Source organism: Nannocystis sp. RBIL2, assembly GCF_026626745.1.
In the GTDB taxonomy this organism is placed as follows: Bacteria; Myxococcota_A; Polyangia; order Nannocystales; family Nannocystaceae; genus Nannocystis.
The window spans coordinates 2,362,548-2,823,920 of the sequence record NZ_JAPNJW010000002.1; the positions used below are offsets into that span (position 1 = coordinate 2,362,548).

Annotated in this window: 375 protein-coding genes, 1 tRNA gene and 1 pseudogene (2 of these 377 running past the window's edge); 180 read left to right on the forward strand and 197 right to left on the reverse strand. The window is 71.8% G+C overall.

Annotation, left to right across the window (positions count from 1 at the left end):
• Together OV090_RS34485 and OV090_RS34490 are read right to left on the reverse strand one after the other, a co-directional pair.
• Positions 1–129, reverse strand: the 5' portion of a protein-coding gene (locus OV090_RS34485) for an HTTM domain-containing protein (protein WP_267708942.1). 720 nt of this gene lie to the left of the window's left edge; only the first 129 of its 849 coding nucleotides appear in the window; the start codon lies at positions 127–129; the stop codon falls past the left edge of the window.
• Entirely contained in the window at positions 116–577 is a 462-nt protein-coding gene (locus tag OV090_RS34490; RefSeq protein WP_267708943.1) for a hypothetical protein, read from the reverse strand. Before OV090_RS34490 ends, OV090_RS34485 begins: the two co-directional genes overlap by 14 nt.
• Before the next feature lie 101 nt (positions 578–678).
• Here OV090_RS34490 and OV090_RS34495 point away from each other — a divergent pair, with 101 nt between their 5' ends.
• Positions 679–1,488 carry a hypothetical protein gene (locus tag OV090_RS34495; RefSeq protein ID WP_267708944.1) on the forward strand — a complete coding sequence of 270 codons (810 nt, stop codon included), beginning with the start codon at positions 679–681 and terminating at the stop codon, positions 1,486–1,488.
• A gap of 83 nt (positions 1,489–1,571) precedes the next feature.
• A complete protein-coding gene (locus OV090_RS34500; RefSeq protein ID WP_267708945.1) occupies positions 1,572–2,405 on the forward strand; it encodes a hypothetical protein in 834 nt (277 codons plus the stop codon).
• Positions 2,406–2,442: 37 nt separating this feature from the next.
• Here OV090_RS34500 and OV090_RS34505 read toward each other — a convergent pair whose 3' ends face one another.
• The gene (locus OV090_RS34505) at positions 2,443–2,937 is read right to left on the reverse strand and encodes a hypothetical protein (RefSeq protein ID WP_267708946.1); all 495 of its coding nucleotides are present in this window, start codon (positions 2,935–2,937) and stop codon (positions 2,443–2,445) included.
• An 11-nt stretch (positions 2,938–2,948) separates the two neighbouring features.
• A complete protein-coding gene (locus tag OV090_RS34510; RefSeq protein ID WP_267708947.1) occupies positions 2,949–4,163 on the reverse strand; it encodes a zinc-dependent alcohol dehydrogenase in 1,215 nt (404 codons plus the stop codon).
• A 180-nt stretch (positions 4,164–4,343) separates the two neighbouring features.
• Between OV090_RS34510 and OV090_RS34515 the strand changes: the two genes are divergently transcribed.
• Together OV090_RS34515 and OV090_RS34520 are read left to right on the forward strand one after the other, a co-directional pair.
• The gene (locus OV090_RS34515; protein WP_267708948.1) at positions 4,344–5,387 is read left to right on the forward strand and encodes a glycosyltransferase family 4 protein; all 1,044 of its coding nucleotides are present in this window, start codon (positions 4,344–4,346) and stop codon (positions 5,385–5,387) included.
• 3 nt (positions 5,388–5,390) lie between these two features.
• Positions 5,391–7,562: a glycogen debranching N-terminal domain-containing protein gene (locus OV090_RS34520; protein WP_267708949.1), complete on the forward strand. Its 2,172-nt coding sequence runs from the start codon at positions 5,391–5,393 to the stop codon at positions 7,560–7,562.
• An 87-nt stretch (positions 7,563–7,649) separates the two neighbouring features.
• Here the strand turns inward: OV090_RS34520 and OV090_RS34525 are convergent, their stop codons facing one another.
• The 3 genes from OV090_RS34525 to OV090_RS34535 form a co-directional block, all read right to left on the reverse strand.
• Entirely contained in the window at positions 7,650–8,084 is a 435-nt protein-coding gene (locus OV090_RS34525) for an OsmC family peroxiredoxin (protein ID WP_267708950.1), read from the reverse strand.
• Positions 8,085–8,489: 405 nt separating this feature from the next.
• Positions 8,490–9,071 carry a DUF6624 domain-containing protein gene (locus OV090_RS34530; RefSeq protein ID WP_267708951.1) on the reverse strand — a complete coding sequence of 194 codons (582 nt, stop codon included), beginning with the start codon at positions 9,069–9,071 and terminating at the stop codon, positions 8,490–8,492.
• A gap of 189 nt (positions 9,072–9,260) precedes the next feature.
• Positions 9,261–10,481, reverse strand: a complete 1,221-nt coding sequence (locus OV090_RS34535; protein WP_267708952.1) for a hypothetical protein — start codon at positions 10,479–10,481, stop codon at positions 9,261–9,263.
• Positions 10,482–10,808: 327 nt separating this feature from the next.
• Between OV090_RS34535 and OV090_RS34540 the strand changes: the two genes are divergently transcribed.
• Positions 10,809–12,032 carry an MFS transporter gene (locus OV090_RS34540; protein ID WP_267708953.1) on the forward strand — a complete coding sequence of 408 codons (1,224 nt, stop codon included), beginning with the start codon at positions 10,809–10,811 and terminating at the stop codon, positions 12,030–12,032.
• Between the two features lie 309 nt (positions 12,033–12,341).
• Here OV090_RS34540 and OV090_RS34545 read toward each other — a convergent pair whose 3' ends face one another.
• On the reverse strand, positions 12,342–13,403 hold the full coding sequence (locus tag OV090_RS34545) for an STAS domain-containing protein (protein WP_267708954.1): 1,062 nt from the start codon (positions 13,401–13,403) through the stop codon (positions 12,342–12,344).
• A gap of 337 nt (positions 13,404–13,740) precedes the next feature.
• On the opposite strand from OV090_RS34545, the gene OV090_RS34550 reads away from it, so the two are divergent.
• Entirely contained in the window at positions 13,741–14,751 is a 1,011-nt protein-coding gene (locus OV090_RS34550) for a hypothetical protein (RefSeq protein WP_267708955.1), read from the forward strand.
• Between the two features lie 82 nt (positions 14,752–14,833).
• On the opposite strand, the gene OV090_RS34555 is transcribed toward OV090_RS34550, so the two are convergent.
• Positions 14,834–15,334 carry an HIT family protein gene (locus tag OV090_RS34555; protein WP_267708956.1) on the reverse strand — a complete coding sequence of 167 codons (501 nt, stop codon included), beginning with the start codon at positions 15,332–15,334 and terminating at the stop codon, positions 14,834–14,836.
• Positions 15,335–15,469: 135 nt separating this feature from the next.
• On the opposite strand from OV090_RS34555, the gene OV090_RS34560 reads away from it, so the two are divergent.
• Together OV090_RS34560 and OV090_RS34565 are read left to right on the forward strand one after the other, a co-directional pair.
• On the forward strand, positions 15,470–17,581 hold the full coding sequence (locus OV090_RS34560) for an SUMF1/EgtB/PvdO family nonheme iron enzyme (RefSeq protein ID WP_267708957.1): 2,112 nt from the start codon (positions 15,470–15,472) through the stop codon (positions 17,579–17,581).
• A 73-nt stretch (positions 17,582–17,654) separates the two neighbouring features.
• Positions 17,655–18,695: a GAF domain-containing protein gene (locus OV090_RS34565; RefSeq protein WP_267708958.1), complete on the forward strand. Its 1,041-nt coding sequence runs from the start codon at positions 17,655–17,657 to the stop codon at positions 18,693–18,695.
• A gap of 41 nt (positions 18,696–18,736) precedes the next feature.
• On the opposite strand, the gene OV090_RS34570 is transcribed toward OV090_RS34565, so the two are convergent.
• A complete protein-coding gene (locus tag OV090_RS34570) occupies positions 18,737–19,240 on the reverse strand; it encodes a hypothetical protein (RefSeq protein ID WP_267708959.1) in 504 nt (167 codons plus the stop codon).
• A gap of 217 nt (positions 19,241–19,457) precedes the next feature.
• Here OV090_RS34570 and OV090_RS34575 point away from each other — a divergent pair, with 217 nt between their 5' ends.
• Together OV090_RS34575 and OV090_RS34580 are read left to right on the forward strand one after the other, a co-directional pair.
• Positions 19,458–19,805 carry a hypothetical protein gene (locus tag OV090_RS34575; RefSeq protein WP_267708960.1) on the forward strand — a complete coding sequence of 116 codons (348 nt, stop codon included), beginning with the start codon at positions 19,458–19,460 and terminating at the stop codon, positions 19,803–19,805.
• Between the two features lie 175 nt (positions 19,806–19,980).
• Entirely contained in the window at positions 19,981–20,967 is a 987-nt protein-coding gene (locus tag OV090_RS34580; RefSeq protein ID WP_267708961.1) for a hypothetical protein, read from the forward strand.
• A gap of 18 nt (positions 20,968–20,985) precedes the next feature.
• Here the strand turns inward: OV090_RS34580 and OV090_RS34585 are convergent, their stop codons facing one another.
• The gene (locus OV090_RS34585; RefSeq protein WP_267708962.1) at positions 20,986–22,911 is read right to left on the reverse strand and encodes a hypothetical protein; all 1,926 of its coding nucleotides are present in this window, start codon (positions 22,909–22,911) and stop codon (positions 20,986–20,988) included.
• 91 nt (positions 22,912–23,002) lie between these two features.
• Positions 23,003–23,881 carry a hypothetical protein gene (locus OV090_RS34590; RefSeq protein WP_267708963.1) on the reverse strand — a complete coding sequence of 293 codons (879 nt, stop codon included), beginning with the start codon at positions 23,879–23,881 and terminating at the stop codon, positions 23,003–23,005.
• Between the two features lie 457 nt (positions 23,882–24,338).
• Here OV090_RS34590 and OV090_RS34595 point away from each other — a divergent pair, with 457 nt between their 5' ends.
• A complete protein-coding gene (locus OV090_RS34595) occupies positions 24,339–26,150 on the forward strand; it encodes a tryptophan 7-halogenase (protein WP_267708964.1) in 1,812 nt (603 codons plus the stop codon).
• A gap of 217 nt (positions 26,151–26,367) precedes the next feature.
• Here OV090_RS34595 and OV090_RS34600 read toward each other — a convergent pair whose 3' ends face one another.
• Positions 26,368–26,736, reverse strand: a complete 369-nt coding sequence (locus tag OV090_RS34600; protein ID WP_267708965.1) for a VOC family protein — start codon at positions 26,734–26,736, stop codon at positions 26,368–26,370.
• A 443-nt stretch (positions 26,737–27,179) separates the two neighbouring features.
• On the opposite strand from OV090_RS34600, the gene OV090_RS34605 reads away from it, so the two are divergent.
• Entirely contained in the window at positions 27,180–30,224 is a 3,045-nt protein-coding gene (locus OV090_RS34605) for a serine/threonine-protein kinase (RefSeq protein WP_267708966.1), read from the forward strand.
• A gap of 75 nt (positions 30,225–30,299) precedes the next feature.
• On the opposite strand, the gene OV090_RS34610 is transcribed toward OV090_RS34605, so the two are convergent.
• From OV090_RS34610 to OV090_RS34620, 3 genes are all read right to left on the reverse strand, one after another.
• The gene (locus tag OV090_RS34610) at positions 30,300–31,160 is read right to left on the reverse strand and encodes a sigma-70 family RNA polymerase sigma factor (RefSeq protein WP_267708967.1); all 861 of its coding nucleotides are present in this window, start codon (positions 31,158–31,160) and stop codon (positions 30,300–30,302) included.
• 118 nt (positions 31,161–31,278) lie between these two features.
• Positions 31,279–32,367, reverse strand: a complete 1,089-nt coding sequence (locus tag OV090_RS34615; RefSeq protein WP_267708968.1) for a calcium-binding EGF-like domain-containing protein — start codon at positions 32,365–32,367, stop codon at positions 31,279–31,281.
• A 201-nt stretch (positions 32,368–32,568) separates the two neighbouring features.
• On the reverse strand, positions 32,569–33,159 hold the full coding sequence (locus OV090_RS34620; protein WP_267708969.1) for a hypothetical protein: 591 nt from the start codon (positions 33,157–33,159) through the stop codon (positions 32,569–32,571).
• A gap of 114 nt (positions 33,160–33,273) precedes the next feature.
• Here OV090_RS34620 and OV090_RS34625 point away from each other — a divergent pair, with 114 nt between their 5' ends.
• Both OV090_RS34625 and OV090_RS34630 read left to right on the forward strand, forming a co-directional pair.
• Positions 33,274–33,777, forward strand: a complete 504-nt coding sequence (locus OV090_RS34625) for a DUF1566 domain-containing protein (RefSeq protein WP_267708970.1) — start codon at positions 33,274–33,276, stop codon at positions 33,775–33,777.
• 74 nt (positions 33,778–33,851) lie between these two features.
• Positions 33,852–34,358, forward strand: coding sequence for a hypothetical protein (locus OV090_RS34630; protein WP_267708971.1), 507 nt, complete (start codon positions 33,852–33,854; stop codon positions 34,356–34,358).
• A gap of 100 nt (positions 34,359–34,458) precedes the next feature.
• On the opposite strand, the gene OV090_RS34635 is transcribed toward OV090_RS34630, so the two are convergent.
• Entirely contained in the window at positions 34,459–35,076 is a 618-nt protein-coding gene (locus OV090_RS34635; protein ID WP_267708972.1) for a gamma carbonic anhydrase family protein, read from the reverse strand.
• 70 nt (positions 35,077–35,146) lie between these two features.
• Between OV090_RS34635 and OV090_RS34640 the strand changes: the two genes are divergently transcribed.
• The 6 genes from OV090_RS34640 to OV090_RS34665 all read left to right on the forward strand — a co-directional run bounded on the left by OV090_RS34640 (position 35,147) and on the right by OV090_RS34665 (position 43,483).
• Positions 35,147–36,331: a hypothetical protein gene (locus tag OV090_RS34640; protein ID WP_267708973.1), complete on the forward strand. Its 1,185-nt coding sequence runs from the start codon at positions 35,147–35,149 to the stop codon at positions 36,329–36,331.
• A 139-nt stretch (positions 36,332–36,470) separates the two neighbouring features.
• Positions 36,471–38,876 carry an AAA family ATPase gene (locus tag OV090_RS34645; RefSeq protein WP_267708974.1) on the forward strand — a complete coding sequence of 802 codons (2,406 nt, stop codon included), beginning with the start codon at positions 36,471–36,473 and terminating at the stop codon, positions 38,874–38,876.
• Between the two features lie 582 nt (positions 38,877–39,458).
• Complete coding sequence (locus OV090_RS34650; protein ID WP_267708975.1) at positions 39,459–40,460, forward strand: DUF2169 domain-containing protein; 1,002 nt, start codon at positions 39,459–39,461, stop codon at positions 40,458–40,460.
• Between the two features lie 85 nt (positions 40,461–40,545).
• Positions 40,546–41,589 (forward strand): hypothetical protein, encoded by a 1,044-nt coding sequence (locus tag OV090_RS34655; protein WP_267708976.1) that lies wholly within the window; start codon positions 40,546–40,548, stop codon positions 41,587–41,589.
• A 20-nt stretch (positions 41,590–41,609) separates the two neighbouring features.
• Positions 41,610–42,773 carry a DUF4150 domain-containing protein gene (locus OV090_RS34660; RefSeq protein WP_267708977.1) on the forward strand — a complete coding sequence of 388 codons (1,164 nt, stop codon included), beginning with the start codon at positions 41,610–41,612 and terminating at the stop codon, positions 42,771–42,773.
• Positions 42,774–42,793: 20 nt separating this feature from the next.
• On the forward strand, positions 42,794–43,483 hold the full coding sequence (locus tag OV090_RS34665; RefSeq protein WP_267708978.1) for an SMI1/KNR4 family protein: 690 nt from the start codon (positions 42,794–42,796) through the stop codon (positions 43,481–43,483).
• Positions 43,484–43,492: 9 nt separating this feature from the next.
• Here OV090_RS34665 and OV090_RS51145 read toward each other — a convergent pair whose 3' ends face one another.
• Both OV090_RS51145 and OV090_RS34675 read right to left on the reverse strand, forming a co-directional pair.
• Positions 43,493–44,734 carry a cytochrome P450 gene (locus OV090_RS51145; RefSeq protein WP_267708979.1) on the reverse strand — a complete coding sequence of 414 codons (1,242 nt, stop codon included), beginning with the start codon at positions 44,732–44,734 and terminating at the stop codon, positions 43,493–43,495.
• A gap of 283 nt (positions 44,735–45,017) precedes the next feature.
• Entirely contained in the window at positions 45,018–46,295 is a 1,278-nt protein-coding gene (locus OV090_RS34675; protein ID WP_267708980.1) for a cytochrome P450, read from the reverse strand.
• Positions 46,296–46,629: 334 nt separating this feature from the next.
• Between OV090_RS34675 and OV090_RS34680 the strand changes: the two genes are divergently transcribed.
• From OV090_RS34680 to OV090_RS34695, 4 genes are all read left to right on the forward strand, one after another.
• Positions 46,630–48,099: an FAD-binding protein gene (locus OV090_RS34680; protein ID WP_267708981.1), complete on the forward strand. Its 1,470-nt coding sequence runs from the start codon at positions 46,630–46,632 to the stop codon at positions 48,097–48,099.
• An 89-nt stretch (positions 48,100–48,188) separates the two neighbouring features.
• Positions 48,189–48,632, forward strand: coding sequence for a hypothetical protein (locus OV090_RS34685; protein ID WP_267708982.1), 444 nt, complete (start codon positions 48,189–48,191; stop codon positions 48,630–48,632).
• Between the two features lie 11 nt (positions 48,633–48,643).
• On the forward strand, positions 48,644–49,027 hold the full coding sequence (locus OV090_RS34690) for a hypothetical protein (RefSeq protein ID WP_267708983.1): 384 nt from the start codon (positions 48,644–48,646) through the stop codon (positions 49,025–49,027).
• On the forward strand, positions 49,024–50,127 hold the full coding sequence (locus OV090_RS34695; RefSeq protein ID WP_267708984.1) for an ATP-binding protein: 1,104 nt from the start codon (positions 49,024–49,026) through the stop codon (positions 50,125–50,127). The genes OV090_RS34690 and OV090_RS34695 overlap by 4 nt, the downstream gene beginning before the upstream one ends.
• A gap of 60 nt (positions 50,128–50,187) precedes the next feature.
• On the opposite strand, the gene OV090_RS34700 is transcribed toward OV090_RS34695, so the two are convergent.
• From OV090_RS34700 to OV090_RS34725, 6 genes are all read right to left on the reverse strand, one after another.
• On the reverse strand, positions 50,188–52,071 hold the full coding sequence (locus OV090_RS34700) for a hypothetical protein (RefSeq protein WP_267708985.1): 1,884 nt from the start codon (positions 52,069–52,071) through the stop codon (positions 50,188–50,190).
• 103 nt (positions 52,072–52,174) lie between these two features.
• Positions 52,175–52,945, reverse strand: coding sequence for an outer membrane lipoprotein-sorting protein (locus OV090_RS34705; protein WP_267708986.1), 771 nt, complete (start codon positions 52,943–52,945; stop codon positions 52,175–52,177).
• A gap of 236 nt (positions 52,946–53,181) precedes the next feature.
• Positions 53,182–55,896 (reverse strand): MMPL family transporter, encoded by a 2,715-nt coding sequence (locus OV090_RS34710; RefSeq protein WP_267708987.1) that lies wholly within the window; start codon positions 55,894–55,896, stop codon positions 53,182–53,184.
• Positions 55,897–55,902: 6 nt separating this feature from the next.
• Entirely contained in the window at positions 55,903–56,811 is a 909-nt protein-coding gene (locus tag OV090_RS34715) for a branched-chain amino acid transaminase (RefSeq protein ID WP_267708988.1), read from the reverse strand.
• Positions 56,812–57,075: 264 nt separating this feature from the next.
• A complete protein-coding gene (locus OV090_RS34720) occupies positions 57,076–58,713 on the reverse strand; it encodes a hypothetical protein (RefSeq protein WP_267708989.1) in 1,638 nt (545 codons plus the stop codon).
• Between the two features lie 207 nt (positions 58,714–58,920).
• Positions 58,921–60,285 carry a TolC family protein gene (locus OV090_RS34725; protein ID WP_267708990.1) on the reverse strand — a complete coding sequence of 455 codons (1,365 nt, stop codon included), beginning with the start codon at positions 60,283–60,285 and terminating at the stop codon, positions 58,921–58,923.
• Between the two features lie 457 nt (positions 60,286–60,742).
• On the opposite strand from OV090_RS34725, the gene OV090_RS34730 reads away from it, so the two are divergent.
• Entirely contained in the window at positions 60,743–62,248 is a 1,506-nt protein-coding gene (locus tag OV090_RS34730) for an HTTM domain-containing protein (protein WP_267708991.1), read from the forward strand.
• 13 nt (positions 62,249–62,261) lie between these two features.
• On the opposite strand, the gene OV090_RS34735 is transcribed toward OV090_RS34730, so the two are convergent.
• Positions 62,262–62,819 carry a hypothetical protein gene (locus tag OV090_RS34735; RefSeq protein ID WP_267708992.1) on the reverse strand — a complete coding sequence of 186 codons (558 nt, stop codon included), beginning with the start codon at positions 62,817–62,819 and terminating at the stop codon, positions 62,262–62,264.
• A gap of 5 nt (positions 62,820–62,824) precedes the next feature.
• Positions 62,825–63,616, reverse strand: coding sequence for a hypothetical protein (locus OV090_RS34740; protein WP_267708993.1), 792 nt, complete (start codon positions 63,614–63,616; stop codon positions 62,825–62,827).
• 955 nt (positions 63,617–64,571) lie between these two features.
• On the opposite strand from OV090_RS34740, the gene OV090_RS34745 reads away from it, so the two are divergent.
• Together OV090_RS34745 and OV090_RS34750 are read left to right on the forward strand one after the other, a co-directional pair.
• Positions 64,572–65,618 carry an NAD(P)-binding protein gene (locus OV090_RS34745; RefSeq protein ID WP_267708994.1) on the forward strand — a complete coding sequence of 349 codons (1,047 nt, stop codon included), beginning with the start codon at positions 64,572–64,574 and terminating at the stop codon, positions 65,616–65,618.
• A gap of 345 nt (positions 65,619–65,963) precedes the next feature.
• Positions 65,964–66,986: a DUF4846 domain-containing protein gene (locus OV090_RS34750; protein ID WP_267708995.1), complete on the forward strand. Its 1,023-nt coding sequence runs from the start codon at positions 65,964–65,966 to the stop codon at positions 66,984–66,986.
• A 146-nt stretch (positions 66,987–67,132) separates the two neighbouring features.
• On the opposite strand, the gene OV090_RS34755 is transcribed toward OV090_RS34750, so the two are convergent.
• Both OV090_RS34755 and OV090_RS34760 read right to left on the reverse strand, forming a co-directional pair.
• Positions 67,133–67,507 carry a hypothetical protein gene (locus OV090_RS34755; protein WP_267708996.1) on the reverse strand — a complete coding sequence of 125 codons (375 nt, stop codon included), beginning with the start codon at positions 67,505–67,507 and terminating at the stop codon, positions 67,133–67,135.
• Entirely contained in the window at positions 67,482–68,501 is a 1,020-nt protein-coding gene (locus tag OV090_RS34760; RefSeq protein WP_267708997.1) for a hypothetical protein, read from the reverse strand. The genes OV090_RS34755 and OV090_RS34760 overlap by 26 nt, the downstream gene beginning before the upstream one ends.
• Positions 68,502–68,623: 122 nt before the next feature.
• On the opposite strand from OV090_RS34760, the gene OV090_RS34765 reads away from it, so the two are divergent.
• Together OV090_RS34765 and OV090_RS34770 are read left to right on the forward strand one after the other, a co-directional pair.
• Positions 68,624–69,487 carry a hypothetical protein gene (locus OV090_RS34765; RefSeq protein ID WP_267708998.1) on the forward strand — a complete coding sequence of 288 codons (864 nt, stop codon included), beginning with the start codon at positions 68,624–68,626 and terminating at the stop codon, positions 69,485–69,487.
• Positions 69,488–69,711: 224 nt separating this feature from the next.
• Complete coding sequence (locus tag OV090_RS34770) at positions 69,712–71,580, forward strand: serine/threonine-protein kinase (protein WP_267708999.1); 1,869 nt, start codon at positions 69,712–69,714, stop codon at positions 71,578–71,580.
• A 243-nt stretch (positions 71,581–71,823) separates the two neighbouring features.
• Here OV090_RS34770 and OV090_RS34775 read toward each other — a convergent pair whose 3' ends face one another.
• From OV090_RS34775 to OV090_RS34785, 3 genes are all read right to left on the reverse strand, one after another.
• The gene (locus OV090_RS34775) at positions 71,824–73,599 is read right to left on the reverse strand and encodes a CFI-box-CTERM domain-containing protein (protein ID WP_267709000.1); all 1,776 of its coding nucleotides are present in this window, start codon (positions 73,597–73,599) and stop codon (positions 71,824–71,826) included.
• Positions 73,600–73,751: 152 nt separating this feature from the next.
• Positions 73,752–74,147: a lactoylglutathione lyase gene (gene gloA / locus OV090_RS34780; RefSeq protein ID WP_267709001.1), complete on the reverse strand. Its 396-nt coding sequence runs from the start codon at positions 74,145–74,147 to the stop codon at positions 73,752–73,754.
• Between the two features lie 3 nt (positions 74,148–74,150).
• Positions 74,151–74,975 (reverse strand): hypothetical protein, encoded by an 825-nt coding sequence (locus tag OV090_RS34785; RefSeq protein ID WP_267709002.1) that lies wholly within the window; start codon positions 74,973–74,975, stop codon positions 74,151–74,153.
• A gap of 151 nt (positions 74,976–75,126) precedes the next feature.
• Between OV090_RS34785 and nth the strand changes: the two genes are divergently transcribed.
• Positions 75,127–75,807 (forward strand): endonuclease III, encoded by a 681-nt coding sequence (gene nth, locus OV090_RS34790; protein ID WP_267709003.1) that lies wholly within the window; start codon positions 75,127–75,129, stop codon positions 75,805–75,807.
• Positions 75,808–75,913: 106 nt separating this feature from the next.
• Here nth and OV090_RS34795 read toward each other — a convergent pair whose 3' ends face one another.
• Complete coding sequence (locus tag OV090_RS34795; RefSeq protein WP_267709004.1) at positions 75,914–76,261, reverse strand: hypothetical protein; 348 nt, start codon at positions 76,259–76,261, stop codon at positions 75,914–75,916.
• Positions 76,262–76,313: 52 nt separating this feature from the next.
• Complete coding sequence (locus tag OV090_RS34800) at positions 76,314–78,059, reverse strand: hypothetical protein (protein ID WP_267709005.1); 1,746 nt, start codon at positions 78,057–78,059, stop codon at positions 76,314–76,316.
• A 306-nt stretch (positions 78,060–78,365) separates the two neighbouring features.
• Here OV090_RS34800 and OV090_RS34805 point away from each other — a divergent pair, with 306 nt between their 5' ends.
• From OV090_RS34805 to OV090_RS34820, 4 genes are all read left to right on the forward strand, one after another.
• Positions 78,366–82,226 carry a serine/threonine-protein kinase gene (locus OV090_RS34805; RefSeq protein ID WP_267709006.1) on the forward strand — a complete coding sequence of 1,287 codons (3,861 nt, stop codon included), beginning with the start codon at positions 78,366–78,368 and terminating at the stop codon, positions 82,224–82,226.
• Between the two features lie 351 nt (positions 82,227–82,577).
• Positions 82,578–83,264, forward strand: a complete 687-nt coding sequence (locus OV090_RS34810; protein ID WP_267709007.1) for a sigma-70 family RNA polymerase sigma factor — start codon at positions 82,578–82,580, stop codon at positions 83,262–83,264.
• 72 nt (positions 83,265–83,336) lie between these two features.
• Entirely contained in the window at positions 83,337–85,121 is a 1,785-nt protein-coding gene (gene sppA, locus OV090_RS34815) for a signal peptide peptidase SppA (protein ID WP_267709009.1), read from the forward strand.
• A gap of 115 nt (positions 85,122–85,236) precedes the next feature.
• On the forward strand, positions 85,237–85,626 hold the full coding sequence (locus tag OV090_RS34820) for a hypothetical protein (RefSeq protein WP_267709010.1): 390 nt from the start codon (positions 85,237–85,239) through the stop codon (positions 85,624–85,626).
• A gap of 247 nt (positions 85,627–85,873) precedes the next feature.
• Here OV090_RS34820 and OV090_RS34825 read toward each other — a convergent pair whose 3' ends face one another.
• Together OV090_RS34825 and OV090_RS34830 are read right to left on the reverse strand one after the other, a co-directional pair.
• Positions 85,874–87,220, reverse strand: a complete 1,347-nt coding sequence (locus OV090_RS34825) for an Ig-like domain-containing protein (RefSeq protein ID WP_267709011.1) — start codon at positions 87,218–87,220, stop codon at positions 85,874–85,876.
• Between the two features lie 467 nt (positions 87,221–87,687).
• Positions 87,688–88,944 carry an Ig-like domain-containing protein gene (locus OV090_RS34830; protein ID WP_267709012.1) on the reverse strand — a complete coding sequence of 419 codons (1,257 nt, stop codon included), beginning with the start codon at positions 88,942–88,944 and terminating at the stop codon, positions 87,688–87,690.
• Positions 88,945–89,322: 378 nt separating this feature from the next.
• Here OV090_RS34830 and OV090_RS34835 point away from each other — a divergent pair, with 378 nt between their 5' ends.
• Together OV090_RS34835 and cysD are read left to right on the forward strand one after the other, a co-directional pair.
• Entirely contained in the window at positions 89,323–90,300 is a 978-nt protein-coding gene (locus tag OV090_RS34835; RefSeq protein ID WP_267709013.1) for an FAD-dependent oxidoreductase, read from the forward strand.
• Positions 90,301–90,310: 10 nt separating this feature from the next.
• The gene (cysD, locus tag OV090_RS34840) at positions 90,311–91,216 is read left to right on the forward strand and encodes a sulfate adenylyltransferase subunit CysD (protein ID WP_267709014.1); all 906 of its coding nucleotides are present in this window, start codon (positions 90,311–90,313) and stop codon (positions 91,214–91,216) included.
• A gap of 43 nt (positions 91,217–91,259) precedes the next feature.
• Here cysD and OV090_RS34845 read toward each other — a convergent pair whose 3' ends face one another.
• A complete protein-coding gene (locus OV090_RS34845; RefSeq protein ID WP_267709015.1) occupies positions 91,260–92,996 on the reverse strand; it encodes an IgGFc-binding protein in 1,737 nt (578 codons plus the stop codon).
• 295 nt (positions 92,997–93,291) lie between these two features.
• On the opposite strand from OV090_RS34845, the gene OV090_RS34850 reads away from it, so the two are divergent.
• The 8 genes from OV090_RS34850 to OV090_RS34885 all read left to right on the forward strand — a co-directional run bounded on the left by OV090_RS34850 (position 93,292) and on the right by OV090_RS34885 (position 101,191).
• Positions 93,292–93,669 carry a hypothetical protein gene (locus OV090_RS34850; RefSeq protein WP_267709016.1) on the forward strand — a complete coding sequence of 126 codons (378 nt, stop codon included), beginning with the start codon at positions 93,292–93,294 and terminating at the stop codon, positions 93,667–93,669.
• A 3-nt stretch (positions 93,670–93,672) separates the two neighbouring features.
• Positions 93,673–94,239, forward strand: coding sequence for a MotA/TolQ/ExbB proton channel family protein (locus tag OV090_RS34855; protein ID WP_267709017.1), 567 nt, complete (start codon positions 93,673–93,675; stop codon positions 94,237–94,239).
• Positions 94,236–94,964 (forward strand): hypothetical protein, encoded by a 729-nt coding sequence (locus OV090_RS34860; RefSeq protein ID WP_267709018.1) that lies wholly within the window; start codon positions 94,236–94,238, stop codon positions 94,962–94,964. The genes OV090_RS34855 and OV090_RS34860 overlap by 4 nt, the downstream gene beginning before the upstream one ends.
• 335 nt (positions 94,965–95,299) lie before the next feature.
• Complete coding sequence (cysN, locus tag OV090_RS34865) at positions 95,300–97,213, forward strand: sulfate adenylyltransferase subunit CysN (protein ID WP_346660433.1); 1,914 nt, start codon at positions 95,300–95,302, stop codon at positions 97,211–97,213.
• Between the two features lie 75 nt (positions 97,214–97,288).
• The gene (locus OV090_RS34870; protein WP_267709020.1) at positions 97,289–97,867 is read left to right on the forward strand and encodes a hypothetical protein; all 579 of its coding nucleotides are present in this window, start codon (positions 97,289–97,291) and stop codon (positions 97,865–97,867) included.
• 261 nt (positions 97,868–98,128) lie between these two features.
• On the forward strand, positions 98,129–98,554 hold the full coding sequence (locus OV090_RS34875) for a hypothetical protein (RefSeq protein WP_267709021.1): 426 nt from the start codon (positions 98,129–98,131) through the stop codon (positions 98,552–98,554).
• 312 nt (positions 98,555–98,866) lie between these two features.
• A complete protein-coding gene (locus OV090_RS34880; protein WP_267709022.1) occupies positions 98,867–100,501 on the forward strand; it encodes a hypothetical protein in 1,635 nt (544 codons plus the stop codon).
• 36 nt (positions 100,502–100,537) lie between these two features.
• Positions 100,538–101,191: a hypothetical protein gene (locus tag OV090_RS34885; RefSeq protein ID WP_267709023.1), complete on the forward strand. Its 654-nt coding sequence runs from the start codon at positions 100,538–100,540 to the stop codon at positions 101,189–101,191.
• Positions 101,192–101,197: 6 nt separating this feature from the next.
• Here OV090_RS34885 and OV090_RS34890 read toward each other — a convergent pair whose 3' ends face one another.
• Together OV090_RS34890 and OV090_RS34895 are read right to left on the reverse strand one after the other, a co-directional pair.
• On the reverse strand, positions 101,198–103,570 hold the full coding sequence (locus OV090_RS34890) for a TonB-dependent receptor (RefSeq protein ID WP_267709024.1): 2,373 nt from the start codon (positions 103,568–103,570) through the stop codon (positions 101,198–101,200).
• The gene (locus OV090_RS34895; RefSeq protein WP_267709025.1) at positions 103,567–104,685 is read right to left on the reverse strand and encodes a hypothetical protein; all 1,119 of its coding nucleotides are present in this window, start codon (positions 104,683–104,685) and stop codon (positions 103,567–103,569) included. Before OV090_RS34895 ends, OV090_RS34890 begins: the two co-directional genes overlap by 4 nt.
• 64 nt (positions 104,686–104,749) lie before the next feature.
• On the opposite strand from OV090_RS34895, the gene OV090_RS34900 reads away from it, so the two are divergent.
• The 6 genes from OV090_RS34900 to OV090_RS34925 all read left to right on the forward strand — a co-directional run bounded on the left by OV090_RS34900 (position 104,750) and on the right by OV090_RS34925 (position 110,636).
• Positions 104,750–105,811, forward strand: coding sequence for a SprT-like domain-containing protein (locus OV090_RS34900; RefSeq protein ID WP_267709026.1), 1,062 nt, complete (start codon positions 104,750–104,752; stop codon positions 105,809–105,811).
• Positions 105,812–106,059: 248 nt separating this feature from the next.
• Positions 106,060–107,115, forward strand: coding sequence for a calcium-binding protein (locus OV090_RS34905; RefSeq protein ID WP_267709027.1), 1,056 nt, complete (start codon positions 106,060–106,062; stop codon positions 107,113–107,115).
• A gap of 323 nt (positions 107,116–107,438) precedes the next feature.
• Complete coding sequence (locus OV090_RS34910) at positions 107,439–108,611, forward strand: pyridoxal phosphate-dependent aminotransferase (protein ID WP_267709028.1); 1,173 nt, start codon at positions 107,439–107,441, stop codon at positions 108,609–108,611.
• Complete coding sequence (locus tag OV090_RS34915; RefSeq protein ID WP_267709029.1) at positions 108,599–109,249, forward strand: class I SAM-dependent methyltransferase; 651 nt, start codon at positions 108,599–108,601, stop codon at positions 109,247–109,249. The genes OV090_RS34910 and OV090_RS34915 overlap by 13 nt, the downstream gene beginning before the upstream one ends.
• 129 nt (positions 109,250–109,378) lie before the next feature.
• Positions 109,379–110,233 (forward strand): hypothetical protein, encoded by an 855-nt coding sequence (locus OV090_RS34920; RefSeq protein WP_267709030.1) that lies wholly within the window; start codon positions 109,379–109,381, stop codon positions 110,231–110,233.
• Positions 110,234–110,237: 4 nt separating this feature from the next.
• Entirely contained in the window at positions 110,238–110,636 is a 399-nt protein-coding gene (locus OV090_RS34925) for a hypothetical protein (protein WP_267709031.1), read from the forward strand.
• A 452-nt stretch (positions 110,637–111,088) separates the two neighbouring features.
• Here the strand turns inward: OV090_RS34925 and OV090_RS34930 are convergent, their stop codons facing one another.
• Entirely contained in the window at positions 111,089–112,240 is a 1,152-nt protein-coding gene (locus OV090_RS34930; RefSeq protein ID WP_267709032.1) for a hypothetical protein, read from the reverse strand.
• Entirely contained in the window at positions 112,237–113,001 is a 765-nt protein-coding gene (locus tag OV090_RS34935; protein WP_267709033.1) for a hypothetical protein, read from the reverse strand. The genes OV090_RS34930 and OV090_RS34935 overlap by 4 nt, the downstream gene beginning before the upstream one ends.
• Positions 113,002–113,041: 40 nt before the next feature.
• On the opposite strand from OV090_RS34935, the gene OV090_RS34940 reads away from it, so the two are divergent.
• The 3 genes from OV090_RS34940 to OV090_RS34950 all read left to right on the forward strand — a co-directional run bounded on the left by OV090_RS34940 (position 113,042) and on the right by OV090_RS34950 (position 116,430).
• A complete protein-coding gene (locus OV090_RS34940; protein ID WP_267709034.1) occupies positions 113,042–113,248 on the forward strand; it encodes a hypothetical protein in 207 nt (68 codons plus the stop codon).
• 426 nt (positions 113,249–113,674) lie between these two features.
• Positions 113,675–115,231, forward strand: a complete 1,557-nt coding sequence (locus tag OV090_RS34945; protein ID WP_267709035.1) for a DEAD/DEAH box helicase family protein — start codon at positions 113,675–113,677, stop codon at positions 115,229–115,231.
• Positions 115,225–116,430: a DUF790 family protein gene (locus OV090_RS34950; RefSeq protein ID WP_267709036.1), complete on the forward strand. Its 1,206-nt coding sequence runs from the start codon at positions 115,225–115,227 to the stop codon at positions 116,428–116,430. The genes OV090_RS34945 and OV090_RS34950 overlap by 7 nt, the downstream gene beginning before the upstream one ends.
• Before the next feature lie 200 nt (positions 116,431–116,630).
• Here OV090_RS34950 and OV090_RS34955 read toward each other — a convergent pair whose 3' ends face one another.
• Entirely contained in the window at positions 116,631–117,101 is a 471-nt protein-coding gene (locus tag OV090_RS34955; RefSeq protein WP_267709037.1) for a MarR family transcriptional regulator, read from the reverse strand.
• A gap of 191 nt (positions 117,102–117,292) precedes the next feature.
• Between OV090_RS34955 and OV090_RS34960 the strand changes: the two genes are divergently transcribed.
• Both OV090_RS34960 and OV090_RS34965 read left to right on the forward strand, forming a co-directional pair.
• Positions 117,293–119,425 (forward strand): DUF4215 domain-containing protein, encoded by a 2,133-nt coding sequence (locus OV090_RS34960; protein WP_267709038.1) that lies wholly within the window; start codon positions 117,293–117,295, stop codon positions 119,423–119,425.
• The gene (locus tag OV090_RS34965) at positions 119,422–120,498 is read left to right on the forward strand and encodes an MXAN_2562 family outer membrane beta-barrel protein (protein ID WP_267709039.1); all 1,077 of its coding nucleotides are present in this window, start codon (positions 119,422–119,424) and stop codon (positions 120,496–120,498) included. The genes OV090_RS34960 and OV090_RS34965 overlap by 4 nt, the downstream gene beginning before the upstream one ends.
• Before the next feature lie 130 nt (positions 120,499–120,628).
• On the opposite strand, the gene OV090_RS34970 is transcribed toward OV090_RS34965, so the two are convergent.
• Positions 120,629–121,162, reverse strand: coding sequence for a hypothetical protein (locus OV090_RS34970; protein ID WP_267709040.1), 534 nt, complete (start codon positions 121,160–121,162; stop codon positions 120,629–120,631).
• Between the two features lies 1 nt (position 121,163).
• A complete protein-coding gene (gene fdhF, locus OV090_RS34975; RefSeq protein WP_267709041.1) occupies positions 121,164–124,061 on the reverse strand; it encodes a formate dehydrogenase subunit alpha in 2,898 nt (965 codons plus the stop codon).
• Between the two features lie 113 nt (positions 124,062–124,174).
• Here fdhF and rd point away from each other — a divergent pair, with 113 nt between their 5' ends.
• The 3 genes from rd to OV090_RS34990 all read left to right on the forward strand — a co-directional run bounded on the left by rd (position 124,175) and on the right by OV090_RS34990 (position 126,370).
• The gene (gene rd / locus OV090_RS34980; protein WP_267709042.1) at positions 124,175–124,348 is read left to right on the forward strand and encodes a rubredoxin; all 174 of its coding nucleotides are present in this window, start codon (positions 124,175–124,177) and stop codon (positions 124,346–124,348) included.
• Between the two features lie 340 nt (positions 124,349–124,688).
• The gene (locus OV090_RS34985; protein WP_267709043.1) at positions 124,689–125,081 is read left to right on the forward strand and encodes a response regulator; all 393 of its coding nucleotides are present in this window, start codon (positions 124,689–124,691) and stop codon (positions 125,079–125,081) included.
• A gap of 215 nt (positions 125,082–125,296) precedes the next feature.
• Entirely contained in the window at positions 125,297–126,370 is a 1,074-nt protein-coding gene (locus tag OV090_RS34990; protein WP_267709044.1) for a hypothetical protein, read from the forward strand.
• Here the strand turns inward: OV090_RS34990 and OV090_RS34995 are convergent.
• Positions 126,349–127,689: an MFS transporter gene (locus tag OV090_RS34995; RefSeq protein ID WP_267709045.1), complete on the reverse strand. Its 1,341-nt coding sequence runs from the start codon at positions 127,687–127,689 to the stop codon at positions 126,349–126,351. The genes OV090_RS34990 and OV090_RS34995 overlap by 22 nt on opposite strands.
• 128 nt (positions 127,690–127,817) lie before the next feature.
• On the opposite strand from OV090_RS34995, the gene OV090_RS35000 reads away from it, so the two are divergent.
• Positions 127,818–129,020, forward strand: coding sequence for an NAD-dependent epimerase/dehydratase family protein (locus OV090_RS35000; protein WP_267709046.1), 1,203 nt, complete (start codon positions 127,818–127,820; stop codon positions 129,018–129,020).
• 101 nt (positions 129,021–129,121) lie between these two features.
• On the opposite strand, the gene OV090_RS35005 is transcribed toward OV090_RS35000, so the two are convergent.
• Entirely contained in the window at positions 129,122–132,706 is a 3,585-nt protein-coding gene (locus OV090_RS35005; RefSeq protein ID WP_267709047.1) for a M36 family metallopeptidase, read from the reverse strand.
• 402 nt (positions 132,707–133,108) lie between these two features.
• Here OV090_RS35005 and OV090_RS35010 point away from each other — a divergent pair, with 402 nt between their 5' ends.
• On the forward strand, positions 133,109–134,425 hold the full coding sequence (locus OV090_RS35010) for a hypothetical protein (protein ID WP_267709048.1): 1,317 nt from the start codon (positions 133,109–133,111) through the stop codon (positions 134,423–134,425).
• A gap of 41 nt (positions 134,426–134,466) precedes the next feature.
• Here the strand turns inward: OV090_RS35010 and OV090_RS35015 are convergent, their stop codons facing one another.
• Positions 134,467–135,510 carry a hypothetical protein gene (locus tag OV090_RS35015; RefSeq protein ID WP_267709049.1) on the reverse strand — a complete coding sequence of 348 codons (1,044 nt, stop codon included), beginning with the start codon at positions 135,508–135,510 and terminating at the stop codon, positions 134,467–134,469.
• On the reverse strand, positions 135,507–135,650 hold the full coding sequence (locus OV090_RS35020) for an MYXO-CTERM sorting domain-containing protein (protein WP_267709050.1): 144 nt from the start codon (positions 135,648–135,650) through the stop codon (positions 135,507–135,509). Before OV090_RS35020 ends, OV090_RS35015 begins: the two co-directional genes overlap by 4 nt.
• 72 nt (positions 135,651–135,722) lie before the next feature.
• Here OV090_RS35020 and OV090_RS35025 point away from each other — a divergent pair, with 72 nt between their 5' ends.
• The 3 genes from OV090_RS35025 (at position 135,723) to OV090_RS35035 (ending at position 138,728) form a co-directional block, all read left to right on the forward strand.
• Complete coding sequence (locus tag OV090_RS35025; RefSeq protein ID WP_267709051.1) at positions 135,723–136,496, forward strand: sulfite exporter TauE/SafE family protein; 774 nt, start codon at positions 135,723–135,725, stop codon at positions 136,494–136,496.
• Between the two features lie 177 nt (positions 136,497–136,673).
• Positions 136,674–137,615, forward strand: coding sequence for a hypothetical protein (locus tag OV090_RS35030; protein WP_267709052.1), 942 nt, complete (start codon positions 136,674–136,676; stop codon positions 137,613–137,615).
• A 351-nt stretch (positions 137,616–137,966) separates the two neighbouring features.
• On the forward strand, positions 137,967–138,728 hold the full coding sequence (locus OV090_RS35035; RefSeq protein ID WP_267709053.1) for a PAS domain-containing protein: 762 nt from the start codon (positions 137,967–137,969) through the stop codon (positions 138,726–138,728).
• Between the two features lie 452 nt (positions 138,729–139,180).
• On the opposite strand, the gene OV090_RS35040 is transcribed toward OV090_RS35035, so the two are convergent.
• The 3 genes from OV090_RS35040 to OV090_RS35050 form a co-directional block, all read right to left on the reverse strand.
• Positions 139,181–140,161, reverse strand: a complete 981-nt coding sequence (locus OV090_RS35040) for a homocysteine S-methyltransferase family protein (RefSeq protein ID WP_267709054.1) — start codon at positions 140,159–140,161, stop codon at positions 139,181–139,183.
• Positions 140,162–140,246: 85 nt separating this feature from the next.
• Positions 140,247–140,795, reverse strand: coding sequence for a hypothetical protein (locus OV090_RS35045; RefSeq protein ID WP_267709055.1), 549 nt, complete (start codon positions 140,793–140,795; stop codon positions 140,247–140,249).
• Between the two features lie 63 nt (positions 140,796–140,858).
• The gene (locus tag OV090_RS35050; protein ID WP_267709056.1) at positions 140,859–142,070 is read right to left on the reverse strand and encodes an acetyl-CoA C-acyltransferase; all 1,212 of its coding nucleotides are present in this window, start codon (positions 142,068–142,070) and stop codon (positions 140,859–140,861) included.
• A 229-nt stretch (positions 142,071–142,299) separates the two neighbouring features.
• Here OV090_RS35050 and OV090_RS35055 point away from each other — a divergent pair, with 229 nt between their 5' ends.
• On the forward strand, positions 142,300–146,106 hold the full coding sequence (locus OV090_RS35055; RefSeq protein ID WP_267709057.1) for a serine/threonine-protein kinase: 3,807 nt from the start codon (positions 142,300–142,302) through the stop codon (positions 146,104–146,106).
• Between the two features lie 140 nt (positions 146,107–146,246).
• Here OV090_RS35055 and OV090_RS35060 read toward each other — a convergent pair whose 3' ends face one another.
• Entirely contained in the window at positions 146,247–147,272 is a 1,026-nt protein-coding gene (locus OV090_RS35060; protein ID WP_267709058.1) for a hypothetical protein, read from the reverse strand.
• A 609-nt stretch (positions 147,273–147,881) separates the two neighbouring features.
• Positions 147,882–149,399 carry a hypothetical protein gene (locus tag OV090_RS35065; protein ID WP_267709059.1) on the reverse strand — a complete coding sequence of 506 codons (1,518 nt, stop codon included), beginning with the start codon at positions 149,397–149,399 and terminating at the stop codon, positions 147,882–147,884.
• 504 nt (positions 149,400–149,903) lie between these two features.
• Between OV090_RS35065 and OV090_RS35070 the strand changes: the two genes are divergently transcribed.
• A complete protein-coding gene (locus OV090_RS35070; RefSeq protein WP_267709060.1) occupies positions 149,904–150,245 on the forward strand; it encodes a hypothetical protein in 342 nt (113 codons plus the stop codon).
• A 124-nt stretch (positions 150,246–150,369) separates the two neighbouring features.
• On the opposite strand, the gene OV090_RS35075 is transcribed toward OV090_RS35070, so the two are convergent.
• From OV090_RS35075 to OV090_RS35120, 10 genes are all read right to left on the reverse strand, one after another.
• Positions 150,370–151,146 carry a hypothetical protein gene (locus OV090_RS35075; RefSeq protein ID WP_267709061.1) on the reverse strand — a complete coding sequence of 259 codons (777 nt, stop codon included), beginning with the start codon at positions 151,144–151,146 and terminating at the stop codon, positions 150,370–150,372.
• Positions 151,147–151,362: 216 nt separating this feature from the next.
• Positions 151,363–152,157 carry a response regulator gene (locus OV090_RS35080; protein WP_267709062.1) on the reverse strand — a complete coding sequence of 265 codons (795 nt, stop codon included), beginning with the start codon at positions 152,155–152,157 and terminating at the stop codon, positions 151,363–151,365.
• A complete protein-coding gene (locus OV090_RS35085; protein WP_267709063.1) occupies positions 152,144–153,271 on the reverse strand; it encodes a histidine kinase in 1,128 nt (375 codons plus the stop codon). The genes OV090_RS35080 and OV090_RS35085 overlap by 14 nt, the downstream gene beginning before the upstream one ends.
• A 157-nt stretch (positions 153,272–153,428) precedes the next feature.
• A complete protein-coding gene (locus OV090_RS51150) occupies positions 153,429–154,925 on the reverse strand; it encodes a M20/M25/M40 family metallo-hydrolase (protein ID WP_267709064.1) in 1,497 nt (498 codons plus the stop codon).
• A 67-nt stretch (positions 154,926–154,992) separates the two neighbouring features.
• Positions 154,993–157,575 carry a serine/threonine-protein kinase gene (locus tag OV090_RS35095; protein WP_267709065.1) on the reverse strand — a complete coding sequence of 861 codons (2,583 nt, stop codon included), beginning with the start codon at positions 157,573–157,575 and terminating at the stop codon, positions 154,993–154,995.
• Positions 157,576–158,140: 565 nt separating this feature from the next.
• Positions 158,141–158,560 (reverse strand): NlpC/P60 family protein, encoded by a 420-nt coding sequence (locus tag OV090_RS35100; protein ID WP_267709066.1) that lies wholly within the window; start codon positions 158,558–158,560, stop codon positions 158,141–158,143.
• Positions 158,561–159,409: 849 nt separating this feature from the next.
• The gene (gene murE, locus OV090_RS35105) at positions 159,410–160,651 is read right to left on the reverse strand and encodes a UDP-N-acetylmuramyl-tripeptide synthetase (RefSeq protein WP_267709067.1); all 1,242 of its coding nucleotides are present in this window, start codon (positions 160,649–160,651) and stop codon (positions 159,410–159,412) included.
• Positions 160,648–160,887: a hypothetical protein gene (locus tag OV090_RS35110; RefSeq protein ID WP_267709068.1), complete on the reverse strand. Its 240-nt coding sequence runs from the start codon at positions 160,885–160,887 to the stop codon at positions 160,648–160,650. The genes murE and OV090_RS35110 overlap by 4 nt, the downstream gene beginning before the upstream one ends.
• Positions 160,888–160,926: 39 nt before the next feature.
• On the reverse strand, positions 160,927–161,853 hold the full coding sequence (locus OV090_RS35115) for a pyridoxal-phosphate dependent enzyme (RefSeq protein WP_267709069.1): 927 nt from the start codon (positions 161,851–161,853) through the stop codon (positions 160,927–160,929).
• Positions 161,854–162,217: 364 nt separating this feature from the next.
• Complete coding sequence (locus tag OV090_RS35120; RefSeq protein WP_267709070.1) at positions 162,218–162,538, reverse strand: hypothetical protein; 321 nt, start codon at positions 162,536–162,538, stop codon at positions 162,218–162,220.
• Between the two features lie 118 nt (positions 162,539–162,656).
• On the opposite strand from OV090_RS35120, the gene OV090_RS35125 reads away from it, so the two are divergent.
• Both OV090_RS35125 and OV090_RS35130 read left to right on the forward strand, forming a co-directional pair.
• A complete protein-coding gene (locus tag OV090_RS35125) occupies positions 162,657–163,382 on the forward strand; it encodes a TetR/AcrR family transcriptional regulator (RefSeq protein WP_267709071.1) in 726 nt (241 codons plus the stop codon).
• Positions 163,383–163,781: 399 nt separating this feature from the next.
• Positions 163,782–164,807 (forward strand): hypothetical protein, encoded by a 1,026-nt coding sequence (locus OV090_RS35130; RefSeq protein ID WP_267709072.1) that lies wholly within the window; start codon positions 163,782–163,784, stop codon positions 164,805–164,807.
• Between the two features lie 189 nt (positions 164,808–164,996).
• Here the strand turns inward: OV090_RS35130 and OV090_RS35135 are convergent, their stop codons facing one another.
• The 6 genes from OV090_RS35135 to OV090_RS35160 all read right to left on the reverse strand — a co-directional run bounded on the left by OV090_RS35135 (position 164,997) and on the right by OV090_RS35160 (position 172,759).
• Complete coding sequence (locus OV090_RS35135) at positions 164,997–165,728, reverse strand: methyltransferase domain-containing protein (protein WP_267709073.1); 732 nt, start codon at positions 165,726–165,728, stop codon at positions 164,997–164,999.
• A 144-nt stretch (positions 165,729–165,872) separates the two neighbouring features.
• Positions 165,873–168,449, reverse strand: coding sequence for an FG-GAP-like repeat-containing protein (locus OV090_RS35140; RefSeq protein ID WP_267709074.1), 2,577 nt, complete (start codon positions 168,447–168,449; stop codon positions 165,873–165,875).
• A gap of 322 nt (positions 168,450–168,771) precedes the next feature.
• Entirely contained in the window at positions 168,772–169,398 is a 627-nt protein-coding gene (locus OV090_RS35145; protein ID WP_267709075.1) for a DUF502 domain-containing protein, read from the reverse strand.
• Positions 169,399–169,404: 6 nt separating this feature from the next.
• A complete protein-coding gene (locus OV090_RS35150; RefSeq protein ID WP_267709076.1) occupies positions 169,405–170,916 on the reverse strand; it encodes a TIM44-like domain-containing protein in 1,512 nt (503 codons plus the stop codon).
• 47 nt (positions 170,917–170,963) lie between these two features.
• Complete coding sequence (locus OV090_RS35155) at positions 170,964–171,584, reverse strand: hypothetical protein (protein ID WP_267709077.1); 621 nt, start codon at positions 171,582–171,584, stop codon at positions 170,964–170,966.
• A gap of 2 nt (positions 171,585–171,586) precedes the next feature.
• Positions 171,587–172,759 carry a hypothetical protein gene (locus tag OV090_RS35160; RefSeq protein WP_267709078.1) on the reverse strand — a complete coding sequence of 391 codons (1,173 nt, stop codon included), beginning with the start codon at positions 172,757–172,759 and terminating at the stop codon, positions 171,587–171,589.
• 62 nt (positions 172,760–172,821) lie between these two features.
• Between OV090_RS35160 and OV090_RS35165 the strand changes: the two genes are divergently transcribed.
• Positions 172,822–173,394: a hypothetical protein gene (locus OV090_RS35165; RefSeq protein ID WP_267709079.1), complete on the forward strand. Its 573-nt coding sequence runs from the start codon at positions 172,822–172,824 to the stop codon at positions 173,392–173,394.
• Between the two features lie 143 nt (positions 173,395–173,537).
• Positions 173,538–175,016 (forward strand): hypothetical protein, encoded by a 1,479-nt coding sequence (locus OV090_RS35170; RefSeq protein WP_267709080.1) that lies wholly within the window; start codon positions 173,538–173,540, stop codon positions 175,014–175,016.
• Between the two features lie 112 nt (positions 175,017–175,128).
• Here the strand turns inward: OV090_RS35170 and OV090_RS35175 are convergent, their stop codons facing one another.
• Positions 175,129–175,680 (reverse strand): hypothetical protein, encoded by a 552-nt coding sequence (locus OV090_RS35175; RefSeq protein WP_267709081.1) that lies wholly within the window; start codon positions 175,678–175,680, stop codon positions 175,129–175,131.
• A gap of 151 nt (positions 175,681–175,831) precedes the next feature.
• Between OV090_RS35175 and OV090_RS35180 the strand changes: the two genes are divergently transcribed.
• From OV090_RS35180 to OV090_RS35195, 4 genes are all read left to right on the forward strand, one after another.
• Positions 175,832–176,485, forward strand: a complete 654-nt coding sequence (locus OV090_RS35180) for a hypothetical protein (RefSeq protein WP_267709082.1) — start codon at positions 175,832–175,834, stop codon at positions 176,483–176,485.
• Positions 176,486–176,515: 30 nt separating this feature from the next.
• The gene (locus tag OV090_RS35185) at positions 176,516–177,163 is read left to right on the forward strand and encodes a hypothetical protein (RefSeq protein WP_267709083.1); all 648 of its coding nucleotides are present in this window, start codon (positions 176,516–176,518) and stop codon (positions 177,161–177,163) included.
• 50 nt (positions 177,164–177,213) lie between these two features.
• Positions 177,214–178,422, forward strand: coding sequence for a cytochrome c (locus OV090_RS35190; RefSeq protein WP_267709084.1), 1,209 nt, complete (start codon positions 177,214–177,216; stop codon positions 178,420–178,422).
• 262 nt (positions 178,423–178,684) lie between these two features.
• On the forward strand, positions 178,685–181,135 hold the full coding sequence (locus OV090_RS35195) for an aminotransferase class V-fold PLP-dependent enzyme (RefSeq protein WP_267709085.1): 2,451 nt from the start codon (positions 178,685–178,687) through the stop codon (positions 181,133–181,135).
• A 72-nt stretch (positions 181,136–181,207) separates the two neighbouring features.
• Here OV090_RS35195 and OV090_RS35200 read toward each other — a convergent pair whose 3' ends face one another.
• On the reverse strand, positions 181,208–181,990 hold the full coding sequence (locus OV090_RS35200) for a hypothetical protein (RefSeq protein ID WP_267709086.1): 783 nt from the start codon (positions 181,988–181,990) through the stop codon (positions 181,208–181,210).
• A 173-nt stretch (positions 181,991–182,163) separates the two neighbouring features.
• Between OV090_RS35200 and OV090_RS35205 the strand changes: the two genes are divergently transcribed.
• The 4 genes from OV090_RS35205 to OV090_RS35220 all read left to right on the forward strand — a co-directional run bounded on the left by OV090_RS35205 (position 182,164) and on the right by OV090_RS35220 (position 188,167).
• Entirely contained in the window at positions 182,164–183,534 is a 1,371-nt protein-coding gene (locus OV090_RS35205) for a hypothetical protein (RefSeq protein WP_267709087.1), read from the forward strand.
• A 90-nt stretch (positions 183,535–183,624) separates the two neighbouring features.
• Positions 183,625–185,031: a vWA domain-containing protein gene (locus OV090_RS35210; protein WP_267709088.1), complete on the forward strand. Its 1,407-nt coding sequence runs from the start codon at positions 183,625–183,627 to the stop codon at positions 185,029–185,031.
• 195 nt (positions 185,032–185,226) lie between these two features.
• The gene (locus OV090_RS35215; RefSeq protein WP_267709089.1) at positions 185,227–187,341 is read left to right on the forward strand and encodes a choice-of-anchor L domain-containing protein; all 2,115 of its coding nucleotides are present in this window, start codon (positions 185,227–185,229) and stop codon (positions 187,339–187,341) included.
• 49 nt (positions 187,342–187,390) lie between these two features.
• Positions 187,391–188,167, forward strand: coding sequence for a ketopantoate reductase C-terminal domain-containing protein (locus OV090_RS35220; protein ID WP_267709090.1), 777 nt, complete (start codon positions 187,391–187,393; stop codon positions 188,165–188,167).
• 142 nt (positions 188,168–188,309) lie between these two features.
• Here OV090_RS35220 and OV090_RS35225 read toward each other — a convergent pair whose 3' ends face one another.
• Positions 188,310–188,870, reverse strand: coding sequence for a hypothetical protein (locus OV090_RS35225; RefSeq protein WP_267709091.1), 561 nt, complete (start codon positions 188,868–188,870; stop codon positions 188,310–188,312).
• Between the two features lie 161 nt (positions 188,871–189,031).
• Complete coding sequence (locus OV090_RS35230) at positions 189,032–191,275, reverse strand: protein kinase (RefSeq protein WP_267709092.1); 2,244 nt, start codon at positions 191,273–191,275, stop codon at positions 189,032–189,034.
• A gap of 105 nt (positions 191,276–191,380) precedes the next feature.
• On the opposite strand from OV090_RS35230, the gene OV090_RS35235 reads away from it, so the two are divergent.
• Positions 191,381–192,346: a hypothetical protein gene (locus OV090_RS35235; protein ID WP_267709093.1), complete on the forward strand. Its 966-nt coding sequence runs from the start codon at positions 191,381–191,383 to the stop codon at positions 192,344–192,346.
• Positions 192,347–192,874: 528 nt separating this feature from the next.
• Entirely contained in the window at positions 192,875–194,539 is a 1,665-nt protein-coding gene (locus OV090_RS35240) for a hypothetical protein (RefSeq protein WP_267709094.1), read from the forward strand.
• A gap of 7 nt (positions 194,540–194,546) precedes the next feature.
• On the opposite strand, the gene OV090_RS35245 is transcribed toward OV090_RS35240, so the two are convergent.
• Both OV090_RS35245 and OV090_RS35250 read right to left on the reverse strand, forming a co-directional pair.
• Positions 194,547–195,806 carry a hypothetical protein gene (locus tag OV090_RS35245; protein WP_267709095.1) on the reverse strand — a complete coding sequence of 420 codons (1,260 nt, stop codon included), beginning with the start codon at positions 195,804–195,806 and terminating at the stop codon, positions 194,547–194,549.
• 147 nt (positions 195,807–195,953) lie between these two features.
• Positions 195,954–196,511, reverse strand: coding sequence for a hypothetical protein (locus tag OV090_RS35250; RefSeq protein ID WP_267709096.1), 558 nt, complete (start codon positions 196,509–196,511; stop codon positions 195,954–195,956).
• A 300-nt stretch (positions 196,512–196,811) separates the two neighbouring features.
• On the opposite strand from OV090_RS35250, the gene OV090_RS35255 reads away from it, so the two are divergent.
• Positions 196,812–197,870 carry a hypothetical protein gene (locus OV090_RS35255; protein WP_267709097.1) on the forward strand — a complete coding sequence of 353 codons (1,059 nt, stop codon included), beginning with the start codon at positions 196,812–196,814 and terminating at the stop codon, positions 197,868–197,870.
• A 125-nt stretch (positions 197,871–197,995) separates the two neighbouring features.
• Here OV090_RS35255 and OV090_RS35260 read toward each other — a convergent pair whose 3' ends face one another.
• The 3 genes from OV090_RS35260 to OV090_RS35270 form a co-directional block, all read right to left on the reverse strand.
• Complete coding sequence (locus tag OV090_RS35260) at positions 197,996–199,315, reverse strand: radical SAM protein (protein ID WP_267709098.1); 1,320 nt, start codon at positions 199,313–199,315, stop codon at positions 197,996–197,998.
• Positions 199,312–199,590 carry a hypothetical protein gene (locus OV090_RS35265; RefSeq protein ID WP_267709099.1) on the reverse strand — a complete coding sequence of 93 codons (279 nt, stop codon included), beginning with the start codon at positions 199,588–199,590 and terminating at the stop codon, positions 199,312–199,314. The genes OV090_RS35260 and OV090_RS35265 overlap by 4 nt, the downstream gene beginning before the upstream one ends.
• A gap of 129 nt (positions 199,591–199,719) precedes the next feature.
• On the reverse strand, positions 199,720–200,292 hold the full coding sequence (locus tag OV090_RS35270; RefSeq protein WP_267709100.1) for a hypothetical protein: 573 nt from the start codon (positions 200,290–200,292) through the stop codon (positions 199,720–199,722).
• A gap of 164 nt (positions 200,293–200,456) precedes the next feature.
• Here OV090_RS35270 and OV090_RS35275 point away from each other — a divergent pair, with 164 nt between their 5' ends.
• Positions 200,457–200,747: a tetratricopeptide repeat protein gene (locus OV090_RS35275; protein ID WP_267709101.1), complete on the forward strand. Its 291-nt coding sequence runs from the start codon at positions 200,457–200,459 to the stop codon at positions 200,745–200,747.
• A gap of 269 nt (positions 200,748–201,016) precedes the next feature.
• Entirely contained in the window at positions 201,017–202,591 is a 1,575-nt protein-coding gene (locus OV090_RS35280) for a hypothetical protein (RefSeq protein ID WP_267709102.1), read from the forward strand.
• A 112-nt stretch (positions 202,592–202,703) separates the two neighbouring features.
• On the opposite strand, the gene OV090_RS35285 is transcribed toward OV090_RS35280, so the two are convergent.
• Entirely contained in the window at positions 202,704–203,837 is a 1,134-nt protein-coding gene (locus tag OV090_RS35285) for a hypothetical protein (RefSeq protein ID WP_267709103.1), read from the reverse strand.
• 342 nt (positions 203,838–204,179) lie between these two features.
• A complete protein-coding gene (locus OV090_RS35290) occupies positions 204,180–204,716 on the reverse strand; it encodes a hypothetical protein (RefSeq protein ID WP_267709104.1) in 537 nt (178 codons plus the stop codon).
• 394 nt (positions 204,717–205,110) lie between these two features.
• Here OV090_RS35290 and OV090_RS35295 point away from each other — a divergent pair, with 394 nt between their 5' ends.
• Positions 205,111–205,356 (forward strand): biotin/lipoyl-containing protein, encoded by a 246-nt coding sequence (locus OV090_RS35295; RefSeq protein ID WP_267709105.1) that lies wholly within the window; start codon positions 205,111–205,113, stop codon positions 205,354–205,356.
• 94 nt (positions 205,357–205,450) lie between these two features.
• Here OV090_RS35295 and OV090_RS35300 read toward each other — a convergent pair whose 3' ends face one another.
• From OV090_RS35300 to OV090_RS35310, 3 genes are all read right to left on the reverse strand, one after another.
• Positions 205,451–205,615 carry an HPF/RaiA family ribosome-associated protein gene (locus tag OV090_RS35300; protein ID WP_267709106.1) on the reverse strand — a complete coding sequence of 55 codons (165 nt, stop codon included), beginning with the start codon at positions 205,613–205,615 and terminating at the stop codon, positions 205,451–205,453.
• Complete coding sequence (locus tag OV090_RS35305) at positions 205,612–205,734, reverse strand: hypothetical protein (protein ID WP_267709107.1); 123 nt, start codon at positions 205,732–205,734, stop codon at positions 205,612–205,614. Before OV090_RS35305 ends, OV090_RS35300 begins: the two co-directional genes overlap by 4 nt.
• 233 nt (positions 205,735–205,967) lie before the next feature.
• Positions 205,968–206,918: a ribulose phosphate epimerase gene (locus OV090_RS35310; RefSeq protein WP_267709108.1), complete on the reverse strand. Its 951-nt coding sequence runs from the start codon at positions 206,916–206,918 to the stop codon at positions 205,968–205,970.
• A 993-nt stretch (positions 206,919–207,911) separates the two neighbouring features.
• Here OV090_RS35310 and OV090_RS35315 point away from each other — a divergent pair.
• The 5 genes from OV090_RS35315 to OV090_RS35335 all read left to right on the forward strand — a co-directional run bounded on the left by OV090_RS35315 (position 207,912) and on the right by OV090_RS35335 (position 213,301).
• The gene (locus OV090_RS35315) at positions 207,912–208,670 is read left to right on the forward strand and encodes a hypothetical protein (RefSeq protein WP_267709109.1); all 759 of its coding nucleotides are present in this window, start codon (positions 207,912–207,914) and stop codon (positions 208,668–208,670) included.
• Positions 208,667–209,635, forward strand: a complete 969-nt coding sequence (locus OV090_RS35320; RefSeq protein ID WP_267709110.1) for a peptidase MA family metallohydrolase — start codon at positions 208,667–208,669, stop codon at positions 209,633–209,635. Before OV090_RS35315 ends, OV090_RS35320 begins: the two co-directional genes overlap by 4 nt.
• A 74-nt stretch (positions 209,636–209,709) precedes the next feature.
• Positions 209,710–210,330 (forward strand): 16S rRNA (guanine(966)-N(2))-methyltransferase RsmD, encoded by a 621-nt coding sequence (rsmD, locus tag OV090_RS35325; protein WP_267709111.1) that lies wholly within the window; start codon positions 209,710–209,712, stop codon positions 210,328–210,330.
• Positions 210,331–210,389: 59 nt separating this feature from the next.
• On the forward strand, positions 210,390–211,547 hold the full coding sequence (locus OV090_RS35330) for a pyridoxal phosphate-dependent aminotransferase (protein ID WP_267709112.1): 1,158 nt from the start codon (positions 210,390–210,392) through the stop codon (positions 211,545–211,547).
• Positions 211,548–211,813: 266 nt separating this feature from the next.
• Positions 211,814–213,301 (forward strand): hypothetical protein, encoded by a 1,488-nt coding sequence (locus OV090_RS35335; RefSeq protein WP_267709113.1) that lies wholly within the window; start codon positions 211,814–211,816, stop codon positions 213,299–213,301.
• A 249-nt stretch (positions 213,302–213,550) separates the two neighbouring features.
• Here OV090_RS35335 and OV090_RS35340 read toward each other — a convergent pair whose 3' ends face one another.
• Positions 213,551–214,486 (reverse strand): LysR family transcriptional regulator, encoded by a 936-nt coding sequence (locus OV090_RS35340; protein WP_267709114.1) that lies wholly within the window; start codon positions 214,484–214,486, stop codon positions 213,551–213,553.
• 62 nt (positions 214,487–214,548) lie between these two features.
• Between OV090_RS35340 and OV090_RS35345 the strand changes: the two genes are divergently transcribed.
• Positions 214,549–215,226 (forward strand): glutathione S-transferase N-terminal domain-containing protein, encoded by a 678-nt coding sequence (locus OV090_RS35345; protein WP_267709115.1) that lies wholly within the window; start codon positions 214,549–214,551, stop codon positions 215,224–215,226.
• Positions 215,227–215,314: 88 nt separating this feature from the next.
• Here OV090_RS35345 and OV090_RS35350 read toward each other — a convergent pair whose 3' ends face one another.
• The gene (locus tag OV090_RS35350) at positions 215,315–215,761 is read right to left on the reverse strand and encodes a hypothetical protein (RefSeq protein ID WP_267709116.1); all 447 of its coding nucleotides are present in this window, start codon (positions 215,759–215,761) and stop codon (positions 215,315–215,317) included.
• A gap of 337 nt (positions 215,762–216,098) precedes the next feature.
• Between OV090_RS35350 and OV090_RS35355 the strand changes: the two genes are divergently transcribed.
• Positions 216,099–217,535 carry a pectin acetylesterase-family hydrolase gene (locus OV090_RS35355; protein ID WP_267709117.1) on the forward strand — a complete coding sequence of 479 codons (1,437 nt, stop codon included), beginning with the start codon at positions 216,099–216,101 and terminating at the stop codon, positions 217,533–217,535.
• A gap of 107 nt (positions 217,536–217,642) precedes the next feature.
• On the opposite strand, the gene OV090_RS35360 is transcribed toward OV090_RS35355, so the two are convergent.
• The 4 genes from OV090_RS35360 to bioB form a co-directional block, all read right to left on the reverse strand.
• A complete protein-coding gene (locus tag OV090_RS35360; RefSeq protein WP_267709118.1) occupies positions 217,643–219,076 on the reverse strand; it encodes a ferritin-like domain-containing protein in 1,434 nt (477 codons plus the stop codon).
• A gap of 206 nt (positions 219,077–219,282) precedes the next feature.
• Positions 219,283–220,440 carry an aromatic ring-hydroxylating dioxygenase subunit alpha gene (locus tag OV090_RS35365; RefSeq protein ID WP_267709119.1) on the reverse strand — a complete coding sequence of 386 codons (1,158 nt, stop codon included), beginning with the start codon at positions 220,438–220,440 and terminating at the stop codon, positions 219,283–219,285.
• Positions 220,441–220,535: 95 nt separating this feature from the next.
• Positions 220,536–221,990 (reverse strand): outer membrane beta-barrel protein, encoded by a 1,455-nt coding sequence (locus OV090_RS35370; protein ID WP_267709120.1) that lies wholly within the window; start codon positions 221,988–221,990, stop codon positions 220,536–220,538.
• Between the two features lie 267 nt (positions 221,991–222,257).
• Positions 222,258–223,355 carry a biotin synthase BioB gene (gene bioB / locus OV090_RS35375; protein ID WP_267709121.1) on the reverse strand — a complete coding sequence of 366 codons (1,098 nt, stop codon included), beginning with the start codon at positions 223,353–223,355 and terminating at the stop codon, positions 222,258–222,260.
• Between the two features lie 342 nt (positions 223,356–223,697).
• Between bioB and OV090_RS35380 the strand changes: the two genes are divergently transcribed.
• The 8 genes from OV090_RS35380 to OV090_RS35415 all read left to right on the forward strand — a co-directional run bounded on the left by OV090_RS35380 (position 223,698) and on the right by OV090_RS35415 (position 230,808).
• Entirely contained in the window at positions 223,698–224,666 is a 969-nt protein-coding gene (locus OV090_RS35380) for a thiamine pyrophosphate-dependent enzyme (protein WP_346660434.1), read from the forward strand.
• 4 nt (positions 224,667–224,670) lie between these two features.
• Complete coding sequence (locus OV090_RS35385) at positions 224,671–225,651, forward strand: pyruvate dehydrogenase complex E1 component subunit beta (protein WP_267709123.1); 981 nt, start codon at positions 224,671–224,673, stop codon at positions 225,649–225,651.
• Between the two features lie 25 nt (positions 225,652–225,676).
• Positions 225,677–227,089 (forward strand): dihydrolipoamide acetyltransferase family protein, encoded by a 1,413-nt coding sequence (locus OV090_RS35390; RefSeq protein ID WP_276604799.1) that lies wholly within the window; start codon positions 225,677–225,679, stop codon positions 227,087–227,089.
• Positions 227,090–227,102: 13 nt separating this feature from the next.
• Positions 227,103–227,954 carry a helix-turn-helix domain-containing protein gene (locus OV090_RS51155; protein ID WP_267709125.1) on the forward strand — a complete coding sequence of 284 codons (852 nt, stop codon included), beginning with the start codon at positions 227,103–227,105 and terminating at the stop codon, positions 227,952–227,954.
• A 79-nt stretch (positions 227,955–228,033) separates the two neighbouring features.
• Entirely contained in the window at positions 228,034–228,498 is a 465-nt protein-coding gene (locus OV090_RS35400; protein WP_267709126.1) for a VOC family protein, read from the forward strand.
• Between the two features lie 72 nt (positions 228,499–228,570).
• Entirely contained in the window at positions 228,571–229,131 is a 561-nt protein-coding gene (locus tag OV090_RS35405) for a hypothetical protein (protein ID WP_267709127.1), read from the forward strand.
• Positions 229,132–229,458: 327 nt separating this feature from the next.
• Positions 229,459–229,659, forward strand: coding sequence for a DUF4169 family protein (locus OV090_RS35410; protein WP_276600805.1), 201 nt, complete (start codon positions 229,459–229,461; stop codon positions 229,657–229,659).
• 165 nt (positions 229,660–229,824) lie between these two features.
• Positions 229,825–230,808 (forward strand): hypothetical protein, encoded by a 984-nt coding sequence (locus tag OV090_RS35415; RefSeq protein WP_267709129.1) that lies wholly within the window; start codon positions 229,825–229,827, stop codon positions 230,806–230,808.
• A gap of 78 nt (positions 230,809–230,886) precedes the next feature.
• Here the strand turns inward: OV090_RS35415 and OV090_RS35420 are convergent, their stop codons facing one another.
• Entirely contained in the window at positions 230,887–231,618 is a 732-nt protein-coding gene (locus OV090_RS35420) for a class I SAM-dependent methyltransferase (RefSeq protein ID WP_267712111.1), read from the reverse strand.
• Between the two features lie 34 nt (positions 231,619–231,652).
• On the reverse strand, positions 231,653–234,370 hold the full coding sequence (acnA, locus tag OV090_RS35425) for an aconitate hydratase AcnA (RefSeq protein WP_267709130.1): 2,718 nt from the start codon (positions 234,368–234,370) through the stop codon (positions 231,653–231,655).
• A 195-nt stretch (positions 234,371–234,565) separates the two neighbouring features.
• Between acnA and OV090_RS35430 the strand changes: the two genes are divergently transcribed.
• From OV090_RS35430 to OV090_RS35445, 4 genes are all read left to right on the forward strand, one after another.
• The gene (locus OV090_RS35430; RefSeq protein ID WP_267709131.1) at positions 234,566–235,054 is read left to right on the forward strand and encodes a GAF domain-containing protein; all 489 of its coding nucleotides are present in this window, start codon (positions 234,566–234,568) and stop codon (positions 235,052–235,054) included.
• A gap of 40 nt (positions 235,055–235,094) precedes the next feature.
• Positions 235,095–235,931 carry a hypothetical protein gene (locus OV090_RS35435; RefSeq protein ID WP_267709132.1) on the forward strand — a complete coding sequence of 279 codons (837 nt, stop codon included), beginning with the start codon at positions 235,095–235,097 and terminating at the stop codon, positions 235,929–235,931.
• Positions 235,932–235,994: 63 nt separating this feature from the next.
• Entirely contained in the window at positions 235,995–237,227 is a 1,233-nt protein-coding gene (locus OV090_RS35440; protein WP_267709133.1) for an SLC13 family permease, read from the forward strand.
• A 271-nt stretch (positions 237,228–237,498) separates the two neighbouring features.
• Positions 237,499–238,314, forward strand: a complete 816-nt coding sequence (locus tag OV090_RS35445; protein WP_267709134.1) for a mechanosensitive ion channel family protein — start codon at positions 237,499–237,501, stop codon at positions 238,312–238,314.
• A gap of 75 nt (positions 238,315–238,389) precedes the next feature.
• Here the strand turns inward: OV090_RS35445 and OV090_RS35450 are convergent, their stop codons facing one another.
• Together OV090_RS35450 and OV090_RS35455 are read right to left on the reverse strand one after the other, a co-directional pair.
• Positions 238,390–239,520: a hypothetical protein gene (locus OV090_RS35450; RefSeq protein ID WP_267709135.1), complete on the reverse strand. Its 1,131-nt coding sequence runs from the start codon at positions 239,518–239,520 to the stop codon at positions 238,390–238,392.
• A gap of 82 nt (positions 239,521–239,602) precedes the next feature.
• Positions 239,603–240,271, reverse strand: a complete 669-nt coding sequence (locus OV090_RS35455; protein WP_267709136.1) for a DUF899 family protein — start codon at positions 240,269–240,271, stop codon at positions 239,603–239,605.
• Between the two features lie 292 nt (positions 240,272–240,563).
• Between OV090_RS35455 and OV090_RS35460 the strand changes: the two genes are divergently transcribed.
• From OV090_RS35460 to OV090_RS35475, 4 genes are all read left to right on the forward strand, one after another.
• Positions 240,564–240,995, forward strand: coding sequence for a carboxymuconolactone decarboxylase family protein (locus OV090_RS35460; RefSeq protein ID WP_267709137.1), 432 nt, complete (start codon positions 240,564–240,566; stop codon positions 240,993–240,995).
• A 1-nt stretch (position 240,996) separates the two neighbouring features.
• The gene (gene sigJ, locus OV090_RS35465) at positions 240,997–241,875 is read left to right on the forward strand and encodes an RNA polymerase sigma factor SigJ (protein WP_267709138.1); all 879 of its coding nucleotides are present in this window, start codon (positions 240,997–240,999) and stop codon (positions 241,873–241,875) included.
• 125 nt (positions 241,876–242,000) lie between these two features.
• A complete protein-coding gene (locus tag OV090_RS35470; protein ID WP_267709139.1) occupies positions 242,001–242,342 on the forward strand; it encodes a hypothetical protein in 342 nt (113 codons plus the stop codon).
• A gap of 374 nt (positions 242,343–242,716) precedes the next feature.
• The gene (locus OV090_RS35475; RefSeq protein WP_267709140.1) at positions 242,717–243,559 is read left to right on the forward strand and encodes a hypothetical protein; all 843 of its coding nucleotides are present in this window, start codon (positions 242,717–242,719) and stop codon (positions 243,557–243,559) included.
• 115 nt (positions 243,560–243,674) lie between these two features.
• Here the strand turns inward: OV090_RS35475 and OV090_RS35480 are convergent, their stop codons facing one another.
• The 3 genes from OV090_RS35480 to OV090_RS35490 all read right to left on the reverse strand — a co-directional run bounded on the left by OV090_RS35480 (position 243,675) and on the right by OV090_RS35490 (position 246,548).
• Entirely contained in the window at positions 243,675–244,460 is a 786-nt protein-coding gene (locus tag OV090_RS35480) for a VOC family protein (RefSeq protein ID WP_267709141.1), read from the reverse strand.
• Positions 244,461–244,746: 286 nt separating this feature from the next.
• Positions 244,747–245,811: an S-adenosylmethionine:tRNA ribosyltransferase-isomerase gene (locus OV090_RS35485; protein ID WP_267709142.1), complete on the reverse strand. Its 1,065-nt coding sequence runs from the start codon at positions 245,809–245,811 to the stop codon at positions 244,747–244,749.
• The gene (locus tag OV090_RS35490; RefSeq protein ID WP_267709143.1) at positions 245,808–246,548 is read right to left on the reverse strand and encodes an SDR family oxidoreductase; all 741 of its coding nucleotides are present in this window, start codon (positions 246,546–246,548) and stop codon (positions 245,808–245,810) included. Before OV090_RS35490 ends, OV090_RS35485 begins: the two co-directional genes overlap by 4 nt.
• A gap of 122 nt (positions 246,549–246,670) precedes the next feature.
• On the opposite strand from OV090_RS35490, the gene OV090_RS35495 reads away from it, so the two are divergent.
• The gene (locus tag OV090_RS35495) at positions 246,671–247,231 is read left to right on the forward strand and encodes a helix-turn-helix domain-containing protein (protein ID WP_267709144.1); all 561 of its coding nucleotides are present in this window, start codon (positions 246,671–246,673) and stop codon (positions 247,229–247,231) included.
• A gap of 148 nt (positions 247,232–247,379) precedes the next feature.
• Entirely contained in the window at positions 247,380–248,513 is a 1,134-nt protein-coding gene (locus tag OV090_RS35500; protein WP_267709145.1) for a PAS domain-containing protein, read from the forward strand.
• 60 nt (positions 248,514–248,573) lie between these two features.
• Here the strand turns inward: OV090_RS35500 and OV090_RS35505 are convergent, their stop codons facing one another.
• Positions 248,574–249,311 (reverse strand): expansin EXLX1 family cellulose-binding protein, encoded by a 738-nt coding sequence (locus tag OV090_RS35505; protein ID WP_267709146.1) that lies wholly within the window; start codon positions 249,309–249,311, stop codon positions 248,574–248,576.
• A 64-nt stretch (positions 249,312–249,375) separates the two neighbouring features.
• Between OV090_RS35505 and OV090_RS35510 the strand changes: the two genes are divergently transcribed.
• Positions 249,376–249,813 (forward strand): ATP-binding protein, encoded by a 438-nt coding sequence (locus OV090_RS35510; RefSeq protein WP_267709147.1) that lies wholly within the window; start codon positions 249,376–249,378, stop codon positions 249,811–249,813.
• A gap of 212 nt (positions 249,814–250,025) precedes the next feature.
• On the opposite strand, the gene OV090_RS35515 is transcribed toward OV090_RS35510, so the two are convergent.
• From OV090_RS35515 to OV090_RS35540, 6 genes are read right to left on the reverse strand one after another with little or no spacing between them, the layout of a single operon-like run.
• A complete protein-coding gene (locus tag OV090_RS35515; RefSeq protein ID WP_267709148.1) occupies positions 250,026–250,859 on the reverse strand; it encodes an STAS domain-containing protein in 834 nt (277 codons plus the stop codon).
• A complete protein-coding gene (locus tag OV090_RS35520) occupies positions 250,856–251,986 on the reverse strand; it encodes an STAS domain-containing protein (protein WP_267709149.1) in 1,131 nt (376 codons plus the stop codon). The genes OV090_RS35515 and OV090_RS35520 overlap by 4 nt, the downstream gene beginning before the upstream one ends.
• Positions 251,987–252,009: 23 nt before the next feature.
• Positions 252,010–252,465, reverse strand: a complete 456-nt coding sequence (locus OV090_RS35525) for an STAS domain-containing protein (RefSeq protein ID WP_267709150.1) — start codon at positions 252,463–252,465, stop codon at positions 252,010–252,012.
• A gap of 4 nt (positions 252,466–252,469) precedes the next feature.
• Complete coding sequence (locus OV090_RS35530) at positions 252,470–253,057, reverse strand: SpoIIE family protein phosphatase (protein WP_267709151.1); 588 nt, start codon at positions 253,055–253,057, stop codon at positions 252,470–252,472.
• Entirely contained in the window at positions 253,057–253,704 is a 648-nt protein-coding gene (locus OV090_RS35535; RefSeq protein ID WP_267709152.1) for a serine/threonine protein kinase, read from the reverse strand. Before OV090_RS35535 ends, OV090_RS35530 begins: the two co-directional genes overlap by 1 nt.
• A complete protein-coding gene (locus OV090_RS35540; RefSeq protein WP_267709153.1) occupies positions 253,701–255,716 on the reverse strand; it encodes an ATP-binding protein in 2,016 nt (671 codons plus the stop codon). Before OV090_RS35540 ends, OV090_RS35535 begins: the two co-directional genes overlap by 4 nt.
• Positions 255,717–255,925: 209 nt before the next feature.
• On the opposite strand from OV090_RS35540, the gene OV090_RS35545 reads away from it, so the two are divergent.
• Together OV090_RS35545 and OV090_RS35550 are read left to right on the forward strand one after the other, a co-directional pair.
• On the forward strand, positions 255,926–256,573 hold the full coding sequence (locus OV090_RS35545) for a YiiX/YebB-like N1pC/P60 family cysteine hydrolase (protein ID WP_267709154.1): 648 nt from the start codon (positions 255,926–255,928) through the stop codon (positions 256,571–256,573).
• A gap of 177 nt (positions 256,574–256,750) precedes the next feature.
• Positions 256,751–258,406: a formate--tetrahydrofolate ligase gene (locus tag OV090_RS35550; RefSeq protein WP_267709155.1), complete on the forward strand. Its 1,656-nt coding sequence runs from the start codon at positions 256,751–256,753 to the stop codon at positions 258,404–258,406.
• Between the two features lie 81 nt (positions 258,407–258,487).
• Here the strand turns inward: OV090_RS35550 and OV090_RS35555 are convergent, their stop codons facing one another.
• A complete protein-coding gene (locus tag OV090_RS35555; RefSeq protein ID WP_267709156.1) occupies positions 258,488–259,504 on the reverse strand; it encodes a hypothetical protein in 1,017 nt (338 codons plus the stop codon).
• A gap of 133 nt (positions 259,505–259,637) precedes the next feature.
• Between OV090_RS35555 and OV090_RS35560 the strand changes: the two genes are divergently transcribed.
• The 3 genes from OV090_RS35560 to OV090_RS35570 all read left to right on the forward strand — a co-directional run bounded on the left by OV090_RS35560 (position 259,638) and on the right by OV090_RS35570 (position 264,577).
• Positions 259,638–259,952 (forward strand): hypothetical protein, encoded by a 315-nt coding sequence (locus OV090_RS35560; RefSeq protein WP_267709157.1) that lies wholly within the window; start codon positions 259,638–259,640, stop codon positions 259,950–259,952.
• Between the two features lie 147 nt (positions 259,953–260,099).
• Positions 260,100–260,996: an ABC transporter ATP-binding protein gene (locus tag OV090_RS35565; RefSeq protein WP_267709158.1), complete on the forward strand. Its 897-nt coding sequence runs from the start codon at positions 260,100–260,102 to the stop codon at positions 260,994–260,996.
• Positions 260,993–264,577, forward strand: a complete 3,585-nt coding sequence (locus OV090_RS35570) for a M1 family aminopeptidase (protein WP_267709159.1) — start codon at positions 260,993–260,995, stop codon at positions 264,575–264,577. The genes OV090_RS35565 and OV090_RS35570 overlap by 4 nt, the downstream gene beginning before the upstream one ends.
• 51 nt (positions 264,578–264,628) lie before the next feature.
• On the opposite strand, the gene OV090_RS35575 is transcribed toward OV090_RS35570, so the two are convergent.
• A complete protein-coding gene (locus OV090_RS35575; protein ID WP_267709160.1) occupies positions 264,629–265,975 on the reverse strand; it encodes a cytochrome P450 in 1,347 nt (448 codons plus the stop codon).
• A 273-nt stretch (positions 265,976–266,248) separates the two neighbouring features.
• Here OV090_RS35575 and OV090_RS35580 point away from each other — a divergent pair, with 273 nt between their 5' ends.
• On the forward strand, positions 266,249–266,425 hold the full coding sequence (locus OV090_RS35580; protein ID WP_267709161.1) for a DUF1328 domain-containing protein: 177 nt from the start codon (positions 266,249–266,251) through the stop codon (positions 266,423–266,425).
• Between the two features lie 96 nt (positions 266,426–266,521).
• On the opposite strand, the gene OV090_RS35585 is transcribed toward OV090_RS35580, so the two are convergent.
• Positions 266,522–268,144: a hypothetical protein gene (locus tag OV090_RS35585; protein ID WP_267709162.1), complete on the reverse strand. Its 1,623-nt coding sequence runs from the start codon at positions 268,142–268,144 to the stop codon at positions 266,522–266,524.
• A 123-nt stretch (positions 268,145–268,267) separates the two neighbouring features.
• Here OV090_RS35585 and OV090_RS35590 point away from each other — a divergent pair, with 123 nt between their 5' ends.
• Positions 268,268–269,185: a hypothetical protein gene (locus tag OV090_RS35590; protein ID WP_267709163.1), complete on the forward strand. Its 918-nt coding sequence runs from the start codon at positions 268,268–268,270 to the stop codon at positions 269,183–269,185.
• 117 nt (positions 269,186–269,302) lie between these two features.
• The gene (locus tag OV090_RS35595) at positions 269,303–270,442 is read left to right on the forward strand and encodes a hypothetical protein (RefSeq protein ID WP_267709164.1); all 1,140 of its coding nucleotides are present in this window, start codon (positions 269,303–269,305) and stop codon (positions 270,440–270,442) included.
• A gap of 45 nt (positions 270,443–270,487) precedes the next feature.
• Here OV090_RS35595 and OV090_RS35600 read toward each other — a convergent pair whose 3' ends face one another.
• The 4 genes from OV090_RS35600 to OV090_RS35615 all read right to left on the reverse strand — a co-directional run bounded on the left by OV090_RS35600 (position 270,488) and on the right by OV090_RS35615 (position 274,068).
• On the reverse strand, positions 270,488–271,297 hold the full coding sequence (locus OV090_RS35600) for an SDR family NAD(P)-dependent oxidoreductase (protein WP_267709165.1): 810 nt from the start codon (positions 271,295–271,297) through the stop codon (positions 270,488–270,490).
• Positions 271,298–271,345: 48 nt separating this feature from the next.
• A complete protein-coding gene (locus OV090_RS35605; RefSeq protein WP_267709166.1) occupies positions 271,346–272,245 on the reverse strand; it encodes a DUF4215 domain-containing protein in 900 nt (299 codons plus the stop codon).
• A gap of 408 nt (positions 272,246–272,653) precedes the next feature.
• Positions 272,654–273,526, reverse strand: coding sequence for a hypothetical protein (locus OV090_RS35610; protein WP_267709167.1), 873 nt, complete (start codon positions 273,524–273,526; stop codon positions 272,654–272,656).
• On the reverse strand, positions 273,523–274,068 hold the full coding sequence (locus OV090_RS35615; RefSeq protein ID WP_267709168.1) for a sigma-70 family RNA polymerase sigma factor: 546 nt from the start codon (positions 274,066–274,068) through the stop codon (positions 273,523–273,525). Before OV090_RS35615 ends, OV090_RS35610 begins: the two co-directional genes overlap by 4 nt.
• 104 nt (positions 274,069–274,172) lie before the next feature.
• On the opposite strand from OV090_RS35615, the gene OV090_RS35620 reads away from it, so the two are divergent.
• Positions 274,173–275,609, forward strand: a complete 1,437-nt coding sequence (locus tag OV090_RS35620; RefSeq protein ID WP_267709169.1) for a hypothetical protein — start codon at positions 274,173–274,175, stop codon at positions 275,607–275,609.
• Positions 275,610–275,916: 307 nt separating this feature from the next.
• On the opposite strand, the gene OV090_RS35625 is transcribed toward OV090_RS35620, so the two are convergent.
• The 4 genes from OV090_RS35625 to OV090_RS35640 all read right to left on the reverse strand — a co-directional run bounded on the left by OV090_RS35625 (position 275,917) and on the right by OV090_RS35640 (position 279,994).
• Entirely contained in the window at positions 275,917–276,993 is a 1,077-nt protein-coding gene (locus OV090_RS35625) for a hypothetical protein (protein WP_267709170.1), read from the reverse strand.
• Positions 276,994–277,000: 7 nt separating this feature from the next.
• A complete protein-coding gene (gene pncA, locus OV090_RS35630) occupies positions 277,001–277,618 on the reverse strand; it encodes a bifunctional nicotinamidase/pyrazinamidase (RefSeq protein ID WP_267709171.1) in 618 nt (205 codons plus the stop codon).
• Positions 277,619–277,620: 2 nt separating this feature from the next.
• Positions 277,621–279,063 carry a nicotinate phosphoribosyltransferase gene (locus tag OV090_RS35635; RefSeq protein ID WP_267709172.1) on the reverse strand — a complete coding sequence of 481 codons (1,443 nt, stop codon included), beginning with the start codon at positions 279,061–279,063 and terminating at the stop codon, positions 277,621–277,623.
• Positions 279,064–279,286: 223 nt separating this feature from the next.
• Entirely contained in the window at positions 279,287–279,994 is a 708-nt protein-coding gene (locus tag OV090_RS35640; RefSeq protein WP_267709173.1) for a matrixin family metalloprotease, read from the reverse strand.
• Positions 279,995–280,208: 214 nt separating this feature from the next.
• Here OV090_RS35640 and OV090_RS35645 point away from each other — a divergent pair, with 214 nt between their 5' ends.
• From OV090_RS35645 to OV090_RS35675, 7 genes are all read left to right on the forward strand, one after another.
• A complete protein-coding gene (locus OV090_RS35645; protein ID WP_267709174.1) occupies positions 280,209–281,429 on the forward strand; it encodes a hypothetical protein in 1,221 nt (406 codons plus the stop codon).
• Positions 281,430–281,529: 100 nt separating this feature from the next.
• Positions 281,530–282,570, forward strand: a complete 1,041-nt coding sequence (locus OV090_RS35650) for an aromatic ring-hydroxylating dioxygenase subunit alpha (protein WP_267709175.1) — start codon at positions 281,530–281,532, stop codon at positions 282,568–282,570.
• Positions 282,567–283,370 carry a DUF434 domain-containing protein gene (locus OV090_RS35655; protein ID WP_267709176.1) on the forward strand — a complete coding sequence of 268 codons (804 nt, stop codon included), beginning with the start codon at positions 282,567–282,569 and terminating at the stop codon, positions 283,368–283,370. Before OV090_RS35650 ends, OV090_RS35655 begins: the two co-directional genes overlap by 4 nt.
• Before the next feature lie 39 nt (positions 283,371–283,409).
• Positions 283,410–284,657 (forward strand): hypothetical protein, encoded by a 1,248-nt coding sequence (locus OV090_RS35660; RefSeq protein WP_267709177.1) that lies wholly within the window; start codon positions 283,410–283,412, stop codon positions 284,655–284,657.
• Positions 284,658–284,979: 322 nt separating this feature from the next.
• Positions 284,980–287,274 (forward strand): DUF1588 domain-containing protein, encoded by a 2,295-nt coding sequence (locus OV090_RS35665; protein ID WP_267709178.1) that lies wholly within the window; start codon positions 284,980–284,982, stop codon positions 287,272–287,274.
• A 17-nt stretch (positions 287,275–287,291) separates the two neighbouring features.
• A complete protein-coding gene (locus OV090_RS35670) occupies positions 287,292–288,611 on the forward strand; it encodes a DUF1501 domain-containing protein (RefSeq protein ID WP_267709179.1) in 1,320 nt (439 codons plus the stop codon).
• Positions 288,612–288,747: 136 nt separating this feature from the next.
• On the forward strand, positions 288,748–290,613 hold the full coding sequence (locus OV090_RS35675) for a hypothetical protein (protein ID WP_267709180.1): 1,866 nt from the start codon (positions 288,748–288,750) through the stop codon (positions 290,611–290,613).
• A gap of 10 nt (positions 290,614–290,623) precedes the next feature.
• Here OV090_RS35675 and OV090_RS35680 read toward each other — a convergent pair whose 3' ends face one another.
• Positions 290,624–291,232, reverse strand: a complete 609-nt coding sequence (locus OV090_RS35680; RefSeq protein ID WP_267709181.1) for a hypothetical protein — start codon at positions 291,230–291,232, stop codon at positions 290,624–290,626.
• A gap of 129 nt (positions 291,233–291,361) precedes the next feature.
• Positions 291,362–291,434, reverse strand: a tRNA-Lys gene (locus OV090_RS35685).
• A gap of 352 nt (positions 291,435–291,786) precedes the next feature.
• On the opposite strand from OV090_RS35685, the gene OV090_RS35690 reads away from it, so the two are divergent.
• From OV090_RS35690 to OV090_RS35700, 3 genes are all read left to right on the forward strand, one after another.
• Positions 291,787–291,912, forward strand: a complete 126-nt coding sequence (locus OV090_RS35690; protein WP_267709182.1) for a hypothetical protein — start codon at positions 291,787–291,789, stop codon at positions 291,910–291,912.
• 180 nt (positions 291,913–292,092) lie between these two features.
• Positions 292,093–292,308, forward strand: a complete 216-nt coding sequence (locus OV090_RS35695; protein ID WP_267709183.1) for a hypothetical protein — start codon at positions 292,093–292,095, stop codon at positions 292,306–292,308.
• 118 nt (positions 292,309–292,426) lie between these two features.
• Positions 292,427–293,890 carry a sodium:solute symporter family protein gene (locus tag OV090_RS35700; protein WP_267709184.1) on the forward strand — a complete coding sequence of 488 codons (1,464 nt, stop codon included), beginning with the start codon at positions 292,427–292,429 and terminating at the stop codon, positions 293,888–293,890.
• A gap of 22 nt (positions 293,891–293,912) precedes the next feature.
• On the opposite strand, the gene OV090_RS35705 is transcribed toward OV090_RS35700, so the two are convergent.
• The 7 genes from OV090_RS35705 to OV090_RS35735 all read right to left on the reverse strand — a co-directional run bounded on the left by OV090_RS35705 (position 293,913) and on the right by OV090_RS35735 (position 301,308).
• The gene (locus OV090_RS35705) at positions 293,913–294,512 is read right to left on the reverse strand and encodes a sigma-70 family RNA polymerase sigma factor (RefSeq protein ID WP_267712112.1); all 600 of its coding nucleotides are present in this window, start codon (positions 294,510–294,512) and stop codon (positions 293,913–293,915) included.
• Positions 294,415–295,595 (reverse strand): IS3 family transposase gene (locus OV090_RS35710; RefSeq protein WP_267704949.1). Its coding sequence is split into 2 segments (ribosomal slippage): positions 294,415–295,340 and positions 295,340–295,595, totalling 1,182 coding nucleotides; the frame shifts between segments, so codons are not numbered across the junction. The genes OV090_RS35705 and OV090_RS35710 overlap by 98 nt, the downstream gene beginning before the upstream one ends.
• A gap of 58 nt (positions 295,596–295,653) precedes the next feature.
• Positions 295,654–295,875, reverse strand: a complete 222-nt coding sequence (locus OV090_RS35715; protein WP_267709185.1) for a hypothetical protein — start codon at positions 295,873–295,875, stop codon at positions 295,654–295,656.
• Between the two features lie 7 nt (positions 295,876–295,882).
• Entirely contained in the window at positions 295,883–297,244 is a 1,362-nt protein-coding gene (locus OV090_RS35720) for a tetratricopeptide repeat protein (RefSeq protein ID WP_267709186.1), read from the reverse strand.
• Between the two features lie 89 nt (positions 297,245–297,333).
• Positions 297,334–298,212, reverse strand: coding sequence for a DDE-type integrase/transposase/recombinase (locus OV090_RS35725; protein ID WP_267701424.1), 879 nt, complete (start codon positions 298,210–298,212; stop codon positions 297,334–297,336).
• An 83-nt stretch (positions 298,213–298,295) separates the two neighbouring features.
• A complete protein-coding gene (locus OV090_RS35730) occupies positions 298,296–298,619 on the reverse strand; it encodes a transposase (protein WP_267701425.1) in 324 nt (107 codons plus the stop codon).
• A complete protein-coding gene (locus OV090_RS35735; protein ID WP_267709187.1) occupies positions 298,585–301,308 on the reverse strand; it encodes a CHAT domain-containing protein in 2,724 nt (907 codons plus the stop codon). The genes OV090_RS35730 and OV090_RS35735 overlap by 35 nt, the downstream gene beginning before the upstream one ends.
• A 207-nt stretch (positions 301,309–301,515) precedes the next feature.
• Between OV090_RS35735 and OV090_RS35740 the strand changes: the two genes are divergently transcribed.
• Together OV090_RS35740 and OV090_RS35745 are read left to right on the forward strand one after the other, a co-directional pair.
• Entirely contained in the window at positions 301,516–302,808 is a 1,293-nt protein-coding gene (locus tag OV090_RS35740) for a VCBS repeat-containing protein (RefSeq protein WP_267709188.1), read from the forward strand.
• Between the two features lie 164 nt (positions 302,809–302,972).
• A complete protein-coding gene (locus OV090_RS35745) occupies positions 302,973–304,985 on the forward strand; it encodes a VWA domain-containing protein (RefSeq protein WP_267709189.1) in 2,013 nt (670 codons plus the stop codon).
• 63 nt (positions 304,986–305,048) lie between these two features.
• Here the strand turns inward: OV090_RS35745 and OV090_RS35750 are convergent, their stop codons facing one another.
• Entirely contained in the window at positions 305,049–306,074 is a 1,026-nt protein-coding gene (locus tag OV090_RS35750) for an adenosine deaminase (protein WP_267709190.1), read from the reverse strand.
• A gap of 305 nt (positions 306,075–306,379) precedes the next feature.
• On the reverse strand, positions 306,380–307,825 hold the full coding sequence (locus tag OV090_RS35755) for an aminotransferase class I/II-fold pyridoxal phosphate-dependent enzyme (RefSeq protein ID WP_267709191.1): 1,446 nt from the start codon (positions 307,823–307,825) through the stop codon (positions 306,380–306,382).
• 528 nt (positions 307,826–308,353) lie between these two features.
• On the opposite strand from OV090_RS35755, the gene OV090_RS35760 reads away from it, so the two are divergent.
• On the forward strand, positions 308,354–309,022 hold the full coding sequence (locus OV090_RS35760; protein WP_267709192.1) for an SAM-dependent methyltransferase: 669 nt from the start codon (positions 308,354–308,356) through the stop codon (positions 309,020–309,022).
• Positions 309,023–309,288: 266 nt separating this feature from the next.
• Here the strand turns inward: OV090_RS35760 and OV090_RS35765 are convergent, their stop codons facing one another.
• Positions 309,289–310,092 (reverse strand): crotonase/enoyl-CoA hydratase family protein, encoded by an 804-nt coding sequence (locus OV090_RS35765; protein ID WP_267709193.1) that lies wholly within the window; start codon positions 310,090–310,092, stop codon positions 309,289–309,291.
• Between the two features lie 29 nt (positions 310,093–310,121).
• Positions 310,122–310,853 carry a hypothetical protein gene (locus OV090_RS35770; RefSeq protein ID WP_267709194.1) on the reverse strand — a complete coding sequence of 244 codons (732 nt, stop codon included), beginning with the start codon at positions 310,851–310,853 and terminating at the stop codon, positions 310,122–310,124.
• 416 nt (positions 310,854–311,269) lie between these two features.
• On the opposite strand from OV090_RS35770, the gene eutB reads away from it, so the two are divergent.
• Positions 311,270–313,483, forward strand: a complete 2,214-nt coding sequence (gene eutB / locus OV090_RS35775) for an ethanolamine ammonia-lyase subunit EutB (protein WP_267709195.1) — start codon at positions 311,270–311,272, stop codon at positions 313,481–313,483.
• A gap of 33 nt (positions 313,484–313,516) precedes the next feature.
• Here eutB and OV090_RS35780 read toward each other — a convergent pair whose 3' ends face one another.
• The 4 genes from OV090_RS35780 to OV090_RS35795 form a co-directional block, all read right to left on the reverse strand.
• Positions 313,517–313,900, reverse strand: a complete 384-nt coding sequence (locus tag OV090_RS35780) for a hypothetical protein (protein WP_267709196.1) — start codon at positions 313,898–313,900, stop codon at positions 313,517–313,519.
• A 10-nt stretch (positions 313,901–313,910) separates the two neighbouring features.
• Positions 313,911–314,303 carry a hypothetical protein gene (locus OV090_RS35785; protein ID WP_267709197.1) on the reverse strand — a complete coding sequence of 131 codons (393 nt, stop codon included), beginning with the start codon at positions 314,301–314,303 and terminating at the stop codon, positions 313,911–313,913.
• A gap of 231 nt (positions 314,304–314,534) precedes the next feature.
• The gene (locus tag OV090_RS35790; protein WP_267709198.1) at positions 314,535–315,818 is read right to left on the reverse strand and encodes a DNA polymerase IV; all 1,284 of its coding nucleotides are present in this window, start codon (positions 315,816–315,818) and stop codon (positions 314,535–314,537) included.
• A 192-nt stretch (positions 315,819–316,010) separates the two neighbouring features.
• A complete protein-coding gene (locus OV090_RS35795; RefSeq protein ID WP_267709199.1) occupies positions 316,011–316,973 on the reverse strand; it encodes a diacylglycerol kinase family protein in 963 nt (320 codons plus the stop codon).
• A gap of 142 nt (positions 316,974–317,115) precedes the next feature.
• Here OV090_RS35795 and OV090_RS35800 point away from each other — a divergent pair, with 142 nt between their 5' ends.
• Together OV090_RS35800 and OV090_RS35805 are read left to right on the forward strand one after the other, a co-directional pair.
• Entirely contained in the window at positions 317,116–317,739 is a 624-nt protein-coding gene (locus OV090_RS35800) for a hypothetical protein (protein WP_267709200.1), read from the forward strand.
• Between the two features lie 183 nt (positions 317,740–317,922).
• Positions 317,923–319,659 carry a GAF domain-containing sensor histidine kinase gene (locus OV090_RS35805; RefSeq protein ID WP_267709201.1) on the forward strand — a complete coding sequence of 579 codons (1,737 nt, stop codon included), beginning with the start codon at positions 317,923–317,925 and terminating at the stop codon, positions 319,657–319,659.
• A 3-nt stretch (positions 319,660–319,662) separates the two neighbouring features.
• On the opposite strand, the gene OV090_RS35810 is transcribed toward OV090_RS35805, so the two are convergent.
• The 6 genes from OV090_RS35810 to OV090_RS35835 form a co-directional block, all read right to left on the reverse strand.
• On the reverse strand, positions 319,663–320,856 hold the full coding sequence (locus OV090_RS35810) for a hypothetical protein (RefSeq protein WP_267709202.1): 1,194 nt from the start codon (positions 320,854–320,856) through the stop codon (positions 319,663–319,665).
• A 222-nt stretch (positions 320,857–321,078) separates the two neighbouring features.
• Positions 321,079–322,419: a hypothetical protein gene (locus OV090_RS35815; protein WP_267709203.1), complete on the reverse strand. Its 1,341-nt coding sequence runs from the start codon at positions 322,417–322,419 to the stop codon at positions 321,079–321,081.
• A gap of 77 nt (positions 322,420–322,496) precedes the next feature.
• Positions 322,497–325,862 (reverse strand): serine/threonine-protein kinase, encoded by a 3,366-nt coding sequence (locus tag OV090_RS35820; RefSeq protein WP_267709204.1) that lies wholly within the window; start codon positions 325,860–325,862, stop codon positions 322,497–322,499.
• A 44-nt stretch (positions 325,863–325,906) separates the two neighbouring features.
• Positions 325,907–326,542 carry a sigma-70 family RNA polymerase sigma factor gene (locus tag OV090_RS35825; RefSeq protein WP_267709205.1) on the reverse strand — a complete coding sequence of 212 codons (636 nt, stop codon included), beginning with the start codon at positions 326,540–326,542 and terminating at the stop codon, positions 325,907–325,909.
• 166 nt (positions 326,543–326,708) lie between these two features.
• Positions 326,709–327,698: an expansin EXLX1 family cellulose-binding protein gene (locus OV090_RS35830; RefSeq protein WP_267709206.1), complete on the reverse strand. Its 990-nt coding sequence runs from the start codon at positions 327,696–327,698 to the stop codon at positions 326,709–326,711.
• Positions 327,699–327,794: 96 nt separating this feature from the next.
• Entirely contained in the window at positions 327,795–329,234 is a 1,440-nt protein-coding gene (locus OV090_RS35835; RefSeq protein ID WP_267709207.1) for a hypothetical protein, read from the reverse strand.
• 281 nt (positions 329,235–329,515) lie between these two features.
• Here OV090_RS35835 and OV090_RS35840 point away from each other — a divergent pair, with 281 nt between their 5' ends.
• The 3 genes from OV090_RS35840 to OV090_RS35850 all read left to right on the forward strand — a co-directional run bounded on the left by OV090_RS35840 (position 329,516) and on the right by OV090_RS35850 (position 332,454).
• Positions 329,516–331,330, forward strand: coding sequence for a CFI-box-CTERM domain-containing protein (locus OV090_RS35840; RefSeq protein ID WP_267709208.1), 1,815 nt, complete (start codon positions 329,516–329,518; stop codon positions 331,328–331,330).
• The gene (locus tag OV090_RS35845; protein ID WP_267709209.1) at positions 331,320–332,093 is read left to right on the forward strand and encodes a hypothetical protein; all 774 of its coding nucleotides are present in this window, start codon (positions 331,320–331,322) and stop codon (positions 332,091–332,093) included. Before OV090_RS35840 ends, OV090_RS35845 begins: the two co-directional genes overlap by 11 nt.
• A gap of 100 nt (positions 332,094–332,193) precedes the next feature.
• A complete protein-coding gene (locus OV090_RS35850; protein WP_267709210.1) occupies positions 332,194–332,454 on the forward strand; it encodes a hypothetical protein in 261 nt (86 codons plus the stop codon).
• 5 nt (positions 332,455–332,459) lie between these two features.
• Here the strand turns inward: OV090_RS35850 and OV090_RS35855 are convergent, their stop codons facing one another.
• The gene (locus tag OV090_RS35855; RefSeq protein ID WP_267709211.1) at positions 332,460–333,050 is read right to left on the reverse strand and encodes a hypothetical protein; all 591 of its coding nucleotides are present in this window, start codon (positions 333,048–333,050) and stop codon (positions 332,460–332,462) included.
• 588 nt (positions 333,051–333,638) lie between these two features.
• Here OV090_RS35855 and OV090_RS35860 point away from each other — a divergent pair.
• The 7 genes from OV090_RS35860 (at position 333,639) to OV090_RS35890 (ending at position 341,648) form a co-directional block, all read left to right on the forward strand.
• Positions 333,639–334,826 (forward strand): hypothetical protein, encoded by a 1,188-nt coding sequence (locus tag OV090_RS35860; protein ID WP_267709212.1) that lies wholly within the window; start codon positions 333,639–333,641, stop codon positions 334,824–334,826.
• 33 nt (positions 334,827–334,859) lie between these two features.
• The gene (locus tag OV090_RS35865; RefSeq protein WP_267709213.1) at positions 334,860–335,651 is read left to right on the forward strand and encodes a hypothetical protein; all 792 of its coding nucleotides are present in this window, start codon (positions 334,860–334,862) and stop codon (positions 335,649–335,651) included.
• Complete coding sequence (locus OV090_RS35870) at positions 335,651–336,070, forward strand: hypothetical protein (protein ID WP_267709214.1); 420 nt, start codon at positions 335,651–335,653, stop codon at positions 336,068–336,070. Before OV090_RS35865 ends, OV090_RS35870 begins: the two co-directional genes overlap by 1 nt.
• Before the next feature lie 79 nt (positions 336,071–336,149).
• The gene (locus OV090_RS35875) at positions 336,150–337,037 is read left to right on the forward strand and encodes a hypothetical protein (RefSeq protein WP_267709215.1); all 888 of its coding nucleotides are present in this window, start codon (positions 336,150–336,152) and stop codon (positions 337,035–337,037) included.
• Between the two features lie 238 nt (positions 337,038–337,275).
• On the forward strand, positions 337,276–339,069 hold the full coding sequence (locus OV090_RS35880) for a hypothetical protein (RefSeq protein ID WP_267709216.1): 1,794 nt from the start codon (positions 337,276–337,278) through the stop codon (positions 339,067–339,069).
• A gap of 106 nt (positions 339,070–339,175) precedes the next feature.
• Positions 339,176–340,192, forward strand: coding sequence for a hypothetical protein (locus OV090_RS35885; protein WP_267709217.1), 1,017 nt, complete (start codon positions 339,176–339,178; stop codon positions 340,190–340,192).
• Positions 340,193–340,412: 220 nt separating this feature from the next.
• On the forward strand, positions 340,413–341,648 hold the full coding sequence (locus OV090_RS35890) for a cytochrome P450 (RefSeq protein WP_267709218.1): 1,236 nt from the start codon (positions 340,413–340,415) through the stop codon (positions 341,646–341,648).
• A gap of 81 nt (positions 341,649–341,729) precedes the next feature.
• Here OV090_RS35890 and OV090_RS35895 read toward each other — a convergent pair whose 3' ends face one another.
• Positions 341,730–344,363, reverse strand: coding sequence for a protein kinase (locus OV090_RS35895; protein WP_267709219.1), 2,634 nt, complete (start codon positions 344,361–344,363; stop codon positions 341,730–341,732).
• A gap of 98 nt (positions 344,364–344,461) precedes the next feature.
• Here OV090_RS35895 and OV090_RS35900 point away from each other — a divergent pair, with 98 nt between their 5' ends.
• Positions 344,462–345,265 carry a hypothetical protein gene (locus OV090_RS35900; RefSeq protein ID WP_267709220.1) on the forward strand — a complete coding sequence of 268 codons (804 nt, stop codon included), beginning with the start codon at positions 344,462–344,464 and terminating at the stop codon, positions 345,263–345,265.
• Between the two features lie 103 nt (positions 345,266–345,368).
• The gene (locus OV090_RS35905) at positions 345,369–345,800 is read left to right on the forward strand and encodes a hypothetical protein (RefSeq protein ID WP_267709221.1); all 432 of its coding nucleotides are present in this window, start codon (positions 345,369–345,371) and stop codon (positions 345,798–345,800) included.
• Positions 345,801–345,902: 102 nt separating this feature from the next.
• Here OV090_RS35905 and OV090_RS35910 read toward each other — a convergent pair whose 3' ends face one another.
• From OV090_RS35910 to OV090_RS35990, 17 genes are all read right to left on the reverse strand, one after another.
• On the reverse strand, positions 345,903–346,898 hold the full coding sequence (locus OV090_RS35910) for a hypothetical protein (RefSeq protein ID WP_267709222.1): 996 nt from the start codon (positions 346,896–346,898) through the stop codon (positions 345,903–345,905).
• A gap of 73 nt (positions 346,899–346,971) precedes the next feature.
• The gene (locus OV090_RS35915; protein ID WP_267709223.1) at positions 346,972–347,964 is read right to left on the reverse strand and encodes a LysR family transcriptional regulator; all 993 of its coding nucleotides are present in this window, start codon (positions 347,962–347,964) and stop codon (positions 346,972–346,974) included.
• Positions 347,965–348,079: 115 nt separating this feature from the next.
• Positions 348,080–348,499, reverse strand: coding sequence for a cupin domain-containing protein (locus OV090_RS35920; RefSeq protein ID WP_267709224.1), 420 nt, complete (start codon positions 348,497–348,499; stop codon positions 348,080–348,082).
• Between the two features lie 79 nt (positions 348,500–348,578).
• The gene (locus tag OV090_RS35925) at positions 348,579–349,085 is read right to left on the reverse strand and encodes an Ohr family peroxiredoxin (protein ID WP_267709225.1); all 507 of its coding nucleotides are present in this window, start codon (positions 349,083–349,085) and stop codon (positions 348,579–348,581) included.
• 7 nt (positions 349,086–349,092) lie between these two features.
• Positions 349,093–349,848 carry an SDR family oxidoreductase gene (locus OV090_RS35930; RefSeq protein WP_267709226.1) on the reverse strand — a complete coding sequence of 252 codons (756 nt, stop codon included), beginning with the start codon at positions 349,846–349,848 and terminating at the stop codon, positions 349,093–349,095.
• A gap of 142 nt (positions 349,849–349,990) precedes the next feature.
• Positions 349,991–350,908: a sigma-70 family RNA polymerase sigma factor gene (locus OV090_RS35935; RefSeq protein ID WP_267709227.1), complete on the reverse strand. Its 918-nt coding sequence runs from the start codon at positions 350,906–350,908 to the stop codon at positions 349,991–349,993.
• A gap of 130 nt (positions 350,909–351,038) precedes the next feature.
• On the reverse strand, positions 351,039–355,331 hold the full coding sequence (locus OV090_RS35940) for a S8/S53 family peptidase (protein ID WP_267709228.1): 4,293 nt from the start codon (positions 355,329–355,331) through the stop codon (positions 351,039–351,041).
• A gap of 35 nt (positions 355,332–355,366) precedes the next feature.
• Positions 355,367–355,984 (reverse strand): peptidoglycan-binding domain-containing protein, encoded by a 618-nt coding sequence (locus OV090_RS35945; RefSeq protein WP_267709229.1) that lies wholly within the window; start codon positions 355,982–355,984, stop codon positions 355,367–355,369.
• Between the two features lie 278 nt (positions 355,985–356,262).
• The gene (locus OV090_RS35950) at positions 356,263–357,315 is read right to left on the reverse strand and encodes a methyltransferase (RefSeq protein WP_267709230.1); all 1,053 of its coding nucleotides are present in this window, start codon (positions 357,313–357,315) and stop codon (positions 356,263–356,265) included.
• Positions 357,312–358,442 carry an aminotransferase class V-fold PLP-dependent enzyme gene (locus OV090_RS35955; protein WP_267709231.1) on the reverse strand — a complete coding sequence of 377 codons (1,131 nt, stop codon included), beginning with the start codon at positions 358,440–358,442 and terminating at the stop codon, positions 357,312–357,314. Before OV090_RS35955 ends, OV090_RS35950 begins: the two co-directional genes overlap by 4 nt.
• Entirely contained in the window at positions 358,439–359,290 is an 852-nt protein-coding gene (locus OV090_RS35960; protein WP_267709232.1) for a tryptophan 2,3-dioxygenase family protein, read from the reverse strand. The genes OV090_RS35955 and OV090_RS35960 overlap by 4 nt, the downstream gene beginning before the upstream one ends.
• Before the next feature lie 115 nt (positions 359,291–359,405).
• The gene (locus tag OV090_RS35965; RefSeq protein ID WP_267709233.1) at positions 359,406–361,049 is read right to left on the reverse strand and encodes a CotH kinase family protein; all 1,644 of its coding nucleotides are present in this window, start codon (positions 361,047–361,049) and stop codon (positions 359,406–359,408) included.
• Positions 361,050–361,167: 118 nt separating this feature from the next.
• On the reverse strand, positions 361,168–362,310 hold the full coding sequence (locus OV090_RS35970) for a thaumatin family protein (RefSeq protein WP_267709234.1): 1,143 nt from the start codon (positions 362,308–362,310) through the stop codon (positions 361,168–361,170).
• Between the two features lie 74 nt (positions 362,311–362,384).
• The gene (locus OV090_RS51160) at positions 362,385–363,293 is read right to left on the reverse strand and encodes a fibronectin type III domain-containing protein (protein WP_267709235.1); all 909 of its coding nucleotides are present in this window, start codon (positions 363,291–363,293) and stop codon (positions 362,385–362,387) included.
• Between the two features lie 97 nt (positions 363,294–363,390).
• Entirely contained in the window at positions 363,391–365,427 is a 2,037-nt protein-coding gene (locus OV090_RS35980) for a PEP/pyruvate-binding domain-containing protein (RefSeq protein WP_267709236.1), read from the reverse strand.
• A 27-nt stretch (positions 365,428–365,454) separates the two neighbouring features.
• Positions 365,455–366,441 carry a hypothetical protein gene (locus OV090_RS35985; protein ID WP_267709237.1) on the reverse strand — a complete coding sequence of 329 codons (987 nt, stop codon included), beginning with the start codon at positions 366,439–366,441 and terminating at the stop codon, positions 365,455–365,457.
• A gap of 102 nt (positions 366,442–366,543) precedes the next feature.
• Positions 366,544–367,548, reverse strand: a complete 1,005-nt coding sequence (locus tag OV090_RS35990) for a hypothetical protein (protein ID WP_267709238.1) — start codon at positions 367,546–367,548, stop codon at positions 366,544–366,546.
• Positions 367,549–367,829: 281 nt separating this feature from the next.
• Between OV090_RS35990 and OV090_RS35995 the strand changes: the two genes are divergently transcribed.
• The 3 genes from OV090_RS35995 to OV090_RS36005 are packed head-to-tail and all read left to right on the forward strand — an operon-like array spanning position 367,830 to position 370,815.
• Positions 367,830–368,546: a response regulator transcription factor gene (locus OV090_RS35995; RefSeq protein ID WP_267709239.1), complete on the forward strand. Its 717-nt coding sequence runs from the start codon at positions 367,830–367,832 to the stop codon at positions 368,544–368,546.
• A complete protein-coding gene (locus OV090_RS36000) occupies positions 368,543–369,940 on the forward strand; it encodes an ATP-binding protein (protein WP_267709240.1) in 1,398 nt (465 codons plus the stop codon). Before OV090_RS35995 ends, OV090_RS36000 begins: the two co-directional genes overlap by 4 nt.
• An 8-nt stretch (positions 369,941–369,948) precedes the next feature.
• On the forward strand, positions 369,949–370,815 hold the full coding sequence (locus OV090_RS36005) for a hypothetical protein (protein WP_267709241.1): 867 nt from the start codon (positions 369,949–369,951) through the stop codon (positions 370,813–370,815).
• 147 nt (positions 370,816–370,962) lie between these two features.
• Here OV090_RS36005 and OV090_RS36010 read toward each other — a convergent pair whose 3' ends face one another.
• On the reverse strand, positions 370,963–373,341 hold the full coding sequence (locus OV090_RS36010; RefSeq protein WP_267709242.1) for a hypothetical protein: 2,379 nt from the start codon (positions 373,339–373,341) through the stop codon (positions 370,963–370,965).
• A gap of 280 nt (positions 373,342–373,621) precedes the next feature.
• Positions 373,622–374,233 (reverse strand): class I SAM-dependent methyltransferase, encoded by a 612-nt coding sequence (locus OV090_RS36015; RefSeq protein WP_267709243.1) that lies wholly within the window; start codon positions 374,231–374,233, stop codon positions 373,622–373,624.
• Positions 374,234–374,605: 372 nt separating this feature from the next.
• Between OV090_RS36015 and OV090_RS36020 the strand changes: the two genes are divergently transcribed.
• Positions 374,606–376,048: an amidohydrolase family protein gene (locus OV090_RS36020; protein WP_267709244.1), complete on the forward strand. Its 1,443-nt coding sequence runs from the start codon at positions 374,606–374,608 to the stop codon at positions 376,046–376,048.
• A gap of 104 nt (positions 376,049–376,152) precedes the next feature.
• On the opposite strand, the gene OV090_RS36025 is transcribed toward OV090_RS36020, so the two are convergent.
• The 6 genes from OV090_RS36025 to OV090_RS36050 form a co-directional block, all read right to left on the reverse strand.
• The gene (locus tag OV090_RS36025) at positions 376,153–377,280 is read right to left on the reverse strand and encodes a lamin tail domain-containing protein (RefSeq protein ID WP_267709245.1); all 1,128 of its coding nucleotides are present in this window, start codon (positions 377,278–377,280) and stop codon (positions 376,153–376,155) included.
• 57 nt (positions 377,281–377,337) lie between these two features.
• The gene (locus tag OV090_RS36030; RefSeq protein WP_267709246.1) at positions 377,338–378,663 is read right to left on the reverse strand and encodes a TolC family protein; all 1,326 of its coding nucleotides are present in this window, start codon (positions 378,661–378,663) and stop codon (positions 377,338–377,340) included.
• Positions 378,648–380,777, reverse strand: a complete 2,130-nt coding sequence (locus OV090_RS36035) for an HlyD family efflux transporter periplasmic adaptor subunit (protein WP_267709247.1) — start codon at positions 380,775–380,777, stop codon at positions 378,648–378,650. The genes OV090_RS36030 and OV090_RS36035 overlap by 16 nt, the downstream gene beginning before the upstream one ends.
• On the reverse strand, positions 380,777–381,460 hold the full coding sequence (locus tag OV090_RS36040) for a DUF4956 domain-containing protein (protein WP_267709248.1): 684 nt from the start codon (positions 381,458–381,460) through the stop codon (positions 380,777–380,779). Before OV090_RS36040 ends, OV090_RS36035 begins: the two co-directional genes overlap by 1 nt.
• A complete protein-coding gene (locus OV090_RS36045; protein WP_267709249.1) occupies positions 381,457–382,251 on the reverse strand; it encodes a polyphosphate polymerase domain-containing protein in 795 nt (264 codons plus the stop codon). The genes OV090_RS36040 and OV090_RS36045 overlap by 4 nt, the downstream gene beginning before the upstream one ends.
• 303 nt (positions 382,252–382,554) lie before the next feature.
• Positions 382,555–383,334, reverse strand: a complete 780-nt coding sequence (locus tag OV090_RS36050) for a hypothetical protein (RefSeq protein ID WP_267709250.1) — start codon at positions 383,332–383,334, stop codon at positions 382,555–382,557.
• A gap of 175 nt (positions 383,335–383,509) precedes the next feature.
• Here OV090_RS36050 and OV090_RS36055 point away from each other — a divergent pair, with 175 nt between their 5' ends.
• The gene (locus tag OV090_RS36055; protein WP_267709251.1) at positions 383,510–385,246 is read left to right on the forward strand and encodes a hypothetical protein; all 1,737 of its coding nucleotides are present in this window, start codon (positions 383,510–383,512) and stop codon (positions 385,244–385,246) included.
• A gap of 91 nt (positions 385,247–385,337) precedes the next feature.
• On the opposite strand, the gene OV090_RS36060 is transcribed toward OV090_RS36055, so the two are convergent.
• The 5 genes from OV090_RS36060 to OV090_RS36080 form a co-directional block, all read right to left on the reverse strand.
• Positions 385,338–387,446: an SBBP repeat-containing protein gene (locus OV090_RS36060; RefSeq protein WP_267709252.1), complete on the reverse strand. Its 2,109-nt coding sequence runs from the start codon at positions 387,444–387,446 to the stop codon at positions 385,338–385,340.
• A gap of 174 nt (positions 387,447–387,620) precedes the next feature.
• Positions 387,621–388,079: a hypothetical protein gene (locus OV090_RS36065; protein WP_267709253.1), complete on the reverse strand. Its 459-nt coding sequence runs from the start codon at positions 388,077–388,079 to the stop codon at positions 387,621–387,623.
• Between the two features lie 128 nt (positions 388,080–388,207).
• Complete coding sequence (locus OV090_RS36070; protein WP_267709254.1) at positions 388,208–389,548, reverse strand: radical SAM protein; 1,341 nt, start codon at positions 389,546–389,548, stop codon at positions 388,208–388,210.
• Between the two features lie 15 nt (positions 389,549–389,563).
• A complete protein-coding gene (locus OV090_RS36075) occupies positions 389,564–390,070 on the reverse strand; it encodes a hypothetical protein (RefSeq protein ID WP_267709255.1) in 507 nt (168 codons plus the stop codon).
• A 118-nt stretch (positions 390,071–390,188) separates the two neighbouring features.
• Complete coding sequence (locus tag OV090_RS36080; protein WP_267709256.1) at positions 390,189–391,187, reverse strand: 2OG-Fe(II) oxygenase family protein; 999 nt, start codon at positions 391,185–391,187, stop codon at positions 390,189–390,191.
• A 310-nt stretch (positions 391,188–391,497) separates the two neighbouring features.
• Here OV090_RS36080 and OV090_RS36085 point away from each other — a divergent pair, with 310 nt between their 5' ends.
• From OV090_RS36085 to OV090_RS36125, 9 genes are all read left to right on the forward strand, one after another.
• A complete protein-coding gene (locus tag OV090_RS36085) occupies positions 391,498–391,662 on the forward strand; it encodes a hypothetical protein (protein WP_267709257.1) in 165 nt (54 codons plus the stop codon).
• A gap of 23 nt (positions 391,663–391,685) precedes the next feature.
• Positions 391,686–391,850, forward strand: coding sequence for a hypothetical protein (locus tag OV090_RS36090; RefSeq protein ID WP_267709258.1), 165 nt, complete (start codon positions 391,686–391,688; stop codon positions 391,848–391,850).
• A gap of 26 nt (positions 391,851–391,876) precedes the next feature.
• Entirely contained in the window at positions 391,877–392,695 is an 819-nt protein-coding gene (locus OV090_RS36095) for a phytanoyl-CoA dioxygenase family protein (RefSeq protein WP_267709259.1), read from the forward strand.
• On the forward strand, positions 392,692–393,465 hold the full coding sequence (locus OV090_RS36100; RefSeq protein WP_267709260.1) for a class I SAM-dependent methyltransferase: 774 nt from the start codon (positions 392,692–392,694) through the stop codon (positions 393,463–393,465). Before OV090_RS36095 ends, OV090_RS36100 begins: the two co-directional genes overlap by 4 nt.
• 318 nt (positions 393,466–393,783) lie before the next feature.
• Positions 393,784–395,775 carry a glycosyltransferase gene (locus tag OV090_RS36105; RefSeq protein ID WP_267709262.1) on the forward strand — a complete coding sequence of 664 codons (1,992 nt, stop codon included), beginning with the start codon at positions 393,784–393,786 and terminating at the stop codon, positions 395,773–395,775.
• Between the two features lie 273 nt (positions 395,776–396,048).
• Complete coding sequence (locus OV090_RS36110) at positions 396,049–397,371, forward strand: hypothetical protein (protein ID WP_267709263.1); 1,323 nt, start codon at positions 396,049–396,051, stop codon at positions 397,369–397,371.
• Positions 397,372–397,708: 337 nt separating this feature from the next.
• Positions 397,709–398,485 (forward strand): MerR family transcriptional regulator, encoded by a 777-nt coding sequence (locus OV090_RS36115; RefSeq protein ID WP_267709264.1) that lies wholly within the window; start codon positions 397,709–397,711, stop codon positions 398,483–398,485.
• Positions 398,486–398,666: 181 nt separating this feature from the next.
• A complete protein-coding gene (locus tag OV090_RS36120) occupies positions 398,667–399,908 on the forward strand; it encodes a cytochrome P450 (protein ID WP_267709265.1) in 1,242 nt (413 codons plus the stop codon).
• 365 nt (positions 399,909–400,273) lie between these two features.
• Complete coding sequence (locus OV090_RS36125) at positions 400,274–400,843, forward strand: hypothetical protein (protein WP_267709266.1); 570 nt, start codon at positions 400,274–400,276, stop codon at positions 400,841–400,843.
• A 77-nt stretch (positions 400,844–400,920) separates the two neighbouring features.
• Here the strand turns inward: OV090_RS36125 and OV090_RS36130 are convergent, their stop codons facing one another.
• The gene (locus OV090_RS36130) at positions 400,921–401,952 is read right to left on the reverse strand and encodes an alcohol dehydrogenase (RefSeq protein WP_267709267.1); all 1,032 of its coding nucleotides are present in this window, start codon (positions 401,950–401,952) and stop codon (positions 400,921–400,923) included.
• Positions 401,953–402,584: 632 nt separating this feature from the next.
• Here OV090_RS36130 and OV090_RS36135 point away from each other — a divergent pair.
• A complete protein-coding gene (locus tag OV090_RS36135; RefSeq protein ID WP_267712114.1) occupies positions 402,585–404,318 on the forward strand; it encodes a serine/threonine-protein kinase in 1,734 nt (577 codons plus the stop codon).
• Positions 404,319–404,350: 32 nt separating this feature from the next.
• On the opposite strand, the gene OV090_RS36140 is transcribed toward OV090_RS36135, so the two are convergent.
• From OV090_RS36140 to tsaA, 5 genes are all read right to left on the reverse strand, one after another.
• On the reverse strand, positions 404,351–404,809 hold the full coding sequence (locus tag OV090_RS36140; protein ID WP_267709268.1) for an SMI1/KNR4 family protein: 459 nt from the start codon (positions 404,807–404,809) through the stop codon (positions 404,351–404,353).
• A gap of 206 nt (positions 404,810–405,015) precedes the next feature.
• A complete protein-coding gene (locus OV090_RS36145; RefSeq protein WP_267709269.1) occupies positions 405,016–406,725 on the reverse strand; it encodes a hypothetical protein in 1,710 nt (569 codons plus the stop codon).
• A gap of 761 nt (positions 406,726–407,486) precedes the next feature.
• Complete coding sequence (locus OV090_RS36150) at positions 407,487–407,900, reverse strand: hypothetical protein (RefSeq protein WP_267709270.1); 414 nt, start codon at positions 407,898–407,900, stop codon at positions 407,487–407,489.
• A gap of 17 nt (positions 407,901–407,917) precedes the next feature.
• Positions 407,918–408,916 (reverse strand): hypothetical protein, encoded by a 999-nt coding sequence (locus OV090_RS36155; protein WP_267709271.1) that lies wholly within the window; start codon positions 408,914–408,916, stop codon positions 407,918–407,920.
• Positions 408,917–409,251: 335 nt separating this feature from the next.
• Positions 409,252–409,794 carry a tRNA (N6-threonylcarbamoyladenosine(37)-N6)-methyltransferase TrmO gene (gene tsaA / locus OV090_RS36160; RefSeq protein WP_267709272.1) on the reverse strand — a complete coding sequence of 181 codons (543 nt, stop codon included), beginning with the start codon at positions 409,792–409,794 and terminating at the stop codon, positions 409,252–409,254.
• A 105-nt stretch (positions 409,795–409,899) separates the two neighbouring features.
• Here tsaA and OV090_RS36165 point away from each other — a divergent pair, with 105 nt between their 5' ends.
• Entirely contained in the window at positions 409,900–411,255 is a 1,356-nt protein-coding gene (locus tag OV090_RS36165) for an MATE family efflux transporter (protein WP_267709273.1), read from the forward strand.
• Positions 411,256–411,325: 70 nt separating this feature from the next.
• Positions 411,326–412,876, forward strand: a complete 1,551-nt coding sequence (locus OV090_RS36170) for an NAD(P)/FAD-dependent oxidoreductase (RefSeq protein WP_267709274.1) — start codon at positions 411,326–411,328, stop codon at positions 412,874–412,876.
• Between the two features lie 145 nt (positions 412,877–413,021).
• Here the strand turns inward: OV090_RS36170 and OV090_RS36175 are convergent, their stop codons facing one another.
• A complete protein-coding gene (locus tag OV090_RS36175) occupies positions 413,022–414,149 on the reverse strand; it encodes an SMI1/KNR4 family protein (RefSeq protein ID WP_267709275.1) in 1,128 nt (375 codons plus the stop codon).
• A 208-nt stretch (positions 414,150–414,357) separates the two neighbouring features.
• Here OV090_RS36175 and OV090_RS36180 point away from each other — a divergent pair, with 208 nt between their 5' ends.
• From OV090_RS36180 to OV090_RS36190, 3 genes are all read left to right on the forward strand, one after another.
• The gene (locus OV090_RS36180; RefSeq protein WP_267709276.1) at positions 414,358–414,924 is read left to right on the forward strand and encodes a PDZ domain-containing protein; all 567 of its coding nucleotides are present in this window, start codon (positions 414,358–414,360) and stop codon (positions 414,922–414,924) included.
• Between the two features lie 225 nt (positions 414,925–415,149).
• On the forward strand, positions 415,150–415,797 hold the full coding sequence (locus OV090_RS36185) for a sigma-70 family RNA polymerase sigma factor (RefSeq protein WP_267709277.1): 648 nt from the start codon (positions 415,150–415,152) through the stop codon (positions 415,795–415,797).
• Complete coding sequence (locus tag OV090_RS36190; protein WP_267709278.1) at positions 415,748–416,083, forward strand: thioredoxin family protein; 336 nt, start codon at positions 415,748–415,750, stop codon at positions 416,081–416,083. The genes OV090_RS36185 and OV090_RS36190 overlap by 50 nt, the downstream gene beginning before the upstream one ends.
• 253 nt (positions 416,084–416,336) lie before the next feature.
• Here OV090_RS36190 and OV090_RS36195 read toward each other — a convergent pair whose 3' ends face one another.
• A complete protein-coding gene (locus tag OV090_RS36195) occupies positions 416,337–416,831 on the reverse strand; it encodes an Rrf2 family transcriptional regulator (RefSeq protein WP_267709279.1) in 495 nt (164 codons plus the stop codon).
• A gap of 25 nt (positions 416,832–416,856) precedes the next feature.
• Positions 416,857–417,876 carry an alkene reductase gene (locus OV090_RS36200; RefSeq protein ID WP_267709280.1) on the reverse strand — a complete coding sequence of 340 codons (1,020 nt, stop codon included), beginning with the start codon at positions 417,874–417,876 and terminating at the stop codon, positions 416,857–416,859.
• Between the two features lie 195 nt (positions 417,877–418,071).
• Here OV090_RS36200 and OV090_RS36205 point away from each other — a divergent pair.
• Positions 418,072–418,809 (forward strand): annotated as a pseudogene (locus OV090_RS36205) (NAD(P)-binding domain-containing protein); the annotation flags it as partial.
• Positions 418,810–419,027: 218 nt separating this feature from the next.
• Positions 419,028–420,254, forward strand: coding sequence for a hypothetical protein (locus OV090_RS36210; RefSeq protein WP_267709281.1), 1,227 nt, complete (start codon positions 419,028–419,030; stop codon positions 420,252–420,254).
• Between the two features lie 82 nt (positions 420,255–420,336).
• On the opposite strand, the gene OV090_RS36215 is transcribed toward OV090_RS36210, so the two are convergent.
• Positions 420,337–421,080 (reverse strand): FHA domain-containing protein, encoded by a 744-nt coding sequence (locus OV090_RS36215; protein ID WP_267709282.1) that lies wholly within the window; start codon positions 421,078–421,080, stop codon positions 420,337–420,339.
• 295 nt (positions 421,081–421,375) lie between these two features.
• Between OV090_RS36215 and OV090_RS51165 the strand changes: the two genes are divergently transcribed.
• Complete coding sequence (locus OV090_RS51165) at positions 421,376–422,914, forward strand: M23 family metallopeptidase (RefSeq protein WP_267709283.1); 1,539 nt, start codon at positions 421,376–421,378, stop codon at positions 422,912–422,914.
• Between the two features lie 64 nt (positions 422,915–422,978).
• On the opposite strand, the gene OV090_RS36225 is transcribed toward OV090_RS51165, so the two are convergent.
• The 6 genes from OV090_RS36225 to OV090_RS36250 form a co-directional block, all read right to left on the reverse strand.
• Positions 422,979–424,337, reverse strand: coding sequence for an erythromycin esterase family protein (locus tag OV090_RS36225; protein ID WP_267709284.1), 1,359 nt, complete (start codon positions 424,335–424,337; stop codon positions 422,979–422,981).
• Positions 424,338–424,585: 248 nt separating this feature from the next.
• Positions 424,586–424,876, reverse strand: a complete 291-nt coding sequence (locus OV090_RS36230; RefSeq protein WP_267709285.1) for a hypothetical protein — start codon at positions 424,874–424,876, stop codon at positions 424,586–424,588.
• A gap of 42 nt (positions 424,877–424,918) precedes the next feature.
• Positions 424,919–425,350, reverse strand: a complete 432-nt coding sequence (locus tag OV090_RS36235) for a hypothetical protein (protein WP_267709286.1) — start codon at positions 425,348–425,350, stop codon at positions 424,919–424,921.
• Between the two features lie 22 nt (positions 425,351–425,372).
• Positions 425,373–426,149 (reverse strand): sterol desaturase family protein, encoded by a 777-nt coding sequence (locus OV090_RS51170; RefSeq protein ID WP_267709287.1) that lies wholly within the window; start codon positions 426,147–426,149, stop codon positions 425,373–425,375.
• A 195-nt stretch (positions 426,150–426,344) separates the two neighbouring features.
• Entirely contained in the window at positions 426,345–426,968 is a 624-nt protein-coding gene (locus OV090_RS36245) for a hypothetical protein (protein ID WP_267709288.1), read from the reverse strand.
• A gap of 16 nt (positions 426,969–426,984) precedes the next feature.
• Positions 426,985–427,848, reverse strand: coding sequence for a hypothetical protein (locus OV090_RS36250; RefSeq protein ID WP_267709289.1), 864 nt, complete (start codon positions 427,846–427,848; stop codon positions 426,985–426,987).
• A gap of 182 nt (positions 427,849–428,030) precedes the next feature.
• Here OV090_RS36250 and OV090_RS36255 point away from each other — a divergent pair, with 182 nt between their 5' ends.
• Together OV090_RS36255 and OV090_RS36260 are read left to right on the forward strand one after the other, a co-directional pair.
• A complete protein-coding gene (locus tag OV090_RS36255) occupies positions 428,031–430,346 on the forward strand; it encodes a TIM-barrel domain-containing protein (RefSeq protein ID WP_267709290.1) in 2,316 nt (771 codons plus the stop codon).
• 50 nt (positions 430,347–430,396) lie between these two features.
• On the forward strand, positions 430,397–430,606 hold the full coding sequence (locus tag OV090_RS36260) for a hypothetical protein (protein ID WP_267709291.1): 210 nt from the start codon (positions 430,397–430,399) through the stop codon (positions 430,604–430,606).
• Positions 430,607–430,801: 195 nt separating this feature from the next.
• Here OV090_RS36260 and OV090_RS36265 read toward each other — a convergent pair whose 3' ends face one another.
• Entirely contained in the window at positions 430,802–431,464 is a 663-nt protein-coding gene (locus tag OV090_RS36265) for a sterol desaturase family protein (protein ID WP_267709292.1), read from the reverse strand.
• Positions 431,465–431,750: 286 nt separating this feature from the next.
• Here OV090_RS36265 and OV090_RS36270 point away from each other — a divergent pair, with 286 nt between their 5' ends.
• Positions 431,751–432,482 carry a hypothetical protein gene (locus OV090_RS36270; protein ID WP_267709293.1) on the forward strand — a complete coding sequence of 244 codons (732 nt, stop codon included), beginning with the start codon at positions 431,751–431,753 and terminating at the stop codon, positions 432,480–432,482.
• Here OV090_RS36270 and OV090_RS36275 read toward each other — a convergent pair.
• The 3 genes from OV090_RS36275 to OV090_RS36285 form a co-directional block, all read right to left on the reverse strand.
• A complete protein-coding gene (locus OV090_RS36275) occupies positions 432,457–434,088 on the reverse strand; it encodes a hypothetical protein (protein ID WP_267709294.1) in 1,632 nt (543 codons plus the stop codon). The two genes, OV090_RS36270 and OV090_RS36275, sit on opposite strands and share 26 nt — an antisense overlap.
• A gap of 311 nt (positions 434,089–434,399) precedes the next feature.
• Positions 434,400–438,353: a serine/threonine-protein kinase gene (locus tag OV090_RS36280; protein ID WP_267709295.1), complete on the reverse strand. Its 3,954-nt coding sequence runs from the start codon at positions 438,351–438,353 to the stop codon at positions 434,400–434,402.
• Between the two features lie 223 nt (positions 438,354–438,576).
• Positions 438,577–438,729 carry a hypothetical protein gene (locus OV090_RS36285; protein ID WP_267709296.1) on the reverse strand — a complete coding sequence of 51 codons (153 nt, stop codon included), beginning with the start codon at positions 438,727–438,729 and terminating at the stop codon, positions 438,577–438,579.
• 522 nt (positions 438,730–439,251) lie between these two features.
• Here OV090_RS36285 and OV090_RS36290 point away from each other — a divergent pair.
• Both OV090_RS36290 and OV090_RS36295 read left to right on the forward strand, forming a co-directional pair.
• Positions 439,252–439,533, forward strand: a complete 282-nt coding sequence (locus tag OV090_RS36290) for a hypothetical protein (RefSeq protein ID WP_267709297.1) — start codon at positions 439,252–439,254, stop codon at positions 439,531–439,533.
• Between the two features lie 118 nt (positions 439,534–439,651).
• Positions 439,652–440,854, forward strand: a complete 1,203-nt coding sequence (locus OV090_RS36295; RefSeq protein WP_267709298.1) for a beta-eliminating lyase-related protein — start codon at positions 439,652–439,654, stop codon at positions 440,852–440,854.
• A gap of 162 nt (positions 440,855–441,016) precedes the next feature.
• Here OV090_RS36295 and OV090_RS36300 read toward each other — a convergent pair whose 3' ends face one another.
• The 3 genes from OV090_RS36300 to OV090_RS36310 form a co-directional block, all read right to left on the reverse strand.
• The gene (locus OV090_RS36300; RefSeq protein WP_267709299.1) at positions 441,017–442,156 is read right to left on the reverse strand and encodes an efflux RND transporter periplasmic adaptor subunit; all 1,140 of its coding nucleotides are present in this window, start codon (positions 442,154–442,156) and stop codon (positions 441,017–441,019) included.
• Positions 442,153–445,335 (reverse strand): efflux RND transporter permease subunit, encoded by a 3,183-nt coding sequence (locus OV090_RS36305; RefSeq protein WP_267709300.1) that lies wholly within the window; start codon positions 445,333–445,335, stop codon positions 442,153–442,155. The genes OV090_RS36300 and OV090_RS36305 overlap by 4 nt, the downstream gene beginning before the upstream one ends.
• 104 nt (positions 445,336–445,439) lie before the next feature.
• The gene (locus tag OV090_RS36310; protein WP_267709301.1) at positions 445,440–446,051 is read right to left on the reverse strand and encodes a TetR/AcrR family transcriptional regulator; all 612 of its coding nucleotides are present in this window, start codon (positions 446,049–446,051) and stop codon (positions 445,440–445,442) included.
• 323 nt (positions 446,052–446,374) lie between these two features.
• On the opposite strand from OV090_RS36310, the gene OV090_RS36315 reads away from it, so the two are divergent.
• Complete coding sequence (locus OV090_RS36315) at positions 446,375–448,198, forward strand: glycoside hydrolase family 44 protein (protein ID WP_267709302.1); 1,824 nt, start codon at positions 446,375–446,377, stop codon at positions 448,196–448,198.
• A 101-nt stretch (positions 448,199–448,299) separates the two neighbouring features.
• Here the strand turns inward: OV090_RS36315 and OV090_RS36320 are convergent, their stop codons facing one another.
• Complete coding sequence (locus OV090_RS36320; protein ID WP_267709303.1) at positions 448,300–449,337, reverse strand: TlpA disulfide reductase family protein; 1,038 nt, start codon at positions 449,335–449,337, stop codon at positions 448,300–448,302.
• Positions 449,338–449,840: 503 nt separating this feature from the next.
• Between OV090_RS36320 and OV090_RS36325 the strand changes: the two genes are divergently transcribed.
• Positions 449,841–452,831 carry an NACHT domain-containing protein gene (locus OV090_RS36325; protein ID WP_267709304.1) on the forward strand — a complete coding sequence of 997 codons (2,991 nt, stop codon included), beginning with the start codon at positions 449,841–449,843 and terminating at the stop codon, positions 452,829–452,831.
• A gap of 48 nt (positions 452,832–452,879) precedes the next feature.
• On the opposite strand, the gene OV090_RS36330 is transcribed toward OV090_RS36325, so the two are convergent.
• Positions 452,880–454,151 (reverse strand): hypothetical protein, encoded by a 1,272-nt coding sequence (locus OV090_RS36330; RefSeq protein ID WP_267709305.1) that lies wholly within the window; start codon positions 454,149–454,151, stop codon positions 452,880–452,882.
• Positions 454,152–454,391: 240 nt separating this feature from the next.
• Here OV090_RS36330 and OV090_RS36335 point away from each other — a divergent pair, with 240 nt between their 5' ends.
• The 3 genes from OV090_RS36335 (at position 454,392) to OV090_RS36345 (ending at position 456,744) form a co-directional block, all read left to right on the forward strand.
• Positions 454,392–455,024 carry a hypothetical protein gene (locus OV090_RS36335; protein ID WP_267709306.1) on the forward strand — a complete coding sequence of 211 codons (633 nt, stop codon included), beginning with the start codon at positions 454,392–454,394 and terminating at the stop codon, positions 455,022–455,024.
• Between the two features lie 162 nt (positions 455,025–455,186).
• Positions 455,187–455,819, forward strand: coding sequence for an SDR family oxidoreductase (locus OV090_RS36340; RefSeq protein WP_267709307.1), 633 nt, complete (start codon positions 455,187–455,189; stop codon positions 455,817–455,819).
• Between the two features lie 25 nt (positions 455,820–455,844).
• Positions 455,845–456,744, forward strand: a complete 900-nt coding sequence (locus tag OV090_RS36345; protein ID WP_267709308.1) for a hypothetical protein — start codon at positions 455,845–455,847, stop codon at positions 456,742–456,744.
• A gap of 27 nt (positions 456,745–456,771) precedes the next feature.
• On the opposite strand, the gene OV090_RS36350 is transcribed toward OV090_RS36345, so the two are convergent.
• The 3 genes from OV090_RS36350 to OV090_RS36360 form a co-directional block, all read right to left on the reverse strand.
• The gene (locus OV090_RS36350; RefSeq protein ID WP_267709309.1) at positions 456,772–458,610 is read right to left on the reverse strand and encodes a choice-of-anchor I family protein; all 1,839 of its coding nucleotides are present in this window, start codon (positions 458,608–458,610) and stop codon (positions 456,772–456,774) included.
• Positions 458,611–458,940: 330 nt separating this feature from the next.
• Positions 458,941–459,354 carry a rhodanese-like domain-containing protein gene (locus OV090_RS36355; protein ID WP_267709310.1) on the reverse strand — a complete coding sequence of 138 codons (414 nt, stop codon included), beginning with the start codon at positions 459,352–459,354 and terminating at the stop codon, positions 458,941–458,943.
• A gap of 33 nt (positions 459,355–459,387) precedes the next feature.
• Positions 459,388–460,554, reverse strand: a complete 1,167-nt coding sequence (locus OV090_RS36360) for a hypothetical protein (RefSeq protein ID WP_267709311.1) — start codon at positions 460,552–460,554, stop codon at positions 459,388–459,390.
• A gap of 96 nt (positions 460,555–460,650) precedes the next feature.
• Between OV090_RS36360 and OV090_RS36365 the strand changes: the two genes are divergently transcribed.
• On the forward strand, positions 460,651–461,373 hold the 5' portion of the coding sequence (locus OV090_RS36365; RefSeq protein WP_267709312.1) for a hypothetical protein. The gene runs 1,374 nt beyond the window's last position; the window shows 723 of its 2,097 coding nt (coding positions 1–723); its start codon is at positions 460,651–460,653; its stop codon lies off the right edge, out of view.

The following is a 461,373-nucleotide window of genomic DNA, read 5'->3' on the forward strand; positions in this document are numbered from 1 at the left end:
CATGTCCTCGCCCCAGCGGGCCCACAGCAGCAGGGCGAGGCCGATCCGGATCAGCGCCATCGGCACCGTCGAGCCCTCGGCCCCGGCCCACTCGACCAGGCGCACCCCATGCGATTCAGGGGTCTTCATGACCGCGCGGCCGCGTCCCCGGGATCTGCGGCCGCGGGGGCAGCGGCCGACACAGGTCGTGTTCGCCGGCGTGCAGCGGCACCCAGCCCTGCATCGTAGCGATGCTGGCGCGCGCGCGCAGGTCGACCGGCCCGAGCTTTCCGCACAGCTCGCTGGCCACGCGCAGCAGCCCCGCCTCGCCCGTCATCGTCCGCAGCCAGCGCGGCGCGATCCGGCGCTCGCGGCCCAGCGCCGCGTAGCGATCGATCGGCGTCTCGCGTCCGTCCCCGTCGCGCACGCTGAAGGCCGCGACCACCAGCCCCACGCCGACCTCGTTGAACAGCTCCCAGTCGCGCACGAACCGGCTGCGGCCGCCGAACACCTGGCGATACGCCGGCATCAGCATCAGCCCCGCCGCGACCGCGACGAACACGAGCGCCCGGGTCCGCGTCGCCGTCGTCGTCGTCACCGCTCGACCCTAACAAATTCCGCGCCGTCGCAGCGCCCGCGCGCGCCGCCTCGAGGCTTTGACGGATCGCTCCGCGGCCGGCCACGTCATGTTGACGAACCATGCCCTCTCCGCGCGCGCTGCTGACCCTCGTCCTCCTCGTCCCGGCCTGTCCCGAGCGCCCCACGGGCGACACCGACACCGGCACCACCGCTCCGAGCACCGGCGAGGCCCCCGGCACCGACGGCGAGAGCTCCGGCGCCACCGTCGGCTCGACGAGCCCCGGCTCCACCGGCACGACGTCCGTCCCGCCCACCACGACCGACGACTCCGCCACCACGGTCGCCCCGTCCACCACCACCGACGACGGCAACACCGACGGCACCGCCGCCACCGACGATCCGAGCGACACCGCCACCAGCACCACCATCGTCAAGTTAGACCTCCCCGCCGCGCAGTGGCCCGCCGGCCTCGTCGGCTGCGACCTCGACGCTCCTGCCGGCACCATGGTCGTCGGCGACACCCAGCTCGGCCCGTTCACCGCCACCCGCGCTTACTTCGGCTGGTGGGGCTTCGACGATCAGGAGAAGCCGACGATCCTGTTCGTCTCGCCCGAGGCCGACCCGGCCGTCGAGGTCGCGGAGAAGGATGGGAGCACCGGTCCGGTCTACTTCGGCGACATCGTCACGGAACCCCTGCTCTTCGGCGGCTGGATCGGCAGCTGGGCCGCCAACCTCAGCGTCCGCGCCAACGACATGATCACCTTCCCCCGGCCGCAAGGCTCGGTGGACATCCTCGAGCTCGCCGGCAACTGGGACGCCGTCGATCCCGCCGATCCGCCGCGGCTCGTCGGCACCCTGAACGGCGCGATCTCGGGCCCGATCAACGCCGTCTTCTGCGACAAGCTGGTCGAGAACGTCTTCCCCGAATGATGCCACCCGCTCGCCGGCCCCGCGCTCGCTGGACGAGTGCAGGCGACCTCCATCTCCATCACACAGCACCGATCGAGACCTTCATGCCGACACCTCGCTCGCCATTCATCTTCGCGCTCGTCCTGTTCGCCTGCACCGAGCGCCCGCTCGGCGACACTGACGGCAGCACCGCCGGGCCGAGCACCGGTGATGCACCGCCGGCCACCGGCACCAACACCGACGCCCCGGGCACCGCCACGCTCCCCACCACCGGCGCCCCGCCGCAGCCCACCACTGCGACCACCGTCGATCCGAGCGCCACCACGGCGATCGATCCGAGCGCCACCACTGCGATCGACCCGGGCACCACGACCGTCATCGATCCCAGCGACACCACCATCGATCCGAGCCGCCATACCACCGTCGATCCTCAGCCGAAGTTCGACGTCTTCGAGCCGGGCCCGACCTCCGGCCTGTTCGGCTGCACCCTCGAGGCTCCTGCCGGCACCATGGTCAGCGGCACCTCCACGATCGGCCCGTTCGCCGCCCAGCGCGCCTGGTTCGGCTTCTCCGGCTTCGGCGAGGAGCCGTTCATGCCGGTGCTGATGTTCGTCTCGCCGGCCGCCGACCCCGCCAGCGAGCTGCAGGACAAGAACGGCAGCTCCGGCCCGATCTTCTGGGGCGACGTGTTCAGCGATCCGTTCCGCGAGGGCGGCTGGATCGGCACCTGGCCGGTGTCGGCCAGCGTCTTCGCCCAGGGCATGCTCGGCGAGGTCGCGCGCCCCGACGCCGTCGTCATCGACGAGCTCGCGGGCAACTGGGCCGAGCACGATCCGGCCGATCCCCCGCGGCTCGTCGGCAGCCTGCAGGGCGGCATCGCCGGTCCGTTCGACGCGGTGTTCTGCGACAAGCTCAACGTGTTCATCATCCCCGAATGAATCGGGGTCGACACAATCACCACACCCGGCGCGACGTTCAGAATCGCAGCAGCAGCCCGCCCGCGCCGACCGCGACCTGCGGCGCGCGCTCCGGGATCCGCTGATACAACAGGCGGTCGGTGAAGATCGCCGCCGGCACCAATCCTGCGACCGCTACCGCTACGAAGATGGGCGCCGCGATCAGGGCCCCGCGGCGGTCGGGACAGTCGCGGACGAAGCTGCCCTGATGCTGGTCGCCGCAGGTGCCGAGGATCGCCAGCGGCACCGCGGTGCCGACCAGTCCGACGATCGCCACGGTCCACGACGCTGCGGCCTTGATCTTCACCTTGCGCCGCTCCGCCCGCCACTGCCGCTCGGGGATCACCGGCGGCAGCAGGTCGGGCGGCGTGATCGCCACCATCGGCGTCGGCACAGTCCCGGGCGGCGGCTCGCCCTCCGCGTCGGGCCGCACCATCTCTCGGTCCTCCGGCGGCGCGACCCGGGCCGCCGCGGCCGCCGGCGCCAGCGAACAGACGACGGCGGCCGCCAGCATGCCGGCGCGCATCACGACTCCGGCCGCAATTCGACCTTCAGCCAGCCGGGCCGGCGCAGGTCGAACGCCTTGTACGCGGCGATGACGTCGGTCAGCGGCTCGACGCGGGTGATGAATTGCAGCGGGTCGACCATGCCGCTCTTCACCAGGTCGAGCAGCTTGGGGATATACTTGCGGTGATGACAATTGCCCATCTTCACCGTCAGGTTCTTGTTCATCGCCTGGCCGATCGGGAAGAAGCGGGCCGTCTGCGGGTACACCCCGACGATCGACAGCGTGCCCGCCTTCGCCAGCGCCTCGACCGCCCACTCGAGCGCCTGCGACGGCGCGTCGCCCGGGTGCCAGTGCTCGCCGTCGGGGTTCGAGCGCGGCACGACCTCCTCGAGCTCGCGGGCGTGCTGGTCGTACTTGCGCTCGGCCTCGGCGCGGGCGGCTCCGCGGTGCGCGTGGCAGGCGTCGACGCCGACCGCATCGATCGCGCGGTCGGGCCCGATCCCGCCGGTCAGCGCGCGCAGCGTCTGGACCGGGTGGTCGACGTCGAAGTTGATGATCTCGGCGCCCTGGGCCTGGGCGATGGCCAGGCGCGACGGCTCGTTGTCGACCGCGAAGATCCGCACCGCGCCCATCAGCTTGGCGCTGAGGATCGCGAACTGACCGACCGGGCCGCAGCCGAACACCACCACGGTATCCCCGTCCTTGATCTCGGCGTATTCGGCGCCCATGTAGCCGGTCGGGAAGATGTCCGACAGCAGCAGCGCCTGGTCGTCGCTGACCTCGTCCGGCAGCTTGACCAGGTTGACCGCGGCGAACGGGATGCGCGCCTTCTCGGCCTGCAGCCCGTGGAACGGCCCCGACTCGGCCGGCCCGCCGTAGAACGCGGTGCCCGCCTGCGGCCCCTTGGGGTTCACGCGATCGCACTGGGCGAAGTAGCCGGCGCGGCAGTACGAGCAATAGCCGCAGGCGATCGTCGACGGGATCACCACCCGGTCGCCGACGCGGAAGTTGCGGACCTCCTTGCCGAGCGACTCGATCACGCCGACGCCCTCGTGGCCGAGGATCGTGCCCGCCTGCATGCCCGGCACGCTGCCCCGGATCATGTGCAGGTCGGTCCCACAGATCGCGCTGGCGGTCAGCCGGACGATCGCGTCGGTGGGCTCGCGCAGCTTCGGTTCGGCGACATCCTCGAGGCGGATGTCCCCCACATCACGAAAGACGACTGCTCGCATGGGGGCGCTTATGCGACGTTTCGCCCGCGCGGCAACCCGCCTCCCGTCCTGGTGTGACGGCGCGGCGGCCGAATCCGTTGAGTCCGCTGCCGCGGCCGCGGGGCGCCGCCCGCAGCCCGCTTGCGACCCCTGGGAATCGCGCTAGCTTCGGGCCCGCCCCGCGGGGGATGGAGGTCGCGCATGCGCATCGCGCAAGTGGCACCGCTCTTCGAGAGCGTACCGCCGCACAAGTATGGCGGCACCGAGCGGGTCGTCTCGTATTTGACCGAGGAGCTCGTGCGCGCCGGCGCCGACGTCACGCTGTTCGCTTCGGGCGACTCGCGCACGCGCGCCGAGCTCGACCCGATCTGCCCCCGCGCCCTGCGCCTCGACCCCGAATGTCGAGACCCGCTGGCGCCGACCATCCGCCAGCTCGAGCGCGTCGCGCGGCGCGCCCGCGAATTCGACGTCGTCCACTTCCATATCGACTACCTGCATTTCCCGCTCAGCCGCCGGCTCGGCCTGCGACAGCTGACCACGCTGCACGGCCGCCTCGACATCCGCGAATTGCAGGCCGTCTACGACGAGTTCGCCGACATGCCGGTGGTCTCGATCTCGCTGGCCCAGCGCCGCCCGCTCGCCCAGGCCCAATTCATCGGCAACGTCTATCACGGCATCCCGCTCGACCTCTACCGCTTCGAGCCCGAGCCCGACGACTACCTGGCGTTCCTCGGCCGGGTCTCGCCGGAGAAGCGGGTCGACCGGGCGGTGGCGATCGCCCGCCGGCTCGGCATGCGCCTGCGGGTCGCCGCCAAGATCGACCGCCACGACCGCGAATACTACGAGCGCGAGGTCGCCGGCTTGTTCGCCGATCCGCTGGTCGAGTACGTCGGCGAGATCGGCGAGGCCGACAAGGGCGCCTTCCTCGGCAAGGCGCGCTGCCTGCTGTTCCCCGTCGATTGGCCCGAGCCGTTCGGCCTGGCGATGATCGAGGCGATGGCGTGCGGCACGCCGGTCATCGCCTTCCGCTGCGGCTCGATCCCCGAGGTCCTCGACGACGGCGTCACCGGTTATTGCGTCGACTCGCTCGACGCGGCCGCGGCGGCGACGGCGCGAGCGATGACCCTGGATCGCCGACGCTGCCGCGAGCGGTTCGAACGCCGCTTCAGCGCCGAGCGCATGGCCCGCGATTACATGCGCCTCTATGGTGCGATCGTGGAGGACCGCGGCGGAGTGGCCGCGTGAGCCATGACCAAGTCCGCGGAAGACGAAGAGGACCGGTTCCAGATCCTCGCCACCGCCTCGCTCACCCTGAGCGGCGCCCGCGTGCTCAAGCAGGGCGACACCTTCGCCGTGTTCGACCGCTTCGGCGACATCCGCCCGTGGGGCGTGCTGGGCGCCCAGGGCCTCTACCACGACGGCGCCCGCTTCCTCTCGGCCCTGCGCCTGCGCCTCGAGGGCCAGCCGCTGCCGCTGCTGAGCTCGACCGTCAGCCGCGACAACACCGTGTTCGTCGTCGACATGATGAACCCCGACCTGCCGCCCGGCGGCGAGCCCGTCATCCACCACGGCACCCTGCACCTCGCGCGCGAGAAGTTCCTGTGGCAGGCCGCCTGCCACGAGCGCCTCCGAATCACCAACTACGGCCCCGACGCGGTCGACGTCGACCTCGAGATCGCCTTCGCCGCCGACTTCGCCGACGTGTTCGAGGTCCGCGGCACCCGCCGCGAGCGCCGCGGCACGATCCACTCACCTGAACTTTCGGACAGCTCCGTCGTGCTCGCCTACACCGGCCTCGACGGGGTCGAGCGGCGCACCCGGCTGCGCTTCGACCCGGCGCCCGAGGTCCGCGCCCCCGACCGCGTGCTGTACCGCCTCCACCTCGCGGCCAAGATGACCCGCGAGGTCGCCGTCGCCGTCGCCTGCGAGGTCGGCGACGAGCAGCCCGCCGACATCCCGTACGGCGCCGCCCTCACCCAGGCGATCGAGGTCCTGCACGAGTTCTCGGCCCACGACTGCAGCATCGACAGCTCGAGCGAGCAGTTCGACGACTGGATCTGCCGCTCGCTCGCCGACCTGCGCATGATGATCACGCGCACCCCCGCCGGCCTCTACCCGTACGCCGGCGTGCCGTGGTTCTCGACCCCGTTCGGGCGCGACGCGATCGTCACCGCCCTCGCCGCCATGTGGGTCAGCCCCGACCTCGCGCGCGGCGTCCTGCGCTTCCTCGCCGCCAGCCAGGCCGACCGCATGGACCCGGCGGCCGACGCCGAGCCCGGCAAGATCGTCCACGAGATCCGCGGCGGCGAGATGGCCGCGCTCGGCGAGATCCCGTTCAAGCGCTACTACGGCAGCGTCGACGCCACCCCGCTGTTCGTCGTCCTCGCCGCCGCCTACCACGAGCACACCGGCGACGGCGCCACGATCGCCGAGCTGTGGCCGCAGATCGAGCGCGCCTTGATGTGGATCGAGCGCTACGGCGACCTCGACGGCGACGGCTTCGTCGAGTACGGCCGGCGCTCCGAGACCGGCCTCCTCCATCAGGGCTGGAAGGACTCGCACGACGCGGTGTTCCACGCCGACGGCAGCCCGGCCGAGGGCCCGATCGCGCTGTGCGAGGTCCAGGGCTACGTCTACGCGGCGTGCCAGGGCGGCGCGCGCCTGGCCGAGCTGCTCGGCGACGAGGGCCGCGCCCGGATCTTGCGAGCCCGCGCCGAACGCCTGCGCGCCCGCTTCGACGAGGCGTTCTGGTGCGACGACCTCGAGGGCTACGCGCTCGCGCTCGACGGCGGCAAGCGGCCGTGTCGCGTGCGCACCTCGAACGCCGGCCAGTGCCTGTTCAGCGGCATCGCCCTGCCCGAGCGCGCGCGTCTGCTCGCCGACCACCTGCTCGCCGACGATATGTTCTCCGGCTGGGGCATCCGCACCGTCAGCACGCGCGAGCGGCGGTACAACCCGATGTCCTATCACAACGGCTCGATCTGGCCCCACGACAACGCGCTTATCGCCCTCGGCCTGTCGCGCTACAACCTCAAGGACCACGTCCTCCGCGTCATGGAGGCCCTGTTCGAGGCGACCCGGTTCGCCGAGCTCAGCCGCCTGCCCGAGCTGTTCTGCGGCTTCCCCCGCCGCGACGGCGCCGGCCCGACGATGTACCCGGTCGCCTGCTCGCCGCAGGCCTGGGCCGCCACCACCCCGCTGCTGCTGCTGCAAGCCGCCCTCGGCATGAGCGTCGACGGCACCGAGGGCCGCGTCCGCTTCCTCCGCTCCGCCCTGCCCCCCGCGCTCGAGCGGGTCTCGCTCCGCAACCTCCGCGTCGGCACCGGCAACATCGACCTCGCCCTCCACCGCCACCCCGAAGACGTCGGCATCCACATCCTCGGCCGCCGCGGCCCGGTCGAGATCGTCGCCATCAAGTGAAGGTCGCGGTCGCAACGGATCGGGACGCATCGCACCCGCGTCCCCGATCCGTCGCACCACCTGGCCCGAAGGCCAGGCCTCACCCGTTCACTGCTGCGGGCGCAGCGACGCCTTGAGCGCGATCGTGCGGACCCCCGCCAGCGCCTTCGACACCGGGCACGCCTTCTTGGTCGCCTCGGCGATCTCGCCGAACTTGTCGGCGTCGAGCCCCGGCACGTCGGCCTCGGTGGTCAGCTCGATCGTCGTGATCGAGAAGCCCTCGCCGTCCTTCTCGAGCTTGACCGCCGCGGAGGTGTGGATCGACCGCGGCGGCGTCCCGGCCTTCTCGAGGCTGAGCGACAGGGCCATCGAGAAGCAGCCCGCCAGCGCCGCGCCGACCACCTCTTCGGGGTTGCTGGCCGGCTGGCCCTCGAACCGCGAGGCGAACGAGAACGGGATCTCGGGCGCGTGCTCCGGCTTCATCGAACCCTTGCCGGTCTTGATCGAACCTTCCCACTGTGCGCTGGCTTTGCTGATTCCCATCGGTGTCTCCGGCCGCGGAAAATAGCACGACGCCGGACTCACGGCGCCGTCGCCCGACCGACCGAGCACCGGCTCGAGCGGGCTCGGCCGGTCATCCCCAGCAGAACACCGTGGCGCTGCCGGCCCGCGACCGCGTCGACGACCGTGTGGACCGAACTCCCCACGCCGGCCCGCCCCGACGCCGCGGCGCGCAGGAAGCGTGCCCTCCGGCGAACCCGGGCCCACGCTCGCGCCGTCGATTCCACGGCCGTGCGCCGCGAACTCGCAGCACCGCGATCGCCTGCGCGAACCGGAGCCGCGTTCCTACTCGCGTCGTCGCTCGCGGCGAGCGTCCTGGCGGCTCGCCAACCTCTGTCCCGACGAACATGTGCCTGCCCTTGGAACAATGTCCTTCAGGCCATGTCCTCAGCGCCAGCCGACCCGACGCGCCCACGCCTCCATCTCGGCCTGACGCGCCGCGCGATCTGCCGGCGGCGACTGGCCGGGCGGCGGCGGCCGGCGCCACACCATCGGCGGCAGGCCGACGGCCGCGCGCCGCTCCGCCAGCGACTCCGGCGCCTCGACCCCGACCATCGGCACCATCGCGGAGCCGTCCTCGCTCCAGTCGTACTGCGTGCCGTAGCGCTGCAGCCGGCCCTCGGACACGCGGATCCGGTCCTCCAGCATCGCCACCTCCGCCGGATCGGCCTCGCCTTCGGCCGCGGCCCGCTGCAGCAGCGGCAGGCAGCCGCGCAGCAGCGCCGGCTCGCCGATCGCGTGTTGCACGATGCGCCACGCCGCGCTCGCCCCGTCCTCGCCCACCCGCGCTCGCCCCGGCCAGCCGACCCGCGCCAGCACCTCGCGCAGGCGCACCGCGTTGCGTCGGTGCACCGCCTCCATCTCCGGGTGGTAACCAGCGAACAGGCTGCCGTCGCGCGCCAGTCGCTCCCGCGTCTCGTCGTCCTCGGCGATCCACTTTATCAGGTCGGCGCGCAGGTCCTCGTCCATGCGCCGAGCATTGCCGCGGTCGCGTCCGCGCGCAACCCGTCAGCAGCGAGCCGGAACTCGCCCCACCGAGAATCCCTGACGTTTACGACATCGACCCGGTCGGCCATGGACATGTCCCTCACAGCATGTCGCTTCAAACATTGCTCTTCTGCCATGTCCTTCGAGACATGCCATCGCAGCATCCCCCGCTCACCCTCCCGACCGCAGCCGCAGCGCCTCGGCCGCGGCCAACCGCTCCTCTGCGCGGCCGATGTCCCCCGCGATCGTCCCCCCGCAGCCCGGGCACGTCCCCTCGGCGCGGGTCAGCAGCGCCTGGCACTCCGGCTCCGAACAGCACGGCCGGCGACGGCGACCGGCCAGGCGGACCGTGAGCACCGACACCACGATCACCGCGGCGATCCACCCCTCGTGGAACATCGCCGCGACCACGCACCCGACGAGCCCGGCGATCCCGATCGGCAGCGCCAGCGCGGCCTGCTCGGCGCGGCTGCGCCGCCACACGCGGAACACCGGGCGGCCCACGTTCGACACCTTCTCGGGCACTGCCGGCGCGATGGGCTCGTCGCGCTCGAGCTCGTCGTGTGTGTCGTCCAGCGCCCGCGTCAGCGTCGCCACGCTGTCCGGCGGCGGCCAGCTCGCGCGCGGCGGCAGCCCCAGCTCGCTCACCAGCGCCGGCCGCTCGCGCTCGAGCCAGCGCAGCGCCGCCCGGAAGTAGCTGGCCTGATTGGTGCCGAGGCAGGCCAGCACCACCTCGCGGCCGGCCCCGCGCGCGTGGACCTGCGCTGCCAGCAAGAAGCACAGCTCCTGCGGCGACAGGTACCCGAGCCGCTGCACCGACCAGCGCGAGCGGAACGTCCCGTCGTAGATCTGCTCCGAAGTGTGGCGCAGCGCCGCGTTGGCGCTCAGCACCCCGAAGCCGAGGAACACCGCGGTCATGTCCGTCAGCTCCTCCTCGAGGTCGCGGTCCTCGACGCACAGCGCGTGGTGCGAGCGATACGCGTGCGCCACCTCGTGGGCCAAAGTCGCAGTGATCCCGCCCGGATCGTCGAGCAGCGCCAGGTCGGCGCCGAAGCGGGCGACCCCGCCATCGATGCCGAGGAACAGCCCGGCCGCGCCCTCGTGGTGATGCGTCGCTCCCAGCGCGATCGGCCCCTCGGGCGCCGGCGGTCGCCCCTCGTACAGCTCGATCTCCGCGCCGAGCTCGAGATCCGCGTAGCGGAACAGCCGCCGCACCAGCCGCAGCACCCCCGCCGCGCTGCGCGTGAAGCGGTCGGGGAAGAACTCCGGCCGCGGCAGCACGAGCGGCGTGCACACGAAGTGCTGCCAGTCCGCCCGCCGCAGCAGCGCCCCGAGCCCCTCGAGCAGCCACCTCCGGCGCTCCTCCGCGGGCAGGGCGTCGAACTCCGACACGCAAGCGAATGTAGCGAGCGCCCGCGCCCCCTGTCCATCGCCCACGCGCCTCGCCCGCTGGCACCGTCGCTGCGACCCCCGCGACCCCCACCCTCGCAACGACTCGCCGGGCCCTGCAGTGACGCGCCGCGCCTCCTCCCCGCCGCACGATCGCATCGCCCCTCGCCCCTCGCCCCGTCACCGCGCCCACCGCCGCGCCGCCGCCACCGCGCGCCCTGCATGCACCGCACTTCGCCCGCCGGGTTTCACGCGCGCACGCGCCTCAGCGCACGCCGGCCCGCGCGTCTGGGCGCCCCGCGCGGCGGCTCGCTCGCCTATCATCGCCGCGTGTCCACGCCGGGCCTGCTCGCCAACCGGGACTTCCGGCGCTTGTGGATCGCCCAGGCGATCTCCTTGTTCGGCGACTGGTTCACCTACGTCGCCGTCGGCACCCTCGCCCTGTCCGAAAGTACAGGTCTCTACGGCGTCGCCGCCGTCCTTGTCGCCCACACCTTGCCGCGGGCCGTGCTCGCGCCGTTCGCCGGTCGGCTCGCCGATCGCCGTGATCGCGGGACCATCCTCGTCGTCGGCAGCCTGCTGCGGGCCCTCGTCGTCCTCGTCATGATCGCGGTGGTCGGCAGCGGCGACGCCGGCACCGCCGCCCTCGCCGCCCTCGTGTTCGTGCGCATGGCCCTGTCGGCCTTCACCGATCCGGCCGCCAGCGCAGCGCTGCCGCAGCTCGTCCCGGCGCACCAGCTCGGGGCCGCCAACGCCCTCCTCGGCGCCACCTGGAGCACCATCTTCGCCCTCGGGGTCGCCGCCGGCGGGTTCGTCACCGCCTTCGTCGGCCCGCACGGCGCCTTGGCGATCGACGCGGCCACCTTCGTCCTCGCGGCCCTGCTGTTCGCCACCCTCCCGCGCCTGCGGCCGGGCGAGCGGACCGCCAGCGACGCCTCCGCCTCGATGGTCGTCTCGCCCGACTTCCTCGCCGCCTGGCGCCGCACCTGGCGCGACCCGGCCCTGCTGCACGTCGCCCTCGCCAAGATCCCCGTCGCCCTCGCCAACGGCGGCGCGTGGGTCCTGCTGCACGCCGTCGCCGGGCGCGAGCAGGCCGGGGCCGTCGCGGTCACTCTCGGCGTCATGCACGGCGTGCGCGGCATCGGCACCGGCGTCGGCCCATTGCTGTGGGCCCGCGTCGCCCGCCTGCGCGGCACCGTCTCCGGCATCCACCTCGGCACCGCGGTCACCCTCGCCGGCGTCGCCCTGTTCGCCGCCTTCGACGCCCCCACCGTCCTCGTCGTCGCCTCGGTGCTGTGGGGCCTCGGCATGGGCGCCACCTGGGTCACCTCGACCACCCGGCTGCAGCTCCTCACGCCCAACGCGATGCTCGGCCGCCTCGCCGCCATCGACCTCATGGCCCACACCTGCGCCCAGTGCGTCGGCGGCCTGCTCGGGGCCGTCGTCGCCGACGCCCTGCTGTTCCCCGCCGGCGCCGGCTGGCTCGGCGCCGCCGCCGGCCTGCTCGCCTGGGGCCTGCTCGTCCTGCTCGTCCGCACCCGCCCGCCCGCGTGACGCCGGCCGTGCCCGGCATCATGGTCGGAACCATCGCCGCGCGTCAGACGACTGCTATCATTGCCCAACCACCGCCGTCACGCGACTGCTATCATTTCCATTCTACTCGTCGCGCGGTCGCGCGATTGGCATATCGCCACATCACCGGACCGCTCCGTCGACATCATCGCCGGGGCAGGCGAAGCTCCGCGACTGCCGTCATTGCCGAGGCAGTCGCCACGCGCGTGGCGCAGTCGCTCGCGTCTTCGGGTCCAGGCAGCGCGCGAGCCCCCGCGCGGCAGATCCGGCTCCACGCGCCAGGACGCCACCTCAGTTCCGGCGCCCGACCTCGCCGGCCAGGCACACGCGCAGCCCTTCTTCCATGTTCCGCTGCGTCAGGATCTTGCCCAGATCGACCCCGAGCGACACCAGCGTCTGCGACACTGCCGGCCGGATCCCCGTGACGATCACCCGCGCCCCGAGCAGGCCGACCGCGCGGACGATGCGGAGCAGGTGGTCGGCGGTGTTGGTGTCGACCAGCTCGACCGCGGTCAGGTCGAGGATCACGTGCTGCGTCGCCGAGCCCTCGATCGCGTGCAGCAGCCGCTCCATCAGCGTCGCCGCCGACGCCTCGTCGAGCGCGCCCATCACCGGCACCGCCAGGATCCCGCTCCAGACCTGCAGGATCGGCGCCGACAGCGTCCGCAGCGCCCGCTCCTGCTGCTGGATCAGCAGCAGCTTCTCGCGCACTTGCTGCTCCGAACGCGCCCGCTCCTCGATCTCCGTCTTCAGCTGCTGCAGCGCCACCGCCAGGTCCGCGTTGGTCGCCTGCCCCGCCGCCAGCAATTGCTGCATCCGCTCCTCGAGCGTCACCGTCGTCGGCGTCACCACGAACTCGTCGTATTCGGCGCCGTCGGCGGCGAAGCTGGTCTGTTCGGCCCAGCACGGCACCCCGAACAGCCTCGCGGTCAGCCCCGCGAATTTGCCCGCCATCATCGCGCTGCCCCACTGCACCCCCAGCGCCCGCTGGTACAGCGCCTCCCAGCCGTTGACCACCCGGTAGCGGGCCACGCGTCGCTCTCGGTCGAGCGCCAGCAGCTCCCAGCGGCCCCACCCCGCCGGCCAGGTGATGGCCCGCAGCGCCAGCAGCCCCTCCTCGAAGCTGGGCGCGCCGGCGATCACCTCCCAGTCGCCCTCCACGCTCTGTTGCCCGCCGAGGTGCAGGCACAGGTTGAAGCGCTCGACCCCGACCATCGCGCACAGGCCCGACATCAACCCGGCCACCGACGACGGCACCCACATGCTCAGCGTCGGCACCCCAGCCCACAGATTCAAACCGCGGTCGAGATCCCATTCGATATCGAAGCCGATGTTGATCTTCGCGTTGGCCATGAACGGTATGTTTATACCGCCGCCCGCCGCCGCCCGGGCGAACATTCGTACCGGCGCCGCGCCCGCCGCAGCGACTGTCGGCACTCTCGGGCGTCCGCGATCGCGCGCTACTGAAACGTGTTACACCGCCTCACCGCGGTGCCACCAATCGAGCGCGGGCGCGCGCTCCCTCGCTCGCCAGCCCGCCGCTCCGCCCGCTCGTCCCATACGACGTCTGCGCCCAATCATCGCACCTGGCGCCGCGGCGAATCTGGAAAAACCTGGATCGAGAATGTCCATTCTGCCCCGCGCCCTGGCCCGCTATTCGCGACCCCTCGAACGGGGCTATGCTCTCCGCGTGCGCCGACCTCCTCGCCGCTCGCCGACCCGCGCCGCCTGGTGCCTCGTGGTCCTCGCATGCGGCCCGGCGCGCGACGCAGGCGAGCGCCCCCTCGACGCCTCGCAGCCGCCAGAGCCCGCAGATCAACGTTCCGAGCCGGTTCCCGACCTCCCGCGACCGGCCGCCCCACGCGACGACGCGGCAGTCCACCACGACGACTTCGCCCGCCGCGTCCTCTACACCTGGACCACCCCGGCGCAGATCGACGCCCTCCGCCGCTCGCGGCGCCTGCTCGTCGCCGACAGCGACGTCGGCGAGCGCTCGCCTTACCTGCGCGCGCTCGACGGCCTCGTCGACGCTCACCCGCTGGCCGCGCTCCTCCGCGACCACCCCGGCCATCGCCGCCGCCGCTACGCCTGGACCAGCCCCTTCGCCACCACTCTCGGCCTCGGCGAGCGCCGCTACGGCGACGCCCTCGTCCGCATCGACCTCGCCGAGGACGCCCTCGTGGTCGGCTTCCGCCCGCACGCCGCCGAGCCGTTTGTCCTCGAGGACATGTCCGGAGAGCCAGTCGACCTCGCCGTCGCCCTCGCCGACCCCGGCCGGATCGGCGCCGTCTATCACGTCCGCGACGGCCCCGACGACCCGATCGCCTTCCGCGAGTACGTCGTCTGCAACGAATCGCAGGTCGCCGCGTGGTCGGTCGCGACCCCGGAGATCCGCGCTCGCCTCGACGCCGAGCTCGACCTACTCGAGTCGCTCCGCCGCGGCGACCTCGCCCACTTGCCCCCCGCCGCCCTGCGAGCCCCGGCCACCGCGGTGTGGCCCACCGCCCCGCGCGAGCCCACCCCGCTCGACCGCTGGCACGCCCGCCTCGCCTTCGACAACGAGCGCTATCGACCCACGCCCGCCAACCTCGCCGCAGTCGCCGCCGCCCTCCGCGGCTACGATCCCGCCGGCGAGCCGCTGGTCCACCGCCCCGACGCGACCTTCCCCGAAGCTCCGCTCGCGTCCCAGACCTCGCGGTAGCCACCTGCCCCGAAGGTCAGCTCGCATCCCGACCTCGCTGTGGCGGCCCAATCCGCCAGCCCGCTGCCACCTGCCCCGAAGGTCAGCTCGCGTCCCAGACCTCGCGGTAGCGGGCCTGCAGCGCCGCCCACTCCTCCGGCGACCCGACGTAGATCCCCTCGCTCCACGAGAACACGTCGCTCGGCCGGTCGTCGGCCTCGTACAGCGGGATCACGTGGACGTGCAGGTGGCGCGACGTCTGCGTCATCTCGCCCGCGCTGCTGCCCGTCGACGCCACGTAGCAGCGACGCGGCCGCATCACCCGCTCGACCATCCGCGCCGCCTGGTGCGCCATCGCGTTGGCGCGGGCCCACAGGGCCGGCTCGACCTCCGCGAACGACGTCACGTGCGGCTTCGGGACCACCATCACGTGGCCCCAGCGGCGCACGTAGCGGGGCAGCATCACCAGCATCGTCGCGTCCTCGGCGATCGCGTGGACCGCCCCCACCTCGCGGCGGACGATCGCGCACATCAGACACTCGGGCGCGCCGCCCTCGGCCTCGATGCGGCGCAGCCCCTCGTCGCGTGAAATCAGCGTCGGCATGACCGGGTGCGCCGCGAGTATCCCACAGCGCCCGGCCGCGGACGCGTCACCGACCCCGCGCATTCCCGCCGCCCGCGTGACCTTCGGGCCCCGGCCGCGCGCGCGCCTGTGCGGGCCCCGTGATAGCGTCCTCGCATGACCCGTCGCTGGCTCGGCCTGGTCGCGCTCCTCGCCTGCACCCCGCACGAGCACGCGCGCGAGCCGCAGAACCCGTGCGCCGAGGGCATGGTCCTCGTCGAGGGCGGCAGCCTCGGCCCCGCGCAGGTCGACCGCTTCTGCATCGACATCACCGAGGTCACCACCGCGGCCTACGGCGCCTGCGTCCACGCCGGCGCCTGCACCCCCACGGTCGTCGGCGACGTCGCCGAGTGCAACCTGACCCGGGCCGACCGCGGCGACCACCCCGTCAATTGCGTCGACTTCGAGCAAGCCCGCGCCTATTGCAGCTGGCTCGGCAAGCGCCTCCCGAACGACGAGGAGTGGATGTACGCCGCCCACGCGCGCGAAGGCGGCGGCACCTGGCCGTGGGGCAACATCCCGCTCGACAGCACCCGCGCCTGCTATCAGACCGCCAGCACCTGTCCCGTGGGACAGCACCCCGCCGGCGCCAGCCCCGAGGGCGTGCAGAACCTCGCCGGCAACGTCGCCGAGTGGACCGTCTATAAAGAGCTCCCCCGCCTGCGCGGCGGCAGCTGGCGCGAGGAGCCCCGCCTCGACTTCGTCCGCGACCCGCCCTACGTCCCCGAGGCGACCTCCGGCGTGCGCTGCGTCGTCGCCCCGTTCACGGCAGTCGACCCGGTCGACCTCGACGTCTGGACCCCCTACGTCCCGGCCAAGGTCGATCTGCCGGTGCTCGCCGCTCCCGCGCCGCGGCACGCCCCCGAGCGCCCGCTGGCCAACCTCGCGATCGTGCGCCGCCACGAGACCCGGCTCGACGCCGCCCGCTGGTGGCCGGTCGGCGACGACTGGCTCGTCGGCGTCGACGACGGCAAGCCCGACGTCCTCGGCCTCCCCGGCGCAGTCGAGAGCGCCGCCCTGCCCGAGGGCCTGCGCGACTTCAGCCCGGTCCGCAGCCTCGGCCCCGACCTCCTGCTCATGCGCGGCGGCTGGTCCAGCACCCTGCGCTTCGTCGCCATCGAGCGCGGCACCTCCCGGATCCGCTGGCAGATCCCGTTCGCCAACTACGGCTCGACCTACGAGCAGTTCGTCGCCCCGCGCACCTTCGTCGCCGAGATCTACGGCCAGCAGGTCGACGCGATCGTCGGCTTCGGCCTCGCCGACGGCCGCGAGCTGTGGCGCCTCCGCGGCGGCGAGCAGGAGCCGTTCACCCGCGCCAGTCACCTGTGGACCGACGGCGAGCGCGGCTACGTCCGCGGCGACCGCGGCCTGCTCGCCTTCGACCCGACCACCGGCGCGCTGCTCTGGTCCGGCGTCGCCGTCGGCGAGGGCTGCGGCGTCGTCACCGGCGACGGCGCCCTGATCGTCGAGGAGCCCGGGCGCGACGGTCACCGCCGGCTCGACCCCGCCACCGGCGCCGAGCTCGGGCGGATCGCCGGCGGCGCCGCGCGCTGCGTGTGGGGCCTCGACCCAATCGACGGCGGCGCCGCACCGGCTGTCCTCGAGGACAGCCGCCTGTTCGCCTTCGACGTCCCCGACCGCCGCGGCAAGGCCGAGCTGCGGGCGCGTGACGCAGTCAGCGGTCGCGAGCTGTGGCGGCGCGACGGCCTCGAACCCGACGTGCTGCTGGCCGACCACGACGCTGTCTACGTCAGGCGCGCGAAGGACATCCTCGTCGGCCTGGACGCGGCCACCGGCGCGCCGCAGGTCGAGATCTCGCTGGCCGGCGGGTTCGATCTCAGCCTGCTCGCCGGCGGTGGTCCGCGCGGACCGCTGCTGCTCGCCATCGGTCACACCGGGACCACCTGGCTGCTCGGTCGCGGCGAACAACCGTCCGCCCGCGAGGCGTACACCGTCCGCGGTCGACTCGTCCCCGACGGCGTGTCTCGCAAGCTCGTCCGCGGCGTGCCCGTGTGGGTCGGCGACAAGCTGGTGCGCAGCAACGCCACCGGCGGGTTCAGCGCCAAGGGCGTGGCGTACGGCGAGCTCGCGGTCGCCGTCGACGACACCAAGGGCCCGGGCACGCCCGGCGGGTCGACTGTCCGCTTCGACGCGGTCACCATCGTTCTCGACGGCGCCGGCACCTACGACGTAGGCGACGTCACCCTGTATCCCTGGTACACCGAATGAGCGCGTTCGCTCATATCGGCGGATCGCCTGCACAATTCGCCGCTAAGCCCCGGTGTGATACAGGGTAGAGGCGATGGTGGACGAGAAGCGACAGGACCTCGCGCCCGAGCGGGAGGCCGCGCTGCAGCGGCATGAGCAGGTGCTTTTGCGCGTGGCCCAGAGCGAGGCGATCGACGCCGGCGACCTCGATCGTGCGCTGGCGGTGCTGACGGAGGCCGCCGCCGAGGGCCTGCAGCTCGAGCGCTCGTCGGTGTGGATCTACACCGCCGACCAGGCCGCCATCGAATGCTTCGACCTCTACCTCCGCGGGTCGCACGAGCACCACACCGACCCTGTGCAGCAGCTCGACGCCAGCCTGTTCCCGTCCTACTTCCAGGCCCTCGCGGACGCGCGCGCCCTCGTCGTCCCCGACATCCACGACCACCCGGCCACCCGCGAGCTCGCGCGCGACTACCTCGCCCCGCTCGGCGTCGGCGCCCTGCTCGACGCCCCGCTCCGCCGCCGCGGCCGCCTCGTCGGCGTCCTCTGCAACGAGCAGATCGGCTCCACCCGGCAGTTCACGCGCGACGAGCTGCACTTCGTCGCCTCGCTGGCCGACACGGTCGCCCGGGCGCTCGACGCCGCCGACCGCCGCCGCGTCGAGGACGGCCTGGCCCACGCCAAGGCCGCGCTCGAGCAGCTCGACCGCGAGAACCGGGCCCTCATCACTCGCCTGCGCCGCAGCGTCGAGCGATTGTCCACACCTGTCCTCGAGGTCTGGAGCGACGTCCTCGCCCTGCCGATCATCGGCATCCTCGGCGAGGAGCGCAGCGCCCAGATGACCGAGCGCCTGCTCGGCGAGCTCGCGCGCACGCGGGCGCGCCACGTCATCCTCGACCTCACCGGCCTCGACGACTGCGACGAGCAGACCGCCTCCGCGATCGGCATCATGGCCCGCGCGGTCGGCCTGCTCGGCGCCGAGTGCGTCCTCTGCGGCGTGCGCCCCGACCTCGCCCGCGCCTTCGTCGACCTCGACCTCGACCTCCGCGGCATGCGGATCCTCCGCGACATGCGCCACGCCCTGCAGGACGTCGTCACCCGCCGCGCCGCCCAGGCCCGTCCGACCTCTACCTGATCGATGGGACATGTCTACCAGGACATGTCCCTACGGCCCGGTCAGCCCTCCCAGTAGCAATAGCCCGACTGGCACTGCATCCCGTCGGGACAGACCTGCCCGCCCGCGCAGTACAGGGCGCAGCCGGTGGCGCCGCTGCCGAGGATCGCCGCGCACACCGGCACCGCGGTGCCGGTGGCCGGCGGGGCGAAGCAGTCGCACACGTCGACGCAGTTGCGGATCCCGCACACGTTGAAGCCGCCGCTGGTCGGGGCCAGGCACAGCAGCTCGCCGTTGGTGCCGCTCGCCTGCCAGTCGCAGCCGGACAGGTTGCCGGGCTGACACTGACCCCAATCGCCGATCGCGTGGGCGGCACAGCCGTCGTCGACCGTCGAGGCCTCGCCGGCGGTGGTCGTCCCCGTCGTCGTCGTCGTCGTCGCCGTCCCGCTCGTGGTCGTCGTCGTCGACGACATCGACACCGCGGTGTCGGTCGGCTCCCCGACCTGGCCCTGGCAGGCGAACGACAGCGACAACAAGAGCGAGGCGGCGCGACGCGAGACGAGCATCGCCGCGATCCTACCTGAGTCGCCGCCGGCGACGCGCGACCCGCCTCGGACCTCGCACCTGCCGTGCTCACCCCGCGCCGGGCCCCTGTCGCCGCGATCACAGGCCCCGCGAATGCCGATGCACCCCCGCAGGACCGCCCGCCTCGCGCGCGATCGCCCGCAGCCGCCGGCCCGATCGCCGGTGGAGCCGCGCCGCCCGTCGCCCAGAAACGCCCGCATGCATTACTTCGTCCGCACCGCCCTCCTCCTCGCGGTCCTCGGCGCGCCGAACCCCGCGCGCGCCGACGACGACGACGAGTACCAGATCGGCAACAACCACGGCCGCATCGACCTGATCCACCTCGACAGCGCCGTCCAGGGCCGCGGCCCGTGCGTGCAGATGAAGCCGTCGATCCCCGGCAAGTCGGCCTGGGCCTGCCTGTGGCGCAACAACCCGCTCTACCCCGAGCTCCTCGGCCTCCTGCAGAGCGCCTTCATCGCCGGTAAGCGCTGCATCGTCTACTGGAGCGCGGTCGACAACAAGAGCCACAAGACCATCGACCGCGTCGAGTGCTGGCGCACCTGAACGCCGCTCGGCCAGGCGCAGCATGTCATGTCCACAAGGACATGTGCATATGAACATGTCTTTTAAAACATGTAATCAATCGGCTGGAGCCACGGTCGCCGTGGGAGCCTCGCCCACACCGCGCCGCCGGTCGACTGCGCCGATCCTCGCCGCGAACTGATATAGACTCCGCCGCATGCATATCCGTCCCCTGGCACCCGCCGTCGCGGCGTGCCTGGTCGTATCCCTCATCACGTCCCCCGTCGCGGCCGCCCCGGCCGGTGACGCGGCCGACCCGTTCGCCGCCGAGGCCACCGACCCAGCGAACGCAGTCCCGCCGCCCGCCGAACCCGCCCCGGCCGAACCACCTGCCCCGGCCGAGACAGACTGGTCGGCTTACGTCGATCGCCCGGTCATCCTCACCGTCCGCGGCCACGAGATGCGTGGTCGCGTGGTCGGCCACGACGCCGGCACAGTCGCCTTCAAGGAGCCCAACGGGGCGATCTCCGATCTGGCAAAGGCCGACATCACCGCAGTGCGCATCGACGAGGTCACCCGCCGCAGCGACCCCTCGCTCGACGAGGCGCCGTCGCGCCGCTCGCAGGTCGCGCAGGCCGAGCGCCGGGCCAAGCGCGCCGCCGAAGAGGCCGGCAGCTTCCACCATCGCGGCGCCTACTTGCTGGTCTCGCCGGGCCTCGTCGCCGTCCCGTTCCGCTCGCCGAGCACGGTGTTCTACCGCTGGGGCGCCAGCATCGGCGGCATCATCCCGGCGCAGAACTCGGCCTTCGTCGGCGCCTACGGCTTCACCTTCGAGCACCTCTTCAATCAGCAGAAGTTCACCTCGTTCTATCCCGACGAGAACCTGACCCGGTACACCGAGCGCCTCCGCACCCACGTCTTCCGCGCGCTCGGCGAGGTCCGCCTCGGCAGCGGCAGCGACAAGCTGTTCGGCTACGTCCTGCTCGGCGCCGGCTTCGCGGTGCTCCACGTCGCCAGCGACAAGTCGAGCAGCAGCCTCGACAGCACCGGGGCCGCCTTCTCCACCCCGTTCGGCGCCGGCATCCAGGGCATGCTCGGCGACCACTTCCTGCTCGGCTTCGAGCCGCGCGTGACCCTCGACATCGGCCGCGGCGGCGTCGCAGCGATGTTCGACGCCCGCCTCACTCTCGGCGCCAAGTTCTGACCGGCAGCGACTCTCGGATCACCGCCGGCGCGAGCGCTTGCCCCGCGGCAGCTCGTCGGCAGTCTCGGCGATCAGCCCGTCGCGGTCGAGCGACGCCGCGAGCAGCCACTCCGGATGATCCGGCGCCACATCGTCCTCGGTCCAGATCCGCGGCACCGGCACCGCCTCGCTGCGGTGGCTCACCATCCACGAGTTGCGGAACAGATCGCAGCTCAGGTGCAGCAGCTCGTCCTCCTCGTGGAACGCGATCGGCGGCACCAACGGCTGCAGCGCGTCGATCGTGCCGTCGACCCCGACGAAGTCCTCGGGCTGGAAGAACACCGCGCCGGCGAAGTGGACCGGCCCCAGCCGTTCGCGCGAGAGCACGTGGATCCGGCCGCCGTCGACCACGAACCGCGCCGGGTCGAGGAACAGCTCCTTGCCCAGCATCGTGATCGGCGCCGCGCAGATCCGCCGCAACGCCCACAGGCGGGCGCGGGCATACGCCGCGATCACCTCCTCGTGCCGCGGCGCGTCCCAGTCGTCGGGGAACGCCGCCTCGAAGTCCGGCGAGGACGGAAAGCTCATGCCGGGCAGCGGCGCCTCGGGCTCGGGGCACAGCGCCGGCTTGTTCAGCCGCGCAAACACCGGCTCGGGCGCCGGCGCCTGCTCGCGCAAAAACCCGGCGATCCACCCGCGCTCGCTCGCGCTGCGCACAAGCACCTGCGACCGGCCCAGCCCGCGGAACGGCACCCCGTCGATCGAGGCGTTCAGCAGATCGAGCAGCGCCAGGGCGGCGCCCTCGACCGGCGAGAACGCGGCGCGCGAGAACCAGTAGTCGAAGCCGTTGGTGACGAAGTGCGCCCCGCGGAATTGCTTGTGCAAGTACGGCTCGGCGGCGACCGGCGCCGGCGGCCCGCGCCAGTGCGCCGCCGCGGCCCGCTCGTACGCCGCGGAAGCCGACGCGGCCAGCTCCGCCGCGAACACGCTCTCGCAGTCGAGGTAGCACGCCTTGGCGAACACCTCGCCGATCGCCGCCGCATCCTCGAGCTCGCGGTCCTCGAACACCAGCTCGGTGCGCAGGAACACCTTGCGCCCGTCGACGTACGGCCGGCCCTCGTGCGCCAGCCCCTGCGCGAACACGACGGCAGTCATCGCCCCGATCTCCGCCAGCGTCGGCCCGTCGACGAAGCGCAGCGGCGCCTCCCCGCGGCCCGGCGTCAAATACAGCAGCAGCGTGTACTTCGACACGTGATGGCGCGCGCGATCGAAGTACGGCGAATCCACGTGGGCGGTGAACGGTGCGTCGCCCGGTTCGAAGCGGTTGCAGCGGAACACCGGATTGACGTGGACGAACCCCTGCAGCAGCGCGGGCGGCAGCGCCTCGCGCAGCGCGACCGTCAGCGCTGCCGCCAGCTCGGCGCTGTGGAAGATGAAGCGCAGCCCCCCGCGCGAGCGATCGGCCGGTCGCACGTACAACCCGAGCCCGTCGAGCTCACCCAGACGAGCCGCGAGCGCCGACGAGACCTGCGCGCGCAAACTCGTCACCCTGGACCCCAGCCGCGTCGCGCCGGTGAAGCGGACCGCCCCCCGCTGCAGCCCGGCGAACAGGCGATCGAGGCCGACGATATTCTCGCAGCAGTGATAGGCGAACTCCTCCGGGTCGACGAACGCCGCCGCCAGCTCCGGCAGCGCCGCGCACGGCCTGGCGAACCGCCCGCGCACAGTCTCATCGAGGGCCGCCGCAGCGACGAAGCGCAGCCGCTTGAACCGGGCCGTCGGGAACGGCGACAAGGACAGCCCCATCAGCCGCGTCGTCGGCTCCGCCTCGAGCGCCTCGACCTCGGCCCGCAGCCATCGCTCGGCCTCCGCGCGCGCCGCCCCCTCGAGCCCCTGCAGCGCGAAGAACCTGTCCCGCACCTCATCCCCGCGCTCGCCCGTCATCGCCCCTCCCGCGCTCGCCACGAGCGGACCAGATCGCGGGGCGATCGAGTCGACGACGCCAGCGCCCGCACGCCTGCCGCTTCGCTCCGCACCTCATCCCCGCGCTCGCCCGTCATCGCCCCTCCCGCGCCCGCCACAAGCGGACCAGCTCGCGGGGCAATCGAGTCGACGACGCCAGCGCCCGCACGCCCTCCGCCCCGAGCTCCGCCGCGTGCAAGAGCAGGGTCGTCAGCCCGCCCAGCCCCGGCGACTCGGCCAGCGCCGCCGCGCCTGCCGGCCCGATCGGGTTGTACCGCAGGTCGAGCACCTCCAGCCCCGCGAACACCGGCGCCCCTGCCAGCGCCATCAGACCCCGGCCCGTGAAGCGATTGCCCTGCAGGTACAGCGCTCGCACCCCGCCCAGCGCCTCACACCCGGCCAGCAGGACCACCCCCTCGTCCGAGAGCCCCGAGTGGCGCAGGTCGAGCACCCGCAGCTTCAGCGCCCGCTGCCCCGCCAGCGCGCGCGCCACCTGGTTGCCGCGCGCGCCGTAGCGGGCCCGCAGCGTCCGCAGGCGCCCCAGGTCGGCCTGCCCCAGCGCCACCAGCCCGCGCGCCGGCGCCTCCTCGGCGAAGGCGAGCTCGAGCCGGCTCACCAGCTGCGCCCGCCGATCTGCCATCAGCTCGCGCAGCCCGCGGGCGTCACGACGACCGCCGACATGCAACCTCACCCCGACGGCGAAGCCGTGGCGCCACTCGCAATCTTGCGCACTCGCGTTCGGCGGCGCCCGGTGGACCTGCTCGCGGGCCAGCCAGCCCGGGACCAGCGCCCGCTCCTCCGCCGTCGCCGCCAGCGCCTCGAACCCGAACCAGTCCGCGCGCGGGTCGCCTTGCGCCCGCAACCACGCCCCGTAGGCCGCCCACGCCTCGGCGTCGTCCGGATCGTCGAGGAGCCGCTCCTCGAGCGTCGCCGAGCCGGTCACGCCCGTCTCCATCCATGCCCCTCGGAGCATGTCCCATGGAACATGCCCGATCGATCATTTTCAAAAGGACATGTCTCTTTCAACATGTCCATCGGCACACCCTGCGCCCGCGACCACCGGCGCGGGGCGCCCCGGCCGCCGGAATGTCGCCCGCCGATCCGTCGCCCAGCGTCACGATCCCGCCGAGCCGCACCGACCTCGGGGCGGCCCGGTTCGTGATCGATCCGCGCGCGCGTCTTCGCGGTCGCGGCGTCACCGCCGGCGTCCACGCCGGCCGCGGTGGCCGCTGAAGCGCCGATCGGCGCCGACACCCACGCGACGCGGCGAACCATCACCGCGCCAGGGTATCTCGACCGGCGAGCCGGGCGGAACACCATCGCCGCGCCTCGCCCCGGCGATCGCCGACCGCCTCGCCACCGCTCGCCGGCGCGAGAACGCACGCACCATGGGCCACGCCCTCCGCTATCCTCCCCCCGCTCTCGCGCACATGTCCCAGGAACACTCTGATTCCTCGCTCCCCCCGCGCTTCGACGTCGTGATCGGCGGAGGCGGGCTCGCCGGCCAAGCCCTCGCGCGCCTGCTCCGGCGCGAGCTCCCCGAGGCCAGCGTCTGCGTCATCGAGCGTCAGCGGCGGCCGCTGCCCGTGGCCGCGCACAAGGTCGGCGAGTCCTCGGTCGAGCTGTCCTCGCACTTCTTCAGCGTCGTCCTCGGCCTCGACGAGTACCTGCGGGCCAAGCACTACCTCAAGAACGGCCTGCGCTTCTACCCCGGCGGCGGCCACACCCACGCGCTCGAGGATCGCACCGAGATCGGCCCGCCCGAGCGGGCCACGGTGCCCTCCTTCCAGCTCGACCGCGGCCGCCTCGAACAGGACCTTCGGGACATGAACGAAGAGGCAGGCGTCCACCTGATCGAGGGCTGCGTCGTCAAGGACGTCGAGCTCGTCGAGGGCGATGGCGACCACCTCGTCCGCTTCGAGGCCCACGGCGGCGGCGACCCGCAGACCGTGCGGGCCGGGTGGTTCGTCGACGCCACCGGCCGCCGCGGCCTGTTGCGCGGCAAGCTCGGCCTCACCCGCCCGAGCGGCCACCTCGCCCACGCTGCCTGGTGGCGCGTGCCCGGCCGCGTCGACGTCGCCGACCTCGTCCCGGCCGACGCCACCGCGTGGCACCAGCGCGACCCGGAGCACATCCGCTGGTACTCGACCGTCCACTTCATGGGGCCTGGCTACTGGCTCTGGTACATCCCGCTGGCCCCCGGCGACGACGGTCAGGACCACACCTCGATCGGCATCGTCGTCCACGACGAGCTGCACCCCTTCGACACCGTCCGCACCCGCGAGCGCGCGCTCGCCTGGGTCGAGAAGCACGAGCCGCGCTGCTTCGCCCAGATCAAGGACCTGCCGATGGTCGACTTCCTGACCCTCAAGCACTACAGCCACGCGACCGCGCGCATGTTCTCGCCGCAGCGCTGGTCGCTGATCGGCGACGCCGGCGCCTTCCACGACCCCTTCTACTCGCCGGGCTCCGACTTCATCGCCCTCGCCGCCTCGTTCACCCTCGAGATCCTCAAGGCCCGCCTGCGCGGCGGCGACGTCGCCGAGGTCGCCGAGCGCTTCGATCGCCTCTACCTGCAGTTCTTCGACACCACCTGCGAGCTGTACCGCAAGGCCGCCCCGATCTACGGCAGCCCGCGCGTGCTGCCGGCCAAGGTCTACTGGGACGACTTCGTCTACTGGTCGTTCGTCTGCCAGTACTTCTTCCGCGGCATCTTCAAGCTGCCGGCGGACCAGCACGAGCGCTTCGAGCTGCTCGGCCACGAGTTCGCGGCGCTGCAGTTCCGCGCCCAGAAGCTGCTGAGCGAGTGGGCCCGCCGGGTCGACAACACCCCGCGCCCGATCAATGTCGTCCTGCCGGTGATCCCGTCGCTGCTCGCCAGCCTCTACCTCGACCTCATGCGCGACATGAGCCCCGACGAGACCTACGCGTACATGCGCGACAAGCTGGCCCAGGCCGGCGAGATCCTCGGCGAGCTGGCCCTGCGCGCCCTCGCCGAGGTCGGCCCCGAGCAGCGCGACGAGCTCGCCCGCGCCGTCGACCTCCCGAGCTGGCCGCAGCGCCCTCCGGCCGACCGGATCGCCAACGAGGCCGAGGTCGGCGGCAAGCGCCGCCGCTCCCTCCCGCCGATCGTCCGCGACATGGAGCGCACCCTCGGCCGCGTCCCCGGCGAACACGACGCCGCCGCACTCGAGGGCCTGGTCGCCCGCGCCTACGCCCGCCCCGAGCACGCGGGCGTCTGAAGTCTCCTCCCATCAAGGGACATGCTCCCAGGAGCATGTCCCTTCAGACCGGCCCGATGCGACATGCCACGAAGGACATGCTCTTCGGAACATGTCCTCGCGGCTGACCTCGGCCGGAGCGCCGCGCGGCGCGGGACCGTCCGTCCGCGGCGATGGCATCGCGCAGCGGCAGCGCGCCGAGGTCGACGCGCGCCGACGCCGTCCTGAGAGCCGCGCCTCAGCCGCGCGAGGCGGTGACGCGCGGACAGCCGACCTCGACCAGGTAGCCCTCGGGCGCCCGGCAGTAGGTGCGGGTGCTGCGGTTGTCGGTCTCGACGGGCGAGATCGGCAGGCCGGCCGCGGTCGCGCGGGCATGCACCGCGTGGACGAGCGCGACGTCGTCGACGAGGAAGCCGACGTGGAACCCCTCGGGGTAAGCCACGGCCTCGCGGCGCTGCAGCACGAGGACGAAGCCTGCCCCGTCGCCGAGGATGGCGATCACCGGCGAGCGCCGGTTCGACTGCAGCTCGAGGCCGAAGATCTGCTCAAAGAATTCGACGCTGCGAGCGACGTCGGTGACCTGGAGATCGAGATGATTCAAGCGCATGGTGAGCCTTTCGGGCGCGAAGCGCCCCGAAATGGCCGTGGGAACTCACCCTCGCGGGGGAACATCGACCCGCAGGAGCGCGGGCTGACCGGGGCTCACCGAACCGGTCCACCTTTTTCGGCCGCGACGAATCTACCCGCTCCCCCCGCCTCCGCGCAAGGGTCGTGACCGCCCGGTCCCGAAACATGTCCCCAAGGACATGTTTCGGGCGAGCCACCCCGCCCACTGCCACGCCACATGCCCGAAAGGACATGTCCGTGCCGTCGCACGCAGCTTGCCGCCCGCTCATCGTTCACCGCGGGTCATGCCGGGCTGCGCTGCGGGAGTGACCGGGGGCCGCCGGCGCCATCTCGCTCCGAGTTGCCGGTTCAGGCCGAATACGCTGGCCCTCGCGCCGCCGGCCTCGACCGCCTCGCGTCACCTGAACTATCATCCGCCCCGGATTGCCTGCGAGTGCGCCACATCCCGACCCGGGTGCCACGACGGACCCCGGGCCTTGCCTCGACGAGACCGCCCTGGCCCAGTTCGTCGACGGCGCCGGCACCGACGTCTCGCGGGCCGCGGTCGAGCGCCACATCGACGGCTGCCGCGCCTGCTTCGAGCTCGTCACTCGCTACGCCCAGGCCTACCTCAGCCGCGGCACCGGCGACGTCGACGACGGCGACGACGCCCCGCCCCTGCTGCGCGGCGACTGCCTCGGGCGCTACGTCGTGCTCGACTGCATCGGCATGGGCAGCATGGGCACCGTTTACTCCGCCTTCGACCCCGAGCTCGATCGCCGCGTCGCGCTCAAGCTGCTGCGGGTCCGCCCCGAGGCCGACGCCGGCTGGCGCGCGATCCAGCCGCGGCTGTTGCGGGAGGCCCGGGCGCTGGCCCAGCTCTCGCACCCCAACGTCGTCACCATCTACGACGTCGGCGCCCTGGCCCAGCGGGTGTTCATCGCCACCGAGCTCGTCGACGGCTGCACCCTCCGCCAGTGGCTCGCGCAGCGGCCCCGCGGGTGGCGCGAGATCGTCGACGTCTTCCTCGCCGCGGGTGAAGGCCTCGCCGCCGCGCACGCGGCCGGCATCGTCCACCGCGACTTCAAGCCCGACAACGTCCTGGTCGGCGCCGACGACCGCGTCCGCGTCGCCGACTTCGGCATGGCCCGCGTCTTCTCGGCCGAGAATTCGCCCGCAGTCGCGGCCGACGATCCCGACGCCCTCGCGGTCACCGGCGCGCTGCTCGGCACGCCGGCCTACATGGCCCCCGAGCAGCTCGACGGCCGCCCCGCCGACGCTCGCAGCGATCAGTTCAGCTTCTGCGTCGCCCTCTACGAGGCGGTCTGCGGCGTCCGGCCGTTTCCCGGGCGCACCCTGACCGAGCTCTCCGATCACGTGCGCCGCGGCGACCTGCGCCCCGCGCCGCCCGACCGCGTCCTGCCGGCCTGGCTGGCGGCGATCCTCGCCCGCGGCCTCGCGGTCCAGCCGGCCGCGCGTCACCCCGACATGCGGGCCCTGCTCGCCGCGCTGCGGGCCACGCCTCGCCGCCGCGCGCGTCGACGCCTGCTCGCCGCCGGCCTGCTCGCGCTCGTCGCCACTGCCGCCGGCGGCTACGTGGTCGCCCAGCAGAGCGCCCCGGAGCCGTGGTCGCAAGTGTGCAGCGGGGCGCAGGACAAGCTGCGCGGCGTCTGGGACGCGCCGACCCGCCAGACCGCCCAGGCCGCCTTCGCCGCCTCCCGGGCCCCCTACGCCGCTGCCGCCTGGGCCTCGGTCGGCCCGCGCCTCGACGGCCACACAGCCGCCTGGGCCGCCGCCTACACCGAGAATTGCCTGGCCACGCGGGCCCGCGGCGAGCAATCCGAAGCCGTCATGGACCTGCGCGTCGCCTGCCTCGATCGCCGCCTCGACGAGCTGAGCGCCCTCACCGGGGTCCTCGTCGCCGCCGACGCCGAGGTCGTCCTCGCCGCGCCGGCCATGGCTCACGCGCTCGGCGGCCTGCAGACCTGCGGCGACATCGAAGCCCTCCAGGCCCGCGGCCGCCCCGATCCCGGCCGCCCCGAGGCAGCGGCGCTGCAGGCCGAGATCGCCCGGGCCCGCGCCCTCCGCCGCGCCGGCAAGCTGTCCCAGGCGCGCAGCCAGGCCGAAGCAGCCCTCGCGCGGGCCCGCGAGCTCGAGCTCGGCTGGCCCGCCGCCGAGGCCGGAGTCGAGGTCGGCCGGGCCCAGGCCGAGCTCGCGGAGGACCTCGCGGCCGCCGAGCAGACCCTCGCCGACGCGGTCTGGGCCGCCGAGGCAGGCGGCGACGTCGAGGCCGCCGCCGACGGGTGGATCGAGCTCGTCCACGTCCGCCGGGCCCGAGCCGAGTACGCGGCGGCCGAGGAAGCGGCCCGGCGCGCCGACGCGGCGGTCCATCGCCTGGCCGACGACGCCCGCGCCGCGCAGCTCGCAGTGCGCGTCGGCCAGCTCCACAGCGCCCGCGGCCAGTACGACCCGGCGCTCGCCAGCTACCGCGCCGCCCTGGCCGGCTTCGAGGCGCTGGGCCCCGCCTACGAGGCCGACGCCGCGCGGGCCCACAGCGACATCGGCGTCGGCCTGCAGCGCCAGGGTCGCCACGACGAAGCCCTCGCCTCCTTCCACCGCGCCGCCGAGGCGCTGGAGCGCGTGTTCGGCCCCGATCACCCCGACGTCGCCGTGGTACGCAACAACATCGGCGCCACCCTCAGTCGGCTCGGCCGGCGCAGCGAGGCCGTCGCGCTGTTCCGCCAGGTCCTCGCCACGCGCGAGCGGACGTTCGGGCGCGGCCACCCGCGCACCCTGACCGCCCTTCAGAACATCGCCACGGTCCAGGGCGAGCTCGGCGAGCACGGCGAGGCCCGCGATCTGCTGCGGCAGGTGCTGGCGATCCAGGAGCGCACTCTCGGCCCGGAGCACCCCGACATCGGCCTCACCCTCAACAACCTCGCCATCACCCTGCGCGCCCTGGACGCCCGCGACCAGGCCCGCGCCCTGCTCGAGCGCGGCGTTCGCATCCAGGAGCGCGGCCTCGGGTCCGAGCACCCGACCCTCGCCCTCACCCTGATCGCCCTCGGCGGCGAGCAGATGCACGCCGGCGACCTCGACACCGCCCTGGCCTCGTACACGCGCGCCCTGGCGATCCGCACCAAACACTTCGGCCCCGAGCACGAGCTGGTCGGCCGGGCCCAGAAGCGCCTCGGCGACTGTCAGCAGCGCCTGGGCCGGACCGACGACGCGATCGCCAGCTTCGAGCGCGCCCTCGCCGTCCTGACCCGCGGCGCCGACCCGTTCGGCCCGCTGGAAGCGCAGCTGTCCCTCGGGCGAACGCTGTGGACGCGCCCCGCAGAGCGGCCCCGGGCGGCGCAGATGATGGTCGACACCCGCGAGCAGCTGCGCACGATGAAGGACCCGAGCCCGCAGCTGCGCGACTCGGTCGACACCTGGTTCGCGGCCCACCCCGAGGCCCTCGCGCTCACCCGGACCGCGGCCCGCTGACGCATCATCGCCTGTCCTTTGGAACATTTCTCCAAGGACATGTCCACCGAGACATGTCCTTCGAGACACACTCCATCACCCCGACAGCAGCCGCTGCACGCTCACCTCGAGCATGCTGTCGATGAGCCGCATGATGCTCGCGTACTCGCCCTCGCTCAGGTGGAGCCGGCCGCGCAGCTGCTCGCGCGTGCCTGCCAGCAGCTCCTCGCGGCTGCGGGCGATCCACCGCGCCGCGGTCGCCCGGTGGACTCCCTGCAGCGCCCCGATCTGGTCGATGCTCAGGCGCTCCACCAGGTGCTGGCGCAGCGTGTTGCGCGAGCGTGGGTCGAGCTCGGCCAGCGCCGCCGCGAACGCCTGGCGGAACGCGTCGCGGTAGTGCCGCTTGAGGTAGTCGAGCTCGGGGTCGGTCGTCGTCGCCAGCTCCTCGAGGTTGGCGGCAGGCTCGCCCGTGTCGGCCACGATCCGCCGCGCCTGCGCGCGCTCGAGGTCGATGCCCGCGCGCACCACCGTCACCCGCACCCACGCTCGCAGCCCGCCCTGCCCGCTGAACTCGGCCAGCCGCGGCGGCAGCTCCCCGCGCGGCGCCAGCAGCTTCTCGAGCACCAGCTGGACCATGTCGTCGGCCCCCGGCCCGTCGCGGCGCGAGCGGACCGCCGCCGCCACGCTGACCCGCACGAACCGCTCGGTGAACGCAGCGATCGCCCGGCGGTCGCCGTGGACGCACGCGCAGGCCAGATAGAGATCCTCGATCGCCATCGCCTCGAGCGCCGCCACGCGATCGCCCTCGCCCGGCACGCGCGCCTCGAGGTGCGCCTGGAACATCGCCGGCGCCACCTCGAGGCCGGGCCAGGCCGCCGCCCCGCGGCTCACCGCGCGCGCGAGCGCGGCCGCGAGCTCGCGCGCATCGGCAGGCGGACTGGACGGGGGCGTGGACACGGCGCGGACGGCATCCTGCCACAATTCCGCCGCCCGGGAGCACGGGGACCGCTCCGCGCGGGCGCTCCCCCCGTCCGCTGTCACGATCCCGGTGGGATCGCCGACCTCGCCGCCGCGGTCATTGCTTGACGACCTCGATCGTGTAGCTGCCGTTGCTGGCGCCGATGTTGCGGGCGACGATGAAGAACACCCCCGGCTGGGTGGTGATCACCGCGCTCTCCGCCTGACCGATGCCGAACATGTTCACGGTGCCGAACTCGGACGCGTCGGCCTGGTAGAAGTCGAGCTGGATGTCGTCGTCCGGGTCGGGCGTGGCGATCACCGCGTAGTCGCCGGCGATGGCGATGTTGACCAGGAACAGGTCGGCGTCGGTCTTGGTCTGGAATGTGCGCGAGACCTTGTCGCCGGCCTGCAGCACCTCGTCGTCCTTGTCGGCGCCGAACGTCATGTCGCCCGCGCACGCGTACTGGTCGACCGCCACCTGCACGCACAGGCCGGTCACTCCCTGCGCGCCGCAGTCGTTGGCGACGTTCTGCGTGCACGACACGGTGCACATGTCGAACCCGCCGACCAGGCACAGGCCGCTCGCGCACTCTTCCCCCGCCTTGCAGCTCTCACCGAACTGCTTGCTGCCGTTGCACGTGAAGCCGTCGCCGGTGAAGCCGTCCTCGCAGGCACACTTGTAGCCGCCGTCCTGGTTGGTGCAGGACGCGTTCGGGCTGCACATGTCGAGGTCTTCGTTGCACTCGTCGACGTCGGAGCAGGTGAAGCCGTTGCCCTTGTAGCCCTCGTTGCAGGCGCAGTCGTAGCCGCCGGGCGTGTTGGAGCAGGTCGCGTCGACGGCGCAGTCGTTCTTGCCCGCGCACTCGTCGAGGTCGGCGCAGGTCTGCCCGTCGCCCTCGAAGCCCTCGTCGCACACGCACGTGTCGCCGCGGCAGCTCGCGTTCTCGCCGCAGGCGTCGCACGGATCGACCGCGTTGGTGGTGCTGGTGGTGGTCGGGTCGTCGGGCGTCCCGGTGGTGGTGGTGTCGTCGCTCGTCGTGGCGTCTTCGCCCGTCGTGGTCTGCGGCGAGGTCTCGCTGGTCGGCCCGGGGTCGGTCGCGGTGACGCCGGCCGTGGCGGTGAGGGGGTCGCTGCCGCTGTCGCCGCAAGCGGCGAGGGCGAGGGTGAGCAGCGAGGTCGAGAAAGTGCGCGATGCGGAATTCATCTCGCAGGAGAAGGACGAGCCCTTCCCGCCCAGGTCGCACGCGCCCGACGACAATTTTCAGCCCTTCTTCATATGAGGAACCACCCGCGCAGCGCCGAGCAGGCCCGACCTCGCCGAGTCCATGCCCGCAGGGCCAATCGAGCTCGGCAGCGCCTTGCCCCGAGGACATGCCCGAAAGCACATGCCCTCGAGGCCAGCCGCTCACCGCACGAAGTTGAGATGATAGTGCGGCGTGCTCGTGCGACTCTCGTCGACCACCGCGATCCCGCGGGCCTTCGCCAGCTTCTTCAGGATCGCCCGCTCGCGCTTGTCGAGGTCGAGGCAGCGGACGTCGACCGCCCCCTCGCGCAGGTGCTTCGACACGTAGTCGCCCGCGGCCACCTGGGTGCGGATCACCGCAGTCAGGGCCGCCAGCGCCGCCGCCCGTCCGGCCTCGCGCGCCTTCGCGTAGGCCTCCGCGACCGCCCTGGCCGCCGACTTGTTGGCGTAGTTGCGGACCACGTCGTCGCCGCGCTCGAGGTTGCGGAGCATCAGCTCCGCCTGCACCTCGGGCCGCCGCGTGCCGTCGGTGATCACCAGCGGCTTGCCGGTCGCCCGCCGAAACGCCGCCGCCAGCTCGGCCAGCCGCGCCTCGATCGCCGGCGGCACCTCCACCCCCGGCGTCCGCGAGTAATCACCGCTCGCCTCGTCGCTCGCCCCCTCGCTCGCGCGCACGACCTCGCCCGCCGCCGCCTCGCCGCTCGCGGGTTCGCCCGTCAGCGCCACGAGCAGCGCGATCCATGTGCCGGTCATCCCCGCGACCATACCTCACCTGTCGAGCTGCCCCACGGCCCGTCGCGCGCTTTCGCGCCCTCGTCGCCTTGCCTTGCCTTGTTAAATCGGCCCCGACCTGTTTACCCTGCCCTCGTGATCGCGCGATCGCTCCTCGTCCTCGCCCTCCTGGCCGCCTGCGGCTCCGAAGCGGCCAAGACCGCCCCCGCGCCGGCAGCCGAGCCGCCCGCCAAGGCCGCCGAGCCGCCCGCCAAGGCCCAGCCGTACGCCGAGCCCAAGCTGAACCCGCCTGCCCCGCCCGCCGGCGCCGCCCTGCTGCCCGACCGCAAGAAGCCGATCTACGTCCAGCGCTGCGACGAAGGCCACGCCTGCCCCGACAAGCTGCAGCCGGCCGGCGAGACCCATTGCCGCGACCTCGAGCTCGGCGGCTTCAAGCACTGGCGCCTGCCCGACCGCGACGAGGTCAAGCGCTTCGGCGAGATCGCCGACCTCGAGCAGGCGGAGGGCTTCCACTGGACCCGCACCGCCTTCGCCGAGGACGCCGCGCAGGCCTGGATCGTCGACCCGAAGTCGGGCCAGGAGACCACCATCCCGCGCGACCGCAAGCCGTTCCGCGTCCGCTGCGTGTTCGAGCCGTGACGCCCAGGCCGCCGCCCTCGGGGCGCTTCGCGCGGCGTTCGAGCCGCGCGCCCGGGCCTGCTATCGTCGCCGGCGTGCGCCGCCTCGCCGTCGTCCTCGCCCTCGCCGCCTGTCGCCCGCCGTCGCTGCCGGCGGTGACCGACGGCGACACCGGAGGCGCGACCACGACGCCCGGCAGCGGCAGCTCGAGCACCACGGGCTGCATGCAGAGCGGCGACTGCGAGACCGACGCGATCTGCGTCGCCGACTACGGCCAGACCACCGGCGAGCTCGGCGGGGAGCGCGGTCCGGCCGCGTGCGCCGACGAGAGCGCCTGCATCGGCGCGCTCGACCTCACGCGCTGGTGCTTCGATCACCAGTCCTGCTGCGGCGACCTGCGCTGCCGCACCGCCGACGGCATCTGCGAGCCACCTGACCTCGGGGTCACCACCGGCGCGACCACGAGCGACGGCGACACCACCACCACGACCGGCGACACCACCACCACCGGCGACACCACCACGACCGGCGACACCACCACCACCACCGGCGACACCACCACCACGGGCTCGACCTCGAGCAGCTCGACGACCACGGGTTGACGTCGCCGACGATCGACCTCGCGCCTCGAGACCGGCGCACACGAGTTCGCGGGCGGGCGACCTCAGGTCAGCTCGCCGGCCGCGCGCCCGGCGCTCGGGCTCAACCGACCCGGTAGTTGTGGGCCAGCCGCACGTACTTGTGCGCCAGGCCACGGTGCATCGCCTCGTCGGCGGCCGTCAGCGTGCGGATCACCTTGCCGGGGGCTCCGAGCACGAGCGAGTGCGGCGGCACCACGGTGCCGGCGGTGACCAGCGCGCCGGCGCCGACGATCGAGCCCTCGCCGATCACCGCGCCGTCGAGGATGGTCGCCTGGATCCCGACCAGCGTGCCGCCGCCGATCCGGCAGCCGTGGACGACCGCTCGGTGGCCGATCACGACCTCTTCGGCGACGAAGGTCGGATCGTTGTCGCCGAGGTGGATCACCGTGCCGTCCTGCACATTGCTGCGCTCGCGGATCTCGACGCGGTTCACGTCGCCGCGCAGGACGCAGCCGTACCAGACGCTCACGTCGTCGGCGAGCACCACCTCGCCGATCACGGCCGCGCCTGCGGCAATCCTGACGCGCTGCCCCACCTCGGGCGCGCGGTCGAGATAGCGCTCGACGATGGCCCCCGGAAAGCGGGCCCGCAGGGCGCTGGCGCGGTCCTCGGCCGCCGCGGCACCCGCCGGCGGAGCTTCCACGCACACCACGGAATCCACCACTGTTCGCGACGCCATGACGGCCCGAAGTCTACCCCTCTCGCTCGAGGGCTTGCCATCCCCGCGTACGATCGCGTAGAAAAGCCCCGTGGCAGCGTCGACGCGATCCAAACCCGCCAAAAAGGCCACCAAGGCCACGGCCGCCAAGAGCACCAGCGCCAAGAAGGCCAGCGCCAAGGTAGCGCCCAAGAAGGCTCCCGCCCCGGCCAAGAAGGTCGCCGCCGCGAAGCCCGCCGAGAAGCCGGCCAAGGCGGCCAAGCCCGCCAAGGTCGCCGCCAAGGCGACCCCGGCCAAGCCCGCCAAGCCCACCAAGCCGGCGGTCGAGGAGCCGAAGAAGGCCGCCAAGGCCAAGCCAGCCGCCAAGACCGAGGCCAAGGCCAAGGTGCCGGCCAAGGCCGCCAAGGCCAAGCCGGCCGAGGTCGCCAAGCCCGCGCGCAAGCCGGCCAAGGCCCGCGAGCCCGAGTTCGAGGACGAGGACGAGGTCGAAGCCGAGGTCGAGACCGACGAGGAGATCGACGAGGTCGAGGCCGAGGGCGAGGATGAAGGCGCCGACATCGATGACGAGGGCGCCGAGGCCGGCGGCGGCAACGAGCTCGACGAGGCCGCGCTGACCCGCGCCACCCCCGCCGCGCCCGCTGCGCCGCTGTCCCCGCTCACGCTTCAGCCCGCCGTCCCGCCGGCCGAGCGCAAGAAGAGCGTCCTGGAGATCGCCGAGGAGGACGACGAGTTCGATGACGAGCCGCCGCCGCCCAGCCTCGAGAACCTGGGCGGCCTGCTGCAGCGGATCCACCACCTCGCGCAGTTCGGCACCGAGGTCGAGATCCGCGAGGAGCTGCCGCCGCTGGTCGAGCTGCTCGAGCAGATCGAGGACCCGGCCGTGCTGCCGCGCCTGCTCGACCTGCTCGAGGACAACGACCCGCACGGGGTCTACTGGAACATTCTCTACGTCCTCGAGAAGTTCGACCAGTACCTCGGCGTGCTCCTGGGCGGCCTGCCCTCGCTCTACCACCGCGCGCCGGAGTGGGCCTACACCTGCGTGATCCGGATCCTCCGCACCCGCGGCGACGAGGACGATTGCACCGCGCAGTTCGAGCAGATCATCAACAACGGCCCGGCCGACACCCGCACGCTGATGCTGCAGATCCTCCGCGAGCTCAGCGAGCACCCCGAGACCGACCCCGACCAGCGGCAGAACATCGCCCGCACGATCACTGCGATCGGCGGCGACACCCCCGTCGCCGACAAGGCACCCGAGCCGGCGCCGGCGAGCTGAGATGCCGTCGCGCTCCCGCCCGAGCCCCAAGTCGCCCCGCCCCCGCTCCGACCGCGCCCCTCGTGGCGCGACGGACGCGGGTGCGTCGACGTCCACCACCGTACGGCTGAGCCCGCCTGCCGCCGCGGCCGACCCGGTCGTGACCCGCCAGGTCTCCCCGCTCGGCCCCGAGCAGTGCACCGTCACCGTCCGCGAGGACGCGCTGCCCGAGGGTCCGTCCGAGCTCGTGCTCGACCTGCGGATCGCCCCGCAGAACCGCGCGGCCATGGCCCTCCGCCGCGGCCTCGCCGAGCGCGCCCCCGGCTTCAACGTCGCCGTCGTCGGCCGCCGCGGCACCGGCCGCACCTTCACCGCGGTCGCCCTCGCCCGCGAGGAGGCCCGGCGCCGCCCCGCCCCGCGCGACCTCGTCCTGCTCGTCAACCCTCGCTGGCCTTTGGAACCTGTCCCTGCGTTCCTGCCCGCAGGAGCAGGTCCGGCCTTCGTCCGCGCCATGGAGGAGCTGCACGCCCGCCTCGAGGCCGCCGTCCACGACGTGTTCGAGGGCCGCGTCCGCCACCGGCTGCAGGTCGAGATCCACCGCGAGCAGAGCGCGGCCGAGCGCAAGATCCACGACCAGCTGAGCAAGATCGCCGCCGAGCACGGCCTCGGCCTGGTCGCCGGCGACGACGGCTTCGACTTCGTCCCGCTCGAGGACGAGGACGACGAGGACGAGGTCGCCAGCCCCGAAACCGCCCCCACGGGCGACCCCGCCAGCGACGCCGAGGACAGCGAGGCCGAGGCCGAGGCCCGGCTCAACCGCCAGGTGCTCGACGCGATCGAGGCCGTGCGCCCGCACGTCGAGGAGACCCAGCGCCAGCTGGCGCTGCTCGAGGCGGAGATCCAGCAGACCCTGCTGCAGCGCCAGCGCGCCGCCCTGCGCAACAACATCGCCGCCAGCTTCGCCGCGGTGCCCGAGCGCGCCTTGCCGACCGATCAGGTGCGCAAGTACAGCCAGCGGCTGCACGAGCACCTGCAGCAGGTCTACCACCTCGAAGAGGGCCACCACCTGCCGCTGACGAGCGTGCCGCTGCCGCCCGGCCTGGTCGTGCCGACGCTGCTCGTCACCAGCCGCCCGGACGACGTCGCGCCGATCATCCACGCGCAGAACGTCACCCTCTCGGGCCTGTTCGGCCGCGTCGTCGCCGGTTCGAACGACAGCCGCTACCCCGAGCCCGGCACGATCCTCGCGGGCGACCTGCACCGCGCCAACGGCGGCTTTCTCATCATCGACGCCGAGGCGCTGGTCAAGCGCGAGGCCGTCTACGAGCACCTCAAGGCTTGCCTGCTCGCGCGCGCGATCCAGCCGCACGAGGAGGACGAGGGCCCGAGCCTGCGGATCCAGCCGGTCGAGCTCGACGTCAAGGTCGTGCTGGTCGCCGACCCCGACCTGATCCACCAGTTGCAGGAGCTCGACCCCGAGTTCAGCCGCCTGTTCAAGATCAGGGCCGACTTCGAGGACGACATGTCCTTCGAGGAAGGTCTGCGCGTGTACCCTGGCGTGGCCGCCTGGCTGGCCTCGAACCGCGGCCTGTCCCGCTGCTCGCGCAGCGCCGTCGCGTTCTTGATGCAGTACGGCGCCCGCTTGGCCGAGGACCAGCACCGCCTCACCACCAACCTCGGCCTGCTCAGCGACCTCATCACCGAGGCCACCTCTCTGGCCAAGGACGCCGACGAGCTGACCGAGGAGCACCTGCGAGCCGCGTTCCGGCTGATGCAGGACCGTCAGGGGCAGATGCGCGACCGCCTGCTCGACCTCCACCGCTACGGACTCATCCGCGTCGAGGTCTCGGGTCACAGCGTCGGCCAGATCAACGGCCTCGCCGTCGTCAGCGACGGCTTCCAGTCGGTCGGCCGCCCCAGCCGCGTCACCGCGGTCACCTACGCCGGCAGCCACGGCCCGCTCAACATCGAGCGCGAGGTCGAGATGTCGGGCCCGATCCACAGCAAGGGCGTGCTGATCCTGAGCGGCTACCTGCACGACCGCTTCGCCCGCGACTTCCCGCTCAGCTTCGGCGCCTCGGTGGTGTTCGAGCAGACCTACACCCCGATCGAGGGCGACTCGGCCTCCACCGCCGAGCTGTTCGCCATCCTGTCGAGCCTGTCGGGCCTGCCCGCGCGCCAGGACATCGGCGTCACCGGCAGCGTCGACCAGCGCGGCCGCGTCCTCCCGGTCGGCGGCGTCAACGAGAAGATCGAGGGCTTCTTCGAGGTCTGCCGCGCCCACGCCCTGACCGGCACCCAGGGCGTCGTCATCCCCGAGAGCAACGTCCGCAACCTCGTGCTCGGCGAGGACGTGCTCGAGGCGATCGCCCAGGGCCGCTTCTTCATCTGGCCGATCAGCACCGTGGAGGAGGGCGTCGAGCTCATCCTCGGCGAACCCGCCGGCACCCCGACCGAGCCCGACGACGACGCCGCCGCCTTCCGCTACCCCGAGCGCACCGTCTACGGCCGCGTCGAGCGGCGAATCGCCCGCCTGCGCCGGCTCGCCACCCCACCGCGCGGCTGAGCGCCGGGGCCCCGAGCGCAGCGACGACGAGCCCGCACGCCGGGGCTCGTCGGCCTTCGCTCGCGCGAGCTCCTGTCCCAAAGGACATTCAACTCGAGCCGTTCGCCTCCCCCGCCGCGATCCCGTTGCTGCCGTCAGGATGTCGGCTTGAGCCGTTCGGCTGATTCAAGTCGATCTGCACAAGGGAGCGAGCAGGACTCGTCACGCTCACTTGGTAGCGGATCAAGTCATCCACTGCCGGTCCGCAGGCCTCGGTCCGCGCGACACGTGCTGCGAGGGCTTCGACGGAGCCTGCAACGAATCGTGGCACCGCGAAAGGCCGCTGGTACTCATACGAGTCGATCCTCGACAATGGCCATAGTGCACGCTCCGTCAGCGCACGCCCCGGCCCCCCGCGACCATGACGCACACCTTACATATCGACAGTCTCCCGGCGCCCCCGCCGTGCGCGCCCGATCCCCCAATCTGCCGCCGCGCAGCAGCGCCCGCGCCCCGGCGAATCCGCGGACCAGAGCGGCGTTGCGCTCGTCTCGGGCGAACTCGCCCGCGAACTGCGGCCCGGCCGTGCTACCCTGCGCTGTCATGTGGGCTCTGGACAATCGCACCAGCTACGCTGCGGCCCGCAACTGGGCGCGCGACAAGGAGGGAGTGCATTGGTGGATCGTCGCCGTCAAGGCCAGCTTCGACGTCGACCTGCAGGGCCGCGCCGTCCTGTCCGACGTGCAGCCTCCGCCCGTGCTCGCCCCCGAGTACTTCGGCGACCCGGGTGCGTCGAGCCTGCGCCTCGACTCCGACCTCCTGGCGCCCAAGCCCGGCGTCGACGTCCTGGCGATCGCCCACGCCCACGCCCCCGGCGGCCGGCCGGCGACCACCGTCCCCGTCAGCCTGCGCGTCGGCGCGCTGTTCAAGCGGTTGCTGGTCCACGGCGAGCGCACCTACGATTCGCTCGGCGTCGGCCTGTCCGCCCCCGAACGATTCACCACACACCCCATTCGCTACGAATACGCGTTCGGTGGCTTCGACACCGCCGACCCCGATCCCGCGCGGCAGCGGATGGACGATCGCAACCCGATCGGCCGCGGCTTCGTGCGCCGATCGCTGACGCGCGCCGGCCAGCCCGCGCACCAGGTCGAGTATCCCGACGGCGACCCCGAAGCCCGCGGCCCGGCCGGCTTCGGCCCCGTCGACCCGTCCTGGTCGCCCCGGCGCGAGCTCGCCGGCACCTACGACGCCCGCTGGGAGCAGACCCGACGCCCGCTCCTGCCCGCCGACTACGACCCTGAGTTCGCCATGAGCGCCCCCGCCGACCAGCGCGCGCACGGGCCCGTCCTCGGCGAACGCGTCGAGCTGCTCAACATGACCCCCGAAGGCCTCCTCCGCGTCGACATCCCGCGCATCGCCCTCGGCTTCACCACCCGCTTCGGCGCGCGCCGGCAGGAGCAGCCCTCGCAATTGACCGCGCTGATCCTCGAGCCGGAGGAGCGACGCCTCTCGCTCGTGTGGCAGAGCTGCCTGCGCGTGACGGCCCTCGACGCCGACTACCTCGACGTCACGGAGATCCGCGAACAACGAGGTGCCGCGTGAACCCCATCGGCACTCTCCGCACGCGCTCCAACCTCGTGACAGGCCCGTCGCCCCTCATGAGCCATTCTCCCCACCGAGGTGCCGCGTGAACCCCCGCCTCGAGATCGTCGCCATCGGCGCCCGCACCCCCGTCGGACACGACGCAGTCAGCAGCGCCGCCGCGGTGCGGGCCGGCATCGCCCGCTGCAGCGAATATCCGTTCGCCACCCCCGACGGCGCCCCGCTGATCGCCGCCGCCGACCCGCGCATCGACCCCCTGCTCGAGGGCAACGCCCGCCTCGAACCGCTCCTCGCCAGCGCGCTCGCGGAGGCTGCCCGCTCGCTCGCCGCGGGCCTCTCGCACCAGGGCCACCACCACCTCCTGCTCGCCCTGCCCGAGGCCCGCCCCGGCTTCGGCAAGCGCGAGGCCGGCGAGCTCCTCGGCCTCGCCCTCGCCTGCATGCGGCGCGCGGGCCTCCAGGCAGAGGTCCGGGTCGCCGGCCACGGCCACGCCGGCGCCGTCCAGGCCGTCGAGCAGGCCGCCCGCCTCGTCGCCGACGAGCCCGACGCCCTGTGCTGGGTCGCCGGCGTCGACAGCTGGCTGCACGCCGACACCCTGCTGTGGCTGGAGGACCAGCGCCGCTGCGCCCAGCCCGGCGTGCGCAGCGGCTTCATCCCCGGCGAGGCGGCCGGATGCATCGTCCTCGCCCACCCCGACCTGCGCCGACGCCTGCGCCTCCCCGCCCTCGCCGTCGTGCGCGGCGTCCACACGGCCCGCGAGGCCCACCTCCGCACCAGCGACACCGGCACCTTCGGCGAGGGCATGAGCGACGCGGTCGCCGGCGCCGCCCGCGTCCTGCGCCTGCCCGACGAGCAGGTCGACGCCCACTACAACGACATCAACGGCGAGCGCTACCGCAGCGAGGAATGGGGCTTCGTCGCCATGCGCACCGCCGGAGTGTGGAAGTCATTGAAATACGAGGCCCCCGCCGATCGCTGGGGCGACGTCGGCGCCGCCTTCGTCCCGCTCGGCGCCATCCTCGGGGTGCAGTCGTTCCGTCGCGCCTACGCCCCCGGCCCGCGCGCGATGATCACCGCCGGCTCCGACGCCGGCCTCCGCGGCGCCCTGCTCCTGCAACGACCGACCTGAGGCGCCGCGAGGTCTTCACGATGTCCAGCATCTCCGTCAACCCGCCGAAGACCCCAGTCACCACCGGCAGCAACGGCATCGCCGCCGCCACCGTGCCCAACGTGTGCAAGATGCCCGGCCCGCCGGCCCCGTTCGTCCCCACGCCGCTGCCCAACATCGCCAAGTCGAGCAACTCGCCGAAAGGCTTCTCGAAGAACGTGACCTTCGACGGCTACAAGGTCGCCATCAAGGGCGCCACCTTCACCTCCATCGGCGACATCGCCAGCAAGGCCACCGGCGGCGGCATCGTCTCCGCCAACGTCGAGGGCCCCGCCCGCTTCGTCGGCCCCGGGTCGATGGACGTCAAGGTCGAGGGCAAGAACGTCCACCTGCTCAGCGACCCGATGCTCAACAACTGCGGCCCGAGCGGCAGCCCCCCGAACGCCGCGACGCTGCTCGGCCTCGTGCAATCCCCCGGCCTCGTGGCGCTCGTCGGCGACGAACAGTGCGCCCTGTGCCACAAGGCCCACGGCGACAAGGCGCGGCTCGAAGAGACCGCCGACACCAAGGCCGACGCGAGCACCTTTCAGGCCGCCGCCAGAACCGCACGGGCGAAAAAGAAGAAGGTGCCTGGCGTCATGCTCGGCGTCGTCCGCTGCCCGGACGGCCAGGTCTACGCGGCCAACTCCGGCCGTCAGAACGCGGCTCTTCAGGCCGAACTGCCGGGCGCATGGCACGTCCCACCGACCGAGCGATGGATGAATTTTCGTCAGCTCATCTCCTCGGAGAGGCTTCGCAAGTTCGATCGGGCGTGGCGCAGGATGGCGCACCGCAACGTCGAGTGGAACGCCCGACGGGTCAATGAAGGCTGGGAGGGCGGCGCTGGCGAACCCTACTACCCGCCCGGTTCGTGCGCCGCCCAGCAGGCCGTGGTGCTCGCATTGCTGCATGGCGCCCGGCCCGTCGGTCTCACCGAACGATGGTCTGCGGCCAATCCGAACGCCAAGGTCTTCGTCCACTTTCGCACCAGCCTGAAGGGCAATCCAAAACAGGGCTGGTTCGGCGGGGAGCAGGCCGTGCCTCCGTGCGGCACCTGCCAGGTCATGTTGACCATGCTGCTCTGCCCCGAGGAGCAGCCGCCACGCTGCGAACATCAATCGCCTGGAGCCGGAGCGTGTCGATGCACCCCCGCGAAGAGGAAATAGAGCGCCTGATCGCGCGCCTCGTGCCTGACGCTCCCCAGAGCTGGATCGGCGCCACCCCGGAGGACATCGCCACCATCGAGGCGAACGCCGGGCGCCCGCTGCCGCCGTTCTATCTGTGGTTTCTGACCCGGATGGGGCGGCACATGGGCGCCCTCGATTACGTCACCCTCGACTTCTCGGTGGAGCGGATCTTGTTGTGTTACCGCGAAGAGCTCGAGGAGCCCGACCCGCGGTACCTCCTGATCGGCTATCAGAGCGACCCCATCGTGCCGATGCACCTCTGGTACGACCTCGATCGGCCGAGCCGCGGCGACGCGCTCGTCGTGAGCCGGGCCATCGGCGACGACCTCGTCCAGCACGACTTCGAGACCTTGCGCGAGATGCTCGCGTACAAGCTCATGCTGAACTACAGGCTGCCGGTCCTGCGAGCGCGCTGCCGGGGAGAGATCAGCACCGACGGCTCCGACGTGCGCGCGCGCCTCGAGCGGGCGATCGACGGCTTGCGCTTCGAACAGCCCGTCCCCACCGGTCCCTGTTGCGGGCTCTTCGATCGCCCGGACGCGGCCCTGGTCTGTCGCTCGAGCCCCGACGGCGGCGACGACGACGTCCTGTTCTTCAGCCTCGGCGCCGACAGCCCGGGCGCGCTGCGGCGGCTCCTCGGCGTCATCACCAGGAAGACTGGTTTGCACGCCGAGATCGACAACACCTGAGCTCTCGCCTCACGCCGCGCGTCGCGCGAAGCGCAGCGGCAGCGACCTGAGCCCGCGCAGGCTCGAGTGATCGTTCCACGCCGGCCTCGCGTCCACGCGCGCGAACGCCGGCAGGCGGCGGATCAGCTCCGTGAACGCGATCCGGCCCTCCAGGCGGGACAGCGGCGCTCCCACGCAGAAGTGAATGCCCTGACCGAAGCCGAGGTGGCCGCGGGTGTCGCGGTGGATGTCGAAGCGATCGGGCTCGGGGAACTGCGCCGGATCGCGGTTGGCCGCGCCCAGCAGCAGCACCACCACCTCTCCCGCGGCGATCTGCGTCCCGGCCACCTCGACCTCGGCAGTCGTGCGGCGGAACAGCATCGTCGCCGGCCCGTCGTAGCGCAGCACCTCCTCGATGAAGTTCGGCACCAGCCCCGGGTCGGCGCGCAGCTCTGCCAGCGCGTCGGGGTGCTCGAGCAGCAGGTGCGTCCCCGTGGCGATCAGGTTGGTCGTCGTCTCGTTGCCCGCGACCAGCAGCAGCAACACCATCCCCAGCACCTCCTCGGCGGTGAGCGCCCCCTCCTCGCTCTCGGCGCGGACCAACTGGCTGATCAGGTCGTCGCGGGGCGACTCGCGCCGCGCCGCGATCATCGCCTGCATGTGCGCATAGAACTCGCGCCGGCTCGCCACCAGCCGCACCGACTCGTTCGCCGATCCTCGCCGCTCGCGCGCCAGGCGGCTCAGCGCGATCAGGTCGTCGCTCCAGCGCTTGAAGTCGGCCCCGCGCGCCGGGTCCACCCCGAGCATCTCCGCGATCACCGTCACCGGCAGCGGGATCGCCAGGTCCTCGACCACGTCGAACGTCTCGTGCTGCAAGATCGCCGCGATCAACCGGCTGGCGATCTGCTGCACCCGCCCCTCGAGCTGCGTCATCGCCCGCGGCGTGAACGCGGCGCTGACCAGCTTGCGCAGCCGCGTGTGCTCGGGCGGGTCCGAGTTGAACATGCTGGGCCCGCGCATGCGGTCGAGCTCTCGCCAGGTGCGCTCGTCGATGTGCGGCGGCCGCAGCCGATCGAGCCCGGTGTCCGACGAGAACAGGTCCGGGCGCCGCAAGATCTTGGCCACGTCGGCGTAGCGGGTCACTGCCCACCATTCGTAGCGCTCGAGGCGGTGCACCGCCGCCGCTCCTCGCAGGCGAGCGAGCAGCGGGTGCGGATCGATCGCCGTCTCCGGCGAGAACAGGGCCGTCGAGATGTCCATCGGGAGCTCCACCCGCCCAGGGTACGAGGGGCGATGCCCGCGGCAACGCGGCCGCGCGCGCGAGCCCCTCGTCGTCGCCCGTCGCGGGCGCGCCAGCGCGAGAATCACTGCCGGCGGGCGCAGCGTCGCCGCGTCGGCCGCCCCGCGACCGCCGCGAGCGCCGCACCCGCCCGCGGCGCGAACGACGGCCGCGAGCCCCGTCGAGACCGCCTTAAAAACTCGAGGACATGCCCGTCACGACATGTCCTCTCGACCATGCATCTCAAAACATGCCCTTGTGGGCATGTCCGATCATTCACCCGCGTACGGCCGGCACCGCCACCGGCGTGCGGAAGAACATGCTCGGCAGGTAGCTGCGGCGGGCGCCCTCGGCGAGGCGGAGGTTCGGCAGCGCCGCGCGCAGGGCCTGCATCCCCACGCGGACCTCGAGGCGGCCCAGGCTGGCGCCGAGGCAGCTGTGGATGCCCCAGCCGAACCCGAGGTGGCGGGCTGGGTTCGGGCGGGTGAGGTCGAAGCGCAGCGGGTCGGGGAACGCGCGGGGGTCGTAGTTGGCCGCGCCGAAGAATGTCATCACCGTCGCGCCGGCGGGGATCTCCACGCCGCCGACGGACGTCGCGCGGGTCGCGTGGCGCGGCTCCATCTGCACCGAGCAGTGCATGCGGAGGGTCTCCTCCGTGGCCGTCTGCAGCAGCGCAGCGTCCTCGCCGATGCGCCGCCACAGCTCGGGCTGCTCCAGCAGCGCGAACAGCAGCGAGCCCATCAGGCTGGCCGACGTCTCGTAGCCGGCGAACAGCAGCACCACCAAGTGCGAGATCATCTCCTCGGTGGTCAACGCGTCCTCGCCCTCGCGCGCGCGGAGCAGCGCCGAGATCAGGTCGTCGGTCGGCTTGGCGCGGCGCTGCGCGATGAGCTCGGTGTAGTACTTCGTGTAAGCGACGAAGCCGTCGGCCGCGATCAGCTTCGACTCCATGTCGAGCGTCGGGTCGTACAGCTTGAACCAGTCGTCCTGCCACTTCTTCAACTGCGGCATGTCCTCGTACGGCACGCCGACAAGCGCCGCGATCACCCGCATCGGCAGCTTGAACGTGAAGTCGCGCATCAGCTCGAGCTCGTCCGGCCCCCTGGCGAGCTCGGCCGCGAACTCCTCGGCGAACTTGCGGATCTGCGGCTCCATCGCCGCCACCCTCGCCGGCGTGAACGCCTTCGAGAACAACAGCCGCGCCCGCGTGTGCGACGGCGGGTCGTTGTTGAACAGCCCCGGTGGCAGCGGGAAGAGGCCCTTCTGCAGCCGCGCCAGCAGCTCCGGCGTGAACGGCACCACCGGCTCGAGCAGGCGCGCCGACGAGAACAGCCCCGGTTCGCGCAGCACGTGCATCACCTCGGCGTGGCTCGTCACCAGGTAGGCGAAGAACTGCTGGCTGTACGCGACCGGCGCGCGCGCGTGGGCCTCGGCGTAGAAGTTGCGAGCCGGGTCCTCCTGGTACGCGGGGGAGAACGGCTGGAACAGCTCGCCGACCGCGAGGCGCTCGGCCTCCGGGGCGGGCGACGGGGGCACGCGGGCGTCGTCGGTCATCGCCTCCAGCGGTACCAGACTCCGCGGGTGGCGAGCAATCGCCCCGCGCGCGCACGAGCGCCCATGCATGTGCAAGCGCGTCCGCGACCGCCGAGTCCGCGGAGACCGGGAGCTCCCCGGGCGGACAGCTGACCGTAAACTTTGAGACATGTCCTTTGTACCATGTCCCATCGAACAAGCGGTCGGCGCCGGTGCCGACCGTGGGGCCGAATGAGACAGTGGCACACACGAAAGCGCCGCAGACAGCGCGCTCGCGGCTCTGTTACCGTCGTTTCCGCTGCGGCGACGTATGCGCCGCGCGTGGAACTTCAGCAGCATCCAGGAGATTTTGGCAATGACGATCCATAGCACCCGACGAGCCTTCTTGCGCAACGGCGCCGCCGCCGTCCCCGTCCTCGCCTTCAGCCCGTCGGCGCAGGCGTGGCTGACGTGCTCCGACGCGGCCGCCGACGCGTTCGAGATCCCCGGCCTCGAGGGTGAGCTCTTGACCGACCCGGCCGACCGCGCCGCCGCGGCCGACGACTGGGGTCACATCGTCAGCAAGACGCCGCTCGCGGTGCTGGTGCCGGCCTCGATCGACGACATTCGCAAGGCCGTCCAGTTCTGTCGCAAGCACTGCATCAAGGTCGGGCCGATGAGCATGGTCGGCAACAGCCACAGCACCCAGGGTCAGTCGCAGGCCAAGTGCGGGCTCGTGATCGACATGTCGGCGCTGGCGGAGATCCACGCCATCAACGCCGGCGACGCGGTGGTCGACGCCGGCGTGCGGTGGTTCGAGCTGCTGCAGCAGACCCTGCCGCTCGGCAAGAGCCCGCCGGTGCTCACCGACCACATCGACCTCAGCATCGGCGGCACCCTCTCGGTCGGCGGCATCGGCGGCCAGACCCCGCAGCACGGCCTGCAGGCCGACAACGTGCTCGAGCTATGGGTCGTCACCAGCGACGGTGACCTCGAGGTGTGCTCGCCGACCACCAAGGCGACCCTGTTCAACAGCGTGCGCGGCGGCCTCGGCCAGTTCGGCATCATCGTCAAGGCGCGCGTCAAGCTGATCGCGGTCAAGCCGCTGGCGCGCCACTACACGGCCGTCTACGCCGACGTCGCCACCCTGCTCGCCGACCAGGTCGCGTTGATGAACGAGGGTCGGTTCGACTACGTGGAAGGCCTCGGCTTCCCGCAGCCCGACGACAGCTACGTGATCACGATCGAGTGCGTCAAGTACTTCGACCCCGCCTCGCCGCCCGACGACGCCGCGATGCTGGCCGGGCTCAATTTCATCCCGGGCACCGAAGCGGCCGACACCCAGACGCTCTACGAGTTCTTCGACCGCCTGGCGCCGATCGTCGCCTTCACCAAGATCACCGGCGAGTGGTACCTGCCCCACCCGCTGACCGACTTCTTCCTGCCGCTCTCCGAGGCCGCAGACTTCATCGAGTCGACCCTCGCCGAGACCCCCGCGATCGACATCGGCTACGGCCCGGTGCTCATCTATCCGTTCCCGCGGAGCAAGGTGACCGCGCCGTTCATCCCGCTGGCGAACGAGCCGGTGAACGTGCTGTTCTCGCTGCTTCGCTGGGCCTCCTCGGCAGACCCGGCGGTGGCCGCGGACCTGGTAGCGAAGAACCGCGCGGTGTACGAGGGCGTGCGAGAAGTCGGCGGCAAGCGCTACTCGATCGGCAGCGTCGAGCTCAACTTCGCCGACTGGGTCATCCACTACGGCGCCCGCTGGCCGCAGGTCCTGGCCCGCAAGTTGATCTTCGATCCCACCAACACCCTGACTCCCGGCCAGGGCATCTTCCTGTGGTGAGCGCGAACTCGGCGCCGCGCGCGGCGTCGCCCGCCGCGCGCTTCTCCGTGCCCCCAACGCGCGGCCGGTCCGCTATCCTGGCCGCGCGCATGAGCGAGTCGTTCATCCCCCGAGATGCCCGCGGCGTGATCGACACCCGGACCGAGCGGCTATGGCTTCACCCCGACGGCTACGTGATCGCCGAGGTGAAGCCGGGCCTCGTCGCCGACCTCGATGACGCGATCGTCAATGTCGAGGCCGTCGCCACCCTGGCCGCGGGTAAGCCGCGGCCGCTGCTGCTCGACATGCGGGCCCACGCCAGCTCCGCCACCCGCGAATGCCGCGAGTACTACGCCGGCTCCGAGGCCCAGCGCGTCAACCTCGCGGCGGCGATGCTGGTGCGCTCGAACGTCAGCCGCGTGATCGGCAACTTCTTCATCGGCCTCAACAAGACCCGCTTCCCGTTCCGCATGTTCGCCGACGTCGACGAGGCCATCGCCTGGCTGCGCAGCTTCATCACTCAGGACCCCAGCGCCCCGGGCGACCGGACGTAAAAGGCCAGCGCATGGAGCTGCGAGAGATCGTCACCCGCACCGAACGGATCTGGATCGAAGACGGGATCGTCCATTGCGTGGTGCTGCCGACGGCGACGCACACGCTGGACGACGCCCACGTGAACTCGCGCGCCGTCGACGACCTGGCCGAGGGCCGCAAGCTGCCGATGCTGCTCGACACCCGGGCCTCGCGCGGCCTCGACCGCGACGCCCGCCTCTACTACGTCCGGCCCGAGGCCGCCGACCGCGTGTCCGCGCTGGCGATGCTGATCGACTCGCAGGTCGGGCGGATGTTCGGCAACTTCTACACCAACGTCCACAGGCCGCCCTTCCCGCTGCGCCTGTTCCACTCCGAGAACGACGCGCTCGTCTGGCTCAAAGAGCAGGTGGTGTGACCGACTCCTCAGGCCATCGGCCCGGGCACGATCCTCCCGCGGATCTCTCGGACCCCCGCATCGTCGCGCTCCTGCGCGCCGCGGTCGCTCTGGCGCCGGACGCCGCCGCGTTCGCCAGCGACCCGCGGGCGGCCGCCGAGACGGCGCTGGCGGTGGTGGCCGCCGAGCTCGCCGCCCTGCGCGACTATCGCGAGCGGACCGAGCGGCAGATGGAGGAGCTGTTCAACACCATCACCGCGTTCGCGGCCCTCGACTACGACCGCCGCGCGCTGGTCCACGACGACAACGACGAGCTCATCAACGCGATGGCGATCGGCCTCAACATGATGGGCGAGGAGCTGTCGCACACCATGAAGGCGCTGGTGGGCGCGCGCGACGAGGCGCTGGCCGCCAGCCGGGCCAAGAGCGCCTTCCTGGCCAACATCAGCCACGAGCTGCGCACCCCGCTGAACGCCATCATCGGCTACTCCGAGATCATCCGCGAGGACCTGGTCGACGCCGGCCAGGACGCGCTGACCGTCGACGTCGACCGCCTGCAGATCGCCTCGCGCCACCTGCTCAACCTCATCCAGGACGTCCTCGACCTCGCGCGGATCGAGGCCGGCCGCGTCGACGTGCGGCTCGAGTCGATCGACCTGCGCACCCTGCTGCAGGAGCTGCAGACCACACTGGCGCCCTCGGTCAAGGAGGCCGGCAACGTGCTGCACGCGCGCGTCGAGCTGAGGCGCCCGCAGGTCCTCACCGACCCGCTGCGGCTGCAGCAGATCCTGCTCAACATCCTCGGCAACGCCAACAAGTTCACCGTCGGCGGCGACATCACCCTCTCGGCCTGCGACCACGTCGAGCACGGCCGGGACTTCGTCGACATCACCGTCGCCGACACCGGCATCGGCATCCCGGCCGACAAGCTCGAGACGATCTTCGACGCCTTCACCCAGGTCGACGACACCGCCACGCGCCGCTTCGGCGGCACCGGCCTCGGCCTGGCGATCAGCCGCCGCCTGTGCGACCTGCTCGGCGGCTCGATCGTCGTCACCAGCGAGCTGCGCCGCGGCTCGACCTTCCGCGTGCGCCTGCCCGTCGACGGTCCCGCGCGCTGACCGGCATGCTCGCCAGGACATGTCCTCACAGACATGTCCCTCCGTGCAGGCCGAACGAGCCTAGAACGAGCCGATCACCTTGAAGTAGACGATCGACGAGCCGGTGGCCCGCTGGCCGAAGTAGGTCTTGTCGCCGCCGAGCAGGGCGAAGCTGCCGAGCTCGAAGTTGACGTAGCCCCACGGCGGCGCGAACAGCAGCGCCGGCGCGATGACGCCGGAGGGGCCCTTGTTCTTGGGGTTGTTGTTCGGCAGGTCGACCATGCCGAACGCGCGGAACACCAGCTTGCGGCCGAAGAAGATCAGGTCGGTGCCGCCGAGGATGTAGTTGCCGATGTGGCCGGCGCCGAACTCGTTGATCATGCCGCGCAGGTACTGCGCCTGCACGTACACGTGCTTGCCGAAGGTGTAGTCGAACCCGGCGGTGGCCTTGAGGAACGGCTGCTTCTTGATCGCCGGGCCGGCGATGAAGGCCTCCGGGTTGGCCATGTCGTCGTTCGGCGTCACGTCGACGCCGCCGCCGGGCAGCGGCGGCAGGTCGATGTGGAACTGCTTGGCCTCGGGGATGATGAGGGCCGCCTCGCCCCACAGGCCCATGTTGCCGAGGAACGGCACCTGGGTGGCGAAGTCGAGGCCGATGACCTGCATCTTCGGGTAGATGAGGCGCACGTCCGAGCGGAAGTAGTAGCCGTCGGGCGGGTCGGTCGGGTCGTTGAGCGCGTGGACCTGCGTCGTCGTGGCCTGGACCGGCAGCGGGATGTCGTGGCGGCCGTAGTAGTACGACGCGCTGATGTCGACCTCGCCGAGACGCGAGCCCATCTTGAACGCGAACTGGCCGTTCGAGAACTTGTTCTCGGGCATCTCGACGTGCCCGAAGACCCGCGGCACCAGCTTGGGGTTCTTCGGCAGGTAGTCTTCCTGCAGGTACGTGATCTTCGCCAGCTCGCGGTCGTTGGCGAACGGCGTCTCGGCGTACGGGTCCTTCAGGCCGGCCGCCGCCGACGGGGGCAGCAGCGCCGGGAAGAACAGCGGGATGTACACGCCCTGGAAGTACAGCTTGTCGCGGTCGCGCAGCGGCGAGTAGTCGATGACCGCCATTTGGTTGGCGATCGGCTCGGTGAACAGCGGCCGATCCTCGAGGTCGTCCGCGTTGATGTTGTTGGTCGGGTTGAACTTGTCGGCGGTGCCCCACACGACGATCTGACGCCCGACCTTGATGTCGAGGCCCGGAGCGATGTCGGTGAGGGCGACGTAGGCCGCGCGGCTCTCGAGGTGGAACCGCTGGATGTAGACCTGCGAGGCCAGGTCGTCGAGCTCGCGCGATTGGTTGGTGCCCATCAGCACGGGATCGATCTCGCCGACCACCTGGACGTGCTTGTTGGGCGTGTACGCGAAGTAGAACTCGACGCGGTTCTCGTTACGGCTGATCTTGCGCAGCTCGGCGCGGTCGACGTCGTAGTGGAGGCTGCTGATGATGCGGAAGCGCGTGTGCAGCTTGCCGCCGGTCTTGTTCAGGATCTGCTCGCTCGGGCTCTGCAGCTTCTGCTTGCCCGCGGACGCGTCGGCCGGCTTGTCGCTGGGCGCCGCCGGCGTGGTGGTCGTGACCGTCGTCGGCCCGGCGGACGCGCCCGACGGCTGCGAGCTGCCGCCGCCGAACACGTCGTCCATCTCGAGGTCGCGCGCAGTGGTCGTGCCCGCCGGCTCGCTGCCCCGCTTCGGCGCCTCGGACGAGCCGGTGTCGGCGCCGGCGCCGAACACGTCGTCCATCGACAGGTCGGAACCGCCCGCGTTCGGCTTCGCGGCCGGCTTGGCCGGCTCGGCCGGCTTGGCTGACTCGGGCGGCTTGTCGCCGGCCGGCTTGGCCGCGCCGGTGCCGAACACGTCGTCGACCGAGACGTCGGTGTTCGGCTTCCCGGGCTTGGCCGCGCCGGGCTTGTTCGGGACCACTTCGGGCCCCTGGTAATCGCGATCAGCAGGCGCCTGGGCCAAGGCCCAGAGCGCCCACTGCAAACCGAGGATGCTTACGCCAGCGGTCGACACCACTCGAGGCTCACCCGCGCATCAGCGTGCGGCGGGAGAACAGATCGTCGGAGACGGGGGTCTTCACGTCGATCTCGGACAGGTTGATGACGGTCTCGTCGCCCGTCTTGAGGTTCTTCATGCGGATCTTGGTCGGGATCTGGGTGCCCTCGAACGGCGTCCAGGCCTCGCGCACCTGCGTGCGGGTGTGCTTGCCGCCGGCGTCGAAGTAGTGGATCCGGGTGACGCCGCCGACCTTCGAGTCGATGAAGATCTCGAGCTTGCTGAAGGACGTGTTCTGACCGGCCTTCGGCTTGAGGACCAGCTTGGTCTCGTCGCCGGTCTTGCCGATCAGCTCGGCGTCGAACGACGGCGAGAGCTTGGCGAGCACCATGTCCTCGGGCGTGAACTCGCTGCCGAGGAAGCCCTGGTTCTGCATGTGGGCCGCGACGCGGCGCACCTTCTGGAACTCGGGGCTGTACATGTAAATCGTGTCGCGGTCCTCCATGAGGATCTTCATGCCCGCGACGTCACCAGGGGCGGTGAAGTGGATGAACTGCTTCTCCAGCCCCTTCATCGACATCTTGAAGACCATCGTCTGGCGGAGGTTGCCGCTCTTGAAGATCTCCATCGACGCCGTATAGGTCTGGTCGGGGAACTTCGCGGCCCGCTCGTCGGCGACCTTGAGAATCGCAGCACCCTTGCTGAACGCGTCTTCGGCGGCGCTCACTGCCTGCGGGGCGACCGTGAGGGTCGCGGGCAACACGAGGGCCGAGGCGAGGAGGAAGGTGACTGACTTCATGGCTTCGAGCTCCGGAGTGTATCAGGGGGACAGGTGACGCGCGCCGCCACGCCGGGCGGTCGCACGCGGCGCGTTGGACGACCGATCACGGCGACTATTCTGTCCATGCCCCGCCATGACACCCAGTTGTGGGCGATAAGGACGGAGAGCGCCGCCCGCGAGCATGTCTCTCCGCATCGGTCCGGTGATCCGGATCACAGAAGTCACTCCGCGGCCTTTGCGACCGTGCTGCGCACCTACTTGCGCACCCCTGGGCGCGCCAGCCACGGCGCGAACCAGCAAGCGCCGAGGGCCGCGCCGACCAGCGCGATGGCCAGGCCGAGCCCGAGGTCCCGCAGCGGCGCCATCTCGGACGCGAGCAGCACGAGGAACGCCGCCGCGAGCTGCAAGGCCGAGATCAGCGTGACCACGCCGATGTCGTCGACGGCCCGCACGCCGGCGTCCGGGGTCGTGTACGTCCGCGCGCGGAAGTTGAGGTGGATCGCAAAGTCGACGCCGGCGCCGACGGCGATGCAGGAGATCATGCTGGTGCCGACGCTGATCGGCATGCCGAGCAGGCCGAAGATCCCCATCGTCACGCACAGGCACCACACCGCCGGCACCAGCGCGAGCATCTGTCGCGCCAGCAGCAGCGTCAGCGCCAGGCCCACCAGCGACACGCCGGTCGAGGTGAACAGGCTGCGCGTGACGCTCTCCGCGAACGCGGCGCCGATCACGGGCTGGCCCGTGAGACGTGTCTTGAAGGACAGGCCGCGACCCTCGCCGTCGGCCACGCGCCACTCGTCGTCGTCGAGCTCCGACAGCGCGCCCTTCACCGAGGCGCAGGTCGGACCGGCCGCGTCGGCTGGCGCCTGCAGCGGCAGGTCGAGCGCGCCGCAGCGGGCCTCGACCTGAAAGCGCGCCAGCGCGTCGTCCGCCCACGGCCCGAGGTGCTTGGCGACGAAGCCGATGCCCTCGGGATCCTTGGCGGCCAGGGTCGGCAGCTTGTCGCGCAGCAGCGCCTCGAGCTCGGCGCCGCGCGGCGTGACGATGCTGGCCGGATCGATCGCGTCGATCTCCTCGCGCGGCACGCCCTCGACCGGGCTGTCCTCGGAGTCGAGCGCGCGGTCGCGGACCTCCTTGAGCGCGGCGATCAGCGCCGACGACGGCGCGCTGGCCGGCGAGGCCTGCAGCAGCTTGTCGGCGTCGACGGGCCTTCCGAGGATCCGTGACAGCCGCTGCCCGACCTCCTGCACCTGGACCGCGCGCACCTTCGCGTCGCTGGTCGGCGCGATGACGAAGCCGCCGGTCGCGTGGCGATCGAGCAGCGTCCGCACCGCGTCGGCGACGACGACCTGCTGGTCGCCCGACATCGGCGCCAGCTTGATGTGGATCAAGGCCCCCGCGGTGTCCTCGGTGACCAGCTGCGCGACCGCGGGGTGACCCTGCAGCAGCGCGAACACCCGCGACGCGCGCCCCGGGGTCTCGGGCACGCCGCGGCGCCCGCCGAGCGCCTCGTTGAGCAGCGCGTGCGGCTCGACGATCGAGCGCACGTCGACCACGCCGTCGATCGCCCGCACCTGCTCGGCGAGGTCGCGGATCTCTCGCAGCGCCGTCGGCTCGGCCAGCGCCTTGCGATCGGTGTCGCCGCGCTGCGCGGCCTCGACGGCGACCTGCAGGTACGTGGAGCCGCCGAAGTGCTCGTTGAAGAACCGGTTCGAGCGCATCGGCTCGCTGTCCTCCGAGAACACCTCGGTCGGGTCGGCGTCGGCCCGCAGCGTCGACGCCACGCCGGCGCCGACCAGCGCCAGCAGCAGCAACAGCCAGAGGTTCGGGCGCAGCCGCAGCGGCATCGCGCGCTCGGTCCGCGGCGGCATCAACCTGTCCGGAAGGACCGACAGGATCGCCGGCAGCACGATCAGCGCCAGCGCCAGCAGCACCAGCACCCCGACGCCGGCGGTCACGCCGAACCGCTGCATCGGCAGCTGCGGCATCATCGTCAGGGCGAAGAACGACACCGCGGTGGTCAGGCCGCTGAGCAGGACCGGCAGCCACAGCTCGCGCAGGGTCGCGCTCGCGCGCTCGCGGCTGGTGCCGCTCTGGCGCTGGTAGCCCGCGAGCATGTGCACGCCAAAGGCGCCGCCGAGCGCGACCATCAGCACCGGCATCGAGCTGCTGACGATCGTCAACGCCTCGCCGAACACCCCGTGAGCGCCGAGCACCAGGCCGACGCCGAGGCCGGTGAGCACGAGGTTGATCCCCGCGGCGACGATGGTGCCGAGCAGCACCGCCGAGACCAGCACGAGCACGCCGATGACGATCGGCGACAGCTTGTCGAGGTCGGCGCGGCTGGCCGTGGCCGCCACGTCTTCGATGAAGGGCGCGCCGCCGAGGTGACTCTCGCCCTTCCAGGCGCTGCCCAGGGTGGCGCGGATCTCCCGGATCGTCGCCGAGCGGGCGTCGGCCGCCGCGGCGCGGTCCTCGTGGTGCATCAGGAACACCATCAGGGCCGCGGCCCGGCCGTCGCGCGAGACCATGGTGCCGACGGCGTCGGTCGAGCCGAGCACCTTCTCGCGGATCTTCGCCTCGTCGCGCAGCGCCTCGGGCACCAGCTCGGCGATCTCGAGCCCGTCGTCGGTGACGCGCGGGTCGGGCAGATCGGCGAACGACAGCACCATGCGCACGCCGTCCTTGCGCGCGATCTCGCGGCCCAGCTCGCGCACCTCGTCGACCCGGTCCACAGCCAGCAGGTCGCCGTCGGGCTTCGTCAGGCCGACGAGGCCGACCTCGAGCACGCCGAAGCGCTTGGCGACCTCGCGGAACGCGACCACGTCGGGGTGGTCGGGCGGCAGGAACGCGAGCACGTCGTTGTCCTCGCGGATGGCCCCGAGGCCAGGGAGGATCAGCGCCGCCACGCCGACGGCGAGCGCGAGGATGGCCCAGCGGGCGCGGACGAACGGGTGGTCGCGCATGCCGGCTCACTCCCAGACGGGGGTCAGCCAGCCGCGGCGCGCCTCGACGCGGCCGCGGACCACGTTGTTGAAGTGCTCGGTGAGGCGAGCGGTGACGGGGCCGATGCCGCCGTTGCCGATCGTGCGCTTGTCGACCGAGCGGACCGCCTGGATCTGCGCCCCGGTGCCGCACAGGAACAGCTCGTCGGAGACGTACAGCTCGGTGCGACCGATGACCCGCTCGACCACCTTGAGGCCGAGGTCCTCGGTCGCCAGGGCGATCAGCGAGCGGCGGGTGATGCCGTCGAGGTTGTCCTCGGTGCTCGGCGGGGTGTAGAGCACGTCGTCGCGGACGATGAACACGTGCTCGGCGCTGCCCTCCGAGACCTTGCCGTACTCGGTCAGGAAGATCGCCTCGTCGTAGCCGTTGTCGTGGGCCTCGCGGCGGGCCAGGGCGCTGTTGAGGTACAGGCCGGTCGCCTTGGTCCGGGCCGGGATCGCGTTGTCGGTCGCGCGCCGCCACGACGACACGCACACGTCGATCGCGTCCTTCTCCATGTAGCGCTGCAGCGGCAGGCAGTAGATCGCCAGCACGCTGTCCTCCTCGCGCATCACCGGCGCCAGCTTGGTCGAGCCGTTCAGCACCAGCGGGCGCACGTAGACGTCGTGGTGGACCTCGTTGCGCCGCAGCAGCTCGCCGACGAGGCCGCAGGTCTCGGCGTGGTCGCCCGGCAGGCGCATGTGCAGCACCCGCGCCGAGTGCATCAGCCGGGTGATGTGGTCACTGACGCGGAACAGGTTGATCTGCCGCCCGTCGGCGGCCAGGTAGCCGCGGATCCCCCCGAAACAGCCGAGACCGTAATTCAGCGCGCGCGTGCGCACGCTGACGACCGCATCGGCGTCGTCGACGAACTTGCCATCGAGGTAGGTGACCATGCGGCGCGGAGGATGCCAGAGGAAACTGGCGGCTCGCCACTGCGCAGCCGCCTGCTCGCTGGCCGCGCTCCGCGGGTGCAGGCGCGAGCCAGCTCACGGAGCCGCGACGGCCGCAGCGCACCGACATGTCTCTTGGGACATCCGAGATCCGGCGCTCGCTGCACATGCAAGCCGCGCGCGCCCGCGACTCCGGCGGGATTGCTGCCGGCCTGCCGCGGACAGCAGTCCGGCGCCGACGCGGCGACCGCGAGGGGCTCGGCCACCTCAGAACCGGCCCGCGAGCGACCAGCCGGCCAGGCCGGGGGCGGCCCACGGCGCGGTTGCGAACGCGCGCGCGCGCTTGCGGCGGTCGGCGGCGTCGTGGAGGAGCGCGATCCCGGAGAACAACACCAGGCCCGCGCCCAGGCCGGTGAACAGGGCCGCCGCGATCCGCTGGGGGTCGGTCCGCTCGAGGCGGGCCGCGGTCACCCGCAGCTCGGGATGGTCGAGCAGCCGCTCGCGCTCGCCGAGGGCGAAGCCCAGCCAGCCGCCGCCCCCGGCCAGCAGCACCCCGCCGAGCCCGAGCTCGAACACCAGGGCGCGCCGCCGGGCCCGGAACGCCAGCGGCAGGAGCGTGGCGATCGAGCCGATGCTCGCGCCCGCGATCACCCCGCCGGCAGTGTGAAGGTCGCCGGCGCGCTCGAGGTCGCGGTGCCACTGGGCCGCCGGGTACGTCGCCTCGATCGCCGCCGCCGCCGCCGGATCGATCTCCGTCGCGCCCGGCTCCACGCCGGCCTCCTCGTGGGCCGCCGCGTCGCGCCGCTCCGCCCGCTTCTCGCGGTTGGCCGCGGCGACCAGGAGGCCGACGCCGGTGAAGTACGTGGCGATGAACGCGCCGAACAGCCCGAACATCAGCTTGGGGTCGCGCTTCACTTGCTGGTCGTCGACCGGCTTGCGCCGGGCCAGCGCGACGTCGATCGGCGGCTGACCTGTTCGAATGGCCAGGTCGATGTCGGCCCCGTGCCGGCGCGCCCGCACCTGCAGCCGCCACACCCCCGGCGTCAGCGTGACCGTCGCCGTCGGGCCCGCGAGCGGGCGCTCCAGCGCGAACGGCGAGGCGTGGTCGAGCGCGTGCAGCCGGAGCTGCCCGCCGCGGAGCGCCCGCTCCGGCGAGAACCGCAGGTCGACGACGACCTTGCGTCGGTGCAGCTGCAACGACCACGACGACGTCGCCTCGGCGACCAGCCGCGCCGGCGCGAAGCCGGGCACGTCGAGGTCGACCTGCCAGCGGCCGGGGTCGAGGTGGAGGCCGGCGGCGGGCCGACCGATGAGCTCGAAGCTGTCCCCGGGGACAGCTTCGCCCGCCGGCCCGAGCCGACGCAGGGAGAGCCGGGCCGCCGCCAGGGTCGCCTCCGGCACCGCCTGCGACCCCTCGAGCACCTGCAGCTGCACGTGGACAGTCGCCTGCAGCTCGCGCTCGCGGGCGGCCTCCAGGTGGCGACGGACCGCCTCGGACAGCGGACCTGCGGCGCTCATCCGCCGCACACACTCGTCGAGCAGGCGCAGCGCGAGCGCGTGCTGATCGGCCCGCGAGCGGGCGATCGCCGCGTGATAGAGGAACCGCGGATCCCCGGTGGTCTGCCCCTGGGCCTCGTAGATCTGCGCCGCCTCGGCGAACCGCCCGCTGGCCGCCAGCTCCTGCGCGTGGCCCAGCGCCGTCACCGGCGGGGCGGCGAGCTCCGGCGGCGGGCGCTCGACGTCGACCGCGACCTCGACCGGCGCGACCGCGACCACCGGACCGTCCTCCGCCACCGGCTGGTTCGCGCCGGCCACCGGCGGCACGCCGGCGACCACCAGCGCCAGAGCGACGGCGGCCGCCCAACTGTTCGCAGCGATCGTCGCGTTCGGCCGGATCGATCCCATCGCCGCGATGGTGCCAGGTTTCGGCCGAGGCGACGAGCCCGAGCGGATCGGTGGGGGCGCTTGACAGGAGCGACCGTCCGCGACCGGGAACAGCAGCTCTCACCTCGAGGGGCTTCCGCGACAGCCGGCTGCCCCGCGGCCCCAAGGACATGTCTAATAAGACATGTCTGAACAAGCATGCCCGTTCGGACATGCCCCGACCCTCTCTCAGATCGCCGAGAAGCCGAGCGCCTGTTCGACCCCGGCGAGGGCCACGTGGTAGGCCGAGAGCGCGCGGAAGTAGGCCAGGTAGACCAGCACGCGGGCCTCCTGGGCGCGCACCGCGACCAGGAACGGCGATTGATTGGCGAGGAAGGCCTGGCGCGCGTCCTCGTAGACCGCGTCGGCGGTGGGCAGCAGCTCGCCCTCGTACAGGCGCAGCTGCGACTGCTGGAACGACGCCAGAGCGACCGCGTCGGCCAGCTGGCGGGCGATCTCGTGGGCCAGCGCCGCGCCCTCCTGATCGATCTGCTCGCGGGTCGCCCGAACCTCCGCCATCGGGCCCTGCTGGCGGTTCAAGATCGGCACCTCGAGCGACAGCATGAAGAACGCGCCCCACATCGGCTTGCCGCCGGGCACCATGTCCGGGCCGGCCGACACCACCATGTCGGGGGCCCGGTTGGCGCGGGCCAGCCGCTCCTCTTTGTTCACCACCTCGCGCGTGCTCTTCAGGCGGGCCAGCTCGGGCCGCTGGCGCAGCGCCTCGACGATCAGGTGGTCGTAGGCGGCCAGGAATTCGTTGCGCCAGTCGTCGTTGTGCAGGTCGAGCCAGCTCGGCGGCCGGTCGCGCGCCGGCGACACCAGCTCGAGCTCGACGCTCGGCGGGTTGCCGAGCAGGCTGTTGAGGCGGATGTCGGCCTGGAGGTGCTCGAACTTGGCCTGCTCGAGCGCCTGGCGGGCGTGCAGGCGGGTCGTGTTGGCCTCGAGCACGTCGGCGCGGGGGATGTCACCGGGCAGCGCCTCGGCCTGGCCGAGCAGCTCGTCGACGCTGCGGATCAGCGCGATGAACTGCGCCTCGCGCTCCTGGGCGAAGAACGCCTCCATGTACGTGCGCCGGGCCTCCGCGCGCAGCGTCGCCGCCAGGATCCGCAGGTCCGCCTCGTGGACCCCCACCTGCGCGCCGGCGACCTCGACCCGGCGGCGCCGCTTGCCGAGCTCGAACGTCTGCGTGATCCCGAAGCGATAGGTGTACTCGGCGGTGCCGTTGTCCGAGAGGATGTACGGGTTCGGGATCGACGAGCGCTGCGTCAGCACGCGGGCGTCGAGCACCCCGCGCTGGGCCTTGAGCGCCGCCATCCGCGGGTGGTTCGTCTCGACGGTGCGGACCACCCGCTCGACCGTCCAGCGCTGCACCGGTCCGGGCCGCAGCGGCGCCGGGGCCAGCTCGCGCGGCTCCGGCTTGCCCAGAGTCCGCGTGCCGGCCGGGGGGACGCCCGTGGTCGCCGGCGGCCCGGCCGCGGCCTGGCTCATACCTGTCCCAAAGTACAGCATGGCGACGCACGCCGGGGCGCGGAGCGAGGCGAAGAACGACATGGACTTCCTCGTTGTACACCGGGATCTCCCGGACGGCCGATGCATGCTGCGTTCTTCATGGGCGAAAACGCGCATGCATGCATCGTCCGAGCCGCGGTGCGGTGATTCGCCGGCGCGCCGCGAATAACCGCACCCGCGTCGCGCCGAATCGCATGCGTGCTACGAACAATGGCGCGCTCGTTCGCACTCGGGCCTGCCGCGCATTGCAGCGACCTCGCACGAGCGGCCTGAATCGACCGCCATGTGCGGTCGCGGCCACGGGCGGCGGCAGCGCGCGGCGGGCCGGGCCGAAGGCCCCGGCGAAGCCCGCAGGGCTGTGCGCTGGATCGCGGTCGGGTCGCGCGGCGCGCTGGACCCCGCGCCGGCCGGCGTGATCCTGGCGGGGCGCATAGTCCCCAGGGCGGGCGACGGCCGCGCGACGGCGGTGGGCGCCGCGCCCGGCGCTATCGATGGAGTCATGGACGTCAACTCCTCGTCCCAATCCATCACTCGCCGCGAAGAGGTCCAGGCCGCGACCAGCGGCTCCGGGGCCGCGGTGTCCGGCCTCGGCCTGCGGACCCGGGTGCCGCTGCTGGAGCGCCTGTTCGCGCCGGTCGACATCGCCTCCCTGGTGTGTTTCCGGGTCGCGTTCGGCCTGCTGATGCTCGTCGACCTGTGGCGCTATTACGGCAAGATCGGCGCGACCTACATCCAGCCGGGCTTTCACTTCACCTATTACGGATTCGATTGGGTGCAGCCCTGGCCGGGCGACGGCATGTACGTGCATTTCCTCGTGCTCGCCCTCGCCGCCGCCTGCGTGATGATCGGCTTCTGCTACCGCGTCGCCGCCACCGTGTTCTTCCTCGGCTTCAGCTACTGGTTTTTGCTCGAGCAGGCGCGCTACCTCAATCACTTCTATCTGCTCGCCCTGATCGCCTTCGTCATGATCTTCGTCCCGGCGGCCCGCGCGTTCTCCGTCGACGCCTGGCTGCGGCCGCGGCAGCGCGCGACCAAGGCGCCCTCCTGGGCCCTGTGGTTCGTCCGCTTCCAGATCGCCGTCCCCTACGCGTTCGGCGGCATCGCCAAGCTCAACGGCGATTGGTTGCAGGGCGAGCCGATGCGCATGTGGCTGGCCGCGCGCGCCCACCGACCGGTCATCGGGCCGCTCTTCACTCAGGAGTGGGTCGTCTATTTCTTCAGCTGGGGCGGCATGCTGTTCGACCTGCTGATCGTCCCCGGCCTCTTGTGGCGCAAGTCGCGACCGTTCGCGTTCGTCGCCGCCCTGCTGTTCAACCTGATCAACGGCTACGTGTTCACGATCGGCATCTTCCCGTGGGTGATGGCCGCCGCCACCCTGATGTTCTTCGAGCCCGACTGGCCGCGACGGTTCGGCCACTTCGTCTCCCGCGTGCTCGGCCTCAAGACCCGCGCTCGCTTCGACCCGTGGCTCGCAGTGCGCTCGCGCCCGCCGGTCACCCTCTCGCTGCGCCCCGGCCTGCGCCGCGGGCAGCGGGTGACCCTCGCGCTGTTGGCCACGTACTGCGGCTTCCAGCTGCTGTTCCCGCTGCGTCACTGGCTCTACCCCGGCGACGTCGCGTGGACCGAGGAGGGCCACAAGTTCTCGTGGCGGATGAAGCTGCGCGACAAGGAGTCGCGGGTCCGCTTCCTCGCCACCGACCCGCACGAGGAGCGGACGTGGGAGGTCGACGCGCGCCAGTACCTCACCAGCTGGCAGCGCACCGAGATGTCGGCCCGACCGGAGATGATCCTGCAGTTCGCGCATCACCTCGCGGCCGACCTGCGCGCGCAGGGCCACGAGGACATCCAGATCCGCGCGATCGCCAGCGTGTCGCTGAACGGTCGCCCGCCTCAATTGATGATCGATCCCGAGATCGACCTCGCAAGGGAGCCGCGATCGATCTGGCCGGCGCGGTGGATCTTGCCGATGGCCGAGCCGGCCCTCGCGCCCGAGCGGCACCTCTGACCCGATGCGCGTCTCAGGGCACGTCGAACTGCTGCGAGAAGCCGGCCACCTGGATCGACCAGGTGCCGCTCGTCAGGTTCGACAGCTCGGCCGAGATGGTGTACTTGCACACGCAATTATCCATCGGGTTGCCGCCGATGTCATAGACGACGAGGATGGTGTTGTTGGCCAGCAGCTTGACGTTGGGGGAGAACGTCAGGTTGCAGGCCGCGTCGTGGCCGAGCTCGGTGAAGCGGATGTGGCCCGGGCCGATCACGTCGACCACCAGCGAGCCGACGGCGTCCTCCATGTCGGGGCAGAACGCCATCTGCTGGCCGACGTCGACCCCGCATTCCAGCGCCGAAGTCTCGCAGGAGGGGGCGGCCTCGGTGGTGGTGCTGCTGGTCGGCTCGGCGGTGCCTTCCGAGGTCGTGGCCGCCGTCGTCGACGGCTCCTCGGTGGTGGTCGAGGTCGTGGTCGACGTGCCGGTCGACTCGGTGGTGCCGGTGGTCGAGCTGGACTCGGTCGAATCGGAGGTGGAGCCGCACGCCGAGATCAGGGCGACGGCCAGGACAATGAATGGGCGGTGCATGACCCTCAGGTCCGCGAGGTTACCCGGTATTCGGTGGAGTTGCGCTCGCCGCGGCGCGTGACCTGCCCGGAGGTGACCAGGCGGTGGAGGGCGATGCGGACCTGATTGTCGGAGCCGCCGACGTGGGCCCGCAGCTGCGAGGCGCCGATCCATCCGCTCGTCTGCTGCAGGAGATTCATGACCGCGGCGTCATAATGGGCGCGGCCCTCGAGCGTGCGGGCGGAGACCATCGGCGGACGTCCGCGCTTGCTCGGGGGTGGCAGACTGGCCGCCTCGTCGTCGTCGTCGCGGGCGACGTCGTATTGCGCCCCCGGGATCCACGAGTAGCGCGCGGGCTTGCCCTCGCTGCGGACCTTGCCGGCCTTGATCAGCTCGGTGACGGCGCGGTACATCGTGCTCGGGCTGCCGCCGAGCTTGGCCCGCAGTTCACCCGATGTCAGCCCGGTCCCTGCGGCCTGCAGCATCTCGACGATGGAAGACACGTAGTCGCTGCTGGTGGCGCTCGGCGAGCGTCCGGACCGCACCGGCGCAGACGCGTCTGCCCTGGGCGCCCGTCCGCTCTCGCGTTTCCCCCCCTTGCCGCTCGACTTGCCTGCATCGCTCGGACCGGCGTTCTGGCTGAGCTCGGCGAGCTTGAGGTTGTCCAGACCGCGTCCGAGTGGGCTCGTCAGGATCTCGCGTAGATCGCCGAGAGTGAGCTCCGTGAAGCGCTGCCGCAGCACTTGCGCCAAAAGGATGGCCTGGTGCTCCGCGACGCTGCGCTGCAGATCGGACCGGAGGCGGTGGAGGATGCTCATGCGCCAAGATATGCCGCAAACCGCTGGCTGAGTCACGTCATAATTCGTCAGCGGCGCATCCGAACCCATTCGCGTCTCCGCGCCATCCGTCTTCTCCACCATCTGCGTGTGAACAGCCCTCTGCACCGTCTTTACGCCGTGTTTATGGAGCCGGACCGCATTGGCGTCCGCACACGCGGAAGCACAGGACACGCCGCCCCGACGATTCACCGAGCGTCCTGCCCCCGAAGCGCTGAACCCAGTTCAATACCGGTACGATTACGGCCACTTGCGGGGCTCCTCTTCGATCGCTGGGCAGGCCTTCACGGCAGATTGCGACGAGCACCGCCGCAGCGAACCGGCCTCGCCGAGCTGTCCCGCGGACCTGCCTGTCGGCCCTGAGAGGCAATCAAACAGCGTTCTGCTCCAGGTTTCACGGCGGGCTGGCGGTGCGCTGCGAATAAACAGCGATCGACCGCCTGCGATCGTCTGTGCACATCCAACCGTTACGAGCGGGGGCATGGCGCGGATCGGACGGAATGTGAGTACCGGTCTGCCAGCGCGAATGGCCGCTGTCACGGTCACGCCCGCGACCGGCGACCGCGGGTATCACCTCACGGCGAAGGACAGCCCGGCGCCCGCATCCTGCATCCCCTGAGGCCGGCGACCGCGGCCATTGATCGGATCGCAGCGAACGGTTGCGATTTGACAGCGCCCTAGTGCGCGACATCACCAGGCGGGACGCTCGGGGGAATGGCGTGTCCGCGGGCCCCCTCGCCGCCGGCCTGCATTCGCGTTCAGCCGCCGCCCGATCGGAAATGATCGGCCGCACAGTCGGGGCGGCGCATCGCTCTCTGGTCGAAAGGACATGTCCTCTTCGCCATCGGCCCGATCTCGCGCCTGCCCGGGCGAGCGCGCCGCCGGGCGCGAAGCCCTTCCCTGCCCGGCCCGCCCCGCGTTACCGTCCCGGGCCCGCATGCCCGCCCGCCGCGTCCGCACGCCGCTCGTCGCCCGCCTGCGCTTTCTCGCGTACGCCCTGCGTCTGCTGGCGCCCCGGCTGGCGATCCTCGCCGGGCTGACGATCGCCGGCGGCCTCACGCTGCAGGTGCGCGGGAGCGCGCAAGAGGTCGCCGGCCTCGACTTCGTCGGCGCCTGCTATCAGGTCTACACCCAGCTGTTCTTCGAGCACGTCAGCGCCCTGCCCGACGACTGGGTCCTGCGCCTGATGTACTTCACGGTCCCGATCGCCGGGGCCTTCGTGGTCGCCGAGGGCCTGTTGAAGGTGGGCCTGTCGCTGTTCGACTTCAACAACCACCAGACCGCGTGGATCCGCATCATGGCCCAGACCTACCGCGATCACATCATCCTGATCGGCCTCGGCCACGTCGGCTACCGCGTGCTCGAGGAGCTGCTGGCCCGCGGACGGCCCGTCATCGTCGTCGAGGCCCGCGGCGAGGGCCCGTTCGTCGAGGAGGCGCGGGCCCGCAACGTGCCGCTGGTGATCGGCGACGCCCGCCGCGAGAGCCTGCTGCGCGACCTCGGCCTCGACCACGCCGCCTGCCTGATCGCCTGCACCGACGACGACCTCGTCAACCTCGAGGTCGGCCTCGACGCCCGCCAGATCAACCCGAACATCCGCCTCGTCATGCGCTTCTTCGACCAGAACATGGCGCGCAAGCTCGGCAAGGCGTTCTCCGTCGACTCGATCTTCTCCACCTCGGCGATCTCGGCGCCGCTGTTCGCCGCCGCCGCCCTCGACGAGCGGATCCACGGCGCCTACCGCATGGGCGACACGCTCATGGCGACGCTCGAGCTCGAGATCACGCCGACCAGCCCGCTCGTCGGCAAGAACGCGACCGAGATCCGCGGCCTGCTCGACGCCCCCGTGGTCGGCCTCCGCCGCAACAAGGAGCCGCCCACCCACCGCTTCGACCGTACCGAGCCCCGCCGCGCCGGCGAGAGCGTGATCCTCCACGTCGCCGTCGACGAGATCGACGCCGTCAAGGCCCGCGCCCGCGGCTGACGCGAGGCAGGTCCTTCGAGCATTCTCTTCTTTATTAAAGCAACAGGCCTACGCAGTCACCTCGCCCGCGGCTGACGCGAGGCTGGCTCGCGCCGCGATGCATACGAATCTGGTTCTTCGTTTATGTTCTAAAGAACATGCCGTTACCGTCACGGTCCCCATCCGCGGCTGACAAGCACTGGCGTCAAGGGCATGTGTTGCCTACAGGCCGACGCCGCAAAAAACCGCGACTGACGCGACTGTCGTGGCCCGCGCTCGCATGCGACCACGAACCTCCCCGCGCGCCGCTTCGCGCGGACACGCCAGCGCTTCCGCCGTCGCGCGGCCCGGCGCATACTGGCGGCGATGCTCCGCAGCGCCGCCCTCGGCCTCGTCTCGCTGCTCGCCTGCGACTCTGCCGGCGTCGCCCCGCCGGCCGCGCCGCTGCCAGCCGGCAGCGCGCATGTCTCTCCGGAAGGGTCTCCTAGAACAGGCCCTGAAGGACATGTCGCCAAGGACATGTCTCCAGATGCACCTCCTGCCGCCTCGCCTCCTGTCCCCGCGGACAGCGCTCCGAAGCCCGACCTCCCGCCGCTGACGCAGTACACCTGGTTGACCGAGGCAGGCGGCGAACCGCCCGCCCGCGACCAGCTGGCCGCAGCGATCGCCCCGCCCGCGGGCGCGAAACGGGTCGAGCTGCCTGCGGGCAGCTTCGGCGCCTGGCTGCGCGGCCTGCCGCTCTTGCCCGCGGGCACCTCCGTACTCCTCTACAATGGCGACACCAAGCCCAACCAGGCGGCTCATTTCCGCGTCGTCGACCTCGACGTCGGCGACCGCGATCTCCAGCAGTGCGCCGACGCGGTCATGCGCCTGCGCGTCGAGTACCAGTGGGCGGCTGACCAGCGGCGCGCGATCGCCTTCAAGCTGACCGACGGCACCCCGTGGGACTTCACCTCCTACCTCGGCGGCACCCGCCTCAAGCTGGTCGGCAAGAAGGCCGAGCGCGTGCCCGGCAGTCCCCGTCCTGCCACCCGCGAGACCCTGCGCGGCTACATGCGCACGCTCTTCACCTACGCCGGCACCGCCTCGATCGCCGCCGAGCTGCCGCGCCGCGAGCTCGCCGCGCTGACCGCCGGCGACGTCCTGGTCCAGGGCGGCTTCCCCGGCCACGCCGTCCTCGTCCTCGACGTCGCCGAGGACGATCGCGGCGCCCGCTACTTCCTGCTCGGCCAGAGCTACATGCCGGCCCAGCAGTTCCACGTGCTCAAGAACCCGGGCGACTCGACGCTGTCGCCGTGGTACCGCGCCGACGCGCTGAAGGCCGGCGCGATGACCCCCGAGTGGGGCCCCTTCACCGACCGCGACCTCCGCCGCTTCCGCGACGGCTGAGCCACCTGCCCTTCAGCAGGCGCGAGAGCTCCTGCCCGATCGAGCATGCCCCGAAGCGCAGGCCCGATCGGCCATGTTCAATAGAACATGCCGACGAGGACATGTCGCTTCCGACATGTCCTCCCGCGCACCCGGAAGACCCGGCCTCAGCTCGGGTCTTCGAGCAGCTCGGCGCGGATCACCACCGGCCCGTTGCGGTCCTTCTTGACCGTCGCGGTGACCTGGACCGGGAAGCGGCCGGGCTTGCGGACCTCGATGCGGTGGATCCCCGGCGCCAGCAGCAGCGGGCCGGTCTCGGGCTCTTGCAGCACCTTGACCTGACCGACGTAGTTGCCGTCAACGAACACCTCGGCGTCGAGGTCGCCGGGGGCCACCTCGAGCACCAGCGGCGCCGACTGCTCGGCGCCGCTGAGTTCGCCGCGCTTGCAGCCGCCGGCGAGCGCCAGCGTCAGCGCGAGCGCGCCGATCCGTCCCATCCACCCCAACTTGCTCAACCTATTGCAGCCGCGCGTGTACGACATCGGGCGCCTCCACCTCCAACGCCACGAGCGTCGCCCCGGGCACCTGCACCGCGGCGAGTCGCTCCTGGAGCTCGGCCGCGCTGAGCGGGCCGTCGATCTTCAACGTCACCGAGCCGTCGCCGCCGACCGCGGCCACCTTGACCGCCTGGGCGCCGATCACCGACTCGGCGATCACGCGCTCGAGCCGCCGCACTCGCGCCGCCGGCCACGGGGTGGTGAGGCGCAGGCGCAGGCCGCCGGCTGTCTGCACGGACATGGCCCCCGAGACCTGATTCGAGGCGCTCTCGAGGGCCGAGGCCGCCGCTCCCGCCGCGTCGGGCGCGAAGCCGGTGGCGGTCGCCGAGGCCGCGCCGTCGCGGCCCTCGCCGCGCAGGACCACGGCCGCCTCGACCACGACACCGCGGGGATACGCGACGGCGCCGAGCTCGCGACAGCGGAGCTCGAGGGTGCGGGCCGAGGCGCCGGAGATCGTCCCGCCGCGGCCGTCGCGGAGCAGGCCCGCCTTGATCCACCGCTGCGCCAGCGCCTCGGCGGCCCCCTCGGCACAACCCTCGCCGCGCACGGCCACCAGCGCCGGGCCCTCTTTTGCCGCCGGCACAGCCGGCAGGGCCAGCGCCTTGGACAGCCGTCCGGTGTCGATCTCGACCGACACCACCGCCGTCGCCGTCGCCCCGTCGTCGCCCTGCTGCAGCACCCGGTAGGACCGCGTCCACACCGTGGCGTCGTCGAGGATCTTCTTGCGCTGTACGGCGTCCGCGGGCCCGACCTGCTCGAGCGCCGCCTCGAGCGCCGCCCGCCGCGCCCGCTCGAGCGCCTGATTGCGGGCCTTGAGGCTGTCGACTTTCTCGCTGATCGGCGCGTGGCCGGTGCCCGCGAACGGGGCGGCCCAGGCCGGCAACCCGCCCAGGAGCACCGCCAGCAGCGACGCCGCCGCGGCGAGGCCCCGAGGGGCACGGCCGCGACCGAAGGTCTCGCCTCGCGGATGTCCCGGCATGGCCCCCAGAGCCTGACAGAGAGCCGCGCCGCGACGCAAGTATGTCGCAATTTTCACCAGCGACCCCGGATGCGCGGTGGCAAACTCGTCGCCGCCGCGATACACCCGCGCGGCAGAGCCCCATGCGGAACCCGTTTCCCGGTCATCGTCGGTACAGCATCACCCACCGCGCCGTGCAGCGCCTGCGCGAGCTCGTCCCCACGCTCGGGGAGGACGACGACGAGGCGCTGCGCGACCGCCTCGACCACGCGATCACCAACGCCGAGGACTCGGGCAAGGCCGTGCGCACGCTCGATGTCATGCTCGCCGAGCCGCAGATCTTGATCCCGCTCGAGAGCTTCGGCGACGTGCTCTACGCCATCATCAAGGAGGACACCGTCGTCACCGTGCTGCCGCGCGGCCACGGCGAGGAGATCCTCCAGCGCGGCCAGGCTCTGGAGCAGCGGGTCGCCGCCGGCGAGCCTGCCCCGCGGCCCGGTGAGCGCGACGACGCGTGGGAGCGCCGGCGTTGGCGCCGCGACGCTCCGGCGCCGGTCATCGAGCGCGTGCGGGCCTCCGGCCCCGGTGAGCGCGCGGACGAGGTCGCCGGGGCCGCCGCGCCGGCGACCGACGAGGTCCCCGCCGCGAGCGCCGCGCCCGAGGTCGCCGAGCCCGCCGCCCCCGCCGAGCCCGAGATCATCACCCGGCCCTCGCGCGCGCCCGACGCGGCCGCGCGTCGCGTGGTCGGGGGTCAGCGGATCATCGCCGGCGCCGCGGCCCAGCCGCCGGAGCGCAAGCGGCCGAGCAACCCGATCGCCGAGGCCCTCGCCCGCGGTCTGGCGCTCGGCAAGCGCCGCGCGGCCACCCGCGCTCTCGGCGAGGCCCTGCGCGAGCAGCCGGCCGACGCCTCCCTGCAGCCGCTGTGGAACCTGCTCGGCGAGAAGGGTCTGCCCGAGTCGCTCACCGTCGGCGACCTCGTGGCCGCCGTGCGCGGACTGCCGGGCTGAGCATCCCTTTGCACACCTCGCCGCCGATTTGTCGGCGACGGCCGCAGTTCCCGGCCCGGTCCGCCTCAGGCGCGCCGGGCCGGCTGCGTTTCGCGAAATCGAGGTCGGCCCCCGGTGTTCCCCCGGCGCGAACGCGCGCACGCAGCGAGACGACGATCGCGGGATGGGGGCCACCATCGCCCCGCTTCCACGCGCCTGGGGTATGCTGACACGACCCGTCATTCATGCGGATCGTGCCACCCAACTCGACTGCGACCGGCGAGGAGGCTCCCGCCGAGGCCGGGGAGGCTGCGCCGATCGAGCCGAGCCCCGTCGTGAACAGCGTAGCCCCGACGACGACCGAGGTGTCGGTGGCCGCTCCGCCGCCTGACTACAGCAACCTGGTCGGCACCGTGCTCGCCGACCGCTATCGCCTGCTCAAGCGCATCGGCGAGGGCGGCATGGGCTCGGTGTACCAGGCCGAGCACATCACGATCGGCCGCAAGCTGGCGATCAAGGTGCTCTCGCCCGAGTACGGCGACAGCCCCGAGATCATCGCTCGCTTCCTGCAAGAGGCCCGCACGGCCTCGATGCTGCACCACGAGCACATCGTCGACATCACCGACTTCGGCTACACGAAGCAGGGCCTCGCGTTCCTGACGATGGAGTACCTCGAGGGCGAGGACCTGGCGACGATGCTCGCGCGCGAGGGCCGGCAGCCGTGGACGCGCGTGCGCCGGATCCTCCTCCAGATCTGCCGCGCCCTCGACGCCGCCCACGAGGCCGGCATCGTCCACCGCGACATGAAGCCGGACAACTGCTTTCGCATCAAGCGCGGCGGCAACCCGGACTTCATCAAGATCCTCGACTTCGGCATCGCCAAGGTCATCGTCGACGGCACCACCAGCGGCCGCGCCGAGCGCCAGAAGATGGCGACCGAGGCCGGCACGTTGCTCGGCACGCCCGAGTACATGGCCCCCGAGATCGCCCGCGATCAGAAGCCCGACGCGCGCGTCGACGTGTACTCGGTCGGCGTCGTGATGTACGAGCTGCTGACCGGCAGCGTGCCGTTCAAGGGCCAGACCTTCATGGCCACCGTGGCCATGCAGATGGTCGACGAGCCCGAGGCGCCGCACCGCCGCGCCCCGGACGCCGGGATCCCCGAGTCGATCGAGAAGATCGTCCTGCAGGCGCTGCGCAAGGATCCTGCCGAGCGGTTCCAGACCATCCGCGAGTTCGCCGACGCGATCATCGAGGCCGACCGGGCGCTGCGCTACACGCAGAACGTCGGTCCGCTGATCTGGGAGGCCGACGAGTTCGGCGTCCAGGGCAGCACCGACGACGTGCTCACCACCGAGTCGACCGCGCGCCCGCTGCCCGACGGTCTGCGCCACCCGACCCCGCGCCACGCCCATCCGACGCCGGGCCACATCACGCCGCCGCCGCGCAAGAGCCCCACGGGCTCGGTCGCCGCGCGCCTGCCCCCCGAGCTCGCTCCGCCGCCGATCCTCCCGACCGAGGTCTACGACGAGCCCAGCAACCTCACCGCGCGCCCCAACCCGTACCGCGCGCTGGCCGGGCTGCTCCTCCTCGTGGTCGTCGGCCTCGGCGGCCTCGTCTACTACCTCCTGAACCGCGAGCCCGAGGCCGAGACGCACGAGCCCGGCGCCCCCGTCGTCATCCCGCCCGCACACGAGGCCAGCACGGGCGAGCAGCCCGGCGCCCCGGAGCCCGAGAAGAAGGACGACGAGAAGAAGGACGACGACAAGAAGGACGACGAGCCCAAGAAGAAGCGCGACAAGCCGGACGACGACGACAAGCCGCACAAGAAGAGCCCGACGCAGCAGCTCGTCCAGTCGACCGACGAGGAGCGCAAGGAGTTCTTCGGGGCCCTCGCCAGCGAGGTCCGCCGCTGCGCCAGCCAGCACGAGGCCGCCAAGGAGCTCGTGCGCGTCGCCGTCAACGTCGAGGCCGGCACCGGCAAGCTCGACGCCGACGTGCGCTCGCACAAGGGCAACGGGCCGTTCGGCGACTGCGTGGTCAAGGCCTTCGAGAAGCGCCGCTTCAAGAAGGGCAAGCAGTCGTTCGTCTACAACAGCGACTACGAGATCTAGCCGCGCAGGACATGCTCTAGGGGACATGCCCCACGAGACATGGCCATCCGGACATGCTCCTTCGCGCATGACCTTCGGAACATCTCCCGCGGCCGGGGCCGCAACGCGTCACCCCGCCTCGCCGCTCGCACCGCCGACCGGCCGTCCCGCCTCGCCTCGCGGCCGCCTCTGTCCGCGGTTGTCCCTTCGGCCATCTCCTCGCGCCGCGTCCGTCCGGCGCGGCGATGACCTGTTCCCCTCCGCTCAGGTGCCGCTGGCCGCGGTCGCCAGGCGGGCCGCGTCGGCGACCGGCTGCAGCACCACCCGCGCCAGCCCGCGGAGCAGCGGCTCGCCCGCGATCACGCGCGCGAGCGGCGGGCTGTGGGCGTAGTAGAAGCGGACCAGATCGGCGCCGGTGGCCGAGGGCTTCAGCCAGGCGTCGCGGAAGGCGCGGAGGGCCGCGACCTGGGCTGCCCACGGGGCGCCGAACGCCGCGGTGGCGACGAAGCAGAACGAGTCGACCGTCTGGAACTTCTGCGCGGTGGTCGTCGCTGCGACCGTGGCGATCGGGCTGCGGTTGGTGCAGCTGTCCTCGTAGAGCACCGCGAACTGGTAGGTGTAGTCGCCCCACAGCTGGGCGACCTCGACGGTGGTCGGCTGGCCGAGCGGCGGGAGCGTGGCCGGGTCGATCGGCGGCACCTCGTAGGCGCCGTCGAACACCTCCGACGTCCACGTGACGTCCTCGCCGGTGACGTGGCGGATCTTCAGCCGCGCCGGCCTGAACTCGGGGTCGTCCTGCCGCGGCACCACGAAGGTCAGGCGCACGCGGTCGAAGTCGATCACCTCGGCCTGCAGGTCCTCGATGGTCGGCAGCTCGCGCAGCTCGCAGCTGCCCTGCCAGCCGTCGCCGTCGCTGTCGCCGCCGTCGAGCCCGTCCTCGCCGTACGAGAACACGCCCCAGCGGAACGTGTCGCCGTTCTTCGTCATCGTCCGCAGGCGATCGCCGCCGCTGCCGTCGGCCTCGCTGATCGTCGCGTCGCGCGGGTGGATCGTGCCGGTGGCCCCGTCCCAGTCGCCGTAACCGCTGTAGCGGGTGGTGCCGGTGAAGCCGCGCTCGTTCGGGTCGAAGCGCACCTCGTACAGCACCGACGGCTGGCCGAGGTACTCGATCCCGTAGGTGCTGAGCCGCGGGTCGACGTAGTGGTCCTCGTCGCGGTCGAACGTGTAGGCCTCGTTCTGGTCGCGCTCGCGGCTGACCTCGACGCGGGCGGTCAGCGGGCCGCGGGCCACCACCTCGGCGGGGATGAGGAACGCGGTGAACTCCTCGCGGTCGCCGACCGGCGTGGCCGCGGTGACGGAGTCGAGCTTGTTGATCGCCGCGTACTGCTTCGCGTCCTGCGAGTCGAGCATCGCGTCGAACACCATGAGGTCGTTGCGCGGCGGGTAGACGCTCTTGCCGCCCTCGGGATCGAAGCGGCCCTTGTCGGTGCTGAAATTCTTCGGCGACGGACACGTCATCGTGTCGACCACCACCGTCTCGTGCTCCGCCGGAGTCAGCGGGATGCAGAAGTAGTTCTCGGCGGTGCTGCTGTTCTCGTGCCAGCCGAGCGACTCGAGGTCGAGCGGCTCGCTGTCGAAGAAGATGATGCGCGGGTAGGTCTGGCCGGTGCCGTGGGCCCAGATCGGCAGCACCGACGGGCGCGGGCCGTAGGGCGCGCGCCAGCTCGACAGGAAGTCCCAGCGCCCCGGCCGGTTGCCGATCCCGTACTTGCCGGTCGCCTGGGTGACGAGCACGTCGAGCGCGTGCTTGCCGTCTTTGTCCTCGAGCCAGATCGCCAGCTGCACGTCGGGCACCGGCGTGTAGTGGAACTCGACCAGGACCGGCTCGGCCGCCCCGGCGCGCGCCGGCGCCAGCACCCAGGTCGCCGCCAGCACCCCCGCGAGCGCTCGCCGCCGCGCGGCCGTCGACACGGCCTGCGCGGCCGTCGACACGGCCTGCGCCTCGAAGGCGGCGGGGTCCCTCCTCGCGCGGGCGAGCATCGCCGGGACCATACCACGCGACCTGAGCCCGCGCTCGCCGACCTCCGGACGCGCGACCGACCTGGCGCCAGAGCGCGGAGCGGGCCCGGCCTCGCGCGCGGCTAGTCGCAAGAGCCAGGAACTTTGGGGCATGTCCGAACGGACATGCCCTTTCAGTCGACCCGGTTCTTGCGCTCGATCAGCTCGACCTTGTAGCCGTCGGGGTCCTCGACGAAGGCGATCACCGTGGTGCCGTGCTTCATCGGCCCCGCCTCGCGGACGACCTTGCCGCCGCGGGTGCGGATGGCGTCACAGGCGGTGGCCGCGTCCTCGACCTCGAGCGCGACGTGGCCGTAACCGGTGCCGAGCTCGTACTTCGGCGTGTCCCAGTTGTGGGTCAGCTCGAGCACCGCGGTCTCGGACTCCTCGCCGTAGCCGACGAAGGCCAAGGTGAAGCGGCCGTCGGGGTAGTCGCGGCGCCGCAGCAGGCGCATGCCGAGGACCTCGGTGTAGAACGCCAGCGACTTCTCGAGGTCGCCGACGCGCAGCATGGTGTGAAGGATCCGCACGGTTCACTTCCCGCTGGGCTTGGCAGTGACTGCGCCGGCGGCCGGCGCTGCCGGGGCCGCGGCGCTGGGCGAGCCGGTGGCCGGACCGGCGGCCGCGCGCAGGGCCGCCTCGACGAAGCTGTCCGCCTTGCCCATCTCGGTCACGAGCTGGTCGCAGTTGGCGTAGTCCTTGATCGTCACGAAGTTCTCGGGCGGGTCGCGGAACTGGATCGGGTCGGCCTTGAGCGTGACCTCGCCGCCCCACGGCACCAGCTTGGTGGTCGAAACGCCGGGCGCGTTGACCAGCGCGACCGCCACGCACGAGTTGTTCTGCCGCGTGAACAGCACGCCGATCGACATCGCGTCGCAGCCGGCCTTGGGGCACACGCGCTCGGGCGAAGGGCGCACGTCGACCGGTCGCCCGGGCAGCGCCTTCTCGACCAGTTGCTTCATTTTCTGCTGGATCTGCTGGCCGTACGCCTGGTTCTCGGCCGCGATCGCGCTGGGGATGATGCGGGGGAACAGCACCACCACTCCGCCGGCCACCCCCTTCGAGTGCGAGATCTCGGGGGCCAGGAAGCGCGTGTCGTTCGGCGAACCCGCGGCCACGCCGGTGCCCGCGCCGGTCTGGCCGCTCGCCGGGTCGGTGGTGCCGGCGGTCGCGCCGCCGGGGTTCTGCGCGTCGCCCGGGGTGGTCCCCCCGTCGGCCGGGGGCGTGCCGCCGATCGTCGGACCGGTGCCGCCGCCGGCGGTGTTGTCGGGGGGCGGGGTCGTGCCGCCCGACGTGGTCGGGCTGCAACCCAGGCTCACGGCGGCGAGGACGAGGGCGAGGCGGGGGGTCGAGAGCATGGCCTCGATTGTACGAAAACGGCCCGTCCACGGCGAGAATTCGCCGGACCGGCCGGGGCCGCGGGCCCGGGTGGGGCCGTCCAGCCGCGGCTTTTCGCGATCATGTTCGATTTCGCCCATCTTTCGAGTACGCTGCTCGGACAGCGTCCTCATGAAGCGCAGCGAAAAGGCCCTCAAAATTCAGGCCGTCCTCGACCGCCTCTACCCGCAGCCCGCGGTCCCGCTGCTCCACGGCGATCCTTTCACCTTGTTGGTCGCGGTCGTCCTGTCGGCGCAGACCACCGACGCGCGGGTCAACCTCGTCACCCCGGAGCTGTTCCGCCGCGCGCCGACGCCCGAGGCGATGGCGCGCCTGACCGAGGCCGAGATCCTCGGCTTCATCCGCACCTGCGGCCTCGCCCCGGCCAAGGCCAAGAACATCCGCCGGCTGTCGCAGCTGTTGATCGAGCGCCACGGAGGACATGTCCCGGAGGACATGGCCGCGCTCGAGGCCCTGCCCGGGGTCGGCCACAAGACCGCCAGCGTCGTCATGGTCCAGGCGTTCGGCGTGCCGGCCTTCCCGGTCGACACCCACATCCATCGCCTGGCCGCCCGCTGGGGCCTGTCCGACGGCACCACGGTCGAGAAGACCGAGGCCGACCTCAAGGCGCTGTGGCCGATCGACGCGTGGGCCAGGCTCCACCTGCAGATCATCTACTTCGGCCGCGAGCACTGCCCCGCCCGCGGCCACGACCCCAAGGTGTGCCCGATCTGCTCGTGGGCCGGCGTCAAGACCCGCCTGGCCGCCGAGGCCGCCGCCCGCGCGGCCGCCCGCGTCGCCGCCTCGGAGTGACGCAGGCGCGCCCGCGAGGACGCGCCGCCCTGCGTGAGAGGACATGTCCCATCGCGCATGTCCTCCAAGACATGGCTCGATGGGCATGTCCATTCAAACATGTTCTTCAGGCCCGATCGAGGTAGCGGCTCGCCGCCAGCGGCCCGAGCGCGGCCTCGGCGAGGGTTCGCACCGTGCGGCCGATCTCGCGGCGCACGCCCGGGTCGGCGAACATGCCCGGCGGCAGCAGCGAGGCGACGAACTTGGCGCTGCGGATCCGCAGCGCGTCGGCGCGGGTCAGGCTGCCCTGCGAGGTGGGCTCGAGGTCGTGGCTGTGCTCGTCGTCGACGGTCGCCAGCGCCGCCACGAACTCGGCCCGCAAAGACGCGAGGTCGAGGCGCGGGCCGTCGGGGTGGAGGCGCCGGAGCAGCGCCTCGAGGCCGTCGCACAGGTCGGACAGCGCCCGCTCGTCCATGGCCGGCAGCATACGCCGCCGGCCGGGCGGGCACGAGTCCGGGGGCGCGAACTCAGCCGCCCGGGTCGTCGTTCTTGTGGACCCAGAAGCCGCGCATGTTCAGCGTGTTCACGTCCTGGCCGTGCAGCCAGAACGCCGGGTGGCTCGGGTCGACGCCGGGCTGCGGGTTCTCGTCGATGGCGACCACCCACAGCTGCTTGACCGCGTCCTTGGTGCCCTCGAGCTTGTTGCCGAAGCTGCGGCGCGAGGTGAACACGGCCCAGTTGTAGCCGCCGGAGCTGCGCGGCGCGAAGGTCGGCTCGTAGTTCCAGTGGCGGTCGCGGTCGCCGGCGTAGAACGGGTGGTCGTCGCCGTTGCCCGCGCGCAGCCGGACCTCGACGCCCGGCTGCTCGATGCTGGCGAGGAACATGTCCGACGTGCCGTTGCGGGTGTCGAGCATCGCCGGGTAGGCGCCGCGGTGGTAGATGACGTAGCGCCCGTCGGGCGTCACGCTCGGGAAGATGATGCCGTTCAGCGTCGGGTCGGCGCCGGGGTCGACCAGCTTCACCGGGTTGGCCGCGGTGCGCGTGGCGGCGTCGTAGTCGAGCGCCATCAGCGACAGGTTGGCGTGATCGACGTAGGCGATCTTGCGCCCGTCCGACGAGAACGCCGGCATGTTGAGGACGAGGTCGTCGATGCCGGTGCCCATCAGCTTGGCGCCGGTGGCCGCGTCCCACATGCCCGGCTGGCCGCCCGGCGGGCCCGGGAGGTTCAGCTCGCCGTTCTCGATCACCACGGTGCCGTCGGGCGAGATCGCCGACATCGCCCAGCTGCGCACCGGCACGCCGATGCTCGTCGACGCGAACACCGGCGTGTTGTTGACGAGGTCCCACGTCGACACGTTGATGTCGCCGCCGATGATGAGGCGCGTGCCGTCGGCCGAGGCCGAGTGACAGGTGCTGCAGCCGTCCTGGCCCCCGGCGAGCAGGAAGTCCTCGGGCGCGTCGGCGCCGGGGTTGATGCGGAGCACGCGGCCGAGGCTGTTGGCCCAGTAATACACCGAGCCGATCAGCGGCTGCGACGCGATCGTCCACGTGTCGTCGGCGAGCACGTACGCGGCCTGCTGCCCGGCCGGCATGCGGTGCACGTCGAGGTACAGCGGCAGGCCCGAGCTCGACTCGGAGATCTGGACCCACTGCGGCTTCGTGATCGTGTGCCGCGAGGGCGGCTCGGCCAGCGTGTAGAACTTGGCGTCGACGAACTGGCCGCTGTAGCGGACCAGGTACTTGTCGCCCGGCGTCGAGCCGTGCCACATCAGCTCGGCCGGCTGCAGGCCCTTGGGGAACACGGTGCCGTCGTACGGGTACGACAGGATCGCGGTGTCGGGCTGCGTCGCGCCGTCGAGGATCTGCTTGTCGGCCTCGGTGATCTCGGGCGGCACGAGGTCGAGCTTGAGGAACACGCTGACGGTCGCCGCGGCGGTCTTGTTGCCGTGCAGCGCCTCGACCACGAGCTGGCCGCCGTACTGGCCGCCGGCCTCGACGAGGCCCTTCTCGTCGATCGACGCGATGTAGCTGGCGTCGGCCGACCAGGTCGCGGTCACCGGCTGTCCGTCGCACAGCGCGTTCAGCTGCACCGGCGCGTGGACGCCGTTGTCGATGACGATCGTCGCCTCGGGTGGATCGACGACCAGGGTGTTGCACCCGACGGGCGTGCCGGTGGTGACCGTCGCGTCGGTGGTCCCGGTCGCGCCGTCGGTGCCCTCGGTGGTGGTGGGCGCGTCGGTCGCGGTCCCGTCCGACTCCGAGTCCGACGCCATCGTCGACGCGATCCCGGTCGGCGCCGAGGTCGGGCCCGCGCTCGCCGTGCCACGAGTGCCGTCATCGCCGCACGCGGCCGGGACGGCCGCGCACGCGCTCACCAGAAGTAATCCTCGCCACGGCCTCGTCGCCTTGTCGCGGCTTTTCATCATCGCCTGCCTTTCCAAGAAATCTGTTCGTCCAGCCGTATCACAGACCTATCGCGCGCACAGGCGGGGAAACCCCTCGGCGCGGCCTCGCTGGGGACCTCGGCAACTCCCCGCCCCCGGCGTTTGCGGTCCCGTGCTAAGGTGCCTGGCGCAGGCGTGGCCGACCTCGAGGCGGACAGACTGCGCGCCTTGATGCGCGCCGCGGTGTTCAAGCAGCCGCACCAGCCGGTCCTCCTCGGCAACTTCGAGATCATCAAGGTGCTCGGCTCCGGGGCGATGGGCATCGTGTATGAGGCCTTCGACCCCCGTCGCGGCGAGAACGTGGCGCTCAAGACGCTGCGGGCCCCGAGCGCGCGCGCACTGGCGCTCTTCAAGCGCGAGTTCCGGGCGCTGTCGCGGCTGTCGCACCCGAACCTGGTCGAGCTGCACAAGATGTATCGCGACCACGAGCAGTACTTCTTCACGATGGAGCTCATCCGGGGCTCGCCGCTGCTCACGTATCTGTGGGGCGTGGAGACCGCCCCCGAGGCGCCTACCGCCACTCCCGTCACCGACTTCGCCCGCCTGCGAGCGGTGTTCGCCCAGCTCGTCGACGGGGTGTTCGCGCTCCACCAGAGCCACAAGCTCCACCGCGACATCAAGCCGACCAACGTCATGGTCACCCCCGAGGGGCGCGTCGTCCTCATGGACTTCGGCTTCGTCGGCGAGGAGACGGTGGGCACGCTCGAGTCGACCGCCGGCAGCCTCGTGGTCGGCACGCCGGCGTACATGGCCCCCGAGCAGGCCGTCGGCGGCGCGCGCACGCCCGCGAGCGACTGGTACAGCGTCGGCGCCACCCTCTACATGGCGCTCACCGGCCGCGTCCCCTACTCCGGGGAGAACCTGGCGCGCATGATGGAGCGCAAGCAGCAGGGCCCGCCGCCGCCCCCGCGCACCCTCGTCGCGGGGATCCCCGACGAACTCGACGTCGTCTGCCTGCGCCTGCTCCAACCTGACCCGAAGGTCAGGCCCGGCGCCCCCGAGCTGCTGGCCCTGTTCCACAGCGACCGCAGCCACCTGCAGCGGGTCCAGGCGGCCGCGTACCTGTCGCCCGCGGCCACCCACGTCGGCGCGCGCAGCTTCGTCGGCCGCGCGGCCCAGGTGCGCGCGCTCAGGCTGGCCTTCGACGGCTTCGAGCGCGCTCAGGCCGCCGCGCCGGCCGAGGCCGCGGTCGCCGAGCCGGCCGGCGCCGCGCCCGCGATCGCCGGACCGGCCGAGTCCGTCCCGGCGGTGGTGCTCGTCCACGGCCGCGCGGGCCTCGGCAAGAGCGCGCTGATCCGCCACGTCACCGACGGCCTGCGCCACCGCGCCGCGCTGCTGCGCGCGCGCTGTTACGAGCGCGACACCGTCCCGTACAAGGCGCTCGACAGCCTGGTCGACGCCCTGGCCCGCCAGCTGCGCCAGCGCGACGAGGCCGAGGTCGCCGCGGTCCTGCCGCCCGAGGTCGACGCGCTGGTCGCCCTGTTCCCGGTGCTCCACCAGGCCCCGGCAGTGGCCGCCGTCACACCTGTCCCTTCGGCCATCCCCACGCGGCGCGATCTCCGGGCCGCGCTGCGCCCCGACGCCCCGGCCTTCCGCGCCCTGCGGCGGCTGCTGCTCGGACTCGGCGCCCGCCGCCCGCTGGTGCTGTGGATCGACGACCTGCAGTGGGGCGACGCCGACAGCGTGCGCGCCCTGGCCGAGCTGCTGCGCCCGCCGCAGGCCCCGCGCGCCCTGCTGATCGCCAGCTACCGCAGCGAGGACAGCGACAGCCCGGCGCTGCGGGCTTTGGATGTCCTCAAAGACATGGTCGAACAGGCAGGGTCTTCGGTACAGGTGCTCGAGCTGCTGCCGCTGTCGCCCGACGAGACCGACGCCCTGGCCGAGATCCTGCTCGGGCCCGACACCCCGCCGCAGCGCCTCCATCGCGTCGCCGCCGAGGCCGGGGGCAGCCCGCAGCTGCTCCACGAGCTGGCGCGCTTCGTCGCCCACGGGGCCGGCAGCGCGCCCGAGGTCACCCTCGACGAGCTGATCGAGATCCGGATCTCCCGCCTCACCTCGACCCAGCGGCGCCTGCTCGAGGTGCTCGCGGTGGCCGGGCGTCCGCTGGCCCAGGCGGTCGCGTTCGCGGTCGCCGGCTTCACCGGCAACGCCGGCAACGCCGGGCTCGCCGACCTCCACCAGCTCCAGGCCGCGGGCCTGGTCCGCAGCTTCACCGCCGCCGGCTCCGACCTGCTCGGCGAGCAGGGCGAGCTGGTGCTCGACGTGCAGCACGAGCGCACCCGCGAGGCGGTGCTGATCCGCCTCGACGGTCCGGCGCTGCGCGAGCTCCACGGCCGCCTCGCCGCCGCGCTCGAGCGCGAGCCGCAGACCGACCCGTTCGCCCTCATCGAGCACCTGCGCGCCGCCGGCGACACCGCCCGCGCGCTCGCCCTGGCCCGCCGCGCCGCCACGTTCTTCCGCGAGGTCGACGACTTCCTGCGCGCCGCCGCCTTCCTCCGCGTCGCCCGCGACCTCGCCCCGCCCGGGGCCGCCCCGGGGCTCGCGCGCGAGCTCGGCGACACCCTCGCGCGCGCCGGCCACAGCCGCGAGGCCGCCGAGGCCTACCTCTCCGCCCGCAGCGGCGGCGACCCGGCCGGCGACCTCGCCCTCGTCGGCGCCGCCGCGGCCCAGTTCATCACCGCCGGCCACCTCGCCCGCGGCCAGGAGATTCTCGCCGCCGCCCTCGTCGCCGCCGGCCTGTCCTCGGGCGACGCCTCGATGCGCGACAAGCTCGGCGCGCTGTGGCGGCGCGGCCAGAAGATGGTCCGCGGCCTCGACTTCACCGCCCGCGCCGAGGCCGACGTCGACCGCATGGAGCTGGCCCGGGTCGACCTCTGCTTCGCCGCCGCGCTCTCGACCCTCGTCGTCGACCCCGGTGCCGCCGCCGACGCCCAGGCGCGCCACCTCCTGCTGGCCCTGCGGACCGGCGAGACGCGTCGGGTCGCGCGCGCCTTCGCGCTCGAGGCCTGCCTGCTCGGGCCCGGAGGGGCGCGAACGCGCGCCCAGATCGACCCGCTCCTCGCCTCCGCGCGCGCCCTCGCCCGCTCCAGCGGCGCCGCTGGCATCGCCGACCTGTGCGACCTGGTCGACCTGCTGGCCGAGACCGCCGGCGGCTCGCCCACGCGCGCGCTGGCGCTCGCCGGGCCGCTGCTGCGCGCCGGCACCCTGCACGCGCCCGAGCTGCCCGGCCTGTCGACCCTGGCCCGCCTGTGCCAATTCCGCGCGCTCCTCCACCTCGGCCGCTACGACGTGCTGCTCGAGGAGGTCCCGGCCTTGCTGACCGCCGCGCGCTTCGCCGACGACCGCGCCGCGCACGTCGCCTGCGCCTCGCTGGCGGCCTGGCTGGCCGCGGTCGACGGCGACCCGGTCGGCGCGCAAGCATTGGCGGCCGAGAGCGCCGCCGCCTGGCCGGCCGCCGACCCGCGCGCCTTCCACATGCAGCACCTCCAGATCCTCGGCGCCGAAGCCCACGCGCTGCTGGCCGCCGGCGATCCCGCGGCCGCCTGGGCCAAGGTGGAGGCGGCCGGCCCGGCGCTGGCCCGCAGCGGCCTGGCGCACCTGCTGCCGCTGCGCGTCCAGGCCACCGAGTTGACCGGCCGCGTCGCCCTCGCCGCCCTCGCCGCCGGCCCGGCCGCGTCGGTCCGCGAAGCCCTGCGGCGAGCGGTCGAGCGCGCCGCCGACAGCCTCCAGCGCGACGGGGCCGGCGGCCACGCAGCCCTCCTGCGCGCCGGCCTGCGCCACCTCGCCGGCGACGCCGGCGCGGCGCAGACCCTGCTGCACACCGCCGCCGACGCGTTCGCGGCCGCCGGCATGGCCGCGCACCAGGCCGCCGCCGAGCTGCGCTTGGCCCGGCTGGCCGGCCGCAGCGGCGAGGTCCCGCGCGGCGCCCTGCGAGCGCTCGGCGTCGAGCATCCTGACTGCTTCGCCGCCCTGCTCGCCCCGGCGCTGCCCGCGTGAGCCGCCGCCGCGCTGCGAACTGCTTCAGTCACTCCGCGCCGCCCGCGTGAGCCGCCGCGGCGCTCGCAGGACCCCATGCGCGGCGAATCGCGGCTGTTGCATCCGCACCGAAGCCCGCGATCGCTCGACGCGAAAGCCCTGCGCGCGGCCGGTCCGGCCCTCCGACGCTGCAGACCGCGGACTTGCCGATGCCGCAGACCTCACGTCTCCGCTCGTCTCGCGGCCCGTCGCGTCCCGGCCACCTGCGGACACGCACGCCTGCGCCGGCTTCTCCCCCGTGGACCGCGCGTGATCCGGCTCTACGCGCCCGCCCCGCCGAAGCCCCGGCCTCGCCGTGCTACCGTCGCGGGGATGTCCGACGACTTCGAGCTCCTCGACGCCTGGCGGGGCGGCGACCTGCAGGCCGGCAGCAAGCTGTTCGACCGCCACTTCGAGAGCATCCACCGGTTCTTGCGCAACAAGGTCGGCGACGACACCGACGAGGTCATGCAGCGGACCCTGCTCGCGTGCGTCGAGACCCGCGACCGCTTCCGCGGCGCCTCGACCTTCCGCACGTACCTGTTCGGCGTCGCCCGGCTCGAGCTGCTGGCCCACTACCGGCGCCGGCGCAAGCTCAACAACGAGCTGGACATCGAGTCGAAGTCCTTCTTCGACCTCGACCCGTCGCCCAGCACCGTCGTCGCCAAGCACAACGAGCAGAAGCTGCTGCACGAGGCGCTGCGCCGGCTGCCGATCGACCTGCAGATCGCGCTCGAGCTGCACTACTGGGAGAGCATGTCGGCCACCGAGGTCGCCACGGTGCTGGAGATCCCGAGCGGCACGGTCAAGAGCCGGCTGCGGCGGGCCAAGGAGATGCTGCGCGAGATCATGGAGTCGATCACGCTCAGCAAGACCCAGCTCGAGAGCACCATGGGCGACCTCGACGGCTGGGCCAAGCAGCTCGGTGAAACCCTGCGCGAGGGCGCTGCGGTCTCACGCATGACGGCCAAGGACGACAACGACGACGAATCGCCGTCCGGGGCCGCCGCGGCCACCTGATGAGCTCGGCGCCCCCGGCGCTCTTCCGACCGCGCCGGCCGCAGCGGTCCGGCACTTCGTAGCGACATCGGCATGACTCGACCGTCCCGCAGCCTCCGGTTCTTCGCCGTCATCGGCGTCCTGTCCACCGCCGTCGCCATGCTGGCGCTCTTCACCGTGTCGGTCCGCTGCGCTTGCGGCGGGCCCGGCGTCCCGGTCAAGACGGTGCTCGAGATCGACTTCGAGCGGCCCTTCGCCGAGCACGAGGCGGCCGACCCGATCGCGCGCGCGCTCGGCGGCGGCGGCCCCACCGTCGACGATCTGGTCGCCGCGCTCGAGCGGGCCCGCACCGACGACCGCGTGGCCGGCCTGGTCGCGCACATCGGCGGCGCCGGCTCCGGCTTCGCCCGCACCCAGGAGCTGCGCGACGCGATCGCCGGCTTCCGCGCCAGCGGCAAGTTCGCCGTCGCCTTCTCCGAGACCTTCGGCGAGTTCGGGCCGGGCAACCAGGGCTACTACCTCGCCACCGCGTTCGACGAGATCTGGCTGCAGCCGTCCGGCGACGTCGGCCTCAACGGCCTGATGATGCAGGGCATGTTCTTCCGCGGCGCGCTCGACAAGCTCGACGTCGCGGTCCGCATGGACCACCGCTACGAGTACAAGAACGCGCTCAACCAGTACACCGAGCGCGCCTTCACCCCGGCCCACAAGGAGGCCAGCCAGGCTGTCCTCGAGAGCATGTTCGATCAGCTGGTCGCCGGCGTCGCCGAGCGGCGCCAGCTCGCGCCCGAGGCCGTGCGCGCGCTGATCGACCGCGGCCCGTTCCTCGGCCCCGAGGCCCTGAAGGAGGGCTTGGTCGACAAGCTCGGCTACCGCGACGAGGTCATGGCCGCCGTCAAGGCCCGCGCCGGCGACGGCGCCGAGCTGCTGTGGCACGACCGCTACCTCGAGCGCGCCGGCAGCCCGTGGGCCCGCGGCGCCAAGATCGCGGTCGTCTACGGCCTCGGCCCGGTCCAGCGCGGCGAGAGCAGCTTCGACCCGCTGTTCCGCGAGGCCACCATGGGCTCCGACACCGTCGGTGCGGCCCTGCGCGCCGCCGTCGACGACCCCGAGGTCAAGGCGATCGTGTTCCGCGTCGACAGCCCGGGCGGCTCGTACGTCGCCTCCGACGCGATCTGGCGCGAGACGGTGCGGGCCAAGCAGGCCGGCAAGCCGGTCATCGTCAGCATGGGCAACGTCGCCGGCTCGGGCGGCTACTTCGTCGCCATGCACGCGACCAAGATCGTCGCCCAGCCCGGCACCATCACCGGCTCGATCGGCGTGCTCGGCGGCAAGATGCTCACGCGTCAGCTGTTCGAGCGCCTCGGCGTCACCTACGACGCGATCGGCAGCTCGGCCAACAGCGACTTCTTCAGCGAAAACCACGACTACAGCGCCCACGGCTGGCAGCGCTTCCAGGCCTGGCTCGACCGCGTCTACGTCGACTTCACCACCAAGGTCGCCGAGGGCCGCGGCCTGCCGATCGAGAAGGTCCGCGAGGTCGCCAAGGGCCGGATCTGGACCGGCGCCGACGCCAAGGAGCTCGGCCTCGTCGACGAACTCGGCGGCTGGCCCGTCGCCCTCCGCCTGGCCCGCGAGGCCGCCGGCCTCGACGCCGACGCCGACATCCAGCTCGAGGTCTTCCCCGCAGACAAGGGCCTGCTCGGCTCGCTGCTCGGCGGCGGCAAGGACAACAGCGAGTCCGTCTCCGCCCAGGTCCAGCTCACCGTCGGCCTGGTCGACGAGCTGCGCCCGGTGGCCGCCGAGCTGCGCGCCCTCGGCCTCGGCCCCGGCGCCCACGGCGTGGTCAGCACCCTGCCCGTCGCCCTCGGCGACTGACCTGTCCCTCGGGACACTTCATTCCTGCGCGGCGCCGTCCACGGTTCGCCGCGCGCGAACGAGCCCGGTCCCGCCTTGCGTGGCGACCGCGGCGCCCGCTATGTCTGGCGCTGCCATGAACACGCCGTCCGCCGCGCTCGAAGCCCGCCTCATCGCCCTCGAAGCCACGGTCCGCCGCCTGCGCCTGTCGACGCTCGGCCTGGTCGTCCTGCTGCTCGCGCTCGTCACCTGCGGCAGCGGCGGCGAGTACAGCCACAGCAGCACCCAGGAGCAGCTCGGCCTGTTGATGGCCCGGGAGATCCGCGTGGGCGACGAGCGAGCCGCGGTGCACATCGTCGGCCACGAGCTCCGCATGCAGCGCGAAGGCGTCGGCACCGTGACGGTCGAGAGCGACCGGATCCGCTTCCTCGCCGTCGACGGCAGCGAGCGGGCCACCTTCGTCGTCGGCAGCGCGCCCCAGTGGGTCGTCCAGCAGCCCGCAGGGCCGGCGAAGGCGTCGCCCTGACGGGATGGCCACGGACGCGTCCGTGCAGATTCCCTGAAGGACATGTCCTTCAGGCCATCTCCATCGCCCGCGCGTCCGCGAAAATCTGCCCCGAAGGCCAGGTCCGCCGTGCGCGCGGCGTACCTGTCCTTCAGGGCAGCAAAACTCATTGAAGATACCGCCCTGAAGGGTCGGTCCGTCGATGCAGCCCGCTCGCCGGACAGACCCTTCAGGACGGCTGAAACTCTCGCCTGTCCTTCCAGACAGCTCAGCGCCGGCGCCGGCGCCCGAGCGCGAACATCCCCAGCAGCGCCACCAGGCCGGCCGCGCCGGAGCCCGGCTGCTGCGTGCAGCCGCAGCCGTCGTCGCTGTCCTGCTGGCCCCACCCGGGCGGGAGCAGCGGGCCCGGCGGAATGATCGGTCCCCCGCTCGTGCCGCTGTCGGTTGACGGCTCGTCGCCCGTCGAATCCCCGGAGTCGCTGTCGCCCTCGCCCTCCGAATCGCCGGAGGTCGCCGGCGCGCCGGTGGACTCGCCGCCCTGGGTCTCGCCCTCGCCGGTCGACCCGCCGGGCTCGCCGCCGGGCATCGGCCCGCCGGTGCTGCCATTGGGCGCCTCGCCGGTCTCGCCCTCGCCCGGCTCGCTCTGGGCCACCACGGTGAAGCACACCGGGTCGGACATCACCACATTGGGCTCGTCGTCGCGCGCCTCCGCGGTCAAGCAGTACGAGCCCTCCGGGAACGTCGCGTCCTTCCACTCGTACGGCGGCACAGTCACCGGCGCGTCCTGGTTGACGCCGTCGACGTAGAGGTCGACCTGGGCCACGCCGACGTTGTCGCTGGCCTCCACGGTGACCGTCACCTGCGCCGGCGCGGTGAACTCCTGGCCGTCCTGCGGGCTCGTGATCGCCACCGTCGGCGGCTCCGGATCGGGCTCGTTGCTGCCGAACAGCCACATCAGCTCGGCGTGCGAGTTCTGGCCCTTGTCGCAGAACTGCTTGTGCTGGTCGCCGCAGCGGACCGGCACGTTGCTGTCGAGCTTGAGGCACTCGTCGCGGAAGCTCGGGTCGCCGCCGGCGTTGTAGGGGTTCATGATGTCGTCGGGCTCGTTGACGTGCTCGAGCCCGTACGCGTGGGCGATCTCCTGGCTCATCGTCGTCGCCTGGGTCGACGCCGAGTACTTGTCCTTGGCGCTGTGGAACGCCAGGACGATGTTCGACGCGACCTTCGCGTCCTCGCAGTCGAGCATCGCCACGCCGAGCACGCCGGGGCCGATCACGTTGGTCGGCGAATTGACGCACATCGTGTATTCGCCCTGGTCGGGCCGCTCGTCGGTGATCACCACCTTGTACTTGGCCCAGTCGGCCTTGACCGCCTGCAACGAGGCCGCGCGCTTGCTGCCCTCGCCGTAGGGCTGGAACGTCTCCTCGAACTCCGCGAACGCCGTCTCGTCGTTCTTGGCGTTGTCCTTGCCGGTGTGCTTCAGCTTCACGCCGTCGTAGTTCAGGTAGAACACGTTGGTCTGCGCCTGGCCGGCGGCGCTCGGCGGCACGTTCGCCTTGATCCGCGTGGTGTCCTGCGTCGCCGGCGGCGACAGCGGCGCGGCGCGGACGCCCATCGGCTCCGACTCCGGCGAGGCCTCCGCCGCGGGGGATTGCACATACGGCGCCGCACCCGCAGCATTGCTCAAGAGACAGGTCGCAAGCGACAGGACGACAATGCGCGCACGGCGGTCGGTTGTGAATGTCATGTGCCTCACTCCGGTACGACATTTCCAATAGGCAATCCATGCCACCGCCTTCAAGCCTTATTTTCACCGGCACAACGACGATTCCCGTGGTGCGGACATTCCGCCGGCCCTCGGCGGGTCCCCGAACCGTGTTGGAGGGAATTGGCGGCGCCACGTGAGGCTGCGCAAATTCTTGCGCATCGCCCGCCGCGCACGAGCATTTCACGCACAGTCAACGCGCCGCGCGCGCGTTGACAACGTTTCGAGCGCACTCTGCGCGATTTCACGCCCGGCCGCAACGAGAAGGGCCCGCCGCGCCGCGCGCGACAGGCCCCTCGACCCTCGCCCCGGCTCGCTCAGCCCCGCCGACGCCGCCGGACCAGGCCCAGCGCGACCAGGACGACCAGCCCCGCGGCGCCCGGCCGGGCCGGCTGGGCGCAGCCGCAGCCCTCGTCGCCGCCCTCCTGGCCGAACCCGGGCGGCAGCGCGGCGGTGTCGAACGAGGGCAGGCCGCTGTCGTCGCCGCTGTCGCTGCCCTCGGGCTCGGGCTCCGGCTCACCGGTCTCGAGGTTGCCCGTCTCGCCGCCGGTGGTCGGAAGTTCCCCGGTGGTCGGATCCGGCTCGCCGCTGGTGGTCGACGGCCCGGTCGTGGTGCCCTCGTTCTGCTTCACCACGGTGAAACAGACCTCGGGCGACATCGCCGAATTGGGCTCGTCGTCGATCGCCTCGGCCGCCACGCAATAGGTGCCCTCGGGGAAGGTGGCGTCGGCCCATTGATAGGGCGGCGTCACGTCGGGCGCGCCTTGATTCATGCCGTCGATGTAGAGATTGACCTCGGCGACCCCGACGTTGTCGCTCGCCTCGGCGACGATCGTGATCGCCGCGGGCGCGACGAATTGATCGCCGTTCTTCGGGTTCGTGATCGCCACCGACGGCGGGGTCGGGTCCGGCGTCGCGCTGCCGAACAGCCACAAGAGCTCCTGGTGCGAGTTCTGCTGGTTGTTGCCGCAGAACTGGCTGTGCTGCGCGCCGCACTGGATCGGGTTACCGCCGCCGTCGAGGGTCAGGCAATTGTCGAGGAAGCTCGGATCGCCGCCCGCGTTGTACGGGTTCATGATGTCGTTCGGCTCGTTGACGTGCTCGAGCCCGTACGCGTGGGCGATCTCCTGGCTCATCGTCGTCGCCTGGGTCGCCGCCGAGAACTGATCGTTCGCGCTGTGGAACGCCAGCACGATGTTGGCCGCCATGTTGTCGTTGCAATCGAGCGGCGCCACCCCGAGCACCCCGCCGCCGAACACATTGGTCGGCGAATTGACGCACATGGTGTAGAGCCCGCCGTTCGGGCGCACGTCGGTGATCGACACGTCGTACTTGGCCCAGTCGGACTTGACCGCCTGCAGCGACGCCGCCCGCTTGTTGCCGGCGCCGTAGGGCTGGTAGGTGGCGGCGAACTCGTTGAACACCGTGGTGTTGGTCGCCGAATTGTCCTGCCCGCCCTGGTTCAGGGTCACGCCGTCGTAGTTCAGGAAGAACACGTTGGCCTGGGCGTGCCCGGCCGCGCTGGCGCGCGCCCGCGCGGTCAGGTCGAAACCCTCCTGGGCGGGTGGAATCATCGGAGCCGCCCGCCACGCCTGCGGCTCTGGCGCTTCCGGCGCGGCCGATGGCTGCACGATCGGAGCGGCAACCGCGCTCGAACTCAACAGGCACACCCCGATGGCGATTGCCACGGACTGCGATCGAGGGACAGCGAACGGCAGGATCATGGGGTTTGTCCAAGTTCCACCCTAGGCAATCCCTCCCCCGGCCTTCAAGCGCTAATTTCGACGGACGGCAGCAGAGAATCTGCGCCCGCAGACGCCCGGGCAGCGGCCGGGAGACCCCACGAACCTCGCGCGATGCGTGACGCTGCGCATGCGACTGCGCGCCGCGGCCTGACGCACCCCGTTCAGCACTGCCCGCAGTCGCGCGCGTCGGCTACATTCACCGCCCGCATGGCTGCCCGCCCGAGCGCGCAATCCACCCCCGCCGAGGTCCTCGTGCTCGGCGGCGGCGTCGCCGGCCTGACCACGGCCCTCTGCCTGCTGCGGGCCGGCAAGCGCGTCCGCGTGGCCGCCCGGGCCTACATCGCCGGCACCACCTCGGCGGTCGCCGCCGCCTTCTGGTACCCGTATCGCGCCTATCCCGAGGCGATGGTGGCACCGTGGGCCCGCACCAGCTACGCGCGCTTCGCCGAGCTGACGCGCACCGCCCCCGAGGCCGGCGTGCTGCGCCGCGAGACCGTCGAGGTGTTCCCGCAGTTCGCCCCGCCGCCCGCCTGGGCCAGCGAGCTGCCCGACTTCCGCTTCGTGCCCACCGCCGACCTCCCGCTCGGCTACGGCGCGGGCCATCGATTCACCTCGTTCGTGATCGAGACCACCCTCTACCTGCCCTGGCTCATGCGCCAGGTCGAGGCGGCCGGCGGCGAGTTGACCGTCCACGCCTACCAGAGCCTCGACGAGGCCGTGCGCGACTGCCCGCGCGTGGTCGACTGCACCGGCCTCGGCGCTCGCGAGCTCGTCCCCGATCCCTCGCTCTACGCCGTGCGAGGTCAGGTCGTGAGGGTGCGTAACCCCGGCATTTCTCGCGTGTGGATCGACGAGTACAGCGGCGGCGGGATCACCTACATCGTCCCGCGCAGCCACGACGTCGTCCTTGGCGGCACCGCCGACGAGCGCGAGGAGGACACCACGCCCGACCCCGCCCGCACGCCCGGCATCATCGCCCGCTGCGCCCGCCTCGAGCCGGCGCTGGCCGACGCCGAGGTCCTGTCGGTGGTCGTCGGCCTCCGCCCGGCGCGCCCGGCCGTCCGCCTCGAGGCCGAAGCGCGCCCGGGCGGCCTCGTCGTCCACAACTACGGCCACGGCGGCGCCGGCGTCACCCTCTCGTGGGGCTGCGCCGAGGCGGCCGCGCACCTGGTCCTTCAGCCCTGACCGAAAAGCCATGTCGCAAACGCTGACCCACCTGCGCCAGCTCGAGGCCGAGAGCATCCACATCATCCGCGAGGTCGCCGCCGAATTCGAGCGGCCGGTCCTCCTGTTCAGCGGCGGCAAGGACTCCGCCTGCATGCTGCACGTGGCGCGCAAGGCGTTCCACCCGGCGCCGCTGCCGTTCCCGCTGCTGCACATCAACACCACGTGGGACTTCCGCGAGCTGCTCGAGTACCGCGATTGGTTCGCCGCCACCCACGGCATGAACCTCATCGTCTATACCAACGAGCAGGCGCTGGCCGAGGGCATCAATCCGTTCGACACGCCGACGCCCAAGTACAGCGCCGCCATGCAGACGCAGGCGCTGGTCCAGGCGCTGCGCCAGGGCGGCTACGACGCGGCCTTCGGCGGGGCCCGACGCGACGAGGAGAAGGCCCGCGCCAAGGAGCGGGTCTACTCGTTCCGCAACAAGCAGATGCAGTGGGACCCGAAGAACCAGCGGCCCGAGCTGTGGGACACGTATAACGGCAAGGTCAACCCGGGCGAGAGCATCCGCGTGTTCCCGCTGTCGAACTGGACCGAGCTCGACGTGTGGCTGTACATCCACCTCGAGCAGATCCCGCTGACCCCGCTCTACTTCGCCACCGACCGCCCGTGCATCGAACGCAACGGGGCCCTCATCGCCGTCGACGACGACCGCATGCGCCTGCTCCCCGGCGAGGTCCCGCAGCTTCGCAAGGTCCGCTTCCGCACCCTCGGCTGCTACCCGCTCACCGGCGCCATCGAGAGCCCGGCCACCACCGTCCCCGAGATCATCGAGGAGATGCTGGTCGCCACCCACTCCGAGCGCCAGGGCCGCCTGATCGACCACGACGAGGCCGGCAGCATGGAGCAGAAGAAAAAAGAGGGTTATTTCTAGAGCTGCCCCTCCGGACATGTCTCGACAGACATGTCCCTGAGACCTACCCCTGCGGATTGATCTGCTTCTGGTCGAGCCCGCCCGGGTACGCGTACGAATCGTATTCGTCGTAGCCGATCACCATCACCCCGAACGGCTGATCCCCGGTCAGCACGTGGACGCCGTCGTCGGCCGGCACCCGCGCGACCTCCCACTCCGACGCGCCGACCTTGATAAACGTGTTCTGGGCCACCGGCGCGCCGTCGAGGGTGATGTTCGCACCTGTCTTTTTGGTCAGGACGATGCGGTCGAACAGCCAGTTGCTGGGGATCAGGATCACGTAGCTCGAGCGGTACTGCGCCAGCGGCACCGCCTGCGCCATCGCCGGGTCGCCGGCCTGCAGCGGCGGGACGTTGGTGTTGGCCGACGACGACATGTATTGCATGAGGTAGATCGGCTTGTCGGCGGTGACCACGAAGTCGCCCGGGTTGGCCTCGGAGCCGCCCACCGTCATCGTGATGAGCTGGCCCTTCGTCATGGCGAAGTCGTCGGCGGGGATCCCGGTGACCTCGGGGTGGCGGTCGACGTGGACCTGGGTGCCGTCCTCGGCCGCGAACAGGTGCCAGTACGACGGCTCGGGCGCGCCGTTGTTGCGCACCGGGAAGCGGCTGGCCACGTAGGTGTCGCCCCACGTCTGCAGCCCGTACACCTGCTCCTCGAGGTGATCGCAGCAGCAGGTGTCGGCGCTCGGGATGTTGGCGCACCAGTGATTGGAGAACACCCCGATCGGCTTGTCCGAGGTGATGTACGTGCCCGACAGCATGTTGGTCGACGACTCGATCTGGATCACGTCGGCCTCGTTCATCGGCGGCAGGGTGTACGGCTGGCCGGCCGGCAGCGCCGGCAGCGCCCCGCCGGCGTCGGTCGGCACCGCCGGCGTGATCGTCACCGTGGTCGCGTCCTGGGCCGCGACGATGTTGAGCTGGGCGTTGCCGAAGCTGCTCTCGCCCCAGCCGACCACGTAATAATATTTGTCGTAGACGTTGACCGGCAGCAGCAGCGAGGCGTCGCTGGTGTACGAGGTCTCGCCGTTGATCGGCTGGAATTGATAGGCGATGATCGGCACGTCGCTGACGACCTTGTAGGCGCCGCGCGGGTTGACCCCGGTGTAGTCGATGTGCCGGTCCGGCAGGTCGAATTGAAACAATGTGTTCGGCCCGACCTGCGACTGCTGGATCGTCGCCCACGCCGCCCCGTCGTGGGTCTGCACCTGCACGTTGGCGGTCTTGGCCGGGTCGACGTTCGACACCACCACCGCGTACGGCTGCGAATCATAGGCCTCGGCCGGGTCGTTGTTGTTGTCGACCGCGAAGTACTCGCAGCCGACCGACGACGCGTCGGTCTGCGCCTTGGCGCACAGCGACTTGCACACCCCGAAGTCGCACACCTGGTCGGCCGCGCACGGGGTCGGCGGCAGCCACGATTGCCCGTCGTCGGCGCACACCTGCACCGCGCTTGGCCCGTCGCACTGCAGCTCGCCGGGGGTGCAAAGGCCGATCGAGGTGACCGAATCGGCGGACCCGGTGTCGCTGGTGGTCGTCGCCGCCGTGGTCGTCGTGCCCGTGGTCGGCGCGGTCGTGTCGGTCCCCGGCTCGCCGGTCGAGGTCGTCGTGCCGACCGGCGGCAGGCCCGTGATCGTCACGGTCGCCGACGCCGACCCGCCGACGCCGCGGCCACCGCTGTCGCCGCAGGCCGCCAGCGCGAGCAGGCCGCACGAAACACGAATGCAGTCACGCAACATGGGCGCACTGTAGCGGAGATCGCGGCGGCGATCGCAAGCACCACGCGCCCGCGCATGCGCTCGCACGGGGGATCGCCCGCGATGGGTCCCCCGGACCGCACGCGCCCGCAACAACGCCGCGTCCGTCTGTTCTCGTCGCCGCGAACCCGTGCCGCGCTCGCTCGACCGTGACGACAATGACAGCGAGCCGCCCTGCGGGCCCTCCACCACCCACCGCTCGGCCCGCTGACGCCGCGCTGCCGGCCCGAGGCCGCCGCGGTTGCGCAACGCGGCGCAGTCGGTCATCGTCGCAGGCGTGAGCGACCGTCCCCGTCCCTCCCGCGCCGGTTTCGTCGCCTTTCTCGGGGTGCTCGTCGCCCTCGTCGCCGGCTACCTCAACGACTGCTTCAGCGGCCTCGGATTGTCCCCGAACGCGGGCCAAGCCGTACCCGCCGCCGCGGAGCCGGCGAAACCGGCCGCGAAGGCCGAGGGCCGGGTCCGCGTGGTCGTCCAGGGCGAGCAGTGCCGCGTCGGCGACGGCGCCCCGCTGCGGCCCTGCGACGCCGTGTGCGCCGAGCAGGCCGCCGGCGCCACGGTCGAGATCGAGGCCACCGCCGGGGCCCAGCGGGCCGTCGACGCCCTCCGCGCCTGCGTGCAGGGCCGCGGCGCCAAGGCCCAGGTCGTATCGGAGTAGCGCGTGTTCTGGCAGGCGCTGTTCGACCCCTTCAGCATCGTCGTCCTCGCCGCGACCCTGGCGATGATCGCCCTCTCGCTCGGCTGGCTGCGCGGCGCGGCCCGCCAGCGCGACGTGCTCGCCGGCGGCCTCATCGTCTTGCGCAAGATCGGCGCCCAGCTGGCCGAAAATCACCCGATCCGCCGCCGCCTCGAGTCGGCGCCCGTGGTCGACCTGTCGTTCGAGGAGCTCGCGCGCCTGCTCAGCGGCCAGCAGGTCGAGCCGGCCGCGCGCACCCTGATCCGCCTCGGCGAGCGCATCGGCTGGGTCGAGCGCTTCGCCCAGCTGTCGGTCCACCTCGGGATCCTCGGCACCGTGTTCGCCCTCGTCAGCGCCGATCCGACCGACCTCGAGGGCTTCCGCGCCCGCCTGCCGATGGCCCTCGGCACCACCTTCTGGGGCCTCGTCGGCGCGATCGCCCTGTCGCTGATCGCCGGCGCCTGCGAGAGCCTGCTCGAGCGCGCCTCGCAGCACGTCCGCGAGGCCCTGCTCGAGGGCCTCGAACAGAGGCCCGAGGGGACCGCCCCGTGAAGCGCCGCCGCCGTCACGCGCTCGACCTGCTGCCGCTGCTCGACGTGTTCATGGTCGTACTGTTCGTGTTCGCCACCATCCAGGAGGGCCAGCTCGACGCCTCGACGCACACCGCCGCCGCCATGGAGCGCGAGCTGCAGCAGCTGCGCGCGCAGCAGGTCGACCCTGACGAGCTGACACGCATGCGCCAGGCCCAGGCCACCGCGACCGCCGAGGCCGAGGCGGCCCGCGCCGAGCTGGCCCGCGCGACCGAGGCCCAGACCGAGCTGCGCGCCGCCCTCGAGCAGCTGCGCACCGCCACCGAGCAGGCCGCCGCCACCGCGACGACCTCCGGCGCCGAGGTCCTGCGCCGCCAGGAGGTCCTGGCTCGCCTGCTCGATCACTTCTCGGTGTTCGAGATCGAGATCGACGGCGAGCTCGCGGGCGACGTCGTCGTCAACCATTGCTGCTACCGCACCGAGCCGCTCGCCGGCGCCTGGAAGCCCTGCGGGACCCTGCCCGCCGCCACCACCGAGCTGCAGGACTGGCTCGCCGAGGGCGGCGCGGGCCTCGTGGACGCCCTCCGTCGCACGCGCGGCGGCAACGCGATGACGATCGTGCGCCAGAACGAGCGCGCCACCTGGCGGGTCGCCCGCAAGCTGGAAGAGCAGCTGCGCGAGCGCTTCCCCGAGCACAAGATCTACGGCGAAGGCGTGGCCACCCACTCCCTGGCCTGCCCGCGCTGAGCATCCATGTCTCTCAAGACATGCCCCATCGTCCATGTTCTTCAAGACATGCCCTTCCACGCATGTCCATGAAGACACCCACGACGCGCCGGCCTCCCCCCCAAACGGCGCCGCCCGCCGCCCCAGGTGCCCAGCGGCTCGAACCTGCCAGCGCGATCGGACCCCACGTCCGCAGCCGCAGCCGCGTGCGCGAACTCAACCGCAGCATCCCCGCGGCACCGACGCGCACCCAGCGACGCCGCTGACATCGAGGCCTGCGAGCGCCGCCGGCGCGACGGGCCCGGGCCCGTTGCCATGACGCCCGGTTGCCGCGCAAGCTCGTGCCCGCCGCCGCCATGACCGACATTCACGCTTATCTCGAGCGCCACCAGCAGAAGGAGCTCCTGCGTCTCTTGACCTGCGGCAGCGTCGACGACGGCAAGTCGACCCTGATCGGTCGGCTGATGCACGACACGCGGGCGATCTACGAGGACCAGCTGGCGGCGATCCGGCGCGACAGCGTGCGCCAGGGGACCACCGGCGGCGAGCTCGACCTGGCGCTCTTGACCGACGGCCTGCGAGCCGAGCGCGAGCAGGGCATCACCATCGACGTCGCCTACCGCTACTTCAGCACCGACCGGCGCAAGTTCATCATCGCCGACTGCCCCGGGCACGAGCAGTACACCCGCAACATGGCGACCGGCGCCAGCACCTGCCAGCTCGCCATCATCCTGATCGACGCCCGCCACGGCGTCATGCCGCAGACGCGGCGGCACAGCTACATCTGCAGCCTCCTCGGCATCAAGCACCTCGTGGTCGCCATCAACAAGATGGACCTCGTCGGCTTCGACGAGGCTGTCTTCGAGGACATCCGGCGCGCCTACACCCACTTCGCCGCCGGCCTGCAGATCCACGACATCACCTTCATCCCGATCTCCGCCCGCGACGGCGACAACGTCGTCGAGGCCGGCGACCGCATGCCGTGGTACCAGGGCCCGCCGCTGCTCGCCCACCTCGAGACCGTCCACATCGCCAGCGACCGCAACCTCCGCGACCTGCGCCTGCCCGTCCAGTTGGTCCTGCGGCCGAGCCACGACTTCCGCGGCTTCGCCGGCTCGATCGCCTCCGGCGTCCTGCGCGTCGGCGACGAGGTCGTCGTCCTGCCGTCGCGGGCGCGCTCGACCGTCAAGCGGCTCGTCACCTTCGACGGCGACCTCGAGGAGGCCCACGCGCCGATGGCCGTCACCGTCGTCCTCGCCGACGAGGTCGACGTCAGCCGCGGCGACGTCATCGTCCGCCCCGGCGGCGAGCCGCAGCAGGCCAGCGAGGTCGAGGCGATGGTCGTGTGGATGGACGAGCGGCCGCTGGTGCGCGGGCGCAGCTACCTGATCAAGCACAACACGCGCACCGTCCCCGGCGAGCTCGAGGCAGTGCTGCACCGCGTCGACATCGCCACCCTCGAGCGGCGCCCGGCCGACGGCCTGGCGATGAACGAGATCGGGCGCTGCGCCCTGGCCCTGCACCGGCCGCTCAACTTCGATCCGTACACCGTCAATCAGGCCACCGGCGGCTTCATCATCATCGACCGCACCACCAACGGCACCGTCGGCGCCGGCATGCTGTGCGACCGCGGCGACCGCAGCGGCGGCGCCGATCCGTGGGCCGCGCCCGGGGTCGACGAGGGCGGCCGCGACCATCGCAGCGCCGTCACCCGCGAGGCCCGCGAGGAGCGCTTCGGCCAGCGCGCGGTCACCCTCCTCCTCACCGGCCTGCCCGGCTCCGGCAAGGCCACCCTCGCCTACGCCCTCGAGCAGCGGCTGTTCGCCGCCGGTCGCGCAGTCACCGTCCTCTACGGCCCGGCCATGCGCCGCGGCCTCGCGCGCGACCTCGGCTACAGCGCCGACGACCGCAGCGAGAACCTGCGCCGCGCCGCCGAGGTCGCCCGCCTGTTCAACGAGTCGGGTCTGCTTTGCATCTGCGCCTTCGTGGCCCCGCACGAGGCCGTGCGCGCCCGGGCCCGGCAGGTCATCGGCCCCGGCCGCGTGCTCGAGGTCCACCTCTCCGCCCCGCTCGACGTCTGCCGCGCGCGCGACCGCACCGGCCTGTACGCCCGCGCCGACGCCGGCGAGATCAAGGCCTTCCCCGGGATCAGCGCCGCCTACGAGGCCCCGGTCGCCCCCGACCTGGTCCTGCCGACGCACGAGCTCGACGAGGCCGCCTGCGTCGACGCGCTGGTCGAGCTGCTGCGCTCGCGCGGCGCCGTCGGCTGACGATCTCGCCTGTCTCTTGTGACCTGCCCCAGGGGACAGGTCGCCGCTTCGCGCCGATCCTGCTATCCTGAGAGCATGGTCGAACTCGGCTCGCCCGTCCTCCCGCGCCACAGCGCCGCCCTCGGCCTCACCCTGTTCTCCGCCATCGCCCTCCCGATCGTCGGCGACGCCAGCGTGCTCGACTGGCTGCTGGCGATCGGCGCGCGCGACCCGATCGCCGCAGTGTTCGGCCTGTTCATCTTCGGCGCGCCGTTCCTGTTCGGCCTCGCCGTCGCGGTCGCCAGCGTCTTGCACGATCGCGGGCGAGCCGCCCAGGTGGTCCAGGTCCCCCTCTCCATCATCCACGCGGTGCTGGTGCTCCACGCCGGCGCGCTCCTGCAGGCGCCCGGCATCCCGCTGCGCCTGTCGTTCATCGGCTTCACCGCGGTCGCCTGCATCTATTACCTCTACGCCAAGGCCGAGGCCGAGGCCGCCGACCGCCCGCTCGGCCCGCGCTGGCTGACCCGCTGGGGCGGCGTCGTGTTGACCGGCGCCACCTTCTGGCTGCACTTCCAGACCTTCGGCCACCGCCCGTTCGGCCTCGCAGTCCACGTCGCCCTCGCCGCCGCGTTCCTGCTCGCCGCCACCACCCCGCGCGAGCGCGCCAGCGAGTAGCGCCGCGATCAACGTCACACCGGTCGCGTGACTCGTCCTCCCGCGATCACGACTGCCGCTTCGCCGGTCGTCGCTCCGCGCAGGCGCGCGACTGCCAGGCGTCCTCTCAAGACGGCGAGTCGCCTGCCCTCGCGCGTGCACCTGTCCTCCGGGACAGGCCGCGCGACCGCGCCGCGCTCGCGTGACACCGCCCGCCGCTCGCGGATTCCCGCCCTGGAATCGACCCTTGTTCTCGCCCGCCTCCCCGCCGACTCTGGAGGCATGACGCGACTGTTGTTCGTCCTCGCGCTGGCTGCCTGCAATTCGAAGGGGTCCGCCGGCTCGCAGTGCTCCGCCGACGCCGACTGCGGGAGCGGGCTCGCCTGCGTCCTCCAGGTCTGCGCCGACCCTGCGCTCTCGAAGCCCGTCGACGACGCCCGCGCCAAGGCGCAGAAGGATCTCGAGCGCCTTCAGGAGAGCCGGCGCGAGCTGGAGGCAGAGCGCACCAAGCTGGCGGCGGGCGCCGACGACGTGACGGCCCTCGAGCAGGAGCTCGCGGGCTTGCGGAAGAACGTGCAAGACCTCGACAAAGCGCTCGAGACCACCCAGGAGGAGCGAGATCGCAAGGTCCTGCTCGACACGAAGCAGGGCGTGGAGGAGCTCATCCGCAAACAAGAGGCGAGGCTCGCGGAGCTCAAGTCGCGCTGACCGCCGATTCGCGGGCGCTCCCATGTGACCCGGAGCGCAGCATTCGCCGGCCTGCGAGTCGCATCGGGGCTCGACTTGCTGGACTCGCATTCGCCAATCGTGTGATCCGGATCGCAGAATCAGCGCCGTGAAACGCCGCCGCTCGCGGGGCGCTTCCCCCGCGGCGCGGACGCCCCGCCGGACTCGCATGTCCCGAAGGACACCTCCGAGATCGCCGCGTGCCCGCTCGCAGCCGGCCTGGCCGCCCGTCCGTCGCCTCGCCGCGGCCTGCCGTCATTCGCCGGCCGGTGGTTCATTCGTATCTTCGCTTGCATGTCGCGTCGCGTCGTCTTGCTGGTCGCCGCCTCTGTCTCGTGCACCAGGCCCAACCCACTGTTTGCGCTCTCGGAGGGCGATCCGTCGGCAGCGGTCGACGACGACGACGACACGCCGGCGAGTGATTCCGCGGACGAAACCGCCGGTACCGGCGTTCCGACGACCGGCGGCGTCGTCACCACCGAAGGGCCCGCCAGCACCGGCAGCGTCGATCCGACCGAGGGCCCCGCCGATCCGACCGAGGGGCTGCCGGACCCCGACAGCTCGAGCTCGACCACCGACGGCAACGACACCTGCACCAGCGATTGCCCCGACGTCGATGACGAGTGCCTCGGCGGCCTCGAGTGCTCCGGCAAGCTCGAATGGCTGCGCCGCAGCGGCGACGCCGCGATCCAGCAGGCCGCCGACGTCGCAGTGCTGTCCGACGGCAGCGTCGTCGTCGTCGGCAACTTCACCGGCGAGCTCGGCACCGCCCCGGATGTGATCACCGCCACCGCCGATCCGCTCGAGGGCGACGCCTTCATCCTGCGCCTCGATCCGAGCGGCGAGCAGCTGTGGATCCGTCAGCTCTCCGGCGTCGGCGTGCAGGCGCTCGGCGCAGTCGTCGCCCTGTCCGACGATCGGATCGCGGTCGCCGGTCACTTCGGGGGTCAGCTGCTCCTCGATCCGCACCAGGCCGACGGCCTCGGCAAGCACCCCGGCTTCGTCGCAGTCCTCGACCCCGACGGCGCCTCCTCGATCCTCCACGTGTTCGGCGGCGACGACGTCTCCGCCCTCGACCTCGCGGTCGCCCCGAACGACGACCTCGTGGTCGTCGGCGGCTACGCCGGCGAACTCGTGCTCGGCGCCGACAAGTCGACCAGCTCGGGGCGCGACCTGTTCGCAGTCGGCCTCGACCCCGTCGCCGGACCGGCGTGGAGCTGGCTGCCGCACTCGGCCGCCGACCAGACCGCGCACGCCGTCGCCGTCGCGCCCAGCGGCGACGTGTTCGTCGGCGGCGAGCTCGAGAGCGGCCTGCAGATCGCCGACATCAACCTGCTCGGTCAGGGCCTCGACGGCTTCATCGCCGGCCTCGACCTCGAGGGCATCCCACAGTGGGGCACCCAGCTCGGCGGGCCCGGGGACGATCGCGTCCGCGCCCTCGCGGCCGCGCCCGACGGCAGCTTCGTCGTCGCCGGCGTCCACGGCGGCGGCCTCGACTTCGGCGAGGGTTCGCTGCCCGCCCCGGGACAGGGCGAGCTCGGCGGCTACGTCGCAGCCTTCGACGCCAAGGGCGGCCTCCGCTGGGCCCGCAGCGGCTTCAATCTCGGCGCCGAGCCGCCCGGCGTCGCAGTCGACGGCACCGGTCGCGTCGTCGCCTACTTGCCCCTGGGCGACGAGCCGATCGACCTCGGCGGCGGCCCGCTCGGCGACTCTCCCGGCGCCCTGCTCGTCAAGCTCACCAGCGCCGGCAACTTCGTGTGGGGCCGTCACCTCGTCGGCCAGGTCGCGACCGCGGGCCCCGGCCTCGGCGTCGGGCCTGCAGGCGAGATAGCGATCGCCGGCGCCTTCGACCCCGAGCTCGCGCACGACCCGGAGCAGCTCGTCTCGGCCGGCCAGCTCGACGTCTACGCCGGCCGCTTCCTCCCCTGACCCCGGACCTCTATGCTGCCCCTGACGAGCCCCCTCATGACCGACCTGGCCGCGACCTGGAGCCGCTGGAAAGAGGAGACCTTCGGCTCCGGCTATCACATCTGGCACGAAGGCCTCGACGTAGCCGCAGTCACCAGGCTCCAAGGCCAGGCGCGCGAGCGGGCCCTCGCCATGCTGCGGCTCGGCCGCTCCCTCGGCGACGACCACGCCTCCGAAGCGCTGGCGGCCATGGGCGACGCGCCGACGATCGCCGCCATGCGGGCCCGCCTCGACGCCGGCGATCCCCCGCTCCCGCCGGCCACGCGCGTGCGCTTCGTCCGCGTCCTCCACACCGTCACCTCCGACCCGCAGCTCGCCGATCACCTCATCGCCATCCTCGACGAGACCTGGTCCAAAGGACAGCCGTGGTCGCCGCGGGTCGACGCCGCCATGGCCCTGCGCGAGTTCGCCGGCGAGGCCGACGAGGCCGCCCTCCTGCGGGCCGTCAGCGATCCCAGCTACCTCGTCCGCTGCCACGCCTGCGAATCGCTGCTGCACCGCTGGCGCGCCGGCCGGCGCCAGGTCAGCGACTACCCGGCCCTGTTCGCGCTGATCCGCGGCCCCGACGACGACGACGCGCCGACCGCCGGCGACCTCGCCCGCTACGCCGAAGCGCGGCAGCGCCTGCGAGCGCTGGCCGCCCGCCATTGACGGGCCTCAATAATCGAGCCGCAGCCCCAGCGACGGGAAGATCGGCAGGCCGAACCCGCCGACGGTGTCGCGGAAATCATAGCTGTACACGTACATCTCGACGTTCTGGTGGTTGTAGACATTGAGCACGTCGAGGTACGCGAGGAAGCTGACGCGCTTGTAGATCCACCGCCGATCGATACGCAGGTCGAGCTGGTGGAAGGGCGGGAAGCGGGCCGAGTTCTGCAGCCCGCGGATCGGCAGGTACCCGCCCTCGTACTCGATCGACCCGACCACCGGCGTGTACGGCTGGCCCGACACCAGGCGGAAGCGGCCGCCGATCTGCCAGCCGCGGCCGAGCTTGATCGACGCCACGATCGTCAGGTTGTGCCGCTGATCGAAGTCACCCGGGCGCCGCCCGCCCGGGTCGCCGTGCTGCTGCGCGAACAGCAGCTCGCTGTGCATCAGCGTGTACGCCATCCAGCCGTACAGCCGCCGCGTCAACGGCTTGCGCAGCAGCAGCTCGAGCCCGACCGTGCGCCCGTACGAGATCCGCGTCGGGAACCCGCCGAGCGACAGCGGCGGCACCGCGTTGTCCTGGTCGCGGTAGAACCCCGTCGCGTCGATCGTCATGTCGGCCGGCAGGTCGTGCGACGCCCCGGCCGACAGCTGCAGCGCCCGGATCACGCGCAGCGAGTTCTGCCCGGGGAACACCGCGAACGCCGGCTCGAAGTTGGCGAAGTACGCCGGCAACACCACCTGATTGGTCCCGATCTGGCCCGAGCTCGGCACGATGCGCGCGTCGACCCCGAACTCCGACAGCCGCGACTGCGAGTACAGGCCCGCGCCGAAGCGCAGGCGCCAGCGGTCGCTCACCTCCCACAAGCCGTTGAGCCGCGGGTCGAGCGCGAAGGCCCGCTCCGATCCGACCGCGAACGCCGACGCGCGGAACCCCGGCACCAGCAGCAGCGACCCCAGGCGCAGCCGCCCCGACGAGTACAGCCCGAGCCACGTCTGCTCCCCGCGGGCCGACTGCTCCGGCGGCGGCCAGCTGCTCCCGTCGGGCACCTGGCCGCGGGCGCGGTAGTGGTCGACGATCATGTCGGCGCCGACGATCAGGTCAAACCGCCTCGACATCGCCCGCTGCAGCTCGGCCCGCAGCGAGCCGACGTAGTCGCGGCGGAACTGCTCGCGCTCATCCTCCGCCACCGCGATCAGCTGGCGGCCGACGTCGAAGCGCAGCGCCGGCGACACCATCGCCGACCACGCCCCGATCTTCTGCCGGTACGTGAAGTCGACGCGGTGGAAGCTCGAGCGATAGTCGATCGCGTCGTTGAACCCGCCCTCCTTTTCGTAGTCGCGGAAGCGGAAGCGGATCCGGTCGCCCGCCCCGAGCACGCGGGCCGAGATCGACGCCCCGCGCTTCAGCGGGAAGTCGACCATCGCCTGGTAATCATAATAAGTCGGCAGCACCGTCCCGTTCGAATCGGTCACCGACATGAACGCGCGCAGGCCCGCGTCCACGTAGCCGCGCTGGGCCCCGATGATGAACGACCCGCGCTTGCCGAGCGGCCCCTCGACCAGCGCGCTCGCGGCCCGCAGGTCGACCCCGAGGTGCCCGTGGACCCCGTCGCGTCGCCCGCGGCGCGGCTCGATCACCACCATCCCGCCCGAAGCGTTGCCGTAGCGGCTGTCGAAGTTGCCCGGCACGAAGTCGAGGCGCTCGATGACGTCGGCCGGCACCACGCTCGCCAGCGCCAGCGCGTGGAAGGCCCGCGGCACCGGGTGCTCGCCGACGAACACCCCCGACTGCAGCGGGCTCGCCCCGCGCAGCACCAGGAGCCCCAGCCCGCCCGGCGTGCGCGCCACCCCGGGCATGTTCTGCAGCGCCCGCAGCGGGTCGCCCTGGCTCCCGGGCATCGTCGCGATCTCCTCGCGCGACAGCGACCGCGCGCCCGCCTCGGGCCGCTTCTCCGTGGTGTTGCGGACCACCGTGCGGTACGGGTTCCACTCGGTCGGCCGCGGGAACAGCTGCCGCTCCGTCGTCGCCCGCCGGCGGATCTCCACCGCCTCCTCGAGCCGCTCGAAGCCCGGCGCGGCGATCACCACCCGCACCTTCCCAGGCGGCAGGTCGACCGCCAGGCGCCCCGCAGCGTCGGTCTCGAGCGCGGTCGTGTGCCCGTCGGCGCCCACGATCACCACCCGCACCTCCGCCAGCGCAGTGCGCAGCCCCGCCGCCCGCACCCGCGCGCGCAGCGTGCCGCAGTCGTCGCGCCCGGCGCACGGCTCGCTGACCTGCGGCGGCGGCCGCGGCGGCCGCGGCGACGGAGCAGCCTGCGCCTTCAGACATGCTCCGAAGTACATGGCCAGCGCGACATGTCCGAAGCGCCAGCGCATCATCTCGCCGCGACCTCGACGCGCAGCCACGCCGTCGTGGCGCTGCGGTTGTCGGCGAGGACCACGTACACGTGGTGCGTGCCCGGCTCCTCGGGCGCGCGCCAATCGACCTCGAAGCCGGGCCCGGCGGTCAGCTCGAACGGCGCCGTCGTGGTCGAGAACCACGCCGCCCCGCGGACCTCGACGATCGGCGACACCGACGGCTTCAGCGTGGCCTCGTCGATCGACACCGAGTAGTACGTCTGCGGCGGCGCGGCCTCGACCAGCGACAGCGCCAGCTCGTCGCCTGTCCGCACGGACAGGGTCGCCCCGGACTGGGCCTCGAGGAAGTACTCGCCGCCGCCGGGCGCCGGCACCCACGCCGCGAAGTGGGCGATCTTCGGCGCCACGTCGGGCTCGATCTGGGTGATCTGCCACGGCAGGGCCTCGGGCCGCACCGGCGACGTCGCCCCCATCGCCGCCCCGGCCACCACGGTGCGCCACGTCGGCCCGACCCGCAGCGTGCGGACGAAGAACAGGCAGTCGCGCAGCGACGACGACGCCTGCGCCAGCCCCTCGGCGCGGCGCATGCACTCGCCGGTGCTCGGCCCCTCGGGCGTGCCCGCCACCATCATCACGATCACGCCGATGCTCGCCGCGCCGACCACGTCGCGCAGCGGCCCGAGCTCGAGCGTCGCCGCCGGCCCCGGCTGCAGCGCGCACGTCTCCGCCTGCGGCAGCTCGATCGGCCCGCACGGCGGCGCCTCGGCCAGGTCGACCAATTGCCCGCCGGTGCAGCCGGTCCCGCCGCACACGAACCATCGCGGCTGCAGCGCCGCGACGTCGACCGGCCCGTCGGGCCCGGCCACGAACGGCGTCGCGCGCACGCGATCGCCGGGCATCGCCTCGGCCACCGGCCCGCCCCCGGGCGGCGGGTCCGCGCCCCACGGCCCGCGCTCGATCACCTCGAAGCGCATCGCCAGCGCGTCGGTGTGATCGATCACCCAATAGGGGCGCTCGTCGGGCAAGCAGCTCGCGCCGGCCAGCGCCGCCGCGAGGGCCCCCCACCGCCGAGCCCCGCGGATCGGCGCCGCCGCGCCCGCACGGGCCCGAGAGCGCAGAGGTGCGCGGAGCGGCACCGGACGAGCCTAACCGCTCAGATTCTCGTTGTCGACCGCGTCCGCCTCCGCGATCCTCCGCCGCATGGTCTCCTTGCACGAGACACTCCACCGGCCCTGGCTGACCGAGCTCTTGCGCAGCTGGCACGAGTTCAACAAGCGCCACCTGGGCGGCGCCCTCAAGCCGCCGGTGCTGCAGATCGATCTGTCGACCGCGCGCCTCGGGCACTGGCAGCGCGACACGCGGACGCTCGGCCTGGCCCACGAGCACCTGCTGTCGCACCGCTGGGAGGACGTGCTCGACACCCTCAAGCACGAGATGGCGCACCAGTACGTCGACGAGGTCCTCGGCGGCGACGTGCGCCCGCACGGCCCGCAGTTCGCCCGCGCCTGCGCCTTGCTCGAGATCCGCTCCGACGCCACCGGCAACCCGCGGGCCAGCGACGACCCGGCCGCGCGCGTGCTCAAGCGCGTGCAGAAGCTGCTCGCCCTGGCCACCAGCGCCAACCGCCACGAGGCCGAGGCGGCGATGGCCGCCGCCAACACCCTGCTGCTGCGCTACAACCTCGACCTGCCGCAGGACGGCCCGCCGCGCGACTACGAGGCCCGCCGCCTCGGCGACAGCGCCGCCGCGATCGCCCTCGAGGCCAAGCTGGTGAGCTCGATCCTCAGCGAGTTCTTCTTCGTCGAGTGCATCTGGGTCACCACCTACAACGCCCGCCGCCTCCGCCACGAGCGCGTGCTCGAGGTCCTCGGCACCTCGGAGAACCTCGAGATGGCCGCCTACGTCCACGACTTCCTGCACGCCTCCACCAAGCGCCTGTGGGAGCAGGCCAAGAAGGACATGGACCTGCCCGCCAACCGCCGTCGCGAGTTCAGCGCCGGCCTCCTCACCGGCTTCCGCGACAAGCTCCGCGGCGAGCGCCAGCGCAACGAGGAGCAGGGCCTCGTGTGGCTCGGCGACGCCGACCTCGACCGCTTCCTCCGCGGCCGTCACCCCTACATCCGCAGCATGGGCTCCTCCGCCGTGAACCGCGGCCGCGCCCACGCGGCCGGCCGCGCCGCCGGCGAGGGCCTCACCCTCAACAAGCCGGTCCGCGAGCACCAGAGCCGCGGCCTGTCGCTCCCCCGCGGCCGCGACGACTGAGCCGCGCCTGCCCGCAAGGACAGGTCATGCCCCACATGTCCGAATCGACATGGTCGATCGAACATGCCCTGAAAATCACCAACCGGACGCCGCCGTTCCTCGGTTCGCCCCGCGCGCCCGGACAGCCATGCCCCGTCACTGACGGCGATGTCGCGGCCCCCGGGGTCCAATCCGCGCCTGGCGGCCCGGAGCCCCGCCAGCGCCCCGTGGAGCCGCTTGGCACGCCTCCTGCTTTGAGGACAGGCATCATGCTCAGCCCGCGGATCGTCCTCAGCCTCGCTCTCCTCCCCGCCCTCGTCCTCGCGCCCGGCTGCGACGAGAAGCAAGGCCCCGGTCCGAACACCGGCGACGTCGCGGACGACACCACCACCGACGGCCCTGACAGCGGCGACAGCCCCGACGGCCCGCCCGAGCCCGACACCACCGACGGCGAGGGTGCCACCACCAGTCAGAACCCCGACGAGCCGGTCGGCCACGAAGAAGAGAGCGAAAGCGAGGGCGACGACGAGCCGCAGCCCCCGCCCCCGCAGCCGGAGCCGCGCCCCGAGGCCGTCGAGGTCTGCCCCGACCTCGAGTGGCCGCACACCAAGGAGTGTACGACCGAGGGCGGCGAGGCCGGCTCCAGCATGTGCTTCATGTACGAGGGCGAGGAGCACTGGACCGAGTGCAGCACCGAGGAGCCCGTGTGCGACCCGAACTACAACTGGGACATGGGCTGCATCGGTGAGATCTGCGCCTTCGACGGCACCGATCTGTACCTCTACTCGTGGGCCGAGGACGAGTGCGACACCCCGCTCGTCGTCAACTTCGACGGCGCCCCGCTGCGCTTCGAGGCCGCCGCCGCCGCCTCGTTCGACATCTCCGGCGCCGGCCAGTGCCTGAGCACCGACTGGCCGACCCTCCCCTGGCTCGCGCTCGACCGCGACCGCGACGGCGCGATCGACAGCGGCCGCGAGCTGTTCGGCAGCGGCACTGTCCTGAGCAGCGGCCGGCGGGCCAGCCACGGCTTCGAAGCTCTGGCCGAGCACGACCTCAACCGCGACGGCAAGATCGATCGCGCCGACCCGGTGTTCGCCGAGCTCGTGCTCTGGTCCGACGGCGACCGCGATCGTCGCGGCGAGCTGTCCGAGCTCGTCCCCGTCGCCCAGGCCGAACTCGTCGCCATCCACCTCGACGTCGCCGTCCGCGCCGAGTGCGACGACCGCGGCAACTGCGGCCGCGAGCGCGCCCGCTTCGAGTTCAAGGACGTCGCCGGCCAGGTCCGCAGCGGCGAGGTCGTCGACGTCTACCTCGCCTGCCAGTGACCCGCGGCCCGCATCTCCAGCTCTCCTCCTCGCCGCGCGCGGTCGCCTGATCAGGCGGTCACGCGCGGCTTCTTTTTCACGACGCGCACAGCAGTCTCGCCGCGTCCTCGCTCACGACCCCGCTCGGCAGCAAAGGGGTCGACGAACCATCGGTCGGGACGCGTCGATTCTTCGGCGCGCATGGCGGCGAAAAGGAGGCCGGTGGTGGCGACTGCGTGGAGCCTGCGGCGAACCTGAGCGAGCCGCTCCCGCGGACGTGCGCGGTCGCGGCGCGGGCGCGACCCGCTTGCCCTCGCGGTCGCGCCCGCGGCATCGTGCGCTTCGTGTTCTCGCGCCGCACCGCCTGGCCGCCCGCCGACGAGCCGCCGCTCGTCGCCGGCGCCGGCGTCCTCGACCTCACGATCTCCAACCCCACCGCTGTCGGCCTCCGCCACTCACCGCACCTTTGGGCCAGCCTCGGAGATCCAGGCAGCGCCGCCTACGATCCCGACCCGCTCGGCATCCTCCCGGCGAGGGCCGCAGTCGCCGACTACTACCGCGCCCGCGTCCCCGGCCTCGACCTCGACCTCGCCGACATCTGCCTCCTGGCAGGCACCAGCGAGGCCTACGCCCACCTCCTCGCGCTCCTCTGCGACCCCGGCGACGTCGTCCTCGTGCCCCAGCCCGGCTACCCGCTGCTGCCGATGATCGCCGACCTCGCCCACGTCGAGCTGCGGCCCTACCCGCTGCTCTACGACGGCACCTGGTCGATCGACCTCCCCGCCCTCGAAGCCGCAGTCTGCCCGCGCACCCGCGCGATCGTCCTCGTCGCCCCCAACAACCCGACCGGCAACTACCTCGCCGCCGAGGAGCTCGCCGCGATCGACGCCCTCGCCGCCGCGCGCGGCCTCGCGGTGCTCGTCGACGAGGTCTTCTTCGACTATCCCATCGGCCATGTCCCGAAGGTCAGCCCGATCACCGACGCGCGGGCGGCCCTCACCTTCGTCCTGTCCGGCCTGTCGAAGGTCGCCGCCCTGCCGCAGCTCAAGCTCGCCTGGGCCGTCGCGCGCGGCCCGGGCCCGCTCGTGCGCGAGGCCCTGCGCCGGCTCGAGCTCGTCGCCGACACCTACCTCAGCGCCGCCACCCCGGTGCAGCGGGCCGCCGGCAGCCTCCTCGCCGCCGCCCCGGCCTTGCAGGCGGCGATCCGCGCCCGCGTCCGCGCCAACCTCGACCGCCTGCGCCGCGCCTGCGTCGGCACCTCGCTCGGCGTCCTCGACGTCGAGGCCGGCTGGACCGCCCTCGTCCGCCTGCCGCACCTGTTCGACGACGGCGGCCGCGGCTGGGCGCGCGAGCTGCTGCACGCCGGCGTCCTGACCCAGCCCGGCGAGCTCTACGAGATGCCCCCGGCCCACCTCGCGCTGTCCCTCATCACCCCGGAGCTCGAGTTCGCGGACGGCCTCGAACGCGTCACGGAGCGCGTCGCGCACGTGCTAGCCTCCGGCCCATGCTCTCGCTGATCGGCCCCGACCTCGCCGCCTACGTCGACGCCCACACCACCGCCGAGTCGCCGCTGTTCGCCCGCCTGCGCGCCGAGACCCAGGCCGACCTCGCCTCCCCGCAGATGCAGGTCGGCCACGTCGAGGGCGCGCTCCTGCGGATCCTCGTCGCCATCAGCCGCGCCCGCAACGTGCTCGAGATCGGCACCTACAGCGGCTACTCCGGCCTCGCCATGGCCAGCGCCCTGCCCGACGACGGCAAGCTCGTCACCTGCGACATCGACCCGGTCGCCACCGCCGTCGCTCGCCGCTACTTCGCCGAGTCGGGCCACGGCCACAAGATCGACCTCCGCCTCGCGCCCGCGCTCGACACCATCTCCGAGCTGGCCGCCGAGGGCCGCCGCTTCGACCTCGTCTTCATCGACGCCGACAAGCACAACTACGTCAACTACTGGAACGCCGCGCTCCCGCTGGTCCCCGTCGGCGGCCTCGTCGTCGCCGACAACACCCTGTGGAGCGGCAAGGTCGTGGCCCCGAAGGACGACAGCGACCGCGCCATCGTCGCCTTCAACACCCACGTCGCCGCCGATCCGCGCGTCGAGCACGTCCTCCTGTCGGTCCGCGACGGCGTCATGCTCGCCCGCAAGCTGCGCGATTGAACATGTCCCCGAGGACACCCCGCCACCGCGGCCGGGCCCGAGCCCCACGCCCGCCGGACCCGGTTGGCCTTTCGGACACGTCCTCCCCGTCATCCACTGACTCCATCCTTACGATTTGACCTGAACACCATGTCCCAAGCGCCATCCAAGTGGTTCGCCGCCGAGCCGGGCAAGGCCTGGACCGAGCGTTTCATCCTGCTCTACAGCCCGATCTGGATCGCCCTGGTCGCCTGGGCCCTGCTCAGCCGGGCCGTGCTCGCCTGGGACGACCCCACCTTCATCGGCTTCGGCCTGCTCGTCGGCCTCCCGCCCGTGCTGGTGCCGGCGCTGCTGCACGGCCGCCACCCGGCCCTGCGCGGCACCCCGTGGTACGACAGCTACTGGTTCAAGTTCAACGCCTGGATCTTCCTGTTCGTCTTCGTCGGCACGTACTTCCTGACCCACTATTTCTTCGACGTGCTCGGCATGCGCTACGCCTTCCCGACCCAGTGGAACGGCGGCGCCGCGCTGGTCGGCCGCTCGCGCGCCGAGATCCCGCTGTTCATGTACCCGCTGACGCAGGCCTACTTCGTGACCTACCACGTGGTCATGTTGGTCTGCATCCGCCGCGTCCGCGGCCTGCTCGGCCTCGCCGAACCTGGCGCCGAGGACAGGTCGCCGCGGGCCACCCGGTTCGTGCGCCGGCTCGCGCTCGCCTGCGTCGTGTGCGGCCTGGCCTACGCCGTCTCGTTCGCCGAGACCTGGTTCATGGCCAGCGACGCCATCAGCGACTACTTCCGCTACGTCGACAAGGCGCGGATGCTCAAGTACGGCTCGCTGTTCTACGCCTGCTACTTCCTCGTCAGCCTGCCGCTGCTCGAGCGCCTCGACCCCGCCGGCAAGCGCACCCCGCTCGGCCAGGCCGTCCTCTCGAGCCTCGCCGCCGGCATGCTGGTGTTCTTCATCCTCGACCTGCTCACCTGGGTCATCGGCCCGATCGCCTGACCGCATGGAAGCCACGACGCCCGATCCCCAGGCCCCGGACCTGTGGCTCGTCCTCGACGACGCCCACCCGGCCCTGCGCCTGCGCGGCCTCGGCCCCGGCTCACGCTGGCCGGTCGCGCCCGGCACCCGGCTGACGGTCGGCCTGCGCCCCGTCGACCACATCCAGCTGCCGCACACCCGCGAGGCCCTGCTCGGCGGTCAGACCCCCTACGTCCTCGTCCGCCGCGACGACGACCGCGTCGAGGTCCAGCACACCGGCCACATCGGCCACTTCCGCCTCGGCGGCCGGATCCTCAACAACACCGTCCACCCGCCGCCGGCCCTCGCCCCCGGCGAGGCCGTCGACCTCCTCACCGTCGACGGCGAACTCGGCCTCCGCCTGCGCCTCCAGGCGGGACGCTGAGCGGGCGCAAAGTCCATGTCCAAGAGGGCATGTTCTCCGGAACATGCCCTCTCGTTCATGCCCTTTTCGCCATGTCTCGAAGCACACGCCATGTCGCGCAGCCCCCGCAGCCCACGCCCGACGGCCTCGGCATCATGCGGCGGCCGAACTCTGGACACCCACCCGCTTGGCGCCCGCAAGTGGGCCCGCAAAACGCGGCAGCACGCGGCCGCCAGCGAGGCGCTGGGCCCTGAGGTGGTCGCGGCGCCGCGTCGGCGCTGGCAGGTCAAGGCGCTCGGCGAGATGGCCCTGAACCGCCGGCCCTCGTGGGCGTGGTGCTTGGCGTCGCCGCCGAGGTCGACGGCGACGCCATCGTGTTCGAGGGCCACCGCATCAGGCTCCCCTTGCCGAGCGCCCCTCGCCAGGCCGTGCAGTACAGCCGGCCTGCTGCAAGCGCAGGAAGCCGAAACCGCTCAGAACCGCAGCGCCCCGCCGACGAACTGCCACGCCGCCGCGCGTCGGCCCCGGCGGTGCTGCAGCGCGTCGGCCACCAGCCCGCCCGCGGCCGTCGCGGCCAGCCCGAGCCCCGCGCCGATCAGCCCGAAGCCGGTCGTGTACAGCACCTCGCCGCGCTCGACCGCCTCGCCGACCCACGCCTCGGCCCCGTTCACCGTGACGAAGTAGGTCGTGCCGTAGGCCAGCGTCGCCACGCCCGCCCCGGCCACCGCCCCGCCGGCGATCGCCTCGGCCGTCCACAGCCGCCGGCGCACCCCCTCGTCGCGCGCCAGCCCCGTCAGCCCCGCGACCAGCACGCCCGCGCCGAGCCCCAGCGCCGCCGCTCCACCGCCGCCCCGCTCGGTCCAGATCGCCATCGGCCGCCGGCAGCCGGCCACGCTCGCGCCTGGCCCACAGGACATGTCCCTCAGAACACTCTCGCACCCGCGCAGGCTGATCGCAGTGACCACCGCCCCGCTGACGATCCCCGCCCCGCCGATCAGCGGCGCCGCTATCGCCCACGAGCGCCGCCGCCGACGCTCGTCCACGGTCACCCCGGCGGTCCGCGGCGTGCGCGTCATGTCGGCCGCCAGGGTCGTCACCTGTCCCTTCGCGCTGGTCACCTCGAGCCGGGCCTCGGCGAAGCCGGGCCTGGCTATCGTCACGACCCAGCGCCCCGGATCGAGCACCAGGGTGGCGGTGCCGCCCTCCAGCAGTTCGTCCCAGCGAGCCCGCAACGTCAATGCCTCGCCCTCGCCGTCGCGGGTCGCGGTCACCGTCAGCGGCTCGTCCGGCGCCACCGTCGGGTCGACCGCCAGGTGCACCGTCCCCGACTCGCGCACCGCCGACGCGCTCACCAGCTCCGCCACGTTGCGCGCGGTCTTGTCCTGAGCTGTCCGCAAGGCCAGGTAACGCCGCGCCGCCAGGCGCGCGTGCGCCATCCGCCCGGCCTGCAGCCACGCCTGGCTGGCCAGCAGAAGCCCCTGCGAGTGCCCGCCTGCGCGGAAGCAGGCCTCGCCGCGCCGCGCCGCGCCCTCGATCTGCCCGTGCGCCAGCGCCTCGCTGGCCGCGCGCACGCAGTCGGGCGCCGGCACCAGAGCCATCCACAACGCCAGGCCGACGCCGCTCACTGGATCTCCAGCCGCAGCGGCACCACCAGCTGCGCCTGCGGCCCCGGCAAAAACCGCGACTTCTCGAGCTCGGCCGCCACGCAGGCCCTGGCCCTTGCCGGCACCGCCCGGTCGCCGCCGCGCACGCTCGCGCGCACGACCTCGCCGTCGCCCGCCACCACCAGGCTGCCGGTCAGCGCGGTGCGCCGGCCGACCCCGATCGTGACATGCCCCAAGAGACAGGCCAAAAGCCGCGGCTCGCTCATCAGCGCCCGCGCCTGCCCGGCGATCTTGCGCCGCCGCTCGGCCGCCTCGCCGTCGGCCTGCGCCACCGGCACCCACAACGACTCGCCGCTCGCGGGCTTCGCCGCCTCGCCGACAGGCGCGCCCGAGCCATCCACCTCGGCCGCCCCGCGCCATTCGACGCCCCCGCCCGAACCGGTGCCCCCGGCTCCACCCGAACCGGTGCCCGCCGCTCCTCCAGAGGCCCCGCGCCACTCGACGCCGCTGCCCGAACCCGTGCCCGCAGCTCCACCCGCGCCAGACGTCCCGCGCCACTCGACGCCACCCGCCCCCGACGCCCCGCGCCCCTCCCCGCCGCCGCTCGAGCCCGAGCCCGCGGCTCCACCGGGCCCGACGCCCGCATTCGGCCCCGCGACGCCCACGGCTCCGCTCTCGCCGTTCGGACCGCCGAGGCTCGCCCCCTCGAACGGCGCCCGCGAAGCACCACCCGTGCCCTCACCGCTGCGCGCCGCGACCACTTCACCTGTCTCTTTCGCCATGCGCGAAACGACATAAACCGAAGCACATGTCCCGACGAACATGGCCCCGAGGACAAGCGCCAGCGTGCGCGGGGCCACCGACCGGCGCGCCCGCGAGCCGGCCCGCGCCATCGCGGCCGACAAGCCGGGCGCGCGCCCCTGGGTCGTCGACCCGGCCGCGCGCGGCGCCTCGCGGATCGTCGACAGCCCCGCGTCGCTGTCGCCGGCCGAGATCGCCGGCGCCTGCGAGTCCGGGCCGCCCTCGTGATCCCACCCCATCGCGCCGCGCCCCGCCGCCTGCCCGCGCATCGTCCGTGCCTCGCCGCGGCGCTCCGCTCGCGGCTCCTCGCCGCCGCCTGCCCGGCGCTCCGCTCGCTGCTCCTCGCCCTGCACCACGCCGTCGCCCCGGATCGACGTCCCGCCGTCTTCTCCGCTCGTCTGGCCCCCCGCTCGTGCGTCGGCCCCCTGGTCCTCGTCGCCGCCGCTGGACCCGCGCTTCGCTCGCAGCGCCGCGCCGTGGTCCTCGTCGCCGCGCGACGATCGGCGCGCGTCATCGCCTCGGCGCGTCCACCCGCCGGTCGCGCCGGCCGTGCTGTCTCGCCACTCGGGCATCGTGCCGAATATACACGGCTGGCGAGCGGGGCGCGCGCAGGCGCGCATCGCGGCAATTTGCTGCTACCCTCCGCGCCGCGACATGCCCGTCGAGCTCCACTTCGATCACGGCACGCTCGTCGTCCTCGGCGTCCCCGACGGCGACGCGCGGCTGGCTGCGCTCGTGAGCCTCGACCGCCGCACCGGCACGCACCGCGCACCTGCGCACCGGTACCGCGCGATCGTCTCGCATCTTCACAACGCCCACATTCCTTACGTCGACAAAGCTCGCATCTACGATCGCCTCGATCTCGCGCTGTCGGGCCCGCTCGATCCGTTCCCGCACCAGCGCGACGCGCTGGCCGCGTGGCGGGCCGCCGGCGGCGTCGGGGTCGTCGAGCTGCCCACGGGCGCGGGCAAGACGATCCTCGCCGTCCTCGCCATCGTCCACACCGGCCGGCCCGCGCTGATCGTCGTGCCCACCATCGATCTCATGCTGCAGTGGCAGCAGGTGCTGGGCCACTGGCTGCAGCGACCGATCGGCATGCTCGGCGGCGGCAACAGCGAGGCGCGCGAGATCACCGTCACCACCTACGACTCCGCCGCCGCCCAGACCGAGTTCCACGGCAACCGCCACGGCCTCCTCGTGTGCGACGAGTGCCATCACCTGCCCGCGCCGGCCTACCGCTTCATCGCCCAGGGCTGCCTGGCCCCGTTCCGCCTCGGCCTCACCGCCACCTTCGAGCGCCCCGACGGCCTCCACAGCGTCGCCGCTGACCTGCTCGGGCCCGTGTGTTACCGGGCCAACATCGACGAGCTCGAGGGCGACTACCTCGCGCCGTACGAGGTCAAGTCGCTGGCGGTCGCGCTGACCGAGGAAGAGCAGGCCCGCTACGACGAGGCGCGTGCGCTCTACATCGACTTCCTGCGCGGCAGCGGCGTCAGCCTCGACCGCCCCGGCGGGTGGGCCCAGTTCATCGCCTACTGCCACCGCAGCGAGGACGGCCGGCAAGCGTTCGCCGCCTACCGCGAGCAGAAGCGGATCGCCTTCACCGCCGAGGCCAAGATCGAGGCCCTGTGGCGCCTCCTCCTCCGTCACCGCCGCGACCGGATCCTCGTGTTCACCGAGGACAACGACACGGTCCACCGCCTGTCGCGCCTGTTCCTCCTGCCCGTCATCACCCACCAGACCCCGCCCAAGGAGCGCGTCTCGCTGCTGGCCCAGTTCGCCTCCGGCGCGCTGCCGGTGCTGCTCACCTCGAAGGTCCTCAACGAGGGCGTCGACGTGCCCGACGCCAACGTCGGCGTGATCCTGTCGGGCAGCGGCTCGGTCCGCGAGCACGTCCAGCGCCTCGGGCGGATCTTGCGCAAGAAAGAGGGCAAGCGCGCGATCCTCTACGAGCTGTGCACCGCCGTCGCCGCCGAGCACGGCGTCAGCGAGCGCCGCCGCCAGCACCGCGCCTACCAGAAGGAGCCCCAGCCCCGCCGCGGCCCCGCCGCCCTCCGACCAGGTCCCATCGACCAGGTCCCGAGTGACATGTCCGATCCATCAGGTCCTGAAGAGCATGTCCCCGACGACATGTCCGACGCGCCTGGCCCCTCGCCCCACGCCCGAGGCCCCCAGGCCCGCGCCGCGTCCCCCGCGGAGGACGAATGCTGACCCGCGACCTCCTCGTATACCGCCGGGTCAAGGGCATCCGCCTGCGCCCGACCTTCGTCGATCCCGACGACGACGATCACATCGCCACCGCCGGCGCGCTGATCGAGCTCCTCACCCACGCCGCGGGCGAGCCGCGCGGGGCCGTCGACGAGGCGGCCGACGCCATCTGCGGCGAGGCGCGCAAGGTCAAGGTCGCGCGCGGCCTCTACAAGCTGCTCACCGACCGCTGCGAGTGGGACGATCCGGGCGACACCGCGATGGAGCTGCGGGCCGCAGCCTTCGCCCGCAGCGCGGCTGTCCTCCGCGACCTGTCCGAAGAGTCATCCCTGTCCGACTACCTGGCCGCCGTCGCCGCCGGCCTGCCGCGGCCGCTCGCCGACGTGCGGGCCCACCTCTACGACGACCTCGCCGAGCACCGGCGCCTCTTGTCGGCCAAGCTGACGACCCCGGCCGCCCTGCTGGCCCGCTACAACCTCGCGCTGGCGCAGGGCCTCGTGCTCTACGCCGGCAGCCTCGACGTCCGGGCCCCGAGCCCCGGCCCGCTCGAGCTGCGCAAGCTGCTGCGCTGGCTCCGCTTCTCGCGCCTGGTCGCCGAGGTGCGCCGCGACGGCGACGGCTGGCACCTGCGCATCGAGGGCCCGGCCGCGCAGCTCGACATGCAGAAGAAGTACGGCCTGCAGCTCGCCACCTTCCTCGGCGCCGTGCCGGTGCTCGGCAAGTTCACGGTCGAGGCCGACATCGACCTCCCGCGCCAGCCTCGCGCCCGGCTCTACCTCGACCACAAGGACCCGCTCAAGGCGCTCGACGACGGCCCGCTCGGCCACATCCCGCCGGAGATCGAGCTCGGCATGGCGAGCCTCGGCGACGCCCGCTGGACCCTCGACCCGATGCCCGAGCTGCGCCACGTCGGCGCCGCCGGCATGTGCGTGCCCGACTTCGCCCTGCGCGACGCCACCACCGGCAAGAGCGTCGCCGTCGAGCTGTTCCACCGCTGGCACCGCCACGCCCTCCTGCGCCGCCTCGAAGAGCTGGCCGCCCGCCCCGACCCGCACTTCCTCGTCGGCGTCGACCTCAGCCTCGCCAAGGACGACGCCCTCGCCGCCCGCCTCGCCACCGCCCCCCAGGTCTTCACTTTTAATAAATTTCCGACCTGGAAGCGCCTGGCACCGCTGCTCGAGCCGCTCGCCAACCTGCTCTGAAGGCCATGTGACATGGCCCCGGGGACATGTCCCCGGAACCAGGCCCGATCTGCCCGCTAGCCGACGCCTCCCGATCGACATGTCCGATCGGCCATCTCGGATCGACAGCCACGGCTCGCGTCGTCCGCTCTCACCTGCCCGAGAGGCCATCTCGGATGACCGCCCGCGCTCCCGGCTCCGCGTCACGCGCGGTCGCTCGCTCACTCTTGCGAGTCGAGGTTGTCGCGGACCATCTCGGTGGTGCGCGCGATCGCCTCGATCTCCTGGGGCGAGAACCCGGCGAACGCGCGGTCGAGCAGCGCGTTCGACACCTCGAGCAGCTTCGGCAGGGCCGCGTAGGCCCGGCGGGTCGGCCTCACCAGGATGGCGCGGCTGTCGGCGGGGTCGGACGTGCGCTCGACCCAACCCACGCCTTCGAGCGCGCGGACGAAGCGGCCCACCGTCACCTCCGACAGGCCCATCAGGTTCGCCAGCTGGCGGGCCGTCAGCGGCGCGCGCTCTTGAAACAGGTGGATGAGCACGCCGAGCTGCGCCGGCGTCACCTCCTGGAGCCCCGACTCGACCAGCAGGTCCGCGACCTTGCGCTCGAGCTCGCGGTGGATCCGCGAGAGGTTGAGGTACGCCTCGCTCTGCAGCCGCCGCAGGCGCAGCTCGGACCCGGTCGTCGCCATCGACCGCGCTTTCTACCAGAGCCGCGGCGCCGCAGGCTGCGCGTCCGATCGTCACCGTCAGCGCGCGCTGGCTGACAAAATGTCACGCGCGCACTGCAGCCCGCGTGTGGCAAGCCGCGCCGCGCCAAACTCCCGCGAGGTCCTCGCATGTGGCATCCTGGTTGCACAGCCGTCGAGCGCTGCTTCCGCCTATGCGTCCGCACGACCTTTCGCGTCCTGCTGCCCTATTCCTCGCCGGCCTGTGCGCCCTCGGGCCGCTCGCTGCCTCCGCTCAGACCCCGCCCTCCGGCGGCACCGGCGGCACCGGCATGATGGGGAGCTTCCCCCCGGCCGACGCCTTCACGATCCAGTACTGGCTCACCGATCAGGAGGGCAACTTCGTCCGCCCGCTGACCGAGAAGTACTTCAAGCAGTTCATCAACAAGGCCCGCTGCGAGTGCGGGCAAAAGATCGGCGTCCGGATCCGCCTCAAGAAGACGATGGCGGCCTACGACACGACGAAGCGGCTCGAGAGCTTCGTCGGCACCCAGTGCTCGACCGCCGAGACCGCGCTCGCCGGCCAGTTCCGCCGCTGCGCCCAGTTCTCGTCGGCGCTGGTGCCCACCTATCAGCAGGGCATCGACGCCACCTTCCACCCGATCTGGTTGACGAGCGGCGTCACCCCCAACTCCCCGTCGCGCCTACCCGACATGGCGACCACCTCCGGCTCTTGCGAGGCCGCGGCGGAGGGCGAGTCCGGCGTGTGGTTGTGCGCGCCCGGCATGAACTCGACCCCCAATTGTCAGGCCGACGAGTTCTTCATCCAGGGCCTGCAGAACATCAACCTCCCCAGCAAGACGGGCGGCATCAGCTTCGACTACTTGCCGCCGATCCTCCCCGTCAAGGAGATCACCGCGACCCCTGGCGACGGCGCCGTCGTGCTGAGCTGGAAGGTCGACTCTTCGGGTGACATCAACGGCTACCGCGTCCTCTGCGAGGAGGCCGCGACCGGTCAGCCGGTGCCGAACAAGATGCCCCCTCGGCCCGATCCGCTCGGCATCCCGACCGGCACCTACTTCTACACCAAGAGCAACCTCTGCCCTGACGGCCCGTTCAGCACGTTCATGAGCGCGGAGGACAACCCGCTCGGCACGACCAGCGACGGGGTCGACAGCGCCACCGACACCGACGGCAACGACACGCTCGGCACCACGGGCGGTGACGACACCGCCGGTGACACGGACGGCCCCACCGAGTGCTCGAACGGCATCGTCGAATTCGACGAGGAGTGCGACCTCGGCAACGAAAACTCCGACGAGGGCGAGTGCCGCACCGACTGCACCCTCAACCGCTGCGGCGACGGCAAGGTGCACACCGGGGTCGAGGAGTGCGACGACGGCAACGTCGTCGACAACGACGGCTGCACCAACGCGTGCACGAGCCCGGGCTGCGGGGACGGCATCATCAACGCCGACGACGCCTGCGACGGCGGCACCGACTTCAACAACATCCCCGGCGGCCCCTGCACCCCGGACTGCCAGATCAGCCCCCAGTGCGGCCAGAATGCCATCAATTGCCCGCAGCCCTGCGGCGACGGCGTCCACGACCCCAACACCGAGGGGTGCGACTCCGGACCCGGCCTGTCCAACAACAGCGACTGCACCCTCGCCTGCCAGATCAACGTCTGCGGCGACGGCTTCGTCCTCAGCGATCCTGTCATGGGCGTCCTCGAGGAGTGCGACGAGGGCATGGCCAACGACGACAACGGCGCCTGCACCACCGATTGCCTCCGCAACGTCTGCGGTGACGGCCTCGAGTGGACAGGCGTCGAGGCCTGCGACGACATGAACAAGGACGACACCGACGACTGCCTGAGCAACTGCCAGAAGGCGACCTGCGGCGACGGCGTCACCCAGGCCGGGGTCGAGGAGTGCGACCTGGGGCTCAACAACAGCGCCAGCGCCAGCTGCGACGAGGACTGCAAGTTCACCGCCAGCCAGGACATGCTGAACCTCGACTGGAAGTACGTATGCTCCGGTCACATCTCGTTCAGCACCAAGAGCGTCCGCATCAACGGGCTCGAGAACGGCAAGGAGTACAACTTCCTGCTCGTCCCCTACGATTTGATGGGCAACCCCAAGCAGCTCGACGTGGTCGTGCGCGCCACCCCGGTCGAGACCTACGACCTCTGGGAGCAGTGCGAGGAGGACGGCGGCATCTGCGGCGCCTCCGGCTATTGCAACGTCAGTGACGACTCGAGCGGCGGCCTGGCCCTGTTCACCGCCCTCGCAGCGTTCGGCATCGGCGGCCTCGGCGTCGCCAACCGGAGAAGGAACCGCGCGTGATCGCCCTCGCCTTGACCCTGGTCGCCGCCCCCGCGCCGGCCGACATGACGATCACCGGCGACGCCGGCACCACCCCGCCGCCGGCTGACACCGGCACCGTCCCGGCGCCTCCACCTGGCCCCGAGGCCAGCTCGCCTCCCGGCGGCACCACCACCACCACCGAGACCCGCCAGGGCGACCTGATGGGCCCGCCCTACGGCTCGCGCGTCGGCGAGAAGCGCGAGGGCGAGGTGTGGCGGCCGATCGAGGGCCCGACCTACGAGAAGCAGCCGGTCCCGAGCGAGTCGGCCGTCGTCGGCCAGGGCAACCCCGACCTCACCGACAGCCTGAAGAAGAAGCAGGCCCCGCTGACCGCCGAGAGCAAGCAGCGGTTCGCGCTCGAGGTCAAGATGGGCACCTATCTGCCCGACGTCGACCGCAACTGGAGCGGCGAGGGCTACGGCCCCTACGCCAAGGTCTTCGGCGAGACCGACAACGACGGCGTCACCAACGGCCAGCCGAAGAAGAGCATCTACGGCGGCCTCGCCTTCGAGTGGCAGATCACCAAGAAGCTGGCCGGCCCGATCGGCATCGGCGTGCAGTGGACCATGGCCCGCGACAAGGCCTTCGCCCCGCTGGCCGAGCCGCCCGACGAGGGCTTCACCCGCAGCCGCGCCGACACCGTCCGCTTCACGGTCATGCCGATCGCCCTGCAGGCGGTCTACCGCTTCGAGCTCCTGGCCGACAAGGTCCGCTGGGCCCCGTTCGTCCCCTACGCCAAGGCCGGCGTCGCCTACGCCTTCTGGTGGACCAAGAACGGCAACGGCAACATCGCCGTGCTCAAGGACGGCGACAACAAGGTCGTCGACCGCGGCCGCGGCGGCGTGTGGGGCTACCAGGTCAACCTCGGCATGATGCTGCGGCTCGATTTCCTCGACCCCGGCACCGCCCGCACGTTCGACCGGATCTCCGGCATCAACCACACCTACCTGTTCGGCGAGTGGCAGCTGACCCGCCTGTCCAACTTCGGCCGCAAGGACAGCATGAACCTCGGCGACAGCACCTGGATGGTCGGCCTGGCCGCGGAGTTCTGACGCACCTGCGCGTCAAGACATGCTCGCGGGGACATGGCCTCGCGGGCATGTCCCCTGGGACATGCCCTATAAAGCTGCTCGCATGTGACAGCCGCCTGTCCCGAAGGCCATTGACGTCACCCGCCGCGGCTCAGCGGTAAACGTGTCCCTGCGCCTGCAAAGCGCTCTCGATGCGCGTCAGCTCGCGCAGGATCGCCTCCATGCGCTGGTCCATCGGCGGGCGCCCGGGCGCCTTCACGTGGGCGCGCTCGAACGCCCCGTTCTCGGCCTCCATGGCCCCGCGGATCGCCCCGGCCCCGGCCCCGAGCGTCTCTAGCTCCTGGCGCTCGTGGGGCTGCAGCGCCTCGAGCATCGCCAGGTACAGGCCGACCTCCCGGCTGGCGTCGAGCAGGACCGCGTCGAACGCCTCGATGTCCTCGTCGGTGCGCGTCAGGTCGGTGCTCATGTGGTCGCGCACCGCCTGCAGCGGCGACTCGAGCCAGATCCGCAGCGTCCGCGTCTCGCGGGCCACGCGGGCCAGAGTCTCGCTCAGGTGGGCCAGCTGCAGCGGCTTCTCCTGGCCCGACTCGAGGTAGCGGCGAGCCGCCTCGTCGGCGCGGCGCAGGCGGATGAACCCGTAGCCGACCACCAGCACGGTCACTGCGGCGATGAAGAGCGTTTCCATCTCACTCGGCGGCGCCGTCGAGGTCGGCGAGGGTCGGGGCGCGCAGCTTCTCGACGCGCACTGCGCTGAACTTGAACTCGGGGATCTTGCCGAAGGGATCGAGGGCGTCGGAGGTGAGGACGTTGGCGGCGGCCTCGCGCCAGCAGAACGGGATGAAGATCGAGCCGGCCCCCGGCGCCTCGCTGGCGCGGACCTTGAGGGTGATGCTGCCGCGGCGGCTCGTCACCGCGATCTCGTCGCCCTCGAGCAGGCCGAGCGCCGCCATGTCGGCCGGGCGCATGTCGGCGTACGGCTCGCTCTCGATCGTCTCGAGCGCCGACGCTCGCCGCGTCATCGTCCCGGTGTGCCAGTGCTCGAGCAGGCGCCCGGTCGTCAGCACGAACGGGAACTCCGGGCTCGGCAGCTCGTTCGGCGGCGCGAACTCGGCCGGCACGAACTTGCCGCGGCCGCTCGGGAAGTCGCGCTCGAACAGCACCACCTGCCCGTCCTCGTGGACCGGATCCTTGCAGGGCCACAGCTTACCCTCGAGCCCGAGGCTCTCGTAGGACAGGCCGCGGTAGCTCTCGGTCAGCGCGGCGAACTCGGCGAACACGTCCTCGATGCGCGTGAACTCGAAGCCCGGCGCGCCCATGCGCCGGCCGATCTCGCACATGATGTCCCAGTCGAGGCGGGCCGCGCCGGGCAGCTTCAGCACCGGCCGGCCGATCTGAACCCGGCGGTCGGTGTTGGTGTACGTGCCAGTCTTCTCGAAGAAGCTCGAGGCCGGCAGGACCACGTCGGCGAACTCCGCCGTCTCGGTCATGAAGATGTCCTGCACCACCAGGAAGTCGAGCGCCGCCAGGGCCTTGCGCACCTTCTCGGTGTTCGGGTCGCTGACGAACGGGTTCTCGCCCTGCACGTACATCCCGCGGATGTCCTTCAGCAGGGCCGCGTGCATGATCTCGACCACGGTCAGCCCCGGCTGCGCATCGAGCTGCGTACCCCAGGCCGCCTCGAAGCGCCCGCGGATCGCCGGGTCCTTCACCGACTGATAGTCGGGGAACACCATCGGGATGAGCCCCGCGTCGCTCGCACCTTGCACGTTGTTCTGCCCGCGCAGCGGGTGCAGGCCGGTGCCCGGGCGGCCGACCTGGCCCGTGAGCAAGACCAGCGAGATCAGGCAGCGCGCGTTGTCGGTGCCGTGGACGTGCTGGCTGACGCCCATCCCCCAGAAGCAGATCGCCGCGCGCGCCGAGCCCCACGTCACCGCGACGTCGACGATCTCCTGCTCGTCGAGCCCGCACAGCTGCGCGGCCACCTTCGGCGAGTAGTGCTCGACCGTCGCCTTCAGCCGCTCGAAGCCCTCGGTGCGCTCGGCGACGAAATTCCGATCGTAGAGCCCGCGGCGGATGATCTCGTGCAGCACCCCGTTGAAGAACGCGACGTCCGTGCCGGGACGGATCCGCACGTAGCGGTGGGCGAAGTCGGCCAGCTGCGGCCGGTGCGGGTCGATCACCAGCAGCTTGCAGCCGCGCTTGGCCGCCTGCTTGAAGAACGTCGCCGCGACGGGGTGATTGCTGGTCGCGTTGGTGCCGACCAGCAGGGCGACGTCGCTGTTCTCGATGTCGCGGAAGGTCGTCGACACCGCGCCCGAGCCGATCGTCTCCATCAGCGCCGCCACCGACGACGCGTGGCACAGGCGCGTGCAGTGGTCGACGTTGTTGGTGCCGAAGCCGACGCGGACCAGCTTCTGGAACAGGTAGGCCTCTTCGTTGCTGCCCTTGGCCGAGCCGAAGCCTGCCAGCGCCGACGAGCCGTGGCGCTCGCGGATCTCGAGCAGCCGCCGCGCCACCAGGTCGAGCGCCTCGTCCCAGCTCGCCTCGCGGAAGTGCGGCATCACCTCGGCGTAGTCGACCAGCCCGCCCGGGCGCTTGCCCTCCTTGACCCGCAGCGCGCTCGACAGCGGCCCCTTCGGGTAGCTGTCCTCGCGCCGGATCAGCGGCTGCGTCAGCCGCTGCGGGTGCGTCGCGTAGTCGAAGCCGTAGCGGCCCTTCACGCACAGGCGGCGGTCCGACACCCGGCTGTCGCGGCCGTCGATCCACGCCACCTTGTTGTTCGCCTCGTCGACGTGCGCGGTCACGCTGCAGCCGACCCCGCAGTAGGGGCACAGCGTCGGCACCTGCCTCAGCGCGGTCGGCTGCGGCGGCGCGGGCTTCGGCTCGGGCGCGGGCGCCAGCGGCAGCGGCCGGCGTCGCCTGGGCGCCAGCGGCTTGTTGACCAGCGCGTCGGTCGGGCACGCGTCCATGCACTCGCCGCACGACACGCACGACGAGCTGCCCATCGGCAGGTCGAGGTCGAACGCGATCTTGGCCCCGTAGCCCTTGCCCGAGCGGGTGATCACCTCGTTGCTCTGCAGCTCGTCGCACGCGCGCACGCAGCGGTCGCACAGGATGCAGGCCTGGTGGTCGACCCCGATCACCGGCGACGACGGGTCCTGCGGGCGACCTGTCCCTCGGGGCAGGCCGAGCAAGTCAGCGCTCGCGCCCTCGCCCACCAGCCCGTAGCGCCGGCCGAGCGCGACCAGGTCGCTGCCCTCCGGGCGCTGCTGCGACGGCGCCTGCGGCTGATCGGCCAGCAGCAGCGCCGTGAGCAGCTTGCGGTGGGCCTCGATCTCCGGCCCGCTGGCGGTGACCTTCATGCCCGGCTCGCACGGGCGCACGCAGCTGGCCGCGAGCACCCGGCCGCCGACATCGACCACGCACATGCGGCACACGCCGACCGGGCGGTAGCGCGGGTCGTGGCACAGCACGGGGATCTCGATGCCGGCGGCGCGCGCCGCCTCCCAGATCGTCGACCCTGCCGGCGCGCGCACGACGACACCGTCGATGGTGAGTTCGACCTCGGGCGGAGCCGCGGACATCGTCTCCGCATCATAGCGCCGAAGATCGGCGGCCGTGACCGCCCCCGCCCGTCATCACGCGGGGCGCGCCGTGCTTTCGGCCACATCGCGGCCGGTGTACGCTCCGCGTCACCGTGGCCAACGCCAAGAGATACCGCTGCCTCGTCTGCGAGCACATCTACGACCCCCGCGAAGGCGATCCCGGCACTGACATCGCCCCCGGGACGGCGTTCGAGGACATCCCCGACGACTGGTACTGCCCCGACTGCGGCGCCACCAAGGCCGACTTCGAGCCCATCGAAGACTGAGTTCCGGGCGAACGCGGCGCCCCTACTACCTGGCTCTTGGGACCTGTCCGGATGAGCTCGCCGACGGTCGCCGACGCGGCCGCCGTCACGCCGTTCAGGCCGGCCCCGGGGCGCCTCTCGATCGACGCGCGGCGAGCCGAGCGCCGCCTGCGCGGCCGCGCGCGGCGGCATGGGTCCACATCACCCCAGCCGTCGCGGACGGCCGCCGTTCGCCTGCCTGCAGCAGTTTCACGGCGGGCCCGAAGACCCCAACGTGGCGCACTGCGCTCCGAGTTTGCTCTGGACGGGGAACCGTAAACCCTGCACCCTGGAGGGCGTGACGACACGTGCTCCACGGGTCTTGGTTGTTGAGGACGACGCGGCGACGGCCAGGGTGGTCAAGGGCGCGCTGACCGAGGCCGGGTTCGTCGTCGAGACCCTGGACAAGGGCTTTTTGCTGGTCGCCGTCGTCATGCGCTTCCAGCCCGACATGGTGGTGCTCGACCTCAACCTGCCGGACATGCGGGGCGACACGGCCATGAAGATGGTCCGCCGGGCCACCAACGTCGGCGGCAAGACCCTCCCGGTCGTCATCCTCAGCGGCATGCCGATCGAGCAGTTGATGGAGATCCAGGGCCACCTGGGCGCGGTCGGCTGCATCCAGAAGCCGGCCTCGCTCGACACCATCGTCGACCGCCTGTGCCAGCTGCTCTCGTGGCCGCGCAAGGATCGCAAGCCCGAAGCCGCGTCCTGACCGGCCGGCCGGCTGACATGGCCGCCGAGACATGTCCATGGCGACATGTCCGCAAAGACCGCCCCGCGCACGGACCGCCGCCGTAAGCTCCTGCGCGCACCGGCGGCGAGGCCGCGACCGATCTGTCCGCGAGGCCAGCTTCGGCGCGCCCCCGACCGCGCGGGCGCACGCCGGCGCGGCGCCTCGCGCGAGGCGGCTGCGCTAGCATCCGCGGGATGTCGGTCCGCCGCTGCGCCCTCGCGTTCGCCGTTCTGCCGCTGCTGTCCGGCTGCTTCAAGGACGACGGCGCCGCGCTGACGCAGGCCGCGGGCTCGCTCGAACCGAGCAGCTCGACCACGAGCCCGACCACGACCACCACCGGCCCCGCCGACTCGACGACGACCACCACCGGGGGCAGCGAGTCCGCCACCACCACCGGCGAGCCAGTGACCACCGGCACCACCGCCGCGCCGCTGTGCCCGGGCGAGATGCAGTGCACGCCGGACGAGGTCATGGACACCGGGGCGCTGTGCGACCCGTGCGGCCGCGTGCGTCGCACCTGCCAGGCCGACTGCACCTGGGGCGCCGACGAGTGCGTCGACGACCCGAGCTCGTGCGCCTACTGGTACCTCGACGACGTCCAGCTCGGCTGGGAGCGCGTCGCCCTGCCCCAGCCGCCGCCCCGCCACGCGCCCGCGGCCCCGGCCATCGCCGCCTTCGACCTCCAGGCCCACGACGCGATCGTCGTCCTCACCGCGACCACCTACCACGTGCTGAAGGGCAGCGATCAGACGTGGCTCTCCTCGGGCCCGCTGGCCGACGTGTTCCCCGACCTGCCGTTCGCGCCGCTGCACGCCTACGCCATCCACAACGTCGACCTCGGCACCTACGACGTCTACGCCGTGGGTGACCCGCTGGCGTGGATCTACACCCTGGCGCTCCAGCCCGACGGCTTCACGAGCCAGTTCGCGCTCGAGGGCCCGTGCTGCAACTCGTTCACGCCGCTCGTCAGCCCCGGCTCGCCCGCGGCCGTCCGCGACATCTACGTCGACCTCGACGCCCCGTTCCCGTACGTCGGCGGCCAGTTCTACGCCACCTGCATCGAGGAGTTCGTCCCGCTCGGCCGCTACGCGGCCTGGCTGTCGCCGACCGACGTCTACCTGCAGGACGTCGCCCTGTGCTTCGAGATGGTCGCGCAGAGCTCGCTCGCCTCGTTCCCCCCGTTCGCGGCCCCCGGCGCCCCGGCGGGCGATCGGCTCGGCGGCGCCGCCATGCTCGGCGAGCGCCTCTATGTGTTCGCCGGCGAGTGACCTGACTCTTCGGACCTGTCCGCTTCGCCCTGCTCGTTCGTACCTGTCCTTTCGAGCCTGCGCGAGAGGACAGCCCACGGCAGGCACAGCGCCGCCGCCACCCCGCACAGCCCGGCGGTCGCCAGGCCGAGCGCCCCGAGCCCGCTGTACAACCAGCCCGCCGCGACGTCCCCGCCGCGGTACAGCGCGGTGTCGATCAGGTGCTTGGCCTTGTACTTGGCCTCGCGCCCGGCCTGGGTGAACAGCACCTCGCGGGCCGGCTTGGCCAGCGAGAAGTCGGCCGCGCGGCGCAGCACCTGGAACCCGATCAGCACCGCCAGCACCGGCGAGGCCGCCAGCACCGCGAAGCCGACCAGCGAGATCAGGGGCAGCAGCGCCAGAGTCCAGCCGACCCCGAGCCTGGGGATGATGCGCCCGACCGCCAGCCCCTGCAGGGCCACGCTGATCGCGTTGACGATGAAGTCGGTCTTGGCGAACAGCGCCGTGCGCTCGGCCGGGTCGGCGAGCGCCGCCTTGACGATCCGCGCCTGCTCGAAGTACGCGAAGGTCGCGGTGGTCGTCAGCAGCACGATCCACAGCGAGATCCCGCGCAGCCGCGGCGAGCGGGCGATCAGCACGAACGCCGCCAGGGCGCCGCCGCCGATCGGCCGGGCGTCCATCGACATGGCCTCCCGGACATGTTCCTCCGAACCTGTCCGAAACGACCGCATCAGCCCGCGCGCGCACGCGATCCCGCCCTCGAGGAACAGCGCCGCCAGCAGCACCAGCGCCGGCGCGCCGAGGTGGGGCACCAGCGCCGCGGTCAGCAGCGGGCCCAGCAGCGCCCCCGCGCTGCCGCCGGCCGCCACCAGGCCGAACAGGCGCTCGCCCTGCTCGCGGCGCCACAGATCGGCCATCAGCTCCCAGAACACCGACACGACCAGCAGGTTGTAGACGGCCGCCCACACGAAGAAGCTGCGGCCCGTCCACACCAGCACCGGCCCGTCGGCGAGCGCGAACAGGGCGACGAAGCCGAGCAGCACCACGGCGCAGAAGCGGTAGACCAGCGGCACGATGGTGCGCCGGCCGAACCGCGCCACCACCCACGAGTAGACCGGCACCGCCGCCAGCATCACCAGGAAGGTCGCGGAGAACAGCCACGGCAGGCCGTCGACCCCGCCGGCCGCCCCCATCTCGTCGCGCAGCGGCCTGAGAATGTAGAAGGAGCACAGCGCGCAGAACAGCAGCCCGGCCGACCACAGCGCCCCCGGCAGCTCCTCGCGGCGCAGCGGCGCGATCGCCCGCGCCGCTCGCCATACCCGACCCTCGTCTTCTGCCATCGCCGCGATTGTAGAGGCACCCCCGCGCCGCGGGGCCGCGCCTGCAGCCGCGCGCCCCGTCACCGCCTCACGCGGGCGCTGCGAAACTCGTCCGCAGCTCCGCGGGTCGTACCACCACCGAGCCCTGCATGAGCCTCGCACGTCGCCGCTTCCTCCGCCTCGCCAGCACCGCCCTCGTCCTCGCCGCCTGTCGTCGGTCCGGCGAACAGACCGCCGCGCCCACCGACTCGAACGGCACGCCGCCCGCCGCCGATCCTCCGCTGCGGCCCGAGCCGGTGCTGCTCGGCGGCCAGGCGCAGAAGATCCTGATCCTCGGCGGCACCGCCTTCCTCGGCCCCGAGTTGGTCGAGGAGGCCCAGCGCCGCGGTCACACCGTCACCCTGTTCAACCGCGGCAAGACCCGCCCCGAGATGTTCCCCAACGTCGAGAAGCTCCGCGGCGACCGCGACGGCGACCTCAAGGCGCTCGAGGGCCGCACGTGGGACACAGTGATCGACACCTCCGGTTATGTGCCGCGGATCGTCAAGGCCTCGGCCGAGCTGCTGGCGCCCAAGGTCCGCCAGTACGTGTTCGTGTCGACCATCTCCGTCTACGCCGACACCAGCCAGGTCGGCATCGACGAGACCTCGCCCGTCGCGGTCGCGCCCGATCCGAAGACCGAGGACATCCCGGCCCACTACGGCGCGCTCAAGGCCCTGTGTGAGCAGGCCGCCGAGGCGGCCCTGCCCGGGCGGACCACGGTCGTGCGCCCCGGCCTCATCGTCGGCCCGGGCGACGGCAGCGACCGCTTCACCTACTGGCCCGTGCGCGTGGCCGCCGGCGGCGAGGTGCTCGCGCCCGGCGACCCGAGCAACCCGGTGCAGTTCATCGACGTCCGCGACCTCGCCGAATTCATCATCACCGCGATCGAGGGCGGCCACGTCGGCATCTACAACGCCAACGGCGCGCCGATGCCGATGGGCGACCTGCTGAACGGCAGCAAGGCCGCGCTCGCCAGCAACGCCGAGTTCACGTGGGTCGACCGCCAGTTCCTCGCCGACAACAAGGTCGAGCCGTGGAGCGACCTGCCGGTGTGGATCCCGCCCGACCCCGGCTTCGAGGGCGCCACGTCGGTCCGCATCGACCGCGCCACCGCGATCGGCCTCAAGTTCCGCCCGCTGGCCGAGACCGTGACCGCGACGGTCGCCTGGTGGAACACCCTGCCCGAGCCGCGCCGGGCCAAGATGCGCGCCGGCATCACGCGCGAGCGCGAGGCCGAGCTGCTGGCCGCCTGGCACGCCGCGCACCCGGCCCCTGGCAAGCCCAAGGCCAAGAAGAAGAAGGCGGCCTGAGCCGCCGAGGTGCATGTCCCTTCGGACATGCCTCTTCTCGCATGCGCAAGGGGGCATGTCCTCGCGGACATGCCCCTTTCGTCATGCTCTGAGAGCCAGACTCAGGCGACCCGCCGCCGGCGCCGCAACAGCCCCGCCAGGGCCAGGAGCCCCGCCCCTCGCCAGCCGCTGCCCGCGTCGGAGCGGCAGGCGCAGCCGTCGTCGCTGCCGGTCTGCGGCGACGTCGTGCCCGAGTCGGACTCGCCGCTCGAGCTGTCGGGCGCGTCGGTCGAGCTGCTCGTGTCCGAGCCCTCGCTGGTGGTCGGCACCGCGCCGACGCAGTCGCCGGGGTCGGCCACCCACCCGGGGAACGGCGTGTTGGTCACGCCCGAGAAGCCGATGTTGTCGATGTCCCAGCCGGGCGCGCCGGTGGCGAAGTCGGTGCCCAGGCGGAAGCGCAGCTGGATCTGCTGGCCCGCGAACGCGGTGCCGAGGTCGACCTCGACGTGGTCGAGCAGCGGGTACGACGGGCTGACGAGGACGTACGCCGGCCGGTTCGACAGCGGGTTGTCGCTGCTGGCGATCATGCCGCTGTAGCCGGGGTCGCCGAACTTGGACAGGTCGTCCCAGGTCTTGCCCTGGTCGGCGGAGATCTCGACGATCCCGCCGTCCCACGCCAGGACGTTGGCCTCCTGGTCGGCGGACGAGTCGAAGAAGTAGGCGTGGTCGAAGGAGATCTTCAGCGGCTGGTCGGCCGCGACCTGCATCGCCGGCGAGGTGAGCCAGGTGTTGCTGGTGACGTCGGCGTTGTCGGCGTGCCAGCCCTTGCCGCTCGACGCGTTGGCGGCGCGCGACCACAGGGCCGCGCCGCCGTTGCCCTCCTTCGTCCACAGCGTGTCGGCGGCCTCGACGTCGTCGACCGACGACGAGGCCGCCATCGGGTCGCCGTTGAGGACCACCGCCAGCTCGCGCACCGTCTCGGTCGTGCAGCCGCCGGGCGTGGTCATCGTCACCGTGAAGGTCACGTTCTCGACGCCGGCCAGCGCCTCGGGCAGCTCGAACGGGAACTGCAGCGACAGCGAGTCGCGCGGCGCCAGGCTGTCGAGCGCCAGCTTCGTCTCGCCGGCGAACGTCACGCTCGGGCTCGATGCCGACACCTCGAGCTGTGCGCCCGCCAGGTCGCCGCCGCCGAGGTTGTCGATGTTGACGTTCAGGACCCCCGGCTCGCCGACGTCGACCACGCCGTCCTGGTCGCACGACATCGTCAGGTCGTCGACCGCCGCCGCCGCGATCACCCCGAGCGGGCGGACCTCGAAGTCCTCCATCACGCCCGTGAAGGTCACCGAGTCGCGCGACGGCCCGACCGCGCAGGTGCCCGCGCCGCGGCGGGCGAACGCAGTCGCCGCGGCCGCGAAGTCGGTCGGGTCCGCGGCAGCGATCGCCGCCAGCAACGCGTCGCGCTGCTCGGTGAAGGTCGGCCCGACCGGCGCCATCATCATGCCCGTGACGACGTAGTCGCTCATCGCCCGCCGCACCTCGTCGAAGCTCTTGCGCCCCGAGTTGACCTTGTGCAGCGCGACGTAGACCTCCCACATCATCGTCGACCACACCTCGCCGGCGTTGTGGACCTCGTAGTTCGGCGCGCCGAACTGGTCGTTGAGCGGGTGCTCGTCGGGCAGCGGCTCGTCGCCGCCGATGTGGCGGAAGGTCAGCGCGTTCTTGGTGATGTCGACCGAGTACGGCACCCGGCGGATGCCGAAGTAGCCGGTCGGATCGAAGCTGGCGTAGACGTTGGCGGCGAAGGTGCCGTCGAGGTCGTCACCTGGCCGCAGAGACAGGTGTAGGCCGAGGAAGTCACCCCAGCCCTCGCCCTGGGCCCGGCACTGCCAGCTCACGCACTCGACGAGGCGGTTGTGGATGAAGTGGCCCCACTCGTGCGCGACGATCGTGTCGTCGAGCGTGCCGTCGCGCTCGGGCGGGCTGTTGCCGACCATGTGAGCGGTCAGCGGGCCGTTCATCAGCAGGGCCTTGAGCGCGTCGCCGTCGGCCTTCGACAGCCCCTGCCCCGGGATCGTCGGGTCCTCCATCGTGTGGTCGGCCCCCGGCGGGTAAGCCCCCATGTCGGCCAGAATGTCGGGGTAGATCACGCCGACCGCCCCCGCCTCCTCGGCGAGCTGGGCCTTGAGCTCGAACTCGCAGGTGCCGCGGTCGATCAGCGCGATCTTGCCGGAGAGGTCGTTGAGCGCCGGCTCGCAGCCGTCGGTCGGGCTCTTGCCCATGCCGTCGTCGACCACCACCAGTTCGGCGGTGACGTCGTAGATCTTCGGCCCGAAGGCGGCCTGGCCGACCTCGTACGGCTCGTCGTCGACCGTCAGCGACTGCTCGCCCGGCAGCGCGCTGTAGAGGAACATGTGCATGTGCGGCGACTCGCCGTCCTCGGGCGTCACCATGAACGCGTTGTCGCGCGCCTGGGCGAACGCGCTGTCCTGGGCCAGAGCCAGCAGCGGATCGCCGCCGGCGCCGCCGCGGCCGAAGTTGTCGACCTGCGCGTTGCCGGCCCCCTCGTTGAAGCCCGAGTCGTACCACCAGTCGTGCATGTAGTTGGTGACGTAGAACAGCTGCGTGGCCGAGGCCATGCACTGCTCCTGGTCGCCGATCGGCTCCTTCGTCAGATCGAAGGCGCGGTCGAAGATGCCCGGCGCGGTGACGGTGGGGCGGAAGTCCTTGGCCCCGAGCAGCTCGTCGCCGCCGTGGTTGCAGTACGCGTCGACGTTGTTGCCGTTCGTCTCGGTCGCGCCCGACGGCAGCCACGGATCGGCGACGCCGTCGGGGCCCGTGTTGAAGCCCTCCATCGAGACGAGCACCGGCGCCTCGCCGTGGGTCGGCCCGCCCGACGGCTCGCCCAGCGGGTGCGGCGTGTAGTCCTGCAGCGGCCCGTCGAGCGGGCGGTGATCGCCGTCCGCCTCGGCCCACACGCGGTACGAGAACGCGTCTTGCTGCTTGACGTCGCGGCGGGCCAGCACACGCCCGTCGTCGGCCGCGATCACGTACGCGAACGCGGTGAGCTCGCCGCCCGTGGGCGTGGCCTGGACCTCGACGCGATGGGCCGGCACCAGCGAGCTGCCGCTCGGGAAGTACACCGGCCGCACGCGCGCCGGCCGGTCGAGGCGCAGCCCCGCGGGCGCCTTGGCCAGAGTGTACTGCACCCGCCCGGAGGCGTCGGCCGCCCGGGTCGCGACCCACCTGTCCTCCGGGACATCAACGCCGAACAGGTCGCGCAGCGCCGCCGAAACGCCCGCCGGCGCGCTCACTGCGGCCGAGCGGGCGCTGCTGGCCAGCGCCGCCGGATGCGGGCTGCCAGAGATCGCGCGCAGGCCGAGGTCGCGACCCAGGAGCACCTTGACGTCGCTGTGCATGACGTCGACGCCGGCGACGGTGGGCCGGAGGATGACCACGATCCCGCCGCGGCCGGTGTCGTGGACGTGGACCAGGCGCACGCCGGCGAGGGCCGCCCGCGGCACCGCATACAGGGGACGCAGGCGCTCGAGGTGGTAGCGCGCCGCCTGCTCGGGCGAGGCGCCGCGCGGGGACTCGCCGGTGGCCCATACGAACGACGGCGCGCCGTCATGGCGCGAGGCGATCACCGCGTCGCTCACGAACTCGCCGGCGCTGATCGGCGCCGTCGACCCGGACGCATAGGCGGGCACGAGCGCGGCCGTCAGTGTCAGAAGATATCCGCAGGGGACGAAGCCTATCCTCGATCGATGGTGCATCGGCGCCGAGCTTAGCCGCTGGGCCCCCCGTGTCGAGTGACGGCGAAATTACGCGGCGCGGCGCGTGGTCGCGCAGGAGCTGCGACGGACACCGACCTGTCCGTTCGTACAGATGCTGGCAAACCCCGAGTCGAACGCGGTTACATGCGCCGACCCGCTCGCACGCGGCGACGCGGGAATCACTCGCGCGGCCCGAGCGTCACCACCGATCGTCCGCCGCGCAGCGCGGCCATGCCCCCTCGCGGAGAACGCGCCCGCCAGCGCGCCGCCGGGGCTCGCACGTTACGCCCGGCGGCACCGTCGCGCTTGCGGTCGATCTGCGGCATCATGGCTGTCATGCTTGGCTTTCTCCGTTATCGCCTCTTACCTGTCCTTTTGGTCATATGCGCATGCCCTGACGAGGACACTGTCCCCGGCCCGCTCGACACCGACACCGCGAGCGGCCCCGGCGAGACCATCGGGGCCACCGCGGCGCTCACGGATAGCTCCTCCGGCACGACGATGGGGCCGACCGACCCCGCTCCGACGCCGACCACCAGCGACACCGAGGACGGGTCGACCTCCGGTTCGGGCGGCGGCGACGTCTCGAGCACCTTCGATCCGCCCGCGGCCTGCGGCCCGCCGTGCGACAGCTTCTCGTCGCACGAGGGCATGGTGATGCTCTCCGGCGCCGGGGCCAACTTCGCCTGCGTCAACCACATCGTCGGCGACCTGTACGTCGGCGCCAACGCCGGGCCGCAGGAGATCGCCAGCCTCGGCAACCTCGAGCGCGTCGACGGGTCGGTCACGATCGCCGGCAACCTCGCGCTCACCGATCTTTCGAGCCTCGCCTGCCTGCGCGAGGTCGAGTCGCTCAAGCTGACCGGCATGCCGCAGCTGGGCGACCTCGGCGCGCTGGCGGGCCTGCGCGTCGCCCCGGTCCTCGAGCTCGAGCGGCTCGGGATCACCGCCCTGCCGAGCTTCGCCCCCGACTTCGCCGGCGTCGCGTCGGTCGTGCTGCGCGACAACGACGCGCTCGTCGACCTGCACGCGGCCGCGACCTGGGGCGTCGCCGGGGCGCCGCTCGAGCTGCGCATCGAGGGCAACGCGGTGCTGCCGGGCCTCGCCGGGCTCGGCGGGCTCATGGCGGCCAACGGCGCCAACCCGGTCCACATCACCCTGTTCGACCTGCCCAAGCTCGTCTCGCTCACCGGCTTGGAGCCGGTGGTCCAGGCCGACCTGCACTTCGAGCGGCTGCCGAAGGTCCCGCACCTCGCCCCGCTCGCGGGCCTCGTCAGCGGCGGCCAGCTCACCTTCAACGCCTTGCCCGCGGTCACCGACCTCGAGGGCCTCGGCGCGCTCGTCTCGGTCGGCACCTTCACGATCGGCGACTGCTCGCACGGCGAGGGCGGCGGCATGGACGGCCTCACCAGCCTGGTCGGCCTCGACAGCCTGGCCTCGGTCGGCCACTTCGCCCTGGCCGGCAACGACAAGCTCGCCTCGCTGACCGGCGCGCCGCAGCTGACCGAGGTCGGCAGCTTCTCCTCGGTCGGCAACCCTGCGCTCGGCCAGAGCGACTACGACGCCTTCTTCACCCAGCTCGCGGGCGGCGTGCCCTGGGGCTGCGTCGGCGACTGGGGCCGCTGCGAGTGCTTCCCCGTCAACCCCGGCTGATCGGGCTGCCCTGACGGACATGCCCGATGCAGCATGTCCCTTCAAACATGTCTGTTCGCACCTGCGCCATCGCGCAGGTCCCGTGAGCCGCCCTCGATCAGCAGCAGCGCCGCGGCGCACAGCTCGAGGTGGCCGTGGAAGCGGGCCATGCGGAAGTAGCCGTGGCAGGCGGCCATCAGGTCGCGCGCGGCCCACAGCGCCAGCGCGACTGCCACTGCGATCGCCGCCCACAGCAGCGGCCGGCCCATGTCGGCCTGCAGGCCGGCCCAACGGGCGCGGTAGGTCGGCGGGGTCGCGCGCTCGCGGTCCTCGTCGGGCAGGAGGCCCAGCCACACGCCGTAGTGGATGGTCTGGGCGAAGCAGAACAGCAGCACCAGCCGCAGCGCCCACTCCGGGCCGACGCCCGGCGACAGCCGCCACACCTGGTACTCGGGGCCCATGCCGCCGCCGAACCACTGCAGCCCGCCGCTCGCGCGCACCGCCGACAGCGCGGCGTCGCTGACCAGGAACACGCTGGCCGCGACCATCAGCGCCAGCGGCAGCCAGTGCAGCCGCGACGTCCGCGGCCGCCAGGCCCACCACAGCAGCACCGCGATCGCGTTGTGAAGGTGGGCGAACACCACGTCGCCGGTGCGCCCGAGCGCGGCGAAGCTGCCGGCCAGCGCCGCCACCATCACGACCCCGAGCGCGCGCCGGCCCAGGCTCGCGCGCGCCGCCACGGCCGCCAGGCCGGCCGCCAAAAAGCCCCACAGCAGCTGCCCGCCGAGCGCGACGTAGACCAGCGGCGGCCCGGCCAGCACGACCAGGGCGGCGCGCCGGTGATAACCTGGCCGAACGAGCATGTACCGAAGGTCAGCCACGAGGTGCGGCACGCCCCACACCAGCGGCCCGAGGATCAGCAGCCACAGCGGGGCGATCAGCGTGGCCGTCAGGGCGGTGCAGACCATGGTCGAGCCGAGCACGGCGATCCGCAGCTCGCGGCGGCGGATCAGCGGCCGGACCACGCGCCCGAGCCGGCGGAGCCACCAGCGCCGCACGAGGTCGGCCGCGTCGATCGGGCCGCGGAGGAGCGTCGTCGCGGTCATGCTCGTCGTCGCCGGCGCACGGCCCACAGCGCCAGCAGCAGCAGCCAGCCGGCGCCCGCGTCGGCCTGCGCGTCGAGCCGGCAGCCGCCCTTGTTCGGCGGCGGCCCCGGGGGCACATCCACGCGCGCTCCTGCCGTCATGGCCGCACGATGGCACACGCGGCGGCGGCCTGGGAAGGTGCGCCGGCACGGGCGATCGCGTACCGTCGCCCGGTGCTCGCCTCGCCGACCGGCGGCTTTCTGGCCGACCCCTACGTCGGGCCGACCTTGCTCGTGCTCGCAGGGGTGCTCGCCGGGGTGCTCAACACCCTCGCCGGCGGCGGCTCCTTCGTCATCCTGCCGCTGCTGATCGGCCTCGGCCTGCCGCCCGGGGTGGCCAACGCGACCAGCCGGATCGGCGTGCTCGCCCACGGCTCGGCCGCTGCGCTCACCTTCGCGCGCGACCGCGCGCTGCACACCGGCCTGGTCGCGCGCATGGCCCCGCCGATGTGCGTCGGGGCGCTGCTCGGCGCGTGGCTGGCGACCCGCACCAGCGACGCGGTGCTGCGCCCGGTCATCGGCGGGGTGCTGGTCGCGTGGGCGCTGTTCCTGGTCTTTCGGCCAGGTGGCATGTCGACCCCGCCGCCCGAGCCGCGCCCGCCCGGCACCGCCGCCTACGCGCTCGCGCTGCTCATCGGCGTCTACGGCGGCTTCCTGCAGGCCGGGGTCGGCTTCCCGCTGATCGCCCTGTTCGTGTCCCACCTCGGCCACGACCTGCTGCGCGCCAACGCGGCCAAGGTGGCGCTGGTGTTCGTGTACACGCTGCTGGTGGTGGCGGTGTTCGCAGCCGCGGGCCAGATCGACTGGCTGCGCGCGGGCCAGCTGGCGATCGGGATGATGTTCGGCGGCTGGCTCGGGGCGCGCATGCAGATCCGCGCCGGCGCGCCGCTGGTCCGCTGGACGATCGTGGTGATGGTCGCGGTCAGCGGGGCGTCCTTGCTGGTCTGAAGGACAGGTCCCATCGCGCGGCCGGCCAGCGGCTGCGAACCGGCTCCCCTCTCGGCGAATGCCTGGCCGAGTCCGGGCCCGCGAGCGCCATCGCTGTCGATGTCGCTCGCAAGCGACGGTCATGCGCACCCACTGACGAGCGGGAGGCGAACCATGAGCGGCGTTACACTGTCGCCGATGCCGCGTCCTCTCACCGCGCTCTTCTTCGTCAGCTTCCTCGCCTGCGGTTCGGGCACGTCTGCCCCGGCCGCCCAGACCGCGACCGGCCCCGCCCCGTCCGACGCCAAAGTCTCGCCCGCGGCGGCCGCCTGCCCGGAGAAGGTCACTGCGATGCGCACGCTGTTCGCCCACGGTCCGGGCGACGCGACGATCCTCAACCTGCCGCCTGGCATGGAGCTGCCGACGACGAGCGGCGGGGAGCCGGTCGGCGACGGCCTGCCGGTGTTCGTCCTCGCCGACGGCAAGTGCAAGTTCGAAGAGAACATGATCGCGACGGCCGCCGAGCTGCAGCAGGCGCTCGCCTCGGAGCTCGACAGGGCCAAACAGCTGAGCGTGAACACCGGCGTGCCGGCCCGGCTGTCGTTGTCTCTGGTCATCGACGCGCGGGTGCCGGCGTCGACGATCCTCGCGCTCGCCGACGGGTTGCCGCCCGAGGTGACGTTCTTTCAAATCGTCCAGCTCGCCGGAGACACCGCCCCGCCGGCCCCGCCCGCGCCTCCGGCCGTGCAGAAGATCTTCGACGAGTCCCCCGCCGACCGGCGCGCGGTGGAGCTCGCCAAGGCGCTCGAGAAGGCGATCGGCGGCTGCAAGCCGGTCACCGAGCTGTTCCAGAAGCTCGCAGTCATGGACCCCGCGTCCCGCGGCAAGACGCTCCTCGACGGCCTGCCGGGCGCGGTCGAGGGGTGCAAGTGCGAGGGGATCGACCTCGACGTGCTCGTCCCTGCGGTGTGGCAGATGACCGGCAAGACCTCGCCGGCGAAGCGCCAGTTCCCGCTCGCGCTGTCCCGCGACGCCAAGGCCGAGCAGCAGCGACTGCCCGCGAACGCCACGGCCGCCGACCTCGCCCGCCTCGTCGAGGCTCGCGGCAAGACCCCGTTCCGCCTCGAGCTCGAGAAGTGACGCGACGGAGGCTCGTCCCCGCGGAGTCCATCGCCGACGCGAGGGCTGCGACCGGCCGCGTCGTCGTCGACCCCTCCCCGCGGCTCCGCACTCGCGCGGGGCTTCATCACATGTCCTTTCCGCCATGTGCGTGCAGCGTCGCGTCCGGACCGCACGGGCGTCAGCTCGGCGCGTGAAGGTCCGCGAGGTGCGCGGGTCGATCGCACCGCACGTCGCGTCGCTCCCGGTCTGCGGCGTCGTGGGGCGCAGCCCTCGGGGGCGGACCGAGCCGCGACGAATTGCCGCCGAAAGGCCGGGGTTGCGCGCTTCCACGCCGTGCTGGCAAGAGGCGGCTCGGCTATATGGTCCGTCATGGTTTCGCTGGACGCGACCCAGGTCCTCGCGCTGCTGGAGCACCTCCCCATCGCGCTGTACGTGATGCAGGACGGCATGCTGCAGTGGTGCAACGACAAGTTCCTGCGCCTGTGCGAGTGCCCGCTCGAGCAAGCGCTGGGCCAGAACTTCGTCCGCTTCATCGCCCCCGAGGACCGCGACTTCGTCGTCGATCGCTACCGCCGACGGATCGCCGGCGAGGCGGTCCCCGAGCACTACGAATTCTCGGCCATGGGCCTCCAGACCGGCAAGCGCACGCCGATCCACATGTCCGTCCACGTCGCGCAGATCGCCGGCGTCCGCTACAGCATCGGCGTGGTCGTCGACCTCACCGCCCAGGCCAGCGCGGCGGCCGGGCTCGCCGCCGCCGCCACGGTCGAGCGCAACAACCCGACCCCGGTCCTGCGGGTCGCCGCCGGCGTGCTGGTGGTCCCGCTGGTCGGCCACTACCACGCGGCCCGGGTGCAGAGCCTCAATCAGAGCGTGCTGGCCGCGATCACCGAGCAGCGGGCGCACGCGCTGATCCTCGACGTCACCGGCCTCGTCGACGCCGACGAGCGCGTGGCCGACTACCTCGGCCGCACCGCCGCCGCGGCCCGCCTGCTCGGCGCCCAGTGCCTGCTCGCCGGCGTGTCCCCGTCGCTCGCGCAGCTGCTCGTCACCAGCTCCACCACTCTGGCCCACCTGACGACCGCCGCGACCCTCGAGGACGCGCTCGCCCGGGTCCCGCGATCCGGCTGAGCCGATCGCGCGGGCTGTCTCTCGGGCCATCCTGATCGCATGTCCTGAGGGGCATGTTCCGCGACCGCCGACGACCGGCGCAGGCACCACCTGTCTCTCGGGCCAGCCCCAGCAGCGCGCGGCGCCGCCAATGTCAACAGACGCCGGTGGTCTGGCGCACCGGGCGCAACCGGAGGGAGCGCCATTCGCGGCAGCGGTCATGCACCAGAGCGCCGCTCGGAGCTCGCGCGCCGTCGGTTTTCGCCTGTCCTGGCGGACATGTCGACGCCGCACTGCACCGCCGCGCCCCGCTCCAGCGCGCTCACCTGCCCCTCGGCTCCAGCGCGCCCTTCGCCTTCGTCTGTCCTAAGAGACAGATCGACAACCCGAGCGCGTCGCCCACCGCGGCCAGCCGGCCCGCGTCCCAGCGCGCTCACTTGCCCCCGGCCGGAGCGCGTCGATTTTTCATGTCCTCAAGGACAGGTCGACGTCGGCGCCGCGTCACCTCGCCGGGGCACCGCCGCGGCCAGCAGCCCTCGTGCGGCCTCGCGCTCACCTGTCTCTCGGTACAGCTCCCGCCCCAGCGCCGCCGTCCACTCCGGCGTCGACCCGCAGCACGAGCCCACCAGGTGCAGCCGGGCGCTCCTCGCTATCGCCGCCACCTCGGCGGCGAACCCTGCGGCCGTGACCGCGTGCGTCACGAACCGCCCCGGACCCGCGTGACCCGTGTGCGGATATGTCCCGAGGAGCATGTCCGTCGCGCCAGCCGCGGCCACCAGCGCCGGGATCGCCGCCGGCAAGAACGTCAGCTCCGTGCAGTTGACGAGCAGCGCCTGCACCGCGAGCCCGCGCAGCCCGGCCACCAGCTCTTCCAAAGACTCGCCGGCCAGCAGGCGCCCGTCGGCGCGGCACACCACCGCCAGCCACACCGGCAGGCCGAGCCCCTGCCCGGCCTGCACTGCCGCCGCTGCCTCGTCGACGCGGCCCATCGTCTCGACCAGCAGCAGGTCGCAGCCGGCGGCAGCCAGCGTCTCGGCCATCGCCCGGTGCTCCGGCCCCGCGCGGCTGCCGGGCGAGTCGGCGGGGCGGAAGCAGTCCTCGAGCGGACTGATCGATCCCGCGATCCGGGCCATCCCTGCGCTCGCTGAATCTCCCTCCGAAAATTGATCCCGCGCCTCGCGGGCCAGAGTCACTGCCAGCCGGGTCAGCGCCGCCGCCTCGTGGGCCCGCCCGCCCGCGGCCAGGTTGCGCGCGTGCGTGCGGAACGTGTTCGTCGTGATCACCTGCGCCCCGGCGCGGAGGTAGTCCAGGTGGACCTGCCGCACCACCGCGGGCGCCTCGACCAGCGCGTGCGCCGACCACAGCGGCGCGTCCATCCGCGCGCCGCGGCGCTCGAGCTCGGTGCCCATCGCCCCGTCGAGCAGGGCCGGCGTCGGCCATGGCTTCATGGACATGCCCCCACGGACATGTCCGTTCGCGCATGCCCCTCAGGGCATGTCCCTGGGGCCAGGCCGGCCCTACGCCGCAGCCCCGGAGGGCTCAGCGCATGAACTCGTCCTTCATCAGGCAGAACTTGGGGTCCATCGGCTGGCCGATGGTCGGCATGATGCGGCACTCGTAGCCCTCGCGCGGACAGTCCGCGTTGTCGGTGCACTCGACGACGCAGCCCTCGAAGTACATGTCGGCGCCGATGCAGGTCACGCCCTCGCCGCAGATCGCGTCGTCGGGCACGTAGGCGGTGTTCGGCGGCAGCTCGCACAGCTTGCTGCAGTAGCCGCAGGGCAGGTCGTACAGCTCGAGGATGTCCGTGAGGCACACGCCGCCCTCGCCGAGGATCGTCACGCACTCGTCGTCGGTGGTGCAGGGCGCGCCGAACTCGCTCATCACGCCGCCGACGCCGCCGGCCGGGGCCGGCTCGCAGACGATGCCGCCGGTCTCGGTGGTCGTCGTCGGCGCCGTGGTCGCGTCGTTCGAGGTCGTGTTGTTGTCGGTGGTGCTCGGCGTGTTGTCGGTGTCGCCGCTGCTGCCGTTGCAGGCGGGCAGGGCGAGGAGCATGCAGGCGAGGCCAGCTACGATGTTCTTGCGCATTGGAGCCGGACGATAGGCCGCGGCGGCCAGGCCGCCAACAAACATGCGCGCAGCGCCGCTCGCTCAAGTGCGCTCGAGCACAAGCGCGATCCCCTGGCCCACGCCGATGCACATGGACGCCAGCCCCCAGCGCACGCGAGCGCGGGCCATCCCGTGCGCCAGAGTGGCGGTGATGCGGGCGCCGGAGCAACCCAGCGGGTGGCCGAGGGCGATGGCGCCGCCGCCCGGGTTCACCTTGGCCGGGTCGAGGTCGAGGCTGCGGATCGACGCCACGGTCTGCACCGCGAACGCCTCGTTGAGCTCGATCGCCCCGAGGTCCGCGGCCTGCAGGCCGGCCCGCTTCAGCGCGCGGCGGCTGGCCGGCACCGGGCCGATCCCCATGACCCCGGGCGCCACGCCGGCGTGGCCCCACGCGGCGATGCGAGCCATCGGCCGCAGCCCGAGGTTGTGCGCCTGCTCGGCGCTGGTGATGAGCAGCGCCGCGGCGCCGTCGTTGAGCGGCGAGCTGTTGCCGGCGGTCACGCTGCCGCCGGCCTTGAAGACCGGCTTGAGCTTGGCCAGCGCGGCCAGCGTGGTGTCGCGGCGGACGCTCTCGTCGGCGGTGACGCGCACCGGATCGGCGCCCTTGGGCCCGGGGATCTCGACCGGCACGATCTCGTTGTCGAACCAGCCCTCGTCCTGCGCCGCCGCGGCCTTGGTGTGGCTGCCGAGGGCCCACGCGTCCTGGTCGGCGCGGCTGACGTGGTAGCGCTCGGCCACGTTCTCGGCGGTGATGCCGAGCGGCTCCGCGCCGTAGAGGCGCTCCATCGCCGGGTTGGTCATGCGCCAGCCGAGCGCCGTGTCGAACAGCTGGGCGTCGCGGGCGAACGCGTCGCTCGCCTTCGGCATCACGTACGGCGCGCGGGTCATGCTCTCGACGCCGCCGGCGATGTAGACCGAGCCCTCGCCGACCATGATGCTCTTGGCCGCCTGGATGATGGCCTCCATGCCGGAGCCGCACAGGCGATTGACGGTGACGCCGGGGATCTCGACCGGCAGACCGGCCAGCAACGAGGCCATGCGCGCGACGTTGCGGTTATCCTCGCCGGCCTGGTTGGCGGCGCCGAAGTACACGTCCTCGAGCTGCTCCATCGCCGGGCTGTAGTGCTCGGCGAGGTGGCGGACGACGTGGGACGCGAGGTCGTCGGGCCGTACCGGCGCGAGCGCGCCGCGGAGCCGCCCGATCGGCGTGCGGACGGCGGCGACGATGACGGGCGTGCGAGCATCGGAGGTCATGTCCCTTGGGGGTTATCACGACCGCCCGCGGGCTCAGGACACGTTTCAGTTGCGCTCGCTCACGCGAACCGCGCGCGGTCCGTGCGGAGGACGGTCACACGCCGCCAGGCCTCGCCCGGCCCCGCTTGCTGCGCGGCCGCCGACGCACCCGCACGCGAGCGGTCCCTCGCCCGCGAAAGCGCCGGATTGGGTTCCGCGCGGGCGGCGGCAGAGCTACCCTGCCGGGGTCGTGAGTCGCGACGACAACACGCAGCTGTCGCTCGAGGAGGCGATGTCGTTCCGCTCGGGCGACGACCTCACGGGCGACGGCAAGAGCGCGCCGTCGCAGCCGCCCGAGCCCGATCCGGGCGAGAGCGCCCAGTTCGTCAGCTTCGCCGCCGACAAGCGCTTCAACATCGTCCGCCGCGTCGGCGCCGGCGGCATGGGCGTGGTGTACGAGGCCATCGATCGCGAGCGGGCCCACCCGGTCGCGCTGAAGACCCTGCTCAACGTCAGCCCCGGCGCGCTGTACCGGTTCAAGCGCGAGTTCCGGGCCCTCGCCGACGTCGCCCATCCGAACGTCATCCAGCTGCACGAGCTGTTCTTCGAGGGCGAGCAGATCTTCTTCACGATGGAGTACATCGACGGGCTCGAGTTCGTCGAGTACGTGCGCAGCGAGGCCGAGGACGGCGGCGACGCCGACCCCGCGGCGCAGGCCGCCGAGCGCGAGCAGGGCTGGGAGCGCCTGCGGGCCGCGCTGCGCCAGCTGGCCGCCGGCCTCGGCGCGCTGCATGCCGCGGGCAAGCTGCACCGCGACATCAAACCGTCGAACGTCCTCATCACCCGCGAGGGCCGGCTCGTCATCCTCGACTTCGGCCTCGTCAGCGACTCGATCACCGAGACCGTGCGCAGCACCGAGGCCGGCGGCGTCGTCGGCACGCCGGCGTACATCTCGCCCGAGCAGGCCGGCGGTCAGCCGGCGTCCGCCGCCTCCGACTGGTACGCCGTCGGCGTGATGGTCTTCCTGGCCCTGACCGGCGAGCTGCCGTTCAAGGGCAAGGGCCTGAAGATCATGATCGCCAAGCAGGAGCGGGACGCCCCGGTCCCGTCGAGCATCGTCTCGGGCCTGCCCAAGGATCTCGAGGAGCTGTGCCTCGCGCTCCTCAGCCGCGACCCCAAGGCCCGCCCCGGCAGCGCCGAGGTGCTGCAGCGCGTCGGCAGCGGCCCGACCGGCATCCGCCCGCGCACCTCGGTCGGCCAGGAGCGCGACCTGTTCGTCGGCCGCGAGGCCCAGCTGCGCGCGTTGCAGGACGCCGCCGCCGCCACGCAGAAGGGCCGCGCCGCGCTCGTCCAGGTCTACGGCCGCAGCGGCATGGGCAAGAGCGCCCTCGTGCGCGAGTTCCTGGCCCGCCTGCAGCGCGGCCCCGCGGTGGTGCTCGCCGGTCGCTGCTACGAGCGCGAGTCGGTGTCGTTCAAGGCGCTCGACTCGCTGATCGACGCGCTCGCCAAGCACCTGCTGCGCCTGCCCGAGGCCAAGGTCGCCGAGCTGATGCCGCGCGACGTGCACGCCCTGGCCCGCGTGTTCCCGGTGCTGCAGCGGGTCAAGGCAGTCACCCAGGCCCCGCGCCGCTCGGTCGACATCCCCGATCCGCGTGAGCTGCGGCGCCGCGCCTTCGCGGCGCTCAAGGAATTGCTGGCGCGCCTGGCCGACCGCGCCCCCTTGGTGCTGCACATCGACGACCTGCAGTGGGGCGATCGCGACAGCGCCGCCTTGCTCGCCGATCTGCTGCGCCCGCCCGACGCGCCGGCGCTGCTCTTGATCGCCAGCTACCGCACCGAGGCCCACAACGGCGCGGTGCTCAAGACCCTGCGCGAGGCGGCCCGCGGCGAGCTCGACCTCCGCGAGCTGCACATCGGCCCCTTGTCCGAGGCCGACGCCGAGGACCTCGCGCAGTCCCTGCTGCCCGCCAACCTGCGCGCGCGGGCCCGCCAGGTCGCGCGCGAGGCCCAGGGCAACCCGCTGTTCGTCAGCGAGCTCGTGCGCCACCTGCTGGCGACCGGCGAGCGCCCCGGCGAGCGCGGCGAGGTCACCCTCGATCGCGTCCTCCTGACCCGCATCGACGGCCTGCCCGAGCCCGCGCGGCGCCTGCTCGAGATCGCCGCGGTCGCCGGCGGCCCCGTCGACCTCCGCCTCGCCGGCGCCGCCGCCGGCCTGCCCGAGACCCACTCCGCGCTCGCCACCCTGCGCAGCGAGCACCTCGTGCTCACTCGCAGCGGCGACAGCGAGATCATCGAGACCTACCACGACCGCGTGCGCGAGCTGGTACTCGGCGCCCTCCCGCCCGACGACCTCAAGGCCCGCCACCGCGACCTCGCCGTCGCCATGGAGAACCACGGCGAGCGCGACAGCGACACCCTCGCCCTGCACTACCGCGAGGCCGGCGAGTGGGAGCGCGCCGGCGACTACGCGCAGATGGCCGCCGATCAGGCCGCCGCCGCCCTCGCCTTCGACCGCGCGGCCCGCCTCTACCGCCTCGCCCTCGAGTTCAAACCGCACAGCGACAAGGGCCGCGCCGAGCTCAGCGTCCGCCTGGCCGACGCGCTCGCCAACGCTGGCCGAGGCGTCAAGGCGGCCCGTCTCTACCTCGAGGCCGCCGCCTCCGAGCCGCCGGCCCGCGCGCTCGAGCTGCGCCGTCGCGCCGGCGAGCAGTTCCTGCGCGCCGGTCAGTTGCCGGAGGGCATGACGACGATCCGCCAGGTCCTGGCCGCCGCCGGCATGAGCCTCCCGGCCACCAGCCGCGCCCTGCACACCAGCCTCGCGTGGGAGCGGACCCGCTGGCGCCTGCGCGGCCTCGGCCTGCGCGAGCGCGACCCCAAGACGGTCGACCCCGACGACCTCGTGCGCCTCGCGGTGTGCCGCACGTTGTCGTCGAGCCTGTCGGCGCACGACCTCCCGCTGACCGCGCTGTTTCAAGCCCGTTATCTCAACCTGGCATACAAGACAGGCAACATCTTCCACGCCGCCTGCGCGCTCGCGGCCGAGGTCGCGTTCGTGTCCTCCGGCGGCGAGGCCGACCGCGCCCGCACCGAGAAGCTCGCCAGCGCCGCCCAGGCCCTGCTGCAGCGCACCCCCGAGGCGCTGCCGCGCGGCCTTTTGGCGCTGTCGCGCGGGGTCGCGGCGTTCCACTTCGGCCGCTGGCGCGAGAGCATCGTCCTGCTCGAGCAGTCGGAGCAGATCCTGCGCGGCGAGTGCACCGGCACCAACTTCGAGATCGTGTCCGGCCAGTCGCACCGCCTGATCGCCCACTTCCTGCTCGGCGACCTGCGCCTGGTCGGCCAGCGCCTGGCCACGTTCATCGCCGAGGCCCGCGACCGCGACGACAGCTGGTCCGACGCGCTGCTGCGCGGCGGCCCGCAGGTCGCCTACTGGCTGGCCGAGGACGACCTGCCGCGCGCCCGCGCCGAGATCGGCTACGTCCAGCAGCGCCTGCCCGAGGAGTCGCTCGGCCCGCCGCGCCTGTGGACCTTCGTCGGCAGCCTGCTGGTCGACTTCTACGGCGACGACCCGGCCGCGCCGTGGGGCCGTGTCGAGCGCGAGTTCGCCGACCTCGAGACCTCGCTGCTGTTCCACAGCCAGTGGGCCCACGTCGTGCTCGGCTTCCTGCGCTCCCAGGCCGCGCTGCTGCGCCTCGTGTCCGACCACGGCGACAGCGAGCGCGCCGGCCTGGTCCGCCTGGTCGAGCACGAGGCCAGCCGCCTGGCCTTGGAGACAGCCCCGTGGGCCCGCCCGCTCGGCGAGCTGGTCGGCGCCGGTCTGGCCGCGATCCAGGGCCAGCGCGAGCGCGCCCTGGCCGGCCTGCGCGCCGCCGAGCCGGGCCTGCGCGCCGCCGACATGGCCCTGTACGCCGCCGCCGCCCGCCGCCGCCTCGGCGAGCTCACCGGCGGGGAGAAGGGCGCGGAGCTGGTCGCCGCCGCCGACAGCGCCCTCGCCGAACAGGGCGTCCGCCGCCCCGACCGCATGACCCGCGCCCTCCTGCCCGGCTTCCCCGGCCGCTGAGCCGCCGGCCTCGGACATGGCCTTTCCGGCATGTCCTCGGGCGCATGTCCTGCACGCCATGCCCGTTCGAGCATGATCGATGGGTCATGTCCCCGAGAACATGTCTCGTCGCGACGACGGGACCGCCTCCCCGTCCGCCCTCACTGCCGCAGCAGCCACCAGTCGAACCGCTGCTCCTGCCCGCAGGCGCCGGTCTCGAACGACTGGCCGTTATAGGCCTCGTACGTGGCGTTGCCGAGCTTCACCGCCCCGGACGTGCCCTGCGGCAGCTGGACCGGCTCCTCGCCGACGAAGCGCAGGTCGTACTCGACCGCCTTGTCGGGGCAGCAGTCGTCGCCGTCGACGCACGAGCACTCGGCGCCCGCGGGCACGAGCTGGACCCCGAGGTCTTTGCCGCTGATGTCGGCCACCGAGGGATCGACCGCCAGGGTGTCGTGGCCGAAGATCGCCAGCGGCTCCTTCTTGCCCGGGGTGTCGCTGTCGTCCCACCACACCGCCATCTGCCGGTAGCGGCACGGCTCGGGCGCCGGCGTGTCGATCGCCCCGTGGGCCGACAGGTACACGCACTTCGACAGCGCGATCAGGCCGTCGGGCGCCGGCGTGGTGAACCCGAACAGCAGCGTCTTCCCGTAGTTGCAGCCCGTGCATCCGGCGGCCGGGTTGCTCGAACAGGGGACCGCCGTGACGAACACGCCCGCGAGCTCGAGCACCCGGTAGTTGCGCCCCGGGATGTCGTTGCAAGCCTGGGCGACAAGGCCGTTCCACTGCCGCGCCTGCAGCTCGGCCGGGCCGAGGCCGGTCGCGCCGCACGCGGGGGCGAGGTCCTCCCCCGTCGTGCTCGTGCTGGTGCCGCCAGGGTCGCCGCTGGTCGAGCTCGTCGAGGTCGTCGAGGTCGTCGAGGTCGTCGTCTCGGGCTCGCTCGAGCCCGCGTCGGTGGTCGTGCTCGCCGTCGACGTCGACGGACTCGGCCCCAATTCCGCAGTCGTCGCCTCGTCGGTGGTCCCGCTCGTCGTGTCCGGCTCGTCGCTCGAGGACCCGCTCGTGGCCTCGCCGCCGCCGCTCCCTTCGCCCGGCCCCACGGTGACCATGAAGGCAGGGTTGTCCTTCCAGCAGCCCACGAGCATGAGCCCGCACACCGCCAACACCGCCGCCCGTCCGCCCGCCATGCCCCACATCCTGCGACGATTCCTGTCACATTCCCGGCGGGCTGCGGAGGCCGCGAGCCGGACCCTCACGTGAGCCTCCTCTAGGCGCCCGATGGGTCGTTTTCGCCGTTCCAACAGCGTTCCTGCGCCGCTCTGCGTTCGCAAATCCGGGTCGCACCGGGCCCGATCCATCCGCCGACCCGAGCGCGATTTGTGCTGCTCCGATTCCGCGCACCGCCGCACCGCGCTCGCCGGCAATGGCGATGCTGTCTCTCGGGACATAACCTCCATCGCTGCTCGAAAACGCCCGATCTCTTCCGCGCACCGCCCTTCGCAGTGCGCCGCGCGGCCGCCGTCGTGTTCGCCGGAGCGTGCGCGGCAGCGTCGAGCAGAGGTTTTCTTCGACCGCGGAGCCGTCTTGCGTTCGCGCCACCGCGAACGCTCGCGCTCGATCCGCTCGGCCCTGCCGCCGATACCAGCCCCGCGATCTGCCTCGCCCGTGCGGCGAGCGCTCGGCCCGTCGACGCTCCGGCTCGGGCACGCGCGCGCTCGGGAAGCACGACTCGCGCCCATTCACTCGGGCCTTGAGCAGATGGGTCCACCGAAGCGAGCGACGACCCCGGCTCGGCCTCACATGAGGCAATCGGACGGCTGTCGCCACTCGACAGGACGCGGCGCGGCCATCACGCTCCCAAACTGATCTTCCGGCTCCGTGACGCGCGTGTCGATATCGCCCTGCTCCCATTGCTCGCCCGACGAGATCGCGGGCGCGCTCGCGTTGGAGAGGTACAACACCTGGACCACCCCATTGTCCGGATGGGTGACGCCGGGGTTGAATTCATGTGGCACGTAGATCGCCAGGTCCTCGACGCTGGAGCCGTCGAAGTCGCCGCACGCCAGACCGAACCCGAACCAGTCACCGTCCTCCGGGGCGTCCGGGACGTTGGCTGTGGCCTGGCTCCACATGCGATTGTTGACGTCGGTCAGCCCGCTCGCCGAGCCGCGGATGACATGCACGACGCCACGCCCCGCGTCTTCCGCGCGGTTGCTGACGACCAAATCGGCGTAGCCATCGTTGTCGGCATACATCGCAGCGACTGCCCAGCCGAAATCGTCCTCCGGGTACTCCCCCGAATCCAGGATGCTGCCCCAGTCCTGCGTGATGTACTGATCCGCTGGGGACGACGTCTGGAGCCCGCTGGTCGATGTGCCGTAAAACACCGCCACGCCCCCGATCCCTGTGCCGATCCCCAATTGAGTCACACCGACGGCCAGGTCCTGACAGGCGTTTCCGTTCATGGTGTCGCCGTTGAAGTTCCCGACCGCCAGCGAGTTACCGAACTGGTCGCCGTGGGTGGGCCCCGCCTGATTCAGCAGATATTCCGCCCCGGGACCGGCCGACGTCGACAGCCCGGTGCTCGAACCGTAGATGATGTCGACGCGCCCCACCTCATCGGTACCGATAGTGTACGACGAGTCACCGATCGCCAGGTCCTCGTGCCCGTCGCAGTTGAAGTCACCGGTCGCCATATCATAAAAGCCGAAAGACTCGTGGTTGGCCGTCGGGTTGAAAACGTGCGCACCGGGCCCCGCCGTCCCGCTCAGACCCGCGTTGCCCCCGTAGATGATCATGATCTTGCCGTTGTCGTTCTCCCGATATCTGACGGCGATGTCGTGAAAGCTGTCGTTGTTGAAGTCGCCGGATACGAGGTTGACCCCGAAGTTGACCGGGTCGCCCGGGATGCCGGGGCTCGCGCCGGTCAACAGGTAGTCGTTGTCGGTGCGGAGCCCACTGGACGAGCCGAAGAAGACGTGCAACGCTCCAGCGGATTGGACGCTGCCCACTGTCTGGCCGACCACCCCGACGACAAGATCGTCGAAGCAATCACCGTTGAAGTCCCCCCACGCCATCGCCCAGCCGAAGCCGTCATCGATCTCCGAGGCCCCCTCGACGCCGGTCTGATCCTGCCAGATCGACGTCATCCGCGTCGCCGGGTCGTCGAGTCCTCCCGCGCTGCCATAGAGCACATTCACGAGGCCGGCATCCACGATGGTCGTACCGATTTTCTCGTACGGCGAGCCGATTGCCAGGTCCTCGTATCCGTCGTGGTCGAAGTCCGGCCCCCGGGCATGGCCGAGCGTGGGCACGATACAGGTTATCAACGCAATAGTAGAACCAATTCGAACGGTGCGATTTACGATCATCGAGGACCAGTCTACTTCCCACGAGACGAAATAGAAGCGGTAACCACCATCGCTGTCAGTGAGGTTGCTGCACGCGGGTGCCTCCGAGGTACGGTGAGGTGACGGATGAGGTCGGAAGCGCCATCCCGCCGCACGACCGAGCGTAGCTGCGGTCAGTGACGGGACAATTGCTCGCGGAATCGTCGGGTCCGGCAAACCGTGGGTAGCCATGCTCGCATGAGCTCCAGGCGTCCGCTCGTCGTTCCGCCATCCCGACGCACCTCGCCGCCCGCCCGAACGCCGCCTCGCCGGGCGGCCGTCGACGCCCCCGCCTCGCGCAGGTGCACCCGTGAACGCGCGCCCGCGAGCCCGCCCGACACCACGCGACGTGTCCCTGCAACGTCGCCCTGCACGCAATTGATCGCCTCTTGACTGGCGACCCCCGGCCCGGGTCGCAACTCCATACGCATGCGACGTCTTACCCTCGCGTTCGCTGTGGCTCTCGGCGCCGGTCTCGCTCTGGTCGGGACCGCCGGCGCGAGCCCTCGCAAGGTCTGCCGCGGCTCCGACAAGCCGTGCGGCGACGAATGCTACGACCCCGCGACCGAGAGCTGCCAGCCGGGCGCGCTGGTCTGCCGCGGCGCGCAGAGGGCCTGCGGCGGCCAGTGCTACGACCCGTTCTATCAGAACTGCAGCACCGGCCGGGTCGAATGCGCCGGGTCGCAGAAGCCCTGCGGCGATCAATGCTACGACCCCGCCACCGAGGATTGCCGCCTCGAGGTGAAGGACAACCACCCCGAACGCGCCTGAGCGCACTGCCATGATTTGTCCCGGCACACCGACTGCCACGATTCACAGCCCGCCGACACAGCAACAGCGCCGCCCCTCCTCGCCGACGGCGAGGCGGACGGCGCCCCGAACAAAGCCCCGGCCCTCAGCGCGCCATCGCCACGGTGTCGGCGATCTGGGCCGTGAACTTCGACGGATCGATCACCCCGTCGACCTCGATCGACTGGACCTTCACCTTGCTGATCTTGCCGTCGACCTCGCCCTCGCTGGCGAAGTTGAACTTGAGCCCGCCGACCTCGCGCCAGTCGCTGAACGTCACGTGCTTGGTCTTCTGCGCCCCCGCCTTGTCTTTAAAAACGACAGTGCGCTTCACGTCGAGGAACGTCGTCGCGTCGAGCCAGCGCTGCTCGACGTCGCCGCTCGCCAGAGTGAGCTGCAGATGGTAGGCCTTGCTGCCCTTCACCTCCTCCGCGCCGACCAGCTCGACCTTGTGCCCGCGCGCCGCGGCGTCGACCAGCGCGTCGTCGAACTCCGCGTACTGCTTCATCTTGACCGCGTGCTCGGCCGGCACCGGCCCCATCGGCGCGTCGCCCTCGGCCAGCCAGCCCTTGTCGCCGTCGAAGATCTTCAAAAAGGCCTTGCCCTCGTGGGTGCCCTCCTTGCGGAACTTGTTCGGCCGCGCGCGGTAGGCCACGAACGCGTCGACCGAGCTGCCCTCCTGGTACTCGCCGCGGATCACCAGGTTCTTCGTCGCCTTGAGCTTGCCCTCCCCGCCCAGCGCCGCCAGGTGCTTCGCCACCACCTGCTCCGCCGTCAGCTCGGCCTGCGGGGCCGCCCCGGGCTTGCCGCCCTCGCCGCCGTTGTCGTCACACCCCGCCGCGCCGCCGAGCGCGAGCGCCATCGTCAAGATCCATCGCTGCATCGTCATCCTCCGTTCGCCTGGACAAGCTATGCGACGTCCGGGCGCCGCCCCAGCGCGGTGCAGGCGAACGCCGATACGACGCAGCCGCCGGCCCCGCCCGTTCGCCGCGCAGCCGATGGCCGGCGCCTGTCCATGCGCACATGCGCGAAGGGGCATGCTCCGAAGAACATGCCCCTTCGCGCATGCCCTCGGAGGCATGCCTTCACGCGCAGCCGCTCACACGCGCAGCGACGCGATCTTGTCGCGCTGGCTGCGAGCGACCTTGAGCGTCGCGCCGCCCTCGAGCACGACCACGGCCTCGCGGCGGCCGCCGCTGCGGAGCTCGCGGATCCGCCGGCGGTTGACGATCGCGGAGCGGTGGATCCGCACGAACTGCGACGGGTCGAGCCGGCGCTCGAGGCTCTGCATCGTCTCGCGGTGCAGGTAGCTCTTGGGCCCGGCGTGGATCTGCACGTAGTAGTCGGCCGCCTCGATCCAGTCGATCTCGTCGGCGCGCAGGAACACCACCCGGCTGCCGTCCTTGATCGCCAGCCGCTCGGCCGGCTGCGCCACCACGGGCGTCGCCACCCGAGGCTCGCCGACGTCGGCCAGCAGCGCCGCCAGCTGGCGCCGCAGGTCCTCGACCTCCGCCACCTGCAGGTGCGCCTTGGCCCGCCGCAGCGCCTCGAAGAACCGCTCGTCGTCGAACGGCTTCAGCAGGTAGTCGAGCGCGTGGACCTCGAACGCCTGCAGCGCGTAGCGATCGTACGCGGTCACGAACACGACCCCGGGCACGCTCGCCGGGGGCAGCGAGGCCAGCACCTGGAATCCGGTACACTCCGGCATCTGCACGTCGAGGAACACCAGGTCGGGGCGCTGCTCCTCGATCCGGCTGGCCGCCTCGCGCCCGGAGCCGACCTCGCCGATGACCTCGATGTCCATGTCCTGCTTGAGCAGGAGGCGGATGCCCTCGCGGGCCAAAGGTTCATCGTCGACGATCAGGGTCCTAATTGCAGTATTACGCTCCAACATACATCGGCTCCTCGAAGGCTAGGGGGATCTGCAGCGACACCGCGGCCCCGCCGCCGTGCGCTGCCGCGACCTCGAATCGATGGTCGGCAGGGAAGAGTTGTCCGAGGCGGGCCCGCACGTTGCGCAGGCCGACGCCGCCGCAGCGCTCGACGCAGAACGCCTCGGGCAGGCCGACCCCGTCGTCACGGACCGACAGCGTCAGCGCCCCGCGCTCGCGGCTCGCAGTCACCACGACGCGACCCGCGGCGGCCCGCGGCGCGATGCCGTGGCGGATCGCGTTCTCCACCAGCGGCTGCAAGATCAGGTTCGGCACCAGCGCGTCCAGCACCTCGGGCGCGACGTCGATGCGCACGTCGAGCCGGTCGCAGAAGCGCACCTTCTCGATCGCCAGGTAGCGCCCGAGGAAGTCGAGCTCCTGCTTGAGCGGCACCATCTGCCGCCCCGTGTTGTCGAGCGCGAGCCGCAGCAGGTCGGCCAGGCCCGACAGCATCTGCAGCGAGCCCTGGGTGTCCTGCTTGCGCACCAGCACGCCGATCGCGTGCAGCGTGTTGAACAGGAAGTGCGGGTGCAGCTGCATCTTCAGCGCCTCGAGCTGCGCGTGCGCCAGCTGGGTCTCGAGGCGACAGAACGCGAGCTCGGCGTCGCGCGCCTTGCGGTGGTAGTCGTACGCGTGCACGAAGCCGACCACCAGCCAGTAGACGAACAGCTGCAGCTGCACGCCCTTGGCCAGCAGCTTGCCGTAGGCGAACAGGAACGGCGTCTCCTGGTAGTAGGCGTCGCCGAACAGGACCCCGGCGACGCAAACTACCAATGCATAACCCGAGGCGAGCGTCGCGTTGGCGAGCAGGTGCGGTGCGAGGTGACGCGTCCAGCTGTCACGTCCGAGCGGGAAGCGTCGGGCCATTCGCGCGACCAGGGGCGCCGCCGCGGCGAGATAGAGCCATGGGGGATATTGCCAGGCGAGGTCGCGCAGAAACGACGGCTCGGGCACCCGCACGGGCCACAGGAAATACACCTGCGAAGTCGAGATCAGGCCGCAGAGCAGCCACGGCGCGGCCATTACCCACGCGGGGGGGCCATGCGACGTCGCGGCCGACTCGGGGCAGAGTTCCATCCTCGGGACCTTGCCATTACGACCTGACAGGTGCCCGAGTGGTTGCAGCCAAGAGACGTGAAGCCGCAGCGAGTGGTTCGAAACTTTTAAATGAAACCGCGGCCAGGCGACGCGGGTCCCAATGAGTTGGCCGGACGTCTCACGAGGGGCGCGCCCCTCATCGCTCCGCCAGCACGAAGGCCATCAGCGCCATCGCGGCCGCGTTGCGCTCGAGGTGGTCGGGGTCGATCTTGTCGAACGTGTCGGCCGGGCTGTGGTGCAGGTCGAAGTACGCGCTGGAGTCGGGGTGGAGCCCGAGGCTCAGCACCCCGTCCTTCGTCAGCGGCGAGATGTCGGCCCCGCCCCCGCCGGCCTCGAGCACGCTCGCGCCCAGGCCCTCGAACAGCGGCGCGAACCGCTGCACGGCCGCGACCTCCTCCGGCGTGCCGCTGATGCCGAACCCACGCGGCGCCCCCGACCCGGTGTCGGCCTCGATCGCCGCCACGTGCTTCTCCTTGCCGTGGGCCGCGTGGTACGCCTTGCCTCCGCGCAGGCCGTTCTCCTCGTTGGTGAACAGCACCACGCGGATCGTCCGCCGCGGCACCAGCCCCAGCTCCTTGAGCAGCGCCGCCGCCTCGATCGCCATCATGCAGCCGCCGCCGTCGTCGGTGCTGCCGTCGCCGACGTCCCACGAGTCGATGTGCCCGCCGATCACCACGATCTCGTCGGGCAGCTCGCGCCCCCGCAGCTCGGCGATCGCGTTGGCGCTCGGGCTGTCGGGCAGCGTCTTGGCCCCGAGCGACAGCTCGACCGTGGTCTTGCCGCGACGGGCCAGGCGGGCCAGGAGCTCCGCGTCCTCGAGCGTGACCGCGGCGGCCGGGATCTTCTTGACCCCGTCTTCGTAGCGCAGCGCCCCCGTGTGCGGGCTCCGCAGGCTGTTGGCGGTGACCGAGCGGACCAGCACCGCGGTCGCCCCGACCTTGGCCGCCTCCGAGGCCCCGCTGCCGCGGATCCGCACGGTATCGCCGTAGTGCGTCTCGTGCCGCTCGTGGTCGAAGCGCGGCATCGGCTGGTTGATCACCACGATCTTGCCGCGCAGCTCGGCCCCGCGGGTCGCTATCTCGGCCAGCGAGTCGACCACCGCGATCTCGCCGCGGACCTTGCCGCCGACGGTCCCGCCGAGCCCGAGGATCACCAGGTCGCGCTCGATCGGCGCCACCACCCGCGCGCGCTCGGCCCCGCGGACCCAGTGCGGCACCATCACCTTCTCGCGCCGGGGGTGGTCGAGCCCGTCGCGCTTCATCTGCTCGACCGTCCAGTCAATCGCCTTCTCGAGCGAGCGTGACCCGCTGAGGCGGTGGCCGAACGTGTCCGAAAGGACAGCCAGCAGCTCCCACGCGCGCGTGCGGCCCTGCGCCGCCGCCGTGAGCCGCTCGGCCGCGTCGACGAACACCGGCGGCAGCTCGTCGATGCGCGGCGTCGTCGCGCTGACCGCCGTCGCCGACGGCAGCGACGGCTTGTCGCCGCCGATCACCGGCCCGGCGCCCGCGTAGCCCGGCGGCCCCCCGACCGGCATCGACTCGGCGCGGATCACCGGCGGCGCGGTCTCACCCGACTTCGGGGCCGGGCAGGCGGACACGGCGACAGCGAGGAGCAGGCAGGACGCGAGGCGCACCCGCATCCTCTACTTTACCCCGGCGCGCAACCGCAAGACCCGAACCTGGCCCCAAAGCCATGTCGTATCAGACATCTTCCGGCGCATCGGCCCATACGGCCCAGCCGGCGTCCCAGTCGTCGCTTTCGTCACGGAACGCCCCGGCGAAGCGGGCCTCGGCGGCGAAGAACCCGTCGGCGGGCGGGGCGGCCGCGCCGGCGGCCAGCGGGGCGCGCGGCTTGAAGCGATTCGGGCCGGCCGGGTCGGCGCAGCCAGGGAGATCCGGATCCTCCACGCGCGCGCCGGCCCCGGTCAGCAGCGCCGCCTCGTCGAGGCCGAAGTCGTCGTCGGCCAGCGCGAGCTCGCCGCCCGCCACCTCGGCGTGGGCCAGCGGCGCGGCGAAGTTGCGCGCCAGCCACAAGCCGCCGCGCAGGTCGACCGCGGTGCCGCGGTCGCGGAGGTCGAGCGGCGCCTCGAACCCGACCACCACCGCGTTGCCGATCGTCGCCGCAGTGCCGCGGCGCAGCAGCATCCCGTAGTGCTCGTGCTCCGCGCCATGACCGCGGCCGCACAGGGTGGCGTTATAGATCGTCGGCGCCGAGCGCGGCGTGTTGCTCGAGCCGCCGGGGTCGTTGTCGCCCTCGAGCCCCGCGGTGGTGTCGAGCGCCTCGGCGCCGTCGCGCAGCAGCAGGAACTGCAGGCGGCCCGTGTAGCCGAGGTCCCAGTCGAACCCGTCGTCGCCGGGGTCCTGGCAGATCAGGTGCTTGGCGTCGACCGTGCCGCCGAAGAACTCGAAGCAGTCGTCGGCGGTGTGGCGCACCTGCACGTGGTCGACCTGCGTGCCACGGCCGACGCCGGCGAACGTGACGCCGTTGATCTCGTTGTTGGGCCCGAGCTCGGTCCCGCTGTACTCGACCCGCACGAACCGCAGCGAACCCGAGCTGTCCTCCGGGTCATCTCCGCCGTATTCGCCGCCGTCGGCGATGCCCTCGACCCGCCCGACCATCGGCCGCCCCTCGGCGTCGCGCAGGTTGGTCGGCGCCTTGCCGAGCACGATGAGGCCGCCCCAGTCGCCGGCCCGCCGCGCCCCCGGTCGCGCCTCGCTGGTGAACACGATCGGCCGCTCGCGCGTGCCCTCGGCCACCAGCTTCGCGCCCGGCTGGACCACCAGCGTCCCGCGGGTGTCGCGGTCGCCGACGATCGTCGTCCCCGGATCGATCGTCAGCGTCGCCCCCGGGCGCACGAACGTCACGAAGCGCAGGCGGTAGACCTTGTCGCACGTCAGCCGCGCCGAGTGCTCGATCTCCCCCGACAGCTCGACCACCGGCTTGTCGGCGCGCGCGCACGGCTCCAGCACGGCTGGCTCGGCGGACATGTTCGTTTCGACATGCTCCTCCGGACCTGTCGTGAAGACCATGGTCGCAGAGACAGCCACCGCCGCCGCGCCCAGCCCCCACGGCAGCCAGCGCGGCAGCGCCAGCGGCCGGCGCAGCTGCGGATGCACCGCCGACCAGGTGGCGTCGTGCGGCCCGCTGTCGCGCGACGGGGTCGCCTCGGCCGGGGCCTCGGCCGCGCGCGGGACGTCGCGGCGGGTCGGCTCGTCGGGGTGCGCGAGTTCGCCGGGCCCGGGGTCGGCGAGGCTCGCCGGGTCGGACAGGTCGAGCACGGGCAGGTCGTCCTGGACCTGCCGCGCCCGGCGGATCTGCGCCTCCACCAGCCCGCGCATGCTGGCCCGATCGGCGGCGAAGATGTCGGCCAGGGTGATGCCGATCGCTCGCGGCGACGGGGCGCTCTTGCCGAGGTGCAGCTCGAGCGCCTCGCGGAACACCTCGGCCGAGGCCGGACGCGCCGCGGGGTCGACCGCCAGGGCCGAGGCCACCAGCGCGCGCAGGGCCGGCGTGGCCGCGGCCTCGGCGGGCAGCGGCGGGATGTCGCCCTCCTCGAGCCGACGCGCGATCGTCAGCTCGTCGAGCCCGAGCCACATCCGCTGCCGCGCCAGCGCCTCCCACAACATCACGCCGACCGCGAACAGATCGCTGCGGCGGTCGACCTGCTCGCCGCACACCTGCTCCGGCGCCGAGTAGGCGGCCTTGCCCTTGAACGTCCCGACCTCGGTGTCGCCGTCGCCCTCGAGGCGAGCGATGCCGAAGTCGACCAGCTTGATCTGCCCGTCGTAGGTGACGAGCACGTTGTGCGGCGACACGTCGCGGTGGACCAGGCCGAGCGGGTGGCCCTCGTAGTCGCACAGCTCGTGGACGTAGTGGAGGCCGGCGAGCAGCTCGGCGAGGATCCGCAGGTGCATCGCCAGCGGCAGCCCGGGCGGCAGCGGCGGCGGCTGGTACACGCGGCGGAGGATCCGGTGCAGCGGCTGGCCCTCGAGGTACTCCATGGCGATGAACGGCCGCCCCTCCTCGCTGCCCACCTCGTAGGTCTGCACCACGTTCGGGTGCGACAGCAGCGTGGCGATCTTCGCCTCGCGCTGGAACATCGCCCGGTACTCCGGGTCGCGCACCAGCGCCGGGCGCAGGTCCTTGAGCACCAGCAGCTTGAGCGCACCGCCGACCCCACGCGCCGCCGCGAGGTAGATGTCGGCCATCCCGCCGTGGCCGACGGCCGCGAGCCGACGGAACTTCGGCGCGTGCGAGCCCCGACTGCGCTCGTCGCTCGTCATCGGCGCGGACGCTATGCCGACGCTCCCGGCGCAGCAAGTGACATCTCTGCCAGGCGCTTCGGCGTCATGGCGTGACAGACTGCGACATGTAGCCGCCGCATTTGTCACGCGTGCTCCGGCGTGGCGCGACTAACCCGACGCTGAACGCAGTTGCGCCGCAGAGTTCGCTGGAGCGAATTGGCCGCACCCCGTGGTCCACGAGGCCCCACGGCGCGTCACGCGACGCCGGCCCGCGACGATCCGCCGCGCCCGCCCGATCGCTCGTCGCCACGCCCTCGACCGTCCGGTCATGTGTCCTTTTGCGCATGTTCTACCGGACATGTTTTATAGAGCATCCGATCGGGGCTCTGCGGACGCCGCAGCCCGCATGTCGCGGATCGCTTCAGCGCACCGCGGGTGGGTCGCCCTCATCGCCGCGCGCTCGCACCTCTCGCACTCCATGTGCAGCCATCACGCCGCGCGAGCGGTCGCCCTCATCGCCGCTGCGCCAGCACCTGCTCGAGCTCCATGTACCACCGTCGCGCCGCACCGCAGCACTCGCAGGTCCCGCCACTGGCGGTCGCCGTCATCGCTGCAGCGCCAGCACCTGCTCGAGCTCCATATGCCGCCATCGCGCCGCCCGCCGCAGCGCTTGCTCGAGCGGCTCCTCGATCACCCTGCCGCGGCGCGACGACGCGTGCAGCAGCGTGCGGTCCTCCGCCCGCGCGCCGCGGAGCACCACGCCCACGTGACACGGCGACTCGCCTGCGCCCCACAGGAACAGCAGGTCGCCGGGCTCGCCGAGCGCCCGCACCGGCGCCGCCGCCAGCGCGAGCTGGTCGCTGGAGTGCCGCGGCAGCACCACGCCCAGCGCCGAGCGCACCGCCCGCTGCACCAACCCGGAGCAGTCGATCCCGAGCGACGTGGTCCCGCCGAGCAGATACGGCGCGCCGCGGAAGCGCCGCAGCGCCCACGCCAGCGCGGTCGCGCCTCCCCGGGCTGTCATCGGTACCGGCACCGCCATCGGCGAGCCGAGCCGCGCCCGCGTCCAGCCGATCGTACCGTCGCGCGCTCGCACCAGCGCCCACTCGCCCGCCGCGGCCAGCACCCCCACCGGCCGTCGCCGGCCAGCAGCTCGGTGCAGAGCTCGCTGTCCTCACGGACATGTCCCTCGGGACACCAACCGACCCACTCGGTCCGCAACGCATCGATATTCCTGTCCTCGGGGACATGCCCTGAAAGACACCACCCCTCCCGAGCGGCCCAGCCATCGCTGCCCCATCGGACGTGTCCCTCGGGACACTCATCACTCCAGCCGCCCGCGGCCCCGCGCGCTGTCATCACGCGGCCTCGCCCCGGGCCGATAGTTCCCCGCAGTTCCCGGGGGCTCCGCTGCTCGCCCACCACTCGCCACATATCCTCGAGGACATGCTCCGATGCACATGTCCCGACGTACACTTTGTTTGAAAAAAGCCCGACCGGCGGCGCCCGCCACAACCGCGTCACCCCGGGCGGCAGCGCGAACCACTCGCGCGGCGCCGCGATCTCCGTCGCCGCGGCGTCGATCGTCCATCCGGCCGGCAGCGCGGCGTGCAACTCGGCGAGCGCGCCCGTCAGCGCCCGGGAGCTCAGCACCTCGCCGGCGAGCGCCAGCGTCCGCCGTCGCGGCTCCACCGTGCAACGCAGGGCCGGGCCGGCCCAGCCGAAGCGGCGCTGCAGCGTCCGCCGCCGCTCGGCCAGCACCCGCGCGAGCCGCTCCGTCAGCTGCCTCGTCGCGCCCTCGTCGAGCACCTCCCCCGTCCGCCGCGCGGACCCGGTCTCCGGGAGCACCGCCGGGCCCTCGCCGCCGGCGGGATCAAGCCGCGCCATCGTCGGCCCCCAGCCCGAGCAGCTCCTGGACGACGGCGCGGTCAGAGAACGGCAGCGTCTCGTCGCCGATCGTCTGACCCGACTCGTGGCCCTTGCCGGCGACCACCACCACGTCACCGGGCTGCGCCAGCTCGAGCGCCAGGCCGATCGCCAGCAGTCGGTCGGCCTCCTCGACGATCCGCGCCCGGCCGCCGCGCGTCAGGCCTGCCCGCAGGTGCGCCGCGATCTGCCGCGGATCTTCGCGCCGCGGGTTGTCGGTCGTCAGCACCGCGATGTCGGCCGCGCGACCGACCGCCTCGCCCATCGGCTCGCGCTTGCCCGCGTCGGTGTCGCCGCCGGCGCCGAACACCACGATCACCCGCCCCTCGCCCGCCAGCGCCCGCGCCGTCGCGCACGTCCGCTCGAGCGCGTCGGGCGTGTGCGCGTAGTCGACGACCGCCACCGGCGCACGGCCCAGCACCTCGAAGCGCCCCGGGACCACCGGGCAGCTCGCCAGCCCCGCGCGCACCGCCGTCGCCGGCAGCCCGGCCGACAGCGCCGCCGCGGCGGCCGCCAGCGCGTTCTCGGCGAACACCTCGCCGACGTACGCCACCTGCAGCGCCCCGCCGAGCGCCTCCGCCAAAGGCGAGGGCGCCAGCGTCAGCGCGGTCCCGTCGACGGATGTCCGTACGGACATGGCCTCGAGGTCATGTTCCTTAAGACATGGCCCTCGGGACATGACCCCGTACCACACCCGGCGGACGTCGGCCGGCGTCACCTGGTCGAGCAGCTGCGCCGCCGGGTCGCGGGCGTTGAGGATCGCCGCCCCGCCCGGCGAGGTGTGCACGAACAGCTGGGCCTTGCTGGCCAGGTAGTGCTCCCACGACCCGTGGCTCTTGAAGTGGTCGGGCGACAGGTTGGTGAACACCGACCAGTCGAACCGCCAGCGCTTGGCGTAGCCGCGGGCCAGCGACTGGCTGGTGATCTCGACCGCCGCATGGCGGGCCCCGGCGGCGCGCGACTGTTCGGCCGCGGCGAGGAAGCCCTGCCAGCTGCGCTCGACCGGCAGCGGCTGGCCGTCGAGCGAGTAGTCGAGGGTCGTCGCCGCGAACACCCGCTGCCCGGCCGCGCGGACGATCGCCGCCAGCATCGTCGTCGTCGACGTCTTGCCGTTCGTGCCGGTCACGCCGAACGTGCGCATGTCCTCGGCCCAGGGGGCAGCGGCGGGCACGAGCCTCGGGTCGCTCACGGCCCGAAGCTTCGCACAGGTCGGCTGCCGGGGGTCGCGCCGCCCGTGGTGCTCGTGCTCGCCGTCGCCGGTGACGACGCGCCGGGGGCCGTCGTCGCCGTCGCCCCCTCGCTCGCCGCCTCGTCCGCGACCTCGATCGTGCGGCCCGCGTCGGGCCGAAAGCCCGCCAGCGAGGCCGTCAGAGCGAAGAACTTCTCCCGCTGGATCTGCATGCCGCCCGCCCTTCCCTCGGGCACGGTCGCCGAGCCCTCCGTCGCGGTCAAGCCGCGCCGGCGTCAGCAGGCCCCGGTGCGTTCGGCCCACGCGCGCAGGAGCGCGAGGCTGACCCCCGCGCCGCCGCACACGATCACCAGCACCGGCCCGCGACCGACGATCGGCGGCGCGCGATCGTAGATGACCGAAAGGCCAGCTCCGCAGGCGGGCTCGACCAGCACGCGGTGGTCGTCGACGAAGCGCAGGCACGCCTGCACGGCCGCGCGATCGCTGACCGTCCACGGGATGATCTCGTGGCGGCGCGACCACGCCACCGCCTCGGCCGCGACCGCGCGGGCGCCGAGCGTCGTCGCCAGGGAGGTGATCGCCGGGATCGTCACCGGCGCGCCCGCGGCCAGCGCGGCCGAGTACGACGCCGCGCCCTCGGTCTCGACCGCCAGCACCGGCACGTCGGTCCAGCCGACCGCGTGCATCCCCTGCAGCACGCCGCACAGGAGCCCCGCGCCGCCCACCGCGACCACCACCGCGCCCGGGCGCTCCGCCTGCGCAGCGGCCTCGACCACGATGTCGGCGTGGCCGGTCCAGATCTCCGGATCGTCGAAGGGATGGATGTAGGTCGCGTCCTCCGGCAGCTCCGCGAGCGCCGCGCGATGAGCCGCGAGCCAGTCGTCGCCGCGCACCACCACTTCGGCGCCCTCTGTGGTCAGCAGTTCGTGCGAGCGCGCGCTCGTCGTCGACGGCACCACCACCCGCACCGCCGCGCCGAGCCGACGGCCGGCATACGCCACCGCCAGGCCCGCGTTCCCGCCGGACGCGCACACCAGCCGCCGCGCCCCGCCTGCCACCCGGCTGGCGCACAGCCGCCCGAGCCCGCGCAGCTTGAACGACCCGCTCGGCTGCAGCGCCTCCATCTTCAACAGCACCGGCTCGCCGAGCGCCGCGCCCATCGGCAGCGAGCGCAGAAGAGGAGTGGTATGCGCGAGCGACATCTCGATCGCCATACACCCGTGCGCCCGGGCCGGGCAAGCGCAGCAACCTCAGCCGCAGAAACCGGGGCGACCGTGGCAAAGCGCCACACCGCGCCGCTCGCCGCACCTCGTGGTCGCTCGCCCTCGCAAGCTCGCACCTCGCTCGCAACCACCGCCTCTTCGGCTGCTCGTCCTGGCGAGCGATCGTCCGCCCCTGACGATTCGTGATCCCGACAACTCCGGCCGCTCGCCCTCGCCACCGCGAGTGACCCTCGTCTCGCCCGCGTATCCGCCGCCGTCGCGGCCACCTCGACCACGCTGCTCACGCCCAACCGCCGGAGCTCGTCGGGGCCGAGTGGCTCACCGCTCTGATCCCGCACCTCGCTCACGCCGCGCGGGCGAGCACCGGGGCGAGCTCGCGCTCGGGTACCGCCGTCGTCGGGCTCGCCGAATCTGCCAGCGCCAGCTTGCCGCAGGACCCGCAGTGGGGCGGCGCGAACGCGAAGTCGTGGGCGCTGCGGACCGCCCCCGCGCCGAACGCGAAGATCACCGGGACCGCGAACATGATGAACGGCCCGATCAGGGCCGACACGAACAGCATCGTCGCCACGAACGCCCACGCCAGCGCGACGACCGCGATCCCCCACGCCGGCGGGCGGCTCAGCGACGTGTGGTGGCAGTGGGGACACATATGGTTGCTCGACATCTCGGCCTCCCTATCAGTCGATAGACAAGCTACCTATCGACCGATAGGTGAGCAAGCCCGGACCCGGGCCCTGCGACGTCCTGCCGCACGTTTGCGCGGTGTGGGGCATACTCCCGCGGTGGCCCGGCGCCCTGCTTCTGCACCCTCCTCCGCCGCCCGTCCGCGGGCCCAGCGACGCACGCCGTCCGCCGGCGGGCCCGAGCCGTTGCCGCAGGTTCCGCCGGCGACCGGGCGGCACCGCGAGATCCTCGAGGCGGCGATGGAGCTCATCGCCGAGCGCGGCTACCACGGCGCCTCGCTGCGGGAGCTGGCGCGGCGGGTCGGGATGCAGCAGCCGAGCCTTTACCACTACTTCCGGACCAAGGAAGAGATGGTGGAGCAGATCATCGTCACCTTCTACGGCGACATGGCGGCGGGCGGAGCGGAGGTCGTGGCGGCCGCCGAGCTCGAGCAGATCCCGCGGCTGGTGGCGCGCTACGTCAAGCGGCTGTACGAGAGCCGCACGCACCCGCTCTTCGTCCGCTGCATGTTCTCGATCGCCCGCCTGAACCCGCGCTTCGGCCGGCTCAACCGCGCGATCTTCGTCGACGACCTCACGGTCCAGGCCTCGCAGGGGCTGCGGCGCTTCATCGACCGGGGCGAGCTGACCGAGACGGAGGCGCTCGACCTCACGCGACTGATGACATTCGCTGCCGGTTTCCGCCTGATGGAGGAGAAGGTCCTCTTCGACGAGCGGCCGCTCGGTCCGGACGTCGACCGCTACCTCGACTTCTGCGCCGACGCCTGCGAGCAGTGGATCCGCGAGCTGAAGCGGCGGAAGGGGATCCCCGGCGCAGCGGCCTGACCGGCGGCGCACGCCTGTGACGGACGAACGTCGCAAATCGCATCGCCGCGGGCCCGTCTGCCTCGGTCCGCGCCGCGCCGGCTCTTGTCATTCCAATCGTTTGCGACCGGACCGGCGCGTGCAGGTCATGGGCAGCCAATGACTCTCCCCGCTCATGGCGCCGAACTCGCGCTGTCGACACCCGACCCCAGGCTCGAGTTCGAACGACGTTTCCCGCCGCAAGGCGGGCCGGTAGGCCGCCTCTCGCGCATTCCACGGCGCGCCGGAGCGCGTCCGATCGCGGTCGGGGAATTCTGCGCCGGGCGACCGACGCGGGGTCGGAATATTTGACTTTTCCGACTGGTCGGCACGTGGAGCATCTGCCAATCTAGAAGCCATCCCGTTCGAGGTAGCCACGTCATGTTGCGGTCTCGTCTGCTCGTCTCCGTCGCCACTCCCATTTTCGCCGCGTCGTTGTTGATGCCGTCGGCCGCCGTCGCGTCGCCCTACGCGCGCAGCGTCCCGCTCCTCGGCATGCAAGACCCCGGCGGCGAGTCCCTCGCTCAGCCCATCCCCGGGCAGACGCCGGCCACCCCGGTGAACACGCAAGTCCAGGCCCCGGGCGCGCAGACCCAGGCCACCCCGCCGGGCAGCGTCGCCGGGCCGCAGAGCCAGAGCCAGACCCTCGCCGCCCCGGGTGCTGCGCCGCTCGTCGTGCCGCCCGGCAGCACGGTGATGCAGCCGCAGATCCAGGTGCTCGTGCAGCCGCAGATCCAGGTCCAGGCCCAGCCGCAGGGCAACGCCTCGCCGACCAGCAGCGCCGACATCGCGACGAACACCCACTCGAACAGCAACTCGAACGCGACGCCGACGGTCACCACCAACACCCGCACGACGCCGCCGCAGGCGCCCGTCTACGTCGCGCCGCCGCAGCAGCGCTACCCGCAGAGCCGCTACGCCCCGCCCCCGCCCCCGCCGCGGATCGTCACCCGCGTGGTCTCGCGTCCGTCGCACGCCGCTCCGCCGCCGGCGATCAAGCGCCCGCCCCCGCCGCGCAAGGGCCTGATGGTCACCGGTTGGGTGCTGTTCGGCGTCTCGTACCTCATCACGGCGAGCAACGCGGCCGACCTCTACGACCGCTGCCCCGGCATGAACAAGCCCGGCCGCTGTCGTGACCTGGCCGAGAACATGTTCATCCCGGTCGTCGGCCCGTTCCTGGCGATGGAGCAGGCCAAGTACGCCACCGACGACTTCTCGCTGGCCGTCTCGGGCTCGCTGCAGGGCCTCGGCCTCATCATGGGCATCGTCGGCACCGTGCAGTACCACCGCGACAAGTACCGCAACCGCGTGCTCAACGAGTACGGCGTCCGCGTGGCCAAGAACACCAACCTCAACGCCGGCGGCCGCCTCGGCGGCGGTCAGCTGACGCTCACCGCCCGCTTCTGACGGGCCGGCCCGCCCCGGGCCCAGCGCGAGCGCGACGAGCCTTCGTCGCGCTCGTCGCGTTTAACCGGGGCGACAGAGCCCGACGCCTTCGGCGCCGTTCAGGCCATGTCCCCTCGGACCTGCCCATTAAAACATATCCGAACGGACATGCCCCTTTCGCCATGTCCCCGGGGACATGCTCCTCGCGCCTCACTCGCGGAACGCGACCGCGACCAGCGACGAGCCGATCGGCAGGTCGACGCGGCGCAGCAGCCGGCGCTCGGCCTCCATCACCGTCAGCAGCGCCTGGTTGAGCGGCGCGGCCGGGACCCGGACGTCGTACTCGGGCCTGGCCTTGAGGCCGCGCAGGCGGCTCGCCACGCGCTGGGCGAACACCAGGGGGAACAGCAGGCACGTGTGGTACGACAGCCGCTCCAGGCGGAAGCCGGCGCGCTCCAGCACCGGCCGCAGCGTCGCCTTGGTGTAGCGGCGGCGGTGGTGGACCGACACGTCGTGGTCGCTCCACAGGATCGGCAGGGCCGGCACCGTGACGAGCAGCAGCCCGCCCGGGCGCACGAGCCGGGCCACCGCGGCCATCGCCGGGTCCTCGTCGTCGATGTGCTCGAGCACGTCGAACAGCGTCACCACGTCGAACAGCCCCTCTACCGGCAGGTCGTCGGGCAGGCTGCCCGGGCGCACGTCGAGGCCGAGCTCGCGCGCCGCGAACTCGGCCGTCGGCAGGTCGGGCTCGACCACCGTCACCTCGCCGAAGCGCGTCATCTCCTGCGAGATCAGCGAGCACGCGCCGCCGACGTCGAGGATCCGCAGCGGCCCCTTCGGCGCCCAGCGCTCCAGCACGTCGAGGATCACGTGGCGACGACCGATCCGCCAGAAGTGGCGCTTCTCGAGCTCGAACAGCTTGTCGTAGGCGCTGCGATCCAAGGCGAATCTACGTAGCAACCCGCCCTGCGCTTGTAAAGCGCGCATCGCGCGCTTGGCGAATCTGCCACCGAGACGTCACCAAAACGACGACGGGCCGATCGGCGCTGCGCCGACCGGCCCGCACGGGCGCTCACGTCGTGACGACTAGCCTGCCTCGGGGCAGAACGCCTCGGTCACGAGCGCGCCGTTGTTCGCTTCCTTGCACTCCTGGACCTGGCCGTTGTTGATGCCCGGATCGATCTCGACGAAGAAGTTCTTCTTGTCGTTCTTCGTCGGGCCGGGCACGGTCCAGGTCACCTGCGTCGACGCACCGGGGAGCAGCGCCGCCGCGGTCGGCTTGCTGCCGAGCTTCACGCCCGTATTGTCGGTGCCCTCGTAGAACGAGACCTCGATGTCGGGGCCAATGCCGAGCGTGCCCTCGTTGTAGATGGTCGCCACCAGCACGAGCTCCTCGGAGCACTTGTTCAGGTCGGCCGCCACCGAGATGGTCAGGTCGGCGGCGTTGAACACGCCCTCGCCCTGCACGTTCTGGCGGAAGTTGTTGAGGCCCCCGACCGTCCAGTTGGCCTCCTCGGACATCGGCGGGTTGCCGGCCGAGTCGGCGTCGGTCACGTGGTAGGTGTGCTGCGTCCAGACCCGGCGGGTCGGGACCCAGTTGTCACCGCCGGCGCCGTAGACGAACACGCCCTTGCGCGCGGTGAAGCCGGGCGTCTTGGCCTGGCAGTCGGTGACGTTCTTAGCCTCGGCGAAGTTGGCGACCACGACGAACTCGGAGTTGCCGTCGCCGTCGACGTCGGCCACGAGCGGGTACTCGTGGATCGTCGCGCTCGAGTTCATGATCTGCAGCTGCACCGCACCGGTCGCGCCGTCGTAGACGCGGGCGAAGCACTCGTCCTGATACGCGACCTCGGCCTTGCCGTCGCCCTGGAAGTCGAACACCGACGAGCCCGTGGCGGCCGACGAGTTGTCCTGGGTCGTCGCGGTCCAGCGGGCGTACATCGCCCCGGCCGCCGGCATCGGGTCGTTGGCCAGCTTGACCACGGTCTCGCCGGAGCGGTTGAAGTCGTAGACCGCGTAGGCCACGCCGCCGGCGATGCCCGCCTCGGGCCGGCCGTCGCCGTCGAAGTCGGCGATGGTGGCCGGGCCGCCGAGATTCGTGCCCTTGATCGGGATCGGCTGCGTGCGCAGGGCCGCGTTCTGCTGGCACATCGCGTCGGTCGGGTCGACGCCGCACCACAGCTGACCGGTCTGGCCGTTGATCACGCGGATGGCCGGCCACGCGACCAGCACCACCTCGGGCTTGCCGTCGCCGTCGAGGTCGGCGACCGACGGCCAGCCGTCGTTGTTGTGACTCTGGACCGGGTTGTTCTTGTTCGACCAGAACTGGGTCATGGTCACCGACGGCGGGTTGCCGGGGACCCACTCGATCTTCCACGCCTCGCGGCCGGTCACCAGCTCGGGCTTGTTGTCGCCGTCGAGGTCGGCGAAGGTCCCCACGCCGCCGGCGTAGATCGGCGTGTTGCCGTTCATCGGCGTGCCGTACATCGCGCCCCACGGCTGGTTGTTGGGGCCCCACGGCTGGTTCCACACCATCAGGCCGTCGTTGTCGAGGATGGTCCCGCCGAACGCGATCTCGGCCTCGGGGTCGGTGTCGAGGTTGACGACCGCGGCCGCGCCGTTCTCGATGCGGACCTTCGCTACCGCGTTGTTCGAGGTGCGGGCCGTCCACAGCAACGCGCCCATCCCGTCGACCGCGTGGATCGGCGAGATGTGGCTGGCGCCCTCCTCGCGGCCGGCGTAGATGATGTCGGGCAGGCCGTCGCCGCTCACGTCGGCGACCGCGATCGAGGCGCGGCCGTGCGAGCCGAACTGCATCATCGCCGGGTTGTGGCTGATGCGCCACTTCTCCTGCCCGGTCGCGCCGTCGATCAGCACGATCTCGCCGAGCGGGTAGCTGCCGGGCATGTTGTCGGCGCGGGTCGTGTTGACCACCACGTCGGGCACGCCGTCGCCGTCGACGTCGGCGATCACGGGCAGCGTGATGACCTCGTTGGCCGTCCACGCCCACTCGAGCTGGACATCGATGTCGTCGAACGTCGGCACGACCTCGCAGTCGAGCGGGTCGGGCTGCGGCAGGCACTGGTCGAAGATCGGCTCGCAGTAGAAGCCCGGCTCGCAGTCGTACGAGTCCTGGCAGTCGCCCGCGGGCTGCTCGCACACGTCGCCGAGGCACACCGCGCCGGCGTCGCAGCAGACCGACTTGTCCTCGCCGCAGCGGATGCCGCTCGGGCACTCGGGGAGGCAGGCCCCGTCGACGCACTCCTCACCGGCCGCGCAGCACTGAGCCGGCTCGCCGCAGAGGATCGTCATGCACATGTCGTTGGTGGTCTCCCCCACCGGCTCCGTCGTCGACGACGACGTCGCGTCGGTGGTCGTGTCCACCGTCGTGCTCGTGGTCGACGTCGGCTCGAGCGTGGTCGATGTGGTCGTCGTGCCGGTGGCGGTCATCCCCGAGTCGGTGACCTCGGAGGTGCTCGTCGGCGTCGTCTCCGTCGACGGCGCGGTGGTCGACGTCGTCGGCCCGGTGGTCGTGTCGCCGGTCGACGTGGCATCCGTGTCCGTGCCCGTCGCAACGTTGGTGGCGTCACCGCATCCGGCCAGCGCGGGGCTGAGCAGCGCAAGTCCGGAGAGTGCCCAATAACGCGCTAAGTTCGTGTTCATATCGACAGTTTAGCCATACTGAGCGGCCCCGGACCACGCAACAAATCGGCATTTTTTCGCGGCCGCGGGCCCTCGGCGGCCCGCCCGGACGGTTGGCCGATCACGACATTTGGATCATGCCCTCCGCGTGTTCGAGCCCACGCGCGGGTTTCGCCGCGGCGTGACTTTTATTCACCGCCTTCACGACGTCGTGACACGGCGCGCAGCCGCGGCGGCGATCATGCAGACGTCGCATTCGCCCGAGATCTGCCCGATAAAGGCCTCCACACGCAGATCTGCAGATGCGTCGATGACCGCGGCGAAAGGTGGATCCAGCGACGACCTATGCCTCGGAGACGAGCGGCGGAGGCCTCGCCGCCGCGCCGTCGCGGGCGGCGGCAGCGACCTCTTCCGGCACGTAGTTGCCGCCCGACAGCAGGAACTTGAACACCTCTTCGACGGCCAGCGAGGTCGGCCGACAGCGCGACAGCGGGACGAACAGAACCCGGCCGACCATCGGGTTCGGCGTGGTCGGCACGAACACGCAGACGGCGTCGGTGCCGGCGCCGATGGGCTCGCCGCTGGTGAACGCGAGGTGCCACGCGTCGCCGTCGAGCCGCACGAGCACGACCTTGGAGTAGATGCCGCTGCTGCCGCCGGGCGTCAGCGAGATCTGCTTCCACGCCTTGTACAGCTCGGCCAGCACCGGCACCTTGAGCAGCAGGCGATCGATCGCCGCCAGCACGTAGCGGCCGATCAGGCTGCGCACGACGAGGCCCAACACGAAGATCCCGACCAGGGCCAGCCCCACCCCCGCGAACGGCACGTCGATCCCGAACAACTCCTTCAATGGTTCGCGCGTGAGGTGGTCGACGTACCACAGCACGAACACGGTGATGACCAGCGGGATCGCGGCGAAGACCCCGGCGAGGAAGGTGTTGCGGGCGAAGTTCTTGGCGTGCGCGAGCATCTCTGATTATCCGGCGTAGGCCTCGTCCTGCTCGATCTTGCTGAGCACCCAGTCGAACTCTCCGCGGGTCAGGTGAGCGCCGCAGTACTCGCAGGCGCCGGCCCTGTTCACGCGGTCGAGCGGGCCGCCGCAGTTCGGGCAGTTCACGTCGCTGGCGGGCGCGCCGCGGACCTTGGACCCGCGGATCAGCGTCCAGTACTCGCTGTACGTGCGCGGGTACTTGGTGCTGCCCGACACGTGCTCGCCGTTCATGCGCGCCGTGTAGTCGAGGCCGCGGGCCCACACGCGCACGGTCAGCGCGTCGTACCAGCGGTCGCGCTCGAGCTTGACGATCACCATGCGCAGCACCTGCGTGCTCGCTAGCACGTTGCGCAGCCCCTGGGCGCGGTAGGCGTCGATCCAGTACTGCAGGTAGTTGAACAGCGAGTCGGACACATAGGGGCGCACGCGCCGGAGGTCGAGCGCGGTCCAGCCGGCGTTCATCTCGGCGTGGATCGTGCGCACGCGCTGGTCGATGCGGTCGGGCGCGGTCGTCGGGTCCTCGGCGATCAGCGCCGCGTGGGCCTGCTGGATGCCCGGCATGAACAGAGTGCGGTCGTCGGTGCCGACCTCCTCTGCGTGGTGCGTCAGCGGCGGCGGGCGCGACTCGAGGCGGAGCACGCGCACGAAGTGGACGGTCCAGTCGAACCGCCCGCCCTCGACCTGCTGGCCGCAGTAGCGGCACGCGCCGCTGTCGCTGCGCTCGAACGGGGCCCCGCAGTTGGGGCAGCCGAGCGCGGTCACCGTCTCGGGCGTGCGGCTCTTGGCATCGGCGCGCCGCTGCAGCCGCCACGCCTCGCGCACGTAGAAGCCGCGCTCGCCGCCCGGCAACGCCGCGCTGTAGTTGGCCTCGAACGCGACCTCGACGTCGATCATGCCGTCGGGCCCCGCCGGCAGCTGGACCCGCTCGACCTGCATCGACCCGATCACCACCCCGCGGATCGGCGCGCCGGCCGGCTCGCGCTTCATCAACACCTCGCGCGTCCCGGGCTCGACGTACGGCGCCAGCGCCTCCATCGCCCTGGCGTCGCCGCGGGCCCCCTGGGCGCGGGCGTACAGCGCGTAGACGAAGTCGCTGAACAGCACCGCCGAGAAGTCGGGGTCCAGCCGGCGGATCGATCCGAGGTCGCCGTGGCGGGCCGCGTGCGCCGTCGTCGTCGGCGCGCTGTCCCACGTCTCCTCGGCCTGGCGCTGGTGGTCGTGGCGGTAGTGGTACCAGACCACCACGCCGACGATGATCAGCAGCGGCACCCCGATCTGCGGCACCTCGAACAGCAGGCGCACCAGCAAGTAGAGGATCGCCCCGCCGTCGCCGCCTCCGCCGCCCCCGCCGCTGAAGCTGCTGCCGCCGCCGCCGCGGCTGCCGCCGCCCGAGTAGCCGTGGCCGCCGCCCGGCCGCGCCGCCGCCTCGGCCGCCAGCGCCAGCAGCACCGCCGCCGCCGCGATCGCCAGCCCCTTCGACCATGTCCTCCGGGACATGCCCTTCGCACCATGCTCCTGAGAGCATGCTCGTTCAGACATGTCCTTCATGCCAGCACCTCGTCGGGCAGCTCGTTGACGTCGTCCTCGCCGCGCGGCAGCGCGTCGGCGCACAGCGTCCCGAGGGCTTGCAGGTGCGGCGCCAGCTCGGTCGCGCGGGCGCCCGCCGCGACGGCGGCCTGCAGACCTGCGACGGCCTGCTCCCAGGGCGCGCGCGGGACCTCGCGGCGGACCCCGACGTCGGCCAGGACCACCGCGGCCCGCTCGGTCAGCGACAGGTACAGGAACACACCGGTGCGCGCGCGCGTCTCCATGACCCCGTGGTCGAGGAAGCCGGCCTTGGCCGCGCGCAGCACCGCCTCGTCGCGCCAGGCCCGCGGCGTCAGCCCGCGCGCGAGCGCGTGGCTGTGGCGGACCAGCCAGCCCGCCGCCAGCCCGACCAGCAGCGGGTCGACGAGGAACCAGTGCAGCCCGAACTCCGGCTCCCCATACAGCAGGAACGCCAGAGTCAGCGCCGCCGCCAGCCCGCCGACCAGCGCCGGCACGTGGGCGTAGCGGTCGGACGCAGGCCGCACCGCGATCACCAGCTCGGCGGCGGTGCCCGCCTCGAACGCCTCGATCGCCCGGCGCAGCGCGCCCTTCCCGTCGTCGGCGAAGAACCCGGCCATCGTCAGCCTCCTCCGTGGCGCAGCTCGAACACGTAATCGGTGTCGTAGCAGCGGACCAGCAATTGATCTGTCCGCAGGAACAGGTAGTCCGGCCCGCTCTTCACGCGCGTCTTGCTCACTGTCTTGCCGGTCACGGCGTCGAGCACGTACAGGTGCCCGGGCTCGGCACCCGCACCGTAGCCGCTGAAGACGTGGCCGCGGTGGACCACGAAGTCGGCCGCGTTGGCCACCAGCGGGGCGCTGCGCCACAGCAGCGCGCCGCTGCCGAGGTCGAGCGCGGTGATGAACGCGTTGCCGCCTTTGGCCTCGGCGTGGTGGGCGTGGCCGACCAGCAGCACCGAGCCGGCCAGCGCGGCCCAGGTCGCGCGCTGGGCCGTGAACGCCCGCTCGCCGGCCGGCGTCCCGGGCGGGTGGGCGTAGGCCTCGAAGTCGAACAGCGCCACGATCTCCGCGTCGTCCTCGCGCTGGACCGCGACGAACCGGCCGCCCGAGTAATCTGTCCCATAGAACAGGATGTTGAAGCCGTCCTGGCGGATCGCCTGGACCAGCAGGTACTTGCCGAACGTCGGCGGGATCGACGGCGGCAGCGTCCCCGGCTCGCCGCGCATCGGGTTCGGCACCTCGTACTCGGGCAGCGCCAGGCCGTTGCGGGTCAGCCACTCGCTGTCGTCGCCGATCCCGTTGGGGCGCTCCGACACCAGCGTCAGCATCGGCTGCGGCCCCGACTCGATCGGCGCCGGTTGTTTCAGCGTGTACGCCCACGGCGGGGCCGGCAGCACGGTCGCCGCGCGGCCTGCGAATTGCTCGCCCGCTCGCGACTGCGCGGCCAGCAGCGCCTCGGTCGCCGCGTCGTACAGCGCCTGCGTCGCCAGGTTGCCCGGCGCCTCGTCGAGCACCTCGGCGAAGGCCTGGCGCGCCAGGTCGTGGCGACCGCCGTCCATCGCCGCGACCCCCTGCGCGCGCCGCAGCGCCAGCGCCGGGGGCAGGGCCTCGTCGCCGGTCGTCACCACCTGTCCCGAAAGACCGGTCGCCGCACCGCCCCGAGCACCGCCGCCAGGGCCCGCCGGATGGGCCGCCGTCGCCCCGGCCGGCGCCTGCGACGAATCGCCGCGGCGACAGGCCGCGAGGACGATCACGAGCGCGGAGGCGCTCCAGAGGCGAGCCGGGCGTCGCACTGGTCGCACTGTAGCGCAACCTCCCGCGTGACAGTCCCGCCGCGACCACCTATCGTCCCCGCGTGACCTCTCGTCGGCTCTTTTTCGCGTGCGCGCTGGCGGCCGGGTGCGGCGACGCCGGCAGCCCCAGCAGTGGCGGCACCGACAGCACCGGTTCGGTCGCCGAGATCGACGGCACCATGGTCGACCTCGTCAAGCCACAGGCGTGGGTGCAGCTCGGGGCCGATGCCGACCCGCTGCGCGACCACCGACCGGCCAGCGTCGAGTGCCCGCTCGGCGTCGGCTGGCTGGTCGAGGTCACCGGCTTCGAGGTCAACACGGGTGGTTGCAACTACGGCGCGTTCACGCAGCCGTCGCTCCGCGAGATCGTGCCCGGCGCGCAGATCTCGCTCAACCTCTATCACTTCGACCTCGTCGCCGCCGAGCCCGCGACCGCGCACGCCGTGATCATGGCGGGCGACCACGTGCTGCTCGAGCGCGAGGTCGAAATTCCGGGCAAGGCCATGGTCCACGACGTCGACCTCGTCGCCGACTTCGCGCTCGCGGCCGGTGAGCCGGTGGTGTTCCACCTGCACAACCACGGGCAGAACACGTGGACCCTCGCCAGCATCCAGGTCGAGGTCGAGGACCCCTGAAACGGCCTGGGTGAGGCGCAGGGCGGCCCCGCAGCGAACGGTCCGCGCATAGCGGTCCCGTGACCTTTCGTTCCGTGACAATTCGTCGCCGCTGAAGTACCCCTCGATCTCGCGGGCCCAGGCCCGTGAGAGGTCGACGACCGATGCATTCTCCGAAGATGTGCGGACCCGCGGCGGTCCTGTTGGCGTGCGTGACGACGATCGGCTGCAGCGATCCGGGCCCGGGCCTCGCCAGCGCCAGCGAGACCGCGGACGCCAGCACCGATACCACCACGGCCGGCACCGCCGGCACCGCCGGCACCGACGCGCCGACCACCACCGACGCGGCCGAGGCCGAGCCGGTCACGTGGCATCAGGACATCGCCCCGATCTTTGTGCAGAAGTGCAGCGGCTGCCACAGCGACGCCGGCATCGCCCCGTTCTCCCTGGCCAGCTACGAGACCGCCCAGCCGTTCGCCACCGCGGCCCTCGACGCGGTCGAGCGCGGCACCATGCCACCGTTTTTGGCCGACGAGACCGACGACTGTCAGCCGCGGTTCGGCTGGCAGGACGACCCGCGGCTCAGCGACGACGAGCTCGAGCTGCTGCGCGCGTGGGTCGATCAAGGCGCCCCGGAGGGCGATCCGGCCACCGCCGCGCCGCTGCCCGAGCCGCCCGAGGTCGAGCTGACCGACGCCGACGTGCGCGTCCAGATCCCCACCCCCGTGTCGATCGACGGCGACAAGGACCTGTTCCTCTGCTTCAGCGTCGACCCCGGCTTCGAGGACGACACCTGGATCGACGCCGTCCAGATCAGCGCCGGCAACCCGCAGGTCGTGCACCACGTGCTCGCCTACGTCGACGAGAGCGGCGCCTCGGCCGACAAGGTCAACGAGGACGGCTACTACCCCTGCTTCGGCGGCCCCGGCATCAACACCGCCAACCTGATCGCCGCCTGGGCCCCGGGCATGACCCCGTTCGAGATGCCGCCGAAGGTCGCCTCGCGGGTCGTCGCCGGCTCGCGCATCGTCATGCAGGTCCACTACCACCCGACGGGCAAGCCCGAGCTCGACAGCGCTACCTCGCTCGACCTGCGGATCCACGACACCGTCCCCGAGTACGTCGGCATGCTGGCGCTGATCGGCAACAGCGAGGGCCCGCAGCTGTTGCCGAGCGAGCACGACGACAACGGCTACCCCGAGTTCCGAATCCCCGCCGGCGTGGAGAACCACGTCGAGCAGATGCTGTTCAAGCTCAACGACGTCCCGCCGCTGCGCGTGTTCGCCGTCGGCACGCACATGCACTACGTCGGCACCGACATGCTGATCGGCCTGCAGCGCCCCAGCCCCGACGACGGCGAGCCGGCCAGCGAGTGCCTGCTGCAGACCCCCGGCTGGGACTTCAACTGGCAGCGCACCTACAGCTACGACGCCCCGCTCGACGCCGTCCCGCGGTTCGACGCCGGCGACGCGCTGTACCTGCGCTGCACCTACAACAACAGCATGTCGAACCCGTTCGTCGTCCAGGCGCTGGCCGAGCAGGGCCTGGGCGCCCCGAAGGACGTCCGGCTCGGCGAGGAGACCCTCGACGAGATGTGCCTCGCGGTGGTCGGCATCGCCATCGCCCTCAAGGACGCGATCTGAGCCGCCGGTCCCCGAGGACAGGTTTTCTTTAACACCTGCTCTCGGGGACATGCTCCTTCGGACAGACTTTTTCGGACATGTCCCTTCGGGCCTGTCCTTAGGGTCTACAGTTCTAGTCGAGCGCGCCGAGCTCCGGCGCGACGCTGCGGGCCGAATCGATCGCCCCGGGCTTGACCTTGCCGGGCTTCGGCGACTCGGGCTCGGGCGTGTCGCTCTCACGCCACACGCAGCCGAACACCCGCGTGGTCGCCCGCGCCGCCTCGGCCGCGGCCGCGCACTCGTCGTCGAGCGCCGACGTCAGCTTGGGATCGGCCTTGGCCGCCAGCCAGAGCGCCAGCTGGGCCTGCAGCGCCCGCGTGTGTGCGTCGCGGTCGTGGCTCGGCACCTTGTCGGCGATGCAGGCCCGGTAGCGCTCGGCGTAGGCGTCGCAGGCGGCGACGTCGATCTTGCCGTCGGCGGCGGCGACCGGCGGCGCGGCTTCGGGCGCGGGGGGTGGAGTCTCGGGCACCGCGGCGAGGGTCGGCGGCACCACTTCGGGCGCGGGCGCGGGCGGCGGAGCGGGCTTCGTCTCCGGCTGCGGCGCGGGCTCCGGCGCGGCGCAGGCGAAGAACCACGGCAACAACCACATTCCGCCGATCAAGGTGCAGGGGCGCGAGAGCGACATCGATCCTCCAGGTCGATCCGAGCAACGCCCGGGCGACGGCCTTGAGTTTCACGCGGATCGCAGGAAGATGAGAAGGAAGATCGCCGCTCGCCCGCGCGTAGCCAGATCGGCCCCCGTCACCCGCGCGTAGCCACGCGCACCTCGGCTTCGCATGCCCCGCCTCGTCCTCGTCCTCGCCCTCGCTTGCTCGACCTTGACCGTCCCCGCAGTCGCGGACGCGTGTGGCAACAGCGTGATGGCCAGCCTCTACCGCCGGGTCCACAAGGCCGAGGCGGCCCTCGACGCCGGCAAGTACCAGCGAGCCGCTCGCCTCGCCCGCGCCGAGCTGGCCAGGCAGGAAGGCGCGCGGCACGGCGACAAGGCGCTGGAGCGCCGGGCCCGGCGGGTCCTCGCCCTCGCCGTCGTGCGCAGCGGCGGCGATGTCCGCGTCGAAGAGCGCGGCCGCGGCGACCTGCTGGACGAGCAGCCCGCGATCTCGTGGGCCATCACCGCGTTGAGGCAGGTCCGCGACGACGCCATCGCCGCCCACCCCGACTGCGCCCTCGAGCCCGCCCGCTGCTCTGCCGACCTCGTGCCCTCGTCCGCCGGCGAGCTCGCCGAGGCGCTCGCGCGCAGCCCCGACCTCCGCGGCGAGGCCCTGGCCACCCTCGGCCGCCTCGCCGAGGCCGACCTCATGCCCGGCCCCGACGCCTGGGCCGCCCTCGCCCGCCTGCGCGGCGAGCAGGGCGACGCCGCCGGCCGCGAGGCCGCCATCCTCCGTTGCCGTCAGATGGCGGGCCACGGCCCCCGCTGCGGCGCCCTGTGAAGCTTCCCCTTGGTTCCTGTCCTTTTCACCATGTCCTCGAGGTCCGCCATGTCCCGACTCGCCCTCGCCCTGTCCCTGGCCGTCACCGCCGCAATCGTCGGCCCTCCGAACCGCGCCGACGCCTGCGGCAACAGCGTGCGCCGGCTCGTCGACAGCGGTCAGGAGTACGTCCAGAAGGCCGACCTCCTGCTCGCCAAGGGCCAGCACCGCAAGGCGGTGAGCACGATCCGCGAGGCCTTCGGCGACAAGGCGCTCGCCGCCGACATGAAGGGTCCCGGCGCGCACCTCCACCGTCGGGCCCAGCGGATCCTCGCCCTCGCGGTCGCGCGCAGCGGCGGCGACATTGCGATCGGCATGGGCCTCGGCGGCGCCTCGAAGAGCCGCAAGGACGCCGCGATCGCCTGGGCCGTGCTCACGCTGCGGCTGCAGGCCGACGCCCCCGCGCAGACCGCCGATCTCGCCGAGGCCCTCGCTCGCCAGGCCAGCGGCCGCGCCGAGGCCCACGACCTGCTCAAGGGCCTCGCCGACGGCGACCTCATGCCGACCGCCGAGGGCTGGGCCCTCCTCGCCGAGCTCAGCAAGGAGCGCGGCGACGTCGAGACCAGCAAGCGGGCCGTCGAGCGCTGCATGAAGACGTACGCCCGCCACGTGAAGTGCGACGTCACCGAGCAGACGTGACGCGCCCCATGCTCCGCCCCGCCGTCGCGGCTGCTGCTGTCTTTTCACTTATGTCCTGCGGGACAGGTCGCAAAGACCCTGTCCCCCGCGACATCCAGGCCGCTCCGCCCCCTGCGATCCCGCAAGTCGCGCTGGAGCCGGCCGCCGACCCGGCCGCAGTCGCGCGCGGCCAGGCGCTGATCGATCGCTTCGAGTGCGTGCGCTGCCACGACCTGCCCGGGCGCGAGCCGGCCCCGCTCGAGAAGCACTGCGTGCGCTGCCACCAGGACATCCTCGCCGGCCAGTTCCCGGCCCCCGCCGAGACCTTGCGCGAGTGGCAGGGCCACATCACCCACCTCACCGACGTGCCCGCCCTGCGCGGCCTCGACCGCTTCCGCCGGGCCTGGCTGGCCGGGTGGCTGCACGCCCCGCACGACCTGCGACCGGGCCTCGACTCGACCATGCCGCGCCTGGCTCTCGGGACAGCCAAAGCCGCCGACCTCGCCGCCGCGCTGATCCCCGACGCCGAGCTCGCCGCCCCTCCGACCGGCGAGCTCGCCCGCGGCCGCGCCCTGTTCGGCGACAAGTCCTGCGCCCTCTGTCACCGCTTCAGCGGCGCGCCGAACATCGCCCCATCCGCCAGGCTGCCGGTCCCGCTCGACGACGCCCAGCTGCAGCGCGGCCTGGCGCAGGCCCCCGACCTCCGGTTCACGCGCGAGCGCATGCGTCCTGCCGCGCTCGTCGCCTGGTTGCTCGATCCGCCGCGGCACAAGCCCGGCACCCCGATGCCGAAGATCCCGCTCGACGAGGCCGACGCGCGGGCGCTGGCCGCCTACCTCACCGACGTCCCGCTCGACCCCCTCCCCGCGCCCAAGCCCGTGCAGCGCCTGCCGATCCTCGAGCGCCGCGTCACCTGGGCCGAGGTCGAGGCCAAAATCTTTAAAAGGACCTGCTGGCACTGCCACTCCGATCCGGATTACGCGCGGGGCGACGGCGGTCCGGGCAACAGCGGCGGCTACGGCTTCACCCCGCGGCGGCTCGACCTCGCCTCGTACACCGGGATCTCCTCCGGCAGCGTCGGCGACGACGGCAAGCGGCGCAGCGTGTTCGCGCCGCTGCCCGACGGCACCCCGCGGATCGTCGCCCACATGCTCGCGCGCCACGCCGAGGTCGAGGGCGCCGCGCCGGAGCTGCGCGGCATGCCGCTCGGCCTCACCCCGGTGCCGCTGGCCGACATCCAGCTGGTCGACACCTGGATCGCCCAGGGCCGCCCGCAGTGAAATGTCTCAAGGGACATATCCTTACAAACATGTTCAAAAAACCATCTTAGAACATCCTCGCGCGCCCGGTCGCGCCCGCGCCGCCTCCTCGCCAACACCAGCGCGACCGGAGCTGCACGCCGCCGCCTGCCGCGCACCGCGAGCGCGCCGCCGGAGGGAGCGCGCTCACATCGGCGTCAGAACTCCGCTCCACGGCCTGCTGCGTCGGCGCGGCGACGGCCTCGCGCTTTCACGGGCGACGGTCGTCATGTAGCGTGCCGCCATGCGCCTCAGCTACCACCAGCTCGTCGATCGCGTCCGCGCCCGCGTCTCCGGGGTCACCGCCGCCGAGCTCGCGGTGCGGCGCGCTCAGCCTGGCGATCCCAGCGTCGTCCTCGACGTGCGCGAGCCGGAAGAGTTCGCGGGCACCGGCACCCTCGCCGGCGCCTTGCACGTCCCGCGCGGACTCGTCGAGAAGCTCGCCGCCGACATCTTGCCCGACCTCGACGCCGCGATCGTCATCGTCTGCGCCTCCGGCCACCGCGCCGTGCTCGTCGCCGACGCCTTGCAGCTGCTGGGCTACAGCCGCGTGCAGTACCTCGAGGGCGGTCTGCTCGCCTGGCAGGGCGCCGGTCTCCCGCTCGCGCCCGCCTCCTGCGCCCGCGCCTCCGCGGCCGCCTGCGCCCGCACCCCGACCTGGGCCGACATCCGCGCCGCCTTCCCGATCGTCGGCCGCCAGGTCCCCGTCATGGGCGAGGGCGAGCGGGCCCTCCTCTACCTCGATCACGCCGCCTCCACCCACGCCCCGGAGCCCGTGCTCGATCGCTACGCCCGCTTCATGGCCGGCGAGTACGCCAACATCCACCGCGGCAACCACCTCCTCTCGCGCAAGGCCACCGAGCACTTCGACGAGTGTTACTACGTCGTCTCCGACTTCATCGGCGGCGACCTCGAGCGCGACTGCGTCGTCTTCCTCGGCAACACCACCCAGGCCGTCGACCTCGCCGCTCACGTCATGGCCGCGCTGCCCGGCAAGGTCGTCGTCACCGAGCTCGAGCACCACTCGAACGACCTCCCGCACCGCAACCGCGGCCCCGTCCTGCGCGCCCGGATCACCCCCGACGGTCGCCTCGACATGGACCACCTGGCCCAGCTCTTGCGGCAGAACCAGGTCAAGCTCGTGGCCGTCACCGGCGCCAGCAACGTCACCGGCTGGATGCCCGACATCCACGCGATCGCCCGCCTCGCCCACGAGCACGGCGCGCTGATCCTCGTCGACGCCGCCCAGCTGCTCGCGCACCAGCGCATCGACGTGAAACCGGCCGGCGACCCCGAGCACCTCGACTTCGTCGCCGCCGCCGGGCACAAGGCCTATGCCCCGTTCGGCGCCGCCTTCCTTTATGGTCCGCGCGGCATCATGGACGCCGCCCCGCCCTACCTGCCCGGCGGCGGCACTGCCTCGCGCGTCGGCCCGCACAGCGTCGAGTACGTCCGATCGCCCGACCGCCACCAGGGCGGCACGCCCAACATCGGCGGCGTGCTCGCCCTCGCCGAGGCGCTGCGCTTCCTCGACGGCATCGGCATGGCCCACGTCCGCCAGCACGAGCTCGCGCTGACGCGGCGGGCCATGGCCGGCATGAAGGCCCTCGGCGTCACCCTCTACGGCCCCGACGAGCCCGACGCGCGCCTCGGCGTCCTCAGCTTCAACGTCGCCGGCGTCTCCGATCCGCTGGCCGCCGCGGTGCTCAGCGAGGAGCGCGGGATCGCCGTCCGCAACGGCCGCTTCTGCGCCCACGTCCACGTCGACCGCCTGCTCGCCAGCCAGGGCGGCGCCACCCCCGAGCCCGGCAGCGCGCCTGGGGCCGTGCGCGCCTCGTTCGGCCTCTACAACGACGAGGCCGACGTCGATCGCCTGATCGAGGCCGTGGCTGTCCTTCGGGACAGGCGATGGGTCGGCCGCTACCGCGTCCGCGCCGCCGGCGTCACCGCCGAGTTCGCCGGCCGCTGCAACGATCGCTGGATGGAGGCCGACGCCCCGAGCCCGCCGGCCCACGTCGACACCGACCCGGGCGCCGCCATGCTGTTCGCCCAGCTCAACCCGAGCGGCCCCACGCGCTCATACCTGGTCGCCGACCGCCGCAGCGGCGCCGCCATGCTGGTCGACCCGCGGCGCGACCAGGTCGACCGCTACCTCGCCGAGCTGCAGCGCCACGGCCTCCGCCTCGAGCTCGTCCTCGACACCCACACCCACGGCGACCACCTCTCCGGCGCCAAGCGGCTCAAGGACCTGCTCGGCTGCGAGATCGCCATGCACCGGGCCGCCGCTGCCCCGTGCGTCGATCGGCCGCTCGAAGACGGCGACACCATCACCCTCGGCGACCTCGCCCTCGAGGTGTGGCACACCCCCGGCCACACCCCTGACTCGCTGTGCCTGCTCCTGCCCGACCGCGTCCTCACCGGCGACACTCTGTGGCTCGGCGGCACCGGCGGCTGCGACCTCGGCGGCGATCCGGCCGCCCTCGCCGCCAGCCTGCTGCGCCTGCGCGGCCTGCCTGCGCACACCGAGGTGTGGCCGCTGCACGACCTCGACGGCCGCGGACGCGCCACGATCGGCGAGGAGGCCGGGCAAAACCCGTTCCTCCAGGGCGACCTCGGCCAGCTGCGCGCCCGCCTGGCGCCGAACCGCGGCGAGGCCTCGGCGGTCAGCCGGGCCAACGCCGCCTGCCAGACATGACCGGACGGACATGCCCCTCGGGCCATGTCTGCCAGGACATGCCCCTCGGCACATGCCCCGAGAGACACCCGCTCACAGCGCCGCGATCTCGGCCCCCAGGCACCACGCGCCGTGGGGATCGATCTCGGGCGAGAACAGGTTGACGTCGCGCAGGCCGGCCTCGTCGCAGGCGTCGGAGCCGAAGTAGCTCTGCTGCGGCGACGGCAGCGACGACGGGTCGGCGCCGATGCCGATCGTCGACTTCGCGTCGCCGCCGACGAAGCCGACGCAGAAGCGCCCGGTCTCGATCACCGGCTGCTGCGGCTCCGAGATCTCCAGCGACCCTGAGCTCACGGGCAGCCCGAGCGACTCGGACGTATAGAGCACCTCCTGGAGGTCGGCCGAGCGGACCTGGAAGCGCACCCGGGCCTGCCCGGACGCTGCCACCAGGGTGTAGTCGATGCGCCGCACCCGGTACGGCGGCGGGACCGGGGCGTCGAAGCACTCGGCCCCGCGGATCTCGCCGTCGATCCCGTTCCAGATGTCGCCGGCCCCGTAGCACCACAGCGGCTCGACGCAGTTGGCCGGCTGGTAATGGTGCAGCTCGGCGGTCGACGGCGCGCCGGTGGTCGCCGTCGGGTCGCCTGTGCTCAGGGCGATCGTCGTGCCGGTGCTGGTGTCCTCGCCGTCGAGCACGCCGGTGGTCGCCGGGCCGGTGCTCGTGCTGGTGTCCGTCGTCGTCGTCGTGCCCGGGCTCGTGCTCGTGCCCGTCGTCGTCGCCGGCTCCGCGGTCGAGGCCGGCAGCAGGGGTTCGCCCGTCGATCCGGTCACGCCGTCGTAGGCCGGGTTCTCGGTCAGGCACCCGCCCAGGGCCATCAGGCACCCTGCCAGCCGCGCGCGTCCGCCCCGAAGCCCCATCATCCCCACTGTACCACGTTCCACGCGCGCCGGCCGGTCCCCCCATACATGTCCCAAAGTTCATGCGACCCTACCGAGCCGACCCGCCCTCGCTCGCACCCGCCCGCACGTCGTGGGCTATCGTCGGCGCGATGCGGACGTTTCGCCTCGCTCTCGGCTGCCTCCTCGCGCTCTCGGCGGCTTGCGCCGACCGCGGGCGCGAGCCGACCGGTTCGCCGCCCGCGATCGGCGACCGCGACGGCGACGAAATCACCGCCGCCGGTCCCACGCTCGCGCTCGGCGTCGGCCACACCTGCGCTTTGCAAGGCGGCGAGGTCTACTGCTGGGGCTACGGCGCCCACGGCCAGCTCGGCCTCGGCGACCGCCGCGATCGCAGCGAGCCCACGCGTGTGCCGGGGCTCGCCGACGTCGTCGCCCTCGCCGCCGGCACCTGGCACACCTGCGCCCTCCGGCGCGGCGGCGACGTCCTCTGCTGGGGCGACGGCTCGCTCGGCCAGGTCGGCGACGGCGCTCTCGGCACGCGCCCGCGCCCGAGCCCGGTCGCCGGCCTGCGGGCCCGGGCGATCGCCGCCGGCGGCTCCCACACCTGTGCGATCGACCATGTCCGAAAGGTCCTGTGCTGGGGCTCCAACTACCGCGGCGAGTCGGGCGACGGTAGGGCCGCCCTCGCGCGGCCGACCGCGGTCCCTGGCGTCCCCGCGGCCGACGCCGTCGTCGTCGGCGACCCGTACGCATGCGCCCTCGCCGGCGGCGACGTGACCTGCTGGGGCGCCGATCCGCTGCGCGACGGCCACGACACCGCCGCCACGGAGCTGCCCGCGCTGGCCGGCGCCGTCCGCCTCGCCGCTGGCAGCGATCACCTGTGCGCCGTCGGCCGCGACGATCGCGTCCTGTGCATCGGGACAGGTTCCGAAGGACAGCTCGGAGACGGCCAGCCGCCAGCCCCGGGGCCGGCGCACAGCCCTCACGGGATCGCCACGCCGCGACCGCGCGCCGCCACGACGCCGACGTCGCCGTCCGCGGGCTCGACGACGCGGTCGCGCTCGCGGCCGGTCGACTCCACACCTGCGCCCTGCGGCGCGGCGGCGACGTCGTGTGCTGGGGCGACGGAATGCTCGGTCAGCTCGGCGACGGCTCGCGGGCCGATCGCGCGGCGCCGACCCGCGTGCCCGACCTCGGCCCCGCGCGCGCGCTCGCGGCGGGCGAGGACGCGACCTGTGCGATCGGACAGGCCAGGCGCGTTTACTGCTGGGGCGACGGCGCCGGCGCAGGCGGTCGATTCGCGCCTGAGCTCGTCGGCGACGCGCCTGCCGATGTGCTCGCCGTCGGCGCGCAGAGTGCGTGCAGCGGCGACGGAGAGCGCGTCGTGTGTCGCGGCGCGGGGCTGTCACCGCAGCCTCGCGCGTGGGACGTCGTCACCACGCCCCGCGCGATTCCGCTGCCATGAACTCGCCTTCAGTGCGGCGCTGCCGCGGCGAAATCACCGTGGCTCGCGCGCTTGAAAGCCGCGTCGTCGCCGGGCGATAGTCGTGATCGGCTCGACTTCTTCGCGCGGTGAAAAAATTATGGCACGCAAAGCTCCTCTCGTATGGATGACCTCGATCGGCCTCGTCGTGGGCTGTGGTGACGACGGCACGCAAACTTCTCAGACCGGCGTCGCCTCGCAGACGACGATGTCGACCCAGCCGACGACGCTCGACACGCTCGGCACCTCCGAAGGCAGCGAGTCTGCCACCGGCACGCCGCCGACCACCACCGAGGGCACCATGGGCATGACGAGCGACAGCTCGGGCGTGCCGACGTCGACCAGCGACAGCACCTCGACCGGCATGGTCACGGCGACGATGGGCACCACCGAGACCGCGACCGACACGCTGACCACCGAGCCGCCCGAGACGACGACCTCGACCAGCACCACCGACACCGCCTCGAGCACCACCGACGACACCACCTCGAGCACCTCGACCACCACCGACACCACGACGACCACCACCACGGACCCGGGCACCACCACCGAGGACATCCCCTGCAACGAGATGCAGGTCGTCCTCACCCCGGTCGTGCCGAACGTCATGCTGGTGCTCGACAAGTCGGGCTCGATGCTGTCGCTGTGGGACCACGACGCCAACCCGAACACGCCGACGGTGAGCCGCTGGTTCAGCCTCTACGCCGTGGTCGACCAGGTGCTCACCGCCTTCAACGCCGACTTCAACTTCGGCATGAACCTGTTCCCCAACAAGCAGGCCGTCGACACCTACGTCCCCGGCGCCTGTCCGGTGAACGGCAACGTCGAGGTCCCGGTCGCCCCCTTCAACAAGAACCCGATCCTCAACGCCCTGCCGGCGCAGAACAACAACACCATCAAGGGCGGCACCCCGGCCCAGGCCGGCGTACTGGCGGCGCTCAACCACCTCAAGACGCTCGACCCGATGATCCCGCGGGCGATCATGCTCATCACCGACGGCGCGGCCAACTGCACCACCGGCAAGGCGCCCCCGCCGTTGTTCGAAGACTACGATCAATCGCTGCACACCCTGGTCGGCAACGCCTTCACGCAGGACGCCATCCCGACCTACGTCATCGGCATCGCCATCGCCAACGCCGTCTCGCCGGTGCAGATGGACGGCAGCCCCGACAACATCAACCCGTACCAGAAGCTCAACGAGCTGGCGACCTCGGGCGGCACCGCCAAGCCCGGCCCCGAGAAGTTCTACAGCGCCGACAACCAGGTCGAGCTGCAGGCCGCGCTCAACGCCATCGTCAGCGACGCCCAGAGCTGCGTCATCGCGCTCAACGACCAGCCCGGGTTCCCGCAGTTCACGAAGGTCAAGATCGGCAACGTCGAGGTGCCGAAAATTGGCGACTGCGCCAACGAGAACGGCTGGAAGTACGTCGAGCCCGCGCCGCCGTACACCGCCATCGAGCTGTGCGGCACCGCCTGCAACTCGCTCAAGCAGACCGGCGAGGCGGGCGTCGAGTACTACTGCAAGCCCGGCTGACGCACCGCCCATTCGCGCCGGGCAGCCGAGCCCGGTGCGGTCATTCGCGCCGGCAATCGTCGATTGCGGATTGCCGCCACGAGCACCCGCCCCCCGGCCTCCCGGCCGCGGGCGTCCTCCTGTGCGCGGCGCTTCGCAGCTCGCCGCCCCCGCGCGCGATTGATGCCTAGCCGCGACCCTGGTAGGGTGGCTGAAATGCATAATTTCCGCCTCGACTTCGTGGCTCTGGCGTCGTGTGCCGTGTTGCTCGCGGCTTGCGGCGACGACCAGCCGTCTTCGTCCTTCGATCCGACCTCGCAAGTCACGACCGCGAACAACCCGACCACCAACCAGGTCTCGTCGACCAGCGGACCGCAGGACACCGATCCGACGACCACGATGACGCCGACCGAGCCGGGCACCAGCTCGGTCGCCACCGAGACGGGCAGCACCGACACCACCGGCACCCCCGAGACCACCACGGACCCGGGCACCACCACCGTCGACACCACCGGCCCCGACCCGAGCACCACCTCGACCACCGACCCCGGCACCTCGACGACGATGGCGATGCCGTGCGAGGAGGCGAACTGTCCCATGGGACAGTTCTGCGATCCCAACGGCAACGGGTGCGTCCCCGGCTGCAACGACGACACCGACTGCAACGCCCCGACCAAGTGCGACGTCGGCAGCAACACCTGCAAGGGCTGCCTCGGCGACGGCGACTGTCCGCTCGGCACCGTGTGCGACGCCGGCGAGTGCATGCCCGGCTGCAACGACATGCAGCCGTGTCAGGACGGCCTGGCCTGCTGCAGCAACAGCTGCGTCGACCTGCTGGTCGACACCGCCAACTGTCAGGCCTGCGGCAACGCCTGCCCGGTGCCGCCCAACGGCAACGCCGCGTGCGTCATGGCCCAGTGCGGCCTCGCGTCGTGCAAGGCGCCGTGGAACGACTGCGACAAGGACCCGGGCAACGGCTGTGAGAACCAGGGCCCGTGCCAGTGCGACCCGGGCACGCAGACCGCCTGTTACACCGGTCCCGACGGGACCCAGGGCGTCGGCATCTGCAAGCAGGGCACGCAGACCTGCAACCCGCAGGGTACCGGCTACGGCCCGTGCACGGGCGAGGTCACCCCCAACCCGACCGAGATCTGCAGCAACGGCCTCGACGACAACTGCAACAATCAGGTCGACGAAGACGCCGACGCCGACGCCGACGGCTACACCGTGTGCGGCGGCGACTGCTGCGACGAGGTCGGCCCCAGCTGCCTCAACCCGGCGCTCGTCAACCCGGGCGCGTTCGAGGTCGGCGGCAACATGGTCGACGACGACTGCGACGGCACCAAGGACAACCCGGTCCCTTCGTGCGACGCCAACCTGGCCAGCAACTCGTCGAACGCCCTCGACTACGCCAAGGCGATCGACCTCTGCCAGACCACGACCGAGAACCCGCCGCAGAACCAGAAGAAGTGGGGCGTCATCTCCGGCACCCTCACCCGCGCCGACGGCGTCGGCGCCATCGACTCGCAGGCCAAGTCGATCCGCCCCGGCTTCGGCACCAACGTCCTGCCGCAGCAGAACGCGCGCCTGGCGATCCTGTCGACCGGCAACGCCGCCGACCAGAACGACGCCAATCCGCCCTACGCCGACTTTCAGCCGGGCAAGATCAACGGCGCCAACAGCAGCGCCCCGGCCGACTGGTTGGCCGCCAACGGCGGTCAGTTCCCCAACGCGCCCGGCTGCCCCGGCGCCCAGAGCAACGGCGCCAACGACAGCGCGATGCTCAAGCTGCGGATCCGCGTGCCGACCAACGCCAAGTCGTTCAACGTGCAGATGTACTTCTACTCGGCCGAATGGCCCGAGTACGTGTGCACTGCCTTCAACGACCTGTTCGTCAGCCTGGTCAACTCGACCGCCGCCGGCAACCCGGCCGACAAGAACATCGCCATCTACAACGCCCCGAACAACCAGAAGTACCCGGTCGGCGTCAACATCGCCAAGGCGGCGCCCGGCCTGTTCACGCAGTGCCAGAACGGCCAGGTCGGCTGCTACGGCGTCCCGTTCAACTACAACAACTGCACCGGCACGCAGGGCATCACCGGCACCGGCTTCCAGGCCGATGCCGGCTTCGATTACTGCCAGGAGGGCAACTACCACACCGGCGGCGCGACCGGCTGGCTCAAGATGTCGGGCAACGTCAAGGGCGGCGAGGTGATGGAGATCCGCTTCGCCATCTGGGACACCGCCGACGGTCAGTGGGACTCGCTGGTCCTCCTCGACGACTGGGTCTGGTCGGTCCAGGCCTCGCAGCCGGGCGTCCAGCCCAACTGAGCCGGCCCGGCTCGACAGCTTCGGCGATCGGGCGTACGTTCCGCTCGCCGTGCCCGTCCTGTCACGTGTCACGATCCTGGGCGCCGGCCGCGTCGGCGGCGCCCTCGCCGCGCGCAGCCCGATCCCCGTCGCCCTCGTCACCCGCGAGAGCGGCTGGGAGGCCCTGGACGGCCCCGTCGGCGAGCCCGTCGTCGTCGCCGTCGACAACGCCGGCCTCGACGCCGCGCTCGCCCGCGTCCCGGCCGCGCGCCGGCCCGACCTGGTGTTCGTGCAGAACGGGGTCCTGGAGCCCTGGCTGTTCGGACATGGCCTTCAGGACAGCACCCGCGCCCTGCTCTACTTCGCCGTGCCGCGCCGCGGCGCCGCGATCGAGCCCGGCGGCACCAGCGTGTTGACCGGCCCGCACGCCGAGTCGCTGGCGACCTGGCTGCGCGCGATGGACCTGCCGGTCGAGGTCGTCGCCCGCGACGCCTTCGCCGCCGCCATGCTCGAGAAGCTGATCTGGAACTGCGCGTTCGGCCTCCTGTGCCAGCGCTTCGAATGCAGCGTCGGCGAGGTGCTGGACCGCCACGGCGAGCTCATGGGCGCCCTCGTCCACGAGTTCCTGGCCGTCGGTCGCGCCGCCCTCGGCGTCGACGTCGACGCCCCTCCGCTGCTGCAGCGCCTGCGCGCCTACTCGCGCGCGATCGCCTCGTACCGCGGCGCCGTCAAGGACTGGCCGTGGCGCAACGGCTGGTTCGTCACCGCCGCGGCCGCGCACCAGGTCCCGACGCCGACCCACATCACCCTGTTGCGCGAGGCCGGCGCGCTGCCGGCGACGACCTGACCCGAAGGACAGGCGATTCGCCGCCGCGAGCGGCAGCGGCGCCCCCGCGCGCCTGTCTTTCCGGCCACCTCGTCCGAGCGATCGGCCTGCCCGGCGGGACATGTTTTAAAAGACATCTGATTCTTGGCTGACAGGCCCGCGCTCAGCGGAACAGCCCCGAGCGCGGCGAGCTCAGCGCGCGCTCGAATTCCGCCAGGGCGGCCTCCAGGCGGCCCCGCAGGACCGAATCGGGGATCGCCGAGCCCGCGCGGGCGGCCGCGATCTCGCGCACCGCTTGCAACGAGGCGCCGCACGCCTCGAGCACCGCGCGGACCTCGGGGCCGGCGCGGTCGACCTCGCCGGCGAGCTCCCAGGCCCGCTGCAGCGCCTCGTCGAAGCGCAGGGCGTCGAGCTGGCCGCGGATCGTCGCCGCCTCGCGCACCAGCAGCGCGCCCGCGGGCGGGAGGTGGTCGAGGCGGCGCTCGGCCGGGGGCAGCGCCTTCACCACCGGCACTGCGCCGAGGATCCGCCCCAGCACCGGCGAGGTGAGCCCGCCGCACAAGAACCATAGACCCGAGAGGATCAACGGACCGGCGTCGGCAGTGTCGCCCTCGATCCCGGGGATCTCCAGCGCGTGCAGCACCAGCGACGGCAACGCGCTGACGATCGACCACAACGAGGCGACCGCGAACGTGCGCAGCGGCTCGCGTCCGTCGTCATCCATGCCCTCGCTTCAACGCCGGCCGGCGCTCGCCGTTCTGCTCCGGCGACGCTCCGCGAGGCCGTCTGCATGCGCGCGTCGGAGCATCGACGACATCGGCCCCGCGGAGCGCCGTCATCGATCGCCCTCACCGCGCCTCCGGTGGTTCAGCTCGCTGTCGCGGCTCAACCTCCGAGGTCGATCGTCAGCGCGTGGCGCACCGGCGCCCCCGTGAACCGCAGCGACGCGACCGCCTCGCGGATGCAGCGGTCGAGCGGGTGATCGTCGTCGACCGACAGGTGCTGGACCTCGAGCAGCCGCGTCGGCCCGCCGACCTCGAGCGCCAGCACCAGCCGCCGCGGCGCCCCCGGACAGGCGCGCAGGCGCGGCGCCAGGGCCTCGACCGCGGCGACCACCTCGGCCCGGGTCGGCGCCGGCGCCGGCGCCTCGCCGCGCGGCGCCTCGACCTGCGGGACGACCTTCGCCGGCGCCGGCGCGCTGCCGCTCGCCGGCGCCTCCGAATCTGTCCGTGAGGACATGGCGAAAAAGCCAGCCACCGCGACCGCCGAGAGCGCCAGCCCCAGCGCCCAGCCCAGCCCGCGCCCGCGCGGCCGCGGGGCTGCCCCTGAGGACATGTCCTTCCAGGCAGCCGCTGTCACACTGACCGGCGCCGCCGCGCGCGGGCGCGAGCCGGTCGAGGCCGCGGCCGGCGGGGCCGCTCGTTCGCCGCGATCGCTGTGGAGGCTGCGCAGCGCGTCGTGCTCGGCCCGCAGCAGCTCGAGCAGCGCGGTCATCGACGCGACCCGCAGCGCGGGGTCCTGGGCGAGGATGTCCTGAAAGTCAGCCGCGAGGAACGTGTCCTCGAGCTGCGGCGCGGCGCGGACCACGTGCTCGCGCAGGCGGGCCGCGCCCTCGCCGGGCTCGGCGGCCAGCAGCTCGCGGATCACCGCGTTGGGCATCTGCGCCCCGGTGATCAGCATGAACAGCACCGCGCCGAGCGAGTAGACGTCGCTGCGCTCCGACTTGGCGCCGCCGCGGAACAGCTCGGGCGCGGCGAAGCCGGGGTGACCGTACGCGCGGCCGTCGTCGCCGCGGTGGCGCGGCGCGGGCGCGTAGCGCTGGTCGGTGCGGGCGTAGAACGCGTCGAGGAAGCGGCACTCGCTGAGGTCGATGATGCGCGGCCGCGGCGGCAGGCTGCGCTCGAGCATCAGGTTGGTGAAGCTGATGTCGCCGTGGAGGATCCCGCGGGCATGCGCGTCCTGCAGCGCCTCGGCCAGCTCGATCACCAGCTCGACCGCGGCCAGCGGCTCCATCGGCCCGCGCTGGATCGTGCGCGCCAGCGGCTCGCCGTCGATCAGCTCCTCGACCAGGTACCACGAGCCGTCGTCGTCGTAGTCGCACTCGTAGATCCGCGGGAAGGCGCGGTGGGTCAGCTTGTCGAGCGCCATCGCCTCGCGGCACAGGTCGGCCAGCACCGGCGTGCGGGCCAACCTGCGCGGCAAGATCTTGACCGCGACGTCGCGCCCGAGGACGTGGTGATGCGCGCGCCACGTCTGCCCGCACTTGCCCTGCCCGAGCAGCGTGCGCAGCTCGAGCCGGCGCGCGAACAGCCGCGGCGGCGCCGAGGCGCTGCAGCTGACGTCGCCGGCGTCGCTGCAGGTCGGCTGCCCCAGCGGCGCCGGCGCGAGGTCGGGCGCCGGCGGCCATGCTTGCGGCTCGGGCCGCAGCACCGGCTGCGTCGCCGCCAGCTTGTGCGGCCACACCTCCATGCCCGCGGCCAGCCACGCTGCGCGCAGCTCGTCGGCGCGGAGCTGCGGGTGACCGGCGACGTCGGCCGCCAGCTCGAGCACGCGTCGCAGCGGCTCCGGCACCGGCTCGCCCAGGTCGTCGCGGTCCATCAGCGCCTTCAAGGTGCGCCCGAGCTGGGCCAGGTCGGCGCGCGGCGAGCGGTCGTTGGCGGTGTCGTCGTCGGCGCGCGGCGCAGTGAGCAGGCGGGCGACACCCGCGTCGCTCCAGCGGATGTTGCGGGCGGTGACCGCCCCGTGGCACAGGCCGTGCTCGTGCAGGCACATCAGCGCCTCGGCGATCTGCAGCCCGACCTGCCACGACGTGTCGATCGCCAGCGGCCCTTGCGTCCACCGCTGCGCCAGCGACATCCCGCCCTCGTCCTCGCGGACGAAGTACGGGTGGCCGTCACCGCCGACCCCGTGATCGACGACCGCGGCGATGTACGCGTGGCGCAGCGCCGCCAGCAGCTTGGCCTCGCGGCCGAACCGCTCGGCCGCCGCCGCCGGCAGCGCGTGCTGTAGCGACACCAGCTGCACCCGCGTCCGCTCGCGCTGGTCGTGCGCCACGTACACGCTGCGCCCGGGCTCCTCGTCGATCCGCTCGACCAGGCGGAACCGCGGCGACTCGGGCCCGACGGACATCTCCCGGGAGCGTGCCTCGTCAGCCACGCGAACGCAATTGCCGGCGCGCGTCACCCGCGACGCGGCGGCTCGCGCTGGGCCCGGTTGTGGTATGGATACGGGGCGATGAATCCTTGCCTGTGCATCGTCCTCGCCGCCGGCATCGCGGTGGGTCCGGTCCCCGCGGCGCCGCCATCGACGTTCGGGCAGCTCGAGCGGCACATGCAGGAGCTCGTCGAGCAGGAGCGGTTCGAGGAGCTCGCGCGTGACGGCGAGACGGCGTTCGCTCGCGCCGACCTGGAGCCGTGGCAGCGCCGCGAGCTCGCCTTCTACGCCCTGCGCGGCTACCACCGGGTGTTCGCCGTCACCGGTCAGGCCGCGGGCCTGTGTCGGGCCCGCAACCTCCTGCGTCGCGTCGAGCGCGAGGTCGGCTTCGGCGATGCGAAGGCCGTCGCCACGCGCCTGCGCGACGTCACCGAGTCCGGCCTGGCCAAACAGAGGCCGAAGGACCCCTGCAGCAAGCCGCGGGCGACCGCCAATGTACCTACACCGACCCCGGCCGAGCTGTTGCCGGTGGTGCAGCGCAAGCAGCCCGTCGCGCCGCCGCCGGCCGACGACTCGCAACCTGCGCTGCTCGACGTCTCGCGCCACCGACCCGCGCCCTCCGCCACGCCGCCGGCCGCGGCCGAGCCGGCCCCCGCCGCCCCGCCGGCGACCGACCCCGCCGCGGAGGTCCGCTCGCGCAACCGCGTCATCGCCGGCAGCCTGCTGCTGGTCCTCGGCGTCGGCCTCGGCGTCGGCGCCGGCGCAGCGCTGTGGCGCCGCAGCGAGGCGAACGGCGAGATCATCGAGATCGACCGGCGCGTCAACGCCGAGCTGCGGCTGATCACCCCGGAGGAGTTCGACCGGGCCATGCACCTCGCGAACGTCTATCGCACCCTCACCCCGGTGGCCGGCATCACCGGAGCGGCCGCCGGCATCGCCACGGTCGCCGGCGTCGTCCTGCTGGCGACGCGGAACCGCGGACGCACCATCGCCCGCGTCTCGGCCACCCCGTGGTCGGCGATGCTGACCCTCTCGGGCCGCTTCTGAGCGCTGCTCGGCCGCGCAGCCGCCCATGGGTGCAGACAAAGGCCAATACGATCGATGGGGAGACCACGCTCGCGAACGCGGACAATGGCATGAGTCGCCCCACTTCGCGCTCGTGACATTGGCAGCACGACGTCGCAGGCGCAAAGGACATGTCCCTTCGGACAGCCAGTGCGCCGCCCGCGCTAATTCCCCCCACGGCCGCTCGGCGGCGCGCGCTCGTGACCCCCGCGTGTCCCCAGGATCCCCCGGCCGAGCATTTCCGCGCCGCGCGAAATCATGACATGAGCGCCGGCGCGCGCGCGCCCGCGATGTCGAGACCGTGGCCTGCCACGAATTTGCCGGTCCGCTCGCCCGCGCGGGGCCGACATTGACAAGCCGCGGCCAATCGCCAGACCGCGCCAAATGGCGACGAACACGGGTCTGCCGGACAATGAGCGGTCGACGAACGCGTGTGCGGCCTCGAAGTCACGCACGTGTCGGCCCGCGAACTCGCCGGGCTCGGCTACCCTCTTGAGCGCGGACCCGGAGATGAAGCTGCGAGCCTCCCCCAGCCTCCCGGCCATCGTCGCGCTCGGCGTCGCGGCCTGCACGGTGCCCGGCGTCGGCAGCCTCACCTACGACCAGCCGCCGGAGACCGCGACTGCCGGGACCACCGGCGCCAGCGACGGCGCCCCGGCGACCACCGGCGAGCCGGCACCGACCACCGGCACCACCGGCGAGGCGCCGGGCACCAGCACGACGAGCAGCGGCCCCACGAGCGAGCCCGGCAGCACCACCGCCGACGACCCGTTCGCGCCGCCAGCGATCGTCAAGGGCAAGCTCGACGTCGACGTCTTGGTGAAGAACGAGCCGCTCGTCGTCACCATCGAGACCGCCAACGCCGAGGGCGTGCGCATGCGGGTCGACGGCGGGCCGGAGATCGAGCTCGTCCTCGACACAGAGGAGGAAAGCAACCTCTTCACCGGCCAGATCGTGATCTACACCGCGCTGGAAAACGACGACCCCCACTTCGCCACCTTCGTCGCCTGGCGCGGCGCCCTCGAGAGCGAGACGTATAAGCTGCCGTTCACGGTGGCCCTGCCGCCGGCGGGCAGCGAGCTGTTCTGGGAGGGCGACAGCACGATCGGCAAGGGCACCGTCGTCGCCCTCGCAGTCACTCCGAAGCTCGAGCTCATCGAGCTCGGCACCTACTATCCCCAGGGACAGGCGCGCTGCTACCTGCGCCGGCGCGACCTCGGCGGCGCCTGGGGTCCGGACGATCTGTTCGAGGTCAAGCCGGGCCTGCCGTGCAGCGCCATCGACCTCGTGGCCGACGACGACGGCGCGCTGCACGTCCTCGTCGACAAGCTCGAGGGCGGCGAGCTCCGCTGGTGGCTCGGCAAGTACGACGACGTGGCCGACACACCGACCCAAATCGGCACCGGCGTCGTCGGCGACGTCGCCCGCGCCCTCACCCTCGACCGCGACGACAATCGCGTCGCAGTGTGCGGCAACCGGCCCGACGGCGACCTCGTCCGCGCCGCAGTGTGGCTATTCACGCCCGGCGAACCCGGCAAGAACCTGTCCTACGATTATGTCCCGGAGAACGAGTTCCCCGATCCCATCGGCTTCGGCGAGACCCCCAACGATTGCGCCTTCCTCGCCCATCACCTGCTCGTGACCGGGGAGGTCAAGGGCCAGCACGACCAGGACAGCGTCACACGATCGCGGCATTTCCTGCTCGACGTCGACGCCGACGGCGAGAACCCCGAGTGGCGCATCGCGCCGCAAGACAGCGGCTCCCAGAGCGGCGGCCGCGTCCTGACGCTCGACCCCGGCGGACGGGCGATAAGCGCCGGCTACGCCTGCGGCGATCAGTGCGAACACCTCGCCGAGCTGCGGATGTTCACCGCCAGCAGCGACCAGGTCTGGCAGCGCTCGCTGGATCCGCTGCTCGCCGACCCGCGGGCGCTCGCCTGGCACCCTGCCGGCTACGTCGTGTTCGTCGCCGCCCGCGACGGTCAGCAGGGCTCGACCTCGTTCTTCGCCGAGGCGTGGTTCCCGCTGCAGGCCGCGCCGGTCTGGTCCTACGCCCATCAGGACGCGCTCGCCATCCACACGCCCACGTCCCTGGCGATCGGCCCCTACGGCCAGATCTACGTCGGCGGCACGACGGCGGGCGGTTACCCCGCCGTCGCCGTCATCGCCCCCTAGCCTGCGCTCACTGGGGAATGAAGGCCGAGCAGGCCTCGCTGATGCGATCGGTCGCCACGTCGAACCCGGGCCGGTAGTCCGGCTCGTCGTTGTCGATGATGTACCAGTACGGGAAGTAGTACTTGACCAGATCGCACACCGTGTCCCACGGGTTGCACTCCGGCTTCTGGATGCTGAACATCACCACCGAGTTGGGGTCGCCGTGCTTGGCGTTCGTGATCGCCTCCGCCCACAGCTTCGGCTTGCCCTCGGAGTCCGTGTCGGCCGTGTTGGAGATGAACGTGATCATCAGCAGCGCGTCGTCGCGGATGAACCCCTCGTTGCAGCCGCCGGGGCCGTTCAGCGCCGGCGACACCGCCGCAGTCACTGCCTCGCCGAGCTCGTCGTCGCCGTTGAGGCCGATCTGGGCCAGGCAGGCGAAGGTCCCGGTCGGGTCCGGCTGCTCGCGCGTGAAGTAGCGGCGACCATTGAGGAGGCCGCAGTCGTGGTTCGACGCGCCCTTGCCGGCGGGGATGACCGACCCGGCGCCCAGCGTCGTGTCGCAGACGCCGAGGTCGGCCACCGCCTCGCACGGATAGTCCGGGACGGAGCAGCTCTCGGGGCTGCAATCCGCATTGCACAGAGGGTGGCCCCACGTCTCGTCGGGGTCGATCACCATGATCTGATAGTCGAAGTCGGAGAACTTGCTCTCGATCGTCTCCATGAAGTACGGGAACGCCTCGATGAGCCGCGCCTGCAGGTTCTCCATGTACGAAAGGCGCGAGATGACGAACAGGAAGTCGATCTTCCCCTTGCACCCGACCGGGTGCGGGTCGCCGAGATCGGGCACCCCGAGGTCCTGCAGCGGCGCGACCGCGGTCGTGCTCGTGCTCGCCTCGTCGGTCGTGGAGGTGGAGCTGTCCTCGGGGACAGGTCCGGACGACGTCGAAGTCGAAGCAGTCGTGGTCGACGGCTCGGGCGCGTCTCCGGTCGACGCCGGCGCGGTGATCGCCGGCGGAATGGCGAACGACGACGCGGCCGGATCGGGGCCCTCGCACGCCCCCACGAGCGCCGCTGCGGCGAGGCCCAGGCCGGCGCCGCGGCCGTTGCCGCGAGGACGCCAGACCCGCCGCGGGCGGTCTGCCTCGCGCGAATCGATGGACATGTCCTCGGGGACATCCGCCGCGGCGAATCCGCTCGCGGAGGGCGCGCCGGGCTGGCTGGCGCGCGAGCGCGCGGTGAGGTGTAGGCCCTCGCAGGCCGGCGACGCGGCCAGGACTGCACTCATTCCCCGCACGTCCCCAGCTTACCCCGACCGGGCGCAACCGCGCTGCGCGGAAGCGTGAGGTTCAAGGCTGCACATCGGCGCAGGTTCGCGCCCCACATGGCCTTTCCGCCATGTCCCGAAGCGCAATCGTGACAGCGTTCTCGCCGCTCAACCGCGCGTCTGCGGCTGTCCTGGCGGCAGGGCGCGGCGGCGCAGCGCGGCGGCCGTGCGGGCAATGGTCGTCAATTCGGTCCACGGCCGCTCGGCGGCGGTCGGATCGCCTCCGACCCATTCGCACGGCGGGTCGCGGTAAGGATTTGTCGGCAAGGCTCGCATCTCGCGGGCACCCGCCTCGAGCGCGGCCTTGAGGCGAGACAGGGCCGCCGCGTCGGGGCTGAACAACTGCGGCGCCGCCTGTACCGTGAGCCAGGTGCGAATGACCAGAGCGGCGACCGCCGCGATTGCGGCCAGCCGCAGGAACCCCGGGGCCGGGGCCATGAACACCACCGCTGCCAGCCCTGCCCAGAGCATCCAGGCCCACGCCGGCAGGCCGAGCGACGCGGCCAGGCTGCCCGGTCGGGCGTGTTCCAGCTCGGGGCGGGCGCCGAGCGCCAATTGGTCGACCAGCGCGCGCCGCCGCAGGTCGCGCTGGATCTGCCGCGCCAGCTGCTCGGCCTCCGTGAGCGCCACGAGGGCCGCCCGCGCGCCGGAGGGGTCCTGAGTCACGATCGCAGGGTACGGCACAATCGCCGGCTGTCCTTTCCGCAGCCGGGCGGATTCGCCCTCCGCGGGGTCGTCAGGCGAGCAGAGAGCGCGTCACGCGTCCTGCGCACCTTCGCGTCCCCGCCCAGGGTGCCCCGGCCCTCCGCAGTGCCCTTCTTCTTCATGATGACTCGCCGCGCCCTCGCCCGGCGGCTGGTCACCAATGTCTGCATCGTGGGACTCCCGGCGTGGGCTTCACTCTTTCTCCTGCGCGGCTGGCGGATCCCTAGACAGCCCCCGTCGATATGATAGTTTCGACGGGTTATGAAGCTTTGCGATGCCTGTCACCGTCACGTGCGCCCGACCGAGGGGGCCTGCCCGTTCTGCGGCCGTTCGCTGCGCACCACCGCGGCTGCCCGGCTCGGCGCGGTCGTCCTGCTCGGCGCGCTCGAGACTGCGTGCACCAGCCGGCCGGTCGACGAAGAGACCGGCAGCGACACCGCGACGCCGATCACCAGCACGAGCGAGGGCGACACGTCGAGCAGCTCGACCACCACCACGACCTCGACCACCTCCGCCACGATCTCGACCACCTCGACGAGCGATCCGTCGACCCTCGGGACGAGCAGCACCGGCGAGCTGTCGACCACCGCCGACATCGACACCTCCGACACCGGCTGCAGCTTCTACGGCGGCTGTCCGGCCGACTTCGCCAACCCGCTCGAGTGCGACCCGTTCACGCAGGACTGTCCCGAAGGACAGAAGTGCAGCCCGCAGAAGAGCGACGGCGTCGTGTTCGACGCGACCAAATGCGTCCCGGTCGCGCGCGAGCCGGACCAGCCCGGCGAGCCGTGCACCGTCGAGGGCGCGCCCGGCAGCGGCCTCGACTCGTGCGACGTCGGCAGCACGTGCTGGGAGGTCGACGAGCAGACGCTCGCCGGCACCTGCGTCCCGCTGTGCGGCGGCACGGTCGTCTCCCCCGAGTGCCCGGCGGCCACCACCTGCGTCAGCTTCAGCGACGCCCTCGACCTGTGCCTGCCGACCTGCGACCCGCTGGCGCCCGCCTGCAAGCCCGGCGACGTGTGCGTCCCCAACCCCTCCGCCTCCGACAGCCAGTTCGCCTGCGTCGCCGACGTGTCGCAGGACGGCGGCGCCGAGTTCGAGCCGTGCGAGTTCCTCAACGCCTGCGACCTCGGGCTCGCGTGCGTCGACTCCGCGTCCGCCACCGAGTGCGACCCCATGGCCTTCGGCTGCTGCGTGGCCTACTGCGACCTCGCCGCGCCGATGTGCAACGGCGCCGGCGCCGAGTGCCTGCCGTGGTTCGAACAGGGCCAGGCCCCGTCCGGCCTCGAGGACGTCGGCGTGTGCGCGCTGCCGCAGTGACTCACGGACATGTCCCTGGGGTCATGTAGGCGCCCGCTCGCTGCCGCCGTGATCCACCGACATGTCCCGAAGGTCATGTGAGGCGCGGCGCCCCCGCGCTCGCGTTCTCTGTCCCGAAGGACAGCTCACCTCACCGGCACGCCCGGCCCGAACGGCTGCACCTCGCGACCGACGCGCGGGTCGTCGACCGCCACCGGCCCCTGGGCCGCGAGCTCGGGGTCGAGGGACTCGCGGACCACCCGGTAGAGCCCGTGGTCGAACGGCACCCCGGGGGCCGGCGCGACCGGCTCGATGCGCTCGCGCAGCCCGGCCCGCGCCAGCTCGAGCGCCCGGTGATGGCAGTAGGGATTGTTGCCCGGGCGGCCCAGCAGCGGCTCGCTGGTGGCCGAGCAACCGGCCATGCACACGTCGTTGTAATAACAATCGCGGCAGTAGCCCCACAGGTCGTCGACGGTGCGGACGCGCGTGAATTGCAGCTCGGGCGCGTCCTCCCAGATCTCCCGCAGCGGCCGCTCGCGCACGTTGCCGGCCACGTTGGCCGGGCCGCCGAGGCTGGGGCAGCCCTTGATCGTGCCGTCGGCCTCGATCCCCAGGGCGTGGCGGCCGGCGATGCAGCCCTTGTAGTGCCCGCCGGCCTTTTGCCGCCCGCGCAGCTCGGCCTCGAGCGGCCCGAAGTAGCCGAGGTTGTTGGCCGGGAACAGGCGCAGCCCGTGCGGCGCGCCGCGGGCGATCAGGCGCTCGATCACCGCGAACACCTCGAGCAGCATGAAGGGTTGCAGCAGGATCTCCGGGTGGTCGGCCGCGTTGCCGAACGGCGCAGTGATCTGCAGCTGCCAGCCGCCGATCTTCTCGGCGATCAGCCGCTCCTGCAGCGCCTCGAGCGTCGGCAGCGTGAGGCGGTTGATCTGCGTGTTGACGGCCCGCCCGACCCCCGCCGCGCGCAGGCGGGCCAGCGCCGCGAACGCGCGGTCGAAGCTGCCGTGGACGCCGCGGAGGGCGTCGTGCGCCGCGGAGGTCCCGTCGATCGACACGCTGACGCTGCGGATCCCCGCCTCCGCCAGCGCGGCCACCCGCTCCTCGCTCAGGTTGAGCCCGCCGGTGGTCATGGTGCAGTCCATGCCGGCGCTGCGGATCGCCCGGGCGATCAGGATGAAGTCGTCGCGCAGATACGCCTCGCCGCCGATCAGCGTGACCTCGCCGATCCCGAGCGCCCGCAGATCGGTGACGAGGGCCAGCGCCTCTGCGGTCGTCAGCTCGCCGTGGCGCGCCGCGCCGGCCCGCGAACCACAATGGATGCACTTCTGATCGCACTTCAGCGTCAGCTCCCACACCGCGTAGCGCGGTCGGGGAACCTCGCCGGCGACGCGGGTGAGCGCGCGGCGATCGTCGGGCCGCGGCAGCGAGGCCACCACCGGCAAGCGGCGGCGATTGTCACGCAGGCTCACTGCCGCAGCGTATCACGGCGCGGCGGGCGGCCGTCGGGGTCGGGCGGCCCGCCGTCGTCGTTGTGCTCGGGCCGCTGCTCGCGCTTGGCGACGATCACGTGCTGGGTCGACGGCGCCAGCATCTGCTGCAGTTCCGTCAGGGCGTTGCCCGCCCCCGAACCCGAGGGCTTGCGGACCCGATAATAGATGTACCCGCCGCGCTCGAGCGCCAGAAGCAGCCGGTCGAGCGCGAACAGACCGGCGAGCACTGCGAGCACGGTGAGCGGCCACGGCACGGACGAGAGTCTATCGCGCGTCCGCCCGCGACCTGACGCCGCTCGGGAGCCGACGGGTCGGCGCAGCGAATGCGCCGACCGCCATTGCGGGGCTCCGCGCGCCTTCGCAGGCGGCGCGCCCCCGCGGCCTCACTTGCCCTGCGCGTCCGAGACGTACTTGGCGGCCGACTTGCCGACGTTGCGGCCGGCCATCTCCATGCGCTGATGATCGGACGGAGTGGTGAGGCTGGCGCCGACCATCGACTTGGTGTCGATCACGTCGGTGACCTTGCCGTCCTTCTGGAACGAGAAGCGGGCCTGGAGCTTCGACGGCACGCTGTACACCGGCGTATAGATGCCGGTCGTCACGTGGATGTAGGAGACCACGAGGTCGGGCGCGGCATCGGCGGCCGCGGGCGCGGCGTTGATCCCGCGATCGCGCATGCCCTCGAGGATCGCCGCGTCGGTCTCCTGCTTGATCTTGGCGAAGTCGGCCCGCTCCTCGGCTGTCTTTTCGGCCAGGTACTCGGCCTCGCTGGCCTTGTCGAGCACGGTGACCTTCGACCAGTCGAAGCCGACCGTCACGTTCGTCACCCCCTTGAGGGCCGACGGCGGCCCCGACTGCTGGACCACCGCGTACGGCTTGCAAGCGGTGGCAGCGAGCGGAGCAGCGGCGAGCGCGAACACGAGGGCGAGGCGGCGGAAATGGCGGAGCTTCGTCATGGGCGCGGAGGATATCCCGGCCGAGGCGGCGATGGCGCCCCTCGTCCTTGGCGCGTCTTACGCACATGAACGGGCCTCGCATGCGCGACCACGACAAACCTTGTCGCGACGACGCTGCTGGGCAGTGACCGGACGAGGGCCATGACCGAGCTAGCAATTCCCTCGTGACGGCTCCCTCCCTCCAGATGCTCCACTCCTTCGATCATGGAGCGGCCCTCGCGCATTACGAACAGTCGATCGCGCGGATCGAAGCCCGCTTCGGCGTCTCTCACCCGTCGCTGGCAGGGCTCCACAGCAGCGCCGCCGGAGAGCTGTGCCAGCTCGGCCGCTACGCCGCCGCGATCAGTCGCGCCGAGCAGGCCATCGCCCTGTCGAACCTCGCCGGCAACTTCGGCGAGATCTTCGACGAGGCCCACCGCGTGCTGGCGCGCGCCCGCGCCCGCGTGTTCCGCTGAGCACGCAGACACGCGACACACGAGACAGTAGTCAGTCGCGCCGCAGCGGCCGCGTCCGCGAGAGGATGCGCGCCCGCTCGCGCGCATGAACCCGGACCCGCACCCGGCCACAGCCTCCCGACTCGCGGGCTCGCACGCCTCATGCGCGCGCAGGCCGTCGCGCGTGCGCGTGGCGATCGCGTTCGCGCGCGTCGCCCTGCGTCGGCGCGATCGCGCCGCGCGGAGACATGCATTGTCGCGGGCCCTGCGGCTTGGGTAGCGTGCGTGCGATGCAGCCCTCGACCTCCAATGCGCCGCGCCTCCGCTTCCTCGTCGCCGGACCGTTGTCGCCGCGGCCCAGCGGGCGGCGCGGGCGGATCTTGCTGGCCGACCTGGCCGAGCGGCTGACCCAGTCGTCGCTCGCGCTCGACGTCGACGTCGGCCCCGCGCTGGGCGCCGCCGGCGAGCTCAAGATCAAGGCCAAGTTCTCCCGCTTCCGCGACTTCTCGGTCGCCGAGGTCGTGCAGCAGAGCCTCGGCGAGCTGCACCGCCTGCGCGAGCGGCTGGTCGCCCCCAGCGCTCGGCCGCGCAGCGACGAGCTGCTGACGACCGTCGCCCGGATCGCCGGCCGCGGACCGCTGCACACCGAGCTCGCGGCCTGCTTCGCCCCGCCGTCCGAGAAGCCCGCCCAGGCGGGCGGCGGCGACCTCGTCGAGGAGCTCCTGGCTCGCGGCTCGGCCCCGTCGAAGAGCGCCGCCAGCTCGGCGATCGACGCGGTCGTCCGCGGCAGCGTCCAGAGCACCCCGGCCGGCGGCGCCGCCGAGCCGTCGCGGGCCGCCCACGCCGTCCTGTCGGCCGCGCTCGCGCGAGCCGCCACCGCGGTGCTCGCCGACCCGACCCTGCGCGCCGCGGAGCTCCGCTGGCGCGCCCTGCGGCTGTTCTTGGGGCAATGTCCCCGCGACCAGGATCTCGACGTGGAGCTGCTCGACGTCGACGCCGCCCGTCTGCCCGCGGCGCTCGCCGAGCTCGCCGAGCTCGACCCGCTCGCCCGCCCCGACGCGATCTTCCTGCTCGACCCGCTGACGAGCCTGACCGACGCCGCCGCCCTGGCCGAGGTCGCGGCCGACCTGCACGCCCCCGTGTGCGCCGAGCTGGCCCTCGGGCGCGCCGACACTGCCGCGATCGCGGCCCAGGACCTCGGCGACGAGTTCGCCGCCCTGCGCGACGACCCGGCCAGCCGCTGGCTCGCGCTCGCGGTGAACGGCCCGGTGCTGGCCGCCGAGACCACCCCGGCCGGCGAGCGCGTGGTCGCCGGCGGCGCCGCCCTGGCCGTCGCCGCTCTGCTGGCCACCAGCCTGCGGCTCGGCGGCACCTTCGCCCAGCTCGGCCGCGACGCCGACCTGCGAGCGCCGGCGACCCGGTCGTTCAAACATGGCCAAGAGGACATCCCGATCGGCACCGCCGCGCCGTGCTCCGCCGACGACCAGCTGGCCCTGGCGCGCCAGGGCCTCGTCGCCCTCGCCAGCCCGCAGCAGAGCGATCTCTTGACCCTCGCCGGCACACCGACCGTCCACCGCAGCGAGGAGACCACCACCCTCGCCGGTCAGCTGCTCGTCGGTCGCACCGTCCGCTTCGCGCTGTGGGTGCGCGGGCGCGTGCCGGCCGGCGCCAGCCCCGAGCAGGCCGCCGACGCAGTGACCCACGCCGCCGCGCTGATGCTGCTGCCCGGCACGCCGCTGCGCCCCCGCTTCGGCGCCGCCATCGTCCAGGGCGAGTCGGGCCCGGCGCTCAAGATCGGCGCCTCCTTCCCCGCCGCGCTGACCGGCGCCCCCGTCGCGCTGTCGTTCGCGCTGCCGCTGTCGTAGCCCCCCGGGCCGCGGCCCGCCATCTGTCTCTCCGGACATGATCGAAGGGGCATGCCCTCGCGGACATGCCCCTTCGCACATGCCCCTTCGCGCACGCGAAGGAGCGGCCGCCTCAGTCGGTCCCGAGCATGCGGAGGATCGACTTCATCTTCGGCGCCACGTGGGCCTCGTACTCGAGCACGGCCTCGACGAGGATCGAGTACTGGTCCATCACCAGCGCCTGGCCGGCGTCGCACAGCTGTTCGCGGCGCCACGCCTCGGTGTGGACCGTCTCGGTGATCGAGCCGTCGACGAGGTGGCCGCAGGCGGCCATCAGGTTCTCGGCGACGATGCGGTGGTCGCCGGCGACGTGGCTGGGGTCGAAGATGATGGGCAGGATCGTCTGCTTGCGCGCGTGGGTGCAGGCGTTGAGGTCGGGCTGGTTACGGCAGTAGCCGCCCTTCGTGTACAGCGTCTTCATCCCGCGCTCGCACAGGACGATGTCGAGGTTGCCCTGGTTGGCGATGTACTCGGCCGAGTAGAACCACTCCTCGGCCTCGTTGCCGAACCCGCGCTTGAGGATCACCGGCTTGCCGAAGCGGCCGACGGACTCCAGCAGGTCGAAGTTCTGGGCGTTGCGGGTGCCGATCTGCAGCATGTCGGCGTGGGCGCCGATCTGCTCGACCAGGTTGTGGTCCATCACCTCGGTGACGTACGGCAGGCCGGTCTCCTCGCGGGCCGCGTCCATGATGGCGATGCCCTTCATGCCGAGGCCGCGCCAGTCGGTCGGCCGCGTGCGCGGCTTGAACGCGCCGCCGCGCAGCATCACGCGGTCGAGGATGCCGAACTTCTCGCCGACCTCGCGGGCCATCCGCGCGGTCGCCAGCGTCTGCTCGAGCGTCTGCGGCGAGTCGGGGCCGCACACGAAGATGTGCTTGCCGTTGCCGCCGCCGAACCGGCGCGCCTTGCCGTCGAGGCCCTTGACCTCGACCACCCGCCGCTCGCGGTGCAGCGCCTTGCCCTCGTTGCCGCGGACGACCCGGGCGATGTTCTTGTAGCCGCCGGTCGGCTGCCACGCCGCGCGCACCCCGGGCAGGCCGAGGATGTAGCTCTCGCGGCTGGCGAACTCGCGGCTGTCGCCGATGATGTGGACGGTGTCGTAGACCCCCGTGCCCTCGCTCAGTTCGACACGATTGCCGAAGCGCACCGCGAGGTCGCGGATCTGATCGAGGGTTGCCTGTCTGCCGCGTTCGAGCTCGATGATCATGGGCCCCCAAAGCGTCGCTCCATCGCCGTCGCAGCGCAAGCTCGCCGGTCGCGCCGGGCATGCGTCCGCGCGCGCCCCCCCCACTCGCAGCTCGCCGGGCCGCGCGACGGCCACTCGCGCGACGCCCGGCAGCGCCCGCCCACGCCGACGTTCTCGCACCCCTGCGGTGTCGTACCCATTTCGTAGCACTCCCCCCGCACCGGGCGCAGTCGACGCTCGGCCGGCAACTCCGCCGCGGCAGACCTCGCGCAGTCGCGGTGGACACCACGCGCGAACGCTGCGCCGGTGGCGAGACGATCGCGCGGCCGGACACGCCTCGCGGATCGTCCCGCGCCGAGGGCCTCAGCTCCCGCAGCCGGTGTCGGCCCACAAGCCGCAGTGGACGACGACGACGCCGTCGTCGGCCAGCTCGACCTTCTCGAACAGCTCCATGTAGCAGCGGCTCGACGCGCACGACATCATGGTGGCGCCGTCGCACTCGAGCGGGGCCGCGAAGCAGTCCGCGCATTCCTGCGGGATCGCCTTGCACTGAGTGTCTGCGCATTCCGGCTGTTCGGCGGGCTGCCAATAGCAGTACTCGCCCTCTGCGCACGCTCCGCACGGATTGGCGCCGCCCGGCTCGATCCCACCGGTGGTGGTGGTCGTCGTCGTCGTGTCGGTGGTCGCGTCGGTCGTCGTCGTCGTCGCCGGCTCGGTGACCGAGGACGAACTCGTGCCGGTGGTCGTCGTCGTGCTCGTGACGCCCTCGGTGGCGTCAGTGGTCGTACCGGTCGGCGCGCTCGTGGACGGGTCGGTGTCGGTGTCCTGGGACTTGGATGGACAGGCGGCGAGCGCAAACGCGGCGAGGGCGCTGCAGGTCAAATATCGCAGGCTATGCATGCCGCCGAGCCTAGCATGTCGGCCCCGCGCGGTCAGCGAAGTCGATCGCGCGTGACACGGACCGAAGCTGCGCCGGTTTCGACGTCAGCGCAGCCCGCTTGCCGATGCGGTCGCCGACCATCGCGCGGACCTCGTTGCCCACCTCATCATTCTCGCCATGCGTGCAGACCGACGTGCTCTCGAGATGAAGCGGTCGCGGAGCCTCAAAAGGCCTGTGCCTCAGGCGGCCTGCGGGCGCGTATGGATGCACGAGATGGACGATGGGCGCCCACGGGCGCCCAAGAGCGCCCACGCGAGCGCGCGCGTCGTTCCGCGCTGCGACGCCGACCGATTTTAGTTCAGCCGGCGAGCGTGTTAGGCGGTATATACGTCCAACAGTCGGGAGCGAGAATCGATGATCGACGTAGTCATGCCGCAGCTGGGCGAAGACGTTGCCGAGGGAACAGTGTCGCAGTGGTTCGTGCGTGAAGGCCAATACGTGACCAGGGATCAGACCCTGCTGGAGGTCTCGACGTCGAAGGCCTACGTCGAGATCCCCTCACCGACGAATGGTGTCATCACCGCTATCGTCGCCGCGCCAGGTGAGGTGGTCCCCAAGCAAGGGCTGCTCTGCCGCATCGACGAGACCGCCACCGGCTGACGTCACCTCCGGCCCCGCCCGGAAGTCGCCGCCGCGGAACCTGGTGAGCCGACGGCGGCGCGGTCAGCCCGCCGTGCTCTTGCCTGACCCCGCTTCAGGCTTGCCCATCGCGGATCTGCCGCTTGATCTTGTCGTGCGCCTCGTCGATCGCAGGGTAGAGATCATGGGTCACCCCGGTCGCGTGATAGCTGTGGCTGGCGGACGAGGCCTGCACTTCGGCGACGAACCCGTCGTCCGAGCGGGACAGGATCACAGTCACCTTCGTGCTGTGCTCCTTCCCTGCGGCAGCAACTCCTCCCGATGGGCCGCCTTCTCGAACGCGTAGCTCTTGACGCCCGGGGTCTCTTCCAGGTGGCGAAATTCGATCAAGATGTCCATCGCCCCGAAGATGCCGGGAGAGAGGCGGAAGCTCAAGGGGGACGAGGCCCGAGCAAAGCGCGACCACGACCTCATGGACCCAGCGAAGAGGCCCCACGGCCCCCGCGAGGGGACCGAGGGGCCATTCGGGTGCGGCCCGCGGTGCTCGACCGTCGGGCGCTCTGCCTCTCACGCGCGGGCTTCTCGGGACCGTGGCAGCTCCCGGAGCCCGCACGAGCGAGCAGCAGTCGGGCCTACTGCGGGATGCCGCAGAAGCCGACGTTCTCGAACCCCGGAGGCGCTTGGCCTTCCTCGTACCAGGCCAGGCACTCGGCGTTCTGGCCGGTGCAGATGCCCGCCTCGGTCACGTCGCAGAAGGCGATGCAGCAGCCGATCGCCATCGTATCGCACTCGAGGGCGACCTCCGGGTTGGCGCACGTGAAGCCCTTGTCGCACGCGTTGATGTACTCGCACGCGTCGTACTCCTGGCCCTCTTCGCCCGACGCGTCGAGGACGCACAGGAACGCGTCCGGGTTCTGCGGGTTCGGGATGCACAGGTCGTCGCCGGCGCAGTCCTGCAGCAGCGGGTCGCAGAACGGCAGGCACAGCGTCAGCACGCCGTCGTTGGAGATCAGGCACGAGGCCATCGGCGAGGCGCAGTCGGGCGCGTCGGGCGAGCCGATGCACAGGGCCACGCACACGCCGACGCCGTCGACGACGTCCCAGCACATGTTGCCCTCGTCGCAGTTGTCGATGCCGCTGACGCCGCTGCCCTCGACCGTGCACGGGTCACCGACCTGGCCGGCGTTCTCCATCACCGGCGTACACTTCAGCGACTCCCACGCGTTGTCGCCGTCGCCCGAGTACGGCATGCACTTCTGTCCTTCGGGACAGTCTTGCGTCCACTGATCGCACTCCTTGGTGCCGCCGCCGCCGTCGGGCGGCGTGATGAACGACCCGTCGGTGGTGCTGCTGTCTCCGCCGGTACCGGTGGTGGTCGGCTCGCCCGGCGTCGTAGTCGACGTCGTCGAGGTCGTCTGGTCAGGACCACCCGTCGACGTATCGCCCTCCGTCCCGCTGGAGGTCGTATCGTTGTTGGTGGTGTTGGGGTTCGGATTGGTGGCACCCGTCGCCTTGCCGCCGTCGTCGCCACACGCCGACACAAGCGCGCTGACGAGCGCACACGAGATCAATCTATTGGACATCAAACGCATCTCTTCCCCTCCGGGAGGGGCGCCATCGAGCAGGCCCCGTCCATCCCCCGAGGATGCCATAACCGTCAAAGCCGCTGCAACAGTCGAGTGGTCTTTCTCTCATCTTTGTACCGCTCGCTCGTGAAACTTTTGCCCCTGGGATGCAGAACGTCGTCGCGAACCTCCCGGATGCGAATCGCAGCTTCGTGGGCGCCCGCCGGCGAGGTTGACGGTGTTCGGTTCGCGCCGGTCGGTCGGCCCCGAACGCCAGGTCGACCTGCCGTCACGGCCCAGGTCCGCGAATGGCGAGACCTGCAAACAGCGAGAACTGGCTCCACTGCGGCAGCTCGCGCACGCAGGCGGATGGCCGGCGTCAGGTCGAGCAGCGCAGCGGCGAAGATCGCCGCGGACCGTGCAGCCTCCGACCACGCGGCCGCGGCGAAGCCGACGCGCACGACGGTCACCGAGGGCCACACGCACAGCGCGGTGAACCGCGGCACTTCGGGAGCAGCGACGAAGGCGTGGACCGCCGCGCACGCGAAGGTGGCGACCGCCGCGTCGAGCCGCCCGGAATTTCATGGCGAAAGGATGGGCACCGACTCAAAGGGTGCCCGAGCGACCCAGACTCGGTCATCGACGCGCGACGCTCGTCGTGCGCACGGCGACATGACGAGCTCCTCGAGACAGGTGCGCCGCCACCACGGCACCTCGCGAGGGTCATCCTCCCGTGCTCCGGGCAGCTCGCCGAACGAGCTCGTGCGGCGCTCACCGATCTCTCCCGACCGGCCTCGTGCGCCCACCGTACCTGGCGAACGCGTCATTCTCCCGCGGCCCGGACCGCGACGCACGCCGGCGGCTCGCCTGCCTCCGCCGCGGCGAGGCACGACTACCACCACCGCTGCCCGGTCATTCCCGCCGGCCGCATGACTTCGCCGCCGTTGACACGCGCCCGCGGACGCGCAAGAACCGGCGCCCATGCGGACGGCCCGGCGATGCGGCGCGCTCGTGCTGGCAGGCCTCGTCGCCCTGCCGGCGCCGGCGCGCGCGGCCGACCTGCGGCCCGTCGACGCTCCGCTCGAGGTGCCCGTGCCCGCGGCGCCCGAGCGGCCGGCCGCGCAGCCCGTCGAGCCGCCCGCCGAGCCTGCTGTCTCTGAAGACATGTCCTCCGGCACAGGTTCTTCGGCACAGGTCCCCGAGGCCAGGGCCGAAGGGCCAGCTCCGCCGCCGCCGCAGTCGCTGGCCCCCGGGGCCGGCCTCGGCGAGCCAGAGGGGGCGATCACCGTGGCCGTCGGGCTCGGCCCGACCGCGCCGGGGACGAAGCCCGAGGTCGCGCTGGTCGACGCGCTGGAGCGCGCGGCGCGGGCCTCGGCGGCCCCCAGGACCCAGGTCCGCCGCCTCCGCGCGGGCGTGGGCGAGGGCAAGCACGTGTGCCGCGAGCGCCGCGACGACCTGGTGATCCTCGTCGAGTACCTCGCCGATCGCCCCGACCCGGTGCTGCTCCCGCACGACTGCCGGCTCGACCGGGCGCTCGGCGTCCGCGGTGGCGACGCCGCGAGCCACCCCGAATTGATCGCAGCGCTGTGGAGTGAGCACGAGTCGCTGGTCCGCGACGGGGCGAAGGAGCGGCGGCGGACCCGGTTGGGTCCGAAGGTGAGGACGGGTCTCATCGTCGGCGGGGCGATCCTGGCCGTGGGCCTGGCCATCGGCGTCGTCGTCGCGGCCAGCTTGCGCCGTGAGATCGTCGTGCTCACAGTCAGTCCATGACCCGTCCCTGGCGCGCGGCGCTCGGCCTCTTCCTCGCGGCGTTGTTGTTCCTGTTCGTGGCGCCGCAGGCCGCCCGGGCCGACGTGAGCCGCCCGGTGGGCTGGTCCCTGGGGAGCGCGACGTCGCAGATGCACGTCGGCCGCGTCACCCTCCGCTACGACCCGCGCCTGGAGGACGAGGCGGTCGCGGTGGCCCGCGAGATCCCGCGAGCCTGGTCGGAGATCGAGCACGCGCTGGCCGGCGACCTCGAGGACTCGCTGACGATCCACTTCGTCTCGCACTCGGGCCGCATCGCCGAGGGCACCGGCATGCCGCAGTGGGCCGCAGGCGTCGCCCACCCGCCGACCGGCGAGATCGCGATCGCAGCCCACGCCCCCGACGGCTCGCTCACGGACCTCGACGGCCTGCTGCGCCACGAGATGGCCCACGTCGCGCTGTACCGGGCCACCGGCGGCGCAGCGCTGCCGCGGTGGTTCCACGAGGGCGTGGCCGAGAGCTTCGGCGAGGAGATCGATCTGATGCGCAGCCAGACTCTGGCGGGCGCGATCTTCGGGTCCGGCGTGCCGCACTTCGAACAGCTCGAGCAGAACTTCCGCAGCACCGACGCGATCACGGCCACGATCAGCTACGCGGCCGCGCGTGACTTCGTCAACTTCCTCCGCTGGCGCGACGAGGACGGCTCCGACCTGCGGCAGGCGCTGGCGCAGGTCAAGCACGGCAAGAACTTCGAAGCCGCGTTCGTCAACGGCTTCGGTCGCACGCTCGCCGAGCTCGACACCGAGTGGCGCAGCGGCCTCACCGGTCGCTTCATGTGGTTCCCGATCGTCAGCGGCGACGGCCTGCCGATGGCGCTCGCGTTCCCGCTGGTGTTCGTCGCCGCGGTCCGCCGCCGCCGCCACCTCCGCGAGGGCTGGGCCCGCCTCGAGGCCGAGGACGCCGCGCTGCGTGCGCCGTTCGCGGCCTGAGCTTCACCTGTCGCTCGGGACAGGTCGACGCGGAGCACTGGGCGCGCGGCGCGACGTGCGGTATATGCCCGGGCGTGCAGCGGATCAGCGGAGGGAGCCTGCGCGGGCGGGTGTTGAAGTCGCTGCCGACTGTGCCCGGCTTGCGCCCGACCGGCGCGCGCGTGCGTGAAGCGATCTTCGACCGCCTGCAGCACGAATTGCGCGACGCGGTGGTGCTCGACCTGTTCGCCGGCTCGGGCGCGCTCGCGTTCGAGGCCCTCAGCCGCGGCGCCTCGCGGGCCACGCTGGTCGAGCAACACTCCGCGGTCGCGCGCTACCTGCAGGCTCAGATCCGTGAGCTTGCGCTCGGCGAGCGCGCGCACCTCTGGCACGGCGACGCGGCGACGTTCTTGCGCCGACATTCCGCGCGCGCGGGCGCGTCGGAGCTCGCAGGTCCCTACGACCTCGTGTTCATCGACCCGCCCTACGACGACACCGAGGCCGTGCTCGCCGCGGTGCTGCCTGCGCTGATCGCCGGCGGCTGGCTGGCTGAAAGCGCCGCGCTTGTATGCGAATATGACCGCGCTGGAGGGCGCAGGCCGCCCGCGTGGCCGCAGGGCCTGGTCGTCGAGACGACCCGGCACTACGGCCAGACGGCCGTCGAGTTCCTCCGCCATACTAAAGACTACGACCACGGGGGCCCACAGCAGTGCTAAGGCGCGATCTTGAGACCAATGCACGAGCCCAGGCGCTGAGCGAGTCGCCGACGTTGGCGATGTCGGCGCGCGCCAAGGAGCTCAAGGCCCAGGGCAAAGAGGTCCTCGACTTCAGCGCCGGCGAGCCCGACTTCCACCCGCCGGCCGGCGTCACCGCAGCCGTCATCGACTACGTGCGCACGCGCCCGGTCCACTACGCGCCGGTGCCCGGCCTGCCCGCCCTGCGCGACGCCGTGGCCGCCGAGTTCGCGCGCTACCACGGCCGCCCGGTCACCCGCGGCGAGGTCCTGGTGTCGTGCGGCGCCAAACACAGCCTCGCCAACCTGTTCATGATCACGCTGTCGCCCGGCGACGAGGTCGTGATCCCCGCCCCCTACTGGGTCTCGTACGCCGACATGGTGCGCCTCGGCGACGGTGTGCCGGTGATCGTGCCCACGCATCGCGAAGACGGCTGGCGCCTGCAGCCCGAGGCGCTCGCGGCGGCGCTCACCCCGAAGACGCGCTTCATCGTGCTCGGCAACCCGACCAACCCGACCGGCGCCGGCTACCCCGCCCCGCTGCTGCGCGAGCTCGGCGAGGTCATGGCCCGCGTCGCGCCGAACTGCTGGCTGCTCGTCGACGACATCTACCGCCGCCTGGTCTACGGCGGCTTCGAACACGTCAGCGCGATCACCACCCTCGCCGACGTCACCGAGCAGATCGTCGTCGTCGACGGCGTGTCGAAGAGCTACTCGATGACGGGCTACCGGATCGGCTTCATGCTGGCCCCCGCGAACGTCGTGTCCGCCGCCTCGCGCATGCAGGGCCACGTCACCTCCGGCGCCGCCACGGTGTCGCAGATCGCCGCCCTCGCCGCCCTCACCGACCCGAGCTGCGAGCTCGCCGTGCAGGAGATGCACGCCGCGTTCACCCGCCGCCGCGAGTTCATGCTCGCCGGCCTCGGAGCCCTGCCCGGCCTCGACATCGTCGCCCCCGACGGCGCCTTCTACCTGTTCTGCGACGTCTCGCGCCACATCGGCCCCGGCACCCAGTTCGCCGACGACATTGCCTTTGCGACATGGCTCTTGGAGCAGAAGCTGGTCGGCACCGTGCCCGGCACCGCCTTCGGCGCCCCCGGCCACCTGCGCCTGTCCTACGCGGCCGCCGACGAGACCCTGCGCGACGGCGTCCAGCGCCTCGGCCAGGCCCTCGCCGGCCTGCCGCCGCCGCGCGAGTGAGCGCCTGTCCCTCGGGACATCCGCGCTGCAGCCTGTCCCTCGGGACATCCACGCCGCAGCGCTCGGCTACTCTTGAGATGTCCCTCGGGACATCTTGCTCTTGCGGGCATCACCCTGCCCCGAGAGACATGTGCACGCCCGCGCAGCCCTCGGGGCCACCGCCGCACACTGGGGCGAAGAGACCCCGCGCGACCGACGATCCAGGGGCTCGCACCCGACGCCTGATCGCCGGCGCGGCTCTTTAATAAAATTTATAAAATGCCGCGATGGATCGCCGACTCGTCGTGACCTGCGCCCTCGCCTGCTCGTTCGCCCTCGCCTGCGGGGGCGGCTCCGGAGGCACCGAAGCCGCGACCACCTCGTCCGCCGCGTCGACCACCGAGCCGAACGCCACGACTACCACGGGTACGACCTCCAGCGGCGACCTCACCACCACCACCGGGAACCCCGGCACCACCGAGCCCGCACCGACCACCGACGGCACCACCGGGCCCGAGCCCACCAGCACCACCGGCGCCCCGGACAACCTGCAGATGTCCGTCACCCAGTACGGCATCACCTGGACCTTCGACGCGCCGCGTCCAGTCGGCCAGTTCGCCACCGGCGATTGGTGGGTCGTCGGCCCGGTCACCATCGTCTCCGTCGATCCCGCGCCCGCCGAGGGCCGCAACGGCTCGATGCTCGACCCGGTCGGCTCGCAGGACTACGACAGCCGCGCCGGCAACCACGCCGACGGCCTGCGCGTCAGCTTCCCGCTCGCGGTCGAGGGCACGCACTCGCTCGTCTCGTCCATCAGCCACCCCGAGGAGCCCGAGTGCCAGCAGGGCAACAGCGACGGCTGGATGACCTACGACGGCGACTGTCAGCGCGGACCTGTCGCCACCCAGGCGATCCTCACGGTCGTCGCCGCCGCCCCGCCGGCCGACGCGTTCCGCCCGCCCTACTCCGGCGCCGACAAGCCGCTCCATCGCGCGGGCGACGTGTGCTGGAGCGCGCTGCCGAAGCTGACCCCGCCGGCCGACACGCCCGACCCGACCGCGCTGCTGCGCCACGTGGAGCGGCCGTGGGTGGATCACCTGCGAACCTGGGAGATCCAGCACGGCTGCGCGACGCTCAACATGTACTGCTACGGCCGCGAGGTCGGCGACATCGTCGCCACTCTGGCGGCCTACGTGCTGCTCGACACGCCCGATCAGCAGGAGCTGGCGCGGCGGCTGGTGCAGCTCGGGATCGACAACTACGGCGTGCTGCAGGCCGGCGGCAACTGGGACGCCAACGGCGGGCACAGCAACGGCCGCAAGTTCCCGATCGTGTTCGCCGGCACGCTGCTCGGCGACGCCGCGATGGCGAGCCCCGGCACCGACATCGGCAACGAGGACGAGATGACCTACTACGGCGAGGGCGACAAGGCGCTGTGGGGCCGCGCCTGCGACGACGACTGCTACCTGCCGAACGGTTGCCAGTACGGCGGCGACTGCGACGCCGGCGCGAAGGATTGCCGCGACCCTGCCGGCCTCGTCGACGGCTGCACCGACTACCGCAATTGTTGTACGTCGCACACCTGGGTCGGCGAGGCGCTGGCGATCCACGCCATGGACGCGAAGACCGCCTGGGCGCACGACGCTTTCTTCGATTACGTCGACCGCTGGGTCGCCGGCGACGTCGAGGACGGCGGTGGCGCCAGCAACGACTTCGTGGCGACGATGTGGTCGACCTACCGCGACGCCCCGCCCACCGTCACGGCGTGCCCGTGAGGCTCGGCGACGCGTGCTTCGCTACGATGGGGTCGATCTGCTGCGACGCCGCACCCGCGGTCGCTGCGGGGCCGTGAACCTCGGAGACGCATCCTTCACGACGAGGGGGTCGGCCTTCCGCGACGCGGTCCGCGGTCACGGCGTGCCTTTCAAACTCGGCGGCGCTTGATTGCGCCTCGCTCTGGCCCGCCCCGTTCGCGTTCATCCGCACCTCGGCCCTCGGGCTGCCTCGCTCACGCTTCGCCGCTGTCACGCCCGCTCGCCGCGGCGCAGCGACGGCGCCGCGGCCTTGAGCGCCGCCAGCAGGCAGCGGGCGGCCTCCTCGGCCTCGCGGCGCCAGGCCATGCGCCACGGTCGACGCAGCGGGCCCGACGACAGCCGCTTGACCACCAGATCGCCGCGGCCGAGGTGCGGCCCCGCCATCCACTCCGACAGGACCGCCACGCCCATCCCGGCGCGGGCGACGTCGAGGATCGCCTCGGTGAGCGGCAACCGCTGCGCGCGGCCCGGCAGGCGGCCGCGGCCGAACACCCGCCGCAAAAACCACCGCGTCTCCGCCTCCGGCGTCTCGCCGGTGATGAGCCGCGCCGCTCGCAGATCGTCGCGCGACAGCGTCGGCTTGCGCGCCAGCGCGTGCGTCGGCGCGACCACGAACACGATCTCGTCGGAGAACAGCGGCTGCGTGGCGATCTCCCCCGGCGGCACCTCCCCCGTGGTCAGCAGCGCGACGTCGATGGTCCCGGCGATCAGCGCCTCGACCGGCGTGCGCGTGTGCTCGACCGCCAGCGCGAACTCGAGGCCGGGCGAGTGCGCGGCCAGCTCGGCGATCGCCGTCGGCAACCAGTGATAGGCCGTGTAGCACTCGCACACCAGGCGCACGCGCGTCGGCCGGACCGCAGGCGCTCGCACGCTCCGCTCGAGCGCCACCAGCTCGGCGAGCAGCCGCGTCGCCCCGGCCACCACCTGCTCGCCCGCCGCCGTCGCCTGCAGCCCCCGCGGCGAGCGCTCGAACAGCCGCGTCCCCAGCCGGTCCTCGGCGGCCAGCAGCGCCCGACTGACCGCCGGCTGCGACAGGTGCAGCGTCGAGGCCGCCGCCGCGGTCGTGCCCGCCGCGGCCACTGCGAGGACCACCTGGAGGTCGCGGAGCTCGAGGCGCGGGCGCGGGATGGTGGCAATGCGTGTCACGCATCGACTCTATACCAAGGATGCGTTGGACGCATATGGCGACGCGCGCCATCCTCTCCGCCATGCAGCTCTACGGTTCACCCCTCTCCTGCTCCGTGGCCACGCGCATCGCGCTCCTCGAGGCCGGCGCGTCGTTCGAGTACGTCGAGGTCGACGCCCCGACCAAGCGCACGCGCGACGGCGCCGATTACCGCGAGATCCACCCGCTCGGGCTCGTCCCCGCGCTGCGCACCGACGACGGTCGGCTGATCACCGAGAACGCCGCGGTGTTGCAGTACGTCGCCGACGCGCTGCCGGCCGCCGGCCTCGCCCCGCCCGCCGGCGACCCCGAGCGGGTCCGCCTGCAGCAGTGGCTGAGCTTCATCGGCGCCGAGCTGCACAAGGGCGTGTACGCGCCCTTGCTCGGCAGCGAGGCGCCCGACGCCGTTCGCAGCTGGGTGCTCGAGAGGAGCCTGTCGCGCTTCGACTACCTCGCGCGCCACCTCGACGGCCGCGAGTTCTTGCTCGACCGCTTCAGCGTCGCCGACGCCTACCTCGCCACGGTGCTGACATGGTCGGTCGCGACCCCGATCGACCTCAAGAAGTGGCCCTCGCTGGTCGCCTACCTGCAGCGGCTGCAGGCGCGGCCGAGCGTCGCCGCCGCCCTGCACGCCGAGCGCAAGCTGTACGGCGAGCTGCTCGCGCGCCACGGCCGACCCGTGCCCGCGTTCATGCGTCCGCGCGAAGCGACCGCGTCCTGACCGCGGAGCGACAGATCTACGAGCCCGTGTCACGCTGTCGTGACCGTCACGAGGCCACGCGCGCGGCGAGGATGTCCCGGGGGACAGCTCAGCGCGGCAGGTCGAACGCGAGGATGCCGTCGCTGCCGTCGTCGTGGCAGCGGGTGCAGGCGTGCGGGTCGCCGGAGTAGACGACCTCGCCGCTGGTCTCGTACTCGGCGAAGAACCACGCGTCCCCGCGCTTCTGCATGGCCACGACGATGTGCGGCTCGCCGGCCATGAAGCCGTCCTTGACCACGATCGCGCCGTCCGGCCAGGCGGCGAGCGGCCCGCCGGCGAGCGCCTCGACCACCACCTCGTTGATGAAGATCTCCACCTCGGCCCCGTGGACGGTCGCGCTCGGCGTGCGCCCCTCGTAGCCGGGCGCCCGCGCCCACTCCTGGTATTCGGCCGCCTGCAGCTCGTCCCACAGCGCCTCGGCGCTCTCGGGGTTCTGGTTGCTGCAAGCGGCGAGGACGGCGACGGACCCCGCGAGAGCGGCGCGACGGACGGGCATGGCGGGACTACGCCGCCCACCGGGCGAAGTTACGCCGCGCCCGACCGCCGCCTCGGAGATCGCCTGTCTCATGGGCCAGGAAGAATCGAGGCACGCCTGCGAGCGCACCAGAGCGGACGCCGCCCCGCTCGCGGCGGCCCGGCGGCCGTCGATCCATCACATGTCTCAAGAGACATCTCGCGACGCGCGCCGCGATCGCTCGCGCCCTCGCGAGCGGCCTCGACCCTGCGCTGTCCGTCGTGGGCCGCGGTCGAGACCGTCGAGGCGACAGCTTCGCAACGGCAGACCCCGGCGATCCCGCATGCGACGGCCGCGCTGGTTCGCCTAGATTGGCGCGATGATTCGCCGCGCTTCCCTTTTGTCGACCACCTGCTTCGCGCTGTTCGCCTGCCAGGACCCCGGTGGCGGCGTCACCGAGACCGAGACGGCGAGCGACACCTCGACCACGACGAGCACCGGCGGCCCGACCACCGACGCCCAGACGACCGACCCTCCGACCACCGACACCTCGACGACCGGGACGACCGACGCCACCACGACCTCGACCTCGACTTCGACCTCGACCACCGTCGACACCACCACCACCGACGCGACCACCACCGAGGGCGTCGACACCACCACCACCACCACGACCTCGACCACCACCGAGACCACCACCACCGAGGGCGTCGACACCACCACCACCTCGACGACCTCGACCTCGACCACCTCGACCTCGACCGGCGACACCGACACCGAGACCACCGGCGAGCCCTCCCCGTGGGACGGCGAGCCGCTGCCGGACGCGCCGCCGGGCGAGTGGCAGTGGGTGCCGTTCCCCGAGTCGCTGTGCCGGGACGGCAGCACCACCGGCATCGCAGTGCGCTACGGCACCGCGCCCGGCCTGATGATCTACTTCCAGAGCGGCGGCGCCTGCTTCAACGCCGCCACCTGCAACCAGAACATCAAGACCTTCGGCGTCGGGAGCTACAACAACTTCGTCCAGAACGTCGGCAGCAAGGGCATCTTCGACCCCGACGAGCCCGCCAACCCGGTCCTCGACTGGAGCGCCGTGTTCGTCCCGTACTGCTCCGGCGACGTCCACGCCGGCGCCCGCAACGACGTGGTGATCCCGGGCCTCGCCGACCCGCAGCAATTCGTCGGCTACCACAACGTCACCGCCTACCTCGAGCGCATCGTCCCCACCTTCGTCGACAGCGTCGATCACGTGCTCGTCACCGGCGAGAGCGCCGGCGGCTTCGGCTCGGCCTTCAACTACGACCGGATCGCCGAGGCCTTCCCCGACCGCGCAGTCACCCTCATCGACGACTCCGGCCCCGTCATGTCCGACGAGTTCATGGCCCCCTGCCTGCAACAGCAGTGGCGCGACCTGTGGAACTTCGAGGACACCCTGCCGGCCGATTGCGGTGAATGCTTCAACCCCGACGGCGGCGGCATCTCCAATGTAATTAAATACCTCGGGGAGAAGTACGCCGACCAGCGCCTCGGCCTCATCTCCGCGCTGCAGGACCAGACTATCCGCTACTTCTTCGGCTTCGGCCTCAACGAGTGCGCCGGCGGCCAGATGAGCGGCGCCACGTTCACCGAAGGCCTCGCCGACCTGCGCGACGACTGGATGAGCGAGCCCGCCGGCACCTGGGGCACCTTCTACCCGTCGGGCGCGCAGCACACCTGGCTGACGCAGAATTTCTACACTGCCGAGATCGACGGCACCCTGATGCGCGACTGGGTCGCCGATCTCCTCGCCGGCACCGCGACCCACGTCGCGCCGTGAGCCGTTCAGGCCCGGACCGAGCGATCGCTCACCGCCTGTGAGACGGGCGGGGCTCGTTCCCCGCCCGTCAGCAAGCGCTCGTGCCATTCCCACGAGCGGCGATCGCATCAGGCCGCCCAGAGCGACGCCTTGCAGCGCTCGAACATCGCGGTAGCGATCGCGGGGCTCGGCACGCCGCACAGGCGCGAGACCTCCGAGTCGGGCTCGGTGGTCGCCAGGGCGACCGTCAGGCGCGCCAGCTCGGCGGCCTCGGCCGCGTGCACGCGCGCGCGGGCGGCCTCGTCGAGCTGATCGTTCAGCCAGGTCGCGACGTCCCACGCCAGCGCCGCGTGGTCCAGCTCGTCCTCGGCGATGGCGGCGAACAGCCGGCGCAGCGGCTCGTCCGCGGCCACCGACGCCTGGTAGCGGGCCACCAGCGCGCCGAAGGTCTCGCGCACGCAGCCCTCGACCGCGTTCTCGAGCGCCAGCGCCTCGAGCGAGCGCACCTCCGCCGGCACCTCGAGCGCCGGCGACGCGCAGTCGGTCGCCGCCAGCCGCTCACGCAGACCGGCGAAGCCGGCCGCGTGGCGGACCTCGTCGCGCGCCGCAGCCTCGGCGCGCTCGACCAGCGCCGCCGGGGCCCCGTGGTGCGCGAGCTCGCGGGCCAGACGCTCGAACGCCGGCACGCTGGCCGCCTCGAGGTGATGCATCTCGTCGAGGTAGGCCACGAGCGCGCTGCCTTCGGTCCGCGGCGCCGGGCGGAAGCCCTCGGGACGGCGCCCTGCGACCGCGCAGCCCTCGTCAGGCTTGGTCAGATCGACCTCGGTCTGCGACGTCACCGTCTCGCCCTTCACCGTCACCACATGGCCGTGGAACTGGTTGAGGCACTCGTTGAAGTTCTTCTTGGCCAGCAGCTCGTAGCCGCCCTCGACCTCGCGCGCCTTGCTCGCGTCGCACAGCGGGACGTAGCCGTCGAGCGTGGTCAGGAACATCGCCTCGACGGGCGCGTCGACCGTGCCGAAGAACGCCACGGCCTCGGCGCGGGTGGTGATCGTCGCCACCTCGGCGCCGGACTGGACCACCAGGTACGTCGACGTCGGCATGCGCCCGGCCCCCGGCGGGAACAACGAGTTGGGCGAGGTCGCCTTGGCGAGCGCCTTGGTGCACGCCTTGGCGGTCTTCGGATCTTTGCAGCTCTCGCCGAAGCTGGCCACCGCCTGCGAGTTCAGCACCTTCCATTGCTCGCCCTTGTCCGGCTGCAGCTGCGACATCCGCAGCTCGACGTAATCGTAGGACTTGGCCAGCTTCGCCTCGCCGAAGCGGGCGATCAGCGCGGCCGGATCGCAGGTGTCGCCCGCGAAGTCGGCCGCAGCCGGCCCGGGCGGCGTCTCCGGCGCGGGCGGCTCGGCGGGCTCGGCGGGCGGCTCGGCGGGCGCGCTGCTGTCGGTCGGCGCCGGCTCGGGCTGGACCGTCGACTTCTTCTCGCAGCCGGTGGCGGAGACGGTCGACACCAGGGCGGCGGCGATCGACGCGGTGAACACGGTATGGAGGCGGTCTCGCATGTGGCGGCAGGATAGCCGGCTCGGCGGGCCGCGGGGGGCCGATCTGCCCCGAAGGCGAGCAGCCCGCGCGAACGCGATCGACCGGGGCGTCGCTCGCCGCGTCGCCGCTGCTCGCGCTCGTCACGGGACATGTCCGAAGGGACAGGGTGAGGCGTCCCCTCCACGCCGCGGGGACTCGCGGCCCCGGCGATCGCCACCGGCCTGAGCTACGCCGTCCCGGGCGACCGGGCCCAGCCGCCGTCGCGGTAGCCGCGGGCCACGCGGGTCACGAACTCGTAGACCGCCTGCTCGCGCGGGGCGAACACGCCGGGCCGGAAGCCGCGCGAGGACACCCCGCGCTGCACGCTCTCGACCGCGCGCCAATCTTGCCGATTGGTCATGTCCCAAAAGTCAACCGCATAGGCCGGCGAGAACCCCGGCGCCGCGATCGCGTCGGGGTGGAACAACCACTGGCACTCCACGCGCGTGCGGTCGGGCGCGAGCGGCTCGAGCCGGTGCGTCAGCACGTAGTCGGGGTGGAGGCTGAGCAGCAGGTTGGCGCCGAGCCCGTAATAAAACACGCTGCGCCGCTGCTCGGGCGACAGCCGCGGCAGCGGGGCGGCGCCGCTCTTGCCGTCGAAGGACATCGTCTCGACGTCGCCCATCAGCTCCATAGGCCCGCCGATCCATGCCCCCGCGCCGGCGTAGTTCTGGCCGCTGTTGGGCGGGCTGACGCGGCACAGCTGCGGGTGGATCAGCGGGCAGTGGTAGCACTCGTGGTAGTTCTCGACCACGAGCTTCCAGTTGGCCACCAGCTCGTAGCTGTGGGTCGCGGCGATCTGCAGCGACTCGAGGTCGTGCGCGGCGGTCAGCGCGTCGAGGTCGCCGAGCCATTGCGCGAGCGGGACCGCCGAGCCCGACAGGTTGACGAACACGAAGCCGCGCCAGATCTCGACGCGCACCGGCACCAGCCCGCGCGGCTCCGGCTCGCGCCGCTGGCCGCGCAGCGCCCCGTCGAGCTCGTAGACCCAGCCGTGATAGGGGCAGCGGATCTGGCCGCCGCGCACGCACTCACCGACCTGGACCAGCTCGTGGGCGCGGTGGCGGCACACGTTGAAGAAGCCGCGGATCTCGCCGGACCGGTCGCGCACGAGCAGGACACCCTCGCGCCCGGCGCGGATCGCCCGCTGCGCGCCGACCTGATCGAGCGCCTGCGCCCGACCGACGCACACCCACGCGTCGTCGAGGAACGCGCCCAGCTCCCACTGATGCACCGCCGGCGACACGTACGCGTCGCGCGGCAGGCCCTCGCCCTCGCCGAACGGCCGCAGCACCTGAGCCAGCGCGGACGGATCGACCGGGGCGACGAGCGAGGAGGCGTCCATCGGCGCTGAGAATAGTCGACGTCCCCCGCGCGGTCGAACCGACCCGCGGACCGCGGGCGCGAGCGTCACAGCGGGCGATCGGACCCGCGCCGGCGTCAACCTCGCTTGCCGCCGAAGCGGTGCGCGAACACCCCGGCGACCGAGAAGAAGATCGTGTGCTGATCGCGGGCGAGGCCGGGCCCGCCGTCCATGATCGCCGGCCCGCGGTAGAAGAACCCGGTCGGGCTGGTCGAGTGGTCGTAGCGGTACTCGAGGCGCACGAGCAGGTTGTTGAACACGCGGACGTTGTTGGTGAACGCGGCCGAGACGAGCGTCTGCGGCACGCCGAACATCCGCCCGTCGCGGTCCCAGAAGAACTCGGGCCGCAGCGCCATGTCCCACGTGCGCAGCTTGCCGAGCACGCGCCAGCGGGTGAACACCGCCCCGTTCATCCACATCTGCCACGGCGACAGCGGCAGGTCGGTGCGCGGGTCGGCGCCGACGTCGAACAGCGCGCCGACGCCGAAGCGCTCGGTGTTGTAGGTCGCCTGCGTGTCGGAGAACAGCCGCCACGCCCGCGGGCGCATGTCGGCCTGCTCCGGCCCGATCCACACGTACTCGCCGAGGTTGAACTTGTCGCTCGGCGTGAACGTGTAGCCGAGCATCACGCTCGGCGCCTTGTTGTTGTCGGCCAGCAATTGCCAGCCGTTGACGATCCACAGCTGCACCTGGTGCTTGTCGCGGATCGTCTGCGCCAGCTTCAGCCCCGACAGGTAGTACGGCACGCTGTTGAGCTGCCACGTGACCGTATAGTTCCAGTTGTACGGGCTCCAGTGGACGCCGATGCCGACCGGGCTCAGTTGCAGGCCGACCACCACCTCGGTGCCGTGGCGGCTGCGGAAGCCGATGTTGGCCCGCGAGAGGTGCTTCCACACCTCCGGCCCGGCGAACTTGCCGTTGGCCCCGCCCGGGTTCGGCTCGTAGGCCACCAGCGCGTCGGCGGCCGGACCGCCCTGGGCCGCGAACTCGAACAGCGGCGAGAACTTGCCGGGGATGGCGTCGCGGCGGATGTACGCGACCGCGTGGTTGAGCGAGAACTCGCCGGTGCGCGGCTGCACGCTGGTGCCGCGGTACACGTGGTTGTCGGGGTTGTTGCTGTTGTAGCTGTAGTTGACGTCGATGAAGCCGCCGACCTCCCACGGCTTGAAGCCGGGCAGGTGCGGGTCCATGTGCTCACCGGCCGCCAACGCCGGGTTGTTGACCGCCGCCGCGTCGGTGCCAGGCAGCGCCTCCTCGACGCGATCTTCTTCCGCCGGCACGAGCGCGGGCGCCGGGGCGCTCGCGGACCGCACCACCGGCGCCGGTCCTCGCGCGGGGGCCGGCGCGGCCGACGACGCCGGCTCGCTCGCCGGCTCCGGCGGCTCGGACGTCGGCTCGGCGCGCACCTCGATCGCCGGCGTCGGCGTCCACGGGGGCAACGCCAGCGCGCCCGACTCACCCGCCGACTCGCCCGCCGGCGCGGCGAGCACGAGCGGGACGAGCGAGGCGAGGCTGAGGATCGTCGGGCTCATGGCGGTCGCCGCCCCATTCTGCGGCCAGATCGCGCCCCGACGCCAATTCGTCGCCGACGGGGCCCCGGGCCCGGTCGCCGAGGACCCCGCGACCTCGCCCGCCGCCGGGGAGATCGCCCATGCGCGCGCCGTCACACGCCCCGGATCCGCGCCGAGGCCCCGGGCGCGCCCTGTCCCATGAGCCAGGCTCGCCCGCGCTCACTCGCAAGCGCGCGCACCTGTCGCTAAAGACAGGCGCTCGCCCTCACCTGACTCGCAGGACAGGCGCTACGCGAGCACCGGCAAGTGGGTAGCGCCGGCGCGCCGCTCGACGCGGGGGGCCATCTCCGGGCGGGGCGGCGGGGCCTCGCCGGTGGCGCACACACGGCCGCGCAGGCCCAGCTGCTCGAGCATGTCGAGGTCGTCCTGGGTCGAGCGGTTGGGCGTGGTGAGGAAGTCGCCGATCATCATGCCGGACGCGCCGGCGGCGAAGATCATCGGCTGCAGCTGGCCGAGGTGCTGGCGGCCGGCGGCGATGAAGATGTTCTGGCGCGGCAGGGCCAGGCGGAAGCAGGCGATGATGCGCAGCATCTCGCGCGGCGGCAGCGGGTCGACGTGCTGCAGGTTGGTGCCCTCGATGCTGACGAGGAAGTTGATCGGCACCTCGTCGACGTCGAGGCCGCGCAGCTCCAGCGCCAGCTCGGCGCGGTGCTCGGGCTTCTCGCCCATGCCGAAGATCCCGCCGACGCAGGTGCGGAGGCCGAGCTCCTTGGCCGCGCGGATGGTGCTCAGGCGAGCGTCGTAGGTGTGGGTGGTGACGATCTGCTCGTAGTAGCTGCGGCCCGACTCGAGGTTGTGGTTGAACTCGGTCATGCCGGCGTCGCGCAGCTCGCGGAGCGCCTCCTTGCTGACGATCCCGAGCGACGCGTGGGCCTCGGTGTGACCGGCGGCGCGGACCTGGCGGATGCCCTCGACCATGTGCTTCAGGCCCTTGGACCCGTCCTCGTAGCCGCGCGTGGCGGTCACCAGGCCGAGCGCCGTCGCGCCCTGGCCCTGGGCCTTGCGGCTGGCGGCGACCATGTCGGCGTGGCCGAGGAACTTGTCGGCCTTGATGTGGGTGGTGAAGTGCTTCGACTGCGCACAGAAGCCGCAGTCCTCGGGGCACCCGCCCATCTTGGCGTTGACGATCGAGCACAGGTGGACCTCGTCGCCGAAGCGAGCGCGGCGCAGCCGGTCGGCCGCCGCCATCAGGTCCCCGAGCTCGCCCTCGCCGCTCAGGTAACGGACCAGGGTCGCCGCATCGAGCGCGTCCCACTCGCCGCCGAGGATCCGATCGGCGATGGCGTGCGGAGCGGGGAGTTCGGGGCGCGCGTCGGGGCTCGTCATGGCGCGAGGTATACCGCAAGCACGCGCGGCGCGGACCTGGTGCCCGGCGCGCGGTCGTCGTACGAGCTCGCCCGTCCGCCGCATCTGCCGCGGTCCGCGAGTGAGCTTTGCCGTGCACCGTCCTTCGCGTCCCCGCGCGGCGAGCTCGACGGATCTCGCGCTTTCACCGCTCGGTCCCCGGTGGTACCCTCCCCGCGCCCGCGAGAAGGGTCCCCAATGACGCAATCAGAAGCCGCACCAGACGCCGCCTCGGACAGCACCGTGGACGCCGCGTACGAGGCCAAGCTCCGCGCCGACTACGACGGCCAGAGCCGCGAAGATGTCCTGCGAGACTACCGCGAGATGCTGCGGATCCGCCGCTTCGAGGAGGCGGCCGCCCGCGCCTACACGCGCGGCAAGATCAGCGGATTTCTCCACCTCTACATCGGCCAGGAAGCGATCGCCATCGCCACCCAACAGGTGATGGAGCCCGGCGATCGCGTCGTCTCCACCTACCGCACCCACGGCTTCGCCATCGCCCTCGGCTCCGATCCGAAGGCCTGCGCCGCCGAGCTGTTCGGCAAGGCCGCGGGCCTCGTCGGCGGCGTCGGCGGGTCGATGCACTTCTTCGACAAGGAGCGCGGGCTGTGGGGCGGCTACGCGATCGTCGGCAACCACATCCCGGTCGCCGCCGGCCACGCGTTCGCCTCGCAGTACACCGGTGACGGCCGCGTCACCCTCTGCTTCATGGGCGACGGCGCCGTCGGCATCGGCCCCGTGCACGAGGGCATGACGATGGCCGGCATCATGAAGCTGCCGATCGTCTTCGTGGTCGAGAACAACCAGTACTCGATGGGCACCCCGCTCAAGCGCACCCTGCCGGTCGAGGACATCACCGCCCGCGCGGCCGGCTACGGGTTCGCGAGCGACCGCTTCCACGTCACCAGCGTGCAGGAGACCCGGCGCCGCCTCGGCGAGGCCGTCGAGCGCGCGCGCAAGGACGGCAAGCCGACCCTCGTCGAGCTCATCACCTACCGCTTCCGCGGCCACAGCATGAGCGACCCGGCCAAGTACCGGCAGAAGGAAGAGGTCGAGCGCTGGCGGCTCAACGACCCGCTCGAGCGCACGCTGATGGCGCTGAAGACGATCTACCAGGTCCCCGAGGCGGAGCTCGACGCGATGGACGAGACGATCGTCGCCGAGATGGACGGCGCCTACGAGTTCGCCGACAAGGCCCCGGTGCCCGCGCCCGAGGCCCGGTTCGAGAACGTGATGGCCGAGGGCCCTTATTACGGCGACAGCGCGACCACGCGGCCGGCGGGAGTGGAGTAAGACCATGCCGATTCTGCAGATCCGCCAGGCGATCCGCGACGCGATGAAGGAGGAGATGGAGCGTGACGAGCGCGTCTTCCTCATGGGCGAAGAGGTCGGCTACTACAACGGCGCCTACAAGTGCAGCGAGGGCCTCCTCGACCACTTCGGGGCGAAGCGAGTGATCGACACGCCGATCACCGAGACCGGCTTCGCCGGCATCGGCATCGGCGCCGCGATGTGCGGGCTCCGCCCGATCGTCGAGTTCATGACCTTCAACTTCTCGGCCGTCGCGTTCGACCAGATCTTGAACAACGCGGCCAAGCTGCGCCACATGACGCACGGCCAGTTCGGGGTGCCGATGGTGTTCCGCGGGCCCAACGCGGCCGCGCACATGCTCGGCTCGACGCACAGCCAGGCGTTCGAGCACTTCTACGCCCACATCCCCGGGCTCAAGGTCGTCGCCGTCGCCACGCCGTACGACGCCAAGGGCCTGCTCAAGACGGCGATCCGCGACGAGAACCCGGTGCTGTTCCTCGAGAGCGAGCTGATGTACTCGGTCAAGGGCGAGGTGCCCGAGGAGGAGTACCTCATCCCGTTCGGCCAGGCCGACATCAAGCGCCCGGGCGATCACGTCACCGTGATCACGTGGGGCCAGGGCGTGCCGGTCGCGCTCAAGGCCGCCGAGCTCGCGGCCGCCGAGGACGTCTCGTGCGAGGTCATCGACCTGCGCTCGCTCCGGCCGATGGACGAGGCCGCGATCATCGCCTCGGTCAAGAAGACCAACCGCGCGGTCATCGTCTACCACGGCTGGCCCAACGGCGGCGTCGGCGGCGACATCATCGCCCGCATCCAGGAGCTCGCGTTCGACGACCTCGACGCCCCGGTCCTCCGCGTCTGCTACGAGGACCTGCCGATGCCGTACGCCGAGAACCTCGAGAACCTCATCCTCCCCTCGCCCGAGCGCGCCCTCGCGGCCATCCGGCGCGTCACGTACAAGCGCTGAGCACCTGGTCAAGGAGACAGACCCAATGGCAACCGTGGTCACACTTCCCCGCCTCAGCGACACGATGGAAGAGGGCGTGATCGCCAAGTGGCGGATCAAGGTCGGCGACAAGGTCAAGCGCGGCCAGGTCATCGCCGACATCGAGACCGACAAGGCGACGATGGAGTTCGAGTCCTTCGACGCCGGCACCGTCCTCAAGCTGGTCGCCCCCGAAGGCGAGGCGCTGCCCGTCGGCGCCCCGATCGCCGTGTTCGGCCAGCCCGGCGAGAACCCCGACGCCGCCGGCGCCCCCGCGCCCAAGGCCGAGGACAAGCCCGCGCCCAAGGCCGAGCCCGCGCCCGCCAAGGCCGCGAGCAAGCCCGAGGCCAAGCCCGAGGCGACCGCCGAGGTCGAGGCCGCGCAGACGGCCGCCGCCGAGTCGGCCGTGCCCGAGAGCGACGACGACGACGAGCCTGGCCCCAAGGCCACGTCCCAGGGGACAGGTCCCCAAGGACAGGCCGATCGCGGGCGGATCCCCGCCTCGCCGGTGGCCCGCCGCCTGGCCCGCGAGCACGACCTCGAGCTGGGCCAGATCCAGGGCTCCGGCCCGCGTGGACGGGTCGTCAAGGCCGACGTCGAGCAGGCGATCGCCAAGGGCCCCCAGGCCCGCTCGGCCGCCGCCGCGAGCGGTGCTGCGGGACCTGTCCCGACGGCCAGCCAGGCCGCCGGCAGCCCCGCGGCCGACGTCGACGAGCACGGCCGCCCGTACATCAGCCGGCCCGACCGCACGGTCAAGCTGTCGCAGATGCGCAAGACGATCGCCAAGCGCATGGGCCAGGCGAAGCGGGAGATCCCGCATATCTACCTGACGATGCCGATCGTCATGGACAGGGCGGTCGCGCTGCGGGCCGAGTTCAACCTCTCGGTCGACGGCACCAAGGCGAGCCTCAACGACCTCGTGATCCTCGCGGCCGCCCGCGCGCTGCGCAAGCACCCGCGGGTCAACGCCTACTACACCGACAACGGCATCGTCGAGCGCGGCGATGTCCACGTCGGGGTGGCGGTCGCGCTGGACGACGGCCTCATCGTCCCGCCGGTCCGCTTCGCCGACCAGAAGACGCTCAAGCAGGTCTCGATCGACGTCCGCGACCTCGGCACCCGCGCCAAGGAGAAGACGCTCAAGCCGGAGGAGCTGACCGGCAGCACCTTCACCGTGTCGAACCTCGGCATGTTCGGCATCGAGGAGTTCTGCGCGATCGTCAACCCCGGCGAGGCCGCGATCCTGGCCGTCGGCGCGGTCCAGGACGAAGCCGTGGTCGAGGACGGCCAGATCGTCGCCCGCAAGCGCATGCGCGTCACTCTCTGCAGCGACCACCGCGTGTTCGACGGCGCCGAGTCGGCCAAGTACCTGCAGACCCTGCGCAAGCTGCTCGAGAACCCGCTGTCCCTCCTGACCTGAAGGACAGGCGGCCGTGGACCCGCACCGCCGCGCCCGCGTGACCCGCAGCGTGGCGGGCGACAGCCGCTGGGAGGTCGCCACCCGCGAGCTCCCTGCCGGCCTGCGGGCCCACGTGCGCGGCCTCCTCGGCTACAGCGAGGCGACGGCGCTGCCGTGCCTGCGGCGCGAGTACCCGCTGCCGCAGGTCGTCGTCATCATCGAGTTCGGCCCGCCGATCCGCGTCCACGACGGCGACGGAGCGCCCTCGCGCTACGCCGGCGGGTTCGTGGCCGGCCTGAACGACTGCTGGACCGAGACCGGCCACGACGGCGCGCAGGCGGGCATCCAGCTCAACCTGACCCCGATCGGCGCGCGCCTGCTGTTCGGCGTGGCGCTGTCCGAGCTGGCCGGCCGCGTCGTCCACCTCGACGACCTGCTGCCGCGCGCGCACCGGGGCCTGGCCGAGCGCCTCGCCGGCCTGCCCGCTTGGGATGACCGTTTCGACATGGTCGAAAGTTTCATCGCCGCGCGGCTCGCCGAGGCCCGCCTCGAGGTCGGCACGGTCGCCTGGGCCTGCCGCCGGATCGAGGCCAGCGCCGGCGCGGTCGACATCGGCGGCCTGGCGAGCGAGCTCGGCTACAGCGGCAAGCACCTGATCGCCCTGTTCCGCGACCGCGTCGGCGTGCCGCCAAAATTGCTGGCGCGGCTGGTCCGCTTCGACCACCTGGTGCGCCGCCTGAAGTGGGGCCCGCAGACCACCTGGGCCGCCCTCGCAGCCGAATTCGGGTTCGCCGATCAGGCCCATCTGACCCGCGAGATCCGCGGCTTCACCGGCGTCACTCCGACCGACGCCCGGGCGCTCCTCGGCGACCTCACGTTCGGTTGAGGCCGCTTCGCGGCAGGTAAAATTTGTTCAAGACCGAACCCCGGGCGGGCGATTAGGTTGAGCGGGCAAGGAAACAGCCATGTCCAAGCTCAGCCCGATTCCCCCCGGCCCGCGCGTGATCCCCAACCTCGTCGTCCGCGACGGGACCGCCGCGCTCGATTTCTACGCCAAGGCGTTCGGCGCCGAGGAGATCTTGCGCCTGCACGAACCCGACGGTCGGGTCGCCCACGCCGAGTTGTCGCTGTTCGGGGGCCGCATCGCGGTGGCCAGCGAGTACCCGTCGCTCGGCTTCCTCGCGCCCACCTCCGACCGCATCTCCCACACGCTGACCGTGTACGTCGAAGACGTGGACGCCGTCGCCGCCCGCGCCGTCGCGGCCGGGGCCCGGCTCGAGCGGCCGATCGAAGTCGAGTTCTACGGTGACCGCTCGGCCCGCCTCACCGACCCGTTCGGTCACCGCTGGAACGTCCAGAGCCGCGTCGAGGACGTCTCGGCGGCGGAGATGCAGCGGCGGCTCGACGCCCTGTGCGCCCCGTCCACCTGAGCGCCGGCGCGCCGGCGCGCGCGCTCGCGGGTGATTGTCGCCGCCCGTCGGCTCCGGCATCCTCAGACGACCTTGGCACTGTCCGACGCGCCGTCTCACGAACTCAGTGAATTGCACGACCTGGTCGAAGGGGCGCTGCGCGCCGCGCAGGCCCGACCGACCGCCGAGACGACGCGAAAGGAGCGGCACAAGGCTCGCTCGCGTCACTTCGTGCTCGCCCTCGCCGACGCCTTGCGCGAGCACGAGGGCAAAGACGTCGACATCCTGAGCCGCTATCACGACGGCACCCGCTCGCGCATCGGCGCCGGCGATCTGTTGCACGACATCACCCTCAGCCGCAGCGTCCAGATCGGCGAGCTCTGGTACCTCACCGAGGTGCTGTGGCAAGTCGAGTCCGAGCTGGCGCTCGACCGCCCCGACCCGGTCCACGACTTCAACAAGCTCGTCCTCGGGTCTGCGCACCACAAGCTGTTCGTCGCCTCGATGGTGCCCGAGCCCGAGAACCTGCTGCGCACGCTCGAGCCTGCGGCCGCGCGCTGCACCGGCCGCGTGTTCCTGGCCCTCATCCCGCACCCCGACCACTGGGACGGCAACACCACCGGCGGCGTGCGGACCTGGCAATTCCGCCGCTGATCGGCGGCGCGTGACCGCGTCCGGCTCGCCCACCGCGAGCAGCTTCTTGGCCCCCTCGCGCGCGCGTGAGGGGGCTTCGCTGCGATCGTGCGATCGCAGCGACGGCGCCGCCGCTCGTGGCCGCGCGGCGTGCTGGAGCCCGCAGAAAAAGTGCCACTGGCGAATCGGCGTTCGCGTCGGGCTCCGCCTGTCGCTGCCGGCGCCCCCACCTGTCGCCGCACAATCGACGCCGCCGCCACTCCGCAAAGGTCGAACGCGGCGCCTGAGGCGCTGAGAGAGCCCCTGCTGGCGTCTCGATCGCGGCCTCGCTACTGTCGTGGCCTACCCATGGGCGATGTGATCAATCTGAATCGTTATCGCAAGGCCAAGGCCCGCGCCGAGAAGGAGCAGAAGGCCGAGGCCAACCGCGTCCGGCACGCCCGCACGCGGACCGAGAAGCAGGCCGTGCAGCGTGAGCTCGACCGCCAGGTCACCGAGCTCGACGGCAAGCGCCTCGACAGCGCCGACGAGGGGCCGCAGGGCCCATGACTGTTCGGACATGTCCGAACGGCCAGCGATGACGGCTCGTCGGCCGTCGCAACTGTCCGCCAGGACATGTCCTGAAGCTCACCTCTGAAACAGAGCCCCGCGCGTCCGCCCCCACGGACGTCCGCGCCCGTTGACCCCCGGCGACGCCCGTGGGATCGTCGGGCCGTGTCCGTGCTGCTCCGGGGGCTCGCCGCGCTGTTGCTCGTGCTGCTCGCGCTGGCTGCCGCCGGGTGGTTCGCCGCGCGGCCGTGGCTGGCCCCGCCGTCGGCCCCGCCCGAGCAGGTCGCCGGCACGTGGAGCCGCGTCGAGGCGTGGGCCGCCGAGACGCGCCAGCCGAACGCGCCGATCGACGAGCTCCACGCCGCCCTGGGGCCGCTGCGGCGGGCCGGGGCGCGCGACGAGGCGTGGGAGCCGACCCGGCCGCCCGAGCCCGCCGGCGACCCTGCGACGCAGCAGGCCCTCGCCGCGCTGGCCGAGTGGGGCCAGAGCGGCGGCCTCGGGGACGAGCTCTGCATCGTCGACCCGGCCGACCTCTCGGCCGGACCGCCGCGGACCGTCGAGATGTTCCGCCTGGCCCGCCTCGCCTTCCAGCACGGCCGCGACGACGGCGACCCCGCGTTCGCGGCGGCCCTGCGCCTCGGCGCCTACCTGCGCAGCCGCGGCCCGCTGCTCGCGGGCGCCGTCGGCTTCGCCATCGCCCGCGACGCCCTGCAGGTCGCCGAGGCCCGCAACCTGCCCGCCGGTCCGGCCTTCATGGCCTTCGCCCCGCGCCGCGAGGAGGTCCTGCCGATCCTCGCGCGCGAGGCAGTGTGCTCGCTGCGGCTGGCCGAGGCCGCCCTGCGCAGCGGCGCGAGCGGGTCGCAGGAGCTCGCCGATCCCGGCGTCGTCGCCCGCTGGTCGACCGCGTGGGTCGGCCCCGAGCGCGAGCTGGCTATGGCCCGCTGGTACCTCGGCGAGCGCGTCGCTGCGGCCGCGGCCGCCGGCGACGACCTCACCGCAGTGGCCGCGACGCAGACCCTCCCGGACGAGCCCGACGCCCTGCCGGCCAGCCTGCTGGTGCGCTCGCTGGCGGCGAACGGCGCCACGGTGGTGGCCGACATGCAGGCCACCCTCGCCGCCTGGACCGCGCGCCTCGGCCCGCCGCCGTGACATGTCTCTTCAGGCATGCTCTCCAGGACATGCGCATTCGCGCATGCCCGATCGGGCATGACCGATCGAGCATGCTCGTCAACCGCGCGGCCGCACCGCGACGAACAGCGGCCCGAGCTCGGTCTCTCGCGCCTGCGCCCTGAAACCTGTCTCTTCGAGCATATCGAGCCACTCGCCGCGGCTGAACAGCCCGTAGGTGTGGCGCTCGTGCTCGCACACCACCTCGTCGCGGTCGCGCAGCAGCAGCGCGAAGTCGACGGTGTAGGTCGAGTCCTCGGGGTCCGGGTCGACGGTCCACTCGAGGTAGCGGAGGCCGCGCTCGCCGTCGTCGTCGCCGCCGTGGGCGGTGCCGGGGGCGAACGTCTCGCGGGTGCAGTCGGGCGCGAACACGGCCACGCCGCCGGGGCGCAGGTGGGCCAGCGCGGTCTGCATGACCGCGCGCAGGGCCGCGGCGCTGGTCATGTACATCACCGCGTCGTGGACCAGCACCGCGTCGAAGCTGCGGCCGAGCCGGAGCGTGCGCATGTCGCCGACCAGGTGCTCGCACTCGGGGTTGATCGAGTGCGACAGCGCCAGCATCGACGGCGACAGATCGACCAGAGTGGCCGCGACATCGCGCTTGTAGTGCGAGGCCATGTTGCCGCCGCCGGCGCCGAGCTCGAGCAGGGTCGCCAGCGGCCCCGAGCCGGCCTCGCGGATGATGCGGACCAGCTCGGCGGCTTCACAGGCGTAATCGGCGGGGGCGGTCAGCAGGTGGAACCACGCGGCGCGCCGCGTGTAGAGCGGGGGCAGCTCGTCGTCGTCGTCCATCACCACGGCGATCCCGAGCTTAGGCCCCCGCGCCTCAGCCCGCCATCTTGCGCAGCACGGTGTGGAGGATGCCGCCGTTGCGGTAGTACTCGACCTCGACCGGCGTATCGAGCCGGGCGATGGCGGAGAACTCGCGCACCACGGCCCCCGAACCGGCGTTCCGCGCGGTGACCCGCACTTCCTGCAGCGGCCGCACGTCGTCGTCGACGGCGATGTCGAACACCTCGTCGCCGCGCAGACCCAGGGTCGTCCGCGACTCACCGGCCTTGAACTGCAGCGGCAGCACGCCCATCCCGACCAGGTTCGAGCGGTGGATGCGCTCGAAGCTCTCGGCGATCACGGCCTTCACCCCGAGCAGGAACGTGCCCTTGGCCGCCCAGTCGCGCGAGCTGCCCATGCCGTAGTCCTTGCCCGCGAGCACCACCAGCGGCACGCCGGCCTCCTGGTAGTGGATCGCGGCGTCGTAGATGAACTTGACCTGGTTGTCGAGGAAGTCGACGGTGTAGCCGCCCTCCTTGCCGCCCGGCACCTGCAGCTCGACCAGGGCGTTGCGGATCCGCGTGTTGGCGAACGTGCCGCGGGTCATCACCCGGTCGTTGCCGCGGCGCGCCCCGTACTGGTTGAACATCTCCGGCGTGACGCCGCGCGAGATCAGGAACTTGCCGGCCGGCGAGTCGCGCTTGATCGAGCCCGCGGGCGAGATGTGGTCGGTGGTCACGGAGTCGCCCATGGCCGCGAGCACGCGGGCGCCCTGGATCGCGCGGATCGGCCGCACCTCGGGGGTGAGCTCGGCGAAGAACGGCGGGTTCTGGATGTACGTGCTGGCCTCGTCCCACGCGTACAGCTGGCTCTGCACGTCGGCGATCGCCTGCCACTCCTCCGAGCCCTTGAACACGTCGGAGTACTGCACGATGTACTGCTCGCGCGTGACGCACTCGTCGACGAGCGCCTGCACCTCGGCCTGAGTCGGCCAGATGTCGCGCAGGTAGACGTCCTTGCCGTCCTTGTCGGTCGCGATCGGGTCGTTCTGCAGGTCGATGTCGACGGTGCCGGCGATCGCGTAGGCGACCACCAGCGGCGGCGAGGCGAGGTAGTTGGCCTTGACGTCGGGGTTGATGCGGCCCTCGAAGTTGCGGTTGCCCGACAGCACCGAGGTCGCCACCAGATCGCCCTGCTGGATGGCCTGCGCGATCGGCTCGGGCAGCGGGCCCGAGTTGCCGATGCAGGTCGTGCAGCCGTAGCCGACCAGGTTGAAGCCGAGCGCGTCGAGGTCCTTCGTCAGGTCGGCAGCGCGGAAGTACTCCGTCACCACCTTCGAGCCCGGCGCCAGCGACGTCTTGACCCACGGCTTACGCGTGAGCCCGCGGGCGGCCGCCTTGCGCGCGACCAGGCCGGCCGCGAGCATGACCTCGGGGTTCGAGGTGTTGGTGCAGCTCGTGATCGCCGCGACCACCACCGCGCCGTCCTTGACCTCGAACTTCTGCTCGTCGAGCTCGACCGGCTGGCCGGGCGCGTTCTCCGGGCGGCCGAACGTCTTGCCGTGCAGGTCGGAGCGCCACTGCTTCTTCATCGCGCCGAGGGCGATGCGGTCCTGCGGGCGCTTCGGCCCGGCCAGCGACGGCTCGACGGTGCCGAGGTCGAGCCCCAGCACCTCGGTGTAGCGGACCTCGCGCGAGTCGTCGCGCCACAGGCCCTGCTGCTTCGAGTACTCCTCGACCAGCTGCAGCAGCCCGGCGTCGCGGCCCGATAGGCGCAGGTACTCGATCGTGTGCTCGTCGATCGGGAAGAAGCCGATCGTCGCGCCGTACTCGGGCGCCATGTTGGCGATCGTCGCGCGGGTCGACACCGGCATGTGCGACAGGCCGGGCCCGAAGAACTCGACGAACTTGCCGACCACGCCGCGCTTGCGCAGCAGCTCCGTCACGCGCAGCACCAGGTCGGTCGCGGTGCAGCCCTCGGCCAGCTTGCCCGACAGGCGCACGCCGACGACCTCGGGGATGAGCATGTAGATCGGCTGGCCGAGCATGACCGCCTCGGCCTCGATGCCGCCGACGCCCCAGCCGACGATCCCGAGCCCGTTGATCATCGTCGTGTGGCTGTCGGTGCCGACCAGGGAGTCGGGGTAGATCGCGCCGGCCTGCTCGCCCGCGCCGTCCCACACCACGGTGGCCAGGTACTCGAGGTTGACCTGGTGGACGATGCCGGTCGCCGGCGGGACCACGCGGAAGTTGTTGAACGCGCGCTGGCCCCACTTCAGGAACTGGTAGCGCTCGAGGTTGCGCTCGAACTCCAGCTTGCTGTTGATGCGCAGCGCCTGCGGCGTGCCGAACGCGTCGACCTGCACCGAGTGGTCGATCACCAGGTCGCACGGGACCAGCGGGTTGACCTTCTCGGCGCTGCTCACGTTGCCGGTCAGCTTGACGATCGCCTCGCGCATCGCCGCCAGGTCGACCACCGCCGGCACGCCCGTGAAGTCCTGCAGGACCACGCGGCCCGGCATGAACGGGATCTCGACCTCGCCGACGTTCTTCGGGTCGTAGGCCGCCAGCGCCTTGACGTGATCCTGGGTGACGATGAAGTCGTCGACGTTGCGCAGGCACGCCTCGAGCAGGACCTTGATGCAGTAGGGCAGCGTGTCGACCGGGCCGAGCTCGCGCAGCCGGTCGAGCCGGTAGACGGCGCGCGGGCCCATCGGCGTGGTCATCGTGTCCTTGGCGTGGAAGGGGTCGCGCTTGCGGGTCGAGGCAGTCATGAGCGGGCGGAAGATATCAAATCGTCGCGTGGCATCTGTCGCGCGAAGGCGCGCGCTGGCTCACTTGTCTTCCGCGCCCCCCACGAACGCCGCTCGCTCGCCGAGCCCATGCAGGGCCTTCGCGGCCCGCGCCGCGAGGATCGCGGCGCCGCGCGCCGCCGGCTGCCCGCTCACGGGCGTGATAGCGTCGCCGCGATGCACACATTGAACCTCCCTGCGGGCGCGGACAGGGCCGAGATCTACACCGAGCTGCTGGCGACCGCGCAGGCCGTGATCGAGGGCGAGCCGGACCTGGTGGCCAACCTGGCCAACCTCGCCGCCTGCCTCAAGCAGTTGCCCGGCGTGTCGTGGGCGGGCTTCTATCGAAGGGTCGGCGACGACCTGGTCCTCGGGCCATTCCAGGGCAAGCTCGCGTGCACCCGGATCGCCCCCGGAAGGGGCGTGTGCGGCACCGCGGCGGCCCGCCGCGAGGCGCTGGTGGTCGCCGACGTCAACGCCTTCCCCGGCCACATCGCCTGCGACGCCGACTCGCGCAGCGAGGTCGTGGTCCCGATCGTCCGCGGCGAGCAGGTCCTCGGCGTCATCGACCTCGACAGCGACCGCCTCGCCAACTTCGACGACCGCGACGCCGAACAGCTGACGCGCCTCGCCGCGCTGGTCGCCGCGCTCGACTGGCCGGCTTGACCGCCGCCGCCCCCCACGCGACCCTGGAGGTCCTGTTCGCATGATCATCGTCACGGGCACCAAGCGCTCCGGCACCTCGATGTGGATGCAGATCCTGATCGGCGCCGGCTTTACGTACATCGGCGAGCAGTTCAGCGGCCGCTGGGAGCAGACCATCAAGGCCGCCAACCCCGACGGCTTCTACGAGTCGCACCTGCGCCGCGGCATCTATTACAAGACCAACCCGCACCCGAAGACCGGCGCCTACCTGTTCCCCGAGCAGGTCCAGCACCACGCGGTCAAGGTGTTCATCCCCGGCCTCGTCCGCAGCGACCGCGCCTTCATCACCAAGGTCATCGCCACCGTCCGCGAGTGGCGCGAGTACGAGTCGTCGATCCGCCGGCTCTACGCGATGGAGGACGACAACCGCCGCAAGGAGGGCAAGGACGACCTCGTGCCGCTGCGCATGCCCGGCGCGCTCGAGTGGTGGGCGGAGAACTTCGCCCTCGTCCGCGACATCGCCATCCGCCGCTACCCGGTCCACGTGCAGTCGTACGAGGGCCTGCTCGCCGAGCCGCAGCGGGTCGTGCGCGACGTCCTCAAGTGGATCGGCAAGGGCGACGCCGACCAGGCGCTGGCCGCAGTCAAGCCCGAGCACCGCACCCAGCACCGCCCGCCGTCCGACAGCGTCGAGCCCGAGATCGCCGCGGTGTTCGACGAGTTCTACGCCGCCCTGCACGCCGGCAAGGGCCTGACCGCGCCGATGCTCGAGAAGCTGAACCAGACCAACGAGCTGGTGGCCCCGCGGATCGCCCAGTGGCAGCGACGGCTCGCCGACGACGCCCGCCGCCGCCGCACGATCAAGGCCGAGCTCAAGGGCCAGCCGCCGCCGGACTGAGGCCGCGGTCGTCGCTCGCGCTCGCTCGACGAGCGCCCGCGCCCGTGCGACCCTCGCCGGCGCTTGACCGCGGTCGTCGTCGCCGTCTTCGCCCTCACCTACGTCCTGATCGCCGCCAGGCGCCTGCGCGTGCTCCCGATCGGTCGGCCCGCGGGCGCCCTGCTCGGCGCCTTCCTCATGGTCGCCATCGGCGCGCTGCGGCCGGCCGCCAGCTACGCCGCGATCGACGGCGACACCATCCTGCTGCTGTTCGCTATGATGGCGCTGGTCGCCTACGTCGAGCGGGCCGGCTTCTTCGAGTGGGCGGCCGCCCGCGCGATCGCCCGCGCGCGCACCCCCGTCGGCCTGCTCGTCGCCGTCTCCGCGCTGGCCGGGGCCATGAGCGCGCTGTTCGTCAACGACGCGGTGTGCGTGTTCTTGACCCCGCTCGTGGTCGTGGCTTGCCAAAAGGCCAGGTTGCCGCTCGGCCCCTACCTCATCGCCACCGCCACCAGCGCCAACCTCGGCAGCGCCGCCACCCTCGTCGGCAACCCGCAGAACATGATCGTCGGCGGGCTCAGCGGCCTGTCGTTCGCCACCTTCTCCGCCCTGGCCGCACCGGCGGCCGCGCTCGCGCTCGCCATCAACATCGGCCTCCTGCTGCTCTACTACCGCCGCGACCTCGGCAGCGGCCCGCTCGCGCCTGTCCCTTCGACCAGCTTCGATCGCGGCCGGCTCGCGCGCGTCGTCGTCGTCGTGGTCGGGGTCGTCGTCGCCTTCTTCGCCGGCGCCCACCTCGGCTACGCCGCGCTCGGCGGGGTGGTCGCGCTGGTGCTGCTGGAGCGCGAGGACCCGCAGGCGATCTTCGCCCGCGTCGACTGGACCTTGCTGGTGTTCTTCGCCGCCCTGTTCGTGGTCGTCGCCGGGCTCGAGACCACCGGCCTCGTCGACGCCGCCTGGGCCGCGCTCGGGCCCCGGCTCGGCCACGACGGCGCGGCCGGCATCTCGGCGCTGTCGCTCTTGTACCTGCTCGGCTCGAACCTCGTCTCCAACGTGCCGATGGTCCTGCTGGCCGCGCCGCACGTGGCCGCCGACGGCTCGACCTTCGCCTGGGTGCTGCTCGGCTTCGTCACCACGGTGGCCGGCAACCTCACCCTGATCGGCTCGGTCGCCAACATCATCGTCGCCGAGAAGGCCGCCGACGCCCACGAGCTCGGCTTCTTCGAGTACCTGCGCTTCGGCCTGGTCTCGACCCTCGTGGTCCTCGCCGTGTGCGTGCCCGCATTGGTCGTCCTGGCGCGCGCGATCGGCACCTGAACTTCGGGTCAGATCGAACCATTCCGCCGGCCCGCGTGATCTCGCGACGAAACGCAGTGAAGTAAACAGCGCCGCGCCGGCGCGTGTCCGCGGCCCGCAGGCGATCGTCCGCGCCGCCTGCAGACGCGGGGAGTTTCGCGCCGCGGTGGGCGCCCGCCCGGGCGCCCACCGCATTTCTCCGCCCCGCAGCGGGCATTCAGCGGTGATTGCACCGAGGCGACGAACCGACGACCCTTGCCTCGGACTTACCCCCTCGCAGCTCAGGAGACCCATGCTCGTCGCAGCAGAATTATTCCCCGACGTCTCGGCCGTCATGCAGCAATACGTGATCCCGTTCGCGTGGAAGGCGGTCGGCGCGATCGTCCTCTGGATCGTCGGCGGGATCCTCATCTCCGGCGCCGGTCGGGTCGTGCGCAGCGCCATGACTGCCCGCGGCATCGATCCGACGTTCAGCCACTACGTCAACTCCGCCCTCAGCGTCCTGCTGAAGATCATCCTGCTGGTCGCCATCCTCGGCCTGTTCGGCGTCGAGTCGACCTCGTTCGCCGCGGTCCTCGCCGCCGCCGGCGTCGCCATCGGCATGGCGTGGTCGGGCCTCCTGGCCAACTTCGCCGCCGGCATCTTCCTCGTCGTCCTGCGCCCGTTCAAGGTCGGCGACGCCATCAGCGGCGCCGGCGTGACCGGCGATGTCCGCGAGATCGGCCTGTTCGCCACCACCATCGACACCGGCGACAACGTCCGCGTCTTCATCGGCAACAACAAGCTGTTCTCCGACAACATCGTCAATTACTCGGCCAACCCCGTGCGTCGCGTCGACCTGCGGGCGCAGCTCGCCCACGGCGTCGACCCCCACCAGGTCATCGCCGCCCTGGCCGCGCGGCTGCAGCAGATCCCCAACGTCGCCCCGACGCCGGCCCCGCAGGTCGGCATCCTCGAGTACAACGCCGCCGGCACCCTCCTCTACGTGCGGCCGTTCTGCAACAACCTCCACTTCGGTCAGGTCGCCGACGACACCCAGCGGGTCATCGGCGAGGTCACCGGCGGCCTCCCGGTCCCGGCCCCGCACCACGTCGAGCGCCACGCCTGAGCCCGCGTCACGCCCGCGCACGAGAGCGCCGACGGGCCCCGCCCGCCGGCGCTTTGCTGTCCTTTAGAACATGTCTCAAGCGCCAGCTGAAGGCCGCGCCCCGAGCCCTAACGTGCGCGCCAGCTCGGGCCGGCGCACCTTCCAGATCCACCCGTCGTACAGGAAGTGCAGCCACGACGTCGCGGTGTAGTAGATCAGGTAGACGTCGCTGCGGCGCTGCTCCTGGATCAGCCAGAACACCAGCAGGAGCCCACCGGCCAGCGCCGGCACTGCCACGCGCACGTCGCCGAGCACCGCCGCCGCCGCGCCGCGCCGCTCGCCGCGGCCATACTTCTTCGTCCCGTAGTGGTGGACGAACGCCATGTACTCGACCGCGTGAGCTGTCCCGAAGCACAGGTAGCCGACCACCGGCCCGTGGACCAGGAACACCGCGAACAGCAGCAGCGTCGAGCCCATCATCGCCAGCCGTGGCGCCCGTTGTCCGGGGGTCGCCGGCGCCCGCAGCTCGTGTTGCAGCCAGCGCAGCAGCACCCATCCGAGCGCCCCGACCAGCGCGGCCAGCAGCGCCCACGCCCACCACGCCTCGGCCAGCGGCGCCAGCACTCGCCCCGCCTTGCGCGCGTTGACGTGGCCGGCCAAAAGCTTCGGTCGCAGCAGCGGCAGCGCCACCGCCACGCTCACCGTCGCCAGCCAGAGCAGCGCCCGGTCGCGCCGCGCCTGCTCGGGCCGCTCGGTGCCGCCGCCGAGCTTGCCGGCGTAGATCCGCAGCAGCCCGTAGCGCTGCTGCAGCGTGTGCCAGATGTTCCACGCCCCGGTCACGAACAGCGCGATCTGCCACGGCGACAGCTTGATGCCCGCCACCGTCGCCGGTGCGAGCCCCGCGGTGGCCTTGGCGAGCACCAGGATCGTCACGATCAGCGCCGGCGCCAGCCAGTACGCGCGGGCCCGCTGCGAGAACACCTCGCGGTCGCCGTACACCACCACGAAGGTGTAGTGGCGATGCACGTAGCTGATCGCCAGCGCCGCCAGCACTGCGGCCGCAGTCGCCGCCTCGAGCTCGCCCTTCGACAGCGGCGCGCCGCCGAACGCCTGCGCGCCGAGGCCCAGGCCCACGACCAGCCACAGGTAGAACGGCAACCATCCGAACGCCAGCGCGGCGACATCCCACGCGGGCCCGATCATCCACGTCGCGCGGGCTGGCGGCACGCGGCGACGATATCAGCGCGCGCGCCGGTGCGGCAAGCGGCGCACATGGGGCCACGACGCGTGCGCGCTCGCCACCACGCGGTCACGGATACGACAGCTTCGTATAGAAGTCGCCGCGTCCTTCGGGCGTGAGGTCGAACATCGCGAAGATCGGGCTGAGCGGGTCGAGGCCGCGGTGGTCCTGCCCGGGCTCGCCTTCGGTGTGGGCCATCTCGGTGCCCCAGAAGTGGCGGACCGCCTCGCCCTCGCGGCGGAACACGTTGAGCATCGTCGTGTCGCCGCCGTCGGCCTTGCCGTGGTAGTCGCGGTTGTAGTGGTTGCCCGCGGCCGACACCAACCGCAGGTTCCGCCACCCGCGATCGGCGGCGAACGCCGCCAGCCGCGACGCCGGCGACTCCGCCACCACCACCAGCGAGAGCCGCTGGCGGATGTTGGGCTCGGCCGCGTTCAGCCCGTCGAGCAGCGGCGTGCACATGCTGCACGGCCGCTCGCGCTCCGGCCCGAACATGTAGCTGTAGATCGCCAGGGTGTCCTTGCCCGGCGCGAACAGCTGCGACAGCCGCACCTGCCTCACCGCCCCGTCCACCACCGCCTCGAACACGTAGTCCTCCGGCACCGCGCCGCCCGCGGGCAGCGCCCGCCGCTCGCGCGCCACCGCCTCGGTGAGCCGCCGCAGCTCGATCTCCCGCGCCAGCAGGCGCTCGCGCGCAGCCCGGTACTCCGCCGATTCATTGGGAAAGGTCAGACCCATGGCGGCAACCTAGCACGCGACGCCGCGCCCGCAAACGCCCGCTCGCTGCAGCACGCCGCGTAATCCTGCTTACATGATTTGCAATTCTCTCCGAGTCGACCTGACTCGAGGGGCATGTTCAGAGAGACAGTCACATGTCCCTCGCGACATGTCGCACGAGTCAGCTCGACTTTTCATCCGCGCCATGCGCGCAGTCTCGCCCGCTGCGCGACCTCGCGCCGACAAAAAAATCTTCGTCGCGTGTCACAACCCGGGCGGCTCGCTCGACAAGCCTACGAAGGAAGCGAACATCATGAGCGACACCCATCCCGTCCGTCTCGAGCAGCACCTCTCCGACGTCATCAAGCACGCGAAGGAGCTGGCCCGCGCGATCGACAGCCACGGCCTCGATCGTACCATCTACCACCTCGTGCTCACCCGGGCCTCGCAGATCAACGGCTGCGTCCATTGCATCGAGATGCACCTCCGCGAGGCGCGCGCGCACGGCGAGACCGGGGACCGGCTCGACCGCCTCATCGTCTGGGACCACGTCGACATCTTCAACGAGCGCGAGAAGGCCGCCCTGGCGTGGACCGAGGCGCTCACCGTGCTCGACCGCAAGACCGACTACGGCCCGCTGCGGGCCCGCCTGCGCCAGCACTTCAGCGACGACCACATCGCGGCGCTGACGGCCACGATCGGCATGATCAACTTCTTCAACCGCCTGGCGATCTCGACCCACTGACATGACGTACCTCGACGACGACGACCACGTGTTCGCCGCGGCCCGGCCGATGCTGCTGGGCCTCGCCTACCGGCTGCTCGGCTCGCGCGCCGACGCCGAGGACGCCGTCCAGGACACCTGGCTCAAGTGGCGGGCCGCGACGACCGACGCGGTCGACAACCCGGGCGGCTGGCTGACCACGGTGTGCACGCGGCGCTGCATCGACATGATGCGCTCGGCCCACCGGTCGCGCGTCGAGTACGTCGGTAACTGGCTACCCGAGCCGCTGCCGACGGCGGCCGACGACGGCGTCTCGCTGGCGTCGTCGCTGACCACCGCCTTCTTGCTGGTGCTCGAGCGGCTGACACCGAAGGAGCGGGCCGCCTACCTGCTGCACGAGGTGTTCGACGTCTCGTACGCCGAGACCGCGCGCACCCTGCAGATGGACGAGGTCAACTGCCGCAAGCTGGTCTCGCGGGCCCGCGGCCACGTCGAGCAGGCCCGCGTCCGCCACGTCACCCCGCGCGAGCGGCAGGAGGAGCTTCTCGCGGCCTTCGAGGCTGCCGTCGTCGGCGGCCACACCGGCCGGCTCGCCGCGCTGCTGGCCAGCGACGTCGAGCTGCAGGTCGACAGCGGCGGCAAGGTGGCCGCCCTGCGCGACACCCTGCGCGGCCGCGAGGCCGTGCTCGCGTTCGTGCGCGACACCCTGCACCGCGTCGGGGGCACCCTCGTGTGGGAGGCCCCCGACCTCAACGGCACGCGCGCGCTGGTCCTGCGGGCCCCGGACGGCAGCACGCTCGCGGCCGTCTCGTTCGCCTACGACGAGCAGGGCGCCGCGACCGGCATCTACATCATGCGCAACCCGGACAAGCTGGTCGGACTCGCGTCAATGACGCCGTGACTCGCGCTGGCGAGCCCGACCGGATGCGGAGCGCCGGCTTCGCGCGTCCAGGCCGTCCGCGGCGGCCGCTCGGCCCCGCGGCGCTAGACTCCGTTCGCGCCGGCACTCGGCGCGGACGGACCTGTATGGGCAAGAAGCGAAAGCTCCGCAAGAGCCTGCACAAGCGCGAGATCGACGACACCCCGGCCCTGGTGATCTGCGTCGGCAAGTCGTGCGCCCCGCGCGAGGTCTCGCGCCAGCTGGCCGAGCAGACCCGCGCCTACGCGGCCGCCAGCGGCTCCCGCGTGCGCGTGGCAGTGATCGGCTGCCTGCACGTGTGCAAGAAGGGCCCGGTGGTCGCGACCTGGCCCGACATCGAGTTTCACAAGCGCGTCGACTTCACCCGCGCCTGCCGCCTCGTCGACGAGCTGGCGGCCGAGGCCTCGGACGTGTCCGAGAAGACATGCCCGATCGAGCATGCCCCTTGAGCCATGCTCGCAGCGGACGCGTCGAAGCGTGCTGAGATGTCCTCGCGGACAGCCGAGCGAGCCGCTCGAACGACCGGCGATGCTCGGAGCGAGCCCTCGGGCACTCCGAGGTGGGCCCTCGCAGACACTCGTTTCTTTTTTTCAAAAAATATGTCCATTCGGACAGGCGAGCGTTTCGCGCGGCTCGGGTGACGCAGGGTGAGCTCTCGCCACGTGCGCGCGCACGGACGCTGGATCACGAGTTCGTGTATCTCGCTGGGGCGCGGACGCGAGGCCACGGTGGCCCCTGCGCACGGCCGCGGGCCGCGATGCGGACGCGGGCCCACGCGACCTCCGGTCGCGGCTGATTGAGCCCGCGGCGCCCCGGCGGTAAGGTGACCACCGACGTGGCGGGGCAGGCAGTGACGCGAGGGAGGCAGGCGTGGCCGCGCGCGATCGCGGGCGGCCTCTTGGCGCTCGCAGCCGCGTGCAACGGCGGCGCATCGACGCCCGAGCCGGGGCCCACCCAGGCGAGCACCTCGACCGGCGAGCCGGCCCCGAGCGAGACCACCGGCGCGACCGGACCGACCACCGGCGAACCACCGCCGCCGCCGACGGCGTGTGCCGAGCCGACCACCCTCACCGCGTCCCCGCGCACGATCGGCGAGGCGGTCGCGTTCATCAACGGGCTGCCGCAGCCGCTCACCCTCGACTGCTTCCTCGAGCGCCTCGAGCGACCGCTGGCGATCGCCGCGACCAAGAGCGTGATCAGCCTGCAGCCGGCGGTGGGCGAGGCCAGCCCGCGCCTGTTCCTGTTCGCCGGCGAGCTCGTCATGTCGGTCGCGGTCGACGGCCACGGCTTCGACCTGCTCGAGTTCGGCGAGCTCGTGACTCCGACGCGGTCGATCAAGGGCGAGATCGGATTCCCCCTCGCCGACCCGATCGCCCACGACGCCCCGTTCACCCGGATCTTCGACGGCGAGGACGGCACGGGCTGCGGCATCTGCCACGGCAGCGAGGCGCCGGCGCCGGAGTACCCGCAGGCGTTCGTGTCCGACGCTCTGCGCTTCCCCGACTTCGAGACGGTCGCGTTCGCCGACCTGCGGCGCGAGTACGACCGCTGCGATCCCGCCGTCCAGCCCGAGCGCTGCGCCCGGCTGACGGCGCTGTTCGGCCACGGCCCGGTCGAGCCGGCCGCGTTCCCCGAGTCGATGCCGACGATCTACGACTACGAGTGAGCGCCACGACGGCAGGTCGCCGACAGCGCCCGATCGAAAGGACATGTCCCGCGAGACATGTCCGAAGCGCCAGGCTCGGGCGCCCGCCGAAAGTCGGGCGCGCGGCAGGTCGACCTCACGACGCGGGGGTCGGGGCCGGGCTGATGATCGAGAAGACCGCGCCGTAGGGGTCGGAGACCACTGCGATGCGGCCGTGCGGCGAGTCGAACGGCCCGTGCAGGAGGTTGCCGCCGAGCTCGCGCACGCGGGCGGTGCTCGCGTCGGTGTCCTCGACGCGGAAGTAGGTCATCCAGTGGGCCGGCAGGTCGCCCCACTCGGCGGTCATCTGCATACGCCCGCCGATGGCCTGACCTTCGAGGTGGTAGACCACGTAGTCGAACTTCTCGCCGTCGCCGACCTGTTGCTGCTCGTAGGGGAACAGGCTGCGGTAGAACGCGTCGGCCTTGGTGCCGCCGCGCGTGTTGACCTCGTGCCAGCACATCGCCCCCGTCTCGTCGAACGCCTGCGCGCCGGTGTGCGAGGCCGGCTGCCACAGGCCGAACGCCGCGCCGGTCGAGTCGAACGCGAACGCCATGCGGCCCTGGACGGGGATCTCCATCGGCGGCACCAGCAGCTTGCCGCCGGCGTCCTCGATCCGGCGCACGGTCGCGTCGGCGTCGGAGGTCTTGAGGTACACGCTCCACGCCGAGGGCATGTCCTGCTGGTCGGGCATCTTCGGCGCCATGCCGACCACGCTGCGGCCGCCGAGGCGGGCGGTCGTGTAGTGGCCGAACGCGGCCACCGGCTCGTCGAAGGTCCAGCCGAACAATCCCGTGTAGAAGCGCCTGGCGCCGTCGAGGTCGGGGGTGTTGAGATCGGCCCAGCAGGGGGCCCCGTCGGGGTATCCGGTCCGTTGTGTCATCTTCGTGCTCCGTGCGCGAGTTCGCTCCTGCGTACTCCCTCCGCACCAACCCCGTCAACCCCTCGCGTCTCCCGCCGGCTGCAACACGCGGATGCGACGCGGAGGTGACGGTCTGTCCTCAAGAACATGTTCTAGCGGAGCGAGCAACGATGTGGACCGGCGCGATCGGCCCGAGGTCGCGAGACCTCGAGCGTCGGACCGCGACCGCAGCCGCGCGGCAGGAATGACATGTCCCTTCGGACATCCTCGCTCCTGTACAACCTGTCCTCGCGGACAGGAGTGTCGCTCACGCCGCCCGCGCCAGCCCGGGCACGATCAGCGCCGCGTCGCCGAACTCGTGGGCCACGTAGCCGGCCGCGGCCGCGTGCTCGAACCCGGCCCGCAGCGCGGCCTCGCCGGCGAACGCCCGCAGCAGCTCGAAGTGGCTCTCGCCCGGCCCGTGCATGCCGGTGACCACCCCGTCGACCACGCGCGGGACGAAGTCTGGCCCGAGGACCAGGTCGGTCTCGCCGCTGCCGGCCTGCAGCGCGCCGAAGCGGCGCGCGTTGCCCTCGAGCGCGCGGACCACCGTGGTGCCGACGGCGATCACTCGCCCGCCGCGGGCGCGGGCGCGGGCGATCGCGGCGACAGTGGCCTCCGGCACGTCGAAGCGCTCGGGCAAGGGCAGCGCCGCGTCGAGCTCGGGGTCGCCGACCGACGACAGGCCGGCAGCGTGGGTCACCGCTGCGATCTCGACCCCGGCGCGGCGCAGCGCCAGCAACGTCTCCCAGTCGAGCGGCCGACCCGCCGATGGCATCTCCGCCGCCCACGGCCGCGCCGCGAACACCGTCTGCACCGACCACAGCGCCAGCGGCTCGGCCACGTAGGCGTACTGGACCGGGCGGCCCAGGCGGTACAGCGCGCCCCACAGCGCCGCGCCCTCGCGGTCGAAGCGGAGCTCGCACAGCCGCGGCGAGATCGCGGACACGCCCACGACCTCGGCCGCCAGCGCCTCGCTGAACACCAGCCGGTCGCCGACCTGCAGCGCCGGCGGCGGGGCGCGCCGCTCGGTCGGCGTGCGCCAGTCGCCGGCGCCGAGCACCGCGACGCGCCAGGTCGACGCGCCCACGCCGGTCAGGCGGATCTCGACGTCCTCGGATAACATGTCCTCGGAGACATGGTCTTTTCGCCATACGCGGGCCCGCAGCGACGCCGGCAGGGTCGCGGCGTCGTTGACGATCAGCAGGTCGCCCGCGCCGAGCCAGCGCGGCAGGTCGCGCACGCGCGCGTCGGCGTGGACCCCGGTGCGCGGATCGAGGAGCAGCAGCCGGGCGTCGGCCCGGTCGTCACGGGGAGCGGTCGCGGGGTTCATCGCCGGCCCTCCCGCCACGCCTCGGCGCGCACGCGGTCGCCCGAGCGCGCCGCCGGGTCGTGCACGAGCGCCGCGATCGCCCGCGCGACGTCGACCGGGTCGGCCAGGCTGGCGCGGTCGGCCTCGGGGATCGCGTCGGCGTGCATCTGCGTGTCCATCTCGCCGGGGTCGACCGCCAGCACGCGCACGCCGGTGCCCTCGAGCTCGGCCGCCCAGGTCCGGCTCAGGTGGTCGAGCGCCGCCTTGGACGCCCCGTAGGCGCCCCAGCGCGGGTAGGCCTCGACGGCGGCGTTGGACGAGACGTGGACGATCGTGCCGCGCCCGCGCAGCGCCATCGCCCCGGCGATCACCTTGCTCAGGCGGAACGGCCCGAGCAGGTTGACCTGCAGCGCGCGTTCGAAATCCTCGCACTCGGTGTCGAGCAGCAGCCGCAGCGGCGTCGGCCCGAGAGTGCTGGCGTTGTGGATCAGCAGGTCGACCGGTCCGAGCAGCGCCGCCGCCTGGTGGGCGATCGGGTGGATCGCCCGCTTGTCGCCGACGTCGCCGACGATCGCCTCGGCGACGACGCCCTCCGCCCGCAGCCCGGCGACCGCGGCAGTCAGCGCCGTCGCCTCGCGGGCGACCAGCCCCACCCGGGCCCCTCGCCGTCCGAGCTCGCGCGCCAGCGCGAGCCCGAGGCCGCGGCTCGCCCCGGTGACGAGCGCGACGGTGCCGGCAAAATCTTGATTCGTGGTCATTTCAGCAGCTCCTTTGGGTCTGTCCTCAGGCTGGAGCGGCCCGGCCCGTTTACCAACCGCGCTGCTATTTGGTTGTCACGAGGTTATTGCGCCGACCGGGCCGTCCCGGCCACCATCGCCGCATGGACGACGAGACCGTCCCCGTGTACCTCGGCAACAACGTCCGCCAGCTCCGCGAGGCCCGCGGCCTGACGCAGCAGCAGATCGCCAAGGTCGCCGGCGTGCCGCGGCCGACCTGGGCCAACCTCGAGAGCGGCGCCGCCAACCCGACGCTGACCGTCCTGATCAAGGTCGCCTCCGCGCTGCAGGTCTCGCTCGAGGAGCTGATCAGCCCCCCGCGCACGACCTCGAAGTTCTACGCCGCCGCGGCCTTGCCCACCCGCCAGCGCGGAAAGGTCCGCGTGCGCCGGCTGCTCCCGGAGCCGATCGTCGGCCTCGAGCTCGAGCGCATGGAATTGCCCGCGGGCGCGAGCATGTCGGGCATCCCGCACACCCCCGGCACCCGCGAGTATTTGACGTGCGAGCGCGGCGAGATCGAGCTCAGCGAGTCGGGCCGCGTGTGGAAGCTGGGGCCCGGCGACGTCGTCGTGTTCCGCGGCGACCAGCCCCACGGCTACCGCAACTCCGGCGGCGCGGCCGCGATCGCCTACAGCGTCATCACCCTCGCGCCGCCAGCCGGCTGACGAGCACGCGGCGCGCGCTTCGCCGCCTGTCTTTTCGGGCATGTCCCAATCGCCAGGCAGCTCGATGCACCGACATGTACGGCGGCGAGCTGCCCGCCTTCGCGGATGCGTGCTTTCCCCCCCACGAACTGGGTACTCTTGAGGGCCCATGGACGAACGCAGCAGCACGGCCCCTCACGTCGTCATCGAGCTGGACCCGCAGCTCCGCGTCACCGGCTGGAACCGCCGGGCGGAGCAGGTGTTCGGCGTCAGCGCGACGGAGGCCCTCGGCAAGCCGGTCGCCGAGGTGGCGCCGGTGTCGGGCGATCCCGCGGCCTGGAGCGCCGCGCTGACGCCCGACGGCGAGGCGCCGCGTGTCCGCGCGGTCGCCCTCTCCGGGCGCGAGCTGATGTTCGAGTCGTGGGCGCAGGTGCTGCGCGACGGCGACGGCCAGGTCACCGGCGCGGCGCTCTACGGCCACGACGTCACCGCCCGCGAGACCGAGGCCCGCCGCGGCGACCTCGAGCGCACCATCCTCGCCACCCTGCTCGACACCCTCGACATCAGCACCTGGGCGCTCGACCGCGACGGCGTGTTCCTGTTCCAGGACGGCAAGGCGATGCGGGACGCCGGCCTGCAGGCGCACCAGTTCGTCGGCGCCAACATGTTCGAGGTCTACGCCAACGAGACGGGCCACGCCGAGGTGCGGACGGCGCTGGCCGGCGAGCCGGTGATCGGCGTCCAGTCCGAGACCTACGGCGTGCACTGGATGCACTGGTACATCCCGGTCAAGAGCACCACGGGCGTCGCCCTGGTCGGCATCTCGCTCGACGTCAGCGACACCAAGCGCAACGAGGCCGAGCTGCGGAACAAGCTCGACCTGATCGAGAAGCAGCAGGAGGTCATCCGCGAGCTCTCGACCCCGATCATCGAGATCTGGGACGGCGTGATCACCCTGCCGATCGTCGGCCTGATCGACAGCGTGCGCACCGCCGAGATCATGGACAACCTGCTGCAGACCGTCGCGCGCACGCGGGCCCGCTTCGCCATCCTCGACCTCACCGGCGTCGAGGTCGTCGACACCGGCACCGCCAGCCACCTGATCGGCATGATCCAGGCGATCCGCCTGCTCGGCGCCGAAGGCATCCTGACCGGCATCCACCCCGTGATCGCGCAGACGATCGTCTCGCTCGGCGTCGACCTCACCCGCGTCGGCGTCCACGCCAAGCTGCGCGACGCCCTGCAGTACTGCATCACCCGGCTCGGTCGCAAGCGCCCCGCCCCCCCGACCGCCGGCGCCTGAGCCCGCGCCCGCGCCCGCGCGAGCCACATGTCTCTTCGGACAGCTTCACCTGCGGCCCGCTCACTCGCAGGCCGGGAACTGACCGGCGCCCGGCGCCTCGCCGGCCTCGACGAGCGGGACGTTGCTGTCCTCGAGGACATTGCCGGCAGTGTCGGTGACGCGGAACGCGTACGGCCCGGGGCCCATGCCCTGCTCGGCCACGAAATAATTGTAGTCGAGGCGCGGCACGGCCTGCCACTGGCCGCCCTCGTCCTTGAACTCGAGCGAGGCGATCGGGTTTTTGTGCCCGCGGACCTGCACTGCGGTCCACCACTGGCTGCTGCCCTCCTTGAAGCGATAGACGATGGGGCCGCTGGTCGCGCACGACACGTAGCGCCAGGAGATCGGCACGCGGCCGAGCTCCATGGCGGCGATCATCGGGAATGCGCCTTCACTCAGATCGATGTCGCCCTGCGGACATCCCGGACAACTGTCCACAATTCGGACAATGATCGATCCGTCCGGTCCGTCGATCGCGACGCACGCGCCGCACACCGCCGAGGCCGCGTAATCGACGATGTTCATCGCCGCCACCATCGGGTCGCCAGGGTTCGCGTCGAAGCTGCAATTGCCGCTGCCGTTGGCCGCGTAATAGGTCGCCTCGCCGGTGTGGACCTCGCCTTCGCACACCTCGCCGCCCCCGCTCGGAACGCCTGTATCGCTGTCCGCGTCCGCGTCCGCAGTGCCGCTGCCGCCGCCGCCGCCGCCGCACGCCAGACACACCGACACCGCCACCCACATGCCGCGAGCTCCGCTCATGACACCAGCAGGCCACGCGCGAACCACCCTGTCAACGCAGGGGAACGGTGATACCATCGAAGCCGTGGGTCGTTACCGCGTGACTACCGAGGCCGATGTGATCGGCGCCCGCGTGGCTGCCGAACGCCTCGCGCTGCAAGAGGGCTTCCCGCGGCTGGCGGCCCAGGAGGTCGCGCTCGTCACCTCGGAGCTGGCGTGGAACCTGGTGCGCCACGCGGGCGGCGGGGAGATCGAGCTGGCGATGACGAACGGCCCGCACGGCCCTGCGCTGGTCGTCGCGGCGATCGACGGCAGCCCGCCGATCGCCGACCTCGAGACGGCGCTGCTCGACGGTCACACCGCGAAGGGGCCGATCCCGCCGGAGGAGCGGATGCGCCGGCGCGGCCTCGGCAGCGGCCTCGGCGCGGCGCTCCGCCTCAGCGACCGCCTGGTCCAGGAGACCTTGCCCAAGGGCAAGCGCATCGTCGCCACCCGCTACCTCGTGCGCCCGGGCCGGCAGTGACGCTCGGGCCATGTCCTCGGGACATGCTCGAACAGACATGTCCTGAGATTGGGCCGCGGCTGTTCGAGACAGTTGGCGCGCTCGATGTCTGTCCCGATGGACATGGCTCGAGGGTCATGTCCTGAAATTCTTCCCCGCCTCTCGCCCCGCTGAAACGACCGAGCGCGCGACGAAGACCGCCGCGCGCTCGCCGGGGGGCCCTCTCCGGGCGCTCAGGACGCCGCGATGGCGGCGAGGTCGAGGACTTGCTCCTCGCGGGTGACGCGGAAGCCGAGCCGGCGCAGACAGAAGCGCAGGCCCTCGCGGAGGCTGCGGAGCGTGACCACGCCCTGCAGCTCGAGGCCGAGGCCGACGATGATCTGGGCGACCGCCGGCTGGATGCCGGTGATGACGCAGCGGGCCCCGAGCAGGCGGACCGCCCGCATCACGCGGAGCAGGTGGTCGGCGGTGGCGGTGTCGACGGTGTCGACGCCGGTGAGGTCGACGATGGCGAAGCGGGCGCCGGTGCGGGACACCGCCTCGAGCAGCGTGTTCTTCATGTCGGCCGCGCGGACGCTGTCGACCAGGCCGACCACCGGCATGGTGACGATGTCGTCCCACACCTGAATGATAGGAGTCGAGGTCGCGGCCGTGATCGCCTCTTGTTGCAGGAATCGCCGCTGCAGCTCCTCCTCGAGGCGGAGCCCCTCGCTGAGGTCGCGGGCGACGATCGCGGCCGCGCTGACGCGGCCGTCGTCGCGGATCGGGGCGATCGTCAGCTGCACCGGCACCGACGAGCCGTCGGGGCGCCGCAGCTCGGCCTCGCCTTCCCACTGGCCGGCGGCGACGGCCGCCGGGATCCACTCGCCGATCAGATGAGCCGCGTGCGGGCTCAGCTGGTCGATCGTGAGGCCCTGGAGCTCGTCGGAGGCGCGATCGACCAGGCGCAGGCCCGACCCATTGATGTGCAGCACCGCCCCGCTCGGCGCCACCAGCGCCGCGAAATCCGCGAGGCCGGCGAACATCGCCTTGAAGGATGCAACGTTGGACTGTGGCTCTGCGCTCATCGGCTCAGCTCCTTAACATTCGACATAGTCGCGGTCGGCGGCGCGGCGCGGCGCGGCGCGACGATATGGGCCTTGAGGGCCTCGCGGAGGTTGGAGAAAGTGGGGATCGCCGTCAAGTCGACGCCGAGGCCGACCAGCGTCTGGGCGACGTGCGGGCCGATCCCGGCGATCATCCCCTGGGCGCCGAGCAGCTTCACGGCGCGGACGATGCGGAGGAAGTTGTCGGCGGTGGCGGTGTCGAGCGTCTCGACGCCGGTGAGGTCGAGGATGGCGCAGCGGGCCCGGCGCTGCAGGATGGCCTCGAGCAGCCGCTCCATCACCTGCGCCGCGCGGCAAGCGTCGATCGAGCCGACCAGCGGCACGGCGACGACCTCGTCCCACAGCTCGATGATCGGCGTCGACAGGGTGAGGATCGCCTGCCGCTGCTCGGCGATCACGTCGATCTTCTCCTGCAGCTCCGCGACCATCCGGTCGCGCTCGGCCAGCGCCGCCTCGCGGGCCGCCGCGCTGGCGTGGACCGTCGCCAGCATCTGCTGCAGGTCGGCCGCGGTCGCCTGATCGTCGGCCGCCAGCTCGCGCATCTCGTCGTCGAGCGAGCGGTTCGAGGCCTCGATCACGAACTCGTCGAACGCGTCGCCGTCGCTGGTGAAAGCCGTCTGCCGCGGCCAGCAGGGCGTCTCGAACACCCGCTGGCACAGCCCCGTCAGCTTGCCGGCGATGAGCCCGCCGTTGAACGCGCTGCCGTCGCGCGGCAGGACGCTCTCCCACCCGTTCGTCACGCGGAACACCGCGACCTTGGCCGCGCGGTCGAGGTCGACCAGCTCCCAGCCGCCCCAGCCCGACACCGCCGCGTACTTGGCCAGCTCGACGAAGCCCTGCTCGAAGCTCGGGAAGCCCGAGATGACGCGCCAGTCGCCGTCGGTGCTGCGCACGCCCTCGGCCTGCAGCGCCAGCGCGAAGCGGCGCGGACCGACCATCGTCAGGAACGCCGACATCAGCCGCGCGAGCGACGAGTCGCGGAACATCGTCACGCTCGGCAGGCCGCCGATACGCAGCTCGCCGCGCACGAGGTCCCACTCGTGGCTGACGCCGGCGATGTCGAGCTTGCCTGGGGCGAGGGCGGTCATGGGGGGAATGGGGTGAGTGCGGATTACTCGGCGGACTTGGCGAACGACGCCGCGCTGGTGATCGTCTCCGGCGTCAGGTCGTCGAACGCGTCGTCGGGCTCGAGCTCGCTGACCACCGCGCTGACGCCGAGGCGCTCGAGCGCGTCCTCGAGGGTCAGCGCCGTCTGGGCCAGGCGGAAGTCGGCGCCCATCGTCTGCAGCGTCATGGCGATCGGCGCACTCATGCCGCAGATGACCGTCGGCGTGCCCATCAGCCGGGCCGCCGCGGCGAGGTTGGCGATCACGTGACAGAGGTGGCTGTCCATCGTCCACATGCCCGTGACGTCGATGACGAGCCCGGCCGCCGAGGTGTCGCGGATCGTCCGCAACACGTCGTCGACCAGGAACGCGGCTGTCTCGTCGGTCACATCGCCCTGCAAGGGGACGACGATGCGCTGCCAGAGCTGAATGACGGGGATGCGGTTCTCGAAGGTCTTCATGGCCTTATGCCTCGGTATCGCAGACGAGCACACTGGCGTCGTCGTCCGGCTTGCGGTGCTCGCGCATCAGGGTGTCGCACAAGGAGTCGGGATCTTGTTGGCGCAGCGAGTCGAGCGGAGCCCGCTGCGAGATGCCGTCGGAGAACATGACGAGCCGCGCGCCCGACGGCAGCTCGCCGCGGCAGATCCGGAAGCTCTGCACGCGCGCGCCGAGCACTCCGGGGCTGAGAAGAATGGGCAGCTTGGCGCCGAGGCAGCGGATCTCGACGTTGCCGACGCCGCAGCAGACGAACGACACCGTGCCCGGCGAGCTCGTCGGCGTCGCGCCCAGCTGGCACACCGCCGCCGCCGCGCCGCGGGTGCCGCGGAGCGCCTCGTGGACCGCCCGCATCGCCTCCTCGAGGTCGACTGCGAGCGGCAAGCGGTTGAGGCACTCGACGGCCGCGTGGGAGGCCAGCGCCGCCATGCGCCCGTGCCCGAGGCCGTCGATCACGGCCAGCGTGATCGCCTCGGGGCCGCGACGGACGAGCACGGCGTCGCCGTTCTCGCGCTCGCCCGTCTTCGGGCTCGTCCGGTAGGCGGTCTTCCACATCAGTAGTTGACCTCGACCTCGATCCGGGTGCCCGTAGGTCCGGTCTCGATCTCGAACTTGTCCGACAGGCGCTTGGTCCCGAGGATCCCGAGCCCGAGCCCGCTGCGGCTCTTGTACTTGCCGGACATGATCTCCGGCAGGTTCTTGATGCCGCCGCCCTTGTCGCTGCCGACCACGTGCATGCAGCGGCGCCCGCTCGGACATGGCCGAATGACCAGCTTGCCGCCGCCGGCGTAGAGCACCTGGTTGCGCGCCAGCTCGCTGACCACGGTGGCCAGCTTCTGCAGGATCAGCGCAGATGTCCCGAGGGCCATGCAGATGTCGCGCGCGGCCAGACGGGCGCGGGCGATGTCCGCCTCGATCTTCACGTCGATCTCGATCGCCTCGACGGTCTTGGGCGACGCGGCCCGCGTCAGCTCGGCGAACGCCTTGCGCGACTCGAGCTCGCCGACGAAGCTGCGCACGCCCTCGACCAGGCGCGCGATCAGCTGGCTGTCGGTGGCCGGTCGCCCGCGCAGCTCGGTGCGCGCGCGCAGCAAGATGCCCTGGCCCCGCGCCGTGCCGACGTAGCGCGCCAGCACCGACAGCAGCGCGGCGTCGTCCAGGCCTCCGGAGCCACCTGGTGGTTTGCCTCGCAGATCGGTCACAGGTTGACCTCCGCCTCGATCCATGTGCCGGTCGGGCCGGTGTGGAGCCGGAACCCGTCGGCCAGACGTTTGGTGCCGATGAGGCCGAGACCGCGGCCGTTGCGGCTGACCTTGCGCCCGGCGAGGATCGCATCGACATCTGCGATGCCGGAGCCCTCGTCGACGGCGCGGATGAACACGCACTTGCGCTCGGCGCCCACCGATCCGACCACGACCTTGCCTCCGCCCGCGTAGAGCACCATGTTGCGCGCGAGCTCGCTGATGATGGTGGCGATCTTCTGCAGCGACAGCGGGCGCGCGCCGAGCTTCTGGCACAGCTCGCGCGCGGCCACGCGGGCGCGAGCGACATCCTTCTCGCTCAACACGTCGAGCTCGAGCGCCACCTCGGAGCCGCCGGCCTCGATGTGGACCGCGGGCAGCTCGAGCGTGAAGATCGAGCCCTGCCCCGGCCGGCTGCTGACGCGGATGTCGCCGCCGAGCATGTGGCACAGCCGCTGCGTGATCACCAGGCCGAGTCCGGTGCCGCCGTAGCGGCGCGTCGACGACGAGTCGACCTGGTAGAACTCGCGGAACAGCTGGCCGATGTTCTCCTGGGCGATGCCGATGCCGGTGTCGGACACGCGGAACAGGATCCACGCGCGGCCGTTGACGATCTGGCGCGCCACGCTGAACTCGACCTGGCCCGAGTTGGTGAACTTGCCGGCGTTGCTCAGCAAGTTCAAGAGGCACTGCCGGATCTTCAGCGGGTCGGAGCGCATCGACCCGACGCTGGGGCTGATCTCGAGGCGGAACGCGTTGCGGTTCTTCTCGATCAGCGGGCGGCTGGTCGCCACCACCTCGTCGATCAACCCCGCGACCGTGAACTCCTCGATGTGGACCAGCATCTTGCCGGCCTCGATCTTCGAGATGTCGAGGATGTCGTTGATCAGGCTGAGCAGGTGCTTGCCGGCGGCGCGGATGCGCAGCAGGTCGGCGAGCCACGTCTGCGTGCCGCGCTCGCGCATCTCGTCCTCGAGCAGCTCGCTGTAGCCGAGGATCGCGTTGAGCGGCGTGCGCAGCTCGTGGCTCATGCGCGCCAGGAACTCGCTCTTGGCCCGCGACGCGTCCTCGGCGGCCGCGGTGCGCTCGGCGACGCGGCGCTCGAGCGACTCGTTGAGCTCGACCAGCTGCGCCTCGGCCGACTTGCGCCCGGAGATGTCGGTCGACACCCCGCAGATCGCCGCGATCTTGCCGTCGCTCGCGCGCAGCGGGAACCGCACCGAGTAGAACGTGCGCGCGCCGTCGCCGAGGCCGTGCAGCACCTCTTCGATCTCGACCGTCGCCCCGCGCTGGCGCACCTGCGCCTCGCCGCGGGCGAACGCCTCGATCGCCGCCGCCGGCAGCACCTCGCGGTCGGTGCGGCCGAGCACCTCCTCGCGGCGGCGCCCGAGCAGCGCCTCGAAGAAGCGGTTGATGAACACGTACGACCCGCCCTCGTCCTTGAGGTAGACGATCGCCGGGATGTGATCGCACAGCGCCCCGAGCCGCGCCTCGCTCTCGGCGATCGCCTTGGCCGCGGCCGCGTGCTCGCGCTCGTAGGCCCGCTCGGCCAGCTCGCGCCCGCCGGCGTCCGACGCCATCGCGCAGGCTCGACCGGCCGCGGCGTCGACCACCGCCTGCCACGCCAGCGTCACGGTCCGCCCCTCGCGGTGGATGAAGCGAGTGCGCAGGGCCTGCACTTCGCCTGGCCTTTCGAACATGTTCGCAAGGCCAACCTCGACCGTGCCGCGCTCGTCGGCGTGGACGTGGTCGAGCAGGCGCGCGCCGAGCAATTGCTCCGGCATGTAGCCGAGCGCCAGCGCGGTCGCGGGGTTGGCCGCGACGAACCGGCCGTCGCGGTCGATCTCGAAGATCAGCGCGTCGCTGGCGGCGAACAGCCGCGCGTAGCTCGAACTGGCGAAGGTTCGCTCTGGCTCCCCGAACATCGCCGTCTCCTCGCCACGCGTCGCGCGCTGGGTGTCGCCGTCAGACACGAGGCTTGGATTGTATGGGGGAACGCATCCCCAGTGTGCGATCCTTTTTCGCGCACGCGCATGCACCCTCCGGCGACCGCAGCGCACATCGTCCTTCCTGGACCGCGGCTTCGGGACCTCCCCGGCACTCGCCGCGACCTCGCAGTCCGCATGCAGGCTGGTTGTTCGCGGCCCGAGGCCGTGACGCTATTCCCCGCCCTGCTACCGTCATGTGTGTGTGGCTCGCCCTGCTCACCGGCCTGCTCGCGGTCCCGGAGCTCGACACTGCCGCGCTGCGAGACGGCGACATCCTGCTCCACACCTCGCGCAGCGCGCAGGCCGTCGCCGTCGCCGGCGCGACCGCCAGCCCCTACACCCACGTCGGCATCGTCGAGCGCACCGGCGACGCGCTCTTCGTGATCGAAGCCGTCGCCCGGACCCGCCGCACGCCGCTGCCCGAGTGGCTCGCCCGCGGCGTCGGCGGCAAGGCCACGGCTCTGCGCCACCCCGGGCTCGACTCCGCCGCGCGCGCCGCCGTGGTCGCCGCCGCCGCCGGCTACCTCGGGCGCCCCTACGACCTGTCCTTTACGCCAGGTGACGACGCCCTCTACTGTAGCGAACTGGTGGCCCTCGCCTACGCCGCAGTCGACGTCGCAGTGGGCACGTGGCGTCCGCTGGGGGATCTCGCGCTCGACGACGCGGCCGCGCAACGGTTGCTGACGCGCCGCTGGCGAGCGCACCCGGCCTGCCGCGGCGCGCCCTCGCTCGCCGCGTGCCGACCGGCGCTCGCAGCGGTCCCGATCCTGACCCCCGCCAGCCTCGTGGCCGATCCTCGCTTGCGGATCGTCGGCACCAGCTATCTCCCCCGACCTCGCTGAAGCATCACGAGAGATCTCATCACCGCCGGCGTGCGGCCGCGCGCCGCGCCGGCTCGCCGCGGGGTTCGGCGGCGCCGCCGAACAGCCTCGTTCCTGCGCCGAACACCGGCGTGACGCAGCCCGCCCGCCCGCGGCCGTCGTCCCGCCGCGCCAGAGCCCGTGTGGCACCATCCGGCGATGCTCCGCCGCCTCGTCGACCTCGCCCGCGACCTCGGCCTCGACCCCGAGAGCCGCGCTTTTGTCCCCTACGGCCACGACTTCGCCAAGATCGACACCGTCGCCGCCGGCGAAGGCTCGGCGCACGGCAACCTCGTCGTCGTCTCCGCCGTCACCCCCACCCCGCTCGGCGAGGGCAAGACAGTCACCTCGATCTCGCTCGGCATGGGCCTCGCGCGGATCGGCGAGTCGGCGCTCACGTGCCTGCGGCAGCCCTCGCTCGGCCCGGTGTTCGGCGCCAAGGGCGGCGGCGCCGGCGGGGGCAAGGCGCAGGTCGTGCCTTCCGATCGCGTCAACCTCGGCGGCACCGGCGACGGCCAGGCCGTCGGCGCCGCGCACAACCTGCTCGCCGCCATGCTCGACGCTCACCTGCGCCACGGCAACGCGCTGAAGATCGACCCGGCGCGGATCGCCTTCTCGCGGGTCACGCCGGTCAACGACGGCAGCCTGCGCAAGGTCATCACCGGCCTCGGCGGCCCGCTCAACGGCGTCCCGCGCGAGTCCTTCTTCGAAATCAACGAGGCCAGCGAGGTCATGGCGATCCTCGCGCTCGCCCACGATCGCGGCGACCTGCGGCGGCGCCTCGGCAACATCGTCCTCGGGCCCGACCAGGGCGGCGCCCCGGTGCGGGCCGAGCAGCTCGGCGCGGCCGGGGCCATGAGCGTGCTGCTACGCGACGCCCTCTACCCCACCCTCGCGCGCACCGGCGAGGGCACGCCCGTGCTCCTCCACGCCGGCCCGTTCGCCAACATCGCCCACGGCAACAGCAGCCTGATCGCCACCCGCTGGGCCCTCACGCGCGCCCCGTGGGTCGTCACCGAGTGCGGCTTCGGCACCGACCTCGGGCTCGAGAAGTTCGTCCACATCAAGGCCCGCCTCGGCAACCTGCGGCCCGCCTGCGTCGTCGTCGTCTGCACCGTGCGCGCGCTCAAGGTCCACGCCGGCCTGGCCAAGGCAGTGCTCGGCAAGCCCCTCGATCAGGCCGTGCTCACCGAGGACGTCGCCGCCGTCGAGAAGGGCGCCGCCAACCTGCGGCATCACCTGCGGATCGCCACCAACTTCGGCCCGCCGGTGGTCGTCGCGCTCAATCGCTTCCCCACCGACACCGACGCCGAGATCGCGGTCGTCGAGGGCATCGCCCGCGAGTTCGGGGCCGGCTTCGCCGTCCACACCGGCTTCGCCGACGGCGGCGCCGGGGCCGAGGCGCTGGCGCGCGCGGTCGTCAAGGCGGCCCGGCCGACCGACCTCCGCTACCAGTACGAAGGGACAGGTCCGCTCCTGCCGCGGCTCGAGAGCCTGGCGAAGAACGTCTACGGCGCCACCGGCATCGAGCTGGCCCCGTCGGCGCGCACGCGCCTGAACCAGATCGAGAAGTGGGGCCTCGGCGAGCTGCAGCTGTGCGTCGCCAAGACCCACCTCGCCACCACCCACGACCCAGCCGACGGCGGCCTGCCCCGGCCGTTCACCCTGCCGGTGCGCGACGTCCTGGTCCGCGCCGGGGCCGGCTTCGCCACCGTCCTGACCGGCGAGCTCACCACCCTGCCGGCGCTGGGCGCCCGCCCGAACGCCGTCGACATGGACCTCGACCCCGTTACCGGCGCCGCGCTCGGCCTCTAGACTGTCCCCGCGGGCATGCTCTTCGGGGCATGCCCGCTCGCACATGTCCGGACGGACATGTCCTCGCAGCCATCCACGGGCTCAGCCCTCGTGGATCGACAGCAGGAACTTGCCGGACTGCCCGCCGGCCCCGTCGACGACCACGATCACCGGCTGGCCGGCGGTCATGAGCCGCGACAGCTGCGGGAACGGCCCGTTCGAGTCGTCGTTGCAGGCCAGCTCGAGGCCCTGGCACGAGACGTCGAGCAGGTACAGCACCGGGTCGAAGTCGGCCTCGATCACCTCGAACACGAACAGCCCGTCGAACGGGGCCGTCCACTGCGCCTCGATCTCGGGCGACTCGAAGCCGTTGCAGCTGCCGGAGCGGAAATTGCTCGCGCCGGCCGTCTGGCCGTCGATCGTCAGCGGCACGAACGGATCGAACACCGTGTCCGGGCAGTCGTCGGCGACCTGCACCTGCGTGATGTTGTAGACCACCTCCGCGGTGCTCTCGCCGAAGCTGTCGATCACCAGGGTCACCGTCTGGCCGACGACCAGGTCGACCTCGACCTTCGACGTCAGGTTGCCGCCGCTGTCGTCGTCGCAGGCCAGCTCCTGGCCAGAGCAGACTCCGTCGAGCACGGCCAGCAGCGAGTCGAAGTTCGAGCCGATGGTGTCGAACTGGAACCGGCCGGTGACCGGCGCCGTCCACACCACCTCGAGGTCGGTGCCGCCGACGCCGCCGCAGTCGAGGGAGAAGTCGTCGCCCTTGGCCTGCAGCGAGTCGACCTGCGTGATCGGCACCACCGGCGGCAGGACGATGTCGCCGCACTCGCTCGGCACGCCGGTCGTCACGGTGGCGGTCGGATCGACCGTCGTCACCGACGTGACCGTCGTCTCGGTGTCGGAGGTGATCGTCGGCTGCAGCGTCGGGCTTATCGACGTCGGGCTTATCGTCGTCGGGCTCGACGTCGGCCCCGCGGTGTCCGTCTCGGTCGACGGGTCGAAGGTGCCGCCGTCGCTCTCGGTCCCCGGGAAGAAGCCGAACCGGTGTTCGTTACAGGCCGCGGGCGCGAGCACGCAGGCGATGGCGAAGATCGAGCGTAAAGGCCGACGCATAAGTCAGGTCAGGTCACGAGACTAGCACGCCGCCGCCCGCGCGCGCGAAAGCCCTGCGCGATCTCGTCGTCGGGGCCCCCGCCTTGACAGGGCCCGGCGGCTGCGGTGCCCTATAGGCCTCGGAGGGGAGTGGATGTCGGTAACGATCGCAGAGAACGTCAGGGAAAACATCGACAACAACGAGCTCGACAAGCTCAATCAGTTCAACGACAACCCGGGCTACGGCGGGCAGCAGATCAACGTCAAGGTCGCGGGCGTCAAGCTGTCCGTCGCCCACGTCACCTTCGGCAAGGGCCACGCCCACGTCTCGATCTTCTACCGCCGGGACGGGGACGAGTTCCAGATCTTCGGCGTCGGCAAGCACGACGGCAAGAAGGACGGCAAGACGCTCTACGAGGCGCTGTGGGACGGCCACGGCGCGCGCCGGATCGCGGTCCAGATCCAGTGATCTTGTGATCCTGTGATCGGGCGCGTCGCGCCTGCGCCCCGCCGGCGGCATCGCCCCGGCGGGGCTTTGTCGTGCGTCGGCGCGAAACTGAGAGCTGTCGCGGGTAGTCCAAGCGGAGCCTCGGATATGCTCCGAGCAGGACCGCGCATGCAGCTCCAGATCCGCAACCTCTCGAAGACCTATCCCAACGGCGTCCGTGCTCTGCGCGGAGTCGACCTCACGATCGGCGCCGGCATGTTCGGGCTGCTCGGGCCCAACGGCGCCGGCAAATCGTCGCTGATGCGCACGATCGCCACCCTGCAAGATCCCGACACCGGCAGCGTGCGCTTCGGCGACATCGACGTGCTCGCGCAGAAGGATCGCCTGCGCGGCGTCCTCGGCTACCTCCCGCAGGAGTTCGGGCTCTACCCCAACCTCAGCGCCGAGGCGATCCTCGACCACTTCGCGGTGCTCAAGGGCATCGTCGACGCCAAGCAGCGCAAGGCCCAGTGCGCCGCGCTGCTCGAGCAGACCAACCTCACCGCCGCGCGCAAGAACGCCGTCGGCGGCTACTCCGGCGGCATGAAGCAGCGGCTCGGCATCGCCATCGCCCTGCTCGGACGGCCGCAGCTCGTCATCGTCGACGAGCCCACCGCCGGCCTCGACCCGACCGAGCGCCACCGCTTCCTCAACCTGTTGGCCGACATCGGCGAGGACGTGGTCGTCATCCTGAGCACCCACATCGTCGAGGACGTGCGCGAGCTGTGCAGCCAGTTCGCCATCATCGCCGCCGGCGAGGTCAAGTTCAGCGGCGCGCCGGCGGCCGTGATCGACGGCCTGCGCGGCAAGATCTGGCGCCGGGTCGTGTCGCGGGCCGAGCTCGAGGACATGCAGCGCAAGCTGCGGGTCATCTCGACCCGGCTCGTCACCGGCCGGCCCGTCATCCACGTGTTCCACGAGGGCTCGCCGGGGCCCGAGTTCGAGGCCGTCGAGCCCGACCTCGAGGACGTCTACTTCTATCACATCACCGGCGCGGCCCAGGGCGCGGCCTCGGAGGCGGCATGAACCAGCTCCTCTCCTTCGCCGGCTTCGAGGTGCGCTACCACCTGCGGCGGCCGGTCACCTACGTGTTCGCGTTCGCCTTGGCGCTGTTCGGCTTCCTCGCCATGACCACCGAGGTCGTCCGCTTCGGCGGCGCCGGCGGCAAGGTGTTGAACAACGCCCCGTGGCTGGTGAGCACCGCCGTCATGGTGTTCACCTTGATGGGCACGATCTTCACCTCGGCGATCGCCGGCACCGCGGTGTTGCGCGACTTCGAGTACAAGACCCACGAGCTGCTGTTCACCACGCGCCTGCGCAAGTCGGCGTTCGTGCTCGGCCGCTTCCTCGGCGCCTACGTCGTCACCGTCCTGGTGCTCGCCTGCAGCGCGCTCGGCCTGTGGCTCGGCTCCTTCATGCCGTGGATCGACGCCGACAAGATCGGCGTCGCCCCGCCCGGCACCTACGTCTGGCCGGTGCTCGTCTACGTCGTCCCGACCGGGCTGTTCGTCAGCGCCCTGTTCTTCGCCGTCGGCGTGCTGACCCGCAGCTTCGTCGCCGTCTACATCCAGGGCGTCGTCCTCTTCATCGGCTACAGCGTCGCCAACAGCCTCGTCAGCGACATCGAGCAGGAGCAGCTGGCCGCGCTGCTCGACCCGTTCGGCTTCAACGCCACCAACCTCATCAACCGCTACTGGACCGTCGCCGAGAAGAACAGCCTGCTCTTGCCGATGGACGGCGCGCTGCTGCTGAACCGTCTGCTGTGGATCGGCATCGGCGCCCTCATCCTGCTCGTCGCCTACCGCATGTTCCGCATGGAGGCAGCTCCGCGCGGGCCCAAGGCCGCCAAGGCCGCCAAGGTCGAGCCCGAGCTGCCGGCGATGCGGGCACCGGCGGTGCTCCCGCGCGTCACCCCGAGCGTCGGCCCGCGCGTCGAGCTCGCCCGCCTGGTCGCGCTGGTGCGCCTGCACTACCGCAGCATCGTCCGCGAGCGCGCCTTCCTGGCGCTCGGCGCCATCGCCGTGCTGATGACGGTCGTCAACGCCTTCTACGCCGACCTCATGTACGGCACCACCGTCTACCCGGTGACCTACGCGATGGTCGAGGTCATCACCGGCTCGGCGCTGTTCTTCGTCATCATCTCGGCGCTGTACGCCGGCGAGCTGGTGTGGCGCGAGCGCGGCTTCAAGTGCGACCAGCTCGTCGACGCCACCCCGACGCGCAGCCCGCTGGTGTTCGCCAGCAAGGTCGTCGCGCTGCTCGGGGTCGAGGCGACCCTGTGCGGCGCGCTGATCCTCACCGGCATCGCCGTGCAGGCGATCAAGGGCTACGGCCACTTCGAGCTCGACGTCTACCTCGGCTACATCTACGGCGTCGCCTTCCCCGGCATCGCCCTCCTCACCCTGCTCGCCTTCTTCATCCACGTCGTCACCAACCAGAAGCTCGTCGCCAACGGCCTCATCATCGCTTACTACATGGTGATGCTCGTCCTCAGCTTCTGGGGCGTGCACGACAATCTGTTCCGCTACAGCCAGTTCCCCGACCCGGTCTACTCCGACATGAACCACTACGGCCCGAGCCTCGGCGCCTGGCTGTGGTTCATGGCCTACTACTTCAGCTTCGCCGGCCTCTTGCTGGCGGTCGCGCGCCTGTTCCTGGTCCGCGGCCAGGTCCAGGGCCTGCGCGCCCGCCTGCGCCTGGCTCGCGCGCGCCTCACCCCGCGCTGGCTCGCGGCCACCGGCGGCCTCCTGGCGGTGTTCCTCGGCCTGTTCGCCTTCATCCGCCACAACACCCACGACCTCAACCGCTTCCGCGACCAGGACGACGAGGAGGAGCTGCGGGCCGTCTACGAGCGCGAGTACAAGCAGTACGAGCACCTGCCGCAGCCGCGGATCGTCGCCGCCGACGTGCGCGTCGACCTCGACCCCGCGCGCGGCCAGGGCACCTTCAAGGGCACCCTGCGCCTGGCCAACAAGTCAGGTGTGGCCATCCCGACCGTCCACGTCTACCTGCGCGACGAGCTGACGATCCGCGAGCTCCGCTTCGACCGGCCCTCCGAGGTCGAGCACGACGACAAGCGGATGCGCTACATGATCCACCGCCTGGCCGAGCCGCTCGCGCCGGGCGCCGAGCTGACGCTGCACTTCGACCTCGCCGACCAGCGAGAGGGCTTCAGCAACGGCGGCCGCGACACCGGCATCGTCGCCAACGGCAGCTTCGTGTCCAGCGACGGCCTCGCCCCGAGCATCGGCTACAACCGCGGCCTCGAGCTCGACAACGACGACGACCGCAAGCAGCACGGCCTGCCCGAGCGCGAGCGCATGCCCTCGATCGACGACGAGGCCGCGCGGGCCAACACGTACATCGCCAGCGACTCCGACTGGATCGACTTCCGCGGCACCGTCTGCACCGACCCCGACCAGATCGCCATCGCCCCGGGCTACCTGCAGAAGGAGTGGACCGAAAACGGCCGGCGCTGCTTCGCCTACGCCATGGACAGCAAGATCCTCAACTTCTACTCGTTCCTGTCGGCGCGCTACGAGGTCCGCCGCGACAAGTGGAACGACGTCGACATCGAGGTCTACTACCACCCCGGCCACGAGTACAACCTCGACCGGATGATCGACGCGGTCAAGAAGTCGCTCGACTACTTCACCAGGAACTTCAGCCCGTACCAGCACCGCCAGGTCCGGATCCTCGAGTTCCCGCGCTACGCCAGCTTCGCCCAGTCGTTCCCCAACACGATCCCATACTCCGAGGCGATCGGCTTCATCGCCCGCGTCCGCCCCGGCGACCCCGAGGACATCGACTACCCGTTCTACGTCACCGCCCACGAGGTCGCCCACCAGTGGTGGGCCCACCAGGTCATCGGCGCCAACGTGCAGGGCGCCACCATGCTGTCCGAGTCGCTGTCACAGTACTCGGCGCTGAAGGTCCTGGAGAAGGAGTACGGCAAGGACAAGATGCACAAGTTCCTCGCCTACGAGCTCAAGGGCTACCTCGGCGGCCGCAGCAACGAGAAGAAGAAGGAGCTGCCGCTGATGCGCAACGAGAACCAGCAGTACATCCACTACCAGAAGGGCTCTCTGGTGTGGTACGCGCTGGCCGACTACATCGGCGAGGACGTCCTGAACGCCGCCCTGGCCCGCTACATCAAGCAGGTCGGGTTCCAGAGCGCCCCGTTCACCACCACCAAGGAGCTGGTCGCCATCCTCAAGGAGGTCACTCCGGCCGAGTACCAGTACGTCATCGAGGACATGTTCGAGACGATCACCCTCTACGACAACAAGGTCGTCTCCGCCGAGGTCACCCCCGAGGGCAGCAAGTACAAGGTCCGCTTCACCGTCTCCGCCCGCAAGCTGCGCGCCTCGGAGCTCGGCGAGGAGACCGAGGTGCCCGTGGCCGACTTCATCGACGTCGCGGTGTTCGCCGCCCCCGGCCCGCAGGAGCTCGACCTCGGCAAGCCGCTGTTCTTCGAGCGGCGCAAGCTGGTCGGCGGCGACAACGTGATCGAGGTCGTCGTCGACGAGCCGCCCGCGCGCGTCGGCATCGACCCCTACAACAAGCTCATCGACCGCGCGCCCAAGGACAACCGCATGGGCGTGTGACTCGCTTCCGCCGCTCCGCAGCCGGGCCGGAGCGGCGGCGAGCGCCTCGCATCAGGAGGCGCTCGTCCGCGGCGACAGCCGCGTCACCAGCCCCGAGCGCGGCCGCGGCACCGGCACCTGCTTCATCGTCAGGTCCTGCCCGGGCGCCAGCGTCAACGCGCAGCGACGGGCCAGCAGGGCCGCGAACGCCCGCATCTCGAGGCGCGCGAACTCCATGCCGAGGCAGATCCGCGCTCCCCCGCCGAACGGCAGGTAGCGGCCCTCGTGGGCGTGCGCGTGGACCCGTCCGTGAGGACATGTCTCTTCGAACACTGCGAAACGGTCAGGGTCGAAACGACCTGGCTCTTCGAACAGGGCCCCGTCGCGGTGGGTGTCGCGGATCCGGTAGCCCGTGAGCCAGCCCTGCGGCACCGTGAAGCCGGCGACCTCGAACGTGCGGGTGCACTTGCGGAACGCCGCCGCCACGGGCGGCTGCAGCCGCAGCGTCTCGGCCAGCGCGCGCTCGGTGTCGGCCAGGCGGCCCAGCCCCTCGACCGTCAGCGGCCCGCGCGGCGCGACCCGATCGATCTCCGCGCACACGCGCGCGTAGGCCTCGGGGTGCTGCGCCATCAACATGCAGAAGTTGGTAAGCCCCGAGGTCAGCGTCTCGTGGCCGGCGAACAGCAGCACCAGCATCTGCTCGGCCAGCTCCTCGCGACCGAGCGCCGAGCCGTCGTCGTCGCGGGCGGCGAGCAGCAGCCCGAGCACGTCCCGCCCGGCCTCGCCGCTGCGGAGGCGGGCGTCGATGGCCGCGTGCAGGTGCGCGATGAGGCGCCGCCGGGCCCGCTTGGCCCGGCCGAACGCGGTGAGCGGCAGGTCGGCGGGGATCGTGAACAGCCCGGCCGCGAACGTCTCGAAGTCGTCGACCAGCGCCGCGTCGGTGCGCTCGTGCGCGCCCATCATCAGCGCCGCCGCGATGTCGAACGTGAGCGCCCGGATCTCGGGATACAGCGCCAGCTCGCCGCGCTCCAGCCAGCGCTCGATCGCCGCCGAGATCCGCGCCTCCATCAGCGGCAGGTAGCCTACCAGCGCCTTCGGCCGGAACGCCTGCGCCAGCAGCCGGCGCCGGCGCATGTGCAGCTCGCCCTCCTGCGTCGACAGCGTGTTGGGCCCGAGCAGCTTGAGCGTGCTCGCCGGCCAGGTCGCCTCGACGAATTTGTGCTCGCCGCGGAACAGCAGCAGGTTGTTCTCCGGCCCCGCCAGCAGCGCCATGTCGCGGCCGAACAGGCGCGTGCGTGACACCGGCCCGAACTCCGCCCGCCGCTCGGCGCCGAAGCGCGGGTTGAACAGGAGCTGGAACCACTCGCCGACGAACGGCAGACCGGAGCGACCCGGCGGCAGGCGAGGCGGCTCGGACACGGTAGGACTCGTCACCCCCGCATGCTGCCCGGCGGGCGGACCGACGGCAACTACCCCCGCACCGTCCAGCCCGCGAGGGCGAGCGCCCGCATCGGCGAGCTCGGCCGAATTCGGGCATCTGCGGGCAATCTGGCGCCGCCCGCGGACCCCTGCCGCCGCCCCGCCGCCGCCCTCCGCGGACGCGACCTCCCGCGGCCTGCGTCCTCGCTCTCGCCCGGGCCCCCTGGTCAGGCCTCCGTCTTGGGCTATCGACCGGAGCAGGAGGACCGTCGCATGCTGCGCTGGGCTCTCGTGTTTCTCATCATCTCCGTGATCGCCGCCGTGTTCGGCTTCAGCGGCCTCTCCAACGCCGCCTCCGACGTCGCGCAGGTCCTGTTCTACATCTTCCTCGGCGTGTTCGCGCTGATGCTCCTCGCCGGCCTCATCGCCGGCGACCAACTGCCGCGCTGAGCCTTCGGGCCTGCGCCCTCATGAACATGACCCCAAGGACATGACTTCGAGAGCATGTCCTGAGGGCCATCATCATTCCACCCGCGAACGTCGCGCTCACTCGGTGTCGCTGGAGCTGCTGCTCTCGCCCGCCGTCTCCTCGCCGGCCTCCGGCGCCTCGCACTCCGCGACCGGCTCGCCCTCGCCGTGGACGAACACCCCGCGCAGATCCTCGGTGCGCGAGATGTTGCGCCGCTCGTCCTGGACCAGGCGCCACGACGTCACCCGGAATTGGTAGTACATCCCCGCCTGCAGCGCCGGCCCGGCGTAGGCGAACGACACCTCGCCGCCGTTGCCTGCCGGCACCTCGGCCTCCCACGTCACGTTGCCGAGCGCATCGAACACCACGAGGTCGTAGCCCTCCTCGCTGGAGTCGTCGATCCACCGGAACGTCGGCGTCGCCTCCACCACTTCGGGACGCTCCTTGCCGGGCCCCACGATCTCGAGCGCCCCCGTCACCTTGAAGCTCTCCGGCACCGCCGTCGCCTGTCCGCGCTCGACCACGATCTCCTGCACCTGCGTGCCCGCGATCCCCTCGTCCGGGTCGCGCACCAGCTGATCGTTCTCGAACGCCACCAGCACCTTGTACGTCCCGCTCGGCACCCCCGTCAGCGAGAACGAACCGCTCACGTCGGGCGCGGCCGGCGGCGGCGGGTCGCGCAGGCCGAGCGGCACCGGCCCGCGCTCGAGCTGCTCGTTGTAGACGCTCGCCGGCACCAGCACCACGCTCGTCACCGTGCCCGCGCCCGGGTCGACGATGTTGAGGTCGCCGGTCACCGTCGCCAGCATCGCCGGGTCGGTCGTGATCACCGACAGCGCGACGTCGGCGAGGTCGCTCGTACCCACCGTGATCGCCTGCGGCTCGACCTCGAGGTCCTGGCGATACCCGCGGATCGTCACCGCTCCGGCCGGCACGTTGAACAACGTGAACGCGCCCGACGCGTCCGCGATCGCGTACGGAGCCGGCGTCGTCGCGCCCTCCGCGATCACCAGAGTGCCCGCCGTCCCCTCGCCGAGCGTGCCGACGATCGTCACTCCCGCCGCGTCGGCGCCCAGCGAGAGGAGCGCGACGTGGGTCGCCGCGTTGTCGACCACGTCCGGCGTCTGCGCCTCCTCGTCCGCATCTTCTTCGTCCACCGGCTCCGGCGCCGGCGCTGCGTCGGACAGATCGATCGGCAACGCGGGGCGCAGCCCGGTCGGGAACGGCTGGTAGTCGCGGGCCGACACCGACAGCGTCCACTTCAGCGACTCCGCGTAGCTGCCGTCGGCTTTGCGGCGCACGCTCACCGGCAGGTCGTAGTCGCCGCACGCGTCAGTCGCTACGACATCGGTCACCGGCTCGCCGAGCTCGCCCAGCGCCGCCACCAGCGCCCCGTCGATTCCGCTCCCGCTCGCCGAGTCGGTCACGCGCCCGCGGAGCGACAGCGCCGTCCCGCATACGTGGCCCTCGCCGTCCGCCAGTGGTTCGCACGCCAGCCCGGGCCCGCAAATCGGCTGCGGATCGGCGTCGTCTTCGCTCTCCGGCGTCTCTTCGACCGGCCGCACCGCCGGGTCGCACGCCGCGCCGGCCGCCAGCTTCGGCTGTTCGGGCAGCGGCTCCTCCTCTTCCTTCTGGCAGCCCGCGAGCGCGAGCGCGAGGACGGCGACACCTGCGAGATTTCCAATGGATGAATCCGGCATGCTCGCTTGGACCGCCGACGATCGCCTGGTTCCAACCGCGTTCGCGTGCGCGCCAGCGACCTCGACCGTCATCCTTTGTGACGAGGTTGGAATCGTCGCCGCCGGCCAGGTCTGAGTCGCACCATGCGATCGATCGCGCCGCGTCTCTCCCTCATTGCAGTGACTCTCACCTTCGCCTGCAAGTCCCCCGAGTCCGGTGAGACGATGACGGCGGCGACCACCGATGAGAGCACGTCGGTTGCGAACACCACCATCAACCTCACCGACGCGACCACCGACCTGACCACCTCGACCACGACCGGCCCCGGCACGACCGGGCCGACGACCACCGAGGACGGCACCGCGACCGGCACCGGCACCCAGGGCACCTCGACCACCGCGGGTCTGACGTGCGTCCCCATCGAGTGCGAGGGCGCCCTGCTCGCCTGCGGCGACTGTATGGACAACGACGGCGACGGCAAGACCGACCTCGCCGACCCCGAGTGCATCTCGCCGTGCGACGACCGCGAGGACACCTTCGCCACCGGCCTGCCCGGCGACAACATGGACCCGTGCAACCAGGACTGCTTCTTCGACGGCAACTCCGGCGCCGGCGATGACAAGTGCAACTGGAGCCTCAAGTGCGACCCCGCCAACCCCGGCGGCGACATCTGCCCGTACGATCCCAACTTCAACAATTGCCCGGACATGCAGTCGCAGGAGTGCCTCGACAACTGCCAGGTCCCGAACGGCTGCGATTGCTTCGGCTGCTGCACCGTCGAGGTCGACGGCATGACCTACGACATCTTCCTCGGCGACCCCGACTGCACGCTGGCGGACATCGACAGCTGCCAGCAATGCACCAAGAACGACGATTGCGACCAGGAGTGCCACCCCGAGGATTGCGAGATCTGCTTCGGTGAGACCGAGCCGCCCGAGGGCTGTGACGATCCCACCTGCGAGGGCTTCGACTCCTGCACCATCGACATGATGGGCAACAGCAACTGCGCCGAGGGCTACTACTGCTCGACGGGCTGCTGCTTCCCGATCCAGCCCGGCTGAGCGCGCGCGGCCCCGAGGGCCTCCATTGCGGGGCGAGGAGACCTCCGCGTCCTCGCGCTTGACTGCGGACCGCCGTGTGCGCTGTCATGACGGCCTTCGCCTGCCCGGAGGTTCGCGGTGCCTCGAGTCCTCGCCTGTAGTCCTCTCCTCCTCCTCCTCACCGTCGCCTGCGGCGAGCTCGAGGCGCCGACCCTGACCGAAGGCGGCGACGACACCAGCACCGGCGCCGACGGCACCGACAGCATCGGCACGACCGGCCTGACCCACCCCGGGCCGACTGGCGAACCACCTGACCCTTCGACCAGCTCGCCCGACCCGGTCACCACCGGCGCGCCCGTCACCAGCGAGCCCGACCCGGCCACCACGACGACCACCACCGACGGCACCTCGACCACCGACGGCTCGACCACCGGCGACGCGACCACCGACGCCACGACCACCGACACCTCGACTACCTCGACCACCGGCGTCGACCCAGTGGCCCCCGAGCTGCCCGTCCCGACCGCCGACTGCCCCGACATCGTCGACGGCGACGTCGACTTCCACCCCGCGGGGCTCGACGGCCCGCGCGACGTCCGGATCTGGGTCGACCTCGACGCCGCCGAGCAGGCCGACGGACCGGTCGTATTCTACTGGCACGGCACGGGCGGTTCGCCGCAGGAGGCGCTCACCGGCATCGGCGACCTCGGGATCCAGGAGATCCTCGACCTCGGCGGTATCGTCATCGCGCCCACGCACGACCCGATGGCCGGCATCTTCCCGTGGTGGCTCGTGCTCAGCGAAACCGACGACGACCTGCTGCTGGCCGACGAGGTGCTCGCCTGCGCCCGGGAGCAGATCGGCGTCGACGCCAGCCGGATCTACACCCTCGGCTTCAGCGCCGGTGGCCTGCACACCGCGCAGATGAGCATCCGTCGCTCGAGCTACGTCGCCGCCGCCGCCCCCTACTCCGGCGGCCTCATCTTCGGCGCCATGCCGCCGTTCCAGAACCCCGACAACAAGTTCGCCGCCATGATCTTCCACGGCGGCCCCGGCGACGTCGTCGTCGTCGGCTTCGAGCAGGCCAGCAAGGACTACGCCGCCTACCTCGACGACAACGACGACTTCAACTTCCTGTGCAACCACGGCGGCGGCCACTCGATCCCCGACGCCCAGGACAGCGTCATGCAGTTCTTCTTCGACCACCCGTACGGCGTCGGCGCCTCGCCCTACGCCCGGGACCTGCCCGGCGACTTCCCCGCCTACTGCGCCATCTGACCTGAGGGCCATGCCCGATCGGGCATGACCCTTCGGACATGACCCTCAGTCCAGCTTTGCCGTCTTCGAGCGGGCGTCGCGCTGCAGCCAGCACATCAGCCCCGGGAAGTGCATGCCGAGGAACACCCCGAGCTTGCCGTGGGCCGTGAACGTGTACTCGCGCTTGCGCGCTGCGATCGCCTTGACCATCACCCGGGCCGCGTCGTCCGCCGTCCACATCAGCGCCGCCGGGCGCTTGTCCTGGCGGCTGGCCTCGAACTGGCCCTGGTTGTCGACCTGCCCGATCTCCGTGCTCACGAAGCCGGGGTTCAGCAGCGTGCAGCTCACCCCCGAGCCGCGCAGCTCCATCGCCAGAGTCAGGCCGACCGCCCGCAGCGCGAACTTCGACGCCGCGTAGGCGCCGACGCGCGGGCTGGCGAGGATGCCCGACACGCTGCTGACCAGGCCCAGGCGGCCGCCCGTGCGGCGCAGCGCCGGCAGGCTGTGGCGCACCACCGACAGCGCGCCGAAGAAGTTGGTCTCGAACTGCCGCTGCCAGTCGTCGGCGGTCAGGTCCTCGACCCGGCCGATCACGCCGAAGCCGGCGTTGGCGACCGCGACGTCGAGGCGGCCGAAGTGGGCCACGATCGTCTGCACCGCCGCCGCCACCTCGTCGTCGCGGCGCACGTCGCACGGAACCGCGAGGGCGCGGCGACCGAGGCCCTCGACCTCCGCGACTACCTCCGCGAGGCGCTCCTGACGGCGCCCCGACACCGCGACATCGGCCCCGCGGCGCGCGAACTCGCGGGCCATGGCTCGCCCGATCCCCGCCGTCGCGCCGACGACCCACGCGACCTGTCCGTGAAACTGCGTCATGGCGCGCACCTTACCGCAACCGCGGCCGGTGCGCGCCACGCCGCGGCTTTAGAACACGTACTCGAGCCCCTGGTCCCAGCCGTCGAGGCCGATGTCGATCTGGCCGTGCTCCTGCTGATAGCCCGCCTGCCAGGTCGCCTTGAGCTCGGCCAGGCTGAACACGAGCTGCTCCGAGATCCACGCGTCGCACAGGTCGTCGTGGGCGTCGTGCGAGATCTCGAGGTCGATCTGGACCGGCTCCGACTCCGCGAACAGGCCGTCCCAGCACAGCGCATAGTCGTGCTCCGTGCAGCCGCCGCTGCGCTCGATGTCCGCCACCAGAGTGTCGCCGACGATCTTCGCGCCGACGATCTCGTACGGGTCCGCCGGCGCCGGGTCGGGGCACGACAGCGCGCTGCTGCCCTCGATCTGGCACTCGCTGCTGCAGCCGTCGCCGCTCTCGGTGTTGCCGTCGTCGCACGACTCCAAGCCTTCGACCACCCCGTCGCCGCAGACGCCCGGGTTCGGGTCGGTGGTCGACGAGCCCTCGGTCTCGACCGGCGGGCCGCTCGTGCCGATGGTCTCGTTCGGCTCGCCCTCGGTCCCGGTGCCCTCGGTGTCGCTCTGGCCATCGGTAGCGGGGCAGCCCATCTCGGTGCAGGCCCAGTCGCCGTCGTAGCACGTGCAGGTGTTGCAGCCGTCCTCGGCCGGCTTCGTCTCGCCCTCCTCGCAGAGGCCGTCGCAGGCGATCTCGGTGCAGGCCCACCCGCCGTCGTGGCACGTGCAGGTGTTGCAGCCGTCCTCGGCCGGCTTGGTGTCGCCCTCTTTGCAGGTCCCGTCGCCTGTCGGCTCGCTGCCGATCATCTTCGGGTCGCATGCCGCCGCCGTGGCGCCGAGCAGCGCTCCGACGAGCAGGAGGTTGCGATGGGTCTTCAGGCTCTTCAGGGCATTAAGGATAGTGCGATGCATGGTGAGTCGTTCCTCAGATGGGTCGCCCGGTAGTTGTCCGCCCCGCGGCTCGTCTGTGTCGGGCCTCGCGATTTTTTTCGATCGCGCATCCAGGTAGTCCCCACGCGCCCGCGCGCGCAGGCCGGAGCGCCTACGCCGACCGCGCGCTCATGGTGCGAGCCGACGCACGCGTCTCCGGCTGCTCATGAGAGACGAACGCTTCGGTCGAGCGGGCACAGCCGAACCGCCGTCCTCCTCCACCGCAAAGCGACGCCGCACGCCGGTCGATGCGAATAGCCGTGGCTGCTCCAGGCGCTCTCATCACATCCCGGCAGAAGTCGCGTCCCTCACGGCCCGCTTCCTCGCCTCGGCGCTCCTCTGCCCGCGTCGCCGCGTCAGCCTCGCGGCGATTCACACGCCCCGCGACCCTCACTGCTCGGCGCAGCCCTGACGCACCCGCTCTGCCAGCGCCGACCCGCCGTGCGCTCGCAGGAACACCTGCGCCGCCGCCCTGCCCTCGGCCCCGCGATCGCTCGCGCACAGCGCCAGCGCGCGCAGGGCGTCGTGCTCCTCGCGCAGCGCTCCGCGCGGGAACTGCTGCGCATAGGTGCCCAGCAGCGCCAGCGCCTCGCTCGCGCGCCCGCCCTGAATGGCAGCCTGCGCACGGCCCAGCAGCTCGGCCTCCTGCACCAGCGAGCTCGTCTCCTCTGCCCCCGCGGCGCTCGTCCCGTCCTTCGTGCTCGCGTCCGCCTCGCGCGCCCCCGCAGCGCTGGACCGCTCGCCTCGCCGCTCCGCGCGCCCCGACTCGCCTCGAGCGGGCATCGCACCAGTCCCACCGGCCATGCCCTTCACGACATGTCCTTTCAGCCCTTCGGTCTCCGCCCCCACCGACGCGCCCTCGCCCGCCGCCTCATCTGTCTCTCGGGTCATGTCCCCGCCGACAGGCTCGCCCGCCCCGCCGCCCGCGCGCACCGGCTCGGTCGTCACCGTCTGCCGCTCCGCGTAGGCCGCGGCCTCCCCGCCGTCGCGGGCCCCGATCAGCGGCCCGAGCACGCCCGCGCGCGAGGCCAGCAGCACGGCAGCGGCCGCCGCCAGGACCACGCCCGCCCACACCCACTCGGACATGCCTCTCCGGACATGCCTCTTCGACCATGTCTCATCGGCCCGGGTGCTCGCCGCCACGCGGGCCCACACGCGGGCCTGGGCCGCGGCGGACATGTCCTCCTCGGCGCGAAACGCCCGCAGCGCCGCCGCTGCCTGCGGATCGAGCTCGCCCTCGCCTCCCCGTGGTCCCGTCGTCATCCTGCCGCAGCCCTTCCGCGCCGCCCGTCTCGCTCGGCCAGCGCGCGTTGAAACAGCTCTCGCGTCGCCCGCAGCCGCGAGTACGCCGTATTGAGGTTGAGCCCCAGCGCCTCCGCGATCTCGGGCACCTTCATGCCCTCGATGTCGGCCAGCGCGAACAACATCCGCCGCTCCTCGTCGAGCCCGTCGAGGAAGGCGCGCACGAACGCCGCCGCCTGCTCCTGCGCCGCGCCGGTCTCCGGATCGGGCCCCGACCCGGGCGCAGGCGCCACGCTCAGCCGCCGCTCCGCGCGCACGTTGCTGCGGCGGTAGTTCGCCGCCACGCCCCGGGCGATCCCGTACAGCCAGCTGGTCAGCGCCGCCCGGCCGTCGTATTCGCGCAGCCGGCGGTGCACCACCAGGAACACGTCGTGGACGACGTCCTCCTGCGCCGACTCGGCCACCCCGAGGCGCCGGACCACCCGCCAGACGAACCCCGCGTGCGCACGATAGACCTCCGCCAGCGTCAGCGACGGGTCGTCGGCGGGGCTCGGGCCGGGCATCCGCCGTGATTGTCCAGCTCCGCCGGTTTCTGTCACCCCCCTCCGCCCGGGTTCCTGCGTGCGCGCTGGCGCTCCCACCCGGCTCCGGGGCATCCTCCTGTCCGATGCACCCCGCGCGCGTCCTCCCCGTGGTCGTCCTCCTCTCGGTCAGCTGCACCGACGAGCAACCCAGCGGCTTCACCGCCACCACCCCCGCGGGCACCACCGCCCCGATCACCAACCCCCAGAGCAGCTTCCCCGACGCCACCGACACCGTCGATTCGCCGACCACCACCACGACCACCGGCGAGCCGATCACCACCACGTCGACCGCTACCACCGACGCGCTCACCGGCACGACCTCGACCTCGACCTCGACCTCGACGACCTCCACGACCTCGACCACCGAGCCCGAGACCACCGCGGGCGTCTGCGGCGACGGCGTCGTCGACGGCGGCGAGGTGTGCGACGACGGCGACGCCGACGACGACGCCTGCCTCGGCGACTGTACTTCGGGACAGGCGCTGCTCGTCCTCGCCGGCGCCGGCACGGCCCCCGCCCTGGCTGCGCGCTACGTCCCCGGCCCCGGCTGGAGCGTCGGCGAGCTCGACGTCGACCTCGGCGAGACCGCCCTGGTCGCCACCCACCTCGGCGCGCTCGGGGCCGGCCGCCGCGCCACCGCCGACGTCGACGCCGAGAACGAGCTGTTCTGGACGACATGGTCCAAGGGACAGCCCGACGACTGGGCCCCGGCCCAGCCGATCGGCGCCTTCGGCTTCGGCATCGACGGCCCCGCCCTCGCCGCCGTCGCCGAGACAGTCACGCTCGGATTCCTCGGCACCGACTTCAAGCACTACACCGCCCTGTGGACTGACGGCACCTGGGTCCCGTTCGGCCCGCTGCCCGCCGGGATGCCGCAGATCCAGGCCTTCGGCCCCAGCGCCGCAGTGCTCGCCTCCGGCACCGCCGAGACCTACGCCGCCTACGCCGGCGACAACGGCAAGATCTTCTACAGCTCCAAGTCCTCGCCCGGCGGCGCCTGGCAGCCGTCGATGCAGGCCCCGCCGCCGCTGGTCGTCTCGGGCCTCACCCCCGCCGCCCTGGTCGACGCCGAGGGCGACCTGCTGCTCGCCTACGTGCGCGCCGCCGACGGCAAGATCGCCGTCGTCAAGCTGCTCACCCCGCAGAACGCCTGGACCGTCGAGACAGTCGTCGACGACCTCGCCATCACCGCCAGCGAACTCGCCTTCGTCGCCACCGACGACGGCGCCTACTACATCGCCTGGAAGGGCTACGACGACGACGGCGTCTACGCCGTGCGCGGCCTCGACCACGACGACTGGGGCGCCCCCTTCACCGTCGCCGAGCCCGCCACCGCCACCCTCCCTCCGGCCCTCGCCCGCGGCATCGTGGGCGCCGACGCCGAGCTGCTCTACGTCACCGGCGGCGCCCTCCAACACGCCCGCCTCACGGGCGAGGACCCGAGTCCGCCCACCCCCGTCCCCGGCGCCACCGGCCTCGAGGCGCGCCCCGCCGCCGTCCGAGTCCAGCTCGGCGGTTGAAGCATGTCTCTCAGGACATGCTTTTAAAAGCATGTCCTTATAGGCATGTTCGATCGAGCATGCTCTATCGAGCATGTTCACGACTACACGCGGACCGACCCGAGCGATGCGTCTGCACCGCGTCCGCGCAGCGCCGAACATCCCGTCGTCGACCGCGCGCAGCTCATGCGCGAGCCGATCCGCCGCGAGATCGCATCTTCGCCGGCCCGACCCTGCCTGGCCACCATCGCCCGCGTGTCGCTACCCACGGACGCGCAGCCTCATCACCCGCGGCCGTCACGAGGTCGACGCACCAGCCTACGGCGTCTCAGCGCAGACGCACCTCGACGCCCGCCAGCACTTGCCCGCCGAACCGCGCCGCCTCGTGGACCTTCACCCCGCCCGCCGTCACGAAGCTCGGCCGCAGCAGCGCCACGATCGCGTCTGCCCCCAGCCACAGGCCGACTCGCCCGCGCGGCCGCCACCCCACCGCCGCCCCGACCGTCGCCGCCAGCCAGGGCGAGCGCGCGGTCGTCGTCGTCGCCAGGCCTGAGCCGCGGCCGCGGCCCTGCATCGCCCCGATCTGCAGGCCCACGCACAGCGGCACCTCCACCGCTCCGCGGCGCAGCACCGGGCACCCGCGCAGCTCCACCGCGCCCGCCTGGAACAGCCCCCCGATCACGTCGTCCCCGCCCGTCACCGGCGGCGCGTACAGCCCTCCCAGCTCCGCCCGCCAGCGCTTGCCGCTCACGCTCAGCGCCAGGCCCACCGCCGCGCTCGGCCGCGGCAGCAGGCGGGCGAAGCTCACCCCCGCCGCCGCGCGCAGGCCCACCCGCACCCCCGGGGGCTTCCCCGCCGGCGCCGGCTCCTCGGCCCGCGCCGGCTCCTCGGCCACCGGCGCCTCCATCTCGTCGGTCGCCCGCGGCTGCGCCTTCGGACCTTCGGACATGTCCTTCCAGACCTGCCCGTTCGAACCTGCTCTCTGAGACATGTCCTCAGCGACATGTCCATTCGCACCTGCTCCTTGCGCCACCTCGGACGGCGGCGCCGGCACCACCACCTCCCCGGTCGCCAGCGCCGCCCGCGGGTCGACCGCGATCGCCACCACCAGCGCGGCGGCCTCGACCAGCTCCTCGCAGCGCGGGGCGGACAGCTCGCGTCGGCCCCCGCCGGTCGCCCCGGCCAGCTCGAGAGTCAGCGACCAGCGCCCCGGAGCGGCCTCGCGGACCGTCCCGCGGGCGGTCAGGCTGGCGCGGTCGGCCGCCTCCTGGCCCGTCCTCCGGACCACGCGCGCGTACACCTCGGCCTGGTCCGGGCAGCCCGGCGGCGCCGTCCAGTCGAGCGCCAGGCCCGGGGGCGGCTCGGCCGCAGCGACGATCGTCGCCGCCATCAACACGGCGAGCATCGTCGCGTCAGCCTAGCAGATCTGCGCTGCGACGCACCGCCCCGCCGGCTGCACGCACCTCCGCCAGCGCGGCCGCCACGTCGCCGGGCTGCAGCTCGACCCCGCGGCAGCCGTCCTCGACCAGCGTCGCCGCGATCCCCAGCGACAGGGCGTCGAGCGTCGTGAACTTCACGCAATAGTCGGTGGCCAGCCCGAGCACCACCACCTCGCGGACCTCGTGGACCCGCAGATACTCGCCGAGCCCGGTCGAGCGCCGGCGGCCGTTGTCGAAGAACCCGCTGTACGAGTCGACCTCCGGGTCGACCCCCTTGACGAAGCTCTTCGCCACCGGCCCCTGCTGCAGCCCCGCCGCGAACTCGGCCCCGCGCGTGCCCTGCACGCAGTGCGTCGGCCACAGCACCTGCTCCAGCCCCGCCAGCATCACCACCTCCCCGGGCGCGCGGCCCGGGTGATTGTCGGCGAAGCTCCCGTGGTCCGGCGGGTGCCAGTCCTTCGTCGCCACCACCAGGGGAAACAACGGCATCAGCGCGTTGGCCACCGAGATCACGCGATCGCCCTCCGGCACCGCCAGCGCCCCGCCGGGCAAGAAATCGTTCTGGATGTCGACCAGGATCAGCGCCCGCATGCTCACCGCTCCTTCCGCGCCGCCGCCATCAACCTGGCCTTCAGGTCAGCCAGCGGCCGGTCGAGCGCCACCGGGTAGGAGGCCGGCGCGTCGAGCCGGCGCACCGCCGGATCGAGCCGCTGCAGCTGCGCCTGCGTCCGCGCCCGCACCTCGACCAGCGGCGGCGGCTCGTACACCGGTTGGCCCGCGCGCAGCACCGGCACCAGCAGGTCCTCCACGCTCGCCCCGGCCGGCGGCGCGAACTCCCCGGCCGCATCGACGCGGGCGCCCGCCCCGTGCAGCCCGAGCCCCTCCTCGTAGATCACGTCGCCGAGCAGCCGCCCCGAAGGATCGGCGTAGCGCCGCACCTGCTGCAGCCCCGGGTTCGACACCTTGACTGGCTCTTCGGACAGCTTGATCCGGTACTCCCAGCCCGCGCGTCCGCGCAGCGCCGCCAGCTTGTACACCCCGCCGAGCGCCGGCTGGTCGTACGCAGTCACCAGCCGCGTGCCCACGCCCCACACGCCGATCGCCGCGCCCTTGGCCTTGAGCGCCACGATCTCGCGCTCGTCGAGGTCGTTGCTGGCGACGATCGCCGCCTGCTGGAGCCCGGCCGCGTCGAGGATCTCGCGCGCCGCCACGCTGAGCGCCGCGAGGTCGCCGGAGTCGAGGCGGACCCCCGCCATCGCGTGCCCGCGCGCCGCCAGCAGCTTGCCGACCTCCGCCGCGCGCCGCACCCCCTCGAGCGTGTCGTAGGTGTCGACCAGGAACGTGCAGTTGTTCGGCAACGCCTCCGCGTAGGCCGCGAACGCCTCGCGCTCGTCGGCGAACGACATCACCCAGCTGTGCGCGTGCGTCCCCCGGACCGGGATCCCGTAGCGCATCCCCGCGAGCACGTTCGAGGTCGCCGCGCACCCGCCGATGTACGCCGCGCGCGAGGCAGTCAGCGCCCCGTCGCTGCCCTGCGCGCACCGCAGCCCGAACTCGACCACCGGATCGCCACCCGCGGCCTCGCAGATCCGCGCCGCCTTGGTCGCTATCAGCGTCGAGAAGTTGATGCAGTTGAGCAGCGGCGTCTCGAGCAGCTGACACTGCGCCAGCGGCCCGCGCACCCGCAGCAGCGGCTCGTGCGGGAACACCGGCGTCCCCTCCGGCACCGCCTCGACGTCGAGCGTCAGCCGCAGCGACGCCAGGTAGTCCAAAAACCCCGGCTCGAGCAGGCGCTGGCCGTCGTTGCCGCGCAGCGTGCCGAGGTAGGCCACGTCCTCCGGCGTGAACCGGAACTCGGCCATGTACTGCAGCGCCTCCTGCAAACCGGCCGCGATCGCGTGCGCGCCGCGGAACGGCGCCCGGCGGAAGAACAGGTTGAACACCGCCTCTTCGTCCGCGCGCCCCAGCTTCCAGTAGCCGCAGGCCATCGTGACTTGATAGAGGTCCGTCAACAGCGCCAGCGAGCCGGGCGACACGAGTTTCGGGGTAGCGCGCCGGCCCTGCCCGCGTCAAGGCGCGCGAACTCTCGTCGCCGCTGCGCGATCGATCATCGCGCGTCAAACCGCGCGCGCTGCCAGCCTGTCTCCTGCACGTCTCGCGTCAAACCGCGCACGCGCACCACGCATGGAGGCCTCGCCCAGCACGAGCCTCGCGTCCTCCCCCATCACACGCGCAGTCGCAATGCCGCGAGAGTCGGCCTCACCGCGCCTTCGCGTCCCCGAGCACCACCGCCCGCGGACGCAGGGGCGCGCGCGCGTCGAGCAGCGCAGTACACCCCGGCCCCGGACCGCCCGTCGACGCGTCGGTGTTGTCGATCTTGCCCTCGGCGTCGAGCATCACGCAGCGCGGCTCTTCGCAATGGTCGAGCCCCAGCACGTGCCCCACTTCGTGGACCGCCGTGTTGGTGACCCGCCACGCGACGAGCCGCTTGTCCTTCGTCTTGCGCCACAGGCGATGGCCCGACACCACCGCCGCGGTCCCGCCGAGCTCGCCGAGCCCGAACACCCCCCAATCGGCGAACTTGCCCTTGCTCGTCGAGATGTCGACCGACGTGAGCCCGAGGATCCGCGTCCCTCGCGGCGCCGCGGCCACCTGCTCGCCGAGGTACCCCAGCAGCACGTCGGCCTTGTAGCGCTTGCGCGGCGCGTACCAGGCCGACTTCGGCAACGCGATCGGCGAGCGGCGCTGCACCTCCACCTGATACGTCGAGCGCAGCGCCGCCTCGATGCCGTCGACCAACTCGGCCGGAAATTCCCCCAAAACCACCAGCACCACCACTGCCCGGATCTGCGGCGACTGCACGCTCGCAGCGACGTCTCCAGGGATCTCCGCAGCGGACTCGGGCACAGACCCCGAGGCCCCAGCCACCAGCGCCGCCGCGCACAGGGTCACGAGCAAGGAAGACATGTCGAGGCCAACGCGGGAGGGCCCGATCCTATTCAGGCCTCGAGGAAGGCCCGGCCATGTGCCGCCGCCCGGGCCCACAACCGTCATCACCGCCCGTACACCTGGCCGTGAACCGGATCACGCCGCCTGTTTTCCCGTGCGCGCGCCCCCGCGCGCCGGCCTGCGCCCACGTTTGTACCGAAATTGTTACGCTGCGCGCATGAAAGAACTACTCATGAACCGCTCCGCATGGGCTCTGGCCGTCCTGCTCGCCGGTTGCGGCGACGACGGCGGCGTCACTGGCGCCATCACCGACAGCGGCACCGGCACCAACACGGACGCCACGACCACCGACACCACCAGCCCGACCCAGGGCGGCAGCATGAGCGCCACCGACAATCCGACCCAGGGCGGCACCATGGGTCAGACCGAGTCGCAAGGCACGAGCGAGGACACGACGACGACGCCGCCGACCTCGACCACCACCGAGTCGATGACCGGGACCACGACGATGGGCGTCGACACGACCACCGGGCCCGACACGACGACCACGACCACGACCGACACCACCACCACCACCACCACCGACACCACCACCACGAGCACGTCGACCACCGACGACACCTCGACCACCACCGACGGCACGACCACCGAGGACGACCCGGGTCCGTGCGCGTGTCCGGACATCGAGGTCCCGCTCGACGACGGCATCTTCGTCCTCTCCGACGACTCCCAGCTGTGGAAGTACTACCCGGAGACCAACACCTTCTCGATGCTGGGCAGCTTCAACTGCGGCGGCATGACCAGCACCTTCTCGATGGCCGTCGACCGCCTCGGCTTCGCGTGGGTCATGTTCAACACCCCCGCCGGCGAGATCTGGAAGATCGACGTCACCAACCCGAACAACTGCATCGACCCCGGCTACAACCCCAACCAGCAGGGCATCGGCTACTTCGGCATGGCCTTCGTGTCGAACAGCCAGTTCGACCAGTGTGACCGCATGTACGGCAACTCGTACGACGGCATCGGCGGCTTCAGCGAGGGCCCGAACTCCGGCGACTTCCTCAGCGTCGACCCCGACAGCCTGCTCATCGACATCATCTCGCCGACCGACTTCAACGGCGCCGAGATGACCGGCACGGGCGACGGCCGCGTGTTCTCGTTCGGCGGCGTCCCCTCGAAACTCGTCGAGCGCGACAAGGCCTCCGGCGCGGTGATCGACACCTTCCCGCTGCAGAACCTGCCGCTGACCAACGCCTTCGCCTTCGCCTTCTTCGGCGGCGACTTCTACTTCTTCACCGAGACCAACAACGGGCTGGTCAGCAAGGTCACCCACCTCGACTACGACGACAGCGACATGGACGGCCAGCAGCAGCTGACCACCATCAACAACGCCGCCCCGATCCGCATCGTCGGCGCCGGCGTCTCGACCTGCGCCCCGTTCGCGCCGATGTAGTCCGCGCGCCCCATGCCCGCGCCGCACCTCCGCGCGGCGGCACATCCGCCGCGCGGGCCCGGCGTGGCGCCCCCACGACCCCGCGTGCTACACCGCGGGCGTGCTGCAGAACTTCTGGTACGCCTGCCACCGCTCGGCCGAGATCGGCGCCCAGCCGATTCGGCTGCACATGCTCGGCCACGACTTCGTGCTGTGGCGCGACGCCGGCGGCCGCGTCGTCGCCCTCGACGACCGCTGCCCGCACCGCGGCGGCTCCCTGTCCCAGGGGACATGTTCTGACGGCCACATCGTGTGTCCTTACCACGGCTGGGCCTTCGACGCCGGCGGCGCCTGCGTGAAGATCCCGGCCAACACCGGTGACGCCCGCATCCCCCGCAAGGCCCAGGTGCGCGGCTACCCCACGGAGGAGCGCCACGGCTGGGTGTGGCTGTTCGTCGGCGACCTGCCCGAGACCGAGCGCCCGCCGATCCCGCCGCTGCCGGAGTACGGCCAGCCCGGCTGGAAGGCCATCCACGGCGACTTCCTGTGGCACGCCCACTACACCCGCGTGGTCGAGAACGGCATGGACATCGCCCACGCTCCGTTCGTCCACTCGCGCTCGTTCGGCAACCCCGCGCACCCGGAGGTCGCCGACTACGTCGTCGAGCCGCACGAGTGGGGCGCCAGCGCCTCGGTCGCGCTCGTCGCCCCGCCGCCCAGCGGCCTGTGGTCGCTGGTGCTGCCGAAGGAGCGCCCGCCGGTGAAGACCCGCGTCGCCTTCTACATGCCCTGCTGCACCCGCCTCGACCTCGACCTCGGCGGCATGAAGATGATCGTCTTCAGCAGCAACATCCCGATCGACGAGGAGCACACCCTGACCCGCTGGATCATGCTGCGCGACTTCTTCACGGGCGCGTGGGCCGACGGCAACGCCAAGAAGCGGACGCACCGGATCTTCCTCGAGGACCAGCCGATCGTCGAGGCGCAGCGGCCCCGAGCTGTCCCTTTGGACATGAGCCGCGAGGTCCACGCCAAGAGCGACGCCATCCCGCTGGTGTTCCGCAAGCTGCGGCGCGAGTGCCTGGTCGAGCGCGGCTGGGGCCTGCGCTGGGACGAACCCGAAGCCGCCGCGCCCGCGCAGTTGGTCGCCCTCCGCACATGACCGAGCTCCACCGCCGCGCCCGCGCCACCGGCGACGACCGCCTGTTCGGCGAGGCCGACCGACCGGCCCTGCGCTCCGCCGTCGCCGACCTCTCGTGGCTGCTCACCCGCGGTTACAGCGGCGACGCGGCGCTCAAGCTGGTCGGCGACAAACATGTCCTTTCGGCCAGACAGAGGATGGCCGTGCTGCGCTCGGCCTGCAGCGACGAGGCGCTCGCGCGGCGCCGCGCCACCCACGTCGGGCTGGCCGATCTCGCCGGCGCCGACCTCGCGATCGACGGCCTCAACGCGCTCATCACCGTCGAGTCGGCGCTGTCGCACGGGGTCGTGTTACGCGGCCGTGACGGGGCGCTGCGCGACCTCGCGGCCGTCCACGGCGCCTACGAGCAGGTGCTCGAGACCAGCTTCGCCGTCGACGCGATCGCGCGCCTCCTCCACGGCGCCGGCGCGCCTGCGCCCGCGCAAGTCGTGTGGTACCTGGACCGACCTGTCGCCGGCAGCGGTCGTCTCCGCGCGCTGCTCGAGTCTCGCGCCGAGCAGCGCGGCCTGCCGTGGACCGTCCAGCTCGTGCATCACCCCGATCCTATATTGGCGCAGCACGCCGGCATCGTCGCCACCAGCGACGCGTGGATCCTCGATCGGTGCGCGCGCTGGATCGACCTCCTCGGAGCGCTCCTTCGGGGTCCCACCGAATCCTCGCACGCGTCATCGCTCGAAGGTCCGGTGCTCGCCGCGAGGCCCGACCTGTGGCTGCTCGACCTCTCAGGCGAAGCAGCGCTACCGCGAGCAGACCTCGGGTGACCTTCTGAAGCGAAGCCACTTCGGGTATACGGGTTTCTCGTGACGATCGCTTCTCTTCGGCTCCCCCTCGTCCGCTCGTTCTTCCTCGCCGCGGCCGTGCTCGTACCTGGCTGTCAGGACACCTCCGCCGTCTACGCCCTGATCGGGCCCGAGGGCGGCGAGCTGGCGCTCGAAGAAGGCCCGACGATCAAGTTCCCCGCCGGCGCGCTGGTCACGACGCGGCAGATCGTGATCCGCCCCGTCGACGACGACCTCACGCGCGGCGACTTCAAGCAGTCCGGCGGCGCCTATCGCATCGAGCCGACCGACCTCGACCTGCGGATCCCCGCCGAGGTCACCTTCGGCGGCGACGTGCCCAAGCAGCCCTCGATCTTGTGGCAGCGCGGCGACAGCCGCGTCGTCTCGCACGCCGCCTCCGACGACCGCGCCGTCGCGTACATCGGCGCGCTCGGCATCATCGCGCTCGCGGCCGGCGGCGAGATCGCGGCCACCGTCGACGAGCCGATGCTCGCGCGGGTCCCCGGCGACGTCGACTACGGCAAGCCGCTCACCGACATCGCCACCGTCAAGGTCTCGCCGAAGGGCACCTCGATGCTCGACATCGGCTTCACCGTGTATGACCCGATGGGCATGTCCAATCGGCCACTCAACGGCGACGGCAGCCGCTACTGCGGCCTCAAGTTCGCCAGCGTGCAGGGCGGCAGCATCATCGCCGGCTGTTCGGGCGGCCTCGCCACCGGCTCGGTGATCGTCAGCAGCGCTCAGGTCACCGTCGACGCGGTGCCGTTCTTGATCGGCAAGGTCGACGGCGCGACGCTGGTCGAGGTCCAGGTCGGCAGCGGAGATCTCGCGCACAGCGTCGGCTACCTGCCGTTCATCACGGGCACCTGTTACCTCGAGAGCTGCTCGGGCCACGGCGCGTGCGACAGCTCGAGCGGCGCGCCCTTGTGCATGTGCGACGACGGCTACGCCTCGCCGATGGAAGACCCCCTGGCCTGCAATTGCGTGCCGAACTGCGACGGGCGGATGTGCGGCGACGACGGCTGCGGCGGCTCGTGTGGCGGCTGCGGCGAGGGCCAGAACTGCAACGAGGGCCAGTGCGAGGGCCAGCCGCCGCCGGAGACGACGACGGGTCCGGACACCACCACCACGGGTCCCGACACCACCACCAGCACGGGTCCCGACACCACGACCGACGACACGTCGACGTCGACCACCACGACGACGGGCGACTCGTCGACCACCGACGACACGTCTTCGTCGACGACCACCACGTCGACCACCTAGCGCCGCGCGGTCGATCTCCGCCGCGGTGAGCTCCGCCGTCGTCGCCAGCCCGCAGCGCACCGATGCGGGCCCTCGGCCGTCATGGTCGCGTCCCCCCAAACGCGCGTGACGGCCGCTTCGCGCCGGCAATTCGGGCGTTCATCGAAGCTGTCCCTTCGGACATCTCGATATCCTCGCCCTCAGGTTTTCCCGCCGGCCCGAGAGCCGGCGCCCCACGATCGGTTTCGCCCCGCCTGCCGCGCTTGCAGCGGCTGCGCAAACGCCTTTACGATGACCAGGTGGCGAGCATGCGTCTCGCCCCTTTAGCACGAGGAGTCGCACGATGACCCGTTCTCACCCGAAACGAACCAGCGAGCTGGTCACCCGCGCGGCGCTGATCGCCGTGACCGGCGTCGGCTCCGGCCTCGGCATGTCCGCCTGCTCCGAAGTCACGGACGGCGAGTGTGTTCCCACCGACGTGTTCTTCCGCGAGAAGGTCTGGGCCCCGACGCTCGCTGCGACCTGCAGCTCGTGTCACAGCTCGACCGGCGCCGCCAAGCACACCAAGTTCGTGCTGACTCCCAAGGAAGTGCCCGGCTACCTCGAGGCCAACATGAAGTTGGTCCAGGACCTCGCGCGCTACGAGGTCGACGGCCTCCCGCTCATCCTGGCCAAGCCGTCGATGCGCGTCGAGCACGAGGGCGGCCTCCAGCTCAAGCCCGACAGCCAGGAGTACAACGACCTCCAGGCGCTGCTGAAGCGCTTCGACAACCCGGTCGAGTGCGAGGGCGCGGTCAACCTCGGCAACTACTTCGACGAGGTCGAGCTGCTCGACGAGGTCGACACCCTGCGCAAGGCCTCCCTCGCGCTGGCCGGCCGCCTGCCGACGCCCGAGGAGTACGAGTCCGTCCGCGGCTTCGGCATCGACCAGCTCGACCCGGTGCTCGACGCGGTGATGAAGGAAGACGCGTTCATCGACCGCGTCGTCGAGATGTACAACGACGTGTTCCTGACCGACCGCTACATCGGCGGCAACGGGGCCGTCGAGCTGCTCAACGCCGAGAAGTACCCCGACGCCTACTGGTTCGAAGGCCAGCCGGACGACGTGCGCGAGCAGTACCGCTGGTGGACCAACACCAGCGTCGCCCGCGAGGCGCTCAACCTGGTCGCGTGGATCGTCAAGAACGACCTCTCGTACAAGGACATCGTCGAGGCCGACTACATGGTCTTCACGCCGTTCTCGGCCAAGGCCTACGGCGTCGACGTCAAGTTCAACGACCCGAACGACTGGAAGGAGCTCGCCGTCGGCAAGCTGCCCGGCATCCCGCACGCCGGCGTCCTGACCTCGGCGATGTGGCTCAACCGCTTCCCGACCACGCCGACCAACCGCAACCGCCACCGCGCGCGGATGACCTACAAGTTCTTCCTCGCCACCGACGTGCTGCGGCTCGGCGAGCGGCCGATCGACCCGACCGCGATCAAGACGCCGAACGCCACGCGCGAGAACCCGAACTGCAACGTCTGCCACAACGTCATCGACCCGGTCGCTGGTTCCTTCCAGAACTTCAACGACATGGGCGACTACCAGCCGCTCGCCGAGACCGACGCGGGGGTCTGGTACCCGGAGATGCTGCTGCCCGGGTTCGGCGAGGCGCAGATGCCCGAGGGCTCGACCAACAAGTCGGAGCAGTGGCTCGCCAAGCAGCTGACCGCCGACGACCGCTTCGCCCAGTCCGCCGTCAACATCGTGTGGCGCGGCCTGACCGGCGTCGAGCCGATCAACGAGCCGTTCGACGCCGCCATGCCGGGCTTCGAGGAGGCGCTCAAGGCCTTCGAGGTCCAGGACCGCGTCATCAAGGGCATCGCCAAGAAGTTCAAGGAGAACAACTACAACCTCAAGATCGTGTTCCGCGAGATCATCAAGACGGACTACTTCCGCGCGAAGAACGTCCGCGGCGAGGTCGACGAGGTCCGCGCCCGCGAGCTGGCGCAGCTCGGCACGGCGCAGTACCTGTCGCCCGAGCAGCTCTCGCGCAAGGTCGAGGCGGTCACCGGCTACCCGTGGCGCTACGGCGTCAACGACTCCGACCTGCTGCTCAACGAGAACGAGTACAAGATCTTCTACGGCGGCATCGACTCGGACTCGATCGTCAACCGGATCACCGAGCCGAACGGCATCATGGCGAACATCGCCCTGCGCATGTCGAACGAGATGTCGTGCCGCGCCACCTCGCGTGACTTCGCCAAGGACCCGTCGGACCGCCTGCTGTTCCCGTACGTCGAGACCAGCTTCGTCCCGCAGGACGACAACGGCTTCGCCGTCCCGGCCGTCAACGACGCCATCCGGGCCAACATCCAGCACCTGTACGACCACGTGCTGGGCGAGCACTATGACATCGGCGACCCCGAGGTCGACGCCGCGTACAACCTGTTCTTCGAGATCTGGCAGGACGGCAAGGCGGGCCTCGCCGCCGGCACTTACACGGCCGACCCGCCGTGCCGGACCGAGAACGACTGGTGGACCGGCAACCCGCTGCCGGAAGAGAACCGGATCACCCAGGACAACGACTACACCATTCGCGCGTGGATGGGCGTCCTCGCCTACATGCTGTCGGATTACCGCTTCCTGCACGAATAGGCCCGAAGGAGGACATCATGGACCGTCGTAATTTCTTCAAGCTCATGTCCCTCGCGGGCCTCGCGGCCGTGTCCCCGACCGTGTTCGCAGGTCGGGGCCCGGGCGCCATCAAGAACCCCGTCCTGCCGCCGCTGGCGGAGACCTACGGCGGCCCGCTGTGGGTGTTCCTCAACGCCGGCGGCGGGTGGGACCCGACCTCGCTGTGCGATCCGAAGGGCAGCAAGAGCCCTGACGATCCGGAGGCGATGAACCGGGCCTTCACGTTCGACCAGATCGACGCCGCGGGCACCATCAAGTACCCGAACATCGGCACGATGGACAGCCCGACCGCGTACCAGGACTTCTTCCAGAAGCATTACAAGCGGCTGCGCGTGATCAACGGCCTCGACATGCAGACGAACGGCCACGACAGCGGCTCGCGCCACTGCTGGTCGGGCCGCCTCGCCGAGGGCTACCCCAGCCTCGCCGCCCTGATCGCCGCCGTCCACGGCCACGCGCTGCCGATGAGCTACCTCAGCTTCGGCGGCTTCGACGACACGCAGGGCCAGGTCGCCCGCACGCGCTCGGGCAACACCCAGGCGCTGGCTCGCATCGCCTACCCCGACCGCGCCAACCCCGAGGACGAGAACAGCCTGTTCCACTCCGCGGTCGCGGGCGACCTGATCCGCAAGGCCCAGGAGAAGCGCAAGGAGCGGCTCCTGGCCACCGAGCAGCTGCCGCGCGTGCAGAACGCGATCAGCAACCTGTACGCCTCGCGCACCGGCAGCAACGAGCTGAAGAAGCTGCAGCAGTACCTGCCGGACATGCTCGACAACGGCCCGAACCCGCTGCGTCGCCAGATCCAGGTCGCGCTGGCCGCCTTCCGCGCCGGCATCACGATCTCGATCAACCTCGACATCGGCGGCTTCGACACCCACGGCAACCACGACGAGAGCCACATCCCGCGGCTGGTCCAGATCCTCGACGGCCTCGACTTCCTGTGGACCGAGGCCGACGTGCAGGGCATCGGCGACAACTTCGTGGTCCTGTGCGGCTCCGACTTCGGCCGCACCCCCGGCTACAACGACACCAACGGCAAGGACCACCACTCCATCACCAGCCTCATGATGATGGGCAAGGGCATCGGCGGCGACAAGGTCATCGGCGGGTCCGACGAGCGCCACGGCGCCTACAGCTGGGACCCCAAGACGCTCAAGCAGAGCGAGTCGGGCATCCACATCGAGCCGCGGCACGTCCACGCCAGCCTGCGGCGCCTGGCCGGCATCGACAGCCACGACCTCATGAAGCAGTTCCCGATCGCCATCGAGAAGGGCGACGAGATGAACCTCCTCGCCTGATCCTGCAGGCGAGCGGCCCGCCAGCGCGAGCGGCGTTCAGGAGCCTCCGGGCTCCTGGAGCCGCTCGCGGCGCTTTTGCGGGCCGTCGCGCCGCCGCGGCGCGCTGTGATAAGGTGAAGTCTTACGGGAAGCCCCAATGGCCACCACGCAGTCGACCGCTCGCCTCCTCGTCCTCGCCCTCGCCGCGTGCAACGGCGGCGACGCGCCCGCTGTCTCTGCCACCGAGCCCGGCACCACCGGCGGCGAGGCCCCGACCTCGACCACCGGCACGGACACCGAGCAGCCGACCACCACCGGCGTCGACGGCTTCGGCCCCGAGCAGGAGTTCGTGCTGCGGCTCAACGACGACCCGGTGCCGGCGCTCAAGCTCAGCCTCGACAAGGCCGAGGCGGCCGAGCTGTTCGGCGACACCGCCAAGGAGATCAAGCTGCTCGACATCGAGTCGGGGACGCTGCTGAAGAACACCCTCGACACGATCAAGGGCGCCTGCGGCACCGGCTGGAAGGCCGACAGCGACGACCCCAAGCACGACTGCTCGGGAACCGACTTCAAGGGCCCCGACAACACCTGGGAGACCAGCGCCGAGTACTCGCTGATCCGGATCCTCACCATGACCCCGGCCAACGCCAAGGTCGAGGGCACCTCGATCGCCGGCATGCAGGGCCTGGCCGACGGCCTCGGGATCGGCGGCGGCTTCAGCCAGATCCTGGCGGAGACGCTCGGCATCCTGCGCACCGAGGAGTTCATCACCACCCCGGAGCTGGTCGTCGCCCTGCAGCGCAACCTGCTCGCCACCCACCCGCACATCGGCGGCGACGGCAAGTCGCTGCCGCTCTACCTCGACGACGCCCTGCAGGACCTCACCACCCTCGCCACCAAGCTGGGGCCGATGGGCGGCCACCCCGGCATCGTCGACCCGAGCTTCCCGATCACCAGCGAGTGCCTCACCCCCGAGTTCGCCATGAACATCGAGGCCGAGAGCAACCTGCGCTTGCTCGACGGCATCGACCTGTCCAAAGGGAAAGATTACATGTCGACCGTCGTCGACGTGACCGGCCCGACCTTCGGCGAGCCGCTCGAGTTCGACTTCAACGACCCGGTCAAGTTCTCGATCGTCGGCGTCGCCGACGCGCCGCGGGTCGACCTCCGCTTCGCCATCTCCGAGCACGCCGACTTCATCAACTCGTGCGCCGGCGACGACGCCTGCAAGCAGAACCTGCCCGAGAACCACGACCTCGTGCAGGCGACCTGGCCCGGCTCGGCGTGGGCGATCGACCCGTGGCTGCTCGAGAGCGTGATCGTCGCCGGCGGCCGCGAGAAGTACAAGAACCGCATCTTCGACAAGTGCTACGAGGTGCTGTTCTCGTGCAACCTCGGCGCGCACATCTACGTCGGCCCCAACCCGCCGGGCTGGGCGCTGTTCGACGTGTTCCTCAACCTCGGCAACCCGCCGAAGGACCAGTACGTCTGGGAGCTGATCAACGAGGTGGCCCAGATCGCCCTGCACACCCCGCCGGGCGGCGACATCGCCGAGGGCTCGGCCGACGTCGCCTTCACCCTGCGCGACATCGACATCGGCGTCACCGGCCCGCAGATCGCCGAGTCGGTGCGGCCCTACTTGCAGGAGCAGGCGCCCAAGATCGCCGACCTCTTGCTCGGCGACTACTGGAAGAACAACGGCCCCGTCGACTTCTACTACCGCCGCGGCGGCGACGGCCTGCCCTACCTGTTCTACGTCGCCGCCGAGGACCTGCCGCCGAACGCCGCGTACAAGCACCCGAACCCCGGCTTCTTTACCTGTCCCGAAGTACAGCCGAGCTGCAAGGCCTCGTCGACCAGCCTCGCCAGCGCGGGCGACGACATCCGCGAGAAGCTGCGGCTCGACCCCGGCGAGACCGTCCTCTACGTCCAGGACGACGCCGGCACCCTGTACCGGACCCGCTTCATCGTCCCCGAGGGCGACGCCAAGGAGATCACAGTCCGCGTCGCCGCCTTCGACTGAGGCCGCGGCCTCACGCGCCGATCCGCGACATCCGCTCGTACGCCTTCTGCCCGTCGTAGTGCGACACGAGCCGGCGCAACGCGTCCTCGAACAGCGTCTGCAGCGCCGGCTGGGTCGAGTTGACGGCCGCGATCGGCACCGTGCTCTCGGCCGTGCCCTGGTAGATGAAGGCGTCGGCCGGGGCCCCGTAGGCACGGATCCGGAAGCTCCACTGCATGCGCACGTAGACCCCCGAGGGCGTCCCCGGGCCGCGCGTGCCCACGAAGCTCGACAGCGAATTCACCAGCACCTCGCCGGTGAGGAAGATCCCGCTCGGCGCCGGCAGCGACGGCGGCCCCACCGTCACCGTCGTGAACAGCTGCGACATCGTCCGCTGCAGGTCGCGCTCGACGAACGTGTGAAGCCCGTGGACCTCGATCGGCTTCACCCCCTGCCCGAGCGCCGTCATCGTGTCGGGCAGCTTGGCCGGGTCGAGGATGATGAACAGCGGGTGCTCGATGCGCCGCAGCTCGCCGGGCTGGGGGATCTTCGTCTCCATCTCGGCGACGTACACCGGATGCATCGAACAACCGGCCACGGCCAAGGCCAGGGCCAACAAGGTGGGTCGGAGCGGACGCATGACCGGCCGAGATTAACAGATCTCCCAGGGCTGGTCGCATTCGCCGCCGGCGCCGCAGCCCCCAGAGTCACGACGCGACCAAAAGCCGAAGGCCAGGGGTCTTTTAGACCTCTGGCCTTCTTTTTACTGTGAGCCCGGTAGGAATCGAACCTACAACCCAGGGATTAAGAGTCCCTTGCTCTACCAATTGAGCTACGAGCCCAAGTCCGTAACCCATGCGGGCCGCGAACGGGCCCCCCTTCTACAGGATCCCCATGGGGACGCAAGAGTTATTTTCGCCGCGAGCGAGGTCAGGCCCCCCCGCCGGAGCGCGGAATCCCGCCGGACGCCCGCTGCGTGTGCCTTTCGGGCCACTAACACGCGAACCGGCCGCAAACTTGTGCGCTAGCGCATAGAGAACCGGCGCTACCCCGCCCGCCTCGCCATGCGCCGATACCGACTCCGCCTCGCTGCCCTCTCCTCGCTCCTGGCCTGCGGACCCGACTCGTCCCCGGCCCTCGGCGGCGACGCCACCGGCACCGCCCCCGCCGAATGTCCGGCCGAGCTCGGGCCTTTTGCCGACCCCGAGGCCCGAGGCCATCTGCGCCAAGCTCGCGGCCTGCGACGGCTCCGCCGTCCTGGAGACCTGCGTCGCCGACCGCACCGCCGCCGGCAGCGTGTTCGACCCGGCGTGCGCGTAAGGCGGTGCTGCGGCAGGAGTGGAGGGCCTGCGACCTCGACGCGGCCTCGCCCTGCGCCCGCCGCGATGCCCTCGCGGCACCGGGGGCGAGACGTGCGAGCGCATCGCCGACACCGTCGACCCCTGCGGCCCCGGCCTGCTCGGCAAACCACGGCGCCCGCATCGCGTACCATCGCCGTGCATGTCTCCCGCGGCGCATCAGCGGCTGTTCGCCGTCCTCGCGGTCGCGCTGATGGTCCTCCACGTCGACACCTGGAACGCCGGCCCCGGCCCGCTCGTGTTCGGCTGGCTGCCGTGGGACCTCGCCTACCACCTCGCGTGGATGGCCGCCGCCGCGCTCCTCGTGTTCTACATGACCTCGAGCGCGCTCTGGCCGGAGGACCCGGACGACCCATGACTGCCCGATCCGACAGGGCCCAAAGACCAGGCTGCGCGCCCCGTCGACCTGGCCGAAAGACCAGGCCGCTTTACCGCCACCTGCCCGCCATCACCTGGCCGAAAGACCAGCCCCTCGCATGAGCCCGCTCGCCGCGATCGGCCTGGTCGTCGCCGCCTACCTCGCCGTCACCCTCGTGATCGGCGCCGTCGCCTATCGCCGCACCTCCGGCACCCCGGAGGACTACTTCCTCGGCGGTCGGGCCGCTCGCACCTTCGTCCTCTTCATGGCCCTGTTCGGCACCAACGTCACCCCGTTCGTGCTGCTCGGCATCCCCGGCCTCGCCTACCACCAGGGCGTCGCAGTGTTCGGCCTCAACGCCGCCATCGTCGGCCTCGGCATCCCGCTCACCTTCTTCCTGATCGGCGAGCCTGCCCGCCGCGCAGCCCGTCGCCTCGGCGCCATCACCCCGGCCGAGCTCTACGCCGAGCGGCTCGGCTCGCCCGCCGTCGGCCTGGCCCTGTTCGCCGCCTTCTTCTTCTACACCCTCCCCTACATGGTCACCGCGGTGATCGGCGCCGGCCTGACCGCCGAGGTCCTGACCGAGGGCAACCTGTCCTTCGGGGCATCCTCGGCCCTGATCCTCGGCATCACGATCGCCTACACCGCGCTCGGTGGCATGCGCGCCACCATGTGGACCAACGTGTTTCAGGGCGCGACCTTCCTCGGCTTCATGGTCGCCGCCTTCTTCCTGATCGCCGATCGCCTCGGGGGCCTCGGCGCCGCCGCCACTGCCGTCCAGACGCGCGCCCCTCACCTGCTCGAGAAAACAACCGCCGGCGCCTTCGCCCCCGGTCCGTGGGCCTCGTGGGCCCTTGCCATCTCGCTGACCGTGATCGCCTTCCCGCACATGCTCGTGCGGGTGTTCGCGGCCCGCGACGCCACCGCGCTCAAGAACGTCTGCCGCCTCTATCCCTTCGTGCTCGTGATCCTGTGGCTCCCGGCGGTGCTGTTCGGGGTGTGGGGCGCCGCCGAGATCGCCGGCCTCCAGGGCAAGGCCAGCGACGCCATCTTCCCGCTGCTCGTCGCGCGTCACCTCGGACCTGTCCTTCAGGGCATGGCGCTCGCCGGCGTCCTCGCGGCAGTGATGTCCACCCTCGACGCCCAGCTGCTCACCCTCTCCTCGATGCTCACCCGCGACGTCCTGCGCCGCCTCCTGCCCGGCCTCACTCCCGCGCGCGAGGTCGTGGCCGCGCGCCTGTTCACCCTCGCGCTGTCGGCCGCGGTGTTCGTCCTCGTGCTCGCGCGCCCGGCCTCCCTGTTCGACATCGCCGCCTTCAGCTTCTCCGGCTACGTCACCCTGACGCCCACCCTGCTGCTCGGCGTCCGCTGGCGCCGCTTCACCGCCGCCGGGGCCATCGCCTCGATCGTCGCCGGCAACCTCGCTCTCGGCCTCGCCTTCGCCGGCGTCCTGCCCGCGCCCTTCGGCGTCCTCCCGGTCGCCTGGGGCCTCGTCGCCGCCATCGCCGGCGCCCTCGTCGGCACCGCCCTGTCCCGGCCTCCGCCCGCGCACGTGGTCACCCGCGCCCTCGGCCCCGCCTGACCGCTCCCCGTCGTCGTGGTTATCAGGCTGGCTCTTCTCGCAACGCAGCGCGAATCTTCTTGAGAGCATCGTGCTTGAGCTTGCGAACGTGACCGGGCTTGAGCTCGAGTGCGTCGGCGATCTCCGTGTTCTTCAAGCCGTCGAGCACACGGCTCAGCACATCTTGCTCGAGCAGATTGCACTCGCGCGCGAGCAATCGGACGACTCGTGCCGCCTGCTGGTACTCGTCAAGCAACTCGGAGAGGTCAACCTCGTCGACGGGTTCGGAGACGGAGTCGAGCTCGAAGCCTCGCGCGTCGAATGTGTGGCGGATCAGCTTGCGAAGTACGCCGAACAAAAACCCGGCGACGTTGGGGGCCGGGTGTCGCAAGACCTCGCCCCCGCGCTCGAGTAGGATCACCCATGCATCCTGGACCAGATCGTCGGCGTCTGCTGGCCGGGCGAGGTTACGGCGAGCATGACCGACGAGCCGTGCGAGGTGGCGCTGAGCGAGTGGGATTGCCCCGAAAAAGTGGACACTTTGCTTATGCCGCTCGAGTCTGCGCCTGCTCGGCGTAGAAGCTCTCCTCGTAGGCGATCGGGGTCGAGTAGCCGATCGACGAGTGGCGACGCTGGCGATTATAGAACACTTCGATCCACTCCGATATGGTCGTCCTCGCATTCTCGCGGGTGAGGAAGATCGTGCGGTGGACGAGCTCGGTCTTCAGCGTGCTGTTGAAGCTCTCGGCGACCGCGTTGTCCCAGCAGTTGCCCTTGCGGCTCATGCTGCACGTCATGCCTGCCTGGCGTAGGGCCTCGCGGTAGTCGTCTGCGGCGTACTGGGAGCCGCGATCGGAGTGGAAGACCAGCCCCTCGTCGGACGGCTCACGGTGTCCCAGAGCGGCCCTCAGCGCGCCGAGGACCAGCTCCGTGCGCATGTGGTCGGCCATCGACCAGCCGACCACGCGGCGCGAGAACAGGTCGATGATCACCGCGAGGTAGAGCCAGCCCTCGAGGGTCCACACGTACGTGATGTCGGCGACCCAGGCCTTGTCGGGCTTGCTGGCGGTGAAGTTGCGATCCAGGACGTTGTCGGCCACGGGGAGTCTGTGGTTCGAGTCGGTCGTCCTCGTGAATTTCGGCCTACGACGGCCCTGGATCCCCTCTTCGCGCATGATCCGGGCGACTCGCTTACGACTGACCTTGCGGCCACGTCCTCGTAGTTCGCTGCGGACTCGCGGGCTCCCGTAGGTCCGCCTGCTCGCGGCATGGATCTCCGCGACCTCCTGGGCGAGCGCCGCGTTCTCCTGCGCTCTCGCCGATGGTTCACGTGTCTTCCATGCATAGTAGCCGCTCCGCGAGACCTCGAGGCTCTCACACATCATACTGACCGGGAAACTGGCCTCCTCCGCCGCGATGACCTGGAAGACGGTCACGTCTCCCTGGCGAAGAAGGCCGCCGCTTTTTTTAAAAAATCGCGCTCCATCTCGACCCGCTTCAATTCCTTGCGCAACCGGACGAGCTCGGCCCGCTCATCCGTCGTCAGCGGTCCTCGCGGGGCCGGGCTCTGGTTGATCTCTTCCTGCCTTGTCCAGTTCCTCAGCGCGCTCACCGTCAGGCCCATCTCTTGGGCCACCTGCGTGACCGATTTGCCTGAATTCTTCACGATCTTGACCGCTTCCGCCTTCTGCTCCGGCGTGAATGCTCTTCGCTTCTTCTTGCTCATGCCCTTCAACCCTCTCTACTCCGGACTCATCGAGGGTGTCCACGAGATCGGGGCAGCTTCAGAGCTCCTCGAATGCATCTGCATCGCCGCCCAGAAAAGCCGCGAACAACGCCTCGTTCGATCGTCGCGCATGGGGAAGGCCCCGCACGGGCTGGAGCGAGGAGCGCCAACCTGAGCTCTGCAAGCGCCGGAAGACCGCAGCGCGCAAGGATGTGAGATCGTCCGCGACCGGCTCTTGCGCCTGCATCGCCGCGTTCAGGAGAAGCTCGACGAACGACATCGTGCACCTATCGGCCAGAAGTCCACGCTGCATACTGCAGCACGATGGGGTGGTGGGGGTTGACGAGGGCAAGCAGAGGAACAGCGTGCGCAAGTCGCCCTCGGGCCTCGTCATGCTGCTGAAGGCGTAGGAGCACCATCGCCAGCGCTGCCTCGATCTCTGCAGAGTGGTACTGCTCGATCCCTCCGAAGCAGCGAATTTCGATGTCGAGGGCCCGGCGGAGGAGCGCGACGGCATCGTGCAACTTGCCTTCGACGAGGCAGATCATCGACAGGCTGTGCAAGGTAGATGAGACGTCGGAATGCGTTTCGGCGCCATGAAGCGCCTCGGTAATGGAGAGAGAGCGCTCCCACGCAGCACGAGCGCCGACGAGATCCCGCTGGTGGAAAAGGATATTGCCGAGGACGTGCAAACCTGCCGCGATCGACCGATGATCGTCGACGTACAGCTCGGACTTGATTCGGAGAGAGTGTTCAAGAGCGGCGCGAGCGCCTGCGAGGTCGCCAAGGTCCAGAAGGACGCTCCCCAAAGCATGAAGACCCGTGGCGACGAACGGATGCTTCTCCGTGCCGAGGACCTCGGTCTGGATCTCCAACGCGCGCGTGAGATGGCTGCGCGCGGCGGCGAGGTCCCCTTCCGCCTGAAGAACGCAGCCCAACGCGTGCAAGCTGGTGGCGACCGACGCGTGCTTGTCGGTTTCGTACAACTCGCGCTTGATGGCGAGCGCACGCGCGAACGCGGCGTGAGCGGCCCGCAGCTCACCCGAGACGAGGAGGACATCCCCGAGCTCATGCAGACAGACCGCGACTGAAAGGTGCTTCTCAGTGCCGTGGACCTCCCTCTCGATAGCCAGCGCGCGCTCGAGGGCTGCGCGAGCGGCAGGGAGCTCTCGCTGAGCAAGGAGAACTCCGCCCAACGCCTGCAGGCTGGCGGCGATGTCCGGATGATTTTCACTGCCGAACAGCTCTCCCTTGATCGCCAGGCAGCGTTCGAGAGCTGCACGAGCCGCTCGGAGGTCCCCCTGCGCCGACAGTACACTCGCCAGCACGTGCAAACCGGCTGCGACCTCCGGGAACTTTTCGCTTCCGAGGAGTTCGGCTTTGAGCGCAAGGGAACGCTTCAGCGCAGTGCGGGCGCCGAGGAAGTCTCCTAGGTCTCCAAGGACGATGCCGAGCGCATGCAGGCAAGCCGCCACGGACAGGTGTTTGTCGGTACCGCATACCGCGACCTGAGCGGCCAGCGATCGCTCGTGGACAGCGCGGGCGGCCGAAAGATGTCCCTGGGCGTGCAGGACGCCCCCCAGTGCGTGGAGACACGCGGCGACCTCTGGATGCTCTTCGGTGCCATGCACCTCGACAAGCCTGCGCATGGCCTTCTGTGTATTGGCTCAGCGTGAACGGGACAGAGGGTGGGTTGACGAACGGAGACGCTGAGGGTGAAGTGGAGGGTCGAGAGAAGTTACGCGGCGGTGCCGAGGTGGTCCAATTCTCGGCGCTTGCGTCGGAGCTCTCGGGCTGCCTCGAGCTTGCGATCGCGGCCGGCCCAGATCTCGGTCTCGCGTCCGAGGAGTTTGTCGCGCGGGCTGACGTAGCCGATCGCGCTGTGAAGGCGGTGGTTGTTGTAGTGGTCGATGCGGGTGGCGATGGTGGCGTGGGCGCCGTCGGGCGTGACGGCGTGGATGGTGTTCTTGTCGAGGGTCCGGTGATACCGCTCGATCTTGCCGTTGGCCTGCGGGTAGTTCACCGAGGTCCGGACGTGGGTCAGGCCGGCGAGGTCGATGAAGCGGCGGAAGTCGCCGGCGATGAACTGCGAGCCGTTATCGGAGATGACCCGCGGGTGAGCGCCAGGGTGGGCCTCGAGGGCACGCTGGAGGATGAGCTCGACGTCGGCCTCGGTCATGCGATCGAGGAACTCCCAGTGCACGACGTATCGGCTGTAGCCGTCGAGGACGGAGCACAGGTAGTAGTAGACGCGGGCGATGGTGATGACGGCGATGTCGATGTGCCAGTGCACGTGCGGGCCGAGGGGCTGGACGAAGCCGGTGCCCTTCTTGCTCGGCTTCGGTCGATGACGATCGAGGCGACCGGCCGCCCGCAGGACGCGGTAGGCGGTCGCAGGGCTGACGGCGACGACGTCGTCGTCGAGCATCATGAAGGTCAGCCGGCGGTAGCCCTCGAGCGGGTGCGCATCGAAGTAGTCGACAATCGCCTGGCGCTCCCACGGCTCGATCCAGTGGTCGCGCGGGGTCTTGCCGTTGTGCTCGTTGAGCTTGCCGTATCGCCGGCGCCACTCGTAGAACTTGGCGCGGGCGATGCCCAGCCACCCCACAAACTTCACGAGCGGCACCTCTGTCTTTTCGGACAGCCGATGCACGAAGTCGACGACCTGGTCGCGCTCGTCGTGGGGAACCCAGCGGTCCGTCAGGGCTCCCCAACAGATTTTTTTGTCCGGACCAGCTCCTCGGTCACCTCGGCGATCACCTCGTCCTTGCGGGCCAGACGGGCCCTTAGCCGCTCGTTCTCCGCGAGCAGCTCCTGCTCCCGGCTGGTCTCGACGCGCTTGCGAGATTCCCCGAAGGCCGCCGCGCCGTGCTCGAACAGGTGGCGCTGCCAGCCGTAGAAGACGCTCGGCTGCAGCTCGGCGCCCTCGCAGACCTCCGACACCGGCACCTTCTCGAGGTGGTGTCGACGCAGCAGGTTGATTTTCTGGTCAGGGGTGTGGTGACGACGTGTCTTCTTGCTCATGGGCGGTCCTTGCCCCGGCTCCTTCTACCAGGCCGGGGCGTGTCCCATTCCAGCTGAGCCAAAACATCTGCAGCAGCTCGTGCGCTCGTTGCGTCGGCCCTACGGCATAGTTCTCCGCCTCGCCGGCCCACAGGGCGCCGAACGGGGACTCCGGCAACGTGGCGAGGTGCTCCTCCGCCCGCTGCAGACTCTCTGCGTAGAACCCAGACTCGTGCAACGCGACGCGCAGGACCTGACCGGCTCGGTCCGCGAGCTGCGCGTCGCGCCCAGCGAGCGCGTGGCGCCAAGAATAGCCCAAACGCTCGAATCGTGCGGAGGGCGACACCTCGCCCGTGTTGGCCGCTCGCCACCAGTAACGCGATGCGATGCCGTGCCAATGCGCCGGCCGCTCGGCTGCAAACTTCGGTTCGACGAGCGGGCTGACGCGATAGGCACGTTGCCCGTCGAGCTCGCCGACCTCCAGCAAGCCAAGATTCGCCAGCTTCACGAAGTCGCGGTCAAGGTCGAACGTCAGCCCTTCGATGAGATCGAAGAAAGCGTCGACGGGAACCGAGACCTCGTAGACGCGCGCGCGCCGCAGAAAGCGATGCACATCGGGGCCCACCGACGCCCGCGCATCTTCGTAGGCCATGTGGCGGAGGAACAGGCTGGCCAGCTCATCCTGCTTGGTCTGCCGCGTCTCGTCCCCAGGCTCCCACTCAGGCACGGTCGCGGCTGCCTGACCCGCGATCGTCACGATCTCCTCGGAGGTCTTGCAGATCAGCAAGTCCCGAGCCCAGCTCAAGCTCTTGCCGTTGCGACCGAAACGAGCCGCGAGGCTCTCCCACTGGCCGAGGGAGACCGGGATGTGCGCGTCACCGGATGGAGGACCTCGCATCCACAACTTCCGCACCGCAGCGGGCTCGAGCGGGCCGAGGCGGACTTCGCCCAGAGCGTCCGCATCCGTTCCGGGGACCGGAAAAATCGCCGTCGACGTGATCAACAATTTGGGCCGGCCGAGCTGGCACGCCGGCAAGAGCGTACCAAGCAGCTCGGCCGCGTAGGGGCGCAAGCATGACGTCCCATCCCTTCGGAGCTCGAGGTTCTGTTCGAAGTCGTCGAGGATGAGCGCGACCCTGCGGTTGCGCCAGTGAGCGAGCACCCGGCGGATGCGCAGCAAGACCGGCTCCTTTCCGGATGCCAGGAGCCGCTCGGCCTTGGCATCGCCCCAATGATCGAGCGCCAGCCGCTGAAAAGCGTGGGCCACAGCCATGTCATCGAGTGCACCTTGTAGGACGATCAGGCCCAGTTCGGGGTCGTGCTGGCGCACCCGCTCGATGGCACGCGCGACCAGACACGACTTGCCCACGCCTTTCATCCCCCACACCACGAGGCCAGCGACGGCACGCGGCATCGCGCCGTCACGCTCCGCAAACATGCCGTCGCCGAGCATCCGGACGAGGCGCTGCAGCGGCCGCCGCCGGCCGACGAAGCCGCGACGCAACACCCTCATCCGGCTGTGCTCGAGGAACTGATAGGTGACCGCGGTGTCGATGACCGCGGGCAGTGGTGGCGCTTGGCTGTCTAGCCGGACACCGGTAGCTCCGGTGGTGACGAGCGCGAGCGTCGTCCAAGTGTGACTCGGCTGGGAGCTCCCAGTCTCTCGTCTGCGCAGCAACTCCCGAGCGAGCTCGACGGCCATCGGCAGCGGCTTGCCAGCGGCCACCTGCTGATAAATATCGCTGGCCACCTCCGTCGCGTGGTCGTCGCGCACCGGCCTCGTCCATCCGAGCACAGCTGGTACGCCTGCAGCGACCATCTCGGTCGCGAAACTCGGCATGGCGTAGCGCGTCTCGGCGCTGTGGCAGTTCGACAGCATGACGATCGCCGGCATCGATCTGGCGCGTCGAAACACTTCGATGAGTGCTCTCGGCGAGACATCGGCCGGCGTGCCGTCCGGGTTACGCCGGCGCATGCCGGTGTCGTCTTCCATCACTAGCCGTGGGCCCTGCGAGGTCATCAGTCCATGACCGGACAGGTGCACGATGTCATAGGAGTCGAGGAGCAGTGCCTTCGTGAGGTCTTCAAGCGTGCCGCCTTCTACGACGCGCACGAAAGCCCGGCCGACTTGGACGAAAGGCGCGAGAACCTCGAGAAACCGCTCCTCCTCGCCCTCGAAGTCGAGCACGGGTTCCACGTCCTGCGGTGAAAAGGCCATGCAGAGGATCCGCAGGCCGGAGAGAGGCAAAGGAGTGGGCGCGACCGATTTCCTGGGCCCAAGCTGCAACACAGCGGCAAAACGATGGCGACCGTGCTTCTCCGCGTCCGCGAAGGACAGGAGCTGCCACCACATCCGCGTCGCCGGGTGCTCACGCAAAGCATCGTGCTGCTGGGCAAGAGCCCGCACCGCGACAAGTAGCGGCACCCCCATTTTTTCCGCTCTGGCAATGCGTTGCGCCAACGCTCGCTCCGGTCCATCAAGCAGATCGTAGAGCTCGCTACTGGCCACCAGTCGGGCCGCCTGAACACGCGCGAGATCGTGGGCCTGCTCGGCGTCGCGGACGTCCTGCATGCGAGTAAGGAGCCTTCGCACCTGCGACTGAGGCACGCAGCGCCGCGCGTGCCCGAGCCCCTTCGTCCAGCAGAGGTCGAGGGCGCCATCTTCGCCTAGGTACAGATCGACGATCGTGGTGTGGAAGGTTTCGGTCATGTGAGCTGAAGGGTTCGGGAGGGGGATGCGCATCGTCGTTGCACGGTTCATCCGAGCTCGGCCCGAAACGTTACGACGGCTCGCAGATTTTTTTTGTCCCCCCAGGCGGAATGATTTTGGCGACCTTCGATCGTTCGGGGGAGAATCCTCGACGCGTCCCACGGAGGACGGACCTCCGGCCGACCGCGACCGGCGTATCCTGCCCCAGTGAAGCCGCGCCACCTCCTCGTCCTCCTCGCCGGTTGCACGCCGACCGCCCCCGGCAGCACCGACGGCGTTTCGGACGGCGGGACCGCCAGCACCACTGTCATTAGCACTTCGGGACATGTCTCCGAGACCAGCTCCGAAGCCACCACCGCGACGACCGCTCTCCCCACGACCACCTCGACCTCGACCACCGATGAAAGCACCACCGGCACCACCGGCCCCGCCCCAGTGTGCGGCGACGGCCTGCGCCAGCCCGGCGAGTTCTGCTTCGCGCCCGGCGTCCACCTCTCGACTGGCCCGCGCCCGGTCGCCGTCGCCATCGCCGACCTCGACCTCGACGGCGACCACGACCTCCTGTTCGCCGACTTCGAGACCGGTGAGCTGACCCTTCAGACAGGCGACGGCAGCGGCCAGTTCGTCGCCGGCCCCGTCCTCCCCACCTTCCTGCGCCCACGCGACGCGCTCGCCGCCGACGTCGACGGCGACGGCCGCCTCGACCTCGTGTTCGCCGACCCCGGCGTCGGCCTCGTCGGCGTCTACCGCCACGTCGGCCCCGGCCTCGTCTACGACCCGCCGCAGCCGGTCAAGGCCGGCACCGAGCCGCGGGCCCTCGCAGCGGCCGACCTCGACGACGACGGCCTCCTCGACCTCGCAGTCGCCGACGAGTCCGGCGACGCCGTGCTCGTGCTCCTCGGCGCCGGCGGCGGCGAGTTCGCCGACCCAGTCGTCTACCCCGTGGGCGACGAACCCTACGATGTCATCATCGCCGACGTCGACGCCGACGGCCGCCTCGATCTCGTCAGCGCCGACCAGAACCAGGCCCGCGTCACGGTCCTCCTGTCCGATGGGCCAGGTACCTTCGTCGACGCCGGTCAGCGGTTCGTCAACCCCGAGCCGCGCCGGCTCGTCGCCGCCGACCTCAACCTCGACGGCCTGCTCGACCTCGCCACCGCCAGCTTCACCGCCAACCACCTGTCGATCTTGCCCGGCCAGGGCGGCGGTGAGTTCGGCGAATACATCCCCATCGTCCTCGGCGAGGGCCTCTACGCGGTGATCGGCGCCGACCTCGACGGCGACGGCCCGCCCGAGCTCGTCGCAGTCGACCACACCCAGGGCGAGCTCGTCGTCATCGCCGGCCTCGGCGTCCACGATGTCGTCTCGATCGCGCGCTTCGAGATCGGCGCCGGACCGATGGACCTCGCCGCCGCCGATCTCGACGGCGACGGCGCGCTCGACATCGTCACCGCGGACGCCTTCGGCGCCGGCGCGACCGTGCTCCTCGCCGACCCTTGATCGGCCGCCCGCGGGCCGACAACCGCCTCCGGGGCAGGTTCCCGGGCTCTTCGCAGGTCGTCGCCGAGACCCGTCCCGGGGCACGTCCACGCGAAGTTTTTTTGCCGCGAGGAACCGCGACGGGCCACCCGTGTCTCGGCCCCTGTCGATTTCGGAGAGCCGTCATGCATCGCACCTCGCCCGTCCGTCCCGTCGTCCCGCACTACTTCGTTCCTCCGCAGCGCGCCCGCCTCGCGCGCCTGCTGCCCGCCGCGGTGACCCTCCTCGGCGCCTTACTCCCCGCCTGTACGCCCGATCCGACCATCGACGAGATCGTGAGCGAGGGCGGCTACTCGTCCAACCGGTTCCTCCGCGCGATCGCCAAGCCCGACGCGATCGAAGAGGAGGCCCCGCCCGAGGACTTCGAGAACAGCGAAGACGAGGCCGCCGGCGCCGGCCAGCGGCACAAGGGCGAGGAGGGCAAGATGGGCAGGCCCACCTCGAAGAGCAAGTCGGGCCTCTACGCGATGAAGGGCCCGAAGGACGCCATCCCGCAGATGGCCAGCGGCTTCGCCGGCCTCACGGGCACCGAGATCGGCGAGGCCTACGGCGTCGGCGGCCTCGGCCTCGTCGGCACCGGCCGCGGCGGCGGCGGCACCGGCGAGGGCACGATCGGCAACTCTTACGGCGCCGCCTATGCCATCGGCAACGACGACGCCGACGTGTGGGGCGGCCTCGGCCACGACAGCGCCGGCGGCCCGGGCGGCGACCGCTACGCCAAGGTGAAGGAGGCCGCGTGGACGCTGACCCACGCCGCGCCGCTGTCGACCTTCTCGATCGACGTCGACACCGCCAGCTACAGCAACGTCCGCCGGTTCCTCAGCGACAACTGGCTGCCGCCCGCGGACGCGGTGCGCGTCGAGGAGATGATCAACTACTTCGACTACGCCTACCCCGCGCCCGAGGGCGACCACCCGCTGGGCGTCGGCGCCGAGGTGGCGCCGTGCCCGTGGAAGAAGGGCCACCAGCTGGTGCGCGTGCACCTGCAGGCCAAGCGGATCGACACCGACCACGTGCCGGCGCGCAACCTCGTGTTCCTGGTCGACACCTCGGGCTCGATGAGCGACGACGACAAGCTCGGCCTGGTGAAGAAGGGCCTGTCGCTGCTCGCCGAGCAGCTGCGCCCGGAGGACCGGATCTCCCTCGTCACCTACGCCGGCGACACCCGCGTCGCCCTGCCGACCACGCCCGGCAGCGACAAGCAGACGATCCTTCGCGCCATCGATCGCCTCGGCGCCGGCGGCGGGACCAATGGCGGCGCCGGCATCGTCCTCGCCTACGCCGAGGCCCACAAGCACTTCGTCAAGGGCGGCATCAACCGGATCTTGCTGGCCACCGACGGCGACTTCAACGTCGGCCTCACCGACCACGACGACCTGATCAAGCTGATCGAGAAGGAGCGGCAGACGGGCGTGTTCTTGACGGTGCTCGGCGTCGGCCGCGGCAACTACAACGATCAGACGATGGAGCAGATCGCCGACCACGGCAACGGCAACTACGCCTACCTCGACTCCGAGAAGGAGGCGCGCAAGGTGCTGGTGGCCGAGGCCAGCGGCACGCTCGTCACCGTCGCCAAGGACGTCAAGCTGCAGGTCGAGTGGAACCCCAACCGGGTCGCCGGCTATCGCCTGCTCGGCTACGAGAACCGCACCCTGACCGCCGAGCAGTTCAACGACGACAAGAAGGACGCCGGCGAGCTCGGCGCGGGTGACAGCGTCACCGCGCTCTACGAGGTCGTGCCCGCCGGTCGGCCCGTGCCCGGGGCCGCGGTCGACAACCTCAAGTACCAGCGGCCCGCCGGCCCCGCCGACGCCGAGCTGCTGACGGTCAAGGTCCGCTACAAGCAGCCCGAGGGCGACAAGAGCACCAAGTTCGAGGCCCCCGTCCGAGAGGCCGGCGCGGACTGGGACGAGGCCTCGCCGCAGATGCGCCTCGCCGCCGCCGCCGCCGCCTTCGGCCTCAAGCTGCGCGGCTCGCCCAGCCTCGAGAAGTTCGACCTCGCCGCCGCCCGCTGGTGGGCCCAGTCGGCCGAGCTGCCCGACCCCGAGGGTCACCGCCGCGAGTTCGTCGAGCTGATCGACAAGGCCCGCAAGCTGATGACCCGCGAGACCGTCCACAGCCGCAGCGCCCTGCCTTGAGGACAGGTCCTCCAGGACAGAAACCTCGGGACAGGCCCTTCCGGGCATGTCCCGAGGTCGCGCTCACGGGTTGGCCGCCGCGTAGGCGTCGACCGCGGCGACGTGCCGCTGCTTGTCCTCGGCGCCGAGGAAGCTGGCGGTGAAGCTGTTCTTGGCCAGCGCGATCACCTGGTCGCGCGTCAGGCCGAGCTCGCGCACGCACGCGGCGTAGTTGTCGCCGATGTAGCCGCCGAAGTAGGCCGGGTCGTCGGAGTTGATGGTGACCACCAGGCCGCGCTCGATCAGCTGCTTGAGGTTGTGCTGGGCCAGGTGCGGGAACACCCGCAGCTTGATGTTCGACAGCGGGCACACCGTCAGCGGCACCCGCTCGCGCGCCAGCCGCTCGACCAGCGCGTCGTCCTCGAGGCAGCGCACGCCGTGGTCGATGCGCTGGGCCCCGAGCACGTCGAGCGCCTCGCGGATGTAGTCCGGCGGGCCCTCCTCGCCGGCGTGGGCGACCACCGGGAACTGCGCCTCGCGGGCCTCGGCGAACACCTCCCTGAACTTGCTGGGCGGGTTGCCCGACTCCGACGAGTCGAGCCCGACGCCGCCGATCCACGGGCGGAACGGCACCGCCTGGTGGAGCGCCTCGATGGCTGACTCTTCGGACAGGTGTCGCAAGAAGCAGAGGATCAGCTTCGACGTGATCCCGAGCCGCTTCTCGGCGTCCACCTGAGCCCCGTGGATCCCCGTCATCACCGTCTCGAACGGCACGTCGCGGCGCGTGTGCGTCTGCGGGTCGAAGAACAGCTCGACGTGGCGCACGTTGTCGCGCGCCGCCCGCTCGAAGTACGCCCAGGTCAGGTCGTAGAAGTCCTGGACGTGCTGCAGCACGTCGGCGCCCTTGTAATAGATGTCGAGGAAGCTCTGGAGGTTGTGGAAGTCGTACGCCTTGCGTAGCTCCTCGACCCCCATCCAGGGCAAGGCGATGCCGTTCCGGCGGGCCAGCGAGAACATCAATTCCGGCTCCAGGGTGCCTTCGATGTGCACGTGGAGCTCGGCCTTGGGGATGCCGCGGATGAATGTCTCGAGACGATCGGCCTGGGTCATCGGGGGCTCGGACCTTTTCAGCCCCTGCCGGGGCGTTGTGGAGTCAGGTGCCCCGCAGGGCACGCGCAGTCAAACTCTGTACTGGGATGTCACAGCAGGTGCCGGTGGCGACGCAAGTTCCTCGCGCGCCTGCCCGCACCGCAGCTTGAATTCGAGCCTCCCCAGGTGCTGCGCACGGAACCTGGTCCGCCCCGTCGAACCTCGTTCCGCCGCCGACCCGGCGATACCCCGGGAGGCGGCGTGGTTCGCTCGCCCAGGGGATCGCGCAGTCCTGCGGAGTCCGCGCGAACGCGCCGGGCCCGCCCTCATCCTCCGACCTCCGCAAGTCCCGCCCGGATGTCCGCGAGCGCGGCGTCGATGCGGTCGCGGTGGGTGCGGAACGACAACACGCAGATGCGCAGGACGAAGCCGCCGCGCACCACGGTGCCGGTCAAGTACACCCGACCTCGCCGGTTGATCGCCGCCAACCACCGCCGGTTGTGCGCGTCGAGCTCGGAGCCGGGGGCCGCGCCCGCAGGCACGTGGCGGAACGCCAGCAGCGACAGCTGCGGCGCGGCCACCAGCTCGACCCCCGGCAGCTCGCGCAGCGCCGCCGCGCACACCTCCGCCAGGTCCAGCTTCTCGTCGAGCGCCCGCGCGAACACCCGCGCCCCGAGCAGCTTGAGCGGCAACCACACCCGCAGCCCGCGAAAGTCGCGCGACAGCTCGGGCGACAGCTCGCAGTAGTCGACGAAGTCGGGGTCCTCCTGCATCGGCGGCAGGTACTCGGCCGGCGAGCCGTGAGCCCGCCGCAGCGCCGCCGGATCGCGGGCCAGGAGGCAACCTGTCCCATAGGGCAGGAACATGCCCTTGTGCGGATCGAGCGTGACCGAGTCGGCGCGCTCGATCCCCGCCAGCGCCGCCCGCCCGCGCGCGGTGAGGCAGAAGAACCCGCCGTACGCGGCGTCGACGTGCAGCCACAGGCCCTCGCGCGCCGCCAGATCGGCCAGCGCCGCCAGGTCGTCGACCGCCCCGGTGTTGGTGGTGCCCGCGTGCCCGACCACGAGGCACGGCCGCAAACCGCGGGCCCGATCACCCTCGATCGCCGCGGCCATCGCCGCCACGTCGACGCGGAAGTGTTCGTCCACCCCGATCTCGCGCACCTGATCACGGCGGAAACCGGCCAGCCGCGCCGCCCGCTGGACCGAGTGGTGCGCCTGCGCCGAGGTGTAGATCACGCCGTCGTCGAAGCGCTCGCCGAGGCGCTCGCTGCGGGCCGTGACCACCGCCGAGAACGTCGCCAGCGACCCGCCCGTGGTCAAAAACCCGCCGCTCCCGGCCGGCAGCCCGACGATCTCCGCCAGCCAGCGGACCGCGTTCGTCTCGAGCTGCACCAGCCCCGGCGCCGCCTGCCACACCCCGACGTAGCGATTGGTCGCGTCGGCGATCAGGTCGGCCACCGCCGCCAGGAACAGCCCGCCGCCGGGGACGTACGCCAGGTAGCCCGGGCCCGCGGTGTTGAAGCTGCACGGGACTGCCCGATCGAACAGGACCTCGAGGACATGCTCGAAAGGACTCCCGTGGTCCGGCAGCGCCTCGCGCAGCGACCGGGCCAGCGCCGCACCGCCCTCGACGTCACAGGCGGGCATCGCCGGCAGCGCCTCGATGTGCGCGCCGATCCGCTCCATCGCCGCGGCCACCAGCGCCCGCATCGCCGCCGCGTCGGGTTCGAGCTCGGGCGTGGGAGAGTCGGGCGGAGGCGTCGCGGACACGCCTCGGGCGTACGCCAAGCGCCGCGAAAACACCAGCCATGCGACGCACGAAACACGCCGCGGCCTGCGAGGACCCGCCCAGCGGCCGCAGAGCTCCGCGGATGCCACGCGGCCGACCGAGTCGCCGGCCCGCTCCCTGCAAGCGGCGAGACTGCTCGCGCGCCGCGATGGCGAGGTCTGTCCGCTCGGGCCTCAATCACATGCCTCTCGGGACATAACCCAAGAGACATCTTCATCGCCGGCGCCCGCTCACTCGAACACGGCGAGCGGCGCCCGCATCACCGCCTCCGCCCGCGGTCGAGCAGCGCCTCGCCCTCGTGCACGAGCCCATGACGAGCCCAACACGTACGACGCTGCACCCGCCTCGGCGCCGCCGCTCCCGCCGTCGCCGGAGCGGCCTGCTCCGCCCGCTTCAGCCCGGACTCACCCGCCAGCACCCAGCGAGGGGCACCGCGCCGGGCATGCTCTCTGTGAGATCCCCTACCACGGCCCTCCGGCGCGCGCGCCATCTTCCTCTATCCTTCGCCGGTGTCCGACCATCCCCCGCGGCGCGAAGTCGTGCACGGCGACGCAGTCGCCTGGCTCGCAGAGCGACCTGACCTCGAAGACAGCTCCGTGATCGCCACCATGCCGGACGTCAGCGAGCTCGGGGTCAGCCTGGAGCGCTGGCGCGAGTTCTTCCTCGGCGCGGCGCGGGCGGTCCTGCTCGCCGCGCCCCCCGACGGCCTCGCAATCTTCATTCAGACGGACAACAAGCTCGAGGGTCGCTGGGTGTCGAAGGCCGGCCTCGTGCTGCGCGTCGCCGACGAGCTCGACGTCCCGCTCCTCTTCCACAAGATCGTGTGCCGGCGCCCGCCCGGCAGCCTCATCCACGGCCGCCCCGGCTACTCGCACATCCTCGCGTTCTCTCGCCGCGCGCGCGACGACGCCGATCACCCGACGCCCGACGTCCTGCCCGACCTCGGCGCCATGCCGTGGAGCCACAGCATCGGCACGCGCGCCGCCGAGGCGGCCGTCACCGCCGTGCGCCGCCTGTCGCCCGCCACCACCCGGATCGTCGTCCCCTTCTGCGGCCTCGGCACGATCCTCGCAGTCGCCAACGCCCGGGGCTTCGACGCCGTCGGCATCGAGCGCAACCGCAAGCGAGCCGAAGCCGCCCGCACCTTCGAGCTCGAGCCCGAGCCCCCCGCAAAGTGAGATCGAGTCGACATGTCCCAAAGGACATGCTCTAACAGACGTGTCCTTTAGACATGTCAATCTACCACCGAGGCACCGCGAGGAGATGCCGTGGAGACATGTCCCCGAGGACAGCATCGCTGCCTCCAAGACCAGCGCCAACCGGGCGCCGCGCGGGCCCTCTAGCGTCGACGCGATGACGGAAGCCGCGACCACATGTCCCTGAGGACAGCCCCCGGCACCCGAGCACCCACCGAGGCAACCTGTCCTCGCGGCCAGCCGCCGCCTCACTCGGGATCGCGGAACACCGGCGTGCGCCGGCCGAGCACGGCCTGGACCGCTTCCAGCTGGTTCTCGCTGCCGAGCAGGGGCAGTTGCAGGTCTGTCTCGCGGCGGAACGCCGCCGCAGTGTCGAGCTCGGGCGCCTCGTTGCACAGCGCCTTGGCCGCGCGGATCGCCTGCGGCGACTGCCCCACGATCGTGCGCGCCAGCTCGCGGGCGACACCCAGCGGATCCGCCTCGACGCGGGTGACGAGGCCGAGGCGCGCCGCCTCCTCGCCGGTCACCGTGCGGGCGGTGTAGATCAGCTCGCGGGCGATGTCGGGCCGGACCAGCCGCAGCAGCGTCTTCGACACGCTCATGTCGGGGATGAGGCCGTAGCGCAGCTCCATCACCGCGAGCTGGGCGTCGGGCGCGGCGATCCGCAGGTCGCAGGCGAGCGCGAGCTGAAGACCCCCGCCGACCGCGGCCCCGTGGATCGCGGCGATCACCGGGACGGGCACTTCGGACCAGATCCAACACGCCAGCTGAGCCAGGTTGGCGGGCGAGCCGGCGTCGCGGGCGAGCAGCTTCTGCCCGATCTCCGGCGCCGCCAGAAAAGCGCCCCAGTCGAGGCCGGCGCAGAACGCCTTGCCCTCGCCGTGCAACACCACCACGCGCACTCTCGGGTCGGCGGCGACCTGGCGACCGGCGGCGACCAGCGCCTCGAACATCGGCAGGTCGAGGCCGTTGCGCTTGTCGGGGCGGTTGAGGCGGACTTCGGCGACTCCGGCGTCGACGGAGACGATCACGCGCGGCGGGCTCTCGCTCATGGGCGCGAGTGTAACCGATCCGCGCGGCCTCACGCGGACGGGCGCGCGAGCCAGCGGAACACGATCACGTGGCCCGCGAGGGCGGGCCCGACGCAGAACGGGACGATCCACCCGTGAGGGAAGTGGAACGCGAGCAGCACCGCCGGCTCCTTCGTGAAGTAGCGGAACGGCACCGGCGACGACAGCACCGCGATGGTGGCGACATTGACGAGCAAGGCGGTACCGAGCAGGTTGAAGGCCCACACGAGCGGCCGCGACGGCCCGCGCCGCCACAGCCACAGCCCGGCGATCACCGCGGCGATGCCGGTGAGGATGTCGAGGTTGCAGGCCTCGTAGGTCATCTGGATCGGCAGGGTCCCCTGGCGATACCAGCTGTGCAGCACCAGCTCGAGCGGCAGGCGAAACGCGTGAAAGCCGACCAGCGCGGCGATCGGCACGCCGGCCGCGAGACGGCCCCCGGGCCGCGTCGCCGCGAACACCAACGCGACCGCCAGCGACCCGGTGAAGAAGAACAGCGCCCGCGGCGGCAGGGTGTCGGCCGCGAGCACCCCGGACCACGACACGAGCCCGGTGATCGCCAGCCACCCGAGCGCGCCCGCGGCGGTCCCGATCGTCCAGCGCCGCACCTGCGCCGCGGGCTCGCCCATTCGCTGCCCCGCCCGCGCGGTGGCGAGGATCAGCATGCCGACGACGGCAGCGACGATGACGACGAAGGCGGCGGTGCTGGCCGCGGAGGGCATGATCATCGGCGGGGCAGGCACTGGCGGCTCCTTTGACGAGAGTATCAGCGAGTAGAGCGCTCGCTATGCACAATGAGACGCGTGACCGAGCGTCGCGGCTATCAGGCCGTGCGACATCGGCCTGGCCTTTCGGACATATCACTCGAATCCCGCGCTGTCTCGCGCCGAAGATGCTGTCTCTTCGGACATGTCGCTAACCCTCGGGCCGCTTCGCCCTCGCTCCGCAGTCCGCAAACCTGTCCCTTCGGACACTCGTCTCCCGATCGCCGGCATCCCGCGCCTCGCCCGCGGCCAGGCAGCCGGGCCCGCCGGCGCACCGGCGAGAGCCCCGCGCCCCCCGCGCAAAACCGCCCCTCCCTGCCCTCGCCGGCGCTTTCCCCGACGAACCCGGCCCGGTTCGCCCCGGCGGCCCCGCGAGGTATCGTCTTCGATGAATCATGCCGGCCGTCCGAGTCCACGACGCCCAGCCCGACGACGACCTGTTCGCCTACCTCGCGCGCACCGGCGGCGACGCGGCGCGGCGCGGCGCCCTGATCGGGGCCGCCAACGAGTTCAAGGAGGGTGACGCCGCGCTCGGCCTCGCCGCCGCCGACCTGGCCTCGCGGACAGCCGCGCGCCGGCTCCTCGCCCACACTTCGGTCGGTCGCCTCGCCGCCGCCCCGCTGTTCCGCGACGCCCTGTATGACGCCCTCCAGGCCGCCCTCGACCCGCGCGCCGCGGCCCACGTCGCCACCTGGTCTTTGGGACATCTCAAAAATTTCGTCCTGACCGCCGACGAGGCCGAGGTGTCCCAGCTCCTCCCGGGCCTCGCCAGCGACGTCGTCGCCTGCCTGGTCAAGATCATGAGCGACGCCGAGCTCGTGGCCCTCGGTTCGCGGCTGTTCCACCCGCTGCCCGGCAGCCGGCTCGGCGCGCGCGGCTACCTGGGCGCGCGGATCCAGCCCAACAGCCCGACCGATCACCCCGACGACATCCGCTGGCAGGTCCTGGCCGGCTGGTCGTACGCCGTGGGCGACGTCGTCCTCGGCACCAACCCCGTGTCCTCCGACCCGCGCTCCGTGGCCGCCGTCGAGGCTGCCCTCTGGGACATCCTCGTCGGCTTCGGCCTGCAGGACACCCTCCCGCACTGCGTCCTCGCCCACATCGACGTCCAGGCCGAGGTCGAGCGGCTCGCGCCCGGCACCACCGGGATCTGGTTCCAGAGCATCGCCGGCTCCGACGCCGCCAACGCCACCTTCGGCCTCGACCTCGCCGGGCTGCGCCGCCACGCCCGCGGCCGCACCGGTCGCTGGGGCCTGTACTTCGAGACAGGTCAGGGCGCCGACTTCACCAACGGCCACGGCCGCGGCGTCGACATGGTCGTGCACGAGGCGCGCAAGTACGGCCTCGCGCGCCTGCTCAAGGCCGACATCGCCGACGCTCGCCGCCGCCTCGGCCTCGACCCGGCGCCGTGGGTCCACGTCAACGACGTCGCCGGCTTCATCGGCCCCGAGGTGTTCCGCACCCGCGAGCAGCTGGTGCGCTGCTGCCTCGAGGACATCGCCATGGCCAAGCTGCACGGCCTGATGATCGGCCTCGACGTGTGCGCCACCCTGCACATGGACATCGGCCTCGACGACCTCGACTGGTGCCTCGATCGGATCGCTCCGGCCTGCCCGGGCTACCTCATGGCCCTGCCGACCAAGAACGACCCGATGCTCGGCTACCTCACCACCGCCTTCCAGGACCACGTGCGCCTGCGCGAGCGGTTCGGCACCCGCGTCGACGATCGCATGTGGGCGTTCTTCCGCGAGCGCCTCGGCGTGGTCGACGAGCGCGGGCGGCCGACCGCGCGCTTCGGCGATCCGGTGTGGGTCTACGTGCAGTGGTGCCGCGCCCGCGGCGACGCGCGCCCGCTCGACCTCGTCGCCGGCGAGGGCCGGGCCGCGCTGGCGGCCGTGCGCGCCCGCGGCGTGGCGATCGGCGAGGGCCACGGCGATCGTCCGTGGGACCTCCCGCCCGCCCTCGACGCCGAGGTCCGCTCGCAGTGCGCCGACGCCAAGGAGAGCCTGCGCGCCGAGTGGCGGCCCGAGTTCGTGGCCAAGATCCCCGGCGCCCGCCGCCTCCGCACCCGCGCCGGCGACCGCGACGAGTACATCCTGCACCCGCCCACCGGCGAGGCGCTGAGCCCCGCCGCGCTCGCCGAGCTCCATGGCCTGAGGGACAGCTACGCCGGCCGCTTCGATGTCGTCCTGGTCGTGTCCGACGGCCTCAACGCCCACGCGGTGATGGACGACCACCACCTGTTCCCCTTCCTCGACGTCCTCGTCCCCGACCTGCGCGCCGCCGGCCTCGCCCTCGCGCCCGACGTGTTCGTGCTCGCGGGCGGCCGCGTCCGCGCCGGCTATGCGGTCGGCGCCGCCCTGTTCGCCGACCTGCCCGGCCCGGGCCGCCTGATCCACGTCATCGGCGAGCGCCCCGGCACCTTGCACCACGCCTTCTCGGTCTACCTCACCGCGGCCGACGGCGCCGCCTGGGCCGTCCCGCGGGCCATCGACCACCACATCACCCGCGTGATCTCCGGCGTCGCCGACACCGCCTACCCGCCCGAGCGAGCCGCGCGCGAGGCCGTCGCCATGCTTCAGGACATGTCCCCAAAAACATGTCCTTGAGCCCATGGCGCTCGGGACATGTCCTGTCGGCCCTCAAAGGCCGAGCAGGGGCACCCCGAGCATCACGAACAGCATCGACGCCGTCAGGAGCAGCAGCAACACCGCCTTGATGACGAACACCAGGCACAGCGCCCGCAGCCCGCGGACCAGCGCGGCGACGGTGCCGGCGCGCGCGACCTGGAAGAACACGACGCCGCCGACGAGCAAGCCGAGACCCAGCGCGACCTCGACGGCGGCGTAGACGGCGGCCCCGACCACCGGCCACGCCAGCACCACCTGCAACACCGGCAAGACGTCGGCCAGCGCGTCGACGCCGACCCACAGCTCGAGCAGGCCGATCGGCAGCATCAGGAGGCCGCAGCTGCGGATCGTCGCTCGCTGCGCGGCGGTGAAGGGGATCGTCCGTGCCTCGCTCATACCGCCTCCGTCACAGCAACCCCCGCACCACCGGCCACAGCGCCAGGACCAGCTCGACGACGAACACCGCGCGCAGCCGGCGGAACGCCGACGCCAGGTACTCCTGGTCGTCCTCGTCGGAGCCCGCGACCTTGCCGATCGCCTCGCCCGCCTCGCGCAGCAGCATCCCCTGCCACACCGGCAAGCCGACGTAGACCAGGCCGAGCACCGAGACGATCACGAGCTCGATCGGATGCCGGGCCAGGACCAGCACCAGCAACGCGAGCACCACGCCGATCCCGCCCAGGAGCATCTGCAGCAGCCCGACCAGCCCCATGGCCCCGGCCAGTCGCACCAGGCTGCGCTCCTCGGCCTCGTCGAACTCGACGCGCGCCACCCCGACCGGCTCGTCGGCATCGTCCATCACGCCCACGCTAACGCGCCGCGGACCGTCAGGCAACGACCGCCCACGCGCCCGCATACGTTGTTCGATCCGCGTTCGACGGGACCGCCCCGCCGCCGCTCGCCCCTGCGAAGCTCGTCCCCGCGCCGCGCATGCACTTCAAGACATGTCTATCAAGACATGGTCACTATCGCCGCCCGAGCTCGCCTCCGCGCCGCGCATGCACTTCAAGACATGTCCATCAGGACATGTTCAGCGTCGCCGCTTGACCGGCTCGGCCGCGCGCGAGTGCGTGATCCCCCCCGTGTCGCCCAGCCGACGCTGGCTGCCGGCCTCGGCGGGGAACAGCGCCTGGTGCCCGTGGCGCTCGCGCACGGCCGACAGCACCGCCTGCAGCGCCGCGCTGCGCGGGGGAGGCTCCGGGGCCGCGGACGCCAGCAGGTCGAGCTGGACCTCGCGCTCGGGCGCCTCGAACTGGCTGACGCTGACGCCGGTCAGGCGGAAGCCGCGGCCGTCGGTGTCGACCGCCTCGAGCAGGCGGCAGGCGGCGCCGTGGAGCTCGCGGTAATCGTCGGTCGCGCGCGGCAGGGTCGTCTGCCGCGTCTCGGTGACGAAGTCGCCGTCGCGGATCTTGAGGCACACGCAGCGCGCCTTCAGGCCCTGCGCGACCAGGCGGTCGGCGACCCGCGTCGCCTGCGACAGCAGGCAGCGGCGCAGCGCCGGCACGCCGACGACGTCGACCGCGTAGGTGTCCTCGTGCCCGAGCGACTTGGCCGCGCGGTCGGGCACCACCGGGCGCTCGTCGATCCCGAGGCTGAGCCGGTGCATGTGCTGCCCGTGCGCCCCGAACATCTCGACCAGCGCCGCCTCGCCGAGCCGCCGCATGTCGCCGACCGTGTGGATCCCGCGGCGCTGCAGCTTCTCCTGCGTGCGCGGGCCGACGCCCCACAGCTCGCCGATCGGCAACGGCGTCAGGAACTCGAGCTCGGTGCCCGCGGGGATCTCCGTCAGCCCGTCGGGCTTGTGCATGCCGCTGGCGATCTTCGCCAGGAACTTCACGCTGGCCAGGCCGACCGAGCACGTCAGGCCGACCTCCTGGTGCACCGCCACCCGCAGCGCCTCCGCCACCCCGCGCGGCGGCCCCCACAGCCGCTCGGTGCCCGCCAAGTCGATGAACGCCTCGTCGATCGACAGCCCCTCGACCAGCGGCGAGAAGCGCTCGAACACCGCGAACACCGAGCGCGACACCTCGGCGTACAGCGCGTGCCGCGGCGGCACCACCACCGCCTGCGGGCAATGCCGCAGCGCCACCGCCATCGGCTGGGCCGAACGACAGCCGAACTTGCGCGCCTCGTAGCTGGCCGCCGCCACCACCCCGCGCCGCCCGGCCCCTCCGACCAGCACCGGCAGGCCGCGCAGCTGAGGCTGCTCGCGCACCTCGACCGACGCGAAGAACGCGTCCATGTCGACGTGCAGGATGGCCCGGCCGCCCTCCGCCTGCCCGGCACCGCCGGCCATGTCCTTCGCGCCGCTCACGCCGAGCGAAGCCTAGCGCGCCCGCGCTCGCCCGTCACCGCGCGCGAACGCGCGCCCCGGCGCCGTCTCCGCCGCCCGGCCGCCGTCTCGCGTCTCCTGTCCCTCACGACATGCCCTGTAGGGCATGCCCGAAAGGACATGCCCCCGAGAACATGCTCATGAAACCATGCCCGTGAGGACATGTCCCCAGGTTCAATCTTCCTTCGGCTCGACCTCGAGCTCGGGCAGCCCGTCGAGCTTGCGCTCGTCGCAGCTCTGGGACGGCGGCGCCGCGGGCACCAGCACCTTCAGGCTGCGGGGCACGCACTCGACGGTCACGGGCGTCTCGCCGACGTCTTCGCCGTCGATCAGCACCCGCTGCGGCGGGTCGGTGCGGAGCGTCGCGCGGGTCACCGGCAAGAAGCCGATGTCGTCGCGGCTCGCGGGGTTCTGGCTGAGCCCGGAGCGGTACAGGTGCAGCGCGGTGCCGATGCCGGAGCCCAGGCCGTCGAAGGCGATCAGGGTGACGTCGAGCTTCCCGTCGTCGCCGCACACCGCAGTCGGCCCCTGGGCGAACAGGGTGTGCAGCGGCGCGAGGTTGGCCACCGCCACGTTGGTGACCTTGCAGCGGATGATCTCGCTCTCCGTCTCGAGCTCGAGCGAGAACGGCTCCAGCTCAGCGATCCGCTGCAGCCCGGTCGCGATGTAAGCCAGCAGGCCCCAGCGGTTCTTCGCCTCGCGCGACGTCTCGCCGATCGCGGCCGCGTGGAAGCCGACCGAGGCGAACAGCAGCACCGAGCGCCCGGCCGCGCGGGCGGTGTCGATCGCGTGCGGCTGGCCCTTGCAGGCGTTCTCGAGCGCGCCCGCGAGGTCGAGCGGGATCGACAGCGCGCGCGCGAAGCTGTTGGCGGTGCCGCGCGGGAGCACGGCCAACGGCACCTCGCCGCCGATCAGGCGCGACGCCACCAGCGACACGGTGCCGTCGCCGCCGGCCGCGATCACGAGCGACGGATCGCTCGCCAGCGCCTCTGCGGCGCACGCGTCGGCGTCGCGCTCGGGGCTGGTCTCGAACACCGACAGCTCGTACGTCTGCTCGAGCTCGCTGACGACCGTGGGCAGATCGTCGCGGGCTGCGCCGGCGACCGGATTCCACACCAGCGCGGCGCGCGGCTTCACGACGTCCTCCTGCGCGCGGCGAGGCGAGCGACCCGCGCACGCCGCTCGGCCGGCGCATCATGAGGGTCGAGGCAGTGGAGCCCGGGCGGCGTCGTTCGCCGCGTTGCGGTGTTCATCCCGGGAGTGTGCCACGCTTCTCGACGTGAGCGGCGACCTCGACATCGACGCGCTCCTGGCCGAACACGGGCTCCGTGGCGGCGAGGCGCGCGATCTGGGCCGAGCCGCGCTGGAGGCCGCAGGGCTCACGCGCCCGGGCAAGCGCAACCTCGCCGCCGGCAAGCGGGCGCGCGTGGAAGAGGTCGTCGCCGAGCAGTTCGTGCGCACCTGCTCGCGCGCCCACTGCCGCGCCGCCGCGACCAACGACGGGCGGATCGTCGTCGACCTCGACGCGCCGTCGGCCCGCCTGTGCGAGTTCTGCGGCGGCTCGACCAACCGCAGCGCGTGGGAGCGGGCCCTCGCCGCCATGGCCCGACGCGACTGGCATCGCCTCGTCGTCGTCGGCGGCTCGCCGCCGCTGCACCACGAGCTGCGGGCCCTCGTCGGCAAGCGCATCGATCTCCGGCTCGTCGACGGCACCGCCCGCCGCACCGCCCACGACGCCGCGCACGACCTCGCCTGGGCCGACCGCATCGTCGTCTGGGGGGCCACCTTGCTCGACCACAAGGTCTCGCAGCTCTACACCGATCGCCGCTCGCCGAAGGTCGTCACAGTTGCGCGGCGCGGCCTCACTGCGCTGGCCGAGACGATCATCAAGACCGCAGAGTGAGCGGGTCGGCCGCGGCGCGCGTTCGCGCCCGTTGCGCACCGGCGATCTCGCCAACGCGTCGACCTCCGTGAATCGCCGAGGCGGCTGCGGCGCGAGCGGCCGGATCGACGCGCGCAACGTGTGCGTCAGCCGCACGGCCGCCGCCGACTTGTTGCATGCGCGATGAACGGCATCCTCCCTGCGATGTCGTCCACCCCCACCGACTCGGTCGTCGCCACCTTGCTGCGACTCGGCGTCATGGGCAAGTCCGACTGGGACGGCGCGCTGCAGCAGGTGCTGGAGATCTGCTGCGACCTCCTGGCCGTCGAGCGCGCCAGCTACTGGAGCTTTCACGACGACCCGACCGCCATCACCTGCGAGCTCGGCTATGTCCACAGCAAGCGGCTGCTCGAGCGCGGCCTCGTCGTCACCGAGGGCAGCGCCCCCGATTACTTCGAGCTGGTCCGCAGCGTCAACGTGCTGACGATCCGCGACGTCCGCGGAGACCCGCGGCTCGGGGCCCTGTCCGCCTACTTCGCCACGCACGCGGTCCGCGGCCTCCTCGACGTCCCGGTGTTCGCTCGCGGGCGACTGGCCGGGATCCTCTGCCACGAGCACGTCGGGGCCCCGCGCGACTGGACCCCGCACGACACCGAGCTCGCGCTGACCCTGAGCCAGACCCTCGCGCGCCTGCTCGAGGCGCGCGCGCGCGACCACGCCGAGCAATCCGAGCGGCGCGCCGCCTTCCTCGCCCAGGTCGCGAGCGCGCTGGCCGACACCCTCGACCCGGCGCGCGCCGGCGAGATCGTCGTGCGCCGCAGCCTGCCTGTCCTCGGGGACATCTGTTCATTGGTCGGCTACGACGGCCACCGCGCCTGGCGGATCGCCGCCGCCCACGTCGAGCCCGCCGGCCAGCGGATCCTCGACCAGCTGTGCGCCCGCTACGGCGCCGACATCGACGGCCCCGGACTCGGCATGCAGGCGCTGCGCGAGCGCCAGTCCTTGCTGCTGCCGGTGACCGACGAGGCGACCTTGCGCGAGGCCGGCCTGGTCGACGGCCACATCGAGCTCATCACCGCCCTGCGCGTGCGCAGCCTGCTCTCCGTGCTGCTGCGCGTCCGCGACGAGGTCACCGGAGTGCTCACCTTCGGCTCGCGCACCCGCCACTACGACCGCGAGGACATGCGCTTCGCCGAGGCCTACGCGCAGCAGGTCGGCACCTTGCTCGAGAACGCCAGGCTCTACGCCCAGGCGCAGGCGGCCATCGGCGCGCGCGACGACTTCCTGAGCCTCGCCGGCCACGAGCTGCGGACCCCGCTGACCTCGCTGCAGCTCGCGGTCGATCTGCTGCGCAAGGCGACGCCGGCCACCGCCCCGGCGCAGCGGGCGGTCGACACCATCGCCCGCCAGACCACCCGCCTGTCGCGGCTCACCGAGCTGATCGTCATGACCGCCCGGCAGTGCGACGGCGAGCTGCCGCTGCGGTTCACCCGCCTCGACCTCGGCGTCCTGGTCCGCGACGTCACCTGCGACTTCGCCGACCTGTTCGCGCGCGCCGGCTGCGAGCTGCAGCTGCACGTCGACGACGGCGTCGTCATCGACGGCGACGAGACCGGCCTCGAGGTCGTCGTCTCCAACCTCCTGGCCAACGCGATGAAGTTCGGCAAGGGCGCACCGATCGAGGTCCGCGTGCGGCGGCACGACGGCGCGGTCCGCCTGGTCATCCGCGACCACGGCATCGGCATCCCGCTCGAGCGCCTCGAGAGCGTGTTCGAACGCTACCAGCGCGCCGTCCCGCTCAACCACTTCGGCGGCCTCGGCCTCGGCCTGCACATCACCGCCAAGGTCGTCGACGCCCACCGCGGCACGATCCGCGCCGACAGCCGCCCGGGCGAGGGCGCGACCTTCACCGTCGAGCTGCCGGCCGCGCCCGTGCAGTGAGCGTCACATCGGCGCCACCGGGGCGCACGTCGACACCCCGGCGCCGACGATCAGCAGCGGCGCGTCGCTCGTCAGCAGCTCGAGGTCCTGGATCCCGTTGTTGTCGCTGTCGTCGTAGTCGAGGCGCGTCACCTCGCTGGCGAAGAAGTCGTTGTCGCTGTCCGTAAAAAAGTAAAAGTCCCCGGCGAAGAAGGCGAACGCGAACGCTCCGTTGTTGATCTCGAGCCCGGCGAGCGGCAGCACGTCGAGCGCCGCGCCGCTGGCCTTGTCGACCTCGACCAGCTTGGCCGGCCCGGTGCCGCCGAACTCGAACGTCCGCCCGTCGCCGGTGCCGGTCAGCTCGGCGCCGTCGAAGTTGGTCTTGCCGAGCTTGGCCAGCTGCAGCGAGTCCGGATCGATGCCGATGAAGTCGCCGATGTTCGGGCCCTCGCTGAACGGACCGATCCCGCTGTACGTGTTGCCGTAGATCTGGTCGCACTGGTCGAACTGGCTGTTCGACACGAACGCCATGCCGAAGTTGTCGACCCCGAGCTGCCCCGGCACGTAGCCCGGGTCCTCGCAGTTCGACACGTCGGTCACGTCGATCTTGCGCAGCTCGCCGCCGACGAACTGCACCCACGCGAAGCCCTGGCGGTCGACCGCCATCGAGAACGTGCTGAGCAGCCCGCCGCAGTTGAGCCCGCCCAGCATCGTGAACGAGTTGGTCTCGGGGAAGTACTTCCACAGCTCGGCGTCGCCCGAGAGCACGAAGATCCCGTCGTCCAGCGGCACCTCGATGTCCGGGCACTCGCACGGCGCCGGCGGCCCGTCGGTGGTCTCGACGGTGGTCTCGCCGCCGTCGGTCGTGGTGGTCGTCTCGGCCTGCGTGGTCGACGTCGAGGTCGTCGATGTCGTGTCGATCGGCTCGGTCGTCGAGGTCGTGGTGGTGGTCGTCGTCTCGCTCGTCGTCGTCGTCGTCGTCGAATCATCCGTCGTCGACGTCGAGGTCGTCGTCCCGGTGTCGCCTTCCGTCTGCCCGCCCTCGGTCGCGGTCGTCGTCGTCGTCGGCGCGGTCGTCGTCGGGGTGGAAGTGGCGGTCGTGCCGTCGCTCGTGTCCGTGGCCGTCGACCCCTCGCTCGCGGCGGTGGCGGTCGCTTGCACGCTGTCGCCGCAGGCAGCGACGAGCATCAGAGAACCAATCAAGGTAGGACGCATCATCGCGGCAGGATAAACCGCCCCGCGCGAGCGCGCGAGCCGGCGTCGCCTGCTTCGCGCGTCCGGACGTCGCGGGTCCCGCGTCCGGCGGCCGACCACGACCGCTCGCGCGCGCTCGGTCGCCGGCCTCGACCTCACCGCGCTGGCCGATCCGAGCCCCGATCGCCTGCACGACCTGCGACCCGCCCGTCCGTCCGCGGCGATGCCAAGCGATGATTTTCCGCGCTACGGCGAAAACACCGCCAGCCACGGATCGTCGACCAGCACCTCCGACATCATCGCGCCGCCGGCGACGATCCGGTCGGACGCGTCGATCGCCACCGAGTAGCCGCGATCGGGGCCGAAGCCGCCGTCGATGTCCTTGCCCCAGCGCAGCTTGCCATCGGAGGTGAACTTGCACAGGCGAATGTTGGTCCCGGTCCCGCCCGGGCCGTCGCCGATGACGACCACGTCGCCCTGGCTGTCGATCGCCACGTCGCGGCCGTTCATCCCCGTGCATGCGTCGCTCGACCACACGCCTTCGCCGGTGCTCGTCACGCGGCGCACCATCAGCGCTTCGCCTTGCTTGCCGGCCAGCATCAGATCGCCGCCGGGCTCGCGGGCCAGCGCGTAGATGGTCCCGCCGCTGCCCGGATACTCGACCGTCCAGCTCGGTTCACCGCCGGTGAGGGGCACTGCGACGAGCCACTCGGGAAACACCCCGTCCTTGGGCCGCGCCCAGCTGACCACCGCGTGCTCGGGCGTGACCACCAGGCCGGGGCCCAGCGGCCAGATGGTGAACTTGACCCCCATCGGCACCCGGCTCGTCCACAGCTCCGTCCCGGCGGCCGCGTAACGGCGCGTCCACAGATCGGTGAGCCCATCCTGGTCGGACGCGAAGCCGGTCACGATCAACCCGTCGCCGTCGACCACCGCCGCGTCGGTCACGTAATCGTCGCCGAAGCCGCTGCCGAACGTCTCCTCCCACACGATCGCACCGCCCGGATCGAGGCGCGCCAGCCAGACGTCGCGCCCGTCGCCGTCGGTGAACGCGCTGCCCGCGACGTAGGCCCCGCCCGCGAACGTCGCCACCCCGCTGATCAGGCCCATCGCTTCGCCGTACTGCTGCGACCACTCCACCTCGAGGGCCTTGTCCAAGCGAACGGCCCAGCGCGTGAGCCCGAGCCCGAGACCGCCCGCGACGATGCTCCCGTCGGCGTCCACCGCCACCGCCTGCACCTCGTCCGAGCCGCGCGTGGAGGGGTGGAACTCGAACAGCAGCTCGGCGGAGGGCTGGCAGTCGCGGTTGCAGCCGTCGCCGTTGACGTCGTTGCCGTCGTCGCACGCCTCGCCCTCGTCGAGGTCGCCGTCGGGGCACGGCGCCACCGGCTCCGACATCGTGGTGCTCGTCGGCTCGGCCGTCGTCGTCGTCGTCGGACCCGGCCCGGCGGTCTCCGACGTCTCGGTCGTGCTCGTCGTCGGCTCCGGATCGCCGTCGGACTCGGTCTCCGGCGTCGGCGCGAGCGGCCCGGCCGGGCACGCGGAAGCCAGCATCAACCATCCCCACATCCCATGAACACGTCTCATGATCCTTCTACCTCTGATGAACGCCATGCATTCCACGCAGCCCAGAGCTGCGCTTCGTCATTCACGAGCGCGACCGATCATTCGGTGCGCGCAGTCAACCAGCGGATCAGCTCGAGCCTGTCTCTCGGGACAGCGTCCGCGTCGCCCCCGGGCGCCCGCAGCGGCGGCGGTGAATCGCCGCGGGTCGGCAGCAGCAGGCCGTTCCCGAGCGACTTCACGTCGTGCTCGCGCTGCAGCACGATCGCCTCGCCGAGCACGAGGTCGAGGCGGATCAGCGAGTCGTCGCCGCCGGCGATCGCCAGCTCGTCCTCGCCGACGAACGCGAGCTCGTCGACCGGCTCCGCCAGCGAGAACTCGCGCCCCGGGTCGTCCGCGTCGGCGAGCACGAGCACCCCGCGGCCCGCGGTCGAGACCGCCAGCAGCGCGCCGCTCGGGCTGAACGCCATCCGCGGCCAGGGCTCCAGCAGCGAGGTCCGTCGCGTCACGATCCCGTCGGCGTAGAACGCCAGAGTGTCGGTCCCCTGCAGCGCGATCGCGGCCCTCGATCCTTGCAGATCGAGCGCGACCACCGGCGGGATCGCGTCCCTCACGCTGCGCACCTTGCCGATCAGGACCGGCGCGTCGTCCCCGAGTTGCAGGCCGAACACCGAGTCGGACTTGGTGTGGGCGATCAGCTCGGCGCCTGTCGCGGTGATCCACAAGGCCACGACCTCGGCGTCGAGCTGCCAGCGCGCCGGCCATCCGGGCCCGGAGAACGCGAGCACGCTCCCGTCGGCCAGCCCGAGCGCGTAGGTGTCCCCCGAGTCGGCCAGCGCGACCGCGCGGACTCGTTCGTCGGCGGCGACCACCCGGGCCACGCCGTCGCCGTCGACCAGACAGGCCCCGTGCGCCACGCCGGCGATCAGCGCCCGCCCCTGGCCGTCGACCGCCTGCTGCCGCGGCGGCCCGACGCTCGAGCGCACCTCGAGCCGCAACGGACAGCCCAGCGAGCGCCGGCGGCCCTCGCGGACAGCCACGAGCTCCAGCCCTCGGCGCTGCGCGAACACCAGAGCGTGGCTCACGTCCGCCGCGGACGCGATCCACCTGTCCTTCGAGACATTCGGCAACGACTCCGCCGACCACAGCCACAGGTCGCGGCCGCGGGTGCTCACGAAGCCTCCGTCGCCCGTGAACGCCCCGCGCTCGCCCGGTCCGACCTCCAGCACCCGCGCGATCGCCCCGTCCGCGGCCGACCACAGCGTCCAGCGCCCGTCGTAGCGGATCGCGAAGCGATCGCCCGCGTCGGCCATGACGACGCCGCCCTCACTCCTGGCGAACGCCCGCAGCTCCTCCGCCGAGCGATAAAGGTCTCGCTGCCACCGCTCCTCTCCGCTCGACAGGTCCATCATGGCCAGCTGCGGTTCGCCGGTGATGTGCCCGTGGTTCGCGTTGAGCCGGCGCACGAGCATGCGATCGTCGCGCGTGATGGCCAACGGCAAGCCCGCGGACGGACGCTTCGTCCCGTCCCGCAACGACAGCACGGTGCGGTCGTCGGCCAGGTACAGGCCGCTCGGCGAGAACATCGCAGTCGACCGCAGTTCGGGCAGGAGCGAGACGTCCGCGCCCTTCACCAGGAGCGTCTCTCGCTGCACCCCGAAGACCGCGATCGACCGCCCGTCCGGGCTCATCACTGCAGTGTTGGCGCGCTGATACGGCAGCGCCGACATCCGCGCCGGCCGTGTCGACAGATCCCAGGTGTAGGCCGCCGCCGGATCGAGCCACGCCAGCCCGGTCTCGCCGAGCGACGCCAGAGTCTCCCCGCCGCGCGACATCTCCCAGCGGTGCGACGTGAGGCCGACGCCGATCGGCAGCTCCGACAGATCGATCGCCTCGGGCGGCTCGTCGCCGCGGAAGATCGCCCCGTGCGACCCGGCCAGCGCCGCCCACACGGGCGCCTCGGCCGCGGCCGCGATCCTGCCGTACGGCCCCTGCAGGTCGGCCACCTGCTCGCCGCGACCTGTCCTCGAGTCCCAGCGCCACACCGCCCCGCCGCCGTCGATGCTCGCCAGCCCGCCGTCGGCCAGCGGCGCCACGTGCTCGATCGGCCGCATGTGCCCGCGGAACACCCGCTCCGGCGCGCCGCGAGCCACCGCCGCGCTCGCTACCAGGCGGGCGCGCCGGAGGTCGAGCGGATCGCCGAGATCGACCTGCCGCAGCAGCCGGAGCGCCTCGGCCGGGTCGTCGTCGAGCACGCCGCGCGCCTGGGCCAGCACCGCGTCGTTGGCCCGCCGCAGCGCCTCGGTCTCGGCCGCCTCCGCGCGGGCCCGGGCCGCCTCGACGCGGCGCAGATACACGATCGACGCCGCCGCCGCGGCCGCCATCGCCGCCACGATCGCCGCCACCGCCACCCGGTGACGTCGCAGCCACAACCGCAGCAGCTCGCCCGGTTGATAGCGGTGCGCGTCGACCAGCCGCCCGGCCGCGAAGCGCCGCAGATCCTCGGCCAGCGCCACCGCCCCGGCGTAGCGATCGCCTGGCTCCGGGGACATGGCCTTTTGTACGATCGCCACCAGCTCGCGCGGCGCCTCGGGGACCCGCGGGCGCAGGTCCTCGACCTCGCCCGCGACCAGCCGCGCCAGCAGCTGCGCGCGCTCGAGCGCCGCGTGCGGCGGTCGACCGGCGAGCACGTGGAACAGCACCGCCCCGAGCGCATAGACATCGCTGCGAGCGTCGACGGCCGCGCCGCGGGCCTGCTCCGGCGGCATGTAGCGCAGGGTGCCGACGATCGCCCCCTCGGCGGTCGCGTCGATCGCCGCGTCCGTCTCCTCGCCCGCGAGCTCCCCGGCCTGCGCCCCGCGCGTGTCCTTCGCCAGGCCCCAGTCGATCACCACCGTCTCGCCGTGCGGACCGACCAGGATGTTGCCCGGCTTGATGTCGCGGTGGAGCACGCCGTGCTGGTGCGCGTACGCGATCGCGTCGGCGGCCGCGAGCACGTGCGGGACCAGGGCGATCCGCCCGCGCAGCGTCGGCTCGCCGGCGATCACCCGCTCGAGCGACTCGCCGTCGACCAGCTTCATGCAGTAGTAGGGCTCGCCGTCGGCGAAGCGGCCGATGTCGTACAGCGGCACGATCCCCGGGTGTTGCAGCCGCGCAGTGATCCGGGCCTCGACCGCGAACCGCCGCGCCGCCTCGGGATCGCGGCGGCGCAGCGTCTTGACCGCGACCACCCGCCCGAGCCGCCGATCGTGCGCGCGGCGGACGACGCCCAGCCCGCCGACCGCGAACACCTCGCCGATCGCGTAGCGCTCGCCGTCTCTCGCCTCGTCGTCGTCCACGTCCTCGGCCTGCGCCAGCCCGTCGAGTCGCGCGAGCAAGCGCGTCTGGGCCGCGCGGATCGCAGTCGACTGCGCGGGGTCGGGGTGACAGGCGAGCGGGGGCAATTCGGACGGGGCCTCGCTCTGCATGTGCCGCGACGAGGCCGCGTGATCCCCGCCCGCGAATTCTTTTTTCAATTCTCCTCGAGCGGGCCGCGGACCCGGCCGAAGCGGGCCTCGATGTCGGCGCGGATGCTCGCCAGGCAGCTGTCGAGGTCGCGCAGCGCCGGCGCGTGCGTCGTCCCGGCCGCGAGCGCGTCGACTGCCGCGCGCAGGCGGGCGCGGGCGCGTTGCAGGCGGCGCGCCACCGTCGGCTGCGGCAGCTCGAACAGCGCCGCCAGCTCGGCCTGCGACAGCCCCTCCCAGTCCTTGAGCTCGATGAGGATCTGGTCGTCGAGGTCGAGCCCGCGCAGGGCCGTGGCGACCAGGCGCAGCGTCTCCTGCTCCGCCAGAGTCCCGCTCGGCGACGGCTCGTCCGCCGGCAGCGCGCTGTCGTCGACCGCGTCGAAGCGGCGCTCGCGGCGGTTCCAGCCGATCAGCACGAAGCGGGCGACGCCGAGGAGATACGCGCGGAACGAGCCCTCGCCGCGGAACCCGTCGCGCCGCCGGCACAGCGTCTCGAAGGTCTTCTGGGCCAGGTCCTCGCACACGCTCGGCGGCGCCTTGCCGTGGAAGAAGCGGAACACCGCCGCGTAGTGGCCCTCGATCAGCGCCTGCCCGGCCTCGCGTCGCCCGGCCCGCCACGCGGTCAACAGCGCGTCGTCGTCCACCGCCGCACGATCGCAGGCGGCCCCGGCCCGGTCAAGCGCGCGGCCCGCTCACGCGCGAGCGCGACCGCCGGGCGGAGCCGATCCTTTATCACATGCCCGAACGAGCATGCTCTTGAAGACATGTCCCATCGAGCATGCTCTCGGAGACATGCCCGATCGCACATACCTACGGCGCGCAGGCCGGGAACTGCCCCGCACCGGGCGAGTCACCCGCCTCGACGAACGGGATCCCCGCGTCCTCGATCACGTTGCCGTGGACGTCGGTCACGCGGAACGCGTACGGCCCGGGCCCCATCCCCGCCTCGGCCACGAAGTAGTTGTATTCGAGGCGCGCGACCTCCTGCCACGCGTCGTCCTCGTCCTTGAATTCGAGCTTGGCGATCGCATTGCGGTGGTTGCGGATCTGCACGGCAGTCCACCACTGGTTGCTGCCTTCCTTGAAGTGGTAGACGACAGGTCCCTCGAGCTCGCAGGACACGTAGCGCCAGGTGATCGGCACCACCCCGAGGTCCTTGTCGGCGATCATCGGAAAGGCGTCTTCGTCGAGGTCGATGTGGCCCGACTGGCACTCCGGGCAGCGGTCGACGATCCGCACCACGATCTGGCCGTCGGGTCCGTCGATCTGCACGCACGCCCCGCACGCCGCCGAGGCCATGTAATCGGGCGTGTTCATCGCCGCGACCATGTCGTCGCCGGGGTTCGCGTCGAAGCTGCAGTTGCCGCTGCCGTCGGCCGCGTAGTAGGTCGCCTTGCCCTCGTGGTCCGCGCCTTCGCACACCTGGCCGCTGCCGGTCGTCTCGCTCGTGCCCGGCCCGCTGCTCGTCTCGCCCGAGGTCTCGCTCCCCGTCGTCGCGCTCGTCGTCTCGCCGCTCGTCGGTCCGCTGCTCGTCTCGCCGCTCGTCGGTCCGCTGCTCGTCTCGCCGCTCGTCGGTCCGTTGCTCGTCTCGCCGCTCGTCGGCCCCGCGCTCGTCGGTGCCTCGCCGGAGCTCGGCCCGGCCGAGCCCTCGCTGCCCGGGCTACCGGTCGGCCCGGCGCTCGACTCCTCGGAGCTCGCCGTCGACGCCGCGCCGCCCGTCGACGCCTCGGTCTCGCCGCTGTCGCCGGGACACGCAGTGCACCACAAGATCGCCGCCGCCTCGAACCATCGCCCGCGCATCCGTCTGACATGCCCCCGACGCGCGCGGCCTGTCAACGCCGTGCGGGCCCGCCCCTGGGCCTCTCGCGCCACACCTGGGGGCCCAGGCGGCTGCGCTCACTCGCGCCCGAGCGGCGGCAGGTCGCTGCACACCAGCTCTTCGGCGTAGAGGTAGCCGAAGAAGCGCGCGCGGCCGGACTCGGCGTCGGCGACCAGCACAGACATGGGCCTTGGGTCATGTCCTGCACGACATTGCGCCCGGGACAGCACGAACTCGCGCAGCGCCCGGGCCTCGGTGCCGATGGTGAGGTTGACCGCCGCCGGGCCCGGGTCGAAGCGGGCCAGCTGGCGCATCGGCCCCGCGCCGGGCACGAACAGGTCGGCCGCCTCGACGCGCCAGCCCGCCTGGGGCCCGGCCAGCTCGGGGCTGGCGAGCAGGTCGCCGACGCGGCTCAGGCGGCCGCGGGCCTCGTTCAGGTCGGCGGCGGCGAAGCGCCAGCGGCGAGGCGTGCAGATGTCCTCGAGGACAGCATGGACCTCGGCCACCGCGCCGAGGCGGTCGGCCAGGGTCGACCAGTCGCGGTCGAGCGCCGCGGTCGCGGCCTCGGCGGCGTCGAGGCCGAGCTGGCGCAGTTCGCCCGGGTAGTCGCGGCCGACCAGCATCGGGCAGCGGTCGGACAGCGCCAGCGACGGCTCGGGCGCGGCCACCCGGGCTCCGCCGGCCGACAGCACCACCCGCGGGGCCACCGTGCAGCGGTCGGCCGACGTGCAGGCCGCGTACGGCTGCACGTGCTGCCAGTACGCGCGGCCGCACTCGTACCTGGCCTTTGCGTCAGGCTCGGTCGGCGCCTCCGCGTCGGCGAAGGCCCGCAGCTCGGCGTGGATCTCCGGCACGAACGCCGCCAGCTCCGCGCTGTAGAACCGCCACAGCAGCGCGTCGGCGTGGTTCAGGAAGCCCTCGAGCTGGGCCAGGCCCTGCTCCTGGCCCTCCGCCAGCGCCCGGATCGCCGGCTCGCAGCCGCCGACGCGCGCGGCCGGCAGCGCCTTCCAGGCCGCCAGGTCGATCGGCGCCGCGTCGACGCTGACGATCGACCTGGCGCTCGGGTCATGTCTTCTCAGCCAGGTCTCTTGCAGCTCGATCCCCTCCGCGCGGTAGCGCGGGCGCCCGGAGCCCGGCTCGCGCGCGACGGTCAGCGCGTCGGGTCGGGCCACGATCGCCGCCTGCTCCGCCTGGCGCACGCTGGTGACCCGCACCCTGGGGCTCAGGGCCTGCAGCGCCGGGCCGAGGCGCGCGTCCCAGCCGGCCAGGCCGGGCCCGAGCAGCACCTCGACCGCGGGCGAGGCCGTCAGCGCTTCTGCCAGCGCCTCGCTGTCGCCCGCCGTCAGCGTCGGCGGCGACCAGGCCACCGCCAGGCTCGGCAAGTTCAGCCCGCCGCGCGGCGGCGGCGGACCGCCGGGCAGCTGGCTCTGGCTCCCGAGCGCTGGTACTGCCGCTTCGGTGCCCGGCCGCGGCCCGCAGGTCAGCGTCGCCACACCGGCCAGGACCGCCCCCACCATGCGCTGGCACGATCTGCGGGGCGACACGCGACGCCGCGCGTCCGTGCGACCGGGGCGAGGGGAGGATCTGCGGGCCACGACGATTCTTACTCTACGGTCCGTCCGCGCATGCAGCGGTGATCTGGCGCACTCGCGCCCGGACCGCCAGTTATCGGCCCAAAAGCGGCGCAGGCGGCGACCTGCGCACAGCGCGCGAACGCCCCTGCGGCGCCCTCGCCGGCCCGTCCGCGGCTCCAGGCCCGGGCGGCGGGGCCGGCGAGGCGGCGTGATATGCTGCCGCCGTGCCTGGCTTGCATCACTGGACTGTCTTGAGCGGCCTCGCCGTGCTGGCCGGGATGTTCGGCCCGGCGCGCGAGGCGGCCGCCGAGGAGCCGATCCTCGTCGAGTTCCACTACACCCCGGTGCCCGAGGTGCAGATGGCGATCTGGCTCGAGGACCAGGACGGCAACTTTGTGCAAGACGTCCTCGTCACACAGGCGACCGGCAAGTACGGCATCGGCAACCGGCCCGGCGTGTGGAACTTCGTCTCGAGCTGGCGCGCGCCGTACGGTCCGCGGCAGAACGTGCTCCCGGTGTGGTCGCACCGGCGCGGCAAGAAGTACCCGCGGATCATCTTCCACGACGACAACCCGGCCGACCTCGAGTCGCTCGGCTGGCACGAGAACAGCAGCTCCGCCGAGAACTACTACTGCCGGCCGCTGACCGACTCCGAGCACGAGACCATCTCGGTCGACACCAAGACCTGCCCCTCGCCCAAGGTGTTCCAGTCCGACAAGGGCCGCTTCGACCCCAAGGGCAACCTGGTGTTTTACCCGCCGCGCAACGACCTCGTCGAGTTCGAGCCGAACGCCGACCACGAGGACGCCAAGCAGTACGCCGACATCAACGACCTCGACGCGGTCACCGCCGCCACGCCGGTCGGCGACATGCCCGAGTTCACCACCCTGCTGCTGGCGCCCGAGGTGCTGGCCAAGGGCCCGCTGACCGCCTACGTCGAGGTCAACCTCGAGCGCGACGAGAACGCCGACTTCGACTACGACCGCGAGAACGACCACTTCGTCGACACGCGCCTCGAGAACTACGGCATCGAGTTCCTCGGCCAGCCCTCGGTCGTCTACAAGGTCGAATTCGACCCGCGCGAGCGGGCCTTCGTCGGCACCACGAAGTACCTCGGCTACGGCGACTGGAACGGCGCCACCGGCTCGCTGCACCCCGCCGACGGCAAGCTGAGCGAGTCCGAAGGCAGCGGCGCCGACCGCCTGCGGGTCATGACCAAGAACGGCGACACCTTCCGCTGGGGCGTGTTCTCGTACGGCAAGGAGGGCGGCGGGACCACCAGCGACGGCGGCACCGACACCGGCGACGGCACCGGCCCCAGCAGCGACTCCGACAGCGGCGGCGCCACCAGCGAGCCCGGCACCGGCGGCGACGACACCGGCGACGACAGCGGCGGCTGGGGCCAGTGCAGCCAGCTGAAGCCGCTGGCCCCGATCGACGACCTCGCGCTCGCCGGCATGTCGTTCGACCGCGTGCAGCTCAGCTTCCGCATGCCGGCGCAGGACCCCGACTTCGAGCTGACGAAGATCCACGTCTATCACATCACCGGCGACAACCCGCTCACCGACGAGCTGCTCGGCGCGGCCTTCCTCAAGAGCTTCAGCGCCGCCGAGCTCGGGGCCGCCGAGGGCCTCGTGACGCTCGAGATCGGCGAGCTGTGGGGCGACTACACCTACCAGTTCGCGGTCGTGTACGAGGACAAGTGCACGAGCCGCAGCCCGATCGTCGGCGGCGAGATCACCACGCAGGCGCAGGAGTTCCAGACCGTCGACAGCTTCTGCTTCGTCGCCACCGCCGCCTGGGGCGCCCCGTGGGCCGCCCAGGTCGCCGCGCTGCGCTCGTTCCGCGACGCCTACCTCAAGACCACCGCCACCGGCGTCGACCTGGTCCGCTTCTACTACGCCTACAGCCCGCCGCTGGCCCGCGTCATCCAGCACGAGCCGCTGCTCCGCGGCCTCGCCCGCGTCGTCCTTCAGCCGGTCGCCGACGCCGCGAGCCTGGCCACCCGCGCCTCCGCACAGCCCGGCCATGGCGGCTAGCCCCCTCGCCGCGGCCCTCGCCGCGCTCGCCCTGGCCGCCGCCCCGGCTGCCCCCGAGAACATGTCCCCGGCGCCAGGTCCCTGGGAACCTGTCGCTGTCGACATATCCCAAGAGACAGCCTCGGGCCCGCTGCCGGCGACCGCCGGCACCCACCGCGGCCCGGCAGGCGGCGCGACCCAAGGCGCGCCCGCAGGTCCGGCCGGCGGCCCGGCCATGACGACCGGCGCGGCCCCACCGGCCACCGGGGCCGCGCCGACCAACGGCACCGCCCCGACCAACGGCGCGGCGGGCCCGAGCGCCCCGGTGGGTCCGGGCGCGCGCACGCCGACGGCCACCGCACCCGGCCTCGCCACGCCCGGCATGCCGGGGCCTGCCTCGGCGCCTGTCCCTTCCGACAGGCCGACCGAGGTCGTCCCGCCGGCCAGCCCGCCCGTCCCGGTCGCCGCCGGGGTCGAGGGTCCGGCGCCGGCTCCGGGCGGTCGGCTGTGTCACGGCTCGGGCGCCTGTCGTCGCCTGCTGATCCTCGGCGGCGTGGCCGGCGGCCTCGGCCTCGGCTCCCTCGTCGCCGGCGTCGCCTTGCTGGCGCGTCCGATCGCGGTCGACCCCGAGGATCCCACCTCGCTCGTCACCTACCGCCCCGCCGGGGCCGCCTTCTTGGCCGTCGGCGCCGGTCTGGCCGCCACCTGGCTCCTCACCCTGCTCGCCGCGCGCAAGGCCGGCCGCCTGGCCCAGCGCCTGCGCGCCGCGGCGCCTGTCCCATGAGACACGTCCGCCTATTCCCGGCGGCTGCGCCCAGAACCTGTGCCATGAGACCTGTCCGCTCATTCCCGGCCCGGCGCCGGCGCGCCCTCGAACCTGTCCCATGAGACAAGTCTGCCTATTGCTCGCCTTTGCTGCGGGTGCGTGCCGGATCCCCAACCCCGACCACTGCGTCCACCGCGACCTCCACAGCGACGCCTGGTGCGCCGAGAACAGCCCTGCGCGGCCCTACTGCTCGCCCTGCGTCGCCGAGGACCACGGCTGCGTCGAGGACCCGCCCGACCCCGACGCCTGCCCCGCCTACGAGCCCGACACCACCAGCAGCTCGACCGGCGGCAGCTCGACCGGCGGCAGCACCGGCTGACCGCCCTACTCGCCGCCGCCGTTCTGGCACAGGCAGGCCGCGAAGCCCGGGCTGTCCATCTCGATCTCGAAGCACCCCTGCCACTCCTCGGGCTCCGGCGTCCCGCAGTCCCAGCGGGCGAAGTCGATCTGGCCCGGCCCGAGGTCGCGCCAGAAGCCCTCACAACCGGCCCCGCCCTCCTCGAAGCTGGCCAGCACGCACACCCCGCCGGCAGGTTCGAAGCCGCAGCCGTCGGCCCCGTCGGTCGGCGCGAAGCGGAGGACCTCGGCCCAGCGGCAGCCGAGGCCCAGGTCCTCGTCCATCTCGGTCGCCTTGAGGCAGTCGGCCTCCGTCCTCGCGTCGGCGCACAGGGCCGGGGCGTCGCCGCCGGTGGTCGTCGGCGTCGGGTCGGTCGGGCTCGGGTCGGTCGTCGCCGGGTCGGTCGTCGCCGCCGTCGTGCCGGTGTCGGTATCGGTGCCGGTGCTGGCGGGCGGCTCCGTGGTCGTGCTCGTGTCGGTGGTATCGGTCGTCCCCGACTTGCCGGGCCCGCACGCCGCGAGCGCTGCGACGAGGACGAGGAGAGGCGCCGTGCCGTGAATCTTGAGATCAAGCGTCATGCTCGACACGATACGCACCGGCGCCGGCGCTCGCCAGCGCCGTCGCGGGTGGGAGCCGCGGCCGTCTCCAGGGACATGTCCCTGAGGACATTCCGCTTCGCGCCCGCCGCTCGCGCCGCCGTCGGCCCGCTCGGCGCGCCCACCTGTCCGTGAAGACAGGCGAGCGCGGCCTCGCGGCGGCCGGCCGCGAGCGACCTCGAACCCGGCCCCGCACGAGATCGATCCGGCGCGCGAGCTCGCGGTCGTCCTCACGCGGACACTCGCACGGGCGCCCGCGCGAGGGCTCGGCTGCGCGCCGGCAACGAGCGCGCCGGCCCTTCCGCGCGCCGCGGGCCGCCCGCTGCAGCGATCGGGAAGCGGCGCCGAACTCCGGTCTCTCCGTGCCGAGGGCCACACGGCGCCCGCCACGCGTGACCTGTCCTTTGGGACCTGCGCCGGCGCCCGCACCTGAAGGCCCGAGCACGTGGTCGGCGGTCGCCCCGGGGGTTCGCCCGCCGGATCAACGTTCACAGACCCCCACATTTCGCGCCCGTGGGGCCCCCTGGCCGCGTTTGCAGCGGCAGCGACCGGTGCGAGAATCCCACGGGCGTGGAGGCCCTGCTCATCGTCGTCGCCGAGCTCATGGCAGTGCCGCTGCTGGTGGCGGCGGCCCTGCTGTTCGAGCTGGTCGGGGCGGCCCTGCTGGGCGCGGGCTACCTCGTGCTGTGGCGCAGCCGCCAGCGGCCGACCCGCCTGCTGCGCTGGTGGCGACGCGCCGTGTGGACCCTGACCGGCGTCCTCGGCCTCGTGCTCACCACCCTCGTGTTCGTCGACCTCGTCCTCTACGAGCCCGGCCTGCGGCTGCTGCTCGACCAGGTCGAGCGGACCTCCGGCGTCGACGTGTGCTTCGAGCGCGCGCGCGGCAACATCTTCACCGGCCACGTGCACCTCGAGGGCGTGACGATCCGTCACCGCAACGGCGCCGACCTCGCCCTCTCGATCGGCCGCCTCGACATCGACATCGCGATGCTGCGATTGCTCGAGCGCGAGGTCCCGATCACGGAGCTGCAATTGCACGGCGTGCGCGGAGGCATCGTCCGCAACCGGGCGCTCGGTGTCGGCCAGCCGGGAGGTCGCGGCTTCGTGATCGAGCGGCTGGTCGTCGACGACCTCGCCATCGAATTCGAAGATCTGGCGGCGGCACCGACCACGCGGGTGCTGCCGCTGGCGCTCGAGCACCTCGAGATCGCGCCGCTGCGCAGCGAGTACGCCCTCGTCGATGTCCTGTGTCACACGCGCGCCCGCGGCCGCGCCCGCGGCAACGCCTTCCTCGCCGAGCCGGGCAGCTGGACCGTCCGCGACGTCCCGCTCGCGCCGCAGGGCGCGGTCGGCCTGGGCGCGGTCGGTCGATGGTTGCGCGACGGCAGCCTCGACATCGGCGTCACCTGCGTCGAACCCGACGGCGACCCGCTGCGGCTGCGCGTCGACCTCGACCTCGCCGGCTTCCGCGTCTCGCCGCCGGCCGGCGACCGGCGCACCGCGATCCAGCGGATCGCCGCCGCGTTTTCGCACCTGGGCACCCGGCTGCAGCTCCAGTTCGAGCTCGAGCTCGAGCGCAGCCGCCTGCGCGGCGTGGCCACGGCGGCGCAGGTCGGCCTGTGGGACCTCGGCGTCCACGAGTACAACCTCCAGCTCGGCCGCAAGCTGGGCCTCGACGAAGGCGACATGAACCTGCTGGGCCTCGGCTCCAGAGCCCTCGACGCCGCGCACCAGCGGCTGCACGCGCGCCAACGTTGACCTGTCCGAAAGGTCGGGCGTACGCTGAGCCCCATGCTTGGCCTACGCTTCAGCCGACTGGTGCACGCCGCCATCGCCAGCGGCGCGCTGCTCCTCGGCGCCTGCACTGACGCGCCCGGTGACACCGAGACCGAGACCGAGTCCGAGACCGACTCGGGCGACACCGACACGACCACCGGTCCCGACCCGACCACGGGCTTCCCGCCGCCCCCGCCCCCGCCGCCCGGCGACATCACCCCGCCGGCCATCGCGGCCGTGACGATGATCGACGCCTTCACGCTGCAGCTCAGCTTCACCGAGGCGATCGCGCCGGTCGACACGGTCAACCCCAAGCGCTTCCGCCTCAGCCTCGCGCGCGGCTACTTCGGCAACTACGGCGGCCAGCCCGCCACCTATTTGCGCGACCTGCAATACTACAACCTCGTCGAGTATTGCCCGCCGCCGCCGCCCGGCTGCTACTACGATCCGGTCCCGTACTACTGCTATTACGGCGGCTGCTATTATCAGCCGCAGCCGATCGGGGTCGCCGACGTGTTCAATCACTACGCCGATCCGACGCAGGTCATCCTGTCGCTGACCGCCCCGATCCAGCCGTCGCTGTGCAACATCCTCCAGGCGCCCGACGACCCGCTCGTCGACTTCGTGCTGCACCTCCACTACGCCAGCGGCGGCCTGGCGCAGATCACCGACCTGGCCGGCCTGCCGCTGCCGTCGCTCGCCGACGCGTGGGTCAAGGACCCGAACAACAACTACTACAATTATTTGAACGCGGCCCCGTTCAGCAACTTCAACCCGTTCCTGCCGATCCCCTGCACCCTGTTCTGATGCACCCCGCGCTGCACCCCGGCTCGCCGCCGCCGGCCGACGACGAGGACGTGGAGGTCGTGCTGCGGGCCGTGCCCGAGCTCGCCTTCTTCCCCGAGCTCGCGCCCTGCGTACCCACCGACGCGGTGACCGGCCCCTGGCCACCGACCCGCGAGGCCTTCGCCGGCCGCGACTTCGAGGCGCTGCGGGCCGCGGCGCTGCGCGGCCTCGAGGCGCTGGCCGACCGGGCCGAGCGCGAGCGCAGCGGCGGCACGGCGTTCCTGGTCCGCACCCTCACCTATTTCCTCGTCGGCCCGGCAGCGTTGCCTGCGGTCGAGCACCCCCTGCTGGTCGCGCTATTGTTGCGCAGCGCCGCCAGGGCCCACGAGGGCGCCGACACTGCGCTTGAGATCGCCCGCGCCATGGATCGGTGGGGATGACCCGAAGGACAGGTCGATCCCGCGAGCGTCCACAGGCGCCGACCTCGGCGCGTTGAGACGGCGCGCGTACCCTCGCCGCATGCTTGGACTACGCTTCAGCCGGCTCGTACACGCCGCCATCGCCAGCGGCGCGCTGGTCCTCGGCGCCTGTCAGGGCGGCGGCAAGGGCGGCACGGACACGGACACGGACACGGACACCGGCACCGCGACCGACAACCCGACCACCGACGATCCCACCGGACCGCCCTTCCCGCCCGATCCGACGCTCCCGCTGCCGCCGCCCGACCCGCCGCCGCCCGACCCGCCGCCCGTCGACGTGCCGCCGGCGCTGATCGGCGTCAAGCTGCTCGACGCCTCGACCCTGCAGCTCAGCTTCACCGAGCCGCTCGCCCCGGTCGAGACCGTCAACCCCAAGCGCTTCCGCCTCAGCATCGCCCAGGCCTACTACGGCCAATACGGCGGTCAGCCGAGCACCACCCTCATCGATCCGCGCTACTACAACCTCGAGCAGTACTGCTCGCCGAACCCGCCGCCGCCCTGCTACTACGAGCCGCCGTACGACTATTATTGTTACTACGGCCCCTCTTGCTATTACCAGAGCACCGGGCCGATCGTCGCCACCAGCGTGGCCCCGCTCGACGGCGACCCGACCTCGCTCGTCATCGGCCTCGGCGTCCCGATCCAGCCGTTTCTGTGCAACACGCTGGAGGCGTTCGAGGACAACCCCAACCTCCGGATGGTGCTGCACCTCCACTACGCCGCCGGCGGCCTGTCGGAGCTCCAGGACCTCGGCGGCCTGGCCGTGCCCTCGCTCGGCGACGTCTGGGTGAAGTACGACGGCAACTTCTACAGCTACCAGGGCGCCGCGTTCTCGACCCTCGACCCGTTCCTGCCGATCCCCTGCCAGCTGTTCGACGTCCCCGACGACGGCCCCGACATCCCCGACATCCCCGAATCCGACCTGTGACCGCGCGAGCGTGACGACAGCCGCTCGCCCGGCGGCGACGTCTTCGCGCAGAGGAGCGCGGCCGCATTCAGGTCGTCCTGAGTGACGGCAGCGCCCCCTCGTCGCGCCGCGCAATTGATCGCGGGCCGAGCTTCACTGTCCCCGTGAGCGCGCTGCGCCGGCCGCCGCGTCCGTCGACCGCGTCGCGCATGCGGCGACGCGCCGACGGCTGGCCTCCGCGTCGCCTCGGGAGACGACCATGGCTTACTCATCCTCCGTTCCTTCCTCGCAGCGCCTGCTCGCGCTCGCGCTCGTCGCTGCGCTCACCTCGGCCGGCTGTCCCAGCCCCGACACCGCGAGCGACGATTCGACCGCGAGCGGCACGAGCAGCGGCGACCTCGGCACCACCAGCAGCGGCGACGGCCCGCCGACCCCCGTGCCGACCGGCAGCGACCCATCCACGGAGCCCGCGGTGCCGACCTCGACCGGCACCAGCGCCGACGCCGATCCGACCGTCGCGGTCGATCCCTCGACCACCACCACGACCGGCGACACCACGACCGGCGACACCACGACCGGCGACACCACGACCGAGACCAGCACCACGACCGCCGTCGATCCGAGCGGGGACACCACGACGACGTCCGACACCACGAGCACGGGCGCCGAGGACACGACCACCGGCTCGACGACCGACGACGACACGTCGGGCGAGCCCGAAGTGATCGTGTGCGGCGAGGGCGACATCCTCGACGCGCCGCCGTCGACCATGGTCGACGGCATGTTCGCGGTGCCGATCGACGTCGTCTCGGTCACCGCGAGCGCGGTCATCGACTGGACTGCCAAGGCGGCGACGATGAAGGCGACGATGAAGTTCCGGCTCGGACCCGAGGGCGGCCACCCGCTCTTCGACACCCGCCAGCTCACCTTCACCAAGATCGAGCTCGACGGCATGCCGCTGACGTCGGGGCAGATCTTGCACCGCGACCTCGGCGGCGGCGACAAGGCGGAGATGCGGGTCATCGCGCTCGACCTCCCCGCCTGCTCGGAGCACGTGCTCGTGCTCGAGTACCCGCTGGACGACCCCCCGAATTCGACGAACATCCTCTCGTATAACGAATGGGAGCAGGCCGTCCTGTGGTCGTTCGGCTCGAGCGATGTCTCCCCGGGCTACATGGTCGAGCGCTGGATGCCGGCCAACCTGACCTACGACCGCTTCAAGCTGACGATGACCGTCCAGGTCCTCGACTCCCCCTCCGAGCAGGTCGTGTACGCCAACGGCGACATCCAGGAGCTCGGCTTCCACAAGTGGAAGATCAGCTACCCGGCCCACTTCCGCTCGTTCTCGCCGATGTTCCGGCTGCAGAAGGGGGGAAAGCACACGCACAGCAGCGCGATCCTCGAGCCGAAGGGCGGCGATCCGGTCGAGCTCGACGTGTTCCTCGAGGCCGACGTCGGCAAGACGCACGAAGAGGTGCAGGCCGAGATCGCCGGCTACTTCGACGAGTTCATCGAGTCGACCGGGCCCTACCACCTCGATCGGTTCTACGTGCTCATCAACCCGGGCGACGGCGCAGGTATGGAGTACGAGGGCGCGACCAGCACCGGCTACCTCAGCCTCAAACACCAGCTGTTCCACGGCTGGTTCGGCCGCGGCCTCAAGCCCCGCCACACCAACGACGCCTGGCTCGACGAGTCGTGGACCGAATACGTGGTCGACGAGGTCGACGTCCCGGTGCTGCCCCTCGACTTCGCGGCGCCGCCGGTCGTGCTGTGCAGCGACAACCCGTGGTCGCGTCACATGCCCCTCAAGGTGTTCGGCTTCGGCCAGCGGGTGTTCGCCACCATCGCCGCGGCGACCGGCGAGGCCGACCTGCGCCTCGCCATGAAGCTGTTCTACGAGCTGCGCGCGCCCGGGCTGTTCAGCACCGCGGAGCTCGAGCAACACCTCTACTGCGAGCTGCAAGAGCCGGTGATCCGCGACGTGTTCCACCGCTTCGTCTACGGCAAGGACGGCCCGACGCCCGAGCTGCCGCCCGGTTACTGTCCGTGAGCGCGGACGGTCACGACGAACGCTCCTTCGCGCAGCGCCGGCACGGACCCGCGACGCTCGCGGCCGCGCTCGCCTCGGCCTCTCCTTCTCGCGGTATAACCAGCGCATGACCGACGACCTGCCGAGCGCGACGGACCTGCTCGGCGAGGTCGTCGCCCTGTCCTTCACGCAGCTGCAGCAGGCCATGCGAGCCGGCCGCGGGCCCAGTCATCCGCTGCGCGCCCGCCTCGACGCGCCCGAACGCCTGGCCACGCTGCATCAGCGCGTCGCCGATCTGCACCGCCGCCGCGCGGGCGAGGTCTGGCGCGCATTCGCGGAAGCCAGGGACAGCGCGCCGGCGATCATCGCGGCCCGCCAGACGGAGGCGCTCGCGCAGGCGTGGGAGCGCCTCGGCGACGGCGTCACGCGCAGCTTCCACGTCCGCGGCCACCCACGGCTCGAGCGCGAGCGGCTGCACGCATGCGCGCGCGACCAGGCCCCGCAGATCGCCATCGACCCCAACCCCGGCTCGCCGAAGGCCCACGGCCTGGCGCACCCGGGTTCGATCGAGGACGCGGTGCGCTTCGCCGCGGCGCTGCCGTTGATGCGCCGCTGCGAGGAGCTCGGCGCGCGGGCGGTCGGAGCGTTCGACGCGCTGGGCCAGCCGACGCACGCGCTGGCCCGCCTCGCCGCGCACGACCGAGAATCACCGCAGCGCGCGGTGGTGTGGCGGTTGTGGCGGCCCCGCAGCGCGGCCTCGCGGCTGCGCATGCTGACGCTGACTGCCACCCAGGTCGTGCACGACCTCGGCGACGCGAAGCACCACGAGCGCCTCGGCCTGCCGGGGAGTCATTGCTCGGAGTGGCGCGAGCTCGAGACTCTGACCCTCGGCGCGCTGGCCTGGCGCCTCGCCTGCGAGCACGACGCGCGCGTGCGGGGCCGCGATCGGGCGCGCCACGGTTCGCACATGGTGAACCTCCGCCCCGAGGTCGTCGGTCGACCCTACCGCGAGCTCGACGACCCGTTCACGCCGCTGCTGACGATCGGCCGCCTGGGCTGCCGCCTGCACGCGTTCTCGCGGGAGGCGACGACCTTCGAGCTGTGCCCGACGCCGGGGCAGGACTGGCGGCGATTCGTCCCGTGAGCCGTTCACGTCGGCGAAACGCGGCGCATGTCTCGTCGATGGCTTCGGGCCTCCCACGATCTGCGCGCGACGACGCGCGAAATTCACCGCTCCCGATCGCCGAGCCGCGCGAGCACCGACCCTGAGAGCTCCGATACGATGCGGCCGCGCGCCGACTCGCGCCCTTCGAGGCGGCGCAGCGAGACGCGGCCCACCCCTTCAGCTCGTCCGGAGACCGCACATGACCGCCACCGCCACGCGCACCGCACCGACGCCGTCGTTCGACTTCACGACGCCGGAGTATCGCCGCGACCCGTACCCCTTCTACGCCCGGCTGCGGCGCGACATGCCGATCGTCCGCCTGAACCAGGGGCGCCGCGGCGAGAGCTTCTACGTCTCGCGCTACGACGACGTGATGGTGCTGCTCAAGGACGTCGAGCGCTTCGCCAGCGACAAGCGGACCGCCGGTCACGAGGTGTCTTGGCTCGAGTCGCGGCTGTCTCTGGGCGTCAACGACTCGATGGTGATGAAGGACGGCGCCGACCATCGACGGCTGCGCACGCTCGCCCACAAGGCGTTCACCCCGTCGCGGGTCGCCGCGCTCGAGCAGCGGATCGCCCAGCTCAGCGACGAGCTGCTCGCCGCGGCCGACGCGCGCGGTTCGATGGACATGATCGCCGACTTCGCCCTGCCGCTGCCGGTCGCGGTGATCTCCGACATGATGGGCGTCCACGAGCGCCATCGTCAGCACTTCCACCGCTGGATGAAGGGCATCCTCGAGCTCGACGGCGCCGGTTGGCTGGAGCTGCTGACGAACTTCCCCAACATGATCAAGCTCAACCGCTTCCTGCGCGAGCTGATCGCCGAGCGCCGGCGGAACAAGGGCGACGATCTGCTCAGCGCGCTGGTCGAGGCCGAGGAGGCCGGCGACAAGCTGAGCTTCGACGAGCTCGTCGCGTCGACCCTCATCCTCCTCCTCGCGGGGCACGAGACGACCGTCAACCTGATCGGCAACGGCATGCTCGCCTTGCTCGAGCACCCCGATCAGCTCGAGCGCCTGCGCGCCCGGTCCGAGCTCGTCGACGCCGCGGTCGAGGAGATGCTGCGCTTCACCAGCCCGGTCCAGCTCAACGCGCCGCGCTTCGCCTGCGTCGACACGGAGCTGTGCGGCGTGACCATCCGGCGCGGGCAGGCGGTGTGCCCGATCCTCGCCTCGGCCAATCACGACGAGACGCACTTCGCCGAGCCGGAGCGGTTCGACATCGGCCGCCAGCCGAACCGTCACCTCGCCTTCGGCTTCGGCCCGCACTTCTGCCTCGGCGCGCCGCTCGCCCGCCTCGAGGCGAAGATCGCCTTCCGCGCGCTGCTGCAGCGGTACTCGGACATGCAGCTCAGCGTGCCTCGCTCCGGGCTCACGTGGCGCCGCTCGCAGTCGATCCGCGGCCTGACGGCCCTGCCGCTGCGAGTCCGGTACTGACGGGCATGTCCCGCGGGACATGCCCCTCACGCCAGCTCACGCGGGAGGGCGGCCAGGCGCTGCGGACCCGCCGCGCTCGCCTCACTCCGCCGGAGAGGGCGCGCGCCGGGCCGGACGCTGAGCCGCGAGCCACGCGTCGAGCTCGGCCAGAGTCTCGCCGGTCCTGGCGTCGGCGGCGTAGGTCGGTCGCGCCGCGCGGGCCAGCTCGATCGCTCGGCGCGTCTGCCCCAGCTGCCCGAGGACCTTGGCCAGCTCGAACTGCACGTCGGCCAGCAGGTACGGATTACCCGCGGCGCCGCGCGTGAGCGCCTCCGCGAGCGCGTCGCGGGCCGGCCCGAGCTCGCCGCGGGCGTGCTGCACCACGCCGAGCACCAGCAGCGGCTCCGTCAGCTGCGGGCTGTCGGCGTCGTGGGCTCGCCGCAACACCGCGAGCGCCTGCTCGCAAGCAGACGCGGCGCGGTCGAGCTCCCGCAGCACCCACAACGTGCGGCAGCGGGTCAGCTGCGCCTGGGCGCCCTCCGGATTGTCGACCCCGAGGGACGCCTCGAGGTCGACGGCGGCCCGGTCGGCCTTGGCGAGCGCGAGTCGTCCGAGGCGTTCGCGCTCGTCGGGTGCGTCGGCCTCCTCGGCCTGGTTGAGGACGCCGTTGGCCCAGTCTCGCAAGACGGACGCGGTGGTCGGATGGCGCTCTCCGTGCAGCCGTATCGCCATCTCGTGGGCGCGCCGCTGGTAGTCGTCGGCGGCCTCCCACGCGCCCAGCTGCTGCGCGCTCGCGCCGAGGAAGATCAAGGTCGTCATGACCGTGTCGTGATCCCCGACCAGCGTCCGCTCCCACACCTCGAGGGCGCGCTGCAGCCGGTCGCGCGCCCCGGCGGCGTCGCCCTTGTAGAGCAGCGCCTGGCCCTCGACCCGCCACAGCTCACCTTCGAGGATCGGCAGCTGCAACCGCTCGACCAGCGGCCACGCTCGCGCCGCGTAGACCAGCGCCGCGTCGGGATCCCAGTAGCCGACGCCGAGCAACACGACCAGGTTCACGAGCACCGTCGCCCGGCGAGTGTCGTCGCCGCACGCCTCGGCGAGCTCGGCCGCGGCCTCGAGCCGGGCGCGCGAGCCCTCGAGATCACCTGACCTCATGAGCAGGTCGGCCTCGTCGTTCAGCGCGGCGGCCGCGAGCGGCAGGTAGCCCACCCGCCGCGCGGTCGCCTCGATCGCCCGCACCGACGCCAGCGCGGCGTCGAGTCGATCGCCGTCGACCACGGCCCTGGCCGCGCGGAGCTCCCGGCGCGCGCGCGCGACCTCCTCGCGCACCGCCGGATCGGGGCTCGGCAACAGCGAGACCGGTGCACCCGCGGCGCACCGCTCCGGCGTCGTGAGGCCGTACGACAGCCACTCGACCTCCTGCAGCACCGCGCGGTCGGCCTGGTCCACCGTGGTGAAGAACTCCGCGAGCTCGTCGTAGCCCTCCTCGAGGCAGGCGATCCGGCGCGCCGCGATCGCCCGGTCCTCGTCCGCGTCGCGACAGAGCTGCGTGCGCATCTCGATCCACCGGCCTGCGTGCTCGTCGAGGCGGGCCTGCAGCCGATCGCTCAGCAGCTCGCCGCGCGCCAGGCCGGCGCGGGCCACGGCCGCGCGCAGCCGCTGCGCCTGCGCGGGGTTCCACAGGCCGCCCATGCGCGCGCGCGGCTCGTCGCACGGATCGGCGGCGTCCACGGGTTGCGGCTCCGGTGCGGCGGGCAGCGCCCACACCACTGCCGCTGCGACGACGGCCGCGAAGGCGAGCAGCCCGGCGACGCGCGGCCACCGGCGCTCGGTCGCGGCCGCGAGCGCGACCACCAGCGCGTCCATCGACGGGTAGCGATCGGCAGGCCGCTCGGCGAGGCCGCGGCGGACGATCCGCTCGAGCCGGCGTGGCACCCGCCCGAGACACTCCTTCAAGGTCAGACAGAACGCGTACTGATCGCTCGCCGCGGTCGGCTCGCCGCCGGCGCGCAGCTCGGGCGCCATGTACCCCGGTGTGCCGGCCCTCCCGCTCTCGGAGCCCGCCGGCCACAGCGGCGTGCCCGGGTCCGTCATCTCGCGGGCCAGGCCGAAGTCGGTGACCTGCACGCCGCCGTCCTCGCCGACGAGGATGTTGTCGGGCTTGACGTCGCGGTGCAGCACGCCGGCCCGGTGCGAGGCGGCGAGACCACGGGCGGCGCCCAGGCACAGCGTCGCTACCTCGCGCCAGTCGGGCCGCTTGCGCGCGCAGTGCTCGCGCAGGGTGCTGCCGCGGACCAGGGCCATCGCCACGAACAACTCGTCGCCCGACTCGCCGGCGTCGAACACCGTGAGGACGTTGGGGTGCGACAGCCGGGCCATCGCTCGCGCCTCTCGCAGCAGCCGCTCGCGATCGGCCGGGCGCACGTCGAGCGCGTGGATGAGCTTGACCGCGACGTCGCGCTCGAGCACCGGATCGTGCGCGCGATAGACGAGGCCCATCCCGCCCGAGCCGAGCAGATCGGCGAGGGTGTAGCGGCCGATCACCACGCCGGTCATCGGGTCTGCACTGCGGTCGTCCTCGACGCGGGCGCCCACCTGCCCGCGCGCCAGCCCGGCGAGCAGCACGCGACAGTCGGTGCACGCCTCGAGGTGGCCGTCGAGCGCGGCGCGCTCGGCCGCGCTCAGATCGCCCTCGAGATACGCGGCGATCGCCTCTTCTTCCGGACAGCCGTCCAACCCGCGGCAATGTCGTCGAGGTCGACGCGACGAGTCAACCGCCGCCGAGGCCGCAGTGTTGACCTGTGCGAAGTCGCAGATCTAGCATCGCCACACGGGTGAACGACCTGGTCGACTCGGTCCTCGAGCAGGCGCGCGTGGCGTGGCCGGGGACGGCGTGGCAGCGCGAGGACGTCGCGCGCCGGCTGGCCAGCGTCGATCCGCAGCTGTGGTCCGAGCCGACCGCCGCGGACCGCCGCGCCGAGCTGCTGGTCGCCTGGGCCTGCTTGCTCGGCGACCGCGACGCCATCCGCCACCTCGAGGTCCGCTACGTCCGCGACGTGGTGCCGAACCTCCGCGCGCTCGACCTCGCGGGGGCCGAGCTCGACGAGGTGGTCCAGACCCTGCGCGTCGCGCTGCTGGTCGGCGCGCCCGGGGGTGAGCCGAAGCTCGCGCGCTACTCGGGGCGCGGCGCGCTGGGAGGCTTCGTGCGCACAGTCGCGGTCAGGCTGGTGCTCGATCGCAAGCGCGCGCGCCAACCGCCGGACCTCGGCGAGCTGGCCCGACGTCTGATCACGCCGTTGAGCGATCCGGACGTCGACTATCAGAAAGAGCTGTACACCACGCGCTTCACCGAGGCGCTGGAGACCGCGTGGGCCCGGCTGCCGATGCCCGAGCGGCTGCTGCTCCGCTACCACCTGCTCGATCAGGTCGGCATCGACGAGCTCGCGGTCATCTACCGGATCCACCGCTCGACCGCGGCGCGTCGCTGCGCCTCGGCGCGCCAGCGACTGGTCGCGGGCACCCGCGCCGAGCTCGGACGCGCCATTGGGGTGAGCACGCGCACGGTCGACAGCATCCTGCGCCTGATCGCCACCCGCCTGGATGCCGGCGACGAGCCGCTCCCCATCGAACCGGCCTGATCGGACCGCGCGCGAGCCCGAATTCTCGCGCGTGTCTTTTTCGCCGCGACCGCGGAGCCCGGGCTCCGTCTGGTCGGCGAACCAGTCCCAAGAAGGCCACCTCATGCGATTCAATTTGCTCTCGTTGCTCGCCCTCTCCTCGATCAGCTTCCTCCCGGCCTGCGGTGACGACGGCGATGGCGGCGACAACAACGCCGACAGCGACGGCGGCAGCAACGGCGACGGCTGCGACGGCCCGATCACCGATTGTCCGCTCGCCGAGCTCTCGGAGGAGCAGCAGTCGACGTACTGCGACACGCTCCTGGCCGCGATCGACGACGAACCCGGCACGCAGTACACGTGCGACGCCGACGGCACGTACCTGCTGGTCAACACCGCCGCCGAGTGCCGCGCCAACAAGGTCTCGGCCGACTGCCCGATCACCGTCGGCGAGCTCATCGACTGCTACAAGGCGGCCAAGACCGACGCCTGCGGCGCCTTCGCAGAGGACGGCGCGTGCGGCCCGGTGTTCAGCCAGGGCGCGTCCTGCGTGTGATCGACGCGGCGTGAATCGCACCTGCGAGGTCCTGATCTCGCAGGTGCTCATTGTCTGTACCTGTCCGAAAAGACTTGTGTTCCGGATCGGCGACGCCTCACGTCAGTCGCAGGCGCAGTCGCAGATCTCGGCGTTGCGGCTGTCCGGGCACCACTCCCAGCCGACCGGGTCGTGCTCGCAGATCTGGGTGACGATGAGCTCGGGTCCGAACTCGCCCTCGCGGGTGTAGCCGCGCGTCAACAGATCCTCGCAGTGTCCGAAGCATCCGTTGCCGTGGTAGCTCCAGTGGATGCAGCGGTGGACCGTGCGCGAGGCGCAGGCGCCGGGACAGAGCTGCTCGATCTCCGTCCACAGGCAGCGCTCGTAGAGGTTCGGGAACGAGAAGCGGTCGCAGGCGGCCTGGTCGGTGAGGGTCGGGCACAGCGAGGCGACGTCGATGACCTTCTTCGGCACGCACACGCCGGGCTCGAAGTTCATGCCGGGCGCGCAGGAACATACGCCGTCCTGCTCCACGCACTCGGCCAGGCCTTCGTACACACTATTCCTGCACTCCTCGTCCGCGGCGCACTCGGCGTCGTCCTCGCACGGGCGTCGCGGGCAGCCGTGCTCGTCGTAACCGGAGATGTAGGTACCGCACGGAAAGTCGGTGCAATCGATCGGGGCAGTGCAAGGCAGACCCTCGACCGGAGGGCACTGCACGGGACCGCCGGTGGTCTCGTCGTCGCCGCCGGTGATGTCGGGATCGCCGGTAGTCGCGTCGGTATCGAAGCAGAACGGCGGCGGCTCGCCGGTCGTCGACGTCGTCGACGTCGAGGTGGAGGTCGAGGTCGAGGTCGTCGACGTCGGGTCGGGGACATCGCCGGTGGTAGCGACGTCCGTCGTGCCACCGGTGGTCGAGGTCGAGGTCGGGGACGTTGTCGACGATGGGGTCGTCGAAGCGGTCGTGGCCGGCTCGGTCGTCTGCGCGGTCGTGCCGCCGTCGGTAGTCGTGTCCTGCGACTTGGGGCCGCACGCGACCGCGAGGAGCACGAGCGAGCGACAGGCGCCGCGGAGCCGACGGGTGCCGGCGCGGGATACTGACGCGACTCTCGCGAACATTCGGGCGATCATGGCCGCTTTGCGTCGAGTTTCCAACCTCGCCCGGCAGCGACCGACACGGGCGTACCTCGGCTTATCTGGGCGCCGCCGAGAAGGTCGTCAGGGATTGCACGTTGAGGGTCCTGGTGTGCGTGGTCATGTAGTCGATGAACACGCGGACGCGGGACGGCAGGTGGCGGCGGCTCAGATAACAGATGTAGTGGCCGCGATCGTCGGGGGCGTACTGCGCGAGGCACGGCACCAGCGCGCCGCTCTGCACGAGATCGAAGATCTGGTAGCCGGGCAGCTGCGCCAGGCCCTGGCCGTCGAGCACTGCCTGCAGGACCAGCTCGGCGTCGTTGAAGCTGGTCCTCGCCTCCGGTGAGAATTTGCGGGGACGGCCGCCCACCTTGAACTCCCACTCGCAGACTCGTCCCGACGCGTGGCGGAGGTTGATGCAGCGATGGTCGGCCAGCTCCTCGACGCTGCGCGGCAGGCCGTGCGTCGACCGATACGCCGGCGAGGCGCACACCAGCAGCTGCATCGGGAACAGCTGCCTGGCGACGATCTGGCTGTCCTCCAGGCGCCCGTTGCGGAACGCGACGTCGACGTGGCCCGCAGTGAACTCGGTGGCGGCGTCGTCGAGCAGCAGGTCGATCGCCACCTCGGGGTATTTGAGTTGAAAGCCGCGCAGCAGCGGCGCGACGACCTTGCGCCCGAAGCCGACCGTCGACGCGACGCGCAAGCGGCCCTGCGGCGGCCCTTCTCGCAGCTCGCGCATCTCCTCCAGCGCCTGGACGATGCGCTCGACGCCGGGGTTGCAGTTCTCGTAGAACAGCTCGCCCTCGCGGGTCAGGGTGGTGCTGCGGGTGGTGCGGAAGAACAGCCGCGCGTCGAGCTGCTCCTCGAGCTTCTGGACGCTGCGGCTCACCGCCGAGCGGCCGATGCCCAGGCGGTCGCCGGCGCGGGCGAAGCTGCCCTCGGTGACGACCGCGATGAACGCGACGACCCCGGCGTAGCTCGCGGCGAAACTGGAAGCCAGCGCGTCGGGGCCCTGGCGCGGAGGATGGCTCGGATGGCTCGGCACGCCCCCAGGACCGGCGACCCACCCGGCTTGTGACAGCCCTCGACGAAATTTTTCACCGGCCCGCGAGCGCGCGCGACGCTGCGCCCCGCGGGTCGCGGGCCGGTCGTCGCGCCGCTCACTCGGCCGGCAGCACCGCCGGCACGCCCTCCGGCTTGATCAGCAGCACGAGGAACTTCGCCGGCTCCGTGCTGCTCGCGTTGCGGCCCACCGTGTGGATGTCGTCGGGCCCCTCGTAGAAGGTCTGCCCCGGCTTCAGAGTGACCTCCTGGCCGCCCTTCAAGCCCATCACGATCGAGCCCTCGAGCACGTAGACGAAGGCGTGGGCGTCGTGACGGTGCACCGGGTCGACCGCGCCCGGCGGATAATCGACGGTGATGAGCAACGCCTCCTTGCCCGGGAAGTCGGCGAGCGCCTTCGTCATGAGCGCGGTGACGACGGCCTCCGCCGGGGCGGTGTCGGGGTGAGCGAGCTTCGCCCTGCCGGCGCAGCCCACAAGCAGCGCGCAGAGGCCGATGAGAGCGGCGATTTTTTGCATGGAAGGAATCATTCGAGCTTGCCTCGTCGAGGTCGAAGGGGATGTTCTGCCGACGCGCAGGCGCCGGCGGTGGTGATAATCAATGCTGTGAGTCCGCCCGCGCGACGATGAGGCTGACGATGCCCTGCCGCGCCATCTTGGCGTAGGGACAGACGCGTTCGGTGTTGCGGACCAGCTCCTCGGCGATGTCCCGCTCGACGCCGGGCAGGTCGATCGCCACGTCCGCAGTGACCATGAAGAGGCCGTCGTCCGGATCGCGCCCGAACGCGACGGTCACCGCCACAGAGGCGCCGGGGATCGGAATGTCAGCCCGCGTCGCCAGCAGGCTCAGCGCCCCGTGGAAGCAGGCGGCGTAGCCGGCGGCGAACAGCTGCTCGGGGTTGGTGCCGCCGCCGCCGCCGCCCAGCTCCGCCGGCAGCCGGAGGTCGACGTGGAGGTTGCCGTCGTCCGAGCGCGCGACGCCCGAGGCGCGCGCGTGTTCGGCTTCGCCGCCGGTCACGCGGACCGTCGTGGTGTAGAGCGGCTGAAAGCTGTCGCCGTGGTAGCGCTCGAGCAGCGAGATCGGCGGCGCCCGGAGCTTCGTCATGCACGCCTCACTTCGAGGCTCTCGCGCGCGCGAGCCAATCCTCGAAGGTCACCGTGCCGAGGCGCGGGCCGGAGCCAGGCACCAGAGTGTCGTCCTCCAGCCTGGCGCCGAAGTAGCGCGCCCCGGGGTCCGCGACGACCTCGCGCGGATCCTGCGAGGTCGCGAGGTAGCGGCGGACGAGATCGGGGAGGCGCACGCGCTCGGGCCCGGCGATCTCGACGATGCCGCCGACCGGCTCGCCGAGCGTGAAGTCGGCCATCGCCAGGGCCACGTCGTCCGAGGCGATCGGCTGCACGAAGGCGGGCGACAGGCGCACGACGTCGCCGTCGGCGCCCGAGTGGACGATGCCGCCGAGGAACTCGAAGAACTGCGTCGAGCGGACGATGGTGTACGGGACCGCGGCGCCGCGGATCAGCTGCTCCTGGGCGATCTTGCCGCGGAAGTAGCCGCTCTCGGCCAGGCGGTCGGTGCCGACCACCGACAGCGCCACGTGATGCTTCACGCCCGCGGCGGCCTCGGCGGCGAGCAGGTTGCGACCCGAAGCCGTGAAGAACTCGAGCACTGCTTTATCCTCGAACGACGGCGAATTGGCGACGTCGACGACGATGTCGGCGCCCGCGAGCGCCGCGGCGAGCCCCTCGCCGGTGACCGTGTTGACGCCCGAGGCGGGAGAGGCCGCCACCGCTTCGTGTCCGCGCTGGCGGAGCAGATGGACGAGCTTGCTTCCGATGAGGCCAGTGCCTCCGATGACGACGATCTTCATGGTGTACTCGACGCTTTCACGGGCCGCGCTCGGCAGCCCGACGCGTGGAACCCTATGCTGGGCCCGGAGCTGGCGGTAGGCACGTGGACGGACGCACTGTGTTGTCCGCCGCGCACCAATCGACGCCGGCGACGGGAGCGCTTCAAGCGGGACGGCGCGCGCCCGCCAGCGAGCGGGCGAACGCGGCGAGCTTGCTCGGACTCATGATCCACAGCAGCTGCTCGATGCCCTCGTCCGAGGCGTCGATCGTCAGCAGCGCGATCGCGGCGTCGGCCCGCGAGACGAGGAGCGCCGCGCGACCGTTGGCCTCGACCCATGCGACGCGGGTGCCCGGCCAGAACTTGCGGGCGGAGTTCGCCATGAAGCTGGCGACCCGGGCGCGGCCGAGCACCGGCACGCGCGCCGCCCCGAGGACGCCGCCGCCGTCGGTGACGCTGACCACGTCGGCGGCGAACAATCCCTCGAGCGCGGCGAAGTCACCGGCCTGCGACGCGACGAGGAACGCAGAGAGCAGGCGGCGGTGCTGCTCGTCACTCACGGGCGCGCGGCGGCCCTCGGCGACGTGCTTGCGCGCGCGGCTCACGAGCTGCCGCACGTTGGCCTCCTCGAGCTGGAGGATCTCGGCGATCGCCGCGTACGAGTAATCGAAGGCGTCGCGCAGCACGTAGGCGGCGCGCTGCGTCGGGCTCAGGCGCTCGAGCAGCAGCAACACCGCGAGCCCCAGCGCCTCGCCTCGCTCGGCGCCGACCTCGGGGTCGGCGCTGGTGTCCACGACCTCAGGCAGCCACGGCCCGACGTACGCCTCGCGCCGCGACCGCGCCGACTGGGCGACGTTGATCGCCAGCCGCGTGATCGTGGTGGCCAGGAACGCCGCCGGGTGGATGACGACGCTGCGGTCGGTGTTCTGCCAGCGCAGCCAGACCTCTTGCACGAGATCCTCGGCCTCGGTGGCGTCACCGAGCATGCGGTAGGCGATGCCGAACAGCCGGGGCCGCAAGCGGACGAACGCCGACGCCACCTCGTCGAGGTCGCTCGTCGCGTCGGGCTCGCCGGAAGGCATGGTCCAGGCAGCATGTAACGCGGGCAGACGCGAATTTCAACCAGGCGGGCCGCCCGGCCCGCAGCGCCACGACGGTCTCGGTCGTCCGCCCTCGCCCCGACGACGCCGTGGACCGCCGGCGCTGCAGACATTACTTGTCGTTCCACTCCCACTTCGCGGCGTCGAGCTTGCTCTTCACCCATTCCTGGCAGACGGCGCAGAACTCCGACTGATGATGGACCGTCGTCCGCGTGTGGTACATGACGCAGGGCACCGCAGCGGCGCCCTGCGACAGCGCCAGCGGCACCTTGACGGAGTCGGAGTCGGCGTCCGCGAGGATCCCGAAGTCCGCCTTCACGCTGACCTTGGGGCGGTCCTCGGTGTTGAACGCGCAATGATCGCCGCGGCCGCCGTACTGGCGATCGTAATGATGCTTGTGCTCCTTCGGCACCATCCCGAGCGCGTGGCCGATCTCGTGCAGGAACAGCACCAGCAGCGTCCGGTCGGCCGCGGCCGTGCCGCTCGGGCCGGCGTGGTACTTGTTCGAAACGAAGATCGTACCGGGGGCCTCTTTCTCGTCGCGGTTGCCGCCGATCGTCTGCACCATGTTGACCTCGATGGCGACCGCCGAGCAGTCCGCGCCGAGCTTTCGGTTCAGGTCGTCGTCGGTCACCTCGACGAGCGCTTCCCGGTCGTTCAGCCGCTCGACCCGGTACTTGCCCTCCGACGACTTGTAGGAGGTGTCCTTGTCCGAGGGGATCGCCGACTTGACCGTCGGCACCGACTGCGCGGCCTGGGCCATGAATTGCGCGCCGGGCCTCGCCTTCAGCACGCACTCCCAGTGATCGACCCCCGCGAGCTGCGGGGTGACGCTCACCACGTCCCACGTCTCGTTCTGGCTCGCGCCCACGGTGCATGCTCCGCGCTTGAGGTCGAACGTCTGCGAGCGCACCGGCGGCGGCGGTCCGGGCGGGGCCGGCGGCCCGGAGGGCACTGTCTTGATCGTCAGGGTGATCGACAGGCCCGCGTCGCGCAGCTTGTCGAACTCCTCGCCGGCGATCACGCTGACCGTCAGCTGCTGGCGATCCGGGCTCGTCGCCGTGATGTGCTTCTTGGCGATCATGCTCTCGCGCGGCTCGGGGACGCTCAAGCGGAGGTCGCCGAGGATGTCCTGGGGCCGGACCGGGAACACGTGGAAGTTGTCGTTCGCCCTGAGCTTGCAGCGCCAGCGCTCGCCGAGCCCCGGCCGGGCGCTCGCCTCGACCACCGCGAACTTCGCCTTCTCGTCCTCGGGCGTGTCGACCTCGTCCGGCGGGACGACCTCGGCCACGCCCGTATCGCTGAAGCGGAACCGCTGCTCCTTCCCCGCGATCGACATCGGCTTGGTGAGCACGTAGCCGCACTGGTTGACCAGGATCAGCCGCAGGTGCTTCTTCCCGCCGTACAGCGGGTGGGTCTGGAACGGCACGACGCTCTTCCAGTTGTACTGATTGAGCGGCCTGCCCGCCACGTACGTCAGCGGCTCGCTCTCGATCTCGACCGGCGGCTCGGCCTCGATGAGCTCGACGTCCATCTTCGCGTACGCGGCCGCGAGCTCGCCCTTGATCGCCTTGTAGGCCCGGAGCCCCTCCGCGTGCATGTAAAAGAACGTGTAATAAATGGTCCGCTTGTCGTCCTTGCCCGTCGGCTGCGGCTTCCTGAAGGCCGCATGCACCTCCATGCCGGCGTACGCCACCTCCTCGTCGAACGCGGCGAAATAGGCCCTCAGCGGGTTGACGACCCCGCCGGCGACGCAGCGGGCCGCGAGCGCCTCGTCGCGATCGGAGGTGTCGACGAGCACTCGCTTGAGCTCGGGGGCCGAGAGGTCGCGGCTGAGGAGCTTCACCTTGGCGGCGATGTTCGCCACCATCGGCAGGCCGAACGACGCGCCGAGATCCTTGCTCACGTGGGTCCCGGCCAGCGACGCGTGCAGGTCCTTGTACGCGGCGTCCAGGTCCTTGATCTTGATCTCGTCCTTCACCCGCGTGCTGACGTCCGTCATCTGCGGCCGATCACGCGCGTCGATCATCGCCTGCTCCGGCGGCGCCGCGTCCCACTCCTTGCGCCCGGGCAGCTGCGGATCGAAGGCGAAGTCGAACAGCCTCCGCAGCCACTCGACGGCCCGCTCGGAGCTGTCGATCGCCGCCTTGATCGCCTCGACCTGCTTCGGCAGCGAGTCGACGTCCGCCCCCGACTTGCCCGTCCAGCGCACGACCTGGTCCCAGAAGTACACGTAGGCCTGAAAGCGCTCGTGCTTCGGGTTGCTCACCTCCGGCAGCGTCGCCTTTAGCCGGTCCCGCTCCTCCTTGAAGCTCTTGAGGTCGCGGAGCGCGTCCGGCATGAACTTCTTCTCGATCTTCTCGTAGTCCGCGCGCACCTGGAGCGCGTTGCACCGCGGCTTGATGTCGCTGCGCTGCGGCTTCTTGCCGCCCTTCGTCAGCCCCTCGAGCACCTCGAGCTGCTTCGTCTCCGCCGGGGTGAGCGGCTCGCCCTGCCCGCCGCGCCGCTTCGCCAGCGGCTCGATCCGGTCGGCGATGATCTTGGGCAGCTGGGCCTCCGCCTGCCCGACCAGCGACTCGAGCACGCCGAGCTCGAGGCTCTCGTCGTCGCTGAGCGGCCCGTCCTGCGGCCCCTTCTTCTGCAGCTCCATCTGCCACGTCGGGATCTGGTCGTCCTCCAGCGAGCCGATCTTGTTGACCAGGTTCGAGTAATCCGGCGTCTCTTCCTTGATCGTCGCCGGTTCGGCGCGCAGCGCGTCGGTCTCGGGCATGAGCCGGTTCGGCAGCAGCTCGCTGAAGAACGTCCGCACGAACCCGAGCCGGTGGGCCGCCACCAGCCCCTTCGGGGTGTAGAGCGTCGTGCTGTCCGAGGGCACCAGCACGTCGACGCCGGGGCCGGTCCCGCGCTCGGAGTGGTGCCCCTTGGCCAGCGTGCAGCCGCCGACGAACAGCGTGTTCTCGAGCGAACACGGCAGGTCGCTGCTCTGAAACTCCCGCTTCTGCGGGTAGCGGCTCACGTCGCTGAAGTCGAAGTCGGTGAAGTTCAGCGGGAACGAGAAGCCCGTGTTCCCGCCGGTCGCCAGGAACAACACCTTGTGCTTCGCCCGCGTGACGACCTTGTCGGTCTCCGGCATGCTGAACGGCATCCACGCGCTGCAGTTGACGATGTCCGCCCCCTGCTCGATCGCCCAGCGGAACGACCGCGCCCCCGTGGCGTCGTTCATCTCCCCCATCGTCTGACCCTTCTTGGTCATCACGTCGAGGAGCGCGATCCGGTCGCTGCCCCAGGCCGCCTGCCCGGCCACGGTCGTGCCGTGCTTCGACGGGTTGTCGGCGACGAAGTGGGTCGGATAGCCCTTGCACGGGCGCGTCGGCCGATCGTTGGCCTCGTCGCCCGCGTCGAAGTAGCGCCCGTCCTTGAGCCGCGGCGTCAAGTAATCGAGCCCGCCCGGGCTCGAGTCGTCGAAGATGCCGGTGTCGCAGACGCCGATCGTGACCCGGTTCCCGCGTCGGCCCTGCGCCTGGGCATAAAGGGCCGCGAACTCGGGGTCCTCCTGCTCCTTGAAGTCCTTGCCCTCGACGTGCGCGAGCAGCCGCAGCGTGCCGACGTCCGCGCGGCCGTCGGCCTCGACCGCGAGCTCCAGCGTCGCCGAGCACATCAGTCGATTGTCCAGGTCGAGCAGGCACGCCTGCAGCACCTCGGTCCCGTGGCCGACCTCGAGCCCGATGAAGGTGAGCTGCTCCAACACCGCGTAGCCCTGGTTGCGCCCGCGGACCGAGAGTGACTGCACCAGCATGTCGTCGGTGAGCTCGTGGACGGGGCTCGTGATCCCGTCCTTGCTCCGCGCGGCGCGGACCCGGCTGAGGTACCGGTACGCCGGCTTCACGCTGCCCTTGTACGAGCGGATCGCGTTGCGCAGCCGCAGCTTCGCCCCGAGGTACGCGAGCTCGAGCTTGCCGGCGTACGCTCGCGGAAGCGGCGGCTTCACCCGCAGCTCGACGGCCAGCGGCTCCCGCAGCCCCTGCTTCACCGTCACCTTCGTGAGCACCTCGTCACGGTCCGCCAGGCTGAAGTACACCTCCGGCAGCACGTCGTTGGTGTTGCGCACCCCGAACGAGCGCGCCGCGTGTCGCGCCTGACTGCTCTCGCCCGGCGGCGCGACCGCGAAGCGCACGTCGGTGCATTGAAACCGCTGCACCAGCCACGCCTCGATCTCGGCCGGTGTCCGCAGCGCAGGCCGGTGGTGACGTCCGATTCCGCTGAGGGGCACATAGATGGCGCTCGCCGTCGCCGAGATCGACGCCGCGTCGGAGTCCTGCAAGCTCCGCAACCACTCTCGCACCGCCTCGCCGCTCAGGCTGCGGCCCTCTTTTGTCGTGACGTTCTCGATCTCGGTCCACAACATCGACGGCCCCCGCGAACCCCACCCCGGCGACCCGCTCAGCCGCCGTACTTCGCCTCCAGCGCGCGCTGCGTCTCGTCGTCGAGTGCGCCGGTGATCTCGAGGCCGTGGGCGGCCTGGAACGCCTGAAGCGCCCGCGACAGCCCCGCCCCGCCGCCGTCGGCGAGCGAACCGGCGTAAAACCCGAGGCTCTTGAGCCGCCCCAGCGCGCCGCGCGGCGTATCGACCGGATCGAGGCGGCCGAGCGCGAAGCTGTACTCTTCGCCGGTGCCGAGGAAGCGCACCCGCGCGGCCCGGGCGTCGGGCGCGATGAATCGCTCGAGTCGGCCCTCGGCGTCGGTCAGCTCGTCGTGGGCCACGATCACGCCGTCGACAGTGAGCTCGTATCGCTCCTCCGCGCGCGGGAAACCGGCCACCAGGAACTGCAGCCGCAGCTTCTCCGGCACGCCCCGGCGCCGAAAAATATGGCGGCGGTCGGTCTCGACCGCCGCGCTCTTTTCCTGCCTGGCGGGAATGGCCACCACGTCGCCGGCCACGAGAATGTTGGGATTCTTGCGCCGCTGCCGCAGCCCCGCATTCTCCGGCGCCCGCCATACCGTGTCCGGAGCGAGGCCGTGGCGAAAGGCGATGCTCGAGATGCACTCGCCCTCGGCCACGATGTGCTGCGTCGGCATCCTGTCCCTCTCGCGGGAATTGCTACACACCCCTGCATACACCGTCAAGCACACGGGAGCGCGCCATCACGCCGACGGCGCTCCCCGAGCGCGATATCGGTGCGGTCGATAGCGCCCGATGGCGCGCGACAAATGCCAGGAGCGTGATCGCCGGCGCCCCCGCCATTCGCTCCCCCGCCTGCTCACAATCGGCCTCGACGCGAGGTGCCCCCATTTCCGCCGGCGCGAGGACGATGCCACGTTCGATCACTGCGTATGGCTCAGCGTGATCGCAATCGTGACTCGGCCGACGAAGCCGCCCGCGCGCCGACGACCAGCTCGTGGGGCCCGGGCAGCACCGCGACGTCTTCGAGGCCGAGGCGCGTCAGCCAGGCCACGTACGCTCCCGCCTCGCGCAGCCGGCTCGCGCAGCCGTCGACGCCGATCAAAAAATACGTCCAGAAGAACTGCGCGGCCAGGCGCTCGGGCGTCCGGAACTCCTCGCACACGACCACGCGCCCGCTTGGTGCCAGCGCCGCGGCAGCCCCGGCGAGCAGCCGCTCCGCGACCTCGGCCGGCCAGTCGTGCAGCACGCGCACGAACGTGACGACGTCGTACCCGGCCGGCAGCAGCTCCGCGAGGAAGTCGAGGGTGACGAAGCCCAGCCGCTCGCGCGCCGGCGACTCGGCGCGGACGCGGTCGAACAGCGGCCGGACCGCCTCGAGGTTGAGGACATCGACGTGCACGTGCGGGTGAGTCTCGGCGATCCACCGCGCCAGCGTGCCGTCGCCGCCGCCGACGTCGAGCACGCGCAGCGGACGATCGGGCAGTTCGGCGAACAGCCGCGCGGCGTGGGCCTCGAAGCTGGCGACGATCGGGCCGAGGCCGGCGACCATGCTCGCCTCGAAGCGCTCGGTCTGCTCCGCGGTCGCCGGCGGCCAGGCGAAGCCCTCGCGCGGGACGCCGGGCGCTCCGCCGAGCACCGCGGCCAGCTGGCCGTGCAGCGCCCGCCAGGGGTAGCGCTCGCGGTCGGTCTCACGGCCGCACACCTGCGCCAGCGCTGCGGCGGCGCCCTCGGCGAGGCGGTAGCGGGCGGCGCTCGCCTCGGCGAACGCCGGCGTGCGCTCGACCAGCCGGAGCGACTCGAGCGCGTCGAGCAGCTTGTACAGCCGCTCCGGCCGCATGCGGTGGCGCTCGGCGAGCGCGGCGAGCGAGGCCTCGGGCGCGGCCTCGAGGTCGCCGACGAGGCCGCTGGCGAGCGCCACCTCGACGACCTCGCGGGCGCGGGCGCCGTTCCAGATCCAGTGCAACGTGGTGTGCAGCGTCGGGCTCATACTGCAGCTCGTCTCTCCGCGACCAGGGCGTCGAGGCAGGCGTCGATCTCGTCGAAGGTGTTGTAGATGTGCGGGGCGATCCGCAGCACCCCGCGCCAGCTCGTGACGTGGCCGGCCGCGAGCAGGCGCTGCTGCACCGCTTGCGAGCCGGGGAAGCGCAGCGCGACGATCCCCCCGCGGCGATCGGGCGCGCGCGGCGTGGCGATCGCGATTCCCTCGGCGTCGCAGCGCGCGAAGATCCGCGCGCTGCACTCGAGCGAGTGGGCGCGGATCGCCGCGACGCCGACGCCGAGCAGCAGGTCGAGGCCGACCTGCGACACCAGCGCGGGGAGCACCAGCGGGGTGCCGCAGGCGAAGCGCCAGGCGTCCTCGGCGTAGGCGCTGCGCGGCGCGAACGTCAGCGGGGCGTCGCTCGCCATCCAGCCGGTGAACGCCGGCGCGAGCGTCGGCAGCAGCGCGCGCCGGACGTACATGAAGGCGAGCTCGGTCGAGCCGCACAGCCACTTGTGAGCGCCGCCGAGGACGACATCGACATCCTCGGCGACGACGTCGAGCGGGACCACCCCGAGTGATTGATAGGCGTCGACGACCAGCAGCGCGCCGACGTCGTGCGCCGCGCTTGAGAGGGCGCGGAGGTCGAGCAGCGCGCCGGTGGCGAAGCTCGCGTGCGAGACGACGACGAAGGCGGTGCGCTCGTCGAGCGCGGCGGCGATCGCCGCCTCGGGCGCGAGGTCGTCGCGCTCGACGTCGACGACCTCGAGCTCGAGGCCGAAGCGGGCCATCGCTCGCAGCAGGAAGCCGGTCGACGGAAACTCGCGCGTGGTGGTGACGACCCGCGGGCGTGCGCCGCGGTAGTCGAAGCACGACGCGAAGCGCCCGAGCAGCGCGCTCGCGCTGGCGTCGGTCATCACGGTGCCGGCGGGCGCCCCGAGCAGGCGCTCGACGCCGGCGTGGTAGCGGCGCAGCGCCGCCAGCCAGTCCTCCCAGGCCTCGTCGCGCCAGCGCATCAGTCCCTCGCCGTACTCCGCGAGCACGCGCGCGGCGTCGCGAGGGAACGCGCCGGTCGAGTTGCTGTTGAGGTACCCGCAGGTCGCGAGCACCGGGAACGCCTCGCGCAGGCGGGTCATCGCCGCGCCTCCGCGACCAGCGCGACCGGGCAGCGCTCGTCGTCCGTGCCGGCCTCGGCGCGCGCGCGCGCGGCCCAGCGATCGGCGGTCGGCGTGCCGCCCTCGCGGCTCCAGCCGGCGGTCAGCTGCACGCGCACGTCCCACAGCGCGGGGAAGAACGGCTGGCTCATGCGCCCCGCGAGCACGCGCGTCGGCAGGCCGTCGAGCGCCTGCACCTTGGCGTCGACGCCGATCGTCCGGCGGACCAGCAGGAAGTGACGCATCAACCACCGCTGCAGCGCCTCGTCGAGGTCGACGCAGCGCTCGGCGACGTGGCGGATGTCGGGCGCCACCTCGCTCGCGTAGACGTCGACGAGCGCGACCTCGCGGCGCGCGAGCAGCCGCACCAGCGCCTCGCCGGCCGCGTCGGTCGCCAGCCGCAGCGCGTTGTAGCCCGGTGACTCCTGGCCGCTGCCGTTGCCGAGGTTGCGCCGCAGCGCCTGGTAACGCGCCGGCGTCAGCGTCTCCATCACCGCCATCTCGTGCACGAGGCACTCGCCGATCCGCGCCGCCCGCTCGAGCAGCGCAGAGGCGCCCCACAGATCGTCGGCGTCGAGCAGATCGATGGCCGCCGCGAGCTCCTCGGACACGAGCTTGAGCCACAGCTCCTGGGTCTGGTGGGCGATCTGGAACAGCAGCTCGTCGTGGGTGACGCGCTCCTCCGCGGTGAACTGCAGGCCGAGCAGCCGCCGGGTCTGCAGGTACACCTCGTAGTCCAGCTCGCCCCGGCCGACCCACTGCTTCAGCATCTTGTTGTACTTCGGGGCCTCCAGCCGCTCGCGCAGCGCTTTACCGTGTTCCTCGGTCATGGTCCGCTCGTCCGTCTCCCGCCGGACAAGTGCCCTGGGCCGGGCGAACGATCGCGCCGGTCGGCGATTTTTCCGCAGCGGATCGTGCGCGGCCGCGCAGGCCCGAGCGACCGGCTCAGGGCGCGAGGAACTCGGCGACGTCCTGCTGGCGCTGTTCGACGTGGCCGAGCAGCTCGTCGAGGGTCGCGGCGAACGCCGCCTCGGAGGCGACGAAGGTGTACCCCGGCTGCTCGCCCTCGGGGCCGACCACGTACGGGGCGATCAACGCGTGCGCCGCTTCGAAGCGCGGGCCCATGCTCGCCGGCTCGTACTCGGCGGCGGCGGCCTGCTCGACGAATTGGCGGTAGCGGTCGCGATAGACCGCGTCGTCGAGGAGGTAGCGGATCAGCGGCCACTCGTCGCCGACCTCGTCCATCGCCAGCGACAGGCTCTGGCCGCCGAAGCCCTGGCCGCTGCTGAACGCGAAGGTGTGATCCCACGGGATCCACGAAAACCGCCCGGCGTCGGCCGGGTCGGCGTACACGTAATAATTGTGGGGCATACGCCCGTAGACGTCCCAGTCCTCGACCACCGCGTTGAGCGCGAGCCAGTGCAGGAAGCCGTCGACGTCGAGCCGGGCCTCGAGGCCCGCGCGCCAGGCCGCGGCGTCGGTGCGGCCTTCGTGCAGCGCGTCGAACAGCGCCTGCGCGTCGCTGAAGTCGGCGGCGTCCTCGTTGTTCTCCTTGCCCAGAGTCTCGCTGTCCCACACGTCCCAGCGCGCGGCCTCGCCGTCGGGCTTGTACAGGTTGCCGTCGTGCCCGCCGAAGCGCCGGTCGAGGAACGACTCGTCCTCGGGCAGCTCGATGCCGGTGTAGAGCCCGAAGTACTTCGGCCCCTCGCCGTGGTCGATGAAGATCCTGTAGAACGCCGCGGCCGGCGCCGGAATTCCTGCATCAGCGAACACGTCGGTGCCGAGCTTGTCGCGCAGCAGCGAGCCGTCGAGCGAGCCGTTCGACAGGCTCAGCGATTCGAACCCGTAGAAGCGCTGATTCTCGATCTCGGGGTGGAGGTCCTCGAACTTGTCGAAGTTGAGGCGCAGCGGCAGCTTGTAGATCCCCTGCGACCACGGCATCGCCAGGCTCGAGTTGCCCTTGAAGCGGATCCCCACGTGCTCCCAGACGTCGTCGCCGCTCCGCACCTCGCACTCGACGTAGATCGGGTTGCGCGGGAGGAAGTCGGTCCCCCCGCCGCCGCCCATCCCCGGCCCCGGCAGGTCCTCCGGCAAGCACACCAGAGCGCCCATGAAGTCGGTGCAGGTGCCGACGATCGCCTGGCCCATGAACTCGCCCTCGCAGGCGTCGCCGCTGGCGAGCCCCTCGCAGGCGGAGGTGTCGAGCATCGGCGGGTCCATCCCCATGCCGGGGCCCATGCCCATGCCGGTGCCGAACTCCCCGGCCATGTCGGTCATGTCGGCGAGCATGGCCTGCCAGTCTGCGGGCGTGATGGTGATGTCGAGCCGCGCGACGCGATCCTGCGGGAACGCCATCTCGTAGTCCGGCTCGCCGGAGGACGGAGGCTCACCCGTGCTGCCGGTCTCGGAGGAGGAGGCGTCGCCGCGGGTGGTCGGCTCGCCGGTATCGCCGGTATCGCCGGTGGTGGTGCCCGTCGTGCCGGTGTCGCTGTCGCTTCCGCCGGCTCCTGCGTCACCGCAGGCGAGTACAGGGCCGAACAGGCACGCGCCGAGCGGCGCGACGAGGAGCGAACGAACAGTCGAGGACATCCCCGTCACCCTACCCTGCGGCGATCGGCCGCAGGTTTCCGGCGTATGTCCGGATCATGAAGAATTGTGGAGCCGCCTGCGCCAGCACCTCGGAGGCCGGCTGTGATCCGCCCGGGCTTCACTGCGGACAGTAAAAAGTGACCCGGTAGCGGGTGCCCGCCGGGCACGACCAGTTGCCGATCCCGTCGTCGTACGCATAGGAGTACACCTGCTTGCACTTGTCGTGGATGAGTCCGACGAATTGGGTGTCCACGACCGGGCCCTCGCGGCAGTCCTCGACGCCGATCGGCGGCGTCGGGCAGCAGTAGTACTCCGCCTCCGCGGCGGCCGGGGCGTAGATCGGGGTGTTGTCCCAATTGGCGTAGGTGAGCTTGCCGCACGGCGAGTAGCAGCCGCCCGGCGCGCGCGTGGTCGGATGATCGGCGCGCAGGTCGACTGCGGAGAGCGCGGGGAATTGCTGGTTCGTCGAGATGTCCTCGGCGGTCGGGCAGTCGGACAGGCGCAGCTCGCTGCAATCGATCGCGCCGCCGTCGGGGCCGCCCGGGCAGTCGTCGAGCAGCTCGACATCGTAGGGGACGGTGAAGCCGTCGACCATGCTGGTGTCCCAACCGTCGCTCGCGGGCAGCTTCATGCCGGGCGCGGACGGGTTGTCTTGACAGTCGGTCGGCGCGACGCCCGGCAGGCAGCCGAAGGTGCCCTCGAACTTGGAGTCGATCGGCGGCGCGCAACCCTCCGGGGGGCACGTGAAGCCTTGCTCCGGCGGGCCGCCGCTCTGGCCGATGGCGCAGCCGTTGCCGGTGTCGTCGCAGCCGAAGCCGGGCCAGAAGCGGGTCGCGGCCAGGCCGATGTCGGGGATCGCGTAATCGTAGTAGTCGCCCTGCGCGGCGAGGAGGATCTGGTTGGCCGCGTCGAGGGTGCCGCCGCCCGCTCCCACCTGGTGGAGCACCCACATCGGCTGATCGCAGCCGTTGACGACGCGCAGGCGCGCCGTCTGCTCGGGGTCGGGCTCGCCGGTGGTCTCGCTCGTGCTCGCGGTCTGCGTGCCGGTGCTCGTGCTCGCGGTCTCGGTGCCGGTGCTCGTGGTGGGATCGGGCCCGGTGGTGGTCTCGCTCGTGCTCGAGGTCGAGGCCGGGGCGCTCGTGCTGGTGGTCTGCGGTTCGGGCCCGGTCTCTGCGGTGGTCTCGCTCGCGTTCGAGGTCTGGGAGTTGGGGCTCCCGCAGCCGAGGACGAGCGCGAAGATGAACAAAAGGTCGGACCGCATGGGTCACGATAACACGCACGAAGCACGGCCAGAAGCCGCGCAGCGCTCGCGTGTCCGTGCCTTCCGACGCCGGGTCATGGTGCCCACGACGTGAAGCAGGAGGCGCTGCTCGGCTCGCTCTGGAGGTCTCCTTCACTGGCTCGGACCTCGATGTCGTATGGCGTATTGGGCTGCAGACCGCTCAGTACCGTGCTCGACTGGGCGCCGACAGTCCTCCACGGCCCCCACTGCCCATCCCCGCGGACCTTGTGACGCATGGAGTAGGAGACGGGGGAGGAACCGCCGGCAGGCACCACCGGCGGCCAGTTCACCAGGATGGCGTCCGTGGCGAGGGGCGTGCAGTAAACCGAGCTCATGAAGAACCCCGTCGTGCAGGACACCTGGCCAAGGTCTTCCCAGATGCCCTGGCCCCCCTCTTCTCCCACTCGGGCCCAGGCCCGGATGGTGTACGTACTGTTGCTGAGAAGTCCGGTCACCAGGGTGCTCGTGCTCATCGACTGCCGGGTCCAGACCTGGGGGTTGTCTTGTTTCGCCACCTCGACGTCGTAGGAGTCCACTCCCGGGGTCGGCAGCACGCTTACCTCGATCTCTCGTCCAGCCGGCGCACAGGACAGGGCGCCGGGGACAATCCGGCGCGGTCCCCCGGCCTTCCTGCGCTCCGGTGATTCCGAGCCGCTGGCCGCTGTCGTGCCGGAGGCCTGGGCCGCCTCCCCTGGCACTTTGCCGTCCCGGGACCGGACCTGGACATCATGCACGGTATTCGAGTCCAGACCGCTGACCTGGTGGGAAAAAGAGCTCGTGGTCTCCCACGCGCTCCACTGCTGTGCTCCGCGCGGTTTGAAGCACGTCTCGTACGCCAGCCCCGGTGGGGCGCCCGGCAGGGGTGTCCAGGTGAGCAAGAGCGAGCTGGAACTCAGGGGCACGCATCCGAAGTCGTGCGGCGGGGGGCTGGCGACGTCGGAGGATTCGTTGCGAGCGGTCACAGAGTGAGGTTTACCAGAGGATGGCCGGCGCGTGTGCGAGCGTGGATACACGCTCGCCGCATCGATTGCGGCGCCCGGCAGCGATCGCAGCGCGCAGTCAATCGCCGCGGCCCGGGTACGGTCGCGCTTGCTTGACGTAGAGGGCCGGCGGCTGCGACGGGTCGGCGACGTCGTCGAACTTGAACTCGACGTCCATCGCGTACCAGCCGTGATTGCCGGCGCCGGGCCCGTAGGCCGGCGAGAAGCGGCGGTGGATGGCGCCCAGCGCGACCCCGAGCTGATAGGCCTGCTGCACCGACAGGACCGTCTCGCCGGCGTCGATCAGGCTCGAGTGCGTGATGTACGACCTCGGCTGGTTCGGCTGCGCGAAGAAGTAGAGGAACTGATCGCTGGTGACGCCGGGAGGCGGCGCGACGACCTCGACGTCGCCGCCGGCTTGCACGTTGACGTAGAACGCGGGGTCGAGGCCGGAGGGGTCGAAGGGGTTGGCGGTGACCGCGACGCCGTTGGCCTCCTCGTCGCCGAAGTTCGGGTGTACGAGCAATGCCATGCCGACCGAGCGGTGGTCGATGCCGTAGTAGCTGCGCTCCTCGAAGGTGCGAAACAGCCAGATGCTGGCATAGGTCTCGCGGATCGCGTCGAGCACGTCGCTCCAGTCGGCCGGGTCGCCGGTGTGCGATTCGTAGCATCCGGCGCACGGGAAGCCGTCGAGGTCCTCGCTGTTGGTGCTAGTGCGGAAGCGCATCTTCTGGCCGGGGTAGTCGGCGCCGAACTTGGCCTTGAGGGCGGCCTGGAACGCGCCGTCGAGCGGGGCTGTGGCCATTTCGGCGCGCAGGGCCGCCAGCGCCTGGTCGCGCAGCGCGGCGTCGGTGGCGAACGCGGGGTCGGCGAGCAATGCGTCGACACGCTCGTAGAAGCCGTTGTCGCGCATGAACTGGTCGTAGTAATAAACGGGCACCGCGAACGCCCTGGCGACCGGGACGCCCTCGGTGCGGGCGAGGATCGAGTACTGCGCCGCCTTGCCGCCGAAGGCGAGGACCGCGGTCTTGATCGCGTCGCGCAGCGACTCGCCGTCGGCCGGCTCGGGGGTCACGTCCTCGATGTCGACCAGCTCGGTGACTTCGAGGTCGAGCGGCGGCAGCGTGACCGGCTCGGGCCGGTGCGCCTCCCAGTACGCCGCGGCCTCCGCCTCGCTGACCTCGCGGACGCGCCACGCCGCCGCGTCCACCGTCAGCTCGATCAGCCGGCCCTCGAGCGCCCGCAGCTCGGCATTAGTGGTCGCCCCGCGCAGGCCCATGTTCGGGGTCTTGCGATTGAGCGAGAGCACGTTGACGTGCGACAGCGGGGTCTGGAACTGCTCGGTGACGAGGCCCTGGACCACGCTGATGTCGTTGGGGGCCTCGTCGAGCACGAGGATGTCCTGGTACGACACGTACTCGCTCGCCAGCTGCTCCGCGGTCATGAACCGCAGCCGGCCCATGCCCGCGCCGAGCGAGAGCGGCTGGTAGTCGATCTCGGCGTAGATCTGGTCGGTCGTGATCACCGGGACGTCGGCGGGCAGGCGCTCCGCCTCGACCGCGATCGACTCCGAGGTCGGGTGAAAATAGAGCGACCCGCCGAAGTACGAGTCCGCGGCGACGCCGCGCCAGAGCGCCGCGATCATCTCGGCCGAGGCCGAATCGTAGGGCGAGAGCTCCAATGCCCACACCTTCGGCTCCTCGTACCAGGTCACGGCCCCGAGGGTGAAGCGCCGCTCGGGGCTGTAATACTCGGTGGCGTTGAACTCGGCCAATTGCGGGACCACCGGCAGCGGGTCGCCCGACAGATGGGTGGAGACGAACTCGTAGTGGATCGGGTAGAGGGCGCTGTTCTGGAAGTACAGGGCGTCGGCGTCGGCGTGGTCCTGGACGACCTTGACCGAGCGCGCGCCCGGCAGGTTGGCGTCGAGCGGCACCGAGGCGAGGGCCTGGAAGTCGGCGAGGCAGCCGATCTGGCGCGCGAACTCGGGGGCCGCGTCGCCCGACTGCAAGCACCGCTCGGGCAGGCCGACCAGGTCCCCCTGCCCGCCGCAACTCGACAGCGCCGCGCAGGCGAAAATCGGCGCGGCGAGGATCGGGAGAGAGCGATGTGACATGTCCGTCCTCCGCGCGTCGCCGCTGAATCAGGGCACCCGAGAGAAGCAGTAGATCCCGCCGTAACCACCGCCGGCGCCGACGGTGTTGGCGCCCGGCGGAGACGGCCCCATCTCGACGATGTTGACGCCCGGGGCGCAGCCGGATGCGCTGTGCGACTGAATCCAGTGCGTGCCGTCCATGTCGCCGGGACCAGGGCCCGGGCCAGGGCCGCCGCCGCCGCCGCCGCGCGGCCAGGAGTGGCCGAGCATGGGCTTGCCGTCGACGTCGCTCTCGCCCGCCGCGGAGGTCCAGTCGAGGCAGGTCGACGAGGCGCTCTCGAGGCGACCGTCGGTGCCGCTGCCGGTGAGGGTGTCGTGATTGTCGACAGGGTCCTGCAGAGGGTCGGGCTGGTGATTGGGCACACCGTCCTCGTTGGGCAGGTCGTCCTGGATCGCCGAGTCGGCGCCGACGGGCCGCTCGGCCAGCAGGTCGTCCTTGTCGGCGGCGACCAGGCGCCCGAGCCTGTCGTACCAGGGGCCGTCGCCGACGCGGTCGATGGCGTCGACCTGCTCGCCGTTCTCGTCGGCGCTGGCGCTGAGGAACGCCCGCCACGGCTTGCTGCCGGCGCCGGGCATGCTCATCTCGGCGATCGCGGCGCAGATCTTGTCGGCCCCGCGGAGGCCGGCACCAGGCCCCTCTTCGCCGAAGCGGAGGTCGCCGCCGAAGCCCTGCTGGCTGCCCGAGAGCTCCTGCATGGCCTTGAGGCTGGTGACGAAGAAGCTGAACGGCTCGCTGGGGACCGCGCCGGTGGTGGTGGTCGAATCGTCGGTGCTCGCGGCGGTCGAGCCGTCGCCGCTCTCGGAGGCGCCGCTCGTCGGGGCATCGCTGGTGGAGCCGGCGCTCGTCGGCGCGTCATTCGTGGCGGCGGAGCTCGTGCCGGTGGCGTCGCCGGTGCCCGTGACGTCACTCGTGGTGGACGCCGCGTCCGTCTCGCTGCTCGCAGTATCGCCGCCGTCGCTCGGACAGCCGAGCACGCAAAGCAAAATTCCGGGGAGGAGCGCGAGGCTCCGTGGATTGCGTCTCGTCATTTTTAATCAATTCCTTTCGTGCCCGCAGGCAGATGGATGGGAGCGTCGTCACGCGCACGTCAGATCGGGCTGGCAGGTCTGGCCGTCGCTGCACTGACTGTCGTCGTTGCAGGACACGAGGCCCTCGATGGTGACCGACCGCTCGACGCTGGCGCCGACCACCAGCTCGACGCGGCCCTGGGCGATCGTGGTGGCGCCGACGTGCTCGCGGGTGACGACGATCGAGGGGAAGCCGGCGACGCCGAGCGCGAGCAGGTCGGTGACGAGGTCGGCGGCGATCTCGAGCTCGCCGTCGTCGGCGGTGGCGCACACGATCGTGCCCTTGGTGCCGCCGTGGTGACTGATGTCGAGCTTGACGCGGATCGTCGACAGCTCGGGCTGGGCGGCGGCCTCCCACGCGAGCGCGAGGGCGACGTCGGCGGCGAGCTCGATGCCGGCGGTGACGAGCTCCAGCGGGGCGATCCCGCGGGCCTCGACGCTGAAGCCGCCCAGCGCGTCGCCTTCCGCGGTGACCGTGATCGGATCGCCCTCACCGAACGGCGGGTAGACGAGCTTGACGCTGCCGCCGGGCTGATAGGTGTCGGCGATCGGATCCATGGTGAAGGACGCGGCCCCGGCCTCGGTGCGCAGGCCCTCGACAGTGACCGTGCCGACGCTGCCCGCGGTCGGGTAGGCCTGGCAGGTCTCGTCCTCGACGCACACCGCGGAGCCGCCGCAGGGCGTGCTGCACAACGGGACCCGCGGGGTCAGCAATCGACAATCGCCGGCGCTCGCGTCCTCTTCCCACACGATCGCGTTCGGGGTCGGGCCGTCGTAGACCTTGCCCAGCACCGTCGTCTTGCCGTCCTCCGCCGCGAGCAAGATCTGGAAGCTGCCGACGAGGACCTCCGCGTCGCCGGTGGTGTCGCCGCTCGTCGTGGTCTCGCCGCCGTCGCTGGTGTCCTCGCCGGAGGGTTGCGACGGCGAGCCGCAGGCGACGACGGCGATTGTCGAGAGGACGACCGCGAGCGAGGCGCGCCGTCCGGACCGGGGTAAACGTGCGACGAGCTTCATGGCGTGGTGCGAGGCGTGAGCCGCAGGACCGGCACCGCGAGCAATGGGTGGCGCGAACGATCGATCGATGACAGCCGCGTCGACCGTCGCTCGGCGGCCGCGACGCCGCCGGCCGCGAACACTCGCGCGACGGATCGCGGCACATCAGCGCGTGAGACCAGCATCGCGGCGCCTCGGAGACGGATGAGCCCAGGCTACGCCGCGCGATTGCCCGGGGTATGTCCGATTGTGTCCGATTGTGTCGGCCGGCGTGGGTGAGGGCTTTCGGCTATCTTGAGCGCATGACCGAGGCGAGCGGCGGCGCAGGCGTCCGCGCCCTGATGATCGAAGACGACGAGCGGCTGGCCCAGTTGACGACCCGCTACCTGGCCGCGCACGGCATCGAGACGCGCTACGAGGTCACCGGCTCCCGCGGGCTCGACGAGGCGATGCGCGGCCGCTACGACGTGGTCCTCATCGACGTCATGCTGCCGGAGCGCGACGGCATCGACGTGTGCCGCTCGTTGCGACAGATGAGCGACGTCCCGGTGATCATGCTGACCGCCTGCGGGACCGAGGCCGATCGCGTGCTCGGCCTCGAGTCGGGCGCCGACGACTACGTGACCAAGCCGTTCTCGACGCGCGAGCTGCTGGCCCGGGTGCGCGCGGTGGTCCGGCGCTCGCGCGGCCAGCTCGGGCCGAGCAACCGCGCGCTGCGGGTCGGCGGCCTGGTGCTCGACCCGGGCAACCTGTACGTCGAGAACAAGGGCGTCTCGGTGTCGCTGACGAGCTTCGAGTTCTCGCTGCTGTACGCGCTGGCCGAGCGGGCCGGCCGGGTGCTGACGCGCGAGCAGCTGCTCGACCTGGTCCATGGGTCCGCCGAGGAGGCGTTCGACCGCTCGATCGACACCCACGTGTCTCGCCTGCGCCGCAAGCTCGGCGACGACCCGCGCCAGCCGCAGCTGCTGATGACGGTGCGCGGCGTCGGCTACATGCTGGCCAAGGGGACGCGCGCGTGAACCCGCTGCGACCGTGGCGCCTGGCGGCGCAGATCTGGGCGCTCGCGCTGCTGACCCAGGCAGTGGTGGTGCTGTCGCTGGCGGCGATGTTCTGGATGTCGCGCCACCCGGCGCCGCCGAACTTCATGCGCCTGCACGAGCACATCATCCGCGAGCTGGCGACCCACGCGGACGAGCCGGGCGGGCTGCAGGCGGCGGTCGACCGCGCCAGCGCGGCGACGACCGATCACTTCGCGCTGTTCTCCCGCGACGGCGCGCTGCTGGCCGCGACCCGCGGCAGCACGCCGCCGCAGCTGCCGTTCGAGCGGCTGGCGACGCTGTCGCGGACCGAGCGCATCGACGGGCCGGCGCGGGTCATCGTGCCATTGCGGGCCGAGGATGGTCTGGTCGGCTTCGGCGTGGCGCGCCTGCAGCTGTCGCCGCCGCCGCGCCCGGGGGTGTCGACGGTCGCGGTGGTGCTGGCGGTATTGGCGGGCCTGTCGGTGCTGCTGGCGCGGCGGCTGTCGGAGCCGCTGGGCCGGCTGGTCGGCGCCGCGCAGGCGTTCGGGGCCGGCGACGTCCAGGTGCGCGTCGGCTTGGCGCCGCGCGGGCCGCTCGGGCTGCTCGGGCGCGTGTTCGACGAAATGGCCGACCGCGTGGCCGAGCTGCTCCGGTCGCAGCGCGAGCTGCTGGCCAACGTGTCGCACGAGCTGCGCACGCCGCTGGCCCGGCTGCGGGTCGCGCTCGAGCTGGCGGCCGAGAGCGACCCGGAGACGGCGCGGACCGAGCTGCGCCTGGCAGAGGACGACCTGGCGCAGCTCGAGCGCATGGTCGAGGACGTGCTCCGCACGGCCAGCCTCGACCTGGCGTCGCTGCGCCCGGGCGGCTCCCACACTGCGATGCAGCGCCTGCGGATCGACGTCGCGGCGCTGGTGCACCGGACGGGGCGGCGCTTCGCTAGCGCCTGGTCGAACAGCCAGGTCACGATCGCCGCGCCCGACGAGCCGCTGTACGTCGACGGCGACCCCGAGCTGCTGCGCCGCGCGCTCGACAACCTTCTCGACAACGCCCGCAAGTACTCGGAGCCCGGCTCGCCGATCACGCTGCGCGCGGCGGCCGAGGGCGACGAGGTGGTGCTCGAGGTGGCCGACGCCGGCATCGGCATCGACGCGGCCGACCAGGTGCAGGTGTTCACGCCGTTCTTCCGCACCGACCGCAGCCGCACGCGCATGACCGGCGGGGTCGGCCTCGGCCTGACTCTGGTCCAGCGGATCGCCCTCGCCCACGAGGGCAGCGTGGCGCTGGAGAGCGAGCCGGGCCGCGGGACGCGGGTGACGCTGCGGATCCCCCGGGCCCGCGGCGAGCTCCTGCCGGCGCAAGCGCTGCATTGCGAGCGGACCGCGGCGCAGGAGTGAGGCGACGAATGACGCATGCGTGGATCGCCGGAGCGGCGTGGGGCGTGATGATGTTCGCGGGGTGCGGTGATTCGTCGGGCGCGCAGGAGTGCAGCGAGTGCGCTGCGCCGGTGGTGCTCGGGGCGCTGGGCGATCCGCAGATCCGCGAGACCTCGGGGATCGCGGCCAGCGCGGCGCACCCGGGCGTGTGGTACGTGCACAACGACTCGGGCGACGCCGCCCGGCTGTTCGCGGTGGCGGAAGACGGCTCGCTGCGCGCGACCCTGACGCTCGACGTGCCGCACGTCGACTGGGAGGACATCGCTCGCGGGCCCTGCCCCGCCGGCCAGTGCCTGTACATCGGCGATATCGGCGACAACGAGCTCGCGCGCGACGCCCTCGTGATCTACCGCGTCGCGGAGCCAGTGCAGCTGGTCGACAGCGTGCTGCCGGCGGAGCGCCTCTACTTTGAATACCCCGACGGCCCGCACGACGCCGAGGCGCTGCTGATCGATCCGGAGAGCGGCGAAGTCACCGTGATCACCAAGGTCGACAGCGGCCCGTCGTCGATCTACGCGCTGCCGCTGCGGCCCGGCGAGCGCGTCACCGCGGAGTTGGTCGGCAGCGTGCTGCCGCCCACGGGCAGCGCGCGCATCACCGGCGGCGACGTCCACCCCGACGGGACTGCGGTGCTCCTGCGCACGCGCAGCGGCGTTTTTAATTATACGAAGCGGCCGGAGCAGTCGGTCGCGTCGGCGCTGGCCGGTGAAGGCTGCGCGGGGCCGAAGCTCGACGAGGCGCAGGGCGAGGCGATCGCGTGGACGCCGGACGGCGAGGCCTGGGTCAGCGTCGGCGAGGGCGCGGGCGCGGCGATCCACCGCGTCGATTGCGACTAGTACAGCCAACCCGAAGTTCTCCAGGGGTTTGCCAGACCCTCTCCGAGAGGGTCCAGCCGAAGCCACCGAGGAGCAGCTCGAGCAGCTCGTCGCGGGAGGCGCGGGAGCGGCCCCCAGCGCTCTGGCGGACATGCTCTTTCCAACACATCAAGGCTTCGCGGCCTTCGCCTTGCCCGGCTTGCTCACCAGCAGCGCCTCCATCGTCGGCGCCGGCGCGAACAGCCACCAGCGCGTCACCACTTCATCGAGCAGCGTCAGGCCCTCCGTGGTCGAGTAGTCGAGCGACACATTGAAGTCGTTTTGATCGAGCACGCCCCAGCGGCCGAGCTGCAGGCGGCCGCGGCTTTCTTCGGCCCGCTCCTTGGCGAGGGCGGCCGCGAACTCCTGGCGCGTCGCCGCGACGTCGCCGAGCCCGGCCTCGGCCAGGGCGATCAGCCACGCGCGCGCGTGCAGGCGGAGCCCGCCGATCTTCCCGTGCTCCACCACCATGGCGAACACCTCGGGCAGGCCCTCTCGCGCATTCTTGGCGAACATCAGCGCGCTCATGTTGTAGCGGGGCGCCATGTGCTCGGGGTCGGCCTCGTAGGCACGCTCGAGGATCGGCATCGCCGCGGTCGGGCCTAGATCGTGGCCCGCCACCATCGCCGCGTTGTTGAGCGCCAGCGCCTGGTCCTTGCCGGTCTTGTGCTCGGCCACCGCCGCGAACGTGTAGACTGCCCGCTGCAGCGCCGCCTTGTCGCCCTGGAAGCCCAGGACCGCGTCGATGGTCGCACGGGTCATCGCCGCCGTGTCGGCGTCGACCTCCGCCGGCAGGTTCGCGGCCGCCTCGGCCGCCGCGGCGAGCAGCGTCCGGTCCTCCCACAGCAGCGCCATGTCGACCAGCGCGCGCGCCTGCTGCAGGCGGAGGTCCGAATCCTGCTGCAGCGACGCCGGCAGCCGCGCCGTCGCCAGCGTCTTCGCCTTGGCGGCGTCGGTGTTCAGGCGCGTCGACGCGAACGCCAGTCGCCACACATCGCGCGACTCGGGGAACTTCTTCGTCAGCGCCAGCGCCTTCTCCGGCAGCTTGCGCATCTCCGCCACCAACACCGCCGTGCGCTTGTCCGCCATGTACTTCGGGATAGCGTCGCGCAGCATCGTGAACAGCACCTCGAGCACCGCCGCGCGCGCCGGGTCGTACTCGCGGAAGCCTGCGGCCAGCTCGAGCATCTCCTCGAAGTGCGCCGCGAGCCCGGGGATGGGCTGGCCGGGCGCCTCCGCGATCTGCGTCATGATCTTGCCGAAGAGCATCATCGGCACCGTGCCGAGCGCGACCTCGTAGTAGAGCCGGTCGCGGCCGGTCATCTTGCGGGCGGGGCGGATCTCGTCGGCGCCGCCGAAGAAGTCGAGGTCGCGGTGGATCCGCAGCATCGCCATCCCCGTGCGCGGGCGCGCGTCGTTCGGGTGGGCCTTCTGCAGCGCGACGAAGATCGCCTCGGCGTCCCTCATGTGGCCGAGCTTCAGCAGCAGGTGTCCGCGCTCGTCCTGCTCCGCGAGCCCGGGCGCGTCCGTCAGCGCCAGCACGCGCCGCGCCGCGTCCGCGAACGCGTCGAGCTCGGCGAGCTTTTTCTTGAACGCGGCCGCCTTGTCCTCGCCTGGCTCTGCCGGCCCGCGCGCCTCGGCATCCTTCCGCGCCTTGTCGGCGTTCTCGACGTCGAGCCCCTTGTAGCGGACCGCCGCGAGCTCGACGTAGTCGGGGCCGGTCGCGCCCTCGCCCTTGCGCGCGACCGCGAGTGCGCGCAGGTCGATCGCCTCGGGCCAGCGCTCGAGCTCGAGCTCTGTCTGGCTCGCGCGCAGCAGCGTCTCGCTCACCGTCGGGTGGCCCGGGTGCTCGCGCAGCAGCCGGGCCGTCGTGTGGCGCTGCAGGTCGGGCGCCCGCTGCACGACGTCGGCCGCCACCGCCAGCACCTCCTCCACACTCGGCGTCTCGGCCTTGCCCTGCGCGCGCGCCAGCTCGACCGCCATGCTCAGCAGCTGCTCGAACACGCCGCTGTGGCGAAACATCTTCAGCAGCATGACCACGCGGTAGGCCTTCGCCAGCGCGGCCAGCAGCTCGGGGTCGTCGCTGCCTGCCAGGACCGCGCGCTCGGCCAGCACCAGCCCGCGCGCGAACACCAGCCCGCCCTGCAGCATCGCCTGCGGGTCGCTGGTCTTGACCTTGTCCCACGCCGCGAACGCCTCGCGCACCTCGGCCAGCGCTTTCGGCGACTTCGGGTCGCCGGGCAGCGCCGCATCGACCTGGCTCTTGAGCCAGGCGGGCATCAGCTCGGAGAGCGGACGCTGCGGCCCGGGGTCGAGGCGGTCGGCCATCGCCTGCAGCTCGGGGTCGGCGCGGCGCTTCGCCGCGACTTCCTGCGCGACCGTCGGCGACGTCGTGCCGACCGCGGCGGGCTTGCACGCGAGGGCCGCCGCGAGCATGACTGCCGCGCCCGGAACACTTCGCCTCGTCCTCGCCGGTTCTCCGCCGTGCTGGCCACGTCGCTCGTCCATGGCGGCGACGTTACCGCGATCCACGCAGCGCCGTCTCGGCTGTCGGCCGCGCCAGGCCAGCGCCAGCCACAGCGAGAAGGGCGAGGCCGCCCACGCCGGAGTGGCACGTGTTCGACGAGACCGTGATGGATTGCAGACGGAGCAGCTCGCATGAAACCCTGGAGAACTTCGGGCCGGCTGTACTAGCGATTCGCTCGTCTCGCTCCTGGCCGAAGAACCATGAGCGGTTCGAGACGATCTCACGGAGGCTGCCCGCGTCGGGCCAGGACTGTCGGCGCGCTCAGACGCGTCGCAGCACGCTGAACAGGGCCTTCGGCAGCGGGTCGAGCGTGCCCTGGTACACGGTCTCGGTCGCCGACAGCAGTTCGAAGCGCGGCGCGAAGGTCGTGCGGATCTCCTCGGGCGAGAATCGGTGCGGACCTGCGTCGTCGGGCTGCAGCCTGCTGAAGGTCTTGAGCAGCAGCAGCCCCCCCGGCGCGAGCCAGCGCGCCACCGCGTCGACGTAGTCGCCGCGCCGGGCCGGGTCGATCACGTGGAAGCAGCCGCGGTCGAACACCACGTCGAAGCTCCCGGTCAGCTGCGACGCGAGCACGTCGTCCTGGACGAAGGTCACCGGGACCCCGCGCGCTCGCGCGAGCTCGGTCGCCTTTGCCACCGCGGTCGCCGACAGGTCGCTGCCGGTCGCATCGAAGCCGCGGGCGGCGAGGGCGATCGCCTGCGTGCCCGGGCCGGTGCCGAGGTCGAGCAACCGCCCGCGCGCGAGCCCGTGGTCGCGCAACGCCGCCTCGAGGTCGGGGTCGAGGTCCGCGTAGTACCAGGGCAGGGTTTCGCCGGGCCGCTGGCGGTACAGGGTCTCCCAGTCGGGGAAGCGTTCGGACTGTGGCGTCGTCATGCCGCCAACATAGCTTGGCCCGTGGTCGCGCCGCACTGCGCTGCCAACCCGTTGACAATTTGCCAACAGGACAACTCGGGTGCGGCGGCAAATCCATGCACCCCCATCGCTAGGTGACGGAGGATCGGGTGAAGAAAAAATCTGCTGCGCCGGCCCCGCCTTTCATGGACTCGAATCGGGCGGCTCGCTCGCTCGCGCTGAGCCCGCCCAGCGGGACGCCGAGCCAGACCCGGGCGATTCAGCCGCCGCTCCCGGGCGAACTTGCGGGGTCTCGGCATTCGCCCACGTTCGCCCCGCGGAGCAGCCGGCGAAGCCGAGCAGTCGGTCGCTTCGAACGACGAGAGAGCCGACTCGACGATTGCAGCGCGCACCATGAGTTCGATCCACCCGTCCGACGCATCGCCCCGGGGCTCCGCCCGTCCGAGACCCTCGCGCGCGCTGCGTATCCTCGGTGTCCTGGCGGTGCTCGCATTCGCGGCGACACAGCTGGGCCTGGCACATTCACCGCAGCCGGCGCCCGGCCCCAGCGCAGTCGCGGCCCCGGCTCGGCTGACCCTGTTCCAGGACGTGCGCATCTTCGACGGCCGGCGCGCCACGCTGTCTGCGCCCTCCCATGTGCTGGTGCGCGACAAGGTCATCGAACGGATCTCCACCGCGCCCATCGCCGCCGAACCCGGCACGACCGTCATCCCTGCGGCGGGCCGCGTGCTGATGCCGGGCCTGAGCGACATGCACTGGCACGTGATGCTGGTCCGGCCCACGCCGGCGGCGATTTTGACCAATGATATCGGTTACACCAATCTTCAGGCCGCGGCCGAAGCCACTGCCACGCTCATGCGCGGGTTCACCACCGTGCGCGACATGGGCGGCCCCAGCTTCGCGCTGAAGCAGGCCATCGACGACGGCCTGCTGCCCGGACCGCGCATCTATCCGTCCGGGGCGATGATCACCGTCACCAGCGGCCACGGCGACTTCCGCCAGCTCTCCGAGCTACCGCGGACTCTGGGCGGCCCCGTGTCGCGGAGCGAGCAGATCGGCGGCAGCGCTGTCGCGGACAGCCCGGACGAGGTGCGCCTGCGTGCGCGCGAGCAGTTCATGCGGGGCGCGACGCAGATCAAGCTCACTGCCGGCGGCGGCGTGGCGTCGCCGTTCAGTCCGCTCGACGTGTCCACGTTCACTCAGGAGGAGCTCCGCGCCGCGGTCGAGGCGGCGCAGAACTGGGGGACCTACGTCTGCACGCACGCCTACACGTCGGCCACGATCCAGGGCTCGATCGCGGCCGGGGTGAAATGCATCGAGCACGGGCATCTGATGGATGACGCCACCGCGCGGCTGATGGCCCAGAAGGGCGTATGGTTGAGCACCCAGCCGTTCCTGGACCTGAGCGGCGCCGCGGCGCTGGGGCCGGTGGAGCAGGCGAAGATGCGGCAGGTGGTGAGCGGGACCGACAGGGTTTACACTCTGGCGAAGAAGTACGGCATCAAGACCGCGTTCGGCACCGACATCCTGTTCTCCGAAGCGCTGGCCGAGCGGCAGGGCGCCATGCTGGCCGATCTCACGCGCTGGTACACGCCCGCGGAGGCGCTGATCATGGCCACGTCGACCAATGCCGAGCTGCTCGCCATGTCCGGACCGCGCAACCCCTACCCCGGCAAACTGGGTGTCGTCACCGAAGGCGCGCTGGCCGATCTGCTGCTGGTCGACGGCGATCCGCTGCAAGACATCCGGCTGGTGGCCGACCCCGGCCGGAACTTCCTGGTCATCATGAAGGACGGCGTGATCTACAAGAACACGGTGCCGGGCTCCGGGCGATAGGACCCGCGGACGCGTGACAGCGCCGCAGTGAGGTCATCGCCCTTCAGGTCGCAAGCATTCGCATCGAGCCCACGACGACGAGCGGTCGGTGACGAGTGACTCGCTCAGGGCGCGGAGTTGGCGGCGCCGAAGGTCGGGATGCAGTCGGCGGTCCATGCCCCGCCGGGGCCGTCGGGCAGCGCGCAGTACGAGATTTCGGCCTGCTCGGGGCCGTAGGTGACGTGATCGGCGGGCGTGAGGTCGGCGCGCACGAGGGTCACGCCGTCGCCGTCGCTGGCGAGGCCGAAGGGGTGCTGGCCAGCGAGGTCGCCCTTGGCGACCACGAGGTAACCGCCGGGCGCGAGCTCGGTGCCGGGGGCGAACACCAGCTTCTCGGCGTCGCTCGCCGGGTCGTAGGCGGGGGCGAACCGGTCGGTGAGGATCCATCCGGACAGGTCGGCCGCGGCGGCGCCGGCGTTGCGAAGCTCGATGCGATCGTCGACCGCCTCGAGCTCGTTGATGACGACCTCGGCGCCCGAATCGCAGGCGGTGGCGTCCAGGCGGCAGGAGATCGCGGTGCAGGTCAAGGCGCCGCCGGCGAAGCCGAGGTCGGCGCAGGCGAGGCCGTCGAGGTCGGCGCCGTCGCAGGCCTCGTCGCCCTCGATCTTGCCGTCGCCGCAGGTCGAGGGCGCGACGACGTTGGCGGCGCCGAGCGTCTGCACGCAGTTGCCCCACTCGCCGTCGGCGTCGGGCACCCGACAATACGAGACCAGGGCGCGCGCGCCGTCGACGTCGACCTGATCGACGAGGGTCTGGTTGGCGTCGACCAGGGAGAGGGTCTCGGCGCCGGTCGACGAGATGCCGAACGGGAAGTCGCCGGCGCCGGTCAGCTCGTCGAAGGCGACGACCACGAGATAACCGCCGGGCGCGAGCGTGGTGCCGGCCGGGAACTCGTAGGTCTTGTCGGCGGCCAGGCCGGGGTCGTCGGACAGCTTCCAGCCCGAGAGGTCGACCGCCTCGGCGCCGGGGTTGACGATCTCGATGGCGTCGCCCATCCCCGCGTAGGGCCCCTCTGCGGGGCTCTTCGATGTCAGCTCGTTCAGCCGCAGCGCGCCGGCGGCCGGGGGCGCACCGCTGGTGTCGCTGCCGGTCGGATCGGTCTCGCTGCCGCCGCCGTCGCCCCCGCAGGCGGCGTGCGCCAGCGCGACGAGCGTGAGGGTGGTGCGCGTGCGAGACAGGAGGCGGTGAATCATACGAGGGCTCCGGTGTGAGGAATGAGCGAGTGTGTGATGATTCGCGGTGAATCGAGGTCAGAGGTCGAGCTGCGCGCCGACTGCGGCCTCGAGGATCAGCGCTGCGCTGCGCCGCTCGAACAGCGCCGCCAGGTGTTGCCGGCGCGCGGCGACGCGGCGACCTTCGATCTCGTTGGCGGCCAGCGGATCGACCGCGCCCGCGGCGAGGGCCGCAGCGGCCTCGCGCGCCGCGTCCTCGACGCGCGGCAGCAGGACTTGCTCGATCTCCGCCACCCGCGCGTCGGCGGCCTGCAGGCGCGCGATCGCCTCGTCGAGCTCGCCCGAGAGGTGAGCCGCGGCGGCGCGCTCCTCGGCCTCGCGCTGGCGCACGCGCGCGCGCGCGGCCCGGACCTCGCCGCGGTTCCAGCTCAGCAGCGGCAGATCGAGCGCCAGGCCGAAGCCGAACGAGGCCGGCGTCGCGGTCGGGCCGACGTAGTAGTTGACCTGCACCCAGTCGAACCACGGCCACGCGGCGCTGCGGGCCAGGTGGACGCCGGCCCTGGCCTCGGCGACGCGGGCCTGGCTGGCGCGCAGCTCGGGGCGCGAATCGACGGCGCGCGCGACCAGGTCCTCGCGGCTCGGGACGCGGGCGACCGCCTGCAGCTCGGCCGCGTCGGCGTGGAAGCGCCGCGGCCCGCCGGGACCGAGAGCGCGGGCCAGCTCGGCCTCGGCGCGGGCCAGCTCGCTGCGCAGCCGGCCGAGCTTCTCGAGCGCCTCGGCGTGGGTGAGGTCGGCGACCGCGAGATCGACGCGGGTGGCCACTGCCCGCTCGACGCGCGCGCCGATCTCGGCCCGCCGCGCCTCGAACAGCGCGGCCGCGCGGGTCAGCTCGTCGATGTCGGCGCGCAGCCAGGCGATCTGGGCGAAGCGTTGATAGACGAGCACCCGCAGCAGGCGACGGGCGGCCGCCGCGTCGCTCTCGGCGGCGTCGGCCGCGAGCCGGGCCGCGGCGACCCGCGTGCGCACCGTGCCCGGGCGCGGGATCGGGACGCGCACGCCGAGGTTCATCTGCGGGGCGCCGGCGAGCGCGTCGGCGAAGCGGAAGTTGGTAAGGCGAAACGAGGGGTTGTCGAGCTGCCGCGCGACGTCGACCTCGGCCGCGGCCACTGCCGCCTCGGCTTCGGCGACCGCGAGGTCCGGGTTGTTCGCCACGGCCAGCGCGAAGGCCTCGTCGGCGGTCAGCGCCCCGTCGGCGCGCGCCGGCATCGACGCGGGGGAGCTCGAAGGCTCGGCGGGAGCCTCGAGCGCGCGCAGGACCGCGAGCGAGCGCTCCGGGGCGTAGGCCGGCGCGTGGAAGCAGGCGCCGAGCAGGACGGCGCCGGCCAGGCTCAGGGCGCGGGCCACTGCAGCTCCATCCACTCCGGCGCGGCGGCGCCGGTGTCGAATACGAGGACGATCGCCTGCCCGTCGGGCCGCAGCGCGAGGCCCTCGGGCTTGAGCCCGGGGAAGCGCCGCAGCAGGCGCGCGTGCGCGAGGTCGTCGATGCCCGCGGCGTGCCACAGGCCGCCGTCCTGGCGCTGCGGGTCGGCGCCCGAGGCGGTGGCGGCGATCAGCAGCGAGCCGTCGGGCAGCTCGAGCAGCTCGCTGATCCCCCCGGGCACGGGGCCGCCGTTGGTCTCGACTCGCAGCGCCACCGCGCCGAGCCGGCGCAGACCGGCGGCCGAGGGAGTCGCGCCTGCCAGCAGCGCGTCGGGGTGCGGCAGGTGCCAGATCGGCGCGCGCTGCTCGGCGTCGAGCGGCTGCTTGAGCCCGAGGAGCAGGCCGCCGCCGGCGGTCGCGGTCATGCCCTCGAGGTCGAGCTCCGCGGTGTCCGCGAGGCCGAGCGCGGCCAACAAGGCCGGGTCGCGCTCCAGCTGCTCCGCCAGCGAGACCGACGCTTCGAGCGTCGCGCCGCCGGCGGTCACTGCGATGCGGGCGAACACCTGGCGCGCGGCCGGGCGCTTGCCCTTGCGGCTGCGGCTCTGCGAGGCGAGCACGTACAGGCCGTCCTCGGGCGCCGGCGCGATGGCCTCGAGATCGCTGAAGCCGTCGATGCCGGACACGACCAGCGGCGAGGCGTCGAGGCGGCCGTGGCGGTCCATGGTGAACAGCCACGGCGCGTGCTCGTCGCGGTCGGCCAGGCCGGTGTCGTCGCTGGCGATCACGAAGCGGTCGCGGCGGGCGGACCAGGTCAGGGCCGACGGCTCGAAGCGCGTGCGGGCGGCCAGCGCGGGCGGCACGACCAGCGGGCTCGGTGCTTCGAGCGACGGGTTCGGGCTCGTCGACACGACTCGCGGAGCAGCGCCGGGACTCGCCTCGCCCGTCATCTCGCGTGGCGAGAGCGTCGTCGCGGCCGCCGACACCTCGCGCTGCGACAGCGTCGTCGCGGCCGCGGACCCGGCGTCCTCGCCGAGGAAGCGGACCGCGACCGCCTGGCCGGGCAGCAGCGGGAGCGGCTCGTCGAGGCGCACCACCAGCTCGCGGCCCCACTCGGGCAGCTTCGGGTCACGCCAGCACCGCGGCGGCAGCTCGGCGATTCGCGGGGCCACGCGGACGACCCGACCCGCCGCCTCGGCGCCGTCAGAGCCGCGCGGGCGCACGCGTACGGCCTCGCCCGCGCGGCCGCGGCTGGCCTGGGCCTCGCGCTGGCACACTTGCACCTCCGCGGCCGTGGCGTCGCCGACCAGCGTGACGATCGGCAGGCCGGTGTCGGCGACCTCGCCCGCCTGCAGGTGCACCGCAGCGACGTCGCCGTCGACCGCGGCGCGCAGGGTCATCGCCTCGCGGCGGACCGCCAGCAGCTGTTCTTGCCGCTCGATCACCGCCAGCTCGGCCTGGACCGGCCGCAGCGCCGCCTCCGTGGCGTCGGCCGGCAGCGCGGCCCGCCTGGCCCGCGCGGCCGCGGCCTGGCTGACGAGCTGCGGGATCAGGGCGTCGGCGGTCTGCAGCTGCTTCTCGAGCGCCACGTGTTCGACCCTGAGCGCGTCGAGCTCGCGGCGGTCCGCCATGCGCTGCTCGACCAGGCCGCCCAGAGTCGCCACCTGCTCGGACAGCGCGGCGTACTCGGCGGCGGCGACCTTGCGCTCGGCGCGAGCTGTCCTCAAGGCCACGTCGGCGGCGGCCACCGACTCGTCGAACTCCCGCGTGGTGTCGCCGACGCGCACCTTCGACTCGGCGCGGACCGCCCCGAGCTCGGCCTCGAGGCGGGCCCGCTCGGCGGCGACGATCGCCAGCTCGGCGTCGATCGCCCGCGCGTCGAGCGACACCAGCACGTCGCCGGCGCGCACCCGCTGCCCGGGCGCCACCGCGACCGCGGCCACGCGCGCCGGCTCGGGCGTCGCCAGCTCGTACTCGGCGGCGAGCACGAAGCCGACGGCCGCCTCGTCGTGGACGTCGCCCCACAGCCAGGCGACGCTCGCCATCGTCGCGCACCACAGGCCCCAGGGGGCGATACGCGTCCGCAGGACCCGCAGCGACATCACAGCTCCACCGTCGGCTCCTGCAGCAGGAGCGAGACATCCTGGGCCCCGGGCAGCGCCTCGATCGCCTGCACCAGCGCGACGCGGCGCCGCGGATCGGCGAAGCGCACGTGGTAGGCGTGCTCGAGCGCCGCCCCCTGGGCCACCTCGCGCAGGGTCACCAGCGCGACGAAGCGGGTGTAGCGGCGCAGCAGGGCCATGACCGCGGCCTCGTCGGCGTCGGCGGGGAGCTGGAAGCGCAAGAGGCCGTCGAGGCGGTGCGTGCTGCCGAACTCGACCCACGTCAGCGATCCGACCGCGAAGCAGAACAGCGCCGCGCCGCACAGCGCCGCCGCGTGGGCGCCGAGGCCCGCGGCGATGCCGGCGCCGAGGCCCGCGAACACGAACATCATGTCGCGAGGATCGCGGAGCGCGGTGCGGAAGCGGACGATCGCCAGGCCGCCGGCGATCCCCAGCCCTGCGGCGATGCTCCCGCCGATCGCCAGCATCAGGGTGCAGGCGATGATGCTGCCGAGCACGATCGAGTGGACCAGGCCCTGCGAGTACGACATGCCGCGGAAGGTCCACACGTAGACCGCGGCGATCGCCTGCGTCAGGCCGAACGCGAGCAGCAGCGACAGCGCCGCGGAGCGCAGCGCGATCGGCTCGGCGAGCCCCGCGGACCAGCCCTCGAGGCCGCTCATCGCCACCCCCCGGCCGCGATCGGGCGGCGCAGCGAGGGCGCCTCGTAGAAGGCGCGGATCGAGGTGCCGTACTTGGAGAACGAGCGCCGGCAGAGGCCGAGGCGCTCGACGATCCGCACCAGCCACAGCGGCACCTGCGTCGTGAACTTGAGCTCGACGACGATCAGCGAGTCGAGCGTGCGCATGGTGACCGCGTCGTCGAGCGCCCGCCAGCCGCGCTCCGGCAGGGCGAAGGTCGGCAGCGCGGTCGGCTGGGCGCGGATGACCGTGTCGAAGGTGACGCGCGCGTAGTCGTCGATGCGGCTGAACCAGGGCTCGCGCTCGTAGCGGACCACCGTGAACGGCCGCAGGTGCATGCCGCGGGCGATGGCGAGGAAGCGCTCGACGGCCCGGCGATCCTTGCCGCCGACCCGCGGATCGATCTCGGCGTCGGGCTCTGCGACCAGCCGCTGCCATGCGTCGCGCGGAACCTTGCCGCGGGTCTTTAAAATGACGTCGTTGACGCGGCGCTTGACCTCGAAGAACACCGGGGCCGTCGGCGCCTCGGCGTAGCCGCGCACGCGCACCTTGACGCGGTCGAGCTGCTCGTGCTCGTTGGCCCAGAACAGCCGCAGCGCCTCCGTGTCGAGGTAGACGCTCTCTATCGTGTAGCGCCCGCGCGGGTTCTTGGCCGCCCACGGGTCGATCTCGCAGAACGGCTGGATCGCCGCCCGCAGCCGCGCCGCCGTCAGCGGGTCGACGAGGTACTTGAACTCGCGCCGCTCGATGACGTTGGCGTCACGCGCAGACATCGTGGGCCTCCGCGCCGTGAACAGCGACATCGCGGTGATGCTCGATCAGGATGGACATCTCGGCCCTGGTTCGCTTCCGGCAGGTCTAGCGGAGCGTGTGACCGGGGGGTGTCGCGCTCGTGACGGGATTGTGTCGAAGTGTGTCGAGCAGGCTGCCGCGCCGCCCGGACTCCGGCGTGGGCATCGGCTCCCGCGACCATGGACAGCACGGCAACATTCGCAGGCGAGGCGGGTCGAAATGTCAGTAGCCGGTGCCGCAATACGTAGCGATGACGCAATGCGAGCACTGCGAGCCTGGCCGGCTCAAGACCTCGCCGGACGTCTCGCCTTGCGCGGCTCGGTGCCCTGCTGCGGGCGCGCTGCCGGGGCGGGCAGGCCGCGCTGAAGGTAACCGTCCCGGACGCCGAGCCACGAAGCGATGGCCTTGACCAGGTCGCGCGAGGGCGAAGCCTCGAGGTCGGGGACGAACGCGATCTGCCAGCCGTCGCCGCGGCGCTCGATCTGCGCTCCGGCCTCCGCGAGTCGCTGGCGCGGCGCCGCCTCGAGGAGCGCCTCGTGGACGAACGTGTAAGGCGTGACGAACGCGGGCAGGCGACCGCGGCGGACGTCGGCGAGCGGCACGAGGACGGGCGTCAGCTCCTCGTCGGCCGTGCCGTTGGCCAGCGCGAACGTCGGCCGCAGCGTCGGGACCAGCGCGGCCAGCACGGTCACCGTCCGCGTCCACACCTCTCGGACCTCCTCGGGCTCGAACAGGCCGGCGCGGACGCTGAAGTAGAGCCGCGAGGCAGAGCGGGTGCGGCCGAACATGACGCCGAAGCTGTCGACGGTCCCCGCCCGACCGGGGCAGCGGAGATAGACCTGCTCGCCGGCTGCCTCGAATTGCTTCAAGTCGCCGGCGAGGATGGCGGCGTCGAGTTCTTCATCGGGCCCGACCGGGCCGCCCAGCGCCGCGGCGAGCGGCGCGAGGCTGTCGCGCAGGCGGGCGAGCAGGTCGGCCGGCTTGACCGCCGGCGCGAAGTAAAGCGCCGCCACCACGTTGCTCACGGGGTCGGTCGAATCGGGGCCAGCAGCAGCGCGCGGCATCGGCAGGTGCGCTCATCCTACCTCACTGCACGGTGCACGCGTCTCGATGCGATCGGCATCGCCGCAGCGGCCAGTGGTCGTGCCGGTCGTGTCGGTCGTCGCGTCGATTGACGCCCTGAGCTCGAAGGACTGCCGCCACTCGAAGCATGGGAGCCGTGGTAGCTTCGGCGCGCCCATGGGCATCGATCTCTCCCTCCGCCTCACGCCCCACGCCGCTCCCCGTCCCCGTGACCTGGCGGAGCCCCGTGACCCGGCGGATTCCCTCGTCGCGTGGGCCAGGGGCTTCGTCCCGGTCGCGTGGTGGCTCCTGTTCGCGCCCGGGGACGCTGTGATGGGCCCGTACGGCCTCGCCCTGATCACCCGCTCGGACGCCGCGCTGGACCGGCTGCGCCGCCGGGGCCCGGAGATCCGCGCCGCTGCCGGCCGGCACGCGCTCGGCCTGCGCTCCATCGAGGCGGCGCTGCAGGGCGCCCCGTCCATGTTCCTGCGGGCGGAGCTACACGAGCTGTACGAGGTCATGCCGAAGGACCTCCCGGCGCTGAGCGATCCGGCTCGGCTGGATGTCTGGCCGTCGTCGCTCGACCGCGGACGGATCCTCGCTTCGAAGCACCACGGGGGCACCCTCGCCGACGCGGTGGTCGGAGCCGTCCCGAAGCAAGCCGTGGAGCTGCCGGATCTGGCGACGTTGGAGGCGCGCTCCCTCGCGGCGCTGCGCGCGGGAGACTCGTCCGAGCTCGACTTGCTGGAGGAGGCGCTCGCGCGGCAGCTCGCCGAGGCGCTCGCGCCGTGGCTGTCGATGACCCGCCGGCGGTGGGGCGAGGGGCGTGCGGACGCCGCCGCGGACGAGGTGCTGACGGCGCTCGCGGAGGGCCGACCCGAGCCGTTCGCCCCGCTCGCGCGGACCCACAAACATTTCGCCGCCCACGCGCTGAGGGGGGCGGCAGGTCGAGCCCACGACCGCCGTACGGCGCTGCGCCGAGCGCTGCGGGGCGCGACAGAGCCGCTGGCCGCCCCGATCGCCCTCGCCCTCCGTGTCGCCTGCCCGAGCCTCGACGCGCTGTACGTCGCCGAGTGGCTCGACGGCGGGCCGCCGCCGCGGAGGGTCGCCAGCCTCGAGGCCGTGCTCGCGTGCCGGCTGGCCGCCATCGGCGCGCCCGCCTGGCAGCTGTCGCCGCACGACCCGATCGCGGTGGTCGAGCGGGCGCTCCACGCGAAGTTGGCGGTGACGCCGGTCGCGCCGGCCGACGCGCCGGACCTCGCGGTGTCCCGGGCGCTCGGGCTATCCGCAGAGGCGGCGCGGAGCTGGCTCCGCGACGGCGAGAGCGACGACCCGCTGGCTATCGCCGCCCGAGAAGTGACGCAGAGCTGGCTCCGCGAGGGCGAGAGCGACGAAGCGCTGGCTATCGCCGCCCGGCGCGTCGCCGAGGCGCTGTGTACGTCCGCCATCCGGATCGACGGGCCGACCCGCGCCGCGCTGCGCGACCTCCCCGCGCCCGAGGTCCCGTTCCTGGCCGGCACCGACCGTGCCTGCATTCGCCTCGCGCTCGGCGACCTCGAAGCGTTGCCCATCCTGCTCGCCGACGACACGGCCAGCACGACGGCGGTCGTGGCCGCTCTGCGGTCCGCGAGCGCCAGCGACCGCGCGCTCGGCTGGTTGGCCGAGCGCGCCCGTTCCGGCGACCTCGGCGCCGCGACGCTGATCCTCGACACACCGGGCGCCGACGAGACGGCTCTGGCCGCCGCGCGATCCGCCGCAGCGTCGGCCCTCCACGACCTCGCCAAGATCCGGACCCATTACGACGACGGGCTCATCACGACCTCCGAGTTCGACGCGAGGCTCGCGGAGATCGCAGCGCTCGCCCGCGCGCTGGGCCCGGATGGCATGCCGCTCCGGGAAGCGCTCGGCGACTAGCGTTCCGCGTCATCCCGGCTCCGCCGCTGCTCGACGCCGCGGGGCGGCGACGCTCGTCGCAGCAGGAGCTCGACACGCACGAGATGCGCCGTCAGGGCTTCGCGCGCCGGCGCCGGCGGAGCAGGAGCATGAGCGGAGCGGCGAGCAGACCGCCCGCGCCGCCGTCGCTACGACAGCCGCAGCCGCCCTCGCCCTCTTGCGGCTGCCCGGTCGTGGCCCCGGTCGCGTCGCCGCCAGAGCCGCTGCTCGTGTCGTCGATCGGATCGTCGGTGGTGCCGGGCTGGCCGGTGGTCGGCAGCTCGCCGCTCGTCGGCTCGCCGGTGGCTTCGCCCGTGTCGCTCGAATCGTCGGTGGTGGCATCGCCGGTGGTGTCATTGCCGGTCGTGTCATTGCCGGTCGTGTCCTCGGGGATGCAGACGCCGGCGTCGCACACTCCCTCGTCGCAGGGCTCGCCGTCGGCGGCCTGCTGGTCTTCGGGACAGGTGATGGAATCGCCGGAGCACAGCTCGGCGGCGTCGCAGGCCGCGGCGGAGGGGCGGCAGACGAAGTCGGCGGCGAGCAGCGAGCACACGCCGTCGGCGACCGCGCCCTGCGCCGCGCTGCAGGCCTGACAGTCGTCGGCACCGTCGCCGCAGGGGCTGTCGCAGCACACGCCGTCGACGCACGGGCCGCCGTCGCAGTCGTCCGTGCTCGCGCACGCGCCACCGATCGGCTGGGCGAACTGCACGATGAAGCTGTCCCAGCCGCCCGGGAGGTACTCCTCGTCGTGAGCCCCGGGGGTGGCGATCCCGCTGGTCGACTCGGAGATGCCGACGATGTGCACGCGGTAGTCCGCGCCGACGACCGTGCGGTTGCAGCCGTCGTACAGGGCGCCGCCGTAGTAGCTGCCCCATTGCAGCGCGCCGTCGCCGTTCAGCTTGGCGAGGTAGGCGTCCGTGTCGCCCTGCAGGGTCGGCAGGAAGCCGTTCGGGGTGCCGTAATCGTCGGCCCAGTTGGTGTGGCCGCACAGGTAGATCGAGCCGACGGCGTCGACCCCGACCTTGCCGACCGTCTGCGCCCAGCTGTGGCCGTAATAGGTGCCCCAGAGGCGATTCCCGTCCGCGTCGAAGCGCGCGACGAACCCGTCCGAGCCGTCGCCCTCGGGCTTGAGCGAGCCGGGCGTGGCGATGTTGTTCTTGGAGATGGTGTAGCCCGAGAGGACGACCCCGCCCTGCGGCAGCGCGGCCACGGTGGCGTCGAGGTCCTGCATCGTGCCGCCGTAGAAGGTGCCCCAGGCGCGGGTGCCGTCGAGGTTGAAGCGCACGAGGATCGCGTCGTCGCCCCCGCCTCCGTAGTTCTTCTGGTGCGCGCCCTCGCTGGAGATCGCGTTCGAGGGGGCGAAGGTGCCGCCGCCGACGTAGAGCTCGCCGAGCGCGTTGAGCGACACGCTGGAGAAAATCCCGCCCCCGGAGGCATTGCCGTAGTAGGTGCCCCACTCGCGCTGGCCCTGCGGCGTGAACCTGGCCAGGAAACCATTGCCGCCGGCGCCCCCGTAGGCCGGCTGGTGCGCCCCGGGCGTGCCGAGCCCCGGCGCGTCGCCGCCGAGGTAGCCGACGGCGTACACCGAGCCCTGGTCGTCGATCTCGACCGCGCTGGCCCACTCGTACACCGCGGGCGAGCCGACATAGGTGGCCCAATTCAGCGCGCCGTCGAGGGTGAACACGGCGACGTAGCCGTCTTCCCCGCCCTCTTCGCCGACGGCGAGGTCCGGCTGGAGCGCGCCGGGAGTGGCGATCGCGGTCGAGGAGTCGGTGATGCCGACGATCGCCACGCTGTCGGCCCCGACCGCGAGGCCGCGCGCCCACTCCAGACCGGGCCCGCCGAAGTAGGTCGCCCACACGAGCTCGCCCGTCGAGTCGAACTTGGCGAGGAAGGCGTCGAGGAGCCCGCCGGGCTCCGACTGGTGGACCCCCGGGGTGGCGAGCCCGACATTCATGGTGTGGCCGATGACGTAGACGTTGCCCGCGGCGTCGAGCGCGATGTCGGTGGCGAAATCATCGCCGGGAGCGCCGAAGTAGGTGCCCCAGTTGCGTTCGAGCGACGGCGCCGCAGCGGCGTCCGGGGCGACGCCCAGGGTGGCGAGGGCGGCGAGCGCCGCGAACAGCCGGGCAGTCGACGCAGGACGCCCCGCGCGAACAAGCGAATCCAGGTGAAGGTGCATGGAGGTCTCCACCGAGGCATTTGCCGCCGGGTCGCTTTTAAATTGCGGACGGACGCGAATTTCCGATCCGCGTCCGCGCGCTCGCCTGCGCCCCGGGCGCTCACGGATGAGGGGTCCCCCGACCTGCGCACGCCGTGTCGCCTGCGCCGCCCGAAATGGCCGCTGCGTGAGCGCCTATGTACCGTCGTAGAATTGACAATCCTGCAGCGCTGTGGTCACTGCATTGGAGCAGTCCTCGTCCGAGATCTGTCCGAAGGTCCAGGAGCCCACGGTCGGCGACAACGTGTTGTTGAACACCGACACGATATTCTGCGAGTAGGGGTCTCCGGGCAGGCGGAGGGCGCACATGTGAATGAATTGGAGGAGCCCGCGCGTGATGCCGGGGACGTAGCCCTCCGCGTCCGCCCTCTGGGTCCCTGTCGCGGCGGCGCCCGCAGCAGGCGCGCCCGCGGGCGCCTGCCCGAGCGTTCCGCCGGAATTGCCCGGGTCCTTGAGCAGGACGTCCCGGCTCGCTAGATGGTCGAGGATCGTCTCGACCACCCTGCGGGCGGTGTCTCTCTCGAGGCCCGCGCTGGTGGCCGTCTGGACGAGTTCGTCGGTGATCTGATCGTTGACTGCGGTCGGGAATGCCATCGCCTCGCACGGTAATCCAGGCAGCGCGCCGACACCAGCCTCGACCGCGAGAGCGAATGCATGCATGGGCGCCCACGGGCGCCCATGAGCTCGGGCGCTCGCGGAACCGGAGCGCGTCGAATTGACCGTCAGGCGCCGGACGCCGGATCGAGCGGTCGTCCGGGGCCGGTGCGCTCGAGCTCGCGGGAGATCCGGGGCTCCTCGATCGCCACCGGTCCCTCGCTCGCGCGGCGCTCCGGATCTTTGGCCTCGCGCACGACCCGGAACAGCGCGGTGCCGAACGCGACCTCCGGGGCCGCGCGCACGAACTCGATGCGCTCGCGCAGGCCGGCGCGGTCCATCTCGACGGCGCGGTGGTGACAGAACGGGTTGTTGCCGGGGCGGCCCATGACCGGCTCGGAGACTGCCGTGCAGCCGGCCAGGCAGACCTCGGCGTAATAGCAATCGTGGCAGTAGCCCCACAGATCGGCGCGCGTGCGCTGGCGCAGGCCGGACAGCTGCGCGGTGTTGTGCCAGAGGTGCTCGAGGGTGTAGTCGCGGATGTTGCCGCCGATGTTCACCTCGCCGCCGAGGCTGGGGCACGGCTTTATCGCGCCGTTGCTCTCGATGCCGATGCTCGACGAGCCCGCCTGGCAGCCGCTGTAGTGGCCGGTCTTCTTCATCACCGGCGCCCGCAGCCGCCGCTCCAGCGGGCCGAAGTAACCGAGGCTGTTCGCCGGCCAGATCGACATCCCGAGCGCGGCCGCGCGGGTGATCAGCGGGTCGAGGACGTCGTAGAGCTCGAGCAGCATGTACGGCTGCAGCAGCAGCTCGCGGTGGTCGGCCGCGTTGCCGTGCGGCACGGTGATCTGCAGCTGCCACGAGCGCACGCCCTCGGCGCCGAGCAGCTCGAGCAGCTCGAACAGCTCGTGGCGGGTATACGCATTGATCTGGGTGTTGGCATTGACCTGGCAGCCCGCCTCGCGCAGCAGGCGGAGGGCCGCGAAGGCGCGCCGCCAGCTGTCGGGCGTGTTGCGCACGCGGTTGTGGCTGTGCTCGAGGCCGTCGATCGAGATCCCCGCGAGGAGCAGGCCGGCCTCCACCGCCGCCTCGGCGCGCGCGCGGGTGAGGTTGTAGCCGCCGGTGACCATGCTGGCGAGCATCCCCTGGGTCCGGATCTCCCGCAGCACCAGGAGGAAGTCGTTGCGCAGGTAGGCCTCGCCGCCGATCAGCGAGACCTCGCCGACGCCCATGCGCGCGAGATCGCGGACCAGCTGCAGCGCCTCCTCGGTGCTCAGCTCGTCGCCGCGCGGGTGCCCGGCCCGGGGCCCGCAGTGGAGGCACGCTTGATCGCAGGCGAGCGTGAACTCCCACACCGCGAGCCGCGGCCTGGGCGTCTCGCCGGGCGCCAGCGGCAGGATCGCGCGGGTCTTCGGGGTGGGCAGCGAGTCGACGATCGGCAGGCGACGACGGACGTCTTGGAGTCCCATGGCGACCGGGCGGCGTCAGCCGGTGCTGCTCGAATCACCGGTGGTGTCGGGAGCGACGGTGGTCTCCGTATCGGTGCCCGTCTCGGTGTCCGTGCCCGTCTCGGTGTCCGTGCCCGTCTCGGTCGCGGTCCCGGTGGTCGTGGTGTCCGTGTCGCGATCGCCGGAGACGGTGTAGAAGGAGCCGCCGCTGTCGCTCTCGTCGTGGCCGGTGGTCTTGGTGACGTCGCCCGTGACGGTGGAGTCGGAGCTGCTGTCCGAGGCCGTGCTGGTCGGGCTCGTCGTATCGGTCGCGGCCGTCGTCGACGGGTCGGTGCTCGAAGACGAGGTGCTCGAGGACGAGGTGCTCGTGGTGTCGCCCTCGGTGGTCGTCTTCGAGTCGCTGCAGGCCGAGAGCGCGATACCGAGGGTGAGGCCGAGGGTTGCGAGCAGGTTGCCGCGGACGGTGCCGCACTGCGCCTGGCAAAAGGGACACGTCGAGGTCCCGTCGAATACGTGGCGATCACAAGTAGGACAAGAACGCATGCAGACCACGGTCTCACGCGACCAGGGACGCGTCAAGGCGCGGAGCGCGGTTTCAGCGAGGTCTGGAGGTGATGCTCGACGCCCCCGCTCGTCCAATCTACGTCGACGGCGTCGGGCGTCACAGCGCGAGCAGGCCGCGCGTCTCGTCGAGCGCCAGCGGCTGCGCGCCATAGCTCGCCGCGCCGACGCCCCAGCGCGCGAAGCCGGCGGGCTCGGGCGGGTCCGCGAGGCCGGCCGCGTGGCTCCACCACCCGGTCACGCTCAATCGCTTGCCGCGGGCGTACGGCGACACCGGCGTGACCGCGTGGACCGTCTCCGCCGCGACGTTGAACACGATCAGCGTATTGAATGACGGCACCACCTGCGCGCCGCTCGGGCACCACACGAACTGACCGCCCCACGACGCGTCCCAGTCGCGGGCGAGGTGCCACACGAACGCGACGGTGCGCGCCAGCTTGTGATCGGCGTGAGGCGCGGCGAAGTCGCCCGGCACGTAGCGCGTCGCCCCGAGCTCGAGCGGGCCGCCGCAGTCGCGACCCGACAGCGCGGCCGCGAGGTCACGGCTGGCGGCGGCGCTGAACAGCGCGCGGCAGGCCGCGACCGCCGGGCCCGCGGCGTCGTCCTCGTCGAGGACGTGGTGGCGATAATGCGGGGAGCGCCCGAACGCCTCGACCGCGCGCCAGCGGGCGGCGGCGTCGAGCGCCGCACCGACGCGCTCGGCGAGGTCGCGGCGCATGGCGTCGCGGACGACTACTGCTCGCCCTGCCGCGAGCTGGGCGGCGATGTCGCCCTGTCGCGCGAGCACTGCCGGGTCGAGCGCGTCGGCCAGAGACGTCGGCCACGCCGCGGGCTCGCCCTCGCCGACGAGCAGCCCCTCTGCGACGAGGCCGGCGACAGTGGCCGCCAGCGCGTCGAGCGAGCCCATGTCGCGGAGCGTCGCGTGAGCCGCGGCGAGCGTCCGCGGGGCCGCGAACGCGGCGAGCGTCTGGAACGCGCGCGGCTCGAGCGAGAAGGCGCGACGACCGACGAGCGCGACGACCGTCGCGTCGGGCCCGGGGCGGAACACACACGCGGGCGCGAGGACATAGGACGATTCCGGCATTGTCAGCACCACCACGGTGCCCCCTTACCTGCGGCCGCGTCGTCGCGTCAAGCTGTGCGTGCACGGGCGGCAACGCGCGCAATGATGTGTGTAGAAGCTCACGAGTGAATCGTGGCGACCGCCCTGCGACATCGCTGCGGACCACCTGTCGTCCTGATCGAGGAGCGCCGCACGGCATGTTCCCCGACTATGCATGATCGAACATCGAGCCCGATCGCCCGGGGGCCCACGGGCCGCGCCGGGGGCAGCGCGCCGCGAATACGGAGCGTGTCCGTGCAATTCGGCACTGGCACCTCCGCGACGTAAGCCACAGGAGACGAACGATATGAGCGAGAAGACGAACCCGGTGGTCGAGGGTGTGAAGGAGATCGATCCGAGCAACATCCGCGACCTGTTCCAGCTCGAGACCCTGGCCCCGCCGAGCGAGGCCAACGGCATGAGCTGCTGCGTGATCATCTGCTGGACGAAGGTCCCGGGCCGGCCGAGCTGAAGCGCCGACAGGAGACGAACGACATGATCGAGAACACGAACCACGTGGTCGAGGGTGTGAAGGAGATCGATCCGCTCCACCTCCGCGACCTGTTCCAGCTCGAGACCCTGGCCCCGCCGAGCGAGGCCAACGGCATGAGCTGCTGCGTGATCATCTGCAAGACCTGGACCCCGGGCCAGCCGGGCTGAACCGAGGCGCCCGCCACCCTACCGCCATGACGATTCCACCCGACAATTTGACGGAGTTTCGCGACCACGGCGCGACGGTGCTGCGCGGCGTCATCCCGGCGGGCTGGCTGGCCCGCCTGGAGGCGGCGGTCGACCGGGTGCTCGCCGCGCCCGGCTCGATCGCCGTCGACTACACCCCGCCGGACCGGCCCGGTCGCTTCTATAACGATTTCTTCCTGTGGCTGCGCGAGCCGGAGTTCGCCGCGTTCATCCGCGAATCGCCGCTGCCCGCGCTCGCCGCAGCGTTGCTCGGCGCGGCGCGGGTCGGCTTCTTCTTCGACCAGCTGTTCGTCAAGGAGCCGCGCACGCAGGAGAGCATGCCGTGGCATCAAGACCTGCCGTACTGGCCGGTCTCGGGCGACGCGCTGGTGACGATGTGGGTGCCGCTCGATGTCGTCACCCGCGAGAGCGGCGCGGTGGTCTACGCCCGCGGCTCGCACCGCTGGGGCCGCGTCGCCAAGCGCTGGCGATTCGCCCGTGACGGTGCGGCCCCGGCGAGCGCGGCCCCGCTCGAGGCCGAGGAGATCCGCGACGCCTCGTTCATGTACTGGGACATGCAGCCCGGCGACGTGCTCGTCCATCACCCGCTGACAGTGCACGCGTCGGGCGGCAACGCGACGCCGACGACCCGCCGCCGCGCGCTCGCGCTGCGCTACTTCGCCGACGGCTGCGTGTACGAGCCGCGCGAGGGCGACATCCTGCAGAACCCGCGTGTCCGCGGCCTGCTGCCCGAGCTCGACCTCGTCGCCGGCGAGCCGCTGCGCGGCGCGGCGTTCCCGATCGTGTGGCCCCCGGAGGTCGCATGACGCCCGCGATGCAGGTCGACGTCGACGCGGTCACTGCCGAGCTATATGACGCGTTCACGCAGCGGCACGCCCGCTTCGCCGCGACCAGCGAGACCCTGGTCGCGCTGTGCGGCCCGCTGGGCGGCACGACCGTCGTTGACCTCGGCTGCGGCACCGGCGTGACGACCCGCGCCTTGCTGCGCGCGGGCGCGGCCGCGGTGGTCGCAATCGACGTGTCGCCGGCGATGGTCGCCTGCGCCGCGCGCAACGTCGACGACCCGCGGGCGCGCTTCGTGTGCGCGTCGGCGGAGCGGTTCGATACGGCGCTCGCCGCTCCGGTCGACGTCGTCGTGTGCAACGCGGCGATCTGGGCGATGGACCCGGCTGCGGTCGCGTCGGCGGTCGGGCGGGCCCTCGGACCCGGCGGTCGCTTCGCCTTCAACGTCGCGCACACCGACGCGCCGACGTCCGACCTGCACCGGCGCATGCGCGCGCTCGCGGGCGCCACGGGCCTGCAGCCGGCCGAGCCGCGCCCGCTGCCGCGGCGCGCCGAGCTGCTCGCGGCTCTGACGACCGCGGGTCTCGCGGTGGTCCGCGCGGTCGAGTCGGAGGTGTGGGAGAGCGTCGAGAGCCAGCGCGATTTCCTGCGCCTGCCCGGCTCTACGTCGCGGACGCTGCCGCGGGTGCCGTACGTCGAGCGCCTGCGCCTGCTCGACCTCGCGTGGGCTGCAGGAGCGCCCACGGGGGCGACTGTGCGGTGGATCCACGTGCTCGCGGAGCGACGGTCATGAGCGCGCCCGTCGCGACCACCCCGCTCGTCGGCTTCGCCTACCGCCGGCCCTACCGCGCCGCGCTGCATGATGCGGAGCGCGGGCCCGACGTGCTCGAGCTGATGGCAGAGACCTTCGACCCGCGCCTGCCCGGGCGCGTCGACGACGTGCGAGCGCTGCGCGAGCGCTACGCCCTCGTCGGTCACAGCGTCGGCCTGTCGATCGGCTCGGTCGAGCGGCCGCCGCAGGCCTACCTCGACGGGCTCGCCCGCTTCGTCGAGCTCGTGCAGCCGCGCGTGTACAGCGACCACTTCGCTCGAGGCCGCGTCCGACTATCGCATGTTCCTGCCGGCGGCCGAGCGCCGTCACCTCGAGGGCGAGTACCCCGGCGGCGGCTTCGTCCGCCTGCACGCCAGCGACGAGGCCGGCCTCGAGGGCAACTACATCCCGTACGCCAACCCGTACGTCAGCAAGCTGGCGGCGCTCGCCCGCGACGTGGTCCGCGAGCACGCCTGCGACCTGATCTGGGCCGCGTACCTCGAGCCGTACGGGGTCGCGGCGGCGCTGGCGTCGAAGCTGACCGGGGTGCCGTACGCGGTCCGCCACGCCGGCAGCGACATCGCCGGGCTCGCGCAGCTGCCGGCGCGGCAGAACCTCTACCTCGACGTGTTCCGCCACGCGAGCCTGGTGATCACCGCGCCGTTCCTGCGCCCGACGCTCGAGCGCGCCGGCATCCCGCACGCGCACATGTTCGCGGTGCCGCTCGCGGCGTACGCGAGCGCGGGGTTTCAGCCCGACGGACCCGCGCTCGACGTCGACGCGCTGCTCGACGAATCGGCCGACGAGCGCGGCCCGTGGCCACGACCGACGCGGCGCTTCGACCCCGCGCTGCCGACGATCGGCATCTACGGCAAGGTCAGCGATTACAAGGGCATGTTCGAGGTCGTCGCCGCGCTCGGCGAGCTCGCGGCCGCGGGCCGGCGCTTCAATCTATTGACGCTGGTCGGCGCGCACGGACCGGGGCCCGCGGCGCTGCAGCAGGCGATCGCGCGCGCGGGGATCGCCGAATCGACGTACGCCCTGCCCTTCCTGCCGCACTGGATGGTGCCGCGATTCATCCGCACCTGCGCCGCGGTGTGTTTTTTGGAGAACCGCTTCCCGATCGCCATCCACACGCCGCAGGTCGGCTTCGAGGTGCTCGCGTGCGGCCGCTGCCTGATCGTGTCCGAGGAGGTGCGATCGAAGACGCAGCGACGCGCCGATCTCGTCGATGGGGTGCACGCGTTCGTCGTCGACGACCCCGCCGACGTCGCGCAGGTGCGGCGAGCGCTGACGCGGGTGATCGACGACCCCGCCGGCGCGCAGAGGATCGGTGTGCGCGGGCGCGAGTTCGTGGCCGGGCGGTTCACCGCGCCGGATGTGTCTGCGGTGGTGACGCGGCTGCGCCGCACGATCGAGGAGGCGAAGGCGATGTCCCTGGAGGGCCTGCAACAGACTCTGAGCGAGCTCTACGCCGACCCGGCGCTGCGCGCCGCGCTGGCGACGGACGAGGGAGCCCTGCGCGGCCGCGACCTCGACGACCGCGAGCGCGCGGCGGTGCTGGAGCTCGCGCGGCGCCTCATGCCGCAGGTCGAGCGCTTCGGCCAGATGCTCGTGCACAAGCGCCTCGATTACTTCCTCGAGCTGTTCGGCGCGACCGCGCCGCACCTGCGAGCGCACGAGGCCGCGGTGCGCGAGCGATTCGCGCGCGAGTTCGACTTCCGCTGGCGCCCGCCTGCCGAGGACGTCGCGTACTTCGGCGAATTCTTACGCCGCCTGCTCGTCGCGCCGTGGCCGGCTCACCTCGGCGACCTGGTGCGCTACGACGAATGCCTGTGGCGCGCCGAGACGACCGACGACGCCGCCGCGCCCCCGTTCGAGCGCCTGCTCGACATGCGGATCGCCGAGCCGCCCGGCCTCGGAGCCACGGTCCTGACGCCCGAAGATCGCGTCGCGCTCGCTCCCGGGGTCATCGTCGAGCGCTTCGACCACCCGGTGCATCGCCTGGTCGCGGAGGGCCCCGGCGCACGCGTGGAGCCGGCCGCGACGGTGATCGCGTTCACGCCCCGACGCGGAGCGACCGCCGCCCGCGCCCACGTGATGAACGAGGAGCTCGTGCGTCTGGCGACTGCCGCCGGCGACGGTCGCCTCGTGGCTGCGCTGCTCGACGAGGCCGCCGCGCGCCACGCCGATCGCCCGGCGGAGGCCGTCCAGCGCGCAGCCCTGCAGGCGTTGCAGCTGCTCGGCGAGCGCCACGTGCTCGTGCGCGGGCCGCTTCAGCGCTTGCGATGATCCTCCCACGCATAGAGGCCGTGAACGCCGAGCCATTCGCAAGTGACGCCATCCGCAGCGTCACCGCGTGTCGGCTCCGGCGGATCACGGTCCTCGATCCGTGAGCACCCGATGCGGCTTCGCTCGGAGCTCTCGGCGCTTCGAGCCGACGCTCGGTCATCGTCCGCTCGCGTCGATGGTCGGCGCCTCGCGGCGAGTTCGCGGCGATCGACGCATCCGCGGACGCTGCGAGGAGGGTTCTCAAGCAGCGCTGCCGCTGGTACGTTTTCGCCGATGAAGTACGGACCCGGTGGCCTCACGATCGCGGTGCTCGCAGTGTTTGCCTGCGGTGACGACGGACGACCGGGGCTCACTGGTTCGTCCGCCAGCGCGGGCACGGCGGCCGCGACCAGCACGGGCGCGGCCTCGTCGAGCGCGTCGGAGGTCCCGACGACGACCGGTGGTAGCGCGAGCGCGACGGAGTCGAGCACCGACGCGAGCGCGACGGGGCCGAGCGCTGGCACATCGACGACCGCGACCACCGAACAGGTGACCTCCTCGACCACCGAGACATCGACGACCGGGGAGAGCGAGACGACCGAAACGAGCGAAACGACGGCGGCCGGGTGCGAAGCCCAGCCGGAGGTCTGCGACGCGCTCGACAACAACTGCAACGACCTGTTCGACGAGGGTTGCGACTGTACCCCGCCCGATCTGGAGCTGGAGGCGATCGAGGGTTACACCGCGCGCGTCGTCTTCGACGTCCCGATGCAGCTCGGCGCGTACGGGTACCTCGGCGACGTCGAGCGCGCGCTCGGCGAGTACTGGAGCGAGCCCGGAGAGGGCGTGCTGTTCACCGTCAACAACCCGCAGAACACTGCCAGCGGGATCGGCCTGCTCGATCAGGACGGCGGGTTCAAGGGCTGGCTGATCGATCCGGCCGACGCTGCGCTGCCGATCAACCCCTACCTCGAATACGCCTACGGCGGGGTGCTGTACACCTGTCACACGGTCAACGTGAACGAGTGGATCTACAAGATCTACCCCGACGGGACGACCGAGCAGGTGGTCCAGCACGGCAATTGCGAGGGGCTGATCTACGGCGACCGCGGCGACGGGACGGCCTCGCTCTACGCGAGCAACTACGGCGAGGACGCGATCTACAGGATCGGCGAGGACGGCTCGCGCACGGCGGTGGCGCAGGGCCCGGATCTGGACGTCGTGGTCGACCTCGCGATCCCGCCGCCGACCTCGATGTTCAAACCCGGGCTGTACGCGATCAATCAGACCCACCTCGGCGTGCACCGCCTCGACGCCGCCGACGTGCTCTCGCTCGATTATCCCTACTCTCTCGGCTTCGGCATTGGCGAGGAGATGAGCTTCGCCGCGCCCACGTCTGCGTTTCGCGACCACTTCTATCACCTGTCGGCGACGCTGCAGGCGGTCGTCCGGGTCGCGCCCGACGGTAGCTGGGAGACGGTGCTCACCGGCCCGAAGCTCAATTACGGCCTCTATTCGACCGGCGGGGTGTTCTCTTCCAACGGGGCGTTCTACTTCTTCACCAACGAAGACGCGCTGATCATGCGCCTCCAGGCCTGCAACATCGCGGGTCAGTGAACGCTCGCCGGGAGGCGACGGCGCATCGCGCCTCGAGCCGCGGAGTGCGCGCGCTGCGGCGGTGAGGGCCCGCCTTCCTTGCCTCGTCGGTGCCTCCTGGCAACGGGCGAGGCGGTCCCCCGCGCGTCTTGCTCGCGCAGGCTTGACCTGGACCTTGGGTCAGGGTTCAAGCTTCTCGCGTGAGCACCAGGAACTCGACAGACTCCGCAAGCTCGACCTGGTCCGGCATGGTGCCGGTCGAACACACGGCAAGGGCCGTGACCCGCGTATACCCGAGCGGCGCCCACGACAGCCAGCATCCTTGGCGACAGCTTCCCGCCGAACCCGGACCCCGCCGATGAGCAAGGGCGTCACGATCAGCCAGGCGGCTGCGTTCGCCGGCGTCACGGTGAAGACCGTGCGTCACTACCACAAGCACGGACTCGTCGAGGAGCCGAGACGGGACAGCTCCGGCTACAGGCGGTACGGATCGGCCGACCTGCTGCGGCTGGTCCGGGTCCGGACGCTGGCCGCCGCCGGCGTGCCGCTGGCCGAGATCGGGCCGTTGCTCGACGCAGCTCCCGAACAGTTCGCCGTCGCCATCGCCGACGTCCAGCGCCGCATGAACGAGCGCATCGAGGAGCTGATCGCGCGACGCGACACTCTGGACCGGCTCGCCGACGGCGACGGCGTCCTGCTGCCCGACCGAGCTCGCGCGTTCCTGAACCGTCTCCCCGATTTCGGCCTCTCCCCGGACGACGTGACAACGATCCGCGAGGGCCTGGTGCTGGCCAGAGCGCTGGTGCCCGACGGCTTCGACGACTACCTCACCCGGGTCGAGTGCGGCCTTCACGACCCCCGTTTCGTCGCCCTGGCCAAGCGTTCCTGGGAGGCCGAAGCTTGGGGACCGGACGACCCCCGTATCGAGGAGCTCGCTACCGCCACGGTCGACCACTTCCTCGCCAACCCCAAGCTCCTGGCGATCTTGACCAGCCTCCAGGGCCCCACCGACGACGCCGCCGCCCGGTACAGGATCATCAGCGACTACGGCAACGACCAGGTCCCGGCCTTTGCTCGGCTGACCCGGCTGATCGAGACCAAACTCCGCGCCGCCGGCGTACCCATCCCGCGCTGATCTTCAGCGTAGCCACCGCCGCGGCCCTTCGCCGTCGCCCTCACCATCTGCCGTGTTCGCATGAGGTGCGCTTCGCGAACGCGATCCGCAGAGCGTGTGGGACTCAGAATGGAAAGAGTGACCCGGGTCCAGCAAATCGCAGCTTGACCTTGACCCGAGGTCAACGCGCACACATGACGTCATGAGCGATACCTCATCGACCGATCCGGTTCCCATCCCGCACGGCCTGCCCATGGAGCGCGATGCGGGTCCCTTCGACCCGCCGCGCGCCATCACCCGGCTCCGCGGGGCTCGCCCTGTCAGCCCCATGATCTTCCCCGACGGTCACGAGGGCTGGCTCGTCACCGGCTACGACGCAGTCCGCCAGCTCATGGCCGACACCCGGTTCAGCTCCCGCCAGGACATCGGCGTTCTCCACGTGCCGTACGAGGTCCCCGGCATGCCCGCCATGACCGAACCCTCCCCGCAGGTGCCGGGCCTGTTCATCGCCATGGACCCGCCGGACCACACCCGGCTGCGGCGCATGCTCACCGGCGCCTTCACCGTCAAGCGCATGAGAATGCTCGAAGAGCACATCGTCGACATCGCCGGGCGGCAACTGGACGAGCTGGCGCGTCTCACCCCGCCGGTCGACCTGGTCAAGGAATTCGCGCTGCCCGTACCCTCGCTGGTGATCTGCGAACTGCTCGGAGTCCCCTACGCGGACCGGGAGAACTTCCAGGTCAACTCCGCCAGGTTCTTGCTCAAGGACGTGCAGCTCGACGAGAAGATGGCCGCCTACGGCGCACTGACCACGTACCTCTCCGAACTGGTCACGCGCAAACGCGCCGCGCCCGGCGAGGACATACTGTCCGATCTGGCTCGACACGACGAACTCACCATCGAGGAGCTGACCGGCTGCGCCTTCCTGCTGCTGCTCGCGGGCCACGAGACCACGGCCAACATGCTGGCCCTCGGTACCTTCGCGCTCCTGGAGCACCCCGAGCAGTGGGCCGAACTGCGCGCCGACCCGGAGCTGCTGCCCGGGGCCGTCGAGGAGCTCATGCGCTACCTGTCCGTCGTCGACATCCTCTACCGCTACGCCACCGAGGACCTCGAACTCGGCGGTGAGACAATCCGCGAAGGATCGACCGTCGTCGTCTCGTTGCTGGCCGCCAACCGCGACCCCCAGCGCTTCGACGATCCCGATACTCTGGACATCCACCGCAAGGCCCGCGGTCACCTGGCCTTCGGCCACGGGTGCCACCAATGCCTCGGCCAGCAATTGGCCCGCCTCGAAATGCGCGCCGGCTTGGCGGGACTGCTGCGTCGCTTCCCGACCCTCGAGCTCGCCATCCCCGCCGGCGAGGTGAAACTCAGGACGAACATGCAGATCTACGGCGTCCACGAACTGCCGGTCACCTGGACGGAGACGGCCCGGTAAGACCGCGCGCGTGGGTCAGCGGCTGCGTCTCGAGATCGACGCCGATGCGGTCGAGCTCGAGCACGTCGGTCGCTCGCCCGCAAACCAGGCCCTCGGCGACGCCGGCCTCGCTCCTCTGCGAGGGGAACCCTGCGGCGCCCACCTGTGACGCTGCTCGCACGAGCGCGAGGTCTCGCGTGCGCTCGGCTGCGAGTCTCCCGAGCGCGTCGCCGGCTCGCTCGTGGTGTCGCTGGACCCGGCGGATGTGGCCGCTGTAATTCCAGCGGGCGCGCCGTGCAGCGAACGGCGATGCCACGGCCTCGCTGTTCCCGGCGCGCGGACACCCCGCGCTCGACGGGACCTGCGGCCTCTCGTAGGCTCCGCGCATGCGACTCATCACTGGCTTCATCTTGCTTTGCGCCACCTCCTTGGCCTGCTCCCCGCAGGAGAACGGCAGCGCCACCGACTCGACCGACTCGACCGACTCGACCGACTCGACCGACTCGACCGACTCGACTGCCACGACCGACTCCCCCGACCCGACCAACACCACCAGCACCACCGACTCGACCGCTCCGACCGGCACCACGGACACCACCGGCACCACCGACTCGACCACCAGCACCGACCCGGGCACCGACACCGACGAACCCTCGAGCACGACGGGAGCGCCCGTGGACGATTGCTCCTTCCTGGTCGGCAAGGTCTTCCTCAGCGACGAGGAGCTCGAGTGCGGCAAGGGGCCGAACGGCGTCGAGATGTGCCCTTGGCAGCTCACGTTCACGGCCGACACCTTCGATCATCAACTCTCGGACTTCGGTCTGCAGGGCACCTATACCTGCGCCGATGGCATCATCGACGCGGTCGACATGCAGCAGCTGGCGCACGGCGGCACCATCGACGCCGCCACCGGCGAGCTCGTCTGGGACGAGATTGTCTATCACCCCGAGGGCTGACGCCGATCGGTCGTCAGCTCGCGCGACAGAGGGAGCCGCGGCCATGCCGTCGGCCCCTCTTCCGTCGCTGTCGATCACTATCGGCCGTGCAGATGGTCCATCGTCAACACGACGCGGAACCTCGCCTGGTTGGTGATCATCCGCTGATACGCCTCCTCGGCCTGCTCGAGCTTGAAGGTCTCGATCATCGGCTTGACGCCGGCCTGGGCTGCGAACGCGATCGTGTCCTCGGAGTCGGTGGCGACGCCGCTGTACCAGCCCTTGATCGATCGGCGCCCCATGATCAGCGGCATCGCGCCGATCGTGATCGTGTCGTGCGGCGCGGCCGCGATCACCAGCTGGCCGTCGATCCCGAGCCCCGGGATCAGCGAGGCGATCGCCGCGCCGCTCGGCGCGGTCGCCAGCGCGACCTTCGCCCCGCCGAGCGCCTGCAGCTGCTCGCCGAGGTCGCCGTCGTTCGTGTCGATGTACGCGTGCGCCCCGAGCTGCGTCGCGAACGCCCGCTTGTCCGCGCCGCGCGACACCGCGACAGTTTTAAATCCCATCTTGGCCGCGAACTGCACCGCGAGGTGCCCGAGCCCGCCGATGCCCTGGATCGCCACCACGTCGCCGGCCCGCGCTGCGGTGTGGCGCAGCGCGTTGAACACAGTCAGGCCCGCGCACAGCAGCGGCCCCGCCTCGGCGGCGTCGACGTCCTTCGGCAGGCGCGCCATGCTCTCTGCCGGCGCGATCATGTGGCTGGCATAACCGCCGTCGTGCGTGATGCCGGTGACCCGCGACGTCGTGCACATCGCGAAGTCTCCCTTGCGACAGGGATGACAGCTGTAGCACTGCCCGCCGTGCCAGCCGACGCCGGCGCGGTCGCCGACGGCCCAACCCTCCACGCCGGGTCCCACCGCCTCGACCGTGCCCACGACTTCGTGCCCCGGCACGCGCGGGTACGGCAGCCCCTGCCAGTGGCCCTCCTTGACCATCGCGTCGGAGTGACACACTCCGCACGCCTCCACGCGCAGCCGCACCTGCCCCGCTCCCGGCGTCGGCAGCGGACGTTCGACGACTTCGAAGGGACCTCCGCCCCGCGCGACCTGCACCGCGATCATCTTGCTCATGGCGTCTCCTCTGTGGCTCCGATCGTCGCACGCTACCAAGCCGCGCGCAGGCCGTCGGATCGAGGAGACCGCCGACCTCAGGCGGACGGACAGCGACTTCGAGGGGAAACCATGGAGATCGCCCGCAACCTCCCCTGCGGGCTCCTCCAGGACACCCCGAAGGGCGAGGAAGGGACGGTCCCACGCACGCGCCGCTCTCGCCGCGCTCGAGGCGAGCGTGCCGCGAACTGTCGAGCCTGCCCGATCCCGTCTCGAGGCTCGCGCATCGACATGAGCAAACACCCGAACGCACGAGGCCGGCAGCGCTGAAGACGGGAGGCCACCTGTCCGCGCACGCCGCACCGGTCCCGACAAGCCGATGTCTTCCTCTCGCAAGCAGCGAGCCGTCGCCCGGCGCACCACGACCCGAAGATGAAGGCCTGTCTACATCGACAGGGCGGGCTCAAGCTCGCCCGTGCGGCGGTCGCCGAGATCGACGCACGGCCCTCGCCCGCGGGCCGGTCGAAAACCGGGCGGAAACGGACCGGAAGCGACCTCAGCTTCATTGCGGGGCCGCGCTCTAGCCCCTGAAACGACGGTCCCGGGTATACTCCGCGCGCCATGTCCCCCCCTGACCCGGAGGCCGCGCCTTGGTGAGCACCGAGCCGAGCGCCCCGCCGAGCCCCGAAGGCGAGCTGTCCGGGCTGTGGATCGGGCGGCTGATCGACGAGCGCTACCGGGTCGTCGAGGTCCTGGGCGAGGGCGGCATGGGGGCCGTGTTTGTCGCCGAGCACCTCAAGCTGCGCAAGCTCGTGGCGCTGAAGACGATCCGGGCCGAGTTCGCCGGCGACGGGCAGGCCGAGGCGCGGTTCGCCCGCGAGGCGCTGGCGACGGCGCAGATCGATCACCCGCACGTGGCCAGCGCGATGGACTACGGCCACCTGCCCGACGGCGGCGCCTACCTGGTGATCCAGCTGGTGCGCGGCGAGAGCCTGGCCCGCCGGCTCGAGCGCGGCCCGCTGCCGTGGCGCCAGGTCGCCGAGCTCGGCGGTCAGATCGCCGACGCCCTGGCGACCTGCCACGCCGCCGGCATCATCCACCGCGACCTCAAGCCCGACAACATCCTGCTCGAGCACCGCGACGACGGCTCGTTCCACGCCCGCGTCGTCGACTTCGGCATCGCTCGCCTGTCTGGAGAGACAGGTGACGGCGCGGTCGTCGACGCCAGCCAGCCGATCACCCGCATGGGGGCGATCATCGGCACGCCGGGCTACATGGCCCCCGAGCAGGCGGTCGGCCAGACCATCGACCACCGCGTCGACATCTACGCGCTCGGCGTGATCCTCTGGGAGTGCGCCACCGGCCAGCGGCTGTGGATGGCCGACAGCCTGACCGGGCTGTTCGCCCGTCAGCTCGCCGGCGCCGCCACCCCGCTGCGCGACATGCTTCCGGGACAGGTCCCCGAGGCCCTGTCCGATCTGACAGCCCAGCTCATCGCCGCCGACCCCGCAGTGCGCCCCGGCGCCGTCGCGCCGCTGCGCGACGAGCTGCGCCGGATCGCCTTCAGCGGCGACCCGCTGCTCAGCACCGCCCCCGAGCTGCGGGTCTCGGGCGCGCCGATCAGCATGTCGCACGCGCCGACCTCGGCCGGCTGGTCGAGCGCCGGGCAGCGGCCCGAGTTCTCGACCCCGGGCGGCACTCTGATCGCGGGCCCGCCGGGGCCGGCGCCGCTGGCGATGCGCCTGCGCGCGCTGGCGATCCAGCGGCCGCAGCTGTTCCGCTACGGCGCCGCCGGCCTGGCGCTGCTGGTGCTGGTGCTGGTGTATCAGTGCGGCCGCCACAGCGAGCCCGTGCCGGAGCCGGCCGTCGCCGCCGCCGACCCGACGCCCGAGCCGGAGCCGAGCAAGCCGGGCAAGGGCAAGCCGACCAAGGGCGAGGCCAAGGCCGAAGCGAAGCCCGAAGCGAAGCCCGAGCCGAAGCCCGAGCCGAAGCCCGAACCCGCCGCGCCGCCGCCCGCCGACGTCACCGAGATCCCGGCGGCCTTCGCCGACGCGGCCCAGACGCTGCTCACCGGCAGCGGCAACAAGGCGCGCAAGAAGGCGGCCGACGCGATCACCAAGGCGAGCGAGGCAGACAAGGCCGCCATCCCCGAGTACGTCCGCAACCTCGCGTGGCTCGAGAAGCTGTCGCGCTGCGAGGACAAGCGCAAGGTCCTGCTCAAGCTCGAGGAGGCCGGCGACCTGCGGGCGCTGCCGGGCCTGCAGATGGTCGCCAAGACGCCGAAGAACGGCTGCCGCGAGTGGTTCACGGCGAAGGACTGCATCGCCTGCCTGCGCGAGGACCTCGGGCGGGTGATCGGCCGCTTCGAGGTCCAGGCCGAGGGCTAGCTGGCGGCCGGGGCTTCGCAGGGCCGCCGAACCTAGGCGGCCGCCTCCATGCTCTTCGCCAGGGAGCGGAGGAACTGCTCGAAGCTCGAGGCGCAGAGCTCCGGCCTGTAGGAGGCGGCGCCCGTCGTGACGCTGAAGACGGGGCAGTCGCTCTCGGCGTCGAGCTTCGAGATGTCGAGGAAGTACAGGTCGCCGCGGAGTGTGCTCCGCGCGATGGCGACCCAGTTGTTCTGCCAGCCTGCCTCCCCGACAGGCTGCTCCGCGACGAGCCTGTCGGCGGGGAACAACCGCACACGTTCGGCCGGGGTCACGGTCTCGACGTCGACGGGATCGGACACCTGCAAGAACCCCCGGTAGCGCGCCGGGATCCTGAGCTCACGGCGAAGCTCGTCGACCACCGCTGGGTCCGCCCTACCGAATCTCGTCGGGATGCCTCGTCGGGTGAAGATGTCCTTCAGCTCTGCAACCACCTCAGCGAGCTCGCTATCCATCGAACTTTGTCCTCCCGTTTCGCAGCATCCATGCTTATGCCATACCCGTCGGGTGACGGGTAGACGAACAGCGCTCGGGAGTCTTCTCGAGGCGACCAGCCGCTCGCCGCGCATCTCGGACATGTCGCAGGGGAGCCCGCAGTCATAGCAGACGCGCCGGGCCGCGTCGGCCTCGGCGCCGAGAGGCTCGCCGGCGATCGCGGCGATCACAGCGACGGGCAGATCACCGCGATGTCGAGATCGCCCGGCAACAGCCCGCCGTGGGCGCCGGGGCAGACCAGCTCGCCGTTCGACTTGTAGCACTTGCTGAGCGGATCGCTGAAGCCGGGCGGCGGCGTGTTGACCCCGGGCGTGCCGCAGTCCGGATCCGGCAAGTACCCCTCCTCCTCGTCCTCGGGCGGATGCTCGAGCGGCCAACGGGCCAGGTAGCCGAAGCGAATGTACGTACCGACGGTCGCGGCCGCGTAGGCGTACGTGTCGTTGTTGCGGAACGCGAAGTTGTTGTGCCAGCAATCGTCCTCGCGCTCGTTCTCGTACGAGGCGAGGTGCTTGATCTTCTTCAGCCCGTAGCCCTTGTCGGTGACCAGCTTGCCGGCGCACAGCGCCCCGTGGCCGTGCGTGTGCGTGTCCATGATCGGCGACAGCCGCGGCGTGGTGTTCTTCCACGGCACGAACATGTGGTGCATCGATTCGTGCAGCACCAGCCGCGGCACGTCGAACGCCTGGCTCGGCGTCGAGTAGGCCTTGTCGCACAGCTTCATGTTGCTCTTGACCGCGTGGTGACCGCCCGGCCGCGTGGTGTTGCAGATGTCGCCGGGGCCGTCGGGCGTGCACTCGATGTCGAGCTCCAGCCCGCCGATCTCGTGGTCGTGGAAGATCTTCCACAGCCGCGCGTAGGCGAGCCGGATCGCCTGCAGCCGGTACTCGGCGTAGGGCCCGAAGTAGAACTCGAGCGCGGTGTTGGGGCCGACGTCGTCGCTCTCGTAGCTCATCAGCCGCTCGCCGCTCTCCGACCCGCCCTGCGCCGCCCACAGGAACGCGCGGTGCTCCGGCGGGCTCGAGGCGACGAAGTCGAGCATCTGGCGCACGCGGAACAGGTCGTGGTTGGCGCGCAGCCAGGCGGCGCGGGTCTTGGCGCACTCGTCGACGGTGCAGCTCGACAGCGGCGGGAAGCTGACCGCCACCGGCGGCACCTCCGAGGCCAGCTCGTAGGCCAGCGCGTCGCAGTCGGCCTCGCGCGCCATCGGCACCTGGTCGTCGATCGCCAGGGTCGCCACCGGGCCCGCGGCCTCGTCGCGGCGGTCGAACACGGACACCATCGTCAGCGCCGCCCCGCCGAGCCCGCCCGCCGTCGGCTCGCGGCTGTAGGTCTTGAGCACGACGACCTGGTCCAAAGGCAAGGTCGTCGGCAGCACCAGCTCCGGCTCACCCCCGCCGCTCCCGGGCGCGTGGGTCAGGCGCACGGTCAGCGCGCCGAGGTCGAGCGCGACCTCGCTGACGCCGTCGGCGATGCGGTGGATCTGGGCCCCGCGCACCGGCACACGGACGTTGAGGAGGCGGCCCGCCGCGCGGGTATCGAAGTGGAGCGCCGGCCGCCCGCCGCGGGCGCGGATCTCCGCCAGCAGCTCGGGCAGCCCGGCCGGCACCGGCAGCTCGGTCTCCTCCTCGTGCGGCTCCAGCTCGCGCTCGACCGCGCCGATCTGCGACGGCTCGGAGCACGCCAGGTCGCCGACCAGGTACGGCGCCTCGATCGTGGCGCTCGGCAGCGGCAGCGCGCCGGTCTCGTCGTCGCCGCCGCCGTGCTCGTCGACGTCGTGGACGTCGACCCCGGAGCAGGCCAGCGCGAGGCACAGCGGCGCGAGCGCGCGGAGCAGCCGGGGAACGACGACGCCTCCGCGCCTGTGGGTCGCACTCATGACATTGACTCCTGGTTGCGAAACGGCGGCCCCGCGGCGGCGGGCGAATGGGCCGCCGGCGGGCGCTGCTACGACTCGACGAATTGGCGACAGGCTAAGCGAGCACGCGAGATCGTGGTGTGATGAATGGCCGCGTCGGAGCGGCGCGGGCATTCAGGGCTGAATGCCGCGAGGGTGCAGGCTGGACCGCGCGTCGACCCGGCGAAGCGCCGATCCGACGGTGGGCGGCGCACGGCGTCGCCGCGTTCGTGGTGGTCCGATCATTGGCCCGCTCGCGCTCCTCTTTCTCCGCGCACTCCGACGCGGCCACCGAACAAGGTGGGCCGCGTCCCGGCGCCGGATTTGCCGGCGGGTGGGGCGGATCACGCGCCGGACCGGCGACGCTTGCTCGCTTGCCCGCGCCGGCGCGGCCGTCCGCGGTGGCACGATCGAATGCGGCCCGACGTCATCGTTCACTCGCGGTCGCCGGCCGCGCACCGCGACCGTGATCCAGCGCAGATCGGCGGAGCCGCGGGCGCCTCGCCGGGCCCGTCGTGGCGCTCGTCCGGAGCGGCGGACGCCCCGCAGCCCGTCGTGGCCGACGTCGCGCCCCTGCGTGCGATTTTCGGCGGACCGCGGCGATCCTTCAATCGTCGGTGTCACGACCCCCTGGCATCATTGGCCAGGTGTCGGGCCCACTGGCACGATGTCGCAATTGCGCAGGGCCGGACGACTCGTCGCGCGAGTCGCCCGGCCCCGGGGTCCCTGGCGCCGGGCCGGCGTCAGGCGGTCTTGCGCGCGGCCATGTACGCCTCGGTCAGCGCCGGGTCGGCCGCGATCTCGAACATCATCGCCTCGAGCTTGGAGCGGTCGAGGCCGTGCTTGGCGAGCACGTCGTCGGCGTGCTCGGGGTCGGCCGCGATCTCCTTGGCGACGGTCGCCGCGATCTGGACCTTCTCCGAGCCCGGGTCGGGCTTCGGCGCCTCTTCCGGCTTCGGCGCCGGCTCGTCGGTCTTCACCTCGGGCTTCGGCGTCTCGGTCTTGGTCACGGTGGTGGTCTTGGTCTCGACCTTGGTCGTCTTGGCGACCTCGGTCTTCTTGCCGTCGCCGCCGCAGGCCGGCAGCGCGAGCGCGAGCGCGCCCAGCAGCACGGCGAAGCGACCGGCACGGAGGAACGAATGCTTGGAATTGTGCATGACGGTGGCTCCTTTCTTCACTGCGGGGCGGGGGCGGCCTTGTCCTTCTTCGCCTCGGCCTTCTCGGCCTTGGCCTCGATCTTGGCCTCTTTCTTGTCCTGGCGCTGCTCGAGCTTCTCCTCGCGCTTCTCGAGCTTCTCTTCCTTCTTCTCGATCTTGCCGCCGGCGGCGTCGAGCTTCTCTTCCTTCTTGTCGAGCTTGTCCTCGGCCTTGTCGAGCTTCTCCGCGGCCTTGTCGAGCCGCTGCCCGAGCGCCTCGAGGCGCTTCTTCTCGATCTCGAGCCGGGTCTTCTCCTCGCCGGTCGCGGCCGCCAGCCTGGCGTCGATCTCGCGCAGGCGCAGCTCGACCTGCCCGCTCTTCTCGGTGACCGCCGCCGACGACGACGCCAGCTTCTCCTGGCGCTTCTCGTGGCGCTCCTTGGCCACCAGGACCTTCTTCTGGCCCTTGGCCACCAGCTCCTGGCGCTTCTCGATCAGCTTCTCGCGCCGCTGACGGTACTGCTCGGACAGCGCGTCGAGCTTGGTCTTGAGCTTGTCGGCCTCCTCGGTCGTCAGCTCCTTGGTGTCCTCTTTGCGGTCCTTGATCTTGGCCGCCAGCTTCTGCCCGCGCAGCCCGCTCGCCACCTGGACGCGGACCCACTTGCCGAAGCCCGCGTTGGCCTTGCCGCGCTTGGCGGTCGCGTCGGCCTCCTCGGCGACCAGGTCGCTGGCCTCGCCGGCGCCGAGCCCGACCTCTTGCGTGACCGTGAGTGCCTCACGCAGGTCGGCCTCCGGCACGCCGGCCGAGCGCGCGTCGGCGGCGGCGAGCGGCAGATCGATGACCGCGAGGATGTCGTCGTTCAGCGCCTCCTGGTCGGAGATTTTGATGTTGGCCGACGCCGACGCGGTGGCGGTGGGCGTCGCGGCCGCGACGGCGACTGGCGGCGGACCGGGGGGCAGGTCGGCCCGTCCGGCCGCCGGCAGCAGCAGCGCCAGCGCGAACGCGCCGGCGGAGACACTGACTGTGTGCTTGTGCATGAGTGGTTGAGCTCCGGCGCCGAGGATAGACGACTTCGCGCAGACGCGAAAAGTCCCGTCGAGTGCGGCCGCGACACGACGCCTGCGGGCCGCAGGCCCCGAACCGAAGCGCCGCCATCCTGCCAATTGTGACGGTCGTCAACCATCGACGCCGAGCGAGCTCGGCCGTGGGCGCGCCCGGACCGGCGCCCCCGCCACGCCGGCGGGCCTAACCGAACGGCCATGCCCGCCCGGACATGCCCCTTCAGACATGCCCATGTGGACATTCCCGAAGAGACATGCCCGTTCGCGCATGCTCCACCCCCTCGCCCGCGCGGGGCCGCTGCCGGCGCCGCTCAGCGCGGGCGGAACGCGTCGGGCTCGTCCTGCACGCGGCCCTCGAGCCAGCCGGCGCGGGCCTCGGGGAACGCGTCGGCGTAGGGCACGTACGGCTTGAGGTCGAGCACCGGGGTGCCGTCGAGGATGTCGAGCCCGAGCACGTGGATCTGGGTGGCCTCGACCGCGGTCACGCGCAGACACGACAGGCCGATCGGGCACGGCCGATGCGGCGCGCGGGTCGAGAACAGGCCGACGCTGCGCCCTGGGTCGCGGGGCGACCTGACCTTCAGGCCATACCCCTGATTGAGGTGGAACACGAACACGCACCAGATCCGCTCGAACTCGGCCAGGTCGGCGAGCCCGCCGGCGAACTCGGGCAGCAGCTCGATGCGCCCCGGCAGCGCGCGGTCCTCCTTGACCTGGGTCGTGATCGTCGGCTGCCGCGGGGTGCCGAATCGCTCGGTGTACGGCGAGCGCACCACCCCGATCGGCGTAAACGAGAAGCTCGGGCGCTCGTCGCGTCCGGTCGTGTGGTCCTGCTCGGGGATGCTGCGGCGCACGCGGCCAGCCTAGCCCAGATCGCCGGTTGCGCGCTCGCGCGTGCGCAGGAGCACGCGGCCGCGCTCTGGCGGGCTCGGCCGTGCCTGCGCTAAGAGACTTTTTTTATGCGCGAGATCCTCGCAGAGTTGCGGCGGCTCGCCGTGCTCGCCGTGCCGCTGGCGCTGACCCAGCTCGGCAACATGCTGCTCGGCATCGTCGACATGTTGATGCTCGGGCGCGTCGGTCGCGACGCGCTCGACGCCGCCGCGCTCGGCAACTTGTGGGGCTTCGCGATCATGACCGTGGGCATGGGCGTGGTCCTCGGCTGCGACCCGTTCATCGCCCAGGCCCACGGCGCCGGCGACAGCCGCGCCCTCGGCCTGACGCTGCAGCGCGGCGTCGTGCTCGCGCTGATCGTCAGCGTCCCGGTGATGCTGCTGTGGACCCTCGCCGGCCCCGCGCTGGTGCTGCTCGGCCAGGCCCCGCACCTCGCCGAGCAGGCTCACGACTACCTGCTCGCGCAGCTGCCCGGCGCGTCGGCGGTGTTCGTCTACGTCGCGATGCGCTCGTACCTGCAGGGCCGCGGGATCACCGGCCCGGCGCTGCTCGTCATGATCGGGGCCAACGTCATCAACGTCGGCCTCAACTACGTCCTGATCTTCGGAGCCCTCGGTTTGCCCGCGCTCGGGGCCGTGGGCGCCGGCATCTCGACCGGCGTGGTGCGCGTGCTCATGACCGTCGCGCTGGCGTGGATCATCGTCCGTCAGCGCCTGCACGCCGGCGCGTGGGTCCCGTGGTCGCGGGCGGCGCTCGACCGCGCCGCTCTGGCCGCGATCGCCGGCGTCGGCGCCGGCATCGGCTTCCAGCTCGGCCTCGAGCTGTGGGCCTTCCAGGCGGCGATGCTGTTCGCCGGCTGGCTCGGCGACGCCCCGCTCGCGGCCTACACGATCGTCCTCAACATCGCCTCTCTCAGCTTCATGCTGCCGGTCGGGATCGCCATGGCCGCGGTCACGCGCGTCGGCAACCTGCTCGGCTCGGAGCGGCCGCGGGAGGCCGAGCGGGCGGCGTGGGTCGCCCTGTCTCTCGGGGCAGGTGTGATGCTCGCCTCGGCCACCCTGATGTACGGGCTGCGCCACCAGTTGCCGGCGCTGTTCGACGCCGACCCCGAGGTCTACGCGCTCGCGATCGTCAGCATCCCGGTCACCGCCGCCTTCCAGGTGTTCGACGGCATCCAGGTGGTCGGCTTCGGGGTCTTGCGCGCCATGGGCCGCACCCGCAACGCCGCGCTGGTCAACTTCGTCGGCTACTACGCGATCGCCCTGCCGCTCGCGTATTGGCTGGCGTTCGAGCGCGGCCACGGCATCACCGGTCTGTGGTGGGGCCTGACCGTCGGCCTCGCGCTGGTGGCGAGCGCGCTGCTCGCGTGGATCGCCGCCCGGGGTCCCGCCACGGCCGGCAAGATCTCGGTCGAACAGCGTTAGTGCCGCAGCGTCAGCCCGCGGCCCGCGCCGAAGGTCGCGCCGGCGGCGAGCATTGAGTATGGTGCGGCCCATGAAAACGGACACGGACGTGATCGTCGTCGGCGCCGGCCACAACGGCCTGGTGGCGGCGCTGTTGCTCGCCAGGCGCGGCCTGCGGGTGCGGGTGCTCGAGGAGAAGGACGTCGTCGGCGGCGCCGTCCGCACCGAGAAGCCGTTCGCGCGCGCCCCCGACCTGGCGATCTCGACCGGCGCCTACCTGCTCGGCCTCATGCAGCCCGAGCTGCTGCAGATCACCGGCGTCGACCTCCCGCTGCGGCGCCGCGACCCGCACTACTTCCTGCCCACCACCGACGGCCGCTACTTGCTGCTCGGCTCCGACGCCGAAGAGACCCGGCGCCAGTACGCCGCCTTCTCGTCGGAGGCCGACTGGCACGCCGACCAGGCCATGCAGGCCGAGCTGGCCCAGCTGCGCGACGACCTGGCGCCGTCGTGGTTCCACGAGCCGCTGTCGCTCGAGGACACCGCCGAGCGCTACGTCCGCAGCTCGCTGCGGCAGGTGTTCGTCGACCTGTGCCGCAAGCCGGTCGGCGAGTACATCGACCGCTTCCCGTTCAAGAGCGACCTGATCCGGGCGATGTACGCCTCGACCGACGGCTTCACCGGCGTCTACGGCACCTGGGACACGCCCGGGACCGGCATGAACTTCCTGGTCCACAACATGTGCCGCCTGCCCGGCGCCGGCGGCACGTGGCTGCTGGTCGAGGGCGGCATGGGCACCGTCTCGCAGAAGTTCGCCGCCGCGGCGCGGGCCGCCGGCGCGGTCATCGACACCAGCAACGGGGTCAAGCAGATCCTGGTCGAGAACGGCACCGCCGTCGGCGTCCTCACCCACAAGGGCGAGGAGCTGCGCGCGCGCGTCGTCCTCGTCGGCGCCGACCCGTTCCGCATGCGCGACATGGCCGGCCGCGACAACTTCCCGGCCGAATACAACACCCGCCTCGACTCGATGCGCCGCGACGGCACCTCGCTCAAGGTCAACCTCGCGCTCAAGGGCCTGCCGCAGTTCACCTGCCTGCCGGTCGACCGCGGCCAGTACGGCCCGACGATCCACCTCCTGCCCGACGAGGAGGTCGTGATCCGCAGCTTCGGCGAGGCCTTCCGCGCGGTCCAGGCCGGCCAGCTGCCCGACTTCCCGGTCATCGACTGGTACATCCACACCACCGTCGACCCGACCATGCGCGACCAGCACGGCCACCACAACTCGGCCCTGTTCGTGTCGTGGGTGCCCTACGAGCTGGCCGGCACCACCTGGGAGCAGGAGGAGAGCCGCTACGTCAAGCACCTGCTGTCGATCTGCGACCGCTTCGCCCCCGGCACCAGCGACCTGGTGGTCGACACCTTCGTCCTCCACCCGCAGAAGATCGAGCAGCACTTCGGCATCACCCGCGGCCACATCCTCCACGTCGACAACACCTACGGCTTCGACCAGCGCGTGCCCTACCGCCAGCCGATCGCCGGCCTCTACGCCGCCTCCGCCGGCACCCACCCGGGCGGCGGCGTGATCGGCTGCGGCGGCCACAACGCCGCCATGGCCGCGCTCAAGGACCTCGGCCTGAGCTGATTCGCCTGTCCTCGCGGGCATGCCCGAGAGGGCATGTGTGAAGGGGCATGTCCGTCCGGACATGCCCCTTCGTGCGTATTGAAGGCCCTGCCCTCGCGGTGCGGGCCCGACCCTGGGCGGATCCAGGGCCTCTCCGCCTGCGCGGTCAGCCGAGCTCGGCGACCCCGCCGGAGAGGCCCAGGGCCTTGAACAGGTCGGCCAGCTTCTTGGCCGGAATGCGCTTGGCGGCCGCCGCCTCGGCGCGGATCATGGCGAACGCGAACGCGTCGAGGTCGGCGAAGCCGCGCCGCGGGTCGAACCGGCCCTCCTCGTGCTCGTAGCCGAGGACGCGGCCGGTGGTGGTGTCGAGCAGGTGCATGTTGCCGGAGCCGTCGGCGGCCAGGCCGACGTAGCGCTCGTCGCTCGCGCCGGCCAGCTCGTTGCGGACGCAGTCGAAGCCGTACGTGCCCGACACGTCGAAGCGCAGGCCGAGCCAGGGGAACTTGCCGCTGCGCACCAGCGCGTCGAAGGCCCGGGCGGCCGCGCGGTGGGCCTCCGGCAGCGAATCGATCCACTGCCCCAGCGGGCGCGCCCCCGCGGCCGGCTCGGCGACGCGGCGGCTCGTCGGGAAGAACGCCGCCAGGTCGCGCTCGAAGTCCCCGCGGGCCACGTAGCCGGGGAGGTCCGCCGCGGTGAAGCCCTGGCCCCACTCCTTGAGCGGCTTGGCCTGCACGAGCTCCTGACCGTCGCGGTCGAAGAACGCGGTGCTCTTGCGCTTGCCGTCGACGAACTCGGACACCCCGCGGGCCGGGTGCGGCTTGGGCAGCTTGACGTCGTGCGCGCCGATGACGGTGTCGCCGAAGCGGAGGATCTCCCCCTGAGTGAGCTTCTGCCAGTCGAAGCGGCCGTGCAGGCGGCCGTTTCGCCACGAGGCGATCAGGGCGATCTCGCCGAACGGGTAGCCGTGGAAGGTGGCGGTGGCGATCGCGCCGTCCTCGTAGACCGCGGCGATGCGCGTGGTGAGCGGCGGGCCGATCGGGAGGCCGTACTGCTGCTGCAGCGCCTCCGCGGCGCCTCGCGGCGCCTCGCCGTAATCGAAGTCGGGGTGGTTCGTCCACCACGACAGCTCGCCGTGCAGCTTGCCGCCGCGCAGCCCGGCGTCGAGCAGGGGCTGGCCGTCGCGGTACCAGCGGCGGACGGCCGTCTCGCTGTCCTCGCACCATTGCTCGGCATCGCCGGAGTAAGTGGCGGACGCGGGGACATTCGCGGGACGTGGGGGAGTCGCGGTGGTCATGGCCAGCGCCATTACCACGATCGCGTCGCTCGCAGCGCTGCCCTTTTCGCGGTCACGGCCCGTGAAGACTCGGGTGACGCGCGATCGGACCGCCGGCCGCTGCCCGGTGCGAGACATCGCTCGCGGCCTCAGCCGGGCCAGACGCACAGGCGCGGCCGACGTCGCGCTCGCCCTGTCGTCGAATCAGCTGGTAACGTCGATTCTCGCCATGTTCGCTCGAATCATCGTCGCCCTGTCCATGCTCACTGCCTGCACCGAGCCGAACCCCGGGCTCGACGAGCTGCGGACCCGCGTCGCCGCGCTCGAGTCGCAGTTGAAGCAGGCGCAGGTCGACATCGAGGCCCTCAAGGGCGAGCTCGAGGGCGCCAGGACCCTGAGCAAGCTGCTGCAGGACCTCGGCGGGGCGGTGACTGCGGAGACGCTCCGGCAGCCCGACGCGGCGATGGACCTGCTGGACGAGCCGCCCGAGACCGCGACCGAGTTCTCCGTCGCGCGGACCCTGCTCGCCGAGGACCTGCTACGGCAAGGCCGCTTCGTCCCCGCCGAGAAGGACGGCAAGCTCGTCGGTCTCAAGGTCTTCGGCATCCGCGCCGACTCGACGCTGAAGGCGATGGGCCTGAAGAACGGCGACGTGCTGCTCCGCGTCGACGGCGCTCCGCTCGAGTCCGTGGAGGCTTTGCCGGCGATCTTGCAGGCGCTGCCGCAGCGCGATCGCATCTCGCTCGACATCGAACGCAAGACGCGGCCGCTGACCCTGACGATCACCGTGACCTGAGCGAGCCGAGGCACCTGTCCGCAGGGACATGTCGCCTGCTCCACTGCCCCTCCGAGCCGCGACCGCGGGCCACCCACCGCCGTCTCACCCGGTCTCGGCTAACCGCAACTCCGCGCGACCGCGCGACCGCCCCGCAGGCCCGGACCCGCGGTCATCCCGCGCTGCGCCGTGGGCGCGCCACATTTTCCGTGACACACTTCGCCCCGCAGCCTGCACTACCGCGACATGCCCACCTCCCGGCCTGCCCCGCCCGTCGAGACGCTGCTCGCGTTGATGCAGAGCGGCGACCTGCGCGCGCTCGACCACCTCGCGCGGGCCTACGGCGAGCGCCTGCTCGCGGTCGCGCGGCGGCGCTGCGACCTGCCCGAGGACGCCGAGGACGCAGTGCAGCAGGCCCTGCTCGCCGCCGGCGCGGCGATGACCGGTTACCGCGGCGAGGGCTCGCCGCTGGCGTGGCTGTCGACCCTGGTGACCCGCACCTGCTGGCGCCTCAACCGCAAGGCCACGCGGACCGCCGACGTCGCCGACGTCCCCTGCACCTGCGACGATCCGGCCGAGGTCGCCGAGCGCCGCGAGCTCGGCGCGACCCTCGGCGACGCGCTCATGACCCTGTCGCGCACCGATCGCCTGGCCTTCCTGCTCGCCGCCGAGGGCTGCAGCAGCGTCGAGATCGCCGAGCGCTTCTCGCTCACGCACGACGCGGTCCGCAGCCGCCTCAAGCGCGCCCGCAAGGTCCTGCGCGCCGCCCTCGAAAATCGTGACACACCACCCGCCCGCGGGCGCACTGCATCGGCGAGTCCCACTCAAAAAGGATCGCTCCCCGATGACGACCTCGCCCAGTTCTTCGCGTCCCCACCCGCGCCGCACCGATGACGCCTCGTTCGCCGCCGACGTCGCGGCCTCGCCCCTCGTCCTCGTCAAGTTCTCCGGCGCCTGGTGCCCGCCCTGCCGCGCCCTCCAGCCGACCCTCGACGCCATCGCCCGTGACCGCAGCGACCTGTCGGTGTTCGACGTCGACGTCGACGCCAGCCACGGCCTCGCCGAGCAGTTCGGCGTGCGCAGCATCCCGACCCTGGTCGCCTTCCGCGACGGCAAGCCGATCGGCCAGCTCGTCGGCAACCAGCCGCGCGCGCGCATCGAGGCGCTCCTGCGCACCTGAGAAGCGGCACGGCTCGCCCTGGTCGCAGGGCCAGGCGAAGCTCGCCGCCGAGGCGACCTGGTCGATCGAGCATGCCCGATCGAGCAGGGCTTCATGCCCATGCCCGATCGGACATGTCCTCGACGACCTCGCTCGCCCCCGAAGAGACACGCTCGCCGAGGCGCCGAGGGGAGCGCTCCTCCGACACGCCAGCGAGGCCTCCGCCCCGCGCCACGGCCAGCCGTAGCGAGCGGCGCTCCCCGGTCGAACAGTGTCACGCCCGGCGCGCGCGCGCGGCCGCCTTGCCGGCCTTCGCGCTCTTCTTCTTGTGCGAGCACGGCCCGCCGCGCCGCTCGAGCTCGTCGAGCTCGCCGGCGAGGGTGCGCCCGGCCAGCACCTTCAGGGTCGCCGCCTCGAGCTCGTGCGACAGCTCCTCGAACATCACCTCCATGTTGGAGGTGACCACGCAGCGGTGCGGGAGGTCGGAGCGGCCGGCGAACAGCCCGCGCTCGCCGAGCACCGCGAGGTAGACGTCGCGCAGGGTGATCTCGCGGGCCGGGCGTTGCAGGCGCGAGCCGCCCTTGACCCCCATGGTGGTGACGATGAGGCCCCCCGCTGCCAGCGAGGCGAGCAGCTTGCGGATCAGCGACGGGTTGGTGACGAGCCCGCCGGCCAGCTCCGACGACGACAGCAGCCCTCCGCCCTCGCGCTCGGCGAGCGCCAGCATCAGCATCAGCTGCAGCGCGGAGGCGAACCGCACGTCCACCATGCCGCGAGGTGTACCACGCGGACCCTCAGCCCGGTAGGCGCGGATAGTCGGTGAAGCCGGCCGCGCCCGGCGTGTAGAACGTCGCCCGATCGGGAGGGTTCAGCGCCGCACGCGCGGCGAAGCGGGCCGGCAGATCGGGGTTGGCGATGAACAGCCGCCCGAACACCGCGCCGTCGATCTGCCCCTCCTTCAGCAGCACCTCCGCCTCGGCCTGCGTCAGGTCGCCGGCGCCGAGCAGCGTGCCGCGGTAGTGCGAGCGCAGCTCCGCGAACGACAGCCCCGGACCGCTGCCGCGCGCGCGGTCGTCGGCGGTCGTGCGCGTCACGTGCACGTAGGCCAGCTCGCGCGCCGACAGCTCGCGCAAAATCGCCGGGAACTCCTCACGCGCCGCCGGATCGGGGGCCCCGTCGACCATCGCGCTCGGCGACAGCTTGAGCCCCAACCGGCCCGCGCCGACCACCGCCTGCAGGCGATCGAGCAGCTCCTGCAGCAGCCGCAGCCGGCCCGTCGGCGAGCCGCCGTACGCGTCGGTGCGGGCGTTGGTGGCCGAGCGGAGGAAGCGGTCGAACAGGTTGCCGCTGCTCGCGTGCATCTCGATCATGTCGAAGCCCGCGTCCTGGACCGCCCGCGCGGCCCGCTCGAACGCCGCCGTCGTCGCCGCGATGTCGTCCACGGACAACATCGCCGGCCGCACCTCGTCCGTGACCCCCCACCACTGCGGCGCGTCGGGCCGCTCGGGGCGCGGCAGCCCGACGTCCCACAGCTGCGCGGCGATCCGCCCGCCCGCCGCGTGGACGCGCCGGACCACCCGGGCCCACCCCGCCTGCTGCGCCGGCGCGAAGATCGCCCCGATGTCGGGGAAGCCGGCCCCGTACGGCCGCACCGCGATCGCCTCGGAGATGATGAGCCCGGCCCCTGCCCGCTGCGCGTAGTACTCGGCCACCAGCTCGGTCGGCGCGAGCCCGGCGTCGGCGCGCAGGCGGGTCATCGGCGCCATGACGACCCGGTTCGGCAGCGTCAGCGCGCCGAGCCGCAGGGGGTCCAACAGTGCGGATCCAACGTGTTCGTTCATATGTATCCATGACTAGTTCAGTTAATCTTTAAGTGCAAGCATCATCCGAACACTTATCCCCGCGCGCGACCGCTCGCTCGCCCGCGAACTTCGCGTTGCGGTCCGCAGAAATAGTACTATAAGAGATACAGTTATTCCGCGCCGCGCAGCGGCGCACGGACGACCTCAGGAGCAGGCATGGACATCGGCATCATCGGTTCAGGACACATCGGCGGCACCCTCACCCGGCGGCTGTCCGCGCTCGGCCACCGCGTCACGGTCGCCAACTCGCGCGGCCCCGACAGCCTGGCCGCGCTCGCGGCCGAGACCGGCGCCACCGCGGGCACCGTGCAGCAGGCCGCCCGCGCGCGCGACCTCGTGGTCGTCACCATCCCGCAGCGCGCCGTGCCGAGCCTGCCGCGTGACCTGTTCGCCGCCACCCCGGCGTCCACCGCCGTGATCGACACCGGCAACTACTACCCCGAGCTGCGCGACAGCCCGATCGCCGAGCTCGACGCCGGGCTGAACGACAGCGAGTGGGTGGCGCGCCACCTCGGCCGACCCGTGCTCAAGGCCTTCAACAACGTCCAGGCCCGCACCCTCGCGCGCGGCGGCCTGCCGCCGGGCGCCCCCGGGCGGGTCGCCCTGTCGGTCGCCGGCGACGACGTCGAGGCGAAGAACCGGGTCCTGCAGCTGTTCGACGCCCTCGGCTTCGACGGCGTCGACGCCGGCACGCTCGCCGACTCGTGGCGGCAGCAGGTCGGCACCCCCGCCTACTGCCACGACCTCGACGCCGCCGCGCTGCGGGCCGCGCTCGCGGCCGCCGAGCGCGACAAGGTCGCCGAGTACCGCCGCGAGGGCGAGGCCATGGTGATGCGCCTCATCGCCGAGGCCGGCGGCAACCTCGACGCCCTCGCCGCGCCCTGAGGCGGCCGCTCGCTCTCGGGCGCACACCGCCGTGAGCCCGAAGCACGAGATGCCCGATAGGACATGTCCTAGCAGTCATGCACCGAGAGACAGGCAGCCGAAGCCGCGCGAGCGCGAAGTCCGTGCGCGTGCCGGGACAGGCGCGTCATGACGCACCGCACAGGCCGCCGCGCCGCGCGTCGGCGTGGCGTGGCACGTGCCGTGCACAAGCCCGGGTCATGACCTCGACCGATCGTTCCGACGCGCTCGCCCTCCTCGTCGCTGTTGCGCTCACCGCCTGCGGCCCTGCCTCCGGCGACGCCGCCAGCGACGGCGAGACCGACACCACCGACACCGACACGACGGCCGCCGACACCCCGACGACCACCACGAGCGACGACCCGACGGGCGAGCCCGGCGATACGGACACTGACACGACCGGCGAGGCGCCGCCCCAGCTCGCGTGCGCCGGCGCCTCGTGGGCCACGGCGGTCGAGCCGGGCGAGTTCCTCGGCGTCGCCGCCGATTCGCGCGGTCACGCCATCGGCTTCGGCACCAGCCAGACCAGCCTCACCTTCCCCGACGCGCTGATCGTCGACCTCGCCCCCGACGGCGCGCCGACGCACCGCATCGACGCGGGCGTGCCAGGGGAGTACGACTCGGTCGGCGGCGGCGGCGTCGACGGCGACGACAACGTCTACGCCCTCGTCAACGAGGGCTTCACCACCGACGACGGGCTCGACGCCCGCTTCTGGCTGCGCAAGTTCGACACCGGCGGCGCCCTGATCGGCGAGCTCGACCTCGGCACCGCGTCGCAGGGCCTGCGCCCCTATGACCTCGCCGTCGCGCCGGACGGCAGCGTCGTGGTCACCAGCCTCGATCCCGCCGACCACGACGTCGTCACCCGCCGCGGCCCGGACTTCGCGGTCCTGTGGGAGGTCCAGGCCGCGGCCCTCCACGTCGACGCAGTGAACGCCGCCGGCGCCTCCGTCGCCCTCCGCGGGCGCGACGGCGTGGTCAAGCTCGGCGCCGACGGCCAGACCGAATGGGACATCGACTGGCCGCTGTGGAACCCCGGCGCGGCCGACATCGACGACCTCGGCCGCGTCGTCGTCGCCGGCACTGCGGAGGACGGCGCTCCGCTCACCGTCGCCCGCTTCGACGGCGACGGCACCCTGGCGTGGGAGACGAAGTTCACCCTGCGCAACCAGTACGACACCATCTCCGACGTCGCCATCAACAGCGCCGGCACCGTCGCAGTCGCCGGCTACACCCAGACCGACGGATGGAAAGCGTTCGCGCTGCGCCTCGACGCCGCCGGCGAGATCGTCGAGCAGCACCACTGCGACGAACCCGAGAGCCGCGGCGAGGCGATCGCGCTCGACGAGGCCGGCCGCATGTTCCTCGCCGGCATCCTCTTCCAGGACGGCTCGGAGAACTGGGCCTACGTCGCCGCGTTCGAGTGAGCGGCCGCGTCGAAACCGTCTGCCCTTTTCGCCATGTCCTCGAGGACACCCGACGCCGCGACACCCGCGGGTCGGCCGCGCCTCACAGCCGCGACGACGTCAGCTGGCGCTCGATCTCGTCGCCGGTGCGGGCGCCCGCGGGGAACAGCCGCGACGTCAAATAGACGATGTCCTGCACGACCCGCCAGGTCGACTCCTCGACCCGCGTGGTCGTCTCGAGCAGCGTCACCGGCTCGGCGGTGCGCGACGGCAAGAGCCGCAGGGTGATGCCGTCGGGCGCCGCGTCGGCGCGCAGCAGCGGGAACGCGGCGGTGCTCCACACGTACGACTCGGTGCCGCGGGCCAGGCCGGAGCGGCCGGTGCTGTCGTCGCGCCAGAACACCGCCGCGCCCTTGGGACCGGCCAGCAGCACGCCGCGGACGTCGAACGGCAGGGCCTCGCGGTGGCGCACGTCGGCCGCCTGCGGGGAGACCTGCAGCGGGCCGGGGTCGATGGTGATGACGCGCAGGCCGTCGAGGTGAAGCTCGGTCAGCGGCGCCGGGCTCAGCGAGCAGCGGACCGTGATGTCCTCGGCGAGCGAGAACACGTCGCCGTCCTCGATGCGATAGTTGGTGATCTTGCAGCCGCGCAGCTCGAGGCCGGTGGTCGAGTTCTGGTCGACCATGTAGAAATTCTCGCCGCGCCGCACGATCTTGCAGTGCTTGCGCGACACGGAGCCGCTGCGGATCGGGAGGTCGTTGTCGCGGGTGCGGCCGATCGAGAACTCGTCGGTGCCGACGCCGATCCGCCGTCCGGCGCACGTCAGCACGAGCGGGATATTCGCCATTGCCCGGGATGCTATGCCAACCCGGGGCCTCGCGGGGCGCGCGGGGCTCGTGAACTAGCGCGTGGTCTCGCCCGGATCATGCGCGGCCACGAGCCACGAGTCCGCATCCTCGGGCGTGCGCCGGAGCGCGCAGTCACGCCCTGTCAAATTCGTCTCGAGGGCGGCGCCCGGCGGGTACGCGAGCGGCGCGACCTGCACAGTTATTCAGCCCGCGCGAGCCCGTGGGCGGCCACGTAGGCCCCTGAATTCCCCGAATTGTTGCCCCCGCCGCGCCCGATCTGATAGCGCCGCCCAGGTGCGCAGCAGCAAGAACCGCCGGATGGCCACGGGCCGGCGCCGGACCTCCAAGCGGACCGAGGGCCTGCGCGCGTGGCTCGGCCTGCAGACGTCCGGCCGCCCGGCGACGCGGATGACCCGCAACCGGCGGATGACCGAGGAGCAGCGGCAGAAGGCCGCCAAGGCCTACGTCGACCCGGTCGAGCGGAAGACCCGCAACCGCACCGTCGCGCTGCTGATGCTGCTCGCGGTCGTCAACCTCTACGTGTTCGTGTGGCGCGAAGGCACCAGCGTGCTCGAGCTCGGGGCCCCGCGGGCCGCCGCCATCGTCGAGCACGACGACCGCGGCCACGGCCCGCTCGGCGCCTTCGCCGAGCCGCCGGAGACCGCCTGCGGCGGCGACCCGGTGCGGATCTTCGAGGGCCTGAACGACCAGATCCACCAGGCCACCGCGCTCGACAAGGGCCGCACGCTGCGCCTCGCGCTGCTCGAGCTCGGCGTCGCCGCGGCGGAGATCGACGCGCTCGAGGCCGCCTTGCGCCCGACCATCGACCTCGGCCTGGTCGCCGGGACAGGTGCCCCGCTGCGCCTCGCCACCGACCGCCACGGCGCGATCCTCGCGGTGGAGATCGAGCAAGCCGAGGGTCGGCTGCTGCAGGCCTGCCGCGCCGGCGGGCAGGCCGGCATCACGGTCCGCGCGATCCAGCACCCGCCCGTCAGCGACGTCGTCGCGGTCCACCTCGAGCTCGGGCCCGACGCCGACCTGCGCGCCGCCGTGGTCGAGGCCGGCGAGCGACCTGAACTCGCGGACAGGATCGCCGCGGCGCTCGCGTTCGAGGTCGACCTCGTCGCCGACGCCCGCCCGCGCGACCGCATCGACCTCGTGATCGAGCGCCGCTTCCTCGGCAAGCAGTTCCACCGCTACGGCAGCCTGCTGGCGGTGCGCTTCCGCGGCGAAGCCGGCCGCTTCGCCGCGTTCCGCTTCCAGACCGGCGGCGGCCAGGCGGCCTACTTCGACGCCGAGGGCAAGCCGGTGCGCCGCACCCTGCTGCGCTCGCCGCTGGCCTTCCACGCGCTCCAGCCGGGCGCGCGCGCCATGATGCCGCCCTCGGTCGAGGTCGTGGCCGGCCGCGCCGGCGCGCTCTACCGCCGCCCCGAGGGCGCCCCCGTGGTCGCGCTCGGCGACGGCGTGGTCCGCTCCCTCGGCGAGCAAGGCGACGCCGGCCTGGTCCTCGAGCTCGCCTACGAGGACGGCGTGGTCGCCCGCTGCGCCCACCTCTCGCGCACGATCGGCGACCTCCGCCCCGGCCAGCCCGTGCGCCAGGGCCAGCTCGTCGGCCTCGCCGGCCACTCCGGCAAGACCGCGACCGACCGCGTCCGCCTCGAGCTGTGGCGCGAGGAGCACGGCGAGGCCACGGTGCTCGACCCGCTGCTGCTGGCCGCCGGCGGCGACCGCCGCCCCGCGGTGGTCGGCGCCCCGCTCAAGGGCACCACGCTCGAGCGCTTCAAGCTCGAGATCGCCCCGTGGCAGAAGGCCCTGCGCGAGACGCCGGGCTGACCCTTCGGACCTGCCTGAACGGGCATGCTCTCTGCGACATGCCCTCACGAGCATGTTCTGAAGGTCACCTCGCCGCGGGCCACCCCGCCGCGGCCTGCCAGCGGGCGCGACTGACGTTCCGCTGGAAGCGGTAGCGCGACCCGAAGGTGCCCGGATCGAAGTACGGCACCTGCGCCGCGAACGCGAGGTGCACGAGCACGTCGTAGTCGCGCTGCGGGACCACGGTCGACCAGCCCGGCCGGGCCTGGTCGAACAGCCCGTCGGCGTAGGCGCGCGTCCAGTGCTCCGCGCGCAGGTAGCGGGCGAGCGAGCCCTGCCCCGCCGCGGCGGCCTGCACGTCGAGCGCGTAGCCGCGGCTGGACGGGCGCAACGCCGCCTCCAGAGTGCCCGGCGGCGCCCACATGAGCTGCCTCTGGGCCAGGTAGTTCGTGCCGTCGAAGGTCGTGTGCACGACCGCGTAGTCGGCTCCGAAGCGCTCGCCCAGCCGCCGGCCCATGTCCACCGGTGACGCGCGATCGATGTCCTCGTTGTCGGCGAGCACGACCACGCGCGCGCCCGGCCGCTGCTCCGCCAGCCACACCACGGTGTCGGCCATGACCTGGCAGCGCAGCGCTCGCGGCGTGGTGCCGGTGTCGCCCAGCGCGTCGACGCTGCGCTCGGCCAGCCACACCAATCGCAGCGCCACCTCGTGGCTCGCCGCGCCGTGGGCAGCCACCTGCGCCTCGCGCCGCGCCAGCAGCCGCGCCCGCAGCTCGGCCAGGCCCGCGCGCGCCTCGGCCAGGTGCGCCGGCGTGCGCCGGCTCGGGACCTGCAACATCCGCATCGGCGCCAGCAGCTCCGGCACCCTCGCCGCGAACTCGGGGTCGAGGTCGACGAAGTACGCCGCCAGCGGATCGAGCGCGCGCGGGTCGAGGCAGCCGTCGACGCCCGCGATCTGGATCGCCCGCCCCGGCGCGGCGGACTGGTTGTGCTCGCGGATCCACGCCAGCAGCGGCCGGTACGCGCCGGCGGCGTCGAAGGCGTGCGGATCGAAGCGAGCGGGGTCCGGCGGGTCCCAGGCCCCGCGGGCCCAGGCGTCGAGCTCGAGGCCGTCGACGAAGCAGACGTCGAGCGCGACCACCAGCGGCGCCGCCTCGGCGGCCGCGCGCTCGACCATCGCGTGCATGATCCGGTGGAACAGCCCGAGCCCCCGGCCCGGCTCGCCGACGGCGATCACGCGAGCGCCCCGCGTCATCGCCCACACCGGCTCGACGTCGAGGGCCCCGTCGCCGTCGACGATCGCCCGCGCCTGCGCGTCGAGCTCGCGGCTGATCGCGCGCTGCTCGGGCGCCCAGGTGTGGGCCTCGTCGCGCCACGGCGTGCAGGCGGCGAGCGTCGCGCCCCCCAGACAGACAGCAGCGATCGACCGGCGCAGCTTCGTCATGATCGTCCTCGCCGTGCCACGCTAGCACCCTGTCCGCGGCCGATCACGCCCTGTAATCTTACGCCCGCCGGTCGCGCGCCGCGCCGCCGCAATCACCGTTCGCGCGACTGCGGCGGACGCTCGCCGCCGCGGCCCCGGGCCCCCGCGGCCCGGCCGTGCAGCGAACGGCCGCACGGACCGCGCGAGCGAGCCCGCCGGACGTCCTCGCCCGCGCCTCGAGACATGCCCCTTCGGACATGTCCCAATCGTCACATCATCGCCACGTCGAGGAGCATGCCCTTGAGCGCCTCGTACTCGCCCATCATCGACAGGTCGTGCTCGGTCAGGTTGAACACGCCGACGGGCGCGCCGTCGCGGTCGAGGATGATGACGTCGCGGTAGACCACCTCCCACTGCGTCCACGCGTCGACCTCGGCGACGTCTTGCAGCAGCGGGATGAAGCGGCCGCTCGCCATCTGCGGGACCCCGGACTCGAAGCCGGCCCCGTTCACGCCCAGCAGCTCGATCCCCAGATCCGGGAATCCGCCGTTGAGCTCCATCTGCAGGTCGTTCAGGTAGCCGAACTGGCTACGGCAATAGCCTCAAGTCGCGTGGGCGAAGTACCAGCCCGACACCTGGCCCGCGTAGTCGCTGCGGGCCCGCGTCTGCTCGTAGGTCGCCGAGTTGGGGTTCACGTCGACGAGCGCCCAGTCAGGCGCCGGACCGCCCGGCTCGCCGGTGGTGTCGGTGTCGGTGTCGCCGGTCGTCGTCGAGGTCGAGGTCGTCGCCACCGGCCCGGTCGTCGGCTCGCCGGTGGTCGGCTCCTCGCCGGTGCTGGTCGTCAGGACAGGTCCGGAAGTACCTGTCCCGGTGGTCATGCCGGTGCTGCCCGCGGTCGGCTCGCCGGTCTCGCTCTCGGAGCCGCCGGAGGTCGAGCCGGTCGGCCCGCCCGAGCTGCCCGTCGAGTCCGAGCCGCCCCCGGGGCAGCCCGCGAGCGCGAGCGCGCACAAGTAGAAGGATGGTCGTCGGTTCACGCAGTCAGGCTATCACCGTTCGTCAGGCGTGCGGCTCGGTCTTCCCGTGGTGACGCAGCGGCTTGCCCGTCATCACCTGCTCGTAGGCCGGCACCCAGTCCGCCCACTCGGTCCCGGCCAGCCGGTCCATGAAGGTCGAGCCGAACCCGAAGTGCTTCGTGAACCGCGCGTGGTGCAGCGCGTGGAAGGTGTACGGATGCGCGAACCACACCGTCGGGCTGCGCGTCAGCGCCGGCGGCCCGAGCTCGACGTTGGCGTGGCCGATGATGTTGCCGAACACGTTGTAGAACAGATACACGAAGTAGCCGATCAGGCTGACCGGGGCGACATGTCCCAAGAGCCATGGCACGCCGACGTAGCCGAGCGCCCACCCCAGCGCCTCGACCGTCGACACCGACTGCGCGCTCCACGGCGTCGTCACCCGCGACAGGTGGTGCAGTCGGTGGAACCGCATCAGCGGGCGCGCGTGCAGCAGCCGGTGCAGCCCGTAAAAGTAGACGTCGAACACCACGCTGCACAAAAAGAAGCTGGCGACCGCCCAGCCCACAGTGTCGGGCCCCCACACGATCCACCGCCCCTGCAGCGCCAGCGCCAGGGCCGCGGGGATCAGCAAGCAGAAGCGGATGTTCGCCCGGATCTCCCGCGCCACCTGTCCTTCGGGCAAGCCGTCGCCCTGGATCTGCTTGCCCGCCGGCGCCCGCTCGGCCGCGCGACCGAGGGCCACAGTCAGCAGCGTGATCCCACCGTGCGCGAACACCAGCACCACGAACCAGTCGAGGAAGGTCCCGAGGTCGAACACCCGGCCATTGTCGCACCGCCCGGCCGCCCCGCGCCGCTGCGACCGCGTGACTCAACCTGCGCGCGCGGACCTGCGCGAGCGGCCCGAACATCGGTCTGCGCCCTCTCGGACAAGGTCATCGACGCCATCGCTGGAGTGACGCGGTGCGTCCCCTGCCTGTCACCGACGGCCGCAGCGTCCCGACCCGGCGGAGAATCAGTACCCCTCGGGGATCTTGCCGTTCAAGAAGTGGATCGTGTTCGGCTCGCGCCGGCGCGACCACAGCGCTTCGACTGGCGAATCAGCTGTCCCTCGGGACAGCCCCTCCTCGGTCGACCACGTCGGCACCTCGCCCGCGCGCAGGCTGTGCAGCCCGCTCTGCCACAGGCCGATGATGTACGTGTGGCCGGCCGCGCGCCCGCCGAAGAAGTCGGTGAAGCGGCGCGCGAACTCCTGCCCGCGCACCGCCCCGAACGCCTCGCAGGTGCGAAACCACCACAGGTGATCGGGCACCATCCGCTCGCGGATCGCCGCGAGCTTGCGGTGCAGCGGGTGCGACGGCAGCAGCGCGTCCGCGGTCAGCCCCTTGCGATCGACGAACAGCTCGCCCCAGTGCCCGTGCCCCCAGTACTGGATCTGCGCGATCTCGCGGTCGGGGTGGGTCGTCGCCAGCCACTCGAGCCCGTCCTCCCAGCAAGTCACCCCGAGCGACGCGTCGAAGCGCGACAGCCCGCGGTACAGGTGCGAGCCGGCCCACCACGCGTGCGACAGCCCCGGCCGCAGGCGCTTGCCGGTGCACGTGCGGTCGAACAGCATCAGGCGCAGCGGTGCGGAGCGCATCGCCGCCAGTGTAGCCTCAACGCGCGCCGAACCGACCGACCAGGCTCAGGCCGCCCGGGCCCGGCTGCACCTGCAGCGACAGCCGCCCGCGCTGCTGGCGACCGAGGCGGAGGTCGCGGCCCCCGAGCGCAAGCAGCGGCACGCCCGCGACCAGGCCCACCGCGGCCAGCACCGCGCCCGCGACCAGCATCTGGCTGCCCTGGACGTCGAGCGCGCGCAGCGGCGCCAGGTCGACGGGCAGCTCCGCCTCCAGCACCGGCGCGATCGCCTCGTCGAAGCGGCGCTTGTAGGCCGACCCGCCGAGCGCGAGCCCGCCGCCGAGCGCCGCCACGACCATCATCGCGCCGCCCGCGATCAGCTCGCGGCGGCCGCGGCGGATCTGGCGGTCCGCCGCGCGCAGGTCGGCGCGGACCCGCCGGATCTCCGCGCGCCGCTCCGCCACCGACAGCTGCAGCGACTCCGACTCCGCGTGGACCCGCGCCACCTCGTCCGCGTCGATCCGCGGCACCGGCGGCGCGTCGGCCAGCGCCACCGCCTCGCGGGCGTGGAACGCCGCGCGGTCGAGGGTGGCCGCCGATGTCTGTACTTTGAGCCATGTCCTCGAGGCCATGATATGAATCCACGGATCTTGCGTGTCCCAGGCCTGGCCGCTGAGCCAGCGCGCGCAGTGCTCGACGCCCTGGATCGCCTCGAGCTCGCCGATCCTGCCGACCAGCGCGTCGCGCTCGGCCGCCGCGGCGCCCAGCGGATCGTCGGCCTTGGCCGGCTGCTGCGGGACCGCGGCCCGGCGCGCCTTGGGCGTGGCCGACGCGGGCAGCGGACCGAGGCACGACGCGACGCACACGAATGCGACCACGGAGCGGCGATACGCGACGGACATGCGAACCTCCGGGAATGACCCATCGTTCAGGATGACGTGGCCGCATGCGCCGACAACCGGCCCTGCGCGCCCCTGTGCGAGCCCCCACGAGCAGGACGGCTGCGGCACACCAGCCCACGCCGGCGCACGATCGCGGTGGACAGCGAGCCGGACTCACCGCCATCCTGCCACTATCGCCCCGCATGCCGACGCGCCGCGCCCTCCGAACCTCGCCGCTCCCGCTCCTCGCGCTCGCCTGCACCGTCGCCTGCGGCGGCGCCCCGGCCGACGACGCCGGCGCCACCGACAGTGACACCGACTCGACCACCGGCAGCACCGGCCATTCGTCGACCGCGCCGACCACCAGCGGCACGACCGCCTGGGAGGAAGAGACCGAAAGCGAGCCCGAGCAGCCCGTCACCGTCGAGTGGTCGGAGCTCGAGCTCCGCCTCGTGCGCGGCGGCGACGTCCTCCTGCGCTTCCCCGCCGACGGCTTCCAGCTCGGCGCGGTCGCGGCGCTCGACGACGACTCCTCCTACGACCCGTTCTTCCTCGCGCCCGACCAGTGGCTCACGGTCACCGCCGCCGAGGACCTGGGAGGCAGCGCCGCGGTCGACGTGCGCCTGTCCTTCGGGACAGACGTGCGCGCCCGCCTGACCGTCACCGAGGCCGCGCCCGGCCGCTTCGCCGCCAGCCTCGTCCCCGAGCCCGGCGGACCTGTCCTCGCGTACATGCGCCTGCGCCCGGTCGTCGACGCCGGCGAGGGCTTCTACGGCCTCGGCGAGCACTTCGACGCCGCCGAGCACCGCGGCCGCGTGCGGGCGATGCAGCTCGAGTACGACCCGCAGATCGAGAGTCAGTACAACGAGGCCCACGTGCCGGTCCCGTTCATCACCGGCACGCGCGGCTGGGGCCTGTTCGTCGAAGACCCGCACGCCGCGGTGTTCGACGTCGCCGCCGCCGCCGGCGACCGCGTCGAGGCCACTTTCGGCACCGGCCCCGACACCGCCAGCGGCCTCGCCTTCCACCTCTACGCCGCCAATCACCCGCTCGACGTCACCCGGCATTACTACGCCACCACCGGCGCGCCCAAGCTGCCGGCCCCGTGGGCGCTGGGCCCGTGGATCTGGCGCGACGAGAACGACGACCAGGCCCAGGTCGAGGCTGACATCGCCACGATCCGCGAGCTCGACCTGGCGACCTCGGCGATCTGGATCGATCGCCCCTACCAGAGCGCCGTCGGCGTGTTCGACTGGAACCCGACCCAGTTCCCCGATCCGCAGGCCATGATCGCCAAGATCCACGACCTCGGCCTGCGCCTGGCCCTGTGGCACGTGCCCTACGTCGACGACGACCCGGCCGCCGCGGCCATGCGCGACGAGGCCGAGGCCGGCGACTTCTTCCCGCCCGAGGTCGGCCTCGTCACCTCGAATTGGGGCGAGCCGCTCGACCTCACCAACCCCGCCGCGTTCGAATGGTGGCAGGACCACATCCGCGAATACACCGACCACGGCGTCGACGGCTTCAAGCTCGACTACGCCGAGGACATCGTCGTCGGCATCGGCGGCGCGCGCACCGTCTGGCAATTCGCCGACGGCAGCAGCGAGCGGACGATGCACAAGCTCTATCAATTGCTGTACCACCGCGCCTACGCCGAGCTGCTGCCCGAGTCCGGCGGCTTCCTGCTGTGCCGCGCCGGCACCTACGGCGACCAGCAGAACGTCAGCGTGATCTGGCCCGGCGACCTCGACGCCAACATGGCCGCGCACCGCGAGGAGGTCGACGACGACGGCGAGTCGTACGTGGCCGTCGGCGGCCTCCCGGCCGCGCTCACCGCCTCGCTCAGCCTCGGCCCCAGCGGCTTCCCCTTCTTCGCCTCCGACACCGGCGGCTACCGCCACGCCCCGCCCGACCGCGAGACCTTCGTCCGCTGGTTCGAGTACACCGCGCTCACCCCGGTCATGCAGGTCGGCACCGGCTCGTCCGACGTCCCGTGGGAGTTCACCCCCGACAACGGCCTCGACGACGAGAGCCTGGCCTGGTACCGCCAATACGCGCGGCTGCACCTGCGCCTGTTCCCGTACGTGTGGACCTTCGCGCAGTCACTCGCCAGCGGCGGCCGCCCGCTCCAGCGCCCGCTCGGCCTCGCCTACCCCGAGCTCGGCGTGCACCCGTCGGACACTTACTTGCTCGGCAACAACCTGCTGGTGGCGCCCGTGGTCGCCCGCGGGGCCACCACGCGCAAGCTGTCCTTGCCGCCAGGTGCCTGGCTCGACTGTGGACCGGCGAGGTCCTGCAGGGCGACACGGACGTCACCGTCGCTGCCCCGCTGGGCACCCTGCCGCTGTTCCTGCGCGTCGGCGGCATCGTCCCCCTGCTGCGCCCGAGCATCGACACGCTCGCCGAGACCACCGCGGCCGACGTCGACTCGTTCGTCGCCGACCCCGGGGTCCTGTACGCCCGCGTCGCCCCCGGCCCGCTCGCCAGCCGGTTCGACCTGTACGATGGGACAGCCCTGAAGCAGCGCCTCGGCAAGACCGCCTTCCACTTCGAGGTCGCCCCCGGCGAGTTGTTCACGAGCGGCGTCGATGTCGAGGTCCACGCCCTCGCCCCGATCGCCGGGATCACCGTCGACGACGTCGCCCTGGGCAAACGCGACAGCGCCGCCGCCCTCGACGCCAGCGCCGACGGGTGGATCTACACCGCCGATCTCGGCGGCACCCTGCGCGTCAAGCTCGGCCCCGGCGCGCACAGCGTGCTCGCCACGCTCGCCGAGTGATCTGCCACGACCTCCCGTCGAGCCCGCCGGCCCGCCTCGCCGGCCTCGGCCACGGGGCAGACCAGGCGGACGCGGCCGTGGGTGTCGCGGAAGGCGATCACCAGCGCGGGCCCCATCCCGTCGCGTCCGCTGGCAGTCCCGTCGCATCATCGGCGCCGCGACCGCGAGGCCCAGCGAGCCGAGCCTTCGCGCGCATCACCGCGCCAGAGTCCCCCGCACGCGATCCCACAGCGTGCTGGTGACCCCGAGGTTCTCGCGCTGCATCCGTCGCGGGTCGTGGTGCAGCGCGTGGTGCCGCGCCAGCCGCTCGACGCCCGGCAGCCGGCGCAGCGGGTGCGACGGTCGCAGGTGATAGGTGAGGTGCAGCGCCTCGTACACCATCACGTAGAGCACGCCGGTGGCCATCAGCAGCCGCCCGACATCGCCGCCGCACACGAGCCCCAGGAGCAGCGCCGGCGGGCCCAGCGCCGCAGCCAGGGCAGGCAGCGCCCACCACGGAAACAGGATCGATCGGAAGTCGCGCGCCGAGGCGATCTGCATCGCCCCCTCGACGTAGAGCGAGTGGTGCGAGACAGTGTGCTTGTCGTAGAGCCACTGCAGCGGCGGCACGCGCCGGTGGAGCAAGTCGCGGTGAAACCGCCACTCGACCGCGATCGAGGCGATCCACATGGCTGGCACGAAGGCCATGTCCCACAGAGCAGGTCCTTCGAGACAGGCGATGCAGCCCGCGATCACCGCCGCCCCGCACGCGAACGGAGCCGCGAGATGCAGCCAGGGCCGGTACGTGGGCGGCAATCCGGCGTGGTAGCGCGCCCGCGCGGCGGCCACGTGGGGCGGCACCTCGTGGGCCTCCAGCATCGCACCGGACGCTAGCGGCGGCCCGACCTGCTGCCAAGTGCCCCCGGCTCGCGTCCGGGTTTTGCGCAGCCCATCAATAAACCGTTAGGGCCCGCTACCCGGTCGCAGAGCCTCGCACACCCGCTTTCGCGCCCTCCGGACCTCGCGTGCCGGCGATCACCGGCGCAGAGAGACGCGCCGTCCCTGCGGAACGCCGGTGCTCCCCGTCCGCGACGATCGGAGAGCGGCTCGCCGACGGTGACGCGCTCAAGTTGCACCGCCCGGGGACCAGGTCCATTACCGGGGCGTGCTACCGATCCTCCACATCCATGCAGGTGACTGCGCCGCCGGGTTCGCTCGCGAGATCGACCTGGAGGGCGAGGTGCTCGGTTGGCGCGACAGCGCCGCGGTCGGACCCTGCTCGCGCGAGCGCGGGCGGCACGTGTTCCTCCGCATGGCGTACTGGCAGACCGACCTGGCGGAGATCCAGCGCGCCGAGGAGCTGCCGACCGACTGCGAGCGGGTGCTCTGGTTCGGCCCCGATCCGTGGGAGCAGCTGCAGCTCGTCGAGCTGCTCGCGTACATGTCCGATGGGCCATGCTCGATCGTGCCCCTGTCGCGGGCCGTGACCGAGCTGACTCCGAGCGAGCTGCAGGCCGCGTTCGCCGCCCGCCGCAACGCCGAGTCGCTGCGCTTCTTCGCGGCGGCGTTGTGGTTCGACTTCTGCGACAACGACCCCGCAGGCATCGCCCTGCGCCTGCGTCGCGCGGCCAACGATCAGCGCCTGCCGCACCTCGGCGCCGCGATCCGCCGCGTGCTGCAGGACCGCAACGAGCACCGCACCGAGCGCGAGATCGAGAACCTGGTCCGCTCGGGCGTCTACGAGCTGCCGGCCCTGCTCGAGGCCCTGCGCGCGCGCGAGCTCCCGGCCCACGGCGCGTGGTACGGCGACGTCGTGGTCGGCCGCCTGCGCGACGCCTGCACCATGCGCATGCAGGCGGCCAACGACTCGCTCAGCGCAGCCTCATCCCCACCTTGAACACCAGGCCGCGATCCTCGGCGTAGATCTCGTAGCCCGAGGGCCCGAACACCTTGTAGATGTCGAACACCGCGGCGACCTCGGGCTGGCCGGCCATGCCACCGAGCACCGGCTCGAGCTGGTCCATGATCCTGGCCAGGTCGTAGGCGAACAGCGCGAGCGGCGGGTCCTTGACCTCCGGCGCCGCCAGCAGCTGGCTGACCGTGCCCTCCGAGCCCGGCCCGATCGCCACCACCGCGCCCGTCCCGGCCTTCGCCCCGTAGGCGATCCCGTTGACGAACGGCACCGTGCCGTCGGGCAGCGTCTTGACCGCCCCGTCGTCGCTGAACTCGTACGCCGCGATCGCCGGCGTCTCGGCCTTGATCGCCTCGTACACCGCCCGCGGATCGGCCGCCGACAGCACCGCGTAGGCCGTGATCGACGACGGCAAGAAGCCCGACATCTTGATGTCGGTGAGCACCAGGCTGCCGCCGCGCAGCCCCGGCACCCACTTCGGGATCGACGACGTGTCCTGCCCGATCTTCGCCGCGAGCTGGTTGAGGTCGGCCATCTCGGGGCACTGATACGGCGACTTCGTCACCTCCGCGCCCTTGCGCAGCACCCACTCGATCGCCTTGCCGACGTCGAAGCCGCCGCCCATGGCGAGGATCGCCTCGCCGCGCACCTCCTTCGACAGGCCCGGCACCGACGCGCGCAGCGACTTGAGGTCCTGCGCCACGTCGGAGCGCAGCGCGACGCCGAACACCCCCTCGAAGCCGTTCTCGTCCATCGCCTCGGTGCCGAACACCAGCATCGGCGCGATCGCAGCGAGGCCGCGGGCCTCGTCCTTGCACACCTGGGTCAGCGTCGGCCACTTCTCCGTCAGCTTCGGGACCAGCGCCGCCAGCACGTCCTTGTTGAGCGGGTCGCCCTCGCCGAGGAACGCCTCGACGATCGCTCGCGTGTCGACGTAGCCGACGTTGTGCTTGCCGAGGTTCCAGCTCGTCAGCAGGTCGCGCAGCTTGGGCGAGTCGGCCAGCGACCGCTCCGGCGCCGTCTTGCCGAACAGCAGCTCGAACACCTTGTCGGCCATCGACGCCGGCGCGGCGCCGAGGATCAGCTCTCCGCTGACGATCGCCGCCGCGACCTTGATCTCGCTGTTGCCGCCGCACCAGTACTCGGCCTCGCCGAGCTTGCACACCGGGATCGTGACGTTGCCGGCGGTCTGTACGCGGGCCAGCAGGTCGCGCAGCGCCTGCGGGTCCTTCAGCGTCCAGCGCACCGCGGGCATCATGCCGATGCCGTAGAGCGCGGCGCGGCCGTCGATGTCGATGCCGGTGCGATCGAGGCCGCCGTCCTTCATCACCGCCCGGAGCTCGACGAGGATCGCCTTCGCCAGCGGCCCCCACTCGTCGTCCATCGGCATCTGATCGATCATCGGCCCGATGCGCTCCATCACCGGGCTCATGCTCTTGTAGATCTTCTCGATCATCGGCCGCGCCGAGCCGCCGAAGCTGATAAACGCGTAGGGCGTGTCCGCGGGGATCTTGCTGAGCAGCGCCTGCACGCCCGGATCTGCCAGCGCCGCAGCGGCCACCTGCTCGTTCGACTTGGAACAGCCCGCCACGCCCGCGACCGCCAATACCGTCGCCAACGCCGCCGCACGCCCGCACCCGACCGGCCAACGCAACCACTGCTTCGCTCGCTGCATTGAGCGGTCGTATCACCCTTCGCCCGGGCCGGCAAGCGCGAGCCCGCGCCGCAAACCTTGAGAACGGCCGCAGGAGCCGGTTTGGCTGCAGGTTAGGCGCGCCCGAGCAGGGGGCGGGCGCGTGATCATGCAACTTTGGGAAGCTCGTTCGCGCGAGTGCGACGGAGGCTTGTGGAGCCTCGCGCTCGCGGACTTTGACGAGGATGGCCTCGCGGCCATCCTCCACGTCACGCGACGTTCAGCCCCAGCCCGCGTCGCGCCTCGAAGTACTCCTCGCTGACGCTGTAGACCACCAGCTCGCGCAGCGCCTCCTTGGGCGCCAGGATCGCGCCGAACACCCGCTGCTCCTGGCCGATCGCGTGCGCGGCGGTGGCGAGGTCGTTGCAGAACAAGAACCCCGCGCGGTAGCTGGCCAGCTCGGCCGCCCGGGCCCAGCGCTTGACGTCGACCTCGCCGCCCTTGACCAGCCGCTGCAGCGCAGACGCGAGCCGCTCGATCGCCGCCGGCGGCAGGTGCTTCGTCACCTCGCGCGCCAGCGCCTGCGCCCCGGCGGACAGCTCCGGCGCGCCGACCTTGCACACGTGCATGCTCGCCATCAGCACGTCCTTCAGGTTCTCGGGCGAGCGGTCGATGATCATGAACGCGTAGTGCGGCGGGTACAGGTCGAGCGCGTGGCGGCCGAGCGTGAACGCCAGGTTGTTCTCCGCCTTCTCCGCAAGCGCCCCGCCGAGCGCGATGATCGTCGGGCGCACGCTGCCGCCGCGCTCGACGTTCAGCACCGCCACGTCGCCCGGCTCGTCTGGCCGGAAGTACAGGTCGGGCTGCGGATAGCCGTACACCTGCGTCACGTAGACGAACAGCTTGCTGACCAGCGAGCCGTCGTCCTCGGGGTCGATGCGGTCGGACGGGCGCAGCGGGTACGGCAGCATCTTCGGCCGCCAGCCGGCCAGCACCGGCGCCAGCAGGCCGAGCACCGCGCCGACGCCCGCGTCCTCGTCGGCGTGGAACACACAGCGGCGCAGCAGCTCCTCGCCGAGCCGCTGCTTGATCCGGCGGAACTCCGGCTGCGGGTAGCGGTTGAAGAACGTGGTCTCCTGCGGATTGGCCTGCTTGACGAACACCAGCGTGCGGGCGACGCAGAACGCCTTGTCGAGCTCGCGGCGGGCCACGTAGACCTCGAACAGCCGGTGGTAGCTGGCGTAGCGGTGCGGCTCGAGGCGCAGCAGCGTGAAGTGGGCGCGGATCAGCGGGTCGGAGAACTCGCGCGCGTTGTTGTTGCGGACCAGCGCCTCGTACAGCTCGACCAGAATCTGCCAGCGGTCGGCGTTGCCCGGGTCGAGCGCCGCCGCGACCTCGAACGCCTTGGCCGCCGCCCGGAAGTCGCCCAGGCGAGAGCGATAGATCTCGGCCAGGTTCGACCACAGCATCGTCCGCAGCGGCGTCTCGCCGTCGGGCGGCAGGCGATTGATCATCTTGCGGTAGGCGCGGTCGAGGCCCTTCCACTCCTTGCGCTGCGTCAGCAGCTTGTCGATCGCCTGGAACGCCTTGAGCTGGCTCGGGTCCTCGTCGAGCACGCGGTCGAACCGCGCCAGCGCGCCGTCGGCCTGGGCCAGGTTGTCGCGCAGCAGCACCGCCGCAGTGTAGTGGAAGCGGGCCCGGCGGGTCGGATCGGGCTCGACGTCGACGATCCGGTCGAGCACGCCGACGGCCTCCTGCCACATCTTGCGCTCGGTGAAGGTGTCGAGCAGGAGGTGCAGCACCACCAGGTCGCGCGGCCGCAGCTCGAGCGCGCGCTGGAACGCGATCACGGCCTTCTGCGGGTCGCGCAGGCGACCATTGAACAGCTTGCCGCTGGCGACGAACAGCTCGAACTTGACGTTGTCGTCGCCCGACGCGTTGATCATCGCCCGCCGGGTGTTGAGCGCGCCCTGCCAGTCCTCGGCGGCCAGCTGGTGCTCGAGCGTCGCCTCCAGCGCCTGCCAGTTGTTGGCGTCGAGCTCGAGCGCCTTGCGCAGGTAGCCCGGCGCCTTCTGGGTCTGGCCCCGCCGCTTGCACACCTCCGCCAGGCGCACGTGGATCGCCGCCGACACCTTCTCCGTCTTCTCCTTGGCGGACGCGGCCAGCAATTGCTCGTAGTAGGTGAACGCGGCCTCCCACTCACCTGCCTCGAAGGTCAGGTCGGCGCGGCCGAGCATCGCGGTCCAGTTGTTCGGCTCGAGGTCGAGCGCCTTCTTGAACAGCTTGAGCGCCCGCTGCGAGCGGCCGAGCAGGCGCTCGACCCGGGCGGCGCGCAGGCACAGCTCGACGTGGGCCTTGACGCTGATCGGCGCGCCCGGGGCCTTGCGCACCAGCATCTCGTAGATCGGCGCGGCGCCGACGTAGTTGCCGGCCTCGTAGTAGATCTTCGACAGCACCGTGCCGACGCGCACGTTCTCCGGGTCGAGCTCGATCACGCGGGCGAAGATCTCGGTCGCCTTGGCGATGTCGCCGAGCTGGCGGTAGTGGATGAAGCCGGCCTCGATGCCGAACTCGACCCGCTCGTAGTAGCTCGTCGCGTGGCTCAGGAGCGCCTCGCACACCGCCGCCAGCTCGCGCCAGTCCTTGCGCCCGCGGTACATGTCGGCCAGCAGCGTCAGCGCCGGCACGTGCCCGGGCGTGTGCTCGAGCGCGCCGCGCAGGTAGGCCTCGGCGCGCTCCGAGGCGACCAGCTTCTCGTGCAGCAGCTTGCCGACGTGCGTCAGCTCCTCGGTGCGCAGGGCCGGGTCGGCGCACAGCGACAGGAAGTGGTCCAGCGTCTGCACCGCCGCGTCCCACTGCTGCCCGCGCTCGTACAGCCGCGCCAGCGCCAGCACCGCGTCCTGCGACGTGGGGTCGAGCTGGATCATCTTGCGGTAGGCCGCGATCGCCCCGGGGATGTCGCCGAGCGACTTGTCGAGCACGTAGCCCATCGCCCCGTACAGCCCGGTCTTCATCGCCCGGTCGCTCGTGAGCTCGGCGTGCTCGCGGTACGTCTGCACCAGCTCCTGCCACTGCTCGGCGCCGAGGTGCTGGGCCGCCAGGTTGTAGTAGGCGTAGTCGACGCCCTGCGCGATCCACTGCTGCCAGGCCTGCCCCTCCTTGCCCCCCGCGCCGCCGGTCAGCTGCGTCAGCGCCTTCTCCATCTTGCGGAGGATGTCGATCTGCGCCTGCGGGTCCTGCGTCTGGCCCAGCGCGGCCTGCAGCGCCTCGAGCGAGTAGAACATCGCGCTGTCGGTGGTCGGCTGCTGCTTGCGCGCGGCCGCCTTGGCCTTGCCGCCGCCCGCGCGCGCCCCCTCCTCGTCGATCTGCTGCAGCGCGGCCACCAGCGCGCTCATGTCCTGGTAGCGGTCCTCGCGGCGCTTCGACATCGCCTTGAGCACCAGCGCTTCCACCAAGGGCGGGATCTCGGCCTCCGGCGCCACGCTCCCGAGCGCCGCCGCGGCCGCGAACTTGTGCTGCATCGTCACCTGCGTCGGCCGGCCGAAGAACGGCACGCGGCCGCTCAGCAGCGTGTACATCAGCACCCCGAGCGAATAGATGTCGCTGCGCTGGTCGACCGCCTCGCCGAGCGCCTGCTCGGGGGCGATGAAGTGGACCGCGTCGCCGAGCACCACCGTGCCGGCCTCGCGGTCCTGCGTGACTGCCTCGACCGCGACCATGCCGAAGTCGGCGACCTTGACCAGGTCGTCCGCGCCGAGCAGCACGTTGCCGGGCTTGATCGCGCGGTGGATCACCCCGGCCTCGTGCGCCGCCTGCAGGCCCTCCGCCACTTGCAGCGCGATCGCCCGCACGCGCGGCCACGGCAGGCGGCCGGTCCGGCGCAGCAGCAGGCCGAGGTCCTCGCCCTCGAACGCCTCGGTCACCACGTACACGTCGCCCTCGGGCGCAATGTCGGCGTCGAGGACCTCGAGCACGTTGGCGTGCAGCACCGCCGCGGCGGCCCGCGCCTCGCGCAGCAGGCGCTCGGCCTGCGCGCGGTCCTGCGAGAACTCCGCGCGGCAGATCTTGATCCACACCTGCGTCGGTGGGTCGATGAACTCGGCGAGGAACGTGTCGGCCACGTCGCCGCGCGAGAGGTGCTGGAGGATCTTGAACTCGTCGGCGAAGACGTTCCCGATCCTCGCCTTCGGGCTGCGGTCGACGACAGACTGCGCTTCACTCATGGCCGGCTACCGAGGCCCACTCTACTCGATCTCCTGGACCTCCCCACAGCCGTACGAAACCGCCTTTTCGCCGCAAAACGCCAACAGATCGGGTTTCTAGCGCGAGTTCGAGCGCCGCGCTTGTACATGCAGGCCCGGGCTCGCGGCGCGATCGCAGGTGCGGCGTCAGCGGCGGGTCGGCGTCGCGCGAGCATCACGACGGCCCGCGCGACCGGTCCGCCGATCACGACGGCAGATCGTCGCCGCGCGAGGCGGGCCGCGGGGCGCCGCGCGACGGATCGTCGGCCTCGATCTTCTGCAGCGCCGCCGCCACCGCGTCGCGCAGACCGGCCGCAGCGGCGGGCCGCAGGCGCACCGTCACCGAACCGACGCTCACGTGCAGCATCCCACAGCTGCACTGCTGCACTGTGCATTGTTCGTTTTGCGCGACTGTTCGGGTGCGGTGCTCCATAGCTACGTATCCTGCCACAGGCGGCCGCTCCCTGCACGCGCTTCCAGTTCGCTGCACCGCGAAAACTCTCCCGCCGACGCCCCGGTCTCACTTGACGTCGATGTTGACCGGTCCTTTGGGACCTGTCCTCGACGCCAGCTTAAGACCGCCACCGACCGCCTCACGACCCTGAGATCGCGGCGCGCCCACCGACCCCCGGCGCGCCCGCGTCCACGGCCTCCCCGCGCCGTAACTTTCCCTTTCGGGCCACCACCACCGCTATCCGAGTCACGGCGCTGCGGGCCGTGCCTCGCCTCGACGGCCGCGCAAGACTGGCGGCCGCGCGGCCCTCGTCCGTCCGCCTCTGCCGGGCCGTCCTCGGCCCGCCTTCACCCCCCGACTACCCGATCGATCGCGCCGCGTGAACCTCCGCCGCCGGAGCCCGCGCGTCGCCACGGAGACCGCGTCATGTCCAAGATCTTCACAGCCCTCCTCATCGCCCTCTCCCTCACCGCCGCCGTCGCCTGCGACGACCCCGACGACAAGAACATCGAGCGCAGCGACACCGGCGACGAGTCGACCGGCGGCGAGGACGACAGCACCTCGACCGGCAACGACACCGCGGAGGTCCAGACCACCACCGCAGCGACCACCGAGGACGACGAAGAGAAGCCCGGCTGTTTCAACGACAACATCCTCGAGCTCCCGCCCACCGGCGGCCCCAACGGGACGATCGGCGACAACTGCTGATCGCAACATGACTGCATGAACATGTCTAAAAAGACATGTCTTTTCAAACACACGAACCGCCCGTGGCCTACCCCGCGGGCGCTGCCAATTGCCGGCGAGCTCGGCTAGAGTCGTACGCATGACCGACCTCTTGCGACGCGATTGGATGATCTCGCTGGCGGCAGGCATGGGCGGCGCGCTCGCTGGCTGCGCTCCGCGGGCCGCGACGGCGGCCCCGCCCGTGCGTCCCGCGCCACCGCCGGCTCGACCGCCCGGCGGCCTCGACCAGCTCATGGCGGCCTGCCGCGGCGCGCTGGTCACCGGCGCCCGGAACTCCGACGGCGCGGAGCTCGTGCGCATCGGTCAATGGTGCCAGCAGCAACACGCAGTCGCCGATCGCTACGGCGCGGGCGACCTCGTCGAGGCGCTCGAGCAGAAGATCGCCGCTCTGCTCGGCTTCGAGGCGGCGTGCTTCATGCCGACCGGCACGATGGGTCAGCTCTGTCTCCTGCGGCTGTACGCGGATCGCAGCCGCGGTCGCGCGCTCGGCGTGCACCCGTCGTCGCACCACCTGCTCCACGAGAACGCCGCGTTCGAGGTGCTGCACGGGATGCACGAGGTGGTCCTGTCGCCATGGGGCCGAGCGCTGCTCGGCGACGACGTCCGCCACGCGCAGGAGCCGCTGGCCGTGGTGTCGGTCGAACTGCCGGTCCGCTGGACGGGGCAGATGCAGACGTGGGCCGAGCTCGAGGACCTGAAGGCGGCGTGCCGCGAGCGAGGCGTGCCGCTGCACGTCGACGGCGCGCGCCTGTGGGAGGCGGCGCCGGCGTTCGGACGTCCTCTCGCCGAGGTCTGCCGGGGCTGCTCGTCGGTGTACGTCTCGCTGTACAAGACGATCGGCGCGCTGGGAGGCGCGGTCGTGGCCGGCTCGAAGGAGCTGATCGACGGGGCGCGGCTGTGGCGGCACCGGCATGGCGGCAACGTCGCGGCGTATTTTCCCTACGCGGCTTCGGCCGCGATGCGCATCGACGACGTGCTGGCGCGGATCCCCAAGTGGGTGACGCGCGCGCAGCAGCTGGCGGCCCGGCTCGCCAAGGACGCGCGGTTCATCGTGGCGCCGGAGGTCCCGCCCACGAACCTGTTCCGCATCTACGCGCGCATCGACGCGGCGGAGTTCCCGAAGCGGCTGGAGCAGGTCGCCCGCGACCACAAGATCTGGGTGGCGAACGGAGCGGGGCGAGCTCGCGTCCCGGGCTTCCTCGACATCGAGCTGCAGCCCGGCGCGGACGCCGAGACGATCACCGATGACGAGGCGGTCGCGGCGATCCAGGCGTTGCTCTGAGCCGGCGAGGAGCTCCTCGCCGAGAGGAGCGCCGCCCTGACGGGAGCTCTCCTCGACGAGGCCCGCGCGCCCGCTCGACCGGCGGACCGCTCGTTCACGGCATATGCCCGTCAAGACATGTCCGAATCAACATGCCCCATCGGACATGTCCTTGAGATATTATCACCCGACCGTCGGCACCACCTCGACCGCCTGCCCGCTCTCGAGCGTGTCGGGCGGCTGCAGCACCACCTCGTCGCCGGCGGCCACCCCCTCGAGCACCTCGATCTCCTTGCCGAGGTCGCGGCCGAGCTTCACGGGCACCAGAGTCACCGCACCCTCGCTCACCTTCGCCACCAGCGTCCCTTCCTTGCGCACCACCAGCGCGCTCGCCGGGATCATCGGCACCGGGCGGGCGCGGGGCACTTGCAGCCGCGCGTACACGAACGAGCCCGGCAGCACCGACTCGTCGCCGGGGACCTCGATCTCCACGCGCAGCGTACGGTTCCGCGTCTCGAGCACCCCGCTCGTGCGCGTCACCACCCCCTTCACGGTGCGCGACGGGTCGCGCGGCGAGTACAGCTCGGCCGGGTTACCCACCCTGACGTCGGCCGCGTGGCTGTCGGGAACGTCGACCAGCACGCGCAGCTTCGACACGTCGGCCAGCTCGAACAGCGGCGCCCCGCCGGCCGCGGCCGGGCCGACCAGCGCGCCCGAGTCGACCAGGCGGCGCGTCACCACCCCGTCGAACGGCGCCACGATCTGCTGGTAGCCGCGCAGCGCCTGCAGCCGCTTGAGGTCGGCCTTGCGCGTCGCCACCAGCGCGTCAGCCGAGTTGGCCAGCGCCAGCGCGTCGTCGGCCTCCTGCCGCGACGCCGCTCCGCTCCCGGCCAGAGTGCGCGTGCGATCCGACGTCGTCTGGTGGATCCCCACGTTCGCGCGCGCCTCGGCCAGTCGCGCCCGCGCCAGCCGGATCTCCTCGTCCGTCTCCGGCGCCTCGATCTCCGCCAGCACCTGGCCTGCCTTCACCGGGTCGCCGAGCTCCACCAGATAGCGGCGCACGAACCCCGTCGACTTGCTGTAGAGCGTCGACTGCCGGATCGGCGTCGAGCTCGCCGGAAGCGTCAGCTCGTGCGATTCGTCGCCGGCGCGGACCGCCGCCACGCGCACCCGCTTTGCCCCGGTCGCCTGCGCCAGCGTCCGCGCCCGCGCGTCGCGCTGCTCGAGCCGCGGCCCGACGCCGAGCACCACCGCGCCGGCCAGCACCGCCGCGATCATCGCCACCACCGGCCAACCTGACCTTTTAGACTGCATCGTCGTCATGCGCTCTCCCTCGCGTCAAAGTCACCGGGCTCGGCGAGATCGGGGTCGATCGCGGGCGCGCGCCAGCGCTTCGCCAGCACGCTGTAGACCACCGGCACGAAGCCCAGAGTCGCCAGCGTCGCCCCGGCTAGGCCGCCCATCACAGCGCGGCCGAGGGCCGCGTTCTGTTCGCCGCCTTCGCCGAGGCCGAGCGACATCGGCAGCATGCCGATGAACATCGCCGTCGCCGTCATCAACACCGGACGCAGGCGCACGCTGCCGGCAGTCAGCGCCGCCTCGGCCGCCGACAGCCCCTGCGGGCGCAGCTCGTTGGCGAACGACACCACCAGGATCGAGTTGGCGGTGGCCACGCCGATGCTCATCACTGCGCCCATCAGCGACGGGATGCTGAAGGTCGTCCCGGTCGCGAACAGCGTGAACACGATGCCCACCGCCGCGCCCGGCAGCGCCATCAGGATGATGAACGGCAGCTTCCACGACTGGAAGTTGATCACCATCAATGCGTAGACCAGCAGCGCCGCGAACCCGAGCCCCACGCCGAGCCTGGCGAAGCCGACCTGCATGCTCTCCGCCTGGCCGCGCACCGCGATCGTCGCCCCGGGCGGCAGGGCCTCGCGGTGCTTCTGCACGATCGCCTGGATCTGCGCCACCGCCGACCCGAGGTCCGAGTCCTGCACGTCCGCGCGCACGTTGTAGGTCGGCTGCACGTTCATGTGGCTGACGAACACCGGCGTGGTCGCGCGGCGGAAGTCGGCCACGTCGACCAGCAGCTTCTGCTCGTCCCCCGCCGTCGGCAGCGACAGCCCCTGCAGCGCCGCCAGCGAGTCGACGCGGTGCTCGGGCACCTGGATCGCCACCGGGTAGGCGAAGTTCGACTTCGGGTCGGTCCAGAACGTCGGGCTCACCTGCGTCGACGACGACACCATCAGCAGCAGGTTGGCTGCCACGTCGCGCTCGCTGAGGCCGGCCTCGTGCGCGCGCTGGCGGTCGACCTCCACGTGAAGCCGCGGCGCAGCGACGATCTGATGCAGGTGCACGTCGACCACCCCGGGCACCGCGCGCAGCTCGGCCTCGAGCGAGCGAGCCGCCTTCAGGGTCGCGTCGCGCTGCGCCCCCGACACCTGCACGTCGATCGGCGACGGCAGGCCGAAGTTCAGGATCTGCGTCACGATGTCGGCCGGCTGGAAGTAGAACGACAGCTCGGGGAACTCGCGCGGCAGCACCTCGCGCAGCTCGCGGACGATGTCGGCGGTGGCGAGCGTGCGCTCGTGGGCCAGGGTCAGCAGGATCTCGCCGTCGGACGAGCCGACGTTGCTGCTGTCGGTGATCGCCAGCGTGTAGCCGCTCGGCATGCCGATGAAGTCGAGGATGCTCTCGCGCTGGTCGACCGGCACGATCTCGCGGATCCGGTCCTCCACCCGCGAGAACCACCGCTCGGTCTCCTCGATGCGCGTGCCGGGCGGCGCAGTCACGTGCAGGCGCACCTGCCCGGCGTCGACCTGCGGGAAGAAGTCGCGGCCGACGAACGGCGCCAGCGCCACCGTCGCCGCCACCACCGCGGCGAACAGCGTCGCCACCATGCGCGGGCGGCCCAGCGCCCACGCCAGCAGGCCCACGTAGCGCGCGCGCAGACGCTCGAAGCTCGCCTCGAAGCCGTGGTGGATCCGCGCGAACAGCCCGCGCTTCGGCGCGTGGTCCTCGTGCTCCGCCAGCAGGTACTGCGCCAGCGTCGGCACCAGGGTGCGCGACAGCAGGTACGACGCCATCACCGCGAACGCCACCGCCATGCCCATCGGCAGGAAGATGAAGCGGGCCGGGCCCTCGAGGAACACCACCGACACGAACACGATGCTGATGCACAGCGACGCCACGAACGCCGGCACCGCGATCTGTTGCGCCCCGTCGAGGATCGCCCGCGTCAACCGCTTGCCCATCGCCAGGTTGCGGTGGATGTTCTCGATCTCCACCGTCGCGTCGTCGACGAGGATGCCGACCGCCAGCGCCAGGCCGCCGAGCGTCATCACGTTGATCGTCGCCCCCAGGGCGCGCAGGCACAGCAGGGCGATGATCACCGCCAGCGGGATGTTGAGCGCCACCAGCACCGTCGCGCGCACGCTGCCGAGGAACAGCAGGATCATCGCCGCCGTGAGCACCATAGCGATCACGCCCTCGACCAGCAGGCCGTCGATCGCGCGGGTCACGAACGTCGACTGGTCGGACAGCAGCTCGACCTCGAGGCCCTCGGGCGCCGCCGCGCGGATCACCGGCACCAGTGCCTTGACGCGCTCGGCCACCTCGGTCGTCGACGCGTCGCCGGTCTTCATCACGCTGAGGACCACCGAGCGGCGGCCGTCGCGGCGGGCGATGTTGGTCTGGATCGCGTAGCCGTCGTGGACGTGGGCGACGTCGCGGACGAACAGCTGGCGCCCGGCCGCCCCGGTCAGCGGGATCTCGTTGAGCGCCGCGATCGCCTCCGGACTGCTGTTGAGGCTGATGCGGTACTCGCGTTCGGCGATCTTCGCCGCGCCTGTCGGAAGGGTCAGGTTCTGCGCCGCGATCGTCTGGCTGACCTCCGCCGGCGAGACCCCGTGCGCGCGCAGGGCCGCCGGGTCGAGGTCGACGGTGATCTGGCGCTGCTTGCCGCCCGCGGGCAGCGGGAAGCGGGTCCCGCGGACCACGCTCAGCATCGTCCGCACGCGCTGATTGACGTGGTCGTAGATCTCGGCCTCCGACAGCGTGTCGCTCGAGAACGCCAGCTGCAGGATCGGCACGCTCGACGCCGTGTAGCGGAGGATGATCGGCGGCACGATGCCGGGCGGCATGCGGCGTACGATCGTCTGCGAAACGGCAGTCGCCTGCGCCATCGCCGAGGCCACGTCGGCGTCCGGCTGCAGGAACAGCCGGATCACCGACACCCCGTCGAAGCTGTCGCTCTGGATGCTCTGGATGTCCTCGACATTGCCCGCCAGCGACTGCTCGCTGAACAGCGTGACCTGCTGCTCGATCTGCTGCGCTGGCAGACCGGTGTACGTCCACACCACGCTGATCACCGGGATGTCGACGTCCGGCAGCACGTCGGTGGGCGTCTGCCGGACCACCCAGATGCCCGACAGCAGCAGCATCAGGGCCATCACCACGAACGTGTACGGGCGGCGCAGCGCGAGTCGGACGATCCACATGGGCGGTTACCGGGGCGGAGCGGGGTCGAAAGAGAGCGTTGTAGATGACTGTTTAGTCAAGTTCGAGCGCGCAAAAACGCGCAGCAGGGCCGGCTCCGAGCGGCTCACGTGCTGCGCTGCGGCGGCCCGGCCATGCCCAGCGCCAACCAGGCGGTCTGGGGCAGCTGGCGCAGCAATTCGAGGTCGTCGTGGACGCGGGCCTGGGTCAGCGCCCCGGTCACGAACGCGAACAGGCTCTTGGCGGCCGCCACCGGGTCGCCCGGGGGCAGCGCCCCCTCGCCCTGGGCGTCGCGCAGCGCCGTCTCGAGGTAGCGGCGCAGCGCCAGGCTCAGCTCCTGCGCCTTGGCGGCCACCGCGGTCGGCTTCTGCACGCACTCGCTGCCGACCGCGTGGTGGAAGCAGCCGAGGACCCGCCCGTACTGCTCGCGGACCTCGCCCTGGCGTTCGCTGATGTGGGCGAAGTAGCGTTGCAACCGCTGCAGCGGCGGGCGCGAGGCCGAGAAGATCTCGTCGAGCACGGGCCGGCGGGTGCCCCAGTGGGTGTCGAGGGCCGTCACCACCAGGTCGTCCTTGCTGGCGAAGAAGTGGTAGAAGCTGCCCTTGCGCACCTGGGCGCGCTCGCAGATGGCGTCGACGCTGACCGCCCCGTAGCTGGACGTCCAGATCAGGTCGATGGCCGCCTGGACCAGACGGTCGCGCGCGTCGCCTCGGCTCACGGGTTCGGTTCTACTTGACCGATCGTCTCGGCGCAACAGCGCTCTTCACGCGGCATGGCCCGCCCGCTGCATAACCGGGACGTCCGCGCTCGCGAACCCTGCGCTCGGCGAAGGTCCCGCTGCGTCGCCGAACATCCTCGCGAGCGAACTGGACGTCATTCCGTTCGCAGCGAGGCGTCCTCGCTTGCGAAACTCGCGAGCGCGCGTCGCAGTGTCCCGCTCGCTGCATCGCCTGGACTCTTTCGCGCGAACTCGCGGTCGCGCTCGCTGACATGTCCTTCAGGACAGCATCACCCTCCTCGCGCTCGGCTACCCTGGCGGCCATGCAACTTCGTTTAACAAAGATTGCCGCCCCGTTCGCGCTCCTCTTCACCGCTTGCCCCGACGGCGGCGAGACCACCACCGCCTCGACGCAGGCCACCGGAGACCCGACCGAGGGCACCGGCGCCGGCCCTGGCGGCGACCCGACCGGAGCGGGCCCGACGGGCAGCGAGACCGACGGCCCGACCGGCGCCGGCCCTGGCGGCGACCCGACCACCGTCGATCCGACCGACGGCCCGACCACCAGCGATCCGACCACCGACGGGCCCGACCCCGGCCCGCTCGTCGAGCCCGGCGACCCCGGCAGCGGCGACGTCACTTTTACGATCCGCGCCGACACCGATCGTCACCCGATCTCGCCGTGGATCTACGGGACCAATCAATACGACGACCTCGCCACCACCAACCGCGGCCTCGGCCTCGTGCGGCAGGGCGGCAATCGCATGACCGCGTACAACTGGGAGAACAACGCCAGCAACGCCGGGGCCGATTATCAGCACCAGAACGACGACTACCTCGCCTCGCAGCTCGGCGTCGATGGCAATATCCCGGGCGAGGTCGTGCGGGCGGCCACCGCCGAGGCCCTCGACGCCGGCGCCGACATGCTGGTGACCGTCCCGATCTGCGGCTACGTCGCGGCCGACAAGGACGGCGGCGGCGACGTCGACCAGACCCCCAACTACCTCGAGACGCGCTTCCACCCGACCGTCGCCCGCAAGGACGGCCCGTTCGACAGCGAGCCCGATCCGAACGACGACGCAGTCTACCAGGACGAATTCGTCGCCTGGCTGCAATCCAGGTTCCCCGACGCCTTCTACCCCGAGCGCGCCCGCGTCCTGTTCTCGCTCGACAACGAGCCCGACCTCTGGTCGCACACGCACGAGCGGATCCATCCCGACCCGGTCGGCTACGCCGAGCTCGTCGAGAAGAACGCCGAGTTCGCCGCCGCGATCAAGGACGTCGCCGCCAACGCGATCATCGCCGGCTTCGTCTCCTACGGCTACGGCGGCTACACCACCCTGCAGGACGCGCCCGACGCCCAGGGCGAGTTCCTCACCTATTATTTGCAGGCGATGGCCGAGGCCGAGGCCGAGGCCGGCAAGCGCCTGGTCGACGTCCTCGATCTACACTGGTACACCGAGGTCTACGCCAACGGCCAGCGGATCACCGGCGACGACAACTCGCCGGAGTCGGTCGCGGCCCGCGTGCAGGCCCCGCGCTCGCTGTGGGACGACAGCTTCCAGGAGGACAGCTGGATCGCCACCGACGTCCTCCAGGGCCCCGTGCGCCTGATCCCGTGGCTCAACGAGCGCATCGACGAGCACTACCCCGGCACCGGCCTCGGCTTCACCGAGTACAACTACGGCGGCGGCGGCCACATCTCCGGCGCGATCGCCCAGGCCGACGTCCTCGGCATCTTCGGCCGCGAGGGCGTGACCATGGCCGCCTACTGGGCCCTGACCGATCAGACTTCCATGATCTGGGCCGCCTTCCGCGCCTTTACCAGCTACGACGGCCAGGGCAGCAAGTTCGGCGACACCTCGATCCACGCAGTGACCTCCGACGTCGCCGCCACCAGCGTCTACGCCAGCACCGACGCCGCCGACCCCGCGCGCACGGTGATCGTCGCCATCAACAAGACCGCCGGCCCGCTGACCGCCGCAGTCACCCTCGCCGCCTACGCCGACTACCAGAGCGTCGCAGTGTGGCAACTGACCGGCCCCCAGCCCGAGCTGACCTCCGGGCCAGCCGTGTCGCCGACCGCCACCAACGCGTTCCTCTACGAGATGCCGGCCTACAGCGTCAGCGTGCTCGTCCCGCAGTGAGCGCTCGGCCGAATCGCGTTCCTCACGGAGCGCGACGCCGTCGGCGGGAGGAGCAACGGACCGCTGCGGCAGGTGTTGGCGGCGTCCTGGTGCGGCGCTTTTCAGTCGCCCGCGGCAGCGAGCGCCGCGGCGACGTCCTGGTCCTGGGGACCGAGCACGCGCACCAGTCGTCCCGCGGCGTCGAGCACCGCGACCGCGGGGATCTCCCGCACGCCGAAGGCACGAAAGACCGCACCCGAGGCATCGAGCGCGAGCGGGAGCCGGGTCCCGGTGGTCTTCCTGTACTCGTTCAATTCGTCCTCCGTCGTCCACAGATTGCTGGAGACCCCCAGCCAATGAACATCGCCCTTCGCCGCGAGAGCCTCGACCTGCTCACGCACGCGACGACAGGCGGTGGCGGTGGCGGGCCGGCTCTCGGCGAGATACGACTCGCACCACGGGGCGAAGAACACCAGGGCGCTCGGCTTGCCCACGCCGCCCAGGGACACTGTCTCGCCGCCGGTCGTGAGTGAGAGATCGCGGACGAGGTCCCCGGGCGCGAGCGGGCGCGCGTCCGGACTCGTCGCGGCGACGATCGCGGCGGGGGCCTGGCCGTCGTCGGCGAGCGCCGCGCGCAGCGCCTCGTCCAGGCGCGCGTCGGCGAGGTGACCGACGTGGGCGATGCGTCCATCGCGGCCGATCAGCACGTGCTGCGGCGTCACGCGCAGGTTGAACGCCTCGGCGAGCCTGCCGTCGTCGATGACGATCGGCATCTTCAAGCCGAGCTCCTGACGAAAGGCGCGCACGGCCGCCTCGTCGTCGGTGAAGCCGGTGTTGACCGCGATGACCTCGATGCGGTCCGCCATCTTCGCGTGGATCTCCGCGAAGCCCGGCATCTGCGCGCGACAGGGCACGCACCAGGTCGCCCAGAACTTGAGGTAGACCGGCTTCTTCCCGACGAGCCGCGCCAGGTCGATCGCCTGGCCGTCGATCGTCGTGAGGGTGATCGCCGGCGCGGGTCGGCCGATCAGCCCGGCGCCCGCGGCCACCGCCCGCTGCTCGCCGTCGTCGTCCTGCGTCGCCTCGACTGCCGGCCGCACCTCGAGAGCGTCGCCAGGGCCGGGGTCCTGGGCCCGACAGGCGCCCAGGGTGGAGAGCACTGCGAGGCCGAGTGCGCGGATTCGCGCTGCCGGTGTTCGTGAAATCATCCGTGCGTTCATCGTCGTTTCCCTCGCTGCTCAGGACAAGCGGGCGCGCGCCCGTGTGACATGGGGCGGCGATGATTCCACGAGTCGTGGCTGGTCAAGGCGCGGAAGGCGGCCCAGATCATGGCGGTCGTATCGGGGGGGGGCCGAACTCACCGAGTCACCTCGTCGCCGCCCGCGTCATCTCCAGTTCGCACTCGTTGACGCGGCCCCGGCATCCGAGGCACGAGTAGACTCCGTGTTCGGGCTGCTCGGCAAGGAGTGTCGAGGCGCAGCGTGGCAGATAGTATCTGTGCGACGCTCAAGTTCCACCGAGCATGGTCGCCGCGGGTCGCCGTTCCCGGCAACCGGTTCTGTCTCATCGCGCACGTTGCGCCCCTCGGCCTCTGAGGCCCGTCGCGCACCTGTGGCCGCTTCGACTATCGTAGCCTGCCCACCACCTCGACTCTGGCTCACGGATGTCTCGCACGAACGAAAGAGATGGCAAACAACTCGAGACCCTGCGAATCCGCGAAGTACTCGCCGACGCGGTGCTCGGCCGTCAGGACATCCCATCGATCCTGCAGATCACGCTCGCCTGCCATTATACCGAGCTCGAGGCGGAGGTCGAAGCCGAGGGCGACTATGTCGCCAGGAAGTGGTCGGTCCGCGATCGCGTGCCCGGGAACCAACTCCGCGTCGAGCCATCCCTGACCGCTGCAATCGAGCGCAGCCGGGAGCGCTTCATCCTGCTCGAGGGAGATCCGGGGTCCGGAAAAACCGTCTCGCTCCGCAAGGTCGAGAAGAACTTCGCCACGCAGATCCGGCAGGACCCGCACTGTCCGCTCCCGCTGCCGCTGTATGTGAACCTCAAATACATCTCACCCGGAGACGGACAGGCGCTCGACAAATTGCGGACATGCATCCTGCGAGCGCTGCACTCTGACCCGGCAGTGGCTTCGGCTCGCTTCAGCGACGGGTGCAGACACGGCGGCTGGCTGCTCTTGCTCGACAGCTTTGACGAAATTCCGGACGTGCTCAGCGCCATCGAGGCCGACTCCGCCGTGCAGAGCTATGTCTCGGCGATCCAGGACTTCTGCACCGACATCAACCTCGTCGCTGCCACGAACTGCCGCGTCCTTGTAGCCTCCAGGAGTTACCGCGGCCCGCGCGTAGTAAACTGGAGCCGGTTTCACTTGCGCCCGCTCACCGAGGACCGCCGACGCGTGTTCCTCGCCAATTGTGGGCTCGACACCGAGCAGGTCCGGCGCCTCTCCGAAGACCTGGTCACCGCCCCTCCGGGCTGGGCACATAATCCACTGACCTTGAGCATGCTGTGCGAGTTGAGCAAGGCCGGTGAGCCTTTTCCACCCAACGTCTACACACTGTTCGATAAATATCTAAATCTGCGTTTCAATCGCGATGCGGGTCGCGTTCGCGAGATCTACGGAGGCGGGGTCGACGAGCTGCGACGCTCTGCCGAGGAGATAGCCTTCGTCATGTGGGCCGAGCCCAGCCTCGGTCAAGTCCCCTCCAATCGTGCCGTGTCGGCGGCGCTGCTGAAGTTCGATCGTCCTGCCGTGAACGTTGACAGGGTCCTTGAAACGATCCAGCAGCTCGAGCTCGCCCTGAGCGAGGATCAAGCCGATGGCGCTCACACCCACTTTCGTCACCGTCGCCTCCAGGAATACTTCGCCACTCGCGTAGTCGTACGCGAGCCCGAACTGTTGTCTCCGGACCTGCTGTTGTTCGATGGTCGCTGGCGCGAGGCCTGCGTCGTCTTGCTGCAGCACAGTCCCGTCGAACGACTGACGGGTGTACTCGCTGCCGCCGAGCGCTTCGTGCTCGCTTGTCACGCGGAGATGGGGTTAGCGGCCGAAGATTTCGCCGTCGCATCCCCCATCGAGGAGGCGAGAGAGCGGACGACCGGGTTCTTGAAGTCGGCCCCACCTCCGCGACCCCTTGTGTGGCCCAAAAATCTCTACCACGTGATGGACCTGCTGCAGTGCGGCTACGCTTGCCGCCGGGACCTGCCTCAAACGCTGCAGCAAAGCGCGACGTCTCTGCTCGTCCAGGCATACCGCGCCGGCATCCGCATGGACAAGGTGTACGTCCTCGAGCTGGCTGGGGTGCTCCCTCCCGGACACCTGGAAGGCCTCGCCCTCACCGCCCTCGACGGCGACAGTGAGCTGCTCCACGACGTCGCGTTCAAACAGCTCCCCCGGGTGAGCAGGCCGTCGATCGAGGTTCTCAACCGAATCGAGCGCCTGCTGTATCGCATGACCGTCAACGGGCGGATCGCCCAGGACCGGCTGGCTACCGAGGCCCGGCTCCGCAGAATGGATCATCCTGCGCTCGTGACTCTGTTCGCCTCGGCGGCATCGTTCTACGAGGTCGAGAACATCCTACGCGTCATCCTGGCAGCCGGCTTTTTTATTGGGCTCTCGCTCGTCGTCGCCACATCGTCGCTTTCGCCCGGCGAATCGGTCGCCGTCCTGGTAACCGGGCTGCTCGTGTCTGCGCTCGTCCTGTGGATCGTGCAGAAGTACAGAGGGCAGGCGATATTGTTCCTCGTGACGCTGATCGGCTCGCTGCCGCTGACAATCGCCGTCCTTGAATCCGTCGGAAAGGGCACGGCAGACGTCATTCTCGTTACATGCATCTATACGGAGGTCTGCATTTTTAGCATCCGGGCCACCTTGCAGCTGGGTTTGCCCATACCTCGATTTTTGTGGCCGTTCACACCGGTCCTCCTCATCATATTTTCCACGGCAGCCCTGGTCCTCAATCCGAAGGTCTTGATGTGGCTCCTTGCCCTGGCGGGCGTCGGTGTCGGCGTAAAATACCTGTCCGCTCAGCAAGTGATGCCCGATTGGCTCGATGACTTGTTCGGCATCCCATTCCTGCTGCTGCTGCTCCTCCTGGGCGGGATGGCGGGAGTAGCCGCGCTCCGCGAATCTGGGCTCGCCGTCCGCGATTTGCTGACCCGGCGTTCCATGGACCGGCACGGCCCCCACGAGCTCACCATCGCAAATCTCCAGGACCACCTCGCGCGATTTAGAACTTCTCGCGGGCGCATCGGAATGTTGCGTTCCGTCATGAACGAGAGAGAGGGGGGATTCACCCTCCTGGCCTTCGATCGCGCGATGTACGGAGAGTTGGAAGCGTTCGTCAGCGCTCTGGAGGTGCATGCGCATCACGCTCGCAGGACGAGCAGCGGCTTTCTCTCCTCGCGCCTGCACTTCTCTCCGGATTACGTCGATTCATGTACATCCGCGCAGCAGAAGTGGTGCCTGAAGCACTGTTCGACAGTCGACACCATCGCCGACCTCAGCGTCATCCTCGACCTCCTGACCCAGCTCCTCGCCCACGTGGCGAAGTCGATGGCCAGCGAAAAAAGCGGTTCTGGCGCAGCCTTGGAGCGCATCGACGGAAGTGACGGCGCTCCTCTCGCAGTCAGCAGCACGTAGCGAGCGTCCGGCCGGGCGAACCAGCCTTCCAAGCCGGGCCCCCTCGCCTCACCGCCCGCAGCAGGCCGTCCAGCAGCACGAGCCGTCGTCTTGCCCGCAGTTTTGCCCGCCGTTCGTCCAGCTGCAGTCGCAGGCGTCCATCTCTTCCTGCGAGCAGCTGCCGCCGCCGCCCTTGCAGGCCTGGATGTCGTCGAGCGGACCGCGGTCGATGCCGGAGATGGCGACCAGCTGCGGCGGGCAGGCCACCTCTTGATAATGCAGGTTCGGGTTGTCGGCCGCCTCGTACCATTGCACGTACCACTCGCAGCCGGCGGCCAGCTCGGCCAGGCCCGGCTCGTCGAACACGGCGGCGCAGCGGCCGAGCACGCACTGCTTGATCTGCTCGTGGTTGCCGCCCTGCTGCTGGCAGTGCGTCATGAACCCGCCGTAGGTCGCCCCGAGCTCCGACGTGTCGACGTTCCATTGATACGAGCAGGCGTCGAACAGACCGACCCCGCCGCCGGGCGTCAGGATGTCGAACTGCCCGCCGGCGACGTCGTGGCCGATGTTCGTCGCCTGCACGATCATCGTCTTGTTCGACAGCGCCACCGAGCCCGGGTCCTGCGCGTTGTAGTGGCCCGTCCCGTCGAAGTCGAGCTGGTAGCAGCGCCCGCAGATGTCGCCCTGGGCCGGCACCGCCGCGAAGCCGTAGGCCAGCGTGTCCGACACCGCCCACGGCGCGCCGCTGTAGCAGGTGAACGCGCTGTTCTGCGCCGGCGACTGGCACGAGCTCACCACGTCGTACGCCGAGCCCAGGTTGTTGTCGTTCTTGTCGCAGCTCTGCAGCGGTTCGGTGGCCGCATTGACGTTGCCCTGCCAGCCGCAGTGGGCCTTGCAGCAGTCCCAGTAGCGCGTCGCGTAGCCCTGGCACGCAGTGCCGTCGAGCGGCGGCGGATCGACCGCCCCCGTCGTCGAATCGCTGGTGTTCGGATCGGTCGTCGCAGTCGTGCCGGTCGTGTCCGCGTCGGTCGTCGTCCCCGGATTCGTCGTCCCCGGGTTCGTCGTCCCCGGATTCGTCGTCTCGGGGCTCGTCGTCCCGTTGCTCGTCGTCCCCGGGCTCGTCGTCCCCGGGCTCGTCGTCCCCGGGCCCGTCGTCCCGTTGCTCGTCCCGGCGCTGCTCCCCGTCGTCGGCGCCTCGGTGCTGCCGACGCCGCTGACCTCGCTCGCGCTGCCGGGGTTGTCGCCTGTCGTCGCCGCAGTGCCGCTGCTCTCGCCGCCACCAGGGCACGCGATCAGCCAGCCCGAGAGCAGCACCCACGCATGGTTCGTCCGGATCGACACGGGCGTGATTGTCGGCCAAGCCGCCCGCGAAATCACCGTCGGTACACCCGCTCCGCAGTTCCGTGAATACCCGCAGCGCGGTTCCCCCAAGGCGATCCCCCAGCGATGCCTCCGCTCCGGCGCAGGCCCGGCGCCATTCGCCTTCCTGACGCTGATTCGCCCGCTTTCGGCCGCTCACGGCGCCTGGCTCACGTCGCGCCGCGCGTACTTTCGCGCGGTCATGGGCGATACCCTGGCCCCGTGAAGATACCTCCGTGGATGTTTCTCGCTCTCCTCTGTTTGTCTGCGTGCGCCGGTCGGCTCGACCAGTCGGTGCGGACGCGAGCCGCCGCAGATCTTTCATGCAGCGCCGATTCGCTCAAGATCGACAAGGTCGAAGATCGCGGCTTCAACGAGGGCCTCTATCGCGCCCAGGGTTGTGAGCGCAGCCAGCAGTACAGCGCCAAATGCACGCTGTTCGGCTGCCGCAGCCATACCGCCGAGGAGATCGCCGCGCGCGAGGCCGAAGAGGAGGCCCGCTACCAGGCCTATCGCCAGCAGCAAGCCGAACGCCAGGCCGCCGGCGGCGCGGGCTCCGGCGGCAGCGACAGCAGCAGCAGCGGCGACGCGGCGTCGAGGTTCGTGTCGACGCGGCTGCACAACGAGTGCCCGCGGAAAGTGCTGCTGTTCCACGGCCGCCACCCCCGCCACAGCGGCGGGCGCACCGACTCGATCGGCTCCAACACGACCATGAGCGTCCAGGGCAACGAGGGCGACACGCTGTGGATCGTCGACGACAAGGGCGAGGGCGTCAGCAACTTCACCTACAACAAGTCGGTCTCGCAGGTCTTCATCACCAAGTCGTGCGCCGGCTTCAGCACCAGTCGCTCCTGACCCTTCGGACATATGACATGACCGTTCGGACATGTCCCGAACGCGACCTCGGGCCGGCCGGCTCCCAGCGAATCGACGAGCCTGGCCTCGGGCTCTCGCCCGGCCGCGCCCGCTCGACTGCGCTGGTTGGCAGGCGGCGCCCGGCTTGCTAGCGTGGCGGCCATGTCCACCGCGCCCGGTCGGGTCCTCGTCGTCGGCGGCACTGGCCGCACGGGTCGTCACGTCGTCTCGCTCCTGCGCGAGGCCGGCGTCCCGCTGCGGCTGCTCGTCCGCGACCGCGCGCGGGCCGAGGCCGAGCTCGGCGCGGACCTCGACCTCGTCGTCGGCGACGCCCTCGACCTCGAGCTCGGCCCCGCGTTCGCCGGCGTCGAGCGCATCGTCAGCACTCTCGGCAGCCGCGACGTCCACGGCGGCGGCCTGCGGACAGTCGACCTCCCGGCCACCGCCCGCCTGGTCGCCGCCGCGCGCGAGGCCGGGGTCGCTCGCTTCGTGCTGTGCTCGACGATCGGCGCAGTGCCCACGCCCGGCGTCCCCGCGCACATGCTCGAGTGGTTCGCGCCCAAGGGCGAGGCCGAGGCCGTCCTGCGCGCCAGCGGCGTCCCCTTCACCATCCTCCGCCCCGGCGGGCTGCACGACGGCCCCACCGATGACCCGCGCATGATCGACTGCAGCCACGTCGCCCGCGCCCTCGTCGCCGCCCTCACCCGCGACGACGCTCTCGGCGCCACCTTCGAGCTCAGCAACACCCGCCTGCAACGGCCCGACGCCGATCCGCTTCTCGGCGTGCGCGTCTGAGATCGAGCGTGGCACAGTGACCGGCGTGCGCTCGCAGCTCGTCACGCTCATGGCGCCCGAGGACGAAGCCGCCTTCCTGAGCTTCGTGTTCGAGCGACCGACCGTCTCGCTGATCACCGACGAGAGGAGCCCGACCCCCGAGTTCCCCCGCACGCGCGAGGTCGGTGGGCTCCGCGGCCTGCAATGCATGCTGTGGGACGCGGCGATCCTCCCGCGACCGCGGGTCGAGCACATCGCTTCCTGCGACGATTACTATCTGCGCTCGGAGGAGTCGCTGATCCAGTTCCTGCGCTCTCCGGTCAAGGACACCGCGATCGGGGTGGGCCGCATCGCGCTCGCCACGGGCTGGAAAGGGGCGCCAGCGACGAACCCGAAGACCGCGCGCGCGATGACCGATTGGTTCAACGCGCTCGGCCGCTGGATCAAGGCGAGGTTCGAGAACTCGTTCGTGTACGCCTCGGACTTCAAGCCCGACGTCGGGAGCCGGGAGCGGACGGTATGGGTCGGGCCTCGCGCCGTCGAGCTGTCGAGGCAGGGCTGGAAACTCAAGCACGAGGGGCCTCCCGAGTACTCTCTGCACTACTTCGATCCCGCCGAAGAGGCCGACGTGCTGGCGCGCTACCGGGCGCCGAAAAACCTCCTCTGCGTCGGGCGCGTCGTGCACGTCGGTGAGGTCATATCGGTGCCGCTGCAGAAGCAAACCTTTCGCGTCGCGCTGGAGCAGGACGCGCCCTTCGCGGAATTCGAGGGCCCCTTCTCGTGCACGAGGCCCACGCCGAAGCTCGGCGACGAGGTGGCCTGCGTGTTCCACGAGAACATCCTCGGCAGGCACCCCGACCCCTGGGAGCCGCGCGAGATCAGGAAGCTGACACCCGCCAACCGGGACCGCGTCCTCGACGGGCTGCGAAAGACCTGGCGGGTGTGACGGCGAGACCTTCGAGGCGCTGACGCCTCACTGACCGACGAGCTCGTAGATCGACACGCTGCCGCTGACCTCGTTGGCGACGATCACCAGCGGCCTGCCGCTCGGGCTCGCCGCGGCCGGCACGAACGTCAGGCCCTCGGGAGCGAGGTCGTCGGCGGTGCCTGCCTCGACGTCGCCGGCGAAGTCGCGCGGGTTCGCGTACTGGAGAATCACCGGCGCAGTCGGGTCGCCGAGGTCGACCATCAGCACCCCGCCCATGCGCTCGAGGCCGATGAAGCCGAGAGTGCGGCCGTAGGCGTGGCCGAGAGTCAGCCCCTCCGGCTCGGGGCCCTTGTCGTCCGAGCGGCTGTCGAAGTCGTTGTCGGTGCTGTCGGCATTGAAGTTGTCCTGGTAGGCCGGGTGGCTCGCCAGCAGCTGCTCGATCGCCTCGCCGCTGTCGTGGACCAGCGAGCCGTCGGCCGCGCTCCACACCGCGAACGAGCGCCCGCCGAACGTGTACAGCGCGTCGTAGTCGCCGTCGTCGTCGGGGTCGCCGAGCGAGCTCGTGACCTTGAGGCGGCCGAGCGCCTCGTCCTCCTGCAGCGCGTCGGCGTCGGGGAACAGCTGCGGATCGAGGTCGAGGTTTTTGACCCGCACCTCCTCCGAGTAGCCGTCCCAGTCGCGCACGTCGCCCTCGTTGGCGGTCAGCAGGTAGGAACCACCGTCGACCGTGAACCACGCGATCGCGTCGGGCTGGTACATCCCGCGCACCGGCGCGTCGACCAGCGCCGCCTCGCCGTCCTCGTCCGACGGGTCGAGCTTGGCCCCGCTGTTCCACGCCTTGAAGCCGAGCGCGTGCACGTCGGTGACCTTGCCGCTCGCCAGGTCGACCACCGCCAGCGCGTTGTTCTCCTGCAGCGTCACGAACGCGGTCAGCGAGTCGCCGGAGATCGCCACGTACTCGGGCTCGAGGTTCTGCGCCGGCGAGTCGGCGTTGGGTCCGAACAGGCGCACGTCCGGGTCGAGGTTCATCGGCGTGAACGCGGCGAAGTCGGCCGTCCGCACGTCGGCGGGCAGGACGTCCTCGACGCCGCCGGAGATGTCGATCACCGACACCGAGCCCTCCGGGTCGATCGAATAATCGTCGGCGGGCTCGCCCTCGTTGGCGGTCACCACGTAATTGCCGTCGGGCGAGAAGGTGACCATGTCGGGCAACGCCCCGACCGGCACCGACGCCAGCTTCTGCCCGCTCGCGGCGTCAAAGAACCACACCTCGCCGGTCTCGGTCTTGGTCGTCGACTCGGCCGCCGCCGCCACCACCCCGTCGTGGACCGCCACCGAGTTCGGCGGCCCGAACAGCGACGTGTCGAGCGTGGTCAGCAGCACCGGCGCCGCCGGGTCGCCGAGGTCGATCACGTCGATGCCCGACTTCTGCCCGTTGACCACGAACAGCCGCTGGCTGCCCGGGTCGTAGGCGGGGATCTCCGCCGCGCTGAGGTCCTCGTCGAGATAGACGGCGATCACCGCCGCCTCGTCCGGCTGCGCGTAACGGCCGATCCGCACCATCTCGATCGTCTCGACCACACCCGTATCCGTCTCCCCCTCCGTCGTCTCGCCCGTGCTGCCGGTCGTCGTATCACCCGTCGTCGTCGTATCACCCGTCGTCGTCGTCTCGCCAGTCGTCGACGTCTCACCGGTGCTGCCCGTGATCGCCTCGGTGGTCGTCGAGTCGTCGCCGGTCGTCGGGCCGCTCGTCGTCGTCGTCGGATCGGTCTGCGTCGTGTCGGTCGGCTCGTCGGTCGTGCCGCTCGTCGTCGTCGTCTCGCCCGTCTCGCTGTCGGGCGTAGCTGTCGTCGACCCTTCCGGGCTGCAAGCCGCGAGGCTCACGCCGAGGAGGACCGTGGCGATTTCGGAGAATGACGGGTTCTGTCGCATGGGAGTGAAACTGCGCCTCCGGCGAATGACACGCCGCGCCGGCGACGACCGCGCCGCGCCGGTGTGACGATTGCCGCGGCCATTGCCACGACCTCGCGACAGCGCCCACGACCTGCGGCGCGGCCCGAACCGGACGTCCCGCCGACCGGCCCCCCTCCCATGGCGCCGAGAACATGCTTTTTAAGACATATCTCTGAGCACATGCTCTTCAGGACATGGCCCGAAGACCATCCACCGCGCCGCGGCCTCGCGCCCGGCGCGTTTGTTCGCGGTCACTACCCGCTAGCGCTTGAGCGACGCGTGGTCGCGCCCCGGCAGCGTCGTCGTCGTCGACGGCCCGCCGCCGGCGACCCATCCGCCGTCGCCGTTGCCGCCGCTCCAGCCGCCGACCTGGTCGAGCAGGCGGGTGTAGCCGAGGCCTTCCAGCACCGCCGCGGCGCGAGCCGAGCGTCCGCCCGCCTTGCACGACACCAGGATCTGCTGGTCCTTATTATTGAAATGGGCCTGGACCTCGGCTGCGAACTCGGGGTTCGGCACCATCCCGCCGGCGCCCATGTGCATCAGCGGGATGTTGTAGGCGTTCGGCGCGTGGCCGGCCTCGAACTCGGGGACGCTGCGGACATCGATGTGGACGAGGTCGCCCTCGGAAGCGACCTTGGCGATCGCTTCGGGCGTGCTGAGGCGCTGAATCGGCATGCCCGACCTTCGTAGCCCGGGCCGGCCCGGCCTTCAACCCCCGGCCCCGCCGCCTTTCGCCTTCGCGCCGCCCTCCGCCTTCGCGCTGCCGTCCGCCTTCGCGCTGCCGTCCGCCTTCGCGCTGCCTTCCGCCTTCGCGTCGGCCTTCGGATCGCCCGTCGCCTCGCTCGCGGCTGGGGTCGCTTCCGCGGCGGTGCGCTCGTTCATCGCCGGCGCCTCCGGGAACGGCTTGCCGTCGGTGCGCATCGCCACCTCCTTGCCGTCGGGTCCGGGCACCAGCTTGGCGAACTGATACGCCAGCGTCGTGTGCGTCACGTACTTGCTGGCCTTGTCGGTCGCGGTCGTGAACTCCTCGCGCAGCAGGTGCGGCTCGCCGGAGTCGACGAAGAACAGCAGCGTCCCGCGGACCACGCCCTCGAGCGACGTCTTGGCGCCCGGCGCCGTGTACTCGCCGATGTACGACAGCTCCGCGCGCAGCCCCGTGTCCGGGTCGCGCTCCAGCTTCTTCAGCTCCCACAGCACGTCGCGGGTGTCGATCACCCCGCCCGAGCGCATCTGGCACTTCGAGCGCCACTTGGCGCCGACGCCGATCGCCTGCTCGGGGAAGCGGATGCAGAGGAACCGGTTGGCGTCAGCCAGCGCCTGGCCAAACTTGCTCTCGGCCTGCTCCTTGGGACCGGTGATGCTCGTCGTCCCCGACCGCTCGCCGGTGGCCAGCAGACGGTGGCTCGTCACCAGCTGACTGACGACCTTCTCGTCGTTCTCGAGGAACTTGCCGTTCGGCGGCTCGGCCTCGAAGTTGACGTAGCGGTGCTCGAGCGTGCACGCGCGGGAGTGGCCCTCGCCGTCGCAGTCCTTGAGGCTCAGCCGCTCTTCGCGGGCGAACCCCGTCGGCTGGACCAGCGAGCCGAAGCGGATGTTGCCGATGGTCGTGACGCGGTAGTTCGTACCTTCCCGAAGGGCCAGGCGGATCTCCGTCATCTCGGAGGGCGGCGGCGGGCTCGACGGTTGTGAAGGATCGGCCTTGGACGGCGAATCCGCCGGCGTCGCGGGGCTCTGGGCCCCCACGGGCGCCTGCACCTCCGGCGCGGCCGTCTTCGGCGCCGCGTCGGCGTCCCGCTGTTGCAAGCGCGAGGGCCCCGGATCGCCGCAGGCGGCCACAAAAGCCAGGAGAAAGCCGGTCGTGTATGGGCGAAGCACGCGCGGAGCATCGCACGCCGGCTGGCGGGTCTGCCATGCGCGGTATCGCTCGCCACATGTCACACACCCACCCCGGTTTTCGCTATCCTGCGCCGCATGTCGAACCCCCGCCTGTCCCTCCCTCTGAGCACGCTGGTCCTGCTCGTCGCGTGCAATCAAGTCTCCCCCGGAGGCGCAGAGAAGGCCGCCGACACCAAGGCCGAGGCCCCCGCCGACACCAAGGCGCCACCCGCCCCGGCGGTGGCCGCGCCCGCCCCGACCGGGCCGGCGTCCGTCGACGAGCTGCTCGGCCTCGTCCATGACGGAGCCTCCTCTTACGTCGTCTTCAAGGCTCCGGACGCGCTCCTGTCGCTCGCCGAGACCGCCGCGGGCACCTTCGAGCAGCCGCTGACCACTCTCGTCGGCGCCACCTCGCCCGACCAGCTCTCGCGGCTCACCGAGAGCTTCGCCCTGTTCAAGCACGGCGTCGCCGACGCCAAGGACGCCCTGGCCAAGTCCGGCACCGACCTCGCGCGCGGCATCGTCGTCACCAGCACCTCGCTGTCGGGCGACGACACCGTGATCACCTTCTCGGCCAGCAGCGCCGAGGCGGCCAAGGGCCTGCTCGCGGCCCTGAAGATCCCCGACGCCGCCACCACCGAGTGTCTGGCCACCGCCGGCCGGCCCGGCTACGTCACCTGCGCCAAGGATCAGCCGACCCTCGCCGCCTACAAGCCGGGCGACGGCAAGGCCGCGCGCACCCGCCTCAACACCGCCCTGCCGGCGGTGGCGATCGACGACCTGGCCCTGTTCGGCTACGTCACCGACGGCGACGTCCAC

Coding starts and splice junctions, on each gene's coding strand:
- OV090_RS34920 (WP_267709030.1), top strand. CDS start 109,379: ATGTCCCAAGCGCCATCCAAGTGGTTCGCCGCCGAGCCGGGCAAGGCC.
- OV090_RS35185 (WP_267709083.1), top strand. CDS start 176,516: ATGTCCTCGAGGTCCGCCATGTCCCGACTCGCCCTCGCCCTGTCCCTG.
- OV090_RS36180 (WP_267709276.1), top strand. CDS start 414,358: ATGTTCGCTCGAATCATCGTCGCCCTGTCCATGCTCACTGCCTGCACC.
- OV090_RS36340 (WP_267709307.1), top strand. CDS start 455,187: ATGTCCACCGCGCCCGGTCGGGTCCTCGTCGTCGGCGGCACTGGCCGC.
- OV090_RS35665 (WP_267709178.1), top strand. CDS start 284,980: ATGACCCGTTCTCACCCGAAACGAACCAGCGAGCTGGTCACCCGCGCG.
- OV090_RS35155 (WP_267709077.1), bottom strand. CDS start 171,584: ATGGCCGGGTTCTTCGCCGACGACGGGAAGGGCGCGCTGCGCCGGGCG.
- OV090_RS35925 (WP_267709225.1), bottom strand. CDS start 349,085: ATGACGAAGCTCCGGGCGCCGCCGATCTCGCTGCTCGAGCGCTACCAC.
- OV090_RS34890 (WP_267709024.1), bottom strand. CDS start 103,570: ATGATGCGCTGGCGCTTCGGACATGTCGCGCTGGCCATGTACTTCGGA.
- OV090_RS34710 (WP_267708987.1), bottom strand. CDS start 55,896: ATGCGCGACCACCCGTTCGTCCGCGCCCGCTGGGCCATCCTCGCGCTC.
- OV090_RS35120 (WP_267709070.1), bottom strand. CDS start 162,538: ATGTCGAGCAACCATATGTGTCCCCACTGCCACCACACGTCGCTGAGC.
- OV090_RS34885 (WP_267709023.1), top strand. CDS start 100,538: ATGACCGACCTGGCCGCGACCTGGAGCCGCTGGAAAGAGGAGACCTTC.
- OV090_RS35570 (WP_267709159.1), top strand. CDS start 260,993: ATGAACCAGCTCCTCTCCTTCGCCGGCTTCGAGGTGCGCTACCACCTG.
- OV090_RS36005 (WP_267709241.1), top strand. CDS start 369,949: ATGACGCATGCGTGGATCGCCGGAGCGGCGTGGGGCGTGATGATGTTC.
- OV090_RS35845 (WP_267709209.1), top strand. CDS start 331,320: ATGGCGGCTAGCCCCCTCGCCGCGGCCCTCGCCGCGCTCGCCCTGGCC.
- OV090_RS35565 (WP_267709158.1), top strand. CDS start 260,100: ATGCAGCTCCAGATCCGCAACCTCTCGAAGACCTATCCCAACGGCGTC.
- OV090_RS35030 (WP_267709052.1), top strand. CDS start 136,674: ATGCCGCGTCCTCTCACCGCGCTCTTCTTCGTCAGCTTCCTCGCCTGC.
- OV090_RS35910 (WP_267709222.1), bottom strand. CDS start 346,898: ATGTTCGCGAGAGTCGCGTCAGTATCCCGCGCCGGCACCCGTCGGCTC.
- acnA (WP_267709130.1), bottom strand. CDS start 234,370: ATGACTGCCTCGACCCGCAAGCGCGACCCCTTCCACGCCAAGGACACG.
- OV090_RS35245 (WP_267709095.1), bottom strand. CDS start 195,806: ATGAGTGCAGTCCTGGCCGCGTCGCCGGCCTGCGAGGGCCTACACCTC.
- OV090_RS34555 (WP_267708956.1), bottom strand. CDS start 15,334: ATGCCGACGCTGATTTCACGCGACGAGGGGCTGCGCCGCATCGAGGCC.
- OV090_RS34825 (WP_267709011.1), bottom strand. CDS start 87,220: ATGGGCGTCCGCGCCGCGCCGCTGTCGCCGCCGGCGACGCAGGACACC.
- OV090_RS35850 (WP_267709210.1), top strand. CDS start 332,194: ATGAGACAAGTCTGCCTATTGCTCGCCTTTGCTGCGGGTGCGTGCCGG.
- OV090_RS35835 (WP_267709207.1), bottom strand. CDS start 329,234: ATGGTGGGGGCGGTCCTGGCCGGTGTGGCGACGCTGACCTGCGGGCCG.
- OV090_RS35875 (WP_267709215.1), top strand. CDS start 336,150: ATGCTTGGACTACGCTTCAGCCGGCTCGTACACGCCGCCATCGCCAGC.
- OV090_RS35680 (WP_267709181.1), bottom strand. CDS start 291,232: ATGCGTCCGCTCCGACCCACCTTGTTGGCCCTGGCCTTGGCCGTGGCC.
- OV090_RS35070 (WP_267709060.1), top strand. CDS start 149,904: ATGCGACGTCTTACCCTCGCGTTCGCTGTGGCTCTCGGCGCCGGTCTC.
- OV090_RS35305 (WP_267709107.1), bottom strand. CDS start 205,734: ATGGACATCTTGATCGAATTTCGCCACCTGGAAGAGACCCCGGGCGTC.
- OV090_RS35520 (WP_267709149.1), bottom strand. CDS start 251,986: ATGACCGCCCTCGCCCCAGGCAAGCTCGACATCGCCGGCGTCAGCCAC.
- OV090_RS34740 (WP_267708993.1), bottom strand. CDS start 63,616: ATGAGCATCCTCCACCGCCTCCGGTCCGATCTGCAGCGCAGCGTCGCG.
- OV090_RS35000 (WP_267709046.1), top strand. CDS start 127,818: ATGAGCCTCGCACGTCGCCGCTTCCTCCGCCTCGCCAGCACCGCCCTC.
- OV090_RS35810 (WP_267709202.1), bottom strand. CDS start 320,856: ATGATGCGTCCTACCTTGATTGGTTCTCTGATGCTCGTCGCTGCCTGC.
- OV090_RS35145 (WP_267709075.1), bottom strand. CDS start 169,398: ATGCTCGCGCACGCCAAGAACTTCGCCCGCAACACCTTCCTCGCCGGG.
- OV090_RS35855 (WP_267709211.1), bottom strand. CDS start 333,050: ATGACGCTTGATCTCAAGATTCACGGCACGGCGCCTCTCCTCGTCCTC.
- bioB (WP_267709121.1), bottom strand. CDS start 223,355: ATGACGAGCCCCGACGCGCGCCCCGAACTCCCCGCTCCGCACGCCATC.
- OV090_RS35980 (WP_267709236.1), bottom strand. CDS start 365,427: ATGTCACATCGCTCTCTCCCGATCCTCGCCGCGCCGATTTTCGCCTGC.
- OV090_RS35970 (WP_267709234.1), bottom strand. CDS start 362,310: ATGCGGTCCGACCTTTTGTTCATCTTCGCGCTCGTCCTCGGCTGCGGG.
- OV090_RS34940 (WP_267709034.1), top strand. CDS start 113,042: ATGGCCCCGAGGACAAGCGCCAGCGTGCGCGGGGCCACCGACCGGCGC.
- sppA (WP_267709009.1), top strand. CDS start 83,337: ATGACTCGACCGTCCCGCAGCCTCCGGTTCTTCGCCGTCATCGGCGTC.
- OV090_RS35620 (WP_267709169.1), top strand. CDS start 274,173: ATGCACCCCGCGCGCGTCCTCCCCGTGGTCGTCCTCCTCTCGGTCAGC.
- OV090_RS35805 (WP_267709201.1), top strand. CDS start 317,923: ATGTCGTCCACCCCCACCGACTCGGTCGTCGCCACCTTGCTGCGACTC.
- OV090_RS35100 (WP_267709066.1), bottom strand. CDS start 158,560: ATGACAGCCCGGGGAGGCGCGACCGCGCTGGCGTGGGCGCTGCGGCGC.
- OV090_RS35670 (WP_267709179.1), top strand. CDS start 287,292: ATGGACCGTCGTAATTTCTTCAAGCTCATGTCCCTCGCGGGCCTCGCG.
- OV090_RS36195 (WP_267709279.1), bottom strand. CDS start 416,831: ATGGTGGACGTGCGGTTCGCCTCCGCGCTGCAGCTGATGCTGATGCTG.
- OV090_RS35950 (WP_267709230.1), bottom strand. CDS start 357,315: ATGAGCCCGACGCTGCACACCACGTTGCACTGGATCTGGAACGGCGCC.
- OV090_RS34765 (WP_267708998.1), top strand. CDS start 68,624: ATGCGGAACCCGTTTCCCGGTCATCGTCGGTACAGCATCACCCACCGC.
- OV090_RS34495 (WP_267708944.1), top strand. CDS start 679: ATGCCCTCTCCGCGCGCGCTGCTGACCCTCGTCCTCCTCGTCCCGGCC.
- OV090_RS34875 (WP_267709021.1), top strand. CDS start 98,129: ATGACGCGACTGTTGTTCGTCCTCGCGCTGGCTGCCTGCAATTCGAAG.
- OV090_RS34660 (WP_267708977.1), top strand. CDS start 41,610: ATGTCCAGCATCTCCGTCAACCCGCCGAAGACCCCAGTCACCACCGGC.
- OV090_RS34615 (WP_267708968.1), bottom strand. CDS start 32,367: ATGAATTCCGCATCGCGCACTTTCTCGACCTCGCTGCTCACCCTCGCC.
- OV090_RS36165 (WP_267709273.1), top strand. CDS start 409,900: ATGCGCGAGATCCTCGCAGAGTTGCGGCGGCTCGCCGTGCTCGCCGTG.
- OV090_RS35715 (WP_267709185.1), bottom strand. CDS start 295,875: ATGTCGTTCGTCGAGCTTCTCCTGAACGCGGCGATGCAGGCGCAAGAG.
- OV090_RS35550 (WP_267709155.1), top strand. CDS start 256,751: ATGCTCCGCCGCCTCGTCGACCTCGCCCGCGACCTCGGCCTCGACCCC.
- OV090_RS35940 (WP_267709228.1), bottom strand. CDS start 355,331: ATGTTGTGGACCGAGATCGAGAACGTCACGACAAAAGAGGGCCGCAGC.
- OV090_RS35815 (WP_267709203.1), bottom strand. CDS start 322,419: ATGAGACGTGTTCATGGGATGTGGGGATGGTTGATGCTGGCTTCCGCG.
- OV090_RS35060 (WP_267709058.1), bottom strand. CDS start 147,272: ATGGCGGGCGGACGGGCGGCGGTGTTGGCGGTGTGCGGGCTCATGCTC.
- OV090_RS35905 (WP_267709221.1), top strand. CDS start 345,369: ATGCGATTCAATTTGCTCTCGTTGCTCGCCCTCTCCTCGATCAGCTTC.
- OV090_RS36015 (WP_267709243.1), bottom strand. CDS start 374,233: ATGACGACGCCACAGTCCGAACGCTTCCCCGACTGGGAGACCCTGTAC.
- OV090_RS35935 (WP_267709227.1), bottom strand. CDS start 350,908: ATGCCTTCCGGCGAGCCCGACGCGACGAGCGACCTCGACGAGGTGGCG.
- OV090_RS35330 (WP_267709112.1), top strand. CDS start 210,390: ATGTCGGCGCGCGCCAAGGAGCTCAAGGCCCAGGGCAAAGAGGTCCTC.
- OV090_RS36290 (WP_267709297.1), top strand. CDS start 439,252: ATGTCCAAGATCTTCACAGCCCTCCTCATCGCCCTCTCCCTCACCGCC.
- OV090_RS35490 (WP_267709143.1), bottom strand. CDS start 246,548: ATGACCACGAATCAAGATTTTGCCGGCACCGTCGCGCTCGTCACCGGG.
- OV090_RS35280 (WP_267709102.1), top strand. CDS start 201,017: ATGCAGCCCTCGACCTCCAATGCGCCGCGCCTCCGCTTCCTCGTCGCC.
- OV090_RS36280 (WP_267709295.1), bottom strand. CDS start 438,353: ATGAGTGAAGCGCAGTCTGTCGTCGACCGCAGCCCGAAGGCGAGGATC.
- OV090_RS34820 (WP_267709010.1), top strand. CDS start 85,237: ATGAACACGCCGTCCGCCGCGCTCGAAGCCCGCCTCATCGCCCTCGAA.
- OV090_RS36040 (WP_267709248.1), bottom strand. CDS start 381,460: ATGAGCGGCCTCGAGGGCTGGTCCGCGGGGCTCGCCGAGCCGATCGCG.
- OV090_RS35230 (WP_267709092.1), bottom strand. CDS start 191,275: ATGTCCGTCGGGCCCGAGTCGCCGCGGTTCCGCCTGGTCGAGCGGATC.
- OV090_RS35560 (WP_267709157.1), top strand. CDS start 259,638: ATGTCGGTAACGATCGCAGAGAACGTCAGGGAAAACATCGACAACAAC.
- OV090_RS35045 (WP_267709055.1), bottom strand. CDS start 140,795: ATGCGCAAGAACATCGTAGCTGGCCTCGCCTGCATGCTCCTCGCCCTG.
- OV090_RS34570 (WP_267708959.1), bottom strand. CDS start 19,240: ATGCTCGTCTCGCGTCGCGCCGCCTCGCTCTTGTTGTCGCTGTCGTTC.
- OV090_RS35515 (WP_267709148.1), bottom strand. CDS start 250,859: ATGAGCGCAGAGCCACAGTCCAACGTTGCATCCTTCAAGGCGATGTTC.
- OV090_RS35285 (WP_267709103.1), bottom strand. CDS start 203,837: ATGATCATCGAGCTCGAACGCGGCAGACAGGCAACCCTCGATCAGATC.
- OV090_RS35010 (WP_267709048.1), top strand. CDS start 133,109: ATGCTTGGCTTTCTCCGTTATCGCCTCTTACCTGTCCTTTTGGTCATA.
- OV090_RS34635 (WP_267708972.1), bottom strand. CDS start 35,076: ATGGCGTCGCGAACAGTGGTGGATTCCGTGGTGTGCGTGGAAGCTCCG.
- OV090_RS35355 (WP_267709117.1), top strand. CDS start 216,099: ATGATTCGCCGCGCTTCCCTTTTGTCGACCACCTGCTTCGCGCTGTTC.
- OV090_RS35290 (WP_267709104.1), bottom strand. CDS start 204,716: ATGCATAGCCTGCGATATTTGACCTGCAGCGCCCTCGCCGCGTTTGCG.
- OV090_RS34725 (WP_267708990.1), bottom strand. CDS start 60,285: ATGTCGTTCTTCGCCTCGCTCCGCGCCCCGGCGTGCGTCGCCATGCTG.
- OV090_RS34830 (WP_267709012.1), bottom strand. CDS start 88,944: ATGATTCCACCCGCCCAGGAGGGTTTCGACCTGACCGCGCGGGCGCGC.
- OV090_RS35095 (WP_267709065.1), bottom strand. CDS start 157,575: ATGACGAGCGACGAGCGCAGTCGGGGCTCGCACGCGCCGAAGTTCCGT.
- OV090_RS36100 (WP_267709260.1), top strand. CDS start 392,692: ATGACGCCCGCGATGCAGGTCGACGTCGACGCGGTCACTGCCGAGCTA.
- OV090_RS36110 (WP_267709263.1), top strand. CDS start 396,049: ATGAAGTACGGACCCGGTGGCCTCACGATCGCGGTGCTCGCAGTGTTT.
- OV090_RS34810 (WP_267709007.1), top strand. CDS start 82,578: ATGTCCGACGACTTCGAGCTCCTCGACGCCTGGCGGGGCGGCGACCTG.
- OV090_RS34770 (WP_267708999.1), top strand. CDS start 69,712: ATGCGGATCGTGCCACCCAACTCGACTGCGACCGGCGAGGAGGCTCCC.
- OV090_RS36075 (WP_267709255.1), bottom strand. CDS start 390,070: ATGCGTTCTTGTCCTACTTGTGATCGCCACGTATTCGACGGGACCTCG.
- OV090_RS34500 (WP_267708945.1), top strand. CDS start 1,572: ATGCCGACACCTCGCTCGCCATTCATCTTCGCGCTCGTCCTGTTCGCC.
- OV090_RS34745 (WP_267708994.1), top strand. CDS start 64,572: ATGCCCGCCCGCCGCGTCCGCACGCCGCTCGTCGCCCGCCTGCGCTTT.
- OV090_RS35695 (WP_267709183.1), top strand. CDS start 292,093: ATGTCTCCCGCGGCGCATCAGCGGCTGTTCGCCGTCCTCGCGGTCGCG.
- OV090_RS36070 (WP_267709254.1), bottom strand. CDS start 389,548: ATGGGACTCCAAGACGTCCGTCGTCGCCTGCCGATCGTCGACTCGCTG.
- OV090_RS35360 (WP_267709118.1), bottom strand. CDS start 219,076: ATGCGAGACCGCCTCCATACCGTGTTCACCGCGTCGATCGCCGCCGCC.
- OV090_RS36145 (WP_267709269.1), bottom strand. CDS start 406,725: ATGAGTGCGACCCACAGGCGCGGAGGCGTCGTCGTTCCCCGGCTGCTC.
- OV090_RS35495 (WP_267709144.1), top strand. CDS start 246,671: ATGGACGACGAGACCGTCCCCGTGTACCTCGGCAACAACGTCCGCCAG.
- OV090_RS35675 (WP_267709180.1), top strand. CDS start 288,748: ATGGCCACCACGCAGTCGACCGCTCGCCTCCTCGTCCTCGCCCTCGCC.
- OV090_RS36295 (WP_267709298.1), top strand. CDS start 439,652: ATGACCGACCTCTTGCGACGCGATTGGATGATCTCGCTGGCGGCAGGC.
- OV090_RS36315 (WP_267709302.1), top strand. CDS start 446,375: ATGCAACTTCGTTTAACAAAGATTGCCGCCCCGTTCGCGCTCCTCTTC.
- OV090_RS34835 (WP_267709013.1), top strand. CDS start 89,323: ATGGCTGCCCGCCCGAGCGCGCAATCCACCCCCGCCGAGGTCCTCGTG.
- OV090_RS36115 (WP_267709264.1), top strand. CDS start 397,709: ATGAGCAAGGGCGTCACGATCAGCCAGGCGGCTGCGTTCGCCGGCGTC.
- OV090_RS35955 (WP_267709231.1), bottom strand. CDS start 358,442: ATGACCCGCCTGCGCGAGGCGTTCCCGGTGCTCGCGACCTGCGGGTAC.
- OV090_RS35390 (WP_276604799.1), top strand. CDS start 225,677: ATGGCAACCGTGGTCACACTTCCCCGCCTCAGCGACACGATGGAAGAG.
- OV090_RS35455 (WP_267709136.1), bottom strand. CDS start 240,271: ATGGGTCTGACCTTTCCCAATGAATCGGCGGAGTACCGGGCTGCGCGC.
- OV090_RS36230 (WP_267709285.1), bottom strand. CDS start 424,876: ATGGAGCTCAACGGCGGATTCCCGGATCTGGGGATCGAGCTGCTGGGC.
- OV090_RS34990 (WP_267709044.1), top strand. CDS start 125,297: ATGTCGGTCCGCCGCTGCGCCCTCGCGTTCGCCGTTCTGCCGCTGCTG.
- sigJ (WP_267709138.1), top strand. CDS start 240,997: ATGACGTACCTCGACGACGACGACCACGTGTTCGCCGCGGCCCGGCCG.
- OV090_RS35075 (WP_267709061.1), bottom strand. CDS start 151,146: ATGCAGCGATGGATCTTGACGATGGCGCTCGCGCTCGGCGGCGCGGCG.
- OV090_RS34755 (WP_267708996.1), bottom strand. CDS start 67,507: ATGTCGTACACGCGCGGCTGCAATAGGTTGAGCAAGTTGGGGTGGATG.
- OV090_RS35645 (WP_267709174.1), top strand. CDS start 280,209: ATGAACCGCTCCGCATGGGCTCTGGCCGTCCTGCTCGCCGGTTGCGGC.
- OV090_RS36245 (WP_267709288.1), bottom strand. CDS start 426,968: ATGCGCTCCGCACCGCTGCGCCTGATGCTGTTCGACCGCACGTGCACC.
- OV090_RS35745 (WP_267709189.1), top strand. CDS start 302,973: ATGCATCGCACCTCGCCCGTCCGTCCCGTCGTCCCGCACTACTTCGTT.
- OV090_RS36105 (WP_267709262.1), top strand. CDS start 393,784: ATGTTCCTGCCGGCGGCCGAGCGCCGTCACCTCGAGGGCGAGTACCCC.
- OV090_RS34905 (WP_267709027.1), top strand. CDS start 106,060: ATGCTCAGCCCGCGGATCGTCCTCAGCCTCGCTCTCCTCCCCGCCCTC.
- OV090_RS35545 (WP_267709154.1), top strand. CDS start 255,926: ATGTGTGTGTGGCTCGCCCTGCTCACCGGCCTGCTCGCGGTCCCGGAG.
- OV090_RS36210 (WP_267709281.1), top strand. CDS start 419,028: ATGACCTCGACCGATCGTTCCGACGCGCTCGCCCTCCTCGTCGCTGTT.
- OV090_RS34760 (WP_267708997.1), bottom strand. CDS start 68,501: ATGCCGGGACATCCGCGAGGCGAGACCTTCGGTCGCGGCCGTGCCCCT.
- OV090_RS35140 (WP_267709074.1), bottom strand. CDS start 168,449: ATGAACACGAACTTAGCGCGTTATTGGGCACTCTCCGGACTTGCGCTG.
- OV090_RS36120 (WP_267709265.1), top strand. CDS start 398,667: ATGAGCGATACCTCATCGACCGATCCGGTTCCCATCCCGCACGGCCTG.
- OV090_RS35255 (WP_267709097.1), top strand. CDS start 196,812: ATGAAGCTTTGCGATGCCTGTCACCGTCACGTGCGCCCGACCGAGGGG.
- OV090_RS34545 (WP_267708954.1), bottom strand. CDS start 13,403: ATGGCCAACGCGAAGATCAACATCGGCTTCGATATCGAATGGGATCTC.
- OV090_RS36020 (WP_267709244.1), top strand. CDS start 374,606: ATGAGTTCGATCCACCCGTCCGACGCATCGCCCCGGGGCTCCGCCCGT.
- OV090_RS34530 (WP_267708951.1), bottom strand. CDS start 9,071: ATGGACGAGGACCTGCGCGCCGACCTGATAAAGTGGATCGCCGAGGAC.
- OV090_RS35195 (WP_267709085.1), top strand. CDS start 178,685: ATGCGCCTCAGCTACCACCAGCTCGTCGATCGCGTCCGCGCCCGCGTC.
- OV090_RS35820 (WP_267709204.1), bottom strand. CDS start 325,862: ATGCAGAGCGAGGCCCCGTCCGAATTGCCCCCGCTCGCCTGTCACCCC.
- OV090_RS35965 (WP_267709233.1), bottom strand. CDS start 361,049: ATGTCCTCGACTGTTCGTTCGCTCCTCGTCGCGCCGCTCGGCGCGTGC.
- OV090_RS35085 (WP_267709063.1), bottom strand. CDS start 153,271: ATGGAACTCTGCCCCGAGTCGGCCGCGACGTCGCATGGCCCCCCCGCG.
- OV090_RS35470 (WP_267709139.1), top strand. CDS start 242,001: ATGGGCAAGAAGCGAAAGCTCCGCAAGAGCCTGCACAAGCGCGAGATC.
- OV090_RS35610 (WP_267709167.1), bottom strand. CDS start 273,526: ATGACGACGGGACCACGGGGAGGCGAGGGCGAGCTCGATCCGCAGGCA.
- OV090_RS35435 (WP_267709132.1), top strand. CDS start 235,095: ATGATCATCGTCACGGGCACCAAGCGCTCCGGCACCTCGATGTGGATG.
- OV090_RS34730 (WP_267708991.1), top strand. CDS start 60,743: ATGGACGTCAACTCCTCGTCCCAATCCATCACTCGCCGCGAAGAGGTC.
- OV090_RS35235 (WP_267709093.1), top strand. CDS start 191,381: ATGAATCCTTGCCTGTGCATCGTCCTCGCCGCCGGCATCGCGGTGGGT.
- OV090_RS34520 (WP_267708949.1), top strand. CDS start 5,391: ATGACCAAGTCCGCGGAAGACGAAGAGGACCGGTTCCAGATCCTCGCC.
- OV090_RS35180 (WP_267709082.1), top strand. CDS start 175,832: ATGCCCCGCCTCGTCCTCGTCCTCGCCCTCGCTTGCTCGACCTTGACC.
- OV090_RS35170 (WP_267709080.1), top strand. CDS start 173,538: ATGCATTCTCCGAAGATGTGCGGACCCGCGGCGGTCCTGTTGGCGTGC.
- OV090_RS35035 (WP_267709053.1), top strand. CDS start 137,967: ATGGTTTCGCTGGACGCGACCCAGGTCCTCGCGCTGCTGGAGCACCTC.
- OV090_RS34565 (WP_267708958.1), top strand. CDS start 17,655: ATGGTGGACGAGAAGCGACAGGACCTCGCGCCCGAGCGGGAGGCCGCG.
- OV090_RS35380 (WP_346660434.1), top strand. CDS start 223,698: ATGCTGCGGATCCGCCGCTTCGAGGAGGCGGCCGCCCGCGCCTACACG.
- OV090_RS35930 (WP_267709226.1), bottom strand. CDS start 349,848: ATGAAGATCGTCGTCATCGGAGGCACTGGCCTCATCGGAAGCAAGCTC.
- OV090_RS35600 (WP_267709165.1), bottom strand. CDS start 271,297: ATGACGCAGTTTCACGGACAGGTCGCGTGGGTCGTCGGCGCGACGGCG.
- OV090_RS35345 (WP_267709115.1), top strand. CDS start 214,549: ATGCAGCTCTACGGTTCACCCCTCTCCTGCTCCGTGGCCACGCGCATC.
- OV090_RS35240 (WP_267709094.1), top strand. CDS start 192,875: ATGAAGCTGCGAGCCTCCCCCAGCCTCCCGGCCATCGTCGCGCTCGGC.
- OV090_RS35480 (WP_267709141.1), bottom strand. CDS start 244,460: ATGACACAACGGACCGGATACCCCGACGGGGCCCCCTGCTGGGCCGAT.
- OV090_RS36175 (WP_267709275.1), bottom strand. CDS start 414,149: ATGACCACCGCGACTCCCCCACGTCCCGCGAATGTCCCCGCGTCCGCC.
- OV090_RS34590 (WP_267708963.1), bottom strand. CDS start 23,881: ATGCTCCGAGGGGCATGGATGGAGACGGGCGTGACCGGCTCGGCGACG.
- OV090_RS34675 (WP_267708980.1), bottom strand. CDS start 46,295: ATGACCGACGACGCCCGCGTGCCCCCGTCGCCCGCCCCGGAGGCCGAG.
- OV090_RS35885 (WP_267709217.1), top strand. CDS start 339,176: ATGACCGACGACCTGCCGAGCGCGACGGACCTGCTCGGCGAGGTCGTC.
- OV090_RS36045 (WP_267709249.1), bottom strand. CDS start 382,251: ATGTCTGCGCGTGACGCCAACGTCATCGAGCGGCGCGAGTTCAAGTAC.
- OV090_RS34515 (WP_267708948.1), top strand. CDS start 4,344: ATGCGCATCGCGCAAGTGGCACCGCTCTTCGAGAGCGTACCGCCGCAC.
- OV090_RS34785 (WP_267709002.1), bottom strand. CDS start 74,975: ATGCTCTCGACCCCCCGCCTCGCCCTCGTCCTCGCCGCCGTGAGCCTG.
- OV090_RS35870 (WP_267709214.1), top strand. CDS start 335,651: ATGCACCCCGCGCTGCACCCCGGCTCGCCGCCGCCGGCCGACGACGAG.
- nth (WP_267709003.1), top strand. CDS start 75,127: ATGAAGCGCAGCGAAAAGGCCCTCAAAATTCAGGCCGTCCTCGACCGC.
- OV090_RS34945 (WP_267709035.1), top strand. CDS start 113,675: ATGCCCGTCGAGCTCCACTTCGATCACGGCACGCTCGTCGTCCTCGGC.
- OV090_RS35995 (WP_267709239.1), top strand. CDS start 367,830: ATGACCGAGGCGAGCGGCGGCGCAGGCGTCCGCGCCCTGATGATCGAA.
- OV090_RS35720 (WP_267709186.1), bottom strand. CDS start 297,244: ATGCGCAGGCTTGTCGAGGTGCATGGCACCGAAGAGCATCCAGAGGTC.
- OV090_RS35175 (WP_267709081.1), bottom strand. CDS start 175,680: ATGTCGCTCTCGCGCCCCTGCACCTTGATCGGCGGAATGTGGTTGTTG.
- OV090_RS35430 (WP_267709131.1), top strand. CDS start 234,566: ATGCACACATTGAACCTCCCTGCGGGCGCGGACAGGGCCGAGATCTAC.
- OV090_RS36140 (WP_267709268.1), bottom strand. CDS start 404,809: ATGGATAGCGAGCTCGCTGAGGTGGTTGCAGAGCTGAAGGACATCTTC.
- OV090_RS34525 (WP_267708950.1), bottom strand. CDS start 8,084: ATGGGAATCAGCAAAGCCAGCGCACAGTGGGAAGGTTCGATCAAGACC.
- OV090_RS35730 (WP_267701425.1), bottom strand. CDS start 298,619: ATGAGCAAGAAGACACGTCGTCACCACACCCCTGACCAGAAAATCAAC.
- OV090_RS35410 (WP_276600805.1), top strand. CDS start 229,459: ATGGGCGATGTGATCAATCTGAATCGTTATCGCAAGGCCAAGGCCCGC.
- OV090_RS34800 (WP_267709005.1), bottom strand. CDS start 78,059: ATGGCGTCGGACTCGGAGTCGGACGGGACCGCGACCGACGCGCCCACC.
- OV090_RS36130 (WP_267709267.1), bottom strand. CDS start 401,952: ATGAGCAAGATGATCGCGGTGCAGGTCGCGCGGGGCGGAGGTCCCTTC.
- OV090_RS34950 (WP_267709036.1), top strand. CDS start 115,225: ATGCTGACCCGCGACCTCCTCGTATACCGCCGGGTCAAGGGCATCCGC.
- OV090_RS35460 (WP_267709137.1), top strand. CDS start 240,564: ATGAGCGACACCCATCCCGTCCGTCTCGAGCAGCACCTCTCCGACGTC.
- OV090_RS34900 (WP_267709026.1), top strand. CDS start 104,750: ATGGTCTCCTTGCACGAGACACTCCACCGGCCCTGGCTGACCGAGCTC.
- OV090_RS34995 (WP_267709045.1), bottom strand. CDS start 127,689: ATGGCAGAAGACGAGGGTCGGGTATGGCGAGCGGCGCGGGCGATCGCG.
- OV090_RS34795 (WP_267709004.1), bottom strand. CDS start 76,261: ATGGACGAGCGGGCGCTGTCCGACCTGTGCGACGGCCTCGAGGCGCTG.
- OV090_RS34915 (WP_267709029.1), top strand. CDS start 108,599: ATGCTCTCGCTGATCGGCCCCGACCTCGCCGCCTACGTCGACGCCCAC.
- OV090_RS34620 (WP_267708969.1), bottom strand. CDS start 33,159: ATGACCGGCACATGGATCGCGCTGCTCGTGGCGCTGACGGGCGAACCC.
- OV090_RS35700 (WP_267709184.1), top strand. CDS start 292,427: ATGAGCCCGCTCGCCGCGATCGGCCTGGTCGTCGCCGCCTACCTCGCC.
- OV090_RS35365 (WP_267709119.1), bottom strand. CDS start 220,440: ATGGACGCCTCCTCGCTCGTCGCCCCGGTCGATCCGTCCGCGCTGGCT.
- OV090_RS34680 (WP_267708981.1), top strand. CDS start 46,630: ATGACGATCCATAGCACCCGACGAGCCTTCTTGCGCAACGGCGCCGCC.
- OV090_RS35385 (WP_267709123.1), top strand. CDS start 224,671: ATGCCGATTCTGCAGATCCGCCAGGCGATCCGCGACGCGATGAAGGAG.
- OV090_RS35555 (WP_267709156.1), bottom strand. CDS start 259,504: ATGCGTCGGCCTTTACGCTCGATCTTCGCCATCGCCTGCGTGCTCGCG.
- OV090_RS35960 (WP_267709232.1), bottom strand. CDS start 359,290: ATGACCGAGGAACACGGTAAAGCGCTGCGCGAGCGGCTGGAGGCCCCG.
- OV090_RS36125 (WP_267709266.1), top strand. CDS start 400,274: ATGCGACTCATCACTGGCTTCATCTTGCTTTGCGCCACCTCCTTGGCC.
- OV090_RS35505 (WP_267709146.1), bottom strand. CDS start 249,311: ATGAGCGGAGCTCGCGGCATGTGGGTGGCGGTGTCGGTGTGTCTGGCG.
- OV090_RS35050 (WP_267709056.1), bottom strand. CDS start 142,070: ATGACCTCCGATGCTCGCACGCCCGTCATCGTCGCCGCCGTCCGCACG.
- OV090_RS36025 (WP_267709245.1), bottom strand. CDS start 377,280: ATGATTCACCGCCTCCTGTCTCGCACGCGCACCACCCTCACGCTCGTC.
- OV090_RS35215 (WP_267709089.1), top strand. CDS start 185,227: ATGCATAATTTCCGCCTCGACTTCGTGGCTCTGGCGTCGTGTGCCGTG.
- OV090_RS35865 (WP_267709213.1), top strand. CDS start 334,860: ATGCTTGGCCTACGCTTCAGCCGACTGGTGCACGCCGCCATCGCCAGC.
- OV090_RS35190 (WP_267709084.1), top strand. CDS start 177,214: ATGTCCTGCGGGACAGGTCGCAAAGACCCTGTCCCCCGCGACATCCAG.
- eutB (WP_267709195.1), top strand. CDS start 311,270: ATGCCGGCCGTCCGAGTCCACGACGCCCAGCCCGACGACGACCTGTTC.
- OV090_RS34955 (WP_267709037.1), bottom strand. CDS start 117,101: ATGGCGACGACCGGGTCCGAGCTGCGCCTGCGGCGGCTGCAGAGCGAG.
- OV090_RS36185 (WP_267709277.1), top strand. CDS start 415,150: ATGCCCACCTCCCGGCCTGCCCCGCCCGTCGAGACGCTGCTCGCGTTG.
- OV090_RS35580 (WP_267709161.1), top strand. CDS start 266,249: ATGCTGCGCTGGGCTCTCGTGTTTCTCATCATCTCCGTGATCGCCGCC.
- OV090_RS35310 (WP_267709108.1), bottom strand. CDS start 206,918: ATGTCCAATAGATTGATCTCGTGTGCGCTCGTCAGCGCGCTTGTGTCG.
- OV090_RS35350 (WP_267709116.1), bottom strand. CDS start 215,761: ATGCCCGTCCGTCGCGCCGCTCTCGCGGGGTCCGTCGCCGTCCTCGCC.
- OV090_RS35225 (WP_267709091.1), bottom strand. CDS start 188,870: ATGGATGACGACGGACGCGAGCCGCTGCGCACGTTCGCGGTCGCCTCG.
- OV090_RS35320 (WP_267709110.1), top strand. CDS start 208,667: ATGACCCGTCCCTGGCGCGCGGCGCTCGGCCTCTTCCTCGCGGCGTTG.
- OV090_RS36010 (WP_267709242.1), bottom strand. CDS start 373,341: ATGGACGAGCGACGTGGCCAGCACGGCGGAGAACCGGCGAGGACGAGG.
- OV090_RS34600 (WP_267708965.1), bottom strand. CDS start 26,736: ATGCGCTTGAATCATCTCGATCTCCAGGTCACCGACGTCGCTCGCAGC.
- OV090_RS36250 (WP_267709289.1), bottom strand. CDS start 427,848: ATGTCCGTCGCGTATCGCCGCTCCGTGGTCGCATTCGTGTGCGTCGCG.
- OV090_RS35335 (WP_267709113.1), top strand. CDS start 211,814: ATGGATCGCCGACTCGTCGTGACCTGCGCCCTCGCCTGCTCGTTCGCC.
- OV090_RS35130 (WP_267709072.1), top strand. CDS start 163,782: ATGTTGCGGTCTCGTCTGCTCGTCTCCGTCGCCACTCCCATTTTCGCC.
- OV090_RS34935 (WP_267709033.1), bottom strand. CDS start 113,001: ATGGCGAAAGAGACAGGTGAAGTGGTCGCGGCGCGCAGCGGTGAGGGC.
- OV090_RS35625 (WP_267709170.1), bottom strand. CDS start 276,993: ATGCTCGCCGTGTTGATGGCGGCGACGATCGTCGCTGCGGCCGAGCCG.
- OV090_RS34650 (WP_267708975.1), top strand. CDS start 39,459: ATGTGGGCTCTGGACAATCGCACCAGCTACGCTGCGGCCCGCAACTGG.
- OV090_RS34685 (WP_267708982.1), top strand. CDS start 48,189: ATGAGCGAGTCGTTCATCCCCCGAGATGCCCGCGGCGTGATCGACACC.
- OV090_RS34925 (WP_267709031.1), top strand. CDS start 110,238: ATGGAAGCCACGACGCCCGATCCCCAGGCCCCGGACCTGTGGCTCGTC.
- OV090_RS35525 (WP_267709150.1), bottom strand. CDS start 252,465: ATGAAGACCTTCGAGAACCGCATCCCCGTCATTCAGCTCTGGCAGCGC.
- OV090_RS34970 (WP_267709040.1), bottom strand. CDS start 121,162: ATGGAAACGCTCTTCATCGCCGCAGTGACCGTGCTGGTGGTCGGCTAC.
- OV090_RS35500 (WP_267709145.1), top strand. CDS start 247,380: ATGGACGAACGCAGCAGCACGGCCCCTCACGTCGTCATCGAGCTGGAC.
- OV090_RS34845 (WP_267709015.1), bottom strand. CDS start 92,996: ATGTTGCGTGACTGCATTCGTGTTTCGTGCGGCCTGCTCGCGCTGGCG.
- OV090_RS35830 (WP_267709206.1), bottom strand. CDS start 327,698: ATGCGCGGGCGATGGTTCGAGGCGGCGGCGATCTTGTGGTGCACTGCG.
- OV090_RS35530 (WP_267709151.1), bottom strand. CDS start 253,057: ATGTGGAAGACCGCCTACCGGACGAGCCCGAAGACGGGCGAGCGCGAG.
- OV090_RS36065 (WP_267709253.1), bottom strand. CDS start 388,079: ATGGCATTCCCGACCGCAGTCAACGATCAGATCACCGACGAACTCGTC.
- OV090_RS35920 (WP_267709224.1), bottom strand. CDS start 348,499: ATGCAAAAAATCGCCGCTCTCATCGGCCTCTGCGCGCTGCTTGTGGGC.
- OV090_RS36095 (WP_267709259.1), top strand. CDS start 391,877: ATGACGATTCCACCCGACAATTTGACGGAGTTTCGCGACCACGGCGCG.
- OV090_RS34735 (WP_267708992.1), bottom strand. CDS start 62,819: ATGCACCGCCCATTCATTGTCCTGGCCGTCGCCCTGATCTCGGCGTGC.
- OV090_RS35020 (WP_267709050.1), bottom strand. CDS start 135,650: ATGACGGCAGGAGCGCGCGTGGATGTGCCCCCGGGGCCGCCGCCGAAC.
- OV090_RS35150 (WP_267709076.1), bottom strand. CDS start 170,916: ATGTCCCGGAGGACATGGTCGAAGGGGCTGGCGATCGCGGCGGCGGCG.
- OV090_RS35750 (WP_267709190.1), bottom strand. CDS start 306,074: ATGACCCAGGCCGATCGTCTCGAGACATTCATCCGCGGCATCCCCAAG.
- OV090_RS35785 (WP_267709197.1), bottom strand. CDS start 314,303: ATGGACGATGCCGACGAGCCGGTCGGGGTGGCGCGCGTCGAGTTCGAC.
- OV090_RS34505 (WP_267708946.1), bottom strand. CDS start 2,937: ATGCTGGCGGCCGCCGTCGTCTGTTCGCTGGCGCCGGCGGCCGCGGCG.
- OV090_RS35615 (WP_267709168.1), bottom strand. CDS start 274,068: ATGCCCGGCCCGAGCCCCGCCGACGACCCGTCGCTGACGCTGGCGGAG.
- OV090_RS34580 (WP_267708961.1), top strand. CDS start 19,981: ATGCATATCCGTCCCCTGGCACCCGCCGTCGCGGCGTGCCTGGTCGTA.
- OV090_RS35890 (WP_267709218.1), top strand. CDS start 340,413: ATGACCGCCACCGCCACGCGCACCGCACCGACGCCGTCGTTCGACTTC.
- OV090_RS34880 (WP_267709022.1), top strand. CDS start 98,867: ATGTCGCGTCGCGTCGTCTTGCTGGTCGCCGCCTCTGTCTCGTGCACC.
- OV090_RS34750 (WP_267708995.1), top strand. CDS start 65,964: ATGCTCCGCAGCGCCGCCCTCGGCCTCGTCTCGCTGCTCGCCTGCGAC.
- OV090_RS36150 (WP_267709270.1), bottom strand. CDS start 407,900: ATGCACAATTCCAAGCATTCGTTCCTCCGTGCCGGTCGCTTCGCCGTG.
- OV090_RS35485 (WP_267709142.1), bottom strand. CDS start 245,811: ATGAACCCCGCGACCGCTCCCCGTGACGACCGGGCCGACGCCCGGCTG.
- OV090_RS35880 (WP_267709216.1), top strand. CDS start 337,276: ATGGCTTACTCATCCTCCGTTCCTTCCTCGCAGCGCCTGCTCGCGCTC.
- OV090_RS36325 (WP_267709304.1), top strand. CDS start 449,841: ATGTCTCGCACGAACGAAAGAGATGGCAAACAACTCGAGACCCTGCGA.
- OV090_RS35115 (WP_267709069.1), bottom strand. CDS start 161,853: ATGTCGCTCGCGCATACCACTCCTCTTCTGCGCTCGCTGCCGATGGGC.
- OV090_RS36155 (WP_267709271.1), bottom strand. CDS start 408,916: ATGCACAAGCACACAGTCAGTGTCTCCGCCGGCGCGTTCGCGCTGGCG.
- OV090_RS35735 (WP_267709187.1), bottom strand. CDS start 301,308: ATGACCGAAACCTTCCACACCACGATCGTCGATCTGTACCTAGGCGAA.
- OV090_RS35585 (WP_267709162.1), bottom strand. CDS start 268,144: ATGCCGGATTCATCCATTGGAAATCTCGCAGGTGTCGCCGTCCTCGCG.
- OV090_RS35655 (WP_267709176.1), top strand. CDS start 282,567: ATGACCGAGCTCCACCGCCGCGCCCGCGCCACCGGCGACGACCGCCTG.
- OV090_RS34595 (WP_267708964.1), top strand. CDS start 24,339: ATGTCCCAGGAACACTCTGATTCCTCGCTCCCCCCGCGCTTCGACGTC.
- OV090_RS35590 (WP_267709163.1), top strand. CDS start 268,268: ATGCGATCGATCGCGCCGCGTCTCTCCCTCATTGCAGTGACTCTCACC.
- OV090_RS34575 (WP_267708960.1), top strand. CDS start 19,458: ATGCATTACTTCGTCCGCACCGCCCTCCTCCTCGCGGTCCTCGGCGCG.
- OV090_RS34705 (WP_267708986.1), bottom strand. CDS start 52,945: ATGAAGTCAGTCACCTTCCTCCTCGCCTCGGCCCTCGTGTTGCCCGCG.
- pncA (WP_267709171.1), bottom strand. CDS start 277,618: ATGCGGGCGCTGATCCTGGTCGACATCCAGAACGATTTCTTGCCCGGC.
- OV090_RS36265 (WP_267709292.1), bottom strand. CDS start 431,464: ATGCTGGAGGCCCACGAGGTGCCGCCCCACGTGGCCGCCGCGCGGGCG.
- OV090_RS35445 (WP_267709134.1), top strand. CDS start 237,499: ATGCTCGTCGCAGCAGAATTATTCCCCGACGTCTCGGCCGTCATGCAG.
- OV090_RS35080 (WP_267709062.1), bottom strand. CDS start 152,157: ATGTTGGAGCGTAATACTGCAATTAGGACCCTGATCGTCGACGATGAA.
- OV090_RS35210 (WP_267709088.1), top strand. CDS start 183,625: ATGACCTCGATCGGCCTCGTCGTGGGCTGTGGTGACGACGGCACGCAA.
- OV090_RS35780 (WP_267709196.1), bottom strand. CDS start 313,900: ATGAGCGAGGCACGGACGATCCCCTTCACCGCCGCGCAGCGAGCGACG.
- OV090_RS34775 (WP_267709000.1), bottom strand. CDS start 73,599: ATGCTCGCCCGCGCGAGGAGGGACCCCGCCGCCTTCGAGGCGCAGGCC.
- OV090_RS36215 (WP_267709282.1), bottom strand. CDS start 421,080: ATGGCGAATATCCCGCTCGTGCTGACGTGCGCCGGACGGCGGATCGGC.
- OV090_RS36170 (WP_267709274.1), top strand. CDS start 411,326: ATGAAAACGGACACGGACGTGATCGTCGTCGGCGCCGGCCACAACGGC.
- OV090_RS35370 (WP_267709120.1), bottom strand. CDS start 221,990: ATGAGCCCGACGATCCTCAGCCTCGCCTCGCTCGTCCCGCTCGTGCTC.
- OV090_RS36060 (WP_267709252.1), bottom strand. CDS start 387,446: ATGCACCTTCACCTGGATTCGCTTGTTCGCGCGGGGCGTCCTGCGTCG.
- OV090_RS36300 (WP_267709299.1), bottom strand. CDS start 442,156: ATGACGACGATGCAGTCTAAAAGGTCAGGTTGGCCGGTGGTGGCGATG.
- OV090_RS35765 (WP_267709193.1), bottom strand. CDS start 310,092: ATGAGCGAGAGCCCGCCGCGCGTGATCGTCTCCGTCGACGCCGGAGTC.
- OV090_RS36055 (WP_267709251.1), top strand. CDS start 383,510: ATGGGCATCGATCTCTCCCTCCGCCTCACGCCCCACGCCGCTCCCCGT.
- OV090_RS35420 (WP_267712111.1), bottom strand. CDS start 231,618: ATGGACGACGACGACGAGCTGCCCCCGCTCTACACGCGGCGCGCCGCG.
- OV090_RS36090 (WP_267709258.1), top strand. CDS start 391,686: ATGATCGAGAACACGAACCACGTGGTCGAGGGTGTGAAGGAGATCGAT.
- fdhF (WP_267709041.1), bottom strand. CDS start 124,061: ATGTCCGCGGCTCCGCCCGAGGTCGAACTCACCATCGACGGTGTCGTC.
- OV090_RS35205 (WP_267709087.1), top strand. CDS start 182,164: ATGCGGACGTTTCGCCTCGCTCTCGGCTGCCTCCTCGCGCTCTCGGCG.
- OV090_RS36225 (WP_267709284.1), bottom strand. CDS start 424,337: ATGACGAAGCTGCGCCGGTCGATCGCTGCTGTCTGTCTGGGGGGCGCG.
- OV090_RS34720 (WP_267708989.1), bottom strand. CDS start 58,713: ATGGGATCGATCCGGCCGAACGCGACGATCGCTGCGAACAGTTGGGCG.
- OV090_RS35015 (WP_267709049.1), bottom strand. CDS start 135,510: ATGACCGCGACGACGCTCCTCCGCGGCCCGATCGACGCGGCCGACCTC.
- OV090_RS34870 (WP_267709020.1), top strand. CDS start 97,289: ATGGTCGAACTCGGCTCGCCCGTCCTCCCGCGCCACAGCGCCGCCCTC.
- OV090_RS34715 (WP_267708988.1), bottom strand. CDS start 56,811: ATGGTCACCTACCTCGATGGCAAGTTCGTCGACGACGCCGATGCGGTC.
- OV090_RS35295 (WP_267709105.1), top strand. CDS start 205,111: ATGATCGACGTAGTCATGCCGCAGCTGGGCGAAGACGTTGCCGAGGGA.
- OV090_RS35990 (WP_267709238.1), bottom strand. CDS start 367,548: ATGAAGCTCGTCGCACGTTTACCCCGGTCCGGACGGCGCGCCTCGCTC.
- OV090_RS36355 (WP_267709310.1), bottom strand. CDS start 459,354: ATGCCGATTCAGCGCCTCAGCACGCCCGAAGCGATCGCCAAGGTCGCT.
- OV090_RS36305 (WP_267709300.1), bottom strand. CDS start 445,335: ATGTGGATCGTCCGACTCGCGCTGCGCCGCCCGTACACGTTCGTGGTG.
- OV090_RS36190 (WP_267709278.1), top strand. CDS start 415,748: ATGACGACCTCGCCCAGTTCTTCGCGTCCCCACCCGCGCCGCACCGAT.
- OV090_RS34960 (WP_267709038.1), top strand. CDS start 117,293: ATGCGTCCGCACGACCTTTCGCGTCCTGCTGCCCTATTCCTCGCCGGC.
- OV090_RS36085 (WP_267709257.1), top strand. CDS start 391,498: ATGAGCGAGAAGACGAACCCGGTGGTCGAGGGTGTGAAGGAGATCGAT.
- OV090_RS35200 (WP_267709086.1), bottom strand. CDS start 181,990: ATGGCCCTGGGCGGGTGCCTGACCGAGAACCCGGCCTACGACGGCGTG.
- OV090_RS35040 (WP_267709054.1), bottom strand. CDS start 140,161: ATGTCCATGAAGCCATGGCCGACGCCGGCCCTGCTCGACGGGGCGATG.
- OV090_RS35400 (WP_267709126.1), top strand. CDS start 228,034: ATGTCCAAGCTCAGCCCGATTCCCCCCGGCCCGCGCGTGATCCCCAAC.
- OV090_RS34560 (WP_267708957.1), top strand. CDS start 15,470: ATGACCCGTCGCTGGCTCGGCCTGGTCGCGCTCCTCGCCTGCACCCCG.
- OV090_RS35605 (WP_267709166.1), bottom strand. CDS start 272,245: ATGCATCGCACTATCCTTAATGCCCTGAAGAGCCTGAAGACCCATCGC.
- OV090_RS36035 (WP_267709247.1), bottom strand. CDS start 380,777: ATGTCGCTGCGGGTCCTGCGGACGCGTATCGCCCCCTGGGGCCTGTGG.
- cysN (WP_346660433.1), top strand. CDS start 95,300: ATGACCGACATTCACGCTTATCTCGAGCGCCACCAGCAGAAGGAGCTC.
- OV090_RS36050 (WP_267709250.1), bottom strand. CDS start 383,334: ATGCCGCGCGCTGCTGCTGGCCCCGATTCGACCGACCCCGTGAGCAAC.
- OV090_RS36255 (WP_267709290.1), top strand. CDS start 428,031: ATGCCGACGCGCCGCGCCCTCCGAACCTCGCCGCTCCCGCTCCTCGCG.
- OV090_RS35270 (WP_267709100.1), bottom strand. CDS start 200,292: ATGACGAAGCTCCGCCATTTCCGCCGCCTCGCCCTCGTGTTCGCGCTC.
- OV090_RS34690 (WP_267708983.1), top strand. CDS start 48,644: ATGGAGCTGCGAGAGATCGTCACCCGCACCGAACGGATCTGGATCGAA.
- cysD (WP_267709014.1), top strand. CDS start 90,311: ATGTCGCAAACGCTGACCCACCTGCGCCAGCTCGAGGCCGAGAGCATC.
- OV090_RS35640 (WP_267709173.1), bottom strand. CDS start 279,994: ATGTCTTCCTTGCTCGTGACCCTGTGCGCGGCGGCGCTGGTGGCTGGG.
- OV090_RS34510 (WP_267708947.1), bottom strand. CDS start 4,163: ATGCGAGCAGTCGTCTTTCGTGATGTGGGGGACATCCGCCTCGAGGAT.